This is a genomic window from Nocardia sp. NBC_01499 (assembly GCF_045040275.1).
Taxonomy (GTDB): domain Bacteria; phylum Actinomycetota; class Actinomycetes; order Mycobacteriales; family Mycobacteriaceae; genus Nocardia.
This window is the reverse complement of sequence record NZ_CP109426.1, coordinates 744,106-1,205,478: the sequence shown is the minus strand read 5'-3', so window position 1 is coordinate 1,205,478 and position 461,373 is coordinate 744,106. Positions and strand designations below refer to the sequence as shown.

General features: G+C 65.8%; 394 protein-coding genes, 7 pseudogenes and 1 riboswitch (2 of these 402 cut by a window edge). Of the genes and pseudogenes, 209 read left to right on the top strand and 192 right to left on the bottom strand.

The annotated features are described in order from the left end of the window. Both OG203_RS05440 and OG203_RS05435 read left to right on the top strand, forming a co-directional pair. A protein-coding gene (locus OG203_RS05440) for an RND family transporter (protein WP_405164558.1) crosses the window boundary here: on the top strand, positions 1-188 show its 3' portion. 2,899 nt of this gene lie to the left of the window's left edge; only the last 188 of its 3,087 coding nucleotides appear in the window; its start codon lies off the left edge, out of view; its stop codon occupies positions 186-188. Positions 189-320: 132 nt separating this feature from the next. Beyond that, positions 321-980 (top strand): hypothetical protein, encoded by a 660-nt coding sequence (locus OG203_RS05435; RefSeq protein ID WP_405164557.1) that lies wholly within the window; start codon positions 321-323, stop codon positions 978-980. An 18-nt stretch (positions 981-998) separates the two neighbouring features. On the opposite strand, the gene OG203_RS05430 is transcribed toward OG203_RS05435, so the two are convergent. Next, the gene (locus OG203_RS05430; protein ID WP_405164556.1) at positions 999-1,961 is read right to left on the bottom strand and encodes a cytochrome c oxidase assembly protein; all 963 of its coding nucleotides are present in this window, start codon (positions 1,959-1,961) and stop codon (positions 999-1,001) included. 137 nt (positions 1,962-2,098) lie between these two features. On the opposite strand from OG203_RS05430, the gene OG203_RS05425 reads away from it, so the two are divergent. The 5 genes from OG203_RS05425 (at position 2,099) to OG203_RS05405 (ending at position 5,198) form a co-directional block, all read left to right on the top strand. Continuing rightward, entirely contained in the window at positions 2,099-2,632 is a 534-nt protein-coding gene (locus OG203_RS05425) for a DUF3558 family protein (RefSeq protein ID WP_405164555.1), read from the top strand. Positions 2,633-2,787: 155 nt separating this feature from the next. Continuing rightward, on the top strand, positions 2,788-3,225 hold the full coding sequence (locus OG203_RS05420) for an Rrf2 family transcriptional regulator (RefSeq protein ID WP_405164554.1): 438 nt from the start codon (positions 2,788-2,790) through the stop codon (positions 3,223-3,225). Between the two features lie 59 nt (positions 3,226-3,284). Further along, positions 3,285-3,815 (top strand): PaaI family thioesterase, encoded by a 531-nt coding sequence (locus OG203_RS05415; RefSeq protein ID WP_405164553.1) that lies wholly within the window; start codon positions 3,285-3,287, stop codon positions 3,813-3,815. Positions 3,816-3,844: 29 nt separating this feature from the next. After that, positions 3,845-4,708, top strand: coding sequence for an MBL fold metallo-hydrolase (locus tag OG203_RS05410; RefSeq protein WP_405164552.1), 864 nt, complete (start codon positions 3,845-3,847; stop codon positions 4,706-4,708). A gap of 43 nt (positions 4,709-4,751) precedes the next feature. Beyond that, entirely contained in the window at positions 4,752-5,198 is a 447-nt protein-coding gene (locus OG203_RS05405) for a DUF6632 domain-containing protein (RefSeq protein WP_405164551.1), read from the top strand. 59 nt (positions 5,199-5,257) lie between these two features. On the opposite strand, the gene OG203_RS05400 is transcribed toward OG203_RS05405, so the two are convergent. Continuing rightward, entirely contained in the window at positions 5,258-5,878 is a 621-nt protein-coding gene (locus tag OG203_RS05400; protein ID WP_405167775.1) for a DsbA family protein, read from the bottom strand. Between the two features lie 118 nt (positions 5,879-5,996). On the opposite strand from OG203_RS05400, the gene OG203_RS05395 reads away from it, so the two are divergent. The 3 genes from OG203_RS05395 (at position 5,997) to OG203_RS05385 (ending at position 10,194) form a co-directional block, all read left to right on the top strand. Beyond that, positions 5,997-6,740, top strand: coding sequence for a glycosyltransferase (locus OG203_RS05395; RefSeq protein ID WP_405164550.1), 744 nt, complete (start codon positions 5,997-5,999; stop codon positions 6,738-6,740). Between the two features lie 112 nt (positions 6,741-6,852). Then, entirely contained in the window at positions 6,853-8,157 is a 1,305-nt protein-coding gene (locus OG203_RS05390) for a UDP-glucose dehydrogenase family protein (RefSeq protein ID WP_405164549.1), read from the top strand. Between the two features lie 87 nt (positions 8,158-8,244). Then, positions 8,245-10,194 (top strand): alginate lyase family protein, encoded by a 1,950-nt coding sequence (locus OG203_RS05385; protein ID WP_405164548.1) that lies wholly within the window; start codon positions 8,245-8,247, stop codon positions 10,192-10,194. Positions 10,195-10,200: 6 nt separating this feature from the next. On the opposite strand, the gene OG203_RS05380 is transcribed toward OG203_RS05385, so the two are convergent. From OG203_RS05380 to OG203_RS05355, 6 genes are all read right to left on the bottom strand, one after another. Next, on the bottom strand, positions 10,201-12,021 hold the full coding sequence (locus OG203_RS05380) for a glycosyltransferase (protein ID WP_405164547.1): 1,821 nt from the start codon (positions 12,019-12,021) through the stop codon (positions 10,201-10,203). A gap of 212 nt (positions 12,022-12,233) precedes the next feature. Continuing rightward, positions 12,234-13,232 (bottom strand): nucleoside hydrolase, encoded by a 999-nt coding sequence (locus OG203_RS05375; protein ID WP_405164546.1) that lies wholly within the window; start codon positions 13,230-13,232, stop codon positions 12,234-12,236. Between the two features lie 134 nt (positions 13,233-13,366). Further along, entirely contained in the window at positions 13,367-13,717 is a 351-nt protein-coding gene (locus OG203_RS05370) for a hypothetical protein (protein WP_405164545.1), read from the bottom strand. Between the two features lie 33 nt (positions 13,718-13,750). Beyond that, positions 13,751-14,716: a DUF6301 family protein gene (locus OG203_RS05365; protein ID WP_405164544.1), complete on the bottom strand. Its 966-nt coding sequence runs from the start codon at positions 14,714-14,716 to the stop codon at positions 13,751-13,753. Positions 14,717-14,889: 173 nt separating this feature from the next. Then, a complete protein-coding gene (locus OG203_RS05360; protein ID WP_405164543.1) occupies positions 14,890-15,342 on the bottom strand; it encodes a TY-Chap domain-containing protein in 453 nt (150 codons plus the stop codon). Between the two features lie 28 nt (positions 15,343-15,370). Further along, a complete protein-coding gene (locus tag OG203_RS05355) occupies positions 15,371-21,730 on the bottom strand; it encodes a toxin glutamine deamidase domain-containing protein (RefSeq protein WP_405164542.1) in 6,360 nt (2,119 codons plus the stop codon). A gap of 1,380 nt (positions 21,731-23,110) precedes the next feature. On the opposite strand from OG203_RS05355, the gene OG203_RS05350 reads away from it, so the two are divergent. Next, complete coding sequence (locus OG203_RS05350; RefSeq protein WP_405164541.1) at positions 23,111-23,536, top strand: hypothetical protein; 426 nt, start codon at positions 23,111-23,113, stop codon at positions 23,534-23,536. 572 nt (positions 23,537-24,108) lie between these two features. Here the strand turns inward: OG203_RS05350 and OG203_RS05345 are convergent. The 5 genes from OG203_RS05345 to OG203_RS05325 all read right to left on the bottom strand — a co-directional run bounded on the left by OG203_RS05345 (position 24,109) and on the right by OG203_RS05325 (position 27,753). Beyond that, positions 24,109-24,432, bottom strand: coding sequence for a WXG100 family type VII secretion target (locus OG203_RS05345; RefSeq protein ID WP_405164540.1), 324 nt, complete (start codon positions 24,430-24,432; stop codon positions 24,109-24,111). Positions 24,433-24,520: 88 nt separating this feature from the next. Further along, positions 24,521-24,967: a YbaB/EbfC family nucleoid-associated protein gene (locus OG203_RS05340; protein ID WP_405164539.1), complete on the bottom strand. Its 447-nt coding sequence runs from the start codon at positions 24,965-24,967 to the stop codon at positions 24,521-24,523. 97 nt (positions 24,968-25,064) lie between these two features. Further along, positions 25,065-25,433: a hypothetical protein gene (locus OG203_RS05335; protein WP_405164538.1), complete on the bottom strand. Its 369-nt coding sequence runs from the start codon at positions 25,431-25,433 to the stop codon at positions 25,065-25,067. After that, a complete protein-coding gene (locus OG203_RS05330) occupies positions 25,430-27,475 on the bottom strand; it encodes a hypothetical protein (protein ID WP_405164537.1) in 2,046 nt (681 codons plus the stop codon). The genes OG203_RS05335 and OG203_RS05330 overlap by 4 nt, the downstream gene beginning before the upstream one ends. Continuing rightward, entirely contained in the window at positions 27,472-27,753 is a 282-nt protein-coding gene (locus OG203_RS05325) for a hypothetical protein (protein WP_405164536.1), read from the bottom strand. Before OG203_RS05325 ends, OG203_RS05330 begins: the two co-directional genes overlap by 4 nt. Positions 27,754-28,112: 359 nt before the next feature. Between OG203_RS05325 and OG203_RS05320 the strand changes: the two genes are divergently transcribed. From OG203_RS05320 to OG203_RS05310, 3 genes and pseudogenes are all read left to right on the top strand, one after another. Further along, the gene (locus OG203_RS05320; protein ID WP_405164535.1) at positions 28,113-29,129 is read left to right on the top strand and encodes a nucleoside hydrolase; all 1,017 of its coding nucleotides are present in this window, start codon (positions 28,113-28,115) and stop codon (positions 29,127-29,129) included. 317 nt (positions 29,130-29,446) lie between these two features. Beyond that, a pseudogene (locus tag OG203_RS05315) lies at positions 29,447-31,732 on the top strand (MMPL family transporter); the annotation flags it as partial. A gap of 78 nt (positions 31,733-31,810) precedes the next feature. After that, a complete protein-coding gene (locus tag OG203_RS05310) occupies positions 31,811-32,614 on the top strand; it encodes a collagen binding domain-containing protein (protein ID WP_405167774.1) in 804 nt (267 codons plus the stop codon). A 4-nt stretch (positions 32,615-32,618) separates the two neighbouring features. Here the strand turns inward: OG203_RS05310 and rph are convergent, their stop codons facing one another. After that, complete coding sequence (gene rph, locus OG203_RS05305; RefSeq protein ID WP_405164534.1) at positions 32,619-35,219, bottom strand: rifamycin-inactivating phosphotransferase; 2,601 nt, start codon at positions 35,217-35,219, stop codon at positions 32,619-32,621. 486 nt (positions 35,220-35,705) lie between these two features. Here rph and OG203_RS05300 point away from each other — a divergent pair, with 486 nt between their 5' ends. From OG203_RS05300 to OG203_RS05230, 15 genes are all read left to right on the top strand, one after another. Beyond that, positions 35,706-36,638 carry a LysR family transcriptional regulator gene (locus tag OG203_RS05300; RefSeq protein ID WP_405164533.1) on the top strand — a complete coding sequence of 311 codons (933 nt, stop codon included), beginning with the start codon at positions 35,706-35,708 and terminating at the stop codon, positions 36,636-36,638. A 151-nt stretch (positions 36,639-36,789) separates the two neighbouring features. Next, on the top strand, positions 36,790-37,428 hold the full coding sequence (locus OG203_RS05295; protein WP_405164532.1) for a response regulator transcription factor: 639 nt from the start codon (positions 36,790-36,792) through the stop codon (positions 37,426-37,428). A 173-nt stretch (positions 37,429-37,601) separates the two neighbouring features. Continuing rightward, positions 37,602-38,267: a 7-cyano-7-deazaguanine synthase gene (locus OG203_RS05290; RefSeq protein WP_405164531.1), complete on the top strand. Its 666-nt coding sequence runs from the start codon at positions 37,602-37,604 to the stop codon at positions 38,265-38,267. Between the two features lie 5 nt (positions 38,268-38,272). Beyond that, a complete protein-coding gene (gene queD, locus OG203_RS05285) occupies positions 38,273-38,638 on the top strand; it encodes a 6-carboxytetrahydropterin synthase QueD (protein WP_405164530.1) in 366 nt (121 codons plus the stop codon). Beyond that, positions 38,635-39,387 (top strand): 7-carboxy-7-deazaguanine synthase QueE, encoded by a 753-nt coding sequence (locus tag OG203_RS05280; RefSeq protein ID WP_405164529.1) that lies wholly within the window; start codon positions 38,635-38,637, stop codon positions 39,385-39,387. The genes queD and OG203_RS05280 overlap by 4 nt, the downstream gene beginning before the upstream one ends. Position 39,388: 1 nt before the next feature. After that, positions 39,389-40,006, top strand: coding sequence for a GTP cyclohydrolase I (gene folE / locus OG203_RS05275; protein ID WP_405164528.1), 618 nt, complete (start codon positions 39,389-39,391; stop codon positions 40,004-40,006). Between the two features lie 14 nt (positions 40,007-40,020). Then, on the top strand, positions 40,021-40,749 hold the full coding sequence (locus OG203_RS05270) for a class I SAM-dependent methyltransferase (RefSeq protein WP_405164527.1): 729 nt from the start codon (positions 40,021-40,023) through the stop codon (positions 40,747-40,749). Then, the gene (locus OG203_RS05265) at positions 40,733-42,019 is read left to right on the top strand and encodes a diaminopimelate decarboxylase (RefSeq protein WP_405164526.1); all 1,287 of its coding nucleotides are present in this window, start codon (positions 40,733-40,735) and stop codon (positions 42,017-42,019) included. Before OG203_RS05270 ends, OG203_RS05265 begins: the two co-directional genes overlap by 17 nt. After that, a complete protein-coding gene (locus tag OG203_RS05260) occupies positions 42,016-43,125 on the top strand; it encodes a pyridoxal phosphate-dependent aminotransferase (RefSeq protein WP_405164525.1) in 1,110 nt (369 codons plus the stop codon). The genes OG203_RS05265 and OG203_RS05260 overlap by 4 nt, the downstream gene beginning before the upstream one ends. Positions 43,126-43,177: 52 nt before the next feature. Further along, complete coding sequence (locus OG203_RS05255) at positions 43,178-44,191, top strand: isopenicillin N synthase family dioxygenase (RefSeq protein WP_405164524.1); 1,014 nt, start codon at positions 43,178-43,180, stop codon at positions 44,189-44,191. A 5-nt stretch (positions 44,192-44,196) separates the two neighbouring features. Continuing rightward, positions 44,197-45,021 (top strand): 2,3,4,5-tetrahydropyridine-2,6-dicarboxylate N-succinyltransferase, encoded by an 825-nt coding sequence (locus OG203_RS05250; protein ID WP_405164523.1) that lies wholly within the window; start codon positions 44,197-44,199, stop codon positions 45,019-45,021. 43 nt (positions 45,022-45,064) lie between these two features. After that, the gene (locus tag OG203_RS05245) at positions 45,065-46,306 is read left to right on the top strand and encodes an ATP-grasp domain-containing protein (RefSeq protein ID WP_405164522.1); all 1,242 of its coding nucleotides are present in this window, start codon (positions 45,065-45,067) and stop codon (positions 46,304-46,306) included. Next, complete coding sequence (locus OG203_RS05240; protein ID WP_405164521.1) at positions 46,303-50,145, top strand: amino acid adenylation domain-containing protein; 3,843 nt, start codon at positions 46,303-46,305, stop codon at positions 50,143-50,145. Before OG203_RS05245 ends, OG203_RS05240 begins: the two co-directional genes overlap by 4 nt. A gap of 5 nt (positions 50,146-50,150) precedes the next feature. Continuing rightward, positions 50,151-50,756 (top strand): thioesterase II family protein, encoded by a 606-nt coding sequence (locus OG203_RS05235; protein ID WP_405164520.1) that lies wholly within the window; start codon positions 50,151-50,153, stop codon positions 50,754-50,756. Continuing rightward, a complete protein-coding gene (locus tag OG203_RS05230) occupies positions 50,753-51,934 on the top strand; it encodes an MFS transporter (protein WP_405164519.1) in 1,182 nt (393 codons plus the stop codon). Before OG203_RS05235 ends, OG203_RS05230 begins: the two co-directional genes overlap by 4 nt. Positions 51,935-51,938: 4 nt before the next feature. On the opposite strand, the gene OG203_RS05225 is transcribed toward OG203_RS05230, so the two are convergent. From OG203_RS05225 to OG203_RS05210, 4 genes are all read right to left on the bottom strand, one after another. Continuing rightward, on the bottom strand, positions 51,939-53,462 hold the full coding sequence (locus OG203_RS05225) for a hypothetical protein (RefSeq protein WP_405164518.1): 1,524 nt from the start codon (positions 53,460-53,462) through the stop codon (positions 51,939-51,941). 300 nt (positions 53,463-53,762) lie between these two features. Further along, positions 53,763-53,897 carry a hypothetical protein gene (locus tag OG203_RS05220; protein WP_405164517.1) on the bottom strand — a complete coding sequence of 45 codons (135 nt, stop codon included), beginning with the start codon at positions 53,895-53,897 and terminating at the stop codon, positions 53,763-53,765. Between the two features lie 36 nt (positions 53,898-53,933). Then, positions 53,934-54,740, bottom strand: coding sequence for an alpha/beta fold hydrolase (locus tag OG203_RS05215; RefSeq protein ID WP_405164516.1), 807 nt, complete (start codon positions 54,738-54,740; stop codon positions 53,934-53,936). Between the two features lie 36 nt (positions 54,741-54,776). Further along, positions 54,777-55,535, bottom strand: coding sequence for an SDR family NAD(P)-dependent oxidoreductase (locus OG203_RS05210; protein ID WP_405164515.1), 759 nt, complete (start codon positions 55,533-55,535; stop codon positions 54,777-54,779). Between the two features lie 146 nt (positions 55,536-55,681). On the opposite strand from OG203_RS05210, the gene OG203_RS05205 reads away from it, so the two are divergent. Continuing rightward, positions 55,682-56,524 carry a helix-turn-helix domain-containing protein gene (locus tag OG203_RS05205; RefSeq protein ID WP_405164514.1) on the top strand — a complete coding sequence of 281 codons (843 nt, stop codon included), beginning with the start codon at positions 55,682-55,684 and terminating at the stop codon, positions 56,522-56,524. A gap of 28 nt (positions 56,525-56,552) precedes the next feature. Here OG203_RS05205 and OG203_RS05200 read toward each other — a convergent pair whose 3' ends face one another. Together OG203_RS05200 and OG203_RS05195 are read right to left on the bottom strand one after the other, a co-directional pair. Next, positions 56,553-57,476 (bottom strand): NADP-dependent oxidoreductase, encoded by a 924-nt coding sequence (locus OG203_RS05200; RefSeq protein ID WP_405164513.1) that lies wholly within the window; start codon positions 57,474-57,476, stop codon positions 56,553-56,555. A 107-nt stretch (positions 57,477-57,583) separates the two neighbouring features. After that, entirely contained in the window at positions 57,584-57,979 is a 396-nt protein-coding gene (locus tag OG203_RS05195) for a MerR family transcriptional regulator (RefSeq protein ID WP_405164512.1), read from the bottom strand. 170 nt (positions 57,980-58,149) lie between these two features. Between OG203_RS05195 and OG203_RS05190 the strand changes: the two genes are divergently transcribed. Both OG203_RS05190 and OG203_RS05185 read left to right on the top strand, forming a co-directional pair. Further along, entirely contained in the window at positions 58,150-59,004 is an 855-nt protein-coding gene (locus tag OG203_RS05190; protein ID WP_405164511.1) for an NAD(P)-dependent oxidoreductase, read from the top strand. Positions 59,005-59,115: 111 nt separating this feature from the next. Further along, complete coding sequence (locus tag OG203_RS05185; RefSeq protein WP_405164510.1) at positions 59,116-60,201, top strand: MBL fold metallo-hydrolase; 1,086 nt, start codon at positions 59,116-59,118, stop codon at positions 60,199-60,201. A 96-nt stretch (positions 60,202-60,297) separates the two neighbouring features. Here OG203_RS05185 and OG203_RS05180 read toward each other — a convergent pair whose 3' ends face one another. Next, positions 60,298-60,714 (bottom strand): helix-turn-helix domain-containing protein, encoded by a 417-nt coding sequence (locus OG203_RS05180; protein ID WP_405167773.1) that lies wholly within the window; start codon positions 60,712-60,714, stop codon positions 60,298-60,300. A gap of 245 nt (positions 60,715-60,959) precedes the next feature. Beyond that, entirely contained in the window at positions 60,960-61,904 is a 945-nt protein-coding gene (locus tag OG203_RS05175; RefSeq protein ID WP_405164509.1) for a LysR family transcriptional regulator, read from the bottom strand. Positions 61,905-62,217: 313 nt separating this feature from the next. Here OG203_RS05175 and OG203_RS05170 point away from each other — a divergent pair, with 313 nt between their 5' ends. Then, the gene (locus OG203_RS05170) at positions 62,218-62,874 is read left to right on the top strand and encodes a TetR/AcrR family transcriptional regulator (RefSeq protein ID WP_405164508.1); all 657 of its coding nucleotides are present in this window, start codon (positions 62,218-62,220) and stop codon (positions 62,872-62,874) included. A gap of 151 nt (positions 62,875-63,025) precedes the next feature. Beyond that, entirely contained in the window at positions 63,026-64,330 is a 1,305-nt protein-coding gene (locus OG203_RS05165) for an IS256 family transposase (RefSeq protein ID WP_405163326.1), read from the top strand. 1 nt (position 64,331) lies between these two features. Here OG203_RS05165 and OG203_RS05160 read toward each other — a convergent pair whose 3' ends face one another. The 5 genes from OG203_RS05160 to OG203_RS05140 are packed head-to-tail and all read right to left on the bottom strand — an operon-like array spanning position 64,332 to position 69,193. Next, positions 64,332-65,279 carry a formylglycine-generating enzyme family protein gene (locus OG203_RS05160; protein ID WP_405164507.1) on the bottom strand — a complete coding sequence of 316 codons (948 nt, stop codon included), beginning with the start codon at positions 65,277-65,279 and terminating at the stop codon, positions 64,332-64,334. Further along, a complete protein-coding gene (locus OG203_RS05155) occupies positions 65,276-66,634 on the bottom strand; it encodes an MFS transporter (protein WP_405164506.1) in 1,359 nt (452 codons plus the stop codon). Before OG203_RS05155 ends, OG203_RS05160 begins: the two co-directional genes overlap by 4 nt. An 8-nt stretch (positions 66,635-66,642) precedes the next feature. Beyond that, the gene (locus OG203_RS05150) at positions 66,643-68,439 is read right to left on the bottom strand and encodes a sulfatase (RefSeq protein WP_405164505.1); all 1,797 of its coding nucleotides are present in this window, start codon (positions 68,437-68,439) and stop codon (positions 66,643-66,645) included. Beyond that, positions 68,439-68,633: a hypothetical protein gene (locus OG203_RS05145; protein WP_405164504.1), complete on the bottom strand. Its 195-nt coding sequence runs from the start codon at positions 68,631-68,633 to the stop codon at positions 68,439-68,441. The genes OG203_RS05150 and OG203_RS05145 overlap by 1 nt, the downstream gene beginning before the upstream one ends. Next, complete coding sequence (locus OG203_RS05140; RefSeq protein WP_405167772.1) at positions 68,630-69,193, bottom strand: DUF6790 family protein; 564 nt, start codon at positions 69,191-69,193, stop codon at positions 68,630-68,632. Before OG203_RS05140 ends, OG203_RS05145 begins: the two co-directional genes overlap by 4 nt. 619 nt (positions 69,194-69,812) lie before the next feature. On the opposite strand from OG203_RS05140, the gene OG203_RS05135 reads away from it, so the two are divergent. Both OG203_RS05135 and OG203_RS05130 read left to right on the top strand, forming a co-directional pair. Continuing rightward, positions 69,813-70,334: a DUF6790 family protein gene (locus OG203_RS05135; RefSeq protein WP_405164503.1), complete on the top strand. Its 522-nt coding sequence runs from the start codon at positions 69,813-69,815 to the stop codon at positions 70,332-70,334. Positions 70,335-70,468: 134 nt separating this feature from the next. Beyond that, positions 70,469-71,248: an SDR family NAD(P)-dependent oxidoreductase gene (locus tag OG203_RS05130; protein WP_405164502.1), complete on the top strand. Its 780-nt coding sequence runs from the start codon at positions 70,469-70,471 to the stop codon at positions 71,246-71,248. 110 nt (positions 71,249-71,358) lie between these two features. Here the strand turns inward: OG203_RS05130 and OG203_RS05125 are convergent, their stop codons facing one another. Beyond that, positions 71,359-72,027 carry a TetR/AcrR family transcriptional regulator gene (locus tag OG203_RS05125; RefSeq protein WP_405164501.1) on the bottom strand — a complete coding sequence of 223 codons (669 nt, stop codon included), beginning with the start codon at positions 72,025-72,027 and terminating at the stop codon, positions 71,359-71,361. Positions 72,028-72,803: 776 nt separating this feature from the next. On the opposite strand from OG203_RS05125, the gene OG203_RS05120 reads away from it, so the two are divergent. Next, positions 72,804-72,986 (top strand): hypothetical protein, encoded by a 183-nt coding sequence (locus OG203_RS05120; protein ID WP_405164500.1) that lies wholly within the window; start codon positions 72,804-72,806, stop codon positions 72,984-72,986. A gap of 317 nt (positions 72,987-73,303) precedes the next feature. Here OG203_RS05120 and OG203_RS05115 read toward each other — a convergent pair whose 3' ends face one another. The 4 genes from OG203_RS05115 to OG203_RS05100 all read right to left on the bottom strand — a co-directional run bounded on the left by OG203_RS05115 (position 73,304) and on the right by OG203_RS05100 (position 75,554). Beyond that, complete coding sequence (locus OG203_RS05115) at positions 73,304-73,471, bottom strand: hypothetical protein (RefSeq protein WP_405164499.1); 168 nt, start codon at positions 73,469-73,471, stop codon at positions 73,304-73,306. Between the two features lie 151 nt (positions 73,472-73,622). Continuing rightward, complete coding sequence (locus OG203_RS05110; protein WP_405164498.1) at positions 73,623-74,189, bottom strand: hypothetical protein; 567 nt, start codon at positions 74,187-74,189, stop codon at positions 73,623-73,625. Continuing rightward, entirely contained in the window at positions 74,189-74,767 is a 579-nt protein-coding gene (locus OG203_RS05105; RefSeq protein ID WP_405164497.1) for an RNA polymerase sigma factor, read from the bottom strand. Before OG203_RS05105 ends, OG203_RS05110 begins: the two co-directional genes overlap by 1 nt. 478 nt (positions 74,768-75,245) lie before the next feature. Then, positions 75,246-75,554, bottom strand: a complete 309-nt coding sequence (locus OG203_RS05100; protein ID WP_405164496.1) for a hypothetical protein — start codon at positions 75,552-75,554, stop codon at positions 75,246-75,248. 32 nt (positions 75,555-75,586) lie between these two features. Here OG203_RS05100 and OG203_RS05095 point away from each other — a divergent pair, with 32 nt between their 5' ends. Then, positions 75,587-75,754: a hypothetical protein gene (locus tag OG203_RS05095; RefSeq protein WP_405164495.1), complete on the top strand. Its 168-nt coding sequence runs from the start codon at positions 75,587-75,589 to the stop codon at positions 75,752-75,754. 985 nt (positions 75,755-76,739) lie between these two features. Then, positions 76,740-77,057 (top strand): transposase, encoded by a 318-nt coding sequence (locus OG203_RS05090; RefSeq protein ID WP_405164494.1) that lies wholly within the window; start codon positions 76,740-76,742, stop codon positions 77,055-77,057. Positions 77,058-77,421: 364 nt separating this feature from the next. Here the strand turns inward: OG203_RS05090 and OG203_RS05085 are convergent, their stop codons facing one another. Next, positions 77,422-77,727 (bottom strand): hypothetical protein, encoded by a 306-nt coding sequence (locus OG203_RS05085; protein WP_405164493.1) that lies wholly within the window; start codon positions 77,725-77,727, stop codon positions 77,422-77,424. 519 nt (positions 77,728-78,246) lie between these two features. Here OG203_RS05085 and OG203_RS05080 point away from each other — a divergent pair. Together OG203_RS05080 and OG203_RS05075 are read left to right on the top strand one after the other, a co-directional pair. Beyond that, complete coding sequence (locus tag OG203_RS05080; protein ID WP_405164492.1) at positions 78,247-79,014, top strand: expansin EXLX1 family cellulose-binding protein; 768 nt, start codon at positions 78,247-78,249, stop codon at positions 79,012-79,014. A 391-nt stretch (positions 79,015-79,405) separates the two neighbouring features. Further along, a complete protein-coding gene (locus tag OG203_RS05075; RefSeq protein ID WP_405164491.1) occupies positions 79,406-79,900 on the top strand; it encodes a peptidylprolyl isomerase in 495 nt (164 codons plus the stop codon). A 355-nt stretch (positions 79,901-80,255) separates the two neighbouring features. On the opposite strand, the gene OG203_RS05070 is transcribed toward OG203_RS05075, so the two are convergent. Further along, positions 80,256-81,944, bottom strand: coding sequence for an MFS transporter (locus OG203_RS05070; RefSeq protein WP_405164490.1), 1,689 nt, complete (start codon positions 81,942-81,944; stop codon positions 80,256-80,258). Positions 81,945-82,469: 525 nt separating this feature from the next. Between OG203_RS05070 and OG203_RS05065 the strand changes: the two genes are divergently transcribed. Continuing rightward, complete coding sequence (locus OG203_RS05065) at positions 82,470-82,769, top strand: hypothetical protein (protein WP_405164489.1); 300 nt, start codon at positions 82,470-82,472, stop codon at positions 82,767-82,769. A gap of 139 nt (positions 82,770-82,908) precedes the next feature. Here OG203_RS05065 and OG203_RS05060 read toward each other — a convergent pair whose 3' ends face one another. Beyond that, entirely contained in the window at positions 82,909-83,475 is a 567-nt protein-coding gene (locus tag OG203_RS05060) for a TetR/AcrR family transcriptional regulator (protein WP_405164488.1), read from the bottom strand. 108 nt (positions 83,476-83,583) lie between these two features. Between OG203_RS05060 and OG203_RS05055 the strand changes: the two genes are divergently transcribed. Beyond that, entirely contained in the window at positions 83,584-84,555 is a 972-nt protein-coding gene (locus OG203_RS05055) for an SDR family NAD(P)-dependent oxidoreductase (RefSeq protein ID WP_405164487.1), read from the top strand. A gap of 276 nt (positions 84,556-84,831) precedes the next feature. Here the strand turns inward: OG203_RS05055 and OG203_RS05050 are convergent, their stop codons facing one another. Both OG203_RS05050 and OG203_RS05045 read right to left on the bottom strand, forming a co-directional pair. Beyond that, positions 84,832-85,062 (bottom strand): hypothetical protein, encoded by a 231-nt coding sequence (locus OG203_RS05050; RefSeq protein WP_405164486.1) that lies wholly within the window; start codon positions 85,060-85,062, stop codon positions 84,832-84,834. Positions 85,063-85,064: 2 nt separating this feature from the next. Further along, positions 85,065-85,973 (bottom strand): LysR family transcriptional regulator, encoded by a 909-nt coding sequence (locus OG203_RS05045; RefSeq protein WP_405164485.1) that lies wholly within the window; start codon positions 85,971-85,973, stop codon positions 85,065-85,067. A 127-nt stretch (positions 85,974-86,100) separates the two neighbouring features. On the opposite strand from OG203_RS05045, the gene OG203_RS05040 reads away from it, so the two are divergent. Together OG203_RS05040 and OG203_RS05035 are read left to right on the top strand one after the other, a co-directional pair. Next, the gene (locus OG203_RS05040) at positions 86,101-87,270 is read left to right on the top strand and encodes an FAD-dependent monooxygenase (protein ID WP_405164484.1); all 1,170 of its coding nucleotides are present in this window, start codon (positions 86,101-86,103) and stop codon (positions 87,268-87,270) included. A gap of 13 nt (positions 87,271-87,283) precedes the next feature. Continuing rightward, positions 87,284-88,291 carry a VOC family protein gene (locus OG203_RS05035; RefSeq protein WP_405164483.1) on the top strand — a complete coding sequence of 336 codons (1,008 nt, stop codon included), beginning with the start codon at positions 87,284-87,286 and terminating at the stop codon, positions 88,289-88,291. Positions 88,292-88,377: 86 nt separating this feature from the next. On the opposite strand, the gene OG203_RS05030 is transcribed toward OG203_RS05035, so the two are convergent. Beyond that, positions 88,378-88,995, bottom strand: coding sequence for a helix-turn-helix domain-containing protein (locus OG203_RS05030; protein ID WP_405164482.1), 618 nt, complete (start codon positions 88,993-88,995; stop codon positions 88,378-88,380). A gap of 336 nt (positions 88,996-89,331) precedes the next feature. On the opposite strand from OG203_RS05030, the gene OG203_RS05025 reads away from it, so the two are divergent. From OG203_RS05025 to OG203_RS05010, 4 genes are all read left to right on the top strand, one after another. Continuing rightward, the gene (locus tag OG203_RS05025; protein ID WP_405164481.1) at positions 89,332-90,666 is read left to right on the top strand and encodes an LLM class flavin-dependent oxidoreductase; all 1,335 of its coding nucleotides are present in this window, start codon (positions 89,332-89,334) and stop codon (positions 90,664-90,666) included. 42 nt (positions 90,667-90,708) lie between these two features. Then, positions 90,709-91,275 (top strand): flavin reductase family protein, encoded by a 567-nt coding sequence (locus OG203_RS05020; RefSeq protein WP_405164480.1) that lies wholly within the window; start codon positions 90,709-90,711, stop codon positions 91,273-91,275. Beyond that, on the top strand, positions 91,275-92,555 hold the full coding sequence (locus tag OG203_RS05015; RefSeq protein ID WP_405164479.1) for a bifunctional 3,4-dihydroxy-2-butanone-4-phosphate synthase/GTP cyclohydrolase II: 1,281 nt from the start codon (positions 91,275-91,277) through the stop codon (positions 92,553-92,555). Before OG203_RS05020 ends, OG203_RS05015 begins: the two co-directional genes overlap by 1 nt. A gap of 144 nt (positions 92,556-92,699) precedes the next feature. Beyond that, positions 92,700-93,689, top strand: coding sequence for an amidohydrolase family protein (locus tag OG203_RS05010; protein WP_405164478.1), 990 nt, complete (start codon positions 92,700-92,702; stop codon positions 93,687-93,689). Between the two features lie 153 nt (positions 93,690-93,842). Here OG203_RS05010 and OG203_RS05005 read toward each other — a convergent pair whose 3' ends face one another. Beyond that, positions 93,843-95,108, bottom strand: a complete 1,266-nt coding sequence (locus OG203_RS05005; RefSeq protein WP_405162397.1) for an IS256 family transposase — start codon at positions 95,106-95,108, stop codon at positions 93,843-93,845. A gap of 238 nt (positions 95,109-95,346) precedes the next feature. Between OG203_RS05005 and OG203_RS05000 the strand changes: the two genes are divergently transcribed. After that, positions 95,347-96,147: a TY-Chap domain-containing protein gene (locus OG203_RS05000; RefSeq protein WP_405164477.1), complete on the top strand. Its 801-nt coding sequence runs from the start codon at positions 95,347-95,349 to the stop codon at positions 96,145-96,147. Between the two features lie 162 nt (positions 96,148-96,309). Here the strand turns inward: OG203_RS05000 and OG203_RS04995 are convergent, their stop codons facing one another. Then, positions 96,310-97,224 (bottom strand): alpha/beta fold hydrolase, encoded by a 915-nt coding sequence (locus OG203_RS04995; RefSeq protein ID WP_405164476.1) that lies wholly within the window; start codon positions 97,222-97,224, stop codon positions 96,310-96,312. Between the two features lie 91 nt (positions 97,225-97,315). Here OG203_RS04995 and OG203_RS04990 point away from each other — a divergent pair, with 91 nt between their 5' ends. After that, a complete protein-coding gene (locus OG203_RS04990) occupies positions 97,316-97,993 on the top strand; it encodes a winged helix-turn-helix transcriptional regulator (protein WP_405164475.1) in 678 nt (225 codons plus the stop codon). Positions 97,994-98,832: 839 nt separating this feature from the next. Here OG203_RS04990 and OG203_RS04985 read toward each other — a convergent pair. Beyond that, a complete protein-coding gene (locus tag OG203_RS04985; protein ID WP_405164474.1) occupies positions 98,833-99,342 on the bottom strand; it encodes a hypothetical protein in 510 nt (169 codons plus the stop codon). A 605-nt stretch (positions 99,343-99,947) separates the two neighbouring features. Then, complete coding sequence (locus OG203_RS04980; RefSeq protein ID WP_405164473.1) at positions 99,948-100,211, bottom strand: TetR-like C-terminal domain-containing protein; 264 nt, start codon at positions 100,209-100,211, stop codon at positions 99,948-99,950. 25 nt (positions 100,212-100,236) lie between these two features. On the opposite strand from OG203_RS04980, the gene OG203_RS04975 reads away from it, so the two are divergent. Together OG203_RS04975 and OG203_RS04970 are read left to right on the top strand one after the other, a co-directional pair. Beyond that, positions 100,237-101,175 (top strand): MerR family transcriptional regulator, encoded by a 939-nt coding sequence (locus tag OG203_RS04975; protein WP_405164472.1) that lies wholly within the window; start codon positions 100,237-100,239, stop codon positions 101,173-101,175. Positions 101,176-102,201: 1,026 nt separating this feature from the next. After that, on the top strand, positions 102,202-103,146 hold the full coding sequence (locus OG203_RS04970) for an NADP-dependent oxidoreductase (protein WP_405164471.1): 945 nt from the start codon (positions 102,202-102,204) through the stop codon (positions 103,144-103,146). A gap of 194 nt (positions 103,147-103,340) precedes the next feature. Here OG203_RS04970 and OG203_RS04965 read toward each other — a convergent pair whose 3' ends face one another. Further along, positions 103,341-104,114 (bottom strand): tyrosine-type recombinase/integrase, encoded by a 774-nt coding sequence (locus OG203_RS04965; RefSeq protein ID WP_405164470.1) that lies wholly within the window; start codon positions 104,112-104,114, stop codon positions 103,341-103,343. 472 nt (positions 104,115-104,586) lie between these two features. On the opposite strand from OG203_RS04965, the gene bioB reads away from it, so the two are divergent. Beyond that, on the top strand, positions 104,587-105,651 hold the full coding sequence (gene bioB / locus OG203_RS04960; protein WP_405164469.1) for a biotin synthase BioB: 1,065 nt from the start codon (positions 104,587-104,589) through the stop codon (positions 105,649-105,651). A gap of 349 nt (positions 105,652-106,000) precedes the next feature. Here the strand turns inward: bioB and OG203_RS04955 are convergent, their stop codons facing one another. Next, positions 106,001-106,750 carry a hypothetical protein gene (locus tag OG203_RS04955; protein WP_405164468.1) on the bottom strand — a complete coding sequence of 250 codons (750 nt, stop codon included), beginning with the start codon at positions 106,748-106,750 and terminating at the stop codon, positions 106,001-106,003. 1,357 nt (positions 106,751-108,107) lie between these two features. Between OG203_RS04955 and OG203_RS04950 the strand changes: the two genes are divergently transcribed. Further along, complete coding sequence (locus tag OG203_RS04950) at positions 108,108-108,812, top strand: TMEM175 family protein (RefSeq protein ID WP_405164467.1); 705 nt, start codon at positions 108,108-108,110, stop codon at positions 108,810-108,812. 411 nt (positions 108,813-109,223) lie between these two features. On the opposite strand, the gene OG203_RS04945 is transcribed toward OG203_RS04950, so the two are convergent. After that, on the bottom strand, positions 109,224-109,586 hold the full coding sequence (locus OG203_RS04945; RefSeq protein ID WP_405164466.1) for a WHG domain-containing protein: 363 nt from the start codon (positions 109,584-109,586) through the stop codon (positions 109,224-109,226). A 54-nt stretch (positions 109,587-109,640) separates the two neighbouring features. On the opposite strand from OG203_RS04945, the gene OG203_RS04940 reads away from it, so the two are divergent. The 4 genes from OG203_RS04940 to OG203_RS04925 all read left to right on the top strand — a co-directional run bounded on the left by OG203_RS04940 (position 109,641) and on the right by OG203_RS04925 (position 113,198). Next, complete coding sequence (locus tag OG203_RS04940) at positions 109,641-109,901, top strand: VOC family protein (protein WP_405164465.1); 261 nt, start codon at positions 109,641-109,643, stop codon at positions 109,899-109,901. A gap of 482 nt (positions 109,902-110,383) precedes the next feature. Then, entirely contained in the window at positions 110,384-111,244 is an 861-nt protein-coding gene (locus OG203_RS04935) for a hypothetical protein (RefSeq protein WP_405164464.1), read from the top strand. 476 nt (positions 111,245-111,720) lie between these two features. Then, the gene (locus OG203_RS04930; protein WP_405164463.1) at positions 111,721-112,521 is read left to right on the top strand and encodes a hypothetical protein; all 801 of its coding nucleotides are present in this window, start codon (positions 111,721-111,723) and stop codon (positions 112,519-112,521) included. Positions 112,522-112,955: 434 nt separating this feature from the next. Next, positions 112,956-113,198 (top strand): ArsR/SmtB family transcription factor, encoded by a 243-nt coding sequence (locus OG203_RS04925; protein WP_405164462.1) that lies wholly within the window; start codon positions 112,956-112,958, stop codon positions 113,196-113,198. Between the two features lie 300 nt (positions 113,199-113,498). On the opposite strand, the gene OG203_RS04920 is transcribed toward OG203_RS04925, so the two are convergent. Both OG203_RS04920 and OG203_RS04915 read right to left on the bottom strand, forming a co-directional pair. Beyond that, positions 113,499-114,548 (bottom strand): peptidoglycan recognition family protein, encoded by a 1,050-nt coding sequence (locus OG203_RS04920; RefSeq protein ID WP_405164461.1) that lies wholly within the window; start codon positions 114,546-114,548, stop codon positions 113,499-113,501. A gap of 209 nt (positions 114,549-114,757) precedes the next feature. Next, positions 114,758-115,171 (bottom strand): hypothetical protein, encoded by a 414-nt coding sequence (locus tag OG203_RS04915; protein WP_405164460.1) that lies wholly within the window; start codon positions 115,169-115,171, stop codon positions 114,758-114,760. 340 nt (positions 115,172-115,511) lie between these two features. On the opposite strand from OG203_RS04915, the gene OG203_RS04910 reads away from it, so the two are divergent. Continuing rightward, on the top strand, positions 115,512-115,748 hold the full coding sequence (locus tag OG203_RS04910; protein ID WP_405164459.1) for a hypothetical protein: 237 nt from the start codon (positions 115,512-115,514) through the stop codon (positions 115,746-115,748). Between the two features lie 36 nt (positions 115,749-115,784). Here OG203_RS04910 and OG203_RS04905 read toward each other — a convergent pair whose 3' ends face one another. Then, entirely contained in the window at positions 115,785-116,384 is a 600-nt protein-coding gene (locus OG203_RS04905) for a TetR/AcrR family transcriptional regulator (RefSeq protein WP_405164458.1), read from the bottom strand. A 79-nt stretch (positions 116,385-116,463) separates the two neighbouring features. Here OG203_RS04905 and OG203_RS04900 point away from each other — a divergent pair, with 79 nt between their 5' ends. Continuing rightward, a complete protein-coding gene (locus OG203_RS04900) occupies positions 116,464-118,116 on the top strand; it encodes an FAD-dependent oxidoreductase (RefSeq protein WP_405164457.1) in 1,653 nt (550 codons plus the stop codon). A 50-nt stretch (positions 118,117-118,166) separates the two neighbouring features. Then, positions 118,167-119,012: a TIGR03621 family F420-dependent LLM class oxidoreductase gene (locus tag OG203_RS04895; protein WP_405164456.1), complete on the top strand. Its 846-nt coding sequence runs from the start codon at positions 118,167-118,169 to the stop codon at positions 119,010-119,012. Between the two features lie 259 nt (positions 119,013-119,271). On the opposite strand, the gene OG203_RS04890 is transcribed toward OG203_RS04895, so the two are convergent. Beyond that, positions 119,272-119,961, bottom strand: a complete 690-nt coding sequence (locus tag OG203_RS04890) for a GntR family transcriptional regulator (protein ID WP_405164455.1) — start codon at positions 119,959-119,961, stop codon at positions 119,272-119,274. Between the two features lie 130 nt (positions 119,962-120,091). Here OG203_RS04890 and OG203_RS04885 point away from each other — a divergent pair, with 130 nt between their 5' ends. The 6 genes from OG203_RS04885 to OG203_RS04860 all read left to right on the top strand — a co-directional run bounded on the left by OG203_RS04885 (position 120,092) and on the right by OG203_RS04860 (position 125,704). Further along, positions 120,092-120,325, top strand: coding sequence for a hypothetical protein (locus OG203_RS04885; protein ID WP_405164454.1), 234 nt, complete (start codon positions 120,092-120,094; stop codon positions 120,323-120,325). Positions 120,326-120,390: 65 nt separating this feature from the next. Continuing rightward, on the top strand, positions 120,391-121,242 hold the full coding sequence (locus OG203_RS04880) for a fumarylacetoacetate hydrolase family protein (RefSeq protein ID WP_405164453.1): 852 nt from the start codon (positions 120,391-120,393) through the stop codon (positions 121,240-121,242). A gap of 26 nt (positions 121,243-121,268) precedes the next feature. Continuing rightward, positions 121,269-122,192, top strand: coding sequence for a VOC family protein (locus tag OG203_RS04875; RefSeq protein ID WP_405164452.1), 924 nt, complete (start codon positions 121,269-121,271; stop codon positions 122,190-122,192). A 36-nt stretch (positions 122,193-122,228) separates the two neighbouring features. Then, the gene (locus OG203_RS04870) at positions 122,229-122,741 is read left to right on the top strand and encodes an SRPBCC family protein (RefSeq protein ID WP_405164451.1); all 513 of its coding nucleotides are present in this window, start codon (positions 122,229-122,231) and stop codon (positions 122,739-122,741) included. Positions 122,742-122,818: 77 nt separating this feature from the next. Then, the gene (locus OG203_RS04865; protein WP_405164450.1) at positions 122,819-124,171 is read left to right on the top strand and encodes a carotenoid oxygenase family protein; all 1,353 of its coding nucleotides are present in this window, start codon (positions 122,819-122,821) and stop codon (positions 124,169-124,171) included. Positions 124,172-124,282: 111 nt separating this feature from the next. Then, positions 124,283-125,704, top strand: a complete 1,422-nt coding sequence (locus OG203_RS04860) for an MFS transporter (protein WP_405164449.1) — start codon at positions 124,283-124,285, stop codon at positions 125,702-125,704. 75 nt (positions 125,705-125,779) lie between these two features. Here the strand turns inward: OG203_RS04860 and OG203_RS04855 are convergent, their stop codons facing one another. The 10 genes from OG203_RS04855 to OG203_RS04810 all read right to left on the bottom strand — a co-directional run bounded on the left by OG203_RS04855 (position 125,780) and on the right by OG203_RS04810 (position 137,265). Then, the gene (locus OG203_RS04855) at positions 125,780-126,097 is read right to left on the bottom strand and encodes a hypothetical protein (protein ID WP_405164448.1); all 318 of its coding nucleotides are present in this window, start codon (positions 126,095-126,097) and stop codon (positions 125,780-125,782) included. Between the two features lie 98 nt (positions 126,098-126,195). Further along, the gene (locus OG203_RS04850) at positions 126,196-129,408 is read right to left on the bottom strand and encodes an adenylate/guanylate cyclase domain-containing protein (RefSeq protein WP_405164447.1); all 3,213 of its coding nucleotides are present in this window, start codon (positions 129,406-129,408) and stop codon (positions 126,196-126,198) included. Beyond that, entirely contained in the window at positions 129,405-129,980 is a 576-nt protein-coding gene (locus tag OG203_RS04845) for a GAF domain-containing protein (RefSeq protein WP_405164446.1), read from the bottom strand. Before OG203_RS04845 ends, OG203_RS04850 begins: the two co-directional genes overlap by 4 nt. After that, on the bottom strand, positions 129,977-130,789 hold the full coding sequence (locus tag OG203_RS04840) for a S8 family serine peptidase (RefSeq protein WP_405164445.1): 813 nt from the start codon (positions 130,787-130,789) through the stop codon (positions 129,977-129,979). Before OG203_RS04840 ends, OG203_RS04845 begins: the two co-directional genes overlap by 4 nt. Further along, positions 130,776-132,143, bottom strand: a complete 1,368-nt coding sequence (locus OG203_RS04835) for a radical SAM protein (RefSeq protein ID WP_405164444.1) — start codon at positions 132,141-132,143, stop codon at positions 130,776-130,778. The genes OG203_RS04840 and OG203_RS04835 overlap by 14 nt, the downstream gene beginning before the upstream one ends. Position 132,144: 1 nt before the next feature. Next, the gene (locus OG203_RS04830; protein ID WP_405164443.1) at positions 132,145-133,497 is read right to left on the bottom strand and encodes an MFS transporter; all 1,353 of its coding nucleotides are present in this window, start codon (positions 133,495-133,497) and stop codon (positions 132,145-132,147) included. Continuing rightward, positions 133,497-134,618 carry a SagB/ThcOx family dehydrogenase gene (locus tag OG203_RS04825; RefSeq protein WP_405164442.1) on the bottom strand — a complete coding sequence of 374 codons (1,122 nt, stop codon included), beginning with the start codon at positions 134,616-134,618 and terminating at the stop codon, positions 133,497-133,499. The genes OG203_RS04830 and OG203_RS04825 overlap by 1 nt, the downstream gene beginning before the upstream one ends. Before the next feature lie 6 nt (positions 134,619-134,624). Continuing rightward, complete coding sequence (locus OG203_RS04820; RefSeq protein ID WP_405164441.1) at positions 134,625-135,878, bottom strand: hypothetical protein; 1,254 nt, start codon at positions 135,876-135,878, stop codon at positions 134,625-134,627. Next, positions 135,875-137,110, bottom strand: a complete 1,236-nt coding sequence (locus tag OG203_RS04815) for a M16 family metallopeptidase (RefSeq protein ID WP_405164440.1) — start codon at positions 137,108-137,110, stop codon at positions 135,875-135,877. Before OG203_RS04815 ends, OG203_RS04820 begins: the two co-directional genes overlap by 4 nt. Positions 137,111-137,115: 5 nt before the next feature. Continuing rightward, positions 137,116-137,265 (bottom strand): hypothetical protein, encoded by a 150-nt coding sequence (locus OG203_RS04810; protein WP_405164439.1) that lies wholly within the window; start codon positions 137,263-137,265, stop codon positions 137,116-137,118. Positions 137,266-137,659: 394 nt separating this feature from the next. Here OG203_RS04810 and OG203_RS04805 point away from each other — a divergent pair, with 394 nt between their 5' ends. Further along, positions 137,660-137,845: a hypothetical protein gene (locus OG203_RS04805; protein ID WP_405164438.1), complete on the top strand. Its 186-nt coding sequence runs from the start codon at positions 137,660-137,662 to the stop codon at positions 137,843-137,845. 18 nt (positions 137,846-137,863) lie between these two features. Here the strand turns inward: OG203_RS04805 and OG203_RS04800 are convergent, their stop codons facing one another. Next, a complete protein-coding gene (locus OG203_RS04800) occupies positions 137,864-140,758 on the bottom strand; it encodes a BTAD domain-containing putative transcriptional regulator (RefSeq protein WP_405164437.1) in 2,895 nt (964 codons plus the stop codon). Between the two features lie 487 nt (positions 140,759-141,245). Between OG203_RS04800 and OG203_RS04795 the strand changes: the two genes are divergently transcribed. Next, on the top strand, positions 141,246-144,077 hold the full coding sequence (locus OG203_RS04795; RefSeq protein ID WP_405164436.1) for a BTAD domain-containing putative transcriptional regulator: 2,832 nt from the start codon (positions 141,246-141,248) through the stop codon (positions 144,075-144,077). A 228-nt stretch (positions 144,078-144,305) separates the two neighbouring features. Here the strand turns inward: OG203_RS04795 and OG203_RS04790 are convergent, their stop codons facing one another. Together OG203_RS04790 and nhaA are read right to left on the bottom strand one after the other, a co-directional pair. Continuing rightward, positions 144,306-144,905: a TetR/AcrR family transcriptional regulator gene (locus OG203_RS04790; RefSeq protein ID WP_405164435.1), complete on the bottom strand. Its 600-nt coding sequence runs from the start codon at positions 144,903-144,905 to the stop codon at positions 144,306-144,308. A gap of 81 nt (positions 144,906-144,986) precedes the next feature. Next, a complete protein-coding gene (gene nhaA / locus OG203_RS04785) occupies positions 144,987-146,156 on the bottom strand; it encodes a Na+/H+ antiporter NhaA (RefSeq protein WP_405164434.1) in 1,170 nt (389 codons plus the stop codon). An 87-nt stretch (positions 146,157-146,243) separates the two neighbouring features. On the opposite strand from nhaA, the gene OG203_RS04780 reads away from it, so the two are divergent. After that, positions 146,244-148,781, top strand: coding sequence for an ATP-binding protein (locus tag OG203_RS04780; RefSeq protein ID WP_405164433.1), 2,538 nt, complete (start codon positions 146,244-146,246; stop codon positions 148,779-148,781). Positions 148,782-148,819: 38 nt separating this feature from the next. Here the strand turns inward: OG203_RS04780 and OG203_RS04775 are convergent, their stop codons facing one another. The 4 genes from OG203_RS04775 to OG203_RS04760 are packed head-to-tail and all read right to left on the bottom strand — an operon-like array spanning position 148,820 to position 153,636. Next, complete coding sequence (locus OG203_RS04775; RefSeq protein ID WP_405164432.1) at positions 148,820-149,710, bottom strand: potassium-transporting ATPase subunit C; 891 nt, start codon at positions 149,708-149,710, stop codon at positions 148,820-148,822. 1 nt (position 149,711) lies between these two features. Next, positions 149,712-151,877 (bottom strand): potassium-transporting ATPase subunit KdpB, encoded by a 2,166-nt coding sequence (gene kdpB, locus OG203_RS04770; protein WP_405164431.1) that lies wholly within the window; start codon positions 151,875-151,877, stop codon positions 149,712-149,714. A 1-nt stretch (position 151,878) separates the two neighbouring features. After that, entirely contained in the window at positions 151,879-153,549 is a 1,671-nt protein-coding gene (gene kdpA / locus OG203_RS04765) for a potassium-transporting ATPase subunit KdpA (RefSeq protein WP_405164430.1), read from the bottom strand. Next, entirely contained in the window at positions 153,550-153,636 is an 87-nt protein-coding gene (locus OG203_RS04760) for a potassium-transporting ATPase subunit F (protein ID WP_357379335.1), read from the bottom strand. Between the two features lie 369 nt (positions 153,637-154,005). Here OG203_RS04760 and OG203_RS04755 point away from each other — a divergent pair, with 369 nt between their 5' ends. The 8 genes from OG203_RS04755 to OG203_RS04720 all read left to right on the top strand — a co-directional run bounded on the left by OG203_RS04755 (position 154,006) and on the right by OG203_RS04720 (position 159,200). Continuing rightward, the gene (locus tag OG203_RS04755; RefSeq protein WP_405164429.1) at positions 154,006-154,158 is read left to right on the top strand and encodes a hypothetical protein; all 153 of its coding nucleotides are present in this window, start codon (positions 154,006-154,008) and stop codon (positions 154,156-154,158) included. 99 nt (positions 154,159-154,257) lie between these two features. Beyond that, complete coding sequence (locus OG203_RS04750; protein WP_405167771.1) at positions 154,258-154,959, top strand: response regulator; 702 nt, start codon at positions 154,258-154,260, stop codon at positions 154,957-154,959. A 154-nt stretch (positions 154,960-155,113) separates the two neighbouring features. Beyond that, complete coding sequence (locus OG203_RS04745) at positions 155,114-155,443, top strand: PadR family transcriptional regulator (RefSeq protein WP_405164428.1); 330 nt, start codon at positions 155,114-155,116, stop codon at positions 155,441-155,443. Positions 155,444-155,460: 17 nt separating this feature from the next. After that, positions 155,461-155,802 carry a DUF1048 domain-containing protein gene (locus tag OG203_RS04740; RefSeq protein ID WP_405164427.1) on the top strand — a complete coding sequence of 114 codons (342 nt, stop codon included), beginning with the start codon at positions 155,461-155,463 and terminating at the stop codon, positions 155,800-155,802. Positions 155,803-155,810: 8 nt separating this feature from the next. Beyond that, the gene (locus OG203_RS04735) at positions 155,811-156,137 is read left to right on the top strand and encodes a MerR family transcriptional regulator (protein WP_405164426.1); all 327 of its coding nucleotides are present in this window, start codon (positions 155,811-155,813) and stop codon (positions 156,135-156,137) included. A 178-nt stretch (positions 156,138-156,315) separates the two neighbouring features. Then, on the top strand, positions 156,316-157,098 hold the full coding sequence (locus OG203_RS04730) for an ABC transporter ATP-binding protein (RefSeq protein ID WP_405164425.1): 783 nt from the start codon (positions 156,316-156,318) through the stop codon (positions 157,096-157,098). Next, entirely contained in the window at positions 157,098-157,859 is a 762-nt protein-coding gene (locus OG203_RS04725) for an ABC transporter permease (RefSeq protein WP_405164424.1), read from the top strand. The genes OG203_RS04730 and OG203_RS04725 overlap by 1 nt, the downstream gene beginning before the upstream one ends. Positions 157,860-157,943: 84 nt before the next feature. After that, the gene (locus OG203_RS04720) at positions 157,944-159,200 is read left to right on the top strand and encodes a serine hydrolase domain-containing protein (RefSeq protein ID WP_405164423.1); all 1,257 of its coding nucleotides are present in this window, start codon (positions 157,944-157,946) and stop codon (positions 159,198-159,200) included. Positions 159,201-159,238: 38 nt separating this feature from the next. Here OG203_RS04720 and OG203_RS04715 read toward each other — a convergent pair whose 3' ends face one another. The 3 genes from OG203_RS04715 to OG203_RS04705 form a co-directional block, all read right to left on the bottom strand. After that, positions 159,239-159,853: a LysR family substrate-binding domain-containing protein gene (locus OG203_RS04715; protein WP_405167770.1), complete on the bottom strand. Its 615-nt coding sequence runs from the start codon at positions 159,851-159,853 to the stop codon at positions 159,239-159,241. After that, positions 159,814-160,566, bottom strand: a complete 753-nt coding sequence (locus tag OG203_RS04710) for a phosphohydrolase (RefSeq protein WP_405168216.1) — start codon at positions 160,564-160,566, stop codon at positions 159,814-159,816. Before OG203_RS04710 ends, OG203_RS04715 begins: the two co-directional genes overlap by 40 nt. A 92-nt stretch (positions 160,567-160,658) precedes the next feature. Continuing rightward, positions 160,659-161,267, bottom strand: coding sequence for a TetR/AcrR family transcriptional regulator (locus OG203_RS04705; protein ID WP_405164422.1), 609 nt, complete (start codon positions 161,265-161,267; stop codon positions 160,659-160,661). A 233-nt stretch (positions 161,268-161,500) separates the two neighbouring features. Between OG203_RS04705 and OG203_RS04700 the strand changes: the two genes are divergently transcribed. Further along, entirely contained in the window at positions 161,501-162,490 is a 990-nt protein-coding gene (locus OG203_RS04700) for an alpha/beta fold hydrolase (protein WP_405164421.1), read from the top strand. Between the two features lie 7 nt (positions 162,491-162,497). On the opposite strand, the gene OG203_RS04695 is transcribed toward OG203_RS04700, so the two are convergent. Then, complete coding sequence (locus tag OG203_RS04695; RefSeq protein ID WP_405164420.1) at positions 162,498-163,865, bottom strand: histidine-type phosphatase; 1,368 nt, start codon at positions 163,863-163,865, stop codon at positions 162,498-162,500. A 77-nt stretch (positions 163,866-163,942) separates the two neighbouring features. Further along, on the bottom strand, positions 163,943-165,004 hold the full coding sequence (locus OG203_RS04690) for a helix-turn-helix transcriptional regulator (protein WP_405164419.1): 1,062 nt from the start codon (positions 165,002-165,004) through the stop codon (positions 163,943-163,945). Positions 165,005-165,065: 61 nt separating this feature from the next. Here OG203_RS04690 and OG203_RS04685 point away from each other — a divergent pair, with 61 nt between their 5' ends. Beyond that, the gene (locus tag OG203_RS04685) at positions 165,066-165,419 is read left to right on the top strand and encodes a YybH family protein (RefSeq protein ID WP_405164418.1); all 354 of its coding nucleotides are present in this window, start codon (positions 165,066-165,068) and stop codon (positions 165,417-165,419) included. Positions 165,420-165,468: 49 nt separating this feature from the next. Here OG203_RS04685 and OG203_RS04680 read toward each other — a convergent pair whose 3' ends face one another. After that, positions 165,469-166,104 carry a TetR/AcrR family transcriptional regulator gene (locus OG203_RS04680; protein WP_405164417.1) on the bottom strand — a complete coding sequence of 212 codons (636 nt, stop codon included), beginning with the start codon at positions 166,102-166,104 and terminating at the stop codon, positions 165,469-165,471. A 115-nt stretch (positions 166,105-166,219) separates the two neighbouring features. Here OG203_RS04680 and OG203_RS04675 point away from each other — a divergent pair, with 115 nt between their 5' ends. Beyond that, positions 166,220-167,203, top strand: a complete 984-nt coding sequence (locus OG203_RS04675) for a 4,5-dihydroxyphthalate decarboxylase (protein ID WP_405164416.1) — start codon at positions 166,220-166,222, stop codon at positions 167,201-167,203. Between the two features lie 190 nt (positions 167,204-167,393). Here the strand turns inward: OG203_RS04675 and OG203_RS04670 are convergent, their stop codons facing one another. After that, the gene (locus tag OG203_RS04670; RefSeq protein WP_405164415.1) at positions 167,394-168,617 is read right to left on the bottom strand and encodes a flavin monoamine oxidase family protein; all 1,224 of its coding nucleotides are present in this window, start codon (positions 168,615-168,617) and stop codon (positions 167,394-167,396) included. Between the two features lie 98 nt (positions 168,618-168,715). Between OG203_RS04670 and OG203_RS04665 the strand changes: the two genes are divergently transcribed. The 3 genes from OG203_RS04665 (at position 168,716) to OG203_RS04655 (ending at position 172,404) form a co-directional block, all read left to right on the top strand. After that, positions 168,716-169,630 (top strand): SAM-dependent methyltransferase, encoded by a 915-nt coding sequence (locus OG203_RS04665; RefSeq protein ID WP_405164414.1) that lies wholly within the window; start codon positions 168,716-168,718, stop codon positions 169,628-169,630. Positions 169,631-169,775: 145 nt separating this feature from the next. Next, complete coding sequence (locus tag OG203_RS04660; protein WP_405164413.1) at positions 169,776-171,047, top strand: lanthionine synthetase LanC family protein; 1,272 nt, start codon at positions 169,776-169,778, stop codon at positions 171,045-171,047. A 148-nt stretch (positions 171,048-171,195) separates the two neighbouring features. After that, positions 171,196-172,404, top strand: a complete 1,209-nt coding sequence (locus OG203_RS04655; protein WP_405164412.1) for an alpha/beta hydrolase family protein — start codon at positions 171,196-171,198, stop codon at positions 172,402-172,404. Positions 172,405-172,469: 65 nt separating this feature from the next. On the opposite strand, the gene OG203_RS04650 is transcribed toward OG203_RS04655, so the two are convergent. Continuing rightward, complete coding sequence (locus OG203_RS04650; protein ID WP_405164411.1) at positions 172,470-173,018, bottom strand: DUF1062 domain-containing protein; 549 nt, start codon at positions 173,016-173,018, stop codon at positions 172,470-172,472. A gap of 292 nt (positions 173,019-173,310) precedes the next feature. Here OG203_RS04650 and OG203_RS04645 point away from each other — a divergent pair, with 292 nt between their 5' ends. Beyond that, the gene (locus OG203_RS04645; RefSeq protein ID WP_405164410.1) at positions 173,311-174,291 is read left to right on the top strand and encodes a threo-3-hydroxy-L-aspartate ammonia-lyase; all 981 of its coding nucleotides are present in this window, start codon (positions 173,311-173,313) and stop codon (positions 174,289-174,291) included. 53 nt (positions 174,292-174,344) lie between these two features. Here OG203_RS04645 and OG203_RS04640 read toward each other — a convergent pair whose 3' ends face one another. Continuing rightward, positions 174,345-175,232: an NAD(P)-dependent oxidoreductase gene (locus OG203_RS04640; protein ID WP_405164409.1), complete on the bottom strand. Its 888-nt coding sequence runs from the start codon at positions 175,230-175,232 to the stop codon at positions 174,345-174,347. Between the two features lie 52 nt (positions 175,233-175,284). On the opposite strand from OG203_RS04640, the gene OG203_RS04635 reads away from it, so the two are divergent. The 4 genes from OG203_RS04635 to OG203_RS04620 all read left to right on the top strand — a co-directional run bounded on the left by OG203_RS04635 (position 175,285) and on the right by OG203_RS04620 (position 178,078). Beyond that, on the top strand, positions 175,285-175,743 hold the full coding sequence (locus OG203_RS04635; protein WP_405164408.1) for a MarR family winged helix-turn-helix transcriptional regulator: 459 nt from the start codon (positions 175,285-175,287) through the stop codon (positions 175,741-175,743). A gap of 306 nt (positions 175,744-176,049) precedes the next feature. Further along, positions 176,050-176,214, top strand: a complete 165-nt coding sequence (locus tag OG203_RS04630; RefSeq protein WP_405164407.1) for a TetR family transcriptional regulator — start codon at positions 176,050-176,052, stop codon at positions 176,212-176,214. A gap of 14 nt (positions 176,215-176,228) precedes the next feature. Continuing rightward, positions 176,229-176,717, top strand: coding sequence for a thioesterase family protein (locus OG203_RS04625; protein ID WP_405164406.1), 489 nt, complete (start codon positions 176,229-176,231; stop codon positions 176,715-176,717). Between the two features lie 80 nt (positions 176,718-176,797). Continuing rightward, positions 176,798-178,078, top strand: a complete 1,281-nt coding sequence (locus tag OG203_RS04620; RefSeq protein ID WP_405164405.1) for an aminotransferase class V-fold PLP-dependent enzyme — start codon at positions 176,798-176,800, stop codon at positions 178,076-178,078. Between the two features lie 49 nt (positions 178,079-178,127). On the opposite strand, the gene OG203_RS04615 is transcribed toward OG203_RS04620, so the two are convergent. The 3 genes from OG203_RS04615 to OG203_RS04605 all read right to left on the bottom strand — a co-directional run bounded on the left by OG203_RS04615 (position 178,128) and on the right by OG203_RS04605 (position 182,838). Then, a complete protein-coding gene (locus OG203_RS04615) occupies positions 178,128-179,882 on the bottom strand; it encodes an ABC transporter ATP-binding protein (RefSeq protein ID WP_405164404.1) in 1,755 nt (584 codons plus the stop codon). Then, on the bottom strand, positions 179,879-181,468 hold the full coding sequence (locus OG203_RS04610; protein WP_405164403.1) for an ABC transporter ATP-binding protein: 1,590 nt from the start codon (positions 181,466-181,468) through the stop codon (positions 179,879-179,881). The genes OG203_RS04615 and OG203_RS04610 overlap by 4 nt, the downstream gene beginning before the upstream one ends. A 209-nt stretch (positions 181,469-181,677) precedes the next feature. Beyond that, positions 181,678-182,838 (bottom strand): epoxide hydrolase family protein, encoded by a 1,161-nt coding sequence (locus tag OG203_RS04605; protein WP_405164402.1) that lies wholly within the window; start codon positions 182,836-182,838, stop codon positions 181,678-181,680. 136 nt (positions 182,839-182,974) lie between these two features. On the opposite strand from OG203_RS04605, the gene OG203_RS04600 reads away from it, so the two are divergent. Both OG203_RS04600 and OG203_RS04595 read left to right on the top strand, forming a co-directional pair. After that, positions 182,975-183,778, top strand: a complete 804-nt coding sequence (locus OG203_RS04600) for a HEAT repeat domain-containing protein (RefSeq protein ID WP_405164401.1) — start codon at positions 182,975-182,977, stop codon at positions 183,776-183,778. 177 nt (positions 183,779-183,955) lie between these two features. Beyond that, positions 183,956-185,353 carry an ATP-binding protein gene (locus tag OG203_RS04595; RefSeq protein ID WP_405164400.1) on the top strand — a complete coding sequence of 466 codons (1,398 nt, stop codon included), beginning with the start codon at positions 183,956-183,958 and terminating at the stop codon, positions 185,351-185,353. On the opposite strand, the gene OG203_RS04590 is transcribed toward OG203_RS04595, so the two are convergent. Then, positions 185,328-186,443, bottom strand: coding sequence for a serine hydrolase domain-containing protein (locus OG203_RS04590; protein WP_405164399.1), 1,116 nt, complete (start codon positions 186,441-186,443; stop codon positions 185,328-185,330). The two genes, OG203_RS04595 and OG203_RS04590, sit on opposite strands and share 26 nt — an antisense overlap. A gap of 68 nt (positions 186,444-186,511) precedes the next feature. Further along, positions 186,512-187,369: a helix-turn-helix domain-containing protein gene (locus OG203_RS04585; protein ID WP_405164398.1), complete on the bottom strand. Its 858-nt coding sequence runs from the start codon at positions 187,367-187,369 to the stop codon at positions 186,512-186,514. 111 nt (positions 187,370-187,480) lie between these two features. Here OG203_RS04585 and OG203_RS04580 point away from each other — a divergent pair, with 111 nt between their 5' ends. After that, positions 187,481-188,128, top strand: coding sequence for a hypothetical protein (locus tag OG203_RS04580; protein WP_405164397.1), 648 nt, complete (start codon positions 187,481-187,483; stop codon positions 188,126-188,128). 40 nt (positions 188,129-188,168) lie between these two features. Here the strand turns inward: OG203_RS04580 and OG203_RS04575 are convergent, their stop codons facing one another. The 4 genes from OG203_RS04575 to OG203_RS04560 form a co-directional block, all read right to left on the bottom strand. Next, positions 188,169-188,681, bottom strand: a complete 513-nt coding sequence (locus tag OG203_RS04575; protein WP_405164396.1) for a nuclear transport factor 2 family protein — start codon at positions 188,679-188,681, stop codon at positions 188,169-188,171. A 17-nt stretch (positions 188,682-188,698) separates the two neighbouring features. Then, entirely contained in the window at positions 188,699-189,190 is a 492-nt protein-coding gene (locus tag OG203_RS04570) for an SRPBCC family protein (protein WP_405164395.1), read from the bottom strand. Positions 189,191-189,472: 282 nt separating this feature from the next. Further along, positions 189,473-190,123: an NAD(P)H-binding protein gene (locus OG203_RS04565; RefSeq protein WP_405164394.1), complete on the bottom strand. Its 651-nt coding sequence runs from the start codon at positions 190,121-190,123 to the stop codon at positions 189,473-189,475. Between the two features lie 199 nt (positions 190,124-190,322). After that, on the bottom strand, positions 190,323-191,216 hold the full coding sequence (locus OG203_RS04560) for an Lrp/AsnC family transcriptional regulator (protein ID WP_405164393.1): 894 nt from the start codon (positions 191,214-191,216) through the stop codon (positions 190,323-190,325). A 111-nt stretch (positions 191,217-191,327) separates the two neighbouring features. Here OG203_RS04560 and OG203_RS04555 point away from each other — a divergent pair, with 111 nt between their 5' ends. The 7 genes and pseudogenes from OG203_RS04555 to OG203_RS04525 form a co-directional block, all read left to right on the top strand. Further along, a complete protein-coding gene (locus OG203_RS04555) occupies positions 191,328-191,534 on the top strand; it encodes an FAD-dependent monooxygenase (RefSeq protein WP_405164392.1) in 207 nt (68 codons plus the stop codon). A gap of 26 nt (positions 191,535-191,560) precedes the next feature. Next, entirely contained in the window at positions 191,561-192,616 is a 1,056-nt protein-coding gene (locus OG203_RS04550; protein WP_405164391.1) for an FAD-dependent monooxygenase, read from the top strand. A gap of 278 nt (positions 192,617-192,894) precedes the next feature. Next, positions 192,895-193,509: a transcriptional regulator gene (locus tag OG203_RS04545; RefSeq protein ID WP_405164390.1), complete on the top strand. Its 615-nt coding sequence runs from the start codon at positions 192,895-192,897 to the stop codon at positions 193,507-193,509. Next, entirely contained in the window at positions 193,506-194,480 is a 975-nt protein-coding gene (locus OG203_RS04540) for an ornithine cyclodeaminase family protein (RefSeq protein ID WP_405164389.1), read from the top strand. The genes OG203_RS04545 and OG203_RS04540 overlap by 4 nt, the downstream gene beginning before the upstream one ends. Then, a complete protein-coding gene (locus OG203_RS04535; RefSeq protein ID WP_405164388.1) occupies positions 194,477-195,610 on the top strand; it encodes a DSD1 family PLP-dependent enzyme in 1,134 nt (377 codons plus the stop codon). Before OG203_RS04540 ends, OG203_RS04535 begins: the two co-directional genes overlap by 4 nt. 190 nt (positions 195,611-195,800) lie before the next feature. Beyond that, the gene (locus tag OG203_RS04530) at positions 195,801-196,076 is read left to right on the top strand and encodes a hypothetical protein (RefSeq protein WP_405164387.1); all 276 of its coding nucleotides are present in this window, start codon (positions 195,801-195,803) and stop codon (positions 196,074-196,076) included. 542 nt (positions 196,077-196,618) lie between these two features. Further along, positions 196,619-196,963: pseudogene (locus OG203_RS04525) on the top strand (hypothetical protein); the annotation flags it as partial. A 35-nt stretch (positions 196,964-196,998) separates the two neighbouring features. Here OG203_RS04525 and OG203_RS04520 read toward each other — a convergent pair. The 3 genes from OG203_RS04520 to OG203_RS04510 form a co-directional block, all read right to left on the bottom strand. After that, a complete protein-coding gene (locus tag OG203_RS04520) occupies positions 196,999-197,427 on the bottom strand; it encodes a GtrA family protein (protein ID WP_405167769.1) in 429 nt (142 codons plus the stop codon). Positions 197,428-197,649: 222 nt separating this feature from the next. Further along, positions 197,650-200,190: a lanthionine synthetase LanC family protein gene (locus tag OG203_RS04515; protein ID WP_405164386.1), complete on the bottom strand. Its 2,541-nt coding sequence runs from the start codon at positions 200,188-200,190 to the stop codon at positions 197,650-197,652. A 58-nt stretch (positions 200,191-200,248) separates the two neighbouring features. Then, entirely contained in the window at positions 200,249-200,422 is a 174-nt protein-coding gene (locus OG203_RS04510) for a hypothetical protein (RefSeq protein WP_405164385.1), read from the bottom strand. A 261-nt stretch (positions 200,423-200,683) separates the two neighbouring features. On the opposite strand from OG203_RS04510, the gene OG203_RS04505 reads away from it, so the two are divergent. The 9 genes from OG203_RS04505 to OG203_RS04465 all read left to right on the top strand — a co-directional run bounded on the left by OG203_RS04505 (position 200,684) and on the right by OG203_RS04465 (position 209,687). Continuing rightward, entirely contained in the window at positions 200,684-201,055 is a 372-nt protein-coding gene (locus tag OG203_RS04505) for a hypothetical protein (protein WP_405164384.1), read from the top strand. Then, the gene (locus OG203_RS04500) at positions 201,052-201,954 is read left to right on the top strand and encodes a hypothetical protein (RefSeq protein ID WP_405164383.1); all 903 of its coding nucleotides are present in this window, start codon (positions 201,052-201,054) and stop codon (positions 201,952-201,954) included. The genes OG203_RS04505 and OG203_RS04500 overlap by 4 nt, the downstream gene beginning before the upstream one ends. A 116-nt stretch (positions 201,955-202,070) precedes the next feature. After that, on the top strand, positions 202,071-202,460 hold the full coding sequence (locus OG203_RS04495) for a hypothetical protein (RefSeq protein WP_405164382.1): 390 nt from the start codon (positions 202,071-202,073) through the stop codon (positions 202,458-202,460). Between the two features lie 186 nt (positions 202,461-202,646). Beyond that, complete coding sequence (locus OG203_RS04490) at positions 202,647-204,023, top strand: hypothetical protein (RefSeq protein ID WP_405164381.1); 1,377 nt, start codon at positions 202,647-202,649, stop codon at positions 204,021-204,023. Between the two features lie 42 nt (positions 204,024-204,065). Further along, entirely contained in the window at positions 204,066-205,298 is a 1,233-nt protein-coding gene (locus OG203_RS04485) for an AAA family ATPase (RefSeq protein ID WP_405164380.1), read from the top strand. Beyond that, positions 205,295-206,533 (top strand): DUF2201 family putative metallopeptidase, encoded by a 1,239-nt coding sequence (locus OG203_RS04480; protein WP_405164379.1) that lies wholly within the window; start codon positions 205,295-205,297, stop codon positions 206,531-206,533. Before OG203_RS04485 ends, OG203_RS04480 begins: the two co-directional genes overlap by 4 nt. A gap of 155 nt (positions 206,534-206,688) precedes the next feature. Then, on the top strand, positions 206,689-207,867 hold the full coding sequence (locus tag OG203_RS04475) for a diguanylate cyclase domain-containing protein (RefSeq protein WP_405164378.1): 1,179 nt from the start codon (positions 206,689-206,691) through the stop codon (positions 207,865-207,867). A gap of 58 nt (positions 207,868-207,925) precedes the next feature. Beyond that, the gene (locus OG203_RS04470; protein WP_405164377.1) at positions 207,926-208,369 is read left to right on the top strand and encodes a pyridoxamine 5'-phosphate oxidase; all 444 of its coding nucleotides are present in this window, start codon (positions 207,926-207,928) and stop codon (positions 208,367-208,369) included. Positions 208,370-208,490: 121 nt separating this feature from the next. Further along, positions 208,491-209,687, top strand: coding sequence for an alpha/beta hydrolase fold domain-containing protein (locus OG203_RS04465; RefSeq protein WP_405164376.1), 1,197 nt, complete (start codon positions 208,491-208,493; stop codon positions 209,685-209,687). Positions 209,688-209,698: 11 nt separating this feature from the next. On the opposite strand, the gene OG203_RS04460 is transcribed toward OG203_RS04465, so the two are convergent. The 3 genes from OG203_RS04460 to istA all read right to left on the bottom strand — a co-directional run bounded on the left by OG203_RS04460 (position 209,699) and on the right by istA (position 212,618). Continuing rightward, positions 209,699-210,082 (bottom strand): hypothetical protein, encoded by a 384-nt coding sequence (locus OG203_RS04460; protein WP_405164375.1) that lies wholly within the window; start codon positions 210,080-210,082, stop codon positions 209,699-209,701. 174 nt (positions 210,083-210,256) lie between these two features. After that, positions 210,257-211,012, bottom strand: a complete 756-nt coding sequence (gene istB / locus OG203_RS04455) for an IS21-like element helper ATPase IstB (RefSeq protein ID WP_405159506.1) — start codon at positions 211,010-211,012, stop codon at positions 210,257-210,259. Positions 211,013-211,076: 64 nt separating this feature from the next. Then, positions 211,077-212,618 carry an IS21 family transposase gene (gene istA, locus OG203_RS04450; RefSeq protein WP_405159507.1) on the bottom strand — a complete coding sequence of 514 codons (1,542 nt, stop codon included), beginning with the start codon at positions 212,616-212,618 and terminating at the stop codon, positions 211,077-211,079. A gap of 327 nt (positions 212,619-212,945) precedes the next feature. Between istA and OG203_RS04445 the strand changes: the two genes are divergently transcribed. After that, entirely contained in the window at positions 212,946-214,142 is a 1,197-nt protein-coding gene (locus tag OG203_RS04445; protein ID WP_405164374.1) for an aldose epimerase family protein, read from the top strand. Positions 214,143-214,189: 47 nt separating this feature from the next. Here the strand turns inward: OG203_RS04445 and OG203_RS04440 are convergent, their stop codons facing one another. Continuing rightward, positions 214,190-215,101, bottom strand: a complete 912-nt coding sequence (locus tag OG203_RS04440; RefSeq protein WP_405164373.1) for a LysR family transcriptional regulator — start codon at positions 215,099-215,101, stop codon at positions 214,190-214,192. A 90-nt stretch (positions 215,102-215,191) separates the two neighbouring features. On the opposite strand from OG203_RS04440, the gene mqo reads away from it, so the two are divergent. Beyond that, a complete protein-coding gene (gene mqo, locus OG203_RS04435) occupies positions 215,192-216,688 on the top strand; it encodes a malate dehydrogenase (quinone) (protein WP_405164372.1) in 1,497 nt (498 codons plus the stop codon). Between the two features lie 118 nt (positions 216,689-216,806). Here the strand turns inward: mqo and OG203_RS04430 are convergent, their stop codons facing one another. Continuing rightward, the gene (locus tag OG203_RS04430; protein WP_405164371.1) at positions 216,807-217,631 is read right to left on the bottom strand and encodes an SDR family NAD(P)-dependent oxidoreductase; all 825 of its coding nucleotides are present in this window, start codon (positions 217,629-217,631) and stop codon (positions 216,807-216,809) included. 228 nt (positions 217,632-217,859) lie between these two features. Between OG203_RS04430 and OG203_RS04425 the strand changes: the two genes are divergently transcribed. The 4 genes and pseudogenes from OG203_RS04425 to OG203_RS04410 all read left to right on the top strand — a co-directional run bounded on the left by OG203_RS04425 (position 217,860) and on the right by OG203_RS04410 (position 221,936). Beyond that, on the top strand, positions 217,860-219,587 hold the full coding sequence (locus OG203_RS04425; RefSeq protein WP_405164370.1) for a protein-arginine deiminase domain-containing protein: 1,728 nt from the start codon (positions 217,860-217,862) through the stop codon (positions 219,585-219,587). Positions 219,588-219,691: 104 nt separating this feature from the next. Beyond that, positions 219,692-219,997, top strand: a pseudogene (locus OG203_RS04420) (MerR family transcriptional regulator); the annotation flags it as partial. A 185-nt stretch (positions 219,998-220,182) separates the two neighbouring features. Then, entirely contained in the window at positions 220,183-220,833 is a 651-nt protein-coding gene (locus OG203_RS04415) for a response regulator (RefSeq protein WP_405164369.1), read from the top strand. Beyond that, on the top strand, positions 220,830-221,936 hold the full coding sequence (locus OG203_RS04410) for a sensor histidine kinase (RefSeq protein ID WP_405164368.1): 1,107 nt from the start codon (positions 220,830-220,832) through the stop codon (positions 221,934-221,936). The genes OG203_RS04415 and OG203_RS04410 overlap by 4 nt, the downstream gene beginning before the upstream one ends. A 237-nt stretch (positions 221,937-222,173) precedes the next feature. On the opposite strand, the gene OG203_RS04405 is transcribed toward OG203_RS04410, so the two are convergent. The 3 genes from OG203_RS04405 to OG203_RS04395 form a co-directional block, all read right to left on the bottom strand. Continuing rightward, positions 222,174-222,356 (bottom strand): 2-hydroxymuconate tautomerase family protein, encoded by a 183-nt coding sequence (locus OG203_RS04405; RefSeq protein ID WP_040738949.1) that lies wholly within the window; start codon positions 222,354-222,356, stop codon positions 222,174-222,176. A gap of 101 nt (positions 222,357-222,457) precedes the next feature. Further along, positions 222,458-223,330 (bottom strand): LysR substrate-binding domain-containing protein, encoded by an 873-nt coding sequence (locus tag OG203_RS04400; RefSeq protein ID WP_405164367.1) that lies wholly within the window; start codon positions 223,328-223,330, stop codon positions 222,458-222,460. Between the two features lie 25 nt (positions 223,331-223,355). Further along, the gene (locus OG203_RS04395; protein WP_405164366.1) at positions 223,356-224,324 is read right to left on the bottom strand and encodes a family 43 glycosylhydrolase; all 969 of its coding nucleotides are present in this window, start codon (positions 224,322-224,324) and stop codon (positions 223,356-223,358) included. 243 nt (positions 224,325-224,567) lie between these two features. Here OG203_RS04395 and OG203_RS04390 point away from each other — a divergent pair, with 243 nt between their 5' ends. Then, entirely contained in the window at positions 224,568-225,281 is a 714-nt protein-coding gene (locus OG203_RS04390) for a helix-turn-helix transcriptional regulator (RefSeq protein ID WP_405164365.1), read from the top strand. Between the two features lie 87 nt (positions 225,282-225,368). Further along, entirely contained in the window at positions 225,369-226,448 is a 1,080-nt protein-coding gene (locus OG203_RS04385) for an MCE family protein (protein ID WP_405164364.1), read from the top strand. A gap of 99 nt (positions 226,449-226,547) precedes the next feature. Here OG203_RS04385 and OG203_RS04380 read toward each other — a convergent pair whose 3' ends face one another. Next, complete coding sequence (locus tag OG203_RS04380; RefSeq protein WP_405164363.1) at positions 226,548-227,081, bottom strand: GNAT family N-acetyltransferase; 534 nt, start codon at positions 227,079-227,081, stop codon at positions 226,548-226,550. A 58-nt stretch (positions 227,082-227,139) separates the two neighbouring features. On the opposite strand from OG203_RS04380, the gene OG203_RS04375 reads away from it, so the two are divergent. Then, positions 227,140-227,715, top strand: a complete 576-nt coding sequence (locus OG203_RS04375) for a class I SAM-dependent methyltransferase (protein ID WP_405164362.1) — start codon at positions 227,140-227,142, stop codon at positions 227,713-227,715. Between the two features lie 100 nt (positions 227,716-227,815). On the opposite strand, the gene OG203_RS04370 is transcribed toward OG203_RS04375, so the two are convergent. Both OG203_RS04370 and OG203_RS04365 read right to left on the bottom strand, forming a co-directional pair. After that, a complete protein-coding gene (locus tag OG203_RS04370) occupies positions 227,816-228,439 on the bottom strand; it encodes an ABC transporter permease (protein WP_405164361.1) in 624 nt (207 codons plus the stop codon). A 73-nt stretch (positions 228,440-228,512) separates the two neighbouring features. Beyond that, on the bottom strand, positions 228,513-229,547 hold the full coding sequence (locus tag OG203_RS04365; protein ID WP_405164360.1) for a medium chain dehydrogenase/reductase family protein: 1,035 nt from the start codon (positions 229,545-229,547) through the stop codon (positions 228,513-228,515). A gap of 106 nt (positions 229,548-229,653) precedes the next feature. Between OG203_RS04365 and OG203_RS04360 the strand changes: the two genes are divergently transcribed. Beyond that, positions 229,654-230,298, top strand: a complete 645-nt coding sequence (locus tag OG203_RS04360) for a TetR/AcrR family transcriptional regulator (RefSeq protein WP_405164359.1) — start codon at positions 229,654-229,656, stop codon at positions 230,296-230,298. A 73-nt stretch (positions 230,299-230,371) separates the two neighbouring features. On the opposite strand, the gene OG203_RS04355 is transcribed toward OG203_RS04360, so the two are convergent. Further along, entirely contained in the window at positions 230,372-231,037 is a 666-nt protein-coding gene (locus OG203_RS04355; RefSeq protein WP_405167768.1) for a class I SAM-dependent methyltransferase, read from the bottom strand. 258 nt (positions 231,038-231,295) lie between these two features. Between OG203_RS04355 and OG203_RS04350 the strand changes: the two genes are divergently transcribed. Then, positions 231,296-232,729: a lipase family protein gene (locus OG203_RS04350; RefSeq protein ID WP_405164358.1), complete on the top strand. Its 1,434-nt coding sequence runs from the start codon at positions 231,296-231,298 to the stop codon at positions 232,727-232,729. Positions 232,730-232,771: 42 nt separating this feature from the next. On the opposite strand, the gene OG203_RS04345 is transcribed toward OG203_RS04350, so the two are convergent. Next, positions 232,772-234,034, bottom strand: a complete 1,263-nt coding sequence (locus OG203_RS04345; protein WP_405164357.1) for a metallophosphoesterase — start codon at positions 234,032-234,034, stop codon at positions 232,772-232,774. A 272-nt stretch (positions 234,035-234,306) separates the two neighbouring features. Next, positions 234,307-234,840 (bottom strand): PadR family transcriptional regulator, encoded by a 534-nt coding sequence (locus tag OG203_RS04340; RefSeq protein WP_405164356.1) that lies wholly within the window; start codon positions 234,838-234,840, stop codon positions 234,307-234,309. 62 nt (positions 234,841-234,902) lie between these two features. Here OG203_RS04340 and OG203_RS04335 point away from each other — a divergent pair, with 62 nt between their 5' ends. Beyond that, positions 234,903-235,562 carry an alpha/beta fold hydrolase gene (locus OG203_RS04335; protein WP_405164355.1) on the top strand — a complete coding sequence of 220 codons (660 nt, stop codon included), beginning with the start codon at positions 234,903-234,905 and terminating at the stop codon, positions 235,560-235,562. Here the strand turns inward: OG203_RS04335 and OG203_RS04330 are convergent. Together OG203_RS04330 and OG203_RS04325 are read right to left on the bottom strand one after the other, a co-directional pair. Next, positions 235,551-236,054, bottom strand: a complete 504-nt coding sequence (locus OG203_RS04330; protein ID WP_405164354.1) for a cupin domain-containing protein — start codon at positions 236,052-236,054, stop codon at positions 235,551-235,553. The two genes, OG203_RS04335 and OG203_RS04330, sit on opposite strands and share 12 nt — an antisense overlap. Positions 236,055-236,088: 34 nt before the next feature. Beyond that, a complete protein-coding gene (locus OG203_RS04325) occupies positions 236,089-236,469 on the bottom strand; it encodes a winged helix-turn-helix transcriptional regulator (protein ID WP_405164353.1) in 381 nt (126 codons plus the stop codon). Between the two features lie 51 nt (positions 236,470-236,520). On the opposite strand from OG203_RS04325, the gene OG203_RS04320 reads away from it, so the two are divergent. Further along, on the top strand, positions 236,521-237,450 hold the full coding sequence (locus tag OG203_RS04320; protein WP_405164352.1) for an NADP-dependent oxidoreductase: 930 nt from the start codon (positions 236,521-236,523) through the stop codon (positions 237,448-237,450). 13 nt (positions 237,451-237,463) lie between these two features. Here the strand turns inward: OG203_RS04320 and OG203_RS04315 are convergent, their stop codons facing one another. From OG203_RS04315 to OG203_RS04290, 6 genes are all read right to left on the bottom strand, one after another. Beyond that, on the bottom strand, positions 237,464-238,159 hold the full coding sequence (locus OG203_RS04315; protein ID WP_405164351.1) for a TIGR00266 family protein: 696 nt from the start codon (positions 238,157-238,159) through the stop codon (positions 237,464-237,466). Between the two features lie 67 nt (positions 238,160-238,226). Beyond that, the gene (locus OG203_RS04310; protein WP_405164350.1) at positions 238,227-239,165 is read right to left on the bottom strand and encodes an undecaprenyl-diphosphate phosphatase; all 939 of its coding nucleotides are present in this window, start codon (positions 239,163-239,165) and stop codon (positions 238,227-238,229) included. A 52-nt stretch (positions 239,166-239,217) separates the two neighbouring features. Beyond that, a complete protein-coding gene (locus tag OG203_RS04305) occupies positions 239,218-239,988 on the bottom strand; it encodes a hypothetical protein (RefSeq protein WP_405164349.1) in 771 nt (256 codons plus the stop codon). Then, positions 239,981-240,556 (bottom strand): TerD family protein, encoded by a 576-nt coding sequence (locus tag OG203_RS04300; protein WP_405167767.1) that lies wholly within the window; start codon positions 240,554-240,556, stop codon positions 239,981-239,983. Before OG203_RS04300 ends, OG203_RS04305 begins: the two co-directional genes overlap by 8 nt. 558 nt (positions 240,557-241,114) lie before the next feature. Then, a complete protein-coding gene (locus tag OG203_RS04295) occupies positions 241,115-241,411 on the bottom strand; it encodes an excalibur calcium-binding domain-containing protein (protein ID WP_405164348.1) in 297 nt (98 codons plus the stop codon). Between the two features lie 104 nt (positions 241,412-241,515). Next, positions 241,516-242,673, bottom strand: a complete 1,158-nt coding sequence (locus tag OG203_RS04290; protein WP_405164347.1) for a serine hydrolase domain-containing protein — start codon at positions 242,671-242,673, stop codon at positions 241,516-241,518. 400 nt (positions 242,674-243,073) lie between these two features. On the opposite strand from OG203_RS04290, the gene OG203_RS04285 reads away from it, so the two are divergent. Continuing rightward, positions 243,074-244,396: a M14 family zinc carboxypeptidase gene (locus tag OG203_RS04285; RefSeq protein WP_405164346.1), complete on the top strand. Its 1,323-nt coding sequence runs from the start codon at positions 243,074-243,076 to the stop codon at positions 244,394-244,396. An 80-nt stretch (positions 244,397-244,476) separates the two neighbouring features. Here OG203_RS04285 and OG203_RS04280 read toward each other — a convergent pair whose 3' ends face one another. The 6 genes from OG203_RS04280 to OG203_RS04255 form a co-directional block, all read right to left on the bottom strand. Further along, positions 244,477-246,198 (bottom strand): acyl-CoA dehydrogenase family protein, encoded by a 1,722-nt coding sequence (locus OG203_RS04280; protein WP_405164345.1) that lies wholly within the window; start codon positions 246,196-246,198, stop codon positions 244,477-244,479. Positions 246,199-246,200: 2 nt separating this feature from the next. Beyond that, positions 246,201-247,022: an acyl-ACP desaturase gene (locus tag OG203_RS04275; protein WP_405164344.1), complete on the bottom strand. Its 822-nt coding sequence runs from the start codon at positions 247,020-247,022 to the stop codon at positions 246,201-246,203. Continuing rightward, positions 247,019-247,267 (bottom strand): acyl carrier protein, encoded by a 249-nt coding sequence (locus OG203_RS04270; protein WP_405164343.1) that lies wholly within the window; start codon positions 247,265-247,267, stop codon positions 247,019-247,021. Before OG203_RS04270 ends, OG203_RS04275 begins: the two co-directional genes overlap by 4 nt. A gap of 13 nt (positions 247,268-247,280) precedes the next feature. Then, on the bottom strand, positions 247,281-248,138 hold the full coding sequence (locus tag OG203_RS04265; RefSeq protein WP_405164342.1) for a class I SAM-dependent methyltransferase: 858 nt from the start codon (positions 248,136-248,138) through the stop codon (positions 247,281-247,283). Further along, positions 248,122-249,834: an AMP-binding protein gene (locus tag OG203_RS04260; RefSeq protein WP_405164341.1), complete on the bottom strand. Its 1,713-nt coding sequence runs from the start codon at positions 249,832-249,834 to the stop codon at positions 248,122-248,124. The genes OG203_RS04265 and OG203_RS04260 overlap by 17 nt, the downstream gene beginning before the upstream one ends. A gap of 457 nt (positions 249,835-250,291) precedes the next feature. Then, positions 250,292-251,170: a hypothetical protein gene (locus tag OG203_RS04255; RefSeq protein ID WP_405164340.1), complete on the bottom strand. Its 879-nt coding sequence runs from the start codon at positions 251,168-251,170 to the stop codon at positions 250,292-250,294. A gap of 21 nt (positions 251,171-251,191) precedes the next feature. Between OG203_RS04255 and OG203_RS04250 the strand changes: the two genes are divergently transcribed. Together OG203_RS04250 and OG203_RS04245 are read left to right on the top strand one after the other, a co-directional pair. After that, on the top strand, positions 251,192-251,545 hold the full coding sequence (locus OG203_RS04250) for a hypothetical protein (protein WP_405164339.1): 354 nt from the start codon (positions 251,192-251,194) through the stop codon (positions 251,543-251,545). Between the two features lie 635 nt (positions 251,546-252,180). After that, positions 252,181-252,618, top strand: coding sequence for a hypothetical protein (locus OG203_RS04245; protein WP_405164338.1), 438 nt, complete (start codon positions 252,181-252,183; stop codon positions 252,616-252,618). 69 nt (positions 252,619-252,687) lie between these two features. Here OG203_RS04245 and OG203_RS04240 read toward each other — a convergent pair whose 3' ends face one another. Beyond that, positions 252,688-253,266 (bottom strand): TetR/AcrR family transcriptional regulator, encoded by a 579-nt coding sequence (locus OG203_RS04240; RefSeq protein WP_405164337.1) that lies wholly within the window; start codon positions 253,264-253,266, stop codon positions 252,688-252,690. Between the two features lie 45 nt (positions 253,267-253,311). Here OG203_RS04240 and OG203_RS04235 point away from each other — a divergent pair, with 45 nt between their 5' ends. From OG203_RS04235 to OG203_RS04225, 3 genes and pseudogenes are all read left to right on the top strand, one after another. Further along, the gene (locus OG203_RS04235; RefSeq protein WP_405164336.1) at positions 253,312-254,166 is read left to right on the top strand and encodes a phytanoyl-CoA dioxygenase family protein; all 855 of its coding nucleotides are present in this window, start codon (positions 253,312-253,314) and stop codon (positions 254,164-254,166) included. 291 nt (positions 254,167-254,457) lie between these two features. After that, positions 254,458-255,190 (top strand): annotated as a pseudogene (locus OG203_RS04230) (GNAT family N-acetyltransferase). 207 nt (positions 255,191-255,397) lie between these two features. Further along, the gene (locus OG203_RS04225; RefSeq protein WP_405164335.1) at positions 255,398-256,243 is read left to right on the top strand and encodes an SAM-dependent methyltransferase; all 846 of its coding nucleotides are present in this window, start codon (positions 255,398-255,400) and stop codon (positions 256,241-256,243) included. A gap of 9 nt (positions 256,244-256,252) precedes the next feature. Here the strand turns inward: OG203_RS04225 and OG203_RS04220 are convergent, their stop codons facing one another. From OG203_RS04220 to OG203_RS04185, 8 genes are read right to left on the bottom strand one after another with little or no spacing between them, the layout of a single operon-like run. Next, a complete protein-coding gene (locus tag OG203_RS04220) occupies positions 256,253-257,083 on the bottom strand; it encodes a nitroreductase family protein (RefSeq protein WP_405164334.1) in 831 nt (276 codons plus the stop codon). 46 nt (positions 257,084-257,129) lie between these two features. Beyond that, positions 257,130-258,320, bottom strand: a complete 1,191-nt coding sequence (locus OG203_RS04215) for a questin oxidase family protein (RefSeq protein ID WP_405164333.1) — start codon at positions 258,318-258,320, stop codon at positions 257,130-257,132. Beyond that, positions 258,320-259,552 (bottom strand): MFS transporter, encoded by a 1,233-nt coding sequence (locus tag OG203_RS04210; RefSeq protein ID WP_405164332.1) that lies wholly within the window; start codon positions 259,550-259,552, stop codon positions 258,320-258,322. Before OG203_RS04210 ends, OG203_RS04215 begins: the two co-directional genes overlap by 1 nt. Beyond that, positions 259,552-259,782, bottom strand: coding sequence for a hypothetical protein (locus OG203_RS04205; RefSeq protein ID WP_405164331.1), 231 nt, complete (start codon positions 259,780-259,782; stop codon positions 259,552-259,554). Before OG203_RS04205 ends, OG203_RS04210 begins: the two co-directional genes overlap by 1 nt. A gap of 1 nt (position 259,783) precedes the next feature. Continuing rightward, on the bottom strand, positions 259,784-263,578 hold the full coding sequence (locus OG203_RS04200) for an amino acid adenylation domain-containing protein (protein WP_405164330.1): 3,795 nt from the start codon (positions 263,576-263,578) through the stop codon (positions 259,784-259,786). A gap of 1 nt (position 263,579) precedes the next feature. Further along, the gene (upp, locus tag OG203_RS04195; RefSeq protein ID WP_405164329.1) at positions 263,580-264,284 is read right to left on the bottom strand and encodes a uracil phosphoribosyltransferase; all 705 of its coding nucleotides are present in this window, start codon (positions 264,282-264,284) and stop codon (positions 263,580-263,582) included. Further along, positions 264,281-264,982 carry an HAD family hydrolase gene (locus OG203_RS04190; protein ID WP_405164328.1) on the bottom strand — a complete coding sequence of 234 codons (702 nt, stop codon included), beginning with the start codon at positions 264,980-264,982 and terminating at the stop codon, positions 264,281-264,283. The genes upp and OG203_RS04190 overlap by 4 nt, the downstream gene beginning before the upstream one ends. Beyond that, positions 264,972-265,928, bottom strand: a complete 957-nt coding sequence (locus tag OG203_RS04185; protein ID WP_405164327.1) for a pseudouridine-5'-phosphate glycosidase — start codon at positions 265,926-265,928, stop codon at positions 264,972-264,974. Before OG203_RS04185 ends, OG203_RS04190 begins: the two co-directional genes overlap by 11 nt. 316 nt (positions 265,929-266,244) lie before the next feature. Here OG203_RS04185 and OG203_RS04180 point away from each other — a divergent pair, with 316 nt between their 5' ends. Beyond that, positions 266,245-267,441 carry an acyl-CoA dehydrogenase family protein gene (locus tag OG203_RS04180; RefSeq protein WP_405164326.1) on the top strand — a complete coding sequence of 399 codons (1,197 nt, stop codon included), beginning with the start codon at positions 266,245-266,247 and terminating at the stop codon, positions 267,439-267,441. A 26-nt stretch (positions 267,442-267,467) separates the two neighbouring features. Further along, on the top strand, positions 267,468-268,448 hold the full coding sequence (locus OG203_RS04175) for an ABC transporter substrate-binding protein (protein ID WP_405164325.1): 981 nt from the start codon (positions 267,468-267,470) through the stop codon (positions 268,446-268,448). 3 nt (positions 268,449-268,451) lie between these two features. On the opposite strand, the gene OG203_RS04170 is transcribed toward OG203_RS04175, so the two are convergent. Further along, positions 268,452-269,306: a class I SAM-dependent methyltransferase gene (locus OG203_RS04170; RefSeq protein WP_405164324.1), complete on the bottom strand. Its 855-nt coding sequence runs from the start codon at positions 269,304-269,306 to the stop codon at positions 268,452-268,454. Between the two features lie 181 nt (positions 269,307-269,487). Between OG203_RS04170 and OG203_RS04165 the strand changes: the two genes are divergently transcribed. The 11 genes from OG203_RS04165 to OG203_RS04115 all read left to right on the top strand — a co-directional run bounded on the left by OG203_RS04165 (position 269,488) and on the right by OG203_RS04115 (position 280,723). Then, positions 269,488-270,252, top strand: coding sequence for a GntR family transcriptional regulator (locus tag OG203_RS04165; protein WP_405164323.1), 765 nt, complete (start codon positions 269,488-269,490; stop codon positions 270,250-270,252). Further along, positions 270,249-270,686 (top strand): phosphonate C-P lyase system protein PhnG, encoded by a 438-nt coding sequence (locus OG203_RS04160; RefSeq protein WP_405164322.1) that lies wholly within the window; start codon positions 270,249-270,251, stop codon positions 270,684-270,686. The genes OG203_RS04165 and OG203_RS04160 overlap by 4 nt, the downstream gene beginning before the upstream one ends. Beyond that, positions 270,687-271,259: a phosphonate C-P lyase system protein PhnH gene (gene phnH, locus OG203_RS04155; RefSeq protein ID WP_405164321.1), complete on the top strand. Its 573-nt coding sequence runs from the start codon at positions 270,687-270,689 to the stop codon at positions 271,257-271,259. Position 271,260: 1 nt separating this feature from the next. Beyond that, entirely contained in the window at positions 271,261-272,376 is a 1,116-nt protein-coding gene (locus OG203_RS04150; RefSeq protein WP_405164320.1) for a carbon-phosphorus lyase complex subunit PhnI, read from the top strand. Further along, the gene (locus OG203_RS04145) at positions 272,376-274,232 is read left to right on the top strand and encodes an alpha-D-ribose 1-methylphosphonate 5-phosphate C-P-lyase PhnJ (RefSeq protein ID WP_405164319.1); all 1,857 of its coding nucleotides are present in this window, start codon (positions 272,376-272,378) and stop codon (positions 274,230-274,232) included. Before OG203_RS04150 ends, OG203_RS04145 begins: the two co-directional genes overlap by 1 nt. 26 nt (positions 274,233-274,258) lie before the next feature. Further along, on the top strand, positions 274,259-275,008 hold the full coding sequence (locus tag OG203_RS04140) for a phosphonate C-P lyase system protein PhnL (RefSeq protein ID WP_405164318.1): 750 nt from the start codon (positions 274,259-274,261) through the stop codon (positions 275,006-275,008). After that, entirely contained in the window at positions 275,005-276,225 is a 1,221-nt protein-coding gene (locus tag OG203_RS04135; RefSeq protein ID WP_405164317.1) for an alpha-D-ribose 1-methylphosphonate 5-triphosphate diphosphatase, read from the top strand. The genes OG203_RS04140 and OG203_RS04135 overlap by 4 nt, the downstream gene beginning before the upstream one ends. 162 nt (positions 276,226-276,387) lie before the next feature. Then, complete coding sequence (locus OG203_RS04130; protein WP_405164316.1) at positions 276,388-277,335, top strand: phosphate/phosphite/phosphonate ABC transporter substrate-binding protein; 948 nt, start codon at positions 276,388-276,390, stop codon at positions 277,333-277,335. Next, the gene (phnC, locus tag OG203_RS04125; protein WP_405164315.1) at positions 277,332-278,150 is read left to right on the top strand and encodes a phosphonate ABC transporter ATP-binding protein; all 819 of its coding nucleotides are present in this window, start codon (positions 277,332-277,334) and stop codon (positions 278,148-278,150) included. Before OG203_RS04130 ends, phnC begins: the two co-directional genes overlap by 4 nt. Beyond that, on the top strand, positions 278,147-279,862 hold the full coding sequence (gene phnE / locus OG203_RS04120) for a phosphonate ABC transporter, permease protein PhnE (RefSeq protein WP_405164314.1): 1,716 nt from the start codon (positions 278,147-278,149) through the stop codon (positions 279,860-279,862). Before phnC ends, phnE begins: the two co-directional genes overlap by 4 nt. 54 nt (positions 279,863-279,916) lie before the next feature. After that, on the top strand, positions 279,917-280,723 hold the full coding sequence (locus OG203_RS04115; protein WP_405164313.1) for an inositol monophosphatase family protein: 807 nt from the start codon (positions 279,917-279,919) through the stop codon (positions 280,721-280,723). Here the strand turns inward: OG203_RS04115 and OG203_RS04110 are convergent. Next, positions 280,720-281,121 carry a hypothetical protein gene (locus OG203_RS04110; protein ID WP_405164312.1) on the bottom strand — a complete coding sequence of 134 codons (402 nt, stop codon included), beginning with the start codon at positions 281,119-281,121 and terminating at the stop codon, positions 280,720-280,722. The two genes, OG203_RS04115 and OG203_RS04110, sit on opposite strands and share 4 nt — an antisense overlap. Before the next feature lie 178 nt (positions 281,122-281,299). Here OG203_RS04110 and OG203_RS04105 point away from each other — a divergent pair, with 178 nt between their 5' ends. Further along, a complete protein-coding gene (locus OG203_RS04105) occupies positions 281,300-281,983 on the top strand; it encodes a TMEM175 family protein (protein ID WP_405164311.1) in 684 nt (227 codons plus the stop codon). Here OG203_RS04105 and OG203_RS04100 read toward each other — a convergent pair. Then, the gene (locus tag OG203_RS04100; RefSeq protein WP_405164310.1) at positions 281,978-283,267 is read right to left on the bottom strand and encodes a YhgE/Pip domain-containing protein; all 1,290 of its coding nucleotides are present in this window, start codon (positions 283,265-283,267) and stop codon (positions 281,978-281,980) included. The genes OG203_RS04105 and OG203_RS04100 overlap by 6 nt on opposite strands. Before the next feature lie 122 nt (positions 283,268-283,389). On the opposite strand from OG203_RS04100, the gene OG203_RS04095 reads away from it, so the two are divergent. From OG203_RS04095 to OG203_RS04040, 12 genes and pseudogenes are all read left to right on the top strand, one after another. Beyond that, on the top strand, positions 283,390-284,016 hold the full coding sequence (locus OG203_RS04095; protein ID WP_405164309.1) for a MerR family transcriptional regulator: 627 nt from the start codon (positions 283,390-283,392) through the stop codon (positions 284,014-284,016). A 200-nt stretch (positions 284,017-284,216) separates the two neighbouring features. Then, the gene (gene efeU, locus OG203_RS04090; protein ID WP_405164308.1) at positions 284,217-285,107 is read left to right on the top strand and encodes an iron uptake transporter permease EfeU; all 891 of its coding nucleotides are present in this window, start codon (positions 284,217-284,219) and stop codon (positions 285,105-285,107) included. A gap of 20 nt (positions 285,108-285,127) precedes the next feature. Beyond that, positions 285,128-286,261 (top strand): iron uptake system protein EfeO, encoded by a 1,134-nt coding sequence (gene efeO / locus OG203_RS04085; RefSeq protein WP_405164307.1) that lies wholly within the window; start codon positions 285,128-285,130, stop codon positions 286,259-286,261. Further along, complete coding sequence (gene efeB, locus OG203_RS04080) at positions 286,245-287,519, top strand: iron uptake transporter deferrochelatase/peroxidase subunit (RefSeq protein WP_405164306.1); 1,275 nt, start codon at positions 286,245-286,247, stop codon at positions 287,517-287,519. The genes efeO and efeB overlap by 17 nt, the downstream gene beginning before the upstream one ends. Positions 287,520-287,578: 59 nt before the next feature. Beyond that, positions 287,579-288,865 carry a family 1 glycosylhydrolase gene (locus tag OG203_RS04075; protein ID WP_405164305.1) on the top strand — a complete coding sequence of 429 codons (1,287 nt, stop codon included), beginning with the start codon at positions 287,579-287,581 and terminating at the stop codon, positions 288,863-288,865. Positions 288,866-289,042: 177 nt separating this feature from the next. Further along, positions 289,043-289,774: pseudogene (locus OG203_RS04070) on the top strand (hypothetical protein); the annotation flags it as partial. Between the two features lie 241 nt (positions 289,775-290,015). Further along, positions 290,016-290,351, top strand: coding sequence for a hypothetical protein (locus OG203_RS04065; protein WP_405164304.1), 336 nt, complete (start codon positions 290,016-290,018; stop codon positions 290,349-290,351). A gap of 24 nt (positions 290,352-290,375) precedes the next feature. Continuing rightward, a complete protein-coding gene (locus OG203_RS04060) occupies positions 290,376-291,572 on the top strand; it encodes a PucR family transcriptional regulator (RefSeq protein WP_405164303.1) in 1,197 nt (398 codons plus the stop codon). 162 nt (positions 291,573-291,734) lie between these two features. Next, complete coding sequence (gene lpdA / locus OG203_RS04055) at positions 291,735-293,183, top strand: dihydrolipoyl dehydrogenase (RefSeq protein WP_405164302.1); 1,449 nt, start codon at positions 291,735-291,737, stop codon at positions 293,181-293,183. A 10-nt stretch (positions 293,184-293,193) separates the two neighbouring features. Continuing rightward, positions 293,194-294,282: a pyruvate dehydrogenase (acetyl-transferring) E1 component subunit alpha gene (gene pdhA, locus OG203_RS04050; protein ID WP_405164301.1), complete on the top strand. Its 1,089-nt coding sequence runs from the start codon at positions 293,194-293,196 to the stop codon at positions 294,280-294,282. Positions 294,283-294,299: 17 nt separating this feature from the next. Next, positions 294,300-295,283, top strand: coding sequence for an alpha-ketoacid dehydrogenase subunit beta (locus OG203_RS04045; protein ID WP_405164300.1), 984 nt, complete (start codon positions 294,300-294,302; stop codon positions 295,281-295,283). A gap of 21 nt (positions 295,284-295,304) precedes the next feature. Further along, entirely contained in the window at positions 295,305-296,852 is a 1,548-nt protein-coding gene (locus OG203_RS04040) for a dihydrolipoamide acetyltransferase family protein (protein ID WP_405164299.1), read from the top strand. A 14-nt stretch (positions 296,853-296,866) separates the two neighbouring features. Here OG203_RS04040 and OG203_RS04035 read toward each other — a convergent pair whose 3' ends face one another. From OG203_RS04035 to OG203_RS04020, 4 genes are all read right to left on the bottom strand, one after another. Then, positions 296,867-297,640 carry an ABC transporter permease gene (locus OG203_RS04035; RefSeq protein ID WP_405164298.1) on the bottom strand — a complete coding sequence of 258 codons (774 nt, stop codon included), beginning with the start codon at positions 297,638-297,640 and terminating at the stop codon, positions 296,867-296,869. 85 nt (positions 297,641-297,725) lie between these two features. Continuing rightward, a complete protein-coding gene (locus OG203_RS04030; RefSeq protein WP_405164297.1) occupies positions 297,726-298,868 on the bottom strand; it encodes an FAD-dependent monooxygenase in 1,143 nt (380 codons plus the stop codon). A 40-nt stretch (positions 298,869-298,908) separates the two neighbouring features. Further along, positions 298,909-299,886 carry a YncE family protein gene (locus OG203_RS04025; protein ID WP_405164296.1) on the bottom strand — a complete coding sequence of 326 codons (978 nt, stop codon included), beginning with the start codon at positions 299,884-299,886 and terminating at the stop codon, positions 298,909-298,911. A 109-nt stretch (positions 299,887-299,995) separates the two neighbouring features. Beyond that, positions 299,996-300,769 (bottom strand): AraC family transcriptional regulator, encoded by a 774-nt coding sequence (locus OG203_RS04020; RefSeq protein WP_405164295.1) that lies wholly within the window; start codon positions 300,767-300,769, stop codon positions 299,996-299,998. A gap of 233 nt (positions 300,770-301,002) precedes the next feature. Between OG203_RS04020 and OG203_RS04015 the strand changes: the two genes are divergently transcribed. Then, complete coding sequence (locus tag OG203_RS04015) at positions 301,003-301,140, top strand: hypothetical protein (protein ID WP_405164294.1); 138 nt, start codon at positions 301,003-301,005, stop codon at positions 301,138-301,140. Between the two features lie 21 nt (positions 301,141-301,161). Here the strand turns inward: OG203_RS04015 and OG203_RS04010 are convergent, their stop codons facing one another. Beyond that, positions 301,162-301,932 carry an alpha/beta fold hydrolase gene (locus OG203_RS04010; protein ID WP_405164293.1) on the bottom strand — a complete coding sequence of 257 codons (771 nt, stop codon included), beginning with the start codon at positions 301,930-301,932 and terminating at the stop codon, positions 301,162-301,164. A 72-nt stretch (positions 301,933-302,004) separates the two neighbouring features. Here OG203_RS04010 and OG203_RS04005 point away from each other — a divergent pair, with 72 nt between their 5' ends. Beyond that, the gene (locus tag OG203_RS04005) at positions 302,005-302,418 is read left to right on the top strand and encodes a MarR family winged helix-turn-helix transcriptional regulator (protein WP_405164292.1); all 414 of its coding nucleotides are present in this window, start codon (positions 302,005-302,007) and stop codon (positions 302,416-302,418) included. An 80-nt stretch (positions 302,419-302,498) separates the two neighbouring features. Here the strand turns inward: OG203_RS04005 and OG203_RS04000 are convergent, their stop codons facing one another. The 7 genes from OG203_RS04000 to OG203_RS03970 form a co-directional block, all read right to left on the bottom strand. Further along, on the bottom strand, positions 302,499-304,073 hold the full coding sequence (locus tag OG203_RS04000) for an MFS transporter (RefSeq protein WP_405164291.1): 1,575 nt from the start codon (positions 304,071-304,073) through the stop codon (positions 302,499-302,501). A gap of 116 nt (positions 304,074-304,189) precedes the next feature. Beyond that, positions 304,190-305,044 carry a class II glutamine amidotransferase gene (locus OG203_RS03995; protein WP_405164290.1) on the bottom strand — a complete coding sequence of 285 codons (855 nt, stop codon included), beginning with the start codon at positions 305,042-305,044 and terminating at the stop codon, positions 304,190-304,192. Positions 305,045-305,246: 202 nt separating this feature from the next. Next, a complete protein-coding gene (locus OG203_RS03990; RefSeq protein ID WP_405164289.1) occupies positions 305,247-306,182 on the bottom strand; it encodes a cyclase family protein in 936 nt (311 codons plus the stop codon). Between the two features lie 139 nt (positions 306,183-306,321). Further along, positions 306,322-307,164: an ABC transporter permease gene (locus tag OG203_RS03985; protein WP_405164288.1), complete on the bottom strand. Its 843-nt coding sequence runs from the start codon at positions 307,162-307,164 to the stop codon at positions 306,322-306,324. Further along, positions 307,124-307,960: an ATP-binding cassette domain-containing protein gene (locus OG203_RS03980; protein ID WP_405164287.1), complete on the bottom strand. Its 837-nt coding sequence runs from the start codon at positions 307,958-307,960 to the stop codon at positions 307,124-307,126. The genes OG203_RS03985 and OG203_RS03980 overlap by 41 nt, the downstream gene beginning before the upstream one ends. Continuing rightward, a complete protein-coding gene (locus OG203_RS03975) occupies positions 307,957-308,439 on the bottom strand; it encodes a MarR family winged helix-turn-helix transcriptional regulator (protein WP_405164286.1) in 483 nt (160 codons plus the stop codon). Before OG203_RS03975 ends, OG203_RS03980 begins: the two co-directional genes overlap by 4 nt. A 32-nt stretch (positions 308,440-308,471) precedes the next feature. Beyond that, positions 308,472-309,050 carry a QsdR family transcriptional regulator gene (locus OG203_RS03970; RefSeq protein WP_405164285.1) on the bottom strand — a complete coding sequence of 193 codons (579 nt, stop codon included), beginning with the start codon at positions 309,048-309,050 and terminating at the stop codon, positions 308,472-308,474. A gap of 166 nt (positions 309,051-309,216) precedes the next feature. Between OG203_RS03970 and OG203_RS03965 the strand changes: the two genes are divergently transcribed. Beyond that, entirely contained in the window at positions 309,217-310,209 is a 993-nt protein-coding gene (locus OG203_RS03965) for a DUF1295 domain-containing protein (protein ID WP_405164284.1), read from the top strand. A 108-nt stretch (positions 310,210-310,317) separates the two neighbouring features. Continuing rightward, entirely contained in the window at positions 310,318-311,499 is a 1,182-nt protein-coding gene (locus tag OG203_RS03960; protein WP_405164283.1) for a diguanylate cyclase domain-containing protein, read from the top strand. A 108-nt stretch (positions 311,500-311,607) separates the two neighbouring features. On the opposite strand, the gene OG203_RS03955 is transcribed toward OG203_RS03960, so the two are convergent. Next, the gene (locus OG203_RS03955) at positions 311,608-312,261 is read right to left on the bottom strand and encodes a hypothetical protein (RefSeq protein ID WP_405164282.1); all 654 of its coding nucleotides are present in this window, start codon (positions 312,259-312,261) and stop codon (positions 311,608-311,610) included. A 303-nt stretch (positions 312,262-312,564) separates the two neighbouring features. Here OG203_RS03955 and OG203_RS03950 point away from each other — a divergent pair, with 303 nt between their 5' ends. After that, a complete protein-coding gene (locus OG203_RS03950; RefSeq protein ID WP_405164281.1) occupies positions 312,565-313,809 on the top strand; it encodes a DUF4241 domain-containing protein in 1,245 nt (414 codons plus the stop codon). Between the two features lie 47 nt (positions 313,810-313,856). On the opposite strand, the gene OG203_RS03945 is transcribed toward OG203_RS03950, so the two are convergent. The 3 genes from OG203_RS03945 to OG203_RS03935 form a co-directional block, all read right to left on the bottom strand. Beyond that, complete coding sequence (locus OG203_RS03945) at positions 313,857-314,180, bottom strand: hemophore-related protein (protein WP_405164280.1); 324 nt, start codon at positions 314,178-314,180, stop codon at positions 313,857-313,859. An 83-nt stretch (positions 314,181-314,263) separates the two neighbouring features. Continuing rightward, the gene (locus OG203_RS03940; protein ID WP_405164279.1) at positions 314,264-315,610 is read right to left on the bottom strand and encodes a sensor histidine kinase; all 1,347 of its coding nucleotides are present in this window, start codon (positions 315,608-315,610) and stop codon (positions 314,264-314,266) included. Beyond that, the gene (locus tag OG203_RS03935) at positions 315,600-316,274 is read right to left on the bottom strand and encodes a response regulator transcription factor (protein ID WP_405164278.1); all 675 of its coding nucleotides are present in this window, start codon (positions 316,272-316,274) and stop codon (positions 315,600-315,602) included. The genes OG203_RS03940 and OG203_RS03935 overlap by 11 nt, the downstream gene beginning before the upstream one ends. A gap of 265 nt (positions 316,275-316,539) precedes the next feature. On the opposite strand from OG203_RS03935, the gene OG203_RS03930 reads away from it, so the two are divergent. Continuing rightward, entirely contained in the window at positions 316,540-316,968 is a 429-nt protein-coding gene (locus OG203_RS03930) for a hypothetical protein (RefSeq protein WP_405164277.1), read from the top strand. Between the two features lie 16 nt (positions 316,969-316,984). Here OG203_RS03930 and OG203_RS03925 read toward each other — a convergent pair whose 3' ends face one another. The 4 genes from OG203_RS03925 to OG203_RS03910 form a co-directional block, all read right to left on the bottom strand. Further along, entirely contained in the window at positions 316,985-318,166 is a 1,182-nt protein-coding gene (locus OG203_RS03925; RefSeq protein ID WP_405164276.1) for an acyl-CoA dehydrogenase family protein, read from the bottom strand. Further along, entirely contained in the window at positions 318,163-318,996 is an 834-nt protein-coding gene (locus tag OG203_RS03920; protein WP_405164275.1) for an alpha/beta fold hydrolase, read from the bottom strand. Before OG203_RS03920 ends, OG203_RS03925 begins: the two co-directional genes overlap by 4 nt. Positions 318,997-319,006: 10 nt before the next feature. Continuing rightward, positions 319,007-320,698: a PHA/PHB synthase family protein gene (locus OG203_RS03915; RefSeq protein ID WP_405164274.1), complete on the bottom strand. Its 1,692-nt coding sequence runs from the start codon at positions 320,696-320,698 to the stop codon at positions 319,007-319,009. Between the two features lie 238 nt (positions 320,699-320,936). After that, positions 320,937-322,226, bottom strand: coding sequence for a PucR family transcriptional regulator (locus OG203_RS03910; protein ID WP_405164273.1), 1,290 nt, complete (start codon positions 322,224-322,226; stop codon positions 320,937-320,939). A gap of 175 nt (positions 322,227-322,401) precedes the next feature. Between OG203_RS03910 and OG203_RS03905 the strand changes: the two genes are divergently transcribed. The 3 genes from OG203_RS03905 to OG203_RS03895 are packed head-to-tail and all read left to right on the top strand — an operon-like array spanning position 322,402 to position 327,114. After that, the gene (locus OG203_RS03905) at positions 322,402-323,865 is read left to right on the top strand and encodes a class I adenylate-forming enzyme family protein (protein ID WP_405164272.1); all 1,464 of its coding nucleotides are present in this window, start codon (positions 322,402-322,404) and stop codon (positions 323,863-323,865) included. Positions 323,866-323,896: 31 nt separating this feature from the next. After that, the gene (locus OG203_RS03900; RefSeq protein ID WP_405164271.1) at positions 323,897-325,702 is read left to right on the top strand and encodes a DUF3556 domain-containing protein; all 1,806 of its coding nucleotides are present in this window, start codon (positions 323,897-323,899) and stop codon (positions 325,700-325,702) included. Then, a complete protein-coding gene (locus tag OG203_RS03895) occupies positions 325,699-327,114 on the top strand; it encodes a phytoene desaturase family protein (protein ID WP_405164270.1) in 1,416 nt (471 codons plus the stop codon). Before OG203_RS03900 ends, OG203_RS03895 begins: the two co-directional genes overlap by 4 nt. Positions 327,115-327,247: 133 nt before the next feature. Here OG203_RS03895 and OG203_RS03890 read toward each other — a convergent pair whose 3' ends face one another. After that, positions 327,248-327,901, bottom strand: coding sequence for a TetR/AcrR family transcriptional regulator (locus tag OG203_RS03890; RefSeq protein ID WP_405164269.1), 654 nt, complete (start codon positions 327,899-327,901; stop codon positions 327,248-327,250). A gap of 96 nt (positions 327,902-327,997) precedes the next feature. Here OG203_RS03890 and OG203_RS03885 point away from each other — a divergent pair, with 96 nt between their 5' ends. Both OG203_RS03885 and OG203_RS03880 read left to right on the top strand, forming a co-directional pair. Further along, entirely contained in the window at positions 327,998-329,218 is a 1,221-nt protein-coding gene (locus tag OG203_RS03885; RefSeq protein ID WP_405164268.1) for a cytochrome P450, read from the top strand. 32 nt (positions 329,219-329,250) lie between these two features. Further along, on the top strand, positions 329,251-329,445 hold the full coding sequence (locus tag OG203_RS03880; RefSeq protein ID WP_405164267.1) for a ferredoxin: 195 nt from the start codon (positions 329,251-329,253) through the stop codon (positions 329,443-329,445). Between the two features lie 81 nt (positions 329,446-329,526). Here OG203_RS03880 and OG203_RS03875 read toward each other — a convergent pair whose 3' ends face one another. Then, positions 329,527-330,153, bottom strand: coding sequence for a CPBP family intramembrane glutamic endopeptidase (locus OG203_RS03875; protein ID WP_405164266.1), 627 nt, complete (start codon positions 330,151-330,153; stop codon positions 329,527-329,529). Then, positions 330,150-331,046, bottom strand: a complete 897-nt coding sequence (locus OG203_RS03870) for an NAD(P)H-binding protein (protein ID WP_405164265.1) — start codon at positions 331,044-331,046, stop codon at positions 330,150-330,152. Before OG203_RS03870 ends, OG203_RS03875 begins: the two co-directional genes overlap by 4 nt. Before the next feature lie 212 nt (positions 331,047-331,258). Between OG203_RS03870 and OG203_RS03865 the strand changes: the two genes are divergently transcribed. Then, the gene (locus OG203_RS03865) at positions 331,259-332,638 is read left to right on the top strand and encodes an acyl-CoA dehydrogenase family protein (protein WP_405164264.1); all 1,380 of its coding nucleotides are present in this window, start codon (positions 331,259-331,261) and stop codon (positions 332,636-332,638) included. 49 nt (positions 332,639-332,687) lie between these two features. Continuing rightward, a complete protein-coding gene (locus tag OG203_RS03860; protein ID WP_405164263.1) occupies positions 332,688-333,893 on the top strand; it encodes a TrmH family RNA methyltransferase in 1,206 nt (401 codons plus the stop codon). On the opposite strand, the gene OG203_RS03855 is transcribed toward OG203_RS03860, so the two are convergent. Together OG203_RS03855 and OG203_RS03850 are read right to left on the bottom strand one after the other, a co-directional pair. Beyond that, positions 333,886-334,788, bottom strand: a complete 903-nt coding sequence (locus OG203_RS03855) for an SAM-dependent methyltransferase (RefSeq protein WP_405164262.1) — start codon at positions 334,786-334,788, stop codon at positions 333,886-333,888. The two genes, OG203_RS03860 and OG203_RS03855, sit on opposite strands and share 8 nt — an antisense overlap. A gap of 105 nt (positions 334,789-334,893) precedes the next feature. Beyond that, positions 334,894-335,466, bottom strand: coding sequence for a TetR/AcrR family transcriptional regulator (locus OG203_RS03850; RefSeq protein WP_405167766.1), 573 nt, complete (start codon positions 335,464-335,466; stop codon positions 334,894-334,896). A gap of 100 nt (positions 335,467-335,566) precedes the next feature. Here OG203_RS03850 and OG203_RS03845 point away from each other — a divergent pair, with 100 nt between their 5' ends. From OG203_RS03845 to OG203_RS03835, 3 genes are all read left to right on the top strand, one after another. Next, entirely contained in the window at positions 335,567-336,787 is a 1,221-nt protein-coding gene (locus tag OG203_RS03845) for an alpha/beta hydrolase family protein (RefSeq protein WP_405164261.1), read from the top strand. Between the two features lie 284 nt (positions 336,788-337,071). Continuing rightward, positions 337,072-338,004 (top strand): NmrA family NAD(P)-binding protein, encoded by a 933-nt coding sequence (locus OG203_RS03840; RefSeq protein WP_405164260.1) that lies wholly within the window; start codon positions 337,072-337,074, stop codon positions 338,002-338,004. Positions 338,005-338,244: 240 nt separating this feature from the next. Next, complete coding sequence (locus OG203_RS03835; RefSeq protein ID WP_405164259.1) at positions 338,245-340,212, top strand: cutinase family protein; 1,968 nt, start codon at positions 338,245-338,247, stop codon at positions 340,210-340,212. A gap of 3 nt (positions 340,213-340,215) precedes the next feature. Here OG203_RS03835 and OG203_RS03830 read toward each other — a convergent pair whose 3' ends face one another. After that, a complete protein-coding gene (locus tag OG203_RS03830) occupies positions 340,216-340,581 on the bottom strand; it encodes a metalloregulator ArsR/SmtB family transcription factor (protein WP_405164258.1) in 366 nt (121 codons plus the stop codon). 115 nt (positions 340,582-340,696) lie between these two features. On the opposite strand from OG203_RS03830, the gene arsM reads away from it, so the two are divergent. Then, entirely contained in the window at positions 340,697-341,512 is an 816-nt protein-coding gene (gene arsM, locus OG203_RS03825) for an arsenite methyltransferase (RefSeq protein ID WP_405164257.1), read from the top strand. Positions 341,513-341,586: 74 nt separating this feature from the next. Here the strand turns inward: arsM and OG203_RS03820 are convergent, their stop codons facing one another. Further along, positions 341,587-342,969, bottom strand: coding sequence for an MFS transporter (locus tag OG203_RS03820; protein ID WP_405164256.1), 1,383 nt, complete (start codon positions 342,967-342,969; stop codon positions 341,587-341,589). Positions 342,970-343,033: 64 nt separating this feature from the next. On the opposite strand from OG203_RS03820, the gene OG203_RS03815 reads away from it, so the two are divergent. After that, positions 343,034-343,780 (top strand): ArsR/SmtB family transcription factor, encoded by a 747-nt coding sequence (locus OG203_RS03815; protein ID WP_405164255.1) that lies wholly within the window; start codon positions 343,034-343,036, stop codon positions 343,778-343,780. An 82-nt stretch (positions 343,781-343,862) separates the two neighbouring features. Next, on the top strand, positions 343,863-344,894 hold the full coding sequence (locus OG203_RS03810; protein ID WP_405164254.1) for a hypothetical protein: 1,032 nt from the start codon (positions 343,863-343,865) through the stop codon (positions 344,892-344,894). Between the two features lie 3 nt (positions 344,895-344,897). Here OG203_RS03810 and OG203_RS03805 read toward each other — a convergent pair whose 3' ends face one another. Then, complete coding sequence (locus tag OG203_RS03805) at positions 344,898-345,695, bottom strand: alpha/beta fold hydrolase (protein WP_405164253.1); 798 nt, start codon at positions 345,693-345,695, stop codon at positions 344,898-344,900. 139 nt (positions 345,696-345,834) lie between these two features. Here OG203_RS03805 and OG203_RS03800 point away from each other — a divergent pair, with 139 nt between their 5' ends. Further along, positions 345,835-346,659, top strand: coding sequence for a MerR family transcriptional regulator (locus OG203_RS03800; protein ID WP_405164252.1), 825 nt, complete (start codon positions 345,835-345,837; stop codon positions 346,657-346,659). Positions 346,660-346,752: 93 nt separating this feature from the next. Beyond that, entirely contained in the window at positions 346,753-347,508 is a 756-nt protein-coding gene (locus tag OG203_RS03795) for a GNAT family N-acetyltransferase (RefSeq protein WP_405164251.1), read from the top strand. A gap of 61 nt (positions 347,509-347,569) precedes the next feature. Here OG203_RS03795 and OG203_RS03790 read toward each other — a convergent pair whose 3' ends face one another. Further along, a complete protein-coding gene (locus OG203_RS03790) occupies positions 347,570-348,559 on the bottom strand; it encodes an ABC transporter substrate-binding protein (RefSeq protein ID WP_405164250.1) in 990 nt (329 codons plus the stop codon). Between the two features lie 144 nt (positions 348,560-348,703). On the opposite strand from OG203_RS03790, the gene OG203_RS03785 reads away from it, so the two are divergent. After that, the gene (locus OG203_RS03785) at positions 348,704-349,117 is read left to right on the top strand and encodes a nitroreductase/quinone reductase family protein (RefSeq protein WP_405164249.1); all 414 of its coding nucleotides are present in this window, start codon (positions 348,704-348,706) and stop codon (positions 349,115-349,117) included. Between the two features lie 5 nt (positions 349,118-349,122). Here the strand turns inward: OG203_RS03785 and OG203_RS03780 are convergent, their stop codons facing one another. Further along, positions 349,123-349,764 carry a TetR/AcrR family transcriptional regulator gene (locus tag OG203_RS03780; RefSeq protein WP_405164248.1) on the bottom strand — a complete coding sequence of 214 codons (642 nt, stop codon included), beginning with the start codon at positions 349,762-349,764 and terminating at the stop codon, positions 349,123-349,125. A gap of 176 nt (positions 349,765-349,940) precedes the next feature. Between OG203_RS03780 and OG203_RS03775 the strand changes: the two genes are divergently transcribed. Together OG203_RS03775 and OG203_RS03770 are read left to right on the top strand one after the other, a co-directional pair. Beyond that, positions 349,941-350,726, top strand: coding sequence for an alpha/beta fold hydrolase (locus tag OG203_RS03775; protein ID WP_405164247.1), 786 nt, complete (start codon positions 349,941-349,943; stop codon positions 350,724-350,726). 4 nt (positions 350,727-350,730) lie between these two features. After that, a complete protein-coding gene (locus OG203_RS03770; RefSeq protein WP_405164246.1) occupies positions 350,731-351,189 on the top strand; it encodes an SRPBCC family protein in 459 nt (152 codons plus the stop codon). A 75-nt stretch (positions 351,190-351,264) separates the two neighbouring features. Here OG203_RS03770 and OG203_RS03765 read toward each other — a convergent pair. Together OG203_RS03765 and OG203_RS03760 are read right to left on the bottom strand one after the other, a co-directional pair. Next, positions 351,265-351,396 (bottom strand): annotated as a pseudogene (locus OG203_RS03765) (helix-turn-helix domain-containing protein); the annotation flags it as partial. A gap of 55 nt (positions 351,397-351,451) precedes the next feature. Continuing rightward, positions 351,452-352,678 (bottom strand): FAD-dependent oxidoreductase, encoded by a 1,227-nt coding sequence (locus OG203_RS03760; protein ID WP_405164245.1) that lies wholly within the window; start codon positions 352,676-352,678, stop codon positions 351,452-351,454. Between the two features lie 322 nt (positions 352,679-353,000). Here OG203_RS03760 and OG203_RS03755 point away from each other — a divergent pair, with 322 nt between their 5' ends. After that, complete coding sequence (locus OG203_RS03755) at positions 353,001-353,447, top strand: nitroreductase/quinone reductase family protein (RefSeq protein ID WP_405164244.1); 447 nt, start codon at positions 353,001-353,003, stop codon at positions 353,445-353,447. A 287-nt stretch (positions 353,448-353,734) separates the two neighbouring features. Beyond that, positions 353,735-354,256, top strand: a complete 522-nt coding sequence (locus OG203_RS03750; RefSeq protein ID WP_405164243.1) for a hypothetical protein — start codon at positions 353,735-353,737, stop codon at positions 354,254-354,256. 13 nt (positions 354,257-354,269) lie between these two features. Here the strand turns inward: OG203_RS03750 and OG203_RS03745 are convergent, their stop codons facing one another. From OG203_RS03745 to OG203_RS03720, 6 genes are all read right to left on the bottom strand, one after another. Beyond that, entirely contained in the window at positions 354,270-355,256 is a 987-nt protein-coding gene (locus tag OG203_RS03745) for a glycine betaine ABC transporter substrate-binding protein (RefSeq protein WP_405164242.1), read from the bottom strand. After that, positions 355,253-355,984, bottom strand: coding sequence for an ABC transporter permease (locus OG203_RS03740; RefSeq protein WP_405164241.1), 732 nt, complete (start codon positions 355,982-355,984; stop codon positions 355,253-355,255). The genes OG203_RS03745 and OG203_RS03740 overlap by 4 nt, the downstream gene beginning before the upstream one ends. Next, positions 355,981-357,252, bottom strand: a complete 1,272-nt coding sequence (locus tag OG203_RS03735; protein WP_405164240.1) for an ATP-binding cassette domain-containing protein — start codon at positions 357,250-357,252, stop codon at positions 355,981-355,983. Before OG203_RS03735 ends, OG203_RS03740 begins: the two co-directional genes overlap by 4 nt. Then, the gene (locus OG203_RS03730) at positions 357,249-357,893 is read right to left on the bottom strand and encodes an ABC transporter permease (protein ID WP_405164239.1); all 645 of its coding nucleotides are present in this window, start codon (positions 357,891-357,893) and stop codon (positions 357,249-357,251) included. Before OG203_RS03730 ends, OG203_RS03735 begins: the two co-directional genes overlap by 4 nt. Before the next feature lie 116 nt (positions 357,894-358,009). Further along, positions 358,010-358,942 (bottom strand): TauD/TfdA dioxygenase family protein, encoded by a 933-nt coding sequence (locus OG203_RS03725; RefSeq protein ID WP_405164238.1) that lies wholly within the window; start codon positions 358,940-358,942, stop codon positions 358,010-358,012. Between the two features lie 160 nt (positions 358,943-359,102). Further along, positions 359,103-360,361, bottom strand: a protein-coding gene (locus tag OG203_RS03720; protein WP_405162070.1) for an IS3 family transposase whose coding sequence is annotated in 2 segments (ribosomal slippage) — positions 359,103-360,088 and positions 360,088-360,361 — 1,260 coding nt in all. Because the reading frame shifts where the segments join, the coding sequence is not laid out codon by codon here. A 52-nt stretch (positions 360,362-360,413) separates the two neighbouring features. After that, positions 360,414-360,560, top strand: a riboswitch (cobalamin riboswitch). A 39-nt stretch (positions 360,561-360,599) separates the two neighbouring features. Between OG203_RS03720 and OG203_RS03715 the strand changes: the two genes are divergently transcribed. Further along, on the top strand, positions 360,600-360,815 hold the full coding sequence (locus OG203_RS03715; protein ID WP_405164237.1) for a CbtB domain-containing protein: 216 nt from the start codon (positions 360,600-360,602) through the stop codon (positions 360,813-360,815). Between the two features lie 30 nt (positions 360,816-360,845). After that, positions 360,846-361,709: a CbtA family protein gene (locus OG203_RS03710; RefSeq protein ID WP_405164236.1), complete on the top strand. Its 864-nt coding sequence runs from the start codon at positions 360,846-360,848 to the stop codon at positions 361,707-361,709. Positions 361,710-361,754: 45 nt separating this feature from the next. Here OG203_RS03710 and OG203_RS03705 read toward each other — a convergent pair whose 3' ends face one another. The 3 genes from OG203_RS03705 to prpD all read right to left on the bottom strand — a co-directional run bounded on the left by OG203_RS03705 (position 361,755) and on the right by prpD (position 365,346). Next, the gene (locus OG203_RS03705; protein ID WP_405164235.1) at positions 361,755-362,864 is read right to left on the bottom strand and encodes a bifunctional 2-methylcitrate synthase/citrate synthase; all 1,110 of its coding nucleotides are present in this window, start codon (positions 362,862-362,864) and stop codon (positions 361,755-361,757) included. Positions 362,865-362,929: 65 nt separating this feature from the next. After that, a complete protein-coding gene (gene prpB / locus OG203_RS03700; protein WP_405164234.1) occupies positions 362,930-363,844 on the bottom strand; it encodes a methylisocitrate lyase in 915 nt (304 codons plus the stop codon). Continuing rightward, a complete protein-coding gene (gene prpD / locus OG203_RS03695) occupies positions 363,844-365,346 on the bottom strand; it encodes a 2-methylcitrate dehydratase PrpD (RefSeq protein ID WP_405164233.1) in 1,503 nt (500 codons plus the stop codon). The genes prpB and prpD overlap by 1 nt, the downstream gene beginning before the upstream one ends. A gap of 467 nt (positions 365,347-365,813) precedes the next feature. Between prpD and OG203_RS03690 the strand changes: the two genes are divergently transcribed. From OG203_RS03690 to OG203_RS03665, 6 genes are all read left to right on the top strand, one after another. Continuing rightward, a complete protein-coding gene (locus OG203_RS03690; RefSeq protein WP_405164232.1) occupies positions 365,814-366,257 on the top strand; it encodes an STAS domain-containing protein in 444 nt (147 codons plus the stop codon). 56 nt (positions 366,258-366,313) lie between these two features. Next, complete coding sequence (locus OG203_RS03685) at positions 366,314-366,646, top strand: plasmid stabilization protein (RefSeq protein WP_405164231.1); 333 nt, start codon at positions 366,314-366,316, stop codon at positions 366,644-366,646. 18 nt (positions 366,647-366,664) lie between these two features. Continuing rightward, positions 366,665-367,129, top strand: a complete 465-nt coding sequence (locus OG203_RS03680; protein WP_405164230.1) for an SRPBCC family protein — start codon at positions 366,665-366,667, stop codon at positions 367,127-367,129. A gap of 103 nt (positions 367,130-367,232) precedes the next feature. Further along, positions 367,233-367,361, top strand: coding sequence for a hypothetical protein (locus OG203_RS03675; RefSeq protein ID WP_405164229.1), 129 nt, complete (start codon positions 367,233-367,235; stop codon positions 367,359-367,361). 50 nt (positions 367,362-367,411) lie between these two features. Continuing rightward, entirely contained in the window at positions 367,412-368,332 is a 921-nt protein-coding gene (locus OG203_RS03670) for a CHAD domain-containing protein (RefSeq protein WP_405164228.1), read from the top strand. A gap of 210 nt (positions 368,333-368,542) precedes the next feature. Further along, positions 368,543-368,923 (top strand): PLDc N-terminal domain-containing protein, encoded by a 381-nt coding sequence (locus OG203_RS03665; protein ID WP_405164227.1) that lies wholly within the window; start codon positions 368,543-368,545, stop codon positions 368,921-368,923. Here the strand turns inward: OG203_RS03665 and OG203_RS03660 are convergent, their stop codons facing one another. Then, positions 368,924-369,934 carry a hypothetical protein gene (locus OG203_RS03660; RefSeq protein WP_405164226.1) on the bottom strand — a complete coding sequence of 337 codons (1,011 nt, stop codon included), beginning with the start codon at positions 369,932-369,934 and terminating at the stop codon, positions 368,924-368,926. 74 nt (positions 369,935-370,008) lie between these two features. Between OG203_RS03660 and OG203_RS03655 the strand changes: the two genes are divergently transcribed. Together OG203_RS03655 and OG203_RS03650 are read left to right on the top strand one after the other, a co-directional pair. Further along, a complete protein-coding gene (locus OG203_RS03655) occupies positions 370,009-370,470 on the top strand; it encodes an alpha/beta fold hydrolase (RefSeq protein ID WP_405164225.1) in 462 nt (153 codons plus the stop codon). 233 nt (positions 370,471-370,703) lie between these two features. Continuing rightward, on the top strand, positions 370,704-372,371 hold the full coding sequence (locus OG203_RS03650; protein WP_405164224.1) for a bifunctional 3'-5' exonuclease/DNA polymerase: 1,668 nt from the start codon (positions 370,704-370,706) through the stop codon (positions 372,369-372,371). 60 nt (positions 372,372-372,431) lie between these two features. Here OG203_RS03650 and OG203_RS03645 read toward each other — a convergent pair whose 3' ends face one another. From OG203_RS03645 to OG203_RS03635, 3 genes are all read right to left on the bottom strand, one after another. Next, positions 372,432-377,888: a carboxyl transferase domain-containing protein gene (locus OG203_RS03645; RefSeq protein WP_405164223.1), complete on the bottom strand. Its 5,457-nt coding sequence runs from the start codon at positions 377,886-377,888 to the stop codon at positions 372,432-372,434. Between the two features lie 143 nt (positions 377,889-378,031). Then, complete coding sequence (locus tag OG203_RS03640) at positions 378,032-378,433, bottom strand: hypothetical protein (protein ID WP_405164222.1); 402 nt, start codon at positions 378,431-378,433, stop codon at positions 378,032-378,034. A gap of 39 nt (positions 378,434-378,472) precedes the next feature. Continuing rightward, positions 378,473-378,922, bottom strand: a complete 450-nt coding sequence (locus OG203_RS03635) for an ester cyclase (protein ID WP_405164221.1) — start codon at positions 378,920-378,922, stop codon at positions 378,473-378,475. A 137-nt stretch (positions 378,923-379,059) separates the two neighbouring features. Here OG203_RS03635 and OG203_RS03630 point away from each other — a divergent pair, with 137 nt between their 5' ends. Then, positions 379,060-381,672: an AAA family ATPase gene (locus OG203_RS03630; protein ID WP_405167765.1), complete on the top strand. Its 2,613-nt coding sequence runs from the start codon at positions 379,060-379,062 to the stop codon at positions 381,670-381,672. Between the two features lie 104 nt (positions 381,673-381,776). Here the strand turns inward: OG203_RS03630 and OG203_RS03625 are convergent, their stop codons facing one another. Then, the gene (locus OG203_RS03625; protein WP_405164220.1) at positions 381,777-385,199 is read right to left on the bottom strand and encodes a BTAD domain-containing putative transcriptional regulator; all 3,423 of its coding nucleotides are present in this window, start codon (positions 385,197-385,199) and stop codon (positions 381,777-381,779) included. 333 nt (positions 385,200-385,532) lie between these two features. Here OG203_RS03625 and OG203_RS03620 point away from each other — a divergent pair, with 333 nt between their 5' ends. Genes OG203_RS03620 through OG203_RS03605 form a run of 4 tightly spaced genes read left to right on the top strand, consistent with a single transcriptional unit; the run spans position 385,533 to position 423,492 of the window. Next, the gene (locus OG203_RS03620) at positions 385,533-400,721 is read left to right on the top strand and encodes an amino acid adenylation domain-containing protein (RefSeq protein ID WP_405164219.1); all 15,189 of its coding nucleotides are present in this window, start codon (positions 385,533-385,535) and stop codon (positions 400,719-400,721) included. Beyond that, positions 400,721-421,390 (top strand): non-ribosomal peptide synthase/polyketide synthase, encoded by a 20,670-nt coding sequence (locus OG203_RS03615; RefSeq protein WP_405167764.1) that lies wholly within the window; start codon positions 400,721-400,723, stop codon positions 421,388-421,390. Before OG203_RS03620 ends, OG203_RS03615 begins: the two co-directional genes overlap by 1 nt. 48 nt (positions 421,391-421,438) lie before the next feature. Beyond that, entirely contained in the window at positions 421,439-422,245 is an 807-nt protein-coding gene (locus OG203_RS03610; protein ID WP_405164218.1) for an alpha/beta fold hydrolase, read from the top strand. 32 nt (positions 422,246-422,277) lie between these two features. Beyond that, entirely contained in the window at positions 422,278-423,492 is a 1,215-nt protein-coding gene (locus tag OG203_RS03605; RefSeq protein WP_405164217.1) for a SpoIIE family protein phosphatase, read from the top strand. A gap of 18 nt (positions 423,493-423,510) precedes the next feature. Here OG203_RS03605 and OG203_RS03600 read toward each other — a convergent pair whose 3' ends face one another. The 4 genes from OG203_RS03600 to lanKC all read right to left on the bottom strand — a co-directional run bounded on the left by OG203_RS03600 (position 423,511) and on the right by lanKC (position 429,933). Further along, a complete protein-coding gene (locus tag OG203_RS03600; protein WP_405164216.1) occupies positions 423,511-425,556 on the bottom strand; it encodes a prolyl oligopeptidase family serine peptidase in 2,046 nt (681 codons plus the stop codon). Beyond that, a complete protein-coding gene (locus tag OG203_RS03595) occupies positions 425,553-426,818 on the bottom strand; it encodes an MFS transporter (protein ID WP_405164215.1) in 1,266 nt (421 codons plus the stop codon). Before OG203_RS03595 ends, OG203_RS03600 begins: the two co-directional genes overlap by 4 nt. Positions 426,819-427,022: 204 nt before the next feature. Further along, the gene (locus OG203_RS03590) at positions 427,023-427,151 is read right to left on the bottom strand and encodes a hypothetical protein (protein ID WP_281427676.1); all 129 of its coding nucleotides are present in this window, start codon (positions 427,149-427,151) and stop codon (positions 427,023-427,025) included. 160 nt (positions 427,152-427,311) lie between these two features. Beyond that, on the bottom strand, positions 427,312-429,933 hold the full coding sequence (gene lanKC, locus OG203_RS03585) for a class III lanthionine synthetase LanKC (protein WP_405164214.1): 2,622 nt from the start codon (positions 429,931-429,933) through the stop codon (positions 427,312-427,314). 176 nt (positions 429,934-430,109) lie between these two features. On the opposite strand from lanKC, the gene OG203_RS03580 reads away from it, so the two are divergent. The 4 genes from OG203_RS03580 to OG203_RS03565 all read left to right on the top strand — a co-directional run bounded on the left by OG203_RS03580 (position 430,110) and on the right by OG203_RS03565 (position 432,888). Further along, positions 430,110-430,574 carry a hypothetical protein gene (locus OG203_RS03580; RefSeq protein ID WP_405164213.1) on the top strand — a complete coding sequence of 155 codons (465 nt, stop codon included), beginning with the start codon at positions 430,110-430,112 and terminating at the stop codon, positions 430,572-430,574. A 235-nt stretch (positions 430,575-430,809) separates the two neighbouring features. Then, positions 430,810-431,934: a sensor histidine kinase gene (locus OG203_RS03575; RefSeq protein ID WP_405164212.1), complete on the top strand. Its 1,125-nt coding sequence runs from the start codon at positions 430,810-430,812 to the stop codon at positions 431,932-431,934. Beyond that, the gene (locus tag OG203_RS03570; RefSeq protein WP_405164211.1) at positions 431,931-432,581 is read left to right on the top strand and encodes a response regulator; all 651 of its coding nucleotides are present in this window, start codon (positions 431,931-431,933) and stop codon (positions 432,579-432,581) included. Before OG203_RS03575 ends, OG203_RS03570 begins: the two co-directional genes overlap by 4 nt. A 154-nt stretch (positions 432,582-432,735) precedes the next feature. Beyond that, positions 432,736-432,888, top strand: coding sequence for a hypothetical protein (locus tag OG203_RS03565; RefSeq protein ID WP_405164210.1), 153 nt, complete (start codon positions 432,736-432,738; stop codon positions 432,886-432,888). 227 nt (positions 432,889-433,115) lie between these two features. Here the strand turns inward: OG203_RS03565 and OG203_RS03560 are convergent, their stop codons facing one another. Beyond that, complete coding sequence (locus OG203_RS03560; RefSeq protein ID WP_405164209.1) at positions 433,116-433,997, bottom strand: SDR family oxidoreductase; 882 nt, start codon at positions 433,995-433,997, stop codon at positions 433,116-433,118. Between the two features lie 84 nt (positions 433,998-434,081). Here OG203_RS03560 and OG203_RS03555 point away from each other — a divergent pair, with 84 nt between their 5' ends. Beyond that, the gene (locus OG203_RS03555) at positions 434,082-434,660 is read left to right on the top strand and encodes a TetR/AcrR family transcriptional regulator (RefSeq protein WP_405164208.1); all 579 of its coding nucleotides are present in this window, start codon (positions 434,082-434,084) and stop codon (positions 434,658-434,660) included. A gap of 23 nt (positions 434,661-434,683) precedes the next feature. On the opposite strand, the gene OG203_RS03550 is transcribed toward OG203_RS03555, so the two are convergent. Genes OG203_RS03550 through OG203_RS03520 form a run of 7 tightly spaced genes read right to left on the bottom strand, consistent with a single transcriptional unit; the run spans position 434,684 to position 441,927 of the window. Further along, the gene (locus OG203_RS03550; RefSeq protein WP_405164207.1) at positions 434,684-435,403 is read right to left on the bottom strand and encodes an aspartate/glutamate racemase family protein; all 720 of its coding nucleotides are present in this window, start codon (positions 435,401-435,403) and stop codon (positions 434,684-434,686) included. Positions 435,404-435,405: 2 nt separating this feature from the next. After that, on the bottom strand, positions 435,406-436,704 hold the full coding sequence (locus tag OG203_RS03545) for an NAD(P)/FAD-dependent oxidoreductase (RefSeq protein ID WP_405164206.1): 1,299 nt from the start codon (positions 436,702-436,704) through the stop codon (positions 435,406-435,408). A gap of 9 nt (positions 436,705-436,713) precedes the next feature. Next, the gene (locus OG203_RS03540; RefSeq protein ID WP_405164205.1) at positions 436,714-437,589 is read right to left on the bottom strand and encodes a family 3 encapsulin nanocompartment shell protein; all 876 of its coding nucleotides are present in this window, start codon (positions 437,587-437,589) and stop codon (positions 436,714-436,716) included. Positions 437,590-437,638: 49 nt separating this feature from the next. Next, positions 437,639-438,463: an SDR family NAD(P)-dependent oxidoreductase gene (locus tag OG203_RS03535; protein WP_405164204.1), complete on the bottom strand. Its 825-nt coding sequence runs from the start codon at positions 438,461-438,463 to the stop codon at positions 437,639-437,641. A gap of 4 nt (positions 438,464-438,467) precedes the next feature. Continuing rightward, positions 438,468-439,421: a sulfotransferase gene (locus tag OG203_RS03530; RefSeq protein WP_405164203.1), complete on the bottom strand. Its 954-nt coding sequence runs from the start codon at positions 439,419-439,421 to the stop codon at positions 438,468-438,470. 8 nt (positions 439,422-439,429) lie between these two features. Continuing rightward, the gene (locus tag OG203_RS03525) at positions 439,430-440,584 is read right to left on the bottom strand and encodes an MFS transporter (protein WP_405164202.1); all 1,155 of its coding nucleotides are present in this window, start codon (positions 440,582-440,584) and stop codon (positions 439,430-439,432) included. Then, complete coding sequence (locus OG203_RS03520) at positions 440,581-441,927, bottom strand: DegT/DnrJ/EryC1/StrS family aminotransferase (protein WP_405164201.1); 1,347 nt, start codon at positions 441,925-441,927, stop codon at positions 440,581-440,583. Before OG203_RS03520 ends, OG203_RS03525 begins: the two co-directional genes overlap by 4 nt. A gap of 436 nt (positions 441,928-442,363) precedes the next feature. Here OG203_RS03520 and OG203_RS03515 point away from each other — a divergent pair, with 436 nt between their 5' ends. From OG203_RS03515 to OG203_RS03505, 3 genes are all read left to right on the top strand, one after another. Beyond that, complete coding sequence (locus OG203_RS03515; protein WP_405164200.1) at positions 442,364-443,692, top strand: hypothetical protein; 1,329 nt, start codon at positions 442,364-442,366, stop codon at positions 443,690-443,692. Further along, on the top strand, positions 443,692-445,062 hold the full coding sequence (locus OG203_RS03510) for a PQQ-binding-like beta-propeller repeat protein (RefSeq protein WP_405164199.1): 1,371 nt from the start codon (positions 443,692-443,694) through the stop codon (positions 445,060-445,062). The genes OG203_RS03515 and OG203_RS03510 overlap by 1 nt, the downstream gene beginning before the upstream one ends. A 290-nt stretch (positions 445,063-445,352) precedes the next feature. Then, positions 445,353-446,438 (top strand): beta-mannosidase, encoded by a 1,086-nt coding sequence (locus tag OG203_RS03505; RefSeq protein WP_405167763.1) that lies wholly within the window; start codon positions 445,353-445,355, stop codon positions 446,436-446,438. A gap of 4 nt (positions 446,439-446,442) precedes the next feature. Here the strand turns inward: OG203_RS03505 and OG203_RS03500 are convergent, their stop codons facing one another. From OG203_RS03500 to OG203_RS03485, 4 genes are read right to left on the bottom strand one after another with little or no spacing between them, the layout of a single operon-like run. Beyond that, positions 446,443-448,119 (bottom strand): ArnT family glycosyltransferase, encoded by a 1,677-nt coding sequence (locus OG203_RS03500; RefSeq protein ID WP_405164198.1) that lies wholly within the window; start codon positions 448,117-448,119, stop codon positions 446,443-446,445. Next, positions 448,116-449,585, bottom strand: a complete 1,470-nt coding sequence (locus OG203_RS03495; RefSeq protein WP_405164197.1) for a glycosyltransferase — start codon at positions 449,583-449,585, stop codon at positions 448,116-448,118. The genes OG203_RS03500 and OG203_RS03495 overlap by 4 nt, the downstream gene beginning before the upstream one ends. Beyond that, positions 449,582-451,081 carry a hypothetical protein gene (locus OG203_RS03490; RefSeq protein WP_405164196.1) on the bottom strand — a complete coding sequence of 500 codons (1,500 nt, stop codon included), beginning with the start codon at positions 451,079-451,081 and terminating at the stop codon, positions 449,582-449,584. Before OG203_RS03490 ends, OG203_RS03495 begins: the two co-directional genes overlap by 4 nt. Continuing rightward, positions 451,082-453,031: a hypothetical protein gene (locus tag OG203_RS03485; protein ID WP_405164195.1), complete on the bottom strand. Its 1,950-nt coding sequence runs from the start codon at positions 453,029-453,031 to the stop codon at positions 451,082-451,084. A gap of 263 nt (positions 453,032-453,294) precedes the next feature. On the opposite strand from OG203_RS03485, the gene OG203_RS03480 reads away from it, so the two are divergent. After that, the gene (locus tag OG203_RS03480; RefSeq protein WP_405164194.1) at positions 453,295-455,229 is read left to right on the top strand and encodes a M3 family metallopeptidase; all 1,935 of its coding nucleotides are present in this window, start codon (positions 453,295-453,297) and stop codon (positions 455,227-455,229) included. Positions 455,230-455,257: 28 nt separating this feature from the next. On the opposite strand, the gene OG203_RS03475 is transcribed toward OG203_RS03480, so the two are convergent. Further along, positions 455,258-455,716, bottom strand: a complete 459-nt coding sequence (locus OG203_RS03475) for a MarR family winged helix-turn-helix transcriptional regulator (protein ID WP_405164193.1) — start codon at positions 455,714-455,716, stop codon at positions 455,258-455,260. A gap of 97 nt (positions 455,717-455,813) precedes the next feature. On the opposite strand from OG203_RS03475, the gene OG203_RS03470 reads away from it, so the two are divergent. Together OG203_RS03470 and OG203_RS03465 are read left to right on the top strand one after the other, a co-directional pair. Further along, positions 455,814-456,572, top strand: coding sequence for a dioxygenase (locus OG203_RS03470; RefSeq protein WP_405167762.1), 759 nt, complete (start codon positions 455,814-455,816; stop codon positions 456,570-456,572). A 36-nt stretch (positions 456,573-456,608) separates the two neighbouring features. Continuing rightward, a complete protein-coding gene (locus OG203_RS03465; protein WP_405164192.1) occupies positions 456,609-457,172 on the top strand; it encodes a DoxX family protein in 564 nt (187 codons plus the stop codon). A 13-nt stretch (positions 457,173-457,185) separates the two neighbouring features. On the opposite strand, the gene OG203_RS03460 is transcribed toward OG203_RS03465, so the two are convergent. Then, complete coding sequence (locus OG203_RS03460) at positions 457,186-457,911, bottom strand: SDR family oxidoreductase (protein WP_405164191.1); 726 nt, start codon at positions 457,909-457,911, stop codon at positions 457,186-457,188. An 83-nt stretch (positions 457,912-457,994) separates the two neighbouring features. On the opposite strand from OG203_RS03460, the gene OG203_RS03455 reads away from it, so the two are divergent. The 3 genes and pseudogenes from OG203_RS03455 (at position 457,995) to OG203_RS03445 (ending at position 461,242) form a co-directional block, all read left to right on the top strand. Then, positions 457,995-458,864, top strand: coding sequence for a LysR family transcriptional regulator (locus OG203_RS03455; protein ID WP_405164190.1), 870 nt, complete (start codon positions 457,995-457,997; stop codon positions 458,862-458,864). A 146-nt stretch (positions 458,865-459,010) separates the two neighbouring features. Continuing rightward, positions 459,011-460,321: pseudogene (secY, locus tag OG203_RS03450) on the top strand (preprotein translocase subunit SecY); the annotation flags it as partial. Further along, entirely contained in the window at positions 460,298-461,242 is a 945-nt protein-coding gene (locus OG203_RS03445) for a response regulator (RefSeq protein WP_405167761.1), read from the top strand. The pseudogene secY and the gene OG203_RS03445, both read left to right, overlap by 24 nt. Positions 461,243-461,285: 43 nt before the next feature. Here the strand turns inward: OG203_RS03445 and OG203_RS03440 are convergent, their stop codons facing one another. Next, a protein-coding gene (locus tag OG203_RS03440) for a fused (3R)-hydroxyacyl-ACP dehydratase subunits HadA/HadB (protein ID WP_405164189.1) crosses the window boundary here: on the bottom strand, positions 461,286-461,373 show its 3' portion. It continues 950 nt past the right edge of the window; only the last 88 of its 1,038 coding nucleotides appear in the window; the start codon falls outside the window, past its right edge; it ends in the stop codon at positions 461,286-461,288.

Below are 461,373 nucleotides of genomic sequence, written 5' to 3'. Positions count from 1 at the left end.
ATATCGCCCAGATCGGCTGCACCATCGCGATCGGACTACTGCTCGACACCCTCGTGGTGCGCACGGTGACGATCCCGGCGATCGCGCTGCTGGCCGGACGATGGAACTGGTGGCCGAGCCGACTGTCGCGTGCACCCGCCGACCAGCGACCGCCCGAACCGGCATCGGCCCTGCATGGCTCTCCATGAGGGGAGTACCGCTCGTCGAGATGACGAAGAATCGCCTGGTCTCGGGCGGTTGGAACACGCCGGGGCCGCAATTCGGGTCCATCTTGGCCGCACTCGGACTCGAACCGTCGCGGCCGGGGTAAACCGATTGGTATGGACGAGCCAGCAGAGCCGGGAACCGCGCCGACAGTGGTCGGTCGCTCAGCGGAATTCTGGGGATATGTGATGTGGGGGTCAGCGGCGCTCGTGATCGCCGTGCCCGAGTTGGCGGCGGCGACTGGTCTGGCCAGCTGGCCGACCATCTCGGCGACCATCGGCCACCTCGAGACCCATCATGACTGGGTGCGGTTGGTGGTCGTGTTCGTGATCGCGGTCATCGGGTACTACGCCATTCCGCAGCTGTTGGTGAACCCGAAGATGCCGCCGAGCGTCGTGGCTGGCAAGCCGGTGACCGTCGGTGGCCGGGTCACCCGCGATAACGGCGGTATGCGGTTCGTCGGCCTCGGGGGTTACCTGCTGCTGGCCGCCGCGTCCTACGTCGGCGCGGTCGTGTACGCGGTGATCGACCGGGCGATCAGTCCTGACTCCTACGTCGGCGCGTACGTCCTCTACGGCGTCATCGCGCTGATGTGGGTCGTTGTGCCCAGTATGTTGGCGTTGTTCGCGGGGCGAGATGTCCCGTTCCCCACGCTGTTCCGCACGATCGGCTACCTCGAGCGCCGGGCGCATCCGGTGGCCGCGGTGCTGACGGGCTTGCTGGTGATCCTCCTCATTCACCTGGCCTTGTATCCATGGCCGGGCGTCGTCTCCTGATCTCTCGACGCGAGCGGGTTATCGGTTGCGCCGGAAGCGTTCCTGTAGCTGCGGGTCGTTCTCCCACCACAATGCTGACGTAACCGGTTGCGCGTCAACGGGATTCGCGGCGTCCGTGTTGGGCGGCTCGGCATCGAGCTCGTCATCGATGTGCGCGGCGGAGCGGGATTCGTCGGCGCGGAACGCCCGCATCAGCACGAACAGGAAAGGCAAGCCGAGCACGTCGGCGAGGATCCAGAGGATGCCAGCGCCGATCGTCTGGTCGGTCACTGGCGACGGACCCCACGTGCGCCCGAGGCCGCTGTAGTAGTCGGCCGCGATCGCCGGTCCCAGCCAGATGACCACGCCGAGCACGCCGTCGCCGAGCGTTTCCGCGACCGTGATCAGCAGCGAGAGACCCTGTGAATAGCGGTGTGGCACCGGATCGGTTTGCACGCGGGAGTAGAAGTAGCCGAATCCGACCACGACCAGGATCAGCCGGGTCAGCATGTCGGCCGATTCGTTCTCCAGCGCGCCGCGATACCACGGTGTCAGATACAGCAGCCACGGCGTGGCCAGCATGGCGATCGAGGTCGCCGCGGGATGGGTCGCGACCCGCGCCGCCTTGCTCGCCAAGACTGCGTCGACGCGTTGCCGCCTGGCCGGCGAACCGCCCTCGCGCAGCACCGTCACCGGCTTGCCGAGTGCCAGCCCGAACGGCACGACCAGCAGCAACAGCACCACCTGTAGGGCACGCACCCAGAACAGCGTGTCGGCGTACACCCCAACGAAGCTCATCGTCGCCAGCACCCACATGCCGAGCCCGACACCGAGGAAACTGCACACCCGAGAGCTGCTGACGGCGGTGCCCGCGCGCGCGGCATTGGCGTTGCCGCGCAGATAGCCGACGCCGAGCACGGTCACCACGATCGTGGTCGACCAATCCCATTGCCAGGAATCGAGCGCGGCGAAGAGAGTCAACGGAGTCTGTACAAGCGCCACGGACGGAGTATCCCCCCGGTCGGGCACCGTTGCGCACCCGGTATCCGCACCGCCCCTACGACAGGACCGCGAACCGCTTCCGGCGTAGCCTTGGCGACAGCGTCCGAGCTCGATCCCCATGGTGAACGGAGGGCCTTGTGACGGCTCCCTCAGCCCGCGGCGCCCTGCTGACGCTCGCGGCGATAGCGGCCCTGCTGTCGGCATGTTCGACGAATTCCGCGCCGAGCGCGGCACCGGCGACCGTCACCAATTCGCTGGCACAGTGCCAGCCGCTGACCGATGACCAGATCACCCAGGCGGTCCATGCCGACACCCTGACCGCGCACCGCACACCGCCGACCTGTCTGTGGAATGCGAAGAACGCCGACGGCGAATTCGACATCACGTTCACCTATTCCGAACACGAGTCACTGCAACAGTTATGGCAACGCGCCCGCCAAGACGGACTCGACACCGAACACGTGACCGTTGTCCGTGACGTGCTCGGAACCAAGGTCACCGCGACCGGCTTCTATACCCACAACCCCGCCGACCCCGGTGACTGCGCCGTCTCCGCCCAGGCCAATGGGTCGATCACCTGGCGCATTCAGAACCACAACCACACCCCGCGCGCCGACCCCTGCGCCGAAGCGCTCGAATTGACCACTCTCACAGTCGATCTCTCCCCGTAATCGGGCGGGTTCGTCGGGTCGCTCGGATCGCTTCGGGATCGACCGTCCTGCGCTGCCCGAGGGCATCGGTGACGAGATGACGGTCACACGTGTTGCTGGGACGAAGCTCGACGCCCGGTCTGTTGTAACTAGAGTAGTTACAGCGAGGAGGCGAAATGAGCGCGAACAGCAAGCTCACGATCGCGGTGCACATACTGACCTTCCTGACGCTGATGCACAGCCGAGGCTGGTCGACGATCACGTCGGACCAGGTCGCGGGCAGTGTGCACAGCAACGCGGTGGTCATCCGGCGCAGCCTGGGTGAACTGCATCGGGCGGGTCTGGTCGAGGTGCGGCGCGGGCCGGGGGCGGGCTGGCGGTTGGCACGCGCACCGCATTCGATCACGCTGCTCGATGTTTACCGGGCGATCGGTGCGGAATCACTGTTCGGACTGCACCACGGTGAGCCCAATCAGCAGTGCCCGGTCGGTCGGGGTATCCGTCCGGCGCTGGAAACCGTCTACGACGGCGTCGAACAAGCCGCCCGGGACGAACTGGCCAGGACCACCCTCAGCGAGATGCTGGCCAGGACCCTCGAACCGCACGGCACCTAACCAGCACGGGTGCGCCGACACCCTGATCCGAGAAGCCAGTCAGAAAGGTAGAACCCGCTATGACTTCCGTACAGCGCACGACGACGCCCGAATCCTGGGGCGCGGCCCGCAGTAAAACGGTCACCTGGTACGACCCGTCGCCCAGCGCGCAGGCCATGGCGACATTGTCCGGCCTCGAGCACGTTCAGGCACTGATCTCCGGGCAACTGCCGCCCGTGCCGATCGCCGCGCTCACCGGTACCCAGGTGGTGCATGCCGAGACCGGGGTAGCCGAATTGGTGTGTACGCCAGATGAATCCATGTACAACCCGATCGGGCTCGTGCACGGTGGACTGGTGTGCACGCTGCTCGACGCCGTCATCGGCTCCGCCGTGCACACCACGTTGCCCGCGGGCGTCGGATATACCTCGGTCGAGATCAAGGTGAACTACCTGCGACCGGTCCGCGCTGACACCGGAGAGTTGCGGGCGCGCGGCTGGGTCACCAAGCCGGGCCAGCGAATCGCGTTCGGCGAGGGGGAGATTCGCGACACCGACGGCAAGGTGCTTGCCACCGCGTCGAGCAGTTGCCTGATCATGAACCTTTCCTGAGCTCCACCTAGACCCCAAAGGGGCACATCATGTCTGAAAGCACGTTGGTAGCAGATGTTTTCCTGACGCCGCCGATCCCGGTCGAGACGGGAATCCCTGGGGTGAGCTCGATCTGGTCGCCCATGACGTCTACTCTGATTTCCGGAGCGCGCGACGCGGTCCTCGTCGACGCATTCTTGACCGAGGATCAGGCCCGGGACCTGGGGGACTGGATCGAGGCATCGGGCAAGAATCTCACCACGATCTACCTCACCCACGGCCACGGCGACCATTTCTTCGGCATGACACCACTGCTGAAACGCTTCCCGGGTGCCCGCGCGGTCGCCACTCCCGGCACCATCGCGCACATGCGCCAAGAGCTGGAACCGGAGTTCTTCCAAGCATTTTGGGGAGCACGGTTCCCCGGCCAGATTCCCGGCGACCTGCAAGTGGCCGAACCGCTGACCGGCGGCGTGATCGATCTGGAAGGGCATGAACTGCGCGCCGTCGAGGCCGGGCACAGCGACACCTACGACACCACATTTCTGCACGTCCCCGCCATCGACCTGGTCGTCGCCGGCGACATCGTCTACAACGGCGTGCACCAATTCCTCGCCGAAACCGACAAGTCCAAGCGTCGACAATGGATCACGGCGATCGACCAGATCGAAGCCCTGCATCCGACGCGAGTTGTCGCCGGACACAAGGCATCCGGCGCCGAAGACTCGCCAGCCGCCATGGCCGCGACCCGCGCCTACCTGACCGACTTCGACCATTTCCTCGAAACCACCAGCGGACCAGCCGAACTCATCGACGCGATGCTCGAACGCTACCCCGACCACGTCAACCCGAACGCGTTGAAGCTCTCCGTGCGAACGATCTTCGCCAGGCAGACGGCACAGCTGCCATCCTGAGTCAGGGGCGTTCGCACGGCACGCCGGTCACAAGGAGTCCACCATGACTGCGTCTCGCACCAATGATCAACTCAGCGTGGCTGAACATCGGCTCTCGATCGCGTTGCGCGCGATGTCGATCGTGTTCCTGGTGTTCTTCGGCGCCGCGTTCTTCGGCGTACTCTTCGAGATCCGGGTACCCGATCCGCTGCCGATGATGCTGCGCTGGGGTCACGGCGGCGAAGCCTATGAACTGATGATCGCCAGCATCTACATCGTCTGGGCGGTATTCCTATGGCGCGCCGCACGCGACCCACTGGCCAACCGCACATTCCTCGACTTCACCGTCGCCGCCAACGCCGTGCACTTCGGTCTCATGCTCATTCAAGGCATCCTCATGCACGGCGAACACACTCACCTGGTCGGCGACATATTGCTGATGTGGATTGTGCTGATCCCCGTGGCGATACTGTGGCTGCTCGTTCGCCGCGATACTGAGCCAGGCACCTGACGCGCCTCGGCGCCGCGCAATTGGTCGGCCATGCGGCGCCCCTGCGAGGAATGCCGCATTCAGTCGAACGATGGTTCGGTGTCCCTGCTTCGTTTGAGTTCGAAGAATCCTGGGGTACCGGCGACCAGGAGGACCCCGTCCCAAAGTCGTGCTGCCGCCTCGCCTTTCGGGGCGGGCGTGACGACCGGCCCGAAGAAGGCGACGCGGGTGTCGTCGGGGCCGGGAACGGCGATGATCGGGGTACCGATTTCTTGTCCGACGAGATTGATTCCCTCGTGGTGGGAGGTGCGGACGAGGGTGTCGTAGTCGGTGGAGTACGCGGCGTCGGCGAGGTCTTCAGACAGGCCGACATCGGCCAGGGCCGCCGCGAAGGTTTCCCGGGTCTGCTTCTGGCCCAGATTGTGGATGCGGGTACCCAGGGCTGTGTACAGCGGGCCAAGGGCCTTGCTGCCGTACTTCTGCTCGGCGGCGACGCAGATCCGCACCGGGTACCGGCCTGTGGTGTCCCATCGGCGGTATTGCTCGGGCAGTTCGTCGAGCCGATTCTCGTTCAGCACGGCCAAACTCATGACACGCCAACGGATTTCCACCGGCCGGACCTGCTCGACCTCCTTCATCCAGCATGCGGTGATCCACGCCCACGGGCATCGCGGATCGAACCAGAAGTCGACCGGCGTCATGGTGGCACTGTCTTCGGACACTTGGCTCCTCGTTGGTACTGGCCTCGGGATGCGGCGAGGCGAGTCTGTCGAAGGTTGCGCGGATCGGTCAAGGGTCGCCTGTGGGAGGCTGTGCCGCATGAAATCTGGCTGCTCGGACAAGATCTCGTTTTGCGTCACCTGCAAGAACCGGCTCTGGCAATTGCAGCAGACGCTTCCAGCCAACCTGGAGGCGATACTTGCCGATGGCCGGTCGGAGATCGTGCTGGTGAACTACAACTCCGACGATGATCTCGACGAGTGGGTGCGGCAGTTCGGCGAGCACATCGACAGCGGCGTCCTGCGCTACATCCACGAAGGGACCGAGCAGTTCTTCCACTGCTCCAAGGCGAAGAACCTCGCCCACTTCGCCGCGACCGGTGAGCTGCTCGTGAATCTGGACGCGGACAACTTCATCGGTGATTCCATCGTCAGCTGGCGCGCGGTATGGGCCGAGCACGGCGACACGGTGATCCAGCACCGATACGAGAACGGATCGGATGGCACGTATGGCCGAATCGGTATGCCCCGTGCGCATTTCATTGCACTGGGCGGGTATGACGAACAGATGCACCCCGTCGCGGTGCAGGATCTCGACCTGGTCGAACGCGGGCGCGCGTCCGGCCTCGAGCGCCGACAACTCCGCCAAGATGGGTTGGCGGCCATCCGCAACAGCGTCGCGGAGAAGATCCGCTACTGCGGCAGCGATCTGTCCTATAAGGAGATGCAGGCCGCCAATCTCGAGCGCATGCGGGACAACCTGCGGCGCGGTGATCTCGTCGCGAATCGGACCCGCCGCCCGATGAAGGTCACGTTGAACTTCGTCCATGAGATAGAGGTGTAATCGAATTCCTTGCGGCTGTGGGCGAGTCGTGCGCGCGATGATCTTGTCCGCTAGGTTGGGGCGGCAACGTGCCGGAGGTACTCGTGGTGGTCGAGCGAATTCGAGGAGACGAATGCAGGGACACCGGATCGCCGTGATCGGCGCCGGATATGTTGGCCTCACGACGGCGGCGTGCATGGCTTCGCTTGGCCATCGTGTCGACTGTGCCGACATCGATGAGCGTGCGGTGCGGTCACTGCGAGACGGTCGGGTGCCTATCGCGGAGCCAGGTCTGGAGGAGCTGGTCGCTGCTGGATTATCCAGTGGTCGAATGCGATTCGTCGTCGGCGCCGCCGCGGCGATACATGCCGAGACCAGTGTCGTCTTCCTGTGCGTCGCCACGCCGATGGGTCCGGCCGGTGTGGCGGATCTAAGTGCGGTCGAGTCGGTGGCCGATGAACTCCGCGATCTGCTGCCGCCCGGCTCGATTGTCGCGATCAAGTCGACGACGCCGCCCGGCACCGCTCGCAGTGTGTCGGAGCGTCTCGCCCGATCCGATGTGGCGGTCGTGAGCAACCCCGAGTTCCTCCGCGAGGGAACGGCGGTACGCGACTTTCTCATCCCGGACCGAATCGTCGTCGGCGCCGATGATCCCGACGCCGCACGCTCGATCGCCGACCTGTACTCCGCGTTCCGCGCGCCGGTCGTCAGCACCGATGCGGCCAGCGCCGAGATGATCAAGTACGCGTCGAATTGCTTTCTCGCCGTGAAACTGTCCTACATCAACAGCATGGCCGATCTGTGCGAGCGGGTCGGGGCGAACATCGATGAGGTAGCCGAAGGCATGGGGCTCGACCCGCGTATCGGCTCGGCCTATCTGCGGCCGGGGCCGGGATGGGGCGGACCGTGCCTTCCCAAGGACAGTCATGCCTTGGTCCGGCTCGCCGAGACGGCCGGAGTCGACGTGCCGCTGGTGCGCGCGGCCCTCGATTCGAACAATGAGCGCCGCCGACACATTGTCGCGAAGGTACGCGACGCGCTCGGCGGGGACCTCATCGGGCGCCGAATCGGGTTGTGGGGCATGGCATTCAAAGCCGGAACCAGTGACCTGCGCGATTCACCCGCGCTGGCCGTCGCCGAGTTACTCGCCGAGGAGGGCGCGGATTTGGTGGCATACGATCCGGCTCTGGTTCCCGCACCGGGGCAGCGGATCCCGGTCGCCGTCGACGCCTACGAGGCGGCGCGTGATTCGGTCGCGGTGGTCCTGCTGACCGACTGCCCGCAGTTTCGCGAGCTCGACTGGCGCCGGGTCGCCTCGGCGATGGCGGAGCCCCTGATCATAGACACGCGCAACTATCTTGACCCCGACACCCTTCGGCTGTCGGGCATCACCATCTATGGCCTCGGTCGAAGCGAGGTCGAGGCTCTTCATTCCTGAGACCGCGGTCGAATTGTCCTATCGCAGAGCGGGTTTGTGTTGGCCCCGGGTGCGCGGGTGAGCGCGGCGACCCCCAGTATGGTCGTCGTGCAGCCTACGTTCACGTTCTACCGGACCATCGGCAACGACCTGCCGCCACGGCACCGCACCGGACAGTCACTGGACAACGTCCGATTCATTCTGGAGAACGAACCAGACTTTCCGGGTTGCGCCAAGCACTGGATCGTGAACCGCATCGTCCATCGCGCGGATGAGGAAGCCATTCTGGCGATGCTCGACTCCTACGGACAGCCTTATCGGCGAATACCTTTCGATCTCGACGAGTACGCGGAGCAGGACTGGGATCTCGACTGCTTCCCCGATCCCGCGCTGTTCTACTCGGCGGAGTTCAACGGCCGCCACACACCGGACATGCGGTGGGCTGAGCACCGCGCGCGCCGCCGCAAGGTCATCTACGCGATGAACGTGAACGGCGCACGCAATCTCGCGCTGCGGGAAGGTCGGCGCAGTGCGCGGTGGGTCCTGCCGTGGGATGGCAACTGCTTCCTGACCGAACAGGCGTGGGCGGCCATCACCAGCTCGATCGGGCAGCACCCGAGCGCCAAGTACATCGTGGTGCCGATGGCCAGGCTGTGCAGCAACGATGAGCTGGACAGTCCAACGGTGGCCGAGCACGCGACCGAAGAGCCGCAGGTGATGTTCCGCGCCGACGCCGTCGAGGAGTTCGACGAGCGATATCCCTACGGCTGGCGCAACAAGACCGACCTGCTGACCCGCATCGGCGTCGCCGGAATTTGGGACACCTGGTCGACGTCGCCGTGGGACCTGCCCGCCAATCCACGCTCCGTCGAGGCGGGCCAGTTCGTCAAGGCCGGTTGGGTGGCCAGGCTGGACTCGGGCAATCCCGGACAGGAACGCGGCCCGAAATCCTTGCAGCACCGGGGCATAGCGCGGACGGCCGCGATCTTGTCGATGATCGACGAGCTGGACACCTCGGTACTTGATGCCAGGATCGACCCCGCCGAGCCGGTGTATTACCGGCCCGAACGGCTCGACTGGCTGCGCAGAGACGCCGTCGGCGTACGCGAGCTCACTGTCGAGCTGAAGTTCCGCGCGGCGACGGCCATCGCCCGCGGCACCCAGTCCGTGACACGCAAGAACACGGTCGCGCCCAGTGGCGACATTCATGACTACACCGCACAGGACCGGACCGGACTGCAGCGGTTGTTCGACGACAGCACCCTGTGCGCCCTGGCCTGGGAGACAACCAAGGACCAGTGCTACGCCGATCACGGCGCGGCACTGATTCGCGGCTGGTTCGTCGACCCGGGGACGCGAATGAATCCGCACCTTCGCTATGCCCGACTGCGGCCCGATGACGGCATCGGCTCGCATCACGGCATCATCGAGGCGAAGGACCTCTACTACTTCCTCGACGCCGCACGCACTTTGGAGCGGTCGGGAGCGCTCGGTGCCGACGATGTCCTCGGACTGCGCTCCTGGTTGACCGAGTACCGGGACTGGCTGGTAGCCAGTGACCACGGCGTGCGCGCATGCCGAACGCACAACAATCACGGCACCTTCTACGATCTGCAACTCGGCGCGGTCGCCGCATATCTGGGTGACGCGGCAAGCCTCGTCGGCGTCTTGCGTCGATTCCGGGAACGGCTGCGCATCCAGTTCGCTGTCGACGGCTCCCAACCGCTGGAGCAGGTCCGTACCCGGCCGGGGCACTACATTTGCTTGACGCTGCAGGGCTGGATCGGGCTGGCCGACCTCGCGCAGTGGTGCGGTGCGGACCTGTGGCATTACGAGACCGTCGACGGTCGTGGTGTGCGCGGCGCGCTGCGGGCGGGCCTGAATCCGGTGGCGCCGTGGATGAACGCCGATGTCGATGTCCATCGACTCGATCCGCTACGGATGGCGTATGAGGAGCACTTCGGCGATACGTCCCGGGAAGTGATTGCGGCACAGTACTTCTCGAAACCGCCCGTGTTGCAACCGTCCTATGGCATCAGGCCATATTGGTTCCTGTGAGGGTGCTCAGATCAGTACGTGGTCGTGCGGACGCCCGACGAAGGCGAACTGGGCGGTGCGCACCAACGCGTTATCGGTGGGTCGCCAGGTGTGCGCGGTCAGGTCGTCGCTGCGCCAGTAGATGAAATTGAAGCGGTCGGTGGCGTAGATCTTGACGCCATCCTCGTTGAGGCGGGCGAGCAGCACGCTGTCCTCGGAGACGCTGATGTCCGCGAACCTGTAGTGGCGCAACAGATCCGCTTTGCCCAAGAACGTGCCACCGTGCAGTCGGTTGACGTAGCGGTGCTCATAGCCCGGCAACCGGAGCATCGTCGTGTTGTCACCCTCGAAGTAGGCGTAATGGGCGCCCTTGCCGACCAATTCGGCCTCGGAGTAGTCGAAGGCGCGGACCAGGTCGGACAGATAATGCTCGCCGTAGAGGTCGTCGTCGTCCATCTTGGCGATGAAATCGCCCTCGGCGGCGTCGATTCCGAGGTTCAGGCAGGCGCCGAGGGTCAGTGTGTCCGCGGCCGACAGCACTACGACATCCGCGATCCCGGCCGCCACCGCCTTCTCTCGGACGGCGGCCGGATCGATGTCGAGGCCGTGCAAAATCATGATGAGCTGCAGCGGGCGATGGATCTGTCCGGCCACCGAGGCGATGGCGTGATCGATCTGGGCAATGCGCCTGGTGGACAACACAACCGAGATCGGGCGAAGTCGAGTGGTCACGGGAAGGCCTGCGCTGTGCAGGATCTGGTCGACTCGATGTGAGGTGAGGTGGCCGTCGTGGACCGCGCGCATGGCCAGATGTCCTTGGCGGGCACGCAGTTCCGGGCTGTTGATCAGGTGTTGGACCTGGTTGAAGCAGGCCAGTTCGGTGTCGACCATGGGGATCAGCGCGCCGAAGGTATCGCGGATGGTCGTCGATGGGCTGGACACGACCGGGGTCGCGCAGGCGGACAGTTCGATGACGTGACGGTCGTGGTCGAGCGGTGAGTCGAGATCCGAGTGCACGGCCAGGAATGTCTTGTACATCGGGTACACGGTGTGCGGGTCGACGTCGGCGAGGTCAGCGACTATGTGCGGCATCAGATCTGGCGGCCAGTGGTGTCGTGCGTCCTCGGCGAAGATATGCAGACCAGTCCGGCATAGCGGCCGCAGGACGGTGTCCAGCCGTTCACTGATTCCGGAATCCTCTTGGGGGGCATACGGACCCGCGTAACCGATGTCGTGCATGCGCCCGGATTCACCCTGGATCGGGTTGTACAGCCGGGGCTGCACCGCTGGCGCCAATACAGTGACCCGATCGTGCCCCACCGCCGCACGGCATTCGACCATCATGTCGGCATCGGGGACGAAGACGTGATCGAACAGCTCCGCAGCGGCACCGAAATGCGTTGCGCCGCCATCGATCCAGAACACCGTCGGGATCCGCTCACCCCGACACCAGTCGATCACGCGCCGCATTTCGTCATCCGCGCCAGATCCCCAGCGCTCAAGCCCCGTCGCCGCTACGAACAACAAGTCCGGCCGCCGCTCAGTGAGTACCGCCCGCCAATCATGCAACCCGAACTCACACTGATCCCACTCGTAACCGAACGCCGACCGCGCGGCATCGGCCAGGACCACGGCCACTGTCAAATCAGGTCGCGCGACCGGCCCCACCGCTCGCGGCGCCGCGGGTATGTCGACAACCGGCGTCCCGAGCGGCCCCCTGATACCAAGTTCCTGCTCCAAGACACGGATACGTTGATGCAGGTGCTCGATAGTCCGCCGATCCTCGGGTTGCCAGACGACGGGCCCGAACCGGAGGAACGTCGGTTCGCCAGCAGGCCCGTGGCTCATCGGTCGCACCTCGGTTTCATGGATGAAAGTCAGCAGGGCGCGGACGAAACCCTTGTGCCGCTGATGATTACACACCAAGCAAACCGTGTGACACCCGGCCGCTTCGCCGGTCCGGCAATCGGCGCACGGACAGCATTCGGACGTGGACTTTAGTGGATGGGCTACCCGGACGACGGTCCTACATCAGGACCGGAGATCCGATATGTGCCGTCTCAACTATAGCGTTCGGTGGGCCGCTGGTTGTACAGGTGATACACGTCCAGACCGCTGACGTCCTGGCTGGGTGGCTGAGGGTCGACCTGTGCCAACCACCGTTGCGCGGCTGGGTGTGTGGTCGACGTCGATTTCGCTGTCGACAAGCGTGGGATGAACCACTCCTCGAATGCCGAATAGTCGGCACTCCGAGCCAGGAATACCGGCAGATCGCCGGTGCTGATACGGCCAACGTCATCCAAGCCGATGGTGGTCTCCGACGCCACGACGTACTGAACACCCATCCCATAGCCGAGCGTGAGCGGGGCCTGCTGGCTGATGTTCGATCGGAAGTTGTCGAACCATTGATCCATGTGCCGCAGGAGCAGTTGGCAAACGGGGTCACTGGTTCGGGCGATGAAGTCGTATTCGATGGAGTCCCGGTTTATTACGTTAATGAAATGTGTGGTGACTTCGGCGGGCAGGAGCCCCGGCCGCAGCCCCGCCGCGAGCACCGTCCTGGCGGCTTGCAGGTCCAGGCCGAAGTTGGGTTCCGGGTGGTCGGTGAAAGCCGTATGCGAGCCACCCATCTGGGTTACGACCAGTCGCGTGTTCGCCGCGGGGATCGACTCGATGACATCGGCGAGATTGGATAGAGCTCCGATCCCGATCCAACCGATCGGACTTTCGGTCCGCTCGAGCAGCCCGCCTATCGCGTCGACGACGTCGGTGCGCTGCTCGGGCACGATGCGCGGGACAAGGTCGTCCGCCGCCCATCTGTGTTCGTTGCCGAGGTCGCGGCCCGCGACGACGGGGACGTCCGTGCGTCCGAGGAGGTCGAGCAGATGCCGGGCCAGGCGGGCACGACGACCGGCATGCTCATCACTGGTGACGACGAGGGAAAGTTCTGGATATCCTGCGGCAACCACGAGCGCCAGCGCATCGTCCGGTTCGCCGCCGATGTCGGTATCCAGGATGAATGGCCTCAGCTCGAGCCGCCCCGTTCTTGTCGTGCTCATTACCGTCGCTCCAGGCTCGGGCCCCGGCTTTGCATTTCTCGACTACCGATCGTCATGGCGCGGGCTCGTTCCCGCTCTACCCGTTCCCGCTCCTGCTGAAGCCATCTGGATTGATCTCGAGCCACTGGATCGGATCAACCGATGGTCTGCTCCTCGCTCAACGGGTGGCCGTCCGCATCGACTTCCTCATAGTCGATGCTGAATTCGAGTTCCGCGCCTCGGCACTGTTCGGCGAGCGCATGCAGCCGGGAAACGGCAGCCTCGACTGCGCCATCGATATGGCCTTCAAGGAGAAAGTAATTGGGCGGACTCTGGGGCGATGCCTCGTAGCAGAGCAGTTCGAAGCCGTCGGTTTCGTAATGCGCTTCCCATCCACGGCGCGGTCGCACACGCAGATCGTCGGTCGACAGCCATGACCTCAATACCTGCTCGACAACTTCCGGATCGCCGGTTTCGATACTGCCGTGGAACGACGTACTCGACATGCAACTCCTCCAATCTCGTCCTCGTGATCTTAGCTACGTTCCTGCGCGGCGCCTTGCTTCGTCCTCGCCGTAGAAGATCGTGATACCTGGGTTTTGGTGCAGGATCATGCGGATCGAGGGTGGCTGGTAGGTGAGTGTCAGTGTGTTCTCGACGCCCTCCCATCGGATCCACGGCCTCGTTCCGGTGGCTCGTGTGGTCGGCGTGCCGTAGCTTGCGATGAGAGCGATCGTCATCCGAGTGAAGGCGTCATTTAGTTGTGCGTTGTCATCCGTGGTCAAGGTGGCGACCGGCAGATCGATGAATTCGGCATCGACTCCGCAGCCACGGATGTAGCAGTTACCCGGAACGGATCTGGTATCGAAGGTTATTTGGCCAGGCTCTATCTTTTCCAGCGTCCAGAAGGTTGCCGGGGAACCGAGACTGAGCAGGTCGTCCATACGCCACGACCAAACCATGTTGCGTAGTCCGCGGGCGAGATCGACGACCTCGTTGTCATCCAGTGCTGGTCGTCGGAGAGGCAGGGTACGGGGCTGGATTTCGTCGGAGGACCGGATCGGTCGGTCGTCGAGACCGACGTTGTACTCCAGTGATTCGAACGCCGAGATCGGTGTCCCGTCACGCCGGACTTGATCAACGATTTCGTCTGCTTTTCGGCGCCTTTCCAGGTTGGCTACGGCTGTCGACCGTAACGGGGAAGTGGTGTCGGCAATCGCGTAGATGGCAGGATCCAAATGTGGTAGCGGCTGGTCGTCGACCGGTGCGGCGTCATCAGTTGTGCGTATCGGTGCGGGAGAGGCGATTAGGCGTTCCGGTGATGCGGTTTCGGGCTCGAATGTACGAGGTTCGGCAGCCGGCCGCTTACGCTCGGCAACAGTGACTCCTACTGCACGGCAAGCTAATTCGGCGAGACCCTGCCACTTGGCGTAGTCGGTGCCTGGTACGGCATCGAGAGTGATGGTCAATTCCTCGGAGCCGGTGCGCACCAGAGCGAGAACCATCGAGGTGATCGTTTGGTATCTGGGGTGCTGGTCGGTGCGGCGCCCCAATTCGGTGCCTACCGGGTCAGTCATGGTTCCGGATGGGCTGAGTCCCAGGTGTTCTCGCAGTTGATCGAGGTGAGATTGGTCGAGCAGATCGTGCAGGACCAGTGTTAGCTGCCTTTGTAGGAATTTCACGTCGCATCGATCCCGGTAAGGCTCAGAGAGGGCAGGATCAGGGACTTGTTACCGTCGTTCGAGTTCCAAGCGTCGTAAACCAGGGACGCCGGATCGGGGATGTCGAAACCATCGCGGAGTCCGGTGATGACCATAGCTGCCAACTGGTGGCGGACGGCCGAGGAGATCGGCCATGGGAGCTCGATCCACCAATTATCGACGTGGTCGGCGTCAGGTAGTTGCCAACCGGCATCGATAATCCGTAGTCGCCCCTCGGGTGTTGGGCGGCCGATCGAATCCAGGTATGCGTCGCCAGTCAGTTCAGCCACCAGTGCGTCGTCGCCTATGGCGAATTGAACGAACCGAAACCGGCCCGTCGGCCCAACGGCAATGATCTTCATGATCGCGCCAATTGGTAACTGTGCCAGCTGCTCCGCCAGCGCTTCGGCGAATTGCGCCCATTCGGTCACCGAGAGAGCTCCTTCCAGTATCTTCCGCTCATCGCTCGCGCTCCAGCCCTCGCTCGCGCGCTTCGATCTCCCTGGCTCTCTTCACTTGCGGGGCCTCCTCGGGACGCTCCCGTACCGCCTCGTCGGCATCCTTGCCTTGGCCTAGCTCCCCGAGGAAGCGTTGGACGATGGCGTCGCTCGGAGTCCCGCGCTCGATTCCCTTGGCGGCTTCCGCATAGCGGCGGGCCAGCGAGTCGTACGGAACCTCGATCGGTTCTCGTCCAGGCTGCTGGTATAGGAACACGCCCTTCTCGGCGTCCCTTCCGATCGGGTCGTGATTGCGGACCAATTGATAGACCTTCGGATCAAGGGCCCGCATTCTATCCCCAGATAGTTCGAGAGCCTTTGCTTGTCCGACGGTCTCGTTGTGGTCCTGCCGAACGAGTTCACGACCGAAAACGTCCAATACATTACTATACCTCTGATTGCGTTCGGCCTCCAGAACTTGGGTTACCATCCCGGTCTGCTCGGGATGCAGTCCCAATGGTTCGAGCGCTAGTGAATCGAGCGCTCGTTCATGTTCGACAGCGCGGAGAATCTGATTATATGTCTCGCGTACCTGCGCGGGATCGGGTTCTTTGCCCTGCGCGATAGCCTGTTCGAGCTCCTTGGCCTGTTCGCGGATTTTCTCAATGAATTGTACGGTCGCCCGTTCTTCCGGTTCGCGAGCTTCCAGAGCCTTGTCGGTCGCCTGCCGTACCAATTCATTTCGAAAGACGTCCCTTGGTTTGCCGAGAGCATCGGCGCGACCTGCTTCCAGCGCCTGAGCGACAAGTCGTTCGTGCTCTGGATCCAGTCCCAATTTCTGAACCGCCCGAGCCTCCATTTCTTGCTCGTGTCGAATCACACGTTCTATCGCATCGAAGTTCTGCAGCACTTCGGCCAGCTCCGGGACCTTTCCCTCGGCAAGGATGCCCGCCAACTCACGAGCTCTGTTCAGATTGTGCTCGACGAACCGTCCACGGTCCTTGAGATGCTCGTTGCGGAACTCGAGCGCGTTTCGAGTGGCGGCCTCGACGAGGTGTCGGTCGGCGACTTCGAGCTGAGCTGTCAGCGAATGGTCATGCTCGTAGATGCTGATTTCCAAAACATGCTCGGCGATTTTCGCCGACTCGCCCAGCTCTAAGCCGCGCAGCACGTCGAGCCGGCTCTCGAGTTCGAGATGTTGCCCCGTGGTCAAATGGTCTCTGGCCAAGACGAGATCCCTGCTCATCTCGGACAGCGGAGCCCCGCGCTCCAGTGCGCTCCATGCCCGGTCGAGTGCCTCTTTTGCTTTTACATGCTCGATCGTGGCCTCGATATCCGGCAGGCGGTGATCGGCCAGCTCGACGGCCAGCTCCACGATCTCCCGCTGGTTGGGATTGAGGTTCTCCAATACGCGCTCGCGCTGGTCCGCGAGATCTCGGGCGAGCTCCTGCCCACGTTGCGCGACCAGATCGGAGGTGAGCGTGCGGGCGTGCTGAATGCCATCGAGATTTTCGGCGGCGATATCCGTTCCGGTCAGATGATCGGGAAGGTAGCCGTGCTCGTCGCGCAGCCGGTAGTCGCCGTCTCGGAAGGTGCGCTCCGGATCAGTGATGTCGTGCAGCCTGCCATCGGCTCGAGTGCGGTAGCTGTTCGGGCGATCGCCGGGCTCGTGCAGTAGACCGTCGTCGCCGCGGTGCATACCTCTTGGCGGCGGCAGGTCATCGCGCTCTGGAACAGCAGGAACCGGTTTGTCGTTTGTCGACTCACCTTGGATGCGGTAAAGGTTGTCGATTTCGCGCTGTGACTCTAGCTCTCGGGCCCCGTTCAGCCGGTCAGCGAGTTCCTGCGCCCGATCCTTATCGGTCGTTTCGACGACAGGGAGTTCGGGGCTCGAATCGAAGGCGCTATCAGGAACGATCAACGATATGTCTTCGATATTCAGTTCTGGATATTTTGCTTGGATTTCCTTACCTGCCGCTTTCAGCGGCTTGGAGATATCGGACGTGGACCTGACAACTCCCTTAAGGACAGCGTTCGAGAAGGTTCTTGCCTGGCTGTTGTAAGCATCCCTGTTGGCATCTATATGCTGGGCCAGATCCCATACCTCGGACCGGGTGAGGTCTTTCAGATTCAACGGCACCGCCGGTGTCGAATCAGCGGATCGGATGGCAGCCCGACCGTCGAAGCGATCGGCAAGTAATTCATAGAACCGGTCACGATCGATAACGATCGCGAAATCGACATCTTTCGCTTCAGGTTTACGCAATGCGGAACCCTGAATGAAAGGGTCCAAGTCGCCGAGTCCTGCCCGATCGAGAGCCTCGTGGAAGTCTCGGGCAAAGGCGTTGAAATGCTCGGCACTGTCGAATCGGTAAGGGTAACCGCGTTCCGAAACAACGTTGGCCCAGTTGTCCATGTGGCGTGCCAGGATGTCGGCGGTAACGGGCTTGGCAATGCGGGATCCGGTCTGTAGGAGATCGGTGATGCTGCGATCGCTGAGCCCGAGCTGGCGCCCCTTCTCGACCAGTGCGTTGAGCTCTCGGTCACTATAACTCAGCGCGAATTTCTCAGGATCGCCAACGACTCGGTCGCGAACCTTGTCGATGAGTTCTTTGGCAGGGACCTGTGATCGGTCATCGGAACCGCGACGATCGAGATTATCGCGTGGTCCAGGCTGCTCACGCTCGAGTGGGTCACGAGCCTGACTTCCCTCTTGATTAAGAGATTGACTGTCGCGCTCCACATGCGGTGTTTCTGGGCGGTAGCCAGGCGGCGGGTTCCACTGCTTGTTGACCTCGTCAAATCTCTGCGACGCGTTCGGATCCGTACTCCGCTCCACATGCGGTGTTTCCGGGTGATAGCCAGGCGGCGGATTCCACTGCTTGTTGACCTCGTCAAATCTCTGCGACGCATTGGGATCCATATTCCGCTCCACATGCGGCCTATCGGGGTCCCGGTTGCTCGGATTCGTCCCTTCCGGGGCCAGGTTCCCCCGTTGTCCGTCCGGTACAGCTTCCGACCGACCGCCGCTCTGGGACAGGTCGCGATGTTCTGGTGTCCCGAGTTGGTGGGATTCGTCGGATGCGGATCTATCACTCGGTGGGTCCGGCGGTTCGATATGGTCCCGGGGTACGTCGAAACCCTCTGTGCCCGTTGGTATCAGGTCGGGTGCAGTTACCGTTGATGGAGAGTCGACGTGTCGCTGGATCTCTGTGTGGTCGGGGTCTAGTCCTCGAAGGTTCCTTCCGTCGGCCAGGTCCCGTCCTGTTGGCTGCGCCATTCCGTCCACGAGACGACGTTCATCGCCATCGGGGCCGATGGCTGGTAAGCGAAGGTGTTCTTGTCGATCGTCAGCTGGTATTCCGCGGTCGGTTCCGGTGGTTGCGTCATCGACTGCGCCAGCACGTGATACTCGATCGTCTGGGAGTTCTCTTGCGTGCGTTGGATGCTCACCCGCCACCTCGGTGGATACACCTGGTGCCCTTGAACCGGTTGTCCCGTACGGATCGCCTCGTCGTACATCTCCCCGATCAGGCTCGGGGGAAGACTCGAGTGCGCGGTCACCACTCCGGTCTGCCTGTTCACTACGTAGTTCCCCAGCCCCAGACCCTGGCCTTGGGCGATCTGCTCCGGCGTGAGCATCGGTCGGCACACCCATCCGTGTTCGAACGGCATGATCGTCTGGAACTGCTGACTCGGAAAGATGCGAGCCAGGTACTGTTCGATTTGTTCCCTGGTTTGGAGCTGTTCGGGCACCCTGCGGTCCTCCGTGCGGGTCGACGGTCATGAATGACAATGCGGCTGAGCCATGGGTCAGTGCTGGCGGCGGGACATCGGAAAAGGTTCGCTGCTGGGGATCCCACCATACGGGCCCTGACGCCCCGTGTGGATAGACGATGGCGGTCGCGTGTGCACCATCCAGCTTGGGCGACCCGTCCGAGTTGTATAAGAAGACGCCATTCGAGTCAGTGGCATGCCAACTGTTGATGACAAGGGCTGATGAGCCAGGGCCCAGGTGCTCGATCCAATCGTGCAAGCCCTGGAACTGATTGGCGATGGGGCGATCGTTGAAGGCCTGCCAGGTACCACCGATCCATGCTTCCGCTCGATCGAGCCCGGTGATTTCGCCACTGCGGTCGTCGACGGTGCCGTCGGAAAGACGGTCAGGCCATCGGGGCGCGCCCACCTCGGGGCGACCGTTGAACGACGATAAGGCCGCCAGGGCGTCTTCCACGCAGTTGTTGTTGCGTCCTAAATGTTCCGGTCCACCGTCATTGATCAGCCGACCATAGGGATTGGTGCGCGGGTCGGCGCCGACAAGGAATCGGTTGCCGTCGCGCAGCGCATCCTCGACGACATGCTGGTAGACATCCTTCTCGATGTTTTGGAGCCGCTGGCGGCCGATTTCGCGAGTGGCAGGCAGTCCGTCCAACGCGGCGGGGGTGTTGGATTTGGCGATGTCGTTGCTGATTTGGCGAATGTCGTTTTCGCTCAAGCCGATTCGGTTATCGACGTCAGGCCGGAGGCCGATCTGATCACGGAGGTGCGCGGCCAGGCTGTCCGGGTGGCTATTGGGATGCCAGACCTCGGGGCCTCCGGGCCTGTCACTGACGTGGACGCGTAGATGCGCGGCGTCCGGATCGGGGGTATGGACGAGATCGATCAAAACCCGATCCCCCGACAGGAGCCGTTGGCCGCGGTTGAATGCGACGTCGGCAGCCAATTGTGCGTTCTCCCAGAGTCGTTGGACCTCATGCGGGGGGATGTGGCTATCAACGGTGACATGGACACGCATGCTGACGACAGCGACCGGGCCACCGGGCGCGTTGGGGTGACGCTGGAAATCGAAGGCGGGGTGTGCGTTTGGCCCACGGCCGGTCGAAACCGGAGTGGCATGGCCACCCTCCGGCGTCTGGTCCCGGTAGAACTCACGCACTTGGCGGGTCTCTAAGGCCCGTTGAATCTCCGGCGAGTAAGCCGGTCGGCGCGGGTCCGCGGGACGCGGTTGGCCATGCCGCGGATCGTGCCGGGCGTCAGCCGAATCTTGGTGTGCACGTCGAGGTCCCGGCGCGGGAGTGTGTTCACGCGGTGGGGTCGGGTTGTGCGGGTGTTCGCGTCGCGGCGCAGGTTGCGGGCCACGTTCGGTCGATGGCCGGGGCGGAGTGTGCTGTGGCAGTTGATGTTGAGGTGTCGATTGGTCGTGGCGCTGTGCCCGGTTGGTGTTCGCGAAGTGTTCGGGATGGGTTTCGCGCGGCGCTGAATCGCGTGCTGAGGTGGACCTGACTTGGGGTCGCGGCTCGGTACCCGAATTGCGTTCTGGGGCAGGAGAATGGGTGGGTGCTGTCGACGACTGAGTGCTGCGGTCCGGTGTGTGGACCGGCTCCTGCGCATACTCGTGTGGCCGCGCTTGTTCCGGACGTTGCGTGTCGTGCCAGGTACGTAACTGGGTGTCGTGGGGGCTCTCGCCCACCGGGTGGGCAAGAGCAGCGCTGATTTCGTCGTGCGTGGGTTGGTAACGGCCGATGTGCGGGTTGTATTCGCCAGCGTAGAAGGGATCGCTGGGGATCAGACGGCCGTCGTCGAAGCGGGCGACATATTTGTGGACCGCCGGGTCGAAGCCTGGACGGTGCGGTGGTCCGGGAGTCGGCGACTGCGCGTGCTCCGGCGCTACTCCATCGTCTCGCCGCGGTCCCGATCGATCCGCTTCAGTTCCGAGTCGAGCCAGCGTTGCCAGTTCTTGGTCTGTTCCTCGGTTGCCTCGGGTCGGCCCTTCGCTTGCTTCTCCCTCCAGATGGCCGTATTGCGTGCCACCCTCGCTTGGGATTCTGGGTCCGGGGACTCGGCGCTCATCGTGGGCCCGAGAACCTCCCTCGCTATCTGCTCCGCTTCTTCCGGTGTGATCGCCATGGGGATCCCTTCCTAGATCGGTGAGGTAGATGACGTGCGTGCCGTCTACGATTTTATTGCTGTCGATATAGAACTTGTGCCCGGGCGGGAATACGACCTCGTCTTGCTGACCGCTGGTCCAGGAGATGTCCTTGCCGTGGCGGGACTGGATCACCAACTCGACCTTCGTGCCGTAGCGGATGTTGCCTGTCGAGGCATCCTTATCGGAGGAGGCGAAACCAGGATCTGCTCGGATACCCTGCGGCTCATAGTCAGCTAGAAATTTCTTGAGCTCGACCGGGTCGTAGAAGCGGAGTACCCGGTGCACGACGCCGTTGTAGTCGGGGAGCTTGTTGTACGCGCTGATCAGAGCGCGAATTTCGGTGTCGTACTCGGCTAGTGCGTGGATATCGCCATCGCGAGTGGCCCGGTTGACGCGCTCGTTCAGGGCGTCGAACTGATTGTGGCGGATGGCGGCGATCTCGGCATCGGACAACCGTGCGATCTCAGGATGCCGACCGATCTGCTCAGCGCGGATGTGGGCCGCTTCGGCCAGATAGCCGGGGTGCTTGCGCGCGTATTCGGGAGCTGCGGTGGGGTCGTGGTAGTCGGGGTTCGCGTAGTAGGGCTTGTCCTCGACGGGCAGCTTGGGGCGGTGTGGGTCCCCGGCCGGGTCGAGCCGTCCTGGTGCCGCGATGTCGCGCGGTGTGTGCTCGCTCGGACTCGCGGGTGGCTTGTTCTCGACCGGTGGTTTGTGCTCGCCGGGTTCGGGTTTCGGGTGCGGCGCCGAGGTGGTCGGGGCGTGTGTGTCACTGCTCGGATGTGGGGGAGTTACGACCGCGACGATCGGCGGTGTTTGGTCGTTGGCCGGGCGTGCGTGCGTTGGTTGCTGGGGTGTGGGACGTTCGGTGGGGTCGGGCCGTTGCGGGGTGTCGGAAGTGGGTCGGGCGGGGCTTCGCTCAGGCGTGCGGGGGCCGGTGTTGTGGTCCGGGGCGGGAGTTCGAGTCGATGAGGGGTCATGCCTGCCGGGGGTCGTGGCTGGTCCTGGGGCGATGTCACGCGGATGCTCCGGTGTTACGGCTTCTCGCGGTGACGGAGAGGGCGTATCGCGTAACGCCGGAGCGTGGTTGGCGGCTCCGTCGAGAGTTGGGCTCGAGGTCTGCGTCCGGGGGCCGGTGTCGGTGGCGGGTGTCCGGTCGGCCGACGGGAGTGGTGCGGAGTCGACACGTGCTGCGCTGCTGGTGGTTTCGCGCGGGGGAGGGGTTGGCGCAGGGTGGTCCGGTGTGTCGACACCGCTGGGCGAGCGGGGTGTTTCGGTGAGGCGTTGCGGTGGCGCATTGCGGTCAGTGGACGGGGTCTCCGAGCGGGGTGCGGGTTCCACGCGTTGCGGGGTGTCGGCGGGGGCACGGGGAACGCTCGTCGCTGCGGAACGGTCACCGGCGGAGGCGGTTCCGTTGGGCTGCAAAGCTTCTGGCGTGTGTCCGGTGGGGCGTCCCGGTGTGGGCGCCGCGGTAGTCGCTGGTGGTTGCGCGGTCGAGCTGTGGTCGGTTGGCGGCGGTGCTGGAGTCGCGCCGGTCGCTGTCCGGGAGTCGGTGGGAACGGGTCGGGTTTCGGCGGGCTGACCGGTTCCCGTCGAATCCGATTGGGACACAGTCGGATTCTCGTGAGTTGCCGCAGCGGTCGAGGGCGCGCTTGGCGCATCGGGCACTGCGGCAGTGGTTGCTGGTGCGGCGCTAGTTTCGGTGTGTGTTGTGCCGGGTGGCGCGGCTTCGGTTTGTGTCGTCGAAGCGGAAACAGTGGCGGGTGATGGTTGCTTACTGTCGGTGGATGTGGGGGATTCGTGGACAGGCTCAGTGTGCGTGGCCTCAGGTGCGGTATGTGTGGTGCTGCCAGGTTTCGTCCTTGCGAACCCAGCACCACCGGCACCATCGACCACTGTGCTGAAATCGATGTGGCCGCCGGTGGTAGCGGTCGAAGCCACTGTGGCCGCGGTGTTTCCGGCGACGTTGGCCGGAATCGCGGCCGTGCCGCGGGCAAGGATGGCGCTGGCGGTGTTGGTGCTGATATCGGTGCCAAGCGCATTGGCCACGTGCTGGGTGGATCGCTCAGCAATCGGTCCGGCAACCGCACCCGCGACGGCGCCAGCGGCAGCCGCCGTACCCACCGAGCGCAGGTCGATGCCATCGCGATGGCCCACCGCCACTTGAATGCCCTGAGCAGCTACATCGGTACCGGTACCGAAGCCAGCGCCGATGACCGCCTGGGTGCCCAGCTTGAGCGCCGCCGTCGAGGCCACCTGTGAGGTCGCCTGGGTTACCGCGTCTCTCGCCAACAGGCTGGTGATTTCCAAACCCGCTCGCTCAGCCAGAAAGGTCGCACCTTTGAGGGCAAGTCTATCGATGAGTTCTTGAATAGTCTCACGGATAAACAATTTGACCGCGAACAAAGCCGCAGTGTCGAGGACCTGGCCGATGCCAGGGATGAACGCCATCGCGATCATCGCGCCAACCGAAATATAGATGGCGATTTTGGCGTATTCGACGTCGGTAGCGCCCTGTTCGAGCTGCTTGGCGAAGCTGTCGCAAGCCTGGATCATGCTTTTCAGGTCGCTACCGTCCCCGCCGACGATGTCTTGCCAATAGCTCGACATCGCGTCGTGGGTTTTACCATCGATGGCCGACAGCGCGGTGTTCATCGCCTGGTCGGCGGGCTGCTGCAGTTCCCGCAGTGCGGTAGCCATATCCGACCAATGCCCCGCCACCCGGCGCATGGCATCTTCATCCCCCTCGGGCCAATGCCCGATCAGGAAATCCTCGATCCAGCCGCCAACGCCGGAGAAATGCGGAAACCACAGAGTCATGCCAGATCCCCCGACTACACCTGCCGGATCTGGTCAGCGTTGTGTTCATCCCGGGTCTGTAGCGCATTGGCGGTGACGGTGATCCGTTCACCGGTCGATTTCAGCGTGTCCGCCAGCTTCGCCAACGCGGTCAGGTGTTGTCCGACGCTACCGTCGCCATCGCCTTGGGGATAATTCTTCTCGAACTGCTGACCCGGCTTATCCTTGCCCCAGCAGTGGCCCTCGGACTCGATACCCTGCTTCAACTTCTCCAGGGCCGCATTCACGTCTTGGCCCAGCTGCTCGAACTGCGGCGTGACCGCGCGCAGTCGATCCGGATCAGCCCACAGATTGCTCACGGTCACACTCCCTCATCAGGTTTCGGTCCGGTCCCTAATCTCTTCGACGCGGCGGCGGCCTCGACGGTTCCACCGATTTCGTTTCGGCTCATCGTGATTGCTCCTGCTGCTCCTGCGGCGGCTGGGAAAACTTCGTCTGCAGGTCTCGCAAACTCGGTGCGCCAGGGATGATTTCGTTGAGGTCGGGCATACCGTCCACGATCGAGGTGATGGGGCCGAGCACCTTCTGCCTGGCCTCGGCCGCCGCCTCGACCGCGCCGCGGATGGCGGTATTGAGCTCGTCGGTCAGCTGACGCGGGGTGCTGCGGCGGTAAGCGTCATCGGCGATGGATATCTCGGTCACCACTCCGGATGAGTTCACGGTTACCCGCGCGAGGTTGTTCGGCGTCGTCGCGTGCACCTTCATCGCGGCCAGTTTGCGCTGGACACCACCCAGTTCCGCCATTTCGCGATCGAAATCGTCCTGAATGGCATCCAATGCCGAACGGAGATCCGCGTTCGCCGACCGTATCTGCTCCCGCTCCCACTGCTCCACGCGATCACTTCCCGTCGGGTTCCATTACAAGGCTGGCACTTCGGCTGCACACCGCTCGGATCCGGCCGCACCTGGCGAATCCTCGCTTGATGCACTGCTAGGCCAGCCAGGATTTCGGTTGACCGTAACCCCCGGCTTCGTCCTCGTCGGTCCAGTCGGAGGGGAGGACGTAGACGTCTCTGCCGCGTTTCGACGCCGGTGCGCGCGGAACCGTTGGGGCCGTTGCCGGTTCGACGGACTCGCGCACGATTCGGTCGTGTTCCTCCCGCGCCTCCCGAGCCGTTCGCTCCGCCAGAGTCTCCGGCTGATCCTGATCCTGCCGGTTCAGCTCGCGGCGCAGCTCATCGAACAACTCGGTTCCGCTGCGCGTCGTCTGCGCGTCGGTATCGAGAAACCGGGTGAGAACTGTGCGCGAAGCCGAGGTGTATTCGGCGAGGATTCGGTCCATTTCGGCCGCGTAGTTCATTTCTGATCACCCATCTCGATCTCGATCCGCACACCGTCGTTTCGTAAGGAAGCCACAGCTGCTGGATCAGCTTGTGGCGCTGTGAACGAGGCGGTTTCGATCGGTAATTCGCTGTGCCTTTCGGCAACCGCTGTATCAGCGACCAACGGCCCCGCCTGCGCGAGTACAGGTTCCGGCGAGGATTCGAGCACATTCCCGATCGGATCGGGAGGAACATTCCACAGCGGCTGTGGTGGCACGATTCCACTCGATTTACGGTCGTGGTCCGTCGCCCCGTTCCCTCCGGACGCACCGCTCATCGGGGAACCGCTTTGCATCGGTGCCGCAGCCGGTTGCGAGCTGGCGGCGAGCGAAGTGGGCGGAGCGTCCGTCCTCGTGCTCGGTGTCGTCGGTCTCGCTGGAGTTCCCGGATCATTAGTCGGAGTTCCGGAATCATGGGGCGTGCCGATCGCTGTGGATGGCGTCGTCTTCGCGTTCTCGGTGGTGAAGACCGGAGCGCCGTCTTTGAATCCCATCGAGTATTGCCGGGTCTTACCGTCGTGATCAGTGACCGTCGCCTTGATAGTTCCGTCGGCGGCTTGGGTCAGCGCCACGTTGTCGCCACCCAGGTTCACGTTTGCCAAGGCCTTCGCTGCGGACGGCGCATTGGTGCTCGTAACCGGTAAACCGGCGGCGGTCTCGGTGGTGTTGTTCTTGGTGTCGGGGTTGAGCCCGCTCAGTCCTTGTTTTATCGCGGTGTCGAGCTGGCTGATGCCTTGCTGTACCGATTGTCCGACCTGACTGGCCATGCTTGTCAGTGTCTGCAGCGGATTCAGTGGGGTTGCGGTCGTCGGCGACTGTGTCAGCGTGGGAGTTGTTGTCGGCGTTGGTGTTTGCGTCGTGGGCGGACGGGCATCAGTGCTGGCCGTTGTGGTCTGTGCCGGCGAAGTCGGCTGCGGTGCCGTCGGCTGCTGTTTCGGCGAAGTCGGCTGTGGTGCTGGCGAAGTCGGTTGCTGTGTCGTCGGCTGATCTTTGGGCTTGGGAAACGGTGTCTGGTCGTGGTTGTCCAGCAGATCCGTTACCGGCTGATACGCCTGTTTGATGTAGTGATCGGCCAGCGCGCACTGGTGAATGAAAGCGGTGAACGCCTCACGCACCGCCGGCGCGAAATGGTTGGTCAACCAATCTTTGATCGCCGCTTGCAGTTTCGGGTATTTGCTGCTGTCCCCGTAGCCGCCGCCGAAGTGCAGCTGCTCGTCCGCGATTTTCGGCGCGTCGCTCAGTTGAAGGGACCAGTAGCCTTCCTTCGCCACGGTGATCATGGTGCTCACCGGATCCTCGGTACCCGCAAGACGCATGGCATGACCGGCCACCGGGCACTGCGGAGTGTTGAACCCCGCGACGAAATTCGCCTTGTCCTGGACGATCTTCAGGAGCACCGCCGGTAGCCCGTTCAGTGCGCTCGTGACCGATTGCAGGTATTGGTTCTGCTGGTCAGCGTGCGCGGCAAAACCGGCAAGATGATCCTGCGCGGCCGAGCCCGCCTGACCCTGCCAGACTTCGGGCACGGCGTTGGCCACGCCGGCCAGGTCGGCCTTGATCGTGTCGGTGCTCAGGTGATTGTCGGTTCCGGTGGAGGCCTTCTGCAGCGCATCGGCCAGAGTGGTCAAACTGGTGAGGTCCATACCCCGCTGCTGGTCGTACCACTTGCCGTCCAGGCGGCGCATCTCGGCATCCGGATCCTTTGTGGCGTCGATAGTCTCGCCACCGATCACCGCGCCGTCAACGTTCAACGGCGCCACCGCGATACTGTCGAAGCCCGGTAGCTTCAGGACATCCCACACCCTGTGGTAGCGCACCAGCGCCAGGTGGAACCATTCCAATCCCGGGGCAGCCTGATTCAACACATCGTTGACATTGGTAGCCGTGAGGTTCGGTTTCTGGTTCCAAATCTCTTGGGTGAAGACGTTTTTGCCGTCTTCCTTGAAGAAACGCTCGAGATCCTTCTGCGCCTTGGTCAGGCCGTCCTGATAAGTCCGCTCGTACTGCCCGGGATTCGTCATGCGTTGCCCAACTCGCTTGCGGTCGCGTCGATCTGGGCCCGCCGCTGTTCATCCGTGGCGACGTGCGCGGTGACCGCCTGGTGCAGCGCTGCCGCCGTCGCGCCCGAAGCCTGTGACCACGAATGCAACATGCTGACGATCCCGTCAACCCCGGTCGCGAGCTTGCGTCCCTGCTCCTGATAATCCTGTCCGGTATGCGCCGAATCGAATCCGGCGTTCGCGATCCCCGTCGCATGAGCGCGCGTCGCATCGGCCGCTGGCTCGATCGTGCGGGCCATAGCCAGCACTGATTCCGGGACGAAACGCATTACCCCTCCCCATCTTCCGAACTCACCCGCTAACTGGCCCCACCGCGGGTAGAACGCCAGGCACGATCATGACAGATACCACGGCAAGTCGCCAGCGGGTGCCCCAATACTTGCGACGCCATTGTCCTGCATGCCATTCCAGACGGGGGACGTCGCCCGGAAATGCGCCGAGACCGTAGCCAATCTCCAACCAGCCACGCCAACCGCAACCTTTTTGTTCGAAATGTCCATATTCACTACAAGATTGCGCGGATCGAACGGAAGCTCGACTCACCCGCCTGGGGTACAAATTGAGCCCGTCGAATTCAAGCCCATGAAAGGACAGGTCAGTGACCGGCGAACCCTACGGATCCGCGAACCCGCAGGTCGACGCGGCTCGGGCCGGGAGCCTCGATGAACTGCGGAACAAATACGAGTGGTATCCGGAGCCTTGGTCGGGACCTCTGATTCTTGACACTGATGTTGGTGGCGAACCCGACGATGCCCTCGCCCTCGGTGTGGCTGCCGGGATGCCAAGCCTGATGTTGGTGGTCACCAGCGACGAACATGGCGGTCGGCGCGCTCGTTTCGCGAGGTACCTGCTGGACCTACTCGGGCGCTCTGATGTGCCCGTAGTCGCGGGTGTTGACCTCGGCAACGAACACCGTTGGGCCGCAGAAGAGTTGGTACCCGACCATATTCCAGCCCAACCGACCGATCTCACTGCCGCAGTCTCTCAGGTGCTCGAACAGCACAGCGGTCAGATCAGCTGGGTCGTCCTTGGCTCGATGTCGAACATTGCAGCCGTTCTCGCGGCAGATCCGACCATCGGTGAGCGGCTCATTATTACCGTGCAGGAAGGCGCACACAGGTATTCGACCGACCATGCCCAACAGAACTTCGCGCTGGACCTACCCGCGGCCCGTAAGGTTCTCGCCGCGGGCATCGGTCCGTGGATTGTGCCGGGCGAGGTGTCCTTCCACCTCAGCAATGAGCTCGATGCGGAATCGAGGGAGTACCGGGTCCTTCGATCGCAGGACCCCGCACACATTCTGATCAGTGATCACATCGATCAATGGTTCGAGGACTTCAGCCCCAGTGCTACCTTGCACGGCCCCTTGACCCTTGCGCTCGGAGTGGGTATGCCGTTTCTCGCTGCCGCGCCGGCCAGCGTCGGTGTGGATGAAGTCGGCCGGATCGGCCCTGGGAATGAACCGGTGTTCGTTGTCCGCAGCGTCAACTATCGTCACTACCGCCCTTGGCTTGTCCATCGGTTGGAGATGATGGAATCTGTTCTCGCTCATCACCCAACGGCCGACCAGGTGGGTGGTCAGCCTGGGCGAACTCGCCGCGCCGGGAGTGCGTGACGCGCGGGCGAATTCGGCTGAATGTGGCGAGACGCTTGGTGCATTGACGAGCTGGTGCAGCAGCAGCCCTGGTGGCTGCGCGTGGTGGGGTTGGGTCGGGCGTAGCGAGCCGACGGCGGGGTTGATTGACCGTGCGGTAGGCTCTCGCAACTAGAGGTTGCTCCTCCGGTTAGGGTCTTCTATCGATCTTCACTCCTACCGTGCGGTAGGTAGATAGAGGTTTCGGGGGAGCTGTTCGCAGGCAACGCGGGCCGCGAAGGTGCTGTATACGGGCCCTGATCTCAGCACAATCCGGTTACCTCTAGGAGAGCTCATTCGTGTCCGTATACCTGTATCGGTGGGGCAAGTTCGCCTTTCGTCGCAAATGGATAGTGCTGCCGGTGTGGCTGGTTGTCCTCGGTGTGCTCGGCACCGCGGGCGGCTTGCTGAGCAAGCCGATGAGCGACGAGTTCAGCATGCCGTCGCTGCCGTCGGAGCGCGCCACCGAGATCCTGGACAAGCAGTTCCCTGGCATGTCCGATCAGTTCAGTATCGGCGCGGTCAGCGGTGCCTATGTGATCAAGGCGCCCGACGGTACGAAGCTGACCGACAAGAGCAACAGCGCTGCCATCGACGCGCTGATCGCCGACCTGAAGGCGCTGTCGGTCGACGAAGGCAAGCACAAGCTCGTCACGGAAAAGGTTGCGGCGGCGCTGAAGAACCCGGTCGACGCGACCAAGGCGATGGGCTGCCTGACCGCCGCCGACCCGGCCGTGTGCTCCGGCGCGCCGCTCAATGTGCTGAGCAAGGACGCCCCTGACACCGTCGCGGTGCTCTCGGTGCCGTTCGATATCGCCTCGCCGATGGACATCAGCGATGAAGAACGGCACGCCGCCTACGACGTGGCCGCCCCGGCCCGCGCCCAGGGATTGACCGTCGAACTCGGCGGAGCCATCGCGCAGAAACAGCAGCAGCCGAGCGGCCACGCCGAGATGATCGGCATGGGCGTGGCATTGGTTGTCATGGTGATCGCGTTCGGCGCCATCGTGGCGGCGTTCGTGCCGATCATCACGGCCATCGTCGGCCTGAGTGCCGCCATGTTGGTGATCTCGCTGAGCACCTCGATCATCGAGGTCCCGAGCTTCACGACATTCCTGGCGTCGATGATCGGCATCGCGCTGTCCATCGACTACGCGCTGTTCATCGTCTCCCGCTACAAACACGAACTGCGGGTCGCGGACAGTCCCGAGGAAGCCGCAGGCATCTCGGTCGGCACCGCGGGATCCGCGGTGGTGTTCGCCGGTCTCACCGTCATCGTCGCTCTCGGTGCGCTGAGCATCGTCGGAGTAAACTTCCTGACCTTCATGGGATTAGGTGGCGCTGTCGCGGCATTCTTCGCCGTACTCACCGCGATCACCCTGATGCCCGCGCTGCTCGGCGCCTTCGGCCGCTTCCTGTTCAAGCCGAAGCTGCCGCTGGTCGCGCGGCACGACCCGGAAGACGACACCTCCGTCACCAACGGCATGCGGGTGGGCCGCCTGATCGGCAAACGACCATGGGTCGCACTGGCTTTCGCCGTGGTCGCATTGGCCGTATTGGCTACTCCGGCACTGAAACTGCAGTTGGGTCTGCCGGGTGAGGACAGCCTGCCGACCGACTCAACGGCCAGGCAGGCCTACGACATCCGGACGGCGGGCTTCGGCGAAGGCCGCAACGGCATCCTGACCGTGGCCGCCGATCTGGCGAATGTGCCGGAGGCTGAGCGCAAAACGGCGGTTACCGCGCTGCACGACCGGCTCGCCGCGTTCCCGGAGATGGATTACGTCACCACACCGCAGTTCAGTGCGAACGGGCTCGGCGTCATGCTCAACGGTGTGCCGCGATCGGGGCCGAACAATCAGGCAACCAAGGACCTCGTGCGCGATGCCCGCGCGGCCGAAGGCGAACTGACCGAGCGGTACGGCATCGAATACGGAATCACCGGCACCACCGCCATTTACGCCGATATGGACCACGTCCTGCTCGGCAAGATCGTCCCGTATCTGGCGATTGTGGCCGGTGCGGCCTTCGTCCTCTTGATCCTGGTATTCCGGTCCATCCTGGTCCCGCTCACCGCGGCCCTCGGCTTCCTACTCTCCATGGCGGCCACCTTCGGCGCCACCGTATTGATCTTCCAGGAAGGCACCTTCGGCCTGATCGCCGATCCGCAGCCGATCATCAGCTTCCTACCGATCATGTTGATCGGGTTGGTGTTCGGACTGGCCATGGACTACCAGGTGTTCCTGGTGACCCGCATGCGCGAGGAATACGTGCACGGCAAGTCGCCGAGGGACGCGATGATCTCCGGCTACCACCACGGCGCCCGGGTGGTCACCTCGGCGGCGATCATCATGATCTCGGTGTTCGGCTCCTTCCTGCTCGAAAGCGATGCCACCGCAAAGTCGATGGGCTTCGCGCTGGCCGCCGGTGTCGCCATCGACGCCTTCGTGGTGCGCATGGTGCTGGTCCCGGCACTGCTGGTGATCATGGGCAAGCGGTCCTGGTGGATACCGAAGTGGCTCGACCACATCGTGCCTGACATCGATGTCGAGGGCACGAAGCTGCGCGAGCTGCGGCAGCTCGAGCACGCAGCGCCGGAGCTGGCGCTCGCCGCAGCCGATGTCTCACACACGAACAGCATTGCGGCACAACAGTTGCCGGACGTGGCGACCGAACGGGCCGTCGCTTCGACAGGTGGCCGGACGATCGGTGGCCGGATCTGCCGTGACAACGGGCAGCCGGTGCCGGACGCGGTGCTGACACTGATCGACCAACGCGGACATCAGGTTTCGCGGGCGACCGGCGACGGCGCTGGCGGCTACGTCATCGAGTCGCCCGCGCCGGGCAGCCATGTCTTGATCGTCTCGGCGAACGGGCATCAACCGGCCGCGGTGAACGTCGCCGCCGTGGACGGCGCGCAGCATATCGACATCACGCTGCAGGGTAACGGCGAGTTGTCGGGTGTGGTGCGCACGGCCGCGCGCGAGCCGGTGGCCGGAGCCACGGTCACCGTGACCGACCTGGGTGGTGCGGTGGTCGGTGCCGCGGTCACCGCGACCGACGGCGCTTACGCCTGCACGGGTGTGCTGGCCGGAACCTACACGGTGGTGACGGTCGCCGCGCGAATGCGGCCTGCCGCAACGACATTGACCGTGCCGGACAGCGGCCGGTTCCGTTTCGACGTCGAGCTGGCGCCGATGGCCACCGTGTGGGGAACGGTGCGTGCCGACGGCCGAGCGGTGCAGGACGCTCGCGTCACCGTGCTCGACCGGTCCGGTGCGACCGTCGGTACCGCCCGCACCGACGAGGACGGCCGCTACGCGGTGGCCGACCTGCCCGACGGTGAGTACACCGTCGTTGTTCGCGGGTATCCGCTGGTGACCGGTCAGGTGACCATCACAGGCAGCCAAGTCGACCACGACGTACGCCTTGCCTTCGACGCCGACGAATACGCTGAACTGTCATGAGTTTTCACGACAGGACCTCGACGTATCCGTCCGTGCCGTTGACTCGGATGCGCTGCCCGTCGCGGATCAGCTCGGTGGCATGCTCCACGCCGACGACGGCGGGCAGTCCGTACTCGCGGGCGATCACCGCGCCGTGCGTCATCAGGCCGCCGACTTCGGTCACCAGACCCTTGATCGCGACGAACAGCGGGGTCCAGCTCGGATCGGTGTAGGCGGTGACCAGGATGTCGCCCGCTTCGAGATCGGCCTGCGCGATATCGGACACGACGCGGGCGCGACCTTCGATCGTCCCGGCGGACACCGCCATACCGGGCAGCGCACCCGTCGGCAGGTCCTCGCGCCGATACGCCCCGGTGAGGGTCTCGCCGTCGGAGGTGAGCACCCGCGGCGGGGTGAGCGCCTGATACGCGCGGAACGCGTCCTTGCGCTCGTCGATGAGTTCCGCACTCGCACTTCGCGTTCGGACCACCTCGCTCAGCTCGTCGAATCTCAGGTAGAAGATGTCTTCCCGCTCGCGAAGAACACCGGCCGCCACCAGACGTTCGGCCTCCTGCAGTAGGGCCTGCTTGTAGACGAAGTAGCGGCTGACCATCCGGTACTTCGGATACTCCCGATACCCGGAGAACATGCGGACGCGATCGATCATCCGCTCGGTCTCGTCGGCTTTCTGCTCCCCGTCCGGCAGAGCGCGCAAGCGTTGCAGGAGTTGTTCTTTCGTCTGCTCGGCGTCGCGTCGGCCGTCCTCGAAGCGCTGCCTGCCCGCCCCGGGCCCGAAGTTCTTGATATTGCCGAGCATTGTCGGCACGAGTGTGCTCGGGCTTTCGCTCCAGCGTGGTCTGGTGATGTCGATCTCGCCCGCGCAGCGCATCCCATACTTGTCGAGGAAGCCCTCGATCGCGGCGCGCGCCTCGTGGCCGCCCTGGTATTCGGCCAGCTTGTCCAGGAAATCGTCCCTCGTCGGCCCCGCATGCTCGACCTGCCGCAGATAGGCGACCACGTCCGGATGCGGGCGGATCGCATCGGCGACGTCGAGCAGTGCCAAGCCCATCTCCGACGTCACGTTCCCCGGCACCGACTGGGTGAGCCGGTCGGCGGCGTTCTTCTCGCCGAGCCATTCCCGCAGCCGATCGTTGAGCCAGAACGAGGCGTCCATCGCGGCCGTGATCACCTGTAAACCGCGCGGCGCGAACAGGACTCGCTGCAGTTCCTTGATGTCGGTATGGATGAAGTCGAGCAGATCCGGTCCGGACTTGGTCCTGATGTCGCGTTTCAATGCGGCGAAGGAGGCCTCGCTCGCCGCGATCAGCTCGGTGACGATGTCGGGATCGGTCTCGATCGGCGCGGGTGCCGCGGGTGGTGCGGCGACGGAATTCTCTTGTGGCACTTGACGAACGAAGTCGCGGTCGATCACGGTGCGCAGTGCGTCCCCGATCAGGGGATCGGACTTGCCGAGTGCCTCGGCAAGTCCGTTGCTGGTTGTCGGCGACGACAGCGCCTTGGTGACATCCACGAACAACCGCCCGCCCGCGTGACGCATCGGCCCTCGGCTCGTGAACTGCCACAGCGAGATTCCGAGCGGCTTCATCGCGTCGGTCATCATCTGCTGATGGCCGACCGAAACGTAGACGTGATTATCCTCGTCGGCCGCAACGGGAATCGGGAACAGTGTGGTGATCGGCCTGCTCTGCACGATGCGGATGTCGTCGCCGTCGAGGCACCATTCGATATCCTGCGGGCTGCCGAAATGTGCTTCGATGCGGCGGCCGAGCCGCGCGAGCCGCAGCACCTCGGCATCGGCGAGCACCGGCTCGTTGCGGCGCTCCTCGGCGATCTCCTGTACCTGCGTTCCGCCGGTCGGCGCGGGCTCGACGGCGAGTTTCTTGGTGGCGATCGACCTGCTGATGATGGTGCCGTCGCGAACCTGGTAGACGTCGGCGTTCACGAGTCCGGAAACGAGGGCCTCGCCGAGGCCGAAACCGGCGTCGATGGAAACGATCGTCCGGTCGGAGGTGACGGGGTCTGCGGTGACCAGGATGCCGGAGGCGCGCGGGAACACCATCCGCTGCACGACCACCGCCATCCGAATCGCCCTGTGGCCGAAACCATTTCGCAGGCGATAGGTGACGGCGCGTTCGGTGAACAGTGAGCCGAAGCACCGGCTGACGTGTTCGAGGATCGCCGCGGCTCCCACGATGTTCAGATAGGTGTCCTGCTGGCCCGCGAAGGACGCGGTCGGCAGATCCTCGGCGGTCGCACTGGATCGGACAGCGTAGGCGCCATCCGCACCGAGCCGGGCGTGCGCGTCGATGATCTCGGCCGCGACCTCATCGGGAATGGCGAGCTCTTCGATCGTGCGCCGAATCTGCGCGCTCAGCACGCTGATCGCTGCCCGATCGTCCGGTTCGAGGCGCGACAGTTCGTCGAACCGATCCTCGATCGACGGCGCGCCCGCCACGATCCGCGCGTAGGACTCCGTCGTCACGCAGAAGCCGTCCGGCACCTCGACACCATCGATACGCGACAGCTCACCCAGATTCGCCCCCTTGCCGCCGACGATCGCGACCTGAGTCCGGTCGATCTCCCCGAAGCCGAGCACATAGGCCATCCCGCTACTCCTCACCTGGTGGTTTCGGCATTTCGCGAGCGATTATGGACCACAAATCAGCGTCTCATGAGGCCCCGGAATCGTGTGTAAAGTAGAAGAGGGAAGCACCGCAGTATCTCGAACGATCCAAGCCCCTCCGCACAAGGTCGACGGTGGCGCGTGTCGGGGGCGAGCAGACCGAGGGCGCGGGCGTGGCCGACGCGCCAATTCCAGAATCCCTTGCGAGCAGCGGATCAGCATCGCTGTCGACGGCTGGGTCGCCGACCGTAGCGTGCGCTCGGCCTGTCGGAGCGAAGACTCCGCGCGTCCACCCGGAACGGACACCACCGGGCAGGTCGAAGAGCGAGGCTTTCGGCCGGCTGGACACCGGAGAATTTCCATGTAGCACATCGCCAAACGAGCTGACCCCGTCCAGAGCTGGATTTCCCGTAGGGTTTTATTGGTGGTCGACTACTCGAGCGTCGTCTGTTGCCCGGTGCACGTGTTATGGATATAGAGGAGGCGGTAACCGGCGTCAGGCTGCGCAACTTCGATCTCAATTTGTTGATCCCGTTGCACGCGTTACTGATGGAACGCAGTGTCACCAGGGCGGCCGAGCGGATGTTGATCGGCCAACCGGCGATGAGCGCGTCACTGAGCCGGCTACGGCACGTGTTCAACGACCCGCTACTTGTCCGAATCGGCCGCCGGATGGAGCTGACGCCACTGGCGGAATCGCTGCTACCGGAGCTCGACGATCTGCTGGCCGGACTCAGGTCACTGCTCGGCACCGGAGCGCATTTCGAACCGGCGAGCGACCATCGGGTGTTCACCATCGTCGCCAGCGACTACGTGATCGCGGTACTGCTCAGGCCGCTGATCCGCGAACTCGGTGTCGATACGCCGAACGTCCGGATCAGAATCGTGTCACTGGGGCCAGACATGGTCGACCAGTTGCGCAGGAATCGATTCGACCTGTTGATCTGGCCGCCCGGCCTGCCGTTCGAAGAGTTGTCGGCCTTTCCGAACATGACGCTGTTCACCGACGAGTTCGTCGCGGTGGTGGACGAGCATCATCCAGAGGTCGGCTCGGAACTGCCCACCGCGCAGTTGTCGGCGCTGCCGTACATCCGCGTCGGCGGCCCGAGCGTCACGGTGATCGACGCCTACCTGGACGAGCGCAGCGTGCACCGGCAGGTGGCCGTCACCACGGAATCCTTTCTCAGCGGGGCGATCCTGGTGCCTGGCACCCGATTGGTGCTGATCATGCAGCGGCGACTGTTCGAACAGTTCGGCCGGGCCATCGGGCTGCGGGCGGCGCGGCTGGAGCCCGGGTACCCGCCGCTGATCGAGGCGATGTATTGGCATCCGGGGCACACGATCGACCCGAGCCACCGGTGGCTACGAGAACGCGTCCAGCGTCTGGCCGCGAACCTGTAAGCCTTCGTGATCGAAGGTGGGGTGCCTGGCCGCGGCCATCGTTGCCGTCGATGCCCCCCATCATCGATGCGTAACTTCTGCATAACCGAGCCGCCTCGTAATCTGTTGTCGGATAGGTAATTTGATGGGCACCATCACGAATTGAGAATTCATGTCGACACCCGATGTCGTTGTGACGGTGTACGACGATGACCCACTGTCGCGCGCGGGCGTCGTTGCGCTGCTCGAGCGGCGGCGTGACACGGTTGTGCTGCTCGATCCCGGTGCGGTTGATGATCACCGAGACGGGAATGTCGGTCTTGTCGTCGTCGACCTATTGGACGAATTCGCACTCGCCAGGCTGCGGAAACTGGTCATCGATACCGACCGAAGACTCGTGCTGGTGACCGGCGAATTGGACGAAGCCCAGGTGCAGTTGGTCATCGATGCCGGAGTGCAGAGCGTGATCTGGCGGCACCAGGTGACCGCCGAGCGGTTGGCGAAGGCGGTGGAGACGGCGTCACGGGGGGAGGGGCATATTCCCGGAGATCTCCTGGTCAAGGTGCTGGCCCAACTGCGAAGAATACGCCGCGACAGCGCCGATAAATCGGCCGAGACCGCCGGGCCGACCAGGCGCGAGCTCGCCGTATTGGAACTGCTCGCGGACGGACTCGACACCAAGGAAATCGCGGAACAGTTGTCCTACTCCGAACGCACGGTCAAAGGTGTGCTGCACGAGTTGACGACGCGGTTGCGGCTGCGGAACAGGGCGCACGCCGTCGCCTTCGCGGTCAGGGAAGGCTACATATGAGCCGGCCTGCGATTGCCCGAAAAGACTGTCCGGCTGGACGTTTCGCTACCCGGCCCACATCCGACAGGATGGGAACCAGCGCAGCCTGACGAGGGCGATCGACATCGGCTGCGAAATCGTGATCGACATGTGGAGAGTCGCACGGCGGCCTCTCATTATGAATGGATTTCGAGATGCCGAAGTCGGTTGTGTTGTTCTCTGGCGGCGTCGAGTCGACAGTGCTCGCGTATCAACTGCAAAGCCAGGGACAGGATCTGCACCTGCTGGCAATCGATTATGGGCAGCGTCATCGGAACGAGCATGCGTTCGCGCTCGGCACCGCCGAACGGCTCGACGCTTCGTTCGACGAACTCGATGTGCGTGGCATCGGCGCGCTGCTGCCGGGGAATTCGCTGACCGATCAGCGGGTCGACGTAACCGATTATGAAGCCGCACCGCTCGGTGTGGCGCACGTGGTACCGAACCGCAATGCGGTGCTCCTGGCCATCGCGGTCGCGAGAGCCGTTGTGGTGCAGGCGGATCGAGTGGTTATCGGCTCGATCGCCGGCGACGCGCGCACCGGGGATTGCTCGAAGGATTTCATTGCCGCGTTCAACGCGATGGAGCGTGTTGTCACGGCGGACTTTCCCGAGCAGATCGCCGTTGTGGCACCGCTGATCGGTATGGAGAAGTTCGAGGTGATCCGTCTCGGTGAGTCATTGGGGATTCCGTGGGACGAGACCTGGAGTTGTTTTCGGGGCGGTGACGCACAGTGCGGCACGTGCGCGACCTGCTACGACCGCCGCTCCGCCTTTCGTAAAGCAGGAGTGGATGACCCCACTCTTTACCTGAAGGACTGATCGCAATGTTACGTATCACCAAGGACTTCCAGTTCTCGGCGAGTCACCGGCTCGATCACCTGCCTGCCGACCACCAGTGCGCGCGATTGCACGGGCACAACTACGTCGTTCAGTTGGAACTGTCCGCGGCCTCGCCGGACGACCTCAACGAGGCCGGTTTCGTGCGTGACTACGGTGATCTGTCGGATTTCAAGAAGTGGATCGACGCGGAGATCGACCACCGGCACCTGAACGACGTTGTGCCCGACCGGAATCCGTCGGCGGAGAACCTGGCCGTGTGGATCTACGAGATCTGGTCGGCGCGCTTCGCCGAGATCAGTGCCGTTCGGGTATCGGAGACACCGAAGACCTGGGCGGAGTATCGGCCGTGACTGATCGGGCGGTGCTCGAGAAGGGCGAAAAGCGTTCGGACCGTGCGCTTGTCGTCAACGAGATCTTCGGTCCGACCGTGCAGGGCGAGGGGCCGTCGGCGGGCAGGCGGTGCGGATTCCTGCGGCTCGGCGGCTGCAACCTCTCGTGTCACTGGTGCGACACTCCGTATACCTGGGACTGGCGCGGCGTCAGCGATGCCGGGGCGGCGTTCGACCCGCACAAGGAATTGGTGGTGCGTTCGATCGAGGACGTGCTCGCGGAGCTGCTCGCTATGCGGGTGCCGCTCGTGGTGGTCAGCGGCGGTGAGCCGATGGCGCAGCAGGACAGGCTGATTCCGCTGCTGCGCGAGCTGTCGGTGCGCGGTGTCGCGGTGGAGATCGAGACGAACGGCACGGTCGTCCCGTCCGACGCCGTGCGCGAACTGGGCGTGCGATTCAACGTGTCGCCCAAACTGAACCACTCCGGCGATCCTCGGCATCGGCGGATAAAGCCGGCCGCATTACGGAAGCTCGGCGAAACACCGGGTGTTGCATTCAAATTCGTGTGCCAATCGCTCGACGATTTGGCAGAGGTGGCCGCATTACGCGACGAAATCGGTCTCGAGAATATCTGGATCATGCCAGAAGGAAAGACTCAACAGCAGATCGTGGACAACATGCGGACGATCGCCGACGAGACGGTGCGGCGCGGGTGGAATCTGACCACCCGGCTACACATTCTCGCCTGGGGCGACAAACGAGGAGTATAGAATGGCAGTGACGCTGGAGCCGGAACATGTCGGCGATTATCAGGACGAGCCGGATCGTAATCCTGATCCGCTGGAAGCGATCGCCAGGAAACTGCTCATCGCCATCGGCGAGGATCCGGACAGGGAGGGCCTCGCGCAGACGCCGCGCCGTTACGCGCGATGGTGGCGGGAATTCTCCGAATATGATCCGGGCAGTATCGAGACGCTCTTCGAGGGATTCACCGACAACCAACTGGTTTTCGTCTCCGACATCCGCGTCTGGTCATTGTGTGAACATCACCTGCTGCCCTTCAACTGCACGCTGAGCATCGCCTACCGCAGCGACAAACGACTGCTCGGCCTGTCGAAGTTCGCCAGAATCGCACACAAGCACGCGCACAAGTTGCAGGTGCAGGAACGCCTGGTATCCGACGTGGCAACGGAGATCTCCGATGTCACCGGTTCGGCGGACGTCGCCGTGATCGGCAGGGGCGAGCACCTGTGCATGACGATGCGCGGTATACGCACCGGAGCCCAGATGACCTCGGCCGTTTTCAGTGGGGTTTTCGAGACAGATGGCCCCGAACGATCCCAACTACTTGCCCTCGCGCACACCTCCGGTGGCCAATCCCGCTGGTGAGAATGGACGAGAACATGAGCACATCAGTTGCTGCTCTGCAGAATTTCTACCTCTCTCGAAATGTGGACGAGCCCAGCCTGTTCCAGGTCTGGGAGCGGGGCGAGGCGCGCGGTGATTCCGTCACGCCAGCCACCTATTCGGCCCCGTATCGGGCGTGGATGCACTACAAGCTCGTTGTCGCGCTCAAGGAAAACGAGACCGATCGGCTGTTGAGTCTCGGCAGTGGCAACGCGGCGATCGAGCGAGGCATCGTGCAGGACGGTTATCGCGTCCTCGCCGTCGACGCGATGCAGGAAGCGGTCGAGCTGGCCCGCTCGAAGGGGGTCGAGGCACTGTGTGCCGACGTGCTGACCTGGTCGCCGGACGGCAGTTGGCCGGTGGTGTACGCCGACGGCCTGCTCGGGCATCTGTATGACGCCGACGATGGCCTGCTGCCGGTGTTCCGCCGGATCCGCTCGTGGTTGACCGACGGGCCAGGCCGCGGCACCTTCATTGTCTCCAACGACAGCCCCGCCGAGACACACTCGGCCCAGGCCGCCCCCGGTGTCCCCGGTTTTCACTGGCTGTCCGCGCCCTATCTGCGCGATGAGGCGCTGCGGGCCGGTTTCACCGAGGTCACCGTAGACACGTTCGACTACGACCGACCGCTGTCGGGTCGGCGAACTCGCGCGGTGATCACCGCGAACCTCGAATCGCCCGCCGCAGAGGAGCACGCGCGTCATGCCGATGAGCAAGGATTTTGAAAGTCGCCTCCATCCGGTGTTGCCAACGGTCGCACAATGTTTCGGCACGCCGTTCCACATCTATGACGAGCGCGGTATTCAGGAAACATGCACGGCGTTCGAGACCGCGTTCCAGCACACGGCCTATCGCGAGCATTTCGCGGTGAAGGGGCTGCCCAACCCGATCATGCTGCGCATGCTGGCCGAGCGCGGGCTCGGTTTCGATTGCAGCTCACTGCCGGAGCTGACCCTGGCTACCCAGGCGGGTGCGGTCGGCCACGACATCTGCTTCACCTCGAACAACACCAGCCGAGCCGAACTCGAGGCCGCGCTGCGGCTCGGTGCGCTGATCACCGTGGACGACGTCACCGTGTTCGACAAGCTGGTGCAGATCGGCGATGTACCCGAAACCCTGTGTTTCCGAGTGCATCCCGGCACCGGCGGCGCCGAAGTCGGTGAGTCGTATCTCGGCAAGGCCGAGTCGGCCAAGTTCGGTGTGCCGATCGGCAGACTGGTCGAGGTGTGTGCTCGTGCGCGGCACCACGGTGTGCGGTCGATCGGCCTGCACATGATGCTCGGCTCGGGTTTCCTGTCCTATCTACCTTTTCTGCGCAGCCTGGATCTGTTGCTGGAGCAGGCCGACCGGTTGCGCGAATCACTGGGCGTGGCCATCGAATTCGTGAATCTGGGTGGCGGAATCGGCATTCCCTACCGGCCGACCGAGGATGCGTTCGATCTGCCAGGGCTCGGTCGTGCCATTAACGACCGGCTGGCGCGGTGGGAGCGCCGCCACCGCGTGCCGCGCCCCCGGGTGCTGTTCGAGAGCGGACGTTTCGTCACGGGACCGCACGGTGTGTTGGTTACCCGGGTGGTGAACAGGATGAGCAAGGGCCGTGAATACGTCGGTGTCGACGCGGGCATGAGCGCGCTCATGCGCCCGGCCCTGTACGGCGCGTACCACCATGTCACCGTGCCCGGCGGCGCGGACCGACCGCTGGAGATCGTGGATGTCGTCGGGTCGCTGTGCGAGAACAACGACAAGTTCGCGCAGCAGCGGGAGATTCCGATGACGCGCGAGGGTGATTTCGTGCTCATCCACGACACCGGAGCGCACGCGCTGTCCATGGGGTTCGCCTACAACGGCCGACTTCGCCCGCAGGAGTTGCTGTTTCGTCGGGACGGCAGCGTCGAGCGGATTCGCCGGGCGGAAAACGAGGGCGACTACTTCGCCACCCTGGACTTCGCCCCCCTGCGTCTGGCCCCGAGCGAGCTGCCGGTGGGTGCGGTGTGACGGTCGGGCGGGTGTGGGGCAGGGCGCAGCTGCTGGCGTTGGCGATCGAGCACGGCCATGTGCCGCTTGACCTTTCGCTCGGTATCGCCGCGGATCCGGAGCCGGTCCCGGCCGACGAGCCGCGGGCAGGCACCGCGCAGTACCCGCCGAGCAGAGGCAGGGCGGAACTGCTTGCCGCGGTGAGCGGGTATCTCGCGCGCCGGTTCGATGTGTCCGTGCCGGTGGACTCGGTGGCGGTGTGTGTCGGTGCCAAGGAGTTCATCGCTTCGGCGCCGCTGTTCCTGCGCGACAGCCGCGTTGGTGCGGACACTCGGGACACCGTCCTGATTCCGGCCCTCGGCTATCCGCCGTACGAACTCGGTGCGCGACTGGCCGGGCTGCGACCGTATCGGGTGCCGGTGGATGCCGAGTTCCGGATGCGGCTGGACCGGCTACCGGAAGATGTTGCGGCGCGGGCGCTTTGCCTGTGGGTGAACAGCCCGGCGAATCCGACCGGGGTGCTCGAGCCCCTGACCCGGTGTGCCGAGTGGGGCCGAGAGCGCGGTGTGCTCGTGCTGTCCGACGAGGCATACGCGGACACCACCTGGTCCGGCCCGCCGCGCACGATCCTGGCCGGTGGCCCGGACGGCGTGCTGGCGGTGCACAGTCTGTCCAAGAGATCCAACGCGCCAGGGCTGCGCGTCGCGAGCTACTCCGGTGATCGGCGAGTGGTCGAGGAACTGGCCGACCGCAGGCGCGCGGCCGGTCTCATGGCCGCCGACTCCGCCCAGGCGAGGGCGGCGCTGCTGTTCGGCGACGATCGGCACGCCGCGGCGCAACAGGTCCGCAATCGACGCCGCGTCGCGGAGCTCGTCGCGGAGCTGAACGCCAACGGTCTGCCGTGTACCGCGCCCGAAGGCGGACTGTTCGTCTGGCTGCGCGTGCCGGACCGCGATGCCGCCGCCTTCGTGCGCGACGCGGCCATCCACGCCGGAATCGTCCTGGCGCAAGGTGATTCGTACGGACCTGCGGGACACGCACACGTGCGGATCGCCGCCGTGCGCGACCGCGCGGAGGTCGCGCCTCGGCTCGCGCTGCTGTCGGAGCAGCTGGTCCGCGTGTCATGAGTCGGCCGAGGCGAATCCACCCCACCCATCTGCACCAGTGAAGAGGAACCCCATGACCAACGTCCTTCCTGTCCTGGATCTGCGGGACGCCGACCGGGGACCGTCGGCGCGTGCGACGTTTCTGACCCGGCTATCGGCCGCCGTGCACGACGTCGGCTTTTTCCAGCTGGTCGGGCACGATGTCGACAACGGCGCCGATATTCTGCGGTTGACCAAGGAGTTCTTCGGCCGACCGGAAACCGAGCTCGCCGCGCTCAGCATTCTCGGGTCGCCGCACCTGCGCGGGTATTCCGAGGTCGGGCGCGAACTCACCAGGGGCGCGCCGGACCGGCGACGCCAGCTCGACATCGGCCCCGAACGCGAGCCGGGGCCGGCGGGTCACGGCGCCGCACCGTGGGCGTGGCTGGCCGGCCCGAACCAGTGGCCTGCCGCGATGCCGGAGCTCGAACCGGCGATCACCGACTGGATGGGCGCCCTGACGAGGCTGTCCTACCGGCTGCTCCGGCTCATCCTCGCGTCCCTCGACGCGCCGGAAGACTTCCTGGACGACGTCGTCGCACCCGATCCCCAGGTGCACATGAAACTGCTGCACTATCCAGGGCGCGGCGGCGAACGACCATCCGACGAGCAGGGTATCGGCGTGCACAAGGACTACGGTCTGCTCACGCTGCTGCTGCAGGACGGCCATGGGGGTCTGCAGGTCTCGCTGACCGAGGGCGAATTCCTGGACGTGCCACCGCTTCCCGGTGCGTTCGTGGTCAATCTCGGTGAACTGCTGGAGGTTTCGACGCGCGGCTATCTGCGGGCCACCACGCATCGGGTGGTCAGCCCGCCGCCCGGGGTCGATCGCTATTCCATCCCGTTCTTCTACAACCCGAGGCTCGATGCGATCATGCGCCCGCTGCGTACCGATGCGGTCCAGAACGCGGCCGGTGTGGTGGCCGACCCGGAGAATCCGCTCACCGCCAGCTACGGCGCCAACGTGCTGCGCGGCATGGTTCGAGCATTTCCCGAGTTGATCGCGCTGCACCATCCCGAGGTGCTCGATCGTTCCGCATCGCGGTGATGGATATGTCGAGCCCGATTCCCGAGGCCGTCGACGAGCTGTGGGAGCGCCGCGCCGACCTCGCCGCGGCCGACCCGGCCGCACTGCCCGTCGTTGTGGCGGCGCTCGACCTGTTGGATTGCGGCGCGGCCGCGGTCGCCTGGGTCGAATCCGATACCGACCGGGTGGTGGTGGACGAACGGGCTCGTCGCGCGATCCTGTTGTCGTTCACGCTGTTTCCGATGCGCGAGCGCGCGGTCGGACCGTTTCGCCAGCACGACCGGCTGCCGTTGAAATCGGCGTTCCCCGGTGTCCGGGTGGTGCCTGGCGCCATCGCCCGGTATGGCTGTCACCTCGCCGCAGGCGTCGTGCTGATGCCGTCGTTCGTGAATATCGGCGCGCGGGTCGGTGCGGGGACGCTGGTCGATACGTGGGCGACGGTCGGGTCGTGCGCGCAGGTCGGTGCGAACGTGCACCTGTCCGGCGGTGTCGGCCTCGGTGGTGTCCTGGAGCCGGTCGGCGCGGTGCCGGTCGTGGTGGAGGACGACGCATTCGTCGGTTCGCGTTCGATCGTGGTCGAGGGCGCCAGGGTGCGCCGCGGCGCCAAACTCGGCGCCGGGGTGCTGCTCACCGGCACGAGCCGGGTCTTCGATGCCGAGACCGGTGCCGAACTGCCGCGCGGCGAGGCTCCCGCCTGGTCGGTCTGCGTGAACGCCACCAGGATTCGCTCCTTTCCCGGCGGTGATTTCGGGGTGCCCTGTCTGCTGGTGATCAAGCGGTTGGCGCCGGGCGAACGACACGACAAGTTGCTGCTGGACAGTCTGTTTCGAGAACACGGGAGTGCCGCGTGAACTCGCTGCCCGTTATCTGTTTCGACCGAGGAAAGAGCGCGTTATGAGCACTGATCGTCCAGCCGTCGTGTTGGTGGATCCGACTCGCAATGGTGCGGGCTACAAGACGGCGGCACGTGAACTCGGGTTCACTGTCGTCTCGCTGTATACGTGCGAATACACCACCGCCGCACCGGATCACGCCGACGGTGACGATCTGACGCTCTACGCGAGCGCCCCGGATCAGGCAGTGCGCATGCTGACCGATGCCGGGCTGTCGATCCGTGCGGTCGTGCCCGCGATGGAGGTGAGCACGCACATCGCGGACCGGATCGCCCGGCTGCTCGCGTTGCCTGGCAACGATCACTCGCTGGCCTTGGCGCGGCGCAACAAGGCGGCGATGCGTGAGCATGCGCGCGCCGTGGGTCTCCGCATTCCGGAATTTCGCCTGGTGCGTTCCGTGGCCGAAATCGGCTCGGCGGCACACGATATCGGCTTCCCGGCGATACTGAAGCCCACTTCGAGCGCCGGTTCGCGGGGCGTGACATTGCTACCCGATGCCGAATCCCTGGTCGATCTCGGTCAGCTCGAAGCCCTCGACGCTTTCGACGTGCCTATCTCGGAATGGTTGGTGGAGCGCTATATCCGGGGCCGTGAGATCTCGGCGAACTACTACAGCTTCGAGGGCGAGCACCGCCTGGTCGACATGTGGGAATACCTACAGCCCGACGATCGCGACTACGACTTCCCGATCTGGGACAACCTGCAGATCGACGACACCCATCCCGAGTGGCACCGCGTCGACGAGTACGTGCGGACCGTCCTCGACGCCTTCGGTATCGAGCGCGGTCCCAGCCACGTCGAGGTCAAGTGCGCGGCCGACGGCGTCTACCTGATGGAGATCGCCGCCCGCCTGCCCGGCGGCCCGATGGTCGGAATGTGGCTCGAGCACAGCGAGTTTCGCCCCTTCCACGATTCGATTCGGTGTTTCCTCGGCACGCGCCCTCTGATGTTCGACGTGCCGCTCGCATTCACCGCCCGCTGCGGTGCCCTGGCGATCCACAACGACGAGGGCCCCGGAACACTGGTCGCCATTCACGGACTCGATGTGGTGCGCGATCTCCCCGGCATCGACGAGGTGCTCGTCGACTGTCGACCCGGTGACCACGTCCCGGTCACCCGCGACGATCTCACCATCCCGCTCGGGTTCTACGTATCCGGCGCGGACAGCGACGAGGTGCTGCGCACCCTCGCGACCATCCGCGCCGAGGTGTCCCTGGAGATCGCGCATGGGCAGGCGCGATGACCCGATTCACGATGGCACAACGGCGCCTGCGCGGTGAGGTGCGAGAGCTGCTGTCCCGCGGCGATATTCGGGAAGAGCTCGCCGGATTGGGCAGCGGGGCGAGCGCCGGTCGTCCGGAGCGTCATCCGTGGCGGTTGTATCGGCTGCTCGGCGCGCACGGCCTGATCGCGCCGCACTGGCCGGTTCGCTACGGCGGACGCGGGATGGGGTGGGTGGAGGCGGGGATCGTCGCCGAAGAGCTTGCCATGCACGGCGTGCCGGATACCGCGATCGTCAACGGGATCTACAACGTCGGACAGGTCGTGCTGGTCGCTGGTACTCCCGCCCAGCGACAGCGCGTGCTGCCCGGACTCGCCTCCGGTCGCGGTCTCGCCACCGCACTGCTCACCGAGCCGGCGGCCGGTTCGGACCTGGCCTCCCTGCGTAGCGTGGCGACCAGGACGGCGACCGGGTGGCTGTTGAGCGGAACCAAGGTATGGAATGCCAAGGCGCATCTGGCCGACGTGGCGATCTGCGCGGCCCGCACCGGCGCCGGTGACGGCTACGCGGGACTCAGTTTGTTCCTTGTTCCGCTGCGCGCCAAGGAGATTCGGGTCACCGCCCTGGACACGATCAACGTCGAGACACTGTACGAGGTCACCTTCGATCAGCTGCCGGTCGGCGACGATCAGCTGCTCGGCCCGGTCGGGGCGGGGTGGCCGCTGCTGGTCGGCGCACTGACTCTGGAACGAGCGGGGCTCGGCTATCACGGGCGGGCCAGCAGGTGGCTCACCGCATTGGTCGGGCACCTGCGACACATCGACGGACCGCTCGGTGCGGAGAGTGACCATCGAATCGCGGGGCTGACGCGCAGAACTCGGGCCGGTCGCGAACTGGCGTGGCAGGCGGTGCGGGTCCTCGCCGCGCAGGGGCCCGAGGCGGCCGCGGTGCCCGCCGCGGTCGCGAAATGGTTCAACACCGAACTCGCCGCCGATATCGTCGATCATGCTCGTTCGGTCGACGCGGAGTTGTCCGACGGTGCGTCTGAGTCGAGTGTGGTTGCGGCGCAACGGGAAGCGGTGGGTCTCACCCTTGCGGCGGGTACCTCGGAAATGATGCTCTCGATCATCCAGACGAACCTGCGCGGCTTGCTCGGCGGACCGGCTATCGATGCCGCGCGGGCGAGCGAGACGCGAGAGTTGTTGGAGGCGTTGCGATCCGCCTATCGGCTCGGCGACGCCGGGGCCGCGCCGCCCGATCTCGGCCGGGTGGTGCTGGCGTTCCTCGACGCCGAACGTGCTGTCGGGCAGGCAACGGAGGTGCTGGTCGCGGCGGTGGAGCATGGGTATGACAGCCCGCTGCGACCCGGCCCGCTCAAGGTCGAAAGCCGACTCGGCGGCGGGTGGTCGGCCAGGGGCACCCGCTGGGCGCAGGCATATGGCGACGGCACCGGGCCGATCGAACTGCTGCTTCCGCTGGTGCTCGACGATTCGACGATCACGGTCGCGGTGTTGCCCGCGGCGCGGACCGGCGTTGTCGTCGAACCGGCTCGGGCGCCGGAGTCGCCGGTGTCGTGTCGAATTCAGCTCAACGATGTGTGCATCGAGCCGGCTGATGTGCTGCGGTCGTCCGACTTTCCGGCCGCACTCGCCCGTGCCCGCCTCATCGCCGCCGGATACCTGCTCGGTGGCTGCCGCCGGATGCTGCGTACCGCACTGGAATGGACCGACGCGCGACACCAATTCGGACGTCCGCTGTCGACCAATCAGTCGGTCGGGCACGCCATGGCCGCCGCGTGGGCACGGACCCAGGGCGCCTGGCTGCTGACCGAACAGGCGGCGGCGGATCTGAACGACGGTCTCAGCACACCCGAGGAGGTCGTCGGCGCCGTGATTCTCGCGGCCGAGGCGGCCGCCGAGGTGACCCGGCTCGCGACGCGGATGTGCGGCGCGCACGGACTCCTGCGCCGCGGGCCGATCCAGGACTTCGCCCGCCTCGCGCGATACCCCGCGGCGGCGCTCGGCACCCTCGCGGCCATGCGGACCGAGGCCGCCGACAGCGCGGTGACGCTGCCGGATCATGCGGTCGAAACTATTGCTGCCGTTGCGGATTCGCCAACTACCGGCGCGATCACCCCGGAATACCGGCTCGTCGAGCAACAGGCACGGCGGGCGCCTACCGCGGTCGCGCTCGTCTGCGGCGGCGAACAAGTGACCTACGCGGACCTGAACGCCCGGGCCAATCGCGTCGCCCACGCCCTGCGCGAATTCGGCGTCGGGCCGGACGTGCCGGTCGGCGTCTGTGTCGAGCGCTCGGTCGACCTGGTGGTAGCGGTGCTCGGTGTGCTGAAATCCGGCGGCGCCTACGTTCCGCTCGATCCGGCGCATCCGCCAAATCGGTTGCGCGACATGATCGACGACGCCGATCCGGCCGTCGTGGTCACGCACGACTGGATGCGCGAGTGGCTTTCCGACGAGCGCCTGCTGCTCTGCCTGGACACCGACGAATCGTTGCCGACACAGCCGGTCACCGATCTGCCTGGCACACCGCGGCCCGGCAACCTGATGTACGTCATGTTCACCTCGGGGTCGACCGGGCGGCCGAAGGGCGTGATGGTGTCGCACGCGGCGATCGCCAACCGGATGGCTTGGGACCGTGCGACATTCCCGCTGTCCGACACCGATGCGGTGCTACAGCTGACGTCGATGAGCTTCGACCCGTCGGTCTGGGAGATCTTCGCGGCACTCACCAACGGTGCCCGCCTGATCATCCTTCCCCCGAGGGTCAACCTCGACCCGCGAGCCGTGGTCGACGTCGTGCTTGCGGAGCGGGTGACCGCGCTGACAGCGGTGCCGTCGCAGCTCGCCCTGTTGACCGAGCAGCAGCCGGGGCTGCTGGACTGTCCGTCACTGCGGTACGTGTTCTGTGGCGGCGATGTCCTTCCGGCGGCGCTTGCCCGGCGGTTCGCGCCGGACCGGTCGCCAACGCTCTACAACATGTATGGACCGACCGAGGCTGGGATCGACGCCACCGCATGGCGTTTCGCGCGTTCCGAGGGGCCGGTGCCGATCGGGTACCCCATCGACGGAGTGTCGGTGTTCGTGCGGGACAGCGAGCTGAACGAGGTGGGTGACGGCCAGGTCGGCGAGCTGTGGATCGGCGGGGACGGATTGGCCAGGGGCTATTGGGGTCGACCGGCCGAGACCGCCGGCGCCTTCCTGCCCGATCCAGCGGGTGCGCCCGGCGCACGTGTCTACCGCACCGGGGATCGGGTGCGCCGCACGGCCGACGGCGGCCTGGAGTTCCTCGGCCGGATCGATCGCCAGGCGAAGATTCGCGGGCATCGCGTCGAGCCCGCGGAGGTCGAGGGCGCACTCCGGCGACTGCTCGGCCTCGCGGAGGTGGCGGTGGTCGCCGCGAACGGGCGGCTGTGCGCGTTCGTGGTCGGCCTGTCGGACACCGACGTTCGCGATCTGCGGTCGCGGCTGCGCGGACAACTCCCGGATCACCTCGTGCCTGCCCGCCTGGTTCCCGTCCCCGAACTGGTCCGTGGTCCATCGGGGAAGGTCGACTACGTGCGACTGCGCGAGCTGGCCGACCCGCCGATCGATCGGCCGCCGACGGAGAGCGCCGTCGACCGTGCGGACGCCCTGACTCGACTTGTCGCGGAACTGCTCGGGCTCGCGGAGGTCACCGTGGACGACGAATTCTTCACGCTGGGTGGGGATTCGCTGAGCGCCGCGCAGTTGGTCACGCGCGCGACGCGAGACCTGAAGCTGCCGCTGACCCTCGACATGTTGCTGGACGCACCGGCACTGGGGGAACTGGTCGCCATGGTCGGGCAACGGGCAAGCGCATGAGCGCGGTGAGCATCAGGCTCCTGTGTTTCCCCGCGGCGGGTGGCTACGGCGCACCGTATCGGGCGTGGCGCGCGATGCTGCCCCCTGAGATCGACGTTCATCCGGTAGACCTGCCCGAGGGATGCGCCGACGTGGATTCCCTGCTGGCGACACTCGATTCGTCGGTGGCGGCCCTGGCCGATCGCCCGACAGTGCTGTTCGGCCACAGCTTCGGCGGTCTGGTCGCGTACGAGTTGGCGCAGCGCCTCCGAGATCGCCGCCTGCCCGTTGCCCGCCTCGCCGTATCCGCCAGTCCGCCACCGCATCTCGCCGCCTCGGTGCGGGGCGCCCTCGTCGCCGACTCGGCTCGGCTGGCGGCGTGGTTCACACTGGCCGACGGATACCGTCATCGTCCGCGTCCGGCGTTGGCTTGCCCGCTCTCGATCTTCGGCGGGTTGACCGACACGACCGTGCGACGCGACCAGCTGGCCGCTTGGCAGGAACATACGGTCGGCTCGTTCCGGTTACGGATGCTGCCCGGCTCGCACGACCTACTGCGGGAGGGCGGCACCTATGTCGCGCGGGCACTGGCCAAGGATCTCCTGGATGACGCCTACCAGGCCACTACGTGAAGGCCACCTATCGCGTGCTGCTCGCCGCGCCTGGCAGCGGTCGGCTCCTGTCGGCCAGCCTTGCGTCGAAGCTGCCCATCAACGCCTTCTCCGTGAGCGCCCTACTTCTGTTGTCTCCCCGCTACTCCTATGCGGCGGCGGGTGCGGCGATTGCCACGATGTTGATCGCGAACGCGGCGAGTAGCCCGGCGCGCGGCAGGCTCGCGGACCGTCACCCGATGCCCGCCGTGCTCGGCGTGTGCCTCGTCGGCTACCTGATCGGGATCGGCGGACTCTGTGTCTGCGCGGCGGCCCGACTGCCCGTCGGGCTCGTGCTGGCCTCGGCCGCGTTGATCGGGCTGTCGTTTCCGCCGGTGAGCATTCTGTTGCGCGGGCACTGGGTGGCGATCGCGGGGGAGGGCGGGCTCACCGCGGCGAATTCGGTGGAGTCCGCGCTGATGGATCTGACCCTCATCACCGGTCCCGCGCTGGCCGCCTGGCTGAGCGTCGCGGTCTCGCCGTTCGCCCCCTTCGTCGCGAGCAGTGCGCTGATGGCGGTCGCGGTGGTATTGATGTCGACGGTGCGTGTCGGCCCGCGCGCGCCGACGGAACACACGGGCGACTGGGCGGGGCCGCTGCGGGTTCGGCCGTTGCGCCGGGTGCTCGGCGCGCTGATGTTCTTCGCCGCGGCGCTCTCGGTAATCGAGGTGGTCCTACCCATCTACGCTCAGCAACACCATGTCAGCGGATACAGCGGCGGGTTCCTCGCGGCGCTCTCGGTGGGCAGCATCGTCGGCGCGTTGATGTTCGGTCCGATGTCCTCGCCGAGACGCCGGTTACTGCCCGCACTGCTCGTCCTGTTCGTCGCCGGCGCGCTGGTGCTCGGGTTCGCGATGACCATCGGGCCGGTCGCCGTGCTTGTCATGTGCCCGTTGGCGGGTCTGGCGATCGGGAGTACCTTCACCCACCTGTACACAGCGGTGTGGACGGTGGGACCCAGCGGCTACGAGAACGAGACGCAGGGCTGGGCGACCAGCCTCACGACAACCGGTTTCGCGGCAGGGTCCGCAGCCGGTGCCGCGGTCGTCGGACTCGCAGGGGCACCGACCTTCGTATTGCTGAGCGCACCCGCCGCACTCGTCGCCGCCGCACTCGCCCTGCGCGGTACGCGCGTTCGGTCGGTGATCGCGGCACCGTGACGTCTCACGGCGCGTCCGCCAGCGCGACGACACCGAGCGTGACGCTCTGGTAGAAGGTGCCGTCAGGGCCGAGGCTGCCGGGACGATAGGTGTCGTTGTAGGTGCCGCCGACGCCCGCGCGGATCTTCCACGCCACTCGGCCGGTGCGGAAGTCGATGGCCTCGAAGTACCAGACGTACAGTCCGGCTGCCGCGGCGTCCGGGTCCTGGGTGTATCCGTAGACGAGTCCGGTGCGGGTGGAGAGCACGGGGACGGACTTGATGCGTTCGGGTGTCTGCCAGGCCAGCGAGCACGCGCCGTCGGCGACGTCGATGCGGGTGACGCCGGGGGACATGCCGTTCATATTGTTGTAGCCGTTGTTGATTCCGGCGAGCACGGATGCGGCCGAATCGTGTGCGGTGGGGTTCACCCCGAGCGGTGGGCCGTGGTAGCCGTTGAGGACCACGAGGCTGTCGCGGTCGTTCTCCTCGTACCCGATGGCGCCGATATCGGTGTAGCTGGCACCTTCGGTGAAGAGCGGTACTCGGCAGATCAACGCCCCGCTGTCCTGACGGTAGATCAAGAGATGGACCTGCCGGTCGGCATTGTCGACGATGCCGACGTAGCGGTCGCCGAGCACGGTGGGCGTGGTGCCCGAGCCACGGGCGAAGCCGCCAGGTGCGATGCCGCTACCGGCATCGAATCGCTCCTGCCACAACGTATTCGGACCTTGCGGCCCGGCCCGCAGCGCGGACAGCGTGCCGACGGCACCCGGGTGGTCGGTTGCTCCGGCGGGCGCCGTGAGCAGATAGGCGGTGGCGCCGTGGACGGTGATCCCTTTCTCCTCGGTCTGGTCGGCCAGGTGGATGGTGTGGACGCGGTCGTCGGGAGTCACGTAGCCGATGGTGGCCGTGGTCGGGGTGTTCGCGTCGACCTGAGGGATGGCTCCGGTGGTGAACCAGATATTGCCGTAGCTGTCGTAGGCGCTGTTCAGAAGTTGTTCTCCGGGTTGAAGTTCGGCGCGCACGTCGAGATCGCGCAGCATGGTGAAGGTGGGGCCGACCGGCGGGTCGGTGCGCCGGACACGGTAGATATGGCCCTGTTTGGAGTTGACCAGTACCGCGTCGTCGGCGTCGAGGGACATGTACACCGCATTCAGTTGCTCGCCGGGCGGCGGAAACCACTGCGCGAGTACTCCCATCGTCGCGGGGTCGACGGCCGCGAGTCCGCTACTCATGTCGGCGACGTCGAGGTAGCCGCTGGTCAATCTCCCGTCGCGATGCCAGAGGAACTGACCGATCTGGCCGGTGGCGCTGCGTATCCGGGGATTGGTGCCGAGCGGCCCCGGATGGTTGCTGGTGTTGGCGTTATCGGTGTCGCCGTGCATGGTGCTGATCCACGGGTCGGCATCGGGCTTGGGGGATAGCGGCGCCGCAGTGACCGCGGCGCCGATGAATCCCGGGACACCAACGGCCACTTGTGCATCGGGGACCGGGGCGGCGTGGCCGGAGGTCGCGGTCCACAGCCCGATCAGTGCGTACGCCGTCACCGTTGCCGCCAGCTTCGAACCGAACGACGCGGCCGCCTGCAGACGCGCGCATCGTGTCTTAATAGTGTTGTCTGGCAATGCTACTCACGCTCCTGACGTGTCGCTTTCATCGTTCGGTCACGCGTGGGGTTACTCGATGGGAACTTGGCTCGGAATGCTTCGGCCATCAGGTAGTTGCGCGGGTCGCGGTCGCTGCTGGTGATCAGCCGATCGCCGAGCCAGCCTTTGGTGAAGGCGTAGTGGTGCGGTATGGCGAGTTCGGGTGCGAGCGGGCGGTCAGCTCGGCGGCTTCCTCGGCGTTCATGACGACCTGCATGTTGTTGGCGGCCGGACGTGTAATCCGTTGGTGGGCAACAGCGCCAGCGAGATGTGGCCGAGGCGTTCGGGGATCTCGGTGAGTTCGGGAATCAGCAGGGTGTCACCGGCGAAGTACACGGCGTCGGTTTCGGGTCGGGGGAAGAGGGCGGCGAATCAGCGTGCGAAGACGGAGAAGTCGGTCTCCGCGCTGTGCCAGATGGCATACAAGACCTGGTGGGGTGTCTCGAGCTGGGGCAGGTGACCGGTGTCAGGCAGCAGCTGGAATCGCGCCATGGGGATGGCGGTGGCGTAGGCGCGGCCGTAACCGGTATCGACGATGCCGTCCGCCTCGCCCCACAGCACCAGGGTCGGGATCTCCAGGCCCGCAAGGTGTTCGGCGAGTTCGGGATCGGTCATCGAGGTCCCCGCGTAAACGGCGAGCGCGACTCGATTGCTCGCGGCGATGGCTTGCGCCGCCGGGGGTAGCGTGGCCGGGTCGATGCGGAACGGGTCGGGGTTGTGAAAGCTGCGGGTGAAGACCTCGTCCATGGTCAGCGCGAAGAAGTCGGCGACCGGGTGTCCCGGCACCTCGATGCCGACGGCGTCGATGAGCACGATGCCACTGACCCGCGGGTTCTTCAGCAACGCGAGCTCGGCGGTGATCCAGCCACCGACCGAGTTGCCGATCACGGTGACGTCGGACAGCTCGAGCTGCTCGAGCAACGCGTCGTACAGCGCGGCGAGACCGGCTATGCTGTCGAGGTTTTCGGGCCTGGCAGTGCCGCCGAAGCCCGGATGGAGCGGGACCAAGACCCGCACGGCATAGCTTGTAGCGAACAGTTCGGCGAACGCGCTCACCGACTGCGGGCCGGCCCCGCCGTGCAACAGCAGAAATGGTTGTCCGGAACCGTATTCGGCGACCGTCAGTTCGACCGGGCCGATCGCCGCGGGGGAGACGGTGTGGATTGTGTTGGTGGACATGGGTTCTCTCCTGGAAATGGATGAAGTCGGTTGTGGTCAGGCGGCGGTGCGGCCCGCATCGGCCGCGAGCACGGCGCCGGTGAGATAGCTCGACCGGTCCTCGGCCAGGAACAAGATCACCTCAGCGATCTCGCGTGGTTCGGCCATGCGACCGAGCAGGGTGAGTTCGCCGAGCTGCGCCTCGCCACCCGCGCCGAGCGCTTCGGCCACCGCCGTAAGCACCGCCTCGGTGCGGGTCGGGCCGGGGGACACGGCGTTGACCCGGACGCCGGACGGACTGAACTCGGCGGCCCAGGTGCGGGTCAACGCCTCCATCGCGGCCTTGGTCGCGGTGTAGACGGAGAACCCGGCCATCGCGGTGGTTGCCGTCATCGAGCTGATATTGACGATGCTGCCCGAGCCGCGGGCAAGCATTGCCGGGGCGATCGCCGCGGTGAGGAAATACGGGGCGCGCAGATTGACCGCGATCGCGGCGTCGAAGCCATCGATATCCTGGGACACGGCCGGTGAAAGCGGTTGTACGGCAGCATTGTTGACCAGCACGTCGACCGCGCCCGCCGCCTCGGCCAGTGCCCGCAGCGAGGCAAGGTCGGTGAGGTCGGCGGCCAGGAAGCGGGCTCGGCCACCGGCGCGGGTGATCGTGGCGACCGTGTCGTTGCCGCGGCTGATGTCGCGGCCGGTGACGATCACCTCGGCACCGGCTTCGGCAAGCAGCAGCGCCGCAGCCCGGCCGATGCCGGCGGTGGAGCCGGTGATCAGTGCGGTTCTCCCGGTCAGCGGGATGCTCGGTGTCATGGTTTGTCCTCGCTGGGTGCGTTTTACGTCTGGTTTCCGATACCAGCGTGTTCCGAGCGGCAACCACCAACCAGGGCCGAGTTGTCCCACCCAGGGGGACGCCGAGTCATCAGGCGGTGCACGGCATTTACCGTCAGACTATGGATATGAGCTCTCGCGGCCTCGGCACAGTGCTACGCGAGTACCGCAATCGCGTCTCGCCCGCGGATCTCGGCCTGCCATCAGCGCCGGGTGCTCGGCGCACGCCAGGATTGCGGCGCGAGGAGCTCGCCGAATTGGCCGGAGTTTCAGAGGATTACATCAAACGCCTGGAGCAGGGGCGGAGTCATCCGTCGGCGTCGGTGGTCAATGCGCTGGCCCGCTCGCTGCGTCTTTCGCAGGCCGAATACGAACAATTGTCCGCATTGTCGGGGCATGCGATTGCCGCGCCGGGAGACGTGCACCGCACCATCGGCGCGGCCACCCGGCTACTGCTCGAACGGCTCTCGGACGTGCCGGTCGCCGTCTACGACGCGGGCTGGACTTTGTTGTCCTACAACGCACTCGGCGTTCGCGTTTTCGGCGAGCCGGCGTCGAACATGCGCCAGCGCAATATGGCCTGGCGATTCTTCATGGAACCGGCCAATTTCGACTGGGCATCCGACGCGCAGGAAATGAACTTCAAGGCCGCGTTGGTCGCCGATCTGCGCGACGCGGCGAATCGCTATCCGCACGATGAGAATCTGGCGAAACTCACCGCTGAATTGCGGGCCGCGCACGGCGGATTCGACGAACTGTGGCACGGCGCCTCCGCCGCGAAATTCATTGGTACCACCGGAGTGACACACCATCCCGCGGTCGGGCAGATCACGCTGGACGCGAACGCGCTCACAGTGCCCGACGGCGACCTCAAGATGGTCGTCTTCACCGCCAAGCCGAGAACCCGCGACGCCCACCGCCTGGCCGCCCTCGGCGAGGACCACTATCGGCTCCTCCACTACCCCCAGTGAGCGGTAATCCCGTCCAGGAGAGCACTTCTCATGCCATCTTGATGACAATCTTGCCCGACGGGTGACCGTTCTCGACGGTGGCGAGGGCGGCCGGGGCGTCGGAGAGCGGGTGGACCGCGGTGATCACGGGTGCGAGGAGTCCGTCGAGGGCCAGCCTGGCGGACCGCTCGAGGTTCTCGCGGTCGAGGCGACGCTCGATGAAACGCCCACCGATATCGGTCACCGACATATCACCGACGGCGATGACGTTGCGGGGATCCCGGGCGAGCGCGGCGACCGTCCGCAGCGAGGCGCCGCCGACCAAGTCGACGATCCCGTCGAAGCCGTTCGGAACCAGCTCGCGTGCCGCGGTGCCGACATCTCCGGTGGCGTAGTCGATGAAGTACACCCCGATGGCCTCGGCATGCTCTCGCTTGGCGGTACTCCCGGTGCCGATCACACGTAGTTCGCGTCCGATGGCCAGCCGAGCGACCGCGAGGCCGACTCCGCCACCGACCCCGTTGACCAGGATCGTGGCACCGGCCGGGAGGCCGAGTTGGTCGAGCGCGTCTACCGCGGTCGTCCCGGCCAGCGGCAGTGTTGCCGCCACGGTCGCGGACAGACCGGCGGGGATGCGGGCGGTGTTCGGTGCAGATAGCACCGTCGTCTCGGCGTAGGTGCCGCCGCCGGTGAGCGCGAAGCCGAACACCGCGTCATCGACCGCGAGCCCGTCGACCTCCTCGCCGAGGGCGAGCACGGTTCCTGCTGCCTCCATGCCGAGCACGCGGGGAAATGGACGTCCGCCGTCGAGTCCGGGGACCAAACCCGAACGCAGCAGGTGGTCAAGGGGATTCACGCCGGCGACGTCGACCCGGATCAGCACCTCGCCGCGACCGGGGACGGGATCGGGACGATCGAAGAACTCCTGCACCCCGGGCCCGCCATACCTGCCAAAACCCAACGCCTGCCCCATCTTCCGCCGCCTCTCGAATGACCGACCCCGGTGGTTCCGGGCTCTGTCGCCATCCTCACCCCTCACACCGATGTCAGGGGCAAGCGGCTGAGCCGCGGGTCACAGCATCAGGCCGATCGTGCCACCGGTTCCGCGGCCGCGGACAGCTCCGCCCGGTGCCGGCTGTTGGCCCTGATCAGCACGTCGAGCGCATCTCGGGTCTCGATCAGGTGCGCGATGTCGGCGTCGATCCGGTCGCGCTCGCGCGTCATCGTCGCGAACGCCAGCTCGACCTCGCCCGAATCACCGGGGGTGTCCACGCACGGCAGCACGGTCGTGATCACCCGGCTGGACAGACCCGCGTCGAACAGCTGTTGGATGAGCGATACGCGCTCGACCGCGGTGTCGGAGTAGTGACGCTGCCCGGCGTCCGAGCGCGAGCTGGTCAGCAGGCCCTGCTCTTCGTAGTACCGCAGTGAGCGCGGACTCACGCCCGTGCGCTTGGACAGCTCGCCGATCCGCATCCCGGAAAGCCTACCGATCGCGTGCGCGAGGTTCAGATCGTCAGCCGGGAATCGCCACTATTTGGTCAGCGGCAATGACTTACCCGATCGAGATGCGCGAAGGTAGGTACAGCGGGTGTCGCTGACGGCGATGACATGTCGCCACGAAAACGTGAACCGAGGAGGCCGGTATGGATATCGCTGTCTTGGGCATGGGACGGATGGGGCAGGCGATCGCGGGGCGTCTGCTCGACGGCGGGCACCAGGTGCGGGTGTGGAATCGGACGATGGGTAAGGCTGGGCAGCTGGTGTCCGCGGGCGCGCGGGAGGTGCGCAGCGTCGCCGAGGCGGTGGACGGCGTCGGTGTGGCTGTCACCATGGTGGCCGACGACGCGGCGGTCAGGGCGGTGGCGCTGGGGGAGCTGCGGGGCTCGTTGGATTCGGCGTCGAGCTATGTCGACTGTTCGTCGGTGTCGCCCGCGCTCAGTGGCGAGCTGGCCCAGGTCTTTCCGCGATTCGTCGCCATGCCGATGCTCGGTGGTCCGGCCGCGGTGAGTGCCGGGCAGGCGGTGTTGCTCGTCGGCGGTGCGGCTGACCGTGTGGACGGCGTCGGTCCGATGATCTCGTCGCTGTCGGAGACGGTTCGGCGTTACGACACGGCAGCGCAGGCGCTCACCGCCAAGCTGACGACCAATCTCTTGCTGCTTTCGGGAGTCGTCGCGTTGGCCGAGGCATTCGCCGTCGGCCGGTCGGGCGGTCTCGCCGATGATCAATTGCGGGAGCTGCTCGGTGCGAGTCCGGTCGTGGCTCCCGGCTTGCACAACCGGTTCGACAATGTGCTGACCGGTTCACCTGACGGGTGGTGGACTGCCGCGCTCGGTGCGAAGGACGCTGGCTTGGCGCTGGAAATAGCGCGCGGCGCCGGTGTCGAGTTGCCGTCGGCCGAGGTGGTGCGGCACCTCTATGAGGTAGCGGCGTCTCGTCACGCGGATGCCGACATCTCGGTCGTCACCGACCTTTACCGCCGCGAGGCGCCAACAACCTAGCGGCAGTGAGGTATTCGACATGTGCACGCGCGGTCGACTCTTTCGTCTCCGCAGAATCGCGATGACCGTTTATCTTCCCGCGCTGTGGATCTGCGGCTAGGTTGTCGCCTCATGTGTCACGATCATGATCTCGTCTCCCGCCGGTCGCTGATGAGCGTGGCCGCGGCGGTCGTCGGTTCGGCTGGCCTGGCCGCAGCGGGCAGCCCTGTTGCCGCCGCTGCGCCCGCCCGGACGGTATCCGGTGCTGCCCCCGCCAATTCACTGATCACCCTCGGTACCGCCGCCGGGCCGCCGATCGGCGATCGGGCCGGATTCAGTACCGCGCTGAAGATCGGCGAAGGCGCCGAAGCGCAGATCTATGTGGTCGACTGCGGACGGGGCACGGTGCCGCGGTTCGAGCATGCCGGGCTCGACATCCACCGGCTACGAGCGATGTTCGTCACGCATCTGCATGTCGACCATATCGTCGACTATCCGAGTTTTCTGCTCGGCTACTGGTGGAACGGGACGAGCGAGCGGCCGTTGCAGGTGTACGGGCCCGGATCGGCGGGTGGTCTGCAGCCCGGTCCCGATCCGGCCGCGCCGGTCGTCGGCGGTGTGGCCGGTGTCGACCTCGGCGGCGAACCCGGGTTGGCCGCCCTTACCGACCACATCCTCGCCGGCTACGCCTACGGGGTGAACGTGCACATCCGATCAATGCACCAGGGCGATATCCGGCAGCTGATCCGGGCCAACGAGATCGCGGTCCCGCCCGGCTCGGATTTCACCGACACCGCGCCGCGGATGTCGCCGTTTCCCGTGTACCGCGATGAGTCGGTGACCGTTACCGCGACGCTGGTACCGCATTACAACGTGTATCCGTCGTTCGCCTTCCGGTTCGATCTGGCAGGCGGCGGGTCGGTGACCTTCTCCGGCGACACCGTGAAATCCGACAATCTCATCGAATTGGCTTCCGGCACCGACATTCTCGTGCACGAGGCCATTCTCGAGCATGAGGACGACTACAGCCGGGCTTCGCACACCAGCGCCGAGGATGTGGGTGCGGTGGCCGCCGCGGCCGGGGCGAAACATCTGGTGCTCAGCCACTACTACGGCGCACCACCGGACGATCCGCGTTGGGCCGACCACATCGGCCGAAACTATCCGGGCCGGCTCAGTATCGCCCGCGACGGGGACGTCTTCCCCCTCCCGATCTGACCTTCAGCCGCCACCTCTCAGGGATGACCTGACCCTTCGGGTCGTCGCATTTCAGTGACTAGCGACTCGCTCGGCGGGTGACCGCAACCGGGTTTGTCAGTCGACGGGGTCGGGCGGTATCTGCGGCAGGCCCTCGCTGGCGCGCAGCTTTTCGGCCATGGCGGTGAGCAGGTTCTGCGACTCTTCGGACAGGTCGAAGGCGCGGCTGGACAGGCGGCGCAGCTTGTAGCCCTGCACTTGGGCAAGCAGTGCCAGGTCGTGGTCGATTTTGGCGGCGTAGACGTCGTCGGTGAAGTAGTCCGGTTTCACCTTGAAGAACTTCGCCAGCGCCGCGGCGGTCTCGGCGGACGGTTTGCTGCGTCGGCCCGAGCGCAGTTGGGAGAGATAGGGTTTGGACAGCGGATGCCCCGCCGTCGTCAGCGCCTCGGCGACCTCGGCATTCGTGTGCGGTGGTCGTCCCGGCGGATGCACGGTGGCGAACAGTTTGTTCAATCGCTCCGCGAAATCGACCACTGAGGTCCCCCAGTCCTTCCGCCACAGCCGAACTTGCTGGTTCAACGATCCACGACGCCAGATTAAACGACAACGATCGTTTGCGTTAGCTTTTCGCGATCGGATAGCTACGGACCGGTCACTTCGTTAGCCGTGCGAGGGCGGCGTCGGGGCTGCCCGGCTCGGCGAGGCCGACTAGCCAGCTCCGCGTCTGCCGCGACCCGCGCGTTCGCGAGCGTCTCGAGTCGATGGATCCGCGCAAACGCTCAGCCACTGAGGGGTTCGGGGCGCCGGATCGCCAGGAGACCTGAGGCCGCGAACTTTCGGACGAGGTCTGAGTCGGTGATGACCTCGAGGAACTTTTCGACATGGAACGACTTGTCACGGGCGTGCACTGTCAGTTCCCGGCGAATCGGATGGGACAGTCGAATGATGGACAGCAGCCTGGCTGATCCGTGTAGCGCCATTTTCGGTACCAGTGCGACACCGACGCCGTGCTCGACGAGGTTCAATGCGGTGGTGACGTCGGGTGCGCGGACGGCGAACCGCGCATGCGCACCCGCCCGGCCTGCCTCGCGCGAAACGATATCGGTGAGGTCGGAATTCGAGCCGCAGCGGATCCACGGCGCCTGGACCAGTTGTTTCCACGAGCCGTCGAAGCTACTGCGCTGGCTGGGATGGCAGACGACGACGAGTTCTTCGTCGCCAAGGCGGTGCACCACCCGCGAGCTGGACTCCTCGAGCGGACCGACGGCGAGATCGAGTGCGCCCTCTTGCAACGCCGCGTTGAGCTGGCGTAGGTCGTTGAACGCCCGGACCTCGACGTTGTCCAGCTGTTGTTGGTGGCGCAAGCGGTAGATGAGGGGTGGCAGCAGTTTCTGGGCGATGGTCGGGGTGGTGCCGATGGTCAGCATGCCTTCGCCGAAGGTTTGTCCCATGGCGATTGCTTGGTGGGCGGATTCGACGACAATGGCGGCCTGGGCGAAGAACTCCCGACCGAACTTGGTGAGTCTCGACCGGCGTGACCGTGGATCGAACACCTTCTGGCCGAGGGTGGACTCCAGTGCGTCGATCTGTTGCGACATCGCCGACGGTGTTATTCCGAATCGCCTTGCCGCGGCCGAGAGTGAGCCGAGTTGTACCGTGCTCACAAAGTAATCGAACTGTCGCAGCGTGATGGCATTGGAAGTCAGTAAGTGGCAGTCGGACATCGGCAACCTTTATCTAGAGCCGTCGGCTCGTTCGCAGCACTTTCGGTTCAGTCACTCGAGCGGACGAAAATCCGATACACGTCGTACAGGTCAATCGCGGGTGCCGTCTCCGTCCTGTCGAAGCCTCGGCTTCGGCCTTCGCTCCGCAGGCTCGTGGCCTCGGATTTGTCCTGATCACACCGAATCGCGGCGTGGATCCAACGCAACGGAAACACTGTCGTACCTAAACAATGGTGGACTGTATCCCTCATAACCTCAGCACGCAATAGGTGCGGCCACGAGCTACCGGCCGATCTCGGATACGCTGCCATCGATGATTGCGCGCAACGCTGATTCGGCCACCCGGCTACCTCCGGGCCGGCACAAACTCGCCCGCGACACCGTCGTCACGTCGCAACGGGAACGAATTCACCGCGCGGCTTTCGAACAGATCGCGACCCACGGCTACCACGGCACCTCGGTCGCCGCGATTGTTGCCGCCGCGGGAGTTTCCCGGCGGACCTTCTATGAGTTCTTCACCAACAAGCAAGACTGTTTCCGTGCAGCCTGCGACTACTTCGTCGCCGCACTCGACACCGAACTCCGCACGCGCGCAGCAGCACTGGACACCCGCCACTGGCGCACCCTCGTGCACGACTCCCTCGAGCTGTACCTGACCGCGCTCGCCGACAACCCCGCCATCGCGCAAGCGCTACACGTCGAAACACTCGTCGCCGGCCGCGAACTCGCCGAACAGCGGGCTCAGGTTCAAGCGATCCTTGCCGACCGAATGCGCCGAGCCCACCACCTCGCCCGCCAACAGCAACCCACACTCCCCACCCGACCCGACGAGACCTTCGACTTCATCATCGGCGGCATCGACGACCGCGTCCGCCACTGCCTGCAAACCCTCGGCCCCGCACGCCTGCCGACCCTGCTGCCGCTGCTCTACTCCTCGACACTCGACCTCTTCGGCGCGCCCGAAGCCTGAACCGCGAGCGCGGCGCTTCACGTCGGTCCCACTCGAATCTCACCCGCAGCAATTCGCGCTGTAGCTATCGGATTCGGCGGGGGACCGTATCGAAGCCGTGCCGCTGGGGACTGTACAAACAACGGTGTAACTCCGAAACAAGGAGTGGCACATGAACTCTGATGTGGTGGCGGTCGATGTGGTCGATACTGATTCGGTGGCCAGACCCAGGAAAGCGAAGTCGTCGGTGGTGGATGCCGAGCTGGTGGGCCGGCTCGTGGCCCAGGCCCGCGCGAGCGGGCTGCAGTTGACCGGCGAAGACGGTCTGTTGGGGCAGCTGACCAAGATGGTGGTCGAGTCCGCTCTGGACGGGGAGATCACCGATCACCTCGGCTATGACCACGGCGATCCGGCGGGTCGTGGAACACCGAACTCCCGCAACGGAACCCGCTCGAAGACGGTCGTGACCGATGTCGGTCCGGTCGAGATCGATGTCCCGCGTGACCGCGACGCCAGTTTCGAGCCGCAGATCGTGCGTAAACGCCAGCGCCGGTTGAACGGGGTGGAGAACATGGTGTTGTCGCTCTCGGCCAAGGGCCTGACTCATGGCGAGATCTCGGCGCATCTGCGCGAGGTCTACGGCGCCGAGGTGTCCAAGCAGACGATCTCGACCATCACCGACAAGGTCATCGACGGCATGACCGAATGGCAGAACCGGCCCCTGGACCGGGTTTATCCGGTGATCTTCCTGGACGCGATCCATGTCAAGATCCGCGACGGGAAGGTCGCCAACCGGCCGATCTACCTCGCGTTGGCCGTCACGGTCGAGGGCGGCCGCGAGATCCTCGGGCTCTGGGCCGGTGACGGCGGTGAAGGCGCGAAGTTCTGGTTGCAGATCCTGACCGAGCTGAAAAACCGTGGTGTCGAGGACGTCTGCATGCTCGTCTGCGACGGGCTCAAAGGACTACCCGAAGCGATCGGGCAGACCTGGCCGGCCGCGGTCGTTCAGACCTGCATCGTGCACCTGCTGCGCGCGTCGTTCTCCTATGCCGGGCGCCAGGACTGGGCCGTGATCGCCAAAGCCTTGAAACCGGTCTACACCGCCGCGACCGAAGCCGCGGCGTTGGAACGGTTCTACGAGTTCGCCGAGGCCTGGGGCACGAAATATCCTGCTATCGTGCGGCTTTGGGAAACCTCGTGGGCCGAGTTCACTCCGTTCCTGGCCTTCGACACCGAGATCCGACGGGTCATCTGTTCCACGAATGCGATCGAGTCGGTCAACGCTCGTATCCGCCGCGCGGTCCGTGCTCGCGGCCATTTCCCCAACGAGCAAGCCGCCCTCAAATGCGTCTACCTCGCGGTCATGGCCCTCGATCCCACCGGCGAGGGCCAGAAACGATGGATCACCCGATGGAAAGCCGCGCTCAACGCCTTCGACATCACCTTCGAAGGCCGACTCACCGCCGGCCGAAAATAGTTCAATCAACCCGAGTTACACCGTTACCTGGACAGACCCTGCCGCTGTGTCCGCCCTCGACTCGAAGTGGTGAGGTAGCGGCGGTGCGGAAGCCGGCGTTGCCCATGGTGGAGTCCGGGGTGTTCGAGGATCGGGCGGCGGAGCGGTATCTGGTGCAGTAGCTGTCGTGGCAGAGGTATGAGCCGCCGCGTAGGACTCGTGAATGTCCGGTTGCGGGGCCTTGTGGATCGCATACCGTTCCTGCCGCGGCGTCGTGGGTGTAGGTGTTGGGGGAGAAGTGGTCGGCGCACCATTCCCAGACGTTTCCGGCTGTTTGCCAGAGTCCGTATCCGTTGGGTTGGTACGTGCGCACGGGTGCGGTGGTGCGGAATTCGTTGTCCTGGATGGTGGTTGGGAAGGTGCCCTGCCAGATGTTCGCGCGCCATCGGCCGCCGGTATCCGGCGCTTCGTCACCCCATGGATAACGGGCCGCGGGCAGGCCACCGCGCGCGGCGAATTCCCACTCGGCTTCGGTCGGGAGGCGCCGGTCGGCCCAGTCGCAGTAGGCGATGGCGTCGTGCCAGGAGACCTGTACGACGGGGTGGTCGCCGCGGTCGTCGATGTTGGAATGCCGTCCCTGTGGGTGCCGCCAGTTCGCTCCCTTTACCTCGATCCACCAGGACGTACGCGTGGCGCGGCCGATGAGGTCTGCCTCGTCGGCTGCCAGCACGAGGTGGAACACGGCGGAAGATCCAACCCTTTCCGCGTCGGTTTCGTGTCCGGTCTGTTCGACGAATGTCGTGAATGCGGCATTGGTGACGGTGGTGGTGTCGATCGTGAACGGTGAGAGTTCCACGGTGTGCACCGGTGTTTCCCCGTCGGCGTGGAATCCGTCGTGGTGCGGATCGCCCATCGCGAATGTTCCGCCGGGTAGGTGTGCCTGGTCGATCGGGTGCCGGGCGGGGTTCATCCGGTCGCCTCGGTTCGGGTTCGCTCGGCCAGGAGGGTGCGTTGTCGTTCGACGTCGCGGGGGTAGGTGCGATAGAGAATGGTGCAGAAGGCGGCGTTGACGAGCATGAGAATGCCTGGGATCCAGAGCATTACGCCGCGTAGGCCGATCACGTCGGTGAGTAGTCCGGCGGCGAGGTTGAACAGTGCGTAGGCGAGGGCTTCGAACACCGACAGCAGCAGTGCGAAGGCGGCGCCGCGCATTTCGGGCGGTACGACGGCGGCCACGATGGGCCGGTTCACGCCGGGGTTGAGGCCCTGCATGAAGCCGAGGACCGCCCAGAATCCGGCGAAAACCTCGATGCCGCCCCAATTGTGTTGGGTGCCAACCACGGCGACGACACCGAAGCCGAGCTGGGCGAACTGCAGGACGATGATGCGTCCGATCCTTGGCAGCCGACTTTGGAGGAAGTCGGTGGCCAGGCTGCCGCCGAAGGTGCCGAGCAGGTACCCGATGCCGAAGGGCAGGGTGACGATGGACGCGACGGCGGTGGTGAAGCCGTAGGTGTGTACGAGGAAGACGATGCCGAAGCTCGCGATCAGCAGGTGACCGGAGATGAGCCGTTGGATCAGCATGAGGACGAAGGTGGGGATCTGGAGCATCTGCCGCACCTTGGCCCAGGTGATCCGGTCGTTCTCGGCCCGCTGTGGCACCGTGGTTTCGCTGGCGCCGACGGCGGGGTCGGTGAAGAACACGGCAAGCAATACGGCGGTGACAACGGTGATGGCACCCCAGGCGAAGAATCCGTAGCGCCACCCGTCGGGAACGCGGGACAACTGCCCGATCAGCGGTCCGAGCACCGAGCCGAGCAGCGAGATCGCGCCCCAGGTGTAACCGTTGGCGCGGCCGCGCGCGGCATCGTCGAACAGGTCGGCGGTGATTTCGCTGGCGATCGGCAGTGCCGCGGCGATGAACACGGCCGACAGTCCGTACAGGACGATGAGCTGGGTGTAGCTCTGTGCGAGACCGGTTGCGGCGGTAGCGATTCCGGCGAGGCCGGAGGCGACGGCGAAGGCGATCTTGCGGTTGGTCCTGCGCGCCACCCAGGCCCACAGCGGCCCGCAGACGATGCTGATGAACTTTCCGGTGGAGGTCAGGTAGCCGACGGCGGCCGCGGGTGCCGCGACCGCCTGGACGATGACCGGGGCGAGGGTGCTGAGCACGCTGGATTCGTTGTTGTCGGCCCAGAGCGGAGCTGCGACGAGGGCGAGTTTGCGCCAACGGCCCGGGATGATCACCGGGGTGCCGCCGGCGGTTGTCGGGGACGGGGTGCCGGTGGTAGGTGTCAGGGTCGTCGGTATGACGGTGTCTGTCACGGTGTACCTCACTGAGAGTGGCGGGGGACCGGCCTGCTTTCGGCCAGTGCCCGATCGAGCTGGTGCAGGGTTCGCCTGGTCAGCACCGGGGTGAAGTCGGCGAGGTCGAGGAGGGTGACCGACCCGGTCTGCTCGGCGATGCGGGCGATCGCGGGCCCGAGCGCGGCCTCGACGATCGCGTGGGTGTCCGCAGTGGCGAGGAGTTCGGTGATCGGCGTGTTCACTCCCGGCCGCCCGGTGCCGAATTCCGCCGGAACCGGTAGCGGCGCAACGGCTTCCCGGTAGGCCGGCAGCTGAGTCCGGGCCAGCAGGTGCCTGACATCGGCGGGTCCCTCGCGGGGCAGGCCGAGGCGGGTGAACTGCGAGTCCGGTGCGTCGTTCGCACGCATCAGTACGAGCAGCAGGGTGATCATCCGCAGTTCGAGGTCGTCGTCGATGATCGGGTTTTCCTGGTCGGGGTCGCTGGCCAGGTCGAACAGGACAGTGCCGAAGGCGAACGGGTCGCCGACGGCGAACCCGGGTACGCGCAGCACCGGGACGTTCTTGGTGAACGGGAGCGGGTCGACCAGCCGCGCGTTCTCCAATTCGGCCGGGGTGAAACGGGATGCCATGTGCGTTGGCATCAGGGTGTGCTCGAACAGCGGCGCGTTGCCTGGTGCGGCCGGGGCCCGCATGTACACATACCGTCCGTCGGTGACGTTGACGTGCCCGCCGAAGCTGCCGAACATCGCCCCAACGCGGTGCCTGCCCCGTGCCGGATTGCGCAGCAGCGGCAGCAGGGACCGGCCTTCCATGTCCACGGTGGGCCGCAGGCCGAAGAAGTCCAGCAGCGTGGGGCCGAAGTCGATGGTCTGGACCAGTTCCCGGCAGGTGCCTGCTTTCGTCCGGGCAATCGGATCCCAGACGAACAGTGGCGTGTGGATGTTCTCGTCGTACCAGGGCTGTGCGTTCTTGCCCCACCAGCCGTGCTCGCCGAGCAGGAACCCGTGGTCGGTGCACACGATCAGCAGCGTGTCGTCCCAGAGGTTCAGCTCGTCGAAGACGTCGAGGACGCGGCCGAGCGACGCGTCGCACATTGTCAGGAGTGCGGCGTACTCGGCCCGCGTGCGTTGCACGGTTTCCGGATCTTCGTCCACCCGCTTGTAGTCGGGCCACGCCGGAGACTCGTTCGGCGCGTCTAGTGCGGGATAGTGGCGCTGGTGGTCGCGGTGGGAGAAGTACGGTTCGTGTGGGTCGAAGCACTCGATCTGCAGGAACCACGCGTCCTCGGCGTGATTGGCGCGGATGAACTCGAGGCCGGCGTGCACCGTCCGGATCTGCGGGTGATCGGCCGGTTCGGTCAGGTGCTGCCGGTTCACCAGATCCTGGCGCCACAGCTGGTTGCGGACCCGGCGCGGGCTTTGCGGTTGCGGGGGATCGGCGACCTGTCCCTTCCATGCGTCGCCTTCCTGTCCGCGGAAGAACTCGAAGGTGCGGAATCGGCTGTGGTAGGTCGCTCCGCCGTCTTCCCAGTAGTGCGGGTGGTCGGTGACCAGGTGCGGGTAAATGCCTGCGGCGGAGAGCATTTCGGGCACGGAGTCGTCGAAGGGTTCCAAGGGGCCCCAGGAGCGGTGCAGGAAGTTGTGGCGGGCGGTGTGCATTTCGCGGCGGGCGGGCATGCATGGCATCGAGCCGCCGTAGCTGTTGTCGAATCGCACGGTGTGTGCGGCGAGGCGGGTGAAGTTGGGGGCGTGTACCCAGTCGGCGCCGTAGGGCGGCAGGAACCGGCGGTTGAGACTGTCGAACAGCATGAGGACCGCGCGCATCAGTTGCCCACCTCGGATCGGGCGAATTGCTGGGTCCGGTCGCGGCGTGCCAGGTCGTAGTCGGCTATCAGGGATTCGATGGTGGGCTCGGTGGTGGCGAGAGCGCCTAGCGTCGCCGCGTCCTCGAGTGCCTGGGCCGTGCCCTGTCCGAGGTCGGGGCCTATGCCGCCGCCGATTGCGACTGCTGTGTTCATGCCTGCCTGCTTCCGACCTCGTGCGAAGGGTCGCTCATGTTGCTGGGCAACAGAGTTGGGGTTCCGGGCTGTCCGGTGGTGGACAGTCGTTGCGCGCGGTAGGCGAGAACGATCATGACCGCGGGGAACAGCAGGTCGCAGACCAGGACGCCGCCGGTGTTCCCGGGAGCGTGGTCGCCGTGAGCGAACCACTGATAGACATGGCCGATCAGCGCGCCCCACAAGAACATTCCGGCACCGAGGCCGATGGTGATGCGTTCACGTGCAGTGGCGGAGACGGCGCGAAAGCCCATGATGGCGAGTCCGAGGTTGGCGAACGCGATCTCGAACTGGAACGGGGTCGAGTCGAAGCCGATCGCGGTCGCCATCACCTTGGGGACGGTCAGGAACGTGATCGTCATCCAGAGGCTGCCGCAGCCCAAGGCGACCACGGCCCACCACCGCTGCCAGGTTTCCAGCGCGGCTTGGCGAGACGGACTGTGCCGGGTGGCAACAAGTGCACCGATGACCGCGACCAGCGGCCAGAACAAAGGGACTGAGGTCTGGGCGAGGTAAGACATGCTGTTCACACTCTCAATGTTTCACAGTTAATATTAACTAGTCAAGACTCAGGCTGGCCTGAGTCGTAGACGACGGTCCTGCTTGAAAGGTGTTCTCCATCAGCGGAATTCGGCCGCGCCGTCGCTCGTTGACGGCCGTCGAGTGCCGGTTGGCTCTTGGCAAAATCATCTTACTGTGAGTAATGCCAATATGGGAACTGAAGGCCCAGTGTGGAATTCGCCGAGTATGTCGGCCCGGGGGGTCTGTGAGACGGCCGTATCGCAGCGGGCAGTCCACCCTTCAGTCCGTCTGCGTCGTTGGGCGCATTGCTGCAACTCGACAAAGGGGCTACCTGCATCACGCGGGTCTTCCACGCTTTGTTGAAGGCTGCCTAACCTGTGCGGGCCAGGGTGTCGAGTCGGTCTCCAGTGGATTTCGCATGGTGTAGAGCTGCTCTGCCTCGACGGAACGGCCCTGTTCTGCGGGCTGTTCGAGCGCCTGGTCCCGGACGCCGAGCTGTCCGGCCCGCGCCCGGTCGAAGAGTCGGCGCGCATCCAGCCTGGGTTCGAACTGCGGAAGGCGCACATCCAAGGTCCGGAAGTCTTGCGTAGTTAATATTAACCATGCAAGACTTGAGGTATGAACGACATGGCTTACCTCGCCCAGACCTCAGTCCCCTTGATCTGGCCGCTGATCGCGGTCGCCGGCGCACTCGTTGCCACCCGGCACAGTCCTTCTCGCGCAGCCGCTTTGGAAACCTGGCAACGGTGGTGGGCCGTTGTCGCGCTCGGGTTCGGCAGTCTGTGGATGACCTTCACATTCCTCACGGTGCCGGAGGTGATGGCCACGGCGATCGGCTTCAACTCCACCCCGTTCCAGTTCGAGATCGCGTTCGCCAACCTCGGGCTGGCTGTCATGGGCTTCCGTGCCGTCTCGGCCTCTGCTCGTGAGCGCATCACGATCGGCCTCGGTGCCGGAATGTTCTTGTGGGGCGCGCTGATCGGCCACGTCTACCAATGGTTCGCCAATGGCGATCACGCGCCAGGGAACACCGGTGGGGTTCTGGTCTGCGATCTGCTCTTCCCTGCGGTCATGATCGTCCTCGCCTACCGCGCGCAACGACTGCCCACCACCGAGCCCGCCCATGCCGCCTTCGCCTGAGTCGCCGCCGGCGTTGTAGGCCCAATCAATCGACGCCTCATCGCAAGACGGCTCGGTCGGCCATCGGCGCTGGTGCCGCTGGAGTCGACGGTCAGAACCACCATGGAGTTGCAGCAAGAGGGAGATGACATCAGATGAGTGAAGGCATCGTGGAGGACGTTCGGTGGCGGGGTTCGTGGGCGGTGGTCGCTGGTTCGACGGGGGGTGCCGGGCGGGAGGCGGCGTTGCGGCTGGCTGAGGACGGGTATTCGATCGTGGTCTGTGGCCGCGATGGTGCCGGTGCGGAGGAGACGCGCAAATTGATCGAGTGGGCCGGGGGCCGGGCGGTAGATCTGGTAGTCGATCTGGGTGATGCCGCGGCGATGCGTCGGTTGATCGCGGAAACGGTCGGGGTGGTGGCCGGTGCTCCAGTGGAGGTGTTGGTCAACAATGCCGGTGAAGCAGATTATGGGTCGACCGAGGACGTCTTCGACATGGTGTTCAACCGGAATGTGAAGGCGCCCTTGGTCTTGACGGGCGCGTTCGCGCCGCTCATGGCCGAGCGTGGCCGGGGAGCGATCGTCAACGTTGGCGGTTTCGGCGCCTTGGCGGGGGATAGTGGCCAGGTGCAGGCCGCGAAAGCGGCGTTGATCATGTTGACCAGGTTGTGGGCGGCGGAGTACGGGCCGAAGGGGGTGCGGGTCAATTTCGTGGATCCCGGCCATACGTTCTCTTCGGCTCAGGAGCACCGAGCGAAACGGGATCCGGGATACCCGCACGGTGTGCCGGTGGGCGGTGGTGGCCCGGTCGAGGTCGCGGAGGCCATCCGGTTCCTCGTCTCACCTCGGGCCGCCGCTATGCAAGGCGCCCTACTGACCATGGCCGGAGCAGTAGGCGCGGCGGAAAGTTATGGCTGCCCGTCCGCGTTGGCGTAAGGCCTGGCGCTAGGGGCATATGTGCGCCACCGGATCAGATGCACGCCGGGCAAGTTTCGCGGCGATTGGCGTCGCCCGCAATATTCTGATCGACTTGAAGTCAAATCAATCTATTTACTTTTCGGTTCGAGCAGGGTGGCGATCATCGTGGCGGCATGCCACCGTTCGAAATCCCGGTGACTCCAGCCGCGCTCATCGACCAGGTGCTGGTAGTTCGTGTACTGGAGTTGTAACCACAGCACGTCGGTGGTGGCGGCGGGGGAGCTGCCGTGCCGCAACGATCCCGCCGCGGCAATGGCGGCGACGACGCTACCGGCCGTCTCCAGCAGCTGCTGCTGCGTTGATTTCAGCAGTTCCGCCAGATCGGGGTCGGTGCCGGCGGCCTGCTCGAGGACGACCTGCAACGGCCGCACTCGCTGCATCTGGGCTGCCGTGTGTGCGGCGAACTGTTCGAGGAGGCGCCGAGGGTCGGTGATCGTGAGGATGTCGGCCACCGTCGAATCGATCGCGATCGTGTCGTCGTCCGGCGCGGTCAGATGGCCGTCGGTGGCCGCGTACTGGCGCGCGAGCGCGAACAGCTGGGCCTTGTTGCCTGCGGCGAAGACGGTCGGGCGGGAGACGCCGGCGCAGGTCGCGATCTGATCGATGGTGGCGCCGCCATACCCGCGTTCCGCGAACACCTGCATTGCCGCCTGCACCACGATGTCCCTGGTGCGGCGGGCGGCCTCCTCGCGCACCGGGGACCGGTAGGCGCGCTGCAGTCGATTGGCGTCTGCCATAAGCTCTGTTTTACTCTCAGTCATGTCATTTTATTGAAGGTCAACTCAAATGTGAGGCTGACATGGACGTGCCGGAATCGCAGAGTTCAGGGAACTGGATTGGTCTGGTCTCCGGTGCATGTCCGAAGGCGGGTGCCGCAGTCCGGACCGGCTGCACCGACCGAGCCGAGCGCCTGCGCCGACGTGCGGTGCCCTCGGCGGGGTGTAGATGTCATCGGTCTCATGCGGTCTCTTCTCCTGCCACTTGCGGCGAGTGTCCGCCGAAATTGGTTTCGCTTCGACGAGAAGCATATCAGTCGAGTGTGCGAACAGGACGTAATGCGAGGGTAATGCATTCCGGGTCGTCGGTTATGGACAGGGAAGAATAGTGGAACAACCGATCGACATTAATCCGGACGGACTGCGTTCGGCGGCAGCGATGTTCGACGATATCATCGACCAACTCAAAAGCTCACGGACGGCCCGGTGAATTCTATCAACGGCGAGGGTGAAACATGGGTGACGACCGGATCGGCTAGAAATTCGACAAGGGGACAAGGGATATATAGTAGGGCCGGGATAATTCTTTCAAGAGCCTGTCCCGGCTCGCCGACGTACCCGGTCAGAATGCGACAAACCTGCGGGACACGGCGAATGTTTCGAGGAAAACGAGAAGTCTCGGTCCGCTCGTCACCAGCAGAAACCCGGGCAGTAGCAAATGTGCAGCGTTGCGGTACGGCTCGACCTGCGATGTGGAGGCCCCGGTGGTGAACTAACGGCTGCAGGCCGATGCCGCGATGATGATGGAAGCATTGTCGGAGCAAATGTGGGGTCTTTCGAAAATCCAGCAAGATCGTGCTCGGCTCACCGCGTGTCAGAAGCGGATCGGCGTGACCGTGAATGCCGATGGCATTCTCATCGAGACCCGGTTTGCCGACGATATCGGTGATCTTCCTACGCCGATCTCGCTGCGGCGATGACCGAGGCCGTGCAGGGGCCGCTCGGAAGGTGAGCGAGCAGGGCCGCCTGTTGATGGAGCCGCTGCGGGAGCGCAAGGACCGGTTGCCGCATCTGTCGGATCTGGTCGAGGGCATGCCGAATGTCCGGTCGATGATTCCGCCGCCGGTGTCGATCGCGCCGCCGAACTCGCCGGAACGCCGCTACGACGACGACCCGGCTCTCGCTGATGCAGAGCCGCTGCGCCGCCGGTCGACGCTCAACGATCTCGACGAGCGTAGGCAGATGTTGATCAACGGCATGATCTTTCCCTTTCCGGGTGCATTGCGTGATGTCGGTTTCAGGCGGCGCCGTGCTGTGTCAGGACTGGTACCTGGAAGCAGGTCGACAGCGCCGAATCGTTGACGTATTGGCCGATGAGATTGACAAGCGCGACAAGGATTTCGACGCCGAATGCCGTGACCGCCTCGTCATAGAGGTGCGCCGAAATATCGGCGGACACCGACATCGGGCCGACCATCACATAATCGACATCACCGCGTTGAGAAGCCGTGTCGAGCAACAGATTTGGATGCCTGCCCAATGCGCTATGTGCGGTAATGCAGGACGTTCGTGAGTCTGTCCCGCGTTGCTGCTCGGGCAGCCGAGGGTGGCTGTGATCAGCGGATCGGTTCCAACGTTCCTGGCAGATACAGGCAATCGGGCCCTGGAGTGCGTACTGGAGCGGTGAACGACAATCCGATGCCTTTCCCGCCCGGCATCCCCGCGAGGCCCAACAGCATGAGGTACCCCGGCGGGGCGGCGCTGGACTGCAACGTGACTGATCCGTCGGGATGGCTTTCGGGCAGGGTGAAATGCGAGGCGATTTGCTGTGCGGCGGGCAGTAGGGTGCTCTCGTCCAATTCTGGGCACTCTTTTCGCATGGGCAAGACCTTCGCCCGAATGCCCATGTCGGTCAGCTTCGCATTGGTCGCATCGATCGCACGCATGTCCGAGATCGATACCGTGACCGACCCGTCGTCGTTGCGGACCACGGCGAATGCCTGTGGGCTTTCCCCCATCATGTCGATTGCGACGGTGCTCGCTGCGGCGAGTACCACCGCCGCGACGGCGATGCCCACCGCGCGACGCGGGAATTGCCGCGGCGCCGACCGGGCAGCGACCGCCAGTTCGGGGCCGTGTGCATCGATGAGATCACCGAGTAGGCGATCCTCGAACTTGCTCATCACATCGATCCTTTCGTGTTCATGGTGTGGTGGCCGGTCTGCTTCCGCAGCCTGGTGCGTGCCCGGAATAGTCGAACCCGCAATGTGCCGGACGAAACCCCCAGTGCGACAGCGGCTTCCTTAGGCGCCAGGCCGGCAATGTCGACCAGCTCGATAGCGTTGCGATCGAGTGCGGGCAGCGCCGCCAACGCGGCCATCAGCTCCCGCCCCGAACTTTCGGCATCGATCCGAGTGAGCAGCTCGGTGGCTTCGTCGGTATCGATCTGTCGATGACCTCTCAACCGCGCCAAGGTGTTCCGGTTGCGTGTCGTGCTCTCACAGTGGCGCGCGTACACGCGCCGGGCAATCGTGAGCAACCAGGCCCGCGCCGTCCCGCGATGGGGATCGAACGACACGAACGAGGTGATGGCCTCGACAAAAGTGTCGGCAGTCAGATCCGCGGCCGTCTGCGGGTCGGTGGTTCTGCGCGCGAAGTAGGACAGCACCAGGCCGATATGCGCCCGGTACAGCTGCTCGAACTCCGCGGTGCGCCCGCAGAGGTGCTCTTCGGTCTCGGGTGGCGAGCCCCGATCCCTCATCAAATCAGTCACACCTATCAGTTGCCGGAATCGGCGAGCAGCGTTACCGCCATACCGATCGTCCGCAAGTCGGTCTCCTACACCACGGATCGATCGGCCTCCACGACGTGGAACCGCGGCGATTGGCGTGTGTTGGGAGCGACACGTCACCGTCTCCGCCGTACCACGTCGACGCCGATCTCCCCGGCAATGAGCGGATCGCGCCGGGAGCGACCGGCATCACCGCCCACGCGAATACCTCGTCATCGGCTCCGACATCCACGAGTTGCAGGAGGAGCACTTCAGTATGTCTGACCCAACGATGGCCGCACGCTCATCGGCTTTTGCGCGCGCTGGGAAGTGCTGCCAGCCAACCAATTTGGATCGATGACCAACGCGCGCCATGCGGCAGTTGAGTATGTTCCGACGAGGCAGATGATCCCGGCCTGTTGATCTTTCGGCATGCCGCGCGGCCCGCTTCGAACCGCGCGGCGCGCATTTACGGCTTGGTCAGCCGCGTGTTCGCAGCGTCGAGCACTCCGTGGGCCAGCTCCCGCATCTGCGCCCGGATCGCCTCGTCGTCCCGGTCTGCCGGTAACACCTCGTCCCACGCTTCCAACGGCTTGCGCATCTGGCCGATCTCCTCCGCAGTGTCGCAGGACCACCACAAACCCCATAACGAGCGCGCACCGTTCTCGGGCCGCAGCTCGCCGACGATCATCTGGCGAGCGATGTCGCGGGCGATGACCCAGGCGGCTTGCGCTGGATCGATCGGCTCGACGCCGAGTTCGGTGAGTACCTGCCGCACGAGCGGTGTCGCGTCGGCCAGGATCAGACCGGTTGGCGATTCGCCTGGCCACCGCGGCACCGATCGGGCGCACGCCGGAAGGGTTGCCATTCGGCATGCAGATCGTCGGTCCTTATCTCGAGGATCACACGACGTTGCGGTTCGCGGAGTTGATCGAGCAGGAGTTCGGCGGTTTCAGCCCACCGCTCGGTTTCGCGTAAGCGTCTGCGGCGCAAACTGACCCACGGTGCAGCCCGTCAGCGCTCACGGCGCTGACGGGCTATCCGGCGACTACCGGGTCGGCGAAGGGGCCGATCCTTTCGCCCTCGAATTTCCCCGGACCTGATGGGCTTTCAGTGATCGCAGTTGTTCGACATTACTTGCGCGTTGCTGACGACTCTGGCGGGGTCCAGTAGTTGCGTATCACCTGGCGCAATACATTTGCGCTGTCCCCGTGGCCACTTATCGCTGTTTTCCCAATAGACTAGTTCTTGGACACTCTCACAGTTCGTCCACACCGCCCATGATCGGCCATGGTCGTCCTGCAGGTGAAGGCCGCAATTGTCCGGAGCGGCGTGCGACATCGGCGCGGAGAAACCCAGTGCCGCAGCGAAACCCGCCGCCACAGCGAAAGTCAATAATGTCCGCATCTTGATCTGTCTCCTTTGTGAATCCAGAGTCGACCATGGTAAATGGCCTTAGAATTAATGGAGGACGGGGTGCAATATATTGCATCAGTACTCGATCAGTAGGCCATAGCTAACTGTGCTAGTGGAAGCCCCCGTTTGCGGGGGCTGTTGGTCGGGCGGAACCCGGTCGTTGGCCGAAGATGTTGACCAACAACAAACTGCCGGGCGGTCGTTCTCGCCGCGACGTGCTGACCCCGCGACCGTCTCTCGCGCCGGCCGCGCTCGAAGCCGCCCAGCAACCGTTCAAGTCCCGGACCTGGATGGCGGCATTACGGGTGATCTGCGGTCGCGATGGCGGCGACTTCACCCGCACCCGCCGGTTGGGCCGAGACCGGCTCGAGCGACTGGTCCGTGGCGAGGTCACCCGCGGTGGTGCGAAGCGGGCGTGTTTTCGGATCACCGGGAAGCTCTTTGCCGCACTAGATGATCGGGCTGGGGTGCTCGCGCATCGGCGCGGCGCCCTGGAACGGGTGCACCTGCTACCGGTGACCCCGCACGGTTTCCCACCGCTCGGGCGGTGGTCAAACACGCTGGTCTCGCGCCTCGGGAGAAGAAATCCGGTGCCTTCACCGGCCGCGCCCGACTCACCGGGGCGGGCCGTCCCGGGCTACGGCTGGCCGCCTGGCGAGGCGTGTGGGGCACCCAACGCGCCAACCCGGTTTATGCCGCCCGCTATCGGCATCTGACCACCCGAGAGACCAACCCGCTCACTGCCACCCAAGCTCGGCAAACGCAGCGACCACTGTGTCAACGAGACGGCGCCGATGAGCAGGGGTTGCGCACTCGATCGCTGATTCGCTCATACATCCTCCGGGTCGATTTGGATCTGCTGTGACCCTATCGAGCCCGGATACGGGACGACGTCCGAGTTCCGATGAGCATGCATGACCACTCGAAAGTGCACTCAACTCGGCAGATGCGCGCGTTGGGAAGTCATGTCTATCAACAGATCTGGACGTCCGACCAACGAGCGATATGCGGCATGAGCGCTCACTCGTTCCGGCTAAAGCCAGCAGGGACTGTGCGATGGAGAACGTCTTACGCTGATGTGCGGACGTTCCCGAACGCGCAGCCCTCGGGTCACGCAAAGGAGACCTGGACCCGGGGAGTCATCAGCGTCGGCATCACCGCGGCAGCGGCGGCTACGTGCCGCTGGGGTTAATGATGCCCGGAAGGTGAAGGGCGGCAAGGGCCGCTGCTCAGCCGAACTTCACTGACATGAACCTCAGGGATATCTTTGTGCCCGGAGCGAGTTGGACTACGGGATCTTCGCAGTCGTCGTATCTATACAGTGTGGCCTTGACGTCGGTCTGGTTGTTTGCCTTCCAGCCGCTTAATTCGCTGTAGCACTTGCCGTTCTGTGGGTCTTTGAGTTTTTCGACATGCCCGGAGTTGCGTCGGAGCTCGTAGCTGAAGGTTCCCGTGGCGGCCGATGCCGTTCCGGGGAACACGACGACCAAGGCGAGCGCGGCGGCAAACGGTGCAGAAAGCTTCCAGATACGCATGCGTCCTCTTTCCTGTTCCTGCGGTTTGGGAGGACCACGACGCCATGGAGTCGTTCCTGCATCCATCCTCTCGGTTGTCTTCATCGGCACGATGAGGACAACTGGGTATTCGATCCCGCACGCCGTCTAGATGGGTCAAGTCACTGTCGAGAAGTGATCGATGGCTCGTCTCGGACGACCGGCCATCCGGACGCACTCTTGCGCATCGGCAGATCCGGACGTTCCAGAGGCGTTGGTGGCCGACCGGTCCGAGGCCGGCCATCTTCCGCTCGGAACGCGCGCTCCGCGGCACTATCGCTCACTCGTTCTGACTGAAGCCAGCTTGGATGAGTGCGATGCAGAACGTCTTACGCTGATTACAGCATGTCGTGGCACGCAGCGAGTCTCGCCCACCGACCGGGCGGCGTGGCAGGTTCGAATATCGCAGCATGATCGGGTTCGTGTCCTGCCTGGAATGTCGGTGTCACCGTGGAAAGCTTTGCCGTGGTCGGCAGCGGGCCGTCCAGGAGGAGGCCCGGCGTGACCGACAGAGCATTTGGGCAAGACACCGGCAGCAGCCACCTGAATCCTGACCGGGCAGGCAGGCGTCTCGCGCGCCATGTCGTGTCACGGATGCTCATCGGGGTCCTCGGCACGACGGTGCTGTGTCTGTCGTCGGTCGAGGCTGGTCCCGCTGCTGCCGCACCCGATCCTGATTCGGCGAGCCTGCTGGGCGGAACCGGTATCGCTCGCTCCGCTGATTTGAACGTTCAAAAGGGAGCATGCAGCCTTCCGAAGGCCGGTACCTACGCAGCCGCGGTCAGTCGCGGAGTCTTCAGCGGCAGTCTTGCTTGCGGCGCCGCGCTGGCGGTGACCGGCAAGGGCGGAACCGTTCGGGTCGAGGTCGTTGATGTCTGTGATCCCTGCGCTGGCGGCGATATCCGCCTGAATCCAGCGGCGTTCGCGATGCTCGGCTCGACTGATCAGGACGAGGTTCCGGTTTCCTGGAAGCTCACCGACGCGGAGCCGGTCGGAGGACTGACCTACCTGAGTGCAGCGGGATCGAACGAGTGGTGGTGGAGTTTGCAGGTGAGCAACAGTAGGTACCCGGTGGCGAAAGTCGAATTCATCGATGAAAATCAGTGGAAGCTTGCGTCGCGCGATGCCAACAACTACTTCATCTGCAACGGTGCGCGCCCTCCGTACACGTTTCGTCTCACCGAGCTCGGGGGCAACGTGGTGCAAGAAAACTTGAAGCTGGTTCCGGGCAAGAGCTACCAGGGAACACAGCAATTCCCCACCCACTGAGGGGCCGGGCGACGAAGGGTTTGCCTCCAGCCTGAATCGATGCGTTCCGCGCGGCCACAGCGGATAGTGATGCACCATGCGGGTACTCGCACATCGGCATGATGGTGCATTCGGCCGGCCTCGGCCCGGCCGGTCCCGAAGCGACCCGTAAGCGGCATTTCCGTGCGTTGCGACAGCACCCAGCAGTTGGAGCGCGATCAACCTGACGCCCGGTCCACATCAGCAGCGTGGTGACCATCGGCGTGTATCGGTGCTCGACCCCAGGGTTCGGTGCTGATGCTCATCGAGCGACCGCCACTGGCGTGCGCACGAAACATGGTCTGTCCGGAATCGCTTGGGACAACTGCGAATCCGGCCCGCCGTGATGGTTCGGGCTGTCACCATGGTGTCTATGGCGACGATCGTGTACTTCGAAATAGACAGCGAACGGCGATCACTGGGGAGGGTCACATTCGAGCTTTTCACTGACGTAGTCCCTGTCACGGCGGAGAACTTCCGTGCGTTGGCGACCGGTGAGAAAGGGTTCGGGTACGAGGGCTCGACCTTCTTCCGGATCATTTCGAAGAGTCTGGTGCAGGGTGGTGACATCACCCGTGGTGACGGTACGGGCGGTAAGAGCATCTACGGGGACACCTTCGCTGACGAGAACTTCAAGCTCAAGTTCGACCAGCCGATGCGGTTGGCCATGGCCAACCGCGGTCCCAACACCAACAACTCCCAGTTCTTCATCACCACCGACAAGACGCCGTGGCTGGACGGCAAGAACGGCGTGTTCGGGCGAGTCGCCCAAGGCGAAGACGTCGTCAGAAGCATGGACCTCTTAGGTTCATCGAGCGGGAAGACCTCAGAGAAGATCACGATCACCGGATCCGGTCAGCTCTCGTAGGGTGTTCGCAGTGCGAGGCCGAACATCAACTACGGCAGGAGTGTCCACGCATCCGACCGAGCCCAGGGCAACGTCGCGAATCCCAGCCAGCTGCATTGATGCTCAGGGCAATAGCCAAGCTGTGACGTTGCCCAGACCGGTCAGAATGCCCTCAATTCGGCACTATCGGATGTTCCAGAGGCATTGGTGGTCAGCTGATCAGCGGCTGACCACCGTCCGCTCGGACCGCGCGGTATGCGGCTAGTTACCGGATGTTGTGTTGCCGGCGACCGGGCGTGCAAACATGCTGAGGTTCGGCATGGGTTCGTTGAGAAGCCATATCGCCCAACCGATCCGGAAAGGATCTGGACGTATATCAGTGGTTGCCTGGGTAAGCGCTCTCATCAGTGGGTTGGTTATCGGCCCCTGAATGGAGGGTGTCCCCAGTCGCGGAGTGGCTGCCTTCTGGACCGTTGTTCGGCTCCTGTACCGGCCCCGTGGGGTTTCCGATTGGGCGCAAGGCAATTACCAGCACAGCTGCTCCGAAGAGTGCGATGAGCATGATCCAGCTCGCGCCAACGTGCATAGCATGGATAAACGCATTATCGGCGGCTTGCGCAAGAGTAGGTCGGTGAATCGCGGCGGCGACATGCCTGGCCTGTTCGGCGGAAACCCGCGCCTGGTCCTGCACCTGCTCGGGTATATCGCTCAGCGAGGGTTCGATCGCGCGCCGATACACGATCGACATGATCGTGCCGCCTACTGCGATCCCGATCACGCTGCCGGTCTGTCGCGCAGTGTGGGTGACCGCCGACCCGGCACCGGCCCGTTCCAACGGCAGGATGCTGATCATTGCTCCCGTCACTGGCATCATCATGCCGACCGAAAGGCCCTGGACCAACAACATGATCTCGATCCAGACGAGCGGGGTGTGCAGTCCGAGCAACCCGAACGCGCCCATGGATAGCGCCGCCACGGTGAGCGCTGGCACGGTGACAGAGCGTAGTGACCATCGGCGAACCAGACGCGCGCCAAGGGGCGCACCCACGATCGCGCCCACAGCGGTCGGGATATTGGCCAAGCCTGCCTTCATCGGCGAGAAGCCAAGTGCACCTTGCAGATAAAAAGCGTTATAAAAAGTGATGGCAGCCACAGAAAAGAAGAGCAATGCCATGGCCGCGTTGCCGCCACCGAATACCCGTTGCGCGAGCAGTCGGGGATCGAAACTGGGCGCCTTGATTCGCAGTTCGACGAGTATGAAAGCTGCCAACAAGGCCAGTCCGACGGCGATCGGCGCCCAGACATCCGGACGGCTCCAGTTGACCACCTGCCCCGCACGGATCAACCCGTACGCCAACGCCGCGAGCCCGCTGATCGACAGCAACATCCCAGCCGGGTCAAGTGGCCGCATGGTGGGGCTGCGGAAATTGGGGACCAGCATGGCGATCCCGGCCAATGCCAGCATCACAACCGGGACGTTGACGAGAAAGACTGAGCCCCACCAGAAATGGCCGAGAAGGAGCCCCGCCAACACCGGGCCCGCGGCCATTCCGATACCGGCGGCTGTCGAGGAAATGGTGATCGCGGTTGCCCGCGCGGGGCCGGTGAAGGTACACAAAAGGATGGCGAAATTGGCAGGCATGATCAGCGCGGCGCCTATTCCCATCGCGGCGCGGGCGGCAATCAGTTGGCTTGGGTCACATGCGTACGCCGCCCATATCGAGGCCCCTGCGAAGATCGCCATTCCGGTAGCGAGCACACTCCGGTGACCGAAGCTATCGCCCAGTGCGCCTGCGGTGAACATCAAGGTGGCGAAGACCAGAGTATATGCGCCTGTGGCCCATTGAAGCTCAGCAGGGCTGGCACCCAGTCCACTGACCGGGTCCGCAAGAGTTTCCAGGGCGACACTGAGGATGGTGTTGTCCAGCCAGATCACCAACTGGGAGAACATGAGAACAGCAAGGATCAAATGTTGCCTGAACTTCGGCAACGCTGGGGACGCGGTCATGAACACCTTGGATTCGATCGGAGAGAACCTGACGACTGGACCGTAAACAATCGTCACGCTCCAAGCAATTACTGAGATATTTATCTAATCAATTGCATCCAGACGAATTCCATGCCCTGTGACGCATTTGCATTCCGGCAGAATTTATGACCTACGGCGGATTGCATCTCAACGAATCTTATGCCCTTGAACTCGTTTGCATACGAGCGGTTTTTATGCCCTATGGCGGACTTTTTTTGAGGTTTCAGTGGGTATCGACGTCACACTTCTCGGTGACGGTGCGATCCTCGGTCGACGGGGTTGCGGAGATCGATCGTGCCGCCATCGACACGCAGCTCGCCGCCGATGGGGTGTTTCGGTAGCCCCTATTGCCACCCGCCGCCTTGATTCCGGCCCGAGCAATAACCAATACGCCACAGCCCCCGATGATGAACGCTCGCACATCGGCTACTTAATACTGGTGGTAGGACTTGATCCCGGCCAGGATCGGGTCCGGGTGCCCGGTGAGAAGCTCCCAAATCGGCTGCCCACCTGCGTCATTGGTGTGGCTCAATAATGGCTTGCGTCCGGGTCTTGCACACCATGGCCACCGTTCAACTGCGCAATCCCAGCGTCGGGCGCACCTACTACGACCGGCGCAAAGCCGAGGGCAAAACCTCGATGGAAGCCATGCGCGCATTGAAACGACGCCTATCGAACGTCGTCTACGCACGCATGCTCGATGACCAGAGCAGATGGGAAAAGGTAAGCCCGGGAGGGCAATCGGGGGCGACTCTTGACTCCAGCGCGACCGGCTCAACCCCGCACACCGGCACTTCGGACAAGCCACAACCCGGACTCACCACCAACAAGAATAACCCCGACCTGCAAACCACACCTTGACACGAGAGGGGAGCCATGAGAGTGCGTTCGCGAGATCAGCTGCCGCTCGGCGGTTATGCCCGCTTGGGTCTGGTGGCAGTTGGTGAGGCGAGTTGGCGTTGCAGGCGGGGTGGTCGACGATGCGGCTTCGGCAGTGCCCTCAGCCGACGATCAGGTCGATGGCGGTAGCAATGCGCTCGAGGAAAGCCGCACGTGTCGTTACCTGGTGCTTGATTCCAATGGATGCGCTGATCAAAGTCTGAGCTGTTGCGGCCGATCGGGGAGCGGTGTTCGGCGATTCGGCCAGGGCGGCTTCGAGAAGCGTGGCGAATCGTGCGGGGTAGTCGGTGACGACCGGCCCGAGCAGGTCCGAGTATTCCTCGACCATGGCGTTCAGTTCGCGGCTCATCGCGCCGATGTAACGACCGGTCCACTGATCGAACGCGTCGAGGAGTCGATCGCGGACTGGTCGGGTCGGGGCGGCGAGCACCTGGGCGACCGCGGCGATGCTGCCGTCCAAGGCGTGCGTGACTGCGGTCGTGAACAGCTCTTGTTTGGAACCGAACAGCAGATACAGGCCCGGGCGTGAGATGTCGGCGGCCTGGGCGACGTCCTCCATCGATGTTTTCCGATAGCCGTAGCGCACGAACGTGTCGAGCGCGGCAGCGAGCACCTGCTCACGCCGACCGCTGTCGGCGGTGCGCGTACCCACGCTGGTGGCGTCCATCGTCAGACCATATCCGATACCGACGAACTAGACAACAACAGTATAAGTTGTAAAGTTGCACTCGATCAGGGGCGCCATGCCGCCCGAGGCCAGACCAGGAGTTGCGCGATGCCACCACCTCCGCTCATCACCACCCGATTCGACGGTTCGAGTACCGCTGATGAGGTAGCCACCGGCGTCGACCTGCGTGGTCTGCGCGCGGTGGTCACCGGCGCATCTTCCGGACTCGGGGCGGAGACAGCCCGGGTTCTTGCGGCTGCGGGCGCGGATGTCAGCCTCGCCGTCCGCGATACCGCGGCGGGTGCGCGAGTGGCCGACCGCATCACGGCCCCCGGTGTGCGGCACAGGCCCGTGGTGGCCGACGTGGACCTGGCCGACCCGGCCAGCGTGGCGCGCTTCGCGCGGGACTGGACCGGCCCGCTGCACCTGCTGGTCAACAACGCCGGTTTGGTCACGGCGGACCTGCAACGAACCGAGCAGGGCTGGGAGCTACAGTTCGCGACCAATCATCTGGGCCACTTCGCGCTGGCCTGCGCGCTGCACGACGCCCTTGCCAGGGGTGCGGCGGATCGGGGGGCTGCCCGGATCGTGTCAGTAAGTTCCACCGCCCATATGCGCGCTCCGGTCGACTTCGACGACATCCACTTCGAACACCGGGCTTACGACCCACAGATTGCCTACGCCCAATCGAAAACGGCGAACTCGCTGTTCGCCGTCGAGGCATCCAAGCGCTGGGCTGCCGAAGGCATCGTGGCCAACGCCGTCAATCCTGGCGGTATCAGGACCGGTCTGCAGCGGAATTTCACACTGCGCCAGCGTGAATCGCTCGACGCCGCGGAAGCCGCTGGTGTATTCACCTACAAGACCGTCGAGCAGGGTGCCGCGACCACCCTGGTAGCGGCGATCGCCCCCGAGTTCGAGGCCACCGGTGGGCACTACCTCGACGACTGTCGCGAGGCATACAGCGTCCCAAACGACGCAGACCTGTCCGCCCACCCCCACGGCGTCAAGGAATGGGCTCTCGACCCGGACGCTGCGCGTGAACTCTGGTCGGTGTCCCGCGCGACCCTCGACCTGTGATCCGCGCCTTCCCAGCACGCGTCCGGCGGTGGGTCAATCCTCGCGACCAGATACACACCAGCACACACAATGCGGTGCGCACTCATCGGCTACTTAACACTGGTGGTAGGACTTGATCCCGGCCAGGATCGGGTCCAGGTGCCCGGTGAGAAGCTCTCCAACGCGGCTGCCTGCCAGCAAGACCGGTGTGGCTCACTCGTGGCTTGCCTCCCGCCGGGTGCCGTGCGGGAGTGTCAGGCATGGTGTAACGACATCGCGGGTGCGGCCGGGGCCCCGCTAGGGACGCATCACGAACTCTCGGGCGGGGCGATGCTGCTGCACCGGTCCGGCACCGGCGGGCCGCCCGTGGTGTTCCTGGCCGGTGGCGGGATGTCTGGCCTGTACTACTGGGCCGTGCACAACCTCGTCGCGGAGTTCACCACCAGCGTGATCTATGACCGGCTCGGCCTGGGCTGGAGCGAGCTGGTTGACCTGCCGCGCAGCGGCGCGCAGGTGACCGACGTGCAAGCTCAGGTGAGGAGCTCCGCGTTGTTGTGGAGCTGTGCCCGCAGCCAGTCGTGGCCCGCGTCCGCGGTCCGGCGCGGCGACCAGATCAGCAGCTCGTGGACCGCGGCGATCGGGATCGGCGGCTGCAGGGTCCGGAACCGGGCGTCGTCCATCAGCAGCGCGGCGAGCCGTCGCTGGATGATGGTGTACATCCGGGTTCCAGGGAGCAGGAACGGCGCCAGCACGAAGGACTGTGCGGTCATCGTGGTGTTGCGGGGGATCTGGGCTTCGTCGAGACGCTGATCGGCGAGCGAGGCCAGGGCTCCCTGCGCGGCGGCGAGGTAAGGCAATGTGCTGAGCTGCTCGACGGTCAGCTCCTCGCCGACGTCCGGGTTCGCGGCGGCGGTTACGCAGACGAAGTCCTCGGTGAACAGCTTTTCGGTGCGGAACGGGAGGTTCATCGGCAGCAGCTCGGCAGGGTAGATCGCAAGGTCGATCAGGCCCCGCCGGACGTTCTCGAGCATGCCGGCGTCGCCAGGGATGACCCGCAGGCTCACCTCCGGTGCGATCGTGCTCAGCCGCTCGATCAGCGGGCGCAACAGCATGAGCGTGACATAGTCGCTGGCGGCGATGGTGAAGCTGCGGCGCGAGGTGGCCGGATCGAACGCCGTCCCGGAGTTCAGCAGGAGTTCGACGTCGTGCAGGATCTCCGCGAGCGGTTCGCGCAGTGACTCCGCGAAGACCGTCCGCTCCATCGCGCGCCCCACGCGCACGAGCACCGGATCACCCAGCACGCTGCGCAGCCGGGTGAGGGTGGCGCTCATCGCCGGCTGCCCGATCCGCAGCCGCTCGGCAGCGCGGCTGACACTTTCTTCCGCCAGCAATGCATCCAGCGCGACGAGAAGGTTCAAGTCGAAACTCGCTAGCTTCATGGCCGGTCTCCCGAGATATCAATCAGATTGATGGATTGTATGTGTTCGACGGCGTCGTCCGGCGACAGCGACCGGATTAGCGTCCTTTACGGACAACCACTTGTCCGAGCCGTGATCAGGAGTCGAAATGGGCGTAGCCAATGCACTCGTCGTGGGAGCCGGGATCGGCGGACTTGCCGCCGCGGCCGCACTGGGCCGCAAGGGGGTCGACGTTGACGTCGTGGAGATCCGGGAACCCGGGTCGGTGCTCGGAGTGGGCATCAATCAGCCGGGGAACGCGTTGCGCGCCCTCGATGCGCTAGGGGTCCTCGACGAGGTCCTCGCCGCAGGATTTCCCTTCGACGGCAACGACTACCGCGACCGGGACGACGAGCGGATCGTGCTCGTCCCCTCGGCCCTGGGAAGCGACAGAGTTCCGGCCAACTGCGGCCTGAGCCGCAGAGACCTGCACGATATCCTGCTGCGCGCCTCGAAGGCCGCCGGCGCGACCATCACGTATGGCACCGAGGTTAGGGATGTCGTTGACGACGGTACCGGCGTGGACGTGACCTTCAGCAACGGCGAGCATCGCAGGTACGACCTCGTGGCCGCCTTCGACGGGGTGGGTTCGGCGATGCGGCGCCGGGTCCTCGGCACGTCGCTCGTCCCGCAGTACACCGGCAGCGCCGTGTGGCGCAAGCGGCTCCCGCGCCTACCGGAGATCGTCCGCGTGACCATGTGGCACGGCGTCGGTGTCAAGGGCGGGCTGGTCCCAATGGACGACAAGACGATGTACATGCTGCTGGTCACCTCCGAACAGGCCACAGAACGCCCGGACGAGGCGGATCTCGCTTCCCGGCTGGCGACGCGCTTGGCCCAGTTCGCTGGTCCGCTAGCGCGCGTCCGCGACTGCTTGCGCGACGATCCGCATGGAATCGTCTACAGCCCGCTCGTCGAGGTGAACGTTCCACTGCCCTGGCACCGCGGGCGGGTGATCGTCCTCGGTGACGCGGCACACGCGACGACTCCGCACCTCACCCAAGGAGCAGCGATGGCGATCGAGGATGCTGTCGTCCTCGCCGACGAGGTCACCCGCGACCGGGGCCTGGAGGAGTCGCTGACCGCACTCGAGCGGCTACGGCATCCCCGCACCCAGCTCGTTCAGGAGACATCGCACAAGATCCTCGTCCAAGAGCAATCGGTCACGACCGAGACCCTCCCGCGTGCGACCGACGAGATGCGCGCCAACCTCGCCGAGCAGACCGACCGGCTCGAGTCGGTCCTCAACCAGCCCTTCCGGGCTACCGCACAGCACTGAGAAGGAGCCATCCATGACCACGCTACTCAGTCATCTCGCCTACCTCGAGATCGGCAGCCCCGTGCCCGCCGACTCGGTCGCCTTCTACACCGAGAAGTTCGGGATGCGAGTCGCCGACCGCGAAGGCGACACCTACTACCTGCGTTCCTGGGGTGACTACTACCGCTACAGCCTGGTCGTCGGCCCGGCCCCGGAGGCGGTGCTGAAGACGATGGCCTGGCGGACATCCAGTGCGGAAGCACTGCACGACGCCGTTCGGCGGATCGAGACGGTGGGAGGAGTCAGCGGCAGCTGGTCGGAATCCGGTCCCGGACACGGTCGTTCCTATCGCTTCGAGGGCCCTCTCGGCCATCCCATGACCCTGCTCTGGGAAATCGACGAGTACGACGCGGACCCCGGTCACCGGTCCGTCTTCCCCGACCGGCCCGAGAAACGCAGCCTCCACGCGGCGGCCCCGCGCTTTCTCGACCACGTGACGGTCGCGGCCTCGGATGTGCGGCGGTTCGCCGAGTGGTACTGCGAGGTTCTCGGGTTCCGGATCATGGCCTACACCGACCTGGAGGAGGCACCGGTCACCGTGTTCAGTGTCCTGACGACGAACGAGAAGTCTCACGACCTCGGGATCGTGCTCGATACGTCGGCCGCACCGGGGCGCGTGCACCACATCGCCTTCTGGGTCGATCATCCCGAGGACCTCACCCGCACCGCGGATCTGATGATCGAGAACGGGGTCCGGATCGAGTACGGGCCGGCTATCCACGGCATCGGGGAGCAGCACTACCTTTACTTCCGCGAGCCAAGCACCCTGCGGGTCGAGGTCAACTCCGGCGGGTACCGCAACTACGTCCCGGACTGGCGGCCACGCACATGGAAGCCCTCTGCGGGCTCGAACAACTTCTTCCGCAACTGGGACATGCCCGACTCGATGATGGAAGCGTTCCCAGCCGCCGAAGGGCGTACCGCCACCGAACAGGGCGCCCCACCGCAGCTGGAGCAGGAGTTGCTCAATGTTGCAATATAAGGACTTTCAATAGATCCTGCGGTCCGATTTCGAGCCGGGCCCAGATTCAGCGTCGGGGCGGCGTGGCGCCACCTCGATGCCGAGCCCTAGATCGACGGTGGGGTCACGACGACAATCATCTCGGCCTCGGCGGTCGTCAGGTTCCGCCACCAATGCGGCGTCGTTGCCGGATAGCTGAGGCTGTCGCCCGGCTCCATGACGAAAACTTCCTCGCCGATGTGGGCTTCGAGACGTCCTTTGAGGACGGTGGCGAACTCCTCGCCTTCGTGTTCGGAGGGAACCTCCCGGGTGTCGTAGTTTTCCGGAATCAGGCACCGGAACACTTCGAGCGCGCGGAGGAAGTCCGGGGTGAGCAGTTCGAAGACCACACGACTACGCGGAAACCCCAGCTGCTTTCGCGCATCGGCCCGGACCACCCCCACCGTGGGTGGCGGAAGGGTCCTGTTGGCCTGCGTGCCGCCGCCTTGCGCATGGGGTCGCCGTGCGCCGTCTTCGTCGAACAGTGCGCTGGGTGGAAGGTCGAACACCAGCGCGATCTTGTGCAAGTTCTCCAGGGACGGGTTGCCGACGCCCCGCTCGAGCTGACCGATCAGGCCCTTGCTGACCCCGGCCTGCTCGGCCAGTTCGGCCACGGTCCAGTCCCGCGCTTGCCGCTCGCCGCGGATCCGGCGCCCGACGATCGGGGACACCCGTTCGGTGCTCATGGGCGATGTCCAATCTCCTGGGGCGCGCTGACGTGGGGGCCCCATCATCGCACCGTGCCTGTCCAGCGGGGACCGCGACACTGCGGACGCCCGCTCAGCCGACACCCAATGATGCCATTTAAGACATTTTAATGTCCACTGTTGACATTATATTGTGTTCGAGTGACTATTGAGTGGTACCACAGACAGCTCCGGACTCTCCCGGGCAGTCGTTCCGGACATACCGCGGGAAGCGGTCGGGCCGCCGAGCCGTCCACTGACGCCGCGCGGGCCGCGTCACCAACGGTCGCGCGGAACATCCTGCGAGTCCTCACTCACCTCATCAGGAGGAACGCCATGCTCCACCTCGCCTCATTGCTCGCCACGCCGGGAGTTCACATCTACGGATGGCGGCATCCGGATGCCGATCCGGCCACGGATATGAACTTTGATTTCTACGCCGAAACAACCCAGGCCGCCGAAAGGGCGAAGCTCGACGCGATCTTCCTGGCCGACAGCGTCGCCGTCCCGGGCTATGAAAAACCGGAAGTCGCGACGACCGGAAAGTCCCAGTATCCCAAGCTCGCCGGACTGGAACCGATATCGCTGATCACGGCGCTGGCGCCGCTGACTCGCAATATCGGCCTCATCGCCACGATGACGACGACCTACAACGAGCCCTACCATGTCGCGCGCCGGATGGCTTCGCTCGACCACATCAGCAAGGGGCGAGCGGGGTGGAACCTCGTCACCTCCGAGGCCGAAGAAGAATCGTTGAATTTCGGATTCGAAAAGCATGTCGAGCATTCCCGGCGCTACGTGCGGGGAGGTGAATTTTGCGATGTCGTGACCGCGCTCTGGGACAGCTGGGACGAAGACGCCTTCGTGCTGGACAAGGCCACCGGCCAGATCTTCGATCCGGCGAAAGTCCGGCGCATCGACCACAAAGGCGAATTCTTCACCGTCCAGGGGCCGCTCAATGTTCCACGTCCCCCACAGGGACATCCGGTCATCGCGCAGGCCGGCGCGTCGGATCCGGGCAGAGAACTGGCGGCCCGCACCGCCGACCTCGCATTCGTCGCCGCCCAGACCGTCGACGAGGCCAAGGAATACTACGACGACGTCAAAGGCCGAATGAGCCGCTATGGACGACCGAAGGATTCGCTGCGGATCCTGCCCGGCATCGTCCCGGTCGTCGCCGACACCGATGAGCAGGCCGCCCGCATCGTGGACCAGCTCGCCGGCTTCCTGACCGACGAAGACGCGGTACGACAATTGCAACGGTGGGCCGGAGACCTCGACCTGACCACCCTCCCCCTCGACGCGCCGTTGCCGGACCTTCCCGAGGTCAACCATGCCAAGGGACGCCAGAAGATGCTCATCGATATGGCCCGCCGGGACAATCTCACCCTCGGTGAACTCGCTCGCCGCTTCGCCGGCACCCTCGGCCACCGCCTGGTCTTCGGATCCCCGCAGACCATCGCCGATGACCTGCAACTCTGGTACGAGAGCGGCGCGGCCGATGGGTTCATGCTCATTTTCCCCTACTACCCCCGGCCGGCGATCGACTTCTTCGACAAGGTAGTGCCCGAACTCCAGCGGCGCGGCCTGTTCCGAGCCGAATACTCCGGAACCACACTCCGCGAGAATCTCGAAATCCCCGTGCCCGCAAATCAGTTCCACAACTCCTGATCAGACGCCGCGAAATATCCGAAACATCAAGGTGGTAAGCAAATGAATTCTCAGAAAGGGTTCGCCGGCCGAACTTCGAAGGCGATGCGCGAGATCGACGGTCGAGAGGCGCCGTGTGCGGCTGTGGATGCTCTTCCGGCGGAGTTTCGTGCGGCGATGGCCGAGGTGTGCACCCCGATCTCCGTCGTGACAACCGTCGAGGACGGACGGCCGCACGGAACCACGGTGAGCGCCTTCCTCTCCCTATCGATGGCGCCGCCCATGGTCCTGGTCTCGCTGGGCAACCAATCGCGCCTGCTCGAGATCGTGTGGCGAACCGGCACCTTCGGACTGAACGTGCTGGCAGCAGGGCAATCGGAGTACGCCCGGCATTTCGGGACGAAGGATCCCGACAAGTTCGACGCGATCGACTGGTCGTACGAGCATGGGGTCGCGCGGCTTCCCGGGGTCGCGGTGTGGGTCGCGGGCACCGTGCACACGTTCGTCGAGGGCGGCGACCACATGCTGATACTCGGTGACGTGGCCGCGGTGGACGCCACGGAGTTCGCGCCGCTGACCTACCACGCCCACACCTTCGGGACACACGCGCGCTACGCCGAGGCGTCATGATGGCCGGCGAATCACCGGCAGCGCGAGTACGCCGCGCCGCTACCGCACTCGCCGTCGGCGGGTTGGTGGTCGTCGTGGACGGAGCCGACCGGGAGAACGAGGCCGACCTGCTCGGCGCTGCCGAGCTGATGACCCGCGAACAGATGACCTTCCTGGTGCGCCATACGAGCGGAATCGTCTGTGCGCCAATGAGTGCCGAGCGCTGCGCCGAACTGCGACTGCCCCAGATGGTCGAGCGTAATACCGACGCGCACAACACCGCGTTCACCGTCAGCGTCGACCACGTCGATTCCGGTACCGGCGTATCGGCGGCAGCGCGTACCCGCACGGTGCATGCGCTCGCGGATTGCGGCACTGCGCCGGAACAGTTGAACCGGCCGGGGCACGTCTTCCCGCTCCGCGCCCGCGACGGCGGCGTACTCGTGCGGCCGGGACATACCGAGGCCGCGGTCGATCTGCTCGCGGTCGCCGGAGTGAACCAGGTCGGGGTGATCTCGGAGCTGGTCGCGGCGGACGGGGAGATGCTGCGCGGCCATCAGGCGACGGAGTTCGCCGACGAACACAAGTTGCCTCTGGTCACCGTCGCCGATCTCGTGCATTATCGCCTGCACACCGAGAAGCTCGTGGAGCGCGCCGCATCGGCGACGCTACCGACTACATTCGGCGAGTTCCGGGCGATCGCCTACCGCAACACCGTGGACGGCACCGAACACCTCGCCCTGACCATGGGCGACATCACCGCCGCGAGCCACACCGGTCATGGTGTCCTCACCCGGGTCCACAGCGAATGCCTCACCGGGGACATCCTCGGCTCGACGCGCTGCGACTGCGGAGCCCAGCTGCGATACTCCGCTCAACTGATCGCCGACGAGGGCACTGGTGTCATCGTCTACCTGCGCGGACACGAAGGCCGAGGCATCGGACTGGCAAACAAGATCCACGCATACGCATTCCAGGACCAAGGACTGGATACCGTCGACGCCAATATCGCGCTGGGCCTGCCAGTGGACGCCCGCCACTACGACATCGGCGCCCAGATCCTCGTCGACATCGGGGCATCCCGGCTGCGGATGATCACCAACAACCCGGCCAAGACCGCTGGGTTGGAAGGCTACGACCTCGACATCGCCGGCCGAATCCCGCTGCCGACCACGCCAACCCAGCACAACCTTCGCTACCTGCGCACCAAACGCGACCGAATGGGCCACGACCTCGCGATCGGACGAGATCAACCCGCCATCAGCACGGTGGTTGGCAATAGCCGACCGAAACACCAGTGAGCAGACCGCAGTATCCGGTACCGGTGCGGCCATGGCCTACGCCCCCACTGCGGCAGGGGCATCTCCCACCGGGCGAGCGCCTGCTCACAAGCCGCCTGTTTGCGCAGCTGCACTCGTCTGAGCAATATGAGAACAGGAGTTCCTATGACCGACAGAAGCCCGGGCATGACCGACGGATTGATCGACGTGCACGCGCATTTCACCACCGAGGACTACATCCGCGCCGCCACCGCGGCCGGACACCGGGAAGCCGACGGCATGCCGGAAAGCTACTGGCCGCACTGGACCATCGAGGATCACCTCGCCCTGATGACCGACGCCGGAATCGACCGCGCATTCCTGTCGATCTCCTCACCCGGGGTGTACTTCGGCGACCCCGCCGCCGCCCGGCGACTGGCACGCGAGGTGAATCAGGCCGCCGCCCAGATCAAACGAAACCACCCGGACCGGTTCGGCTACTTCGCTTCCCTGCCACTACCCGACATCGACGGCGCACTCGACGAGATCGGCCACGCCTTCACCCACGGCGCCGACGGAGTGATCTGGATGACCAACACCGCCGGGCACTACCTCGGTGACCCCCAGCTTGCCCCGGTCCTCGCCGAACTCGACCGCCGCGGCGCCGTCGTGTTTGTGCACCCCACCAGCTGCGCCGGACACGAGGCCCTCGCCCTCGGCCGTCCACGTCCCATGGTCGAGTTCCTGTTCGACACCGCCCGCACCGTCATCGACTTCATCCTCAGCGGCGCCGCGCACCGCTACCCCCATCTGCGCCTGATCGTCCCCCACGCCGGGGGCGTGCTGCCCCTGCTGGCCGATCGACTGGAACTGTTCCGCACCCTGGCCGAGGACACCCACGGCCCTTCGGTTTCCGAACTGCTGCACCGCTTCTACTACGACCTAGCAGGCACCCCCACCCAATCCCAGATCACCGCCCTGTCCACCATCACCACACCCGAACACCTGCTCTACGGCAGCGACTACGTCTGGACCCGCCACCCCCAAGTCCTCCACGCCCTCACCACACTCGACACCACCTGGACCGAAACCGACCCCACCTGGCGTCAACAAACCACCCGCAACGCCCACCAACTCCTCGGCGCCACCCCGAACCAAACGAACAACCCGACCTGAACAACCACACCGCGCCATCGATCGGAAGCATCGACAGCGACAGTCGAACACGCTCATATCGGCATGGGCGCGCATTGAGAAGTGCTGTCAGCCAACCAGTTTGGACCGATGACGGGAGTTTCGGTTTAACGGTGGATCCGGTCTCGGTGTGGGTTAGTTCCCGGTCGGGTGGATCCGGCCTTCGAAGGTGATGGCGAAAGCGTTGAGGGCCGGTTTCCACCGCATCGCCCATCGTGCCCGGCCATGACCGGTGGGGTCCAGGGAACGGGTCACCAGATACAGGCATTTCAACGCCGATTGCTCGCTGGGGAAGTGCCCGCGGGCGCGGATCGCGCGCCGGTAGCGGGCGTTCAATGATTCAATCGCGTTGGTGGAGCAGATGATTCGCCGGATCTCGACGTCGTAGTCGAGGAACGGTGTGAACTCGGTCCAGGCGTTGTTCCAGAGTTTGACGATCGCCGGGTAGCGGCCACCCCATTTCGTGGTGAACTCGCCGAACCGTTCGCGGGCCGCGGCCTCGGTCGCCGCGGTGTAGACCGGTTTGAGGTCGCGGCTCATCTCGGCCCAGTGCTGACGGCCCGCGTAGCGGAAACTGTTGCGCAGCAAGTGGATTACGCAGGTTTGCACGATCGTGCGTTCCCAGACGGTGTTGATCGCCTCGGGCAGCCCCTTGAGTCCGTCACAGACGGCGATGCAGACGTCGGCGACGCCGCGGTTCTTGAGCTCTGTGAGCACTTGCAGCCAGAATTTGGCGCCTTCACCGCCCTCGCCGGCCCACAAACCCAAGATGTCGCGTTCCCCGGCGGTGGTGACGCCGATGACCACATAGATCGGGCGGTTGGCCACCTGACCATCTCTGATCTTGACGTGGATGGCATCGATGAACAGGACCGGATAGACGCGATCCAGGGGCCGGTTGCACCAATCGACCATCTCCGCGACAACCTTGTCGGTGATCGTCGAGATCGTGTCCTTCGACACCGAGGTTCCATAGATCTCGGCGAAATGCGCCGAGATCTCGCCGGTCGTCAGTCCTTTCGCGGTCAACGACAACACGATCTCGTCCACCCCCGACAGTCGCCGCTGACGCTTGCGGACGATCTTGGGTTCGAACGAGGAACTCGTATCGCGCGGGACATCGATGTCGACCGGACCGATCTCGGTGACCACGGTCTTGGATCGAGTTCCGTTGCGGGAGTTGCCACTTCCACGCCCAGCCGGGTCGTGCTTCTCATAGCCGACGTGCTCGGTCATCTCCGCTTCCAGCGCGGTTTCGAGCACGGTCTTGGTCAGTTGGTTGAGCAGCCCGCCCGGCCCGACCAGATCGATTCCTTGTTCCTTGGCCTGAGCGAGCAGCTGCTGGGCCAGCTTCTTGGTGTCCACCGCATCGTTGGTCACGGCATCGAGTGTCTCCGACATTCGTCGGTCCTTCCTGCCGAACCATCAGGTTCGGCCAATCGGACCGAGATCAAGATCCGCCGTTATCCCGACACTCCCCCGATGACCAACGCGCAATATGCGGCATGATCGCTCACTCGCTCCGACTGAAGGCGGAGTCGATGATCGCGACACAGAACGCCTTGCGTTGATTTCAGGACGATTCTGTCGCTGGGCATGGCGTGGGGGAATGTCGGTGGGTCTCGGTAGGGTCCGTGTCGTGTCAACGAGTATCGAAGTGGGTTTTTCCGTTTGCGGCCTATCACCTGAACATGCGCAGGCGGTGTTGGGTTTGTTCGAGCGGGTCGTGCGCGATGAGCGTTTCGAGCACGACGTCGACGTGGTTCGGCGGGACAGTCACGTGGGGAGCGTCGATGTGCGAGTCGTTTCGCTGCGACCGGTGATCTTCAGTCGCTTCTATCTCTGGCGACCGGCGTTCGAGGAGCGTTTGCAGCGCGAGGTCAGTGGGTTGGTGCCGGGTGTCGATGTGTCGTTCGAATGGGACTACCCCGAGCAGGAAGCGGAAGAGGAAGCGGAAGCCGCCGCCGAAGCAGCCGAACCGCGACCGGCACCGGCAAACTGGTCGGACTTCGCGCTGCGCCTGGCGATCGTGTTTCGGGCCGTTCCAGACGGAGGAGTGGTCATTGTGAGGACACACGGGAACCGGTTTACCCAGTTCTGGCGTAGTCACGACCGTCTGTTCTGTGAGATTGTTGCGGCCCAATTCTTGGAGGACGCGGATCCGATGGTCCGGGACGGGAATGCGGCGCTTGTGGCGGCGGGATGGGCTGCGCCCGAGCGGAACATGAACTGGCAGCGGGGCATCACCGTGCCAGCCTTCCCTACGACCTATCAGAGGCTGGCGCAACAAGTCGTCGATGCGTTGTCGCAAGTGTTGAAGATCCAGATGCCGGTCGAACTGAAGGTCCAGGCATGGAACGACGAAGGAAGCGGTCGGGAACCTGAGGTCGCGGTGCTCGGCCTGATGCGGGAACCCCAGACTGATCCCTATGCCTTATAGAATTGCCGGCTACCAGCACTGAACTTCCGACTACTGGTTGTTTGCTGCTGAACCGTCGGATACATGACGGTACCTAACTTCGGTCGCATAGCCCTCAGTGCCACGCACTCGCCCCAACTGAAGTCAGCTCGGACGGATGCGACACAGAACGCCTTACGCTGATTATCGTGTATTGCCGGGAGGCTGACTTTCGAAGAACGTCAGCAATCGCGTGGCCAGCCATTGCGGTTGCTCCTCGGGTGCGTAATGACCGCAGTCGGGGATTGTTTCGAGCTGCATGGCGTCGGTGTAGTCGTGGTAGCTGTGCGGGATTCCTCGTGAGAGCGGATCCCTGGCACCGTTGAGGTGCAAGGTCGGAACCCGTAGCCGGAGCAGGCGATAGTGCCGCAGGAAGTGCGGGACTTCGTGTAGCACGACGTTGCGGTTGAACGCGGCCGTCGCCGCGTATGCGGCGGGGGTGCGCATACGCTGCTGGTATACCTCGATCTCGTAGGGGCTGAGTCGACCATGATGTCGCCATGCGTGCAGGCTTCGCTTGCTGATCCAGTCTTGCAGTCGATGCGAATTTCCTTGCAAGGCAAGGAGGTACACATGCCAAGGGCCCAGGAACGCTGGTGGACGGATGCCGTCGGCGGTCCACGGGTGAACACCGGCCATCGCCACGTACTGCTCGAACCGATCGGGCCAGTTGAGACTGGCGCGATAGCCGACCACGAGTCCCCAGTCCCGCCCGACAATCCGAGCCCGGTGCACCCCTAGGTGATCCATCAGTTCGATCAGATCTCGTGCCAGCCGCTCGAAGGTGTATCCGCGGGCTCGTCCCTCCGACCAGCCCAGTCCACGGAGGTCGGGGCAGATGACGTGGTAGCGCTGGGCCAGCGGACCGAGCAGGTGGCGCCATTCCCACCAGTGTTGCGGCCAGCCGTGCAACAGAATCAGCGGTTCGCCCGCGCCGGCTTCGGCGTAGTGGATGCGCAGGCCGTCGATCTCCGCGAAACGGTGATGCACGTCAGCCTCGATGCCGGACGACAGCGCTTGCAGCGCAAGAGTTTCCGGGTCCATAAGCGGTGTTGTCACGGTGTCTCCGATCCGTCGTCGACCCTGCCACGAACGGTACTATATAATTTTGAAGTAGGCACTAGGTGATTCTGTATCTGGAGGACCCGCGATGGCAAGGCGCTCCTACAACCAGTACTGCGGGCTGTCTCGCAGCCTCGATCTTGTCGGTGAGCGTTGGACACTGCTGATCGTGCGCGAGCTGTTGGCAGGGCCCAAGCGCTACTCCGATCTGGTCGACGCGCTCGACGGCATCGGCACCAACCTGCTCGCCACTCGCATCAAGCAGCTCGACCAGGACGGCCTGGTCGCCCGCAGGTATCTACCGCCCCCGGCTGCCTCGCAGGTCTACGAACTGACGCCGGCGGGTCGTGAACTTGCCGCCGCCCTTGTCCCGCTGGCCATTTGGGGGTTACGTCATCGGTTCGACGAACCGCGGCGTCGCGACGAGAACTATCGCGCGGAATGGACCGTGGTGTTCCTGGCGGCACTGATCGACCCGGTCGCCACCACCGGGATGCATCTGGTCATCCAGCTCCGACTCGATGACTCCGCTGCGGCACTGGCTATCGATGACGGACGAGTGGCGGTGACTCCAGGAGAGGTCGACCACGCCGACGTCGTGGTCACCACCGATCTGAGAACCCTCGCCGAATTCGCTACCCGCGACCAGGCTCCCGACCTGGCCAAGGTCGCCGAACGACTCACCGTCGACGGCGACATGGCAGTCGCGCAACTGCTCTTCGAATTGCTGGCCGATCGCAGAGCCGGTTCGACCCCTGTGTGGTGAGTCCCTTCAGGGCTGTACTCGATCCGGTGTCGACACCGACCCACTGTCCCGGATCGGGAGGCACGATCGTCGGCAGAAGCGCGTGTCCGATCTGATGCGCGCTTCTCGGCAGGTCAGGACGCTCTCTGAGCGTCGGTGACGACGGCGCATGGGGTCTCTGGCCCGAGAGGTCCTGACACCCAGCAAAGAGGGGTTCCTGGCATATACGACTCCGGTTAACGACCCGGAGTTCGAGGGCCTGAGCCCCGAAGCGCTGCAGGGACCTCCCCCGAAACCCGCTCGCACGAGCAATCTTCGTGGGGAGCGGGCGAACGCTTTTCGCGGATTACGCCCGCAGCCCGTCGCGTAGTCGACCGGGCTGGCCGGTCGCGTTCGAGAGTGCGCGGGCGCTGGCGTCGACCTCGTCGGAACTCGCTATGCGGACCTCCGTCGTGCGTGGGTGGACCTAGTGGTCCAAAGATGTCCGCGGCTCAATTTCAAGGGGAGATACCCGCATTCGCGTCGATGGTCAACAGCGCACCCTTCGCTGAGCAGCCGCATCAAGACTCTGTGGCGTCGTCATCTCTCCGTGGAATCGGCCAGCGGTCGTCCGCCTCCTTTACGTGAGAGCATCTCGGACAGCTTCTTCTTTTGTTGCAGGTTGTGACCGGCTAGCTGCGCGATACGAGCTTGGGCGTTGGCGAGATCGGCGAGCGCAGCTAAATCCCTCCTCGGGCGAATGTAGCGAGTTCGTCGAGAGCTAACACATGCGCCAGGCCGCCTGTGGCCTGGCCCATGCGTTGATCGCTCCTTTCGGCGGTCAGCATCGACGCTGACCGGTCGAAATGCTGCGGCTGGCCTCAGTTCTTCTTGACCGGCTGGGTTGCCGCCGGGGCCGCGGCGCCGATGGTTGTGGTCGTGAACGTCGGCGTCGGGCTGGGGTAGCAGGAGACCGCGACATCCAACGGGCCGAGCGGGCTTTGGACGTTGGAGGTGAGTGTCATGCCCGGGTCGTCGTAGCTGGTCCCGGCATAGGTACTGGTGATGGAGCCCGAGGTGCCTGCCGTCACGTTGATCGTCTCCGCAGGCAGGGTGAAGTTCGCACCACCGGCGATCGGGCCGGGTACGTCCAGGGCGATATTGCCTCCGGAGGTATCAATGGTGCCAGCCACGGTTCCACCCGATGCGGTGGCCGAGACGAAGGTGGAGTTGGCCGGATATGGCGTTATCAGTTTCAGGTCATGAATGTTGTTGACGGTGTAGCCGTTGGAACTGTCGGGCAGCGATCCCGCGACCGGGGACAGTGTGATCGTCACGGCCGTACCACTTGCGGCGGTGGTCGGCGCGTCACCGGCTACCTGCGTGGTCATCGTCGAGGTCTGAGACTGGCCCAAGGCGGTTCCTTGGCATTGCCAGTTGACGGTGGCCGTGCCCTGTGGGACTGCACCGGCGGGCGCGGCCAGACACCAGGTCGCTGCCAAGGCAACCGGAGCGGCGGTGGCAACTCGGATGAGCACAGATGGAATCGATTTCATGATCTTTCTCCAGAATTCTATTGCAAGCGGCGTGGTTTCCGGAGAAACCACGCCATCATAAAGCGGAAACATAACTGTAACGCGTTCTATCTTGATTCGAGTGGTAGGTTTCCCCAGTTGCGACTTTGCGACTTTCGCAATGCAATACTTGCGGCTGTATCGAATTCCCTTATGCAGCAGTAGGTTTTGTGCGCTACGAACCGGGCGGTGTCATATTTGGCCGATATGGCACATATGGGCTATCTCGGTATCGCGCTGCACGGAAGATGCGAATGAGAACGTGTTGCAAGTAATAGATCTTCCTATCCTCGACCAGCACGATCGACCGCATGGGCAACTCCACCCGCTCGGTGCAAATGAACTGACGGCCGTACCGTCCGGCGCTCTCGCCGACCGATGCGCCAAGGCCGAGTGACGCGTACATCGGCAGGAGCGGACGGTTAGTCGTCAGTGAAAAGGCGGGCGCGTGCGGCTGTCAGTGTCAGCGCCGCGGCCGTGTCGGCGGCGTTGTCGTCGACCGGTTCGCCGGTGATCAGGACTCGGAAATAGATCGGTGCCACAAGCGTTTTGATCATCTCTGCGGGATTCGTGCCGTCGGGAATCTCCCCGCGGGCGCTGACCGCGCGCCCAGCGGCAGGAGAGGATGTTGCTGCGGCCGTCAGAGGTTGCCGGGATTCTGTTGTATTCAGGGCTTGAGTCTCCATCAGGGGGAGACGGGAGGGTTGGGGCATGGACGACGACACGCTCTTCACGATCGGGGCTCTGGCCGAGCGGACCGGGTTGAGGGTCAAGACGATTCGGTTCTACTCCGACAAGGGGATCGTGCCGCCGACCGATCACAGCCCTAACGGCTACCGGCTCTACAACGCCGATGCCGCCACCTGCCTGGAATTGGTACGCACGCTGCGCGAACTGGGCATCGACCTGCCGACCGTGACGCGGGTGCTGGCACGCGAGACCTCGGTGACCGCCGTCGCCGCAGCGCATGCCGACGCTCTCGACGTGCAGATCCGGGTCCTGCGTATGCGGCGGGCGGTATTGCGAGTGGTGGCCGAGCGGGGTTCCCACAGAGAGGAAATGAAACTCATGCACAACCTGATGCGCCTGTCCGAGGCCGAACGCCGTCGGCTGATCGACGACTTCGTCGACGCGGCCTATGGCGGCGTGGACGCGAATCCCGCCATGGTGGAGTTGGTGCGCACCAGCATGCCCGAGCTGCCGCAGGACCCGACGACCGCGCAGATCACGGCGTGGATGGAACTCGTGGAATTGGTACAGGACAACGACTTCCGTGACGCGGTCCGGGCGATGGCCGAGTATCAGGCGCGTGAACGTGCCGCAGGCGAGACCACCGGTCTGCATCACGACCTGACCGAAGCCGTCCGCGATGAAGTCGGCAAGGCGCTCACCGACGGACTGAGCGCGGACTCCGCGGCTGCTGCCGCGGTGGTCGACACGCTCGTCGCTCGCTATGGCGACACCTTCGGCAAGCCCGCCGACCCGCAACTGCGCCGCTGGATCCTGGAGCGTCTCGACGTCGCCAATGACCCTCGCGTAGAACGCTACTGGCGGCTGGTATCCGCCATCAACGGCTGGCCGGAACTGCCCGACATGGCCCCGGTGTTCACCTGGTTCGCCCACGCCCTGCGCGCCTACCCGGGCACATAGGCAGGCCTCGCATCTCCGCAAGACCTGACGGACTCAACGAATCGCCGCGCCCGTCAGGTCATCAGGTCCTCACATTCAGCAAGCTGGGTAGCCACGAAGGCGCGGTAATCGGTAGCGGACGTTCGGCCGACACCAACTGCCTCGAACCCTGTTCTACGGAAGGTAGTTTTTCGATGGACCGATCCCTGGACAGGCAACCTAACTGCCAGTGCAAGATGAGCAGTAGGACGGACAGGGCTGTCCGCTGCACTTCCCAACCGAGCGTGACTTCCCGTTCTCGCTTTTGCCCTTTCCTTTATTCGTGGGCTTGTCCATGTCTTGACCCTTACCGTTGTCCGGCTTGACCTGTTCGACAAGCCTGACCGGGTTGGCTGAGGCAGTGCCACTGCTCGAGTCAACACTTGTTGTAATGGCAGGCGATGGACCGCTGCCGGCATGAGCGATCGGGGTGGCGACTGCTAGAGCGGCGGCGAGGAAACTCGATACGACGATGCCCGATGCGGTCATACGCAGACGCATAGGTAATCCGTTTCTCTGAAGCGAACTCGGCGGCCGGACGGCGGACCGCCGTCCGCTGGATACGGTACGACTCACTATTCGTTCCACCCGGTAGGTATGGATGGGGCGGCGCGACCCTTTGATTCGATACGCGCGGCCTGAGGCGGGCCGCCAGCTGATTCCGGCATAGTTGTCTGGTCAGCGGTTAGGACCTGCCGGTGCTGACATCCGCACTTCGGCAATACCGGATGTCCTGAGCCACAGCGAGTCTCGCTGGGCAGCTGGTGAGTCGTGATCGGTTCGATGAGCGCGGCATGCGGCATATCGGATTTGCAGCCCCGCAGCGGATCTCACCGGTCCAGCAGGCGAGGGCGCGATATTGCCGGGCGTTCGGCCCCGACCCGTGCCTAGGGCCTCGCTCGGTAAGCGGTCATTGCTGAACCAGTTCGGAAGTGACCGGGCCTGCGGTTGATTGACCGGCGTCGCTGCGAGGGAATGTCATGCCAGCGAGGACGGTTGCACTGCGGTGTGAAAGCTGTTGGTTTCTACGATTTCGGCGATCCGGACGTACTGCGCGTGCTGGAACTGCCTGAACCGCAAGCGGGCCCGGGTGAGGTCCGCATCCGCGTGCACGCGGCCGCGGTGAATCCCACCGATGTTCTGCTGAGGACAGGCGGCCACGCCGTCCGGATGCCCGATCAGCGACCCCCGTTCGTGCCCGGTATGGATGCCGCAGGTGTGATCGACCAACTCGGTCCCGGGGCTGACGGCCGGCTCGCGGTGGGCCAGCGGGTGCTCGCCATGGTGTTGTTCACCGGTCCGCACGGCGGCGCATACGCCGAGCAGGTCGTGGTACCCGCTGCCTCGGTGGTGCCGGCGCCGGACGGGATCGGCTTTCCCGCCGTGTCGACCCTGCTGATGAACGCGATGACCGCACGCCTCGCTCTGGACGCGCTGGCCATATCGCCCGGCGGAACTGTCGCCGTGACCGGTGCGGCAGGCGCGGTCGGCGGATACGCGGTCGAGCTGGCCAAGGCCGACGGACTGACTGTCATCGCGGACGCCGCCCCGCACGACATCGATCGGGTTCGCCGGTTCGGCGCCGACCACATCGTCGAGCGCGGCCGCGACGTCGCCGCCCGCATTCGCGCGCTGGCACCCGATGGGGTTACCGGCTTGGTGGACGGCTCGATGCAGACCATCGAAGCAGTGCCCGCCATCGCCGATGGTGGAACACTGGCCGAACTGCGAGGCTGGCCCGGCCCGGCCGAGCGCGGCGTGCGCGTGTGTCCGGTGATGGTGACCGACGGCATCACCGACACCGAGGCACTGAACACGCTGCGCCACCAAGCCGAGGACGGCACCCTGACGTTGCATGTCGCCGACGTGTTGCCCGCCACCGAGGCGGCCAGAGCCCATCGCATGGTGGAAGCCGGTGGTCTGCGTGGGCGGGTGGTACTGGACTTCTCTTGAACCGGGACGGCTCGCCGAGCGGCTGAAACTCCGGACATGAGCAAGCTGCGGGCCGACGTCGGTGCCGACTGGGACTTTGTCTCTTGCTCCCACAGCATAATCGGCAAGAGCGCGCGTTGAGTTGTCATGTCCCCGAAGCCATGTAGGCGGCCAGGATGTAGTTCGGGTGACGGTCGAGGTTGGTGCGGGCACGGTCATAGCGCATGGTGGTGCGCGGATCGGCGTGACGCGCGGCGATCTGGACATTCGCGCAGACCGACTCCGGCGTCGAGCATGGTGGTAACGAAGGTGTGCCGGAGCATGTGCGGATGCATGTGTGGCAGCCGCATCGGTGACTGCTGAGCCAGGCGCCGTAGTCGCCTGGTCGCGCAATGACGATCCATCCGCCGCCCTCGGGTGTTGAGCAGAATCGGTCCACGGACCCGGTCGCCGGTGGCGCGGTCGATTGCTCGCCCGACGGCCGGAGGTAGGGGGATCAGAGCGAGTTTGGAGCCTTTGCCGATGACTCGCAGCACGCGGTGGCCGTGTTCCTCACCGACATCGTCGACATCGGAGTTGCATGCTTCGAAGATCCGCAACCCGAGCAGTCCCAGCATCGCGGTCAACGCGAAGTCGAACGGGTTGACCGAGTCACGGGCCGCGGTGAGTAGCGCTTCGAACTGCAGATGTGAAAGTCCCAGTGTCGGTGACTCGTTCGGGACTCGGGGTCGGCGGACGTACTCGGCCGGCGAGTGGTCGATGACGCCGTCGATCACACGCATCCACCGCACATACCGTTCGACCTCGGCCCTAACCACCGACAACGGCAGCAGCTGACGCTCGGTACACCAGCAGAAATACAGGCGCAGGTCCGATCCGCAATGGATACGCGAGCTTCCGGTGAACCGACCGAGATAGGCCGCGCAGGCCAGCCGCAACACGAGATCGTCACCAGCGAAGGTGACGTCGATATCCGATGAAGTACCCATGCTCAACGATGCCGGGCAACGTCAGCCCGAACGCTGCTCGGGGTGTCGAGCAATCCGAACAAGCAGTGACTCCGAATGCCTGATGGTGCATCGCTTCGCATGAGCAACGGGCTGCACCGGTTCGGATACGAGCGTCTCTGGGGTGCAGTGCCTTCTGCACTTCAGAGACGCGCCACCCCCGGGCCCCCCAGGCGCACAGCCCACGCCCGACAACACCCACAAGGCCAAGCACAAACGCGCGGGGCGCGGCAAGAGAGTGCACTTGTGTCGACTGAAGATAGTCCTCCTCGGCGAAGTCCGGCACGACGTTCGTCGCGTGGCGGCAAGGGGCAAGCAGGCAGTAGCCGTAGAGGCGTGGGTGAGACTGAATGTGCGGACGTTTCCCACGGGCTGGATGATCGCCGTGCGGCCGAAAACCGCACGTCAATCCCATACTTGAACGGCGTTCAAGCTCGAGGTAGATTGCTGTGTCATGTCCTATGAATCGCTGAACTTGCTGGTAACCAACGCTTTCCGGCGCGAAGTCCCGACCCGCACGGAAGCGCTTGCGCTGCTCGGTGATTCGGACCCGCTGATCGATGTGGTCGCGGCGGGCGCGCGGGTGCGCCGTGAGTTCTTCGGCAATCGGGTCAAACTCAACACGATCATCAACATGAAAAGCGGGCTGTGCCCCGAGGATTGCGGGTACTGCTCGCAGCGATTGGGCTCGGCGGCCGAGATACTCAAGTATTCCTGGATCGCGCCGGACAAGGCCGCGGAAATCGCCGCCGACGCGGTCCGGGCGGGTGCCAAGCGGGTCTGCCTGGTCGCCAGCGGCCGCGGGCCCGCCGACCGAGACGTCGCCCGGATCGAAAACACCATAACCGCAATCAAATCCGACCACCCGCAGGTCGAAATCTGTGCCTGCCTCGGCTTGCTCACCGACGATCAGGCCGAACGACTGGCCGCAGCCGGCGCGCACGCCTACAGCCACAACCTCAACACTGCCGAGGCTCGATACGCCGATATCTGCACGACCCATACCTTCACCGACCGAGTGGACACCCTGCGCCGCGCCGCTTCTGCGGGTCTGTCACCGTGCTCCGGAGCGATCTTCGGCATGGGCGAATCCAACGACGACATCGTCGATGTCGCGATCGCACTGCGTGCGGTGGATCCGGATTCGGTACCGGTCAACTTCCTCATCCCCTTCGACGGCACACCACTCGGCGACCGCTGGGAACTCACCCCCGAACGCTGCCTTCGGATCCTCGCTTTGTTCCGCTTCTACTTCCCCGATGTCGAGGTCCGCCTCGCGGGCGGACGCGAAATCCACCTTCGCAGCCTGCAACCGCTGGCGCTGCACCTGGCCAATTCGATCTTCCTCGGCGACTACCTCACCAGCGAAGGACAACCCGGCACCGACGACCGCACCATGATCACCGACGCCGGCTTCACCATCGAAGGCACCGACGAACAAACCCTGCCACCAGCCCGGCACGACCTGGTAGCCATCCGCCGACGCGGCGCCGGAACCACCCTGCGCCCCAACGCCTGAACGACCACGACCCGAGCGCACGACATCATCGAAAGACGCGCCCGCTTATCGGCACGAGCGGACGTTGGGAAGCTGTGTCGGCCAACCATTCTGGACCACTGACCAACGCGCGCCATGCGGCAATATCGGAGGTTCGGGGCGAGGGCGTGTGTCGCGCGGTGTCTGTGTCATTACCCCGCGTTAGCGTCACTGGGGTCATGACATAGCACGGGATTTCCTCGCGATCAGTCTCTTGTTCGGTCTGGCACGAATACATGGCGGTTCGGTCTGTTCCCTCGCTCCCGGTTGCAAGTCGGGGCGCGGCGGATGGCATGGGCGTCGAGATCGGTTACGTCGGCGCATTGTCGCGTCAGAAGCCGAGGCAGATGAAGAAGGCGCCGAAAAACAGGATTGCCAATAGAGCGACATAAGCGGCAATGGGTAGCCCGAGCAATATCATGAGCGGCGGAATGACGGTTACCAGAAATCCCGCGATGGCCAACGGCACTACCCCCACTGCGTACGCTGCGAAGAAAGGGATGAGATAGAGGGGGCACGTGAAGACGAGAAGGGCCTCATGGAGTTGCGGGTTGGCGGCAACGTCGTGTAACTGGTCGGCGGTAGCCGACTCCTGTATCGGTGCCTCGTTGTTATCCCACATCGTCGTGGCCACGGACTTGTCGAGACGAGTTACCGTCTGTGTCTCGATATGCCGCGATATGGCGCCGTCGGTGTCATAGACCACGGCGACGGAATCGCCCTCGGCGCCGCCATCGGTCGGCGGAGCTGCCACCAAGATTCGCCCGTCCGGAAGCCGGAACGCGGCAGCCTTGTCCGGGGCGGGCGCATAGTCCGAACGTAGCGGTACGGCCCCTGTCCGCACATCGCGGGCGAGCCGCTCCCGTAGTGGGGTGGTCTCCTGTGGGCTCAGTAGCTGCAGCTGTGTCACGGCATCCCGGATCGCGCTGATCATGCTGGGATTCAGCAGACCACCATCGGCCTCGGCCGCCGGATCGGGACTCGGGGAGGCGGCGGCCAAGGGTGGCAGCTGGGCGGTGGTCACTGCGGTCGCGACCAGGCTGCCCACGAGCAGGATGCCCAAACGGCATTGCATACGCATTTCGCCACTCCTTGCTGAATGCACTCACGAGAACATCGGCACAAGACACGGATCACAGCGTGTCTCACAGCATGACAGTGCGACTGTTCGGTCGTATATATCACCTACGTCACATACCCTGGTGGTTGACATGCAGCGACCGGCCCGACAGGAACTAAACCAGTCGGTCTGCACAGCTACCCCGCTCACGTGACAATCGAGAAAGGCTCCCTGGTACACCTGGTCAAGGGCGGCATGCATATGTTCCGGGTCGCCGTGTAGATGTCGACAGCCGTAGTACGCGCACATCGGCAGATCTGGACGTTCCAGAAGCGTTGGTGTCCAGCCAGTCCGAGGCCCGGCCACCATCCGCTTGGAACGCGCGGGTCGCGGCATATGCGGATGATGGCGTGGCCCTACGCCAGCATCCCCCGGTGGCTCGACGCTCCCATCCGGAATCGTCGCTGGTCCGAATACGGGGAAGTGCGGTGAACCGGATGAGCTGGTCCACCTTCGAGAACGGGAGCCGCTGTGCAAACGCTTCATGTATGGGTTGCAACTGCCGCTATAGCTTGTGCCGTGACCGGGGTAGGCGTCGGTGTCGCTCCTGCTGCCTCTGCCGATACCGCCATAACCACCGATGACATACAGCGCTGTGTCAAGCAGGCGGAGAACTACGGCGACTTCAAGACGTGCCTGGGAGGTGCGACCACTTCGAGCCCTGCACTGACGTACGAGTGCGAATCGACAGAATTTTGGCAGACCCCAGAAGGTCCAGGCCGAAAGGGGAAGAACTGCACTGATTCGAACGGCGACAAGGACAGTTCCGCTAAGGGGAGCGGTCTTAAGCTGAAGGACAAGAAGGACGGCACGACGTATACGTGTGACCAGTACATCGTGCTCAAAAATGGCAGCGTCGAGGCTGAGTTCTGCGGGAAACCGCGCTAACGCTGAAGGCGTAGCCCGCCTGGGCGAGCGCGCGGCCAGAACACAGATCGGCGCTGCCGAGAAGGTCGACCTATCCGGCACCTCCTCGGCAGCTCGTATCCGAACCGGCACACCGTGATCGTGCGTCACCGCGTACCACGACAACATTCGGTGCCGACCGCCGTATGGATGGGTCAGCCCACACCCGCGCGGCGGGACAGAAGCCACCAGATGTGGATGTCCGCGAACGCGCGGGTCGCGGCATGTGCGTGCACCCGTCAGGGCGGAACCGTCCGACCGTCGCAAGCCTGCCAAATGCCTGACGCTGGACAGGGTTTCGCGCAGCGCCTCGGGTAGTGTCCGCGCGGGGTCGCCGGAACGTCCGCGCGGCCAGCATAGGTCCGGCAGCCACGGCAAGCGCCCGGCGGACCGGGCGAGGAGGTACGAACGGATGGGTGTCAGCAGCCACCTCGAGGACACCGACGCGGGACGGCCAGACCCGGCACCGCGCTCAATTCGCGCCTCGACCGACACCGAGGGAAGATCCTCGACGGAACGGCTGGTGCTCTTCACCGACGCGGTCACCGCGATCTCCATCACCCTGCTGGTTTTGCCGCTGGTCGACCTCGTTCCAGAGGCCGCGTCCGCGCACAAGGGCGCCAGCGAGGTGATCACCGGTCACTTCGACCAGATCTGGAGTTTCCTGCTCAGCTTCGTGGTCGTCGCGAGCATCTGGCTCGAGCACCACCGGGCCTTCTCGTCGGTCGAGAAGCTCACCCGCTCCCTGACGGTGTGGAACATGGGGTGGCTACTCACCATCGTCGTAGTCCCCGTCCCGACGGAGATGATCGGCGCCTTCGGTGCTCGCGACCGCTTCGTGGCGACGTTCTACTACTCGGTTCTGCTGGCCAGCATGGTTTGCCGAACGGCGATGCTACGGATCCTGAAAACCAACCCGGGACTGCTCGCGGGGGATGGTCGAGAAGTCCGCCGCAGGACGCAGGTCTTGTACACCGAGGGCAGACTCAACGTCATCGCCATGGTCCTCGCGCTCGCCATCGCGCTAGCGGTGCCTGTGCTGCAGTACTACAGCCTGCTGCTGCTCGCCATTCTGCCGCGGTTGCCGCGCCTACGAGGCCGGCGCTCCACCGACTGACGCCGCGGGCGCGCCCGGCGCCGACGGCAACAACCTCCACCCATCGGCAGTAGCGCGAGTTAGGAAGCGCTGTCGACCAACCGATTTGGACGGCTGACCAACGCGCGGGTCGCGGCATTATCGCTCACTCGCCCTAACTGGAGCCAGCTCGACCCATGCGGTTTAGAAAGCCCTACCCGCTCGGTACTCCCATCCGGAACCGCCGCAGCTAGCCGGGCCGCGGCGCTGCACGAACTCGGACGAGCTCACTGTGCGGCGAGTCGCGCTGTATTCGGCTGTGTGATGACCTGAGCCGCAGTGCATCTCGCCCCGGCAGCCGCGCTGGTCGCGGCAGAAGCGGGTGTTCGTAGGCAGATGCAGTTGCCGACGGCCACAGTGACCTGCTCGAACCGCAGCCGTAATCGGTCCAGATCAGGCGACGTACGCTGCAATCAGCGCCGACGCCGCGGTGGCAGCCTCTTCTTTAGCTGCGGTGAGTGGATCGGGCAGATCGGCGAGTACCCCCTCGGTTAGGAACACCGCGTGGCCGTGGGCGCAGGCCGCGATCGCCAGTACCAGCCTGCGAGCCTGAATATAATTGCTGCACAATGTCTTTGCAGGCGCGGCCAGTTCAGCGAACAGCGCCTGGCCCGCCTCGGTGAGTGCGGGGAAACGCGCCTTGTCCAGCCCGGCGGCGAAGGTGAGTTCGAATAGTGCCGGCTGATCGGCGGCGAACTGCACGTAGGACGCGGCGAAGGCAGTCAACCGTTCGCCCGGATCGGCGGCTTCGGTCATGGCAGCGCGGTACTGCTCACGTTGCTCGATGAATGCCCGCAGTCCGGTTCCGGCGTGCGCCTGGAACTCATCGAGCGAGCCGGCGCGAGCAGGAACCGCGCCTACGCCGATCCGCTGGACGCCGCGAGCACCCTGGGGTTCGGGCATTGGGCAGTCTCGGTTCGTGACGTGGATACCGCCTTCGCGACCATCGTGGCGGCCGGCGGCAGCGAGGTGTGGCCACCTGCCGAGGCGGTACAGCCGGGGGCACGGTTCGCCTACCTCAAGGACCCGGAGGGGAATCTCATCGAACTGATCCAGCCACCAGCACGCTGAGAGCCGGTCGGCGATCCTCGAGATGGGCGCTGGACGCACGGCATTCGGCATAGGGGGATGTCCTGAGCCACAGGCGGTCTCGTCCGTCGAACGCACCGAATCGAGGCGGCCTACTCCTCGCGATTACGCCGCGCGAACTCACGATAGAACGCACCGAAATCGGCTACTTATCGTGCGTTGGGAACCCGTGCCTACCAACGGATCTGGGCGACCGACCAACGCGCTCCGCGGCAGATGCGGACGTTCGATTGCCGACGTGTTCTAAACCGGGTTGAGTCGACACTCCCATCCGGAATCTTCGCTGGTCCGAATACATGGAAGTGCGGTGAACCGCACGGGCTGGTGCACCTCTAGGGAAGGAATGCTCTGTGGGTGTTCGCAGCCGAGGGGGTGTTGGCGTGTTGATGGTCGGTACGGTGGTGCTCGCCGGGTCGGGGTCCGCGGCAGGCAGTGACGAGGACTGTCACCTACAGTTGCGACGCGTGTCCGGCCGCACATGGGTTGTTTGCCGGCTGAGGGAGTGGCGTGGTTTATCGGGGCGGGTGGCTTTGTTCGTGTATCGACGGCAGCGGGAACCGTTCGGTCGCTGGATTCACGAGCATGTTTCTTCGCTCGATGTCGAGTTGGTGCGGGTGCGTGGTATCGGTGAACATGACGAGCTGACGCGTGCGGGCCTCGAGCGTCTGTTCGCTGCGGCCCCGGCGGAGATGTTCCCGTGGCTGAAGCGGTCGTTACTGCGGTTCCAGGGCATGCCTCATGTGGCGCGCTATTTTCATTACGATGCGTATCTTGCGGCACATTCCAGCTTTACCGGAGTGCTGCTGACCGATGTGCGGGATGTGGTGTTCCAGGATGATCCGTTCCTGGGCCTGGATCAGGGCCTGTTCGTCGGTATGGAGAGTCCGCAGCTGACAATCGCAAGTGGAGTTATCAATCGTGGCTGGATGCGCGACGCCTACGGCGATGCGATGTTGGAACGGCTGGGCGATCGGCAGGTGTCTTGCTCCGGTGTGACGTTGGGCGACGGGGTCGCCATACGGCGCTATGTCGATCTTATGTTGCAAGAGATTTCGTACTTCCCGTTCAGTAAGATGAAGAGTCGCAGCTACGATCAGGTGTTTCACAACAAGCTGCTGCATTGCGGCGAAATGGGCGAGGTACATCTCTGTCAGCCGTTGGAATCCGTGATCGCGACCGTCGCCTGTTTGGGTCCGGCGCAGTTGTTGCTGAGTCCGCACGGGATGCTCCTCAATGACGACGGCCGAATTCCGGCGATCGTGCATCAGTACGACCGCCATCCGGCACTGGTGGAGGCGTTCCACAGCAGGATTTCCGCGCGATAGACCCTGCCGTTCACCTCACGAACCTGCCCGATTGCTGCTGGAGCAGACGCGCATATCGGCACTGTCTGATGTTTTCCGAGCGTTCGGCCTACCGCTTGATCACGGTCATCGGCTAGTTGCGGACGTTCTAGAGGCGTTGGTGGCCAACCGGTCCGAGGCCTGGCCAGCGTCCGCTCGGATTGCGCGCTCCGCGCTAATACCGGACGTTCAGGCGATCACAGCTTGTGGCGCGCGGGACAGCCACCTATCGCTGCGTTGCGCGGTCGGTGGGTCGAGCCGCGAGGGCTGTAACGGTCCGGCGCGAAACTGAGCACCGGCGGCACCGCCACGCTCATCCAACTCAACGAAATCCCCATCCCGTGAGATGCGGGCCGACCGCGATCGATTCCTGACCGAGTCCTGAACTTGCCCACTGGTCGGTCGCTATGGATCTACCGTGGTGTTACGGGGGGTGTTTATTCGGGTGAGGAGTACCGATGATCGACATCTTCACATTTCGAGGAACCAACGAGACACGTAACCCGGACGGCGCACCGATAGGCATGCTGGCGGCCGTCACGGGCCTGCTCGACCCGGGGTATTTCCGCAGTTTCGAACCGGATTGGACGGCGTCGATCGGGCCTGACCCTAATCTGTGGGGTCCGTCGCTGGACACCTCGGTGCAGGAGGGCATCGCCGCCGGGGTGCAGGCGATTCAGGATTCACCGAATGTTTGTGCGATGCTGAGTTATTCGCTGGGCGGCATCTGCGTCAGCCGGATCCTCGAGGGGGTGCAGTCCGGGCAGTACACCAACACCGACGGCAGCCCGCTGGAGATCGCGTTCGCGGTCAATATCGCCAATCCGCTTCGCAGCGCGGGAGATTCGGTCGGCGACCTGTGCCCACCGTCGACCTTCGGACTGCACGGGCAGCATGGGCCGTGGCCGGAGCGGGTCCAGACGCGCGAGTACGCCAATCCGGCGGACATCATTACCGCGTCCCCGGCGGACTCGCCGCTGCGGATCGTCGATGTGGGGATCTCACCGTTCTCGTTCGTGGAGGGCGCGCGTTTCGGCAATGTGAGTTATCTGATCTTCGGCGAGTTGCTGCGGTGGTTGATGCAGGACCCGGTTGCCAACCTTGGCCGCTATGCCGAGGCGACGCGCGGCGTCATCGACCTGCTGACGCCTTGGCCGAACGGCTCGCACGTCGCCTATTCGGCGCAGAACGTGCCCGGCACGAACGTGGTGTGGACGACACACGCGGCAAACTACATCAACGACACGTTCGCCCACTGATTAGGCAACGACGCGATGTGTTCGCCGAGTTGCACGCTCGTCGGCAGATCCGGACGTTTCCGAGATCGACTGGCGCTCACCAGCTATGGCTGGCCGGGTGCGCTCCGCGGCAATATGGGACGCTCCCGGCACCGGCCGACCATCTGAACGTGGTCGGCCGGGCGCGCGGTCGCGCCATGAGGGACGTTGCCCTGAATGGCCTAGTTCTTACGGCCGCCAGGGGAGTGACTACGACTTTGATCTCGGCCGCCGCCACGACGTGTTTGTCCTGGCCGAAGAACACCCACCTCGGGGAGCCGATTGTGCGCTACCGTGAGCTTGCGGTATTGAGTTTGTGAACTACCTTGTGCCGCAAGGAGTTCCAGAGGGTCGATGACGACCCTGCTGCTGGTCGTGATGATTCATCGATCGCGGTCCGGTCTGATAGACCAGCTATGAAGCGGGCGTTCGCCGGGGGCGGTGACGTCCGGACTGCTCGGCAGAGGGGATCGAAGAGTATAAGCTACAGCGACATTCAGCAGCGGGTTGGTCTGGGGCAGTCAACCACCTCGCAGTACCTCGCGATGCTGCGGCAAGCAGGGTTGGTGGTCGCCACGCGGCGGGGCAAGTGGACCTACTACCGCCGCGACGAGGCGAACATCGCCCGCCTCCTGGAGACCCTGCGCGACGTGTTCTAGATCGAATGCCGTACGTGCTGGCAGATCAGTGCGTTCGTCCGGTCGAGATGAGCTCGGCTCGTTACTCTTTCAGTCCTGCCGCGTGGCCGCTTCGAACCGCCCGCCTCCGGCAATGCAGTGCTTTTCGAAGCGGGCCGCATTGGACGCGGCCCGTGCTGGCGCTTGCGCGGTGAACGGACGGTCGGTCCGCGCGGCCCTCCGAGCAGAGGTCGAGGCACCTGGGCTCGACATCAACTTGCTGCCGCGAGCACCCGCCACTTCTTTGTCGGGCATGTCCTTAGGACATGCCGACCACTTGGATCAGCCGACTTCCGTCAGCCCGCGCAGAAGCGGCAAGGCGCCGTGCACGAAATCTCCGGGGCACTCGGTGGGGCCGGCGATCGCCTGCCAGTCGCGGTGACCGCTGATCGCCGGCATGGTGGCGGTGTTGCCGTTGACCGGGTTGGTGTACTGGACCTGGGTGAACGGGTCCAGCTCCAATCCTGTGCACAGCCGGGCCAGGACGATGTCGAGGCTGTGCAGGGCCGGCTTGCTGGGCAGATGGTGGGTGAAATCCCCGATCATGCAGATGCCGATATTGCCGGTGTTCGCGCCAACCACGTGTCCGGCGGTGATGATCCGGGCACCGCGGGTGAGCGTGGATCCCGGCTCGAAGATCGGCGAAGCGTCAGCGGGCTCGGTGGCGGTGCCGGTGCTGCGGCCCGCGTAGATCACTCCGTTGGGGTCGATCACCAGGTGATAGCCGATGTCACCCCACCCTTGCCCATCCGGGGCAGGGAGCGCGTGGTAGCGGAAGATTTCGTGGACCGCGTCGCGGTAGTCGCTGTACTCCGTGCCGTCCGGAATAGCCGAGTGATGCACGGTGATCAGCTGCGCCGGCGCGAATTCCGGTGCACCCCAGGTCATCAGGGATTCGTCGACACCCCATCCGGATCGGGTCACCACCGGGAAACCCCAGGCGTAGGAGGTGGTGACCGGTGCCCGGAAGGGCTGGGCGAGCGGGGGTCCGAACAAGCCGACCGCACCGTTGCCGGCGCTGATCTCCTCCGCACCCGCCGGCACCGCCAGTGGTTCGGACAGCGCCGCCCGCCGATCGTCACGCCCGTGCTGCGCCGCTCGCACCGCCACCGGATCGGCCCACGCGCCGTTGATCCGGAACCGCACCTGCCGAACATCGGACGGCACGGCCACGAACCGCGCACCGCGACAATCGATCCCGCTCGGCGGCTGCGCACCGGCAGGCGCATCCGGGACCAGGGTGGCACCGGCTAGCGCGAGCGCCCCGGCGAGCACTGCCCGCCGACCCGGGCGGGCCGCCGCCTGCGAGTCGCCGGATTCGGTTGTCTGCATCGGCATAAAATTCCTTGATAGGTTGCGGATCTGAACGATCCTGGAGCTGGGATTCCCCCAATGATTACCATCACCGCTACCTGCTCGCAGTCCGTGGGAGCAAGCTGTGGCCCGCACCAGGCCTTGCTTGATCTCGTCGCGGATGATCGCGGCGCAGCCGGACGTTGCTACGGGCATCGTCGAGCAACCATAGGTAGGCGCCGGACTTCTCAATCTCCATTGATGACCCGCCACGATTCCCACCCATGGCAGGCGATGTAGGCGAAGATCGTGAGTGCGGCGACGGTGGAGTCGGTGACCGCGGACTGTATGCCCTCGGTGGTGTTCAGGATGGTCAAGGCGAGCACCGCTACCGCCACCTTGTGGAAGATCACCACTTCCCAGATCACTGGAACCCGACGCGGCCGGTAGGCGAGCATCGCCCACATCACGCTGAACACCAGGTATCCGAAGGTTCGCCAACCCTCCACCAGCAGGCGGTCCTCGCTCACGTCCGCCATCAGGAAGCAGCCGTTGATGAACACCGCGAAGGCGGCTGCGGAGTTCAGGGCCATCAGGCTGCGGCCCAAGCGATCCCACCGCCGAGACGAGGTGCTGAAGAGCGTAGTGGTTCCTGTGGTCACGATCGCGTTCCCTTCGGCGAGAAGGAGTACCGAGAACACCGTTCGCTGCGTCTGCGATACCGACTGGCCACGATCGTGAACACGGCTCGAACCTAGACCGCGGCGACGACCGGCGAAACCGGCCAGTCGGCCGAATAACTCCGCCGACTGGATGGCTGGGGCAGTCGATTGGTCCTCAGCTGCGATGTCGGCCAGACGAACGACGTGAAAGCTGCGGATCTAAGGGAATCCGTTGCGACCGATCCCACCATCCATCGGAAGGGTGCAGCGATCGACCAACGCCGTAGTATTGACCTGACCATCACGGCGTGGCTGGACGAGTGAACGGCGGAGGCGAAGAATGACCGACGAGGAAATCGTCGTCTCGTTCGCCTTGACCAGACTGGATAACGCGAACAGCGACCTCGATCTGGAAGACGTTGCCGCCCTGGTAGTGCGCCGCCTAACCCCCGATCAGATGCTCGACCTCGCCACCCGCAACCTGGCTGCACGAAATGAGCTACGGGGAGCATTGTTCGCGTCCGCGGTCGAGCACGTGCTCAGGACGGTCCTGACCGCCCGGGGGCCTGTCGACTAACGAATGTCAGCCAGGTCTCGAGCACTCCTCGGCGGCTTATGGTGCGGGTCGGATCAAGGGCAGGAAGATGCTGTCGATGATGTCTTCGATATCTGCGTCCGGCATGGGTTGCAGCGTCATGAAGACATGGTGGCGGAGTAAGTCGGCGGGGAGGGTTCGCAGCCTGGGGGTGAGTCTGGCTGGGTCGATCTCGCCGCGTTCGATGGCCGCCGCCAGGATGTCATCGAGGACCGTCTTCTGGCCGCGGAGCGAGATTTCGCGGAGGTCGGCAAGGGTTTCGCCGGTTTCCTGGTAGTAGCCGCCGAGCTGGACGCCCATCACCGTGGCGAGATCGATGCGGGAGTTGTTGACCTCACCCAGCAACGCGATGAGATCCCCGCGCAGGGTTCCGGTTTGTGGCGTCGCGATCGGTCGCCGCGCACTCGCATGCGTGATGGTGGCGTGCAGCAGTTCGCGACGACTGCTCCAGCGGCGGGCGAGCACCGGGCGGCTGGTGCCCGCCCGGCCGGCGACGGCTTCGAGGGTGAATCCGGCGTAGCCGTGCTCGCGCAGTACGGCCCAAGCAGCGTCGAGCAGCGCTTCCTCCAGGACCGCGCCGCGGCGGCGTTGGAGCGATTGAGGGTTACTAGGATGCACTTGTGCATCTTATCAGGCGGGGCTACTCTCGGCTCAGTAAGATGCGTATCCGCATCTAAAGATGTTCGTGGAGGAAGTTGTGAACGCACACGACGCGATCAAGACCGAAGTACTCATCATCGGCGCCGGCCCGGTGGGACTCACGCTGGCGTGCGATCTCGCCCGCCGTGGCGTCGCCTGCCATCTCATCGAGCGGGATGTGGCTGCCAGTCGTGCGTCCAAGGCCAAGGGGATTCAGTCGCGGTCCCTGGAGGTGCTCGACGATCTCGGCGCCGTCGACCATGTCGTGCGGCACGGCGTCGCGAATCTGCCTGTGCGCTTTCACGATCCGTCCGGCGGCGTCGCCGATCGGCCGTCGGTCACGGTCCCGGCCAGGGCCGACTTCCGCACCCCCTATCCCGATATGCTCTGGATCGGGCAGTTCGACGTGGAGCACGCGCTGCGCGAGCGGCTCCATGAGCTCGGCGGTGCGGTGGAGTACGGCGCGGAAGCCATTGGTCTGGTGCAGGATTCGGACCGGGTCTCGGTGACCGTGCGGACCGCGGCGGGCGAGCGCACAATCGGCGCGCGCTATGCCGTTGGCACCGATGGCGGCAAGAGCACGATCCGCCGCCTGATCGGTCTCCCGCTGGAGGGCGAGACCCGCGAGTGCGAGCGCTGGTACCTCGGTGATGTCACCGTCGACGGCCTGCCACGCGACCGCGCCCATGTCTGGACCTCCAGCGCCGGAATGCTCGTCCTCACGCCGCTCCCCAACAGCGATATCTGGCAGCTCCAGAACCGTATCCCGGACGATGCGGAACCAGCCGAGCCGTCCCGCGAACTCTACCAGCAACTGCTCGACGACCGGAACGCCGGGATCGCGCTGACCCGCGCGACCTGGTTGTCGATCTATCGCGTGAATGTGCGCATGGTGTCCGACTATCGTCGCGGTCGGGTGCTGCTCGCCGGCGATGCCGCGCATGTGCATTCGCCCGCCGGCGGACAGGGCATGAACACCGGCATTCAGGACGCCTACAACCTCGGCTGGAAGTTGGGCGCGGTCATCGCGGGTGCGCCCGACGAACTGCTGGACAGCTATGCCGCGGAACGCATCCCCGTCGCCCGGACGGTACTCGAACTGAGCACCAAGCGGCTGGACCGCGTGGTCGACGGCGCGAATGGCGATATGGGTGAAGTGGCCGCCGCGATGGCCGAACTCGCCGACGCCGAGCTGACCACGGGTCTCGGCATCCGCTACGGCGATGAGTCCGCCGCACGCGCTGCGGGCCACCCGGTCGCCGGTGACCGGGCGCCGAACATTACCGGCCTGCGCGGTCCCGACGGCGCTGTCGACCTGTTCGACCTCACCCGCGGTCCGCAGTGGACCCTCCTGGCCTTCGATATCGACGGCAGCGCAACGACTCTCGTCGACAGCATCGAATCGGCCGATCTGCGCGCGTACCGGATCACCACCACCCCCGGCGACGGAATGTTCGACGGTGACGGCGAATTCGAGCGCGTCTACACCACCGAGCCGGGCGAACTGATTCTCATCCGCCCGGACGGCTACCTCGCCGCGCGCGGGGCCGGGGCGGAAGACGGCGCGCGGGCATTACTGCGGTTGATCCCCACGTCGTCGGTGAGCCGCACGGCCGAGTCCGGTGCGAGGTCAAGCGGGGCGATGGCCGCCGTCGTCGAAGCTACGCCCTCTCCCGAGCAACTACAGCCGCTGAATTCACCACTGGGCTGACAGCAGCAGCTGACACGACCCGTAGATCATCCGCATCGCAAAGGATTGCAATGAGTACCAAGGATATTCGGTTCGGCGTCAACCTGAGCTCGACCGGGGGCCGTGCGGCGTGGCAGACCACCGCGCGGCATGCCGAGGAGCTGGGGTACGACGTTCTACTGGCGCCCGACCATCTCGGCAGGCTCACACCGCTCCCCGCGCTGGTGTCCGTCGCGGCGGTGACCAGCCGCGCGAAGTTGGGCACGTTCGTACTCAATACCGGGTTCTACCGGCCCGCGCTGCTGGCCCGAGATGTCGCCGGATTGCACGAACTCACCGACGGGCGTTTCGAACTCGGTCTCGGCGCAGGGTATGTCGCCGAGGAGTTCGAGGCTGCCGGGCTGCAGTTCCCGAGCGCACGCCAGCGGGTCGAGCAGCTGGAGCAAACGGTGCGCGAGGTCGGCAAGGCGCTGAGCGAGGCCGGGCACCGGGTGCCGGTAATGATCGCCGGTCAGGGCGACCGGCTGCTCACCGTTGCGGCGCGACATGCCGACATCATCAACATCTCCCTCAGCACAAGCGCCACCCCCGAACAACCCGACCCACTCGCCGGGCGGATCGAGCTCATCCGCCGCGTGGCCGGCGACCGTATCGCCGATATCGAACTGTCCCTTGTCCTGCCGACGGTCCATATCGGCGGGGTCGACGACATCGATCTGCCCCAGCTCCGACGAATCCACCCCGGCCTGTCCGATGCGGAAATCCGGTGCCTGCCCGGCGTCGTCCACGGCTCCGCCACCGATATCGCCAACACGCTGCGCCACTACCGCGACACCTATGGCATCACCTACTTCGTCACCATGGGCATCGGCGAAAATCTGACCTCACTCGGCCGCGTCATCAGCGAATTCCGCTGATAGACAACGTCACTCGATGCACTGCTCCGCACCGACTCCGCCAGGATCGGTGCGGAGCCCGTCGACCGGCGACCGGCGAGTTGGAGGTCGCAACGGTCGCGGATTTCGGCTCACCCGAAGCGCGCGGCGTTCGACGACGGACTCGCCGACCGGTCGTGACGTGCCGCATGACGCAAGCCGCGCGGAAACCGGTGGGCCACCAGTCGGGCGTGGATGTCGTGGCCTGATTACCGATCGGCCGGCCCGCGGACGGTTTCATTCATTCGTCCCGATTTGGTTGGTCGGGTGCGCAGCTGATCAGTAGCCGGGTGGTGTGGGTGATGTGGTCGCGGAGTAGTTGCTGTGCGTGGTCGGCGTCGCGGGCGAGCACGGCGTCGAGCAGGGCTCGGTGTTCGGCGGCGACGTCGCGGCCGGGTTCGTTACCCAGGGACACCGACCACTGCCGGTACAACTCGGCCTCCTGCCGCAGCGACCGCGCCGTGTCGAGCAGCCGCTGGTTGGCGCAACCCGCCAGCAGTGCGTAGTGAAAGGCGGCGTGGGCTTGCGACCATTCGTCGGTCGGATGGTCCGGATCCGCCGGATCGCGGTAGCGGGTGCGTTCCAGAAGGTGGTGTGCGGCAACGGCATCGGCCTCCCATGGCATATCGCCCTCCAGTACGGATATCCGTAGGACCAGGGATTCTATCTCCGCCCGCGCCTGCGTCAGCTCGGCCAGGTCTCGGTGCGACAGCGGCCGGACCTGGTAGCCCTGATGCGCCTTCGTCACCACCAGTCCCTCGGCGACCAGCCGCGTCAGCACCTCGCGGGTGGCGCCGACGCTCACCTGGTAGCGGTCGGCCAGGTCCGGGAACTTGAGCCGTTCGCCCGGTACCAGCCGACCGCCGAGGATGTCGGCCCGCAACGCCTGGTGGATGCCGTCGGTGCGGGTCGTCCCGTCGCTCTTCGCCATGCACTCACTCTAGCAGTTTACGAATGTCTCTTGCACTTTCGAAAGTTTGCGGATACTTTCGAAAGTGTCACCAGCTCGGCGGTTCGGGAGTCGGAAACCCGTGCCGAGCAACGTCATTCGAGGAGTTGCCATGCGCTCGCGCACCGTTCACCGTCCGTCCGTGCTCCGCGGCGGGACTGTCCTCACCATGGATTCGCGCCGGACCGTTCTCGAAGGCCACGACGTGCTCGTGGTCGACGGCCGGATCGTCAAGCGCGAGCACCGCCTGGTCGGCGCCGACCTGGTCGGTGCCCGTCGTGCGGTGCAGGCGACGGTCGACTACCTGCGCGCCGAGATCGGTGCGGTCCGCGGCCACCCACGGTGACCCGGTTCCGACGCCTCGTTGACCCTTCCGAACTCGTTCACATCTCTTGGTCAGGAGTCACCATCATGCGTTTCGCCACCATCTCGAACCGGCTGTCGCTGATCACCGCGTCCGATACCGTCATCGACCTCGCCCGCACCAGCCGCGGCTGGTTCGGCCCGAATATCCAGGACGCCTACGAGCACTGGGACGAACTGCTCGAGTTCTGCACGACCGTCACCGAGGCGGGGACACCGTTATCGGACGTTGCGGCAACGGAATTCGGCAATCCGGCCCCCCATCCCCGGCAGCTGTTCGCCATCGGCCTCAACTACGCCGACCACGCCGCGGAGTCGTCGTTCGCGGTGCCCGAGGAACCGCCGGTGTTCACCAAATTCGCGACCTCGCTGGCCAATCCGTACGGGACGATCACGCTGGTGCCTGGCAAGGTGGACTGGGAGGTCGAGTTGGTCGTCGTGCTCGGCCGCCCGGCGCATCGCGTCGCCGCCGCCGACGCGTGGCGTTACGTCGCGGGTGTCACTGTGGGTCAAGACATTTCGGAGCGCGTCCGGCAGCAGGCGGGCCCGGCGCCCCAGTTCAGCATGGGCAAGTCCTTTCCGGGCTTCGGGCCGATCGGGCCGATGCTGGTCACCCCGGACGAGTTCGACGACCCCGACGATCTGGAACTGGGCTGCCTGATCAACGGCGAGCAGATGCAGAAGGGCCGGACCTGCGACATGATCTTCCCGGTGCCCGAGCTGATCGCGCGGCTGTCGGCGATCACATCACTGCTGCCCGGCGATGTCATCTTCACCGGTACCCCCGCCGGGGTCGGGTTCGGCCGCACCCCGCAGCGGTATCTCGCCCCCGGCGACGAACTGGTCAGTTACGTTCGCGGCGTCGGCGAGATGCGTCACCTGCTGGTCGCCGGACACTGAATCATCCCGAATTCCCTGGAGAAACAATGGCATTACACCGACTGTCGTCGGTCACCATCGGCGTACCCGATCCGGCCGCGACCCGCGACTACTACACCGAATTCGGGCTCGCACCCCGACCGGATGGCTGGCTGGCCACCCGCGACGGCGGCGACCAACTCCGGCTCATCCGCACACCGTCCCGGCGACTGGCCGAAATCGTCATCGGCGCCGACGATTCCGACGATCTCGACGCGGTGGCCGCCCGCCTGCACACGCTCGGCCTGCCGGTGCAGCGCACCGCCGACTCGGTCGCCACCACCGAACCGATCGCCAATTTCCGTGCCGTGGTGCGGATCTCGAACCGCCTGACCCAACCCGCCGCACCGGCGACCCCGTACAACGGGCCCGGCCGCATCGAACGCAGCGGCGCCCGCGCCCCCGGTGTGCTGCGCGAGGATCCGATACGGCCGCGCAAGCTCGGCCACGCGGTCCTCGGCTCGGTGGACTACGCGGCCACCCGCCGCTTCTTCGTCGACGGCCTGGGTTTCAAGCTCTCCGACGAGATCAAGGGCGAAGGCGCGTTCCTGCGCTGTTCCACCGACCACCACAACGTGCTTGTGCTCAATGCGCCGGTCAACTTCCTGCACCACACCTCGTGGCAGCTCGACGATATCGATGACGTCGGCCGCGGTGCCACCGCCATGCTCGAAGGCAACCCGGAACGACACGTCTGGGGTCTGGGACGCCACCATGCGGGCTCGAATTTCTTCTGGTACCTCAAGGATCCAGCGGGCAACTTCTCCGAGTACTACTCCGACATGGACTCGATCATCGACGACCAACTCTGGACCCCGGAGGTCTTCACCGGCGCCCAGGGCCTGTTCAGCTGGGGCCCGCCACCACCTCCGTCGTTCCTGCACCCCGAAGACCTCGCCGCGCTGATGACCGGCGCACATCACGCCGGATAGCGGCCTGCACAAGACACAACCCAAGAAGGAGAGATCATGTCTGACCTGTACGTACCCCAGATCCCGGACAACCTGAACGTCCGGTTCGTCGAGAACCGCATCGTCGTCGAACGCCCGGCGCAGGTCGTCTACGACTGGGCGACCACCTGGTCGAATCTGCCGAAGTGGCTGCCATTCGCGTCGGGAACCGAGGTGCGCCGCGGCACCGACGGCGTCCCCGCCGAACTCGGAGATGTGCTGCTGGAGTACATCTTTCCGGAGCTGAACGAGAAGCCGAAGGAATACACCGTGGTGGCGCGGGTGCCCGGCAAACTGTGGACGGTCGTCGGCCGCGACGTGCTCGACGACGATGTCCCGGCTGCGGCGATGCACGCGATCGCCACCTTCACCACCTTCGACCTCGGCGACGGCACGACGCTGTTCTGCCGCCTGTTCGAGCGGCTGATCCCCGACACCGAACCGCCCGGCCCGCACCCGGTCGAAGACCCGGCACAAATCCAACCCGGACTGGAACTGTTGAAGGCGCACATCGAAGCCACGGCCGGATAATTGACGACGGAAACCCTTGGCATGGGTGCCTTCTCGGATCCCACCCCTGTCACTCGAGCGAATCATTAGGTACCCCGATGAACAGCGACATCACGCTTGCCAAGCCCTACCTGACCGGCCACTACCAGCCCGTGCCGGACGAGGTGACCGCGCACAATCTGCAGGTGCGCGGGACCATCCCCACCGAACTGCACGGCCGCTACTTCCGCAACGGCCACAACCCGAAACCCGGTGACACACCGACACATTGGTTCAAAGGCGCGGGCATGCTGCACGGCCTGCGGCTGCGTGACGGTCAGGCCGAGTGGTACCGCAACCGGTGGGTGAAGACGCCCGCCTTCGACGGCGCACCCTATATCCGCGAGGACGGCAGCATCGACTTGACCGCCAGTGTGGCGGGCACCCACATCATCGAGCACGCCGGGCGCATCCTGGCGCTGCAGGAGTCGAACCTGCCGTTCGAGGTGACGCCGGAGCTGGATACGGTCGGCGCCTACGACTTCGGCGGCAAGCTGAAAACCGCGATGACCGCGCACCCGAAGGTGGACCCGGTCACCGGTGAACTGCATTTCTTCGCCTACTCCCCGGTCGCGCCGCACCTGATCTACTACATCGCCTCCGCCGACGGCGACCTGCGCCACCAGCAGATCGTCGAGGGGGCGGGCCCGTCACTGATGCACGACTTCGCGATCACCGAGCACTACGCGGTGTGGCTGGACCTGTCGGTGACCTTCAACCCCGCCGAAACCTCCGGCATCCCTTACCGGTGGGACGACGCCTACCAGGCACGCATAGGTATCCTGCCCCGTACCAGTACCGGTCCGGTGCGCTGGTTCGACGTGGAACCCGGTGCGATGCTGCATGTTTCGAATGCCTACGAGGACGCGGCCGGGCGGGTCGTCGTGGAAGGCCCCCGGCTGGACCGGTCGGCCTGGGAGACATCGTGGAAGTGGTGGATCGGCGCACCCGGATACCCGACCGACCCGGTCGCCGGGGCTCTACAGTACCGCTGGGTCCTCGAACCCGGGCAGACCATTGCACGCGAGGAAATGATGGACTCGCTGGTCACCGAATTCCCGACCATCAACGACGACTACGTCGGGCGCCGCAACCGCTACAGCTACGCGGTCGCCTACCCCGGCTCCGGATCCGACGGTGTGGGAATCGTCAAGTACGACAACGACACCGGCGCACGCCTGCTTGCCCCGACCGGTGCGGGCCGTATCCCCGGTGAAGCCGTTTTCGTCCCAGCCACCGACGCCACGGGCGAAGACGACGGCTACCTGCTCACCCTCGTCGGCGACCGCGCAGGCAAGGCGTCGGAGCTGCTCGTCCTCGACGCCCGCGACTTCACCGCACCGCCGATCGCGGCCGTCGAACTGCCCCGGCACGTGCCCGGCGGTATCCACGGATCTTGGATCGCGGACTGATCGGCGTTTCTACCTGCGGCACAACCGAATTCGTTAGGACAACCGCAGGTGGCCGTCCGATGGCCACCGAGCCGTCGGACGGCCACCTGTGCATGGACCCGGAGACAGATCATGACCCCCCGACTACAGCCCGCCCCCGTAAACCGAACCCCCATCCCGTCGGCCCGGGCATGGATCGGGCTCACCGTCCTGGCCACCGCACAGTTCCTGGTCGTGCTGACCACCTCGATCGTCAATGTCGCCCTGCCCGACATCGGGCGCGGGCTCGAACTGTCACCCATCGGGCTCTCCTGGGTCGTCAACGGCTACGTACTCGCGTTCGGGGCCCTGCTGCTGCTTGGCGGTCGACTCGGCGACGTATTCGGACGGCGGCGGGTATTCCTTACCGGCACAGCGATTTTCACGGCCAGCTCGATCGTGGCGGGACTCGCCCCCACCGCCGCGGTCCTCCTCGCCGCCAGAGTCGGACAGGGGGTGGGCGCGGCACTGCTCGCCCCGACTGCGCTCGCACTGGTGCTGACGTTATTTCCCGCAGGCGCTGGTCGCGCGCGGGCAATCGGGGTATGGGGCGCGGTATCGGGAATCGGCGGTGTCGCCGGCGTGCTCTCGGGCGGCCTCCTGACCGGCGTATTCGGCTGGCGCGCAGTATTTTTCATCGGCGCACCGGTGGCGTTCGCGGTGCTGGCCGCCACGATATCGCTGGTACCCGCCGACCTTCCGGCGGGCGGCCGGATCGACCTGTGGGGCGCGGCCACCGTGACCGGTGGACTCGCCGCACTCACCTACGCGCTGTCGGTCGGCGGGCAATACGGCTGGACCACGCCCCGCGTCATCGCCCCACTGATCGCGGCGGTATTACTGCTCATCCTCTTCGCCGAATCACAGCGGCGGCTATCGCAGCCGCTCGTCGCGCCCGCGATCCTGCGCATCGGCGGGGTACTGACCGCGAACATTGTCATGACACTGCTCGGCGCGGTATGGCTGGGGCTGTTCTACTTCCTCCCGCTCTACCAGCAGAAGGTGCTCGGCTACACACCGATCCAAGCCGGCCTCACCCAACTGCCGCTGGCGATCATGATCACAGCCGCCTCCACGATCACACCGAAACTGGCTCGACACCTCAACACTCGCGCCCTGCTGGCCACCGCACTGGCACTGCTCGCGGCCGGGCTGGCCTGGCTCGCACGCACCCCCGTCGACGGGCGATTCCTCACCGACATAGCCGCCCCCTCACTCCTCATCGGCACCGGACAAGGCATCGCGTTCGTTCTACTCACCGCACGAGCCACCGCCGGTGTACCCACCGAACACGCCGGACTGGCCGGCGGACTGATCAACACCACCCGTCAAATCGGCGGCGCACTAGGGCTGGCCGGACTACTCGCCATCACCACCGCGGCCGGCGACTCCGGCAACCACCCCACCGCATCGCACCTCGCCAACGCCTACGGCACCGCGTTCACCGCCACCGCGGCCATCGCCGCAGCCGCGGCCCTACTGGCCGCTATCCTCCGCGACAGACCGGCCCGGTGAACGGCTCTGGCCGCGCGCACATGACCACTCGTGTGGACCTGAGCCGGGTGCGAGTCGCCGGATGGTGGCGACCGCTCAGGCTGCGGGCCGCATGTGTCGCTGTGCCCATTCTTCGAAGCTGGTGAGTGGGATGTCGAGGTCTCTGGCGTATTGCGGGCGGCCCGGCTGGCCGGCCACGTTGAGCCACTCGTGCGAGGCGCCCATCGCCGGCATTCCGGCGGCGATGGCCTGTTCCTCGGTCATGTCCGGTGCGGACAGCTGCGTGTCCAGAGCGTGGGAGAGGACCTCGGCGATCTCTGTCATCGACAGGTAGTCGCTCGCCAGTTCCAGCTCGACCCCGTCGAAGCGCTGCGGCGCGGCGATGGCCGCGGCGGCCGCGCGTCCGGCGGCCAACGCGGCCTCGATGAGGTTGACGGCGGTCTCGGTGCTGTGGCTGGAGTAGGGGTGTAGGACCGGTGGTCAGTGAGGTGTCGGCTCGAGCAGCGTGGTGATCATCGGATAGCGCCCAGCTGGTCCAACCGTCGCAGAAATCGCCTGTCCCGCAATCGTTCCAGCGTCGCACGGGCGGCGGGCAGCTGGGAGCGGTCGCCGGTTCGTTGCGCGTGGACCAGTCGCAGGCGGGCCGCGGCGACGGGACGGCCGAGGTCGTCGAGGGCGGTGATGCAGGCGGCCAAGGCAATGTCGTTGTTGTCGCGCAGGGCCTGGGCCACCTCGGGAACGCCGGAGCGGTACGCGGCGCCGTTCGCGGCGGCGGCCGCGATGGCGGCGGGGGAGCTGAGCAGGCCCCGTTCGTTGTTGAAGGCCACGAAACTCAGTGCCTGGGAGCCGAATTCGGCGCCGTCGACGGCATCGGCGTTGGAGCCGTCGCGCAGTTCCAATGCCAGCAGGGCGCGACCGGCGGCGAGCAGGGTTGGCACGGTTTGCAAGCAGTCGAGTATGAGGCGGGCGAATCCGTTGGCGCCCTGACGATCTTCCCGCGCGAGCGCGATGCGGACGAGGGCGAAGAAGCCCTCGACGCACAGGGCCGCGTCCTGGGGTGAGGCGGTGGTCTGCTCGTATATTCGGGCAAGCTGCGCGCCGAGCCGTTCCGCGGTGGCCCACTCGCCCGCCGCGTAGGCGACCGCTATGCCGTGGGCGAGGGGGTGTGCCAGATGTGGGTCGTGGTCGCTGTGCTGGTGGCGGCCGGCCTCCTGTTCGATCGCCGTCAGCCCGGCGACCGGATTGCCAAGGGCCGCATGGGCTCTGGCCATCATCGCCAGGGCGTCACCGAGTTCGTGCGGTGGCAGGTCGGGCAGCATCAGTCGTTCGCGGCAGAATCCGAGTGCCGTGTCGGGCATGTGCAAGAAGGTGGCGGCGATATGGCAGCCGTCCAGGGCCTCGTTGGCCGCCACCACATCGCCGATCGCAAGGAAGTGCGCGACGATGGCGCGGCCCTCGGCAAGCAGCGCGGCGGGGTCGGCCCGCACGACGAAGTCGCCGTCCACGACCGCCATGGGTTGCCGATCGAAGAATAAGAACAGATCGACCGTCCGCAGGCGCAACACCTCGTCGCGGCCGACGCCGTCGGTGGCCAACCGGTGGGCCTCGACATAGTGCCGCAGAATCGTCTTCCGATCGACTCGCATCCGCGACATCAGCCCGCAACGCAGCCACAGCAGCAACAGCTTTCGTCGAATCCGGACCGCGGCCTCGTGGAACGTGTCGTCTCCAGGGCCGGCGTTCGTCAGCTGCCGGAGGGCATTCTCGTAGGCGGACACCGCGGCCGGTGAGATGCCAGACACCGCACCCAACAGCTCGAACAGCTCCGGTGACCGCTCGGGCGCCGCGATCGCCAGTGCGCCCTCGAGGAAGGTCTGCGCGTCCACCGCCAGACCGGCGCTGCTGGATACGGTCGCCGCCGTCATCAGATCACCCACCGCGGCACCGGATTCGAACGGCAGCTGGACCGGAATGGTCGACCGGCGGCTCGCCTCGATCGCGGACAGATAGTGCTTTCCGATCATCACCGACAGTCGGTGCGATCGGCGATCGAGATCGGTGAGCATTCCGGCGATTCCGGAATGCAGTTCGATGCGCACCGCCCGCGACAGTGCGCCGTAGACGATATCCCGGACGATCGGCTGCCCGATCGCCAGTCGCCCGCCCGCCTCGGCGCGAACGACATCCTTGGTCATCAGCTCGTGGATACCCGCCTCCACCTCCGGCCGATCCCACTCGGCCAGCAGATCGGCGTAGCGCTCCGGCGGAAGCACCGCGTCCGCCACCGCGACGAGTTTGAGAACGTCTCGGGCACAGGCGGTGAGCAGATCCAGGCGGGCCAAGACCGCGGCATGCACCGTATCGGGCAGCGGCGGTTCCGGCACCGTCGGATCGACGGCGCTCTGGGTGGCGGAGCGGACGAATTCGAGAACGAAGAACGGATTGCCGCCGGACCTGGCCGCGATGAGGTCGATGAGCCGCGCGGACTGCCCGGTCAGATAGCGCGCGGCGATCCCGCGTGTCTGCTCGTCGGTCAACTGCGGCAACGATAATCGCGTATGCCGGTCACGCCGCCGAGCCAAGCTCGGTCGGCGATCGAGGAGTTCTGGACGGGCCGCGAGCACGACGAGCAGCCGCGAATCGGACCGCTGATGCGTAGCCTGCGCGGCCACCTCGAGCACGAGTTCACTGACCTGATGGGCGTTGTCGATCAGCACAACGACCTGTCGCCCGTGGACGGCGAGCGCGGTCAGCACCCGCAGCGCCGTCACCATGGCGGTGCCGTCGGCGCCGATCCGCCCGCCGTCGCCGACCGCGGCCATGATCTCACGGGTGTAGGCGTCGGCCTGCGCCGCGGTGTGGCCCCCATCAGTGAACACCCGATGGACCCGTGCGGCGTCGACATCGTCCCCGAGCAATCCGCCGATCAGCGATCGCACCTGCTCGCTGCTCGCCTGCGCATGCTGCGCGACGACCACCCACACCACCTCGAACCCGAGCTTCGAGGGCAGCTGTGCGGCGAATTCCTCGATCAGCCTGGTCTTTCCGAGACCGCTCGGCGCGAGGACGGTGACCAGTTCGGCGCGGTGGTACTCGACGACGCGTTTGGCCGCCTGCCGCAGCTGGAACAGTTCCTGTCGGCGTCCGACCAGCGGAGGCCGCTCGACCCGTCGCGTCGTCCTGGTACCAAGGACCCCGCACGCGACCGCGGCGGCGGCCTTGCCTTTCATGTGCACTTCTCGCGGCGGCCCGAACTCGAAAGCCTCGTCGGCCGCGAGGAATACGCGCTCGCTGACGAGGATCTCGTCCGGCTCGGCCGCCTGCTGTAGCCGCGCCGCCGTATTCATCGTGTCCCCGGACGCCAGGAAATGATCCGCCGTCGAATCCGGATTGGTCACGACCTCACCGAGATTGACCCCGATCCGGAGCCGGAACAGCGAGCCGAGGATCTCGTCGCGACGGACCGCCTCGCGGAGATTCAGTGCCGCTGCCACGGCGCGTTCGGATTCGTCGCCGAACGCCCGCGGAATTCCGAAGACGGCGACTACGGCGTCGCCGATGAATTTCTCCAGCCGCCCCTCGGCCTGATCCATCACTGCGACCGCATGCTCGAAATATCGGCCCATCAGGGTCCGCGTGTCCTCCGGATCCATACCGTCGGCCAGCGCTGTCGATCCGACGACGTCGGCGAACAGCACCGCAACCAGTCGTCGCTCCTCGGTCATAGGATGACGGCGGCAACGGCCGCGATCATTCCGCTGACCTCCGACACCTTGTCATCGGGTATCCGGTCGAGCAGTTCGGCGAATTCGCGGGTGGCCGCGGCACGCTGGGCGAAATCCGGGGAAAACTCGCGCGGCACCATGGACAGGATCAGCACGGCCTGGTTGGCCAATTCCGACAGCATCTCGAGAGCAACGATGTCGTCCAGCTCGGCCACCGGATCGAGCACCTCCATCACGCCGACGATGTCACCGCGCCTGATCAACGGAATCGCCATGATGACGTCCGGGATGTACCCGGTCGCCGAGGCGGTGTGCAGATCGAAGCGGCTGTCCGAGGAGACCTCGCGCACCACGATGGGTTCGCCGGAGTCGGCCACCCAGCCGACGATGCCCTTCCCGGCAGGCACTTCCATGCCGATGATCTGATCCTCCCCGGCGCCCGAGGCCGCCTCGAAGACGAAGGCGTTGCGGTCCTCCCGATAGAGGAAGACCGACGCCGCGGCGGAGGAGAACGATAATCGGGCCAGTCTTACCGTTGAACGCAGCGCCTCCTCATAGTCGGTGATGTTCATGGGAGATCTCCTTCCAAGTTGTCCGACATGACGGCGAGGACATGTCGGAGCTGGGTCGTGCGGAATTCCGGATGTTCCCCCAGAATTCGCGCGCAGATTCCGGTGATATGCGGCGTCGCGAAGCTGTTGCCGGACACCACCCTGGTGCCTCCATCCGGCCAGGCCACCCGGATACGGACGCCAGCACCGAAGAATTCGACGGGCGGATTCGGATTCGTCTCGACGCGCAACGGGTCCTGATGGTTGTGTGAGCCAACGGAGATCACCGAAGAGAATCGCCACGGATAGCTCGACACCGGACTGTTGTGCGCGGCCGCGATGAAGGTCACTCCCTCGAAATAGGCCTGATCGGTGAGGTCGTGCAGGGCCTCCTTCACGGCACTGCGCTGGGTGGACAGGCTCAGGCTGATCAACGGGAACCGCTGTTCCACCGCCCAGCGCAGCCCGGCGAACAGACCGGCGCCGCTACCCCGGTTGTTGCCGCCGAGGACGCGCAGGCTTGTCAATTCGCATTCCGGCGCCACGGCCCGGATGATGCCGGCGCATGCGGTCCCGTGTCCGGTGGGATCACCGCCGTCGTCGGGATCGACGCCCCAGCTCCCGTCCCGCTCGACGATGCGGTACGAGTCGACCAGCGCGCCGAGCAGCGAATGGCGGCGATCGACTCCGCTGTCGACGACGCATACCCGCACACCACGGCCACCGCCGTGCCCGACGGCCCAGTCCCGGTCCTCGCGCCGCGATGCGGCGATGCGTGCGGCGGGAAATCCCGCCCCGATCGAGGTGTGGGCGAACCTAATTACTCGCATCGGTCACCTCGGGTAAGGACTCGAGACCGAGGTTGCCGGTGGCATGCAGATGCAGCCGGTCCAGGAAATTGAATTTGAAGCTGGGACAGGGCAGATGACCCTCCCGCCAGAGTTTGGGGCAGCTACCGCCGCACACCGGCAGGAACGGGCAGCGATGGCAGGGCTGCGCCTCGTCGGCCACCTGGTCGTACCAGTCGTCGAACTGCCCGACCGGCCGCGGTGCCGCGCCGACCAGATCCTCGGTCCTGGCCAGTACTCCGGTATCGCGTACCCCCGGCACCAGGGGATATTCGGTGCAGGAGTAGACCTTTCCGGTGGGGTCGTGTAGCTCGGCGCCCCGTGAGGTCGCCAGGCATGTCGAGGATTTCACGCCAGGCAGCAGCACGCGCGAGAAGCCGAGATCGGCCACCTTCCGCAGCAGGACCAGCTCGCGTTCGGCGAAACTCTTGATCCCGAGTTCCACGTTGGAGACATCGTTACCCCAGGAATGAACCGGCGCGAGTTGCACGGTGAATCTCGGCACGTTCAGTCCCGCGGCGGCGAGATCGTCGAGCAGCCGCGGGATGTGCGGCTCGTTCTCGTTGTCCACGTTGACGCGAATGTTGATGCGCAGTCCGGGAATCAGATCCGCGCGGGCGATCTCGCCGAGCACCGCGACGCACTTGTGGAAGGAATTCATGCCGTTCTTGAGGATCCGCCGCCGGTCGTGGATCTCCTGCGGTCCGTCGATGGTGATATCGACGTGGCGCAGGCGGCATTGCTCGTGCAGTTCGGTCAGTTTCCGGACACTGATCAGACTGCCGTTGGTCGGCATCTGGGCGCGATACTCCGTGCCCGTCTCCGCCGCTTTCGCGACGAACCGCTCACTCATCTCGACGATCAGGCGGTAGGCAAGCAACGGCTCACCGCCGAACCAGTTGACGGAAACGACCTCGGTGTCCGGGGATTCCATCACCGACTCCACCCTGCGCACCAGCCGTTCGGTCCGCTCGGGATTATGCCGGGTCCGGAAATGCTCTTGACCGCAGTATGAGCAGCCCATATTGCAGTACGCCGTCGGCATGATCGCGAATGTCCTGCGGCGCAACGACTCACGTGGATCGGTGAACACTGCGAGCACGTCGTCGAGTTCGTTGCGCGACGCGTCGACGACCACGCCCATGCGCACTAACTCCGCGAGCGTGGCCGGTGCGATCGCGGCGATATCCCCGGTCCGCAGCCGGTCGGCGGTCTCCCGATCCACCGAGAAGGCCTTACCGGCGCGGGTCGAGAAGCCAACGCGGACAACGGAATCGTCCGCTCGACGGTAGGCGCGATCACCGAGGACCAGATAGCGGCTGGCTACCATGTTCATGTCATTGTCCGTTCGTTGCAGATCGCGCGTCGCCGCCCACCAGGGCGGGGCGCGCGTCGTCGGTCTCCCCGGGATCGGGGAGTGCCGTCATCCGTACCGTCACCACGCATCCGGCCACCAGCATCAGCAGTCCGCAGAACGCGAAAATGGTGTCGATGCGGTGGAATTCGATACCCGCGAGGCTCCACCGGAAATGGATGGTCAGACCACTCGCCACGATTCCGGCCAGCACCATCGAGGACACCGAGGCCAGATAGACCAGTGGGTTCAGCACCGCGTTGACCCGGCCGATCAGCCGGTTCGGCGCTTCCCGCAGGATGATGGGACTCAGCGCGACATTGACGGCCGCGACCGGTATCCCGATCAGTCCGAGCACTCCGATGCCGAGGTACAGCGAGGTGGACCTGGAGTAGGCGAACGCGATGAGCGCCGTGGCGAGCACGCCGAAGGCGAACACGCGCCGCTCACCGAGGACCGAGACCAGCCGAGGCGTCGCGAGCGCCCCGACGATGCTGCCGAACCCGAAGGCTCCCTCGAGCACGCCGAGACAACTCGGATCGACCTTCAGATTCTCGCCGACGAAAAAGATCTGTAGCGCGTTCACGGCGCCGACGCCGAACATGTAGATGAAGACGGTCACCAGGATCAGCCGCAGAATCGGACTGGCGGAGACGAATCGCACGCCGTCGATGAACTCGGCACGAAAGCCCTTCGCCTCCGTGGCCGCCGAATCTTGCTGTGGCGCAATCACGGTCGACCGGATGAGCGTGAACGAGATCAGGAACGACACCATGTTCACGGTGAGTGCCCACACCGGACTCATCGAGAACAGCAGTGGCGCCGCGAGCGGCGGGCCGAGAATCGCCGCCGCATTCGATGATGCCGAGGTCAACCCGAAGGCCTTCGGCCGATCCTGCTCGGCGACCACCGCCGCGATCGTCGCGAACCGCGACGGATTGAAGAACTGTGCCGCGGCGGCGGTCGCGGCGACGACGACGTACACCGCCGTCAGCGTCGCCCAGATCGGCAGCACGGGCCGCATGATCGCCACAACGACCAGGACGCCGATCAGACCGGCGCGCAGCAGGTCGGCGATCATCATGGTGCGCCGCCGATTCCAGCGATCGACGAAGACCCCGGCGATCGGGCCAACGATGACGATCGGTATCGCGGCCGCGATCAGTACCCCGCTCACGGCAATCGGCGCGAACGAGCGCCCGTGCGCGATCACCGCACCCACCCACAGCACGAGGGTGATGTCGAAGACGAAATCGCCGAATACCGAGATCAATTGGCCGAGCCACAGCTTCTGCCAGTTCCGGTTGGCCCGCAGTCCGGCGGCGCGCGCGGCCATCAGTACGTCTCCGGCGCGGTGGATGGCACCCTGATCGACAGTGGCAGGCCGTCGGCCTGTACCAGCGGCACACCGCAGGCCATGGCGAATGTGGTGAATTCCCGGGGCATGTCGAGCCCGAGCAACCGGTCGGCCTCGGTATCGCGAATGGCCCCGGTGATGGCGGCACCAAGACCGAGCGCGGCCGCGGTCATGGAGAACACCTGCGCCACATGGCCGACGTTGTGCATCATGAGCTTGTAGGCGCGCGCGTTCAGATATTTCCACGCCATGCGGTCGGCGACCGCCGCCGTGAAGACGCCGAACGCCGCGGACTCGAACAGACCCTGGCCGTGGGTCAGCCGCTCGGCGTGCGCACTGGTCACCGTGGCATCGATCGGGACGAGACCGTGCCGAACACCGTCATAGGCGTACAGGCCGGGCGCCACCCGGTCGACATCGAAGACGAAGACGAATGCCTCGCACTCGTGCCGCGCGCCACCGGAGGCGGCCGCTTTCAGCTGCAGGACGCCGAGCGGGCCCGCGTCCGCGAAGCGCAGCGGGGCGAAGGTGTAGTGCAGCATGTCCGAGAAGCGGTCCAGATCCAGTGCCTCGCCGTCGAAGTGCCGGTGGGTGCGCCGCGACTGCACAACGTCGAGGTAGCGGACATCGCAGCGAGTCCTGACCCGCGGCAGGAGGAGAATCGGCGCGTCGGGGCGCAGGCGGAAGCTCGACGGCCTGGGTCTGCGCGACACCTTCTCCATGTACTCGCCGGTCGCCACGGACGACGTATTGTCGATGAACGGCGTGTCTCGGACTCGCTGGTGGAATGCCCAGGCCGTATTTCCCCAGATATCCCACGGGGACGGCGGCGGCGGATTCTCGGTGACCAGGAATCCATATTCGGTCAGTAGCCGGATGGGTCCGTCGGTATCGGGCCGGAACCAGGTGTCGCCGAGGCCGTTTCGGGCGGCGACGAGCAATTCCACAATGTGCGGCTCGACCCTGAGCCGCTGCGCACAGCGCGGACTGGACACCAGGAATCCGCCCCCGGTGGCCTCGATGATCAGCGGGTCCACCGCGCGCAACGGATCGACCGCCGTTGGCACTTCGGTGTGCGTGGTGTCGGATACGGTCGTCATGCAGAGTCACCTCTCTCCTACGACGCTGATGATCACCGTCGTTTCCATCAGCCGGCGCAGTCGGCTGTTGACATCGTCCGGATCCGCTGCGGCCAGAGCGCTCAGCCGCTGCGCGGCGATCGTCCAGTCGAATCCGTTCTGGATCGGTTGTGCCGCCCGCGCGACGAAGATCCGGGCCGAAACAGTGCCGAGCGGCTCGGCGGCAAGCAATTGCCTTGCGCTGCCTACACATTCGTCGGGAGTGAGCCCGTCGACGGTGAAGCGCCGGGCCTGCTGATCGAACAGTTCGGTGACGGCCGCGCGATCCCCGTCGATCAGCGACATGCCGAGGGTGGTCAGACCGTATTCCCGCGTCCCTACTCGAATGATCCGGCAACTGGTCGCCGTCCCGTAGGTGTAGCGCAGTTCCTCCCGGAACAGACGCTGCCACCTGGCCATCGTCCAGCCGCCGAGCGCATGTGCCGCGATCTCGAGGGCCACCTGATCCGCGACGTCGTTGACCTCGGTGAGGCAGCCGCACAGCAGGTAGGTCCCGCGCGGACCACGCAGGCTCGTCTCGGTACGTGGATCCGCCTGTCCCCGAACGATATTCGCGCTCTCCGCCGCCGAAGGATCCGGTCTCGCCGAGCTGACCAGTTCGGCGAGACCGTCGCACCAGAGGTCAGCGGCCGCGTCGTCGGAGAACAACAGGCTGATGGCCGATGCGGCGGCGAGGCCCCGCGCGCCCGACTCCGCCCGAGCCCGATCGATCGAGGCGACCGACTCGACGGTTCCCGCACTGTGCTTGCCGAGCCAGCCGTCGGGTCCGACGAAGGCCGAACACAGCGCTCGCTGCGCATGATCGGCAAGATTGCGTTCCCGCTCCGCGATACCGGCGGCGACCGTGGCGCGGGCCGCGCGGGTGGCATCGTCGGTGACCTCCGCTGCCGCGACCGAGGCGGTGAGCACGGGGACGATCGCTCGGACGGAGTCGCGTGGCCCGCGGACATCGCAGTAGCAGGACAGATGGGTGCGGCCCGGCTCGATTCGCACGCCAAGCGCCGCTGCGCGATCGACGAGAGTCGATCGTCGCGGTCCGGCGATCGGCGAGCGCAGCAGCGCCTCGAGCGCCACCAGCGGCAGACCTCTTTCCTCGTCTGGTATTCCGCTCGGATCGATATGCCACACGATGCGGGCGACCTCGTAGCCGCTGGCCCGCGCCGGACCTTTCAGCAGGTGAACGCCCAGCGGCGACGGAAGCTTTCGAAGGGCGGTGGTCATCGGAGGTACACCACCTCGGCGCGCGCCCGCGGGCTGTGCCACACCCGCGCCGCGTGCTGGAAATCGTCGGCCGTCATTGCCTCGATACGGGCGGGCTGCCCGAAGTATCGGTCGATCGCGCCGTGGATCTGCATGGACAGCGTCAAGCCGTCGGCCCGGTGCAGCAATGAATCGTCCTCGGCGAGCCAGCTCGACAGATAGACGGCCCTGGCCCGCGCGATGTCGTCGGCGGCGACGGCGCGGTGCACCACCGAATCCATTGCGGCGTCGAATCCGGCGAGCAGTTGCGCCACCCCGACGCCGGGGCTCGGTGCGAGTTCGACGATTCCCATCGAACCGGACCACTGGTGTGGAATCACGCGCAAGGACACGTATTCGGCGAGAGCGGCCTCCTGGACGAGCAGCCGGGCCAGAATGCTCGACGGGCCCCTGCCAAGCAATATCGAACCGACTTCGGCAAGATCGAATTCCCGCTCACTCATCGGAGCTAGGGGAATTCCAAGGAAGACGCGGTCGCGATTCTCGGTCGCCACCTCCACCCGGACGGTCCGCGGTGAACGGTCGGCGGGAATCGGTGCGCGGGCGGTTCCCTGGCGAAACGTTCCGAGCAATTCGGTGACCTCCGCCCGGGTGGCCGCTCTGTCGAAGCGGCCGAGAATCACCACGGAGACGTTCTCCGACAGGTAGTTTCGTGTGAAGAACGCACGGCAGTCGGCAGCGCTGACGCGACCGACATGGTCCGGGTCACCGACCGGGAGGTGCCGGTAGGGCGAGGTGGCGGGATACACCGCCGCCAGCAATCGCTCGGCGGCATCGCCGTACGCCGGGGACGAGACTCGCTGGTGACGCTCGCGGAGCACGATCTGCGCATCGGCGGTGATGCTCTTCTGGTCGAATCGATCATCGGCCGTGGCGAACCGCGCCGTCTCCGATTTCAACACCACGCCGAACGATTCGGCCGGGACCACGTGGAAGTACGTCGTCCAATCGGCGAGCGTGCTGGCATTCACGATACCGCCCGTATGTTCGATCAGACGCCCGAATTCCCCCCGCCCCCGAAAGTCCGATCCGGCGAACATGGTGTGTTCCAATACATGTGCGAGACCGTGGCGCTCGGCGGGATCATCCCGGCTGCCCGCGGCGATCCGAATGCTGGTCGACACGATCGGGACATCGGGTTCCCAGACCAATGCGGCGCGTGCTCCGTGCACGTCGAGCTGCTCGACTTCCATGTCGACTACGGCCCGAGATTCACATCGAACGCCGACGATTCGGTGTCGTCGTCGTTCTCTATTCCGTGCGCTTCGACGTCGTCCTCGGTGTTCGGCGCTTCGTTGTCGCGCCGCTTGTCGTTGTGCTCGCCAATGCTTTTCTGCTCGTCCGACATGATTCGCCTTAATGTTCGTGCTCGCGCGATTCGATCGATGGACCAGCGGGTCGCACCAGGAACAGGCGCGACCCGCTGTCAGAATCAACTGATTTACCGGCCGCAGCCGTTGTTGATGTCGAGAATGGCGGAGGCCTCGGTATCGTCCTCCACCTCGATGCCGTGGGCCTCGACCTCTTCGTCCTGGTGCTTGTTCTTCTCGTCAGGCATGATTCGCCCTTCCGCTCTGCGATCTCTTCTGGTGTGCCGGTGGATCGCACCGACAAGTCAAAAGGTAGGACGGCAGTATCGACGCGCCGCATACACGACGTATACGCGCAGGTCGGTGCGCAGAAATCGAGCTTGTATTCGCAACGTATTTTCGGCGTATATCGGGTTGAGCCATGATTCGACCATGTTCGAGACGGTAAATTCGGCATCCGCACAGTTGCGACGGATCGCCCTCACGGTCGGAATCGCCCTGTCGTTGTTGGTGATCGGTGAAACGACGGCGACGGCGGATACCCCACCGCATCACATCGACCCGACACCAGCGCACAGCCACCCGCACGGCAACGAATGGGGCTCGCCAGGTCCGTAATCACCCGGAGCCGACCGGCTAGTCCTCGACAGTCAGTTCCGCTGGCGCTCCGCCGTTCCCACCGTCGACGGAGTCGCCCAGTTCGCGCAGCCGTCGCAGGGCATCCTGCGCGGCAGGCATGCCGAGATCGTGGAACATCCGGTGGGCGTTGCGCAGACAGGTGCGGGCGCTGTGGATGTCGTTCGTGCCAGCCAACGCGGCGGCCATGCTGGTCAGCGCGTACGCCTCGGCCACCGGATCGCTCAGCTCACGACACAGCACCAGGGCCTGTTCGGCATACCGCGCGGCCTCGGCCGGGCGGCCAAGGGAAACCAGCGCATTCGCCAAGTGGAACAGCGCGTGCGCCTGCCACTGGGTTAGCCCGGCCAAGGCGCTGACCTCCAGGCACCTCTGCTGCATATCGGCGGCGTCCTGATGACGACCGCTGCGGTGCAACGCGATTCCCAGGGTGTGCAGGGCGTAGGCGCGGGCGTTGGCGTCCTCGACGACGGCGGCTGTGGCCAGTGCCTGTTCACAGATCGGCACGGCATCGGCGGGGTCGCCGCGGTCAACCAGGACCGCGGCGAGATTGGCCATCGTGATCGCCTCGACCGACCGGTGTCCCGCCGTGCGTGCGAGTTCGAGCGATCGCCGGTAGTACCGCAGCGCCTCCTCGTACCGGCGCCGTCGGCGGTTGATCCGGCCGAGTACGTTCAGCGCCTGGCAGCAGATAACGGCATCCCCGGTCGCCTCGCACGAGCGGACCGACTGCTGCGCCGAGGCTTCGGCATTCACCGCCCGGCCAAGACCCAGCTGCACCATCGACAGCAGGAAATGGATGCGCCCGACCACGCGCGGATCTGGCTGCGCGCCGACCGCTCGCCACAACGTCGTCACCGCGGGTTCGAGTCGGACATAACGAATCACCTGGTTGTAGGGGCACAGCACGACAAGCAGATCCACCGCGGTGCGAACGGCGTCCCAGTCGCGATCGGCCGCGGCGGCGGACTGACAGACGGCGGCGAGGATATTGTCGGCATCCAGGGTGACCCAGGCCCGCGCGCTGGCCGGGTCGGGAATCCGCAGACCGGGGCATTCGGGCGGGATCGCGATCTCGGTGACGGGATCGCCGGGTACCGCCAGGTGGAATGCCGTGCACGCGGTGGCGAGGTAGAAGTCGAGCAGCCGCCGCAGCGTGCATCGCGCCTCGTCCCCGCGCAGGCGCAGATGCGCGAACGCGCGTGTGACATCGTGGTAGTAGTACCGGCCGAAAACCCGCGAATCCAGCAGACTGGCGTCGACCAGCGACTCGAGCAGATCCTCGGCCTCGACATTGCCGATGCGCAGCATCGCGCCCGCGGCCTCCAGCGAGAAGTCGGCGCTGTCGGCGACGGCAAGCAGCCGAAATGCCCTGGCCTGGTCGGCGGTGAGTTGCCGATAGCTGAGTTCGAATGCCGACTCCACCTCCGCACCGGGGATCCGGTGGCTGCTGACCAGATTCGCGACGACATCGGACACCGACCAGCCAGGGCGCGCGGCCAACCTCGCACCCACCAACCGGATCGAAAGCGGCAGCAGGCCACAGGCATTGGTCAACTCCCTGGCCGCGGCCGACTCCGCGTCGACCCGTCGCGCGCCGACCACCGCGCGCAGCAATGCCACCGCCTCGTCCGGCCGCATGACATCCAGATGCAGATGGTGTGCGCCGTCGATAACGATCCTGCGGGCACGGCTGGTGACCAGCACCGCGCAGTCGGGGGAGCCGGGCAGCAGGGGGTGCACCTGCGCGGCATCGTGCGCGTCGTCCAGTACCACCATCACCCGTTGACCCGCGAGCATCGACCGGTACAGGGTGGCCCGTTCGACCAGACCGCGCGGAATCGCCACCTCGGCCACACCGAGCGCGGTGAGGAACGCCGCGAGCACATTCGCCGGGTCGGCCGGATCCGCGGCCGCACCACGGAGATTCGCATACAGCTGCCCGCCGTCGAATTCGGTCGTCACCCGTTGTGCGACGTGCACGGTGAGGGCGGTCTTCCCGACTCCGCCCATCCCGGACACCACGGCGGCGCCACTATCGGCGACGGCCGCGAGCAGCGCCGCCACGGCCTCCGAGCGCCCGGTGAAATCCCTTGCGCGGGCTGGTAACTGGGCCGGGATCCGGGTAACGCCGCGCTCGACTCCGACGCTCATGAGCAGGGCGGAATCGTCGCGCAGAATCCGATCGTGCAGGGTGGACAGCTCATGGCCTGGCGCGATACCCAATTCATCGGCGAACAGTTTGCGAGCGTTGGCATAGACGCCGAGCGCCTCCGCGGTGCGGCCGCACCGGTGCAACGCCAGCATCAGCAACTCGCGCAACCGTTCTCGATAGGGATGCTCTCGGCACAGCTCCATCAATTCCGCCACTTCCTGGGTGTGGCGGCCCAATTCCAAGCCGATCCGGCAGCGCGCCTCCCGGATCGTCAGTCGCTTTTCGACGAGGCGGGTGCGCGGCGTTTCGGCCCACGGCGCGGTGATACCGGCCAGCGGCTCACCATGCCAGAGGGCAAGGGCCTCGCCGAGCACCCGGTCGGCGCGCGCGAGATCGCCGCCGGTCTGTGCCTCGTCCGCCGCCCGGAGGGCGGTCTCGAAGATGGGCAGGTCGAACGAGCCATCGGCCGGTCGCAGCGCATAGCCGTTGACCTCGGTGAACAGCAGTGGGTCCGCCATATTGAGGATCTTGCGCAGTCGCGAGACGTAGGTCCGCGCCACCTGCGCCGCGTGCCGAGGCGGTGCGTCTCGCCATAGTCCGTCCACCAGACGGTCGACGCTCACTGGCCGACCCTCGCCGAGCAGCAGCATCGCGAGCACCGCCCGCTGCTGCGGCGACCCGAGGTCGACTTCGGCCGTGTCCCGCCAGGCCCGGACTGGTCCCAGTACCTCGAACCACATCTTTGAACGCCTTCGATAGCAATGACGATACGATTCGAAAGTAGTTGTTGTGCCACGGAATTGGCGGACATTCGCGGCATTCGGCCGGTGACCTAATGACAATATGACGCCTCGATATCCGTGCCGTGCACGTCGGCGGGGTGTGCGGCGTCCATCCCGATCGCCTCGGTGACGCTGGGATGACCCCGAATTGACACTTCTCGGCGTCGCCGCGGTGCGGAACCGAGCGCCAGCGCTGAATCCCACCGTCGCGCGGGTTCACTGGAGCGGGGGAGCACTGACCCGGCCAATCCCGCTCGATGTCATACACCGACCTCGCTGATCTGATTTACTGGAAGGCAATTGATTTACTTACGGGTAGGACGAAGGTCTACGGCGCGTCAGCACTGCGGTCCGCTGCGAATGTTGAGGGAATTAGTTGACACGACAAAACCCGGGGATGAATCGGGCGGGGCCCGGGCCACTCAGATTGTTGATGCTCGGGCCGATGCAGGTGTGGCGGGGGGACGGTCGACTGGATATCGTTGCGCCGCAGTTGCTTACGGTGACGGCCATGCTCGCGGCCGAGCCAGGGCGCACCCTGTCGACTGCGCAGCTGATCGCAGGCCTGTGGTCCGACAATCCCCCGAGATCGGCGGTCAGTGCACTGCGCAACCATATCTTCGCCATACGTCGGCAGTTCGATGCGCACGGCGGTGCGGGCGCCGGGTCTGCGTGGCTCGACTCGCCCCGGGGTGGGTATCGGCTGACCCTGCCGGTGGAGTTCGATGCCGTCGACGTCGAGGGGCTCATGCGGGCGGCCGAGGCCGACCGCCGATCGGGCGCGCCGGATCGGGCGGACGCCAAACTGGCGGCAGCCAGGAACCTGTGGCGAGGCGACCCCATGGTAGGCCTGCCCGGACCGTGGGCGGAGCAGGAGCGCATCCGGATGTCCGGGCTGCGTTCGGCATTGCGTGAGGCCGCGATCTCCGTCGCGCTGGATCTCGGCCGGTATTCGGCGGCCGTGACGGAGTTGCGGGCGCTCGTCGCGGCCGAACCCTACAGCGAGCGATGGCACGAACTGCTCATGATCGCGCTGTACCGTAACGGGCGCAGGGTCGAAGCGCTCGACGTGTATCGCAACGCGCGCCGCGTGCTTACCGGCGAATTGGGTCTCGAACCAAGTCCCGGGATTGCCCGACTGCATCAGCAGATTCTGTCGGCCGAACCGTTGGCGTCCGGTGTGACGAACGAATCAACTTCTGTCCCATCGGATTTCCGTCCGGCGCAGGTCCCGGTGCGGCTGCCTCCCGACCTTGCCGATTTCGTCGGACGCGCGGACCTGGTATACGAGTTGACCGATGTGCTCGAGGCCGCCGAGCCTCGGCCGGTGGTCGCGATCATCGGTATGGGTGGTATCGGAAAGACGACGCTCGCCGTACATCTCGCGCATCGCGTACGCGAACACTATCCGGACGGCCTGCTGTATCTCGACCTCGGCGGCCTGGACGAGCATCCACGATCAGCCGAGACGCTGCTGGCGACCGCGTTGCGTTCGATCGGCGTCAGGCCCGGCGAACTGCCGTCGGATCTGCAGGAGCGAATGGACCTGTGGCGCACCAGGATAGCGGACAAGAGGATGCTGCTGGTACTGGACAACGCGCGCGACGTCGACCAGCTCACCCCGTTGCTGCCCGGCGCGGGCGCGGCGGCGGCGCTGATCACCAGTCGCTCGAATCTGGCGGAACTGTTCGGCGCGCGCCTGGTCCCGCTGGACGTGCTCACCGCCGACGAGGCGTGGGCGCTGCTGCAGCGGCTGGTGCCGGCGCAACGGTTGGCCGAGGAACCTGTTGCGGCCCAGGAGATCCTGCGCGCGTGCGGTCACCTACCGATCTCCCTGCGCATCATCGGGGCACGTCTGGCGAGCAGACCCGGCTGGCGACTTGCCGCGGTCGCTGACCGCTTGACCGACGAGCGCAGGCGACTAGCCGAACTCACGGTCGGCAACGTCAGCGTGGAATCGGTGTTCCGGGAGAGCTACCGGCTGCTTTCGCCCGAGCTCGCGCGCGCCTTCGTCCTCGTCGCGTTCTCCGACGCACCGGATGTGTCACTCGAGGCCGTTGCCGCTCTGCTCGACCGAAACCGAGCCGAGGCCGAACAACTCTGCGAGACCCTGGTGGACCTTGGCATGATGCGGACCGTGGAACGAGGCCGCTATCGGTATCACGACCTAGTGCGCGTGTTCGCTCGCGAGGTGGCCGATCCGGAACGGAAGCGGGAATGGCCGCAGGCGCTGCGCAGGCTCATCGACTTCTGCCTTGCCACCGCGAAAAATATTGTGGAACTGCGTGATTCGGGCGTGGGAACAGACTTCTGGGCCACCACCGGCGCGGTGGGATCACGGTTCGCCGACGAACGACAGTGCGCCGCATGGGCGATGGCCGAACGATGCGGGCTTGTCGCGCTATATCGACAGATAGCCGATCACCGGGACGCCCGAACCCGCACGCTCGCAGTCGATCTCGCGCTGTGCCTCGCGGTGGGTGGCGACGCGGGCGAGCACCTGCCACAGGTGGCGCATGCGCTCGACGCGTTGAGCCGTGCCGCCGAGGACGACGGCGATCGGCGAACCATGGCCCGTGCGCAGGTGGCCGCCGCGATCGCCAGGCTGGTCGGTACGGGAGATGTGAGTGCCGCGCGGACCTTGCTCGTTGCCGGTGCGGTACTGCGGGATGCAGGCGATCTGCCCGGCGCCCTGATCGCCGAGCAGATGTTCGGCACGGCAATGGCCTACCAGGAGAATGTCGATCTCGCGGTGGCGCACTTCCGGCGCGCCATCGAACTTGCCCGCGGGGTCGGCAACCGATGGAGCGAGGGGATGAGCTGGGCGACGATCGCGCGTAGCTACTGTGACGCGCAACGCTGGCCCGAGGCCACCGAAGCCGCCGAACAAGCCCTGTCCATCGCGCGACTGGTCGGCAGCCTTCGCCTCGAATCACTGGCGTTGCACGAACTGGGATATGCGACAACACGTCTCGGTGATACAGCGACCGGCCGCGCGCTGTGCGAGCAAGCGCTCGCCGTGTCCCGCCAGGACGGTCGTCGGCATCAGGAGGGATGGGCCCTGGCCCGGCTGGCCGAGGTCCTTCTCGACAGCGGCGATCCCGAGGCGGCAGTGCCGATCGCCGAAGAGGCCGTGCGGGCGCTCACCGAAGTCTCCGCGTCCGTCCGTCGCCTGCGGGCGCTACGCGTCTACCGCAACGCGCTGACCGCCGCCGGCCCCACAACATCATTCGAACACAGTTCCCCCTTCGGCAATCCTCGCTCCGAACTCCGCTGAGCCCCCTCCAGTCACTCGACCGGTTCGACCTCGACCGTGTAATCGGGATCCCAATCCCTCAGCGCCGCAGCGAAGCTCACAATGACATCGGCGGGAGCCGGGTAGAAAACGGCGGGGTGTCGTTGACCTCTGCCGAAGTCGACGCGGACTACTCGGCGCGGAAGTCGACTGGCCACCGCGTGTCGAGCTAATCCGTCCAGAACCGTAGCGGCACAGTCGAATCGACGTTCAGCGGGTGCTGGTCAGCCCGGTGATACCGGCGATGAGTTGTTGGGCGGAGATGCCGTCGCCGAGGTGTTCGACCACGATCAGGCCGGGCATCAGGGTGGTCAGCAGTGTGGCGATGGCGGCGGTGTCGGCGGTGGCGGCGATGTGCCCGTCGGCCCGCCACCGCCGGGCCAATTCGGCGAAGTTCGCATGGGTGGAGCGGTAGTAGTCGCGCACCAACTCGTGCAGGTGCGGGCGGCGCAGGGCCTCGGTCCACGCCTGCATGGCGAGTTGCGACAGGTCATAGTCTTCGTGCTCACCCCGCCGATGCAAAGCGGCGACCAGCGCGGTGACGGTCTGATCTGGACTCGGCGTCGGCTGGGTCGCCAGCAACTCCTCGAACAGGCCGCCGATGAGGGCGAGCGCCTCGTCGGCCGTCGCGTCGATCAGCTCGTCCTTGCTGGGGAAGTACCGGTAGACGGCGCTGGTGGACAACCCGGACGCCGTGACGATCTGATCCATCGAGGTCGCGTGAAAACCGTTGCGCGAGAAGCAGGACCATGCACTGGTCAGCACATGTCGGCGCCGTTGCGCCCAGAGTTCCTCGCTGATCCTCGGCATCATCGCAGTTTAAACAAGAACGCTCGTTTCACCTAGCGGGCGGCGGCAGGTCGGTGTGGGGGCGGCGTCGAGTCACTGTGTTCAGCCGCGCCGCTGGCCAGAGTGGCGATTCCGCCAGCCGAGGAGGGGCGCGGCGACCGCGGCGGCGATGAGTGCGGCGGTGAGGATGCCGATCTTGGCGTGGTCTATCAGTGCCGGGTCGGTGTAGGCGATTTCGGTGATGAACAGGGCCACGGTGAATCCGAGCGCGCCGAGTAGGCCGAGTCCGGTGACATGACGTGCGGTCACCTCGGCGGGGAGGCGGCCGAGGCCGCCGCGGGTGGCGAGGGTGATGGCACCGGTGATGCCGAGGAACTTACCGAGCAGCAGTCCGGCCAGCACTGCCCAGGTGACACGGTCGGTAAAGGCGGCGGCGATGGAGTCGGCCGATACGCGGATGCCGGTGTTGGCCACAGCGAAGGCTGGTACCGCGGCGAACGCGCTGACCGGGCCGAGCCGTCGCAGCAGGACCATGATGACGTCGCGGCCGCCGGTGGTGCCCGCGGGAGTGAGCAGTGCCAAGACGACCCCGGCCAGGGTGGCGTGCACGCCGGAGTGCATGGTGGCGTACCAGACTCCGACGGCAACCGGCAGATACGGCCAGATCGCTTGCACCCCACACCGTTTCATTGCCACCGCGAACAGGCAGCCGCAGCCGGCGAGGCCGAGCCAGACCGCCGAAAGGTGACGGCTGTAGCCGATGGCGATCACGATCACCGCGAGGACATCGTCCACGGTGGCGATCGCGAGCAGGAGCAGTCGGACCGTGCCGGGCACCCGGCGGGCGACCAGCGCAAGGATGCCAACGGTGAACGCCGGATCGGTGGCCATCGGCACACCCCAGCCGTCGGCGGCCTGGCTACCCCAGGTGAGGGCGAGAAAAACGCCGGCGGGCACGACCGCCCCACCGATCGCGGCAAGTATCGGCAGCACCGCGGCGCGTTGGTCGGCGAGTTCACCGCTGACCAACTCTTGTTTGAGCTCGAGCCCGATAACGAAGAAGAACACCGTCATCACCGCGTCGTTTATCCAGTGCCGCAGATCCAGATCCAGACCGAGCGAAGAGGGCCCGACAACCGTTCCCCACAGCCCGCTGTACGCGCCACCGGCCGGACTGTTCACCCACAGCAACGCCACCACGGTGGCCGCGACCAACAGCACGCCCGGTGTCGTCTCCGACGCCAGAAATCGTCGCAGGCGAGGTATCGGCACGATACGCAACCTAGCCACGGTCACGGCCCGCGCAACTGTCGGGTCAACCGTCACCGGCGGATGCGCTGTCCCGATAACCGGCCGACAATGGAGCGGGTGAAGCGCGGCGAACTCCGGATCTACCTCGGATGCGCACCTGGTGTAGGCAAGACCTACCGGGCGTTGGAGGAGGCTCATCGCCGTTTCGGTCGCGGGACCGATGTGGTGCTCGGGCTGGTCGAGACGCACAATCGGCGACACACCGCGGATTTGCTGGATGGTCTTGAACTCGTCCCCCGAAGGACGGTGAGTCATCGGGGGACCGAGTTCACCGAGCTGGATCTCGACGCGATCCTGACTCGAAAACCTCAGGTCGTGGTGGTCGACGAACTCGCGCACACCAACGTGCCCGGTTGCCGCAACGGCAAACGCTGGCAGGACGTCGCCGAACTCCTCGAGGCCGGGATCACCGTGCTCAGCACCGTCAACATCCAGCATCTCGAATCGCTCAACGATGTGATCACCCAGATCACCGGAGTGGTGCAGCGCGAGACCCTGCCCGATGTGGTCGTGCGAGCCGCCGAGCAGGTCGAACTGGTGGACATGACCCCAGAAGCGTTGCGCCGCAGAATGGCTCACGGCAACATCTACGCGCCCGACATGGTCGACTCGGCGCTGGGGAACTATTTCCGCACGGGCAACCTCACCGCATTGCGTGAGCTGGCCCTGCTGTGGGTTGCCGACAAGGTCGACGACCAGCTCGACCGGTATCGGCACGAGAACGGCATCACCCGCACCTGGGAGGCCCGCGAACGCATCGTCGTCGCGCTGACCGGCGGCCCGGAGGGCGAGACGATCCTGCGCAGGGCGGCCCGCATCGCCGAGCGCACCACCGGCGCCGAACTCGTCGCCGTGCACGTGGCGCGCAGCGACGGCCTCATCGCCGCCGCGCCCGACCACCTGATCAGGCAGCGGGCCCTGGTGGAAGACATGGGCGGCACCTATCACCAGGTGATAGGCAACGACATCGCCACTGCCGTACTAGATTTCGCGCGCGGGGCGAACGCGACCCAGCTGGTGATCGGTGCGAGCAGGCGCGGGCCGATCGCGGCGCGGCTTTCGACCGGTGTCGGCCGGTCGATCAGCGCGCTGTCCGGCCCCATCGACGTGCACCTGGTGCACCACGAGGCGACCGCGAAACCACGCCGCCCGCGATCCGGCACGTCCGTGCTCAGCCTGCGTCGCCGGGTGAGCGGGTTCGTGGTCGCGGCACTGGGCTTACCGCTGTTGTTCGCCGTGCTCGTGCCCGTCGGCCGCGATACGAGCTTGAGCATCGACATTGTGCTCGTCCTCGGCACGGTCATCGCCGTCGCCCTGATCGGCGGGTTGTATCCGGCGGTGGTCGCCGCGGTGGCCGGCTTCCTGTTCCTCGACTACTTCTTCTCGCCGCCGATCCGCAGCTTCGCCGTCGCCGATGGACAGAACCTGTTGGCGCTGGCGGTGTTTCTGATCGTGGCGGTCGCGGTGAGCACGGTGGTCGAGATCGCCGCACGGCGGACCGCCGACGCGGCAGTGGCGCGGGCCGAGTCCGACACCCTGTCCACCCTCGCGGGCAGCGTGCTGCGCGGTGACTCCGCCCTACCCGCGTTGCTGGACAGACTGCGCGAGACCTTCGCCATGGACAGCGTGACCCTGCTCGAACGCCACCCCGATGCCGCCGATGAGCCTGACCTGCAACATGATCCGGACAACTGGCGGATCGTGGCGACCACCGGCGAAAGGCCGAGCCGCGCACCCGACGAGGGCGATGTGGACGTGCCCGCCGACGACAACCTCACCCTCGTGTTGCGCGGGCGCCAACTGCTCGCCGCCGAACAGCGGATCGTCGCGGCCTTCGCCGCCCAGACCGCGGTCGCACTGCATCAGCAGCGCCTCGTCGAACAGGCCGCCGCGCTCGCCCCGCTGGCCGAGGTCGACCGCATGCGCACCGCCCTGCTGTCCGCGGTCAGCCACGATCTGCGGACCCCGCTCGCCGCCGCGATGGCCGCGGTGGCCGGCCTGCGCGGCACCGAGGTGGAGTTCAGCGCCGAGGACCGCGACAGCCTGCTCGCCACCGCGCAAGAATCATTGGACCGACTGAACCGGCTGGTGGTGAACCTGCTGGACATGAGCCGACTGCAAGCGGGCGCACTGGGCGTGCACCTGAAGGAAATCGGGATCGAGGAAGTACTGCCCGGGGTGATCGCGGATCTCGGCACCGCTGGCGACGTGCTCGAACTACACGTCCCCGACGACTTGCCTGCTGTCCGAACTGATCCCGCGCTGCTCGAACGCGTACTGGTGAACCTGATCGGCAACGCGCTGCGCTACAGCCCGCCCGATCGGCCACCGGAGATCACCGCGACAGCGCACCAGGATCGGATGTGGATCCAGGTGGTCGACCACGGTCCCGGCATCCCGGAAGCCGATCGGGAACGAGCATTCCTTCCGTTCCAGCGCCTGGGCGATCGGCGCAATGCGGACGGCGTCGGGCTCGGCCTCGCGCTCGTCCGCGGACTCACCGAAGCCATGGGCGGCACCATCATTCCCGAAACAACTCCCGGCGGCGGACTCACGATGACAGTCGCCTTGCCGTGGAGCCGATGAATTCCTAACGGCTCCTTACGTTCTCCTCTGGCGGATGGCTAGCCGCGGAACGGGTAGCGGCTGTCGAGGTCGATGTTCAGCCGCAGCACGTTGACGGTGGGTTCGCCGAGGAAGCCGAGTGTTCGGCTCGACGTGTTGGCATCCACGAGGTCGCGGACCTGGTTCTCGGAGATGTTGCGGGCCTTGGCGATGCGAGCTACCTGGATGTCCGCGTAGCGGGGGGAGATGTGCGGATCGAGTCCGCTGCCGCTGGACGTGATCGCATCGGTCGGGACGGGCGTGTCGACGGAGGCGTCGCCGAAGATCGGGACGATCAGGCCCGCCGAGTAGTCCGCACCCGGCCTGGCGCATTCGACCTTGACGCCCTCGTACGCGGAGATGAAGGGCACGGTGGGGCACGCCTCGTTGACGCTCACCACCTGTATCGGGTGGGCGACCTCGCCCTTGGCGGTGCGTGGGCCGATCACCGAGAGCACTGCGCCGACACCGTCTTTGGTGCAGAACGGGCGGGCGCCGTCGACCCCTTCACGGTCGCCGATCGCCTTGCTGCGCGCGCAGACGGTGGACAGCAGACTGAGCTTGACCTTCGTGGGGTCGGCGTCCAGGGTGTCCACGATGCTTTCCGGGCCGAGGTTGCTCGCGGCGGTCGCGGTCGGGTCATAGCCGTTGGTCCCCGCCGCGGACGGGCGGCTCTGGAAGTACTGCACCAGCGCGTTGCCGTCTTTGTCGGTGAAGGACTGTCCGATGAGCTTGGAGCCCACCGTCTTTCCGTCCACGGTGATGAGCGAGCCCTCCGCCTTGTCGTGCAGGCCCGGTACCTGGGCCACCGCGAAAACGGCTAGGGGATAGATGATTCCGGTGATCGCGGTGAGCACGAGCAGTGCGCGCAGTGCGGCGAGGTGCTGCCGGATCCAGGTTGAAAACTGCATGTCAGGACATCCCGGGGAGGAATTGGATGATGAGGTCGATGATCTTGATGCCGATGAACGGCGCGATGATGCCGCCGAGGCCGTAGATCAACAGGTTGCGGCTCAACAGTTTCGACGCGTTGGAGGGTGTGTAGTTCACGCCGCGCAAGGCCAGCGGGATCAGCGCGATGATGACGATCGCGTTGAAGATGACCGCCGAAAGGATCGCTGACTGCGGGCTGTGCAGTCGCATCACGTTGACCGCACCCAGGCCGGGGAACAAGGCCACGAACATCGCGGGAATGATCGCGAAGTACTTGGCGATATCGTTGGCGATGGAGAACGTGGTCAGCGCGCCGCGGGTGATGAGTAGCTGCTTGCCGATCTCGACGATCTCGATGAGCTTGGTCGGATCGGAATCCAGGTCGACCATGTTGCCGGCCTCTTTGGCTGCCGAGGTGCCGGTGTTCATGGCCACGCCCACGTCGGCCTGGGCCAGCGCCGGTGCGTCGTTGGTGCCGTCACCGGTCATCGCGACGAGTCGGCCACCGGCTTGTTCCTTCTTGATCAGTGCCAGTTTGTCTTCCGGGGTTGCTTCGGCGAGGAAGTCGTCGACACCTGCTTCGTCGGCGATTGCCTTGGCGGTCAACGGATTGTCGCCGGTGATCATGACGGTGCGGATGCCCATCCTGCGCATCTCGTCGAAGCGCTCCCGCATGCCTTGCTTGACAACGTCTTTGAGGTGGATGACGCCGAGCAGCCGGGCGGTGCCGTCCCTGACTTCACCGACGACCAGCGGGGTGCCGCCCGACGCGGAAATGCCGTCAACTGCGGCTCCCAGCTCGGCGGGCACCGAACCACCTTGTGCGCGAACCCATTCGGTGACCGCGCTGGCCGCACCCTTGCGTAACTGGCGGCCGTCCACGTCCACACCGGACATTCGGGTCTGGGCGGTGAATTCGATCCAGGTCGCGAGTGTGAGCGCACCCGGCGTCCGCTCCCGCAATCCGTACGCCTGCTTGGCGTACACCACGATGGAGCGGCCTTCCGGGGTCTCGTCGGCAAGGCTGGAAAGCTGTGCGGCGTCAGCCAATTCCTGTTCGGTCACCCCGGGTATCGGAACGAATTCCGAGGCTTGGCGGTTGCCGAGGGTGATGGTGCCGGTCTTGTCGAGCAGCAGTGTGTTCACGTCGCCCGCGGCCTCGACCGCGCGCCCGGACATGGCGAGCACGTTGCGCTGTACGAGGCGGTCCATGCCCGCGATACCGATGGCCGAGAGCAGCGCGCCGATGGTGGTCGGGATGAGGCAGACCAGCAGGGAGACCATCACGATGCCGGTCACGCCGTTGATATCGAGCGCGGAGGTGTCCGGCACGCCGGGGTTGTTTGCCTTGGAGAAGATCGCCAATGGTTGCAGGGTGACCACTGCGAACACGAAGATGATCGTGAGCGAGGCGAGCAGGATGTTGAGCGCGATCTCGTTGGGCGTTTTCTGCCTGCTCGCGCCTTCTACGAGGGCGATCATCTTGTCGATGAAGCTCTTGCCGGGTTCCTGGGTGATCTTGACGACGATCCGGTCCGACAGCACGGTGGTGCCGCCGGTTACCGCGGAACGGTCACCGCCGGATTCCCGGATCACCGGCGCGGATTCACCGGTGATCGCCGATTCATCCACCGACGCAATGCCTTCCACGACATCGCCATCGCCGGGAACAACCTGCCCCGCTTCCACGACCACATGATCGCCGCGCTGCAGTTCGGGAGCGGCGACCCGCTCTTCGATGACCCGCCCGCCAGGCGTCCATTCGACCAGTCGTCGGGCGACGGTGTCGGTCTTGGCTTTACGCAGGGTGTCGGCTTGGGCTTTGCCACGCCCTTCGGCGACGGCTTCGGCGAGGTTGGCGAAAATGGCAGTGAGCCAGAGCCATACGACGATCGCCCAGGCGAAGAAGGTGGGGTCGGCGATCGCGAGCACGGTCGACCAGACGGCGCCGAGTTCGACGATGAACATCACCGGATTGCGCCACATGGTGCGCGGATCCAGCTTGCGCACCGCGCTGGGCAGCGACGTCAGCAGCATTTTCGGGTCGAGCACGCCGGTCGGCACCCGGCCACCCTTGTGTTCGAGCTGCCGCTTGGATTCGTTGAATTCGTCCGGAACAGTGATTTCGGTAGTGGGACTGGTCATTTCAGTGGATTCCTTCAGCGAGCGGCCCGAGCGCGAGTGCGGGCAGGAAGGTGAGTGCGACCAGGATCACGGTGGTGCCGACGACCATGCCGATGAACTGCGGCCGGTGCGTCGGCAGCGTGCCGATCGACTCGGGGGTATTGCCCTGCTTGGCCAGCGAACCGGCGAGCGCGAGCACGAAGATGATCGGCAGGAACCGGCCGAAGACCATGGCCAGCCCCAGTGCGGTGTTGTACCACTCGGTATTGCCGGACAGACCCGCGAACGCGGAGCCATTGTTGTTCGCCGCGGAAGTGAAGGCGTACAACACTTCCGAGAGCCCGTGCGGCCCGGAGTTCGCCATTGCCGCCCGTTGACCGGGCATCGCCATCGCAATCGCGGTGCCTATCAACACGATCAGCGGGCTGACCAGGAAATAGGAAGCGGCGAGCTTGATTTCGCGTGGGGTGATCTTCTTGCCGAGGTATTCCGGTGTGCGCCCGACCATCAGGCCCGCGACGAAGACGGTGATCACCGCGAGGATGAGCATGCCGTAAAGCCCGGAACCCGTTCCGCCGGGCGCGACTTCGCCCAGTTGCATGTTGAACATCGTCATCATGCCGCCGAGGCTGGTGTAGGAATCGTGGAACGAGTCCACCGCACCGGTCGAGGTCAGCGTGGTCGCGCCGGAGAAGGTCGCGGAATCGGCTACGCCGAAACGGGTTTCGACACCCTCCATGGACGCACCGATCGCGGTCGGCACCGTGCCGTGGTGAGCGAGCTGGAAAACGTTGCTCAACGCGATGCTGATGATCGCGATGGTGCCCATCACCGCGGCGATGGCAACGCCCTGCTTCTTGCTGCCGACCATCCGGCCGAAGGTGCGCGGCAGCGAGAAGCTGATCACCAGGATCAGGAAGATCTCGAGCCAGTTGGTCCAGGTGGTCGGGTTCTCGAACGGGTGCGAAGAGTTCGCGTTGTAGAAACCGCCGCCGTTGGTGCCGAGTTCCTTGATGACCTCCTGGCTGGCCACCGGCCCGCCGGTAATGGTCTGCTCGGTGCCGTTCAACGTCTGCGCGACCTGGTCGTGCAGGTGGAAGTTCTGGATCACACCACCGGCGACCAACACGATCGCGAAGAGGAACGCGATCGGCAACAGGATGCGGATGGTACCCCTCACCAGGTCCACCCAGAAGTTGCCGAGATCGCCGGTGTGGCGGCGAGCGAACCCGCGGACCAGCGCGACCGCGACGGCCATGCCGACGGCGGCGGAGACGAAGTTCTGCACCGCGAGTCCGGCCATCTGCACCAGGTGGCCCTGGGTGGATTCACCGGAGTAGTTCTGCCAGTTCGTATTCGTGACGAAGCTGACCGCGGTGTTCCAGGCCAGCGCCGGGGTCATCTCGGTGCCGGGATTGTTCAAATGCAGTGGCAGCTTGCCCTGGACCAGTTGCAGGAAGAACAGGAACAGAATGCTGACTCCGGAGAAGGCCAGCACACTGCGGGCATACACACCCCAGGTCTGCTCGACCTCGGGTTGCACGCCGATGGCCTTGTAGAGGACGCGTTCGGCACGGGAGTGTTTGGTGTTGTTGTAGACCCGGAACATGTAGTCGCCCAAGGGCACATGCACCAGGGCAAGCGCGATGATCAGGGACGCGATAAAGGCGATCCCCGCTGTGGTCGTGTTCACCTAGAACCTCTCGGGGAAAAGCAGCGCCGCGACCATGTAAATCGCGACGGAGATGGCGAGAACCAAACCGATCAGGTTCGCGATCACAGCTTCTCCACCCCCCGCTGAATCAGACCGAGCAGTGCGAAAATTGCCACGGTGAGCACCGTGAACACAACGACAGACATGTGTGCCTAACCTCCGTATCGCGCCCCTCAATCGAGCGCGCCAGGCTGAGTACAGCGGCCACACGAGCAGGCCGCCGACACCTTTACGAGTCCTTAGCGCCCCACGGATGATGATTGACACTTCACTTACAAATTCGGCTGAAAGAATGCCGTCAAAGTAGTTGGGCGAGTGGTCAACACACCGTAAAGATCGAGTTCAGTGCTGGATCGGGAGGTAGAAAAGTCACGACCGGCCAGGCGGGGAACCCTCAGCGCGACCGGCGCTTCATCCATCGGAGAGGGGATCGCCATGTCGATAGTCACGGTTGCCGTCCTTGCCGGATTCGTGTGCTGCGCGTTGCTGATTCGCGCTGTCGGCGCGCGGTACGGCAGTGACGAGGACGACGCGTGGCACGACGAGATCGTGACACGGCAAGACGGACCCCATGCTCGGCGAGAGTGAATCGAAAAGTCCGACATGACAATTGAACTGACCGACATCGACCCGGCGCCACCGTGCGACGGCCGGGTACGCGTGTCGACCCCGATCGCAGGGCACGTGATGACGAACAAGACATCGGAAGCACCGCCAACCAAGGTGCTGGTGGTCGACGACGAACCACAGCTCGTGCGCGCGTTGCGCATCAACCTGACCGTGCGCGGCTACCACGTGCTCACGGCGGCCACCGGGGCCGAAGCGCTCCGCATCGCCACCGACAAGAAGATCAATGCGGTGATCCTCGACCTCGGCCTGCCCGACATGTCCGGCATCGACGTACTGGCCGGGCTACGCGGCTGGACCTCCGTACCGGTCATCGTGCTGTCCGCGCGTACCGACTCGGCGGACAAGGTGGCGGCGCTGGACGCCGGTGCCGACGACTACGTCACCAAACCGTTCGTCATGGACGAACTACTGGCCCGGCTGCGCGCCGCGGTCCGGCGCGGGTCGGTCGGCGCCGGTGACGCGGTGGTGGTGACCGCGACCTTCACCGTCGATCTTGCCGCCAAGCAAGTCACCAAAAGCGGTGCGGCAGTGCGCCTTACGCCGACCGAGTGGTCGATGCTCGAAATGCTGGTACGTAACCGCGGCAAACTCGTCGGCCGCCAAGACCTGCTCCGCGAGGTGTGGGGCCCTTCGCACGAGTCCGAAACCCATTACCTGCGCATATATTTGGCCCAGCTGCGCCGCAAGCTGGAAGACGACCCGTCGCGTCCGAAGCACCTGCTGACCGAGCCGGGCATGGGATACCGCTTCCTGGAGTAGTCGGATTCTGCCCGTCCTGACATCGGACTCCAGTGTGCTGGCCCGCCGCTGCGTGCCGGTCATCTTTGCCGCCTTCGGTGACCTTGCGTCACCGCTATTCAGTGTTACTATCTAGCGGTAGTAAGTAACACTGAATAGTAAGGGGAGGTGATCCGTGGGCAAGCAGATAACGGAGATGCTCAAAGGCACGTTGGAGGGCATCGTCCTGGCGATCTTGTCCGTGCGGCCCGCGTACGGCTACGAGATCACAGCGTGGCTGCGGGAGCAGGGATTCGCCGACATCGCCGAGGGCACCATCTACGCCCTGCTCGTCAGGATCGAGAAACGAGACCTGGTCGACGTGGCGAAGATCGCGTCGGAGAAGGGCCCGCCGCGCAAGGTGTATTCCCTCAACGCGCAGGGGCGGGAATATCTCGACGAGTTCTGGCGGACCTGGGGCTTCCTCTCCGAACGGCTCGAACAACTTCGTGAAGGAGGCAGTTGACCATGTTCATCGAAAAGGTGATCGGCGATCTCGGTGAGAAGCGGCGGTGGCGGCAGTACAAGGCGCGCACGAAAGAGCTTCCCGAAAGCTATCGCACATCGGTCGATGCGCTCGAGCGGTATTTGATGATCCTCGGGCCCGGCGGCGGCATTGCGATTTTCGAGGACCTCATCGACCTGTTCGAGCAGAGCGCGGCGGATCGAACCCCGATCCGCGAGGTCGTCGGGGACGACCCGGTGGAGTTCATCGAGGCGTTCGCCCGGAACTACCAAGAGGATTCGTGGAAAAACCGCGAACGGAAGCGGCTGACCGACGCCATCGACCGCGCCGCCGGAGACCACGCCGGAAAGACTGAGTAGGCCGTTCGATGACGACACGGCAAGCATCGGTGACCGCAGTGCGGAGTCTGGAAATGTCGTGCGAGACAACGCATTCCGCGCTGAATGGGTTCACGATCGACCGGGCGGCGGCATTCGCGGGCGTCAGTGTGGCCATGCTGCGGCACTATCACCGGCGCGGGCTGGTCGCCGAACCGGAATGTGACAGCTATGGCTCGCGCCGGTACCGACGTGCCGAGCTATTGCGGTTGGTGCAGGTCCGGACGCTGGCCGGGGCGGGCGTACCGCTGACCGAGATCGGGGATCTGCTCGACTATCTCGCGCATGTCGAGCGCGTCCTCGACGACCCGCGGTAAGTCCCCGACCACCGCCTTTGGCGTGGGATGCTCCCGCGAAAGGCCGACCGAAACGCCCGGAACCAGGATTCATGGACGGGCGCAGATTTCCGCTTGTGTGTACGTATAGCTATACCTATAGTGTGTACGTATACATCTACGTATAGACAGCTACTGAGCGGCAAGTCGAGGGGTGATCATGACGGCACAGCAAGTTCCGCCGATCTATGTGCAGGGTCTGGAGAAGTCCTACAAAGACCTACAGGTGTTGCGGGGCGTTGACTTCGGGGTGGAGCGGGGCAGCATCTTCGCCTTGCTCGGGTCGAACGGGGCGGGCAAGACGACGGTCGTCCGAATCCTGTCGACGCTGCTCAAAGCGGATGCGGGGACGGCGATTGTCAACGGGTTCGACGTCGCCACGCAACCGGCGAATGTGCGCGAATCCTTCAGTCTCACCGGGCAATTCGCCGCCGTCGACGAAATCCTCAGCGGGCGAGAGAATCTCGTGCTTGTCGCCAAGCTGCGGCATCTCGATAATCCGCGCGCGATCGCGGACAATCTGCTCGCGCGCTTCTCGCTGACCGACGCGGCCACGCGGAAGGTGTCGACGTATTCGGGTGGTATGCGTCGCCGCCTCGATATCGCCATGAGCCTCATCGGAAATCCGCCGATCATCTTCCTGGACGAGCCGACGACCGGGCTCGACCCCCAGGCGCGCCTCGAGGTGTGGCAGGCGGTCAAGGAACTCGCCGGGCACGGCACGACGGTGCTGCTCACGACGCAGTATCTGGACGAGGCCGAACAGCTCGCCGACCGGATCGCGATCCTGCACCAGGGCCGAATCATCGTGAACGGCACCCTCGCCGAGCTCAAACAACTCCTCCCGCCCGCCAAGGTCGAATACGTCGAGAAGCAGCCGACCCTCGAGGATGTCTTCCTCGCCCTCGTCGGTGACGAAGCGCTGACGAGTAAGGAACAATGATGACCACTCACTTCTTCGGCGACACCGCCACCTTGCTCGGCCGATCCCTGCGCCACATCACGCGCAGCATGGACACCATCATCACGACCACGATCATGCCGATCGCGTTCATGCTGCTGTTCGTCTACGTGCTCGGCGGCGCGATCAACACCGGGTCGGATTCATATGTGACCTACCTGTTGCCCGGGATTCTGATCATCACCATCGCTTCTGGCATCTCCTACACCGCATTCCGGCTCTTCCTGGATATGCAGCGCGGCATCTTCGAGCGATTCCAGTCCATGCCGATCGCCCGGTCGTCGGTGCTGTGGGCGCACGTGCTGACCTCGCTGGTCGCCAATCTGATCTCGATCGTGGTCGTCGTGCTCGTCGCACTGATCATGGGTTTTCGTTCCGGGGCGGGACCGCTCGCGTGGCTCGCGGTCGCCGGCCTCCTGATCCTGCTCACCCTGGCGTTGACGTGGATCGCCGTCATCCCCGGACTCTCGGCGAAGACCGCGGACGGCGCGAGCGCGTTCTCCTACCCGCTGATCTTCCTGCCGTTCATCAGCTCCGCCTTCGTGCCAACCGGCTCCATGCCAGCCCCGGTGCGCGCCTTCGCCGAGAACCAGCCGGTGACCTACATCGTCAACGCCATCCGCGACCTGTTCACCCAGCAACCGGTCGGTAGCGACCTCTGGATCGCGCTCGCCTGGTGCGTCGGCATCCTCGTCGTCGCGTACTTCTTCGCGATGCTCACTTACCGCCGCAAGATCTCCTGACCGCACCGCGGCCTGCCCGGCTGGGCCGAGCCGTGCACCAAACAATCACGCACTCAACAACATCCACACAGAGGGAGACTTGTCATGCCCACGTTCGCGTCCGGGAGCGGTCGTAGTAATGGAGTCGAGGAAGGCTGGGGGAAGGTCGCCGACGCGTTCCGGGCGAACTTCGAGGGTAGCCCCGGGGAATTGGGCGCCGCGTGCTGCGTCTACGTGGATGGTCGCCTTGTTGTCGACCTATGGGACGGCTTCGCCGATCGCGAGACGAACCGGCCGTGGACCGAAGACACCGTCGTCCAGATCGCTTCTACGACGAAAGGCGCTACCGCGATCTGTGCGCACATGCTGGCACAGCGCGGTGAACTGGATCTGGACGCCCCGGTGGCCAAGTATTGGCCGGAGTTCGGCGCGCACGGCAAGGACCGAATCCCGGTGCGCTGGTTGCTTTCCCACCAAGCGGGCCTGCCGATTGTCGACGGACCGTTGACGTTCGAGCAAGCGTGCGCGGGGGACCCGGTTATCCGTGCACTCGAGGCGCAGCCGCCGCTGTGGCAGCCGGGCACCGAGCACACCTACCACGGTGTCACTTTCGGGTTTCTGGTCGGGGAGGTGGTACGCCGAGTCTCGGGCAAGTCGCTCGGCACGTTCTTCGCCGACGAGGTTGCCGCCCCGCTCGGACTGAGTGCCTGGATCGGGCTGCCCGAGGAGCACGAGGACCGGCTGGCTCGCATCGACTATGCCGCTCCGTTCACCGTGGCGGAGCTGCTCGCGGGGATGACCGCGGCTACCGGGCTCGATGAGGACACGGTCACCGCATGGGTCAACGCGGTATGGGGGCCGGATTCGGTCCAAATGCGCGCCGGTTCGCTCGGCGGCGCCTTGGACAACATGGCCGACCCCGCCACCGCGTACTACACCACGCGTGCCTGGCGCGCGGCAGAGTTCCCGGCCGCGAACGGGATCGCGGACGCGCGATCGGTGGCCAAGATGTATGCCGCGACGGTGTGTGACGTCGACGGCGTGCGGTTGCTCGATCCGGCAACTGTCGAACGGGCGACGGCCGTCCAGACCGACAAGACACGGATGCACGGGCTGCCGCCGGAACTCGATATTCCGGCCGACCGCTCCTTCAACATGTCGCTCGGGTTCTGGCGAGCCTGCCGAATGCTGCCGATGACCGGGCCGGGTTCGTTCGGCCACCCTGGCTCCGGCGGATCGATCGGCTTCGCGGATCCGGAGTCCGGTGTCGGCTTCGGTTACGTCACCAACCTCTGGAGCTTCCGGCCCGACGACCCGAGGGCGTCGAGTTTGGCTACGGCCGTCCGGTCCTGTCTCGGATGACGGGAGTGCTTCCCGATCGCGACGCGGTTGCGGTGGGCTCAGTCGTATTCGGGTAGTAGCTCGGCGGCGGTGTCGGCGAATTCCCGCACGAGGGTGGTGCACCGTCCGTTCGACCACGCCAGGGCGACATGATTGGGGCCGATGTCCTCGATCGGGATTGCCGCTACTCCTGTTCGGGTGTAGAAGCGGGCAGTCGAGGCGGGGATCACCGCGATTCCCTCGCCGCCGGCCACGAGTTCAAGTTTCTCCTCGACGCTGTGGATGGCGGGGACCGGGTTGCGGTCGCCGGATCTGAGTTCTGTTGCGAGGTCTCGCCATTCGGGCACGGCGTCGGGGTCCTGCAGCAGGTGGTCGGTCGCCAGATCGGCGATCCGCACTGATTCCTTGCCTGCCAGCGGGTGGCCCGCGGGTACGACGGCGACGCGCGGCTCGGTGAACAGTGGGCGCGTCTCCAGTCCTGCCGGATCGATCGGCAGTCGCACAATGCTCACGTCGGCGCGTCCATCGCGCAGCACCTCGGTTTGGTCGTGCCAGCTGGTACGCAGCAGTCGCACATCCAGATCAGGGTGGTGTGTTCGGCATGAACAGCTCCTTCGATGTTCGAAGAGGGGAGTTACTCCGCGAAAGGCGCGCTTGTCACGCCCATCTCGAATCCCATTTGCCGCATCACCGCGGTACGACCGTCGGGAACATATTCGGATTCTAAACGGACCGCTTCGATTACCTTTCGCTTGAAATCGAGGCGAGGGTGGTTGGCGACAACACCGTCCACCCATTGACGGTTCATGTCGTCGATGCGAGTTCCGCCCAGGTCTGTCTCGCATCCCGCCGAGACGATACCGGCCAGATCCGACAGATCCTTTTCGACGCCGAAGGTGATATGTCCGGAGATGCCATTCCGGACGAGCACAACCTTGTCTCTGGATACGCCTAGACCGGTGAGGAATTGTTCGACCTCTTCGGCGCCGCGAACCGCGAAACATTGCTCGCGAACGGGATGTTCGAACTCGATATCGTGCAGGATCGCAGTGGTGAAGTGCAGTTCTTCGTCGATGGGTACGCGGTCGAGCTTCGCGAGGGCCTTGCCGAAGTAGTAGACGCGGTAGGAGTGTTCGAGTACCCACGGGCTCAACTTCTTTCGAGCCTCCCACTCGGCTTCTTTGGCGAGTGCGGTATCCGGGATCCGCATCTCGAGGTCATCGAGCGCGGCAGGGCCTTGCTTGCCAAGGAAGGTGAGTGCATGACTGCTGAACGCGCCGGGCACCAGCGTGGCCGCGGCGATGAGCAGTTTGCTCAACTGTCGCCGATCGAGCCGCCCGCCGGTACTGCTTGCCCAATTCCAATCGAAACCGTCTTGTGCGCCCATTAGTCGATCCTTAGTTCATTGTCGGTCAGCGTGCTGACAGCCCAGTATTTGCTCGATTTGAGCCAGGGATTCCTTTTGATTGAGGGAACCGGCTATTGCCGGGTTTCTATAGTCTCCATGACCGTGATCGCCAAGTCCGCGGTGGCGATCAAGGCGTCATAGGGAGCGCCGTCGCGAGCCTGGATGGCCATGCCGTAGACGACGGTGCCGAAGTAATCCGCGAGTGCCGCGATGTTCACGGTGTCGGGAATTTCCTTTTCGCGTACAGCGAACTGCAGGCGGAGCAGGATTCCGGCCTGCAATGAGCCGCGGAGCTCGGTGAGTAACTCCCGCAGCGGGTCGTCGTTGTCCGGCCCGTCGGTCGCCGAGAGCACGACCAAGCAGCCAAGCGGTGTGCCGGGTCTACTGAATGCTTCGGCATAGGTGTACAGCGTTTTCGCGATCGCGGCCCGCGCGGTCAGTTCCCCGCGCAGGGCGCTCTCGACCGGCCCGCGAAGGTTGTCGGAATACAGGGCGACGGCTTCACGGAACAACGCCTCTTTGTTTCCGAACGCGGCATACAAGCTCGGGCGGTTGATGCCCAAGGCGGTGGTGATATCGGTCAGTGACGTGCCTCGGTAACCGCGTTCCCAGAACAGTTCCATCGCTCGCTCGAGCGCGGCCTTGCGATCGAAACTGCGCGGGCGACCCCTGATCGCCATGTCAAACCTCCTTTCTGTACTCATCGGTAAATATACCTCTTGACAACAGCTGAGGCAACGGCAACAGTTGTTTTAGTACCTACCGGTACATAAATGAACATCAGGGCTGACCTGGCTCGATAGCGTAGGACAAGCCATCGGTCGACGCTATAGCGCGATGGAGCCAGCCCCCCAGGTGAGACGCAGAGTCTCGGGTATCTGGCCCGATTGATGGAGTTGATAAGGAGAGTTTCATGGACGTCTTCGACGAGCACCGTCGTTTCCAAGCGGGCAGGCGTTGGCGGAAGATCGGCGTCGCGATTGCCGCGGCCGTCGCGTTAACTGGCCTCTCGATCGCATCCGCGTCGGCGGATCCGGCCGAGGAGCAGCCCCGGCACAGTTTCGCCGAGTATCAGGGCATCCCGATCTCGATCTTCGAGTACGGGCCGAGCGCTGACGAGGCGCCAACCATCGTGACTACCGGCGGTTGGCCGGGTGATTCGTCGATATTCGAACCAGCGGCCCGCAAGCTGGCGGCGAAGTATCACGTCGTGCGCTACGACCGCCGCGGTGTGGGGGAGTCCGGTCACAACACGACCGAAGAATCGAACACCCTCGAGAATCTCGCAGGAGAACTGGGCGCGGTTATCGACAAAACGGCGCCAGGTCACCCAGTGCACACCTTCAACGAGGCGTGGGGTTCCTACATCGCCGCCGAATTCGCGTACCGCAACCCTGGCCGGATCGCCTCGCTCAGTGCGATCGGCGCACCCAGCCTGGACCTGCAGCATTACGCCATGGCCGACGTCGTCAACAACCCGCAGACGCTCCCGGGGAACCTGGCGTACGCCGCGTGGTTCGCCTCGATGTCGGCGCCCGTTCTTCCGGAACTTTATATTCAGGCCGGTGCCACGGAGGCCGCCTTCGGTGCGCTGACAGCCCTCACCGGCGAACTTCCGGTCCACATGACGAAAGAGGATCTGCTGGCCAGCGTTTCCATCTACCGTGCGAACGCGCCGGCACGGTTGCTCTCGCCGGAATACGACTACCTCAACGTGCCGGTTATGCAGGTATTCCAATCTCCCACCGACAACCCCGACGTGATCTCGGGCCTCGATCGACACACCAACAACCTCTGGTTGACCGAAATCGAAGGCAACCACGGCGATTTCGGCCGCATCTCATGGCCGCTGGTCAGCAGTGAACTCGATAGGGCGATCGCGGCTACCGAGCCAACCAGCTGACTGTCGGTTACGTCGCACGTCTGCCGAAGCAGCGTTCGAGCTCGTCCAGGCGGTAGAAGAAGCTGCCTGGACGGACCGGCGTGCAGCCGGGTTGGAATGCGATCTGTTGCTCGTTGTAGAGCATGCGCACGAGGTAGTCGCTGTCGCGCTGGTACATGTCCCATTGGATGTTCGCCGCCATGGGGGCGACTTGTGCACCGCGCCACGGATTTTCGGCATAGGTGAACAGCTGTTCCGGTGGCATCGCTTGGGTGCTGCCTGGTAATTTCATCAGGGCCGCGAGTGGAATGATCTCCTCGGCGTGGGTGAAACGGAATTCGGCGCCGAGATCGCTCGTTCCGGCGCGTTTCGCCTCGAGCTTGGTGAAGAGATCGTCGAGCAGGACATCGGCCATGCGATAGGTGATGTCGTCACCGGCGAAGGCCGGACCCTTCTGGTAGAACTCCTCGGCGTCGGACAGATAGCCGAGCCACTGCGCGTTCTCGCCGTCGATGACGCGGTCGAAATGCCAAGCGCCCTCGCCGCTCATCGCGGGGGCGATCGCGTAGAGGTCGTAGATCACCCCGACGGCCTCGACCTCGTTGGTGATGTGGGTGCCGTCAGTGGCGACGAAGTCGTAGGCGCCAGCCGTCAACCGATCGACGAAGGGCGGCGCGAAGATTCGGCGCAGCACGCTGGTGGCCACCTGGTGCGTGCGGGGTAGATCAGCGATGCGGCGCAGCACCTGCGCCAGGCGCGGATCGTTGTCCAGATAGTTCTGATACTCGGCGTTGGTCTTGTGGAAGTACAGCAGGTCCCGGTCTGTCCGCGCTGGCTCGATCAGAGCGGCGACGGCGGGATCGGCCGTGGCCAGGGCATCGGCGAACACGCGGCCGCTGTCGACCGCACGGTCTTTGCCGGAGGTCACCACGGCGATGTGCTGCTTGTCCGCCGAGATCTGATCGAACAGTTCCGGAAGCCGTTGGTGCACACGGGTTGCCAAACCCTGGTGCTCCTGTGTGCCGCGGCGGGTGAGGTTGCCGTAGCCGAGGGCGGTCGTTGCGGCGCGCAGCGACCGCACGTCGTCGCCGAATTGCCGTCCAAGCGCGGTCAGCGCGTTCTCGCTCGCCGCCTGCTCCCACATGCGCAGGGCGAGTTCGTCGTACTTGGCGCTGGACAGCGCGCGCGAGCCGTGCCTGGCAACGTGTTCGGTGAACACCGGCCGGAACCCCGCCGGCGGCGCCTGGTACGTCGCCGGATCCTGTTGCGGCTCATAGGTTTGCTTCGTGCCGTACGAGAGTCCTTGCCCGGGAGGGGGATCGGCGGCCGCCAGGCCCGGGACGGCGCCGACGAGCACGACCATCGTCAATACGACCTTTGCCCATGCGGTGATCACGAGTCAACAGTGGGCGGCGAAAATGAACGTCGGACGGCGAAACGCTTGCCACACCATGTCATCGACGTTGATGCTCCTTAATTCCCTTGGGGGTCAGTGGAGTGCGAATCATTACCGGGTGCGGCGCCCGTTTTGCCGTATGCGGGCGGGGCGTCCGGATGTGCATGCGGCAACTCTCCGTAGCGGCTTGTGATTGCCGCGGCCTGGTCGCGCAAGGAGGCGCGCAACCATGGCGGCGCAAGGGCTTCCGCATTCGTGGCGAGCTGCCACAGCGCCCATTCGGCGTGTCTGGGATCTTGGAAGGTCACCTCCAGTCGCAGCCAGCCGTCTTGGTCGACTTCTTCGGCGCAGACAGCGACTGCGGTGCTCAGCAGTTCCGCCCGCCGTTCCGGGTTCACCCGTATCAGCACGGTGACTTGGTCGCCGCTGGTCCGAAACTGCGTGCTGCGTTGCTGCCACGCCTGGTCCAGATCGACCCGGTCCGGTCGCTCCGCGGGTTCGGGGAGTTCCTCGGCGGCCAAGACCCGCGACAGCCGGTAGGTACGGTCCGCACCAGATCTCTTGGCCAGCAAATAGCCCTGGTCGCGCACGGTCACCAGGCCGATCGGGTCCACCGTGCGCCACGTCGGGATCTGGTCCGCCGCCGTGTAATGGATGCGCAGCTTGTGCCCGGCCAGCACCGCGCGCCGGATCTCGGTCACTACGGCGTCGGGCACCTCCTCGGCGACCAGCCGGCGCGCGAAGAGGTCGGTCTCCGGGTCGATGAGCAAGCGCTGGGCCGCGTCGCTCGCGGTGTCCCGATAGCTTTCGGGCAGCGCGTCGACCACCTTGCGAATGGCCGAAGCGAGCGCCGAGCCGAGGCCGAATGCCTGTGCGCCGCGCCGTGATCCGGCGACCAGCAGCGCGAGCGTCTCGTCATGGTTCAGTCCGATGAGCTCGGTCTGGAAACCGGGCAGCAACGCGAAACCGCCGTGTCGGCCGCGTTCGGAGTACACCGGGACACCGGCCGCGGACAGCGCCTCGATATCGCGCAACACGGTGCGGGTGGATACCTCCAGCTCGCGCGCAAGCGCCGTCGCGGACAGCCGACCGTGCCGGCGCAACAGCAGTATCAGCGAGACCAGCCGATCGGCGCGCATACGAAACCTTTGCAGAAATACACGACACAAGATGTCGTGATTCGTTGGGAGCCTTATCAGTATGACCAACAACAAAGTGGCCACTGAGCCGAACGATCTTGGCAAGTACTTCATCGAGCGCGTCAACGCGGGCGACGTCGACGGACTGGTGGCGCTGTACGAACCGGACGCCGTGCTGGAGTTTCCGCCCGGCAGCCTCGCGACCGGTCACGCGGAGATCCGCAAGGTGTTCGAGCAGTTGGTCGCGGCCGCGCCGGTGCTCGAGCCGGGTAGGCAGCACCCGGCCCTGGTGAGCGGCGATCTGGCGCTGACCGCGACCACGCTGACCACCGGCGAGGTGACCGTCGAGATCGCCCGTCGTCAGCCGGACGGGTCCTGGCTGTTGGTCGTGGACCAGCCGACACTCGTGCCGTAGCAGGAGTGGGCCGATCGTCGCGATGAGTCGCGACGATCGGCCTGCCGGACTAATCGCCACGGAGCAGTCCGGCGTCGTTGAGTACGACGCGAACGTCGTGTGTGAAGCCGACGGTGTCGTCGAGTCCGAAGGCGACGCGCTGCAGAACGAAACCGTGCAACAACGCCAGCACCACCCGTGCGCCCCGATCGGGATCCAGATCGGTCGGCACGGTCCCGGCCCGCTGGCCGTTGCGGAGCGCGTCCGCGATGCGCTGGCGAACGTGTTCGAAGCCCGCATTGGCGTGCTGCCGTAGCCCTTCGTGGCGCAGTAGCTCGCCCCACGCCTGGATGGCACAGCGCAGGAGTTCGTCGACGGGGACGGCCTGGCCCGCCCGGTCGACGGCGAGGTCACCGCTCACCGGATCGACCGCCGCCGCGACCAGGTCGGCAACCGTGACATCGGCCGAATCGACAAGCCGCTCAACAGGATCGAACATCACCCGGAAGGCGTCACCGGCGATCTCGACGATGATCTCCTCCTTGCCGCTGAAGTAGCGGTAGGGGGCGCCCACCGAGACGCCCGCTTCGGCGGCGATATCGGGCATCGAGGTCTGGTGGAAGCCGTCACGGGAGAAACAGCGACGAGCCGCCGCCACGATCTGCGCCCGGTTCGCCTCTCGATGTTCGGCAGTGATGCGGGGCACGGGTCACCCTTCCTTAAATGAACGCTCATTCGCCTTGACACTGATGGACACTCTAGCCATCCTCAAAGTGAAAGGTCGTTCACGGAAGCGGCCTCCGAGGAGAGAGTCCCTTGTTATGACTGATCTGAAGCTCGGCGTCTACCGGTACGAGCACACCGAGCCGCTGTTCGACAGGCGGGTCGCGATCGACGCCACCCTGGACACCTCGCCGCTGATCTCCGACGTCTTCCACCGCATGGCCAAGGGCGAACTCGACATCGCCGAGTACGGGCTCACTTACTTCCTGCGCACGTTCGACCTGGACGATTCGCCGTTCCTGGCTCTGCCGATCTTCCCGAATCGCAACTTCCGTCACTCGTCACTGTTCGTGAACGTCGACAGCGGGATCGAGAAGCCGGCAGATCTAGTGGGCAAGACGGTGGGGGAGTTCGCGCTGTACGGCTCCGACCCCGGTGTCTGGGTGAAGGGCGTCCTCGCCGACGAATACGGTGTGACGCCTGATCAGCTGGACTGGGTGATCGGCGGCACCGACCACCCCATCCCGTCGTTCGACTGGATCCCGCAGCCCGTCCCGGACGGCGTTCGAGTCCGCCACACCGAGGGTGACCAGACCTTGGCCGCCATGCTCGAGTCGGGTGAGATCGATGCGCTGTTGTCGGTCGACGTGCCGCAGAGCCTGCTTGACGGATCGACGAAGAAGATCCGGCGGCTGTTCGTCGACTATGCGGCGGTCGAACGGGACTACTACCGCCGCACCGGCATCTTTCCGATGATGCACGTCGTCGCGATCCGCCGCGAACTGGTCGAGGTGCCCGGCCTGGTCGAGTCCGTCTACCAGGCGTTTTGCCAGGCCAAGGAGATCGTGCAAGAGCACTACCGCGCCAATGCGGCCAAACAGCACATGGCCGTGATCACCCCGTGGTTCAGCGAACTGTTCGCAGAGAACCGCGCACTGCTCGGCGAGGACTGGTGGCCCTACGGTCTCGACGCCAACCGCAAGGCCGTCGACACCTTCCTGCGCTACCACTACGAGCAAGGCCTGTCCAAGCGACTGCTCACGTCCGAGGACATCTTCGTCCCCGGCCTCGCCTCGAGCTGACCGTCGGTAATTGGTCCGGCCCAACACGAAGGTGGGCGTGACTGGCATCCGCGCGTGGCTTTGCTCGCGATCTATGACGTCGGTCGGCCGCTACCGTTGCTGGTGGTGCCGCGAGCGCGGAGACCTCATCGGCCGTTACTGTTGCTGGTGGTGCCGCGAGCGCCGAGACCTCGTCGGCCGCTACCGTTGCTCATGGTGCTGCGAGCGCCGAGATCTCGTCGGCCGCCATCGCGCCGCTCTCGGCCGCACCCTCCATGTGAATCGGCCAGCTCGCGCTGCGTTCGGCGGAGGCGAAGAACACTCGACCTTGCGGTCGGGCCAAGCGGGTTCGGAGATGCATCTCGCCCGGGCGATAGTGGACGTAGGTGCCGTGCGTGAATTCGTCTTGCGCCCAGCGGATTACCTCCGTCCGCTCGGCCTCGGCGGGGGACAGCGCGAATCCGGCCAGCAGATCGGTGACCAGTTCCTCGTCGGAGCGCTGAGCCGCACCGTTCAACGCGAAGCCGTACAGGACGTGGCGAGTGCGCCAGCCGGCGATCACCGGCGAGCCGCCGACGAAGCCGGGTGCCTGCCACGCTCGCTTGCGCGGCACCACCGCGGCAACCTTGGTGGCCGGTGCGAAAGTCACTGCGTCGTAAGCGGATTGCTCGGGCAAGGGCGGATCGAAGGCGATCGCGGCGGTCGCGGGGACGCACAGGATCGCGTAATCGACCTCGACGCTGCGGCCGTCCGCGCAGCCGAGCGTCACCCCGGCGCGGTCCTGACCGACGTGAGTGACGGTGCTGCCCAACCGCACTGGCTCGGGCAGCGTCGCGGCCAAGCGGTCATGCAGCGCACTCATTCCTTCGACGATGCGGTAGTGATTGCCCAAGCCGCCGAGCAGACAAGGAATCCCACCGCCCAATCCGTCGACGAATTCCAGCACCTGCACCGCCGACACCTCGTCGAGGTCGACGCAGAACATTCCCGCGAGGGCGGGAAAGATCATGTCCTCGAGCGCCGGTGTGAGTCGTGCCGAACGCAGCCACTCCGCGGCGGAGAGTCGATCATCGGCGGGCCCGCGTCGCAGCGCGAGCAACAGTCGGATCGCCGCCGCGAGGTCGCGCGGACGTGCGGGCGGAATCGCTTGACCGCGTGTGTGTTGCGGCCCTCGCCATCGAATAATGCCGAGACCACTCTGTTCTCGCCGCAGATGCAGCCCGTTTTCGGCCACGAGCTTACGCATGCGCCGATGTCGCGACGCGATCATCTGCCCACCCAGTTCCAGCACGTCGCCGTCGACCGGGCGGGAGCGGGTCCGCCCGCCCAGCTCATCGCGGCCCTCAAGCACGACCACCCGATGCCAAGCCCGAGCGAGCCGCGAGGCGGCCACCATTCCCGCGACTCCCGCCCCGACTATCCCTATGCTCCCCATTACCCGAGTGTGACGGCTCGCGTATCGAAAATGGTGGGAAGCCAAGATATTTGGCGAGTCATTCGGTGACCACTGTGCCTCGCGTTACCCTCCTCTGCATGAGGAACGACGGCGACACCTGGGACCTGGCCTCCAGCGTCGGCGCGACCGCCACCATGGCCGCGGCTGCCCGGGCGATCGCGACGCGTACGGATCGCGCGCTCATCGATGACCCGTTCGCCGAACCGCTCGTCCGCGCGGTCGGCGTCGACCTGCTCACCCGGCTGGCGACCGGGGAAGTGCCCCCGAATGACTTGGTCGAGCAGATATGGATCGACGTAGCCAAGGTGCGCACCAAGTTCTACGACGAATTCTTTTTCGATGCGACGACCGCGGGCATCACCCAGGTCGTGATCCTGGCCTCGGGCCTGGATTCCCGCGCGTATCGACTGCCATGGCCAACCGGCACCGTGGTGTATGAGATCGACCAGCCGCCGGTCATCGAATTCAAAACTCGCGCACTGGCCGAGCTGGGTGCCGTACCCACCGCCGACCGGAGAGTCGCCGCTGTCGATCTGCGCGACGATTGGCCCGCCGTACTACGCGCCGCGGGATTCGACTCCGCCCGCCCGACCGCGTGGAGCGCCGAAGGCCTGCTCGGCTACCTGCCGCCCGAAGCGCAGGATCGCCTCCTGGACACCATCACCGAACTCAGCGCGCCGGGCAGCCGAATGGCCACCGAAAGCAAGCCGAACTTGCAACCAGGCGGCGAGGAAAAGACAAAAGAAGGCCTGCACCGCATCTCCGAACGCTGGCGTGCACACGGTTTCGATCCCGACATGGCGAGACTCCGATACTTCGGCGAGCGCAACGAAGCCGCTCCCTACCTCACCGACCGCGGCTGGGCACTGAACCACATCAGCATCCGAGACCTGTTCGCCGCCAACAACCTTCCGCCCCTGAACGACGACACCATGCGCATGGGCGACCTGCGCTACGTCAGCGGCACCCTCGAGCCCGAGTTGGTCGGATGATCACGGGGAACTGAGGGCGGCATCGGCCGAGAAGAGAGTTACCTCAGTTCCCCGTGATCGCTTGTCCAGCAGGTCATCTCGGAAGGTTGCCAGCCGAACGCGCGTAGGCGCCGAATTCCGGAGGTGTGCGTCTAGGCTCGCAACTATGTTGGGGGACGCGAGTAATCCTGATGTCGGAACGGTCGAGCGGTTGGCCCGTGGGGCAGTCGATTGGCTTGTTGCCCAGGCTCGGGTGAGCGAGAACGGCCTGATCTGGCAGCCCGCCGCCGATGACCCCCAGATCGATCCAACTCTCTATCACGGTGGTGCCGGCATCGTGCTGGCCTTGCTGGAGGCGCACAACCATTTCGGCGATGACCGCTATGGCGCGGCCGCGCTCGGCGGTGCCAGGGGGATCGCGACGCAGGTCGAACAGGAACACGACTGGTCGCTGTATTCCGGTTTGACGGGCATGGCTGTCGCGTTGCACGCGGTGCACATCGAGCTCGACGATCCGGACTGCGAGCGGTTCGCCCGACGAGGACTCGATCGGGTGCGCGCGGCGTTCGACGGCCAACGATGGGGCCCGCACTTCGAGCTGCTGCTCGGCAACGCGGGTATCGCCCTTGGTGCCTTGCACGCCGACGATGTGGACCTCGCGCTGCTCGCGGTCGAGCCGTACCCGCACACCGCGGATCCGACACCTGGCGGGATCAACTGGGCGGTGCGTCCCACGCCCGCCCGCTCGCACCACATTGCCCACGGCACCCTCGGCATCGTTCAAGCCTTGGCCGCAGTCTGGGCCGCGACCGGCCGTGAGGACTTACGTGCCACCGCGCTCGCCGGTGCCGCCGACGTGGTCGCCCGCGACGAAGCTGGCCCGCAAGGATTTCTGGTGCCGCATTCCGATCCACCCCACCGCCCCGAGCTGATCGAGCGCTACAGCTACGGCTGGTGCAACGGCCCCACCGGCGACGCCCAAACCTTCCGCTTGCTGGCCACCCGCACCGGTGACATGAGCTGGACCCAACTGATCGACCGATGCTGGCACACCATCACCCACTGCGGCCTACCGCAACGACTACGACCAGGATTCTGGGACAACAACGGATGTTGCTGCGGCACAGCGGGAGTCCTCGCTCTCGCGTGCGATCGAATGGTCGAACACCCCGACCCCGCCGAACGCCACCGCGCCCGCGATTTCGCCCGACTCCTGGTCGAGGATCTCACCGAACGAGCCATCGTCGACCACACCGGAGTTCGCTGGTCGAACCACGAACACCGCGTCACTCCCGCAGATCTGGCACCGCGCACCGGATGGGCGATGGGCAACGCCGGGATCATCCGCGAACTGCTCCGCTACACCCGTATCCTCGGCAATCAACGACCCGACTACACCGTGCAATGGCCCGGCCACCCCCCGGCCGCACTCTCCTAGCCGACTAAGAACCGGCGTTGATCGGCCATCCAGATCTGTTGGTGGACACCGCTTCCAATGCACGCACAGTGGAGCGCATCGAGTGGGGCACTTGTTGCCCGATCTTGTACGGTGCTCTTCGAAGGGCACTCGGATACGGGGAGTTATCTTGAAGCGCAGGAGTTTACGACGTTACGTCATGTTCATCGCCGCCGTAACGATGACGACTTCCACGGGAGCAGCAGGCGCGAGTCCCGCCGCACCAGTAGACCCGATCGTCACGGTCGTTCTGCCTGCGCCGACCGGACCTGACCCGGTCGGCCTCACCGAATGGCAGCTCACCGACACCAGCCGCGGCGATCCGTGGGAGCCAAGCCGACGACGCGACCTGATGGTGCAGATCTGGTACCCAGCCGACGACAACGACACCTCGCCTATCGCGGCGTGGATGCCACCCGGCGGTCAGGAAGAACAACTCGACTATCTCACCGAGCTCGGTGTCCCTTCCGGCAGTTGGGCTCTCGCACCTAGCCACAGCCGCCGTAACGAGCCGGCCCGAACCGACGGCGGGCGGTTTCCGATCCTGCTGAATTCCCCGGGAATGGACGACGCCACCGGGTGGAGCACCGCTCAGGCCGAAGATCTCGCCAGCCACGGCTACATCGTGGTCGCCATCAACCACACCCACGAAGCGTTCGCCGTTCAATTCCCGGACGGACGCACCGAACGCAGTGCTGTGCCATTGGATTCGCCGCAGCACGTACTGTCCGACCTGCTGTTGCCGACCCGAGTGGCCGATGCGCGATTCGTCCTCGATCAGCTCACCGCCGCAGCCACACACTCCACCGCCGCCAGCGCATCGCTACCGCAACATCTCGCCGATGTGCTGGACCCAGCACAGGTAGGCATGTTCGGACATTCCCTAGGCGGCTCCACCACCGCACAAACGATGCACGACGACGCGAGGGTCCGCGCCGGTGTCGACTTGGACGGGCCGATCCTGGGCTCGGTGTCCACGGATGGACTCGATCGACCACTGCTCATGCTCGCCAGCGACACCTCACCCTGGTATGGCCACTCGGGCTGGGAACTGTCCTGGCCAGCCAACACCGGATTGAAAATACCCCTGCGCATCGCAGGCACCCGGCACATGTCCCTGTGCGACCAGCAAGTGATCCTGGCGCAACTGGCCGCAGCCGGGCTTCTCGGCGCAGACAAGAAGATCGACGCGATCGGATCGATCGATCCACATCGATCGATAGACCTCCAACGCGCCTACCTGCTGGCCTATTTCAACGCCGCCTTCGGTCGCGGCGACACCGGCATCGCGGAAACCATCACGCGCCTCGCCCAGCCCGAAATGCTTCCACACTTCTGAACCCGCTCGCTAGCAGCGGCCGAGGCCTGTCCGGCGGATCTCGCCGGACAGGCTCCCGGGAGGGCTCAGCGCTTGAGCAGGAAGGTGAAGTCGCTGGAGAGCTTGCCGCTCAGCCGGACTGACGAAACGAGGTTCCCGTCCGTGAGCAGTCGCTCGACCTCGGCTCGCGAGAGACCGCAACCTTCCGCGATCAGTCGCACCGGCCGGACCGGGACCTGCGCCGCGAAGCGGACCGAGACGTCGATCACCTCGCGGTCCAGGTGATCGGATCCGCCGGTGTCGAGACGCCAGGCGTTGTCCCAATCGAGGGCGATGCGATTGCGGCGCCGTACAACCGGGTCCTGGAGCAGCTCGGCGGCCAGGACGGGGTCGTTGTCATGCAGACGGTCCAGTAGCTCGGATCGTATGGAGCGCACCGTCATTCGCTCCATGATCGTGAGCTTCGTGGTCTCCTCGCAAGTGGTGCAGAGCGCGAGGAGCCAGACGTCGATGAGCTTGTGATGTGCGTTGACGCGAAACTTACCGCTTGTCCGGAAGGTGTCCGACGCGCACACGTGGCAACGACGGCGAACGAGCGGCAGGCAGACGGGTTCGACTACCCAGTTTTCGAGCATAGAAGTACACCTGTTTCAGTGAGAAATCCGCAGCAGAAAGAAGCGCGGCGCATCTGCGCGCCGCGCGAGGAATCAGCACTCGGGAGGTCTCACAGGATGTACAACGGCATGTCCTTGGTCAGGTGACTCGGCTCGCCAGCATGCTATTGATACAGAGCGGCACTGCTCCACTGGTTTTCGGACATCGCACGACCGACCAGGGCCTGCGGTGCGAAGTACCTGCGTCACCGGGAGTCACGCCAACGAGCTGACCGTCGAGTGTCCATGTGCGTGGAATGGGAGAATACCAAGCGTGACAGGCCATATCACGATCGATGACGTGCGCGCGGCGGCGCACCGGCTCGCGGGCGTCGCGCATCGGACGCCGGTGCTCACGTCCCGGGTACTGAACGAGCGGGTCGGGGCCGAGGTGTTTCTCAAGTGTGAGAATTTCCAGCGGGTCGGCGCGTTCAAGTTCCGCGGCGCCTACAACGCGATCTCTCAACTGACTACCGAGCAGCTCGCGCGCGGCGTGGTGGCCTGGTCCTCCGGCAATCACGCCCAGGCGGTCGCGCTGTCCGCACGGCTGCTCGGCACCTCGGCGGTGATCGTGATGCCCGCGGACACCCCCGCGTCGAAGATGGCCGCCACCAAGGAATATGGGGCCGAGGTCGTCATCTACGACCGCTACACGCAGGACCGAACCGCGATCGGCGAGGCCTTGGCCGCCGAGCGCGGCCTGACCGCCATTCCGCCGTTCGACGATCCTCGGGTGATGGCCGGACAGGGCACCGTCGCGCTCGAGCTCATCGAGAAGACCGGACCGTTGACCGCCTTGCTCGCCCCGATCGGCGGTGGCGGGTTGATGGCGGGCTGCGCTACCGCGGCGACCGCGCTTTCCCCCGGCATCCGCATCATCGGCGTCGAACCCGTCGACGGCGACGACACCAAGCGTTCGCTCGAGGCAGGTCACCGGGTTCGGATCCCGGTGCCACACACCATTGCCGACGCGCAGGCCGCCGAAATCCCAGGCGAACTCACCTTCGCCGTCAACCGCGGCCTCGTGGACGAGATCTGCGTGGTCACCGACGACCAACTCGTGGCGGCCATGTCCTTTCTGTTCGACACGATGAAGATCGTCGCCGAGCCGACCGGTGCCGCCGGTGTCGCCGCGATGCTGGCAGGACGGGTCCAACTCCCCGGTGCCCGCGTCGGCATCGTCATCTCCGGCGGCAATATCAGCGCGTCGCGGTTCGCCGGGCTGGTAAGCCGCGACGGCACGCAGGGGTTATGAGTCGGTAGCCTTGCGGCGATGGCGGGCTGCTGAGTGACCTTGGCGCCCTTGGCTTATCGTGCGAGGACCCCACGGACTGCGGCCAGGTCCCGATCGCTGAGACCGGCATCCACGGCACGGTCGTAGATGCGCTGGAGTGTGGCGAGGAGCAGGTCAGGAACCCCCGCGGCATTCGCGGCGGCACGGATGTGGCCGAGGTCCTTGACGGCAGCGCGAATCGGACTGAATACCTCGTCGCTCTTTCCGGCCAGTTGGGCGGCCTTGTAGTGCAGGTACGGGCTGTCGATGTTGGTCCCGGTGACCGCGTCGATGAACAGCGCGGGGTCCAGGCCGAACGACTCGGCCAGCGCGGCTGCCTGCGCCGCCATCACATTGGTCCCGAAGAGCCACGCGTTGCAGGTGAGCTTGAGCAGGCTCGCCCCGCCGGGATGATCCGCGACGTCGACAACGTTCGACGCGAGCGCCTCGAGCACGGGAGCCGCCGCAAGCTTGTGCTCGGCAGCCCCGGCGACCATGAACGTGAGTTCGCCGCGCCGGGCGGGGCCGGGATTGCCGAGGAACGGGGCGTCGACGATCGTTACGCCCAGGCGCATCGCGGCCTCGATGACCTCGTTGATGGCCGAGCCGACGGTCGCGCTTTGCAGCACAACGGTATTCGGCGCCAGGGCCGGTGCGATCTGGTCGAGGACGTCGAGCACCGCGTCTGTGTCGAACACGGTGATGAGGACGACCTCGGCCGCTCGCACCGCCTCGGCCGCGGTCGCGAAGACTAACGCGCCATCGCCCTCGAGCGGGCGAGCTCGTGATTCGGTCCTGTTCCACGCGCGAACCGTGAACTCGAGTTCGAGCAGTCGCTGCGCCATCGCGGATCCCGCATCGCCGGTCCCGAGAATTGCCACGGTCCGCATCCTCATCCTTCCTGACGCATCAACTTGATACATCCACTTACTGATGCGATGCTACTCCACGAGATCAGATCCGCCAGGGAGTGAGATGAGTTCCGACGCAAGGGATACCGGCCAACCCGCCGCGCTCTCCGTAGCGGAGAAGGAGCTCTGGCGAGGCTTCTTGCGCTTCAGCGGAAGCGTCATCGCCGCGGTCGAGCGTGACCTGTTCGCCGCGACCGGACTCTCCGGTGCCGACTTTCAGATCCTGGCTCGCCTCTACGAGTCCGAGGAACAGCGACTGAGCCAGAAGCGGCTCGGCGAACTCGTCGACTGGACCGCTACCCGGCTGTCGCATCAGCTCGCGAGAATGCGGACGCGCGGATTCGTCGACCGGGTCAGTGCCGGGCGCGGTCGACTCATGACGATCTCCCTCACCGATACGGGACGACGGACATACGAATCAACAGTGCCGGTCCACGCGCAATCCGTTCGCACGCACTTCCTTCGGCACTTCGACGGGATGTCCGATGACGCGAGGCGGCGTTTTCTCGGCGACGGACTGTGAGGCCAGGCGAATTCCTTTGCCCCGGCAAACATTCGGGATGCTATAGCAAACTCGGTGCAGCGTCCTCTGCTCGCAGTAATTTTGGGGTAACCGCTGAGCAGAGCGGGTTACGTTGCGCCCGTTAGCGTTTCATCCGAGAGTGCGTAACCTTGCGGCAACCGCAGTGCAACTGATTGGTATGAAACCTTCCATACGGTACGGACCGTTAGGCACTCACCGACGAGTACGAGGAAGACGCTCCGAGTCGACTGGACGAACGTGTCGATCTCCTGAGCGGGTTGTGTATTTCCCCTAGAAGGATGAGGAATGCGCGAATACATTCTGGAAACCGCTCGGAATCTCTGCCGCCAGCACGCCGATGTGACCATCGATGAAATTGCCGCTATCGCGGGAATCGATGCATCGCATGTCCACGACTACTTCCGTGGCGTCGGTGAACTGTACGAAGCTCTCACCGGCGAGCTGGTATGACAGGGAGGGATGTCATGCCACGCATCACAACCACTGTCCGGCGCCGGTTCTCGCCTCGGAGCATCCGTAGCCCGCGTACCGCACCGCTCGTCCGGCGCGGCGCCCTACGCGACGCACGCTATCTGACCCGTCCCGAGGACTGCGTCCAGGTCGCCGGACCAGGCCCGGAGTGGTCGAACAAACCGCCGGTTGTCGCGTCCTACGCGGTCATCCGGCTGTGCGAGGAACTCTGCATGGTCGCATTGCTCGACGCGATGCCCGAGGAGTACTGCTCGCTCGGCACTCGCCAGCATCTCGGCCATCTCGGTCCGATCGCGGTAGGCGCGGAAATCATCATCACGGTCCGATGCGTGCGTGCCCGCGGCAAGTACAGCAGTTGGCAAGTGACGGTACGGGATTCGCACGAGGTGGTGGGGGAGGGACGAATGGATTTCGTCGCTGTCCACCGGCCGCGCTACGAAGCCCACCGGCTCGCACCCAAGCGCGCGGCGCTGGGGATCTGACACCGCGACGGCACTCGCCACCTCGGCCTGCTTTCGCTGGGATGGCGAGTGCCCTTGGGAGAGAACAACCAATGACTGCAATGACTCGACAACTCCACGCCGCGGGTCCGGGAGAATCGTCATGGCTGAGAGTCCGCCGTGAGTTCCTACTTGACCCATCCCACATCCACTTGGCGAACTTCTTTCTCGCCTCGCGTCCCGCGGCCGTACGTGCCGCGGCCGACTCCTGGCGCACCCGCCTGGACGCCGATCCGTGTCTGCTGGAGGCCTTCCTGCTCGGTGATCTGGCCGCGCTTGGTTCCGGGATCGCCTCCGACAGCCCGTATTTCGAGGCGAAGACCGCGATGGCCGGCTATCTCGGGGCGCCCGCCGAGGAAGTGGCTTTCGTCCCGAGCACCACCACCGGACTGGCCTTGGTCTACCACGGTCTGTCCGTCCCCGCCGGCGCCGACATGGTGATCACGCCCGACGCGCACTACTCGCATCATCAGGCGGTGCATCGCGCGGCGGAACGAAACGGTGCGGCCGTACGCGAGTGCGCTCTGTACCGCGACCCCGCACACGCGACCAGCGAAGAGATCCTCGATGGTGTCCGCGCGGCGCTTTCACCGCGCACTCGCTGCCTCGGCCTGACCTGGGTCAGCTCGCGCACCGGGGTCAAACTCCCATTGCCGGAGATCGCCGCCATCGTCGCCGACGTCAATCGCGACCGCGACGAGGCCGACCGCTGTCTGCTCATCGTCGACGGCGTTCAGGGTTTCGGCGCGGAGGACTACGAGGCCGCCAAGCTCGGCGGTGATTTCTTCGTCGCCGGCGCGCACAAGTGGTTCCTCGGACCGGCGGGCACCGGTGTGATCCATGGTCGGGCACGGGCATGGCAGCAGATCGCGCCCACGATTCCCTCTTTCGAGATCGATACCGTGTTGCACGCCTGCTGGCTCGACAGCCGTCCCCTGCCCCTCACTCGGGCCTCGTTCGTCGCCCCTGGCGGATTCACCGACTACGCCAACATTTTCGCGCTGACGAATGCGGTCCGATTTCACCGAGACGTCGGACGATCCGCCATCGCCGCCCGGATCCGGGAACTGAATACGGCACTGCGCCACGCGTTGGGCGATACCTCGGGCGTCCGGCTGCTCACCCCGCCGGACCCGGCCATGGCCAGCGGCCTCGTCTGTTTTCAGATCGCGGGCTGTGCCGCACGCACGGTCGTTGCGACGCTGGCGGCACAGGGCATCAAAGCTGCCACCTCCCCGTATGCGGAAGCCACCGTCCGCATGGGCGCCGGTATAGCCAACACCCACAAGGAGATCGAACGCGCGATCGCCGCGATCCGTTCCATCGCGGTGACGGCCGCCTGACGTCTCCCACGAACCACGATTTCCGTGGCGGCGAAGCCCGCGACGGCACCTATCCGGTCTGCTCACCGTGCCATGAGTGCCACAGGTCGGCATAGGTGCCCTCGCGTGCGATCAAGTCGTCGTGTGTGCCCAGTTCGATGATCCGTCCGGCTTCCAGCACGGCGACCCGATCCGCGTCGTGTGCCGTCTGCAGTCGGTGGGCGATCGCGATGACGGTGCGTCCGTCGAGCACGACGGCAAGTGCTCGCTCGGTTTCTCGCGCCGAGGTCGGGTCCATTTGCGCGGTCGCTTCGTCGAGCACAACGGTGTGCGGGTCGGCGAGAACCACGCGCGCCAGCGAAAGCTGTTGCGCCTGTGCGGCATCGAGGCGGCATTCGGTGCCGTCGAGGTGGGTGTCGAGGCCGTCGGCCAGATCGTCGACCCACTCGGCACCGACGGCGGCGAGTGCGGTGCGTACCTGGGCGTCGGTGGCGTCGGGCCTGGCGAGCAGGAGATTTCCGCGGACGGTGTCGTGGAATACATGCTGTTCCTGGGTGACCAGGGCGACATGATGGCGTAACCGGTCCGGGTCGAGTCCCGAGATCGGTACGCCGCCAAGGTGTATCGCGCCGGTCCGCGGTGCGTCGATCCCCGCGAGGAGCCTGGCGAGGGTGGACTTGCCCGCCCCGGATGTGCCGACGACGGCGAGCCGTTCGCCCGGTCTGACGTCGAACTCGACGCCGTGCAGCACATCGCGGCCGTGGTCGTAGGCGTAGCGCACGTCGACGATGTGGATCCGATTGTCCGTCGGCTCCGTCGAAATGACCTGGCGCGCTGTGGGTGTGGATGCGAGTCCCGTCAGCCTCGCGTAGGACGCGATCGCGCCCTGCACCCCGTCGATCCACAGCATGACCGTGTCCAGTGGCCCGATCAGTTGCCGCAAGTACATGGCCGCCGCGACGACGGTGCCGAGGCTGACAACGTCGTGATTGTGCAGCACCCCGCCGATCAGCAGCACCGCAACCAGGGGTAGCACATACGAGACGTCCAAAGCCGGAAACAGTCCGGTGCGCAGCCGCAGGGTCGCCAATCGGGCGCGGCGAGCGGTGGCGATCGCGGATGTGGTTGCCGCACGATGCATTTCGGCCAGGCCGAGCGCCTCGATCGTTCGCGCGCCGGCCACGCTGGTCGCCATGATCTCGGCAAGCTGGGAACCGCTGGCCGCCTCGGTGAGATACGCGGCGCGGGATCGCCGCAGATACCACCGCACGGCGACGGCGGCGACGAGCAGACAGCTCAGACTCGACAGCCCGAGCACCGGATTGAGGACAACCACCGCGCCGATGATGAAGGCGGCCTGGATGATAGCGACGAAAACGTCCGGCGCCGCGGTCCGCAGCGCGAAGGCGACGGCGGGCGCGTCGGTGGTGCCCCTGGCGATCAGGTCACCGCGGGAGCTACGTTCGGCCACCGCCGCGGGCAAGGCGAGGACGCGATCGAGGAAACGTTCTCGAATACGAGCCGCGGTGCGCTCGCCGAAACGGTAGCCGACGTATCGGGCGCATCGGATGAGCACGATTTGCGCGACCGTGCAGACGAGGATGATCAGGGCCAACCGGTCGACGGTGCCGACCACCGCCCGCGTCGGTGCCTTGCCGACAGCGTCCACGATCTTGCCGAGCAACCAGGGACCGACCAGGCCCGCGCCAACCGCGAGCGCGTTGAGCACCAGCACAGCGGCGAATGCCGTTTTTTCCGTGCGGATCTCGTTCACCGCGGCGCGGCGGATCTGGGCAGCGCCTGCGACCGGGAGCGGGGTCGTCATCGGCGCGCTTCCTCGCCACCGCGCGTGACCAGGGCGCGGTAGCCGGGCTCGGCCGCCAGCAGCTCGTGGTGTGTGCCGGTTGCCGCGGCGATACCGTCGACCAGGTAGATCACGGTGTCCGCGTGGGCCAACAGGAGTGGGGAGGTCGTGGTCACCGCGGTGGTCCGCCCGCGTCGCGCGGCACGCAATCGGGTCGCGATCGTGGCCTCGGTGTGGGCGTCAACGGCCGATGTCGGTTCGACTGCCAGCAGCACTTCGGGATCGGCGTAGACGGCGCGCGCGAGGCGAAGCCGTTGACGTTGGCCGCCGGACAGATTGTCGCCTCGGGGATTGATCGTCGAGGCCAGACCATCGGGCAGCGCGTCAACGATGTCAACGGCCACCGCGATGTGCAGTGCGCGGTGCAGTCGATCGTCCCCGGCGTCGTGCCGGCCACGGACAACATCTCGGACGCTGCCGGTGAACAGGTAGGCGTCGTTGTCCGCGACCAGGATTCGCTGCCTTAGCTGATGGGTGGCAATGGCGTCCAGGTCGATGCCATCCCACGTGACATCCGATTTGGTGAACCCGCCGAGGCGATCGATGATCGCCGCGCTCTCCGCCGGGCGGTTGCCGACGATCGCGGTCGACAGACCGGGCAGCACTTCGACGCCGGAGACCGGATCTCGCAGAATCGACGGTGCCGCAGGAGCATCCACCAGGTCGTGGTCGGCGGGCTGCTCCGGTGACAGCGACAGCAACCGGGTCACTCGTCCGGCGGCAACCCGAGCGCGGGCGAGATCGCCCGCACCCTCGATGAAGAACTCCACCGGAACGACCAGCATCGCGGTGTACCCATACACCGCGACCAGGCCGCCGACACTGATCGACCCCTCGGCGGCCATCCGGGCACCCAGCCACGTGACGGCGACGAGGAAGGCCGCCGGCAGACCCTTGGACAGTGCGTCGACCCAGCTCGCGGCCACTCCGAGGCGGTATCCCTGCGTCACGAGATCATGCGAATCACGCTGATAGCGAGCGGCATACACGGATTTGCCGCCGAGGGCGTTCAGTACCGGGAGCCCGTTCAGCACATCCACCAGCCGAGTGGTCAACGCGCCCTGCCGCTCGCGATAACCGGCACCGGTCCGCTCGATTCGATGTAGTAACGGCCCAACGGTCAACGCCAGCAACGGCACACCCGCCAGCACGACCGCCGCGAGCAGCGGTGCGATGGAAAACAGCACCACGGCGACCACAATGTAGGTGACCGCGGCACCGACCCCGGGTCCGGTAATGGTCAGCGACTGAGCGATCACCTGAACGTCGCCGCTGCCGATCGCCACGACCTCGCCCGCGGTCGTTCGACGAGAAAGAGTGTCGCCCAAGTGAACACAATGCTCGACGGTCGCCGATACCGTCCGAAAAGACGCCTCCATCCGTATTTTCGACATAGTTCGATGACGCGCGATGCCTAGCGCCGCGTTGACAACGCCGATACCGAACAACGCCGCCACCCAGCCGGTAAGGACCTGGAAGTTCTTGGTGGCCAAGCCATCATCGATCGCCCGCGACAACAAATACGGGGGCACCGCAAGGGTCACCATCCACGCGCTCCCCAACGTCGCCCCGAGCGCGACCCTGCGTCGTTGACCGATCACTAACCACCACAGGAACCGACCAGGACTGGACCGCTCACGTGGACCGGGTGCGTCGGGGGTGGGGACCATCCGCTCACGATAGCGAAACCCCTTGCGATGCAACTATGTTCCCCAACCAAGGCCTTTCCGGTGGCTGCACAGGTGCATGTGTGGATCTAGTGAGTGCGGGCCTGGCGGAAGGCGTTTCGCAGCTCGCTGACGAGCACGTCGGGATGTTCCCAGCCTGGGTAGTGCCCGCCGTACTCCCTCTCGTTCCAGCTGATGAGGTTGTGGTAGCGGTGTGCCGCCCAGCGCTTGGCGACCGGGAACGGTTCGCCCGGAAACAGCGTGCACGCGGTCGGCACGGTCACCGTCTGCGCGTTCTGCGCCTCGGCGCTGCGCGGCGTCGACCGCACCGCCTCCCAGTACCAGCGCGCGGTGGACGCGCCGGTGCCGGTGAACCAGTACAGGGCGATGTCGTCCACCTGTTGCGCCACGGTGACACCACCTCCGGCCTCGGGCCGGGTGTCCGAGAAGCCGACCAGCGCCTCGCTCAGCCACGCGGCGAGCCCGGCAGGAGAATCGAGCAGGGAGTAGCCGAGCGTCTGCGGGAGCATGCCCTGGGCGATCACATGGGTGGGACCGGTCATCATGAACCTGTCCCGTTTGGCGAGCATGGCCTTCTCCGCGTCGTCGGCCGACGCTATGTCCTCGGGGAGGGGCGAGGCGATCGGCATGGTCAGATGCAGGGCGGCAACCCGTTCGGGTGCGAGGCGAGCCAGCTCGGTGCTGACAAACGCGCCCCAGTCGCCGCCGTGCGCCCCGAAGCGTTCGTATCCGAGCCTGGTCATGAGCTCTGCCCAGGCCCGTGCGGTACGGCCGGAGTTCCAGCCGGGCTCTGTTGGCCGCTCGCTGAACCCGAAACCGGGCAGGGCCGGCACGACCACGTCGAAGGCGTCCTCGGCGGAACCGCCGTGCGCGACCGGATCGGTCAGCGGTCCGATAATGCTCTCGAACTCCAGCACCGAGCCGGGCCAGCCGTGCGTGAGCACCAGCGGCAAGGCGTTGGGCTCTGGCGAGCGCACGTGCCAGAACGCGATGTTCAGGCCGTCCAGGCGGGTGCGGTAGTGCGGTATCGCGTTCCATCGCTTTTCCAGGGATCGCCAGTCGTGCTGTCGCCAGGCATCGAGCAGGCTCCGCAGGCGTTCCAAGCCGATACCCTGCGTACCGTCCGGAACCGTCTCGGCTTCGGGAAGCCGGACGTGGTCGAGACGCTCCCGCAGATCCACCAGGTCGTGTTCGGGAATGCTCACCGGAAATGGTTCGATCTCAGTCACGACCGCGATGCTAGACACAGACTCCGAAAGTTGCACAGGACATCGGTGTCGGTGCACCCGTGCTGAAACCGTTGTCCTGTGCTGACCAGACGAAACGCGGTCGGGGGACGAGATCGGCGCCAGGTACCGTTGGGCGGTGAACCCAGCTGATGCGCGACTCCTCAAAGACGGCGATCTCGAGACCCGCGAGGACAATCTGCGGCTGCTGCTGGTGCGGGCTGCCGACGGCGACGCATCCGCCAAGGAAGTACTGTGCGCGCTCGTCCGCGACTATCCCGACTACCACCGGTCGCTGTACAGCCGGGCATTGAACCGGGCAGCGGTCTTCGGCGACGACACGCTGCGGGCGCCACTGCTCGCGTCACTGGCCGACACTCGATACAACTGCCAGGCATGGGCGGCGATGGGCTGCGCGGCGCTCGGCTTCCGCGATGCGGTTCCCGGCTTGGTCGCGATGCTTGACCACGCACAGGAGATGGCTCGCGAGCAGGCGGTGATCGCGCTCGGCACGCTCGGCGACGAATCGGTCGTCCCGGCGCTCACACCCGTGCTGCGGGACCCGATCGCGGGAATGCGCGAACGCGCCGCCGAGGCCCTTGGCATGATCGGCGGCGACGCGGCCCTGGCCGCACTATGGGACGAATTCGAGCACCGCCAGTACTACCGCATCGGCTATATCGCCAGCGCACTGGCCAAGTTCGCCCCGGACGTCATCCCGAGGCTGTGCGAGGCGGCCGACCGCGACGACCCGGACCAGCGATACTGGGCGGCCGTCGCGCTCGGTTCGACCGGCGACGACCGTGCCGTGCCGACGCTGGAACGGCTGATGGCCAACGACCGGGGCTCAACAGTCTTCGACGGCATGGTGAGCGTCGCCGCGAAGAAAGGCCTGCGCACGCTACGACGAATCCAAGCCGCGATCGCGGCCCGCGAATCCTGAGAGTGCCGCTGCCGCAGGGCAGCTAACGCGTCTCTCAGTCGCATCTCAGTCGGTGCGTTCAGATTGGTAGACATGCGTATTCGGGTTGTCCGCGGTAGGGGAACAGGGTTGCCGGAACGGCAGTTTCGCGGTCGGTCCGCAGTAGCCGAAGTGTCACCGCAAGTCGATGCGCACGAAATGCGACACCCGACGCCGTTGACGAGTCCGGTCACACTGCGCTGGCGGGTGACGCTGTTGGCGGCCACGGTGGTGGCAATGGCGGTCGCGCTGGCCGCCATCACCGCCTATGCGGTGGTGTCACGTGCGCTGTACGCCGATGTGGACAAGCAGTTGAAAGCGCGAGCGACGGGGATGATCGACAGCGAGCTCGATGCGCTCGACTTTCGATTCGTATTGACGTTGGGCGCACTGTATTCCAGTGATGTTTCGATCGCGCTGAAGTACCCGGAGGCCAACGAGTGGGTCGCACTGCCTAGGGAGATCAGTCCGCCGATCGGCGCGCTGGAGTTGGCGGTCGCGCGTGGCGCTTCCGAATTCTCTTTACGGACAAGCGACAATCAACGGGTACTTGCCGAGCGGATGAAAAGCGGGACGACGCTGGTCATTTGGCAGTCATTGCGGCCGACTCAGGGTGTGCTCGATCGGCTGGCCTGGCTGATGCTCGTGATCGGTGGCAGCGGTGTGGTTTTGGCCGCCGCGGTGGGGGCCGCGGTCGCCCGGACCGGATTGCGGCCCGTTGCGCGCTTGACGTCGGCCACCGAACGGATCGCACGCACCGGTGACCTGACCTCGATTCCGGTCACGGGCGACGACGAACTCTCCAGGCTGACAGAGAGTTTCAATACGATGCTGCGGGCACTCGCGGAATCGCAAGCGCGGCAACGTCGTCTGGTCGCCGATGCCGGTCACGAATTGCGCACCCCGCTGACGTCGTTGCGCACCAACATAGAACTGCTGATCTCCTCGTTTCGCCCTGATGCGCCAGCGATTCCGGAGCAGGACATGGCCGAGCTGCGTTCGGATGTGCTCGCTCAAATTGGGGAAATGTCCACACTGGTCAGCGATCTGGTGGATTTGGCCCGCGAGGAAGCTCCAGCGGAGGCACGCGAATTGGTCGATATCGGTGAGGTGGCGGAGCATGCGCTCGAACGCGTGCGTCGCCGCCGCACCGGCGTCACGTTCGTCGCGGAGTTGCGTCCGTGGTTCATGCGCGGTCACGCGGCCGACCTGGAGCGAGCGGTATTGAATGTGCTCGACAACGCCGCGAAATGGAGTCCGGAAGACGCCGAAGTAGCCGTTGTCATGAACGAAACCGAGGACGGTGTAATGGAATTCGCGGTCAATGACGCCGGGCCCGGGATCCCGCCCGCGGAGCGGGAGTTGGTGTTCGAGCGGTTCTATCGGACGATGGCCGCCCGTTCGATGCCCGGATCCGGCCTTGGCCTTGCCATCGTCGAACAGGTGGTGACGAGGCACGGTGGGACGATCACGATCGATACCTCTGATCGCGGCGGCGCGTCGATCCGCGTCACGCTGCCGGGTGCGAGTATCAATCGCACAGCGCCAGTTGGATGACAGCGCGAAGTGCGTCATCGATGGGATGGGCCTGCGGCTTTCCCTCGGCGTCGAGTTGGTTCCACCGCTGCAGGTTCACCGCGACGGACATTTGTCGTTGGCCGTCGGCACTCGTCATGGACATCGCGCCGCCGCCCCAGACGGAACCGTCATGGCCCCAATAGATGCCGTGCCCGGGAATCGTCATCTTGTGCAGGCCGAGACCGTAGTCGATGGTCTTCCCCTCGAACGAGATGACCGGAACGGTGCGTTGCATCTGCGCCAGCGAGGATGGACTGATGATTTCGCCGGACAGCAGCAGACCGTAGAAGCGGTTCAGGTCCGCGACGGTCGAGATCAGCGAAGCCGCGGGCCCCACCCAGGACATGTCATAGACGCTGTAGTCGCGCGGCGGGTCGATCATGCCGAACCACGACTCGTAGTGCAGTGAGTGCGATCCGTTGATATACGGACCGGCCGGGAGCTCGGTGTCGTGCAGCCCGGCGTGCTCGATGACGTTGCGGGTGATGCACTTCTCCGCCGAGGTACCGGTCACCAACTCCAGGAGTTGGCACAGGAGTAGGTAATTGGTGTTCGAGTACACCCCGGGCGTGCCACCAGGGGCACCGACGGCGGCTGCGGCGACGCCGAGTTCGATCAGCTCGGTCGGGTGAAAACGGGTGAATCGGTTGTCGTCGAAGCTCTTTGGTGTCGTCTTCGCCACGATGGGGAAAGCCGCGAGCGACGGGTAAGCATGCGGGAGGTATTCGGCGAGGCCGCTGGTGTGATTGATCAGCATCCGGACCGTGATCGACCCACCGCGTTCGCCGGGAACCAGCTGTGGCAGGTAGTGGCCGATCGGTGTATCGAGCGCTAATTCGCCGTGCTCCACCTGTTGCAGCACAGCGGCCGCTGTGAACGTTTTGGTGATGCTGCCGACGCGGTGTCGCATATCGGCGGTGCTGGGGCGGTCGGTGGCGACATCGGCGAGTCCGGCTGCACCGCACCATGTTTGGTCGGCGTCGCGCACTTCAGCGAAAACCCCAGGCATGCCCGCGCGATGAAGGGTATCCAGGGCGGCCTGTAGCTTCGTGGGGTCAAGGGTACTCACGGCGGCTGTCCTCTTGTTGTCGATGGGGTGACGGTTCGCGCCGCACCCGAGGTGCCACCACTATCGACCTACTGATCCCGCACGGTATTGGACAAATTTCCCCAGGCCCGGTGCCGATGCCGGGCGATGGTCGGCTGATAGTGCGCCGACAGTGCCCCCGGCGTGTTGTCGGTGAAGAGCGACACGTCGCGGCACAGATGAGCCTGATCGGTGTACCCGCACTCCATGGCGACCTCGGCGGCGGGCCTGCCCGCCAACAGACCGTCCACCGCATACCGGAATCGGACCAGCATCGCCGCTCGCTTGGGGGTCAGGCCGATCTGCGATTCGAACCGCCCGAGCAGCCGCTTATGGCTCCAGCCAAGGGATTCGGCGAGCGCACCGATTCGCACCTGGCCACGGGAGGTGAGGATGCGATTCCAGCTGGCGAGCACCTCGGGGTCGGGCGTCCGCATCGGCCGATCACGTTGTGCCAGAAACGATTGCGTCAACGCAAAACGCTCGTCCCAGGTCCCGGCCGACGCGAGTTGCTCACGCAGCCGCCGAGCCTGCTGTCCCCACAGATCCTCGATGGCGACCGCGCCACGGCCCAAATCTGTTGGGGCAAAACCCAATAGCGAATACGCCTGGATCGGCGACAGGCGAACCTCGACGCACTCGGCGCGCTCGCTACGAATCCGCATGGCCTCGACGGGAAGCCCGACAACGAAGCCGTCGAGCGCCCGCCGCCCGACTGCGTCGTCGACGATCACCTCGCGACCCCCGAATTCGATCACCACGGTGACCGCCGCCGTCCCGGCCACCCGCAGGTCCAACCCGGCGCCACCCGTGTCGCGGTAGCCGATGATCGCGACACCTCGCGGCCCGGCATCGGCCGGACCGGCGAAGTCCCACGCCCTATCAGGCTCGCGGCCGACAATTCCCACCTGTCCAGGCTACGGTCGCGGCCCGTGCAGGCCTATTTATGTGACTTGTGCATAAGTCTGTGTGCCGCGGGTAGGCGGTAAAAGCAGTTACTTCGACAACTGGAGGCTCTGATGAACGTCGATGACAACGTTTCCGCGGACCGCGGCCCGGCGCTCAGAATTCCGCGCAGTCGGGGAGCCCTCGGTGGGCTCGCGGTGTTCTTACTCGGTATTTGGGGTGCGCTGGTTCCATTCCTCGGGCCGTACTTCGATTTCTCGTTCACGCCGGATGACTCATGGGTGTGGACATCGGCGCGTGGCTGGCTCGAGGTACTTCCCGGCGTCGTCGCGATCGTCGGCGGGCTGTTGATGTTGGCAAGTCGCAACCGCCTCGTCGCAGGCTTCGGCGGTTGGCTGGCAGCGGCTGCGGGCTTGTGGTTCATCATCGGACCGTTCCTCGCGGACCTGCTGAACATCGGCGCCGTCGGTGACCCGGTCGCGAATTCCGACCTGAAACGCGCCATCCTGCAACTGACCTTCTTTTACGGTCTCGGCGCGCTGATCCTGTTCTTCGCCGCAACCTCACTCGGCCGGTTGTCGGTGCGCAGCGCGCGCGATATCGCCTTCGCGCGACGCGAGGTCGATGCCAGGTCCGCCGTTCGCCCGGACAATCGGGCTGCCGCGGTCGAGGTACCGGACCCGGTCGATACCACCGATCGGCCAACCTTCGGCACGCAACCACGACTGCACAAGCCGGAATTGGGCGGCGGCCACGCTTGATCCGGCCGCTCCTGAGTGACCGCATGCCGGCATGCCGCAGCTACGTCGCGCGTGCTTGCTCCGGTAGGTCGGTGGGACCGCCCTTGTCGATCTCGGCCTGCGCGGCTTCGTGGGAGTAGAACAGGTCGTGACCGAACTTCTCGCCCATGACTTGACCGGCGTAGTACGACAACCGCAGGCCGCTGAGCATCGGGCGGTGATAGACGGCGAGGTGGGTGATCTTGCCGTCGTCGCCGCGGGTGAAGGCGGTGACCCCGCGCATGATCTCGCCGCCGAAGACGGTCAGCTCCCAATCCATATACGTGCGAGGGCCATTGGTGGCCTGATGGGTGAACCGTTGCGTCTCGTACACCTTGCTGACCGAGCCGAGGAGGTAGGCGACGGCTTCGCGGCCGCGTACCGGACGGGTCATCACCATCGGCACCTCGAAGACGACGTCCTCGGCGAAGGCGTTGGCGAATTCCTCCTGTGAGCGTGCGGCCCATGCCGCGGCGTAGTCCGAATCCGCAAGGCCCGGAGCAGCGTTGGGTGCGGTCTCGTTTACGGTGGTCATCGTTAGCTCCTGGTTGGTCATAGGCGAGAACGCTGGTCTGTAGTCGCCTGCTGGTTGATGCGTTCGGCCGCCCGGATGAGTCGCGCGGCGAGCGCCCGGATGATCATCCGATTGAGGAACAGGGTGGCGAGGTCGACGCCGGGTAATGAGCTGGCCCGGAACGATGCGGTCCAGCGCAGGTCGGTGCCGCCAGCGGGCGTCGGGGCGAAGACCACCTCGGCGCGGTAGTCGCGCACCGGCTGGAACGGGCCGATGAACCGATAGACGTGCCGCCGGTCCTGCTCGTATCCGACGGTCTCCTCACGCAGAAACATCGGCCACAGGCCGACCTTGCGGATGGCGCCGAGGCCGCCCGGTTCGTGATCACCCTGGCGGTCCCAACTTGATTGCGCGATCACCGGTTTCGACCACTGCGACCAGTTGGCGCCGTCTGTCTCGAGCGCGAACAGCGTCTCCGGCGGTGCGCTGCTGATGCGGTTGACCTCGAACGAAAGCCTGCCGTGTGCCATGGATTCCTCCTGCGCTTGTGCGGGGGCAGAACTGAATAGCTGATTCGGGTGACACGCGGAAAATATACAACTATGTATTTAATACAGGACTGTACACTTTCGGCATGGTTAGGCAACCGGATAGCGATGAGACGGCCATCACTGAGCCCGCTGACCGCGCATCTCATCGACGCGATCCGCGCACGACGCCACCGGCAAGCAACGCGGCCTGCAACCCAACGAGCTGCTCGACCAACTCGCGCAATTCCTGCCGACCACGGCCGCACCGGCAATCGGGCACGACTAGCGGACGTTCGCGCGGACCGCCTTGTCGATCGGGGTCGAGCCTGTGTTCAGTTCGAGGATCTGGCGAGCGATGCGGGGCTCGTGCAGGAGTTCGGCGAGGGTGCTGGCGACGTCGTCGCGAGTGATCTCGCCGTGGAACTCCGCGGGACCGAGGGATATGGTGCCGGTTCCTTGGCCGTCGAGAAGTAAAGCGGGACGCAGGATCAGCCAGTTCAGTTCGCTGCGGCTGAGTGCGATGTCGGCGTTCTTCTTGACGGCGAAGTAGTACTCGACCTCCTCGCCGTTGTCCCGTTCCCGCCATGATTCGGGGAGCACGGAGACCAGGGCGAAGCGTTCGATCCCGGCGAGGTGGGCCGCCTTGATCGCTTTCGTCACCCCGTCGCCGTCGATCGCCTTCGTGACTTCCCTTGTGTCGCCATTGGATCCGGCGCTGAAGACGATCACGTCGACATCGCCGAACATCGCAGCCAGCTCTTCCTCGGTCATGCTGGACAGATCGCCGACGTGTGCGTCGATGCCTTGCGTTTCGAGCTCGGCCCGCTGCTCATCTCGGCGCACCAGCCCGTGCACCGCGTCTCCTCGCGACCGCAGTTTCCGCGCGAGCAGACCACCGATACCGCCGGTGATGCCGATGATGAAAACGTCCATCGTGGAAGCTCCTTCAGTGCGTGCGGTGGGCCATACCTCAGGGTTCAACGGCGCGAGTCCCCGTGCGAATTCCAGGGAGTTTCGGCGGCGAACAGTCGAATCGACTGCGACTAAGCAGGATTCGCCGCTTTTTTGACGGTCCTGATCACCGGTGCGGTTTCCACGTGGGTGATGGCGGGCAGGGCCGCGACGCGGGTAGTCAGATAGTGATACAGCTCCCGCTGATCAGCGCATACTGCGGTCGCGTACAGGTTCGTCGGCCGGTTGTGGCTGCGGCGAAAGCGATCTCGGGATGCTCGGCAAGTGCCGCGTCGGCCTGCTCCAGATGTGCGGGGGAGACCGAGATCCAGAACAGGGTGCGGATGCCGAGGCCGACCTGGCGCCAGTCGATGTCGATATCGAGGTAGAGCACCCGGCGTTCACGCAGTTCGGTCATCCGCCGCCGGACCGTAGTCGGTGACCAGCCGGTCACCGCGGCCAACTGCTCGACGCTGGTCCGCCCGTCATCGGCCAGTGCGGCGAGGAGTTTGCGGTCGCCGTCGTCGAGTCGCACCGGACCCGGCCGATACGGCACCGAGGAGGGGCGCAGCAGCGCGGCCTCGTCCGCGTTCAGCGCACCGAGCTTGGCGATCAGGTTGTCCGAGTCGCCGTAGAAGACGTGTAGCACCGAGTGCGCGGTCACCCCTTCCACCCGGGGGGTGCGCGGGAGTTTGGCCAATAGCAGTGCCTCGCTGTCGTTTTCGTTCTCGGTGCGGACCGTGCAGCTGATCTCGCTGCCGCCGGAGTGCAGGCTCACCCATGACGTGTCCGCTCGCCGGGCCAGCGCCTCGGCGACCGGGACGGCCGCGGCGGGTGCGCAGCGCACCCGCAGGAACCAGGTCGTCCCACCCAGCGCGGTCGGATCGATCCCGCCGATCACCCGAACCACACCGACCGACCGCAACCTGGCGTAGCGGCGGGCGATGGTGCGATCCGACACGCCGAGAGCCGCGGCGATGGCGCTGAATGCGGCCCGGCCATCGATCTGCAAGGCGTGCAGGAGACGACGATCCAGCTCATCGATGACGAATTCCACTGCGGCGACGGTAGTCATTGTCGGATATCGACACAATGAGCCCGGTCACGAGCTCGGCGATCCCGGCGGACGCACCGTTGTCGTGTCCGGTCGATCCGACCGAATCCATTGCGACACAAGGAGAAACCCATGGACACCGAGGTGCTCATCGTCGGCGCGGGCCCGACCGGCATGACGCTGGCCAACGAACTGCGGGTAGCGGGGGTGCGTGCTGTGCTGGTCGACAAGCTCGCGCGGCGCAGCGAGTTGTCCAAGGCGGGCGGTGTGCAGTCGCGCGCCCAGGAGGCCTTCGATCAGCCGCACACGACATCCATGTCCGACGCGACCACGAGTTGATCGAACTCACGCAGAACGACCACGGTGTGACGGCGACCTTCGCCAACGACCACACCATCGAGGCGAGATACGTCGTCGCCGCCGACGGCGGCCACAGCACCGTGCGGTCACTGGTACGCGCCGAATTCCCCGGGCGGGTAGGGACGTCGACCACGATCGCCGCCGACGTTCGGCTGGACGGCGACGTCCCAACGCTGACCCGCACCCGGAGCGAGGACGGCTATTCGGCGCAGGTGTTCCCGCTTGGCACCGACCCGCAGGGCAGGCCACTGCACCGGCTTGCCCTCGGCGGGCCGAAGTGGTCCCTGTCCAGGGACGTTCCCGTCACCGATGACGAAATCCGCGACGGCCTGCGCAGCGTGTTCGGCGAACGGGTGCGACTGCTCGAACTGCGCTACGCCCGCCGCATCACCAACGTGGCCCGCCAGGCCGCTCAGTATCGGCACGGGCGCGTGTTCCTGGCCGGTGACGCCGCCCACGTCCATCTCCCGATCGGTGCGCAAGGCATGAACACCGGAATCGGCGACGCGCTCAATCTCGGCTGGAAACTCGGTGCCGCCGTGCACAATTGGGCTCCCGAACAGCTGCTCGACGCTTACCACACCGAACGGCACCCGGTCGCGGCCGCGGTGCTGCGCAATGTCCAGGCGCAGAGCCTGCTGATGGATCGGGAAGGCACGAACGACCCGGACGTGGTCGCCGCCAGGGACTTGTTCGCATCGCTGACTCAACTGCGCGAGGTCCAGTACCACCTCGACGACATGCTCTCCGGGATGGGCATCCGCTACGCCATGCCCGGCAGCGACGACCGGCCACTGGTCGGCCTCCCCGCACCGGACCTGAACATCGGCACGACCCGGTTACACGAACTGCTGCGTTCCGGCCGCGGCATCCTGCTCGACCCGGCCGACAAACTTGCCGAACTCGTTGCCCCTCGGTCGGATCGGGTAGACCGCACGGGCCAGGGCGCCGATACCGAGCCGATGCTCATCCGTCCCGACGGCTACGTGTGCTGGACCGCTGGCGCCGACTACGGCACCGACGAACTGGAATCCTCGCTCGCCCACTGGTTCGGCGTATGAAGGCTGCGCACTGTCGACCGCTTCTTGCGACATACCGGAGTGCGTCCGTCGGTGTATCGCAATTCCTGACTCGTCGCTGTCGCGCCTCGGGCAGGTCATAGACGTCCGACGGGACGAACGTCGCGGTTGGGTGGCGTGGTTGCGGCTGGTGTGTGACACTTTGTTCAGATGTGGACACTTTGTTAAGGAGTCGGTGGGATGGTCGCGGCGGTTTTGGTGGTGTCGGTGGGGGAGAAGTGAGTAGCACTGCGGATGCGGTGTTTGCCGCGGTGCGGCCGATGGTTGCGGGGATCGCGGCGACATTTGGGCGTAGTTGTGAGGTTGTTTTGCACGACTATCGCGATCCGGAGCGGTCGGTGGCCGCCGTGGCCGGGGCGGTCACCGGTCGTGGTGTCGGGGATGCCATGAGCGAGATCGGGTTACGGGTTTTGGCCGCGGGGGTGGATGCGCGCAATGAGGTCGGGTATCTCACGCGTGCTCAGGATGGGCGGTTGCTGAAATGTACGACGCTGCCGCTGTTCGATGCCGATGGGGCGCTGATCGGCGCCTTGTGCATCAATATCGACCTCTCGGCCATCAATCGGGCCACGGGTGTGTTGACGGATCTGCTCGGGCTGTCCGTGGTCGCGGATGCACCGGTGCCAGCAACGGATTTCTCGGGGGAGCTGGATCAAGTGCTCGACTCCGTGATCGAGCGAGCCGAACGTGCCAACGCGGTGCCCGCGTCGGCGCTGGGGCGCGAGCAACGGCTGGAACTTGTTCGCGCGCTGCATGATGCGGGCGTTTTCGCGTTACGCGGTGCGCCGGCGCGCGTGGCCAAGCGCCTCGGCATCTCCCGAACCGGCCTCTACAACGACCTGACCACTGTGAAGAAGGACAGCGAACAGTCATGACCGACACCGTCTTTCGGGCAACCCGCCAACCCGCCGACGCCCCGGTGCTGATCCTCGAGTCCGAGTCGGCGTCGCTGATCGATGCGGACCTCGCGCTGCAGGCCGCGCGAGAAGCGTTCCTGGCGAGCACAATTGGCACAGCTTTTCCGGTGGTGATCGGGCATGCGTCCGCCAATCGCTTCACTCTGAAATCCGGTTCGGCGGGCGATCTGGTCGGCGTCAAAATCGGTAGTTACTGGCCGGGCAACGACAAGATGGCGATACCGCGGCACAACTCGACCATCATGCTGCTCAGCCCCGAGACCGGCCGCCTGGCCGCCGTGGTCGAGGCCGGGACCGCCAACGCTTATCGCACCGCGGCCGCGGACGCACTCGCCGTCGACACACTCGCCCGCCCCGACGCGCACACCCTGACCGTGATCGGCACGGGCCGCCAGGCCCGCTACGAGGTGCGTGCGGTCACCAGGGTGCGACCGATCCAACAGGTCTTCGTGGTCGGCCGCCGCCCCGACGCCGCACGCGAATTCGCCCGAGCCGTAACCACTGACACGGGTTTGCCTGCCGAACCCGCCGAGACGCGGTCCGCGGTCGCCGCGGCCGACATCGTCGTCACCGCGACCACCGCACGCCACCCGCTGTTCGACGCCGCGTGGATCGCACCGGGCACCCACATTTCCGCGATGGGCGCCGACGGCCCCGGAAAGCAGGAACTGCCGCCGGAGCTGTACAACCGGGCTCGCTTGTTCTGCGACCTGCCCGACCAGTCCAGCACCATCGGCGAGTTCCAGCACGCGGGCACGGCCGATCTCACCCCGCTGGGCGCCGTCCTCAACGGCGCCGCCGAAGGCCGACGATCACCCCACGACATCACGGTGTTCGACAGCTCCGGCTTCGCCCTCCAAGACCTCACCCTCGCCGCCGCACTGCTGCGTCGATACGCCGCCACCCACAACCCGCAGGAATACCCGTGACCACGCTGGACACCCCCGACACCCCCTTCGCCGTCGTCGACACCACCCGACTCGACCGCAATATCCACCGGCTGCACGACCACCTCGACGCACTCGGCGTACCACTGCGCCTGCATGTCAAGACCAGCAAGTCCATCGACGTCGCCCGGCGCGTGCACGCGGGCGAACCCGGGCCCATCACCGTTTCCACCCTCGGCGAGGCCGAGTACTTCGCCGACGCCGGTTACCGCGACATCCTCTATGCCGTCGGTATCGACCCGCACAAACTGCCCCGTGTCGCCGCACTCATCGGCCGCGGTGTCACCCTCACCGTCCTGCTCGACAGTTCAGCTCAAGCCCATGCCGTCACCCAATTCGCCCGCGAGCACGGCATTTTGATCCCGACGCTGATCGAGATCGACTGCGACGGTCACCGCGGCGGCATCACACCAAGCGATCCCACCTTGGTCGAGATCGGCCGGCTCCTTGCCGACAATCTCGCCGGGGTCCTCGGCCACGCGGGCGAGTCCTACTTCGCGTACACACCCGACGCACTCCATCAAGCCGCCGACAACGAGCGCGACGTAACGCTTGCCGCGGCGCGTGCCCTCACCGGCGCGGGACTGCGCTGCCCGATCGTCAGTGTCGGATCGACCCCCACCGCCCACGGCGCCACCGACCTCACCGGCATAACAGAGGTCCGAGCGGGCAACTACGTCTTCTTCGACCTCGTCATGGCAGGCATTGGCGTCTGCACCGCCGACGATCTCGCACTGTCGGTGGTCGTCACCGTCATCGGCCATCAACCCGCCAAAGACTGGATCATCACCGACGGCGGCTGGATGGCCACCTCGCGCGATCGCGGCACCCAGATCCAATCGGTCGATCAGGGCTACGGCCTCGTCACCGACCTCGCGGGCCAGCTCATCCCGGACCTGCTGATGACCGGAGCCAGCCAGGAACACGGCATCCTGACCCGCCGCCCCGGCAGCGCCCGATCCACGCCCGATCTGCCCGTCGGCACCCGCCTGCGCATCCTGCCCAACCACGCCTGCGCCACCGCCGCCCAACACCACCGCTATCACGTGGTGAACAGCTCGACGAGCACGACCGCGATCGACGCGGTATGGACCCGCCACAGCGGCTGGTGAAAACCGTTGGGCAGCGCAGGATTTCGCCGCTGCTGTAACCGCAGTTCTGCCAACAACTTCGGGGGCAGACGGTCGATACCTTTCACCGCGGTGCGCAGGTCGGCGAAACTCCGCGAGTGCGTCCATTCGGTAGTATCGGCTCGTGAAATGTGTAATGCCTGCTCTCATAGGTGCTTTGACCGTCGCCGCGGTGTCCGTGGCCGCTCCCGCCGTCTCGGCCCTGCCCACCGGTTCGTTCGGTGGCGGGGACGGGCGTGAGGTAGTGATTATCGACGGCACGCTGGAGTTGAGTGACCTCAACGCGTGCTGGGCAAGTGGCTTTGCCCGCGACATTCGCTTCGAGAACCGCGGTAAGCGCGATTTCCTGGTGTACGCGTCGAAGGACTGCACGGGTGAACCCACCGCGACCGTCGCCCCTGGCGCGTCCGCGACCTTTTTCGGTTGGTCGGCCACCGCCGCCAGGTAGAACGTGTCCATCGGTATGAACCCGGCGACGAGTTCATACACCCCCTCACCCCGATAAACCTGCTGGCCGAGTTCGGCGAATTCCGTCGGCGAGGCGGATTGTCGGTGTAGGTTTCTGGTCGAGGCCCCCGGACCTGCCCTGGTTCGGGGGCCATCGCCATTCCGGAAGCGGTCGATATCGCCGCTGAGTCGAACCAGCACCGCCCACGGGGCAGATCCATCGAGTAGTCGCCACTATGCGTGTTCGTCCGCGTTGCTGAAGGTTCGCTGGCCTACGCTGTGGTCAGGCGGTGCGTTTCTCGACGTTGTGTTACGGGGCAGTCATGGCAGGTCGAACTAGCGAGGGAGTGTTCGGTGAAGCGCTTGTTGCCAATTCTGGCAGGAATGGTCCTCATCGCAGGTGCGGCAGCGTGTTCGAACGACTCCACGCCGTCGCCGAGCACCTCGGTGACACTGACCAGCACCGCCACTCCGACGACGGCACCGGCCACCACCACGTCAGCACTGGCCACTACACCGGTGGTGCCACCGCAGCCGACCCCCAATCCCGGACCGCGCGGCGCCGACGGTTCCACCGGCAACAACCTGAGTCCCGAGTACTGCGCGAAGAATCAAGATCCGGGATGCCCGCTCGGCAGCTACATCGGCCCCAATGCCATCCAGAACCCCAATGGTGACGGCACCTGGGTGCCCTGCGAGGGCACCATCTGCACCAACCCCAATCACGGTGCCGGACCCGAAACCACCCCGCCGACCGAGCCTCCGTCGACCACCCCGCAGAACTCGACCCCCGTCGAAGGCGCGCCCTGCGAGGGCGACGGCCACTGGGTGCATCTCACCGGTGACAACGCCGCGCACTACGGCACCGAATGGCTCTGCCAGCACTGACCTGAATTCGGTTCGGGGAGTGTGGCTTTCGTGATTCAGAAGACGATGCCGCGCAGTGCGAGGAAGCGCATACCGCCGACCACCGCCATGATGGCGATCACGGCGCCCGTCTGCGCGATCTCGCCGAGGCCGGGTGCCAAGAACTGGAGCCCGGCCAGCGCCGCCGTGCTGAATAGCAGGCCGATCAGCGCAAGCCCGCCGCCTTCCCACTGGGCGGTGAACCAGTCGACCCGTCCGGCCGCGTGGAAGGTGAGCTGCCGGTGCAGCTCGTTCGCGATCACCGTGCTGACGATCGAGCCGACGACATTGGCGACGAGCGGGCCTGCCCCGTTCATCGCGATGAACAGCAGCACATAGGCAATGTTGCTCGAGCCGCCGACCAGGGTGAAGCGGATCAGCTGGGCGAAGGTGTGGTCGCCGCGCAGATACCGCATCGCGCGGTCGAGCCATTCTGTGCCCAGCATCGGGTGCGACCCAGCGCCGATGGCCAGATCGAGGCCATCGAGGATCGTCTTGTCACGGTGCGCCTTCCGCAGCCCGGAAGTGGCAATTGCTGTGCTGTTCACATACATACTGTCGCCAGCCCGGCTTACACCGAGCTGGCACCGACCTGACAGTCCGCTGACACGGTGTTCGGACTGGTCAAGCAGGGTGACGTCACAGCATGTGCATCACGCGGTGTCCGGTCAGAACGGTCCGATCGTCGACGGCGGGTCTCCGGCGTGCAGGCGGCGCAGGAATGCGAGTGTTCCGGCGTGGCCGGTTGCCCAGGACACGATGTTGGATTGTTCGGTCGCGTAGGCGGATTCGGTGCCGTCGGCGATGCCGCGGATGATCAGCTGTGTCGCCGCCGACCAGGCGGCCTCGGTGAAACGATCGTCGTGGGTGGCGTCGGACAGGCTGACCAGGAAGTCGCCGACTCCGGCGATACCGCAGCAGGCGCCGGGGTAGGAAAGGTACGGAACCCATGCGGCACAGGTGATTCCGGCGGCGATCGCGAGATCCATTGCCTCGGCGTCGTCGCGGACTTCCGCGATCCGGAGCAGGGTGGTACCGATTCCGGCCAGCCCGCGACACCACGAGACGCACAGGGGTACGGCGGTGGTGTGGTCGGATCGTTCGATGAGCGAGCGGGTCTGCCGGTAGAGCGTGTCGATCCGGGTCTGTAGCGCGGGATGATCGGGGGTCATGTGCAGGAGGAAGGTGATGATCCCCGCTTGTCCGTGGGACAGGCCGGCTGCGGCGTCGAGTCCGGCGGCCACCGGGAGTTCCTCGGCGGAGTAGTGCGATTCGGCGTGCGTGTGATCGGCCAACATGTCCGCGCATCGCCGGGCGACGTCGAGGTGGTGTTGTCGAGCGTGTGGTGCGGTCGACGCCGACTCGGCTTGTAGGTAGTGCCCGAGTCCGACACCGGCCGCGCCGACGACGAGATCGTCTCCGTAGGGCTGCCAGTCCGTCGCGAGATCGGTTGGCGGCGTCGGGATATCGAGGCCCGCGTCGCGGAGGCGGCGGAGCAGTACCTCGATACCGGTCGATCCGACGAACAACCCGGGCTGGAGTCGAGTTCGTTGCGCACCGTCGGCGGCGAATCGTGCGAGGCGCCGCGCCATGTCGCTGGCGTCCGGCCGGTGCAGGTGGTGGAGCAGCTCCAAGCCGACTCCGGTCGCGCCACGGTAGGCGTTCATCTCGGGCCATCCGCCGGGTTGGTCGAGAAGTTGGTCGACTCGGACGAGGAGATCGTCCAGCAGGTGGTCGATGAGTTCGGGCACGTCGGTTCGGCCGATCGCGATGGCTGTCGGCAGCACGGTGGTGTCGGAAAATCGTTCTGGGTGACCGGAACTGAGCGCCTTCAGTGCCGAGAGCGCATGATCGACGTCGGCGTGCAACAGTCCGATGACGCACCGGATCGACGGAACGGGTGTGTCGCCGTAGATCCGCTGGATGGTCTGCAACGCGCTGACGCGGGGATCGTTTGCCGTGGTCACCGGGTCGGCGCCGGTCGCGGCGAACAGCAGCGTCATCCCGAGCGCGCGCAGGTCGTCGGCGATGGTCGCTGGCTCGCCGTGCAGTTGTGCAGGCGATGCATAACCTGGTGTGCCGCCGGGGATTCGGACGGTGCCGTGATTACACAGTCCGAAATCGATGAGGGTCGGCTCGCCGGTGGACTGCCGAATGACGATGTTCTTCGGCGAGAGGTCGGCGACGATGAATCCGCTGTCGTGGATGTCGGTCAGGATCCGGGCCAGTCGCGTGGCCAGCCGGTCGAGTGTTCGTCCCGCGGCCGAATGCGATGACGGGTCAGGGCGATAGCGTCCGTTGCGGGGGACATCCGTTGCCAGGTTGCATTCACCGCAAAAACTGGTGACCAGGTATTCGTCGTCGCCGTGCCGGAAATGGTCGATGTACTTCGGGACGCCCGTTATTCCGGCAAGGCGTTCGAGCACGTACCGCTCGTTGCGTAACCGTATTCGGGCGTCGTCGCCGAAGGCCGATTCCGCGACATACGCGCGAGCTTGTTTGACGACGACGGATTCGCCGGTACGGGTGTCCTGCGCGCGGTAGACATTGCCGTGTCCGGCCTGGAGTAAGCCGTCCACCGGGCGATAGTGGTCACCGAGGATATCGACCAGGTCCGAGGTGTCGTCGGCGACCAGACCCGTGAAGGGATCCACCACCCATGGCGGCTGCCGGTAGGTCGGTTTCGCGTGGCCGTCGAAGCTTTCGCCGTTCGGTCCGGTCATCAGCATGCTCAGTTGGCCGTCCGCCGCCGCGACCAGCTGCCGCCGAAACGGGCCATACCGGTAGTAGACCGGTGCGTCGCCGGTGACCTTGCGGTCGGACAGCACCCGAGGCGCTTTCTCGCCGTGCAGCAATTCGGCAAGCTGGGTTCCCAACTGCCGGATTTGTGCCGGATCCGGATAGATGGTCCACGCTTTGCCGACCGATGCCCCGCCCCTTCTGCCGTCGTTCAACGATTGCAGTACCCGCCGTGACCGAGCCATCTTGAAGGGGCACCCGGCCGCCAGCAATACCGGGACAACAATGTCGATGATGCGGTCGAATTCCGAGGTACGCGCCGAAATGTGTAGCTTCCAGCCATGATCGGGCAGCGCTACCTCAGGGTTGTCCACGTACAGCCACACCGGGGACCGGCGCAGCCGGTGATCGTATTCGATCGCCGCCTGCGCCACCCGCTGCTCGATATCGGTGAGATCGAGTTCCGTCATACAAACATTGCCCGTTCGGATTCGCCGCGCACTGAGTTATCCACCGATGGTCTAGCAGCTAGTCGCTGAAGGGCGGATAGCTGACGGTGCAAATCTGGGTGTTGTCATAGCAGATATTGCTCGCCGGGCAGGCGGCAACATTGTGCAGTGGATCCGGATCACCGAAGAGGACATCCGTTTCGACGACCGTCGCGCCGGCGTTGCGTGGCGCCAGCTCCAGCAGAACTTCCATCTCTGTACCTCACTTCATCGCGATCGACTCGCCCGACCGGTTGCGTACTCACGCTAATGATCGAACGAAAAATCTTGCAAGACAATGGTTTCGGGGGATGTAGCTCCCCAGTTGGACCGTGTGGGGAGGTCGGTGCGGCCCGAGGCCCGCCGAGGTATGGCGTCAGTGGTTTTAGGGGCTTGAGGTGTCCGCGCCCGGTCGTCAAGACTTAGCGAAGGGGTGGGGTTTCTGTGTGAACGGATCAGGATCGAGGGTGGGAACGTGGTTCATCAAGGTAACCGGCTCGGCGTCGAGCTGTATGAACTGGAGAAGGCGGCGAAAGCGGATTTCCCGGTAATCTCCGACGACTACGGCACTACGATCGGTCACTGCGATCGTGTCCGAGCTGAGGTAGACCAGGCAATGCGGCGTCCAGCGTACTTCGGTGGTGACCCGCTCGGTCCGGTGCACCAGGCCTATCTAGACCTGCACGACACCGTGGCAGGATTCCTGAAAGAAACCAAGACCAATCTGAACGACACAGCCGCGGCATTGGACAGGGCAGCGCGGTATTACGCGCAGACCGATCGAGAGGCGGGCGACGAGATGAACCGCCGCGCGCACAATGACCCGGAACTGGGCGGTAAGTGGTGAGTTTCGACCAGCTGATGCAGCACGCGAAGGACATCACGGTGAAGGCCGCCGATTTGATGGCGAAGGAGAGGTCCGGGTCGGCGGGGGTCCACAGGCCCGAGGAATTCATGCCGCACCTCGCACTACTCGAGGCAAAGTTCGAGCCATTCTCCAGGTTGCCCGATCCAGCTGGATACGATCCGCTGATCGACCATCTGAACAGGGCCATGGAGAAAGTGAATACTGGGTCTGTCGCTCACACCGACCTCAGCAAAGACATCGGCTTGTCGAACCCGAATCTGGACAAGATGACATCCGACGGTGGCTATCTGCAAGGCTGGACCGGCGAGGGGGCGATGGCGTTCAAGGCCAACTTCGTCGACACTTTCAAAACGCTGTCCGGAAACCAGTTCACGGCGCTGTCGACCATGAAAGGTGTCCTCCAAGCGCACCAGGCGATGTGGCTCAAAGCGCGCGATGACATCGACAAGATCGCTGAACACACACTGGACGCGCTCGATAATGCCGGTGGCTGCGGTAAAAATAAGTGGAGTTTTGGTTTCTCGGTGCTCTCTGCTGTCGGCACGATCACCGGAGCGGCTATCACCATCGCGACCGGGGGTGCTACCGCCCCTATCGTCGCGATCGGAGCGGCCGCATCGCTGGGTAGTGCTGGCGTGGCCAGTACTACGGCATCCGGGGACTCGGTCAACACCATCATGAATTCGATGACGCAGGCGATCGACGATCTCACGAAGCATATTCAAGAGGTCGAGACACAGCAGATCACCGACCGAGTGCGGGCGCTGATCGACGTCCTGAATGGGAACAAGGTCAAGCTTGTCGCGGCTCGCCCGAAGCTGGCAGGGATGAACGATCGCGACCTCATCGGTGACAGTGGCATGGGCAGCCCAGCCTAGAGACAGGAGTGGGGGCCGTGATGGATTTGGCTACCAGGCTGGACAGTATTCGGGTGCGTGTGTGTGCGCCTGGGACGGAAATCGAAGCGGAGTTGTCTCAGCGTACCTGTATCACATTGTCTTTCGGGGAAAGCGCTTACGCGTTTGTCGACGACTCGAGGTTGGAGCGGGCGCTGACCGCTATCGCGCGGCTGCTGTGGGTTGGGTGGCAGCGACAGTATCGACGGGCGATCGAATACACCGACCTGCATATCGATGCCGATGACCAGCATGATCTGAACTTCTTCGCGGAGCGAGCCGAAATCGAGGCCATCGGCGAGTCGAGCGACGAGCGGATCACGATCTCCGCGATAGGCATGGAGAATTTCTCGGTTCGCATCGAACCAGGCACGGTGCGTGAGATATCCGAAGCCGAGTTCCGCGCGAGCGCCGCCGAGGCGGCCACGAAGTTGATCGAGGATTTCCTGACCAAGGTGGCGGAACTCAAGAAACGCTACTACGACTGACGGAACGCAGGCTGTGGCGCCGATCCGGTTGCGCCGCTTGGGGATCGACGCCGATCGTCGAAGGGGTCGGGTCGGGCTGCTCGGCCCCCTCGGCTGGCCGGTGTCGGCGCGGCACGATATGATCAACGCGATGATGACTCAATCTGTTCAAAGATTGGGGGTTCCATTCGTGCAAGGTGAGTGCTGATGCTCACTGACATCACGAATGGGGACACCTCCCGCTTTTCCTTCTGGCCACGCGTGCGTGCATTCGCCGTGCCGCCCTCCATGATCGAGACCGCAACCTCCCGCCGTCGGGTGGGGGACTGGGCGGGTGCTTGCGCCGCAGCGGGTTTCGATATCGATTTCACTATGCGGTCCGTGGCACGCAACCACGGGCACGAACTCGCGGCCCGAATCCGGGCCGATCTCCGCCATCTGGCTCCTGACCTGTTGCGATGGCACCTGCCGAGGGTCGCTCCCGACGGGTTGCTGCGGCCAGGCCTGACCATCGTGCTAGCCAAATACGAGTCGGCACCGGACCAGCGCGGCTCGCGTCCCCTGCAGCTCGTGGTTCGTACCGCACCGGCCTGGGCGGATGCCGGTCAGCGGATCAGCCTCGCGCTGTGGAACGGATCCGCTTGCGGCACAAGCCTTCACCCGCATCCTCGGCCCAACCGGCGCTTCCGCCTGGATCTGCATCGGCACCTGTGGGATGCCCGCCGGGTCGATGAGTTGCGGATTCGATCCAGCGCCGAGCGGGTTCCGGACAACCGCCCGATGCTTGACCCCGAGCTGCTCGCGACAGTGCCCGGCAGCTGTGCCGTTGACAGATGGGCGGCCGAGGCGGAAATTCTGCGCAACGCCGAGGGACGGCGCAGCAGTACTTTCGTCGTGCGTTTCGGAGCCGGACAACGGCTGGTGCTGGAACTGGACACGGGCGGCAACACACCCACGGTGCGGATCGCCTCGGGATATCCGGTCGGCGGCGTCTCCGCTCTGCCGGTCCTGCCCGACGCGTCGACCTGGACGCTGCCCGATCTGGAACTGCTCCGTGCCGGTGCGATAACGGCCGACCGGCTGCATCCGCTGGTCGCATCAGCTCTGGCACCCGGCTATTCGCCGACCGACGCACCCCAAGTCTCGGACCCGGCAGGTCAACCACGCCTCGTGCAATGCAGGGGAGAGCAGCACAGAATCGGTCTGGTCAACGGGGTACTGGCTGCTCTTGACCACGACCAGGCCGAGATCCGCCGCGAGGAACTGCTGGTCGCGCTGACCGGCACTCCGCTGCCGTGCCTACAGGCCATCGACGCGGCGCACCGTCATCCGGACTGGCTCGTCGGCGTCCGTGAACGTCTGGACCATGGCGACACCGCAGGTGCGCTGGCAGTCGTCGGTGGTCTGCTCGGTCCCGACGCACTACTGCGCGACGGTGCGCTGCGCGACGAACTCCAGACGTCCGCGCAACGACGAATCGCCTACGGACTCTTCAGGTCCGGCCTGTCCGACCCCGGATTCGTCCCCCCGGTTCGCCGCCCGCGCGACCGCCGCGCACACCCGCGCAATGCAACCTCGCACTGACCTTCGTCGCCCGGCTCCACCAACCACCCAAGGTGATCACCCATGCTTTCTGCTGTCCGCACGTCCACCAATCCCGCCCAACTCGACGTTGCCGCCGAGTTACTGACCCTGCTGCGCGAAGCAACCACCGAACCACGCCCCAACACCCAACTGGAGGCGCTGGCACTGGCCGTGGCCGCCGACCTGCCGGTGCTCCTCTGGGGTGAACCGGGAATCGGAAAGACCGCGGCCCTGACCCAACTCGCCGCCGACCTCGACCTTCCGCTGACCACAGTCATCGCGAGTGTGCATGAGCCGTCGGACTTTTCGGGCCTACCCATCATCGGCGACGATCCCGCACAACACGGTGTCCCGATGGCGCCGCCGGACTGGGCCGTCCGACTCGTCCGGGCCGGGCGCGGTCTGCTGTTCCTGGACGAGCTGTCCACCGCACCGCCCGCCGTGCAAGCCGCGCTGCTCCGCCTGGTTTTGGAGCGGCGAATCGGTACCCTGCGACTGCCGCCCGGTGTCCGGATCGTCGCCGCGGCCAACCCGCGCTCCTCGGCGGCCGATGGCTGGGAGCTGAGCCCACCGTTGGCCAACCGGTTCGTCCACCTGCAGTGGACCCACGACCACGACGTCGTCGTCCGCGGCCTCGGCGGCACCTGGCCGCACGCGACGCTGCCACGGTTGGCTCCCGAAAAGTTGAGCGAGGCAGTGGCTTTCGCGCGTCGCGTGGTGTGCGTGCTGCTCGCGGCCCGCCCCAATCTGGTGCATCAGATTCCCACCAGTGAAACGCGCAGGGGTGGCCCTTGGCCATCGCCTCGAAGTTGGGAGATGACGCTGTGGCTGATCGCCTTCGCCACCGCGGCCGGTTCGTCCCGCGATGTGCTTTCCCTGCTTGTCCGTGGCACGGTCGGCGACGGGCCCGGCTTCGAACTGCTGGCCAGCCTGGACCGAATGGACCTGCCGGACCCGGAGTCGCTGCTCGCCGATCCGGCGGGCGCCGCCTTGCCCGAGCGCGGGGATTTGCGCCAAGCCGTGCTCGACGGTGTGGTGGCGGCAGTCCGCAAACGTCCGGAGAAGTCTCGCTGGGACGCGGCGTGGGAGCTCTTGGTCAAGGCGCTGGAAACCGGCGCTCCGGACCTAATTGTCGTTCCCGCAACAACTCTCGCCACACTGCGTCAAGACGACTGGGATGTTCCCGCGGCGATCGATCAACTCGCCGGACTGGTAACGGTCACCAAGGAAGCCGATGAGGCCGCTGTCCGTGTCGCCGCCAAGGCGGGCCGATGACCGCGAACACATCAGGGGCGCTTGATCGCGAGAAGCTCTTCGCCGCCCGATTACACGCCGCCAGGGTCCGGCCCTATTTGGCCACCGCGCTGTTCGCGCTATGCGTCGTCGAGTCGCGCCGCGTGCCGACGATGGCCGTGGACCGGCATTGGCGGTGCTATGTCTCGCCAGCGTTCGTCGACCGAACTCCGGTGGAGGAACTGGCCGCGGTATGGGTGCACGAGGTGTCGCACCTACTGCGCGACCATCACGGTCGCAGTGACCGATTCGCCGAACAACACGGCCTGACCGGCGTCGCCGAACGATTGCGTATGAACATCGCCGCGGACTGCGAAATCAACGACGACGCCTTCGGTGCTGGATTGGTCCAGCCGGAGGGGGCCGTTGTGCCCGCGTCGCTCGGGTTATCCGAAGGCGAGCTCATGGAGGACTACCTGCACAAGTTCCGCCTCGGTCGGCACACCGACGACATGGCATGGCTCGACTGCGGCAGCGGCGCCGACGGACTGGACCGCGACTGGGACCTCGGACCCGACGGTGCGGACGGCCTCAGCGAACAGGAACGCGACGCGGTCCGCTTTCGGGTGGCGCAGGGCATTATCGGCCGTCCGGGCAACGCGTCCCAAGGGTGGCAACGCTGGGCGCAGGAGGCGTTCCACCCGCCGCAGCCGTGGCGCGATCTGCTGGGCGCGGCCATTCGCTCAGCGGTCAGCGGCGGCGGTGCGGGCGAGGACTACACCTACGGCCGCCCGGCCCGGCGCTCGGCCGGGGTGCCCGGCGTCGTACTGCCGAGCCTGCGGCGAACGCCACCTCGGGTCTCGGTGCTCATCGATACCTCGGGGTCGGTCAGTGACACCGAATTGGGCAGCGCGCTGCTCGAAGTGGCCGCCATCGCCCGTGCCGTCGGCGGGCGCCGCGACCTGGTCACGGTGCTGTCGTGCGACGCCGCGGCCGGGATCGTGCACCCGCTGTGTCGAGCCGAGCGAATACCGCTGGTCGGCGGCGGTGGCACCGATCTGCGCGCCGGTATCGCGAAGGTGCTCCGCACCCAGCCCAGCCCCGATGTCCTCGTGGTGCTGACCGACGGCCAGACCCCCTGGCCCGCGAGACGGCCACCGTGCCGGACGGTGGTCGGCCTGTTCCGTCGGCACCGCGCCGACTCGTGGCGCGAACACGATCCCGAGTACGTCCCGGACGCGCCGCCAGCATGGGCCCGGGTAGTCGACATCGGATAGTGGCTGATGGTGATGTTCGCAACTGGCCCGATGATTCCCGTTGGGATGATGTTAGCTTCACAGTAGCCACACTTGCGCCACGCGTGAGGTCGCCGCCCGGTCGATAGCAACGACCGGCGGCGGGTCTCGTTGCCGATGTAAGGGCGGGTATCACGATGACCAACAGTTCGTCATTTCGATCCCGGTGGCAGTACCGGGTCGATTACCGCTGGGTGGTCGACTTCGTCGAATCCCATGGCGTACTCGGCCGGATCAAGGTCGTGATCGGCGCGGGCGGCGCGATGATGCTCCTGAACGCCACATTGATGGCGATCTCCTCGGCTGGCGTGCACGGCACGCTCGGTACCACGGTGAACACGCTCGCCGCCGTGTTGGGCGGGCTGTGGGCGTTGCGCTGGTGGTTGTTGCCGTGGCCGCGCGAATCCGAGTCGATCGTCTGGATCGCCGTGTTCAATATCGTCATCACCGTCGACAGCATGCTGGTCCAGGACCGCGTGCTCGGCGCGCTCGGGATCATCATGCTGGCCGCGACCGGCGCGTATGTTGCGGTCTTCCACAGTCCGTTGATCCTGGCCATGTGCGTCGGCTGGTCACTGCTGTCGATCGTGGTGCTGTCGGTGACGATGGTTCTCGGCAGCGGGCGCTGGAAAGGCGATGGGGCCCTTGGCATCGCGGTCGTTGTCGCCAATCTCGCTGTCATCGGCATCGTGTTGCCGACGATGCAGCTCTCGCATTGGCTCCTGCGGATGGACGCGCTGTCCGATCCGCTCACCAGGCTGTTGAATCGGCGCGGCCTCGACTCTTACTGGTCGGAGTACTCCGGGCGCGCAACGGGTTACGTGATCACGCTGGACCTGGACCGATTCAAAACCGTGAACGATACGTTCGGGCATTCGTTCGGCGACGAAGTGCTGAAGCGGACGGCGGATCGGCTGCGTTCCACTGCCGACTCCGCTGCCCTCATCGCACGGACCGGCGGCGAGGAATTCGTCGTTGTCGGTTGTGTGCGCGACGATGCGGCCGGTGCGGTCGCTGAGCGGTTGCGGCGTGCGATCGAGACGATGCCCGGCCTGCCGATCACGATCACGGTCAGCGTCGGCGTCGCCCTGTTCGAGGCGTCCCGTGCCGCCGAACAACCGACCCGTCACCACGTGCTGCGCGCCTCCGATGACGCGATGTACCGCGCGAAACGCCTTGGCGGCAACGCCATCGTGATCGCCGAGGGGAACGACACGCCGCGCGAGGCTGTCGCCAGAGTCGGGCATCGTGGCACGCGGCGCGGGCGCCCGGAAATCACCACCGACCAGCCTGAGCTCCGGCAAAGCCGGACATGAATCCCACTGCCCAGCAACCCCACCCGTGCGCGGCGCCGACTGCCCGTAGACTTCGGCTGTGAGCGATATCGCGGACTTTGCTCGGCTGATCGCCGGGGATCACGGACTTTGCGTCGTCTCGACGTCGCGGGCCGACGGCACTGTTCAATCGTCGCTCGTCAATGCGGGTGTGTTGGCGCATCCGCAGACGGGCGAGCAGGTCGTTGGCATGGTAATCCGCGGTGGCACACGCAAATTGGACAATCTCCGCGATCGGCCGAGGATGACGGTTGTCGCCCGGGGCGGGTGGGCGTGGACGGCCGTCGAGGGATCGGTGTGGATCGCGGGCCCCGACGACCAGGCGCCCGGCATCGACGCCGAACGGCTGCGGCAGTTACTGCGCGAGGTATTCACCGCGGCAGGTGGCACGCACGACGACTGGGACGAATACGACCGCGTCATGGCCGCCGACCGCCGCGCAGTCGTCCTCGTCGTTCCGGATCGCGTCTACGGCAACGGCTAGTTTGCTCGACGCGGAGATCGGTTTGCGGCGACGATGAATGCGCTGGCGGAGTGACTGAGTAGACCGAACTACGTCAACTGACGGATTCGCGCGCCGGTTGCGCGGAGCTAGTTTCATAGAGGTGTACATCGAGCCGCGCAAACACCTTACCGAATCTCCGCTGGCCGTCCTCTTCGGGCAGATGGTCGAATTCGCCCGTGCCATAGTCGATTTCGTGCGGAGGTATGTGGTGCGTACGGCTGCTGCGGTCGCCGCCATCGCGACCGTCCTGTCTGTCACCGCGTGCGGCGACACCACATCGTCAACGTCCGCGGCGGTGGTAAAGGATTGTCCGAGCAGTCCGATGCCGGATCCTGACGGCCGCCTGGCCGTCCAGGGCGCAGCTCCCCGAATCGTCGTGCCGGTCGACACGAGCACGAGCACGGTCCTCAGCCCGGGCACGGCTCCGCAGATCCAATGCGGACGCACGCCGCTGTCCACCCATACCGATGTCGTGTATGGCGAACAGGTCAAGATGGACATTCAGGTCCCGCAGACCGCTGGGCGCAAGCCGCTGGTCGTATACGTTCCCGGCGGTGGGTTCGTCATGGCGGACAAGGGCGGGAACCTCGCGCTGCGCACGTTCATCGCGGAGGCCGGTTACGTCGTCGCGAGCATCCAGTACCGCGTTCAGCCCGATGGCGCGACCTACGTCGACAGCATCTCCGACGTCAAGGCCGCCATCCGATATCTGCGGGCACACGCCGCCGACTACGGCATCGATCCGGACGCGGTCGCCGTCTGGGGCGACTCCGCAGGCGGCTACCTGGCCGCCATGACCGGAGTCACCAACGGCGACAAGCGCTTTGACAGCGGCGCCGATCTGGACCAGAGCAGTAATGTGCAAGCGGTGATCGACAAGTTCGGCGCCGCCGACCTGTCCCGACTGCAATCCGACTTCGACCCCGACACGCAACGGGCCATGGCGCCACTACTCGCCGCCACGGCGAAATACGTCAACGGGCCGACCAACACAACACCGCTCACCGCGGATCCGGCGGCCATCGCCCAGGCGAATCCCATCACCTATATCCAACCGACCGACCCGCCGTTCGTGATCTTCCACGGCAGCGAAGACACCACGATCTCCCCGAGCCAGACGCTCATACTCCATAACGCCCTGGTCGCCGCGGGCGTCGACAGCACCCGCTACATAGTCGACGGTGCCGCCCACGGTGACGTGGCCTTCACCGGAAACCCGCAGAACTCCCTGCAGTGGACAACCCAGGAAGTCGCGGGCCGACTCACGAGCTTCCTCGCACAGCACCTGAAGCGATAAGCAACCTTGTGTCAGGGCGTATCCAGCGCGGTCGCGGGGACACCGTAGGGCAGGAACCGAACGCGACGGCGCTCGTCGGTATTGTCGCGATGCGCGCGCAAGGCCTCGAGCTCGCTCGGAAAAACCTGCTCGACCCTGGCCTCACCCGCGTCATCGACGCTATAGATGACCCACACCCCACTACCGGTCTCCCCGGTCGTCTCGGCCTCCGGCTTCGGCGGCCGGGTGCGCTCCGGCTGAACGAACTGACCGAACAGCGACGCCAGCGTATTCACACTCGACCGATCGATGTACTCGCTGGCCTTCCCGAGCAGGTCACGCACCTCGATCCCCGCCTCACGCAACGCGCGCTCGAATTCTTCGGGACCGATCCCAAAAGGTCTATCGGATGCCATCACATTCCTCCTGAAGACGAATTCGGCGCTATCCCCTCAGTGTCCTCGCGTAACCCCTATTTCGCCACGTCCGGCACCATATGTCGACCGTCAGGCAATTCCCCCAGGCTGCCGTCACGGAATTCCTCCAGTAGACGTGCCTCGCTGCGAGCGTAGCGAGCCGCTTCGAGGTGGTCAGCTGGCGGGTCGGCCTGGCCGTTTGCGGGGCCGGAACGAGGGTCCGTCCATCAAGACCTGATGGCTGGTGTTGATCAGTCTGTCGAGCAGGCTTTCGGCGACGACCGGGTTCGGGAACAGGGCATACCAGTCCTTCGGAGCGCGGTTGCTGGTCAAGATCAGCGGCTTGGCGCTGAGCGCGCGTTCGCTGATCAACTCGTAGAGGTCATCGGCGTGCAGGGCGGTGTGCTCGCGCATCGCGAAGTCGTCGAGGATCAACACGTGCGGGCGAGTGTATTCACGAATCCTTTTGCCCCAGGACCGATCCGCGTGACCACCGGCCAGATCAGCCAGAACGCGACTGGTCTTCGCGAAGCGGACGTCACCGCCGCGGCGGGCGACGGCATGGCCCAGTGCTTGTGCGACATGGGTTTTCCCGACTCCGACCGGGCCGTAGAGGATGACCGATTCCCCGGAATCGAGCCAGCGCAGCGCGGCCAGGTCGCGGATCATCGCCGAGGGGAGTTTCGGGTTCGCGGCGAAGTCGAAGTCCTCGAAAGTGGCTTGTTCTTCGAACTTCGCTCGCCGGATCCTCCTTGTCAGGGCATTGGTTTCGCGGCGGGCGATCTCGTCTTCGCAGAGGACCTGCAGGAACTCGAGGTGCCCGAGTTTCCCGTCGCGGGTTTGGGCCAGGCGGGCGTCGAGAGTGTCGAGCATGCCGGTGAGTTTCAGCGCGCGTAGAACATCGCGCAGGGCGGGGTCGCTGATGGACATGAGTGTGTATTTCCTTGCTGGAGTGAAGAATTAGGAAAGAATTGTTGGCCGGGTGGCGGGCGGGTCAGTTATTGGCGAACTGGTCGGGACCGCGCAGGAACGCCGGGACCTCGGCGATATCGCTGGTAGCGGTGCCGCCGAATGGGTCTTCGGTCTCGGTGCCGACCGCGAGGATGCCTTTGACGGTGCGGTAGGACGGGTCGCCGACCTCGATCGCGCGTGAGCAGGCCGCTTCGAGGCGGTCGAGACCGTATTTCTCGCGTAGCCGAAGGATGCCTTGCGCGGCGCGTAGATGGTGGATCGCGTTGGGTGACAACAGATCACCGATCACCAGCTCGCAAGCCGGGCCGACATCGATGGCGATCTTGCGGCACCAGGTCGGGCCTTGCAGGTGGAACGCGATGGTCTCGGGCGGATAGTGCTCCATATTCGTCGCCCGCCCCGCCAGGCGGCGGACATGGGTCGCGACGACGTGCTGGTCGCGGAAGATCTGCACGATGTCACCGCTGGTGCGGGCGTGCAGGGTTTGCCCGATCAGCCGCCACGGCACCGAATACAACGCTTTCCCGATCTTGATGTGGGTGTCGAGCCCGACTTTCCCGGTCGACCACACCGACAACACGAACGGCGCCGCCGGCAATGGCATCAGCGCGTCGCGTTCTGTCGCTTCGAACACCGGCAACGGTTGCCCACCGTCGAGCGCCCGCGAATTCCGCAACCCCGCGACGTCGCAGCACCACCGGATGGCTTCACCTTGCATCTGGGCCAGGGTGCTGAATTCCCTTCCACGCCAGAAGGAATCGCGAATGTACTGCATTTGACGTTCGACGCGTGGTTTATCCTTCGGTTTGCGGACCCGAGCCGGGTCGATCAACGTCTGGTAGTGGACGGCGAGTTCGGCGTAGGTGCGGTTGAGTTTCGGGTCGTAGAGATCGGGTTTGTCGACGCCGGTGCGTAGGTTGTCGATCACGAGCCGGGCGGGGACTCCGCCGAAGAACTCGAATGCCGCGACATGGGAAGCGCACCACGATGTTTGATCCATCGACAGCACCGGTTGCAGGAACGGCATCCGCGAGCACGAGAGCACCATCACGAACGCCTGCACCGTCACCCGCCGCCCCGAGGTCGGATCGAACCACGACCCGAGCCGGCCGTAATCGATCTGGGCTTCGCTGCCCGGTGGCACCGGCGGGCGCATCACCGTCACTTTGGCCCGGGCGGCCTCGTCAGCGAAATGTGTTGCTATCCAACGGCGTACAGATGATTCCGATACGTCCACCCCGTGGTCGTCGCGTAAGCGTTGCGCGATCGTGGCGACCGTGACACGGTGACCCAGCCAGGACTTGATCCGCTCAGCGTGCGGGTCGATCAACGACCATGTCACTGCCCGCGCGCCCGGATCATGCAGTGCGGGAAACCATTCCGCGACTCGCTCGGCCCACTGCTCAGCAGAAAGGGGTGGGCTCGCGCCCGGTGTTATGCCAGCGGCAACCGCTGGCGCGACGTACTTCCGGATCGTTTTCCGGTCGATCCCCAGCGATGCCGCCAGTTCGCGTTGTCCGCGACCGGCCTGCCAGTGGGTGTAGAGCTCGACAAGATCGAACATCGAGAAACTCCTCCTCGCCATCTCTTTCTCGCTCTCCTCGCCGGAACAACCGTCGAGGACAAGCGAACATGTGTGCGAGACACGCCGACCGGCGACACACCGCCAGGTGGGGGAATTACGTGACGGCCGGTGGAGGAATTGAGTGACGGACAGTGGGGGAATTCCGTGACGGAACTACCCCTCACCTGGGGGAATTACTTGACGGCTGACACATAGGCTCAGCGCGTCGCACAAGGTTCGGGAAGCACCTCGTATACCGGGAATCCGGCACGGGACGGGCGGGTCGTGCTGATAATGGGTCTACCCACGGCGGACATGCGAGGTGCTATGCGCGGCAACGTTTTTCTGCGAGTACTGGCGGTCGTCGGCGTGGTGTGCGCGGCGGGGTGCGGCAATACGGCGACGAATCATCCTTCGGAGACTGGAAGCGCCACACCCGCACCTCAGGCGCCGACGATCACCAGTGAACCCTTCGGTCAGGTGGACAACAACCAGGTCAGCCGCTACACGCTGGCCAACGGTCGAGGGATGCGGGTGCGGATTCTCGACTACGGCGGCATCATCCAGTCGCTGGAGGCACCGGATCGCAACGGTCACGCGGACAACGTCGTGCTCGGTTTCCCGACACTGGACGGATATCTGGCCAGCAACACCTTCGCGAGCAAACCGTATTTCGGCGCCATCGTCGGCCGCTACGCGAATCGAATCGCCAAGGGCGCCTTCACCATCGACGGCGTCACCTACCACGTCCCGGTGAACAACAACGGCAACAGCCTGCACGGCGGAACCACCGGCTTCGACCAGAAGATGTGGCAGGCGACGCCGCAGCACGACGCCGACACGGTCGGACTGAAGCTGCAATACGTCAGTCCCGCAGGCGAAATGGGCTATCCGGGGACGCTCACCTCGACCGTCACCTACACCCTCGACGCCGACAACCGACTGACGATCGACTACGGTGCCAGCACCGACGCGCCGACCGTGCTGAACCTGACCAACCACTCGTACTGGAACCTCGCCGGCGAGTCGGCCCTCGGCATCTACGACGAAAAGCTCACCCTGAACGCCGACCGCTACACACCCACCGACGCCACCCAGATCCCCACCGGCGAGCTGGCCGCGGTCAAGGGCACGCCGATGGATTTCACCACCCCGACGGCGATCGGCACCCGCCTCACCGCCGCCGATCCGCAACTGCTCACCGGCCAGGGCTACGACCTGAACTGGGTGCTCAACCGCAGCGACGACACCTCGCTGGTACTGGCGGCGACCGTGGAAGACCCGACATCCGGTCGCACCCTGACCGTGCGCACGACCGAGCCCGGAATCCAGTTCTACTCCGGCAATTTCCTCGCCGGAGCCTACGTCGGAACCAGCGGCCACGCCTACCGCCAGGGCGCCGCACTGGCCCTGGAAACCCAGCACTTCCCGGACTCACCCAACCACCCCGAATTCCCTACCACCACACTGAACCCCGGCCAGACCTACCACCAGCAAACGGTATTTCAGCTGGGCAGCCAATAGCGGGTCGCGTATCTCGGAATGTCGGGTGTTCGATGAGCAGTGCGACGTTATTTCGTCGTTCCTGATCCGACACTGTCGGCATGGGCGGCGATATGGTCGCGGAGTCTGGCAACGGCAGGGGTGGGCCGGTGGTTCCCGGAGACGAGTCCGATGCTGCGCTCGCGGTGGCCGGTGAGCGAAACGTTGACCAGATCGGGGTGTGCGGTCTCGGGCGCCGGTAGCAGGGCGATGCCGAGTCCGTGGGCGAAGAGAGCACGGAGTGTCTCGAATTCGGTGGTCTCGAACACGACGCGTGGCGTGAATCCCGCTTCGGCGCACCAGGAATCGAGAAGGTGGCGCAAGTGGTATGTCGGCGGATTCGCGACAAACGGTTCGTCGGCAAGCTCGGCGAGCTCGACGGTCTTTCGCGCGGCGAGCCGGTGCTGGCGTGCCAGGTAGAGATGAATGCGCTGATGTCCGAGCACAATTGCGGGCAGGTCGGGCGGGGAGGGGATCATGATGGCCAGGTCGAGTCGGCCGGCACGGACCATATCGGCGAGGGCATCGCCGTGCGCCTGCACCAAATGTAGTCGGACCCGAGGTGCGGCAGCGTGGAACTCGGCGAGCAGCGACGGGACGCTGACCGGTCCGAGCGTAAGCGGAAAACCGAAGCGTACGAGACCGCTGTCGGGATCGGCATCGCCGCGCACCACATCGACCGCGTCCGCCAACTCCCGCATCAACTCTCGCGTGCGATCGAACAGTTCGCGGCCGGCGGGTGTGAGGGTGACTCTGCGCCCGACCGGCTGAAACAGCTGTACTCCTACTGTCTGCTCAACGGTTTTCAGTCGGCGGCTGAGTGAGGACTGAGGAATGCGGAGGAGCTGAGCCGCGCGGGTGATGTGTTCCTCGCCCGCGGCGGCATCGAAGGCGGCGAGCAACGGTGCCAGTGCATTGACCTCACGAACGTATTCATCCATATTTGGATCATAATTCCTCCGATTGCGTATTGGACGGATGAGTTATCCGGGTGCGAGGATGATCCACACATCGAACGCAGGGGGCACGGTATGGAAACCGCATCATTCCGGAACTCGAAATCCGCAGCCGCGCAACAGGTATTCGACGTCGTCCTGATCGGGGGCGGCATCATGTCAGCGACACTCGGTGCGTTGCTAACCGCACTGCAACCGGACTGGTCGATTGCGCTCTACGAGAGGCTCGATGAGCTCGCGGGGGAGAGCTCGAACCCGTGGAACAATGCTGGCACGGGTCACTCCGGGTTCTGCGAACTGAATTACATGCCCGACGTGCACGACTCGGCGAAGGCTGAAGAGATCGCCCGTAGGTTCCATGTCTCCCGGCAGTTCTGGGCATCGCTCGTGGACGGCGGTGTTCTCGCCGACTCTGCCGGATTCGTCCACTCGACACCACACATGGACGTCGTATTCGGCGATCGCGATGTTGCCTATTTGCGTGCACGTTTCGCGACTCTGCGGTCGCTGCCCTTGTTTTCGGCAATGCGGTACACCGAAGATCCCGACCTTATCGGCGAGTGGGCGCCGCTGCTGATGGAAGGCCGCGACCGTACTGAGCCGGTGGCAGCCACCCGATACGAGGCGGGCACCGACGTCGACTTCGGCGCGTTGACTCGCGAACTCGTCGACGTCATGGCTCGCGCCGGGGCGAAGGTCGCGCTGCGGCACGAGGTGACCACTTTGCGACGCGAGCAAGGCGGCCTGTGGCGCGTCGCCGGCCGTGATCGAAACATGCGGCGGCGGTTCGAAGTTCGGGCTCGGTTCGTGTTTGCCGGCGCGGGCGGCTACGCACTCGGTTTGCTGCAGAAAGCCCGCGTGCCCGAGGTCAGGGGATACGCGGTCCTCCCGGCCGGTGCCGAATTTCTGCGCAGCGACAACCCGGAAATCGTTCGACGGCACGACGCGAAGGTCTATAGCCAAGCCGCGCTCGGTGCACCACCGATGTCGGTTCCACACCTGGACAAGCGGATGGTCGATGGTCGCGAATCGCTGATGTTCGGCCCCTACGCCCCCTTCAGTACCCGGCTGCTCAAACAGGGCAGGCTCATCGATCTGTTCACCACCCTCCGGGTACGCAACGTCGCCGTGCTGATAGCCGCTGCCGTGCAGAACGTTTCGTTATTGCGCTACCTGCTCGGACAGTTGCTGTCCACGCGCCGTCGCAAATTCGCCGAGCTGCAACGCTTCTATCCTCAGGCCGACCAGGCGGATTGGTATCCGGTGCAAGCTGGGCAGCGCGCTCAGCTGGTCAAACCGGATCCCCGCAGGATCGGCGTGCTGACCTTCGGCACCGAACTGGTCACCGCCGCCGACGGCACCATCGCAGGTCTGCTCGGTGCCTCGCCCGGTGCCTCCACCGCGCCGACCATCATGGCCGAACTGCTGGCTGGGTGCTTTCCGGAGCAGATCTCAGCGTGGGCGTCCGCACTTCACTCGTTGATGCCCGGCCTGGCCGAACTCGTCGATAGCGATCAACAGGCCGTCGCTGACAATCTGGCCCGGACAGGTGAAATCCTCGGGCTAGCATAGCAATCCGAGGTAACGGCTCGCATTGTCTGCCTATGCCACCTGATCAGGATTCGGTGCGAGGTAGGCGGTAGCCCGCGCAGCCGGCCTGCGCTCGACCCGGGGCGCAGCGACGATGTGCTCATTTCAACAGTTCTTCGGTTCGGTCCCACAGGGCGCGGGCCAGATCGGTGTCGCGCGCTTGGCGATTCATGCGTTTGGCTGGTTTGCGCGCCTCGTAGTAGGTGCCGGATTGCCAGTCGACGCCGGGTCGGCTCTCGGCGAACCAGACCAGTTGGCTGGCGCCCTTTTCCGGGGAGGACAGCATGGCGCGGGTGAGGGGGTTGGTGGTGATGAATTTGTGCACCGGGCTGTTGGACTGGGTGGCGAAGCTGGTCGCGACGTTGCCGGGGTGGAATGCGGCGGTGGAGATGTGCTGAGCGTGGTATCGCCGGTGTAGTTCCTTGGTGAACAGGATGTTCTCGAGTTTGGACGCGTTGTAGGTTCGCATCGGATTGAAATTTCGGTCGTGGTCGAGGTCGCCGAGGTCGAGTTTGCCTGCCAGGCGGCTGCCCATGCTCGTGGTCTGCAGCACCGTCGCCTTGGACGCGGCCAGCTTGTCGATCAGCATTCTGGTGAGCAGGAATGGCGCCAAATGGTTGACCTGGAAGGTCTTTTCGAACCCGTCGACGGTCTTGGTCGGATCGCCGAAGACGCCACCGGCATTGTTGGCGAGCACGTCGATGCGCGGGTATCCGGTATCCAATTCGGTGGCGAGCCTGCGGACTTCGTCGAGGCAGGCGAAGTCGGCGTGATAGTGGTCCGCGCCGATCTCGCGGGCGACAGCCTCGGTCTTCTGCGGGGAACGGCCGACGATGACGACGCGATGGCCGTTGCGATGGAGTTGGCGGGCGGCCGCCGCGCCGATGCCGTCGCTGGAGCCGGTGATGACGATGATTTTATCCATAGTCCTGTCCGAGGAAGCCACGAGCAAAATGGATCAGCTGCGAACTCAGTCGGCCGAGCCAACTGGGGTTCGAGCCTGGTTCGAACCTAGAATCCGTTTCCCAGCAAGGGAACCCGCCACCTGGATGAATACGTCAGCCTAGTGGTTGGACCATGACAGCCGAAGGCCCTTCCGTTTCAGCCTGCTGGATGTCGTTGGCGTGCCTCGGTCGTGGGTAGCGTAGCCACCGTGAATCCATATCGTAAGATTTGGTTTATTGTCGGCGCCGCCTCTTTGATCTTGGCCGGTTGTTCCGCGACGTCCGAGGATCGACTCGTCGCGGATATTCGTGCCGATAGCAATCGAGATGGTGTCGTCGACGGAAACGATGTCGGGGCCGGCATCGAAAAAGGTAAGTGGACAGCCGAGTACGGCGCGATTGTGCTCCCGAATATCGGTGATGTCGCGCACCGCTGCCCGTCGAGTCGAAGCCAGGTTTCCGACGACGATCTCGCTGGCTGTCACGACGCGGCCGACGATATCGCGCGCGCACCCGACTACCTGGCGCCACTGGTCACCATGCCGGTCGGGCGCGACGGAGTGACCGGGCGGGTGGAAGCGGTCGGTGTCGGTGCCGACAAGATCCGCATATTCGTCAAACGTCAAGATTCGTGGATAAGGCTGCTGCCCGGCGCGAGTCTGACCGAAACCGAACTGCGCGACGGCGCCACCCTTGGCATCGACTCGCGAGATGTCGTGCGTGACAAGGCAGTATGGGATGGTTCCTTCATCGTTCGCTTCACGGTTCAAGACGGCAAGCGAACGGTGACCGACGATATCGCCCTTCGAGTCGCTCCCGTTGTCCTCCATAACCACAACCAGAACGCGGAGGCGTTGGTGGTTCCCGACGGCGGCGACGACCAGGAGTACGCGCGGTTCGTCGCCGACCTGACCTCGGCCGCACAGGCCAGCGGACTGAACGCGCCGCTGATCACCATGAACACCACCGATACCTGGGCACAGGACTTCGTGGAGTTCGGCTACGTATCGATGCCGGGCCCCGGCGGCCGGAACATCTCGTTGCGCATCGCGATCCGCTCGCCGCAACCCGACCGGGAAGGCGGCCGGGCCGTCTTCGACCTCAGAGGCCCCGGTATGGGCGCGATTCAACTCGGCGGTGCCGGTGATCGCCACGTGGATTCGTTCGGAAATGTCGAGACCATACCGCCGTATACCTATGAGGGGAAAGAGTTTCCGGCAGGTCGCGTTGTCATCGGCACCGGAAATCGCAACGACGCCACCGTTTCGAGCGTGGAACTGAAGAAATTCTTTGCCGCCCAACAGGTTCAGACGCCACTGATTCTGGACACGACATGGCTGGTGGTCGGACACGTCGACGAATTCATCCAGTTTCTTCCGACACCGTCCGGTCGAGGCTGGCGCCCCGCCGTAACAGATCCACGGCGCGGGCTCGAGATCCTGCGCGAGCAGCAAAGATCCGGTCACGGAACCACAGTGGCGTTTTCCAGCCCTGGTGCGCCCGCGCGGACGATCGACAACGTCCTCGCGGACCAGAAATTCGTAGCCGACAACGAATTCGCGGCGCAAAAGATCGAAGAAAACGTAACGCACCTGGTCAAGGAGATCGGGCTGCAACCGGAGGAGTTCGTGCGAATCCCAGGTCTCTACGAGCTGTCTCTCGGCATAGACGACGAACCGGACGCACTGGTGAGCTTCTACCCGGGCGCAATCAACGGAGTCCTGATCAACGCGTCGAATTACCTCGCGCCACGGCAGTGGGGCCCGATCATCGACGGGCGTGATGTGTTCGAGGCCGCGGTGACCGAGGCGTACCGGTCGGCCGGAGTAGCGGTGCACTACATAGACGAATGGGCGACCCTGCATGTGGCAGGCGGCGAAATACATTGTGGGACCAACGTTTTGCGGCAGATCGGCGGTCTACCGATCGTGCGCTGATCGCGGCCGAATCGCCGGCGAATAGGCGAAAACTACCGATGCGACCGAACGGCTCCGCCGCGAGGCTGGTCGCAGAGCATTCGAAGACCGAGGAGTGGCATACCGTGGCTTGGAGCACCCGCCAACTCGCCGAACTGGCCGGTACCAGCGTGCGGGCGGTGCGGCACTATCACGACGTCGGCCTGCTTGCCGAGCCCGAACGACGGCCCAACGGCTACAAGAACTACGGCACGCCCCACCTCACGCGCCTGCTGCGGGTCAAACGCCTTGCCGGGCTCGGCTTCTCGCTGGCGCAGATCGCCAAGATGGGCGAGGCCGCCGAACCGCCCGAACAATCCCTGCGCGCCTTGGATGCCGATCTCGCCGCGACCATCGAGCGGCTGCAACGGGTCCGTGCCGAACTCGCCCGCACCCTGCGCCGGACCACACCGACCGAGCCGCCGCCGATCGGCTGACGAGCCAAGCCGATCGGCTGGAGCATCCGCGCCAGATGGTCGGTATCGGTGGTCCGCGCCACCCGCACGGCAGCTGCCGAGGCAACCTGGAAGAATTCTGCGGGAAGATCGTTTGAGGTTTCGTCGATGAAGGTGTGCTGATGATTCGCGTGGCGATAGTGGATGACGAGGCGCTCGTGCGATCGGGTTTCACCCTGATCCTCGGCGCGTCCGATGACATCGACGTCGTCGCCGCCAGCGATGGAATGGGCGCTATCGCGGCGATTCGCGAGACGGATCCCCATGTCGTGCTGCTCGATATTCGGATGCCGAATGTCGACGGCCTGCAGATTCTTTCGAAACTGCTCGAAGCGCCGCAGCCGCCCGTCGTGGCCATGCTGACGACGTTCGCCGCGGACGAGTACATCGCCGACGCACTTCGTCGCGGCGCGTCCGGTTTCATTCTCAAGGACACCGAGCCGCAGCACCTCGGCTCCATGGTGCGGGCGCTGGCGGCGGGTGCGGTCGTGCTGTCGCCGAAGGTCACCAAGGCGGTGGTCGAAGGCTATCTCGACACGATCGACACCGAGGCGCCCGAACTGGTGCGGCTGCTCACGAATCGGGAACGCGATATCGTCGTTCTCATCGCCGAAGGCCTGTCCAACGCGGATATCGGCCTGCGCCTGCACCTGAGCATGGGGACGGTCAAGGACGCGGTGAGCAGCATTTTCGCAAAATTGAACATCGGCACCCGCGTGCAGGCCGCCCTGATCGCCGAGCGCGCCGGGATTCTGGCCGCCGACCTGCCATGAGCGGGCCGACCCGTCGACCGCGATTGCCCATCGCCGTCGACCTGTTCGTCGCCGCGGTCGGGGCGTTCGATGTGTGGTGCTACCGCGATCTGCCGCTTGCTCCCTGGGAGGTCGGCATCGCGGTGCTCACTGCGGCGGCGTTGCTCGTCCGCAGGCACGCGCCGATTGTCGCGTTCGTGCTCACCTTGCCCGCGGCGGCGGTGATCGGGGCGCTCCTAGGGCCGATGGCGGCGCTTTACTCGGTGGCCCGCAGTTCGGCGCACAGGGGGATCGTCGCGGTATTCGTGGTCGTGCTCGGCTTGTCGTGCCTGTTCACCTCCGACGATGACGGTTTCAGCTTGGGAGACCTCGAATTCCTGCTGCACGAAATAATTTTCGCCGTTTTGGTCGGTGTCGGGCCTGCCGCACTCGGCTGGCTGGTTACGACGCGGGAGCGGCTGGCGCGGCAGATGTCCGAGATCGACCGCGTCTACGCCCACGAACGGACACTGCAAGTTGCGGCCGCACGCGATCGCGAACGCGCGGAACTGGCCAGGGAAATGCACGATGTGGTTTCGCACCAGGTGAGTCTTATCGCGGTGCAGGCCGGGGCATTGCAGATGGTGAGTGCCGATCAGGACGCGCGCTCGGCCGCGGACGTCATTCGCAAACTCAGCGTCAACACCCTCGACGAACTGCGGCATATGGTCAAGGTCCTGCGCGCCCCGGCCGGGGCCGATGAAATCAGCCCGCAACCGACCATCGAACATCTTCCGGCACTGCTGAGCGCCAGCGACTTACCGGTGGAACAGATCGGCGAACTACCGACGAACCTGACACCGTCCACCGAGCGCGCCATCTATCGGACAGTCCAGGAGGCGTTGACCAACGTCCGCAAACACGCACCGGGTGCGGCCGTGACGATCGCCTCCGCTGGCACGGATCGCACTGTGACAGTGTCGATTACGAACGCCGCCTCCGCGGACTCGCCGATAGTCCTGCCGAGCGCCGGGTCCGGCATTTCCGGTCTGCGACAACGCGCACAGCTGCTCGGCGGAACGGTGACGGCGCAGCCACTGTCGGACGGCGGCTGGACGGTGCGACTCCAGTTACCACGCGGCTGATCACAGCCTGCCGGTCTCACAAACCAGGAGCAGGGGTTAGCGCCCCTGGCCGTGCGGAGTAAGACCGGCAGGCCAATTGATGATCAGACCAGCGATACGCGATCGAGCGAGTCCGTCAAGCCCGCCCTGCTCGCGGCTGGTGCGTTCAGGCGATCACCGCCTTCGACGGTAGCCGCGCGGAAGCCGTCGGCGAATCCCCCATCCAGCTGAAGACGCCCGCCACTCGGCTGAATTCGCCTACTTGTCGGCGATGAACTTGCCGCCGACCGCGTAGCCGTCCGCCGGGTACTCCTCGATCCAGACGTGCACCGATTCGGCGGGCGACTTGTAGGCGTCGACGAAGGCGTCGGTGATCCGGCGGACCAGCTCGCGCTTGGCTTCGTCGGTCTTGGGCAGCTGCTGGACGATGACGTTCGGCATCGCGGTGTCCTTTCTCGGTGTCCGCCCGTGTCGAGCGGGACTACCGATAAATCTGCTGCAGAGTGCGCGCGCGTCCAAGACCCGGTTCGCGCACGCAGCGATCACCGATCGTGATCGTCGAATTCGCAGGCGGCGAGCAGGATCTCCAGCGCGGGTGGCGGCGCGGCACTGCGCACGACGAGCGCGGTATCCAGCGAAAGTCCCGGTGCGGCAAGGGAACTGAATACCACCCTGGTGCTGCGGAGCTGCCGCGCGTGTGCGGCATAGACGACGGTCCAGCTGGTGTCGGAGCCGATCATCGCCAGGGTGTCCGACAGCGCGGAACTGACCGGGCCGGGCACCGGCTCGAATCCGGCCTCGTGACAGGCGCCAACGACGAGGTCGACCAGCGGCGCGTTGGCGCGACGTTCGGTGAGCCGCAGCGGGTAGGGCGCGAGGTCGGCCAACGCGAGTTCCGGTGCGTCGGCCAGCGGGTGCCGCGCCGAGATCGCGACAAGCAGCGGGTCGTCCCACACCGGGATGCGGCGCAGGCCGGAATGGTCGACCGGGCCGCGCACGAACGCCGCGTCGAGTCGTCCGTCCAGCACCTGTTCGACGCGGGCGCGGGTGGACGCGGACACGGTCTCGACCCGCACCTGCGGCACCAGGCGTTCCATGATGCGGTCCAGATGATCGCCGAGACCGGTGCCGGTGCCGAGCCGCAGCGTGGTGCCGGCGACGAAACCGGTGATCGATGCCTTCGCGCGGGCGGCCGCGGCCAGCGCGTCCCGCGCGCCTGGCAGGAATTGCGCGCCAGCGTCCGTCAGCACGACCCGCCGCGGCGACCGGTCGAACAGTTCGACGCCGAGCTCGCGCTCCAGCTGACGAACCTGCTGGCTGACCGCCGATTGCACGATGTGCAGCCGCTCGGCGGCCCGCCCGAAGTGCAGCTCCTCGGCGACGGTGACGAAGTACCGGAGTTGACGCAATTCCACTGGCTCGACCCTACGGGCCGGGCACTCACACCCGATCGGCGGCGGTGGCACCCGAGTCCGCGGGATCGCCGGCGGGCAGCGTGATATCGGTGTCCAGCGACAGCGGTTGGCCGAAATTCGGTGTGCCGTCGGCATTCCAGGTGAACTTCTGCGCCCGAGTGGTTCGCCCGTCGTAGGTGTACACGCTGGTGTCCTTGGCGTGATAGACGAGCCAGTCCTCGCTGCCGTCCGGACTCTGGAAGAAGCCGTTCGAGCCGGGGCCGAAGACGGTAGCCGGGTCGTTGCGGGTGAACACCGCGTCCGGGTGCTGGTACCAGTTGGCTGGTACCAGCGGGTCGGCGCCGGGCGGGAGTGAATGCATCCACAGCTGGTAGTCCGGTTTGCCGGTGTCGCAGGTGGAGTAGACCAAGTAGGTGGTGCCGTCGCGCTGGATCGTCGCCGGCGCTTCGCGCACCTCGGTGCATCCGCCCGCCGATGGCAGGTAAACCGCGCGTCCCGATACCGTGACGGGGTCGCTCATCGCGGCGATGTGCAGCAGGTTGTTCGGGCCGCTCCAGAGCAGGTAGTACTGATCGCCGAGGCACAGCAGTTCCGGATCGATCGCCCACGTGTCCGGCGCGCCGAGCTGACCCGCGAATGTGTAGGGCCCCAACGGATCCGAGCCCGCCGATTGCAGGACGTAGAGGCGATGGCCGTCGTTGGTACCGTCGCTGGCGGTGTAATAGAAGTACCAATGGCTGTCGAGCAGATGGAATGACGGCGCCCACATGTCCTGATTGCGCGAGGGGTCCTGGTCGGACCACACCGTAATCGGTTGCGCGGTAGCGAGATCGGCCAGTGACGACGCTTGCCAGATCTGCAGGGAGTCGTTCTGGCTGGTGGAAAGGTAGTAGCTGCCCGCGTAAAAGGTCAGGAACGGGTCCGGACCCGGATTCAACGGATTGCGAAAGGTGCCATCGGATCCCGCACTGTCGGCGGCTGCCTGCTCGGTCATCACATGTGCCCATCGTCGCGGATTTCGTAACGAGTGCTCGCGCAGGACTCTATGGCATCACGCCGCGTGGCCACCACCGAAACTGGGAAATCGGATGCTGAATGTCGATGCTCGGGCGGACTGCGTCACCGACCGGTATTCTGTCGATGCTCGCACGTTCGTCTGCTGTGCGAAACCTAACGTGGGTGTGGCGGTTAGGGATTCATTCGAAGGGGGATGGAAGATTTGTCATGTTTCGGGGAGATGACTATCCAGCCAGGCGTTTTGTCCTATCGGGGCGGATTGACCGCGGCGGGGATGCACGCACATCATTCGGTCCAGGTGTTGGTTGCCCGGCGCGGCGAATTCGTCGTGTCGGATACCGCCGGAGCCGAGGTCACGTGTCGGGCGGCGGTGATACCCGCCGACGTCGGCCATGCCATGTCCCAAGGGGTGGTGGAAGGCGAAATGGTCCATCTCGCCGCTGAATCCGACGACGGCATCGCGCTGAGCCGCTCGGTGGTGCGGCCGGAAGCCGCTCAGGCGTGGGCGGACGCGGGCGACGCGCTGCTGGCCGGGCTCGGTGAAAACCAGTGGTGGGCAGACGGATTGCCGTATGTGACGTCGACTGTCCAGCCGATGCGACATCCCGCCCTTGTCGCGGCGCTGCGCCTGCTGCCCGAGCGCATCGAGGCGGGCCCGGTTCGATTGCGGGATGTGGCCGGTGCGGTCGGGATGTCCGAGAGCAGGCTCGCCCATCTGTTCGCGCAGGAGATCGGGCTCGCGTTCCGGCCCTACGTGCGCTGGTTGCGGATGAGTCGGGCGATTGATCAGGTGGCGCTCGGGCATACCCTCACCGATGCCGCGCATACGGCGGGGTTTTTCGATGGCGCGCACTTTACCCGCGTGTGTATCAAGACATTCGGCCTTTCCCCGGCCGTTCTGATCAGCGGGATGACGTTCGTCGTCAATTCGTAGCAGGTTTGTCCAAGCAACCTCGGGCATTCGCACCGGATGATGACGGCGCTGCGGCGTGTACAGCGTCCGAAAACTGAGGGGGACACGATGGCGATCAAGGCACGTCACGCGCTGGTGGTTGTCGCGGCGGTGGCGATTACCTCCGGGTGTGGTCTCACGGTGGACAAACTGCCGCTGCCCAAGCCGGGTGTTTCCGGTGACACCTATACCGTGCACGCGGTTTTCGAGAACGCGTTGAACCTGCCGGATCAGGCGAAGGTGAAGATCGGTGGTTCCGATGTCGGGGTGGTCTCCAATATCAAGACCAAGAACTTCCAGGCGATACTGGACCTGACCATCAGCAAGGACGTCGAGTTGCCCGAGGGAAGCACGGCCGAGCTCCGTCAAGGGACGCCGCTCGGTGATGTGTTCGTCGCGGTGTCCAAGCCCAAGACTCAACCGGGCGCGAACATGCTGCACAACGGCGACACCCTGGGGCTGGACAAGACCTCGGCGGGTGCGACCGTCGAGCAGCTGCTGATCTCGATCTCCATGCTGTTCAACGGCGGTGGGGTGGCCAGCCTCAGCAAGCTGACCTCGGAGCTGGACTCCATCGTCGGCGGTCGCGGTGGGCAGCTTTCGCATCTGATCACCGAAATGACCGGTGTGGTCGGCAGTTTGAACGACAACAGCAAGAAGGTCGATGGTGTGCTGAACGAGTTCAGCGCGTTGGCCAACACTATCGAGGCCCGCCGCGGTGAGCTGGGTCAGGTGGCGGACACGCTGCCGCAGATGATCGGTGCCATCGCCGAGAACAACAGGGCCATCGGTGATTTGCTGACGAAGGTGTCGACTACCAGCGCCGCGCTCGGTGACTATTCCAATACCTCCGGCCAGCAGCTGGGCAGCCTGCTCGACAACACCCACAAGCTGATGGACGCGTTGGCCAACACCGGCGACAACTTCGGCATCCTGCTCGATCGGTTGCATACGTTCGTCCCCAAGCTCGAGGCAACCTTCAAGGGCAAGAGCTATGCCGTTTTCTTCACCGCGTCCGGTCTCGACCTCAGCGCGTTGACCGACCCCCAGGGCCGATTCCAAGACCGCCAGGATCTACAGGACTTCGCGGGCAGCCTGATCCAGGTACTACAGATCGTGCAGAACCGAGTGCAAGGGGGTCACCGATGATGCGAGATGTCCTGTTGGACAAGTGATCACGGGGAACTGGTGGCGTCGGCCTCTCGCATTTTGCCGCCACCAGTTCCCCATGATCACCTGACCAACAGTTCAGCGGACCGGCTTGTGGAAGATGAGGAAGTCGCAGGGGGTGGCGAGTAGTGGCACCAGGTGTGGATAGTCGTCTTCCAGTTCGCCTTTGCGTTCGAGGACGTAGCCGAGGCGCAGGTACCAGTTGCGCAGGGACTCCTTGACCGGATGTGTCCAACCGCGCGGCACCAGCAGTTCCAGCTGAATGGTGTCGGCACCCTGTTCGGCGCACCAGCGTTCGGCGAAATCCACCAGCGCCCGGCCGAGTCCGCTGCCGCGCAGTTCGGGCGCGCACACCAGCATCCCGAACTCACCTACACCGTCGCCGATTCGCTGCACCCGCACCGTCCCCGCGATCCGGTCGTCGGCACCGCGAGCGACGACGATCTCGCCCGCCGCGATCAACGATGCCAGCTCGGAAGCCGTTGTGCGATTGCCGCTTTCGCGCCAAAGCCCCTCTTCCGCCACCGCGTACACGCTATTGATCAATTCGGCCAGGTCCGCCACCAGCGCGGCATCGTCGGCCGCCACCACCGGGAGCATCTCGATGGACACCACAGGTTCCTCCTTCGCTGCGAGATCGACGATAACGCGTGCCCGGTACTTTGAGGAGATGGTCGACCCGGATTCGGCCATGCTCAGTGCGTTGCGTGCGGTCGTCCCCGGCGTGCCGACACTGATCGGTACGGCCGAAGCGCTCCCGCTCGACAGCGCGAGCTTCGACAGTGTCCTGCTCGGCCAGGCGTGGCACTGGGTTGATCCGGCCGCGGGTTGTCGTGAGATCGGTCGTGTCCTTCGCCCCGGCGGCGTTCTCGGGCTGATCTGGAATCTTCGCGACGATTCGGTGCCGTGGGTGCGGCGGCTGAACGCGATCCTGCCGGATGGCACGGTGCAGAAGATGTTCGCGGCCGGTGCGCCACCGATCGCGGCCCCGTTCGGCGACCTGCACGAACGAACGTGGCGTTGGACCAGGCAACTCGACCGCTCCGGGCTCGGGGACATGGTCAGATCACGCAGCCACTACATTACGGCCGCCCCCGAACAACGGGCGACCATGGACGAGAACCTGGAGAGATACTTCGACGAGTTAGGACTCGACCGAAATCCAACCGTCGAACTTCCCTACGTCACGCGTGCCTATCGGGCGCTAAGTGAGACCGACACATCGAGGATGCGTTCCAGCTACTGACCCCATCGATCCGCGCGGCTGACACCGGTCAGGTCGGGCCTGTGACATCGAAATGTCCGGAGCCCGTTGGATTTCGGGCTCCGGACACTGGAATCGGTGGCTAGGCGGAGTGGGGGAGGGTGCTGCTGTGCATGGCCGCGAGGCGGCGGCGTTCGAGGACGGTCGCGACGGCATACCCACCGCCACCGCCGAGGGTGAGCACCCAGAAGAGGCCGGAGGTGCCGAGCAAGAGCGCGCCGGTGGAGACCAGGGCGAGCCAGGTGCCGAGGCAGTAGTGCAGGACATTGCGGCGCGCGGCGCCTTCGCCGAGGTAGAGCAAGCCGACGATGAGACCGGAGCCGGCGGGCCAGAGCACACCCTGCAGGTCGGATCTGTCCAGGATGGAGGTGATTCCGGTGATGGCGAGGAAGAGGGCGGCGAAGGCGCTGGCCCAGGAGATGCCGAGCAGCTTGCCGGACAAGACGTCCGGGCCTTCGGCGCCGCGCTGAGCACGCAGCGCGGCCATGGTCGCGTAGACGGTGCCGACGGCGAGGCCGGTGCCGAGCAGGGCCATCGGCAGCCAGCCGGGCAGCTCGAGGATCGGATCGGCGCCCTTGGACAGGGCGGCGGCGCCGTGTCCGAACAGGTACGCGAGTCCGAAGCTGAGGTAGGTGGCGCGGTTGTCGACGTCGCCTGCGCGGTGGAGAGCGGAGGTGGGCGGGGCGGAGAGGGCGATGGTGGCCATGGCTGAATTCCTCGTTGTGCGAACAGAGTTGGACTGACGTGCCGGTGATGGGAAGAGATGAGAAGGTGGTCGGCTACGCGGTGATGACGACCTTGCCCGCGACCGTGCGCGACTCGGCGAGTGCGAGCGCCTGCGCGGCGTCGGCCAGGGGGAACTGCGCGGCGATCTGCGGCGCGAGGACGCCCTCGTCCAGCAGCCGCAACACCTGGATCAGGTCCTCGCGCAGTCGATTACGGAACGCGCCGAGCCGACGCTTGCCCGCCCAGAAGTTGTAGAAGTGGGCGTTCTTGCCGTTGGGCAGGTAGTTCCACAGCAGCAGCCGCGCGAACGACTTCAGTACCGGCAGTTGGGAATTGCCGTCCTCGTCCTTGGTTGCCGCGGTGCCGTAGGAGACCAGCGTCCCGCCCTTGCGCAGCAACGCCCAGGACTGTGCCAGCGCGGTGCCGCCGACGTGGTCGAATACGGCGTCGACACCGTCGGGTGCGATCTGCCGGATGCGCAGGTACATGTCCGGGTCGCGGTAGTCGACCGGGATAGCGCCCAGCTCGCGGACGGTCTCGTGATGCCGGGGCGAGGCCGTCCCGATCACCGTCATTCCGGCGTGCCTGGCCAGCTGCACGAGAGTGGAACCGACACCGCCGTTGGCGCCGAGCACCACGATCGTGGCGCCGTTGGGCACCTTGGCCATCCGGTGCAGCATCTGCCACGCGGTGATCCCGTTGACCACCATCGTCTCCGCGGCGGCCGAGGTGACGCCGTCCGGAACGGGCACCAGATCCGCGGCGTCGATCAGCAGGTAGCTGGCCCAGCCGCCGACCTTCACCACCGCGGCGTACCGGCGCCCGACCATCGCGGCATCCACCCCGGGGCCGACGCCGGTCACCGTGCCGACCACGTCGTATCCGGGGACGAAGGGAAACGGCGGCTGGTCGTAGTACTTGCCTCGACGCATCTGCTGCTCGGCGAAGGACACGCCGGTCGCGTCCATCCGCAGGACGACCTGGCCCGCGGCGGGCGCGGTGAGGTCGCGGGTCCGGATCAGCAGGCCGTCCGTCTCGACCTTCGCCGGCAGCACTACTTCGGTGGTGGTGACAGTGGTGGTGTTCATGATGTTCTCCGCGCTCAGTGGAATGCTTACAGGTGTAACCATACGCACGTTATCCACGGAGAGGCAAGTGGTAACACCGATAAGTTTTCAGGTGTAAGTTAACGGTATGGAAGAGAACACGAACGCAGCGTCGACTCGCGTGCGCAACCGGCGCGGGGAGGGTGGTCGCCTGCGCGACGACATCGTGGCGGCGGCCGTCGAACTGCTCGATGAGACCGGCGACGAAAGGGCCGTCACGCTGCGGTCCGTCGCCCGCCGCGTCGGGATCGCCGCACCCTCGATCTACCGTCACTTCCCCGACCAGCCGACCATCATGCTCGCCGTCGTGCAGCAGGCATTCGGCGAGCTCGAGGACCATCTGAGTGCCGCCGTCGCCGCCGCGGGCGACGACCCGAGGGACCGGCTGTTCGCTCTGTGCCACGCGTATGTGGAGTTCGCCGACAGTCATCCGCAGCGTTACCGCACCATGTTCGGCGGCCTCTTCATGCCCGCCCTGGACGAAACCACCCTGACCGAGGAAGAAGTGACCTCGCTCGGCGACGCGGCACTGCGGATGCTCACCGAGGCCATGCAGGACTGCGTCAGCGCAGGCCAGGCCACCAGCTCCGATCTGTGGGTAGATACGGTCGGCCTTTGGCTCGGCCTACACGGGCTGGCTCACCAGCGCGCGGCAACCGTGGCCTTCCCGTGGCCACCCGGCATCGCCGACCGCATGATCACCTCGCTGGCCCACCTGACGGACGCGCCCTGATCCACAGCGCGGATCCGCGTCGACCAGGGCCTGCGTTGCGTCAGTACCGAATTGGGTTGAGTCAGTGGTGTATTCAGCGCTTCAGCAGGCGGTACACGATGAAGGTCGGCACTCCGATGATTCCGGTGAGTTCGCCGGGCCAACGCTCGAGCGCCTCGGTGCTGGGTTGGGGCTCGGCTACTCGGTCGAGGACAAATCCGGCATCGCCGAATGCCCCGATGGAGGCCGACAATGGTCGGCGCCAGAAGTGCTGGGTGACCTCGACTCCGTTCTTGGTCCAGGTGTCGTTGACGAGTTCGGTGGCGAAATACCCCTCATGCTGGGTCGGCAGCGGCGGCCCGAACGGATGGTCAACCGAGAGAACGACCCACCCGCCCGGACGTAGCGCGGACGCGAACGATCGCAGCGGAACGGTCCAGTCGCGCAGGTAGTGCAGCGCGAGCGAGCAGGTGATCCCATCGAAGGAACCCGCGTCCAACGGGAGGGGCTCGCCCAGATCGGCGACAAAGAATCGAGCACGCCCGCCGCACCGGCGCTCCGCCTCTTCGATCATCCGCGGACTCACGTCGATACCGGTCACCTCGGCGCCGGCATCGAGCAGCCACTCGCATTGCGCGCCGGAACCGCAACCGGCGTCGAGTACCGTCGCTCCGTCCAAAGCGGCGGGTACCAACTCGCGAACCGCGGGCCGTTCCAGTTCCCCGTTGAACGGCCCCGAGTCGGTCGCGGCCGACCACACCGGTGCCAATCGGTCATACGCGTCTCGGGTGTGGCGGGCGTGTGCAGAGGGGTTGGATGACAGATCCGAAGACATGCCGACCATCATCGCAAATCGGATCATTCAGGCAGTTGACGCTGTGAGCGGGGTCTTTTGAGATCGGGACTATGAACTGCGCCACTTCTGGGTTACTGTGACAAAGCGTACTGGTAACCCTGATTTTCAGTTCAAGGGTCGGCTGTGTCGGCGCGAACATTGCCCGAGGCAGGAAGGAATCTCATGAAGCGTGGAACATCCCCGGGTGGTCTGCCGGGAGCATGGCGTCGAGCGGTAGTTCTCGTCGGCGTCGCGGCGCTGCTGCTGGTCAGTGTCGTGCTGGGCGCCGCTACGGCGAGCGCGGCGCCGGTGCCTGCCGGCAACGTCCCGATTCAGCCGCTGCCAGTGCTGGTGCTGCCTCCCGAACTCGATCCGTTCTACAAAGCGCCCGCCGACGTGATCGCATCGACCGAGCCGGGCGGCATCATCAAGGCTCGCCAGATCACGCCCGCGCTGCTGTCGGTGGCGCCGTTCAACATCGACGCCTGGCAGGTGCTGTTCCGCACCAACGACAGTCACGGCAACGCGGTGGCAACGGTGACCACATTGATCAAGCCGCGCGGTCCCGCTCCGGAGGGCGGCTTGAAGCTGCTTTCCTATCAGGTGGCCGAGGATTCCACCGCCCAGTACTGCGCGATGTCCTATGTGGCGCAACAGGGTTCGATACCGGCCGACTACGTCAACTCCGCCGAGACCTCGCTGGGTATCGCGCTTGGTGTCTCGCAGGGCTGGGCGGTGGCGATCACCGACTATCAAGGCCCGAACTCCGCATGGGGTGCGGCGGTTCTCGGCGGCCAGGCGACCCTGGACGGAATCCGCGCTGCCGAGAATTTCGCGCCGCTGCAACTGACCGCGGGTCCGGCAACGCCGGTCGGGTTGATGGGCTACTCCGGTGGCACCATTCCGACCGGCTGGGTCGCCGAGAACCATGACACCTACGCCCCGGAGATCAATATCGTCGGCGTGACGATGGGCGGCATCGCCACCGCGGACCTCAAGGGGGTGTTGCGGTTCAACAACTTCAACTACGGTGCGGGACTGATCGGTCCGGCCATGCACGGATTCGCCACCGAGTATCCCGAAGTCCAGGACGTGCTTGACAGTCACTACGACTGGTTCGGGCGATTCATGATGACGTTCAAGAGCTTCCTCTGCCACCCGCAAGGGTCGGTACTGTTCCCGTATTGGAACTACCTTGGATCGTTCACCGGATCCGGTGACCCACTTGACCTTCCGCAAGTCAGCGCCGCCATCAGCGCTCAGGAACTCGGCAAGCGCACCCCGCACGTGCCGATGTATCTGTATCACGCGCAGAGCGACGAGTTGATCCCCAACGCGGGTGTCGACCGGGTGGTCAACCAGTACTGCCAGGATCCCGACGCGAGCATCACCTACACGCGAGAATTCTTGGCGGAGCACATATCCGGCATCATCGGCTGGCTGCCGAAGGGGTATCAGTTCATCATCGACCGGATGAACGGCGTTGCCACGCATAACGGATGCACGATCGACAGTCCGTACAACACGCTCACCGACGGTGATTTCGTCAACCTGATCGGCAAGGAGTGGCCGCAGATCGCCGCACTTGTCACCGGATTCCCGGTCGGCTCCAGATAAGTCCTCGCTGCGGAAAAGCCTTACGCGGCAGTCGGCTTCGGCTCACGAACCGGTCAGTCCGGAGAAGTCGCGGAGTCCGGCGAAGTTGCGGTCGCCGCAGCTGCCGAGGGCGTGATCGGGGTGCAGGCCGAGGTATTGGCGGCGGGTCCTGGTGCTCCAACTGCGGGCGGCGCCGGAGCGGGTTTTGTAGAAGTTCGCCGTGTAGCCGCCTTCGTAGATGCGAAGCAGCATGTACCCGCCCGGATACTCCTTGACCGCGGCGACTTCGAGGAATTCGACATCGATGCCGAGATCGGGACGGTTGCGACGATTTCGGTGCGTGTGACCGCTGTGGTGCAGAAACACCCCCGGCGCGTTTCGGTACAGGGTGTGTAGCGCGGCCGCGTTCGACGGGTCGAGTACGAAGCCCGGCCCGCCCGGATTGCTCACCGCCGCATGCGATGTCACCGGATGGTGCCCGAAGATCAGGGTGGGGCGGTGCGGGTCGGCGGACAGGATCTCGCGCAGTCGATCCCGTTGCGGCGCAACGATGGTGCCGCCGGAGCCGGTCAGTCGAGTGGTGTCGAGTCCGATCAGGCGCAGTCCGCCGAGATGGTATTCGACCAGTCGCTGACGGCTGTGGAATACGGCGCCCCAGTGGTCCTGGTCGTGGCGGTGCGGCTTGTCGTGGTTGCCGCGGCAGACGAAGTAGTCCCGGCCGAGTACGCCCCAGGAATCCAATCGTGCTCGTACCGCCAGTGATTGGTCGAGTGTGCCGCAGTCGGTCAGGTCGCCCGCGAGGATGAGGTGATCGGCGGCGCGGTCGGGACTGCGCACATCATCGAGCAAGGCGTCGAGCATGAACTCCGGATAGCGCTCGGTGTCGTGGCGCAGTCCGGTCGGCAGCCCGCTGACGACGAGTCCGCTGGTGTGCTCGCCGTAGTGGACGTCGTTGGCGAGCGCGATGGTGCGCAGCAGTCGGCCCGGTGGTGGTGCCGCGGTGGTGAATACTCCGGTGGATTCCGGTGTTCCGGATCGCCGGGTCACCAGGGTGCGGGCGGGAACGGCGCGACAACCGTCCGAGTAGGCCTCGAATCGGTAGTCGCGCCCCGGCTCGAGTCCGTCGATCTCCGCGTAGTGATAGGCGGTAGGTCGGGAGTCGAGATAACGGGTCCGCGCCGCGCTCGGGCCGTCGGCGTGCGCGATCCGGACCTCGGTGTCCGCGGGAATCGGGCGCAGTCGTCCGTGGCGATCGCGCGCCCGGGTCGTCCAGGTGAGTATCGCGGAGCGGTCGGTAACGGTGACCAACTCGAGATCGGAGGCCACTACCGAATCATGGTGTGCCCGAATTGAATCAGAACGTAGAGCGGTGAATCTCGGCCGCGCGTAGCGCGGCGTCCGCATGGTCACTGCCGCCGCGCCTGCTGCCACGTTCGCCAGCCAAGCGGTTCGAAGTCGCGGGTCGAGCATGGGATCTCCGTCCGCCGTCCACCACTACATCAGACGGTACGGGCACCAGTTGAACGCGTCGGTGCCCACGCATGGCCAGACAGCTTCCGTCCCTGGAATTCCGACTCCGGGCGAGTCGTCCCCGACGGCTACTCCCGTTCCCGCGCAAGGTCCGCGATGGTGCTCTCCAACCAGGCACGGTCGGCGCGGCTGGTTGCCGCGGCGAGGGTGAGCATGCCCTTGCGGAAACGGTCGCGCATATCGGTGGCGCGCAAGGGTTTACCGTCGGCATAGAAGTAGCTGGCCGGACCGTCCATGAACGCCAGTCGGCGGCGCAGGACGCGGGCCTGGTCGGCCGGATCGGGCAGGCGGCCGAGGAAGGCGAGGAGTACGAGGAACGAGTTGCGGTCGGTGATCTCGACCTCGGCGGGCTCGCGGAGTCTGCGGAGCAACTCGGCATGGCCCGCCGCGGTGAGGGACAGCACCTGGCGCGGGGTGGCGCCGCGGCCTGGTTCCTCCTGACGGTCAAGCAGTCCGGCCTCGCGCAGCCGGTTCAGCGCGGGGTAGAGCGCGCCGTCGCTGACCGGGCGGACGTGGCCGGACAGGCCCGAGATCCGGGCCCGGAGTTCATAGGCGTGCAGCGGTTCCTCGGCCAGGAATCCCAGGACGCTCAAGGTCAGCACACCAGCATCCTACTCACTAATAGTGTTGCCTCTATTAGAGTGTCTCGATTAGAGTCACCGTCATGTCAACGTTCATCCTTGTTCCCGGCGGCTGGCACGGCGGCTGGTACTTCCAGCCGATCGCCGAAACCCTTCGGCGCCTTGGCTACTCGGCTTTCTCGGTGACGCTCACCGGTCTGGGCGATCGGGCTCACCTGCGTACCGCGGCGACCAACCTGGACACGCACATCCAGGACGTGGTGAGCCTGCTCGAAGCCGAAAAGATCCACGACGCCGTGCTGATCGGGCACAGCTACGCGGGCATGGTCATCACCGGAGCCGCGGCCCGCCTGCCTGGACGCGTCCGGCGGCTCGTCTACAGCGACGCCTACGTCCCCGTGGACGGCGATTCCTGCTTCGACCTCACCACTCCGGCCTTCCGGGAGCTGTTCATCCAGGGTGCCAAGGGTGACGGCCACAGCGTTGCGCCACCGCTGGGCCTGGACGCACGAACGACCCCGCACCCGCTCGCGTCGTTTTTACAGAAGATCCGGCTCGACAGCACACCCCAGATCCCCCGCAAGGACTACATCTACTTGGACGGCTGGTCCGGGACGCCTTTCGCCGAGGTCTACCAACGGCTTCGCGACGACTCCGACTGGCACGTGCACACGCTGCCGACCGGGCACAACGTGGCCGCCGAAGCCCCCGAAGCCCTCGTCGAGATCCTGCTAGCGGAGTGAACCCGGGTCCTTGTGGATCGGATCGACCCAGTGGACGGTGTCGGGTTTCTCCACCGGTTCGATGTCGAGATTCACCACGACCGCTTCGCTATCACTGCGTACCAGAACGCATTCGAGGGGTTCGTCGGTGCTCGCGTTGATTTCCTGGTGTGGCACGTAGGGCGGCACGAAGATGAAATCGCCCGGCTCCGCCTCGGCGACGAACTCGAGCCGCTCACCCCAGCGCATCCGCGCGCGTCCGCGCAGGACATAGATAACGCTCTCCAACGCACCGTGATGGTGCGCACCGGTTTTGGCGTCGGGGTGAATCGTCACCGTTCCCGCCCAGAGTTTTTGGGCGCCGACGCGGGCCGCGTTGATCGCCGCCGCGCGATCCATCCCCGGTGTCTTGGCAGTATTCGAGTCGAGCTGATCCGACTTGATGACACGTACCCCATTGTCCCGCCAAGCATCGCTCGCAGACGAATTCGGTTGTGGTTCAGTTGTTCCCACGTGTCACCCTCCTGGAGTCGTGTTCGGTGCGGGCTCAGCCGTGCTGAGCGAGCGGCTCGGAATTGGTGTCGAGCGCATCGAGGACCGCGTCGCCGTTCGCCCTCGCCCACTCGGTCAGTACGTGGATCGGATCGATCAGCGTCGCGCCGAGCGGGGTGAGTTCGTACTCGACGCGGGGCGGCACCTCGGCATACGCGTGCCTGCGGACGAGTCCGTGCGACTCGAGCCGTCGAAGCGTCTGGGTGAGCACCTTGCGGGAGATGCCGCCGATCAGCTCGATCAGCTCACCATGGCGCACCGGGCCCCTGCTGAGGCCGTAGAGCACGACCACCGTCCACTTGTCGGCGATCAGCTCGACCGCCAGACGCGCCGGGCAGTCGGCGAGAAAGGAATCGCTGGGACCGAAACCGCTCATGGCGCCAAAGGGTACCTGCTGGTTCCTATCGGAAAAATAGTCTGGGTTCTCATGCGAGTCATCACCCAGCAGCAGCTCGGCGGTCCCGAGGTGCTCACCATCGTGGACGCGCCCGCGCCCCAACCCCTGCCGACCGAGGTCCTCGTCCGTGTCAAGGCGATCGGGCTGAACCCACTGGAGGCGCGACTGCGCGCAGGCGAATTCCCACTGCTCGGCAAGCCGCCGTTCGTCCTCGGCTGGGACATCAGCGGCGTGGTCGAAAAGGCGCCGCAGACATGGCGATTCAGGCCCGGCGACGAGGTGTTCGGAATGCCGCTGTTCCCGCGGGCGGCCAACGCGTACGCCGAAGTCGTGTCCGCTCCGGCATTGCACCTGGCGCGCAAGCCGATCGCGCTCTCGCACGTCGAGGCTGCGGCGCTGCCGGTCGTCGGGCTGACGGCGTGGCAGGGCCTCGTCGACCTCGGCGGCGTGACCGAGGGTGACCGTGTCCTGGTCCACGGCGGCGGCGGTGGGGTCGGCCACGTCGCGATCCAGATCGCGAAAGCGCTTGGCGCGCATGTGATCACGACCGCCAGCGGAAGCAAGCGTGAGTTCGTCGATGGGTTCGGCGCCGACGAAGTGATCGACTACACGACGGTGGACTTCGCCGAAGTGGTCCGCGACATCGACGTCGTGTTCGACACGATCGGCGGCGACACCGTCGCGCGGTCGCTCGGCGTGCTCCGGCCGGGAGGTCACCTGGTGACCGCGGTCGCCGAGGAGGATTCGGAACTCGCCGCCGAGTTCGCGGCGGCTGGCATGCGCTTCAGCGGCATCGCGGTCGACCCCGATCCGGTCGCCCTGCGTGGTCTCGTCGAACTCGTCGAACAGGGCAGGCTCCGGGTCCATGTGCAGGAGACGTTCCCGTTCGAACGCGTCGCCGACGCGCACCGGCTGCTCGACGGCGGCCACCTTCAGGGCAAGCTCGTTCTCACCGTCTGATCCCGCGAAGTGATCAATTGTCGGTGGGCTCAGGCAGATACGGCAGTATGGAGTGCGCGAGATTGCTGACGGTCAACGACTGCAGCCAGACACGGCCGGGGCCGGTGAGGGCGGCGAGGAACAGTCCGTCACCGCCGAACAGGATGTTTCGCACGCCGCGCAGCACGGTGATGTCGAATCCGACTGTAGCATCGAACATTCCGACGTGACCCGGATGCACTCGCAGCGTCTCGCCCGGCGCGAGGGTGTATTGGAAGACCTCACCGGAAAGCTCGGCCCACGCGTGTCCGGAGCCGCTGAGTCGCTGCAGCGTGAACCCGGCGCCGCCGAAGATGCCCGCGCCCAGGCGGCGTTGGAAGGTCAGTGCGACGCGCACATCGCCGGTGCCACACAGGAATCCGTGCCGATGAACGAGGTACTCGGTCCCCGATCCCAAGCTGACCGGAATGATCTGTCCGGGCAGTTTCGCCGCGAATGCCACCCGCCCGGGGTTTTTCGCCGCGGTGTATTCGGTGAGGAACCATCCGGCACCCGCGGCGGCTCGTTTGACGGCGCCGAGTAGTCCGCCCGCGCTGACCCGGCTGGAGGTGCGTAGCCGTATCGATTCGGTCATCCAGGACAGCTGCCCGGCCTCGGCGAGCAGCTTGTCACCGGGGACCAACGTCACCTCGAGTACCGGCATCACCGTGCCGAGGATCCTGGCGTCCAACGTCCCTCCCCATGACTCGGGAAACATCGCGTCCCCTCAAACGCTACGCCCCGAGTCGGGTTGGCGCTCAGAGGAAGTGGATCACCGAGGCAAGGCCGAAGGCCAGGCTGTATACCGCGAACGGCAGCAGCGAGTTCGACTTGAAGTAGCGCTCGAGGAAGCGGACCGCGAGGTAGGCGGCGGCGCCCGCGACGATCGACCCGACCAGCACCTGCCCCAGGATTCCATTGCCCTGCGGACCGGCCAGCGTCGGCAGCTTCAGCACGCCCGCTGCCAGAATGACCGGGGTGGCGAGCAGGAACGCGAATTTCGCCGCGTCCTCGTGGTCGAGGCCACGCAGCAGGCTGCCGACCATCGTCATGCCGGAGCGGCTGATGCCGGCGAAGAGCGCGCCGGTCTGGGAGGCGCCGATGATCAACGCGTCCTTGGTGGACAGGTCCGCCAGCCTGGTTTCGTCGTCGTGCTCGGAGATGTATCCCTGCGATATCGCTGCGGCGCGTGCCTCGGATTCGGCGAAGCGCCTGCCGTATTCGGCCAGCGTCGGTTGGCTGCGTCGGCGCAGCACCTCACCGGCGATGAGCACAACACCGTTGAGCGTCAGGAAAAGCCCGGCCGCCAACGGTTTCGCGAACAGCGTCCGCAGCGGATGCTCGAGCAATAGCCCGAGGATGCCGACGGGCACGGTGGCGACGATGACCAGCCAGGCCAGCCGCTGACTGGAGGTCTCGATCCGTCGGGTGCGCAGCGTGGTGACGAATCCGACGACGATATCGACCCAGTCGCGCCAGTAGAACACCAGCAACGCGATCGCGGTCGCGACGTGTAGCCCGACCACGAACGCGAGATACGGTGTGCCGTTATCGGAATCGCCCTGGGTGACCAGATCGGCCCACGATCCACCGAGCCACGCGGGCACGAGCACCGAATGGCCAAGGCTGGAGATGGGGAACAGTTCAGTTATGCCTTGGAGTGCGCCGATAACGACGGCTTGGGTGTAGGTGAGCATCGCAGACAGCTTCCCATGCCGCCGCGCCGGACACCGCGCAAGGTCAGGCTCGCTATTTGAACAAGCCGATGGCGCGGGCGATGACCAATGCCATCGTCATGAGGGAGACCGCGGACTGCAGCATCATGATCATCTTCGCGCGGATGGTGTAGGGCATGACGTCGGTGGGGCTGAACGCGGTCGCGTTGGTGTAGGCGAGGTACAGGTAGTCGGGGAAGCTGGGTTCCCAGTTCACCAGCGCGGGGTTGGTGTCCTGCTGCTGTACGAAGGTGAAGTCGCGATTGCTCAGCGGGCCGGGGGTGCCGAGCGGACCACCGCGATCGAGCTGCCAGTACCAGAGGCCGAACACGATCACATTGGTTGTCCAGATGGCGAAGCCGGAGATCAGCAGGATGAACGCGTCGGCCTGCTTGCCCAGCGCGATCTCGGTGACGAGCCGGACGGCCGACCAGCCATTGGTGATGGTGATCATCACGGTGAGCAACACCAGCATTCGGCGCAGCCACAGCGTCGGGCGGGCCCGGCCACGCGGATCCGCGATCACCAGACCGGCGAGCAACACGAGTTCGAGGCCGGGCACCAAGCGATGACCGGCCGTGAACCCGTCCGGCAGGCAGAGCTGTAAACCGACGGCGACCACCACCGCCGCGGCGACCGGCCAGCGCGAATGCACGATCCTGGTCAAGGTCTGCGACGGTTGCTGCTCGGCGGCGATGTCGAGCAGCCGCTCGGTTTTGCGCAGCTGTTCCTGCACCTGCCGCAGCGCTTGCCGCGGCGTCAACCCACCAGGGTCCGGCACATCGGGGCGAACCATGTCAGACATTGACTCCGTAATCGCGGGCGATACCCGCCAGCCCCGACGCATAGCCCTGGCCGATGGCACGGAACTTCCATTCGGCGCCATGCCGATACAACTCACCGAACACCATGGCGGTTTCCGATGACGCGTCCTCGGTCAGGTCGTAGCGGGCCAACTCCGCCCCGGTCGCGCGATCGACGACGCGGATGTAGGCGTTGCGGACCTGACCGAACGACTGCTGCCGAGCCGCCGCCTCGTGGATCGACACGGGGAAGAAGATGTTCGTGATTGTCGGCGGCGTCGCGGCGAGGTCGACATTGATGACCTCGTCATCGCCTTCGCCCTCGCCGGTGAGGTTGTCACCGGTGTGCTCGATCGAGCCCTCCGGCGAACGCAGATTGTTGTAGAACACGAAGTGCTGATCCGAGAGCACCTTCTGATCCGGTCCGGTCGCCAACGCGCTGGCGTCAAGATCGAAATCGGTGCCGGTGGTCGCGCGCGCGTCCCAGCCGAGGCCGACCGCGACCGCGGTCAGATTGGGCGCCTGCTTGGACAGCGACACATTGCCGCCCTTGGCCAGAGTGACACTCATCGCCATTCCTTCCGTGCTGAACGGGAACATCAACGACGCAGCGGGGCGCTGACGTCGGTAATCTGCCGCGAGAGGTGCGGTATCGCGCTGTTTCGCCCAAAAGCTGGTGCGGGCGTTCGGCGGTTCGACAACAATCCCAGCCGCTTTATCCGGCACGGTCGACGTCGGCCTGGAACGCGTGCCGTTGGCGTCGAGCTGGTCGGCGATGCGCGTGATGGACCGCTGCAACTCGATGAGCTCGATCAGGTTGCGGTCTACCGCCGGTCCGGCGGACCGCACAGCGTGCACCGCCTCCTGATGTGCCGACAGCACGGCATTACGCAACGTTGTCGCGATAGCCGTCGCGTACTCCGCTAGAAGTCGAGCCTGAGATTCCCTCTCACCTGCCATCATTGGGTCGATCTTATCGTGCGTCCCGCGTCTATACCGCTGGATCGCTGGAGTTCAATACTGGACTGGACTACGAACTGAATTGTGCGACAACATAATTCGTCGTAACGCAGTCGCTGTTCGCGAGTTGGCGATGGTCGACCGCGCCGCATACTCGGTGTGTCGGGGTCAGACCGTCGGGCAGGCCATTCCGGAGTCGTCGGGATCGAGGCGCGGACTGTATCCGGGTTCGCCACGGAACAGCGGCGCACGCCCCGCGGCGCGTGCCTGGTCGCAGTTGTCGAACGCGCCGGATGCCGATCCGGTCTGATTCAAGCCCGCCGATCCGACCGCGGCGGAGCCCGAATCCACGGCCGACGAGCCGGTCCCGGAGGAACCGGTGACGGGCTCGGCTAGCGCGGCTGGTGCCGCGAGCAGCGTGAGCCCTGCGGCGGCGGCCGAAACGGTGAACCGGCGAACATTCATCTAAATCCTCGATCTGGTGCGGTAGAAGGGCATCCGGGACGAGCGACGCCCCACCACTGTGGTGACGGTCCGTCGCCTTGTCAACCGGATCAGGGCCGCTGGTCCTAATGCGGCGGCGTGCCCTGTGTTGCCGCCTGTGCGATCCGCAGAGCCAGTGCGGGTGCGTCGCCGTTGTCGAGGGTGATTCGGCCGACCGCGTAGACGCCATGCAGCCGCAGATCGGGAGTGGCGAACACACCGCTGGCGTAGCCGAGGTCGTGGCCGGTCTTGCCCCACAACACATTTCCGTCACCGAGGCGGGTGGTCATCGGCCCGCTGCCGAAACATTGGGTGCCGGGTGGTGCGGTCTTGACATCGCACAGCAGGGCCCCGGACGCGTCCCGTGGGATCGCGAAGAGTTCTCGCTGTTGTGCGGCGGGCAGTAAATCCCCGCGCATCATCGCGACGAAGAATCGGTCGATATCAGCGGAGGTGGAGATCATCGAGGAAGGCAGGCCGGACTGATCGGCGATATCGACGACCTTGCCGTCGGTGGTGGTGACGTAGCCGATGAGCGCGGGTGCCGGGAGTGCGGGATCGCGGTCGGGCACCGAGGTTTCGGTGAGTCCGAGCGGATCGGTGATGCGGCGGTGCACCTCGTCGGCGAAGGAATGCCCGGTGACCCGCTCGATCAGCAATCCCGCTACGCGGTAGGCGAAGGAGCTGTATTCCTGTTTCGTGCCCGGTGCGAAATGCGGGCCCGGCCATGCGCGCCCGTGCGGGCGGAGCGTGGAATCCACTATCTGGGCAAAGGTTTGGTAATCGTAGCGGTGTTCGACAAAGTAGTCGGCCGTCGGTGCGGGTGCGCCTTCGTCTTCGCCGGGCAGGCCGCTGGTGTGGTTCAGTAATTGGCGCACCGTGATCGGGGCGAACGTCAGCGGCAGGGCCTCCGGCAAATACAGCTGCACCGGTGCGTCCAAACACACCCTGCCCTCGGCGGCCAGCTGCAACACGATGACCGCCTCGAACAGTTTGGACACACTGCCGATTCGGTAGTGCGCGTTCGGCGATACCGGTCGTCCGCTGTGCAGGTCGCCGACCGAGCCGGACCACGTCTGCTCAGGTGTGCCGACGAGTGCCAGCTCACCTGCGGCATTGTCGCCGGGCGGAATCCGGACGGCCCGATCAAGCGCATCGGTGTTCAGCCCACCGGCAAAAGCCGGGCCCGAGGCGAAATTCAGCACAACTGCGACAAGCATGACCACCAACGCAACGCGTTTCATCGGCACTTCCTCGAGTCGTCGAGCAGGTCGAGCGGGGCGATGTCAGCATGCCCGACCGCGGTGCCGTCGCGGAACCCACCAATTCTATTGCCCCGGATCTACTCCGATCATCCACCTTTGACGCCCGGGCTTCCGCTCCAGCAACCGATGAGCGTCGGGTGATTGTGGCGTCAAAGCGCACCCACCAATTGATCTTTCCTGGCGTGCAACCCTTTTCCCCACTCGTCATCTGGGGTTTCACCGAGCCCACATAACGGCTTAATCTCCGAGCATGTCGTGAAATGCGCTATCTGAAGGTGCCGCGAGACAAGGAAAGTCTATGAGCAGTTTCCGCAATATTCTTGCAACTATTTCCGCAGTGGCTGTCGGTGGGTTTTCGACCCTTGTTTTCTGTCCGCTGATGGCGCAGGCCGCCGATGACACCCCCTACTACTGGAACGTTCCGGTGCCGTCGCAGACTCAGGTCGACATCCTCGACAGTGCCGGGATCGAAATGGTTCCCGCAGGTCCTGGCACGGTGACAATCGCGGTCGACGAGACGGGTGCACAGGCGCTGCGCGATAAGGGACTGAAGCTGACGAAGCAGGCGCCGGTATACAAGTCGCTACCGTCGGAGCAGCGATCACTCGACAATACGTACTACGGCGGTTATCACACCGCGGCGGACATGCTCGGCCATGCCAAGGATGTCGCAACCAAGTATCCGGGGATCGCCCAAACCTACGATATCGGCAAAACCTGGCTGGCCGGAAAAGGCAACGGCGGCCACACCATGAACGCCATCTGCTTGACCGGAATCGCGAAGCAGGCGACCGACAAGGAGAAGGCCACCGCGAAAACGACTGTCGCACCGACTGGTTGCGCGCTCTCGCCCACCTCGACCAAGCCGCGCTTCCTGCTGACCGCGCAGATCCACGCTCGCGAGCTGGCGACCGGCGAACTGGCCTGGCGATGGATCGACTACCTCGCCAACGGCTACGGCACCGACAGCACGGCGACCTCGATCCTGGACACCACCGAGGTCTGGGTCGTCCCGGTGACCAACCCGGACGGTGTCGACGTGGTGGCAAGCGGCGGCAACAGGCCCAAGATGCAGCGCAAGAACGCCGACAACAGCGCCACCCCGTCGTCCTGCTCCGTCGTCGACGGGTCAGGCAACGGTCCTGGCGTCGACCTGAACCGTAACTTCACCGGCCGCTGGGGTGGTGACTCGAAAAACCCTTGCTCGCAGACCTTCCAGGGTCCGCGTGCCGCGTCCGAACCGGAAACCCAGGCGATACAGAAGCTGTACCCGAGCCTGTTCACCAATCAGCGCCCCGCCGGCGGTGGTGACGTCCCGGATACCGCGAAAGGCGTAGTGATCGACCTGCATTCGTACGGGAACTACGGCATCATTCCGACCGCAGCGACGCCGAAGAACCGGGAGCAGTTGCGCGCGTTGATCAAGAAGGTTGTACCGAGCGGATTCATCGTCGGCACCGACGAGGAGACCGTCGGATACTCGACCTGGGGAACAACCGACGACCAGGCCCACGGCTCCTTGGGACTTGCCTCCTTCACCATCGAACTCGGCCCGAACAGCGGCTCGAATTGCGCGGGCTTCATGCCCCGCTACTCCTGCGTGGACAGCACCTTCTGGCCGCAGATGAAGAAGGCGTTCACCACCGCCGCCCAATCCGCCGGTGCCCCTTACAAACAAGCCCAAAACGGCCCCACCTCCTGATCACCCCGCGCTAGTTCCACCGACCTGGTCCACGTTGACCGGGTCGGTGGCCGCGTGCTGTGCGCCGGCCGTGGTGCGCGTCAGGCGGGGCGCTTCCGATCGGTGTCGCGGGCGGCGGTGACCGTGCGGCGGATGTAGTCGGGGTGGGCGAGTGGGACGTTCAGCAGTGCCGGGGGCACGTCGAGTAGATCGAAGACCGCGGTGTGCTGGTCGGCGCACTGGTCGCTGAGTTCGCCGCGCTGGGTCAGTAGGCCTCGGATGCCCGCGCCGTCGAGGAGTTCTTCCGCGACCAGGTGGTCGGACAGGGCCAGTAGGCAGGTCACGGCGTAGAGCTGTCGGACGGTGTCGTCGGCGGCGCCTCGAGAACGGTCGTGCCAGCGGCGCAGCAGCAGGGCGCCGCAGCTGGCGTGGACGTGCGGTCGGCACAGTGCGCCGCGCTGCGACTCCCGCCAACGCCGTAATAGCCGCTCCGCCAATGCTTCCAGCAGTTCGATGCCCTGGTCGCACGAGCGCAGCCCGTCCTCGGTGACGACGGGCGCGGTGGGGGAGGCGGTGTCCGCAGGCGCGTTTCTCGCTGCGACGCGGACGCTTTCGTAACAGAGGACGTTGTTGTCGCCACCGAAGGTGGTGTTGATCTCGCCGTCGACCCGCGCGGTGACGATCTCGTTGTGGCTGTGAAACCCGTGACCCCCGCAGAGTTCTCGCAGCTCGACCAGTGCCGCGTTGGCCGCCCACGAGGCGTGTGCCTTGGCCCCAGAGGTCAGCCCGTAGAGCGTGCGGCCGAGGAGGTTGACCGGCTCGGTGGGATAGCGGCTGATCCACTCCTCGATGAGGTGCTCGGTCAGGTGCTGGAGGGCGAGCGCCTCGGCGACGACGGGCATGAGGCGTTCGCGGTAATGCGGGTAGGCAAGCAGCGTCCTGCCGGACGCCTCCCGGTGCGTGCTGTAGCGAAGCGTGATCGCCGCGCAGCGCCGCAACACCGCGGCCGCACCCGTCACGGGGAAGACGCGTTCCTGGGAGAACGTCCCAAGGCAACGCAGATACCGTTCACGCCTTGGGATTTCGCACACATACCCGCCGGACCCATCGATATGCGCCCAGGCGCTCAGCAGCGCATCCATCGGCATCCGGTACTGGTCGAAGTGGATCATTCCCGTCTGGTTCCCCACGATCCCGCCCTTGGGGTCGGCACGGCGAATCCGCACGCCGGGGAACGGCAGCGCGCCTTCGGTCGGTCGCAGCGGAACCCGGAACCAGTGATGGCCCTCGTCGACACCGTCGATCACCAAGCGGGCGAGGATCATCGCGTGCGTCGCGGAGAACAGACTGTTGCCGATCCAGTACTTCGCCGCGTCATCGGACGGTGTCGTGATGTGCAGCGAGCGGTCCGCATGCCGGTAGTTGACCTCGGTCCCGATGAACATGAGGTTGGTGCCACGGCCGATCTCGGTCGCGGCGAACGCGTACACCCGATCCATCCGGTCGATCTCGTCGCGATACGCCGCCACCTGCGCGGGGTTGCCGTGCGAGAGCAGCGCGTTGCCGGCCAACTGCTGGTTGCCGATCGTCGAGACGAGGGCGATGTCGAAGGCACTGATCCAGCCCAGCGTGCGTACCAGATCGGGGAACTGGGCTGCCCGATTCCCACCGCACCAGGCTTCGCTGCCGACAATTCCCTTCGCGTGCAACGCCTTTGCGCGTTCAACAGTCAGCAGCATCAGGTCGTCGACACCCAGTTCGTATCGGGCGTGTGGCGCGAAGAGGGGGTCGCTGAGGAAGTCGGTGGCCGCCGGTTCGGGCACTGTCAGCTCTCCTGGTCGTGCGTTGCCGCGTCCTGGCCGGGTATGGCGGACTTCCTCGTTCTGAGCAGGTCGTGCCGGGTCAGCCGCAGGGCCGCGAGGGTGGGCGCGACGATGTCACGGAGATAGACCTGCCCATTGATGCCGGTCGAGCGCATGAGGACAGAACGAGCCTCGGCGTCCGGAAGGAGTTGTTCCGCGGGCATCCGGAACGTCCTCAGCACATGAGCCAGATCGATCAGCGTTCCTTCGCGATCGTCGTCGAGGTGCATGGCGACCATGTGCTGATAGAACTTGGTGTGCGCCATCTCATCTCGGCCGATGAGACGGTAGATATCGGCGAGGACCGAGTGTCCGGTATCCAAGGCTAGGGTGCGCTGGGAGCGGTAGACCACGAAGGTGGTGAGTTCCTGGATCATGCCGTAGATCAGCATCTCCCGGGGCGTCGCGTAGGGGCGCTGCCAGTGTTTGGACAGAATGGTGTCGGCATAGTCGTGCAGTTGTTCTTCGGTGCGCTGGCCGCTGCGATGCAGGTATTCCCGCAGCACGAGAGAGTGTTTGGATTCCTCATACCCCCAATTGGCGGCGAACCATGCCTGGGCATAGTTGCGGCCGAACAGTTCCAGGTGGGTGTTGAGGTAGTCGGGCAGGAACATCTCCACGCCGCAGAAGGTCTCGGCATTGGTGGCGAGTTGCGCATCGGTCCTGTCGAGAGCGATTGCGTCCCAGTCGATGTCGGTGAACGGATTCCACCTGCGGGTGCGTTCGGCCTGCTCGAAGAATGTCATGTAGGCGCGATGGAAGGATTCACGCAGCTCTTTGTTCATGAGCGGTTCGCGAGTTCGGCCGAAATGATGTCGCACAGCTCGCCGACATCGGTGACGGTGTAGAGCTTTTCGTCGGGCAGCCGGATGTCCAGTTCCTGCTCGGTCCAGGTGACGAGCTCCAGCAGTTGCAGGGAGTCGAGGCCTGCCGAATGGAGATCGGATCTCGCGGTGAGCGTCGGGTGCGCGGCAGGCGTGATCCGGCGCAGACCGCGTGCGAGCAGGGCCAATAGGTCGTCCTGTGTCACTGGAATTGCCCTTTCACTCGGGATCGTCGACCCGGCGCAGGCACCACTGGGACAGCGTCATGTGCCGACGGGCGAAGGAGTTGATGCAGCAGCTCAGATAGCGGTCATAGGTCGCGAAGAGCTCGCCGCCCCAGCGGTCGCGGATCTCGGATTCGTTGGCGCGCAGCCGAGTTCGCCAGTGGGTGGTGGTCAGCTCGTAGTCCTTGCGCCTGGTGCGTAGTTGCATGACCTCCCAGTACGGGCCTGCGGCCATGATGAGGTCCTCGGCGCGCGGTGTCATACCGCCGGGGAAGATGGTCTCGCTGAGCCAGCGCAACTCCCGCGCCTCGTCGGGGCGGCGGGGGAGACGGTCGCGCAGGCCGGTCTGCAGCGCGAAGTGGGCGCCGGGACTGGTCCACGTCCACGCCTTGCGGAAGTAGTCGCGGTAGCGCGCGACGGCTCGGCCCGCGCGGGCCTCCTCGGGGGTGCAGACGTGTTCGATCATGCAGATGGACTGGACGGCGTCAAAGGTGTCGTCCGGTACGAAGTCTCGGTAGTCGATACAGGAAACGGTGACTCCGGGCAGGTCGCGGCGCAGGATGTCGTCGTATTGGGCCTCGGACAGGGTGAGGCCGTGCGCGTGGGCGACGCCGCGTTCCTGGGTGAGGTAGGCGAGGTTGTTGCCCCAGCCGCAGCCGATATCGAGGACCCGGGTCTCGGGTGTGATGTGGGCGAAGTCGTGCAGGATGTCGAGCTTGGCGAGCTGGGCGGTGTCGAGATCGTCGGTGTCGTCGAAAACGCCGCAGGTGTAGTTCATCCGGCTGTCGAGCCACAGTCGGAAGAATTCCGGATCGAGGTCGTAGCTGACGGCTATCTCAGCCTTGCTTGACATGCAGGGAACCCTCCAGGTAGCGGCGGCGGGTTTCCTGTCGCCGAGGCTTGCCCGAGGTCGTTCTCGGCACGGTACCCGGCTCGACGAGGACCACGTCGCGGATCGGAATGTCCAGTGCGGCAACCGCTTCCCGCAGGGCTCGGGCCAGGTCGGGGGTAGCCGGGGTGCGGCATTCTGCGACAACCACCAATTCCTCGGACTGCGGACCGGGTCGGGTGCAGGCGACGACGCCGCCCGCGCGCACGCCGGGAACGGACTCGGCGAGCCACTCCACGCGTTGCGGGTCGATGTTGCGGCCGTTGAGGATCAGCAGATCTTTGACGCGGCCGGTGATGAACAGTTCTCCCTCGGCCAGGTAGCCGAGGTCTCCGGTGCGCAGCCAGCCGTCCGGGTGGAAGGTGGTGTCTGTCTCGGGTGGAGCGCCCACGTAGGTCTGTGCGATGGAGGGGCCGCTGACCCAGACCTCACCGATTGCGCGCTCGCCGAGGGCATTTCCAGTGGCATCGCGGATGACGATGACGTGGCCGGACAGGGGCGGTCCGCAACCGACGAGGGTGTCCACTCCGTCGAGATCCGCCGGCGGAGTGGCATGGCCGTCGGCGGAGCGCGTCGCACGATCCGCGTCGACCGGGATTGCCTGCCCCGCGGACAACGCGGTCGTTTGCACGTGGTCTACGCGGAAACGGCGGTCCGGGCGAGAGATCGTGACCGCGAGGGTGGCCTCGGCAAGCCCGTAGCACGGCGACAGCACCTCGGGCGCCAGCCCGGAGGGGGCGAAGGTGCTGAGGAACCGTTGCAGCACAGCGTGATTGATGGGCTCGGCACCGCAGCCGAGGACACGCACATTGCTGAGGTCGACCTCGTCGGGCTTGGTGCGGCGGGCGCCGAGGGCGAAGGCGAAGTTGGGCGCGAAGCTGATCGTGGCGTGCCGTTCGGACATGGCGCGCAACCACAGCCCGGGGTCACGTGCGAACGAACGGGTCGGCATGAACGAGACGGGGACGCCAACCAGCAAGGGTGCCAACACGAATCCGACCAAACCCATATCGTGCTGCAGTGGCAGCCAGGTCAGTCCTCGGTCGGTGGCCGGGTCGCCGCGCAGGCCGTCGCGCATGATGGCGAGGCCGTTGGCGAGTACCGCCGCCACCCGCGCAGGGACGGCACGGGGTGTTCCGGTACTGCCACTGCTGAACTGCAGGTACGCCGTCGCGTCCAGCTCGGGGCGGTGGGGCGCCGATTCGTCCGGCGGCGTTGCGACCACATCGTCCAGGATGAGCAGCCGCCCACAGTCCGCGGGCGGTTCGGTGCTACCGCGCAACGCGATTGCCCGGGGCTGCGCGATCCGTGACATCGCGGTCACCTGAGCGCTCCACGCGCCGCGGCGTCCCGACGGCGGTGGCAACGGAACGGGGACCACACCGGACCACAGGGCGCCGAGGAAGGCAGGGACGAAGATATGCGGGTCGGTCGCCTCGACCGCGACCCGGTCGCCCGGTCGCAGGCCCGCCGCCCGCCATCCCCGTGCGGCCGACCGGACGTGCTGTACGAGGTCGTGTCGGCTGACCTCGGTCCATTCGCCATTGTCCCGAAGGTATTCATGGGCGGGCCGGTGATCGTTCTCGTAGCTCGCCAGGACATCGGTCACCCACCCGGCGCGGGTGTGCTGCCGAACCTCGTCTGCGGAGTGAATGGTCAATTCGGCGGTGCTCCCGATGTGGCTCGTACCCCGGTGCACAGCGCCCACCGGGGGTGACTCGATCAATGTCAGTAAACGTGAGCGAGCCTCCGAGGACCATGCGCCCGATTGCGGAGAATCGATCAAATCTTGCGGTAGGTTTTAGAGCATATGGGTGCTGATCGAGCCCCGCAAACACCGTGACATGCGGGATTACCGAAAAGTAATGCATGATTACTGAGAAATAACCGGCGACTTATCTGCTCCGTGCTAGATCGCTAATCGACGATCGGTGCGCGCCTTGCTATTAGCCGCGACGAACGAGTGCCCGCGGCTGGACAGAAAAGTGGCCTGGTCGACACCGGTTTCGGTGTCGTCCAGGCCACTGCGCAATTCTGCGCCGAATCTCTTGGGCAGCAACATCTGCCGCTCTGAACCGGTGGGGATCGCACCGCCGGTTGAATGGTTGAATGCGGTACTAGAACAAGTCTCCGCCGTCGAAGCCGCCACCGACACTGGCGAGTTCGCCTAACCCGCCGCCACCGCCGAACAGATCTCCGCCGCCGGACCGGTCGCCGCCGCCACCGCCGAACCAGTCGAAGTTGTTGCCGCCACCGCCGGTCAGGCCGCCGCTGTCGCCACCGAACAGGCCACCGCCGCCGCTGTCGCCACCGAACAGGTCGCCGCCGCCGCTGTCGCCGAGCCAGTCGAAGCCGCCGCCGTTGTCACCGCCGAACATGTCGCCACCGTCGCTACTCGATATGTCCCGAGTGTTGGAAGAATCGCCGCCGCTGTCGCCGAGCCAGTCGAAGCCGCCGTCGTCGCCGCCGGACGTGTCGCCACCGTCGTTGCTGAACATGCCGCCGGGATCGGAAGAATCGCCGCCGCCGTCGCCCTGCCAGTCGAACCCGCCGTCGTCGCCGCCGGACATGTCACCGCCGTCGTCGCCGCCGGACATATCGCCGCCGTCGTCACCGCCGGACATATCGCCACCATCGCTACTGGACATGTCGCCGGGGCCGGAAGCGTCATCGCCGCTGTCGTCTCCGGACCAATCGGAGCCGTCATCGGGCTGGCTTTGGCCATCATCGCCGGGCGTTTGCCCGCTCTGCTGATCATCCCCGGGGTCTTGGTTCGGCTGCCCCTGCTGGTTTTTCGGCGGTCGGGTACCGGTCGGGTCGCCCTTCTGCGGGGTGCTGTCGGTGGGTTTGGACGGGTTATTCGGTTTTGTCGATGTTGGGTCCTTCGGAGCGTTCGGGTTCGGCTTGCCCTTCTTGTACATGCCGTTGAGTTCGTTGATCTCATTCTTGTGTAGTGGGCTCGGGCCCTTGCCGCACCTGTTGACCGAGCTGGCCATGATGCTGCACCCACTGTCATCGTGATCGAGACCGATGGAATGCAGCAGCTCGTGCCCGGCTACCTCGGTTCTATCGTCGCGATCCATGGTGCGATTGTTGGGGTCGAGTTTGACGAACGGGCCGTTATCCCACCCGCCGAGGCCGACGACGCCGCCGCCCATCGGTTCGTGACTGATGTTGATCGCGCCGTCACCCGACCCTGGTTTCAACACCAGGTTGAGACCAGGTGTCGAATTAAGGTGCTTGACGGCATTCTCGATATCGGGATCATTGATCTTATTGTTGTAATGAATGATCGCTCTGCCGTCGGAGTCATAACCTTGAATCTTCGCTCGGAAGCCGAAACTCGCGGCCTCGGCCACCGCGGCGGTTGATGTCGACAGGCTGAGCACGCCGGGTGCGAGCAGGGCGCCGGAGAGCAGGGTGGCAAATAGCAGTGGTGTGCCATTCGTGGGTGACTTCGCGACGCGATGTCTACCGCGATAATGGCGACGACTGGCAGCAGACGACATGAGCTGGAGACCTCCGTGTGAACTACAGGTGCATTTCCCGCAGACCCGCGAATGGCAGCTGATATCAAGATTCGCTATCAGTCGAGTGTCATGAAACCAGCTGCACACTCGCGGATCGGCACGGTCGACTGTACTGGCGGCGCAGCGCAAAAGTGCAATGTGTAAGTAAGGCCTTAACTGTTGAATACATACCTTCAATTTCGAGCTTTAAGTCCGGCCTGTAGGTTTGTTAGTTCTATGAATTCATAGCCGATCTGCTTGATCGCCGCACCGACCTTGCCAAGGGCGTCAGCGGTCCTGTTTATCCCGGGCGGCCTCGAGCATGCCCCGGGACGCGTACGGAGGAGCGCGACCAGCGCGGAGGCCAACCGCGGATCCCATGAACGCGCCCAAGACCAGCACTGGTCAATTCTCTAGATGTTTGCTGTAATTGAAACAGATGGATTACCAGATCCGATAGGGGGGTGTACGAACCCACTTAGACGGAGGTAGAGAACATGTACAAGAAGCTTGCGAGCGGTGTGCTTGCCCTGGGCGCGATGGTTGCCCTGAGCCTTTCCGCGGCTGGTGCGGCAGGGGCGGTGCCCTACATTCCTGGCGATCCGGACTACATCCCCGGCAGCGACTACGGCCAGACCACTGTGCAACGACCTGACGGGTCGATCGAGTTCTACGACCCGTCCGGTCACCTGATCGCCACCCGGTATCCGGACGGAACGACGGTCTCCGCCGGTGGCAATTTCATCACCTACCCGGACGGCAGCACGCTGAGCAAGGGCTACGCCTCGCAGGACGAGTGTCAGCGCGCACGTGGCGGTGGGGTCAATCTGTTCCCGCTGTTCCTGAACCCCTGTGACTACAACGAGGACTACCAGTTCTTCTACCGCACGCCGGCCCGACAGACCCCGCCGCCGACCGGCTCGTTCGGTCGCTGACAACGAACCGTCGTAGAGCGAGAGCGGCGTCGCTCGCCCTGTCGCACGATTGCCAGGACTCGTTGTGTATCAGGTGATTCCGAGCGCGGCGGCGGTCGGCCGCCACAACCGTTCAGTGGCCAGGTCCGGGCCGGGGGGTGGGGTGATGCGGAGTTGCTGGGCGATCCCGTGGCGCAGCCCGCCGATAACGAAGGCGCCCGCACTGTCGGGGTCGATATCGGCGGGAAGTTGGCCACGGGCTTGGCCGCGGCGAATGTTGTCGGCGGCGTTATCGCTCATGTTCTGGACGTAGACCGCCTCGAGTTCGGTGAGCTGCGGGTCTAAGGCGGTGCGATCGAGCAGGACCGGGGCCAACGGGTCGGCGAAGTGGTAGGCGACGAAGCGGCGAGTGCGTTCGTGCTCGCGGACCGCCCAGTCGGCCTCGGCGGGCAGGTGCGCATCGGCGATGGCGTGACCGAGGCCACCATAGAACGCGTCGTAAATCGCTGCCAGCAGACCACTTTTGGAGCCGAAATGGTGGTACAGCGCACCGGTGCTCAATCCGGCGCGCCGAGTGAGCGCGCCGAGTTCCATGACACCGTTACCGCGCACCAGTTCATCGCGGGCAGCGTCGAGTAACTGTTGACGTCCGATCGGTGCGCGTGCCACAGTCAGAAGCATAACCGAACTCAGTTATGTTTACCGAGGAGCCCCATGAACACCGAAGTCTCGTCGTTGGCGGATTTGGGCGGCGATCTGGCCGGAACCTATCGCCGGACCGCGAGCAGCGGCGAGACCATCGACCCGGCGGTCAGCGCGGCGGATCTGGCCACTGTCCAGCGGGACGGCTATGTGATCCTGCCCGATCTGCTCACCGCGCAGGAACTCGACGAAATCCGCGAAGCGGTTGCGCCACTGTTGGATCGGCGCGGCCGCAACCAGTTCGAGGGGCATACCACCCAACGGGTCTACAGCGTGTTGAACAAGACCCGCGCCTGCGATCGAATCGCGGACCATCCGCGGGTGCTGGCCTTGGTTGATCGGCTCCTGCTGCCGAACTACCTGTTGTCGATGCTGCAGGTGATCAACATTCTGCCCGGCGAGCAAACACAGATGCTGCACACCGACGACGGCTTCTACCCCCTGCCCCGGCCACGCGCGGCCCTCGGCGCGGCGACGATCTGGGCGATCGACGACTTCACCGCCGATAACGGCGCCACCGATGTCATTGCGGGAAGCCACCTTTGGGGCCATCGCCGGCCCGAGGCGACCGAGCGGGAACCCGTCGTCATGAACGCGGGCTCGTGCGTGTTCTTCCTCGGCACCCTCTGGCATGGTGGCGGCGCCAACCGCACTCGGCATCCGCGCCTGGCCGTCACCGCCCAATACTGCGAGCCATGGCTGCGCCCACAGGAAGCGTTCACCCTGTCGACCACCCGCGATACCGTGCGCGCCGTATCGGAGGACATCCGCCGCATGCTCGGCTACAGCATCCATCCACCGTTCATCGGCCAGGTCGACGGCATGCACCCCAAGCGACTCCTGGAACCCGACGCCCAGCCCTTGTGACGATCGGGCGGTTCACGATGCCAGCCGCGGCAGCAGCGTGTGCGTTGCCGTGCATGATCTGCGCGAGTAGTTCCGGCCGCGCGTCGAAGTAGGTGTCGACGTTGTCGGCGGCGCCGGGCCGGGAAGGTGCGAGGTCATCGCACCAGTGAAGCATTCGGATCCCGCGCCGAAGCCGGGCCGCTCCAGCGGCGGACCGCCCGCATGTCGAAATCGTGGTGAGCGCAACGGTGTCCGGTGATCGTGCGGCTAGCTAACGTTCTCGGGTTGAACGTTGTTGTGGAGGAGTGTGCGGTGACCACTGAGTCGACCATCGATGTCCATACCTCGTCGCATCCGCTCGACGATCCGGTGCGGGGTTCGCTGCGTGGCGTGCACCGCCGGTTCGCCGGTTGGGCGGGTCGGATCGGTCGCTACGACCCCGAGGTCGCCCGGTTCGTCGGTCATCCGCCGGTGCTGGACGAACAAGATTGGGCCGATCTGGCCACCCTGCTCGGACCGGGCGGCAGCACCGGGCTGCGCGGCGGGGGCCACGTGCCGCCGGACGGTTGGACGGTCCTGCAAGAACTGAAGTCGGTACAGATGGACGGCAGCGCGCTACGCGTCGCCGACGACCCGGAATTCGAGGTGCTCACCGCGGCCGATGTGCCCGAGATACTCGAGCTGATCACACGCACCGAACCGGGCCCGTTCGCGCCGCGGACCATCGAAATGGGCACCTATTTGGGGCTGCGAGTGGACGGCAGGTTGGTGGCGATGGCGGGGGAGCGCCTGCATCCGCCAGGTTGGACCGAGATCAGCGCCGGTCTGCACCGACGCCGAATTCCGTGGCCGCGGCATAGCTTCGCGCCTGGTTCGTGCCGTCGGCGCGGGCGTCCGAGCTCGCGGCGAGACGCCGTTCCTACACGCGGTCGCCCATAACGTGACGGCGATCCGGCTGTACGAGACGCTCGGATTCACCGTGCGCCAGCGCTCGCAGCTGACGATCGTGCAGGCACCGACCGGCCCTCCGCAGACATTCAACTGACCACCGAAACACCTGAGCTGTAAGCGCATTGCTCGCCGCCGATGGCCGCTACACCCGACCGCACGAGGTGTGGTCGCAGGATTCGGCGGATCGAGTCGCGGTGCCGTGAGCGCGCTTCGGATCGAAACCGCGCGGTTGGACATGTGAGATCGCGTCGAGTGGTTAACTCGTTAGGGAGGCTCAGGCTGTTCGAGCGAGGAAGGTGCCATGGCGGACGAGAACGGGATGGTTGATCTGAAGCAGGGCCAGGCGCATAGTGCCCGCATTTACGACTACTTTCTTGGCGGCAAGGACAACTATGACGCCGACCGGGTGGCTGCCGAGCAGATCGAGCAGGCCATTCCCAATGTGCGCATGGTCGCGCGGGAGAACCGCGATTTCATGAACCGCGCGGTCCGGTATGTCGGCGAGCAGGGCGTCCGTCAGTTCATCGATATCGGTACCGGTATCCCCACCGCGCCCAATCTGCACCAGGTCGCCCAGGAGACCGCCCGCGATGCCAGGGTGGTCTATGTGGACAACGATCCGATCGTGCTCGCCCACGCCCGCGCGCTGCTGGTCGGAACGCCGGAGGGACGCACCGAATACATCGAGGCCGATGTCACCGAACCGGCGAAGATCCTCGCGGCGCCGCGACTGGCCGAGACAATCGACTTCACCCAGCCGGTCGCGCTGAGTCTGATCGCGCTGTGCCACTTCATTCCCGGCGAGCAGATCTACCGCATCATCGAGGCGCTGCTCGAACCGCTCGCGCCGGGTTCGTTCCTGGTGATGACCCACCTCACCGCTGACCTGGACCCCGAAACTGTCCAGGGCACCGTGAACGCCTATCAACACAGCGGCATCGCGATGGAGGCGCGCACCTATGACGGGGTCGCCCGTTTCTTCGCGGACTTGCAACTGATCGAGCCGGGCATCGTGCCGATCGGCCGCTGGTATCCCGACGGCAAAGAGCCGGATCCGATCGCGGCCGGTGTTGTCGCGCTGCCCCTCGCGGATCCCGCGGTGAAGCCGCCCGCCGCAGGGTATGCCGCAGTAGGGCGCAAGACCTAGACGATCGCGTTACTCCAGTCGGAAACCCTGGTTGTTGAACGTCTTTCGGATGCCCTGCCTGCCGTGCAGGCTCTCCTTCGTCGAGATGCGCCAGGCCAGTCGATTCTTGACCCAGTCCTCCGGCAGTTCCTGTTCGCGATAGTAGGTGTTGATCCGATCGAGGTAGTCGCGGATGGCGTCCTCGGTCGGCGGGGTGTAGGTATTGCGGTGCACGACGACGTGCTGCCCGTACCGTGGCTTGATGTCGGCGGGATCGCCGGGGTCGGGCAGTCCGATGGCCATCCCGTAGACCGGAAAGGTCCATTCGGGCAGGTGCAGCAGGTCGATGACATCGTCGATGTTGTTGCGCAGTGCGCCGACGAAAGTGATTCCGTAACCGAGGGATTCGGCGGCGATCGCGGCGTTCTGCGCCGATAACGTGACATCGATGATGCTCGACAACGCACTGTCGAGGTAGGACGTCGCCTCGATGGTGTGCCCGTGCGCCCGCGCCATATCGATATTGCGCGACCAATCGGCCACCCAGACGAGGAACACCGACGCATCGTTGATCAGCTGCTGCCCGCCGGCCAGCTCGGCGAGCCGCGCGCGCAGTTCGGGGTCGTCGATGACGACAACGCTGGTGAATTGGAAGTTGGCGGAGGTCGATGCCGATTGTGCCGCGGCGATGATCAACTGGAGTTCGGTCTCGCTCACCGTCGCGGGCAGGTAGTGGCGCGCGGTCCGGTGGCGCAGCAGCACTTCGAGCGTCGGATTCGCCGCGTCACCGGCATGGGGAGCCGACGTGCCATAGCGCTTGTCGAGTTGCTGCTGAAGCTCGTTCGCGATCACGTTGTTCACAGAGTTGTCCTTGTCCTCATATCGGCAGTGCTGGCATTCGCGACCGCTACTCGTTCGGTGGCTCCTCGAAACTCGGTGGCAGGTCCGGTGTACTGGTGAATTGCGCCGCCGCATGCCGGTAGCCGGTCCACGGGTCCTCCTCCCACCACGACCGCAGGACGAAGACGAGTTTGGGATTGTGCTCCTCGTCCTCCAGCCACGCGCGCCGCGCGATGACATCGAATTCGTCTGCGGCGTAACCGGAATGGTCGCTCGCGGGCTCGACGTACAGTGCGTCGAGGTCGCGCAGCTTCTGCGCGGTCGGTACCTTCCCCTCCGCCGCCGCGATGATCCGCAACCCGGCCCAATAGAGGTCGTAGACCGTATCCGCGGCGGATTTCGCGGTGATCTTGTCGAGGATGGTCTCCAGGGCGAACAGCGAGGTGATGAGATGCAGCACCACGAAATCGCCGGGCACCGCCAGATAGAGCAGCGTCACCGCATGCCGAACCTGATCGCGGCGCTCGGTATCCGACAAGGTGCGCAGCCAGCCGGGCGCGTCGGCCAATTCCGGGATGTCCGCGCGAGCAACGCCCGCGACCCGCGCCTGCAGTCCCGACCGACTCAGCTCGGGATGCAAGTCCGTGAACGAGTTGGTATCGGTGACCACGGTGTCGACCCTGCCGCGGAAGACCGGGTCCCGCTCCCAACCGGAAGCCAAGTGCAGCAACGACTCCCAGGGCTCGGCCGTGGCGACGGCCGGTCGCGCGGCCCGGTCCTCGGCCAGGACCGGCACGAACGAGAACGCGAGATAGGCCAGGCTCTCGGCGGTCATCGCGGGATGCTCGGCCCAGATCGCCCAACCCAGATGGATGGTGGCGTGCGTGAACGCCCCGATCCACCCGCGCAGCAGATACGGTGCGTATTCGTCGACCGCGCCGGAGATCCCCTTGCGGGCGACCTCGTCGTCGAAGAACGCGCAGTAGGCGGCGAAATGTGCTCTGTTGCCGAGATATTCGCGCCAGTTGCCGACGTTGATCGGTGTGGTCGGCGCGCGTGCCGGTTCCAGCGGAAACCCGTACGGCGTCAGTCGGCAATACGACGTGTGATACTCGCGGATCACCTGCTCCGGTGCGCCGATACCGGCCAGCGCGATGACCGCGTGTTTGACGTGATTGGTCAGATGCCCGTTGAACTCTATGTGGTAGCTGCGATCGTCGAGCAGATCCGAGACCGCTTTCACGGCTTGTGCAGGCATTATGTCCTTGCCTCCTGTTGTGCGGTGCCTGTCTGTTTCGCGTCGCCGACGGCGAGCCCGACCGCGGCCTGCACCAGCGTTGTCGCGAGAAGGACGGTGAGCGGGATTCCCCAGCCGTCACTGAATTGCTTGAAGACGCCGATCGCATAGGGGCCGATGGCGGCGATGAGATAGCCGACGCCCTGCACCGCGCTGGACAGCAGAATCGCCTGCTCCGGCGAACTCGCGCGCACGGTGATGACCGTCAGCGCCAAGGAGAACACCGAGAGCCCGGCGCCGAGCACGATCGACCATGCCAACGGTGCGGCCTCTGGTGCGACGACGAAGCCGAGAATCCCTGCCGCGCTGCACATGCTGAACCCGGCCAGCCAGCGCGAGCGATGCGCCGAGCGCGCCACGATCGGCGGCACCACGAAGCTGATCGGCACCGCGACACAGGTCAGTATGCCGAGATAGCCGCCCGCGAGTTCCGCGCTGACACCGGCATCATGCAGCACCGAAGGCAACCAGCCGATGACGACGAAGGCGACCAACGCCTGCAGTCCGAAAAAGACCGCGAGGCCGACGGTTTCGGTGCGCCGCAGGATCCCGATCGGGTTGGCGTATCCCCGCGGCAGACCGGTGCCCGTCGAGGTGACCGATGCCGCCGGGGATCGCCACAGCGCGGCCGCGCCGATCGGCGCGAGCACCGCCCACAACGCCAGCGCCCAGCGCCAACTGCCGAGCGCGTGCGACAGTGGAACAACGGCCGCGAACCCGATCGCGGAACCTGCCTGCAGTGCCGTGGTGAACGCGGCGATCAGGGGACCGGTGTTGCCGATGGTCCTGATGACGGCGGGGAGCAGGACCCCGATGAGCCCGATGCCGACCGCCGCGGTGCAGGTCGCGACGACGAAAATCCACAGCCCACCCCACGGCCGCACCGCAAGACTCACCCCGGTCAGTGCCAGGGCCCAGTAGAGGCCCGCGCGCAGCGAAATCCGCGCCAGCACAACCGGTGTCGCCAGACTCACCAACGCGAAGGCGATGACGGGCGCCGCGGTGATGACCCCGGCCGCTCGTGCTCCTGCTCCGAAAGACGCGGTGACGACGTCGAGTTCGGGGCCGACGGTGGTAATGCCAGGGCGCAGATTGACCGCGACCGCCGCGACGACGGCGATCAGTGCCGCAAGCCGCGCGGTATTCCCCGGGCGCGCAACGGCACTCGCCGGATCGGTCTCGCGTGCGGTCATCAGTAGTTCGGCGCGCGCAGCAGTGGCGTGCCTGCGGCCCGCTCGGTGATCAAGGGGCGATAGACGCGATCCTGCCACCGGTCGCCGTCGACGCTCTCGGTGCCGATGGACACCACGCCTTCGGCAACCCCGAAGGCCCGGGTCACCGCGTCGACGATATCGGCTTCGAGCCTGCGCGCAGCGTCGTCGGACAGCTCATTGGGCAAGTGCCAGATCTCTACATGGGGCATATCAAACCAACTCCCGATCCAAGGTTTCGCTCGCGACCACCGCGGCGACGTCGAGTGCTCCGGCGGTCACGATCTCGTAGTGGTGATACGGCAGGTTGCGCACCCGCCCGATCCGCAGCCGCAGCGGCACGACCGGGATATCGGCGAACGACGGACCGTCGCCGCGCGCCCGTAGGAACAGACTCTGATCGAGGAGATCTTGGTCGACGCCTATCGGCTGCGCGCGCAGCCGATAGGTCCGTTCCACGACCGCGACGATCCGCTCGACCATCTCCCGCGCGAAGCCCGGCTCGTTCGCCACGATGAGGTCGACGAATTCGGCTCGCCGCGTGACGCGCTCGTCGAGGTCGGCCGCGTAGGCGGGGTCGACTCGGCCGCTGAACACCGAGGCGAGCACCCGCTTGAAATACGCGTTGCCGTAGCTGACTTCGCCGGTGTCGGCGCTGATTCCCGCGATGACCGGCGAGCCCGGCGCGATCAGGACCAATTGCTCGACATCGTGTCCGCTGACCGAAAGTCGTTGTGCCACCTCGGCGGCCAGCCGGGCGCCGAACGAATAGCCGACGATCCGCAATGGCCCGGGCAGCCCGAGGCTAACGAATTCCGCCACGTCGTCGGCGATCAGCGCGTCCAGGTTGTCATGCGGCTGCTCTCCTTCGTTGATGCCGCGCGCCTGCACGCCGTACACCGCGCGACCATCCTTGGCGAGTTCGGTTGCCAACCGCCGCAGGCTCATCGGATAACCGCCGAGTCCCGGCCACAGCACGGTGGCGGGCGCACCCTCGGCTCCGGCGAGGCGCAAGAATCGGGACGTATGGTCGGAACCGGTTCGCCGCGAAGCCGATTCGCCCTCGATGGTCGCGGCGGCCAGCTGGGCCAAGGTCGGTGCGCGGAATATCGTCTGCACTCCCAGACTGGTCCCGAACTGCTCGTTGAGCGCTCGGATCAGCCGCAGCGCGGAGATCGAATTGCCGCCGCGGGCAAAGAAATCGTCGGCGCGGTACACCGGCTGGTAGCCGAGCACGCCCGACCAGACGCGGGCGAGGTCGGTCTCCCGCCCGGCCGCGGGTGGATCGCTGGGTTGGGCATCGCGCGCGTTCAGTTCGGCCGCGAGCCGGATGAGGGCGCCGCGGTCCTGTTTCCCGTTCTGCGACTGCGGAATCCGGTCGAGCACGTGAATGGTCGGCGGCACCATGTAGTGCGGGAGCACGGTGCGCAGGTCGTCTTTGAGCAGTTCCTCCGGCCCTTTCATGTGCAGTGCGTCCTCGGCCATTCCCGTCGATCGCACCTGGTCGGTGGAGACGCGTCCGGCCAGGGCGAAGTAGCTGAGCGAGTTCTCCAGGGGTCCTTCGGCGAAGATATCCCGAAATCGGCGGGCGGAGGGCAGATCTCGCCCGGTCAGCGAGGAGTATCCGGCGGACATGAATCCGACGCCGTCGCGGGCGCCGATCTGCTGCAGGTGGGCCAGCGCGCGACCGAGCTCGGTGAATCCGTGCCAGCCGGTGTCGGCGTCGGTGGCGAGCACGACGCCGAACGACGATTGGTCATAGGAACGCTGGTTGATGGCGATCACGTGCCGTCGTTCGATCTTCTGCTCGGTGACGAATTCGAGACCGGCCGCGCCGAGTCGATACAGCCCGTGCCGTGCGTCGGCCACATTGCCGTGTACCTGGACCAGGACGGTGAGCGGCAGGGCACTGGTCGGATGCGGTGGGCGAGTGGTGATCTCGACGGTGGCGGTCACGACGCCCTTGTCCAGGCCATCCACGAGCCGCACACAGGCCGTCCGTACTTGCTGGCCGTACTCGGCGGCCACTTCGTCGAGTACGCCGAGGATGTGTCCGGCCTCGAAGTGCAGCACCTCCCTGACGTTGGTCGAGTACACGGACTCGATGACCTCGGGCAGGCCAACCAGATGCAGGTGTAGGCCGGGCCGGGTCGTCGAGCCGACTCGGAACAGTGAGTGGCGCAAGGGATGGAAGTAGTACACCCCTGCGGCCAGTCCGGGTATTCCGGTGGTCTCGAGGTATATCCGGGTGGCGTTGAGCGCGCCGGGGGAGGCGTAGGAATACTTGGCCAGCAACCGATTCGGGCTATGGAACGGGCCGAGCCAGCGCAGCAGACTGCCCAGTTCCACCGCGGTGAGCGCGCCGCGCGGACCGAGTTCGCGGCCATGCGAGGGCAACTGGCCGAGCATCGACTCGATCGCACCGAGGTCGATGGGCTTCTCGGTGAAGGTTCGATAGGTCTTGCGCGCGAACACCCGCCGCCGTTGCTCGCCGGTGGGTTCGGCGCCGGCGAGCGGGATTTCGGGTTCGGTAGTGAACTGCGGCACGGCGAGGTCGGCCAGCTGTGCGGTGACCTGAACGCGGGTCGACTTGGACCGGTGATGCCGTCCGGCTCGGCCCTGATCCATCAACGGAGCCTCGTCCGGGTCTAGCTCGATGAAGCCCGCGAGCTGGGTCGCGCCGCGCTCCGGCAGCCAGGGCACCACCGCGGCCGAACGCACCCAGTGATGCGCCTCGATCGACACCCGGACCTCGTTCGTCTCGACCCGGTGCCCGTTGACCTTGACCTGCTCGTCGTTGCGGCCGACGAACTCCAGCACGCCGTCGTCTCGACCGCGGACGAGATCGCCAGTGCGGTACCAGCGTTCGGCGGTGTCGAAGGCGAGCTCGACGAAACGCGCCGCGGTCGCGTCGGGTCGATTGCGGTACCCCTCGGCCAACTGGACGCCGCTGATCAGCAATTCGCCGACCTGCGATCCTTCGACCCGGCGATCCGCCTCGTCCACGACGACGGTGGCGCACCCGTCGACGGGTCGGCCGATCGGCACGATCGCGGTGTCGGAGTCGTCGGCGCCGGTGAAGTCGAACCAGGTCGCGTTGATCGTCGTTTCCGTCGGCCCGTAGAGGTTGATCTTGCGTGGTGCGGGCAGCGCCGCGCGCAGCCGTTGGGCCAGCGCGGACGGCAGCGCCTCGCCGCCGCTGACCACGGTGCGCAGCGAGGTGGCGGCACCGATGTCCGGTAGCTCGATCAGCTCGGACCACATGGTCGGCACGCATTGCAGCGTCGTAATCGCCTCGCGGCGAACGTGATCGAGGATATCCTCGGGGCTGGTGTGCGTTCCGGCGGGAGCGACGACGATCGTCGCGCCGCAGCTGTTCGCCAGCAGTTCCCACTGCGCGGCGTCGAAGCTGACGGGGGTCTTCAACAGAATCCGGGAGCCTGGCCCGAGGGCGAGTTCGGCACCGATCCACGTCATCTGATTCACGATCGCGCGATGCGAAATCACCACGCCCTTAGGCGATCCGGTGGTGCCGGAGGTGTAGATCGTGTACGCCGCCGCGGCACAATACGCGCTCGACTCCGGTGCGTCGACGCTGGTTTCCCCGGGCAGACGCACTGTCGGAATCCGGGTGGGCAGAATGCGGCGTGCGAGAGCGTCACTGTCCCGATCGGTCAGCACCACACGCAGCTCGCTGTCGGCAGCCATGTAGGCGATCCGTTCGGCCGGATAGTCCACCGCCAGTGGAAGATACGCGGCACCCGCCCGCAGGATCGCCCATACCGCGGCGATCAGATCGACCGACGGGCTCAGGAAGACACCCACCGTGTCGCCCGCCGCAACACCGGCGTCCCGCAATGCGCGCGCACCGGCCCGGGATCGTGCGGACAGCTCGGCGTAACTGACTGCATGCGATGCATCAACGCACGCAATGGCATTCGGATCACGCAGTGCGTGCGCGTCGAGTAGGTCGACCAGGCTGTCGGCCGGACCCGTGCGTTCACCCACCTCACGCACTCCTGGTCGTGCCGTGGAATCGGTCACCGAAATCGCCGATGCCGGGCGACATGAACGCCTGATCGGTCAGCGTGTCATCGATGTGCGAGGTGACGATCCGCAGGTCGGGGCGCCGGGACAGCACCGTTGCGAGAGCCTCGGGACAGGTGAGCACATTCACCACCACGATCCGGTTCTCCTCGACACCGGCCGCGATCAACTCGTTGACCGCGGTCAACAGGGTGCCGCCGGTGGCGATGGTCGGATCGAGCAGCAGTACCTCCTTGCCCGCGATATCGGGAGGAAGCTTGCGGTACAACAACGTTGGTTGCTTGGTGACGGTGTCGCGTTGGATCAGAATCTTGCCGAGCCGCGCGTCGGGCCTTATCTCGCGCAACCCACTCTCCAGCGCGTCACCGGCCCGCGGAATGGAGACCGCGTACAGCGTCGGCTCGGCGGGTTCGAGTCCGTCGAACACCCGGCCGGTGGGGGTGGTCACCGCGCGCGGACGGTGCTCCAGCTGCGAGAGGGCGGTCTCCAGCAGCAGCCGGATGATGCGCTGGGTGGCGCGGACGAATCGCTCCTGGCCGGTGTCGGCGTCGCGCGCTTCGGTGTGCAGGGTGATGAGCCCCGCCAGCTTGGGCAACTCGAAGACGTTGACGCCCAGGTAGGGCACGATTTGTGCGGGCTCGATCGTCGGGCGAGTCCATGCGGTCATGGCCTGATATCGCTTTCCACTCGGGTCAGAACGGTGTTCGTGACGTCGTCGAAGGTGTGCGCGACCGCGTCCGGTGCCGTCGCGGCGATCTGCTCGGCCGAATACACCCCGTAGGTGACACCGATCGTGAAGACGCAGATCGCCTTGCCGAGTCCGATATCGCCTGCCGTATCACCGATTACGGCACCGTGCGGGCCCGTGTCCGTCAGGCCGAGGCCCGCCAGCGCGACATCGGCGCTGTCCCGGTGCGGTTTCGGGTCCGAGACATCGTCGGCGCCGACGACGACGGAGAAGTAGTCTCGGATCCCGGCCGACGTCAGGATCAAGTCCGCGCTGTGATGCTTCTTGGTCGTGACGATGGCGAGGATCAGTCCGGCGTTCGTCAACCGATCGAGCCCGGGCCGTACGCCGGGAAACAACAGATCGGCCGCCTTGGGCACGATGATCTCGCGAAAGCGCGTCAGGTACTCGGACGAAATAGCCTGAGCGGTAGTCGATCCGGGATCGGTGCCGGACAGCGCGCCCGCCATTCGCTCCAGCGGTGCGCCGACGAGCCGACGGGTCGCCTCTTGGCCGGGGTTCACGCCGGTGACGGATTCGACCGCCGCGGAGAACTGTTCGGCGATCGCGCGTGGGGTATCGAGCAGCGTGCCGTCCAGGTCGAACAGCAGCGCCGAAGGGGATTGCTCATGCGGCATGGGTGGCTCCGTGTTCGATTGCGGCGCGCGCGGTTTCGATCGTCGCGGCGGCCTGTGCGGTGCTGATCAGTACCGCCCGATTGGCGGCTCCGGCGGCCCCTCCGGTCGCCGCGTCCACGGCCCGCAGCACGAAGGTGGTCACGGCGGGCCCGCTGATATTGTCGGTGCTCGCCTTGGCGAGTGCTTGCTGTATCGCCGCTTCGACCGTATCGCTGTCGAGCGCGTCGGCGGCCGCGATCGGGTGCGTGACCAGCACCGAACTGGCACCGGAGAACTTCCAGTGGAAGCGGGCGATCTCGGCGATTTCGCGGGGGTCATCGATGCGCAGTTGCGAGTTGTAGCCGCTCTCTCGACAGTAGAACGCCGGAAACGCGAGATGCTGGTACCCGATCACCGGGGTGCCCTGCGTTTCGAGGAACTCCAAGGTGCGTCCGGCGTCGAGAATCTTCTTCACGCCCGCGCAGACCACGATCAGCTTGGTTCTCGCCAGTTCGGTGAGATCCGAGGAGATATCCATCGTCGTTTCCGCGCCCCGGTGCACGCCGCCGAGCCCGGCCGATGCCACGGTGGCGATCCCGACCTGGTTCGCGATGGCCATGGTGGCCGAGATCGACGTAGCGCCGAGTGCGCGCCGCGCCAAGGTGACCGCGATATCGCGACTGGTCACCTTCGCGACATCGGTTGCGGTAGCGAGTGTTTCGAGCTGGTGCGCGGTCGCGCCCACGATGATCCGCCCGTCCGCGATGGAAATCGTCGCCGGGACCGCGCCGGCCGCGCGCACCGCGTCTTCGACCTCCTCGGCGATCGCGACGTTCTCGGGCCAGCGAAAGCCATGGGCCACCACGTTCGATTCGAGCGCGACGACCGGTCTTCGTTGTTCGAGCGCATCCCGCACCTCATCGGAGTATCGGAACAGCGAGGGCTCGTGCTCGACGACAGCAGACACGTGGATGAGTCCGTTCGGGTAGGCGAGTGATTTCTGGAAAGTCCCCTGGTAGCGCCATCGTGCGCGAATCGGGTTGTGCTGTATACGGTTTCGAACATCGTGAGTGGATGTATTGTCACCGAGAGATTGGGGGTTGAAACAAAGTTTCATTCACCGTGATCGGAAGGCTGTCACTCGCGGTGTTCGCGGGCTGCCATGCAGGTCAACGTCGAAATACGCGCGGTGCGTCGGCTCGTGACCGTCTGTCGGTACGAACCGGTAAACGTTGCAGCACTGTAGATTTCGGCAGCGTTCAGTCACGACGGACGGAGTATTGATGGCACCGGTCGACGATCTTCAGGCGCGCCTCGACGTCATCGCCGAGGCGACCGCCGGTCTCGCCGCCGGTGCGGCCGCCAGGGACGCCGAACACAAGCCGCCCACCGAGCAGCTGGCGCAGCTGCTCGCGGCAGGCGTCGGCGCACTGCGCGTGCCGGCCGAGTACGGCGGTGTCGGCGCCACGGTGCTCACCCTCGCCGATGTCCTGATCGACATTGCCGCAGGCGATTCCAATCTGGGCCAGATCTTCCGCGGTCACCTCGGACTCACCGAGATCCTGCGCTTCGCCGCCCCGGGTGTCGTGCGCGAAACTCTGCTGCGCGCCGCCGCCGAGGGCAAGTTCTTCGGTCCCGCGGGTGCCGAACTCAGCACACCGAACCTGACCGCACTGGCGACCACGCTCCAGCGTGCCGACGACCATTACGTCTTGTCGGGCCGCAAGTACTACACCACCGGCAGCCTGCACGCCGACTGGCTCAATGTGCTGGTGGTCGACGACGAGGAGTTCATCTCGGCCATCGTCCCCCGCCACCGCGCGGGCATCACGATCGAGGACGACTGGGACGGCTTCGGCCAGCGACTGACCGCGAGCGGTACCGCACGGTTCGAGTCGGTTCGCGTCGACCCGGATTACCTGCTGCGCCACCGTAATCCGCTCGCGAACGACTACATGGAAGCCTTCTATCAGTTCGTGCATTCGGCAGTGCAGGCCGGGATCGCCCGCGCCGCCGCCGACGATCTCGCCACCCTGGTCCGCGGCCGGACCCGTTCCTATCCGCTTGCCTCGACACCCGAGCCCGCGGCGGATCCGCAGGTCTTGCAGATCGTCGGTGAGGTGCGCAGCAAGGCCTACTCGGCGCGTGCGAACGTGCTGCTGCTGGCCCGCTCACTCGACGCGTTCGTCGCTGACCCGTCACCCCGCGCGGCCGAGCGGATACTGCTCGAATCGGCGGCCACCCAGGTCGTGAACACCGACCTGGTCGGCGCCGCGACCTGGCGGCTGTTCGATGCCGGTAGCGCGAGCGCGCTGAAATCGGAACTCGGCCTGGATCGGCACTGGCGCAACGCCCGCACCGTCTCGTCCCACAATCCCGCCATCTACAAGGCCGCGTTGATCGGCGATCACGCGGTGAACGGCAACGCGCCGCGCAGCTTCCTCAACAGCGTCGCCGAAGCCCGCGCTAAAGACCAGTGACCGGCTTCGCAGCAAAGGATCCGTCTATGTTCTTCTCTCGCAACGGCCGTCGACATTCGAGCACGCTGGCCGCCGCGCTCGCCGCGATGGCCCTACTGGTCGGCGCCTGCGGCGGCGGTGACGTCGACAACGAGGTGCGCACCGTGAACGGGCAGAGCTTCGACCTGTCGCCCGAACAGTCGACCAGGGTCCGCACCGAGAAGGTCGACGCGATCGCCGCGAAAGTGCCGCAGGCGATCCGGAATCGAGGCAGTCTGATCGTCACCGGTGCCCCCGACACCGGGCCGCCGCTGCGCTTCTACGCCAGTGACGATCGGGCGCTCATCGGCTCGGAGATCGACTTCGCCTACCTGGTCGCCGACATCCTGGGGCTGAAAGCCGAACTGAGCGCGGCGGATTGGTCGCAGAACTTTGTCCGCGTCGATTCCGGCGAGGTGGACGCGTTCATCTCCAATGTCACCGTCACCGAGGAACGCAAGGAGAAGTACGACTTCGCCACCTACCGGCTCGACAACATCGCGCTGGAGATCCCCAAGGACAGCGGCTGGACCTACACCGACCGTAAATCGCTGTCCAGCAAGCGGATCGGCGTCGGCGCGGGAACCAATCAGGAGCAACTGCTGGTCAAGTGGAGCGACCAGAACGTCGCCGACGGCCTGCCGAAGATCGATATCGCCTACTACCAGCAGACAACCGACTACTACCTGGCGCTGGCGTCGCACCGACTCGACGGCTTCCTCGGCCCCAACCCGGTGGGCGTCTACCACTGCGCGACCGTGGGCCAAACGAAGATCGCCGCCACCTTCTCCGGCGCGGGTGAGGTCATCCAGGCCGAGATCGGCGTGCTGACCAAAAAGGACAACGGCCTGATCGGTCCGATCCAGGAGGCGCTGCAGTACGCGATCGACCACGGCACCTACCAGAAGGTCCTGGACCGGTGGGGGCTGTCGAGCGAGGCGGTCAAGGTGGTGCGAATCAATCCGCCTGGACTACCGAAGCAGGGCTGAGCCCTACTCGTTCGGTTTAGTCGCGGCCAGGGCGTAGAGCAGGGGAACGCGGGCGTCGGTAGGCGGCAGCTGCCACCAACCGGTCTGCTCGTCACGGACCATGCGCTCGAATCGGGGCCATGGCAGTTGTTCGGTCTCGCGCAGCCGGGTGATGGTCAGGCCCGCGCCGATCAGAGCGGTGACAACCTCGCCTAGTCCATGGGCCCATTCGTAGACCGCGGTCGCGTCAGAGGGGAGCGCGGGGCCGTCGGTGTAGGTGTGGGTGCTGTTGTGTTCGACGGCGCCACGGCCTTGCAGGTAGTCGTGACGCAGCAACAACTCCTGCTGGTCCGGGTCCGGCTTCGGACCGAATGAGGTCAGTATCGGGTGGAACTCCACGATGTAGGCCAGCCCACCGGGTTTGAGTAGATCGGCAAGCACCGCAGCCCACCGATCCAGGTCCGGCAGATAGCACAGCGAACCTTTCGCGGTGTAGACGATGTCGAATCGGCGAGCACCGAGGGCCGTCACCGCGTCGTACACATCGGATTTGACATAGTCCACCTCGACGCCGTGCCGCGCGGCAATGCGGCGCGCGTGCTCGACGGCCTGGCCGGAGAAGTCGAGGCCGACCGTGCGCGCACCACGACGGGCGAAGGCGATCGTCTCGACGCCGAGGTGACATTGCAGATGCACCAGATCACGGTTTGCCAAGGGACCCAGGTCATCCCATTCGAACGGCGCGAACCACGATTCCGCCGGGGTAGTGCCGTCCACACCGTAGAACTGCGAGGCCGCGTGAATCGGAGTCCGCGCGTCCCAGTTGCGTTCGTTGGCGCGCATCAGCTCAGCGGTGCCGGAATCGAACTCGCTGTCCATGTATCCCCTTGCGTCGTCGCGGTACTCCGTTCCCCGGTCATTCTGACGACAACCCGCTCGGAAAGTGCCGAGATCCGCTGTACGCGCACCGAGGACAACTTGCCCGCGCGTTCAGTGGAGTTTCCGCCACGGTTACCTACGGTGCAGTTGTCCGTACAACCCGCGCGGTCATTGTCTTGGCATGACGGAGCAGCGGTACCGAGCCATCGCGGACGAGTTGGAAGGCGAGATCGCGGGGCTGCGACCTGGCACCCGGCTCGACAGCGAGCACACCCTGATGGCGCGCTTCGGCGTCAGCCGGGCCGCCGCGCGCGCCGCGGTGCAGGAACTGGAGCGCCGACTGCGGGTGCGGCGGGTGCGCGGATCAGGGACGTTCGTCAGCGAACGAATCGACTACGTCATCTCCGGTGACCGGCGGCCGTCCTGGCATCGCACGGTGCTCGAGGCCGGAGCCGAACCCCGATCCGTCGTCCTGGAGTGGGCGCTGGCCCCGCTCCCCGCGGAGTGCGCGCAGCGACTGGAGGTCGCCTGCGGCACGGTCGCCCATCACATGCTTCGGCTGAGCTTCATCAACGACGTGGTAGCCGCCTGCGGGTCGGAATGGGTTGCCTACGAGGCTGTTCCCGATCTGGCCGCGGGCATGCGCGTCGAGGAGTCGCTCGACGAGGTGCTCCGTCAAATGGGTCATGTGCGTGCGGTGCGGTCCTGGTGCCGCGTCGCCTCCGACATTCCGACACCCGAGGTGCAAGAGCGGTTGCAGCTGATCACGGCCGCGCCGGTCTGGGTGGTCGAGTCGGTGAACCGCGACGCGGACACCGGCCGACCACTGACCTACAGCACATCGTGGATGCGCGGTGACGCGGTGCGCGTCGTGATGGAGATCGGCAACCCGCCCGGCCAGCCCGAGACCGTGTCGAACGAGATGAAAGAGGTTGTACAGCAGTGACTTTCCCCGTTTACAGTCGCGAACGCGTCGCCGAACTGCTTGCCGCGGCACCGGAGCGTGACCTCGTCGAATTGGCCGACGCGTGCCTTGCCGACGGTGCCGAATTCGCGGTGCTGACCGCGCCAGAGATCGGCTCGGTCGCCGCGCAGGTGCGCGAGCCGATCGCGCACGACCGCTTCTTCCTCGGCGCCGTGCTGGCCTGCCGGGCCGAGGTGCTGCTCGGCGGAACACGCGGGTGGGCCATGCGAATGGGGGACAACCGCAGGGCGACCCTCGCCGCGGCCGTCTGCGACGCCGAGGTACAGGCCGAGCGCCCACAGCGCGAGCGCGTGCTGCGACTGTGCGCCCAAGTCGAAGCCGACCGGCACCTCGCCGAGAGCGGCGAATGGGCCCAACTGGCCCCCACCATCGTGCAATTCGAGGAGTTGACCTAAATGGCTGTGACCGCCCTCGGCACTGCGCTGCGACCGGACCAGACGCAGGCCGTCTTTCGTGCCGTTCTCGACGCGTTCGCCCGTCCGGGAATCGCGGTGACGTTGCCCCGCACCGACTTTCCGCCCGCACTGCTCCCGGTCCTTTCCCTCGCTGATCTCGAGACCGGTGTCCATCTGCTCGACGACGAGGGCTGGGACACCGTCGTCGGGGTGGCCACCGGCGCGCCCTCGACCCCGCTGCCCACCGCGAAGTACGTCACCGCGCTGCGCCCGCTGACCGCGACCGAGTTCGGCGATGTCGCCGTCGGCACCGCACTCAGCCCCGAATCGGGGGCGACGGTGATCTGCGCGGTGGCCGCGCTGCACGGCGGGGCCAGTGTGCGACTCAGCGGTCCCGGCGTGCGCACGCAGCGCGAATTCGCCACGGCGGGTCTGGAGTTCGAGCTGTGGGCGGTGCGTGAACGGCTGGTCGCCGGGTTCCCCGCCGGAATAGACCTGCTGCTCGTCGATCCCGACGGCAACGCGGTCGGAATTCCGCGAACCACCGTTGTCGAGACCGGAAAGGTCAACTGAGATGGGATATTCCGGAGCACGCGGCGGCTTGGACGCGATACTCGCCGCCGAGTCCCTGGTACACGGTGCGCGAAATCATGACCCGGCGCCATGGTTGAGCACCGAGCAGATCACCGGACGCATGCGCCTCGCCGTCGATCGGGTGATGGGCGAGGGCGGACTATACGACGAGGACACCGCGGCGGACGCACTGCGTCAGGCCGAGGGCGACGTCATCGAGGCCACCCACCTGGTCCGGGCGCACCAGTCGACGCTGCCGAGGCTGGCCGTGAGCGAACCGATCGACCCCGACGAGATGGTGGTGCTGCGCCGTATCGTGCCCGCCCATCGCACCCCGGACGGCCCGCAACTGCTCGGCCGCACCAGCGACTACACCGGACGCATGCTCGATCGGGACGCCCGGCCAACGCAGGTCGTCGTCGAGCCGGATCCGTCGACTGTCACCGAACGCACTGGCGGACAACGGCATCCGCGCCGATTCTCCGACATGCTGCGCGAGATGGACCTACTGGTCGACAACCGGCCTGCCGCCGGCGCACCCGATCAGGAGCCGTTCGACATCACCAGGCATCCGGCCCGCCCGCCCGCGCCCCGCTCGGCGATCCTGGCCAGCATGGCTCGCGCGGAGACCGGTTCGCTGATCAGCACCTGGTACCGCTCCATTCGCGGGCCAGAGGGCAATCTGCACGAGGTCACTCTCGGCGAGGTCAGGCACGGCAGGCTGCCACTGCGGGTCGCCCACCCGCATACCGGAAATCTCGTGCTACTCGGCCACATTCGCGCCTCCGAGTGCGAGGCCATCGAGGATCTCGACGGGCCGGAGGAAGACCGGAGCCGGTTCGACGTCGGCTACGGCCTCTGCTTCGGCCACAACGAGCGCAAAGCGATCGCGATGGCGAACCTCGATATCGCGTGGCGCCGCTTCGGCGACGTCGACGGACTCGAGCAGGTGCTGCTGCTGACCACCGACGGCCTGGATTCCTGCGGCTTTCTCGAACATCTCAAGCTGCCGCACTACGTCACGTTCCGCTCGATGATCGACCGCAAGCGCGCGGTGCGCGACATCGGCGCGGACGCGAATGACCGCGTCGCGGACGCTATCGGAAGGACATGCTGATGACCATCACCGACACCGCTAAGGACAGCCGAACAGCCACTGTCGCAGAGGTTTTCGCCGCCATCGACGCCGCCGCGACCCGGCCCGGCATCCTCGACGAGGGTTCCAAACGGGAGATCCGCCGCGCTACCTTGGCAGCGGTCTGCGTCCCCGGTTATCAGGTGCCGTTCGGTTCCAGGGAGATGCCGGTGGCGCGCGGCTGGGGCTCGGGCGGGCTACAGGTCACGCTCGGCCTGCTCGGCCCCGCCGATACCGTCAAGGTCATCGACCAGGGTGACGATGACGGGGTCAACGCGACCAACCTGCGCAGGCTGATCGTGGCCAGCGAGCGCTGCGCGCAGACTCAGGACACCCGCGAGTGCACCGTCGTGCAGACCAGGCATCGGATTCCGGAGGAGCCGCTTGTCGAGGGCCAGACGCTGGTATTGCAGGTCCCGGTGGCCGAACCGCTACGCGGAGTGGAGACTTCGGTGCGCGAGTGCGCCAGGATGCACGCCGAGGCCGACTACTCGATGATCTGGGTGAGCCTGTACGAGGACCTGGTTCGCAACGGCGTGATCACCAAGACGACGGGCTACCCGGTGCTGGTCAATGACCGCTACGTCATGATCACCACGCCGATCCCGCGCTGGGATGTGCCCCGGCTCAACGATTCTCCGCATCTATCGTTGTTCGGGGCCGGTCGAGAGAAGCGCATCTTCGCTGTGCCGCCCTATACCGAGGTGCGGCCGTTGACCTTCGACGATGTGCCGTTCGAAGTGGAGGGCGACGCCGAACAGCGCTGCGCCAGATGCGGTTCGGCGGGCACCTTCCTGGTCGAGGCGCCGGGCGGACGGCAGTCGTGCAGCGATATCGAGTGGTGCACAAGAACTCTCGACAAAGATGTAGACGCCGCGTCGCACACTGCGCACGCACCGCTTCGCTTCCTGCCTGATCCGGCGCGCCGGGTCCGTGCCGCGGCGAACGCGGTCCGCCGCGACCGGTCAGAGCTCACCGCCCGCCCCGTCCCCGCGACCTCCGAGGGCTGGACGCTCGCGGCCCGTGGCGTCGGCAAAGTGCACGGACCAGGGGGTGCGGCGGCGGTACCCGGCACCGGCCCCGAGTTCGGCACCGCGATCAGCCCGCGCACCGGTGCGGTCGTCGCGGCCTGGGATGTCAGCTTCGACGTTGCCCCGGGTGAGGCGCTCGGCTTGATCGGCGAGTCGGGTTCCGGCAAGTCGACCGTGCTGCGCTGCCTGGTAGGGGAGGAGACCGCGACGGCGGGAGCGATGTTCCTCACCACCGTCGGCGCTGGCCGCACCGACATCTTCGGACTCGACGCGGCCGCGCGCCGCGCGCTGCGCATCGACACGCTCGGCCTGGTGCATCAGAACCCGGCTGACGGTCTGACGATGCGCGTGTCCGCGGGCGGCAATATCGCCGAACGGCTCACCGCCGCCGGGTGGCGCAACTACCACGAGATTCGCGACCGTGCCGCCCATTTGCTCGAGCAAGTGGAGGTGCCGCTCGACCGGATGGACGACCCCGTGCACACGTTCTCCGGTGGTATGCGCCAGCGGGTGCAGATCGCCAAGGCCCTGGCCACCGATCCCCGTGTACTGCTGCTCGACGAGCCGACCACCGGGCTCGACGCCTCCGTCGCCGCCGGCGTGCTCGACCTACTGCGCAAGCTGCTCGCCGAACGCGACACCGCGGCCGTCGTGGTCAGCCACGACTTCGCGGTCATCGAGGCACTCACCGATCGCTGCCTGGTGATGAACATCGGCAGGGTGGTCGAATCCGGCCTCACCGATCAGCTGTTCCAAGACCCGCACCACCCCTACACCCAGCGCCTCGTCGCGTCCGCGCGCAGGTGAGTCCGACCGTGACAACGGAGGCGACCATGCACGAATCTCATTCCGAACCAGTGCTTTCCGTGCGTGGACTGCACAAGACGTTCACGTTGCACACCATCGACGGCCGCACCGTGATCTCATTGCGCGGCGTCGACCTCGACGTCGGCGCCGGTGAACACGTAGCGCTGGCCGGGCCGAGCGGGGCGGGCAAATCGAGCCTGCTGCGCTGCGTGCACCGCAGCTATCTGCCGGACGCGGGCACCGTCACCCTCGGCACCGACACCGGGCCGGTGGAACTGACCACGCTCGATGACCGCGAGATGGCCCGGCTCCGCGGTCGGGAACTCGGCTATGTCTCCCAGTTCCTTTCGGCACCGCCGCGCACCGGGCCGCTGGAAGTCGTTGCGGCAGCTGGCCGCCGACGCGGGCTCACCAGGGACGACGCGCGGGCCGCCGCGGTCGAGTCATTGCGCAGGCTGGCCCTGGACGAGGTGCTGTGGGACGTCGACTGCGGCGTCCTGTCCGGTGGCGAGCGGCAACGAGTGAACATCGCCGCTGGCACCGTGCATCCGCCTCGGCTGCTGTTGCTCGACGAACCGGTTTCCGCCCTCGACCCCAGCAATCGGGAACGCGCACTCGACCTCATCGCCTCGCTGTCGGCCCGTGGCGTCGCCGTCCTCGCCGTCTTCCACGACCTCGCCGCGATGCGGCAACTGGCCTCGCGGGTAATCCGCTTCAGTGACGGCCAGATCGCCGAGCAGGGCACCCCTGCCGAAGTATTGGGAGCAGCAGCATGACGAACACCCTGGAACAACCCCGTGCCTGGTCACTACCGCAGGCACCGCGCGACTACGTACTCGGACATGTGCGTGCCGTGCTGGCCGACCGCATCCTCGACGACGCGCGGATCGTGGTCCGCGACGGACGAATCGTCGAGGTCGGTCCCAGTCGGCGCGGCACCGTGGTCGATGTCGACGGCGGCGGCCTGCTCTGCGTGCCCGGTCTGGTGGACGTGCACTCCGACGGGCTCGAACGCGAGCGCATGCCGCGGCCGGGCGCGGAACTGTCGTGGCCGTTTTCGATGATGTCGTTCGAGGGCAAGCTGCGGGCCGCCGGTGTGACGACGGTCTTCCACGGTGCGTCGTTCTCCGACCAGCAGGCGGCCAAGGACCGGCGCAGCGTGGACGCGGCGCTACAGATGTGCGCGGCGATCGCGGACTGGGGTGAGAACGGCGGTCGCCTGGTCGATCACCGGGTGCTGTACCGGCTCGATGTGCGTTCGGCGGCGGGCCTTGCCGCGCTGCAGGGGCATTTCGAGCAGCAGGTCGCCGCCGGGCGGATCGGACGCGACGTCCAGGCGGTCATTTCGCACGAGGACCACACACCGGGGATCGGGCAGTACGCCGATCGCACGTTCTACGAGAAGTACATGGTCGGCATGCGCGGGATGACCGAAGATCAGGCGCGCGCGGCCGTCGACGAGCTCATCCGTGACCGCGAGGACAACCTCGGGGTCCGCGAGGAGTCGATGAACTGGCTTGCCGGGCAGGCGGATACAGGCCAGGTGCGGATCTTCGGCCACGATCCGGAATCCGCGGTGGAGATCGCGGACCTCGCCAGGCGCGGCGGCAATGTCGCCGAATTCCCCACCACCGAGGAGGCGGCGCGCGAGGCACGAACCCGAGGGATGTCGGTGGTGATGGGTGGGCCGAACATTCTGCGCGGCGGCTCGCATTCGGGCAACGTGTCCGCCGCGGAACTGGCCGGGCTCGGCCTGGTGACGGCGCTGGCGTCGGACTATCTGCCCTCGTCCCTGCTCGGCGCCGCGTTCACGCTCGCCGACAATGCGACGATGCCGCTGCCCGAGGCGGTCGCGCTGATCACCAGCGGACCGGCTGCCGCGGTAGGGCTGTCCGACCGCGGCGCGCTGGCCGAGGGGCAGCGCGCCGACCTGGTCCTGATCAGCCTCGAACATCGTTGTCCCGTCGTGCGATCGGTGCTGCGGGCGCACTGAGTCCGCGGTCGAGCGGTTCGTGCCGTCGTGAACAACTCGCGCCATCAGCCCCTGGTCGTTTCGCAGCGATTCACTGTCGGTTGGAGCGCGGGACACGGTGGTCGCGGACGCTCGACCGTGCGGCGCGGTCTCGCCCGTTCCCCTCGTAAGGAGAAGAGTTCCATGGGTAGCAAGATTCGCCCTTCGCTCGGCGCCGCCGCGCTCGCCGCGGTCGCGGTGCTCGGTCTCACCGGGTGCGGTAGCAGCGCGGTCGGTGCCGATTCCACGACGTCCGGGGATCCGCAGACGTTGGTGTTCGCGTCTATTCCCTCGGAGAATTCGCAGAGCCTGCAGCAGCAGTACAAGCTGGTGGCCGAGGTCATCGAGAAGTCGACCGGCCACCCCGTGCAGTTCCAGAACGCGACCGATTACGCCGCCGTGATCGAGGGCCAGCGCGCGGGCAAGGTGCACATCGCCGGTTACGGGCCGTTCTCCTATGTCACCGCGAAAGACAGTGGGGTGCAGATGGTTCCGGTCGCCGCCCCGATCAAGCAGGCGGGCGCGGAACCGGGATATCTGTCCTACGGCATCACCAAGGCTGGCTCGAATATCAAGAGCCTTGCCGATTTTCGCGGCAAGACGATCTGCTTCGTCGACCCGTCCTCGACCTCCGGCTACCTGTATCCGTCCGCCGGGCTGAAGGAGGCGGGTGTCGATCCGGAGAAGGACATCACCCCGGTCTTCGCCGGTGGCCACGACGCGTCGGTGCTCGCCGTCAAGAGCGGTCAGTGCGATGCCGGGTTCGCCTACGACACGATCGTGGACAAGACGTTGATCGAGAAGAACCAGATCAAGCCGGGCGAGATCAGCGTGCTCTGGAAGTCGGAGACCATCGCCGCGAGCCCGGTCGCGATCAGCGGCAAGCTCTCGCCCGAGCTGCAGGCAAAGCTGACCGCCGCGTTCCGCGACATGCTGAACAAACCTGCGCTGGTGCGGGCCGGACTGTGCGCCGACGAGCAGGGCTGCCAGCTGCCCGAGAGCGCCTATGGCTATGCGGTGGTGCAGGATTCGCTCTACGACGGTGTCCGCAAGGTGTGCCGGATCACCAAGGCCAAGGTGTGCCAGTCGTGACGAGTGCGTCTGCCGCGCTCGGCGCGACCATCACCCGAATCCTGCGACCGACCATCGCCCTCGACCACGTGCGCAAGGACTTCGGCCCTCGGGTCCGTGCCCTCGATGACGTATCGCTGCGGGTGTACCCGGGTGAGGTGGTCGCTCTGCTCGGACTGTCCGGGTCGGGCAAGTCGACGCTGCTTCGGTTGCTCGACGGTCTGCAGCTACCCAGCGCGGGCACGGTGACGGTACTCGGTCAGGACGTGGGGTCGGCGCGGGGGAGTGAGTTACGTACGCTGCGCCGTCAGGTGGGTTTCGTGTTCCAGCAGTTTCATCTCGTCGGCAGCATGTCGGTGCTCGAGAATGTGTGCACAGGGGCACTCGGCGCGTTGCGCGGTCCGCGGATCGGCCTGTTCATGTATCCGAAGTCGGTGCGGACGGCCGCGATGGAGCAGCTCGATCGAGTCGGCCTGGCCGATCGCCCCTTTCAGCGTGCCGACACCCTCTCCGGTGGCCAGCAGCAGCGCGTCGCGGTGGCAAGGGCGCTGGTGCAGCGTCCGAAGATCCTGCTCGCGGATGAGCCGGTGGCCTCCTTGGACCCCGAGTCCTCGGCGCAGGTGATGGCGCTGATCGCCAAGGTCGCCGCCGAGGACGATCTGACGGTGCTGTGCAGCCTGCATCAGGTGGAGCTGGCTGTGTCGTGGGCCCATCGGCTGGTCGGGTTGCGTGCCGGGCGGGTGGTGCTCGACAAGCAGGTTTCCGCGCTCGATCGCAACGAGACCATGTCGATCTACGCCAGCGTCGCCGCCTCGACCACCGCGCAATTCGTATGAGCACCACGGTTATTGGTATTTCGGACCGAGTGGAAGCGGCGCCGACGCTGCGGTGGCCGTCGGTGCCGAAGCTCGGCGTCGCCGCGGTTTTCACGGTGTGGTTGATCGCCTCGCTGTGGTCAGTGGTCTCGCTGCGACTCAATCTCGCCACCTTCGTCGACAGCGTCGGTAATGCCGTCGATTTCGTGTCGAGGATCTTCCCGCTCGACTTCCCGCCGCTCGGCGAACTCGCGCGGATGACCGGGCAGACCCTGGCCATCGTGACCTGCGCGACGGCATTGAGCGTCGCGTTGAGCGTGCCGGTGTCGTTGGCCGCCGCCCGCAACACCAACCGGCACGGCTGGCTCCGCTTGGGCATGCGCGCGGTCATCGTGGTGACGCGCGCCCTTCCCGAAATCGTCTTGGCCATCGTGTTTTTGCGCCTGTTCGGGCTCGGGCCCGCGGCGGGCATCCTTGCCCTCGGCATCCATTCCGTCGGCATGGTCGGCAAGATGTACGCCGACGCGATCGAGGACACCGCGGCGGGCCCGCGTGACGCGTTGCGTGCCGCGGGTGCGACGTGGTCACAGCAGCTCACCGGTGGCGTCCTGCCGCAGGCCATGCCCGCGTTCATCGCGACCGCGCTGCACCGGTTCGATATCAACCTGCGTGCCTCGGTACTGCTCGGTTACGTCGGGGTCGGCGGCATCGGCATGGAGCTGTCGCTTGCCATGAAGACCCTGAACTATCGGCGCGGAATCGCGTTGGCGCTGTTGATAGTCGGGCTGTGCGTCGTGATCGAGATGATCTCCGGCGCGGTGCGCGCGGCCATGCTCGGTAATCCGGCACCGAAGCGGGCGAGCCGGTGGAGCAGGCTGCGGCGCCGCGTCGCCGACGCTTCGGGCGGCTGGGTCGACGGCGGGGCTGTCGCATCGAATGCGGACGCTCGGTACCCGATCAGTCCGCCGTGGTCGGCGGGGCGCGTACTGCGCTTCGGCTACTTCGGTGTGACGGCGGCGATCCTGGTTGTGTCGGTCCTGGGGGCCGATATCGATGTGTCTCGCATGGCCGAGGGTGTTGCCACGATGTGGTCGACGCTGCGACTCTTCGTTCCGCCAAGCACCGGTGGTATCGGCGGCGAACTGGTGGCTCAGCTGCTTGTGACAGTTCAAATCGCCCTTGCGGCAACGTTTCTCGGTCTGTTGCTGGCGGTGCCCATCGGGGTGCTCGCCGCACGCAATGTCGCGCCGAGCCAAGGTGTCGCGCGGTTCTTCCGGATCGTCATCGTTGTCGTGCGTGGCATCCCGGACCTGATCTTCGCGATCATCTTCATCGTCATTACCGGACTCGGCGCTCCGGCGGGTGCGCTGGCGTTGGCGGTCGGTGCGGTCGGCCTGCTCGGCAAACTCATCGCGGACTCGCTCGAGGAGTCCGATGTGCGGGTCCAGCAGGCGGTGGCCGCCGCCGGTGCGACCAGGGGTCAGGTGTTCGTCGCGGCGACTGTAAGGCAGTGTGCCCCAGCACTCGCGGCGCACGTGTTCTACCAACTCGACGTCAACATTCGTGCTGCCACCCTGCTCGGTGTGGTCGGCGCGGGCGGGATCGGCTTCTACCTGACGAACGCCGCGCGCGTCCTGCAGTTCGATGTCGTCACGATGATCGTGCTGATGGTCTTTGCCGTGGTGCTGGCTGTCGAAGGCCTCGCGATCTGGATCCGCCGAGCACTGTCCTAGTTCCCCCTATCGCCGGAGGATTCCATGATCTTCTCGAATGCTATTGGTTCCGAAGTGAATACGGCCCTGCTCGCCGCGGCCGATGCCGCGGTGATCGCCGACCGGAACGCGCTCGCGAACCATTCACCTGCCGAACTCGGCGCCATCACCATGGACGGCGCCGACGGCACCCCGACCATGCTCATCGACGTGCTCGTCGAGGACGCCATCATCACCGCGGCCACCGCCGCCGGGGTCAATGTTCTTTCCGAGGAACGAGGTTGGGTCGACGTGGGGTCCGCGGTGACCCTGGTCGTCGATCCGGTCGACGGCTCGGCCAACGCCGCCGCCGGAGTCCCGCTGTCCTGCTTCAGCGCGGCGGTCGCCGTGGATGGCGAGTTCACCGAGGCCATGACCGTGTGGCTACACACCGACGAACGCTGGTTGGCATCGCACGGGCACAGCGAGTTTCGCACCAGCGGCTGCCGGTCCGTGCGCGCGGCCGCGGTGTCTATGCTGCGGCCGCACCGGCGTAACTGGGCTGCCTGGTCACGAATTGCCGAGGCGGCCACGCGAATTCGAATTCTGAGTTGCAGCACCCTGGACGCGGCGCTCGTCGCGACCGGCGCCATAGACGCCTTCGTCGACGCGGGCAGCGACACCCACCGCCTGATGGACATAGCCGCCGCCACCATTCTGGTCGGCGCGTCCGGTGGCACCGTCATCGACGCCTTCGACCGACCCATCGTCTTCGACACCGACCTGACCCGCCGCTGGAGCGGAATCGTCGCCGCCACACCCGAACTCGCGGACGAACTACGTGCCCTGATCCAGGAATCTGCCGCTGACGTGCAGCACGGCAGTGTGACCGTCGTTAGTTAGTCCCAGGCGTAGAAATAGATGCGCCGGGTGATGGTACCGACCAGATTGCCGTTGGGGTCGCGGAGTTCGGCGGTGCCCGCATTGTGCTCGTCACGGCTCGCGAAGAACGGCGCGGTGTCGGGGCGGACGGTGACCGGGTGCTGGTGCCACTGCGTTTCGCCGTCGCAGGTCACCTGCGAGGTGGTTGCCGAGCCGGTGGCGGTCGGTTGGCCGGGCTTGACCGAGGTGAGGCGGACGGTCAGTGTCCACCCCTGTTGTCCTTTCGGACACTGCACGTCGATATAGGAATTCGCCGCACCGGCGGAGACGTAGACGTCGTCGTGTAGCCAGACCGCGCCGGTTTGCGTCGCGGGCAACGGCATTGCCGAGAGCAGACCGGCCACCAATAGAGCAGTCACAGAAGTCATCGAATCAGCCCTCCGGAAGAGTGTCTCCGTGCGACGAACACGGGACGAATGCATCAATTGTCAGGCACAGCAACAGAAGTCATGGCCGAACGCGCAATCGGCCGGTGGCGGTGGTCGAGTTCTTCGTGGCCCGTGGTATCGGCCCTGCGTCGTGGGCAATAATGCGGCAATGCAACATTCTCAATCGGCTGTCTCGAATGAACCTGTCTCGAATGAACCGAGCACCACGATCGAAGTCCGGCCGTCGAACACCGCGCGGGTGGAGGCGTTCAGCGATGCGGTGATGGCCATCGCGATCACGTTGCTGGTGCTCGAGATTCGGCTGCCCGAGGACTCCGAGGAGAGCCTGTTGCATCAACTGCTCCGGCTGTGGCCGAGCTACCTCGCCTACGTGGCATCGTTTCTCACCATCGGTGTCATCTGGCTGAGCCACCACAACTTCTTCGCCCGCATCCGGCGCGTGGACGGCCTACTCCAATCCGGCAACCTCCTGCTGTTGTTCTGCGTCGGATTCCTCCCGTTTCCGACCGCGGCCCTGGCACATCACCTCGAGGGCAGCCCGTGGGACGCCCGCGTCGCCACTGCGTTCTACGGAATCGTCGCGGCCGTGCAAGCGGGTGCCTGGATCGTCATGTGGGTCGCGTTGCGCCGCAACCCTTCTCTGTTCGAGCCCGGCTACGACGCCGCGTTCGTTCGTTCGGAAAGCCGCCAGGCCTGGGTCGGCTTCGTCGCCTTCGACATCATCGCCGTCATTGCCCTGGCTTCACCGACCATCGCGCTGATCCTCTACGTGCTGGCGACCCTGGCATACGGCGTCACCAGCAACGGTCTGCCTGCCTTGCGCCGATCATGACGGAGTCGGGGCTGTCGGGTGACGGTGCAGGCCCTTGCGGTCGTAGAAGGTGGTCGCCACGTAGCCGAGCGCGATCGCGAGGGTGAAGCCGACGCCGAGCATGATCCACGCTCGGTCCAGTCCGGCGTCGCCGCGAGCGTCGAAGTAGAGGATCGATCGGATGCCGTCGACGAGTTGGCGCATGGGTTCGAAGGAGCTGATGCGGTGGTAGAACGACGGCACGGTTTCCAGGGGGATGGTGCCACCGGAGGAGGGGACGGCCAGGGCGATGAAGACGAAGGTCGACACGAACATGCCCGGCGTGCCGAAGGTGGCCAGGATCGACAGGCAGCTCAGGCCGACGGCGACGATCGCGCAGTAGGAGAAGATCCACAGCAGCGGCAGATGGCCCGCGTCCATGCCGAGGACCGTCACGCACGCGAACATCACGAGCGAGGCCATCGGTATCGCGATCCCCGCGATCAATCCCCATGCGGTGAACAAGGTGTGGCGGCGGTCGATGGGAGCCTTGGGGCGATGACTGTGCCAGGGGCCGAAATCGCTTGGTGCGAAACCTAATCCGGACTCGACCAGACCGTGTATGACGTTCGCGCCGATGAATCCGCACATGATGAGCAGCAGCACATAGAAGAACGCGGTCATTCCCATGCCGCTGTTCGCGCCCAGGGCGAATCCGGTGTCGGTCCGAATCGAGATGGGGTCGGCCAGGAGCAGTTGCTGGGCGGTGTTCATCGGTTGGGTGGCTTGGCTGGTCAGCTGCTTGCCCAATTGACCGGACGCCGTGTGCGCGGCTTGTTGGACGATGCTGGCCGACATCGAGGACGCGAGGCTGCCCGCGGCCGGGTTGGTCAGCACGGTCACGGTCGGGCGCTGCCCGCTCTGTCCGGCCGGATCACCAAGTGCCAGTACCGAAGCCGTGAAGTTGTCGGGTATGACCAGCGCCGCGTAGAGCTTTCCGGTGGCCATCTGGTCGCGGGCTTGCTCGTCGCTGAGCTGCTTCCAGGCGATCTTGCCATCGGTGGACGCGGCGGTGATACCGGTGGTGATCTGCTGCCCGAAGTTCAGCTGCGCACGAGCGGTGGACGCGCCCTTATCGAGGTCGACAAGTCCGATCGGCATGTCGTGCATGGCCTCGCGCGGATTGACGATCGCGCCCATGTAGGCGAGCGACATGAGGAAGGAGAACAGGGCGAGAATGACCCCGGCCGGTATCCACATTTTGCGGGAACGCAGAACCTGACCTGCGGTGACGCGGTGGGCGCCCCGCGATGGTTCTTCGGTCATTACTTCACTCCTGGTCATGTTGGATACTGCGGCTATCCAATGTAGGATAGTCACAGTATCCAACATGTGTCCATGCGAGGCGCCTGTGATGCGGCACGCAGTCGACGGAGGTGAGGGCGCGGGTGAAGCTGTCGGAGCTCAGCGAACGGTCGGACGTCCCGATCGCGAGCATCAAGTTCTATCGGCGAGAAGGCCTGCTGCCACCGGGACGCGCACTTGGCGCGACCACCGCGGAGTACGACGAAGACCATCTGCGCAGGCTCAAGCTGATCCGGGCACTGATTCGTTTCGGCGGACTGTCCGTCGCCGCGGTCCGCGATGTCCTTGCGGCACTGGAGGAACCACAGAACCCCGCGCGAGTTCGCGGTGTGGTGGATTACGCACTACCCACCGATCTTCCGGAGACCGATCCGCGGACAGTCGATGACGACCACAGCGTCTGGACGGCCGAGGTGATCGAGCGCATGGGATGGGACATCTCCGAGATGTCACCGCACCGCCAGGCGCTCGACGAGCGGATGCGCGTACTCCGCCGACTCGACATGGACATCGGTGTCGAGGAACTGCTGCCCTACGCCCGCCTCGCCGAGCAGATAGCCGAACTCGACGACACCCACCTGAACTGGCCGGGCGACAGCGTAACCGTTGCCGAACGAGTAGTCGTATTCAGCGTCCTCTTCGGCCCCGTCCTCCCTCTCTTGCGCCGTCTGGCACACGAAAATCGAGCGCGCAGAACATATTCCGAATGAACTGACGACTCGCTCTGTCGCGGTCGGCGTCTCACTCGGTCCGGCCACGGTCGTTTTCACGTCCGCAACACTCCCGGCGGGGAAATCATCCGACCAATTGGCCTGTCGGGTTGAGTTTCTAAAGTGCCCATCTGCGTGTAAGACTAGGTTTGCCTTGCCGAACTGTGGTTAGGCTCTGTTTGGTTCGACTGGGAGTGGATGTGAAAGAGCAGGCGTTTGCTTCCGACGCGCCTTCGGTTGCCGCTCAGTTGTTCGGGAGCGGTTTGATCGGAGTGCGCGAAGGGCTCGAAACCGGAATCGTGGTCATGATTTTGGTCGCGTTTCTGGTGAAGTCACAACGCCGCGAGTCGCTGAAGTGGGTCGCGGTGGGAGTCGGCGCTGCCGTCGTGATGGTCGTCGCGATCTTCGCAGGCATCCGCTACGGCACCTCGACGGTCACCGGTCTCGCGGCGGAGTTGATCGCCGGGATCGCGTCGCTTGCCGCGGTGGTGATCGTGACGTGGATGGTGTTGTGGATGCGGACCGCCTCCCGGTCGATCTCTGGGGAGCTGAGAGCGGGCCTGACCCGTGCGCTCGATGTCGGTCCGATCGCGGTGGTGTCGCTGGCGTTTCTCGCGGTCGGTCGCGAGGGCGTCGAGACCGCGCTGCTGATGGTCGGATACGCCGAGAACACCGGCGGCAGTCAATGGCCCTTGATCGGGCTGCTGCTCGGCATCGCGGTCGCGGTGGTGCTGACCGTGGCGATGTACCTCGGCGCTGTTCGGATCAATTTCGCCACCTTCTTCAAATACACCGGCGCGTTGTTGATCGTGGTCGCCGCCGGGATTCTCGCCTACGGCATCCGGGCGCTGCAGACCGTGGACTGGCTGCCGGGATTGGCGCACAACGCCTTCGACATTTCGTCCTGGTTCTCGATGTCGAGCTGGTACGGCACCGTCGCCGCGGGCATCTTCAACTTCCGCGCCGACCCGACCGTGCTGCAGGTACTCGCCTGGCTCCTCTACGTGGTCGTGGTGCTGTTCTTGTTCCTGCGCCCGGTGCCCGCCGCGAGCCAGACCCGGTCTTCGACAGATACCGCGGCAACGCCGTGACAACGAAAGGTCCACTCTCCGTGCGTTTCTCCATTTTCCCCATAGCAGTCGCGGTGACTGTCCCTGCGTTGCTCGTGTCGTGCACCAGCAAGACCGACACCGCGGCGGCGGGCGATATCGCGGTCACCGCCGACGACTCCACCTGCGCGGTGGCCAAGGATTCGGCCGACACCGGCACGGTGACCTTCCGGATCACCAACAATGGCACGAAGGTCACCGAGTTCTACGTGTACGGCACCGGTGAGCGCGTCATCGGCGAGATCGAGAACATCGGCCCCGGGCTTTCGCGCCAGTTGATCGTGTCGGTACCCGATCCCGGCAAGTACCAGACCGCGTGCAAACCGGGCATGGTCGGCGACGGCATCCGGCACGACTTCACCGTGACCGGTCAGACGCAGAAGCGCGACGAGTCCGGCAAGCTCGCCGACGCTGCCGCAGGCTACAAGCGCTATCTGGTGAGTCAGGTGAGCGCGCTGCAGGAGACCGCGAAAGGCTTTGTGGCGGCGATCAAATCCGGCGATATCGAGTCGGCGAAGAAGCAGTACCCGGTGACTCGCACCTATTACGAACGCATCGAACCGGTCGCCGAGAGCTTCCCCAACGATCTGGACCCGCGCTTGGATCTGCGCGAAGCCGACGTTGCCGCGGGCGACAAGTGGACCGGCTTCCATCGACTGGAAAAGGATCTGTGGACGCAAGGCCTGCAGCCTGACACCAACCAGATGGCCGATCAGCTCCTCACCGATATCGGCGAACTGGTGGCCGGGGTCAACGCGGACAGCTACAAGGTCGATCCGGTGCAGGTAGCGGGCGGTGCCCAGGGGCTGCTCGACGAAATCGCGCGCACCAAGATCACCGGCGAAGAAGACACGTTCTCGCATACCGACCTCTGGGACTTCCAGGCCAATGTCGACGGTTCCCAGGCGGCGATCGCGAGCCTGCGGCCGATCATCGATGAGCGCAACCCCGACCTCGGTGCGCAGATCGACCGCCGCTTCGCCGATCTCGACACCGAACTGGCCAAGTATCGCCTCGGCGACGGTCACGTCAGCTACGACACGGTCAATAGCGATCAGCGCGGCGCGCTCGCACGCCAGATCGACGCGCTGTCCGCAGTGGTGAGTCAGGTGCAGGGCGTTGTCGCGGGATCGTGACGCGGGCCGCGGCGGTATCTCGCGGCGAGGACTGATCGGGTCGGCGGGTATCGGCGTCGCGGCGGCCGGAGCCGGGGTGCTTGCCGGGCGGATGTCGAGCACGGCTGCCGCGGCCGCCGCGTCCAGCGTGGTGCCGTTCCGCGACGACAACCAGGCGGGCATCATCACCCCCGCGCAGGACCGGCTGCATTTCGCGGTGTTCGACGTGCAGACCAAGTCGCGCGACGAGCTGATCGATCTGCTCAAGACCTGGACGCTGATGGCCGAGCGGATGACCTCGGGTCGCGAGGCGACGCCCGACGGCGCCGTCGGTGCCGGCGCGTACAAGCCGCCGACCGACACCGGTGAGGCGCTCGATCTGTCGCCGTCGCGGCTGACGCTGACGATCGGGTTCGGTCCTTCGCTGTTCACCACCGCGGACGGCGTCGATCGATTCGGCATCGCGGCCCGGAAACCGGGTGCCCTCGTTGATCTCCCGAAGTTCACCCGCGACGCCCTCGAACCGGCCCGCAGCGGCGGCGAGATCGCCATCCAGGCCTGTGCCGACGACCCGCAGGTCGCGGTGCACGCCATCCGCAACCTCGCGCGCGCGGGGTTCGGCGCGGTGTCGGTGCGCTGGTCGCAGCTCGGGTTCGGTCGCACGTCCTCGACCTCCACCAGCCAGACGACGCCGCGAAACCTGTTGGGGTTCAAGGACGGAACGCGCAATATCAAGGCCGAGGATCACGACGCCGTCAACAAGTTCGTCTGGGTCAATCGTGCTGACGACCAGCCATGGATGGCGGGCGGCTCGTATCTGGTGACGCGCCGGATCCGCATGCTGATCGAGCCGTGGGATCGCACCAGCCTGCACGAGCAGGAGCGGGTGATCGGCCGTACCAAGGGCACCGGCGCACCGATGGGCGGCCAGCACGAGTTCGACGAACTCGATCTGCAGTCGGCCGGTCCGTCCGGGCCACTGGTCGATACCGACGCGCATGTGCGATTGGCGTCGGCCGAGGAACTGGGCGGCATCCAGATCCTGCGCCGCGGCTACAACTTCACCGACGGTTCCGACGGTTTCGGCCATCTGGACGCGGGCCTGTTCTTCATCGCCTACTGCCGCAACCCGCAGACCCAGTTCGTGCCGATGCAGAACAACCTGTCCCGCAACGATGCGCTCAACGAGTACATCAAGCACGTGGGATCGGCCGTGTTCGCGGTCCCGCCCGGGCTGGGCCCCAACGACTACTGGGGATCGACCCTGTTCGCGAATTAACTTCGGAATACGGGGTACTCCCTCGGTTTCGATCACGTGCCGTGTGGTATCCACACGGTGTGGCGAGCGAGGTTGCAGCACCCGAGGTTTCCAGCACACCGGCCTCCGCGCCGCCCACCTCGGTTGATCCGTTGGGTCCGGATTTCCTCTGGGGTGTGGCGACGTCGGGATTCCAGTCCGAAGGGCACGCGCCGGACAGCAACTGGCTGCGCTACATCGGCCAGCAGAACTTCGAGCCGTACGGGAACTCGGTCGATTTCTACGACCGATATACCTCCGATATTCCGCTCGCGGGCGCGCTCGGGCTGAAGGTGTTCCGGATCAGCGTCGAGTGGGCGCGGGTGCAGCCGAGCGCGGGGGAGTGGGACGAAGCCGCCTTCCGCTTCTACGATGCGGTGCTCGACGCGATCGCCGCCGCGGGGATGCGGCCGATGATCACCCTGGACCACTGGGTCTATCCGGGCTGGCGGGCCGATCAGGGTGGCTGGAACAGCCCGGACATGGTCGATGCCTGGCTGGCCAATATGCGCAAGGTGGTCGATCGGTACGCGCCGCGAAAGCCGTTGTGGGTCACCGTCAACGAGCCGGTCGCCTACATCGTGTACGAAGAGCGATTCACCGGAGTCGATGCCACGACCATCGAGGAGCGGATCGCGGCCGTGCACAACGCGAGCTACGACTACATCCACCAGGTGCAGCCCGATGCGATGGTCACCAGCAATATCGGCTACGTGTCCGGTAACGAGACCAAGGTCAATCAGCCTATGGTCGACCGCATCTCGGCCAAACTCGACTACATCGGGGTCGACTATTACTTCGGCGCAACCGATCCCAACGCGCCAGACCCGGGGCCCCAGCAACTGTGGGAACTTCCGTTGCAATCCGAGGGTGTCTACTACGCCCTGCGCCACTACGCCCGGTTGTTCCCCGACAAGGCGCTGTACGTCGTGGAGAACGGCATGGCCACCCAGAACGGCCAGCTGCGCCCCGACGGCTACGACCGCGCCGACTATCTGCGCGATCTCGTCTACTGGCTGCAACGGGCCCGCATGGACGGCATGAACGTCATCGGCTACGGCTACTGGAGTCTCACCGACAACTATGAATGGGGTTCCTACACACCGCGTTTCGGCCTCTATACCGTCGATGTCAGCACCGACCCCGCCCTCGTTCGCACGCCTACCGCCGCCGTCGACGCCTACCGCGCCATTGTTCAGGCTGGTGGAGTCCCTGCCGCCTACCTGCCCACCCGCCCGCCGCTGGCGTGTTCCTACGTCGACCCGCCGAGCAGTTGCACCGATCCCGTCACAATCCCGACGGCGACCGCGATCCATGATCAAATATGAAGTGCCAGTTGGTACTTGAACCATCAACAGAACTGATTCTTAGTCAGGCCGCACATTGCGACGACAGCGCAGGTGGCGCACTATTCGTCCAGCACGATGGCGGAAGCCCGAAAATCGGTAGGCGCCATACGAATCCGGTTCTAGTCCGGGACCGGTAGAGCTTCAGCGGAGGAAGCAATGGTCGATTCACTGTTCGCGGATGTGTCGGAATTTCAGGTACCGGTGGACGACTCCTACCCGTATCAGATCTTCTCGCTGCGCTCGAACGACGGCACCTACCAGGACCACAACTTCTTCGACAACTACGCGTGGGCCGCCAATGCCGCCGACTCCGGCCGGATCTCGTGCTTCATCGTCTACATGTATTGGCGGCCGAACTGGCTCGACACGGTCGACACCCACCGGGCGATGGTCGGCCAGGCCGGCGGCCCGCACCCGAAAATGATCGCCATGCTCGACGTGGAATCCGGCGGCAATCCCGGCGGTGACCAGTCCGACGGCATCAACCGCGCCTATTGGCGACTGGTCGACTGGCTCGGCGCGACGCTACGGGTGATCGGCTACGCCAACCGGTCCGACTTCAACAGCATGTGGCCGGTCCGCCCGGACGGGCTCCGCATGATCGGCGCGGGCTACGGCAGCAACCCCAATCTGCCCGGCCAGCTCGCCCACCAATACACCGACGGTCGCGGGTACGGCGGCGGCCTGCCCGAAGGCGCCCCACCGTTCGGCAACTGCGATATGAACTCGGCCGACGGGTCCTCGCCCGAGGACTTCGCCGACGCCTGCGGCGTCGGGAACGTCTCGCAGGATGCGGTCGCCGATATGTGGATCGACTTCATGGGCCTCGGCGGCAACGGCTGGCCGCAGTTGGGCGGGCACACCCTCGTCGACGGCGTCGCCATGGTCGGCGCATCGCTCGGCATCCCGGGATTCTCGGTGCCGCGGGGGCCGACCCAGGTGCCGCTGCCGCGCGATAGCGAGGCCCGCATCCGGGCCCAGTGGATCCAGATGCGCGGTCACCGAGGCCAGGGCTTGCCGCAGTTAGGTGGCCTGTCCCTGGTCGACGCCATCGCCGCGATCGGCGAGAAACTCGACATCACCGGCTTCCAACCGCCCTCCCGATAGCCAACGGATCGGAGCGACCCGCATGTCAACCATCGCTTGCACAAACGGCCACTTTTTCGTCGTCACCGACTGCGTCTCACACGACGAAGCCGCCGCGGCCGCGGCGGCCGCCGGAGGCACCCTGGCAGACCTCACCTCCACCAGCGTCGCCGAGATCAGTTTTCCCGAAGGCACGTTCGATGACACACAGTCCTGTGACTCGCCGCAATCCGGGCCGATCGCCTGGTTCAGCAGCTTCAACGGCGGGGCACCCGAACGCACCGTCTACGTCATCGCACTCACCACCGGCCAGGTCATGAATGTGTCCGCCCACCGAGCCGCCGCATGGACCGGACTCGTCCTCGCCGAACCCGGATAACGGCCGGGCGTAGCGTCTAGCGCTATGGCAGCACCTCAATACACCGGTCCCACCGCCGGAATTCGGCAGCTGGCGGCGGTGTGCCGGACCGAGATCCCGGTGCTGACCCGGCGGCTGATGTCGGCGATCTTCACCGACATCCCGGAGTGGACCGACTACTCGCCGGTCAGCCGCGAGGATCTGCGCAACGGCTGCCGCAGCTATCTCACCAGGGTGCTCGATCTGCTGGCCGGTGACGTGGCCGTGCCCGACCGCGACGACGTCGCCGCGGCCATCGGCCGCAACCGCGCGGCACAGGGCGTGCCGCTGGAGGTGATGCTGCGGACCTTCCGGCTCGGCGGTCAGATCGTATGGGAGGCGCTGCTCGACCGAGCCGGGGATCTGCCGCCCGGCGAATTCCGGGAGATCGGCGTCGCCACCTGGTCGGTCATCGACGGCATGTCCTCGGCGCTGGTCACCTCGTATCGCAACACCGAACTGGAACAGGTGCGCAGGGACGAGCGGCGCAGGCACGGGCTGATCGAGGATCTGCTGTCCGGCCGCGCGCACGACGCGACCTTCGCGGCGCGGGCGGCACGCGAGTTGAATCTGCCGGCGCACGGCGCCTACCTGGTGGTCGCGGTGCGTGGCGTGCGTCCGGTGCTGCAGCTCGGCACCGAAACCGCGTTGGCGGCCTTGGGGATTCGCTCGGTGTGGCACGACAGGGTGGATTCCACGGTCGGGTTGGTCTCGCTCGAGTCACGGGACAGTTCCGCTGTGCTGCACCAGATTCGGCCGCTGATCAGAGGTCAGGCCGCGGCGTCGCCGACGGTGCCAGGACTGGCCCAGATCGACACCGCGCACGCGCTGGCCATGCTCGCGCTGGAGACATTGCCAACGGCCGCACAGGGTTTGGTGTTGCTCGAGGAGCGCTACCCGGAGGCCCTGCTGCTGCGTTCGCCCGATCTGACCGAGTTGATGGTGGCCCGCACACTCGGGCCGGTACTCGCGCTGCCCGCCAAGGAGCGCCAAATCCTGTTGCGCACACTGGCCACCTGGCTGGCCGAGAACTGTTCGGCCGCGAACGCCGCGCCGCTGCTGCACTGTCATCGCAACACCGTGATCAACCGGTTGCAGCGGATCTCGTCGCTACTGGACCGGCCGTTGGAGGGGCAACGCTCCTACCTGGAGCTTTCCTTGGCGCTAGCCGCGCTGGAACTTGGCGCGACCGCACCGGATTGAGTGATTCGGGTCGTTGCCGATTGGGCGCACCGCCCATTTTGACGCACCGATTTCTGGGCTTCCGGCAAATTGTTTGTGCAATCGCGGCCAGTAAGACTCGACACCATGACCCATGCCATAACCGGGCATGGGTCGCGATCGTCGAGCTGAGGAGCACCACGAGTGCCAGAATTCGATCTACTGGTGATCGGTGGCGGACCGGGCGGATATGTGGCCGCCATCCGCGCCGCGCAACGCGGCCTTCGGGTCGGTGTGGTGGAGAAGGAACGTCCCGGCGGCGTCTGCCTGAACTGGGGTTGCATCCCGACCAAGGCGATGCTGCGTTCGGCGGAGGTTTTCCACACCCTCACCGCCGCAGCTGAATTCGGTGTCTATGCCGACAACGTCCGCTACGACTTCGCCGCGGTGCGGCAGCGTAAGGACGGCATCGTCAAGGAGCTGACCGACGGCGTCGCCGGCCTGTTGAAGGCCAACGGGGTGACGGTGATCGAGGGGCATGCCCGGTTCATCGAGCCGACCACGGTCGAGGTGCACGAGACCGGTGCGTCGCCGATCTTCGAGGGCGGCCCCCGCTACGCCGCCGCGCCCGGTGCCGCCGTGCGGCAGGTGAGCGCGCAGGACGTGATCGTCGCGACCGGTTCGGTGCCAGCCCGGCTGCCGATTCCTGGCGCGGACCTGCCCGGCGTGGTCACCTCCGACGGTGCCTTCGGGCTGACCGAGGTGCCGAAGCGGCTGGTGGTCATCGGCGGCAGCGCGGTGGGGGCTGAGTGGGCGAGCCTGTTCGCCACCTTCGGCAGCCAGGTCGCCGTCGTGGAGATGCAGGATCGCCTGGTTCCGTTGGAGGACAAGGAGATCGGCGCGGCGCTTGGGCGGTCCTTCCGCAAGCGCGGCATCACCGTGCTGACCGGAGCGACCGTCACCGCCATCGCGCAGGGGGACGGATTGCGGGTGTCGGTGGGCGGTCCGAAGGAGCAGGAACTCGACGCCGATGTGGTGCTCGTCGGCGTCGGCAGGCGGCCCAACACCGCCGACCTCGGCCTTGATGTCGCCGGAATCGCCACGGACGCACGCGGTTTCATCGAGGTCGACGACCAGCTGCGCACCGGGGTCGAGCACGTGTATGCCATCGGCGACGTGACCGGGCGGGCACTGCTCGCCCATGTCGCCTCGCATCAGGGCATTACGGCGGCCGATGTGATCGCCGGACACGACACGCACATCGACTACACGGTCATCCCGGCGGCGACGTTCACGCACCCGGAGATCGCGAGCGTCGGTCTCACCGAGGAGGCCGCCCGCGCGGCAGGCCACGAGGTGATCACCGCCAAGTTCCCGTTCGCGGCGCTCGGCCGGGCCAAGACGTTCGGCGAGACCGAGGGCATCATGAAGATCGTTGCCGGGCAACAGCATCGGGAGGTGCTCGGGGTGCACATCATCGGCCCGTCGGCCAGCGATCTGATTACCGAAGGCGCGCTGGCGATCTCGCTGGAGGCGACACTCGACGAGCTGGCCGACACCATTCACGCCCACCCCACTCTCGGCGAGATCGGCATGGAGGCGGCGTTGGCCGGGCTCGGACTGCCGGTGCACATCGCGCCGCGCAAGCGTTGAGGAGTCCGCAATGACAACGACCACCGCACCGCGCAAGACCACCCGCAAACCAGCGAAGGTTGCCGCGCCCGCCGAATCCGCCTTCGCCGCAGCAGATCCCGTGACGCTGCGCGGTCTCTACCGCGACATGCTGTTCGTGCGGCGCTTCGAGGAGCGCACCGCGCAGAGCTACCAGCAGGCCAAGATCGGCGGCTACTGCCACCTCAATCTCGGTGAGGAAGCCACCGTCGTCGGCCTCGGCGCGGCGATGCGCCCCACCGACTACCTGTTCACCAACTACCGCGAGCACGGTTACGCGCTGGCCAAGGGCATCGAGCCGGGCCGGGTGATGGCCGAGCTGTATGGCCGCTCCACCGGCACGTCGAAGGGCTGGGGCGGGTCGATGCACATGTACGACACCGCGACTCGACTGCTCGGCGGCTATGCCATTGTGGGCGGCCAGGTTCCGCTCGCCGTCGGCGCCGCGCTTGCCATCGACTACCGCGGCGGGGACGACGTGGTGGTCTGCCAGATGGGGGAGGGCACCACCAACATCGGCGCGTTCCACGAGTCGCTCAATATCGCCGCGCTCTGGCGACTGCCGGTGGTGTTCCTGGTGATCAACAACCAGACCGGCATGGGCACCACGGTCGAGAAGTCCTCGGCCGAACCGGATCTGTGGAAGCGCGCCGCCGCCTACCGCATGCGCGGCGAGCGGGTGGACGGCACCGACGTGCTCGCGGTGCGCGATATGGCGAGCGAACTCATCGAAGCCGCTCGGCGCGAAGGGAAACCGGCGCTGCTGGAGGCGGTGAGCTATCGGCTCAAGGGACATTCGGTGGTCGACCCGGCCAAGTACCGCAGCAACGACGCGGTATCCACGGCGCGCGAGCACGATCCGATCGTGCTGTGGCAGAAGCGATTGCTGGACGCCGAGGTGCTGACCGAGCAGTCGGTCGCCGAGATCGAGCGCGAGGTGGCCGAAAGTGTCGCCGCCGCCGTCGAATTCGCCGATTCGAGCCCGCATCCTGAGCCGTCGAGCCTGTTCGACTACAACTACGCCACCCCGGTGCCCGGCGACTCCCGCCGCCTGCCCGCCGACCCGCTCTTCACCGCCTGAGGACCACTGTGCCTGTCATGACCTACCGCGAAGCGCTGCGCGAAACCCTGCGCGAGGAGATGCGGCGCGACGACGACGTCTTCCTGATCGGGGAAGAGATCGGCGTCTTCGAAGGCTCCTACAAGATCACCGCCGGTCTGCTGACCGAGTTCGGCGAGAAGCGGGTGCGCGACACCCCGATCGCCGAGGAGGGTTTCGTCGGCGCGGCCATCGGTGCCGCCATGCTCGGCCTTCGCCCGGTGGTTGAGATCATGACGATCAACTTCTCGCTGCTCGCGCTGGACCAGATCGTCAATCACGCCGCCAAGATCTACGGCATGTTCGGCGGGCAGACCAGCGTGCCCATGGTCATCCGGATGCCCGGTGGCGGCGGCCAGCAGCTCGGGGCGACGCATTCGCAGAACATCGAGCTGTACTACGCGTTCGTGCCCGGCCTGAAGGTGGTGGCGCCGAGCACTCCCGCCGATGCGCGGGCGCTGCTCAAGGCCGCGATCGAGGACGACGATCCGGTGGTGTTCCTGGAGAATCTGTCCCTCTACAACACCAAAGGCGAAGTACCCGAGGATCTTCCGCCAGCTGAGATCGGCAAGGCGGCGGTGACCCGCGAGGGCACCGACATCACCCTGATCAGTTACTCGCGCATGGCCACCGTCGCCACCCAGGTGGCCGAACGCCTTGCCGCCGAGGGGATTTCCGCCGAGGTGATCGACCTGCGCAGTCTGCGGCCACTGGATCGCGACACCCTGGTCGCCTCCGTCCGCAAGACCGGCTGCGCCGTCGTCGGCGAGGACGACTGGCTCACCTATGGGATCGGTGCCGAGGTCGCGGCCTCCATCTCCGATGGTGCGTTCGACTATCTCGACGCACCGGTCCGCCGTGTCGCCATGGCGGAGGTGCCGCTTCCCTACGCCAAGCCGTTGGAGAAGCTCGCATTGCCGTCCGCCGACTCGCTCTACACCGCCGCGGTGGAAACGCTTGCGGCCGTTGGCCGTCGGCGCTGAGAACCGGGAACAGAGGACACCATGCCTGAAATCACTATGCCCCGGCTCTCCGACACCATGGAGGACGGCGTTGTCTCCGCCTGGCTGAAGCAGGTCGGCGACCAGATCACCCGCGGCGAGGTCGTCGCCGAAATCGAGACCGACAAAGCGCTGATGGAGCTCGAGGCGTATGAGGACGGTGTCCTCGAGCGGATCCTTGCCGAGCCGGGCGTGCGTATTCCGATCGGCGAACCTATCGCGATCGTCGGCGATGGGAGTGGAGCCGGTGCGGCGGGCGCTGCCGCGACTGCGTCCGCTGCGGCACCCGCGAGTGTTGTGGCGCAAGCAAGTTCGGACAGCTCCGGTTCGTCCGCGACTGCGGCACCGGCCGCCATGACGCCGGAACCATCTGCGGCGCAACCCGATTCCGTACAGTCGGACGCGCGGCCGGGCGAGCGGAAGAAGTCATCGCCATTGGCGCGCAAGATCGCCCGTGAGTTGGGTGTCGATTTCGCCGCGGTGGTCGGCACCGGCCCCGGCGGCCGGATCACGCGGCAGGACGTGGAGGCTGCTCACCGTAATGGTGCCTCCGCGCTAGCGGTGTCCTCCGCGCCAGGCGCCGCCGCATCGGCCGTTTCCTCGGTGCCTGCCGCCGCGTCAGGCGCGTCCGCCGTGCCAAGCGCGTCCGCCGTGCCGGACGCCGCCTCAGCCGGGCCAGCCGGGCCGGGGGCGTCCGCTGCATCCGCCGGGCCAGCGGCGTCCGCCGAGGCGGGTGCATCAGCAGTGTCGGGTGCGTCCGCCGTGCCAGCCTCCACACCGGCCGCACCTTCCGTGTCAGCGCCCTCCGGTTCGGATCGTGCGGCGAGTTCTACTGCCGCGCAAAGCATCCCGGCATCAGGTGACTACGACGAGATCCCGCTCACGAACATTCAGCGCGTCTCCGCGACCCGCCTCACCGAGAGCAAGCAGCACGCCCCGCACATCTACCTGACCAGTGCGATCGACGTGACCGGCCTACTCGCCTTCCGCGCGCAGATCAACGAGACCCTGCAAGCAGCGGGCGAGGGCAAGGTCAGCGTGAACGATCTGCTCGTGAAGGCAGTCGCGAGCACGCTACGCAAGGACCCCTCGGTGAATGTCAGTTTCGCGGGCGACAAACTGCTGCGCCACAAGGGAATCCACCTTGGCATCGCGGTCGCGACCCCGGTCGGCCTGCTCGTCCCGGTGATCCGCGACGCCGACCGTAAGAGCGTCTCCGAGATCGCGTCCGACAGCCGCGACAAGGCAACCCGGGCCCGCGACCGTAAACTGCGCGCCGACGAGATGTCCGGCGGCACCTTCACCATCTCCAACCTCGGCATGTTCGGCATCGAGCAGTTCACCGCCGTCATCAACCCGCCCGAGTCCGCGATCCTCGCCGTCGGCGGCGCGGCGGACGAAGTTCGTCTCGTGGACGGCGAGGTCGTCACGCGCAAGATCCTGCGCGTCACCCTGTCCGCGGACCACCGCGCCATCGACGGCGCGGTGGCCGCCCAGTTCCTCGCCCATCTGAAGGAGTTGCTCGAACACCCACTGCGCATCGTCACCTAGCGAAGCCGTTGGAATCAACGAACCGCGCGCGATCGGGGAGCGGCGGGGTGCTGCCTGTGCACCCTGCCGGTCGCGACGAGTTCGATCGTCATCGCGACCGCGCACGACTGGGCGAGCAGCAAGCCCAACAGGACGAGCACCTGCACGGCAGCCGCGTGCATGGCTGACCCGCTGGCGACCAGCACTCCCACGAAAGCTCCTGGGAGCGTTACCAATCCAACGGTTCGGGTCTGATCGACACCGGGCAGCAGCGCGTCGGTCGCGCTTGTTCGGATGATCTCCATCCTGGCATCGCGGTCGAGGAATCCCAGGCTCAATGCCGCCTCCACCTCCCCGAAACGCTCGGTCAGCGCGTCCAACGCGCGCCGCGCGGCCAGGGAGGTCGCGGTCATCGTCCCGCCGAGGATGATCCCGCCGATCGGTACCACGGCGACACCGGTCAACGGAACGACACCGCTGAGCAACATCGGCAGCAACGTCGCGACCAACCCCGCACCGAGCGACACCGTCAGCCACGCCGCCGAGCGCCCGGCCCGAGCACGCTGCGCCGCAGTGAAGACCGCCGCGACGAACATGACAAGCAGCACAAGCACCGACGACCACAGCGCTGCCAACGCCGCGGCCAGGATCAGCGCGACAACCGCCAACTGGATCACCGCCCGCGCGGCGGCTTTAGGCGCGACGGTCACCGGGCCGAGTTCAGCGACCCGATACACCGCCGCCGCCGCGACCACCAGCACCACGCACAGCACCGCCAGGCCGATCCCCGGCGTCGCCAGCGAATTCATCCTCGGTCATCCGTCGACATGTGAGCGATGATGGCATCATCGCGACTACTTTTCCGGGACCATGTCGACGGATTCCGGCCGGATGTCAGACGGGTTGGTCGAGATACGCCCGGACCGCCGCCATCTCCCGCGCGAGTTCGGCACTCACGTTCGCGCGGTCGGCGGCCACGGGAGGCGGGGTTGTCATCTCGCGAATCATCACGGCGGACGAAGCCTGCTGGATGTGCTGTACTCGATCGAAACGACGCCGCATAAATGCGGGCAGCGCCTCGGCCAACGGGCGCCGGGTGAGTTCTTCGGTGAGCACCACCGCGTCCTCGAGCGCTTGCGACCCACCTTGCGAAAGATGCGGAACGACAGCGTGTGCCGCGTCGCCGATCAGGACGGCCCGCTCCGTGTGCCAGGGTCGCGGTAGCCGTACCTCGAACAGTGGACTGTAGATGATCTCCGATGCCGGTGGCAGATTGTCGCGCACCTCGGCGACCACGCCGGTGTATCCGGCCATTCGCGCTTCGAGCAGGTCTCGCCAGTCTTGTGGTTCGTGGTACGGGTTGCCCGGCTCGGCGGTGATGTGGAACAGATACATCTCGTCCTCGTCGATGGGCACCAGCCCGGCGTCGGTCGCGTCACCGACGTACTTCGTCATCGCGGTCACCCGGCGTTTCGTCCTCGTCCGCCAGCACGAGTAGCCGGTGAATACCGGACCGGCAGCCGCACCGAAAAGCCTGGCGCGCAACGGTGATCGCAGACCCTCACAGCCAATGACCACGTCGTACTCGGCCTCCTGCCCATCGCTCGTGCGCACCAGGGCGGCCTGCGAGTCCTCGGTGAACTCCTCGATCGTGACACCTAGCCGAAGCTTCGCCCCGGCCGATGTCGCCGCGGTATGCAAGATGGCGGCCAGCCGTGCGCGAGCGATGCCGAGGTAGCCGGGGACACCGTCCGACGATGCGCGCAGTGGCATCCCCACGATCGTTTCACCGGCCGCGTCGCACATCGCGTACTCGTCGAAGACGTACCCGCTGGCAAGGCATTCATCAAGAACACCAAGGCATTTCAGCATGCGCAGGGCGTTGTTCGGCAGGCTGATCCCGACGCCGGTCGCGGTCAGGTCCTGGCGTGCCTCGACGATGTCGACCTGCACGCCTTGCCGGGCAAGGCCAGCGGCGACCGCGAGCCCGCCGATGCCGGCGCCCGATACCAGCACGCGTTGAACGTTCGCATTCACATTCTCTCCCAATATGGTTCAGTACTCCGCGAGCAGCCGTTCACGCGGGGGATGCGTCGAGGTAGACCAAGCCGTGCGGCCCGGCACCCACCGATTCCGTTGTCGTGACGACCATCTCGCGCAGATCGATGACCGAGACCGAGTTGTCCTTGTAATTGCTCACATAGGCGGTCGCGCTGTCCGCGCTCGACGCCACATTGAGCGGGAAGCGGCCGACCGGGATCCGCGGGCCGAGTCGCAGGGTGGCCGTGTCCAGCGTCTGGAAGAAGCCTTGGCGCAACGACGGAGCGTCGGTCCAGTAGTCGAAGTTGAAGCTGGTGAACAGGACTCGGCTGCCGTCCGGGGTGACCGTTACGGCTCCCGACGCCTCCGCCAGATCGAGCGTCGCCTCGACGCGAGCCTCGACCGCGTCGATGACGTAGAGGTGTGGTGATCGCTGACTCGCCACGAACGCCCGCGATCCGTCCGGGGTGGTGGCGATTCCTTCGGTCCCGTAGGGGGTGTCGATGCGGCCGGTCACCGTCATCGAGGACGGATCGACAACCGTGACGAACGGCTCTTCTTTGTTGGCGGTGAAGACTTTTGAGCCGTCCGGCGTCATCGCCATCCAGTGCGGGCCCGGCGCGCCCACCGGCACCGACCCGACCACCTGTTGCCCGTCGAGGTCGAGCGCGATCAATTCGCCGCCGTTGGATTCGCAGGTGATCAGGGCCGTGCCCCGATCTGGTGACAGCGCGATGCCGTGCGGTCCCCAGTGCGGGGCGAGGTCGATGCTGTGCAGGTGCCGGAGGTCGTCGACGGAGATGACCTCCAGAAAACGCGAGGCCTTCTGATAGTGCTTATAGAAGCCGTCCTCGTAACTGATGCACACGTAACCGAGCTGGCGCTCGCTGTGCACGGCGACCTCGTGCGGCATGGCACGAATCGGCAAGTGCGCCAGCTGTTTCAGCGAGGACGCGGCGCGCAACTCCACGGAGTTTCCCTCCGTGTTGACGATCAGGAGGCGGTTCTCGGCCATGATCAACTCCTCGGGATTCACTGTCGTGCGTGGATAACACCAAGGTATGCACCGCCTTTGGTGTTCACCACCGGTTTCCCGACGCCTGACACCGGAATCCCGCCACGCGCTAGCGAGCGGCGCGGCGGAGCTCGCTCTGGTAGCGGCCTGGGGTCTGGCCGACGATGGCGGTGAAGGCCTCGATGAAGCTGGTCGGATTGGACCAGCCGCACCGCATCGCGGTGTTCGTCACCGGGTGGCCGTCGAGCAGGTGCACCAGGGCATGCTGGATGCGAAGCAGGGTCCGCCACTGATGGAAGCTCATGCCGAGCTCGGCGTGGAACAAGCGGCTGAGTGTGCGCTCGCTGGCACCGGCCGCCCGCCCCAGCTCGGCCAACGTGGAGGTGTTGCCCGGGTCGGTGTGCAGCACGTCGGCGACGGCGCGCAGCCGATCATCGCTCGGCTGCGGGAGATAGACGAGTTGCTCTGGGATATCGGTCAATTCGTCGAGCACGACCTGGCGCAGCCGCTCCCATGCGCCGGGCTGGAAAGGGCGATCGGTGGTGAGCGCCACCAGCGCTTCCCGCAGTAGGGGCGTCACCGCGAAGACCGTTGGTCGACCAGGCAGTCTGTCGCACAGTTCGCGCGGCACCTCGAGGACGTGTACCTCGGTCTCCCCGTAAGTGCGATGGCTGTGATCGAAGCCGGGCGGTGTCCAGGTGAGCCGATTCGCCGGTGCTACCCAGGTGCCGAGCTCTGTCGTGGTCGCGAGCACCCCCGCGGAAGGATAGAGCAGCTGCCCCTGCCGGTGCCGATGCACCGCGATATGCGTGCCATGACCCAACCACCCCCGCTTCGTCGGAGCGAAGTCGAGTTCCAGCGGCGTCTGGCGGGTTTCCGGCATCACAAGCCAAGGTACCAAAATCGCGCTTGGACGTCACTGCGGCAGGGTCAGCGGGCTGGATACTCGTCTCATGATCACCGCGCGAGGCCGAGCGACCCGGTCGACCTCCGAGTCGTAGACCTCGGCACCGATCATCCGAAGTGAGACGCACCGGTTCCGAGCCGGTGTTTGGCGTTCGCTGAAGCGGGAACCGTAATGGCATACCCCCGCCCGACTACCGGAGGTCGCCACCCATGTCAGTCTCGCGCATCAACCGCAACGAACCCGCCCTCATCGACAACATCCCCGGAGCTTTCCTCGCATTGCTGCTGCTGATGGTGCTCGGCGCGATCGCACTCAGCTCCTCGCTCGCCGCCGCAAGCCCGTTCTAGGGCGCCCGCTCACCGCCTGCCCTAACTGGCGGACTGCCGCATATGCGAGTCGAGCTGGGTGAACGTCGCGGCCGGTTGTTCCAGCTGTGGCAAATGGCCTGCGGCGGGGATGGTTTCGAAGCGGGCGTTGCCGAACGCGGCGGCGTAGGCGGCGCCGTATGCGACTGTGGCTATGCGGTCGCTTTCGCCCCAAAGTAGCAGTGCCGGAATGGTTACCGTGGCGAGCTGGGGGAGTAGGTGGGGGTTGTGCATGTAGGGGTCGCCTGCGTAGTGGCGCAGGGTGATCATATTCGCTTGGCGCGCAGCGGATTGTGCGGCGGGGAGGTCGGCGGGGTTCTGGTAGAAGCGGGCGGGGTCGTGGTAGGAGTACTCGGCGACGCCGCGTGCGTCGAGGGCGAAGAAGTCGCGGATGGGTTCGTTTTCGATCGACACGCCGACGGCGTCGATGAGGACGAGACTGCCGATGCGTCTCTCGTTGTCGCGCACGGCCATTTCGGCGGCGATCCAGCCGCCGATGGAGGAGCCGATGACGAGTACGTCCCGTAGGTCGCGGTCGCGCAGCAGGTCCAGGTAGGCGTCGGCGAGGTCGGTGATGCTGTCGAATCGGTCGGGGCGTGGTGTTCCGTTCCAGCCCGGGTGGGTCGGGGTCAGGACATGCGCTGAGCGGGACAGGTGTTCGGCGATGCCTGCCACGGTGGCCGGACCGCCGCCGCCGTGCAGGACGAGAATGGTTGGGCCGCTGCCGGATTCGTCGATGGTCAGGAGCGGTTGGGGGAGCGCGTCGGCCGTCATGGGTGAATCCTCGATCCGTTGACTAAACATGTTGATATAAACAAGTTTAGTCACAGTGTTAGGGTTACGTCCATGGCTGGTGATCTGCAAGTTCTCGGACGCGCTGTGAAGCAGGCGCAGTACCGGCACCATCGTGCGCTCGACAGCGGGCTCGCGGCCGTCGGAACCACGCTGGCACAGTGGGATGCGTTGCGCGCTATCGACCGCGATCCGGGTTCCTCCGCACGCGCGCTGGCGGAGCGGACATTTCAGACCGAGCAGGCCTTCGGCACCCTCGCGAGCAGGCTCGTCGCACGCGGACTGGTCGAACGCACCCCCGGCCGCGGTCGCACGATCGAGCACCGCCTGACCGTCGCGGGAGCGAAGATTCTCGCGGCCGGTAACAAGGTCGCGGACTCGGTGCTCGCCGATTCCTTCGCCGCGCTGTCCGCCGCCGAGCGCATAACCCTGCTTAACCTGCTCGAGCGAGTCGGTTCGTCCGGCTGACCATCCGCTAGCGATGTCGCGTCACACCTCGCCCCGCCCGAACGTCCCGTTCCCGACGGCACTCGGGCGGGATAACACGCTCACTCCTGTCGACGCCCGTCGGATCGCCACGCGCTGGCGGTGTCGACATCGGACGCCGCGTCGGGCGCGTCACGCGACGGTAGCCAGATCGCCGCGCACGTCGCGCCGAGTGCGGTGATCGCGGCGGCGGTGTAGGCACCGGCGTGCATGCCGTCGACGAAGGCGAGCTTGGTCGTTTGGATCGCTTGTGCGCCAATAGGTTCGGGCAACTCGGTGGCGACGGCCAGCGCGTTGATCACTGATTGCCTGCCATGCTCGATGAGCTCGTGTGCGATGCCAAAGGCCTGCCATTGTTCGGCGATTCGCGCACGGAAGATCGAGCTCAACACCGAACCCATCACCGCGACGCCCAATGCGACGCCGACCTCGCGGGTGGTGTCGTTGACCGCCGAACCGACCCCGGCCTTGTCCGGCGGCACCGTGCTGATGAGGGCGTCGGTCGCTGGCCCGGTGGTGAGTGCGAGACCGATCGCGACGATCGCCATGGCGAGCACGACCGGCCCGAAATACGGTGCGTCGACCGGGATTCGGGCGGCGATCAAGAAGCCGACGCACATACACGCCAGCCCCGAGGCAACCACGATCTTGTTGCCGATACGCCGAGTGAGGACGAGGCCAAGTGGCGAGACGGCCGCGACGCAGATGGCGAACGGCAGCGTCGCCACGCCGGTGCGCAAGGTGCCGTAGCCACGGACGATCTGAAAGAAGAACATGATCATGAAGACCAGGCCGACCAAACCGAAGAAGGCGGTGGCGATCGCGCCACACGCCACCGCGAATCGCGGGTTGCCGAACAGTGAAACATCAAGCAGCGGTGCGGGATTGCGTCGCTCCCAGGTGTAGAACGCCGACAGCAGCATGGCCGCGATGACGAACGCCCCGATGATCGTCCGGCTGGTCCAGCCATGCTCGGGCGCCTCGATGATGGCCCACACGAACAGGGTCAATCCGCTCGCGGCGGTCACCGCGCCGATCACATCGAAGCGGCCAGGCCGTGGCGTCCGCCATTCGGGCACGATGATCATCGAGGCGACGATCGCGACCGCGGCAACGGGCAGCGTGACGAGAAATACCGAGCCCCACCAGAAGTGGGCGAGCAACAGCCCGCCGGTGAGCGGGCCAAGCGCGATGGAGACGCCGGAGACGCCCGACCAGATGCCGATGGCAAGGGCTTTCTCGCCACGATCGGTGAACACCGCCGCGATCACGGCCAGGGTGGTCGGATAGATCAGCGCCGCGGTGACGCCCATCGCCGCCTGACCGGCGATCAACGGACCCACCTTGGTGCAGGTCGAGGCGGCCGCCGACGACGCGGCGAAGCCGATCAACCCGATCACCATCACCCGTCGATGCCCGTAGCGGTCCGCGAGATAACCGCCGACCAGCAGCAGTCCGGCAAACGCGAGAACATAGGCGTCGACCACCCACTGCAGCGCTGTCGTCGAGGCGCCGAGCTGGATCCCGAGTTCCGGCAACGTGATATTGACGATCGTGTTGTTGATCCCGATGACCAGCACCGCAAGGCAGACCGTTGCCAAGATCCACCAGCGCGTCGACCGTTCGCGTTCAGCCATCTGCGACCACCTGATCGTCCGGTACAGATCGGTCCCCGGCCACCTCGACCGGCTGGTCTCGCATGGAATCGCAACACTCATGCTATGTCGCAACCCCGCCGCGCGGTCGCAGGTTGCTAGCGACTGAGCTGAGAGGCCGCCGCGCCCGCGTCGAGATCGGACAGCGCCAGCGGATGGGTCGGCGGTTGGTCCAGGATCACGCTGCTGTCGATACGCAAACCGGCGTCGACATGCAGTAGTTCGCCGGGTGCGAGGCAGCGCCAGCCGGGATCGTCGTCCATCCGTTCGCTGGCAACCACCACGGTCGGCGCCTCGACCAGATCGCCGGACCGCACCCGCACCGTGCCACCGGATCCCACATGCTCGAGCTGCGTGCCTGCCGCGCGTTCGAGCACATACAGCTCGTGCGTAGCGGGATAACGCAAGGCCCACAGTTCGGTATCGGTGGTCAGCACCAAATTGATCGCGAAAACCGGTAACTCGTCGGCGATCCACCGCACCGCGCCGGTGATTCCGGCGGTGACATCGCCGCCACGCGCATCGATATGTTTGGTGATCAACGCGAATAAGCGCTCCGAATCGGTATCGCCCAGCACCATTGCCCGATAGGAGCCCAACTCTTCGTCGAGCCGCGGCAGATCTTCGATGACACCGTTGTGCGCGAAGATGCGCCCATCCTTAGTGAACGGATGAGTGTTCCGCACGGTCCGCGCGCCGGTGGACGCATGCCGCACATGAGCGAGAAACGTCGTCGACTCCCGATGCTTCGCCTCCACCGCGAACCGACGATCCTCGAACGCCGCCAACGCCTGCTTCTCCACCCGCGCCACCCCGTCACGACCGAACGTCCCCAACCCGGTCCCATCCGGATTGCGCACACTCTGCCGCTCGAGACTGTCTACCGCATCGAGCAACCAAAACGTAGCCTTCAGCCGCCGCGGCGCCGCCGTCATCCCGAAGAGTCGACACATAGTGATCTGATCGTCGCGGATGGGCCGAGAGACCCGTCATCCGGGATACCAGTAGGCGGCAACCTGCTCGGCGGCACCGCCTTGATCGGGATCGGTGGCGCGGTCGTGTTCCTCGGTGACGTGGTTGGTTGCGTGTGTGGCCACTCGTGGTGATCGCGCGGGTATGGTCAACTCGCGCAACCGAATTCGGTCAGTGGCACGATCAGAAGATCGCGATCGGGTTGACCGGCACTCCTGTCATGCCATGAATCCGGGGCGGTGCGGCGACGAACAGGAAGCTGTAGCGACCGAGTTCGGCGCAGACCGCGGCGAGTTCGTCGGCGTCCACGGCATCGATGAGCGGCATGCCCAGTCGGGGTAGTGCGACGCGGTGCATCGCCGAGGGGCCGTCCGGCAGCGGCGGGTAGGCGTCCGCGAGATCTCCGGCATATACCGATACGCCGCGGTCATGCATCCAGCGCACGGCGTCGATGCTCATTCCCGGCATCGGGTTGCCGCGATAGCGCGTCGCCACCCACCCGAACCGAACGACAAGCGCGTCACCGGATTCCAGCCGGACGCCTTGGCGCCGCTCGGCGGCATCGAGATCCGCCGACCCGACCGCATGGTCTTCGGCCACCGGTCCGTCGAACGCGAGGTCGAGCAGCACGCCCCTGGTCGTGATCCCGGCGGCGAACGCCGCGGTCGACCCGTGCACGACTCCGCCCATGGTGACGCTCTCGTTCACCGGACGCCCTGGATACACCTGACCGTCTAGCACGATGTGCGACAACGCGTCCAGATGCGTCGACAGGGTGTGGTGATTGGTGACCACCATGACGTCCGCGGTCGCGGGCGCCGGACTTCCCGTGTACGCCATCATGAGCTGAACCGGCGACACCTCGGCCGTCCGCGGCGCGAAGGGTCCGCTGCTCACCGACGCCGGCTGGATGGGCACGGCCAAGGACACCGAGCGGCCGGTGCGCACCTCCCACGCGGCCCGCTCGCGCACCGCGTCGGTGATCAGGTTCAACGTGCCGAGTTCGTCGTCCTCGCCCCAGCGGCCCCAATTGCTCGGCAGCTCATCGTTTTCGGTCGCGCCAGACCGAACGACCGAGTGCGGTTGTGTGGTGGCGTCGGCGGGGTGGTTGGCGGACACGGTTGTCTCCCTCGGAAGGTCTGCGATCAGGTCACCCACGTGCCGGGGAGACGCATGACAGTCCACACCGTGCCGCTACGGCACAGTCAAGCCGACCTGTGCCCCGGCAGACGTTGTGCGACCATCGCGCCGATGTGCGCTATCGAGTCAGCCGCCCGAGAAGCGCAGAGGCACAGGCAATTCCGAGTCCGGCGGCGAGTACCAGGACGCCCATATCGGTCCAGAGATGGTAGCTTGCGCCGACCAGCAGTCCGCGCAAGGCGTCGACTTCGTAGCTGAGCGGGTTGATATGACTGATCCCGCGCAGCCAGCTCGGCATCAGATCCAGCGGGTAGAGGGCGTTGGAGGCGAAGAACAGCGGCATGGTGATCGCCTGCCCGATGCCCATCAGCCGATCCCGTTTCACCACCAGACCCGCGATCGTCATCGACAGGCACGCGAAGAACGACGCACCGAGCAGCACGGCGATCACCGCGGCGAACAGCTTCAGCGGATTCATCGTCATATGCACGCCCATGATCAGCGCCAACACCACGATGATCAGCACCTGGGACACCGCGCGCACCCCGGCGGCGAAGCATTTGCCGGTGATCAGCGCGGCCCGGGGCGTGGGCGTGACCATGAGCTTGTTGAGAATTCCGGCGTCGCGGTCCCAGATCAGCATGATGCCGTAGAAGATCGCGATGAACAGCGCCGACTGCGCGATGATGCCCGGCGCGAGGAAGTCCAGATACGGCATGTTCCCGGTGGGGATCGTGCGCAGCCTGGCGAAGGTGGTGCCGAAGATCAGCATCCACAGCGCCGGTTGCACTGCGCGCGTGACGAGTTCGGTGCGGTCGTGGCGCAGCTTCTGCAGTTCGACCAGCGCGAAGGTGCCGATTCGCGAGCCGAGCGTGCGCAGCCGGTAGATGCCGTGCGGCGCCAACCGCAGTGGCGGGTAGTCAGCCCGCGCGTTGAGCGGTTCGACGGGTGCTTCGGACACCGCGCAGCCCTCCTTCCGTGGTCGAGTCGTCCTCGAGGGCGGCGCCGTGATGGCGGAAGACGTCTTCGAGGGTGGCGTCGACGCCGAGCGCGGCCTTCAGTTCCGTCGGGGAGCCGACCGTCTGCAGTTTTCCCTTGTGCAGCAACGCGACTCGGTCACACAGCAGGTCGGCCTCGGCCATGTAGTGGGTGGTGAGCAGTACCGTGGTGCCGAAGCGGTGCCGCAGGTCGCGCACCCGGTCCCACACACTGTCGCGCGCAATGGGATCCAGGCCGACGGTGGGTTCGTCGAGAATCAGCAGGGCGGGCCGGTTGACCAGTGCCTGGGCCAGTTCCAGTCGGCGGACCATGCCGCCGGAGTAGCTCGCGGCGAGCCGATCCGCCACGTCGAGCAGGTCCATGGCGGCAAGCACCTCGTTCACCCGCTCGGCGCGTTCGCGGCGGGGCACGTCGAACAGCCGCGCGAACCAGGTCACGTTCTGGCGGCCGGTGAGCGCGCCTTCGATCGAAAGTTGTTGCGGGACATAGCCGAGGTTGTAGCGGATATCGATATCGCGACGCCCGACCTCGAACCCGAGCACCCGGACCGTGCCCTCCTGCACCGGCATCAGCGTGGTCAGCAGTCGGATCGTGGTGGTCTTGCCCGCGCCATTGGGGCCGAGCAGGCCGAAGACCTCGCCGCGTTCGATGCGCAGGTCCACGTGGTCGACCACGATGTGCTCGCCGTAGCGGTGGGTCAGGCCCGTGCATTCGACGGCCGGGCGATCATTGGGTGGGGCAAGGGAATTCGTTCTCATCGCCGTGTCCTCTGTTCGTGCTCGTGCAGGATCCCGGTCAGCTTGCCGACCACGTCGAGCCCGCGGATCAGCTGCTCGCGCTCCTCGGCGGTCAGCTCGTCGAGCGCGGCCGCGACCAGACCGTGTCTGCGCCTGCGGGTTTCATCGACCGCCCGCTGGACCGGTGCGGGCAGGCTCAGTCGCGTCGCGCGCCGGTCCGCCGGATCCGGTTCGCGCACCAGCAGTTCCGTCTTAACCAATGCCGTGACGAACGTCGACACACTGTTGGGCGCCAACCCCAACTCCGTCGCCGCCGCCTTCACCGAGATGTTCGGGTTGCGGCCGACCAGGCGCAGGAACTCCGCCTGCGAGGCGCTGACCCCCGGCTGATCGAAGGACCGGCCGACCATTCGCGCCATCTGTCGGCGAAAACGGCCGAACGTACTCATCAACCGCCCGACCAGCTCGGCCTGCGCCGCAGTGTCCAGCGTTTCTTTCACCCCACCACATTAGCTCTGACTCAGAGCTAAATCTAGCGATCCGTGGGATAGGCGAGGAGTCGGCGGATGATGACGGTGGCCGCGTCGATATCGGGCGGGTCGCCGGTGATGAGTTCGCGGTAGTAGAAGGATTCGCCGAGCCGGATGATCGCGTAGGCCAGGGTGGTGGCGTCGATGTCGGGAGGTTCGCCGAGTTCGTGTCGGATGGTGCTGGCGATTCCGGCGATGAACCGCTGCTGGATGACGCCGTGCCGGGAGGTCATGACCCGCAGTGCGGTGTCGGTGTGCTGGGCGACGAAGGTGCGCATGCCGTGATGTCCGGCGCTGGCGTGGAGTAGTTCGCCGATCATTTCGGCGATTCCGTCGGCGCCTCGGCCCCGGAATTTCGGTCGAAGGGTGGCGATGTTCGGCGCCGCCAGGGCCCAAATGACTTCACCGAGGATGCGGTCACGATCGCCGTAGCGGCGATACAGGGTGGCTCGGCCGATGCCTGCCGCCTTGGCCAGGAAGCGCAGGTCTATCCAGCCGTCGCGTTCGAACATCGCGATCGCGATGTTCAGCAGGGGGTCGTCCGGCGCGAGTGGAGTCGCCTGCTCTGGCTGTTGAGACATCACATGGTCAGTGTCTCATAGATGGTTTGCGGCTGGCTAACAGCTGGCAGTTTGAGCTTCGTAGCGGGTGTGCACCGACCTTGCGGTTGGGACACGATGCATCTAGTGTCTCGGGCATCGAGACACGTAGCCATAAGTGTCTCATCACGGAAGGAAGGGGAAGCCGATGTCGGTGACCCAGGCGCGGATCGCGCATTACCTTTTCGCCGCGGGTGTCGTCACCGCGCTGGCGTGGCAGTCGGATCTACGGGCGTTCGCCTTGACCAATCTGCTGGTCCAGGCGGTGATCTTCGTGGCGCTCGCGTGTGTGCCCGCGTATCGCACCGGGTACATGACCTATGTCGACCTGGCTTGGCCATGGGGTTTGGTCGCGCTCGGCGTGCTGACGCTCGGGTTCGGCGATCTCGGCGCCCCGCTGACGCTGGCCGTCGCGGCGATCTATCTGGCCATGGGCGCCCGGATGGGGATCATGGCCGTACGAATGGTCGGTACCAACGGCCTGACCCACGAGCTGGCGCGGTACCGCTATCAGCGAAGGCGTTGGGCGCGAGCGGGTTTGCGCAGCGAACGACTGTCGATGCAGGTCGAGATCATGCTGCAGGGGGCGGCCAATATGGGCATCCTCGCGATTCCCGCGGCACTCGCCGCCGCGGGTTCGCGTTCGCTCGGCGTGGTCGAGATCGTTGCACTCATCGTGTGGGTGGTGTCGTATGTCTTTGAGTCGCTTGCGGATTGGCAGAAGGCTCGTTTCGGCGCGCTGAGCGAGCGGCAGGGAATCAAACGCAGCTGCGATGTCGGACTGTGGCGATACAGCAGGCACCCCAACTACTTTGGGCAATGGATGCAGTGGAACGCACTGATCGTGCTGGTGCTGCCGACCTTGCTTGACCGACGTTCCGATACCTCGATCCTGGCGTGGGTCATCACGCTGATCGGCCTGGCGGCTATCTCGAAGGCGCTCTACAACACCCTTGTCTATTTCACCGGCGCCGTCCCCGCGGAGTACTACAGCCTGCAATCGCGGCCGGACTACGCCGGGTATCAGGCGATCACCAGCCGGTTCTTCCCGCGTCCGCGCCGCAGTGGCGCGACACCCGAAGCGGATGGTCGCGAAAGCTCGGATCCCGCGCACAGTGACTCCCCTCACGGGAAAGTCTAGTAATTCCGGTTACAGTTAACTTCTGTCTTGCGTGCGATGTCCGAGAGCTTTATCCCTGATCGACCGGTGATCCTGTTGCCGGGCTAAGGCGGTAATGGCATGGCCGATATGCGTTCAACGTTTCAAGCCTGGTGGGAAGACCGGGTCGACTACCGCTGGCTGGTCGAGACACTCGCATCCCATTCGGCACTGCGCCCGTTGAAGCTCATGATCGGGTCCGGCGGCATCGGAATGGTGTTGATCACGATGCTGACCTTGGCGTCGGAGGCGGGCCAAAAGGGATTCGCCGGACATCTGCAGGCCGTCGCCGTGTCCGTACTCGCCGCCGCGTGGACGTTGCGGTGGTGGCTGTTGCCATGGCCGAGTGAGGTCGAGTCGCTCGTGTGGGTCGCGGTGGTGGATATCGGCATCACCATCAACAACGTGATGGTGCACGATCGGCTGCTCGGCGCGGAGGGCGTCGTTTTGCTGGTCACCACCGGGGGATATGTGACTATCTTCCACGGCCCACGTGTCCTGGCGATACACCTGGGTTGGTCACTGTTGTCGATTGTGTTGGTGGCGACCATGTTGGTCATCGGGGGGCCCGCGCGTACCGGACACGGTGCGGGAGATCTAGCCCTCGGCGTCGGTGTCGTGGTGTGCAATCTGGTCGTGACCTGTGTTGTGCTCCCCATCGTTCAGTTCTGCCACTGGCTACTTCGGCTGGACGCGTTGTCGGATCCGTTGACGAAGCTGTTGAACCGGCGCGGCCTCGACTCGCACCTGGCACGGTACGTCGGACGTCACGTCGATGATGGCGTGTACGTCGTGACCCTCGACCTCGATCGATTCAAATCCGTCAATGACACCTTCGGTCACCCCTTCGGCGACGAGGTGCTGGTGCGGACGGCCGCATGCCTGCGCGCCGCGGCCCCGCAGTGTGCCACCATCGCACGCACCGGCGGTGAGGAATTCGCCGTCGTCGGTTATCTGCGGAACGAGGACATCGGCGATGTCGCCGAGCGGCTGCGCGGCGCGGTCGAAACGATGCCCGATCTGCCGATCGCGATCACCGCCAGTGTCGGGGCCGCGACATGGGAACCTGCGGGGACCGAGATCCGCCACGTCGGACCGCGGCACAAGACACTGTTCCACCGCGCGGACACGGCCATGTACCAGGCAAAACAGTTGGGTGGCAACGCCGTAGTGATCGCCGGGGTCGAGGATCAGGTGCACGCCACCTCGGTGCAGTCGGCGAATCCCGTGGTACGTCAACGTAACTACGGAAGTGTAGCTAAAATGGGGTAGGGCCCAGTGTGGTCCGATGTCGCGAACAACGCTTTCGTACCGGTACCCGTTGGCGGGTACCGGTACGGCTCGAAACCACGAGTCCGACCATGCGCTGAAATCGGCAGGTCAGCCGGTTTTTGTCCAGGTACCGCAGTCTTTCGAGGTGAATCCTGCGTCGCTGGACAGAATGGTGACGACAGTGGGTCCGGTGACGATGTCGTTGGCGAGGATGCTGTTGGAGTCCCCGCTCAGGTTCGACATGCGCTCCCAGTAGCAGTCGGTGCCGCCGCTGGTCCGGTACGTTCCGGGGTAGATATCCTGCCCGACCTGCCAAACGCCGTCCCCGAAACTGCTTTTCGCGGCTGCGGCTTCCTTGGGAACGACTGCGGTCTCGCGCCTGGTGAGATCGGCATCGCGCTGGTCGGCGGTCTGCTCACGACCCGTCATCGTTGTCTCGGCCTGCCCGACCGCGGTCTCACGACGGGTCACCGCCGAGTCGCGGGTCTTGAGGTCTGCCTCGCTGCGGTCGAGGGCGTCGCGTTGCGGCTGCACAGCGGCCGCAACCTGTTGGGGGACAGCGGCATTCGCGGCGGCGGTGGCCGTGGTCTCGGCATCGCGGCGAACACCGGAACGACCGGCGCCGTCGCCAATGGCGAACACCGCCAACCCGGCGAGGAGGGCTAACGCGATAATGGTGAAGCGTTTCTTGCGGGACCACTTGGGTTTTGGCTGAAAAGCAGGACTTGAATCATTGCCCGTTGACCTGGGTACGGTCGGCATGGGGACTTCTTCCGAAGATGGTGGGATTCAGGCCGAGAACTGTTGACGCCGCTATCGGCTATTCGTGTGACGCCCCGCCCCAGTGTGCCGTCGGTAATTATGTCTGTTCCTGCGTCCTCGTCATTACACCGCGACCGATCCCATCGGCGAGTCGGCGGCTGCGCGTTCGGGGGATAGGTTGAACCAGTGCGGGGAACTGGGGTGGGGAACCTCAGGACCGCAACGTCTTTCGATGGAACCGTGTCGGTCGTGGCGCGTAGGATCGCGCCAGCGCTGAGACCAGCGGGGACGGGGAGAAGGCTGATGATCGGTATGGATGGCGTCGACAAGTTCGTTCGGGCGGGTTGGTTCGAGGAGAATCGGGTTGTTGATGAGGGGCTGAAGGTTCGTTACTGCGAGGGGTGGGACGACGGGGCGGTGGTTGGGCCGTTGAGTGCGCGGGAGGCGCGGGCGCGGGACGAGTCGGGGGCGCAGTACGCGGTGGCGATTGTCGCGTCGGATGGCAAGGTGGTCGCGTATGCGGAGATCGCCTGGGGGGCTCGGTTCGCCCGATGTTGGCAGATCGATGCCGAGCGGTGGGAGTTCGATGACACCGGGCGGTGGCAGCGCATCGAGTACCGCAGGCTAGATGATGGCCGGTTGTTTCTGTTCGATGCCGAGACGTGGTACGACGCGGGGGTGATCGAGCCGGATACCGGCCAGTTGTGCAGTCACCGACGGTGGGCCTTCTTTCCACCGGGACGGGTGCGCGGTGAGTTCACCTATTGCGCCGGTGGTTCGGGCGGCCGTGGGTTCGATGTCGATCCGGCCGAGTTGACGCTCGCCTGGGAGTTCGGGGACTGGGCTACCCTGTGCGGACTGAAAACAGCCGTCCCGCTGCAGGAACTGCCCGATCCTGAGCGAGAACCGGGAATTCAAGTAACTCCACCGTGGCGGCCCCCGGAACCGATACGGCCACCCGCGCTGGCGGAATTGTTCACTCCCGGTACGGTTTTCGAGCTGACGGACGGCAGCTGCGGGGAGATGGATGTATACGAAGTCGGACTGCTGATGGTGGGCAACAGCGGGTTGGTGATCGGTGATCCCGGCGCGCTGGAGTTCGACAACGGATGGAAGATGGATCTCCCGCCCGGTGGATACCCCATCGAGCTGGCCGAGATCATCTTCGATGACGAAACCCGCATCGCCGCGGCAAAAGTGGTCGTCGGCGAACACCCTCCGGTGTCGTGGGAACTGCTTGCGCAGGACGACACCGACTTCGTATTCCTGCACGAGGACGAGCATGTCGGCTTCGGAGTGGACAGCGGCACCGCCGCCTTCGTCGACGCCGACTCGATCGACGAAATCCTGGACTCGATCGAGGCCGGTCTCCAGGCGGCGGACCTGGACGACCTCGGCTTCCCCGGACTGATCAGCTTCGAAAGCGGTTGGGGCGACGGCTCGTACCCGGTCTGGATCGGGCGCGACCAGAACAACGACGTGAGCGAAGTGGTCGCCGACTTCCGCGTCGCCCACGAGGCACGGGTGATCTCCGAACAGACCCGGTAACCGACCCCGCTCGCCCTCGAAACGCGAGCGGGGAATGCGGTCAACGGCTATTTGTGGCAAGCGTGACGGTAGTCGCGAATAGCGGCGCGGGCATTCTTCAGGTCCTGTGCTTCCTGCGGGTGTGCCTGGCGGTAGGCCGCGCGCTCCGCTTTGCGCTGATCCTTGGGCAGAGCATGCACTTTCGCGATTTCGGCGGCGAAGTCGGGGTGACTCGCCAGGAACGCCGCGACCTTCGGCGCGCTGTCGGCCCGCGCCTGGGCGGCCGCCGCGGGATTGCATTGCGGGCCGGGATCGGCGGAGGCGGACGCGGGCATGGCGATGGCCAGACCGGCCAGACCGGTGAGGGTAGCGGCGATGAGGGTGCGCTTCATTGTTTACTCCACTGTTCGGCGGAACCTGTCCCCACCGAATCTGCCAAGACAACCCCGAGATCGCCCGGTTCGCAGCGCTATCTTCAGGCGATCTTCAGCCGTAGCACGAACACCGCACCCGTCTGCCCGGCCGGGGGATCGGCGCAAAACAGTTCGCCGCCATGGGCTTTGGCGATACCACGCGCAACAGCCAACCCGAGTCCCGAACCGTCGGCGCGCTGTTCGCGCGCCTGGTCGAGGCGTACCAGCCGGTCGAAGATCCGCTCGCGTTCGCTGGGCGGCACGCCAGGGCCGGTATCGCGCACGGTCAGCTCGGCGAGACCGTCCGCGCCGCGGATCAGCACTGTTACCGCGCCATCGCCTTGAATGGCCTGGCACGCGTTCTCGAGCAGGTTCAGCAGCACCTGATTGATCCGTTCCGGGTCGACGGCCGCGATCACGTGCGCACCCGCGAGCTCGAACTCGATATCGGGCCGCAGCAGCCGCATTCGGTCCAGTTGCGCCGCGGTCAGGTCATAGAGATCGGTAGGTGCGGGCCGGAGTTGAAGTCCGGCGTCGATCCGAGCCAACTCGACCAGATCGTCGACCAGTCGCCCGGCACGCTGGGCCTCACGGACGAGGAGCAGTTGCATCCGCTGCCGGGCTTCGGGGTCCGCATCGAGCGGTTGCTGCAGGATGGCCTGCGCGATCGCGCGAATCCCGCTGATCGGGGTGCGCAACTCGTGCGCGGCGTCGGCGACGAAGGTGCGGATCTGTTCCTCGGAGGCGTTCGCCCGCGCCTCGGCGCCCTCGAGCGCATCCAGCATTTCATCGAAAGCCGTTGCCGTGCGGCCTAGTTCGGTATCGGTCCGATCCGGCGACAATCGTTGTCCGCGTCGTCCGCGCGCGATATCCCGAGCAAGCAGCGTCATCGTGTCCAGGGGCGCGAGGGCACGCCGGATGCCGAACGGCAGCCCGAGGACGATCACCAGCAACGCCGCAGCGGTCGTGCCGGCGAGCACCTCGACCAGCTTCGACTGGGCCCCCGCCAACAGTTTCGTATCGAGCTGCAGCGTCAGTTTCGCGTGATCCAGTTCGCCCTGACCGGTCAGCAGCACGTGTTTGGTCTTCACCGCGGACTGGTCCTCGCGCTGGGTGTTCAGGCTGCCGAAGCTACGACCATCGGCGAGAACCAGCCGCGTCCGCACCGACCGCGCGTCGATGCGGGCCAGCAGCTCCGCGGGCGAGGTGTTCTGTTTCGAGAGTTGCTGCGCCAGTTGGACGCGATCGGCGAGCACCGCGTTCTGGCTGCGGTTCACCGCCACCGCGAACAAGCCGTGCACCACCAGCGAAACGAGGATCAGCACCGCCCCCAGCACCGCCGCCGTGGTGAGCGTGACCCGCCTGCGCAGCGACACCGTCCTCATCGCACAGCCGCGATCACCGGTCACCGACCCGCAGGGTGTAGCCGAGGCCGCGAACGGTGTGCAGCAGCCGCGGCCCGTGCGCCTCCAGTTTGCGCCGGACCGCACTGACATACACCTCGACCAGGTTCGGGTCGTAATCCTCGTATCCCCATACGGCGGCGAGTATTTGAGCCTTGGTGACCACGCGATCGCGATGTACGGCGAGGTAGGCGAGGACCTTCAGCTCGGTGACGGTCAGGGCGATGGTCGCGTCGCCGCGCCGCACTTCACCGGACTCGGCGTTGACCACCAGATCACCGATCGTGGTCGAGGTGCGCAGCCGCCCCATCCGCCGGAGCAGTGCGTCGACGCGGGCCACGAGTTCGTCGAGGTCGAAGGGTTTCACCACGTAATCGTCCGAGCCGGCCCGCAACCCGCGCAGCCGGTCCTCGATGCCGTCACGGGCGGTCAGCATGAGCACACCCGCGCCAGACCGCGCACGAGTGGTCTCGAGCAGGGTGAATCCGTCGCGTCCCGGCAGCATGATGTCGAGCACGACCACATCGGGGCGGAACTGCGCCAGATCCTGTTCGAGCAGCTGACCGTGCGCGCGACTGAGCACCTCATGTCCGGCCGTGGTCAGACCCGATTCCACCGCGACTCGGATGGCCTCGGCGTCCTCGATGACAAGTATTCGACCCGGCTGCACCCCGTCATTGTTCGCCTGCGGGCTGAAGATTGCCTGAAGGTCACGGCCGGGCGAGTATCCGGATCGTGCGCTGATCGCCGAATGAAATCGTGGGGGCGGCGTTCGGCGCTGAAATCGTTGTTCATGGCGGTAGCCATCGTGGTGGCGTCGGCCGGATGCGGATCGGACATATCGGGGATTCCGGAACGGACCGCTGACCAACACACCGCGTTGGACAGTCGACGCCAGCACGCTCGGCTGCGCGCTACCCCTGCCGGAAGACATCGTGACGCTGCTGTGGGTCCGCGACACCGTGCTGTTCCGCTGCCCCACCGTGCTCGATGCGGACGGCAAGGGCATCGATCAACGCGTCGGCGCGCTATCGCCCGAAAACGGCGCCGTGCTGTGGCAGCGCCAACTCGTCGGCCGCGATTCCTTCGCGCTCGAGTCCGCCGACGCGCTCGCGTTGCGGAGGGGCAGTGGGTTCGAGATCGTCGATCTGCGCACCGGCCAGAAGATCGCGCAGCGCGATGAAAAGAGCGGTGACACTTACCGATCCGCGCTGGCCGGTGGGGCGGCACTGGTGATGAACAGCATCACCCTCTCGCAGAACACCGAGATGGCCGTCGCCTTCGCCTCGTCACTGCACATCGAACCGTGGGGCGCGCTGATTCCGGGCAAGGACGGCGCATTCGCCGTCATCCCAGCCAGGTGACCGCTGGAATCCGCTGTCAGACAAAGGCACTGAGGCCGGTGATGGCGCGGCCGACAATGAGGGTGTTCATCTCGCGGGTGCCCTCGTAGGAGTAGATTGCTTCGGCGTCGGCGACGAAACGACCGACATTGTGCTCCAGCAGAATACCGTTGCCGCCGAGGAGTTCTCGGGCATAGCCGACGGTCTCGCGCATGCGCACCGTGCACCAGGCCTTGGCAAGGGAGGAGTGCCGGTCCTCGGCGCGGCCCTGGTCTTGCAGTTGGGATAGCCGGGCGCACAGTGCCCAGGACGAGGTGATGTTGCCGAGCATGCGCACCAACAGGTCCTGGACCAGTTGGAAACCGGCGATCGGGCGGCCGAACTGTTCTCGCTCCATGGCGTAGCGCAGTGCGTTCTCGTAGGCGCCGCGCGCGCAGCCGACGGCCATCCACGCGACCCCGGCACGGGTCATGCGCAGCACCGCGGCGGTGTCGCGGAACGAATTCGCTTGCTGGAGACGGTCTTTCTCAGCGACGCGCACGTCATCCAGCGTGATCAGCGCGTTCTGCACCACGCGCAGCGCGATCTTGTCCTTGAGTTTCGAGGTCTGGAATCCGGGTGTGTCGTTGGCGACGACGAATCCTTTGACCTGTCCGTCATCGATATCCTTGGCCCAGATGACGGTCAGGTCGCCGAAGGTGGCGTTGCCGATCCATTTCTTCTGCCCGTTGAGGATCCAGCTGTCCCCGTCGCGGCGCGCGGTGGTGCGCAGCCCGCCGGAAGCACCCGAGCCGACCTCGGGCTCGGTGAGGCCGAAGGCACCGATCCGGTCCATCCGCGCCATATCGGGCAGGAAGCGCCGCTTCTGTTCGTCGTTGCCGCACAGGTAGATCGAGCCCATGGCCAGGCCGCCGTGTACGCCCGCGAAGGTGGCGATGGACGGGTCGGTGCGCGCGAGCTCCATCGCGACCATGCCGTCGAGCAGGAAAGACCGTCCTGGACAGCCGTATCCGCGATAGGGCAGGCCCGCGAGTCCGAGATCCCGTATCCCCGGCACGATTTCGAAGGGAAAACTGCCGCGCTGCCAGTGCCTGTTGATGATCGGATCGACCTCGGTGGTCATGTATTTGCGCACCCCGTGCAGGAAATCCTGTTCGTCGGGGTCGAGCAGGTCCTCGAGTGCGTAGAAGTCGGCGGTATCGACGGGATCGGTTGTCATGGCAGTTCTTTCCGGAATGTTTCGATGACGGGTGCCAACTCGGCGGCATTGGTGATGAGGTCGACATGCCCGCCGCCGTGCAGGTGCAGCGTCGAATGGGGCAGCAGCCGATGCATGATACGGGCATTGACGATCGGAATGATGGGGTCGTCGGTGCCAGCGACGATGAGAGTCGGCTGCCGGATGAGGGGGAGGGCGAACAGGCTGGTCCACACCGATCCGGCCAGCAGTTGATGCAGGTAGCCAATCCGGGAACCGGCCATCAGCTGCCGATCCAGCAGGCGTTCGATGACCTCGGAATGGTCGCGCACGTTGCCGCCGTACAGTTCGGCGGCGATGCGCGCGGCGTAGTGGTGATCCAGGAATCGGCGTGGCGTCAGCATTTTCAGCAGCAGGGTCGGCCGTCCGGGCACCATCACCACGCCGGTGCCGGTGGACACCAGAATCAAGGCGCGACATCCGCGCGGATACTGAAACGCGTACTGCTGAGCGAGCGCCCCGCCCCAGGACAGACCGAGCACGTCGACCTTGCCGCGAATGCCGAGCTTGCGCAGCACCAGTCGCACTACCACGGCAAGATAGGGAAACCCATACGGCAGCGGCGAATTCGGTGAACCGCCGGTCCCCGGCACATCGAAGCGCACGACGGTGGTCGCCGGATCCAGCTGCGCGACAAGCGGATCGAGCACCTCGAGACTGGCGCCGATACCGTTACACAGCACAAGCGGCACCCCGTGTCCCCACCGCACCTGCACCCTGATCTGCTGGCCGAGCACCGGGAGCAGATGCTCCTCGGCGATCGGCTCCGATGGTTCGGAAGTGGTTGTCATGTCGTCACTTTCAGTGCTCGAGGACGTAGGTGCCCGGCGCGGTGTCGAGCGGCGGCAGTTCGGCGTTGCCGAGCGCGCTCGGCGCGTCCTTGTCCGCGCCGCTGCGATCGCCGAGCCAGTCGGTGAAGTTCGGCCACCAGGAGCCCTGCTGCTTGTCCTCGTCCTGGAGCCAGGCGGCCGGATCGGCGGCGTCGGGTGCGCCGATTCGATAGGACGCCTTGGGATTTCCGGGTGGGTTCACCAGCGCCGCGATATGCCCGCTGGTGGAGAGCACGAACCGCAGATCCTTGGCGCCGAGCAGCCGGGCGCTGCGGTAGCAGGACTGCCACGGTGAGATGTGATCGGCGATCCCGGCGACCACGTAGGTGTCCAGGGTCAGTTGCGAGAGGTCGACCGGCGTGCCGAGCATGTGCGCCTGCCCCGGCGTCGCGAGCGAGTTGTGCACGCCGAGTAACACCATGTCGCGGTGCAGCGCGGCCGCCATGCGGGTGGTGTCGGCATTCCAGAAGAGCACGTCGAACGGCGCCGGATCGCGGCCCTGCAGATAGTTGTTGACCCAGTACCGCCACACCAGATCGGTCGGCCGCAGCCAGGCGAACACCTCGGCCAGCGCGCGCCCGTCCAGATAGCCCTTGCGGGCCGAGAGCGCGATGGCGATATCGGCGGTCTGCTCGTCGATGGCGGCGGCCGCGAAGCCCGCGCGAGTCTGGTCGAGCACGGTCACCATCAGGGTGAGCCCGGCCAGCCGGTCGGCCTGGCCGACGGCGGTCAGATGAGCCGCGGTCATCGCCGCGATGATGCCGCCAGAGCAGGACGCCTGCAGGTGGGTGCGCTCGGATCCGGTGATCGACTCGACGGCGTCGAGCGCGTCGATGATCGCCTGCCCGTAGTTGTCGAAGCCCCAATCCCGTTGGTCGACACCGGGATTACGCCAGGAGATGGCGAAGACCTGCTGGCCCTGCCGGAGGAAGTACTCGATCATGCTGCGGCCAGGGGCGATATCCATGACGTAGTACTTGTTGATCACCGGCGGCACCATCAGCAGCGGCACGGTCCGCACCGTCTCGGTCTGCGGCGCGTACTGGATGAGCTCGAACATCTCGGTGCGCAACACCACCGAACCCGGTGTGGCCGCGACGGTTTCGCCGAGGGTGAAGGCATCGGCGCGCACCATGGACGGCACGCGCGGCGACTGCGACACATCGGCAAGGAAGTGCCGCAGTCCGCGCACCGCGCTGCGACCGCCGGTGTCGACCAGCGCCTTCCAGGTCAGCGGATTCAGCAGCGGATTGTTGCTCGGCGATAGACCCTCCATCACGTTGTCGAGCACGAACCGCATCCACTCGGCGTCGCGCCAATCGAGGTCGGCGTCGGAGAACAACGCGTCGACGGTGTCATTGGTCGCCAGATACGCCTGCATCGAGCGCTTGAACAGCGGATTGTCCTGCCAGGCCGGATCGGCGAAGCGGCGGTCGCCTTTGCCGGGGGCGCGGTCGGATTCGCCGACGGCGACGGTCGCGAGTTCGCGGCCGAGGCGGCTCGCTCGACCGGCCACGGTGCGCGGCTTGCGGGCCAGCGCCAGGCCGAGCCTGGTCCAGGAGGTATTGGGGAGCATGCGGCGGCCGATGCCGATGGCCGAACTGGTCAGCAGCAGATCGAGCGGAGCCGCGAGTTCGTCGGCATCGTCGATGGTGGTGGTCATAGTCGTTCTCCTCGATGGCGCGGCGACTGCCTGGTTGCCTGGTGCGCGGCGGCGGTGACGCGGTGCGGCCTTCGATGCCTGGCGACCGCGTTGTCGGCGGGCATCGGATCGTCCATGGAGCGCTTGGTGTGGGTGCGCTGCGGTGGAATTCGATGAGGAGAACGGTAGATCCGAAGCGGCGGTGTGCCATTGTGCCCGGAGAACGAAGTGCGTCGCGATCTTTGTCCCCGGCGGGCGGTCAGGGTGATTCCGGTCGCAGCACCGCCGATCCGTAGCTGTGGCACAGCAGCAGCGCCAACTCGACCTCGAGCCGGTCGTCCGATATCGGCCGGCCGCGCCGCGAAATCGCCCTGCCCACCCGGTATTTCACGGAGTTGAAGTGCAGGTCGAGTTCGGTGGCCGCGGCCTTGTAACTGGATCCGGTGCGCAGGAACACCCGCAGCGTCTCGCGCAGTCGCGCGTCGTTGTCGTTGTCGGCGGCCAGCTCGCCGAGCACCTCGTCCACCCACTCGCGCGCCGCCGTGATATTGCCGCCGAGCAGTGCGGCGGCCCCGACCCCAGGATCACCGGCCGCGATGATCCGTTGCGCCACAAGGCCACTCGTCACCGCGACGGACCAGGCGGCCTGCGCCTGCCGGTGCGAGCGGCGGAACCCGGCAAGGCCGGGGCCCTGCTCGCCGATCGCCAGCCGCGGTGTGCCGGGCCGGGTTCCGGCGAACGCCCGAATCGCGGTGACGGTGTCCGGACGGGCGGACCGGTACGGCAGCCAGGCCCAACCGCTGCCCCGATCGGCCGCCACGAACAGCGGATTCGCGCCGGTGCCCACCGCTTCGGCGAGTTCCCGCAGGAAACGTTGCAGCCGCCCGAGCAGCTGGTCACTGTCGTCCTCGGTGTCCGGATACCACATGACCAGCGCGACGTGCTGCCAGTGCAGCGGATAACGGATGGACTCGGTGGCGGCGTCCACGTCGACGGGCTTGCGACCGGCCAGCACCTCGCGCACGCGCAGCGCCCGATTGCTGTTCTGGCTCTCCACCCACTGCTCGCGTTCGGCCTCGTAGATGGCGACGACCTGCTGGGTGATCGAGTCGATGTACTCGAACAGGATGGTGGTGATGGTCTCCACCACACCGATCCGGTCCTCCGGCGGGATGTCGACCGCGCGCAGTTCGGCGAAGACGAAATCGGTCATCCGGCGCTGCCCGAGGCGGTACGCGCGAATCAGCGCGTTGACCGGAACGCCATGCTGGGCAAGGCGTTTGGCGTACTCGATGGCCGCCGCGGGCGGTTGGATGCGGGTCACCGGGATGTCGTGGCGCAGGGCGTGCAGCAGGGTGTCGACATTGCCCTCGACGCTGGCGCCTAGCAGTTCGACGGTGCGCGAATCGCCCCGCAGTTCGGGGATATCGTCCTCGAGGCCGTCGCGCAGACTCGCGCTTATCCGCGTCACCCGCTCGTTCAGGCGGGCGGCGATCCCCGCTACATACGGGCGCACATCGACATCGGCGTCGCGACGAATGCTCGTCACCCCTCCACGGTAGATACCGGGCCGCCGGTGCGGTGCCGAATCGACGGTTCTGGCGGCTCTTGTTCTCCGGGGACAACGGGGTCGGCGAAGTTCGTCGGCGCGCGACGGTGTCACGAACGGCCTGGATTTCTACCGTTATCGGCATTCGCTCGCCCAGCTTTCCCGAGGACAGCCCATGAATCTGACAACTCTGCCCGATCGCCGAGCCGACGCGATCCCCACCGCGCCCGCGCTCGCCGATGACACCGTGACGCTGGACAACACCCAGTTCCTCGATACCGTGTGCCGAGCCGCGGGCGCGCTGAGCGCGGCCGGCGTCGCGGCCGGTGACGTGGTCGCGGTCATGCTCCCGAATACCGCCGGTTTCGTCGTATCACTGTTCGCCGCATGGCGTCTCGGCGCCGCGGTGACGACCATCAACCCGTCGCTGACCGCGGTCGAGGCGGGCTACCAGATGGCCGACGCGGGTGCGAAAGTGCTGATCGCCGAACAGCTTCCGGACTTCGCGGCACCGGTCGAGACCGTTATTCCGGTGGCCGAGCTGGTCACCGCCGAACCGGCCGCGACGGAATCCGCCGATATCGGTGACGACGCGCTCGCCCTGCTCATCTACACCAGCGGGACCACCGGCCGCCCCAAGGGCGTCATGCTCGACCATGCCAACCTGAACGCCATGTGCGCCATGGTGATCGAGGCGTTCGCACTCACCGCCGCCGATCACAGCCTGCTGATCCTGCCGCTGTTCCACGTCAACGGCATTGTGGCGGGACTGCTTTCGCCGCTGCTCGCGGGCGGTCAGGCCACGGTGGCCGGTCGGTTCAGCGTGCGGACCTTCTTCGACCGCGTGGAACGCAGCCGGGCCACCTACTTCTCGGCGGTGCCGACCATCTACACCATGCTGTCGGATCTGCCGGACGACGTGCGGCCAGACACGTCCTCGGTCCGCTTCGCCGTCTGTGGCGCCGCACCGGCCAGCGTCGAACTGCTCACCAGGTTCGAAAACCGTTACGGCATACCGATCATCGAGGGCTACGGCCTGTCGGAGGGCTCGTGCGCGAGCACGATCAACCCGCTGTACGGCCAGCGCAAGGCGGGCACCGTCGGAATCCCCTTGCCGGGCCAGCGGATTCGGATCGCCGAACCCGACGGCACCCCGGTACCCGACGGTGCGGCCGGTGAGGTGCTGGTATCCGGGCCGAATGTCATGCGCGGCTACCTCAATCGCCCCGACGAGACGGCGCGCACCATCGTGGACGGCTGGCTGCACACCGGTGATGTCGGTCGTATCGACGAAGACGGCTATCTGGTGCTGGTCGACCGCGCCAAGGACATGATCATCCGCGGCGGGGAGAACATCTACCCCAAGGAAATCGAGACCGTCGTCTACCAGCTGCCCGAGATCGCCGAGGCGGCGGTTGTCGGCCGGGCGCATCCGGTGTACGGCGAGGAGCCGGTGCTCTACGTCTCGCTGAACTCCGGCGCCGCGCTCGACACCGAGAAGATCCAGGCGCACGTACGCGGCGCGTTGTCGAAATACAAGCTGCCCGTTGCCATCACGGTTCTCGAAGACCTACCCAAGAACCCCGTCGGCAAGATCGACAAACCCACGCTGCGGCGAATCGCCGCGGATCAGCTCTGATTCCCACCCGCATCGACCAAGGAGTAAGACCATGGGATTCACCAAACCCGATCTGCCGCAGGTAGATCCGGCGACATTCTTGCGCGAGCCGCTGATGGAGCGGATGCGCGTGCTCGCCCTGCACTGGGCCGAGCACGGATTCGGTTCACCGCGCATGGTGCACACCATCTACATTCTCAAGCTGGTAGTGCTCTATGCGCTCGGCGGCGTCATCGTCGCCACCGCGACCTCGAATCTGCCCGCCTTCTGGCATGTTTCGCAGTGGTGGGACCAGCCGATCGTCTACCAGAAGGTGGTGCTGTGGACCGTGCTGCTGGAGACCATCGGCATCGCCGGTTCGTGGGGTCCGCTCGCCGGGAAGGTCAAGCCAATGACCGGCGGCATCCTGTTCTGGGCCAGGCCGGGCACCATCAGGTTGCGGCCGTTCAAGTGGATACCGCTCACCGCGGGGGATCGGCGCGGCCCGATCGATGTGGTGCTATATGTGGCGTTTCTGGTCAGCGTCGCGATCCCGCTGTTCGTCCCTGGCGCACACAGTGATTCGCTGTCGGCGGCCGTACCGGACAACGCCTCCGGCCTGGTGCGACCGGCGCTGCTCATCGCCCCGGTCGTGCTGTTGATCCTGAACGGCCTGCGCGACAAGACCATCTTCCTCGGCGCGCGCGGCGAGCAGTACCTGCCCGCGCTGATCTTCTTCGCCGCACTGCCGTTCGTCGACATGATCATCGCGCTCAAGCTGCTGATCCTGGTCGTGTGGGTCGGCGCGGGTGTCTCGAAGTTCGGCAAGCACTTCTCGCTCGTGGTGCCGCCCATGGTGAGCAACAGCCCGTCGGTGCCGTTCGGCTGGCTCAAGCGGGCGCATTATCGCGACTTCCCACGGGATCTGCGGCCTTCGCGGGTCGCCGATGTGATGGCCCATGTCGGTGGCACCACCGTCGAGGTGATCGCGCCGCTGCTGCTGTTCTTCTCGACCAATATCTGGCTCACGGTGGCCGCGGCGACGGTGATGGTGGTCTTCCACCTGTTCATCGTTTCCACGTTCCCGCTCGCGGTGCCGCTGGAATGGAATGTGCTGTTCGCCTACGCGACGGTGTTCCTGTTCCTCGGTTTCCCGAACTGGCACGGCTACGCGCTCACCGATATCTCCTCGCCGTGGCTGGCCGTGCTGCTCATCGCCGCGCTGCTGTTGTTCCCTGTCCTCGGCAACTTCCGGCCCGACAAGGTGTCGTTCCTGCCGTCCATGCGGCAGTACGCGGGCAACTGGGCCTCGGCGGTTTGGGCCTTCGAGCCGGGGGCGGAGGCCAAACTGGACAGGGTGACGCGCACCGCCAAGAATCAGGTCGATCAGTTCGTCGAGTTCGGGTACGAACCGGAATGGGCCGAGGTGACCATGCAGCAGGTGATCGCCTGGCGCACCATGCACAGCCAGGGACGCGGACTGTTTTCGGTGCTGCTGAAGAACCTACCCGATATCGACACAAGGACCGTGCGCGAAGGCGAGTTCCTGTGTAACTCGTTGATCGGCTTCAACTTCGGCGACGGCCATCTGCACAACGCCGATTTCATCGCCGCGGTGCAACGGGAGGCCGCGTTCGAACCCGGTGAGGCCGTGGTGGTCTGGGTCGAATCGCAGGCTTGGGGCAGCAAGGTGCAGCACTATCAGGTCATCGACGCCGCGCTCGGCGTGATCGAGCGGGGCACCTGGCGGGTCTCGGACGCGGTCGCGGAGCAGCCCTGGCTGCCTAATGGCCCGATCCCGTTGGCGGTCAACTGGACTCGTGCGGCGCGGCAGCAGGTGCGCGGCGAGCAGGATCACGGACACGGAGCACTGGCATGACAACCGCGACTGTGGTGGGCGGCGGGCCCAACGGACTCGCCGCCGCCGTGGCCCTGGCCCGAGCCGGGGTGCAGGTGACCGTGCTCGAGGCCGCCGACGAGATCGGCGGCGGCTCCCGCACCCGCGAGGCGCTGCTGCCCGGCCTGCTGCACGATCAGTGCGCGGCGGTGCATCCGATGGCCGTCGGCTCGCGGTTCCTCGCCGAACTCGGCCTCGATCGCTACGGATTGTCTTGGCGCACCACCGAAATCGACTGCGTCCACCCGATCGACGGCGGCCGGGCCGGGGTACTGCGCCGGTCCGTGGCCGACACCGCCGCCGGGTTCGGCCGCGACGGCTCCCGGTGGCGGGCACTGTTCGATGGCCCGTCGAGCCACTATGACGAACTGGCCGAGGACATCATGATGCCCTTGCTGCGCGTGCCACGGCATCCGTTGACGCTGGCTCGATTCGGCATGCCGACCGTGCTGCCCGCGTCCACCCTGGCCAGGGTCTTCCGGACCGACGAGGCAAGGGCACTGTTCGGCGGCATTGCGGCACATGCCTTCCGGCCGCTGCACTACCCCATGACCGCGGCCATCGGGCTCGGCATCATCACCGCGGGGCATCGGCACGGGTGGCCGGTCGCGGCGGGCGGCTCGCAGTCGATCATCAACGCGCTCGCCGCGCTGCTCACCGACCTGGGCGGCAAGATCGAGACCGGCACCCGGATCGAGGACGTCGCCGAACTTCCGGTCGCCGATGTGACGATGTTCGACCTGGCGCCCGACGCGGTGGCAGGCATCCTCGGCGACCGGCTGCCGCCGCGAATCGCCAACGCCTATCGGAGGTTCCGGCAGGGGCCGGGCGCCTTCAAGGTCGACTTCGCCGTCGAGGGCGGCGTGCCGTGGACCAACTCGGACGCACGCAGGTCCGGGACGGTGCACGTCGGCGGCGACTATGCCGAAGTGGCCGCCACGGAACGCGATATTCACGCGGGACGCATGCCGGAGCGGCCGTTCGTCCTGGTCGGGCAGCAGTACCTGGCCGATCCGCAGCGCTCGGTCGGCACTGTGCACCCGCTGTGGACCTACGCGCACGTGCCCAACGGTTACACCGGTGACGCCACGGAGGCGATCATCGCGCAGATCGAACGGTACGCGCCCGGGTTCCGGGAGCGCGTCGTCGGCTATACCGTCCGTAGCACCACGCAGATGGCCGCGTACAACCCCAACTATGTGGGTGGCGACATCATGACCGGGTCCAAGGACATCAGGCAGTTGGTGTTCGGACCGCGAATCACGCTGTCGCCGTACAGTATCGGTGTACCCGGCATGTTCATCTGCTCGGCCGCCACCCCGCCGGGGCCTGGCGCGCACGGCATGTGCGGCGCCAATGCGGCCGCGATCGCCCTCGATCAGCTGCGCCGCTGATCGCGCTCCCGCACTGGCCGGTCGGGTCGCCTTCGTCACCGGCGGCACGCGCTGATCGAGCGCGCGGCGGCGAAATCCAGGGCGAATCGGGTTTCGCCGCCGCGCTGCGTGCACCGGCGGGCGTGGAGTAGGGCTACTCCGGCGAACTATCCTGTTGGCCAGTACGTTTGGCGGTGGGGAGCAGGACGAGCGGCAGGTACACCTCGTCGACGATGTCGATGATGACGGCATCGTCGACCGGCGCGCCGAACAGCAGGAACTGGTTGCGCAGCAGGTCGGGTGCGACGGTGGCGCGGCGGGAGTGCAGGATGGCGCGGTCGACTTCGCCGCGTTCGGCGGCTCGTTCGAGGATGGTGTGGATCGGCGACGAGCCGACCCGGTGCACCCGTTCGCGGATGAGGCGGCCGAGTTCGGGATCGCGCGTCATCTCGGCGAGCAGGCCGCGCATGATGCCGCCGAAAGGTGTTGCCATCTTTGCCGACATCCGCCGCATCATGGTGATGACGTCGGTGCGGAGCGAGCCGGTGTCGGGGATGTCGACATGGGAGACCCCACCCATCTTGCTCGCGTCCACCACCAGTTCCGCGCGGCCCGCCCAGCGGCGGTAGAGGACGGTCTTGCTGGTGTGCGCGCGCAGGGCGACCCGTTCCATGGTCAGCCCCGAGTAGCCGACCTCGGCTAGTTCGTCCAGCGTCGCCTCCAGGATGGCGCGCTCCAGTTCCTCGCCGCGCCTGCGCGTGCCTTTGCGGTAGTTGTCCGTCGCGTCGACGGATTGCCGGACGTTCACTGGCAGCTTGTCTCCTGAAAAACGTTGCGTTGCTTGGGAAGACACTTTAATCTGGAAATAGAGTACCAAACGTATCTTATGATCTTAAGGGGACCGATGACCGACATTGTTACGACGCCCCGATCCACCAACGCTCCCGCCTTTCCGAGCGACCGCACCTGCCCCTATCAGTTACCCGAGCAGTATTCCCGACTCCGAGACGGCGAGGCCTCGCTGCGGCAGGTGACCCTCTTCGACGGCCACTCGGCCTGGGTGGTCACCAAGCACGAGACCGCCCGCGCACTGCTCGCCGACCCTCGGCTGTCCTCGGATCGGACGCACGCCCACTTCCCGGCCACCTCACCACGTTTCCGCAGTTTCCAGAACCGCCCGCCGGCGTTCATCAGCCTCGATCCGCCGGAACACGGCGCGAAGCGGCGGATGCTGATCAGCGAGTTCACCGTGAAGCGGGTCAAGGGCATGCGGGCCGACATCGAGCGGATCGTGCACGGCTTCATCGACGACATGCTCGCCGCGGGCCCACCGGCCGACCTGGTCAGCCAGTTCGCGTTGCCGGTGCCGTCCATGGTGATCTGCCGCCTGCTCGGTGTGCCCTACGAGGACCACGAGCTCTTCCAGGACGCGAGCCGACGACTGGTGCAGTCGACGACCGCGGCCGAGGCGATCGCCGCGCGCGATGAACTCGACGCCTACCTCGACGGGCTGATCACCAGGGCGCAGGCCGAACCAGGCCCCGGCCTGCTGTCCGCCCTGGTCGCCGATCAACTGGCGAACGGCGAGATCGACCGCGCGGAACTGGTTTCGACCGCGATACTGCTGCTCGTCGCCGGCCACGAGACAACGGCATCGATGACCTCGCTGTCGGTGATCACCCTGCTCGAGCACCCGGACCAGCACGCCGCGCTGCGTGCCGACCCGACTCTCATCCCTGGTGCGGTCGAGGAACTGTTGCGCTATCTCGCCATCGCCGACATCGCGGGCAGCCGATTCGCGAAGGCCGATATCGAGATCGACGGGCAGTTGATCAAGGCGGGCGAGGGCGTGATCATCTCCAATTCCATTGCCAATCGCGATGGTTCGGTGTTCGCCGAGCCGGACACCTTCGATGTGCACCGCTCGGCTCGCCATCACATCGCGTTCGGCTACGGTGTGCATCAGTGTCTCGGCCAGAACCTGGCCCGCCTGGAACTCGAGATCATCCTTACGGCACTGTTCGAGCGCATTCCGACGCTGCGACTAGCCGTTCCGGTCGCGGAACTGAAACTGCGGCCGGGCACGACAATTCAAGGCGTCAACGAACTCCCGGTCACCTGGTGATCACCACCGGGCCAAGCACGAAAGGAGTCCACATGCGGGTAACCGCCGACCGAACCGTCTGCATCGGCGCAGGCCTGTGCGCCCTGACCGCCCCCGCCGTCTTCGATCAGGATGACGACGACGGCCTGGTCAAGGTGTTGAACCCGGACCCGGACACGGCCAGTCAGGAGGCCGTCCGCGAGGCGGTCAACATCTGCCCCTCCGGCGCGGTCGCGTTCACCGAGTAGCCGCCGCGATGATGGCGGGTTGTCGCGAGTGACAGCTCGCCATCTAGCGCTATCCGCTGCTCGGGCAACATGTTTGGTGCCTCAGTGGAACAAGCGTGGCAGGTAGCGCAGCATCAGGGTCGACCAGGTGAGGTGGGTCAGCAGCGGTGCCTGGATGGTGCCGGTGGCTCGGCGTTGCAGGCCGAACAGGGTACCCATGAGTATCGAGGCCAGGACCAGGGCGGGATTGCGGGTCGCGGTGGTGGCGCAGGCGTAGATGCCGGTCGAGACGACGATGGGGTGTCGGCCTGCGACCGAGTACACGGCGCCGCGGAAGAAGATCTCCTCGGCGGCGCCGTTGGCCAGGGTGATCACCAGTACCCGCGGGGTGGGGCCTTGTTCGGCGTAACGCAGGACGCTGGCGATTGCCTTGCGCAAGAGGGGGATTCGGCGGGCGATCAGGGCGCATCCGTAGAACACGGTGAACGTTGCGCCGCCGATCAGGATGGGGGAGAGGATGGCTCGTCGAGATCGGTTGTCCCCGGTGTCGGGTGGGAGTCCGCCCAGTGCCCAGGTCGCCGCGGTGGCCAGGGTGAGGCGGTAGAACTCGGCGGAATCCGGTTCGGCGGCGAAGGAGGCGCCCAGTAGTCCGGTGCCTGCCACCGCGACGGCGGCGACACGCCGTCGGCGAGTGGAAAGTCCTGGAGTGGCCAAGAATTCGCGGATCATGAAGTTCGGCCTGCTTTGGCGCGCTCGCCGAGGGCGCGCAACACGGCGGCGTCATAGTCCAGCGGTTCGAAGGGCACCAGATCTCGAATGCTGTTGTCCCGCACTACCACCTCGTTGCTCATCGAATCGACAAGCGTACGCCCTGTCGTGGTGTCCACATCGGTCACCAGGGACAACCACAGCGAGGACAGTCGCGGCGAGAGCAGCGGAACCGGCATCACCACGAAGGGGCGGCCTTCGATCTTGGCGACCCGGCGCAGCATGTCGACGTACTCCAGGACATCCGGGCCGCCGATATCGAAAGCGCGCCCGGCGGTTTCGGGTTTCGCCAACACCCCGACCAGGTAGCGGACCACATCGTCGACCGCGATCGGCTGGGTCCTGGTGTGCACCCAGCGAGGCGTGACCATGGCGGGCAGGTGCTCAACGAGCTGGCGGGTGATCTCCCAGGAGATGCCGCCGTGGCCGACAATGATGCCCGCGCGCAGCGTGGTCACCGGAACCCCTGCCGCCGCGAGCAGCCCCTCGACCTCGCGTCTGCTGCGCAGATGCGCGGACAGGTCATCGGCGTCCGCGCCGAGGCCGCCCAGGTAGATGATCCGTCGCACGCCCGCAGCGGCGGCGGCGCGGCCGAAGTTACGCGCCGCTTCGGCATCGCGATGCTCGAAGTCCTTGTCCGCCAATGAATGTACGAGGTAGTAAGCGGCAGCGCAGTCGGCCATTGCGGTGCGCAGCGAGCCGATATCGGCGACGTCGCCGCCCACGGGAGCGCCGCTACCTCGATAGGACTCCGGATGTCTGGTCATGGCACGCACAGAATGACCAGCGGCCACCAATTCCGGGCATAGTCGTTTGCCGACGAAGCCGGTCGATCCCGCCACGAGCACTGTCATCGCGCATCCTGTCCGTAGCGGTCGGTGTGCAGCTGGATGGTGAGCGGTCCTCCCGCCAGGCTACTCAGACCGGTGGCCTGTGCCATCCAGCGGTCGGCCTTCGGGGGGACGTTCGGGGCCTGTACCCGGACTCTGGGGCGCATTTCTTGATCGCATGTGTCGAAATTCGCGATTCAGCGTGTCGGCGGACTGTTTGCGGGTATCGCCCAACGGTGACTTTCGACCTGACCCCGACGGCGGCGCAGCACGACCTGGCCAAGCGGGCGCACGAGTTCGCGCAAGATTGCATCAGGCCCGTGGCGGCCCACTACGACCGGGAACAGGAGTTTCCGTGGCCGGTGCTCGAGGAGGCCGCCGAGCGGGGGTTCTACAGCCCGTTGTTCTATCGCGACCTGATCGGCGACCCGACGGGATTGTCGCTGCCGATGTTCATGGAGGAGTTGTTCTGGGGGTGCGCGGGGATCGGGTTGGCGATCGTGATGCCCGCGCTTGCCCTTTCGGCGATCGGCCAAGCCGCCACACCCGAGCAGATGTTGCAGTGGGCGCCTGAATGTTTCGGCACACCAGGGGATTTGAAGCTCGCGGCGCTGGCGATATCGGAACCCGAGGGCGGCAGTGACGTGCGCAACCTGCGTACGCGGGCCGTCCGCGACGGCGACGACTGGGTGATCGACGGTCACAAGATGTGGATCGGCAATGGCGGCATCGCCACCGTGCATGTCGTGAACGCGGTGGTGGACGAGGAACTGGGGCATCGCGGGCAGGCGCTGTTCGTAGTGCCCGGCGGCACACCGGGATTGGAGCTGGTACGCAAGCTCGACAAGATGGGTTGTCGCGCATCGCACACCGCGGAGCTGAAGTTCAACAGCGTGCGGGTACCGATGGAGAATCTGCTCGGCGGCGTGGAGAAACTCGAGCACGCGCTGGCCAAGCGGCGCGAGGCGGCGCGCAGTGGCGGCCGGTCCGGTTCGGTGACGCTCGGTACTTTCGAGCAGACGCGTCCGATGGTTGCCGCCCAAGCGCTCGGAATCGCCAGGGCCGCTGTGGAATACATGACCGCCTACGCGAACAAGCGCGAGGCGTTCGGTGCGCCGATCATCGACAATCAGGGCATCGCGTTCCCCATCGCGGATCTGGCCACCCAGATCGACGCCGCCCGGCTGCTGACCTGGCGGGCGTCCTGGATGGCGGCCAACGGTGTGCCCTTCGAACGCGGTGAGGGTTCGATGGCGAAGCTGGCCGCCAGCGAGGTTGCCGTGAAGGCCACCGAACGCGCGATCCAGACAATGGGCGGATGGGGTTATATCAGTGACCATCCGGTGGAGAAGTGGTACCGAGATGCCAAGCTGTACACCATCTTCGAGGGCACCAGTGAGATTCAGCGCATCGTCATCGCACACGCGCTCGGCGCGGCCGAAGGCAGGCCGCCGCTGCACGTCGACCTGGAGCCGTCGGGTGGCCCGCTGAACAAGATGTTCGGCCGCGGCACCGAGGTGCGCGGCAGGGCCGCCGCGGCGGCGTTGAGCATGCGGGACCGCGTGCCGGGGCCGATCGTGAAGGCGGCGTTGAAGGTACTGCGCCCGCCGCGCTGAAGGGCTCGATTACCCGTCTGCCGGGCAGCGCCTTACGCTCGGACAGGCCATGGAGATCATCGATTCGATCAAAGACGCGCGCGTCGTCGCGGCGCGGGCACTGACAAGCAGGGCAGGGCGCGCCGCGGCTGGTCGCTGCCTCGTCGAGGGATCGGCCCTGATCAGTCAGGTACGGTCCGCAGGGGGTGCCCTGGTCTTCGCGTTGCATTCCGACACGGTCGATGATCGGGCGTTGGGTGATGAGCTGCGTGGCGCGGGCGTTGCGGTGCACGTGGTCAGGGAGGGTCTGCTGCGCAAGATCACCGGTAGCGCCAAGCCGGTGCGCTGGCTTGCGGTGGCGCAGATGCCAGCCGAGGTCGGCCAAGGCGCGGCATACGGTGATTTCGCGGTTGTCTGCGCGCAGGTCGCCGACCCAGGAAACCTGGGCACGATCGTGCGGACGGCGAAGGCGCTCGGCGTGGAAGACGTTGTGCTGACCGATGATTCGACCGATCTCGGGTCGCGGCGCGTGCTGGACGCGGCGCGCGGCTCTGTGCTCGGTGTCCGCGTCCGACGGTTCGCCGATCCGCTTACCGCGGTGAAAGCGTTGCAGGAGTCCGGCTTTCAGGTGGTGGTGACCAGTCCGCGTGGCGCGTATCTGCAGTCGATGGCACCGCTGCGTGGCGGCAGGGTGGCACTGGTGATCGGCAACGAGACCGACGGCGTCGACGCGGCCACCACGGCGGCCGCGGACCTTGTCGTGCAGATCCCGATGGCCGGTGCGATCGAATCGCTCAATGTCGGGGTGGCGACCGGTATCAGCATCTACGAGTTACGGATGAGGATGGTGCTCGCCATGTTGACGGATCGAATTCGGAACACCCTCGGCCGCGACCTCACTGCCGCGGGTCAATTGGTGCGGCAGGCCTTCGATGCGCGGTTGCGGGAGGTCGGTGATCTCGACAGCACCCAGGTGGTGTTGCTGATGGTGCTGGCGTGCGATCGGTCCGCACCCCTGGCTCAACTCGCGCGCGATGTCGGGTCGGGTGTCGACGAGGTAGCTGCCGCGCTGGCGCCGCTGGCCCGCAGTAACTACCTGATCGTGGAGGCGGGGTTGGCCACGATCACCGGCCATGGGGAACACGCGATCGCCGCGCTGTGGACCATCCAAGAGCAGGTCGAGGCGCAGCTCTACGCCGGATTCTCGGCCGACGAACGCAATCAACTACAGGCCATGCTGCGGCGGATTCAGCACAACGCCACCGACCCTAGCTAGCGGGTCGGACCGCGGTCGTCAGGCCGATCAGCGACGGCATCAATTGGACGCTGTCGGAGGCGACAGCGGTCTTCCGGCCCAGTGATTCGAGGTAGTCCGGCAGGCTGATGCCCTCGGCGTGCCAGCCTCGCGCGGTGAACCATCGCACTGCGTCGGGGCGCTGCTCGTTGTAGACCAGCGACTCCCAGTCGGATCGGGCGGCTACGACGGATTCCGGTTGCTCGACTTCCGTGCCGGCCGGTTCGGGCTGCTTGCCGAGTTCCTCGATGGCGACTCGGCTGCCGGGAGCGCTGGTTCGCTCGATATTGTCGAACAGCTGGTCGGTCGCGTCGGCGGGCAGGTAGGGCAGCAGCCCCTCGACCAGCCACGCGGTCGGGGCGGCGGGGTCGAAACCGTGCTCGCGCAACGCCTTCGGCCAATCCTCGCGCAGATCCACCGGTACCTCGCGACGGTCGGCACGCGGCTTGTCGCCGTTGGCGGCCAAGGCCTGCCGCTTGAATTCCAGCACCGGCGGGAGGTCGAGTTCGTAGACGATCGTGCCGTCGGGCCAGGGCAGGCGATAGGCGCGCGCGTCGAGTCCGGCGGCCAGGATGACGATCTGGCGCACCCCGGCGGCCATGACCGCGGCGAAGTAGTCGTCGAAGTATCTGGTGCGTGCTTCCTGGAACGTCTGGAAGGACGCGCCGAACCCCGGGTCGAGCAGCGAATGCTCGGTGACCTTGCCGTCGAGCAGATCCGCCCACTCAGGTCCCGCGGCACGCACGAAAACCTCGGCGTATGGATCGACGGCCAGCGGCTCTGGTCGCCGACCTGCCAACGCGCGGGCCGCGGCGACGAATACCGCCGTGGACCCGACACTGGTGTTGATGTCCCAGGTATCTCCCTCGGTGCGCACAATCGCCAACGTACCACCGCTGTGGAAGTGGCCGGTCGAGGCAGTTTCGGGACGCCTGGACCGCCGGTGTTGTTGCTGCACAGGCATCCTCGGCGGAGGTCCGGGTTAGGTGACCGTGACGGCGAGGAGGCGATCGACGAGGGTGTCGAGGTAGTCGGAAGTCAGTGTGCCCGCGCCGAATAGGGTGCGGAGGTAGATGGGGGCGAGGATGTGGTCGACCACATCGAGGGCGTCGGGTGGGTGTTCGCCGCGGGCGGGTGCGCGGTCGAGCATTTGTTGGAGTTGCTTGCGTCGTTCGTCGAGAAATTGGTCGCGGGCCTTGTTTCCGGCCGCGCCCGCCCGGGATAGGGCGATGACGACATGCAGGACGGCGAGTCCGTCGGGGCCGCTGACGTCGCGCGCCACGCCTGCCGCGTAGTGGCGTAGATCGGTGTCGAGGCTGCCGGTGTCGGGGATCGGCGAATTGGTTGTCAGCCAGGTGAGTGCCACGTCGCTGGTCAGCGCCTCGAGGCTGCCCCAGCGGCGGTAGATGCTCGAATCGGCGACGCCAGCGCGGGCGGCGACATCGCCGACGGTGAAGTTGCCGTATCCGTTCTCGGCCACCAGTTCGGTGACCGCCCGATGTACCGATGCCCGGACGCGGGCGCTGCGCCCGCCCGGTCGGCGAGGGGTGTCCATCTCCGTCACTTCTTCAGCTTAACGCAGTTGGCTCTTGCGTTTGCGAGGCGCTGCGGCGTACAGTCACTAACGCAGTCATTACTTGCGTTAGGAGTAGGAAATGAAGCCCTTGTTCTTCGCCGAGGACCCGCAGTTCTGGTTTGAGACGTTGCGTGCCTTCGGTCATATCGCTTACGGCGGAGCCGATTTCGGTGAGGTGGCGGTCACCAGCGAGCGAATCATCCCCGGCGACTACGACAGCTGGCACGATCAGTGGCTGATCACCGCCGATCGCGTTGCGGCCCAAGCCCATTCGGCGCTCGATGCCGGGCATGCGATCAGCGCGCGTGACGGCTTCCTGCGAGCCTCGAACTACTACCGGGCGGCGGAGTTCTTCCTGCACGGCAATGCCGCGGATCCGCGCATCCTGCACGCCTACGATCTGCAGGTCGACTGCTTTCATCGAGCGGCCGCGTTGTTCACCCCGGTGATCGAACCCGTGCGAATCCCCTACGAGGACACCACACTTCCCGGCTACTTCTACCGTGCCGACACCTCCGGCGCGGTGAGGCCGACGCTGGTGATGTTCAACGGATTCGACGGTTCGGCCGAGGAAATGCATTTCTCGGGTGCCGCCGCGGCGGTGGAGCGCGGCTACAACGTGCTGACCTTCGATGGACCCGGCCAGCCGGGCACCCGCCACCATCAGGGATTGACCTTCCGGCCGGACTGGGAACATGTCGTCACCCCGGTGGTGGATTATGCGTTGACTCGCAGCGAGGTGGACCCGGCGCAAATCGCGTTGCTCGGTCTGAGCATGAGCGGATTGCTTGCCCCGCGCGCGGCCGCCTTCGACAAGCGCATCGCCGCGGTCATCGCGCTCGACGGGGTTTACGACCTCGGCGATATCAGCACTGCGTCATTGCCTTTCGACCGCGCCGAGGCCGAACGACGGCTGCGGGCCGAGCATGACCCGGAGGTGGACGAGATCATGGAAAAGAACATGGCGGCCTACCCGATGGTGCGGTGGGCGATCAGCCACGGCATGTACGTGATGGGTGTCGACTCGCCACGCGCTTTCGCCGCCTCCTACCTCGACTACACCCTCGCCGACGGCACCGCCGAGCTGATCACCTGCCCGGTCCTGGTGTGCGCGGCCGAGGACGACGGCTTCTTCGCCGGTCAGCCAGAAAAGCTCTACCAGAACCTGACCGGGCCGAAGACCTATCTGGAATTCACCGCCGAGGACGGTGCCGACGCGCACTGTCAGACTGGCGCGCAGCGCCTGGCCTACGCCCGCATCCTCGACTGGCTCGACGAAACCCTCTCTCCCGCAGTCTGATCCACCTCGATCAGCCGTCATTCTGCGCGACCATGACCGAGCGCAGGCGGTCCAGTGCGCGCGGGGACCGGCGGGCCATTGGCGAGCGCCCGCCGGATCGCGGTCACCCACTCCGGTCGGCCGCTGTCCTGCCAAACCATTTGCGTCAGCCGGGCTTTCGGTGCCAATGATCATGCGCCGCGTCATGCGGCAGATGGCCGACGGCCTCGCCTCCTACGCCGCCGCGCAATCACCTAATAGCAGGGGCTTGTAGGCAGGCGTTATCGGCCTACAGTGTGAAGTCTATGTCCACAGATTCCGCGCCGGTTCTGGTCGCCGGTGCCACCGGCAAACAAGGGGGCGCGACAGTTCGAGCCTTGCTGGCCGCTGGCGTTCCCGTGCGTGCTCTGGTGCGCGACCCGGCTACTGGCAGGGCCAAGGCTGTCGAATCGCTTGGCGCAGAACTGGTTACCGGTGATCTGCGCGACCGGGATTCGGTGATTCGGGCCGCGGCGGGTGCGCGGGCTGTCTTCTCGGTGCAACGGCCACCGATGTCTGCGGCGGGCTTGGATTTCGACGGGGAGGTGGCCCAGGGCGTCAACCTCATCGAGGGTGCGAAGATCGCCGGGGTGCCGCAGTTCGTGCACACGTCGGTCAGTGGCGCGGGCCAGCACACTGAAGTTCCCGGTTGGGCCAAGGGCCGCTGGGTTTCGATGGAACCGTATTTCGCTGCGAAGACCGCGCTTCAGGATCGGGTCCGCGCGGCTGGCTTCGCGCACTGGACGCTGCTCAAGCCGGGTTTCTTCATGGAGAACTTCCTGCTGTCGCTGAAGTTCCTGTTCCCGCGCGGCATCGAGGGCGGCCTGGTGAGTGTGTTGAAGCCGGAGACTCGGTTGTCGCTGGTCGCGGTGGACGATATCGGGAAGGCCGCCGCCGCGGCCATCGCGGAACCGGAACGGTTCGACGGGGTCGAGTTGGAGTTGGCGAGCGACTACCTGTCGATGACGGAGATCGCCGAGGTCCTCTCTCGCGCGCTCGGCACACAACTAAGCGCACCGGATATGACCGAGGAGCAGGCCATCGCCGCCGGAATGCCCGCCATGGGCGCCTCGCACGAGTGGACGAACGTGGCTGGCCAGCCAGCGCGCCCGCAGTACGCGAGGGACCTCGGCATCCCGCTTACCAGCTTCGAGGAATGGGCGCGGGAGCACATGCGGCCAATTGAAAGTGCCTCTTAAACAACATAAGTAGGACGCGGCTCGGAGTTCATGATTCGGGAAATTGATTTACCGTTATCCCGGATCGACCAGTTGAAGAGACCACCTCGAAGGTGGTCCCCTTCGACATGAATTCCATATATCGAAGCGCGGCACGCTATTTCGCCCGGCAACCGGACCGCCACGCGCGGCGGACGGCTCGGCGATGCGCGTGCCCGCGGCGATCGGCAACCGAGGCGAGTTCGGTAGTGAGGTGCAGTCATGCGTTCGTCCAAGCGGTATATGGTCACCACAATGGTGACCGTCGGTGTTGCCGTCGGTTCGACCGCTGTCACCGCCCCCGCCGTCACGCACGCCGAGCCGATGCCATGTGCGGCGACATTCAACCTGTTCATCCCGGGCACCTGGGAGACCGACGAGAACGCCGACCCCGCGCGACCCGTCGGCATGCTCGCGCCGATCGCTGACGCCATCGAACGCGAGCAGGGTCCGCGATCCGAAATCTATTTCACCCCCTATATGGCTCGCGCTTTCGATAACGGCTACACCTATGCCGATAGCAAGAACACCGCGCTGAACACCGCGAACGCCGTCTTGCGTGACTACGGAACCCGTTGCCCCACCGCCAGATTCACCATCAACGGCTACAGTCAGGGCGCCGACGCGGCGGGCGATCTTGCCGCCGAAATCGGCAACGATCGCGGCCCGGTCGCCGCTGACCGGGTGCTGGCCGTCGGCCTGCTCTCCGACCCGGGTGCGGGCACCAAGGGCGAAGTCGTGGTCGGTCCCGGCACCGCTGGCACCGGGATCGCCGATCCCCGGCCGCAGGGCATGGGCAAACTCTCGGGCCGGGTCACCTCGATCTGTGACCCGAGGGACCTGTACTGCTCGATCCAAAAGGGCATCAACCCGCTGCTCGGCGAGCTCGGCTCGATCCTGAGCAAGGCCCTCAGCGGTGCCGTACCGGCGGCCAACGCTGGGTTTCCGATGGCCGCGGCCCTGACCTCGGACTTCTCGAAGGCCGACCTTCCGGGCCTGGCCGCAGCAGTCGCCGGTCTGACCGCCGAGCTCGCCGCCCCCACCGGCATCGATCTGGCGCGAGTCCGCATCACGGCCGACAAACTGTCGAACACCCTCGACCCACTCGCCGATTTGCTCGACTCCGGTGCGGCCAACCCGGCCGCCACCGCCCGGCTGACCGCCGCCCCCGCCGGGTCGGCCGAGCGCGACGCCGGACAGGTCCTCACCATGGCGGGGCGATCCGACCTCTCGGGTGCCGCCTCGGCGGTGAGCACGATCGCCGATACCGCGACCAAGCTGCTGAACAGCGGCGTCGGCGAACTTCCCGCTGGCTCGCCCAAGGCGCGCTCGCTGCGCGCCGAGGCCAGCACCGCCCGCCACCGGGTCGCACCGCTGGCCTCCACCCCGACCGACATCCTCGGATCTTCGACGCGAATCCTGTCGCTGCTCAAGCCGACCGTGCTGGTGGATCAGGCACTGGACGTGGCCGCCGACGTCACCTCGTTCGACTTCGCCGGGATCCTCGACAACCTCACGCTGCTGCCGCAGAAGGTCGCCGGGATGGACGCCGAGGGTGCCAGTGACATCGCCGGCGAGCTGAACTCGCAGCTCGACCCGCTGGTGAAACTTGTTGGGAGCGTTGACCTCAGGTGGATCTCGCAGGTGCTGTCGATGATCCCGGACGGGCAGGGCTACACCGAGGTCGCGGCGAAGGTGACCTCGATCCTGGCCAACGTCGATGTCGCGCGGTTGGCGAACATCGTCGGCCGGATCCAAGACGTCGCGTCGTCGGTGCTCGCGAAGGTGGTTCCGCCACCGGGGCAAGCGCCCGACCTGGCCGGTGTGCTGGCCGACCTGTCCGGCCTGGTGCCGATCGGCGCCGACCTGGCCACGGTCGCCGCCGACCTGCTGACCGGCAAAGCGCAGCAGCCCCCGCCGCAGGTGCTCGGCAGACGGGCGGACACCCCGGTGCACACCGTCGCTCAGCAGGCCCCTGACCTGGCCGACCTGACCGGCCCGCTCACTCAAATGGCAACGTTCCGCGACGTCAACCTGAGCAACCTCATCGTCGACGGCCTCAGTGCCGCAAGCTTTGTCGCCTCCGGCGTGCACTCGAACTACGGATCCCTGGTCGTCGACGGCTCCGGCCGCAACGCCGTCCAATGGCTCGGCGACTGGATGAACCAGCGGATCGGGCACGTCAAGTAGAACTCAGGTGAGCGCTTCGGCGCCCGAGGTGTGTAGGACGTCGGAAAGTCGTTGCAGCGCTGCGGGTATCACCCAGTAGTAGACCCAGGTGCCACGCCGCTCGCAGTCGATCAACCCCGCTTCGCGCAGCACTTTGAGGTGATGGGAGATCGTGGGCTGGGACAGGTCGAACCGCGGGGTCAGTTCGCAGACACAGACTTCCGCGCCGGAGCGGGAGGCGATCAACGACAGCAACCGTAGCCGGACCGGATCGGCCAACGCCTTGAACGCACTGGCCAATTCCACCGCGGCCGCGACCTCGAGTGGGGCACCGAGGGTGCTGTCGCAGCAGTCGGGCGAGGCGATCACCGGCAGATCCTGTTTAGACACCTATCTATATTGACAGACTTCGATGCAGTAGCGCAATCTGTATCGATAACCATCAATGCAGCCAGGTCGGATACGTATTGCGGCCTGGATTCGAACCAGTCAGGGACGTGATGTCATGACAGATCAGCAGCAGACCGAGCTCCGCGAAACCGTCCGCGCCCGGTACGCGCAGGCCGCGCGGACTGTCACCGTAGGCGGGGTCGCCGAGGATTGTTGCGGGACCGACCCGATCGCGGTCGACCAGACCTTCGGCACGAGCCTCTATGATGCCGCCGACCGCGACCAGCTTCCGATCCAAGCCACCGCGGCGTCATTGGGTTGCGGCAACCCGACCGCGGTCGCGGAACTGCGTGCGGGAGAACGCGTCCTGGATCTCGGATCCGGCGGCGGGATCGACGTGCTGTTGTCCGCGCGTCGCGTCGGGCCGACCGGTAAGGCGTACGGCCTGGACATGACCGAGGAAATGCTGGCCTTGGCGCTGGCGAACACAGTCAAGGCCGGAATCGGGAATGTCGAGTTCCTCAAGGGACACATCGAGGCGATTCCATTGCCCGCCAACACTATCGATGTCGTGATCTCCAACTGTGTGATCAACCTGTCGGTCGACAAGCCCGCTGTCTTCGCTGAAATGGTTCGAGTCCTCACCCCGGGTGGGCGCATCGGTATCGCCGATGTCGTCGCCGAAGACGAGCTGACCCCATCCCAGCGCGCTGAACGCGGAGACTACTGCGGCTGTATCGCTGGGGCGCTGTCGTTCACCGAGTACCGAAACCATTTGAACGCGGCGGGATTCGTCGACATCGAGATCAACTCCACTCACCTTGTCGCTGAAAGGATGCATTCCGCGATCATCAAAGCCGTCAAACCCGACGAAACCGCATGCTGTGCACCAGGGTGTTGCTCATCCCCGGCGGCAACTGCGTTGAGCTGATCGATCCGGTCATGCCGGGACTACCTCCCGATCGATGTCGAACTGATCGGGAGGTAGTCGGATGATCGGTCAGTTCAGCGGTTTTCGATGCCGGTGAGCGTGATGATCAGTGCGACGATCCATAGCGCGGTGGCGATCAATGCCAGCAGGTGGATTCCGTCGACGAAGTGGTCTGACGCCGGGGAACCGGCGACAGCGCCGAAGAGGGCGACGCCCGTGGCGGTACCGATTTGACGAGAAGTGTTGGAAACGCCGGTGGCCAGCCCGGACCGGTCCGGCGGGGTGGCACGGACGACCGCGGCAACAGCGGACGCGGTGACCAGGCCACCGGCACAGCCGAGCAGGGTGAATCCGGCTAGCAGCCAAGCGATTCCGTGGTCCGTGCGCAGTTGGGTCAACATCGGCATGCCGACGATGGCGAGTAGGCAGCCGATCGCGAGTGCCGTGCGCGGGCCCCGGCGGGCGGTGATCCGGCCCGACACCGGCGCGAGGGCGATGAGCGGAATGGCCAACGGCAGCACCGAGACACCGGCGACCAGTGGTGAAAGGTGTTGGACATCTTGGAGATAGAGCATTCCGACGAACAGTGTGCCGTTGAATACGAGGTTCATCGTCAGCGCGACTATGTTGGGGCTGAGGAAGTTTCGGCGACGGAGCAGATCCAGCGGCAGGATCGGATTGGTACTGCGCCGGGCGGACATCAGCGCTGTCGCGAGTCCGGCGATTGTCAGGGCGGTCGATATCGACAGGATCCGCCAACCCACGTGATGGCCCGCGGAGATGACGGTGAAGACGAATCCGCCGAGTCCGACCACGAAGCCGCCCAATCCAGGGAGGTCCAGGCGTCCCGCGCGCGGGATTCGAGGCCGCTCAGGGACGACCGCGACCGTCGCGATGATCGCCGCGATGGTCAGCGGCACATTGATCCAGAACACCGGCCGCCAGCCGAGCCCGCCGATCAGCAGTCCGCCAAGCAGCGGCCCGGCCGGTAGCGCGACCGACGATATGGCGGCCCAGGTGCCGAGCGCCTTGGCCTGCTCACCGCGACTCGGGAAGACGTCCACTATCACCGCCATCGTGCTCGGCAGCAGCAGCGCACCGCCGATGCCCTGCACGACCCGCGCGCCGATCAGCACACCGACCGACGGGGCCAGCGCACAGACCAGCGACGCGGCACCGAAGATCGCGAATCCGGCGAGCAGCACCCGCCGATGACCGATCCGGTCGCCGATCGCGCCGCCCGCCAGCAGCAGACCGGCGATCGCCACCACATACCCGTCCACCACCCACTGCTGCATCGCGGTGTCGGTGTGCAGGCTGTGCCCGATACTCGGCAGTGCGACATTGACGATGGTGACGTCGAGCAGCACCAGGAACATTCCGGCGCACATCACGCCGAGTACGCGGCGCGCATTCGCCGTATCCGGCCGATTCGCGGTTCGGAGTCTCGTGGTCATGGTCGAAGTCTTGCCCGATAATCCTTCGGTGCCGGCCGAAGTGTCGTCGTCGCACACTGGAGAGATGAGCACTTCCGGTTTCGCGGACGTCGCCGCCGTCGCCGCGTTGCTCGCGGACCCGACCAGGGCGCGGGTGCTGCTCGCCCTGGCCGACGGTCGCGCGCTACCCGCCTCGGTACTGGCCGCCGAGGCGGGTGTCGCGGCGTCCACCGCGAGCGAACACCTGTCCCGCCTGGTCGACGGCGGACTGCTCACCGTGCGGCGATCGGGTCGGCACCGATACTTCCGGCTGGCCGATCCGGAGGTCGCGACGGCGCTCGAAGCCCTCGCCGCGCTCGCCCCGCACCGGCCCGTTCGCTCGCTGCGCGAGTCGACCCGCGCCGCCGCCATGCGCAGTGCCCGAAGCTGTTACGACCATCTCGCGGGTCGGCTCGGTGTCGCGGTGACCGAGGCGCTGCTCAGCAAGCGCGCGCTGACCCGCGTCGACGGCGGCGCGGGAACCGAACGCGCGGAAGATGATCCGCTATCGGCCCCGCTGCGCACCCACTCCTACACCTTGGGCCCGGCTGCCGAGCCGGTCTTCGCCTCGCTCGGTGTCGACCTCGATGAGCTGCGCGGCCGTCGCCGCCCGCTGCTGCGTTTCTGCGTCGATTGGAGCGAGCAACGCCACCATCTCGGCGGTGCGCTCGGCGCCGCGCTGCTGACCCGAATGGATGATGCCGGATGGATCAGACGGCACGAATCCCGGCGTGCGATCGACCTCACCGACTCGGGTGCACAGGCACTCGATCGCTTACTCGGCGTCCGGTGACGAACCGGCCGAGGTCGACAGGTAGTACCTTCGCAACGGTGAGACCGATGCTGCGGCAGCAGCATCCGACGATGGGGGATTGGTGTCGCGTTGGCGAAAGGCGTTCACGTGGCGCAGAGCCTCGGTGGTGCTGTTGGTGTTCGTGTGCGTGGTGCTGACGGTGGTGGGTGCGGCGGGGATCGTGTTGCGACTGGAGTACGCGGGCGAACCCGCGGCAGATGCTCGAACCAGCGGCCGGGACGCGGTGTGGCTCGGCCATGCGTGGGTCGACGGTCGAAAGACCGATGATGACGTTGCCGCGTTGGCAACCCTGTTGCGCGGCACCGGGATCAAGGACCTGTTCGTGCATACCGGCCCGTTGGCGCACGACGGCAGCTTGCCCGCGGAGCTGTCGCCGCGGGCCGAGTGGTTCGTCGACGCGGCGCATCGGATGCTGCCAGGGGCGCGGGTGCAGTCCTGGCTCGGCGATCTGGCCGCGCCGGAATTCGATGGGCTGCAAGTGGATCGGCCCGAGGTGCGCACCCGTATCGCCGCTTCCGCGCAGCAGGCGCTGAAGCTCGGCTTCGACGGGATTCACCTCGATATCGAGCCGGTTCGTTCCGGTTCGCGCGGATTCTTGGCGCTGCTGGACCAGGTACATGCGGTCACTGCGGACCGTAAGGTGGTGCTGTCGGTATCGGCCCCGCAGATCGATCCGCTGCCGGGATTGCATGCCGTCGGTATCGCAGTGGCCGACCACGGAAAATGGTGGGCGCAAGCGTATTTCGCCGACGTGGCGCGTCGTGTCGACCAGGTCGCACTGATGTCCTATGACACGTCGATGCCGATGGTGTCGCTGTACGGCGGCTATGTCGCGCAGCAGACCGAGCTCGCCCTCCAGGTCACGCCGACGGCCGTTGACCTGTTGATGGGACTGCCCGCGTTCTGGGCCGACGATCTCGGCCACCACGGATCGGCCGAGACCGTCGCAGGCGCAATCCGCGGCGTCCGAATGGGATTGGGACGCACGGCACCTGGGCGACAGGCGTTCGGTGTCGCGTTGTACGTCGATTTCGCCGCCACGCAACAGGATTGGGCGTCCTATCGACGCGACTGGTGCGGGCTCGAATCGTGAAGTTCACGACCCCGCGAAGGACAGCAGATCCTCGTTGAGCTGCGGGCGATGGGACAGGTGCAGCATGTGCGAGGCGTTGCGATAGACGACGAGCTTGCTGTGCGGGATCAGCTCGGCCGAGCGCTGCCCGCAGGTTTCCAGCGGCGCGAAGGCGTCGTTGTCGCCGTGCAGTATCAGCGTGGGCAGCGCGATCGCGCCCGCTTCGGCGCGGAAGTCGGCGGCCAGGTTGGCGCGAGTGCACTCCACCGCCGCGTGCAATGAGACCCGCATCCAGTCGCGGATAGTGGCGTCCTGCTCGAGTTGCGGGATATCGCAGCCGGGTAGGTCGGCGCCGAAGGACAACGCGGCGTTATCGGCCACCCACCGGCCGTAATCGGTGCGCAGCTGGTGCAGCAGCGCATCGGCGAGTTGCGGGTCGACCCCGAGGTAGGGTGCCGTCGCGCCGACCAGCGCGATGCGGGCGACGCGGTGGCCACCGTGGCGGGTGAGGTAGCGGATCACCTCACCGCCACCCATGGAGTGCCCGACCAGCGTGACGTCGGTGAGATCGAGCCGATCGAGCAGCGCGGCGAGATCGTCTGCGAGAGTGTCGAAGTCGTGCCCTCGGCCGGGATCGTCAGACCGGCCGTGGCCGCGTCGGTCGTAGGCGACCGCGCGATAACCGTGCCCGACCAGGTGCAGCATCTGGTGCTGCCACATGTCGCTGCTCATCAGCATGCTGTGCACGAACACGACCGGCCGGCCAATTCCGTAGTCGCGGTAGAACAGTGCGGTTCCGTCCGGGGTGGTCAGCGAGGGCATGGCGGATCTCCTTGTCCGGTAAGTCTTTCGGCAGCCCATCGTGGGCCGCTGACACCACCCTCTTCGCTGCGGCAACCGGACGGTCAACCCCGTTGGCGGGCTGAACTCTCCCCCAAGGGGAGACACCACAATGGAGATCATGACCGCGTACCTATCCATCGGTGACTTCTCTCGCGCCACCCACCTGACCGTCAAGACGCTGCGTCACTATCACCAGATCGGACTGCTCGCACCCGCCGATGTCGACCCGCACACCGGCTATCGCCGCTACACCGCCGACCAGTTGTCCGTCGCGCAGGTGGTCCGGCGGTTCCGTGAGCTGGATATGCCGTTGGAGGAGATCCAGGCGGTGCTGGCGACGCCCGACCCCGGCGTCCGCAATGCGCGGATCGTCGCGCACCTGGACCGGCTACAGGAACAGCTCGGCCGCACGCAGCGTGCCGTCGACGACCTGCGTGACCTGCTGACCCATCCCGCTGTCGACGCGGCCGGTGTCGAGTTGCGCGCCGAGCCCGAGGTCGCGGCCGCCGCGATCACCGAGGTCATCGACGCCGCGGACGGTGCGGCCTGGCTGCAGGGTGCGCTCGGCGAACTACACGCCACCTTGACCGCACAGGGCCTTTCGCCGAGCGGCCAGGCCGGTGGTATCTACGCCGACGAGGTATTCACCGACCATCGCGGCGAATCGACCATCTTCGTCCCCTGCCGCGGCACCATCCGTCCGCTGGGCCGGGTCCGCCCGACCGTCATCCCCGCCGCCGAACTCGCGATCATCACCCATCGCGGTGCGGCAACCGGCGTCGACCGCGCTTACGCCACCCTCGCCGCCTACGTCACTCGCCACGCGCTCGGCGTCCCCGGCCCGATCCGCGAGTATTACCCGGTCGGCCAACGCGACACCGCGGACCCCGCCTTGTGGCGCACCGAGATCGGCTGGCCTGTCTTCCACACTCGTACCTCGTGAGCTCCCGTGTCGCGGAGCGTTTCCGCAGATACGGTGGCCGTACTGTGGGCTGTCCGTTACCGAAGTCGTGCGACTCGGAGATTGGGGTCAGGAGTGAACACCGAGGTCGTGCTCGGCGCCGGGGGAGAGCCGATCGCCTGTTATGAGGAGGAGAGCAGGGACGGCGTCCGGTGGGCGGATGATCTGCGAGTTGTCGAGGGAGTCGCACCCGTCGACGCTGCCGAACGTATCGTGCGGGAGTTGTCGGGTTGGGGCGCGACGACGCAGGCGTCACTCGGTGCGCACTTGGTCGAACGCGGCGCGCGCATACAACGCGAATTCGACACCTTTACCTATGGGCTGCAAGGAATTTCGCGCCCAGTCGCACCGAGTCGACTGCCCGCGAATCTGTCGCTCCGGGCGGCTGACACGGTCGATCCGGCAGACTTGCGCGCCACGTATGCCGCCGCGTACCCGGTCGGACACCCCGACCACGACATGAGCATGTTCGAGGACCTGCAAGCGTTGATGGCCGGCACCCTCATGGGACCGCTGCTGCCCACCAGCGCGGTGCTGATCGACACAGAACGCGGTGTCGGCGTAGCCGCGGTACTCGCCAACGATTGCCCCGGATCTCCACCCGAGGAAGGACCGTGGATCTCTGAGGTTTTCCGCGACCCCGCGACCGCCTATCGCGGCATCGGTTCGCTGCTACTACGCCATGTTCTTTGGTCGTCCGCCGAGGCAGGATTGCCCGCCCTCGGTTTGGCGGCCACTGCCGGAAACCACGCAGCCCAGGTGTACGAGGACATCGGATTCGTCCGCACCGCTCGGTGGGTGGATTTACTTCTCGGCGACTCAGGGCGTTAGTTCGATGCGTTCTCGCACATCGGGGGGTCGGTGGAGCTGTTCGCGAATGCTGGTCATGATCTCACTGTTCTCGTCGAAGTTGGCGCAGTGCGGGCGTGATCCGGTCGACCGCGTACGGCACCGACAGCACGCTGGGGGAGGCGAAGGCGGCCGCGTCGTCGTTGGTCAGGTAGGTGATCGCCCCCGACCGCACCGCGGGAAGGTCATGCCAGCCCGGGATCGTGTCGAAGCTTTCGGGTCCGCCGCGCAACGGCCAGATCAGCAGCAGATCCGAGGCGAGGAGATCGGCGCGTTCGACCGATACCAGCACCCGTTTGCCCTGGCCGAACTGCTCCAGCGCGGGCAGCAGGCGCAAGCCGAGCGCTCCGGCGAGCCGAGCGGCCGCATCGCGGGTGTCGGCGACCAGTCCGAACTGTCTGTCGGGGGTCAATTGCCCGAAGGCGAAGGTGGCGCCGTTCGCTGCCGGATAGGTGGAAGTCGTTGTGCGGATGAGTTGTTCGGTCCGGCCGATCAATGCCTCGGCCTCGGTGGTCAGTCCGAAGATCTTCCCTGCCGTCGTGGCGACCGTCTGCCAGGTGTCAACGACGGCCGCGCGATCCAGGATCGGAAGGGTCGGCGCGATCTTGCTGAGCCGCTCGTAAGCGGCTTGATCGTTGAGATATCCGGCGAGGATCAGATCGGGCTCGAACTTCGCGATGCGTTCCGGATCGACGGCATTCGCGAACGTCATCTCCAGCACCTCGGACTCGTGCGGCGGAGTCCACGCGAACCGATTGTCCTTACCCGCGTACCCCGTCGTGACGAATTCCGCGCGGATCGGAACATTAAGGGCGAGAAGGGTATCCGTCCAGTTCCCGGCCATCGAGACGACCGTGCGTGGCTTCGCGGGAATCGTGGTCGTCCCGTATTGGTGCTCGACGCTCGTTGACCCGTCCTCGGTCGTCGCCGAATCCCGGGTTCCGCATCCCGCCGCGACGGCCGTCAGTGCTAGAACACCTGTGACCAGCGCTGTTCGTCGACTGAGGGTGCCGGAGGTGCCACCTGATCGCATGTTAGGTGAGCCTAACCGAAGCCGATTGGGGTTTCAATGATCGCCGCGGCGACGACCAGTCCTTGTCGCGAGACCGCGCGATGCCTAGGATCGAGACAAAGAGACTCAGTTTGTCTCGCAAGTTTCGAACTGGAGGAGTTGTCGATGCGGGATCGGATCGAGGTCAAACGGCAGGTTATCGGCTGGGTGCAGCGACACATCGCCAACCCGCTCGCCCGTCGGCTACCGAACCAGGCGCTGATCGAAACGATCGGCCGCCGCAGTGGCCTGCTGCGACACACCCCGATCGGCGGTCGCCGCGTCGGCGACTCGTTCTGGTTCGTCTCCGAATTCGGGCATCGATCGGACTACATCCGCAACATCGCCGCGGACCCCAACGTCCGGGTCCGAATCCGCGGCCGCTGGCACTCCGGCACCGCCCACCTGATCCCCACCGATGACGCGCGCCGACGCCTACGTGACCTGCCGCGCATCAACAGCGGCGGCGTCCTGATCATCGGCGCCGACTTGCTCACGGTCCGCGTCGACCTCGATCCTGCGGGCAGCGAAGCAGCCTGACCTTCCTAGGCCCTAGGCCCGAAAACCATGGGCGCCAACGTGCGTTGGGCGTAGGCGCGCACGGACTCGTCGGTGCGCAGGTCGATGCCCTGTGCGGTCGGCATCAGCACGCAGGCCGCGAATAGCATTGCGATGCTTTGGCCTACCTCATCGGCATCCAAATGTGCCGCGTGCCCTTCGGTTTGGGCCTGCCGGATCTGATCGGCGAGGACGGCGCTGCCGAGGCGCAGCAGTGCGGCGTCGTCGGCGAGGCCGGCGGCGATGAGCCGGTCCGGTTCCAAGGATGCGGTGCGCGCGATGACCGGATGCTCGCGGGCCATCCGCATACAGGCGACGAATCCCTCCACCAGTCGGTCGGCGGGATCATCAACCCCGTCGACGGCGCGTAAGACGGTGTCGGCCATACGTTTTCCCTCCCGCATGGTAGCCGCCTCGATCAGACCGTCGAGATCCCCGAACCGGCGATACACCGTCACCCGGTTGACCCCGGCCCGCCGCGCTATCGCGTCGATCTTCAACCGCGCGACCCCACTCGCTGCCGCCTCCACAATCGCGGCATCGAGAATCTTCGCCACCGTCCGGTCGGCGTGCTCGTCGGCGCTACTGAGAATCCCGGCCGCGAGGAGGGCTGCAACGCTCTGTTTCATGCCTGCCACTCTAGCGCGACCTCAATGAATGCAGCGTAGTCTGACTCGTTTGTTGCATCGGTTGCATTCCCTCTCTATGATCCAGACAATGGGCTTCAACACGGTCAGTCCGGCCGGTTACCGGTGCGTGCACGCCGCACTACGTGCCGAGTAGCCTCAACAGCATTGAGCCGCAGATGATTTCCGATAGACCCCCGCTCGTGCTGCTGCATGGCATCGCCATGTCGGCGAAGGCGTGGGAGAACGTGACTCCGTTGCTCGTGGCCCACCACGAGGTGGTCACGTTGACGGCGCTGGGGCACCGAGGCGGCGCACCGGTCACCCGACGTCCTGCCCAGATCAGCGATTTGGTCGATGACATGGAACGCGCGCTCGACGACCTCGGGCTCGAACGAGCGCACCTGGCCGGGAACTCGCTCGGCGGGTGGATCGCCATCGAACTGGCTCGGCGCGGTCGTGCCGACTCGGTGTGTGCACTTTCGCCCGCCGGGTTCTGGGACGCGGGCGGGACCGGCCAGACCACAGGTGTGGTGAAGCTGCGCAGAACCTTCGCGCTCACTCGGCTGACTCGTCGAATCCAGCCTCTCGCAATGCGTTCGCGACTCGTGCGGTGGCTCGGGATGCGTGACGTCGCTCGTCGGGCCGACCGACTTACGCCAGCACAGGCCCTCGACGCGGCGCGAGACCTCTTGGGCTGCACGGTCATCGATGACCTGCTCGGCAACCATGAACAGATCGCGCCGCTGACCGAACTGCCCTGCCCGATCACCCTCGCCTGGTCGGCCAACGACGCCATCCTCCCCGTCGACGTCAACGGCAGGGTTGCCCGCGCACGAATACCGAAGGCGCGCTTCGAGATTCTGCCCGGCGTCGGTCACGTGCCGATGATCGATGACCCGGCACTTGTCGCCGCGACGATCCTTGCCAGCGCCGGGGCCCTAGCCCATGATCGAAAGGCATGAATCCATGCGCAGCGTCATCATCCACCGCACCATCGCCGCGCCGATCGACGCCGTCTTCGCGGCATTGAGTGATGCGAGCACCTACACCGGCGCACCCCTCGTCCTGCGCTCGACCCTTGTCAACGCTGGTATCGACGCGCCCTACGGACTCGGCGCGATCCGCGAGATCACCGCGGGCCTTGCGTGGTTCCGCGAGGAGATCACCGCCTACGATCCGCCGCACTCGTACGAATACCGCATCCTGCGCTCCATCCCTCCGACGGATCACAAGGAAGGTCGGATCGAATTACGCGAAACCGCCGAAGGCACCGAACTGACCTGGACGACGACCTTCACCGTCCGCGTGCCCCTCGCCTCCGCCGTGCTGACCAGCCTCGTCGCACCGATCGTCCGAATCACCTTCAACCAAATCATCGACGCCGCAATAGCTTCCATCCCGGTCGACGGGCCGGGTCGCCCCTGATCGATGTTCACTTAGCGCGCGTTCCTTCTCGCGTTCGAGCAAGGTGACCAGCAGCGGCTCCAACCCCGGATATGCCGCGTATACCCGGGGTTTGGCCTGATCGACCGCTTTGGCCACCGCCTCCATCGTCAGCGCCGCGTACCCATGCTGATTGAGCAGGCGCAAGGCTGCGTCGAGATCCTGCTCGCGGCGCACCTCGAGGAGCATCCTCGGCTGGCGGGGACGCTTGGTGGATGGGCTCACCCGTCCCAACTGGTCATCGTCAGAAGTAGGCCCGCGCTCCCGGGCGCGGCACCGGAACCTGCAGCGGACCGTTGGCGAGCCACGCGCCCGCGGGCCAGACGACCGGGGCGAGTTTCGCCGCGATGGCGCGTTTGGCCTGCGTGGTTCGGTCGGTGCCGCGCATCTGTCGCAGGGCCTTGGAGGAGATGTCGCGGTTGTGGATGCCCCAGCGTCGACTGTGGTCGGCGGCGCGTTCGATGATCTCGCGGCGTCGAGTGGGGTCGGTGGCCTTGGACGCGTGCGCGATCGCGGTGGCCGCGTCGGAGGCATCGAAGACACCGGAGTTCAGGCCGCGTCCGCCCCAGGGGGAGAACAGGTGCGCTGCTTCGCCGGCGAGGATTACGCGGCGGTTGGCGTCGGTGTAGGAATCGGCGACGACCTGGTGGAAGCGGTAGGTCGAGATCCATTGGACGTGATCGCCGTACCAGGGATCGACGACCTTCGAGACCCACTCGCGCACGCCTTCGGGGCTGGACAAGTAGTCCACGTCGTCGGTGGGCAGGCACTGCAGGTCGATGCGCATGCCGGTGGCGAACGGCATGTGCATGACGTTGCGTCCGTCGAGGGCGGGGTCGTTGTAGTGGAAGTAGCCGTTCATCGGCGTTGTGCCGTCGGGGTTTTCGTCGACGTCGACGATGATGAACGGTGTCTGGTCGGTGACGCCCTCCATGGTGACGCCGATCGCCTTGCGGGTTACCGAGCGGGCGCCGTCCGCGCCGATCACGTAGGCGGCGGCGAGTTGCTCGCCGTCGGCAAGGGTGATCGTCACGCCGTCTTGGGTCGTGTCGATATCTTGAACCGCTGCGTCCCAACGGAATTCGACGCCGTGGGCGAGGCATTCGGCGAAGACGATCTTCTCGGTGTCGCGCTGCGGGAGACTGCTCGCGAGATGCGGCAGCACCTTGCGCACCGAAGCCAGCTGCTGGTTGAACACTCGACGGCCGCCGTAGTAGGCCTCGTAGCCCGTCGGCAGCACTCCGGCGTTGATGATCTGCTGACCCAGGCCGGGCCGCAGCTGGTTCAGCCGGCGCAGTGTCGGGAACATCAGCGCGATCGCGCGACTGCCCGGCCGCACCCGATCCTGCGGCTCAGCTTCCAGGACAACGACTTTCAACCCCTGACGAGCCAGGGCGAGTGCGGCGATCAGGCCGACCGGTCCGGCGCCGACGACGACGCAGGGCTCGGCGTCCGATGGTTGATTCCCCATTACGACCTCCATGTCAGGGCGGGTGAGCGCAAGTAAGTACGTTACCGTAGCTACGGTAGCGTACTTATGGCGATCAAGTGGCCGGGTGGCATCCCGTCGGCCCGCAATAGTTGCGATAACGTAGCTACGTACAAGTAACTAGCGTCTGGTGGAGAGCGGGCGGCCCGTCGACGCATGGTAGTTACTGGCACATAGCTACGTAAACGTATCTAGATGGAATAGCGGCGCGACCTGTCTAGTTCCCGCGATAGAGGTGTTCCCTACCGGGGGGTAAGGTGGGGATGTCCAAAGCTCGGTTCCGGTACAGCGTGGTTAGGACCTCATGCCATCGAATTTCGCTCTCAAGACGATGAATACGGCGCATCGAGTGCTGTTGAAGGTCAGCTGCGGCAAGCTGGGCAACGAGTTCGGCGGGATGCCGTCGGTCGAGCTGGTGACCACCGGACGCAAATCGGGCCGCGAGCACGCGGTGCTGCTGACGGCGCCGATCGTCGACGGGGACACCTATGTGGTCGTCGCCTCTCGCGGCGGTGACCCGACACATCCGGCGTGGTTCCTGAATCTGCGTGACAACCCGAATGTCCTGGTTTCGGTGCGCGGCGGACCGCGCCTGCCGATGACCGCCCACATCGCCACCCCGCAAGAACGGGCCGCGCTGTGGCCGCGAGTGACCGCCCAGCACAAGGGCTACGCGGGCTATCAGGAGAAGACGACGCGCGAGATCCCCCTGGTGTTGCTGACCCCGGTCGGGAACCCCGCGTCGAACTGACTTTTGTCCGAATTGCGATTCCGTCGGTCGTCTTCGGCCTGATCGGAACTCTGACTGTCAGAGGCGAGATTCGGCGATTCGCGTTGCGCAAACAAGAAATACTTTGCCGTTCCGGTGGTTTCGTTGTAAGGCGACCCTGCCGATGACGGACGGCTTTGTGATATCCATCGGCTATTGATGCGCCATTGACAACTGACGTATCAATGCTGAATTCTTGCGACGCGTGAAATTCGTCGTATCCCGGCCCGGGACTCGAACACCCGCCTCCGCCGGTCTTAGGAGAATTGATGACTTTGCCCCAGTGGCCCGACCACGACATCACTCAACTACGTGAGGTCGCGGACCGAATCGCGACTCTCATCCAGCGGAACGTGGAAAGCACCGGGGGACTGCCCCGTTTCGTCGACGCGCTGCGGCAGAGCGGGCCGATCGCGGAACTGCTGATCGAATACTCGGTCCGCTGGTTCAACGACAACAATGGCGAATCGGTCCTGCTCGGGCCGGAACTGTATTGGCTGCTGACCGAGACCGTGCCGATCGAGGACCGAGGGGTCGCCGGTGAGGGATTCGGGCAGGCGGGCATGAACTGCCACCCGGTCACCCGCACCAGGCAGATGTTGCTGGTCTGCGTGCTGGAGAAGCTGTCGACCAGGCCGTGGCGCCCGGAAACGCCCGAGGAAGCCGCGGCGATGGTCAAGCGCCGCTACAGCGACACCGCGACCCCCGTGCTGCCCACCCGTGCGAAACAGCACGCGAAGCAACAGGCCGGCGGCGTCGAAGGTGTGATCACGACGTCGCAGTTCCCGTAAGCCGGCCCGAGCGCTACTTGACCAGCTGCTCGCTCTTCAGCCAGTCGTAGGCCACGTCGGCCGGATCCTCGCCTTTGATATCGACGCGACCGTTGAGGTCCTGCATGAGCTGATCGGTGAGGTGTTCGGAGATCGTCCCGATCAGGCCGCGCAGCTGCGGGTAGCGGTCGAGGACGGCGCCGCGCACGACCGCCGTGCCGCTGTAGGGCAGGAAGAACTTCTTGTCGTCGTCGAGGACAACCAGATTCAGGTTCTTGACCCGGCCGTCGGTGGTGTAGACCATGCCGAAATTACACGGCGCGCCCTTGGCGGTCGCCGTGTAGACGACGCCCGCGTCCATCCGGGTGACGTTGCCGGACGGTACGCCGTTCGGATCGTTGTACGGGATACCGTATTTCTGCAGCATCGGAATGAAACCGTCTGAGCGGCTGAAGAATTCGTCATCGACGCAGAAGGTGCGGTCGGGCACCGGGAGCGCGGCCACGTCGGAGAGCGACTTCACGTGCAGGCGTTCGGCATTCGGCGTCGACGCACCGAAGGCGTAGGTGTCGTTGAAGTTCGCCGGCGGCAGCCACTCCAGGTTGTTCTCGCGCTTCTCGATGTCGTTGACCCGCTGCCAGAGCTCCTTCGGGTCAACGATGGTCTCGGTCTCGTTGTGGTAATTGACCCACCCGGTGCCGGTGTATTCCCAGAGGATATCGGCGTCGCCATTGAGCTGCGCCTGTCGAGACGACGCGGAACCCGGTGCCCCGGTGAGGTCTTTGACCTCGGCACCCGCCGCGGCAAGATAGGTCGCGGTGATCTTGCCGAGCAGCACGCCCTCGGTGAAACTCTTCGACGTGACGACCAGCTTGGCACCGTCCAGGGGCTGCGCACCATCCGGCAGCCGCGCCTCGTGGAACGTGCCGGACGAGCTGACCAGACCGCACCCGGCGAGCATCGACATCGTGACGACGAGCGCGCCAAGCAGCGTGACCCGTTGGGCGCGTGCCGTTTTCATGAGATGCCTCGCGGGGTCGCGGCGAGCTCGACGAGTCTGCCGAGCCAGTCGATGAGCAACGCGAGCAAGCCGACGAGGATCGCGCCGGAGATGAGCAGCTTGGGCAGGAAGAGGGTGACGCCGGTGGTGATCAGCGTGCCGAGGCTGGTCGCGCCGATGAACGTGCTCAGCGTCGCGGTGCCGACCAGAATGACCAGCGCGGTGCGCACCCCATTGAGGATCACCGGCACCGCGAGCGGCAGCTCGACCTGAAACAGCGTCCTTGTCCCCGAGAAGCCGATGCCGCGCGAGGCCTCGATCGTGCGGTGATCCACCTGCCGCAGCCCGACGATGGTGTTCTGCAGGATCGGCAGAATCGCGTACACGACGAGACCGACTATCGCCGTGCGGAATCCGGTGCCAAGCCAGAAGGTGAACAAGACGAGCAGGCCGACCGCGGGCGCGGCCTGACCGATATTGGCGACATTCACCACGATGGGTTCGAGCCGCTGCAACGCGGGGCGCGTCAGCATGACGCCCAACGGAATCGCGACGACGACCACGATCAGCGTGGCGACCAGGGTCAGCTTGATGTGCGCGAGGATCGTGGTCTGCAGGTTGTCCCAGCCGAGCGAGGCCTTCTCCGTCAGGGTGAACGTCGTCGACCGATACCAGAGGACATAGCCGATACCGATCACGGCGATGATGATCGGCTCGAACCACACGTCGAGCGGAACACGGCGGCTCATGACGGCTCGGCCGATCCGGGTTCGTCATCGGCGGCCACCACCGGGGTCGGCGCCGGATCTGTTCCGTCGACGTAAGTTTCGTACGAGAGATCCGCCTCGGCGGAACGCACCTCGGCGAGTTTGGTCTGGATCGTCTCGGTCACCGAATCGATGCTGAGCGAGCCGACGACCGCGCCACGGCCGTCGGTGACCAGCGCGGCACCCTGACTGGCCGCGAGCATCGCGTCGAGCGCGTCGTTGAGGGTCGAGGACCGCGCGACGACCGGCAGCCGCCGATCGAGGAAGTCGGAGACCTCCGGTTTGCTCGCCACCTCGGTGAGCGACGGCCACGACCGCGGCCGCCCCGCCTCGTCGACAACGACCACCCAGGTGTGCCCGGCGGCCTTCGCGCGGCCGATCACCGCCTGTGCCGACTCGCCGACCCGGGCGGTCATCACCTTGTCGTACTCGACATCGCGCACCCGAGACACGGTGAGATACGCCAGCTTCGCGCCCGACCCGACGAACTCCTCGACGAACGGTGTCGCCGGATCGGTGAGGATCTCCTCCGGCCGCGCGTACTGCTCGACGCGCCCGCCCTCGGACAGGATGAGCACCTTGTCGCCGAGCTTGGTGGCCTCCTCGAAATCGTGCGTGACGATCACGATGGTCTTACCGAGCTCGTGCTGGATCGCGATCAGGCTGTCCTGCAGGCGAACCCGGGTGATCGGGTCGACCGCACCGAACGGCTCGTCCATCAGCAGCACCGGCGGATCCGCCGCGAGCGCGCGTGCCACACCGACGCGCTGCTGCTGGCCACCGGACATGTCCTTGGGCAGCCGGTCGGCGAAGGTGCCTGGATCGAGACCGACCAGATCGAGCAGGTACTCGGTGCGCTCGGCGATCCGCTTCTTGTCCCAGCCGAGCACCCGCGGGATCGCGCCGACGTTCTTGGCGACCGACCAGTGCGGAAACAGGCCACCGGACTGGATGACGTACCCGATCGACTGCCGCAGCTTGTCCGGATCCTCGCGGGTGACATCGCGGCCGCCGATAAAGATCCGGCCCTCGGTCGGCTCGATCAGCCGGTTGATCATCTTGAGCGTGGTGGTCTTGCCGCAGCCGGACGGCCCGACGAACGCGACGATCTCGCCCGCGTCGATATCGAGGTCGAGCCGCTCGACCGCCGCCGACTCCTGCCCCTTGTAGCGCTTGACGACACCGTCCAACTTGATGTCCGCGCCGGTGACGTTGCGCTCCGGGGCAGACTGGCTGGTCACATCGGTCATGAGAGGCCCTTCGCGATCGTGAGGCGTCCGAGCAGGACGAGCAGCGCGTCGAACACCAACGCGATGAGGACGATGAGGATGGTGCCGGTGAGCGCCATTTCGATGGCGTTCGCGCCGCCGAGGCGAGAGAGGCCGTTGAAGATCAGCGAGCCGAGGCCGGGCCCGAGGACGTAGGCGACGATGGCGGCGACGCCGACGATCATCTGGGTGGAGACCCTGATGCCGGTGAGGATCACCGGCCAGGCGATCGGCAATTCGACGGTCAGCAGAATGCGCCAGCGCGAAAAGCCGATACCGCGGGCGGATTCGATGACCGAGGCTGGCACCGACCGCAATCCGACGATCGCGTTGCCGATCACCGGCAATGCCGCGAAGAACGCCAACATGATGAAGGACGGGACAACGCCGAGCCCGAACGGCACCAGCAACAGCGCGAGCAATGCCAGCGAAGGAATGGTCAGCGCGACCCGGCTAGTGGTCAGCGAGAGCGCGGACAACAGCGGCAGCCGATATACCGCCACGGCGATCAGAACGGCGACGACAGTGCCGACCAAAACCGTCTGAAATGCCAGGGAGGCATGCTGATAGGTGAGAAACGCCAGAAATTCTCCCCGGCCGCGGAGATAGCCCCATAGATTCACGCGATTCCCATCGTCGGCGGTCCCTGTATATGCGTAGTCACCGGGCGCGAGCCGTCAAAGCGTAATCGAGGCCGCGCGTTCGGCTCTGGATGGCGCGCGGCGGGTGAATCGCTGAATTATGCCGCTGTCGTAAGTGGGTCGATGGCGGAGTAGTACTCGGCGTTGCCCGCGATCACGGTGCTCGGCGCGCCGTCGATGCCGACGGGGATGGTGCCAGCCAGGGTGATGCGGGTCAGCCTGCGGTGTTCGCGGCTGTCGTAGTCGTCGATGGCGTAGTGCTGGGTGGCGTGGTTGTCCCAGATCGCGACGTCACCCAGGGACCAGTCCCAGCGGGTGGTGTTCTCCAGGCGCGTCACCCGGTCCTGGAACAGCCGGAACAGCGCCTGCGACTCGCTGCTGGACACGCCGACGATCTGCTTCACGAAGCAGCCGAGCAGCAGCGCGCGTTCACCGGTCTCCGGGTGCACGTGCACCACCGGATGCTCGGTCTCGAAGTAGGTTGACTCGAACTCGCGACGGTAATCGGCGGTGTTCTCGTCGGCGTGCTGCTCGGTCTCGACGGCGTAGTCGTACTGGTTGGTGTGCCGTGCGCGCAGGCTCTCGGCCAGCCGCTTGAGCGGTTCAGGCAGCGCGTTGTACGCGGCGACGGTCGACGCCCAGGTGGTCGAGCCGCCGTAGCTGGGCAGGGTGACCGCGCGCAGGATCGATGCCTTCGGGACTCGATCGACGAAGGTGACGTCGGTGTGCCACACGTTGGAACGGCCGTGCCGGGAATCGATGGCCAAGCTCTTCACACCCGCCGAGGTGAGGGTCGGGTGCGGGGTGGTCGGGCGGCCGAGCAGTTCCGCGAACTCGTACTGTCCGTCCTCGGTCAGGTGCTGCTGTCCGCGAAAGAAGATCACCCTGTGCTTGTTGAGCGCCGCGCGGATGGTGGCCATTGTCTCCGCGTCCAGGCTGCCACCTAGTTTGACCCCGTCGATTCGCGCGCCGATGGTGGCACCGAGCTTGACCACTCGCACACCGGACTCCGCTGCGTTATCGACGGACATACCAAGGCCTTTCGCTTCAACCAGACAGACAGAACAGACGTAACCACGCTGATTCGGGCCTGACCAGCTTTACGGTCACCCAGATCCGAACGAGAACAGCGGGCCACGCTCGGGTAACGAGGTCGGGTGATCCTGAACCGTCCCCACTTTCCGGCCGGCTTCATGGTTGAGTCATCACCGGCTGGGATGGCTGTTGTTGAGCGTAATAGGCGGCTTCGTACTCGACGGGTGGGATATGGCCGAGCAGGCTGTGCAGCCGCTGGTTGTTGTACCAGTCGACCCATTCCATCGTCGCGTACTCGACATCGTCGAGCGCCCGCAGTGGCCCGGTGAGAAACGGGCTGTCACGGGCGAGGGCTTCGGTCTTGAACAGCCCGATCGTCGACTCCGCCAGGGCGTTGTCGTAGGCATCGCCGATACTGCCGATCGAGGCCGCAATCTGTTCTGCGGCAAGGGTTTCTGCGAATCTTATCGAGGTGTATTGCGATCCCGCGTCGCTGTGATGGATCAATCCATCCTCAACGGCGTGACCATCGTGATCGCGCCGCCACAGCGCCATTCTCAGTGCGGTGGTGACCATGGCAGTGTCCTTGATCGTGGCGGCCTGCCAGCCCACGATGGAACGGGAGAAGCAGTCGATCACGAACGCCACATACACGAACCCCGACCAGGTGGGCACGTAAGTAAAGTCGGTGACCCACTTGCGATTTGGCTCGGTTGCGGTGAAGTCGCGGTCGAGAAGGTCCGGGGCGCGGCGATGACCGGCGCCTTTCCCGCCGATCGTGGTGCGGTGTTTGCCGCCGCGGACCACGCCCGACAGACCTTCGTCACGCATGAGTCGGTCGACGGTGCCGATCCCTACCTGGAGGCCCTGGCGGCGCAGATACGGGGTCATCTTGCGGCGCCCATACATTCCCTCGGGCGTGCCGATGGTGGCCAGCAATGCGTCGGTCAGGCGCGCGTCGGTCACTGTCCGCGCCGAAGCCGGCGCGGTTTTCCAGTTCCGATAGGTTCGTCCGGCGACCTGCACGCCCTGCTCGGTGAGCACGCGACAGATCGGATCGACCCGGAAACCCAGCCCCCGCATCTGATCGATGAACGCACAGATCACCGGCGGCGCGGGTCGATCTCCCGCGCGAAGAAAATCGAGGCAGCTTTCAGAATCTCGTTGGCCTCCTTCAGATCTCGGACTTCGCGTTCGAGTTCTTTGATCCGCGCCTGCTCCGCACTCGTCACACCGGGAGCCTTCCCGGTGTCAATCTGGGCCTGCTTCACCCAGACCCGCAACGACTCCGGGTGGACACCGAGCTTCGGGGCGAGCGCCTGGCAGGCGGCATACGCCGACGGATACCCGTCGAGGCGGTCCAGCACCATCTTCACCGCACGCTCACGCTGCTCGATCGGATAACGCTTGGGCATGGCCCACATCCTTCACAAGGAAAGAAGCGGCCGAAAAGCCGGGGCGGTTCATCCTTGACCCGTGGATTCGGCCGCTTCTAGAGTTGATGTCTGCTGGGTGTGAGGAATCTGGTGTGAGTCCAGAGCGGTCGCGCCGCTGTGAGCACGCTTCGAATAGTGGTGTGTGAGTCAGAAACTCGGCCCGGCAGGAAGTTTCATCCTGGATGTAGGGACGCGTAATCCCTGGAAGGAGTCCCGCATGGCCACCTATGTACCGCATGCCGGTGTGACGGTCCGCCCGCTCAGTGCTTCGGTATCGACCACGTTGTGGATGGTCGGAACCGTGCTCGGGGCGTTGCTGATCTATTACTTCATCGGCATCGACCAGGGCGCGGTGTCGGTGTTCGGCAGCGATACGCACGTGCACGAGTTCGTGCACGACGCACGGCATTTCCTCGGCTTCCCATGCCATTGATCCGGCCAGGCCGGAGCGGGTGGTAGCGGGATGGAAAAACAGATCATCGGCCGCGGTCTGCTCGCCGGAGCGATCGGCGGCTTGTTGGCGTTCCTCTTCGCGCGGATCTTCGCCGAGCCGGTGATCCAGCGCGCGATCGACTATGAAAGTGGTCGAGACGAGGCACAGGAGACGCTGGACAAAGCGGCGGGGCATCCGATGGGAGACATGGGTGCGGAGGTGTTCACCCGGTCGGTGCAGTCCAATGTCGGCATCGGCCTCGGCATGATCCTGTTCGGCGTGGCCATGGGTGGATTGTTCGCGGTGGTCTACGCCCTGAGTGTTGGCCGGGCCGGAAAGGTTTCGCCGCGCAATCTGGCGTTGCTGTTGGCCGGTGGGTTTTTCGCGGCGTTGTACCTGGTGCCGTTCCTGAAGTATCCGGCGAACCCGCCGTCGATCGGGCATCCGGACACTATCGGGTCGCGCACCGGTTTGTATCTGGTGATGGTGGTGTTGTCGTCGCTGTTCCTGTTCGGGGCGGTGCTGCTCGGGCGGCGCCTCGCACCTCGGTTCGGCAGCTGGTCGGCGAGTCTGCTCGCGGCGCTGGCGTTCGTGGTGGCGATCGGGATCGTGATGCTGCTGCTGCCGCAGTTGGGGCATCTGTCGGCCAATACCGCCGAGTTCGGCAGGCAGGCGACGGAAACGCCGCAGCCGCTGCGAGATTCGTCGGGTGCGATCGTGTATCCGGGTTTCCCGGCCGATGATCTGTATCGTTTCCGGCTGTATTCGCTTGCCGCGCAGGCGATCCTGTGGCTGGCCATCGGTCTGGTCTTCGCGACGTTGACGGGCAAGTTGTTCGAGCCGACAGGTGGGCGAGACGCGGCGGTAGCGAGTACCGCCAAGCCTGCTGCTTGACGGTACTCGCCGAGCGTCGGCGTGGTTCGTGGGAAGGTGTTCGGATCAGGCGACAACCGAACGCTGTGGCACGCCGACGTATTCGCTCAACGGGCGGATCAGCGCGTTGGATTCGCGCTGCTCGATGATGTGCGCGGCCCAGCCGGTGATGCGGCTCATCACGAAGATCGGCGTGAACACCTCGATGTCGAAACCGAGCAGGTAATAGGCTGGCCCGGTGGGGAAGTCGAGGTTGGGCTTGATGCCGGTCGCCTCGTTCATGGTGCGCTCGAGGATCTCGTACATCCGCACCCACTTGTCACCGGCGGTGGCGGCGGCGATGTCGATGAAGGCCTTCTTCATCGTCGGCACGCGGGAGTCACCGTTCTTGTAGACGCGGTGCCCGAAACCCATCACCTTGTCTTTGTTGGCGAGCTTGTTGCGCAGCCACTGCTCGGCAAGGGCGGGGTCGTCGATCGCGATCATGTCGTGCATGACCGCCTCGTTGGCGCCGCCGTGCAGCGGGCCCTTGAGCGCGCCGATGGCCGCGGTGACCGCGCTGTAGATGTCCGACATCGTCGAGGTGACCACGCGCGCGGCGAAGGTGGAGGCGTTGAAACTGTGCTCGGCGTAGAGGATCAGCGACACCTCGAACGCCTTGACCAGTTCCCTGGACGGGACCTTGCCGAAGCACATGTTCAGGAAGTTCTCGGCGAAGCCGAGGTGCGAGTGCGGCGCGATCGGGTCCTGACCGTGGCGGCGGCGGTGGTCGGCCGCGACGATGGTCGGCAGTACCGCCATCATCCGTAAAGCCTTGGCGCGGTTGGCCGCCGGGCTGTTATCGGCTTCAGCCGGATCCTTGGCACCGAGGTAGCTGATCGCGGTGCGCACCACATCCATCGGGTGGCAGGTGTCCGGCATCTTCGTCACCAGCGACAGCAGCGACCGATCGGCGCGGCGTGCTGCGCGTTCCTGTTGGCAGAACCGTTCCAGCTGAGCGTCATTGGGTAGTTCGCCGTACCACAGCAGGTAGGCGACCTCCTCGAAGCTGCAATGCTCGGCCAAGTCCTGCACGGCGTAGCCGCGGTAGGTCAGCGAGTTGGTTTCCGGCACCACTTTGGAGACAGCGGTGGTGTCCACGACGACACCGGCAAGACCCTTGTGGATAGTCGGCATGGCGGTATCGGGCCCACCCGTCGCCCAGCCACCACCCCTCATCGAATCGCGATGCGATGCTGTCGTCATTGGTCCCCGCTCAGGCTGAAATTGAAGATGTCGGAATCGAATTCGTTGTAGCGCTCGTAGTCGAGCAGTTCGTAGAGTCGGCTGCGATGCTGCATCCGATCGAGCAGCCCGGCCTGCGTGCCTTCGGCGAAGATCTCGCGCAACCCGGACTCGGCCGCCCACATCGCCAGGCGCAGCGTGGAAACCGGGTAGATGACCGCGTTGTAGCCGATCGACTCCAGCGTCTTGGCCGACAGCAGTTCGGACTTGCCGAACTCGGTCATATTGGCCAGCAACGGAATCGAGACGGCAGCGCGGAACTTGGCGAAATCATCCTCGCCGGACAGTGCTTCGGTGAAGATCAGGTCCGCACCCGCGTCGGCATAGGCTTTGGCGCGTTCGATGGCGGCGTCGATGCCCTCGATCCCGGCGGCGTCGGTGCGCGCGCAGATCACGAAATTCGGGTCGCGCCTTGCGGTTACCGCCGCACGCAACCGACGCACCATCTCCTCGGTCGGCACAACGGCCTTACCGTCGAGGTGGCCGCAGCGTTTCGGATTCACCTGGTCCTCGAGATGACAGCCCGCGATTCCGGCGTCCTCGAGGATCGTCACGGTGCGCGCGGCGCTCATCGGCTCACCGAAACCGGTGTCGGCGTCGATGAGCACCGGCAGATCGGTGACCCGCGCGACCTGCTGCCCGCGCTCGGAGACCTCGGTCAACGTCGTCAACCCGATATCGGGCAGCGCGAGATCCGCCGAAACCACCGCGCCGGAGACGTAGACGCCTTCGAAGCCGATCTCCTGAATCAGCTTGGCCACCAACGGATTGAACGCGCCGGGGAACCGCTGAATGCTGTCGGAAGCCAAGCCCGCGCGGAATGTCGCGCGCTTATCGGTGGCCGAGGTTGCCGGGGCAAGCAGGCCCGACATCAGAACAGCCCCTTCGGCAGCTGCGGCGCCCGCGCCAGCACCTCGTCGGACACCGTGAACGACAGTTGGGACAGCTCCGCGGCACTGAGTTCGGCGGTGCGCTGCGCGACATCGAGGAAGCGATCCTGCTCGGCCGGTGCGATAACACCCTCGGCGAGCGTGCGGAACTTCGCGATGTACTGCTCGCGGGCGAACGGCCTGGCACCGAGCGGGTGCGCGTCGGCGATCGCGAGCTCGTCGACGATCAGCTCGCCGCTCTTCAACGTCACCTCGGCCCGTGCGCCGAATGCCTTCTCCGCGGGATCGGTGGAGTGGTAGCGCCGGGTCCACTCGGGGTCCTCGGCGGTGGAGATCTTGCGCCACAGCTCGACGGTGTCGGGCCGCTGCGCGCGCTCGGGGGCGTAGGACCGCTCGTGATGCCAGGTTCCGTCCTGCAACGCGACCGCGAAGATGTACATGACCGAATGGTCGAGGGTCTCGCGTGAGGCCGTCGGGTCGAACTTCTGCGGGTCGCCGGAGCCGGTGCCGATGACGACGTGGGTGTGGTGGCTGGTGTGCAGCACGATCGAGGCGATCTGGTCGAGATCGCCGATCCGGTCGCGCATCCGGCGGGCCAGGTCGATCGGCGCCTGGCTCTGGTACTCGGCGGAATGTTCCTTGGTGTAGGAGTCGAGGATGGCCCGCTTGGGCTCGCCGGGGCCGGGCAGCGGCACCGAGTACTCCTTGTTCGGACCGCCGAGCAGCCAGGCGATCACACCGTCCTCGCCCTCCCAGATCGGCGACGGCGCACCCTCGCCGCGCAGCGCACGGTCGACCGCCTCGACGGCCATCTTGCCCGCGAACGCCGGTGCGTAGGCCTTCCAACTGGAGATCTCGCCCTTGCGCGACTGCCGGGTCGCGGTCGTGGTGTGCAGCGCCTGGCCGACGGCCTGGTAGATGGTCTCGGTGTCCAAGCCGAGCAGGGTGCCGATGCCTGCGGCGGCCGACGGGCCGAGGTGGGCGACATGGTCGATCTTGTGCTCGTGCAGGCAGATCGCGCGCACCAGATCGATCTGGATCTCGTAACCGGTGGCCAGGCCGCGGATGAGGTCCCGTCCGGAGCGCCCGGCGTGCTGGGCGACCGCGAGGATCGGCGGGATGTTGTCACCGGGGTGCGAGTACTCCGCGGCGAGGAAGGTGTCGTGGAAGTCGAGTTCACGCACCGCGACGCCATTGGCCCAGGCCGCCCACTCGGGGGAGTAGCTGCCGCCGACACCGAAGACGGCCGCGCCAGGCTGGTAGGGGTGCGACTGCGCCTGGGCGCGGGCATTGGCGACCGGGCGCCGGGTCAGCGAGGCCGCGGCGACCGAGGCGTTGTCGATGATCCGATTGACGATCATCTCCGCCGTCTCCGGCGCCACCTCGACCTGGTCGGTGGCGACCTCGGCGATGCGCCACGCGAGATGCTCGTCGCGCGGAAACCGCTCGGCGGAGCGGTGGGTACGAACGAGATGATTCTTCACCGTCGAAATCCTCCAGACATTGATGTATGCGATCTATTTCGCACGCTACGCACAGCAGATCCCCGCGGAAACGCCTCGCAAATGCAGATATTTGCGGACAGGAACCTGCGAAGTTGTGAAGGTTGTGTGAGACATCTCGAAACGCCAGTCCGCCACCGCGTTTCGCTGCTCCCGCGTCGGCGGCGCTCAGCGCGCCTTTCGGTAACTCGGCAGGCCCATCCGCGTCGATGAGGACAATGCCCTCAACATCCCGTACACGCCGGGCGACCAATGCGGCTGACACGCTCGATGTTCGCTGTTGTCTCTTGACGCGGCCGCAGGGTATTTTTGCAGGCAGGTTCAGACACGAGCCAACGGTAGCCGCCGCCTCGGGCAGGCTCGCTTCGGCGCAGCCGTACTCCGGCGCGGGCTACGACCGAATCACGCTGGGCGGCAGGTCCGTCCGGCGCTGGCACGGAGCGTTGCGCATGACGAATCAGGTAAGTCCTCGGCAGCCCCGAATGTCTCGACGGCTCCTTTCGCATAGCCACCATTCGGCGAAAACGAGCGAGTTCTCCCGCGGTCAGCTCCGAATCCGCGGCAACACGCCGCGCCCGGGCATCCGGGTGCTCACCGTCATCGGCGAGCTCGACCTGGCGACCGCACCACTGCTGGACCGGGTCGTGCGCGACAGCGAAAGCACCCCGGCCATGGTCGTCGATATGAGCGAAATCGGCTTTCTGGGATTTGCCGGTGTCGACGTGCTCGTGCGGGCCGCCGAGCGCGCCGACCATTGTCGGCGACGGTTTGCTGTCGTGGTGTCGACCCGGCCGACACAGCGGGTTTTCGAATTGACCGACGCGTACGCCCGCATGTGGTGTTTTCCGCGGGTGGATATCGCGTTGTGCGCTGTCACGGACTCCGGTTCATAGACCCCGGTCGGTTTGCCGCGCTGCGCGCGGGTATTCGGCGAGCAGGAGGTGTGATTATGCCTAAGGAATGGACAGCCAAGCAGGAACGACAGTACGAGCACGTCCGTGATTCGGAAAAGTCGCAAGGTGCGAGCACCCGCCGTGCGAAGGAAATCGCGGCGCGGACCGTCAACAAGAACCGCGCTCAGGCAGGTCAGACCAAGACCGCGAGCCGGACGTCGCTGCAGGACAAGTCGCCGCAGCAACGCGGCGGCGAGCGATCGGGACGCCGCGGTCCCAAGGGCCCGACCCGCGACCAGCTGTACAACGAGGCGCGTCAACGCGGTGTCAAGGGTCGTTCGAAGATGACCAAAAGCCAGCTGGCCCAAGCGCTCGGCGGCAAGAAGTAAAAGAGGAAAGGGGTACGTATGAGCAGCACGTTGGCCGCCACCGTTGATGTCGAGGTACCGGTTCGCACCGCCTACAACCAGTGGACGCAGTTCGAGTCGTTTGCGGAGTTCATGGAGGGCGTCGAGGTCGTGCAGCAGCTCGACGACCGGCACACCCACTGGCGCATCCACGTCGGCCCGGCGACCCGCGAGTTCGACGCGACCATGACCGAACAGCACCCCGACGAACGGGTCGCCTGGAAATCCGACAACGGACCGCAGCACGCGGGCGTGATCACCTTCCACCGCCTCGATGACACGCACACCAGGATCACCGCCCAGATGGAGGTCGACCCCGAGGGTTTCGTGGAGAACGCCGCCGACCGGCTCGGCGTGCTGAAGCACCGCGTCAATGGCGATATGCAGCGCTTCAAGCAGTTCATCGAGAGCAGGCACCACGAAACCGGTGCGTGGCGCGGCGATATCGCACGCCCCGACGCCTGACCAGACCGGCAGTGACATCTTCCTGCGCGAGATCCAGGACGTATGGGATTGGGCCCGACCGCATTTCGACGGACGTGCCCGTCGCGGTGCGCAACGTCTAAACTTGCCGACCGATGCGGAGAAACTGGCTGACCTCGCTCCCGACAATCGCGCCGCGGCACTGGCGGCGGCGTTGGTCCGCGTCGCCTTGGATGACCAGATCGCCGAACAGGTCCTCGACGAGACTCGCTGACATCGGGCCGTCGCTTGTTTCGCGTCCACCTGGCAGGGAACGCAGTATCGATGAAGGATGTAATCGAACGCGAGAGTAAACGGGAGGTCGACCGAGTCGTCACTGCACCGGAGCGGCCAGCGGTGACCGTCACCGTGTCCAAGGCGGAACGCGCGATACACGAGTACATGAGCGCGCAGATCGATGCGATGCTCGCCGGGGATGTCGCGCTGCGCCGGGGCGAGGATGCGATCCACGACACTCGGGTCGCGTCGCGGCGGCTTCGCAGCACGCTGCGGGTATTCGGCAAGCTGCTGGATGGCGCCGCGATCCGGGGTATCGAGGACGAGCTGAAGTGGTACGCGGGACTGCTCGGCGAGGTACGTGATTGCCAAGTCCAGCGCCGCCGGCTTGCCGAGAAGATCGATGAGCTGCCGCCCGAACTCGTCTTGGGTCCGGTGGCGGCGCGCATCGACGCGACGCTGCTCGGTCGGCAGTTGACGAGCCGTAAGGCGCTGGCCGAGGCGATGGACTCGCCGCGCTATCTGGAACTGCTTGCGACCCTGCAGGATTGGCAATCGCGGCCACCGTTCGGGCGGTGGATTCGTCAGCGCGAACTCGTGCGGCGGGCCCGCAAGGCCGCGCACAAAGCCGATCGCCGACTCGACACCGCGTTGCGGAATCAGCGTGACGAGTCGTTGCATCGTGCCCGCAAAGCCTCAAAACGCGCCCGCTACGCCGCCGAGCTGCACAAGCCGGTCAAGCAGCGCTCGCGGGCGAAGGCGAACATCACGTACTACAAGCAGGTCCAAAGCGTGCTCGGTGACCACAACGACGGCGTCGTCTCGGCCGAATTCCTGTGGCGAATCGCGACGACGGCAGGCACGGCGGGCGAGCAGAACGGCTTCACCTACGGCCTGCTGTACGCGAACGAACAGCACGCGGCCGACACCGCGCGACACGATATCGCCGATATCGCCGCGCACAGGTAGTCGTCGAACGGGGCCGGTGAACCCGTGTGGAAAACGGTTCGGTGGTCCGATAGGGTGTGCGGTATCGCGGCCGCGGGGGTTGATTGGGGCCGCTCCATTGTTGAAGTTTTGCCAGTTGCGGGCAGCCCATGCCCGGACCGGTTGGGGGAGATTCGCCGCGAATCACCACACGGACAGGTCGTCGGCTGGCATGCGTACGAGGAGGTACCAATGCCATACGCGATCGTGGGTCTGCTGACGTTGGCGCTGTGGGTCTACTGTCTGATCGACATCATCACCTGCCCCGACGCGGGCATTCGACACCTGCCCAAGATGGGCTGGCTCGTCGTCGTCATCCTGATACCCACCGTCGGCGCCCTGCTCTGGCTCTTCGCGGGCCGCCCGCTCAACGAAACCGGCCCGCGCTCGACGACCGGCTACAGCGAGTACGACCGGCCCGGCCGCTACGTCGCCCAGGATCCGGAAGCCGACGAGGCATTCCTTCGTGGCCTGCGCGAGCGCGCCGAACAGCAGCGCGCCGAAGCCCGCCGTCAGGAAGCCGCCCGCCAGAGTGAGGTCGACGCGCGCCGCGAGCGGGGCGAACAGTTCTGATTACTGCGGCGGGTTCCAGCGCCGCGCCAGCTCATCGAGCCGATCGCGGATTCGCCGAATCCGTTTGTCCGGTGATGTTTTCGGTGTGCACAACGAGACCGACAGTGGACTCAACGACGTTTGCGCCGGGTCGGGCACCTGCGGGTGTTGCAGCACGCCGCCGAGTTCCGGCCCGTAGCCCAGATCGACCACGATTCGATCGGTCCGGTACTCGGTGCGGTCCGCGATCGGCCGCACCGCGAGCGCCACAAGCTCGGGTATCAGCCGCACCAGCAGCGCGGGCGCGAGGCCGACGATCACCGTGGCCGCCGCGACCGTCGGGCACGCGACGAGGACCCTGCTGAGCACGGTCCAGCCGACGGAGAAAACCCGGGAACTGTGCGCGGGTAGTCGCCGGGCGATCGCCTCGCCGACGGCGATCAGACCCAGACCCGACATCAACGCCCGCTCGATCCACACCACGGGCAGGTTGTAGTGGCGAAACACCAACTGCCAGAACGCTGCTCGCCCCTGCACCCGTTGCGCGAGCTGATGGGCGAGCACCGCCTCCAACTCCCGCGGACTGAGCCGCTGCAACGAGTCCGGAGATATCGTGATCATTCGATTCGGCACCACGCAGCGCCGGTCCTTCTGCCGCAGCCACAGCGTGTAGGACGACGCGGGCACACCAGCCTTGTGTGCGACCTTCTCCCATGCGGGGCTCAACGCGCGCTGTTCGTCGGACGTCGGCTGCCGCAGACCGAAGATCCATAACAACCATCGGCGTTCCGGACCGCGGAAACACACCGCACTCCAGACGGCACACGCCAGAAACCAGGCCGCGGGCAGCGCACCGGGAACATCGACACCGAGCGCGCGGCCAAGCCCGTAGAGCAACACCGTCAGCACCGCCGCGGACGGTAACGCAGACAACAGCAGCACGATCCACGCCCGCACTCGATCCGCGGTCGAACGCCGGGCAACAGCAGTTCCGCCTGGGTAATTCGCCTTGGCGATCACTTCGGAGGTCATGCCCGACGACGGTACAGCGAATTCGGACCACATCGTGACCAGCGGTGGGTGAGCTGTGACGAAGCAGGACAGCCATGGTTGACCCTGACGCTGGGTCAACCTCGCAGCATGGTTCGGATGACGACGAACATCGGTGCGACGCAGTTCACAATCCAGCACAATGGCGTGACGATTCCGGTGTCACGCGGCGGCCACGGTACCTCAGTGATCTCGTCGCCGTGCTGACGGAGCTGGACCTGCCCTCGCCCGTGCTCGCCGGCCATTCGCTCGGTGCGGACACGGCCGTGCACTACGCGTCCGCGCACCCGGACGCGGTAGCCGAGCTGGCGCTCATCGACGGTGCGAATCCGGTCCCCGAACCGTTCCGCACCGAAGCCGAGCTACCGGAGTCACGGGCTGCTCGTCACCCACGCCCCGGCGATCGCGGAGATCATTGGATGCAAACATGCAGACTCGGCATGTTTCACGCGATGCAAACATGCCGACCATGCCAATCCGTAACCCGCTGCGGGCCAAGGAGAATGGTCCGATGTTGACCATCGGCGAGCTGGCGTCCTACGCCGGAGTGACGGTGCGCGCGGTACGTCGACGACATCGAGATCGCGCCACCATTCGCCAAGCTGCTCGACACGCTGGCGCTCGACGCGGCGTCGTCGGCCCGTCGACTGACGGAACTGCTGACCGAGCGTGGCTGGACCGGCTGGACCAAACTCGAACGCGTCGACCCGGATCGGAATTGATGTCGGTGCCCGATGCAAGACTCTGGGGCATGCGATGGGCGGTGGCGGAGACGGGCGATGGTGGCGCGCGTTTGTGTCCACTCGATCAGGACGGCCGTCCCGCGGGACCGGTGCTGCGGGAGCCATCGCTCGCCGAGGCGGTGCGCGCACGCCCCGAGGTCGAGCGCTGGGTCTGGCGGTCAACGGCCGAGATATACCGGCCGTTGCTCGCGGCGGGCGTGCGGGTCGAGCGCTGCTACGACGTGCAGGCTGCGGAGGCGTTGCTGATCGGCCATGAGGAAGGCCAGTCGGGTCAGGCCCGTTCGCTCGCGGCCGCGTGGGCACGATTACACAACCTGCCGGTTCCGCCGGACGCGCCAGCACGGGCCGCCGAGACTCAGCCTTCGCTGTTCGAGTCGGGCCCGGTGCCGCTGCCGCCCGGCATCGACGAATTCACCGCGCTGCTGGAGGTTTACGCGGAACAGGTGGCCCGCACGGCGAAGGCCGAGCATCCCGACCGAATGCGGCTGCTGGTTGCCGCCGAATCGGCGGGCATGCTTGTCGCCGCGGAGATGTCGCTGGCTGGCATCCCGTGGCGTGCGGACGTGCACCGCGAGTTACTGGACAGGCTGCTCGGCGAGCGTTTTCCGGGCGGGCTGGAACCGCGCCGGATGGCGGAGCTGGCCGACGAGGTGTCGCGGGCCTTCGGCGTTCGGGTCCGGCCCGACCTGCCCAACGACATCATCAAAGCCTTCGGCCGCGCTGGAATCGAGCTGTCCTCCACCCGGAAGTGGGAGTTGCAGCGGATCGATCACCCTGCGGTAGCGCCGCTGCTGGCCTACAAGTCGCTCTACCGCCTGCACACCGCCAACGGCTGGTCCTGGTTAGAGCAGTGGGTGCACGACGGCCGCTTTCGTCCCGAATACCTGCCCGGCGGCACGGTTTCCGGCCGCTGGACCACCAATGGCGGTGGCGCCCTGCAGATTCCGAAGGTGATCCGGCAGGCGATTCGCGCGGACCCTGGCTGGCGCCTCGTGGTCGCCGACGCCGATCAAATGGAGCCGCGTGTCCTCGCGGCGATCTCGCGCGACCCTGGACTGATGGAGGTGGCCGGTCGCGGCGAAGACCTGTACGCGGATCTGGCCGCCCGTGCCTTCGGTGGTGACCGGGCCCAGGCCAAGATCGCCATGCTCGGCGCCATTTACGGCCAGACCTCCGGCGATGCCCGCACCCACATGGCCGAACTGCGTCGGCGTTATCCGGCGGCGGTCGCCTATGTCGATGACGCGGCTCGCGCCGGTGAGCAAGGCAGCCTGGTGCGCACCTGGCTCGGTCGTACCTGTCCGCCGCTGTCCGCCGAATCACCAGAGCTGGCGGATCTGGCTCAAGAGGAGGTCAGCGGGTATGGCAGCAGTGCGGCCGCGCGCGCTCGCGGCCGCTTCACCCGCAATTTCGTCGTTCAGGGCAGCGCCGCTGACTGGGCGTTGTTGGTGCTGGCTGGCCTGCGTTCCACGCTGACTCGTGCGAGCCTGCGTGCCGAACTGGTCTTCTTCCAGCACGACGAGGTCATCGTGCACTGCCCGGCGGAGGAGGCCGAGACGGTCGCCGAAGCGATCGCGGCCGCGGCGGAGACCGCGGGCCGGATCGCCTTCGGGCCGACCCCGGTGCGGTTCCCGTTCACGACCGCGGTGGTGGAGTGCTACTTCGACGCCAAATAGCGAAGGAGCTGGCCGAACCGCTGTGGCGGCTGGACCAGCTCCTCCGGATCTAGCGTTGGTTTAACCGAGCAGTCGCGTCTCGATCGCCTCGATGATGCGCGGGCGGAGTTCGGCGGCACTGATCACCGCGTCGACCGACCCCACCTCGACAGCGCGGTGGATATTGTGCACGCGGTCGAACTCCGCGGCGACCTCGCTGAGCTTCTCCGTGCGGACCGACGACCTGGTCTCGTCGAGTTCGGCGGTCAGCGCCGCCCGGTCGGTGCCGGACGCGTTCGCGGCGCGCACCGACAGGTCCCGCACCCTGGCATCGGCCGCGGTACGCCGGTTGACATCACCGGCGAACACCACCGCGGCGGCCGGAGCACCACCGAGCACCGACGCGAACGAGCCCTCCAGCGCGAGCACGGTCATATTCGGGTTCAGCTGCTTCGAGAACACCACGAACGCGCCGCCGTGATACCGCGAGATCACGCAGAACACAATGGGCCCTTGGAAGTTCACGATCGCGCGGCCGATCTCGGCGCCGTACTCCAGCTGCAGCTTCTTCATCGATTCCGGCGAGCCGTCGAAGCCGGACAGGTTGGCGAGCACGACAAGCGGGCGGTTGCCGCTTGCCCCGTTGATCGCCCGCGCGGCCTTCTTCGACGACTGCGGGAACAGGGTGCCCGCGGTGTAGGTGTCGGGTCCGTCGGTGGACGGGAAACCGCGCCGCGGCACGCCCCGCGACTCGATGCCGAGCAGACACACCGGAATACCGCCGAGGTGCGCGTCCTGCACGACCGCCGTCTCGGCGTCGGCCATGCCCGCCCAGCGTTCCAGCGTCGGGTGGTCCTGGTCGGAGACCGCCCGCATGACGGTCCGGATGTCGAAGGGCTTCTTGCGGTCCGGATTGGCGGTGGCGGAGAAGATCTGGCCGACGGTGGTGAAGTCGCTGTCGGCCAGGTCGTGCGGGAAGTCGGAGACGTCGCGATCGAGGGGATCGCTGGTCTCCGCTCGCCGCGGCCCTTGCTCACCGGGGGCGATGTAGGTGTGGTCGTAGTGCGCCATCAACACGTCGCGCGCCGCGGTCAGGTCCGGCGCCCAGTACTGCGCCTGGCCGTTCGGACCCATCACCCGGTCGTAGCCGCCGATGCCGAAGTTGTCCTCGGCCGACACGCCACCGGAGAAATCGAGCGCCTGCTTGCCGGTGAGCACCATCGCGGAGTCCGGCGTCATCACCAGGATGCCCTTGGTGTGCATGAGCATCGTCGCTTCGGCGTTCCAATACGGTTGTGCGCCAACGTTGATGCCGGCGACAACGATGTTGATCTCGCCGCCGTCCTGGGTGAACTCGACGATCCGCTTGAGCGCGGCCGCCACCCAGTCCATGTTCTCGGTGCCCGACTCCATGGAGATCCTGGCGCCGGAGGACAGCGCGTACCACTCCAGCGGTACCCGCAGCTGTTCGGCGAGGTCAAGCGCCGCGATAATCCGACGGCACTCCGGTTCCGACAGTGCGCCAAGCGATTTCGTCGGATCGCCGAGCAGCACGACCCTGGTGATGCCCTCCGGGTACTGCGGGGTCGGCGTGCTGACCACGCCCGCGACGATCGCCGCGGTGTTGTGTCCCTTGGGCCGGTCGACCGACACCAGCGCGTGGTCGGCGTCGAGGTCGTACTCGGCGAATTCGCCGAGCATGCTGGTCAGCTCGTAGGGGTACACGGTGTTGCGGCTGCTGGCCCGCAGCACCTTCTGCCGGTACGCGTCGAGCGGCTCGACCACCTCGTCGGTCCGTTCGCCGACGGTCACCTCGGTCGAGTCGAAGCCGATGCGCACGGCGACCTTGGTCAGCTCGCCGGTGTTGGCGTCGCGCTGACGCGCGATGAGCAGGATCTCCTCGAGCCCGGCACCCGCGGTCGTCGGCCGCACGTGCCGGACGACCGTCTCCAGCTCGGCCGGGGTCACGTCGATCGGCGGCCAGATGTACATCACGATGCGGTTGGTGTTGAACCGGTTGGCCGACGGGCGAAGCGACTGTGCCCGGCGGATCGAGTCGAGGCAGGTGGCGATGGCGATCTCGGCGGTCGGCAGCGCGACCAGCCTGCCGTCCTGCTCGCGCAGCGCGGCCAGGTCCCGTACCTGCGCGAACGCCATCAGGCGCTCGTCGGACGGGTTGTCCTTGGCGACGCAGCGGAACAGGTAGACCTCTTCGTCGTCGGAGGACGGCAGCCGGGTGAGGTCGAACTTGCGCAGCCGCTGCATCTGCATCCGCTGCGCGATGTAGGGGTGCAGGCCGCGGATCAGTCGTTCTTCGGCCATGCCGGTGGCCGAGGGACGGAAGGTGAAGTGGTGGTGCATCACCGCGCCGCCGCTGCCGGCGACGGCGACCGTGATCCGGTGCACCTGACTCGGCAGCGGATACGCGCCGAGCACCTCGTGCAATTCCGCCGCCATCGCGTCGAAGTCGGCCGGTTGGTTCTCCCAGCTGAGGTAGATGTCGGCGTCGATGGACGCGCCGCCGCTCGCCAGCTCGGTGAGTCCGCGCAGCGCGGCGCCGAGCGCGTCGAAGCGCACCGCCGTCGAAACCAGGCTCAGGCTGCGGCGTTCGGCGATCACGAAGGTGCAGCCGTCCACCTCGGTGGCGCGGACGCCGGTGAGGCCCTTGTTGCCGTAGTACCGGCGGGTCAGCACCTCGAGCATGACCGTGTTGTCCTGATTGCCGCGCACCAGGCGCTGGCCGAGCAGCCGCACCAGCGGCTCGGTGCTGCGCACCATGTCGGAAATGCGCTCGGCCCGATCGGTCGCGTCCGGCTGTGCGTCCAAGTGGCGCAGGTGCTTTCGGATGTTGGTGTAGACGCGAGCACGGTTGCGCCGCAGCAACGGCTGGCCGTACCAGGCGTACACCACGCCGCGCGCGAGGTCGGCGATCACCGGGAAACGCACCTGCGTCGCGGCGACGAGCCGCTCCAGCGCCAGGCCGACGGGCTCACGCAGCGCCCGATCCGGCATCGGCTCCTGCAGCCACTCGCGCAGCAGCGTCGTGATGACGGTGACGGTGTCGGACGGGCGTTGCTGGGCCAGGAAGATCCGGAACACCGCGGCCTCGAGTTCCGGCGAACGTTCCAGCTCGGTGACACCGTAGTGCGCCAGCGCGTTGGAAAGCTTGTCCTGGAACGACTTCGGCAGCCCGGCCCGCTCGACATCGAGGCTTTGCAGGTAGGTGTGGAAGTACTCGCGTGCGCTGTGCACGTGGCTGTAGGTGCCGTCGTCCTCGGAGGAGCGGTTGTGGCTCAGCTCCGCGAGGTCGGCGAACACCTGCACGAGTTCGAGTTCCTCGGCCAGCGGCCTTCGGCTGTCCGCGAGGGCGGCCCGGCGCGCGGTGAGGTAGTCGCCGAGCACTCGGCTGTCGTCGTGCGGGTCGACGTCGAAGCCGAGCAGCAGGCTGCGCAGATCCTCCTGGCCGCGGGTTGTGCGCTCGTGCGGTTGGACCTGTGCGGACCCGACGGGCAGGTCCAGTTCGACGGTCCCGACCGCGACGGCCGCCTCGTCCTCGTCGTCATCGCCGAGCGGCTCGAGCCACAGCAGCGGCGCACCCGTCTCCACCTGGGTGCCGACGGATACGGCGCATTCCTTCAGCCGCGCCTTGAACGGCGCGCGCAGCACCGTCTCCATCTTCATGCTCTCCAGCACGAGCACCGGTGCGCCCGCCTCGACCTCGGCGCCGATCTCGAGCGGCGTCGCGACAACAAGCGCGGGCGCGGGCGAGCGGACGACGCCGCCCTCGTCGCGGCTGATCCGATGGGTCACGCCGTCGACATCGACGAGGTGGATCGGGCCGTGGGTGCCGGTGGTCAGGCGGTAGCGGGTGCCGTTGACCATGATCTGTCCGGTGTGCCGGTCGAAACGCTCGAGGTCGACGTCGGCGGTACGGATATCGCCACCGGCCTCGATGCCGATGCGGAACCGGTGCGCGCCGATGCGCGCGACCCGAACGCGGTAGCCAGCGCCGCGCAGCTTGAGGTCGAGCGGTCGGCCGCTCTCGTGCTGTACCTGCGGTCGCCCGCCCGAGGCCGTGGACAGCAGTCGATGCTGCTCGGCCCGTTCGTCTTCCTCGTAGGCGTCGATGGCGGCGGCGGCGAGCGCGATGGCGGAGTGCCGGTGCGAGACGAGCCGACCCTCGCCGCGGACGCGGTCGATCCAGCCGGTGTCGGCGCTGCCGTCGATCACCTCGGGCTGGTTCAGCAGGTCGAGCACGAAGCTCTTGTTCGTCGCGCCGCCCTCGATGATCACCCTGGTCTGCGCGACGGCGCGGCGCAGGCGGCCGAGCGCTTCCTCGCGGTCCCGGCCGTAGGCGATGATCTTGGCGATCATCGAGTCGAAGTCGGCGGGAATGGTGTCGCCCTCGCTGACGCCGGTGTCGACGCGAATGCCAGGGCCCGCAGGCAGATTCAGCCGCGCGATGCGGCCGGGCGCGGGCGCGAAGTCGCGGTCGGGGTCTTCGGCGTTGAGCCGGGCCTCGATGGCGTGCCCGCGTTCCACGGGCATGTCGCCTTCGAGTCGACCGCCGGAAGCCACATGCAGCTGCGCGTGCACCAGGTCGAAACCGGTGGTGTACTCGGTGATGGGGTGTTCGACCTGGAGGCGGGTGTTGACCTCGAGGAACGCGAACAGCTGGTCGCCGGGGTGGTAGAGGAACTCGACCGTCGCCGCGCCGCGATAACCGACCGCGATCGCCAGCCGCTCGGCCGAGGCCTTGAGCTCCGCCGCCTGATCGGGCCGCAGCACCGGTGACGAGGACTCCTCGATGACCTTCTGGTTGCGCCGCTGCACCGAGCAGTCGCGCACGCCCAGCGCCCACGCGGTGCCCTGGCCGTCCGCGATGACCTGGACCTCGACGTGCCGGGCACCGGTGACCAGTCGTTCCAGGAACACCACGCCGCTGCCGAACGCTCGTGCGGCTTCCTGCCTGGTGCGTTCGTAGGCGTCGACGAGGTCGGCGTCGTTGGTGACAACCCGGATACCGCGCCCGCCGCCACCGGCGGTCGCCTTCAGCATCAGCGGGTAGCCGATCTCGGCCGCCGCCGTCATGGCGGCCTCAACGGTCTCGACCGCGCCGCGGCTCCACGGCGCGACGGGCACGCCGACCTCCTCGGCGATCAGCTTCGCGCCGATCTTGTCGCCGAGTTTGCGCATGGCATCCGGGCTCGGTCCGATGAAGGTGACGCCGATCTGTTCACACAGTTCCGCGAATGCGGGGTCTTCGGCGACGAAACCCCAGCCGACCCAGGCCGAGTCGGCCCCGGTCGACACAAGCGCGCGCTCGAGCGCTTTCAGGTCGAGATACGGTCGGGCGGATGCCGGACCGAGGTCATAGGCGATATCGGCTTCGCGCACGAACGTCGCGTTGCGGTCGACATCGGTGTACAGAGCAACGGTTTCGATCGGACGCGCGGTTGCCGCGGCCAAATCTCGGACGGCGTGGATGAGGCGCATAGCGGCCTCTCCCCGGTTCACGATGGCGATGCGGCTGAACACTCGCCGACTCCTTCCTCTCCAGAGCGCTGGCCCGGTCGACGGGCGAGGGGTTGCAACTCACGGTCACGCGTAGTGTGCACTGTCAAACCACATATGTGCACAGCGTTCGGGTGTTACCGGCCCGTAGCGTCCGAGAAGCCGTGTCAAGGGCGGGATTCGAGCCGCTGATCCATGGTGGCATTCGACCGCGAACGCCTGCGCAGAATGTGATGGACGACGGCAACGGTGACGCCTGTGACCACGACGATAGCGGCCAGAACCGGGTTCATGTCCTTCGATAGGCTTTTCGCTGGGTCGGATCGCGATGCCCAAATAGTCAGCGGGACAGCGTAGGCCACCGCGAGCGCACCGGCCCACCAGCGCAGCGGGCGCAGCCGGGCATCGCGCAGGGTGCCGATCACGACGAGCGCCACCGGAACGATGGCAACCATGGCGAATTGTCCGATGATCAGGACGGGCACGGCCCACGCCGAGATGAGGACGGTGCGAGCGAGGGGATAGGTGTCGCGTTCTGTGCGGTCACGTGACGATGTGTTGGTGGACATGGGTCTTCTCCTATGGTCGTGTGTGGGGGATGGGGTGGTTTATGGCTGGACGCCGAGCGTCGTCAGCAGCACGTGCACGTCGGAGTTGACCCAGTACTCGGCAATCTTGTTCTGCTCGATGCGCACGATGTCCGTGCCGGTGAACCGGATCGCCGTGCCCGCCGGGGCGGTCGCGCCGGGGAATCCGCCACCGTAGGTGCCGACGGCGACCCAGCGGATCGCCAGATAATCACGATCGACAATGGGGCCGACCGCCACGTTGAACACCAGTTCGGTGAACGCGGCGCGCGTCTGCGCGATCCAGCCGATCAATCCGTCCGGCCCCTGGGCAGCGTCGCCGCCACCGTCCATCATCGCGGCGTGCACGGAGAAGTCCTGGGCGACAATGTCGTTCGCGGGGGTGAAGTCGCCGTTCCAGATGGTCAGCCAGCCGTCGAGTAGGTCCCGGTACGCGGGTGCGACGTCGACGGCTGTCGTATTCTGTGCCATGGCAGAGCCTTTCGTAGTGTCTTGCGCGTCGTATCTCGTGCCACAAGTCTCGATGCGGCGCTGGCTCGTTCGCGTCGGTAATTTCTACCTATCCGCGAGGTGGCACGGCGGCCGCGATCAGGCAAGATCAGCCTGTGATGTATTTGGTCGGACGTTCCGAGGAGACCGCGCGGTTGCTCGCGCTCCTGCACGAGGCGAGGGAATCTCGGGGCGGCGCGCTGGTCCTGCTCGGCGAGCCCGGCATCGGCAAGAGCACACTGCTCGACCACCTGGCCAAGGCGTCCTCCGGCTTCCTGGTCATGCGCGCCTCGGGTGCCGAATTCGAGACGGAACTGCCGTACTCGGCGCTGCACCAGCTGTGCGGCCCGGTCCTGGAACACCTCGACGCGCTGCCGCCGCCACACCGCAGCGCGCTGCGGATCGCGTTCGGCATGGAAACCGGCACCCCTGACCCGTTCCTGGCCGGTGCCGCCGTGCTCGGCCTGCTGCTCGAACACGATCGGCCGCTGCTGTGCCTCATCGATGACGCGCAGTGGCTCGATCACGCCTCGGCGCGAGCGCTTGCCTTCGTGGCCCGGCGAATAGGTGCCGAACGAGTGGCCATGGTCTTCGCCGCGCGTGCTGGCGTAGCCGGATTGGACCAGCTACCGCGGGTGGACATCGAGCGGCTGAGCGAATCCGAGGCGCGCGCGGTGCTGATGCGCGAGATCCCCGCCTCGCTGGACGAGCGGGTGCGCGACCGCATCCTGGCCGAATCACGTGGCAACCCACTGGCATTGGTGGAACTGCCGAGGACAGCGGGGCTCGCGGGCATGGCCGGCGGTTTCGATCTGCCGGCCTCCCGCGCCGCCGAGCGCAGCTTCCGCGCCCGTCTTTCGGTGCTCTCGCCGAAGGTGCGGCTGCTGCTGACCGTGGCCGCCGCCGAGCCGGTCGGCGATCCCGGGCTGCTGTGGCCCGCGGCAGCACTCCTAGAAGTCGAGGACGCCGCGGCCGAGGAGATACCCCTAGTCGAGTTCGGCACCAGGGTTCGTTTCATTCATCCGCTGGCTCGCTCGGCCGTCTACCAGGCCGCGACCTCGGCCGAACGCCGCCGCGCGCACGGCGCTCTCGCCCAGGTCAGCGATCCGATCACCGACCCCGACCGGGTCGCCTGGCATCGCGCCCTTGCCAGCGCGGGCCCCGACGAGGACGTGGCCGCCGCGCTGACCCAGTCGGCCACCCGCGCGCGAGCCCGAGGCGGCGAGGCCGCCGCGGCGGCTTTCTTGGAACGCGCGGCCGCGCTGACCCTCGACCCCGGCATGCGGTCCGAGCGGGTGCTCGCCGCGGTCGAGGCCAAGCTGTCGGTCGGCGACTTCGGCGTCGCCGCCGAATTGCTCTCGACCCTCGACGCCGACGACCCGCGCGTCGACCTGCTGCGCGGCCGGATCTCCTTCGCCCGCTTCCGCGGCGACGACCTACCGACCGCCCACCTGCTGCGGGCCGCCACCCGGCTGGCCGAGCGCGATCCGGCCCGTGCGCGCGAGTGCTACGTGGACGCGATCGAGATGGCCATGCTGATCGGCGGCCTCGACACGGTGATCGACGCCGCGCGCACCGCGCCGGCCAACCCGGAACCGCACACCAGCGCCGACATCGTCCTCGACGGCATGGTCGCGCTGGTCGTCGAGGGACATCAGGCGGCCGCGAAGCTGCTGCGCGCGGTCATCGCCGACGGCGCCGACGCGGTGTGGAACAGGTGGCCGACCCTCGGATTCCTTGTCTCCCTGGAGTTGTGGGACGCCGACGCCAGCCGCGGCATCGCGACCGCGACCACCGCGTTCGGCCGCGAGCTCGGCAACTTCCACATGCTGCCGATCGGGCTTGCCATGCTCGCCACCATCACCGCGCACTCCGGCGACTTCGGCGCGGCCGCCGCGATGATCTCCGAGGAGGAGGCGATCGCGGAGGCCACCGGCGCCGCGCCGCTCGTCTACCCGCGAATCCACCTGGCCGCACTGCGTGGCAGGCGCGCCGAGGCCGAGGAACTGTTCGCCGGAGTCGGACCGGAGATGACCCTCAGCGTCCAGTACGCGACCGCCGTCCTCAACAACGGTCTGGCCGACTACCCCGCGGCGCTGCGGGCCGCCGAGCAGGCCGTCGCCACCGGCGATCTCGGGATGGCTGGCTACGCGCTGCCCGAACTGGTCGAGGCCGCGGTGCGCTGCCGTGAACTGGACATCGCGCGCGCCGCGCTCGCGACACTCGTCGAACGGGCCGATGCGGGCGGGCAACCCTACGGACTCGGAATCGCATCCTACGCAAGGGCTTTGGTCGACGACGACGAAGAAGCCTACCGTCGGGCCATATCGTTGCTCGATTCCACCGGCTTCAACGTCTGGTGTGGCCGCGCCCACCTCGTCTACGGCGAATGGCTGCGCCGGGAGGGCCGCCGCCGCGACGCCAGAACCGAACTGCGCCGAGCCAACGAGCTGCTCTCAGCGATTGGGGCCGAGGCGTACGCGGCCCGCGCGGCCGCCGAACTGCGCGCCACGGGCGAGCAGACCCGAAGCCGATCCGACTCCGTCGCCGACACACTCACCGTGCAGGAGGTGCACATCGCGCGCCTGGTCGCCGAGGGAGCTACCTCGAAAGAAGTGGCGGCCAAACTGTTTCTGAGCCCGCGCACCGTAGATGCCCACCTGCGCAACATCTTCCGCAAACTCGGCATCACCTCCCGACGCCAACTCCGCGACCTCCCTGCCATCCGATAGGGCCGGACTGACCCCGGACGGCGTGGCCATGGCCGCCCGCGTCGCCGAACGCGCGGGCTGAGTCGCCAGCCCGGTAGTGCCGGAACAGCTTTCGTGTCGTCTGCTCATCGGTCGCCGATGTGCTGTCGCACGCGGTCGGGACATGTTTGGCGGGCCAACTCGCCCAACGTCGGTGGGCGGATATCGCGTCGGATCGAATTCGCGGCTCGGTGGAACTCGGCCGAGTGCGCATTGGCGGTGCGCGTCGCGGTGGCGGCCAGGAACGTGGAATCGATGCTGGCGACGTGATTGGCGATGCGGTGGGTTTCCGGCAATCCCAGCGCGGCCGCGATCGTCAGTGCGGCTTTCCAATGCTTGCGGGCGACCGTGAAGTGCGACGAGCAGTAACTCACCGTCGCGATGGCGTCGTAGGCGAGCATCTCCTCGTACGGTGAGCCGGAGGCATAGGCGATGTGTAGTGCTCGCTCGTTGTGGGCGAACGCTTCTCGGTAATGACCTTGCCGACGATGGACATCACCGATGCCGAGATGCGCGCAGCACTTGAGAATCAGGTCATTGTTGCGTTCGGCGCGCGCCAAAGCCGTCCGGAAGCTTTCGAGCGCCATCTCGTACTGCTTCATCTGACAGTAGGTCGTGCCGAGTCGAATCGAAAAGTAGTTGTGGAACAAGGTATTCGACGACATCGGCGTCAGCGTCTTGCGCGCGTCCTTCAGGTGCGCGAGCGCGTCGTCATGGTTGCCGATCCGCACATCGGTGTCGCTGATTCGCATCAGGGCACAGGCACGGAGGTAGGGGTCGCCATTGTCGTCGGCGACGCCGACCGCCTGCCAGAGATACTCGAACGCGTCCTCGTAGTAACCCATCCGCTCATGCACCTGCCCGAGCCCTTGCAGCGCATAGCCTTCCATGAATTGGTCACCGATCGAACGCGACAACGACAGCGACTGGTGATAACCCATCAACGCATCCCGATAACGACCCAAACGGAAGTAGACCAACCCGCTGTGGTGCATAGCCCGCGCCGCATTGGCATAGTCACCCAAACCATGCGCAAGCCCAACGGCATCGTCGAGCACGATCAGCGCCTGCCTGCAATGCCGCATGCGCCAGAGCGTGTAACCGAGATTGACCAGCAGCCGGCACTCTTCCGCATGCTGACCGCTAGTGCGGGCGACCTCGACGGCATCGAAATGCAACGTGATGGCGTCGTCGGAGCAGCGAAGCCCGGTCACATAGGGCCACCACAGAATCTCGGAGAACAGCCTGGTGTAGTCGGCCCAGCGGGTCTTGGTCGCCTCACGCGCGATGGCAAGCAGGTTGAGCCGTTCGCTGTGCAACCAGGCCACGCATTCCTGATGATTGGCCAGCGCGGGCGTCGGTGTCAGCGGCCTCGGCAGGTCAGCGATTCTACTCGTCCGATCGGGCAGGATTGTGTTGCTGACCGCCCACGCGGCATACCGGTAGTAGTCGAAGAGCCGGGTCAGCGCCGCGCCGCGATCGTCGGTCGGTTCGGTCAGTGTCGCGGCGTAATCGCGCACCAAGTTGTGAAACCGGTACCGCCCGGAGACGACCTGCTCCAGCAGATGCACATCGACAAGCGCTTCCAGGATCTGTTCGGCACCATCGACCCCGAGATCGGCCAGTGCCGCGGTGGCGTAGGCGTCGAAGTCGCGACCAGGGTGCAATCCGAGCAGCCGGAACACCCGCTGCTGATCGGCCGGTAAGTCCTGAAAGCTCGCGGTGAGCGCGGTGGCCACGCTGCGTGACCCCGCGGAAAGATGTTCGAGGCGTTGGCTCGGATGTCGAAGCCGCTCGGCCAGTCGGTCGATCGGCCATACCGGACGCGCACGCAACCGACCGGCCGCGATCCGAATCGCCAGTGGCAGATAACCGCACAGCCGAACCGTTTCCGCCACCGCGTCGGGCTCGGACAGCACCCGGTCGTCATTGACGATCGTCGCGAACAGCGTCGTCGCGTCTTCGCGCGAAAGTACATCCAGCGACAGGGTTTGCGAAACCTCCAGGTCTACGAGCCTGCGTCGGCTCGTGATCAGCACCAGACAGCTGGAGGTGCCGGGCAGCAGCGGCCGGATCTGATCGACGTTGGCGACATTGTCCAAGACGAGCAGCGCCGACCGAGCGGCGATCTTGGTGCGCCACAACGCCGCTCGGGCATCCAGATCCGGCGGTATCGACTCACTCGACACCCCGACCGCGCGTAACAGCCTGTCCAGCGCCACCATCGGCTCGATCGGCGCACTCTCGGCCGCATGCCCGTGCAGGTCGATGTAGAGCTGCGCGTCGGGATAGTGGCTGCTGAGTCGATGGGCCGCGTGAATCGCCAGGGTCGTCTTGCCGACCCCGGCCATGCCATCGATGGCCTCGATCAGCACCGTCGGGCGCGCCTTCGGCGGGATGTCGGCAAGCACGCGACACATCTCGTCGTCCCGGCCGGTGAAGTCCGCGATATCACCGGGCAGCTGGTTGCTGCTCGGCAGCGCCTCGGGCTGCAGTTCCACCTTACCGACGTCGGCCACACCACCGATATCGCCGATCGAGAGGTCGTCGTCCGCGGGCCTGGCCAGCCCCTCACCGGCGAAATCGGCGACACCGTAGGCGGATTCATCGCCGATCGAAATCCGCGCGTTCGGCTCGACCGGCGGTTCGATCTCGTCACGCAGGATCCGCCGGTGCAGCTCGCGAAGTTCGCGTCCCGGTTCGATCCCGATCTCCTCGGCCAGCCGGCGCTGCGCGTCCTGGAAGACCATCAACGCCTCGGCCTGGCGCCCGCAGTGGTAGAGCCCGAGCATGAGCAGCGTGCGAAACCGCTCCTGCAGCGGGTACGAGCTGACCAGCGGCGCGAGCTCGGCGACCGCCTCGGCATGATGCCCTCGGGCGAGCTTGATCCGGGCACGGTGCTCGAGCGCGGCCAGATATCGCTCCTGCAGCCTGTGCCGTTCGCCTTCGACGACGGGTCCTGCCAGGCCGCTGAATGGTTCACCGCGCCACAGCGCCAGCGCCGCATCGGTGTGTGCGGCCGCCGCGGCGAGGTCGCTATCGCGTCGGCAGCGCTCGGCGGTCGCGATGAGCTGGTCGAACGCGACGTGGTCCGATAACGACGGGTCGCCGTGTAGCAGATATCCCGTCTCGGTCCGCACCAGCGCGGGTTCGGCGACCCTGCGCCGGGGCGCCAAGGCGCGGCGCAGGCGGCTGACATAGGTCTGTACGCCGTTGCGCGCGTCAGCCGGGGGGTGTTCGCCCCACACTCCGTCGATGATCGCGTTCACCGTTACCGGCCGGTTCATCTCTAGCAGCAGTGCCACGAGCACTGCCTGTTGTTTCGCTGTGCCCAACTCGATCTCACAGTCATCCCGCCATGCCGTGAACGAGCCGAGCACTCCATATCTGATCTGTGTGTGCGCCATGGACAAGCCCTCCTGAACCATGTGCTGCCAGCGCAGAGCATAAGCGGCACGGGCCTCGTCCAGCGCGGGAACGAGGGGATAGTTACCACTTTGACCAGTCATTTACGCACTAGTACAGCGTCAGTTACGCAGCCTGCTACATCCTGATCGAGTGTGCTGCAGCATGTTTCGGGGGCTACGGTTTCGGGGGCAGTCGTCGTGCTGCCCAACTCGCGACAGCTCACCTAGTTATGGTCAAGCGTCCACTTGTGGGCTCGACTACACGGCGCGCCGGTTGAGCCGCCGCTTCGCCCGACTACCGCGGTCTGCGGACAGGGTTGTCGCCCACGAGGATTCGGGATGGGCGGAGCGTGTGTGTGCTACGACGTGACCCGGCCCGATCGGCCGGGGGAAGATCGGCACCGCTCAGCAAGGTGATCAGCAAGGGAGTTTGCCATGCAATCCGGTAACAAATCACTGCTGCGCAGTTTGACTTCGATTCAAAAAGAATTGTGGATAGCGAGCGAGCTTTCGGACCTGCCCAACAATTGCATCGTCTATATCGACATTCACGCCGATTTGGAACTCGGTCATTTCGTCACGGCGTTACGGCACGTGTTCGCCGAGTCGGCGGCGCTCACGGTCAACTTCGTCCGAGGCGCCGACGGGCCGATGCAGGTCGAACGCGATATCCGGGATTGGGAGCCCGCCTACCTGGATCTCACCGATAAGCCGGATCCGGTATCGGCCGCGCTCGACTATATGTCCCGAGAACGTCAGGTCGGATTCGATCTCGAGCTGGACGCGCTGTTGAGCGTCGCGCTGCTCGAAGTCGGTGAGCAACACTATTTTCTGACGATGTGTTTCCACCACATCATCATGGACGGTGTCGGTGTTGCCACCTGGGCCCAGCGGGTTCTCGACGTGTACTGCGCGATGGCGGCCGGAACATCCGTTGCGCCTGCGGAATTCGTGTGCGTCGACGATATCATCGAGGGCGATCGTTCGTATCGGCGCAACCAGCAGGCGGCCGATCGTGCGTACTGGCGTCGGCGGATCCCGGCGGGAATCGAGCCGGTCCGACTGCCCGGCAATGCCGACAGCGGCGAGAAGCCGGGTCGAATCGGTTGCACGCATGGCTTTTCGGGCGAGGAGCTCGGTGAGCTGATGAGTTCGGCGCGGTCGATCGGCGTCAAGCTGCCCTATCTCTTGATGTCGGTCGCGACGGCTGCTATCCAGCGCTATGCGTTGAGAGATGAATTCTGCGTACAGATTCCGGTGTCGAACCAATCCGGCATCGCCCGCAATACGCCGTGTCAACTCTCGGATACCGTGCCATTGCTGATCAATTCGGGTAGGGAGCTCTCGCTCGGCGACCTGGCCCAGCGGATCAACGGCACCGTCTCGGATGCCAGAGACCACCTGCGCTACGGCATGTCGGAGATCCGGCGAGACCTGAAAATGCCGAATTCCACGGCGAACCCGTTCGGCCCGGTCATCAACGTCATGTCGTTCTTCGGCGCGCTGGAGATGACGGGCGGCATGGCCGACCTGCAACTCTTCTCGGCCGGCAACAGCGGCGACCTGTCCATCGTCTTCTACTACGAAAGGCAGTCGGCCCGTGGCGGTTACCTGCGGATAGAGGGTGATTCGCAGCTCTATACCGAGGACGATCTGCACACCTATCTTGGATCGATCGCCCGCTATCTGCGGCAGGCGATAGCCGATCCGGGTGCGCCGATCGGGGCGGTGGATATCCTCGGCGCCGAACGCGCGCTGGTCGTCGAGGCGTGGAACGACACGGCGGTGCCGGTCGATCCGGATGCGACGTTGGTTGGGTTGTTCGAGGACCAGGTGAGCAGGGGACCGGACTCGGTGGCGGTGGTGGACGGTGCCGTGCGGCTCTCGTATCGGGAGCTCGATATGCGAGCGGACCGCATCGCGCGGACCTTGATCGAGCATGGGGTGCGCCCGGATAGCGTTGTGGCAGTGGCCTTGCCGAGGTCAGTGGAGCTGATCGTCGCGATAGTGGCGGTATCGAAGGCCGGTGGCGCGTATCTGCCGATCGATCCGACCTATCCCGCCGAAAGGCTGGCGTTCGTCCTCGACGACGCCGCTCCCGTCGCGGTCCTCACCGATATCACCACATCAAAAACACTGCCGCACAGCGGAGTTCCGCTGATCCATCTCGAAGAGGTAGAGCAGTCCGATTGTCTGTTGCCCGCCGCACCACGGCCCGGAAACCTTGCGTACCTGATCTATACGTCCGGCTCCACCGGCACGCCGAAGGGCGTCACGGTCACCCACCGCAACGCGGCATCGTTGTTCCTGAGTGCCGCCCAGTGGACCGAATTCGGTTCCGGCGATGTCTGGGCCTGGTGTCATTCCCAGGCATTCGACTTCTCGGTCTGGGAGATCTGGGGCGCGCTGCTGCACGGCGGCCGGGTCGTCGTCGTGCCGTGGGACGTGGTGCGCACCCCCGCGCAGCTGTGGGATCTGGTGGTCGACGAGGGCGTGACGATCCTCAATCAGACCCCGTCCGCGTTCTACGCACTTGCCGAAGCTCGATCAGCGTCCGGCAAAGCCGATTCCGCCCTGCGCATGGTGATATTCGGCGGCGAGGCGTTGAATCCTGCCCACCTGCGGCCTTGGTACTCCTTCGGTAGTGGTGACGGTCCCGCCCTGGTGAACATGTACGGGATCACCGAAACCACGGTGCACGTAACGAAACTCGACCTGCACGCATCGCACGGCACGCGGAGTGGCAGCCCGATCGGGACTCCGCTGGGGAACATGCGGGTGTACGTGTTGGACTCCTGGCTGGTGCCGGTCCCTGTCGGGGTAGACGGTGAGTTGTACGTGGCCGGTGCGCAATTGGCGCGCGGCTATCACGGCCGGGCGGGGTTGACCGCGGCACGGTTCGTGGCCGACCCGTTCGATACGACCGGTGGCCGGTTGTATCGCACCGGTGACGTGGTGCGCTGGAATACCGCGGGGCAGTTGGAGTTCGTTGGCCGTGCCGATGGTCAGGTGAAGATCCGTGGCTTCCGGGTAGAGCCGGGGGAGGTCGAAATAGTGCTGGCGCACCATCCTTCGGTATCACAGGCGGTGGCAATCGCGCGCGACACCGACGACGGTAAGCAGCTGGTCGGATATGTGGTCGCCGACCGAACCCGCTCGGTCGAGGGCAACGGCCACCGGCTCGACGGGGCACAGGTGCGCCGATTCGCCGCCGAACGGCTGCCGGAATACCTGGTGCCGACCGTGGTGATGGTGATCGACGCGGTGCCATTGACCGCGAACGGGAAACTCGATCGCGGCGCGTTGCCGGTCCCGGAGTTCGCCTCCTCGATGGACTATCGGGCCCCGGCCAGCGAGAGCGAACGCGTCTTGGCCGGGCTGTTCGGTGCGGTGCTCGGACTCGATCGGGTCGGCGTGGACGACAGCTTCTTCGAGTTGGGCGGCCATTCGTTGTCCGCCACTCGCTTGATCAGCCGGATACGAGCCGTACTCGGGGTCGAGGTGCCGATCCGTACCGTCTTCGACGCTCCGACGGTGGCGCAGTTGGTGACTCGGCTCGACACGGATGTGCAGGTGCGTCCGATGCTGTCGGCACGGCCACGCCCGGACGTGATTCCGTTGTCGTTCGCGCAGCGACGGCTGTGGTTCATTCATCGGCTGGAGGGGCCGTCGGCCACCTACAACATGCCGCTGTCCGCGCGGTTGACGGGCGCGTTCGACGCGTCGGCGTTCGCGTCGGCGATCGGCGATATGGTTGCCAGGCACGAGAGCCTGCGCACGGTCTTCATCGAAGCCGACGGCGTCCCGGCCCAGCGGGTACTGGACGCGGACGGCGTCGAAGCACTGGTTTCGGTAATCGACGTCGACCCCGCCGAAGTCGACGCACGAGTGGCCGAGGCGGCGCGGTATCGATTCGACCTGTCCTCCGAAATTCCCATACGCGCCAACGTGTTCCGGTGCGGCCCCGATGAGTGTGTGCTCGTGCTGTTGATCCATCACATCGCCGGTGACGGCTGGTCGGCGGCCACACTGCTGGGTGATCTGTCCGTGGCGTATACGGCCCGCCTCGAACATCGGGCGCCGGGTTGGGGGCCGTTGCCGGTGCAGTACGTCGACTACACGTTGTGGCAGCAGGAATTGCTGGGTTCGCCGACTGAACCGGACAGTGTGCTGTCCAAGCAGTTCGATTACTGGCGAGCTGAACTCGACGGTTTGCCGGAGCAGTTGCGGCTGCCGACAGACCGGCCGCGGCCGAGGGTGGCCAGCTATCGCGGCGACATGGTGTTGTTCGAGATCGATGCTGAGATCCGTGGCGCGGTAGAACGTTTGGCCTCCCGTGAGGGTGCGACGGTGTCGATGGTGCTGCAGTCGGCGCTGGCCGTGTTGTTGTTCAAACTCGGTGCGGGGGAGGACATTCCGATCGGGACCCCGATCGCCGGTCGCACCGATGACGCGCTCACCGATCTCGTCGGGTTCTTCGTCAACACCTGGGTACTGCGCGCAACCGTCTCGCCCGCCGCGTCATTCACCGAGATCCTCGCCGGAGTCAGAGCAAAAGCGTTGGCGGCCTACGAGAATCAAGACGCACCGTTCGAATTGCTCGTCGAGTTGCTCAACCCCGCCCGCTCGGCCGCACACCATCCGCTGTTCCAGGTACTGCTGACCCTGCAGAACAGCACCCTGCCGACCCTCGAACTGCCAGGTGTCGGCGTGGAACCGCTGGCCCCGACCAGCACGACCTCGCGATTCGACCTGACCTTCAATATCGGCGATGCGCCGACCGGTGCACGCAACGATGCCCCGGCCGGTTGGGACGGTTACATCGAATACGCCACCGAGCTGTTCGATCGGTCCACCGTCGAAGCCATGGCGGGACGATTGGTGCGAACACTGCGAAAGATGGTGTCGGACACCGATACCGCAGTCGGCTCGATCGATATCCTCGATACCGACGAACGCGACCTGGTGCTGCACCGGTGGAACAACACCACCGCCTCGATCGACGACAACGCGACCGTGGTCGGAATGTTCCATGAGCAGGTCGTCGCGACCCCGGACGCGGTCGCTGTCCTCTGCGCGGACACGGAGCTGTCGTACAAGGAACTCGATGTCCGAGCCGATCGACTCGCGCAGGTCTTGATCTCGCGCGGCGTCGCCCCCGACACCATCGTCGCGGTGGCGCTGCCTCGGTCCGTGCCGTTGATCGTGGCACTGCTGGCAGTGCTGAAAGCCGGTGGCGGGTATCTGCCGATCGATCCGGCTTATCCCTCGGATCGGCTGGCGTTCATCCTCACCGACGCCGCTCCGGTGGTCATCGTGACCGATCATGACACCGCACAAGCGTTGCCGCACAACACAATACCGCGCCTCTACCCCGACGCACTCGATACCACCGGCATGACCGGTGGCGACCGGACCGTCTCGGTACGGAGCGACAATCTGGCGTATCTGATCTACACGTCAGGCTCGACCGGTGTGCCCAAAGGTGTTGCCGTCACGCACCGTAACGTCGCGAACCTGGCTGCTCAGGCGTGGGCGGCCGGACCCGGCGAACGGGTACTTGTGCATTCCTCGATCGCGTTCGATGCCTCGACCTACGAGATCTGGCCCGCGTTGACCAGCGGTGGCGCGATCGTGCTCGCCACTGAGCAGCGGTCGGATCCGGCCGAGATCGCCGCACTCGTCGCCGCTCGGTCGGTGACGAAGATGTTCTCGACACCGGCATTGCTCTCGGTGCTCCTCGACCGGGTCGAAGCATTGCCCGACAACCCATTCGAGAGCCTGACCCAGGTAATTGCCGGTGGCGCCGAACTCACCTCCGGGTTGGCACGCCGACTGAATACCAGCACCGCCGGTGTGCGGGTGACCAACGGTTACGGTCCGACGGAGACCACCGTGTTCGCCACGGTGTTCGCGGCCGATGTCGTGTCCGACCGCGATACGACGGTGCCGATCGGCTCCGCGTTGGCCAATGTGCGTGTATTCGTGCTGGATTCGTGGTTGATGCCGGTTCCCGTTGGCGTGGCCGGTGAGTTGTATGTGGCCGGTGCGCAGTTGGCGCGGGGCTATCACGAGCGGGCGGGATTGACCGCAGCGCGGTTCGTGGCCGATCCGTTCGACCAGGCCGGTGGCCGGTTGTACCGCACCGGTGATGTGGTGCGCTGGAACAGCACCGGGCAGCTGGAGTTCGCGGGCCGGGTGGACGATCAGGTCAAGATCCGAGGCTTCAGAGTAGAGCCCGGCGAGGTCGAAACGGTTCTGGCGCAACACCCTTCGGTGTCCAACGCGGTGTTGGTTGCCCGCGACACCGACGGCGGTAAGCAGCTCGTCGGGTACGTTGTGGCTACCGCGAACGGTCTCGCGGGTGCGGACGTGCGCGGGTTCGCCGCCGAGCGGCTGCCGGAGTACATGGTGCCGACCGTGATCATGGTGATCGACTCGGTGCCATTGACCGCCAACGGCAAACTCGATCGCGCGGCGCTGCCGGAGCCGGAGTTGGTGTCCTCGGTGCGGTATCGAGCGCCGGGCACCCTCCAGGAACAGATGCTGGCCGCGCTGTTCGCCGAGATCCTCGGACGTGACCGGGTGGGGGTGGATGACAGTTTCTTCGAGTTGGGTGGCCACTCATTGCTGGCCACCCGCTTGGCCAGCCGGATTCGGGTGGTGCTCGGGGTCGAGGTGCCGATCAGAACGGTCTTCGACGCTCCGACGGTGGCGCAGTTGGCGACTCGGCTCGATGCCGGTGTGCGGATACGTCCCGCGTTGTCGATTCGGCAACGGCCGGCAGTGGTCCCGCTGTCGTACGCGCAACAGCGGCTGTGGTTCATCCACCGGCTGGAGGGCCCCTCGGCCACCTACAACATGGCGTTGGCGGTACGGCTGTACGGGGTGGATGTGTCGGCGCTGACCGCCGCGGTCAATGATGTCATTACCCGGCACGAGAGCCTGCGCACGATCTTCGTCACCGCCGACGGTGTGCCGTCTCAGCGGGTACTCGATCCCGGCAGTATCGAGGTGCCGGTCACGGTGATCGAGAAGAACCCTGCCGAGTTGGATGCGGCGGTAACGGCCGCAGTGCGGTACGGGTTCGACCTGTCCTCGGAAATCCCGATCCGTGCCGACGTGTTCCGCTGCGGTGCCGACGAATTCGTCGGCGTGCTACTGATCCATCACATTGCCGGTGACGGCTGGTCGCTGACCCCGCTGCTGGTCGACCTGTCGGTGGCCTACGCCGCGCGCCGCGAACATCGGCCGCCGGGATGGCGGCCGCTGCCGGTGCAGTACGTGGATTACACGCTGTGGCAACGGGAATGGCTTGGCTCGCCGGACGATCCGGACAGCGTGCTTTCGCAGCAGTTCAACTACTGGCGCGCCGAACTCGACGGTGTGCCTGAGCAATTGCGCTTGCCGACCGATCGGCCGCGGCCGCGGGTGGCCAGCTATCGCGGGGATGTGGTGCCGTTCGACATCGACTCGTCGCTGCGGGCCGAGGTGGCACGGTTGGCCGCTCGTGACGGCGCGACGGTGTCGATGGTGTTGCAGTCGGCGCTGGCGGTGCTGTTGTTCAAACTCGGTGCGGGAGAGGATATCCCGATCGGAGCCCCGATCGCGGGTCGTACCGATGAGGCGTTGGCCGATCTGGTCGGCTTCTTCGTCAACACGTGGGTGCTGCGCACAACCGTCACTCCGGCAGCGTCTTTCACGGAGGTGCTCGCCGGGGTCAGGGCGAAAGCGTTGGCCGGATACGAGAATCAGGATATTCCGTTCGAGTTGCTGGTCGAGCTGCTCAATCCGACCCGATCCGCGGCGCATCATCCGTTGTTCCAGGTGTCGTTGGCATTTCAGAACAACACCCTGCCCGCGCTGAAGTTGTCGGGGGTGCGGATCGAGCCTTACCCCGCGTCGCTGGCGGCCTCGCGATTCGATCTGTTCTTCAATGTCGCCGATGCGCCCGCCGGTCAGCCGTGGAACGGGTTCGTCGAGTACGCGACCGAGTTGTTCGATCGGTCAACGGTCGAGGCGATGACGGCGCGATTCCTGCGAATACTGCGGCGGATCGTATCGGCGCCGGACGCGCCGGTGGGTTGGATCGATGTCCTCGATACCGTCGAACGCGACGTGGTGTTGCGGCAGTGGAACGACACCACCGTCGAAGTCCCAGACGTCACCCTGGTCGGGTTGATTCAGGCACAGGTGGCGCGGACGCCGGACGCGGTCGCGGTGGTCTGCGGCGATACAGAGCTGACATACCGGGATCTCGCTATCCGAGCTGACCGGCTCGCGCACGTCTTGATCGCGCGTGGGGTGGGTCCGGACAGCATTGTCGCGGTGGCGTTGCCACGGTCCGTGGACCTGATCGTGGCGTTGCTCGGCGTGTTGACGGCTGGCGGCGGGTATCTGCCGATCGATCCGGCGTACCCCTCGGATCGACTGTCGTTCGTCCTCGCCGACGCTGCGCCGATCGCCATCGTGACCGATCCGGAAACGGCACACGCATTGCCGCACAGCGCAATACCGCATCTTTATCTCGACACCGCCGGTGCTGAGGATGTTGTCGGTGTGGTCGCGGCGGGGCCACTGAATCTGGCATACGTGATCTACACGTCCGGTTCCACCGGTGTGCCGAAAGGTGTTGGTATCACGCACCGGAACGTGGTGAATCTGGTCGCTCAAGCCTGGTCGGCTGGTCCCGAGGACCGGGTGTTGCTGCATTCCTCGATCGCGTTCGACGCCTCCACCTACGAGATCTGGCCCGCACTGTGCGGTGGCGCCACGTTGGTGGTGGCCGGTGAGCAGCGTTCGGATCTGGTGGAGATCACCCGACTGGTCGAGACCCGTTCGGTGACAAAGATGTTCGCGACACCGCCCCTGCTGTCGGCACTGGTCGACCACGCGGAGTCATTGCCCGACAATCCGTTCCAGAGTTTGCGGCAGGTGAATACCGGCGCCGACACACTCACCACCGCGCTGGTCGACGCGTTGAAAGCCAAGTGCGGGATCACTCGGATCGACAACCTCTACGGCCCGACCGAGGCCACGGTCGATGTCACCGCCTATCGCGTGCCCACCGACGTCGCTGGCGCAGTGGTGCCGATCGGTACGCCGGTGGCCAATACGCGAGTGTTCGTACTGGATTCGTGGCTGGTGCCGGTTCCGGTCGGGGTCGCTGGCGAGCTGTACGTCGCCGGTTCCCAGTTGGCGCGTGGTTATCACGGCCGCGCGGGATTCACCGCCGCCCGGTTCGTGGCCGACCCCTTCGACCCGACCGGCGGCCGGTTGTATCGAACCGGTGATGTGGTGCGCTGGAATAGCGCCGGGCAGTTGGAATTCGCGGGCCGCGCCGACGATCAGGTCAAGATCCGCGGCTTCCGCGTCGAACCCGGTGAAGTCGAAACGGTTCTGGCCCAACATCCTTCGGTATCTCAGGCGGTTGTGGTTGCCCGCGACACCGACACCGGCGGCAAGCAGCTGGTCGGATACGTGGTCGCCGACCGATCGCGGCCGATCGGTGCCGAAGACGAACTGGTGGGGCAGTGGCAACGTGTATATGACGACCTTTACTCCGGAGTCGACACCGGGAAAGAGGCTGACACCCACCGTATTTCCGACAGCATCGCCGGATTCGGCGCGGACTTCGGCGGTTGGGACAGCAGCTACACCGGGACACCGATCCCGATCGAGCAGATGCGTGAATGGCGCTCGGCCACGGTCGACCGTATCCGAGGCCTGAAACCCAGACGGGTGCTCGAGATCGGTGTCGGCTCGGGCCTGCTGTTCGCGCAGCTGGCCCCCGACTGTGACGAATACTGGGCAACCGACTTCTCCGCCGCGACCATCGCCACGCTGCAACAACAGGTGGCCGAACTCGACACGCGATGGACCGATCGGGTCGTCCTGCGGGCCCAGCCGGCCGATGACGCCACCGGATTGCCGGAAAGCCATTTCGACACCGTGGTGCTGAACTCCGTCATCCAGTACTTCCCCAGCCAGAACTACCTGCATACCGTCCTCGAACAGGTACTGGGACTGCTGGCTCCCGGTGGCGCGGTGTTCGTCGGCGACGTCCGCAATCTGGCGCTGCTCGAACAGTTCACGACCGCGGTGCAGATCAGCCGCAATGGCGGCGACGACCCCATCGCGGTGGGTGACCGCGTCCGTCGAGACATGGCCGCCGAGCAAGAACTGCTGCTGGCACCGGAGTACTTCCTGAGCTTGTGCAGCGACGCGACCGGGTTCGATGCCGTCGACATCCAGCTCAAACGCGGATTCTCGGTCAACGAGTTGACCAGATACCGATACGACGTGGTCCTGCACAAGGCTCCGACGAAGCCACTGTCGGTTGCCGAAACTCCGAAAGTCAGCTTCCAGGGCCATGATTGGTTGCGCACCCTGTTGCGCACCCGGCATCGCGACGGCGTTCGCGTCACCGGCATCCCGCACGCCGGACTGGTCGGCCAGCTCGAGGCCACCCACCGAATCCAAGCGGGCCTGCCCGGCACCAGCACCGACGCACTCGGCGTCGATTTCGAAGGAATCCTCGACACCGACCGGGCGGGCGCGGGTCTGCTGCCCGAGGACCTGCACATGCTCGGCCAGCAATGCGGACACCGGACCGCGGTCACATGGTCCGCGGCGCCGGATCAGATGGACGCGGTCTTCATCGACCTCGAGACGGCACAGGGCCAACCACTGACCGACGTGTACACGGCCGCGACGCCCGTGGACGATCCCACCGCGTACGCCAACAACCCCCAGGCCGGTCTGCTTGCCGCCGACGTGCGCCGCTGGGTGACCGATCGGTTGCCCGAGTTCATGGTGCCCGCCACGGTCATGGTGCTCGACGCGGTCCCGTTGACCGCCAGCGGCAAGCTCGATCGCGCGGCACTGCCGGATCCCGAATTCGCCTCCGCACTGGAGTACCGGGCCCCACGCACCGAGCGCGAGCGGGTCCTCGCCGAACTGTTCGCCGAGATCCTCGGACTCGACCGGGTCGGTATCGACGACAGCTTCTTCGCATTGGGTGGTCATTCACTGTTGGCCACCCGCCTGGTCAGCCGGATTCGGGTGGTGCTCGGTGTCGAGGTGCCGATCCGCACGGTCTTCGACGCGCCGACCGTCGCGGAGTTGGCGACCCGGCTCGATGCGGAAGTGCAGGTGCGTCCCGCGCTGATGGTTCGGCCGCGCCCGGACGTGATCCCGCTGTCGTTCGCCCAGCGGCGATTGTGGTTCATCCACCGGCTCGAAGGGCCTTCCGCCACTTACAACATGGCGCTGGCGGTGCGTCTGCACGGGGTGGATGTCTCGGTGCTGAGTGCCGCGATCGGTGATGTCGTCGCCAGGCACGAGAGTCTGCGCACGATCTTCGTCGACGCCGACGGTGTGCCGTCGCAGCGGATACTCGATGCCGACAGCGTCGAGGTGCCGGTGCGCGTCACCGACGTGGATTCCGCCGAGGTGGACGCGGCGGTCACCGCGGCGGTGCGCTACGGATTCGATCTGTCCTCGGAAATCCCCCTGCGCGCCACCGTATTCCGGTGTGGCCCCGACGAATGCGTCGCCGCGATATTGATCCACCACATCGCCGGTGATGGCTGGTCGATGACGCCGCTGCTGCGGGATCTCTCGGTGGCCTACGCCGCGCGCCTCGAATATCGGGCGCCGACCTGGGAGCCGTTGCCGGTGCAGTACGTGGATTACACACTGTGGCAACAGGAATGGCTGGGATCGTCCGACGACCCGGACAGCGTGCTGGCGCAGCAGTTCAACTACTGGCGCGCCGAACTCGACGAGTTGCCGGACCAGTTGCGGTTGCCGACCGATCGTCCGCGTCCGCTGGTGGCCAGCTATCGCGGGGACATGGTGCTGTTCGGGATCGATCCCGAGATCCGTACCGCGGTGGAGCAATTGGCGGGTCGGGAGGGTGCGACGGTATCGATGGTGTTGCAGTCGGCACTGGCGGTGCTGTTGTTCAAACTCGGTGCGGGCGAAGACATTCCGATTGGATCGCCGATCGCCGGTCGCACCGACGAGGCGTTGACCGATCTGGTCGGCTTCTTCGTGAACACCTGGGTGCTGCGGGCGCGGGTGTCTCCGGCAGCCTCGTTCACCGAGCTGCTGAGTCAGGTCAGGGCAAAAGCGCTGGCGGGGTATGAGAATCAGGATGTTCCGTTCGAGCTGCTCGTCGAGCTGCTCAACCCGGCCCGTTCGGCGGCGCATCACCCGTTGTTCCAGGTGTCCTTGGCATTTCAGAACAACACCCTGCCGGACCTCGAACTGTCCGGGGCGCGAATCCAGCCCTATATCGCGACCACCGCGACCTCGCGGTTCGACCTGTTCTTCAACGTCGCCGACGCTCCGGCCGGTGAGCAGTGGAACGGGCTCGTCGAGTACGCGAGCGAGCTGTTCGACCGGCCAACGGTCGAGGCGATGGTGGCCAGGTTCGTGCGGATACTGCGGCGGATCGTGTCCGACCCGGGTGCGGCGGTGGGTTCGATCGATGTTCTCGATACCGACGAACGCGAGCTGGTGCTGCACCGGTGGAACAACGCCACCGTCGCGGCCCCCGACACCACCGTGGTGGGGTTGATTCAGGCACAGGTCGCGCGGACACCGAACGCGGTCGCCGTCAGCTGCGGTGATACCGAGATCTCGTATCGGGAACTCGCCACTCGCGCTGATCAATTGGCTCGCGTGCTGGTCTCGCATGGGGTTGGCCCCGACAGCATTGTCGCGGTCGCGCTGCCCAGATCCGCGGACCTGATCATGGCATTGGTGGCGGTATTGAAAGCTGGTGGTGGGTATCTGCCGATCGATCCGGCTTATCCCTCAGATCGGCTGGCATTCATTCTCACCGACGCCGCTCCGGTAGTCGTCATTACCGACTCTGTCACCGCGAACCTGCTGCCGCACACGTCGGCATCGTGCGTCTACCTCGATGGCGCGGACGTGTGGGACCAGCCCGGTGCGGATCGGATTGCCGAGGTGTGCCAACAGAATTTGGCCTATGTGATCTATACCTCGGGTTCTACCGGTGTTCCGAAAGGTGTTGGTATCACGCACCATAACGTCGAAAACCTGGTCGCCTCCGCATGGTCGACGTCTCCCGATGATCGGGTGTTGGCGCATTCCTCGATCGCGTTCGATGCGTCGACCTATGAGATTTGGCCTGCGTTGTGTGGTGGTGCCACGGTGGTGGTTGCCGGTGAGCAGCGTTCGGATCTGGTGGAGATCACGGGGTTGATCGCTGCTCGGTCGGTGACGAAGATGTTCGCGACGCCACCGCTGTTGTCGGCGTTGGCCGATCACGTCGATTCCCTGCCCGACAACCCTTTGCGGTCATTGAGCAGGGTGATCGTCGGCGGTGCCGAGCTGACAGCGGATGTCGTCGGCAAGCTGAATGCGAAGTACGCCGGTGCTCGAGTAACGAATGGTTACGGGCCGACCGAAACTACCGCGTGCGTCATCGATTACGACGCTGTGGATGTTCGCGAGGGTGCTGTACCGATCGGTGTGCCGGTGGCCAATACGCGGGTCTTCGTATTGGACCCATGGCTGGTACCGGTTCCGATCGGGGTCGCCGGTGAGTTGTATGTCGCCGGTGCCCAATTGGGGCGCGGCTATCGCGGCAGGGCGGGGTTGACCGCCGCCCGGTTCGTGGCCGATCCGTTCGATTCGTCCGGCGGCGGGCGGTTGTATCGGACCGGCGACGTGGTGCGTTGGACAGCGGCCGGAGTGTTGGAGTTCGCGGGCCGGGTCGATGATCAGGTCAAGATCCGAGGCTTCCGGGTGGAACCCGGCGAAGTCGAAACGGCTCTGGCCCAACATCCTTCGGTCTCCCAAGCGGTAGTCGTCGCGCGCGACACCGACACCGGCGGCAAGCAGCTCGTCGGATACGTTGTCGCGGATCGATCAGGCCCCGTCGTCGCCGAGGACGAACTGGTTGGACAGTGGCGCCGGGTGTACGACGACCTGTACGCCGGAGCCGGGAACGGCAACGGCAAGTCGAATGGCGCTCGAGCTGTCGCCGGATTCGGCGCGGATTTCGGCGGCTGGAACAGCAGCTACACCGGGGCGCCGATTCCGCTCGAGCAGATGCGCGAGTGGCGCTCGGCCACCGTCGACCGCATCCGGGAGTTGGGTCCGCGACGGGTCCTCGAGATCGGCGTCGGATCGGGATTGCTGTTGTCGCAGCTGGCACCCGACTGTGCGGAGTACTGGGCGACGGACCTCTCGACCGCGACCATCGCCACCCTGCGCCAGCAGTTGGCTGAGCTGAACCCGGTGTGGGTCGATCGTGTCGCGCTGAGCGCGCAGGCGGCCGATGATCCCACCGGACTGCCGGACGGCTATTTCGACACCGTGGTGTTGAACTCCGTCGCACAGTACTTCCCGGGTGAACGGTACCTGCGTCGAGTCCTCGCGCAGGTGCTGCGGCTGCTGGCTCCCGGCGGCGCGGTGTTCATCGGCGATGTCCGCAATCTGGCTCTGCTGGAGGAGTTCACCACCGCGGTACACCTCAGTCGCCACGGCGGGGACGACCCGGCGGTGGTCGGTGATCGAGTGCGACGAGACATGTCCGCCGAACGAGAACTGCTTGTCGCACCGGAGTACTTCCTGTCACTGCGCGACGGCGAGACCGGGTTCGATGCCGTCGATATCCAACTCAAACGCGGCTTCTCGATCAACGAGCTGACCCGGTACCGCTACGACGTGGTCCTGCACAAGACTCGGGCGAACCAACGCTCGGTCGCCGACATCCCGAAAGTCGATTTCCGCGACCATGATTCGCTGTGCACGCTCCTGCACACCGAACACCCCGACGGCATTCGCGTCACCGGAATACCGCATGCCGGACTGACCGGGCAGATCGACGCGGTGCACCGAATCCGGACCGGTCACTCGGTGTCTGTCAACGGCCGAACCGATCCGCTCGCAGCGGATTTCGAGGGCTTCCTCGATTCCATCGCGGACCGGGCGGGAGCGGGTTTGCTGCCCGAAGACCTGTATCTCCTCGGCCAGCAACGCGGATACACCACCGCGGTCACCTGGTCCACGAAACCGGGCCACATGGATGCGGTCTTCCTCGACGCCGCGACAGCGGAGGGCCAAGCACTGACCGACGTGTATCTGCCATCCGAGGTGCTAGCTGACCCGGCCGCCTACGCCAACAGCCCCCAGGACACCCTCCTGCCCGCCAGCGTGCGCGGATTCGTCGCCGAGCGACTGCCCGATTTCATGGTCCCGACGGTGGTGATGGTGATCGACGCGGTCCCGTTGACGGCGAACGGAAAGCTCGATCGCGGGGCACTGCCTGATCCGGAGTTGTTGTCCGCGAGGGCGTATCGAGCACCGCGCACCGAGCGAGAAAAGACCTTGACCGAGTTGTTCACCGAGATACTCGGCGTCGGCCGGGTCGGTGTCGATGACAGTTTCTTCGCACTGGGCGGGCATTCACTGTTGGCTACCCGGCTGGCCAGTCGGATCCGGGCGGTGATGGGCGTCGAGGTGCCCATCAAGGTGATGTTCGAGGCCGCGACCGTCGCCCAGCTCGCCGGTAGGTGGGCCCAGCTGGCGCCCTCGCGCCGACCAGCTCTTCGCAGAATGAATCGAGAGGTGGGTCTGTGATGATTCCATTGTCGTTTGCGCAGCGGCGGTTGTGGTTCATCCACCGGCTGGAGGGGCCGTCGGCGACCTACAACATGCCGTTGACGGTTCGGTTGACGGGTGTATTCGATGCGTCGGCTTTCGCGGCCGCGGTCGGTGATGTGGTTGCCAGGCACGAGAGTTTGCGCACGATCTTCGTGGAAGTCGATGGCGTGCCCGGCCAGGAAGTGATCGACACCGACCGCGTCGAGATACCGGTGACGATCGCGGAGGTGGATCCCGCCGAGTTGGATGCGGCGGTGACCGCGGCGGCACGGTACGCGTTCGATCTTTCGACGGAAATCCCGTTACGCGCCAACGTGTTCCGCTATGGACCCGATCAGTGTGTGGTGATGTTGCTGATTCATCACATCGCCGGTGACGGCTGGTCGATGGCGCCGCTGCTGCGGGATCTGTCGGTGGCGTACGCGGCTCGCCGATCCGGGCGGGAACCGGGGTGGGAGCCGCTGCCGGTGCAGTACGTGGATTACACGCTGTGGCAGCAGGAACTGCTTGGTTCGCAGTCCGATCCCGGCAGTGTGCTGTCGCAGCAGTTCGAGTACTGGCGCGGTGAACTCGACGGTGTGCCGGAACAGTTGCGGTTGCCGACGGATCGGCCGCGGCCCCGGGTGGCCAGTTATCACGGGGACATGGTGGTTCTCCGGGTCGATCCGGAGACCCGGACCGCGGTGGAACGATTGGCCGCTCGTGAGGGCGCGACGGTATCGATGGTGTTGCAGTCGGCATTGGCGGTGCTGCTGTGCAAACTCGGTGCGGGAGAGGATATCCCGATCGGGTCGCCGATCGCCGGGCGCACCGACGACGCTCTGACCGATCTGGTCGGCTTCTTCGTCAACACGTGGGTATTGCGGGCGAAAGTGGTTCCCGCGGCGTCGTTTACCGAGATCGTTGGTCAGGTCAGGGCGAAAGCGTTGGCCGCCTACGGGAATCAGGACATCCCGTTCGAGTTGCTGGTCGAGTTGCTCAACCCGGCCCGCTCGGCGGCGCATCATCCGCTGTTCCAGGTACTGCTGAGCGTCCAGAACAACACCGCGCCGAACCTGGAGTTGGCGGGGGTCGAGTTCGAACCCTATGCCCTCGCCGCGATGACCTCGCAATTCGATCTGACCTTCAACATCGGCGATGCCGCCGCCTCAACCGGGTGGGACGTGTACGTCGAATACGCCACCGATCTGTTCGACCGGTCGACGATCGAGGCGATGGTGGCGCGGTTGGTTCGGCTACTGCGGCTGTCGGTGTCGGATCCGGATGTTCCGGTGGGGGCGATCGATGTTCTCGATGCCGGCGAACGCGAGTTGGTGCTGCATCGGTGGAACGACACCACCGTCCCGGCGGACCCGGACGTCACCGTGGTCGGCCTGTTCCAGGCGCAGGTCGCTCGGACACCGGATGCTGTCGCGGTGGTGTGCGCCGGCGCCGAGGTGACCTATCGGGAACTCGATGCCCGCTCCGCCGGGGTGGCGCGGGTGCTGACCCCGCGTGGGGTCGGCCCGGATGGTGTTGTCGCGGTGGCATTGCCGCGATCGATCGAGTTGATCGTGGCCTTGCTCGGGGTGCTGAAGGCTGGCGGTGCGTATCTGCCGATCGATCCGGGATATCCCTCGGACCGCTTGACATTCGTTCTCGCCGATGCGGCGCCGGTTGTTGTCGTGACCGATCCCGCAACCGCAAATACGTTGCCGCATAACGAGGTACCGCAGCTCTACCTCGAAGCGACCGGTGACCGGACTGAGTTGGATCGGATCATCCCGATACGTCCGCAGAATTTGGCGTATGTGATCTATACGTCGGGTTCCACCGGCGTTCCGAAAGGTGTTGGCATCACGCACCGTAACGTGGTGAGCCTGGTCGCTCAGGCGTGGTCTACCGGGTCCGAGGATCGGGTGCTGGTGCATTCGTCGGTCGCCTTCGATGCCTCGACCTATGAGATCTGGCCCGCGTTGTGTGGTGGCGCGACGTTAGTGGTGGCCGGTGAGCAGCGTTCGGATCTGGTGGAGATCACCCGGCTGGTCGAGACCCATTTGGTGACAAAGATGTTCGCGACACCGCCGCTGTTGGCGGCGTTGGTCGACCATGTGGAGTTGTTGCCCGACAATCCTTTCCAGAGCTTGCGGCAGGTGAACACCGGAGCCGACACACTCACCACCGCGCTGGTCGACGCGCTGAAAGCCAAGTGCGGGGTAGATCGGGTCGACAACCTCTACGGCCCGACCGAAGCCACGGTCGATGTGACCTCCTTCGTCGTGCCCGATGACGTAGCGGGTGCGGTGGTGCCGATCGGTGCACCGGTGGCCAATACGCGGGTGTTTGTGCTGGATTCGTGGCTGGTGCCGGTACCGATCGGGGTCCCCGGCGAGTTGTATGTCGCCAGTTCGCAGCTGGCGCGGGGTTATCACGGCCGACCCGGGTTGACCGCGGCGCGGTTCGTGGCCGATCCGTTCGATCCGGCCGGTGGTCGGTTGTATCGCACCGGTGATGTGGTGCGCTGGACCGCGGCGGGGATCCTCGAGTTCGCGGGCCGGGTCGATGATCAGGTCAAGATCCGTGGCTTCCGCGTCGAACCCGGCGAGGTCGAAACCGTGCTGGCGCAACATCCGTCGGTGTCACAAGCGGTGGTTGTCGCGCGCGAATCCAGTGGCGGCAAGCAGCTGGTCGGGTACGTGGTCGCGGACCGAACCAGCTCGGTCGACGGCATCCGCCGGTTCGCCGCCGAGCGGCTGCCGGACTTCATGGTGCCCGCGGTGGTGATGGTGATCGACTCCGTGCCATTGACGAGGAACGGGAAACTGGATCGCGCGGCATTGCCGATCCCGGAACTCAGGTCAACGGTGCCGTACCGGGCGCCGGGCACCCTGCAAGAACAGATGCTGGCCGCGTTGTACGCCGAAATCCTCGGGCTGGACCGGGTCGGCATCGACGACAGTTTCTTCGCGCTGGGCGGGCACTCTTTGCTGGCCACCCGCCTGGTCAGCCGGATTCGGGTGGTGCTCGGTGTCGAGGTGCCGATTCGGACCGTCTTCGACGCTCCGACGGTGGCGCAATTGGCGACCCGGCTCGGCGACCGTGCCCAGCTGCGTCCGTCGTTGCTGGCCAGGCCGCGTCCGGACGTGATTCCGCTGTCCTTCGCGCAGCGGCGGCTGTGGTTCATTCACCGGCTCGAAGGGCCCTCCGCTACCTACAACATGCCGATGGTGGCGCGGCTGCACGGGGTGGACGTCTCGGTGTTGAGCGCGGCGATCGGTGATGTGGTTGCCCGGCATGAGAGTCTGCGTACGATCTTCGTCGAAGCCGACGGTGTTCCGGCTCAGCGGGTGCTCGATGCGGACAAAGTCGAAGTGCCGGTCAGCGTCACCGATGTCGACCACGTCGACGTGGATGCGGCGGTGACCGCTGCGGTGCGCTACGGAATCGATCTGCTGTCGGAAATTCCTATACGCGCCAGTGTGTTTCGGTATGGCCACGACGAGTGTGTGCTGGTCTTGCTGATCCATCACATTGCGGGTGACGGCTGGTCAGCGGCGCCGCTGCTGCGGGACTTGTCGGTGGCCTACGCCGCACGCCTCGAGGATCGGGAGCCGGGCTGGGAGCCGTTGCCGGTGCAGTACGTGGACTACACGCTGTGGCAGCAAGAGTGGCTGGGTTCGCAGACCGATCCCGACAGCGTGTTGTCCCAGCAGTTCGACTACTGGCGTGGTGAGCTCGACGGCTTGCCGGAGCAGTTGCAGCTGCCGACCGATCGGCCGCGGCCACGGGTGGCCAGCTATCGCGGTGATGTCGTGCCGTTCGCCATCGATGCGCAACTGCGTGCCGACGTGGAACGGCTGGCCGGTCGCGAGGGCGCGACGGTATCGATGGTGTTGCAGTCGGCGCTGGCGGTGTTGCTGTCCAAACTCGGTGCGGGGGAGGACATTCCGATCGGATCGCCGATCGCCGGTCGCACCGATGACGCGCTGACCGATCTCGTCGGGTTCTTCGTCAACACCTGGGTGCTCCGTACCGCGGTCGTTCCGGCGGTGTCGTTCACCGAGATCGTTGGGCAGGTTCGGGCGAAAGCGCTGGCCGCCTACGAGAATCAGGACATACCGTTCGAGTTGCTGGTCGAATTGCTCAACCCGGCCCGCTCAGCGGCGCACCATCCGCTGTTCCAGGTGTCCCTGGCATTCCAGAACAACACCCTGCCGACCTTGGCGCTGCCCGGGGTCCGATTCGAGCCGTACAGCGCGTCCATCGCGACCGCACGGTTCGACTTGTTCTTCAATATCGCCGACGCTCCGGCCGGTCAGCCGTGGGGCGGGTTCGTCGAGTACGCGACGGATCTGTTCGATCGGACCACGGTCGAGGCGATGGTGGCGCGGGTGGTCCGGGTACTGCGACAGGTGGTGTCGAGCCCAGGGATGCCGGTGGGGGCCGTCGATGTTCTCGATGCCGAGGAATGTGAGTTGGTGTTGGGTCGGTGGAACGACACCGCCGTCGAAATCCCGGACGCCACCCTGGTCGAGTTGTTCCAGGCACAGGTCGCCGCGACACCCGACTCGGTCGCCGTGGTCTGCGCGGAAACGGAACTGACCTACCGAGATCTCGATATTCGCGCCGATCGGCTCGCGCGGGTCTTGATGTCCCGTGGGGTGGGTCTCGACACCATCGTCGCGGTCGCGCTGCCCCGGTCGGCAGACCTGATCGTGGCGTTGCTGGCGGTGGTGCAGGCCGGTGGTGGGTATCTGCCGATCGATCCGGCGTACTCGTCGGATCGGGTGGGGTTCATCATCGCCGATGCCGCACCGGTTGTTGTCGTGACGGATTCCGTTACCGCGCAAGCATTGCCGCAGAACGGGATACCACATCTGTGCCTCGATACAGGAGATGTAGCGGACTGGTCGGGTCCGGAACGAGTTGTCAGGGTGCGGCCACAGAATCTGGCCTACGTGATCTACACCTCCGGATCCACCGGGACTCCGAAAGGTGTTGGTATCACCCATCGCAACGTGGTGAACCTGGTTGCTCAAGCGTGGTCGGCAGGTACCTCGGATCGGGTGTTGGTGCACTCGTCGATCGCGTTCGACGCCTCCACTTATGAAATCTGGCCCGCCCTGTGCGGTGGTGCGGCGTTGGTGTTGGCGGGTGAGCAGCGTTCGGATCCGGTAGAGATCGCTCGGCTCGTGTCGAGCCGGTCGGTGACGAAGATGTTCGCGACGCCACCGCTGTTGTCGGTATTGGTCGAGCATGTGGTGTCGTTGCCCGACAACCCCTTCCAGAGTCTTCGGCAAGTGAACACCGGCGCCGATACGCTCACCTCGGGACTGGTCGACGCATTGCGTGCCCGATGCGGCGGTGTGCGGATCGATAACCTTTACGGCCCTACCGAGGCGACGGTTGATGTGACGTCCTGTCGCGTGCTCGATGAGGTGGGTGCGGTGGTGCCGATCGGTGCTCCCGTGGCCAATACGCGAGTGTTTGTGCTGGATTCGTGGTTGCGGCCGGTGCCAGTGGGTGTCGCCGGTGAGCTGTATGTCGCTGGCGCTCAGTTGGCGCGGGGTTATCACGGGCGAACAGGGTTGACCGCCGTGCGGTTTGTGGCGGATCCGTTCGATCCGTCCGGCGGTCGGTTGTATCGCACCGGTGACGTGGTGCGCTGGAATGCGTTCGGGCAGTTGGAGTTCGCGGGTCGGGTCGATGATCAGGTCAAGATCCGCGGCTTCCGGGTCGAACCCGGTGAAGTGGAAACCGTTCTGGCACAACATCCGTCGGTATCCCATGCGGTCGTCGTCGCGCGCGATTCCGGCGGCAGCAAGCAGCTGATCGGATACGTGGTCGCCGCCGGGAATGAGTTCGACGGTGCCGATATCCGCGCGTTCGTGTCCGAGCGGCTGCCGGATTTCATGGTGCCCGCGGCGGTGATGGTGATCGACGCCGTGCCGGTGACCGCGAACGGGAAGCTCGATCGTGCCGCGTTGCCGGAGCCGGAGATCACTGCTTCGGCGCGGTACCTGGCACCCCGCACCACCCCCGAGAAGATCCTGACCACGGTGTTCGCCGAGCTGCTCGGGCTCGACCGGGTCGGCGTGGACGACGGCTTCTTCGAACTGGGCGGAGACAGTATCCGCTCGATCCAAGTGGTGTCGCGGGCGCGGGAACTGGGCGTCGAGATCAGTCCACGGGAGGTGTTCGAGCATCAGACGGCGGCGGCATTGGCGGCGGTGTCGGTCGGGCGCGATGTGGGCGGTCCGGTGCTGGCGGAGTTGACCGGTGGCGGGGCGGGCTGGATGCCGCTGATGCCGGTCGCTCGGTTCGTGCGGGAGTTGGGCGCTGGGTTCGACAGCTTCACGCAGTCGCTCTTGCTGGATCTGCCGATGGGGATTGATCGAGCGGGCTTGGTGGCGACACTGACCGCGGTGATCGATCGACACGATGTGTTGCGGTCGCGATTGGTTGATGACGAGCGGGGTGCTGGGCTCGAGGTCGCGCCGGTGGGTGCGGTCGATGTGGAGCGGTTGCTGCATCGCGTCGATATGGCTGTCCCCGAACAGTATTCAGAGGAGCGTGGCGAGGTCATCGCCGCGCAGGTGCGTGCGGCAGTGGAGCGACTTGCTCCGGCGGCTGGCGTGATGGTGCAGTTCGTGTGGTTCGACGCTGGACCTGCTCGGGCGGGCAGGCTGTCGATTGTGGCTCATCATCTGGTGGTCGATGGTGTGTCGTGGCGGATTCTGTTGCCGGACTTGGCGTCTGCGTGGCAGGACGTGTCGGCGGGGGTGTCTCCGCTGTTGGCGGGGACGGGGACCTCGATGCGGCGGTGGGCACACGGATTGGTCGAGCAAGCGTCCGCACCACAGCTGGTGGAGCAATTGCCTTGGTGGCGTTCGGTTCTCAACGGACCCGATCCGATGATGGGCGCCCGGCCGTTGGATCCTGCCGTCGACGTTGTGGCGACCGTGGATCACGTGAGTATCCAGATTCCGGTGGCGGCGAGCGAGGTTTTGCTCGCCACGTTGCCGACCGTGTTCCACGGTGGCGTCGAGGACGGGTTGCTGGCGGCATTGGCCGCGGCGGTGACCCGCTGGCGTGATGACCGAGGTGTGCACGAAGGGTCGGTGTTGATCCGGTTGGAAGGTCATGGGCGCGAGGAAGATACGGTTCCCGGTGCTGATCTGTCCAGTACGGTCGGCTGGTTCACCAGTATGTTCCCGGTGCGGTTGGCCGCTTCGGCGACGGAGTGGGATCAGTTGTGCGCCGGTGGTCCGGCTGCGGGCAGCTTGGTGAAGTCGGTCAAGGAGCAATTGCGTGCGGTGCCCGACAAGGGCATCGGCTACGGGTTGCTGCGGTACCTGAATCCTGAGACAGCGGTTGTGCTGCAACAGCATTCGACCGGGCAGATCGGATTCAACTACCTCGGGAGGCTCACCTCCACGGATCTGCTGCCGCAGCGACTCCAGGGCACAGGTTGGACGCCAGCCGAGGCCAGCGCGGGATCCATTGCGGCCCCGGACCCGGCGATGCCCGCGATGGCGGTGCTCGATGTCAACACAATGGTCGTCGACACCAGCGAAGGCCCGGTACTGCAAGCGGTATTCGCTGCACCGACGGGCGTGCTGGCGAAGGCGGAGACGGCGGACCTGGCCGAGCTGTGGCAGCGAGCGGTGCTCGGGTTGGCACAGCACGCCACCACGGCGGGAGCGGGTGGCTTGACGCCGTCGGACCTGCCTCTGGTGCGGTTGGGGCAACACCAGATCGAGGTGTTGGAAGCTCGATATCCGCGGCTGGTGGATGTGTGGCCGTTGACGTCGATGCAATCAGGGTTGCTGTTCCATCAGGTGCTGGCGGGCTCGGGATTCGACGCCTATCACATGCAGGTCGTCTTCGGATTGGCCGGACAGGTCGATCCGCAGCGGATGCGAGCGGCCGGTCAGGGATTGCTGGACCGGTATCCGAATCTGCGGGTGGGGTTTGCTGTCGGATCCCATGGTGATTCGGTCCAGGTCGTTGTCGATGATGTCGAATTGCCATGGCGGGTAGTCGACTTGCGTGCACTGGGCGAGGCGGAGCGCGGTGCGGCGTTGGCGCAGTTGCTGATCGAAGATCGGAACGCGCATTTCGATATGGCGGTCCCGCCGCTGTTGCGACTGACGCTGGTGCCGATGACCGAGCAGCGCTCGGAGTTGGTGCTCACCACCCACCACGTGCTGATGGATGGCTGGTCACTGCCGCTGCTGATCCGGGATCTGTTGCGGCTCTACAGCTCCGACAGTATGCCGCAAGCGCCCGACTACAAGACCTTCCTGAAGTGGTTGCGCGAGCAAGACTCCCAGGCCGACATGCGAGCGTGGGTCGACGAACTGCACGGCGTATACGAGCCCACCCTGCTCGCCGGTACCACCGGCAGCGCTGCCGCCGAGGTCGAGCAGGTTGCGGTACCGCTGACAGCGGAGACCGCACAGGCGTTGAGCAGGCGCGCCGGTGAGCTCGCGATCACCCTGAACACCGTCGTCCAGGCTGCTTGGGGCATCCTGCTCGCCAAATCGACCGGCCGCCACGATGTGGTCACCGGCGCGACCGTGTCGGGTCGCCCGTCGGCGATCGCGGGCGTGGATTCGATGGTCGGGCTGTTCATCAACACCGTGCCGGTGCGCGTGCGGTTCGGTCCCCGCGACACGCTCACCGACCTGTTGAAGGGCTTGCAGGCCCGTCAAGTCGCGCTGCTCGACCGTCATCACGTCGGGCTGAGCGATATCCACCAGGCGACTGGCTTGCCCGTCCTGTTCGACACCCTGATCGGATTCGAGTCCTATCCCGTCGACCAGGCCGGAATCGGTGCCGCCGCGACCACCAGTGGCATCGCCATCACCGACCTGCGCGCCAACGCGCCAACGCACTACCCGCTGACGGTCGTCGCGGGCGCCGCACCCACCTTGCAATTGCGACTCGAATACCGCACCGACGTGTTCGATCGGCCGACAGCCGAGGCTATCGCGGTGCGGTTCCTGCGGATACTGCGACAGGTGGTGTCGGATCCGAATATCGCTGTGGGGTCTATCGATATCCTCGGTGCCGACGAGCGCGAGTTGGTGTTGCGGCGGTGGAACGACACCACGGTCGACGTTCCGGACGTCACTTTGGACGAGCTGTTCGAAGCGCAGGTCGCCGCGACTCCGGACACGGTCGCCGTCGTCTGCGCTGATACCGAACTCTCGTATCGGGAACTCGATGCGCGTGCGAGTCAGCTGGCGCGCGTGTTGATTTCGCGTGGGGTGGGTCCCGACACCATTGTCGCGGTCGCGTTGCCGAGATCGGCGGACCTGATCGTGGCGTTGCTGGCCGTGTTGAAGGCTGGTGGCGGGTATCTGCCGATCGATCCGGCTTATCCCTCGGATCGGTTGGAGTTCATCCTCGCTGACGCCGCTCCCGTCATCGTCCTCACTGATCACGCCACCGCAAACACAGTGCCGCACAACGCGACACCGCATCTCTACCTCGACACCACCGAGGTGCGGGACTGCGCCGGTCTGGATCGGGTTATGGCGGTTCGGCCACAGGATCTGGCGTATGTCATCTATACGTCGGGTTCCACCGGTATTCCGAAAGGTGTTGGTATCATGCACCGTAACGTGGTCAGTCTGGTCGCCCAGGCGTGGGCGACCTCTCCCGATGATCGGGTGCTGATGCATTCCTCGATTGCGTTCGATGCGTCGACCTATGAGATTTGGCCTGCGTTGTGTGGTGGTGCCACGTTGGTGGTTGCTGGTGAGCAGCGTTCGGATCTGGTGGAGATCACAGGGCTGATCGCGAGTCGGTCGGTGACGAAGATGTTCGCGACGCCACCGCTGCTGTCGGCGTTGGTCGAGCACGTGGAGTCGTTGTCCGAGCAGCCGTTCGAGAGCTTGAAGCAGGTGAATACCGGTGCCGACACGCTGACGTCAGCGTTGGTGGCGGCGCTGAAGGCCAAGTGTGGAGTTGATCGGGTCGACAACCTCTACGGTCCCACCGAGGCGACAGTCGATGTGACGGCATACGTCACCCCCGAGGACGGGCTGGATGCGGCAGTGCCGATCGGCGTGCCGGTGGCCAATGCGCGGGTATTCGTGCTGGACCCGTGGTTGATGCCGGTGCCAGTGGGTGTCGCCGGTGAGTTGTACGTGGCCGGTGCACAGTTGGCGCGTGGCTATCACGGGCGAACAGGGTTGACCGCGGCGCGGTTTGTCGCGAATCCGTTCGATCCGTCCGGCGGTCGGTTGTATCGCACCGGTGATGTGGTGCGCTGGAATGTGCTCGGGCAGTTGGAGTTCGCCGGTCGGATCGACGATCAGGTCAAGATCCGCGGCTTCCGAGTCGAACCCGGTGAAGTGGAAACGGTTCTGGCGCAACATCCTTCGGTAACACAAGCCGTTGTTGTAGCGCGCGATACCGGCGGCAGTAAGCAGCTGATCGGATACGTGGTCGCCGACCGGGCCAGCGACGAACTCGACGGGGGAGAAGTCCGTCAGTTCGCCGCCGAGCGATTGCCGGACTTCATGGTGCCGACGGTCGTGCTGGTGATCGACTCGGTGCCGTTGACCGCGAGCGGAAAGCTCGATCGCAAAGCCCTGCCCGATCCGGAATTGAGCTCGTCGGCGGAGTATCGCGCGCCGCGTACGGATCAGGAGCAGGTGCTCGCGGGGGTGTTCGCCGAGGTCCTGGGTGTGGAGAAGGTGGGTGTGGATGACAGCTTCTTCGAGTTGGGCGGGGACAGTATCCGCTCGATCCAGGTGGTGTCGCGGGCGCGGGAGCTTGGCGTCGAGATCAGTCCGCGTGAGGTGTTCGAGCATCGGACGGCGGCGGCATTGGCCGCGGTCGCTGTCACCCGTGAGGTGACGGCTCCGGTGTTGGCGGAGTTCGCCGGTGCCGGGGTGGGGTGGATGCCGCTGTTGCCGGTGGCTCGGTTCGTGCGCGAACTGGGCGCCGGGTTCAACAGTTTCACGCAGTCGCTGACGCTCGACCTGCCGGTGGGTATCGATCGGGCTGGACTGGTGGCGACGTTGGCCGCGGTGATCGATCGACACGATGTGTTGCGGTCGCGGCTGGTTGATGACGAGCGGGGAGCGGGACTAGAGGTCGCGCCGAAGGGTGCGGTCGACCTCGGCCAGTTGCTGTACCGCGTCGAGATGACCGCCGTCGAACAGCAGGACGGGGATAAAGCCGCAGCGATCGTTGCACAGGTAAGTGCGGCGGCGGAACGGTTGGCTCCGGCCGAAGGGGTGATGGTCCAGTTCGTTTGGTTCGATGCCGGACCTACCCGGGCTGGCTGGTTGTCGATTGTGGCTCATCACTTGGTGGTCGATGGCGTGTCGTGGCGGATACTGTTGCCGGACTTGGCATCTGCCTGGCACGAGGTGTCGGCAGGAATGTCTCCGAGATTGGCGGGGACGGGAACCTCGATGCGGCGCTGGGCGCACGGATTGGTCGAGCAAGCGACCGGACCGGAGCGGGTGGCCGAGTTGTCCTGGTGGTCTTCGATTCTCGATGGACCCGATCCGATATTGGGGAGCAGGGCATTGGATCCGGCCGTCGATGTGATGGCCACCGTTGATCATGTTCAGGTCCAGATCCCGGTGTCGGTGACCGAACCGCTGCTGACTACGTTGCCCGCGGTGTTCCACGGTGGCGTCGAGGACGGGTTGCTGGCGGCATTGGCCGCAGCGGTGTCCCGCTGGCGCGACGATCGAGGTTCGCTTGCGGAATCGGTGTTGATCCGGTTGGAAGGTCATGGCCGCGAGGAAGATACGGTTCCCGGTGCTGATCTGTCCAGTACGGTCGGCTGGTTCACCAGTATGTTCCCGGTACGATTGGCCGCTTCGGCGACGGAGTGGGATCAGTTGTGCGCCGGTGGTCCGGCTGCGGGAAGTTTGGTGAAGTCGGTCAAGGAGCAATTGCGTGCGGTGCCTGACAAGGGCATCGGCTACGGGTTGCTGCGGTACCTGAATCCTGAGACAGCTGTTGTGCTGCAACAGTATTCGACCGGACAAGTCGGCTTCAACTATCTGGGCCGCGTCACCTCCATGGACCTGTTGCCGCAACGACTGCGTGGCGCGGGCTGGACGCCCGCGGCTGAGGTCGGACAGTTGATTACGCCACTGGATCCGGCGATGCCCGCGATGTCGGTGCTGAACGTGAACATGCTGGTGGTCGATACCGCCGAAGGTCCGGTACTGCAGGCGGTATTCGCCGCACCCACGGGAGTTTTGGCGGAAACCGAGATTCAAGAGCTGGCGGACCTGTGGCGCAGCGCGGCAATGGGCTTGGCTCAGCACGCGACCGCGGCGGGTGCGGGTGGGTTGACGCCGTCGGATGTGCTGATGCCGTTGGGGCAGAGCGAGATCGAGGTACTGGAGGCTCGGTATCCGGGGTTGGTGGACGTGTGGCCGCTGACGTCGATGCAATCGGGGTTGTTGTTCCATCAGGAGTTGGCGGGTTCGGGATTCGACGCCTATCACATGCAGGTCGTCTTCGGATTGGCCGGACGGGTCGATCCGCGGCGGATGCGCGAGGCCGGTCAGGGACTGTTGGACCGGTATCCGAATCTGCGGGTGGGCTTCGTCTCCGGCGCCCATGGCGATCCGGTCCAGGTCGTTATCGACGGTGTCGAATTGCCATGGCGTGTCGTAGATTTGCGTGATACGGACGAGAGTGCACGCGATGCGACGTTGCAACGGTTGCTGATCGAGGATCAGAACACGCATTTCGACGTAACTGTCCCGCCGTTGCTCCGATTGACGCTGGCGGTGCTGGCTGACGAACGCTCGGAATTGGTGTTCACCGCCCATCATGTGCTGATGGACGGCTGGTCGCTGCCGCTGCTGATCCGAGACCTGTTCGGCCTCTACGGTTCTGGCGGCGAGGCCACCGTCTTGCCGCAACCGCCCGCCTTCAAAGAGTTCCTGAAGTGGTTGGGCGAGCACGATTCCCATGCTGGCGTCCAAGCATGGACGCGAGAACTCGAGGGTGTCCGCGAACCTACACTGCTCGCGGACAAGACCGGCGCCATCGTGGGCGGGGTCGAACGGGTCGAGGTGCCTTTGCCGCCGGAAACCGCGCTGGCGTTGAGCCGACGGGCCACGGCACTCGGGATCACGCTGAACACGGTCGTCCAGGCTTCCTGGGGAATTCTGCTCGCCAAATCGACCGGCCGGCACGACGTGATCACCGGCGTTACCGTGTCGGGTCGGCCCCCGGTGCTCGCTGGCGTGGATTCAATGGTCGGGCTGTTCATCAATACCGTGCCGGTGCGCGTGCGATTCGGCCCCCGCGACACGCTCACCGACTTGTTGACCGGCCTCCAAGCCCGGCAAGTCGCGCTGCTGGACCACCATCACATCGGGTTGGTCGATATCCATCAAGCGACCGGCCTGAATGTCTTGTTCGACACCCTGATCGGGTTCGAGTCCTATCCCGTCGACCAAGCCGGAATCGGTGCGGCGGCCGCCACCAGTGGCGTCGCGATCACCGACATACGACCCAAAACACCGTCGCACTATCCCCTGACCGTCGTGGCCAATGCCGCCCCCACCTTGAGTCTGCATTTCGAGTACCGCACCGATTCGTTCGATCGGTCCACGGTCGACGCGATGGCGGCACGGTTCGTGCGGATATTGCAGCAGGTCGTGTTGGATCCGGATATCGCTGTTGGCTCGATCGATGTCCTCGGCGGCGACGAGCGCGAGTCGGTGTTGCGTCGGTGGAACGACACCACCGCCGATATCCCGGACACGACCATCATCGGGCTGTTCCAGGCACAGGTCGCCGCGACCCCGGATGCGGTCGCCGTTGTCTGCGGTGACGACGAGCTGACATACCGAGATATCGATGTTCGCGCCGCTCGACTCGCGCGGGTGCTGATCTCGTGTGGAGTGGGCCTGGATGGTGTTGTCGCGGTGGCATTGCCCCGATCGACAGACCTGATCGTGGCATTGCTGGGGGTGTTGAAAGCCGGTGGTGGCTATCTGCCGATAGATCCGGCTTACCCCTCGGACCGCTTGGCGTTCATCCTCACTGATGCCGCCCCGGTTGTTGTCGTGACCGATTCCGCTACCGCACACCTGCTGCCTGATACGGAAATACCGCACCTCTACCTCGAAACGCTCGAATCCATCGATGCGCGCGACGGGGATCGGGTTGTCGCGGTGGGGCCGCAGAATCTGGCCTACGTGATCTACACGTCCGGCTCTACCGGGATCCCCAAAGGTGTTGCTGTCACTCACCGCAATGTGGTGGCCTTCGCGACCAAGCCGGAGTGGCAGGGCGATGCACACAGCAATGTGCTGGTGCATTCCTCGGTCGCGTTCGATGCTTCCACCTATGAGATATGGGTCCCGCTGTTGGGTGGTGGCCGAGTAGTCGTCGCACCATCGGACCGCACCGATATCGCGGCGCTCGGTCGGTTGATGACAGCGAAGGGAGTTACCGCGGCATTCCTGACAACTCGGTTGTTCGAGTTGTTCATCGAGGACTGCCCCGACGCGCTCGCCGGGCTTCGTCACGTGTGGACCGGAGGCGAGGAGATGCCGCCGGAGGTGTTCGAACGCGCACTGCGGATGTGCCCCGATACCCGCATCGTGCACACCTACGGGCCCACCGAGACAACAACATTCGCGATCCGCCAGCTGTTCGACGGTGCGGAACACTTCGACGGTGCGTCGGTGCCGATCGGGTCAGCGTTGGCCAATGTGCGGCTGTTCGTGCTGGATTCGTGGTTGGCGCCGGTGCCGGTCGGTGTCTCCGGCGAGCTGTATATCGCTGGCACTCAGCTGGCGCGAGGCTATCGCGGCCGGTCGGGGCTTACCGCGGCGCGGTTTGTGGCGGATCCATTCGATCCCGCCGGTGGCCGGTTGTATCGCACCGGCGATGTCGTGCGCTGGAATACCCTCGGCCAGTTGGAGTTCGTTGGCCGAATCGATGACCAGGTCAAGATCCGAGGATTCCGGATCGAACCCGGCGAAGTCGAAACCGCACTCGCCCAACATCCTTCGGTGTCCCAAGCCGTCGTGGTGGCGCGCGGCACCCACACCGGCGGCAAGCAGCTGATCGGGTACGTGGTCGCCGACCGAACGGGCAACGGACTCGATGGGGGACAGGTGCGCCGGTTCGCCGCCGAGCGACTGCCGGAGTTCATGGTGCCTGCCGCGGTGATGGTGATCGACGCGGTGCCGTTGACCGCGAACGGGAAGCTCGATCGAGCCGCGCTGCCGGTCCCGGAGTTGCTGTCCTCGAGGGAGTATCGGGCGCCGGGCACTCCCCAGGAACGAATGCTGGCCGAGCTGTTCGGCGAGGTGCTTGGGCGGGAACAGGTCGGGGTCGATGACAGCTTCTTCGAGCTGGGCGGTCATTCGCTGCTGGCCACCCGCCTGATCAGCCGGATTCGGGTGGCGCTTGGCGTCGAGGTACCGATCCGGACGGTCTTCGACGCTCCGACGGTGGCGCAGTTGGTGACTCGGCTCGATGCCGGTGTGCGGATGCGCCCGGCGTTGCTTGCGCGGCCGCGCCCGGACGTGGTTCCGCTGTCGGCCGCACAGCGAAGGTTGTGGTTCATCCACCGATTGGAGGGGCCGTCGGCCACCTACAACATCCCGCTGGCGGTGCGGTTGCGCGGCGTGGATGTGTCGGTGTTGACCGCTGCAATCGGCGATGTCGTCGCACGGCACGAAAGTCTGCGCACGATCTTCGTCGAGGCGGACGGTGTCCCGACACAGCGGGTGCTCGATGTCGCCGATGTCGAGGTCCCGGTGCGCATCACCGATGTCGATCCCGTCGAGGTGGAAGCGGCGGTGACCGCGGCGGTGCGCTACGGGTTCGACCTGTCCACGCAGATCCCGATTCGGGTCACGGTGGTGCGATACGGCACCGACGAGTGTGTGGTCGTCATCTTGATCCACCACATCGCCGGAGACGGCTGGTCGATGACACCGCTGCTGCGGGACCTGTCGGTGGCGTATTCGGCTCGCCTCGAGCAGCGGGCGCCCGGCTGGGCGCCGCTGCCGGTGCAATACGTGGATTACACGCTGTGGCAGCAGGAATTGCTGGGTTCGCAAGACGATCCCGACAGCGTGCTCAGCCACCAGTTCGACTACTGGCGTGATGAACTCGACGGCTTGCCCGAGCAGTTGCGGCTGCCGACGGATCGGCCGCGGCCGCGGGTAGCCAGTTATCGCGGAGACATGGTGGTCTTCGGTATCGACGCCGACACCAGGGCGGGACTGGAGCGATTGGCGGCTCGTGCGGGTGCGACGGTATCGATGGTGCTGCAATCGGCATTGGCGGTGTTGTTGTTCAAACTCGGTGCGGGGGAGGATATTCCGATCGGTGCGCCGGTCGCCGGACGTACCGACGAGGCGCTGACCGATCTGGTCGGGTTCTTTGTCAACTCGTGGGTGTTGCGCGCGAAAGTGGCTCCCGCGGCGTCGTTTACCGAGATCCTCGGACAGGTCAGGGCGAAGGCGTTGGCGGGGTACGAGAATCAGGACGCGCCGTTCGAGTTGCTTGTCGAGCTGCTCAACCCGACGCGGTCGGCCGCGCATCACCCGTTGTTCCAGGTGTCGTTGGCATTCCAGAACAACACCCTGCCGACGATGGCATTGCCGGGAACCGGGGTCGAGCCCTACGACGCGTCCATCGCGACCTCGCGATTCGACCTGTTCTTCAATATCGCCGACGCTCCGGCCGGTCAGCCGTGGGGCGGATTCGTCGAGTACGCCACCGAGTTGTTCGACCGGACCACGGTCGAGGCGATGGTGGCGCGGTTGGCGCGGATACTGCGCCAGGTGGTGTCGGACTCGGGTGTGCCGGTCGGATCGATCGACGTACTCGATACCGACGAACGCGATGTGCTGTTGAGTAGGTGGAACCGCACCGAGGTCGAAGTCCCCGACCGCACCCTGGTCGAGTTGGTGGACAGCCAGGTCGCTCGCACTCCGGATGGGGTCGCGGTGGTCTGCGGCGATACCGAGATCTTGTATCGGGACCTCGATAGCAGGGCGAACATGCTTGCGCGCGTACTGATCTCGCGTGGCGTAGGTCCCGACGGTGTCGTCGCGGTCGCCTTGCCCCGATCCGCGGAACTGATCGTGGCCTTGCTTGCGGTTTTGAAAGCCGGTGGCGGGTATCTGCCGATCGATCCCGGGTATCCCTCTGATCGATTGTCGTTCATCCTCGCCGACGCTGCCCCGGTTGTCGTCGTGACCGACTCCGTCACCGCGGATCTGTTGCCCGACACGGCAGCACCGCATCTGTATCTCGACACCACCGAGGTAAGCGACTCATCGAATCTGGATCGCGTTGTCGCGGTGGTACCGCAGAATCTGGCGTACGTGATCTACACCTCCGGTTCGACCGGCATCCCCAAAGGTGTTGGTATCACCCACCGCAACGTGGTGCGCCTGGTTGCCTCGGCGTGGCGGCACTCGCCCGAGGACAGGGTGTTGGCGCATTCGTCGATCGCGTTCGATGCCTCGACCTATGAGATCTGGCCGGCGCTGTGCGGTGGCGCCACCTTGGTGGTGGCCGGTGAGCAGCGTTCGGATCTGGTGGAGATCGCCGGGCTCGTGCGGCATCGGTCGGTGACGAAGATGTTCGCGACGCCACCCTTGATGTCGGCATTGGTCGATCACGTCGAATCCTTGCCCGACAACCCATTGCGGACGTTGCGTCGAGTCCTCGTCGGCGGTGCGGAGGTGACCGCGACTGTCGTTCGGAAACTCCAGGCGAAGTGCGCCGACATTCAGGTGATGAACGGTTACGGACCGACCGAGGCCACGGTCTGCGTGACCGAATACGACACGGTGGACGTACTCGACGGCGCTGTTCCGATCGGTACACCGGTGGCCAATACGCGGGTGTTCGTGCTGGATTCGTGGTTGGCGCCGGTTCCGGTGGGCGTGGCCGGTGAGCTGTATGTGGCCGGTGCGCAGCTGGCTCGCGGCTATCGCGGCCGGGCGGGGTTGACCGCGGCGCGGTTTGTGGCCGATCCGTTCGATCCGTCCGGTGGTCGGTTGTATCGCACCGGTGATGTAGTGCGCTGGAATACCTTGGGGCAGTTGGAGTTTGTGGGTCGTATCGATGATCAGGTCAAGATTCGCGGGTTCCGGGTCGAGCCCGGCGAAGTGGAAACTGTTCTGGCGCAGCATCCTTCGGTGTCTCAAGCGGTAGTCGTCGTGCGCGACACCGGCACCGGCGGTAAGCAACTGGCCGGGTACGTGGTCGCGGACCGATCCGGGCCGGTTGCCGGAGAAGATGAACTCGTAGGGCAGTGGCGTCGGGTGTATGACGACCTGTACTCGGGTGTCGACAGTGGCGCGAGCGTTGTCCCGAACGGGGAAAGCAGTGTTGGGTTCGGCGCGGATTTCGGCGGCTGGAACAGCAGTTATACCGGGGCGCCGATTCCGATCGAGCAGATGCGCGAATGGCGCTCGACCACGGTCGACCGAATCCGCGAATTGACACCGCGGCGCGTGCTCGAGATCGGTGTCGGCTCGGGATTGCTGATGTCGCAGCTGGTCCCCGGCTGCGAAGAATACTGGGCGTCTGACTTCTCGGCCGCGACGATCGCCACCCTGCGCGAACAGGTGGCAGAGCTCGATGCGGGGTTGGCCGATCGTGTCTTCCTGAGCGTGCGCAGCGCCGACGATACCGACGGGTTGCCCGAAAGCTATTTCGACACAGTGGTATTGAACTCCGTCATCCAGTACTTCCCGGGTGAACGATATCTGCGCCTCGTGCTCGAGCAAGTGTTGCGGCTGCTCGCCCCCGGTGGTGCGGTGTTCGTCGGTGACGTCCGCAATCTGGCGCTGCTGGAGGAGTTCACCACCGCCGTACAGATCGCGCGCAACGGCGGCGACGATCCCGCGGTCGTTGCCGATCGAGTCCGTCGAGACATCTCCGCCGAACAGGAACTGCTCCTGGCACCGGACTACTTCCTGGCCTTGGGTCGTGTCCTCGACGTTGGTGCCGTCGACATCGGACTCAAGCGTGGATTCTCGGTGAACGAGCTGACCCGGTATCGATACGACGTGGTCCTGCACAAGGCGCCGACCGCAGCGGTCTCGGTGGCCGATGCGCCGAAAGTCGAGTTCCGCGACCATGTTTGGTTGCGGGCATTCCTGCGCACCCGACGGCCGGACGGCGTTCGCATCACCGGTATCCCGCACGCCGGACTGACCGGTCAAATCGAAGCCACCCATCTCATCCGAACAGGGGAGCCGGTGTCGGCCGGTGGGCAAACCGTCCCGCTCGCAGTGAGTTTCGAGGGAATGGTCGCAGACCACGCTGCTCGAATGGATACGGGTTTGCTGCCCGAAGACCTGCACGTACTCGGACAGCAACTCGGATACGCCACCGCGGTCACCTGGTCCACGGAACCCGGCCACATGGACGCGGTTTTCGTCGATACCGTTACGGCACAGGGCAGATCACTGGCCGATGTGTACGTCGCTACGTCGCCCGTCGGCGATCCCGCCGCCTACGCCAACAACCCGCACGCGGGCCTGCTGGCCGCCGAGGTGCGCCGCTGGGTGACCGAGCGGCTGCCGGAGTTCATGGTGCCCGCGACCGTCATGGTGATCGACGCGGTGCCGTTGACCGCGAACGGCAAGCTCGATCGCAAGGCACTGCCGGACCCGGAGTTGGTGTCCGCGCGGGAATTCCGGGCCCCGCGCACCGAACGAGAGCAGACCCTGACCGAGCTGTTCGCCGAGATCCTCGGACTCGACCGGGTCGGCATCGACGACGACTTCTTCGCGCTTGGCGGTCACTCCCTGCTGGCCACCCGCCTCACCAGCCGGATCCGGGCGACGATGGGAGTGGAAGTCCCGGTTCGGGTGATATTCGACGCACCGACCGTCGCCGAGCTGGTGACCCGGCTCGATGAAGGTGGTTCCGCGGGTACCGATTTCGATCCGGTGCTGAAGCTGAAGAGTTCCGGATCGCGGAAACCGTTGTGGTGTCTGCATCCCGGCGGTGGACTCGGCTGGTTCTATCAGCAGCTCGGACGGCACCTGCCCGATCGGCCGGTGTTGGCCATTCAGTCCCGTGGATTGGATGGCGGCCCGGTTGCCGAGTCTTTCCAGGAAATGCTGGCGGACTATATCGACCGCATCCGCACATTCCAGGAGGACGGCCCCGTCTTTCTGCTGGGTTGGTCGTACGGCGGAATACTCGCGCATGCGTTGGCGTGCGAACTCACCCAGCGCGGGATCGAGGTCGGATTCCTCGGCATTATGGACAGCAAACCTCCGGTCGCGTCGGCTGTTGAACCCGAAGTATCAGAAGACGACGCCATGGCCGGTATCCGGGATTGGGCCGCACAACGATTCGGCGACCAGCTCGAATCCCCCGAGATTCAACGGCTGGTGGAGCAGGCGACGAAGGTACTGATCAACAACAGCAAACTGCTCGACGGGTACACCTCGCCGTGCTACGACGGCGACATGACGATATTCGCCGCCACTCTGGACGAGGAAGGCAATCGAAAGGTGGGCTTCCAGGCCGAGCTCGAACAAGCCTGGGATGCGCATATCGGCGGACGGATGGAGGTATTGGAGGTCGACTGCGCGCACGGCGACTTCGATCGCCCGGAAAACATGAATCTGATCGGCCGGTTGCTGCGCAACATCCTCTGATCGGCGGCCATGTCGGACGGCCGTGCCACGAGGTGGGAGGATGGGTAGGTGGATGCGAGCAGCAAGAACAATGTCGTGGTAGTCGGTCGAGACGACGGTCCGACGGTGGTGCTCGCGCACGGCTTCGGCTGCGACCAGAATCTGTGGCGGCTGGTCGTGCCCGCGCTGGCAGCCCGGTTCCGGGTGGTGTTGTTCGATCATGTCGGCGCGGGAAAGTCGGATCTGGCCGCCTGGTCGGTCGAGCGGTACAACACGCTCGATGGTTATGCCGCCGATATTCTCGATTTGTGCGCTGAGCTCGACCTCCGTGACGTGGTGTTGGTCGGCCATTCGGTGTCGGCGATGATCGCGGTGCTTGCGGCTATCCGCGAGCCCGACAGGTTCGCCAAGCTGGTCCTGCTGACGCCCTCGCCGTGCTATATCGATGACGGCGACTATCGGGGTGGGTTCAGTCGCTCGGACATCGACGAACTCCTCGAATCGCTCGACAGCAACTATCTGGGCTGGTCGGCGACGATGGCGCCGGTGATCATGGGCAATCCCGAACGGCCCGAGCTTGGGGCCGAGCTGACCGAGAGCTTCTGCCGCACCGACCCCGCGATCGCGCGGGTATTCGCGCAGACCACCTTCTTGTCCGACAACCGTGCCGATTTGGCCCATGTCACCGTGCCGACGCTGATTATCCAAAGCCGCGAGGACGCCATCGCCCCACCCGAGGTCGGTCAATTCGTGCACGAGCAGATCCCCGGCAGCACACTGCTGACGGTGGACGCGACCGGGCATTGCCCGCAATTGAGCGCACCCGAAGCGACCAGCCGAGCGATAACGGAATTCGTGGCGGCGAGCATGCCGTGATCTGCCACGCCGATGACGACCGCGGCGGCAGCATGGGTCCCAGCGATGGCGACCCCGATGCCGCGAATCCGGCCTTCTCCGCACTGCTGGAAGACAGCGCCGAAGATCTCTACGAGCACGCACCGTGCGGTTACCTCTCGACGCTGATGGACGGCACGATCGCCAAAATCAATACCACGCTGCTCGACTGGCTCGGCTACCGTCGCGACGAACTGGTCGGCCGACGACGGTTCACCGACCTGCTGAGCGTTGGCGGGCGGATCTATCACGAAACGCACATCGCGCCGACACTGCGCATGCACGGCGAGATCGGCGGGCTCGCCCTGGAACTGAAGGCCGCCAACGGAACTCGACTACCGGTGCTGGTGACATCGGTGGTCAAAACCGGTGCCGACGGTACGGCCCAGTTGATCCGAACCACCATCTTCGACGCCCGCGACCGCCGCGCCTACGAACAAGAACTGTTGCGGGCCCGCCAAGACGCCGACCGGGAACGTGATCGTGTGCTGAAACTCGCCACCATTCTGCGGCGGACTCTGCTCCCGCCCACCTTGCCGACGATCCCCGGAATGGACGTTGCCGCTTACTATCACACCGCATCGGTCGACGAGGTCGGCGGCGACTTCTACGACCTGTTTCCACTGGCGGGGGACACCTGGGGGTTCTTCCTCGGCGACGTGTCGGGCAAGGGCGCCCCTGCCGCGGCGGTCACCTCGTTGGCCCGATACACCCTGCGCGCCGCGGCCGCCTCGGATCCCGACCCGGTCGCGGCATTGGCCATCCTCAACACCGTGCTCAACCACGAGTACCACGGTATCGATCCCCGCTTCTGCACCGTGATCTACGGTCAGCTAACTCCAGATATCAAGGGCTGCAGGGTAGTTCTCGCCAGCGGCGGCCATCCGCCAGCGGTGCTGCTCAGCGCGACCGGCGGTGCGCGGTTCCTCGACATCCCCGGCGGGCAACTGGTCGGCGCGCTGCCCGATGCCCATTTCGCCAGTGTCGAGTTTCGCCTAGGTCCCGGTGACACCCTGCTGCTCTACACCGACGGACTCACCGAGGCGCGCACCACCGGCTCCGTTCGGCACAGCGAAGAAGAGTTGCTGAACTTCCTCGGCCCGCTGGCCCCGACCACCGCACCCGCGGTGGTCACCGCGGTGACCGACCTGCTTGCTCGTTTCGACGGCGTCGACGACGACACCGCGTTACTCGCGCTGAGCATCCCGCCCAGCGGCGGGATGCCCTGATCGACGAATTGCACTCAGTCACAAGGATTCTGCGCGATCGAGCCGCAACCCGGTGTGCCTGGCGACGAACGCGAGCAAGCAGATGAGCGCGTTGTCCGATGCCGGACCACCGCCCGCATGCCCCTTGCCGACGATCACATCCAGCAGCACGGGCCCGCCACCGTCGTGCTGGAGCGCGGCAACCATCTTGCAGGAATGCACCGCTGGCACCCGGGTATCGCTGTCGCCGGTGGTGAACAGCGCGGGTGGCCATCGGCGCGGCGGCTCCTCGGTCCGCGCGGTGACGTTGTAATACGGCGAATACCGCAGCAGGACAGCGAGAGCCGCGGGATCGGCGGCGGAGCCGTACTCCTCGCGCCAGGCCTGGCCGAGGCCCCAGCGTTCGTAGCGCACCATGTCCAGCGGGGCACCCGCACTCACCACCGCGGCGTAGTCGCCTGGCCGCTGCACCATGGCGCCGACCGCCATCAGCCCGCCGTTGCTGCCGCCGAGCAGCGCCAGTTGGCCGCGACGGGTCCACCCGGTGTCGACCAGCCAGTCGCCCGCCGCGTGCAGGTCGGTGAACGCGTTGGGCTTGTGCGCGCCGGCACCGTCGAGATGCCAGCGGCGCCCGCGTTCGCCGCCGCCACGCACCCCCGCGATGGCCATCACGCCACCGGCAAGCACCCAGGTCAGTCCGTCCGGTTGATAGCCGGGCCGGAAGGTGATGCCGAAGCCGCCGTAGCAGCTGAGGATGGTCGGCCGTGGTACCTGCGGGCCGGCCGGGGCGAGCACCGTCACCGGTACCTCGGTGTCGTCGCCGGAACGGTATGTCGTTCTGGTGACGGTGATTCCGGGCAGCAGGCGCGACGACGGTTCGTCCGGCGTGACCCGGCCCGACCGCAGATCAAGCCGCCACGCACCGAGCGGACGGATCCAGTCGGTGTAGCTCAGTACCAGCACGCCCGGTTCGTCGGTGGACTTGATCGCCGCGACCGTCCCCGCACCGGGCAGTTCGGCGTCGAGCAGCCATGTGCCGCACTGCGCGTCGTGTACGGCCAGCTCCGCGTACCCGTCTCGGGTGCGCAGGATCAGCAGCCGGTCGTCACCGTCGGTCGGGGCCAGGGCGAACGCGGCCAACACCGCGAGCTCGTCGGCCTGGACGAGCACCCGCCACGGACCCCAGCCGCCCGAGGGCACCGGTTCGGCGACGAGCAGCTGGCCGAACTCGCAGGTGGCGTTCGAGATCGCCAAAAGCCTGCCCGCGCTGTCGATTACGACCCCGGCCGAGGACAGCCCGCCGAGTTCGAGTGGTCGCGGCGAACCGCCTTCGATCACATCGGCGATCGACACGCGGGTGGTCCGGCTGGTCCCGGCCCGGCCGGTGACGACGAGCCAGCGGTCGTGCCAGAACGTGAGGTGGTAGCGGCCGACCGGGTTGTCGTCGCCGATGAGCAGTTCGTCGTCGGCGATCGCGGTTCCCACCTGATGGCGGTAAACCCCGCTGCCGCAACGGTTGTCGTGGCGTCGCACGTAGTAGTAGCCGCTGCCGTCGGTGACCCACTCCACCGGCGAATACCGGGTCAGCGTGCAGGTTTGCGCCACCTCGCCGGTTGCGGCGTCGACCAGGGCGAGCGGGGTTGCGTCCTCGGACCCGCCGACGCTGGCCTGCACGGCCACGAACCGGCCGTCCGGCGAGGGCGTCCAGCGCCGCAGGATCGCCCCTGTGCCAAGGGTTGTCGCGTCGAGCAGGGTCCGCCAGTCGGCCGCCGGCCCGTCGGCGACCTGTAGCTGCCACGGTCCGCCCACGTGCGCGCGGCCGACCCGGAACCGGCGGGTGCCTGCGGATTTCACCGGCGAGGCGGTGGGCCCCTGAACGATGATGTCGCGCAGCACTTCCCGCAGCCGCTCCTGGCCAGGCAGCGCGGCGAGATAGTCCTCGGCCAGCTGCCGCTGGGTCGCCACCCAGGCCAGGTTGTCGGGATCGTCGGCGTCCTCGAGTTGTCGGAACGGATCCGGAATCCGCATGCCGTGCAGGACATCCCACACATCGGACTTCGGTGCGTCGGGGTATTCGGCATTCATCGTGCCACCTTCACAATCGATTCGTTATTGCTGTCGCGGACCGCGGGGGAGCGGCCGACGATCAGGAGGAAGGCGATCGACGCGACCAGGTCGGCGGCGACGAACGCCGCGATTCCGGTTCGGGCTCCGCATCGTTCGCCGAGCACGCCGCCGAGCACCGCGCCGAGCAGATTCGCCGCCGTCGTTCCGGTGGCGAGCAGGGCGCCGACTCGCGCGAAGAACCCGTCGCCGACCTCGCCTATGACCGTCACCAGCGCGATGTTGAGCACCGCGCCGAAGAACATCGGCACCGCCGCGCCGAGGCAGGCGGCGAGCAATACCGTCGCCGTCGGCCCGGTGGCCATCGGCAGTGCCGCGGTGCCGATGGCGCCGCCGAGTACCGTGACCGCCAGGACTCGCCGGGCGGGTACGCCTCTGGCATGAATGCGTGGCGCCAACAGCGCCCCGGCGGCGGAGAACAGTGTGGCCACCACGGCCGGAATCCCGTAGACCGCAACGGGTAACGAGACGTCGTCGAGGAGGAACACCGCCCGCAGTGCGGCGATACCGCCCGAGGCGGCCCCGCCGGCCAGTAGATATACCGCCAAGGCCGCGAGTAGCGTGTGCCCGCGCAAAGCCCTTACGCCGTCGAGGAATTCGCGGCCGAAGCCGTGGCGCTGCTCGGTCGTCCGTTTGTCGGGCGAGGCGAGCCGGGTGAGGCAGTAGGCGCTGAACAGATACGTTGCCGCATCGCAGGCGAACATCGCCGCCGCGCCGACCGAGGCAACCAGCGGGCCCGCGATCGAGGCGCCGAGCGAGCGCGACACCATGGTCGTCGACTGCAGGCCAGCCCGCGCCCGCCCGAGATCGGTGACACCGAGCGTGGTCAGGTGGCCGAAGTACAGGCCCTCGATCACCACCCTGGCCACGCCGAGGACGAACGACAGCGCGGCCAGTCCGGCGATGGTCAGCACGCCCGCGCTCATCCCCGCCGCACAACCAAGCACCGCCGCGGCGGCAACGAGGTCGGCGGCGAGCAGCAGCCGCCGCGGCCTGCTCACCCGGTCCAATAACACTCCGGCCGCAGGGCCGAGCACCAGTGGCGGGATCATCGCACAGGTCACGATGAGCGAAACCTCCTGTGGCCCAGCGCCCAATCCGACCACCGCGACCACGGAGACCGCGGTGCCGGTGAGGGTGCTGCCGAACGTCGAGGCCGCCTGCGCGACCCGGTAGGTCCGCAGATCGGCCTCGGGTGCGGCCGCGGTAGCTGCTGTATTCATCAGATCACCCGAAATACGCGTCGTCGCAGTAGGCGACACTCAGCACGCTGATCGGCGCGTCGTCGAACAGATCGTCGTCGGTCGTCATCGTCGCCAGGGCGACCATGTTCTTGTGTTCCATGTTTTCTTCCTTTGCTTGATTGGCTTGTTGTACAAGGGATTTCGCCGGGCGCGGGTCATACCCGCGCCCGGCGACCGATCGGACTACAGCACCTCCTCGGAGCCGCCGCCCCCGCCACCACCACCGCAGTGGTGCTCGCTGTAGGAGCTCATCGGAGCGTCGTCGCCGAGCTCCGGATCGGACTGCAGTTGCAGTTTCAGAACCTTTGTCATGTCGTTCACCTCCTTTCGCTTCTCGTGGTCTTGTTCTCAGGTCAGAGCGCCTGCGCGTCCTCGTTGTTGCAGTGGTGCTCGCTGTAGGAGCTGAGTGGTGCGTCGTCGCCGAGTTCCGGGTCGGACTGGAGCTGGAGCTTCAGAACTTTGGTCATGTGGTTCACCTCCTCTGGTGATCTCGTCGTGGGCTGGGGGTCTGGGTGGCTGTTCGCCGAGCCGCGTCGAGGCAGTGGTCGAGGGTGAACAGCGGGTCGGCGACGCCGGTGGTGGCGTGCTGGAGAGCGAGCAGGATGCCCGCGGAACCGGTGGCCAGATCGGCGCTGAGCCGCTGCCCGCGCCCGCCGAGCCAGCGGATGCCGGTCTCGCCCGTGATCGCGTGCTTGAACAGCGCGGTGGGGCGGGCGGTCGCGTCGGACAGGAAGTTCTCGTCCGGGAAACGGGCGGCCATGTCGGCGTGGATGAGGGCAAGTCCGGCCTGTCCCTGGAAGAGTCCCGGGGCGGCGGTGAACCGAATGCCAACGGCGCGAACGCAACTGCGCAGCAGCGCGAAGAGTTCCGGATCGGGTCTGCGGTCGAGGTAGCGGGCGAGGACGTGGGCATAGCCCGCGCTCCCGCACGCCAGGTAGGGCATATTGCGTCGATCGGTGGCCGAGACCCGGAAACCCATGGCGGCGACCGGTAACGGCTCGATATGGACGAGTTCGTCACGCAGCAGCCGCAGTCCGCGTTCGAACGGTTCGTCCGTGCCGGTGAGCATCGAAAGGTAGTACAGCGCAAGCGCTATGCCGGGTCGGCCGTGCACGAGTCCGGACGGATGGTCCTGGCCGAGGGCTGGGATCAGCGCGTCGCCGTAGGGTACCGCGTCGAGTAGCCGTTGGGCCTGGTCCAAGTGGTCAGGGTCGCCGGTGCGGTGGAAGAAGGACAGGTGAGTCATGGCAACACCCGCCGCGCCTCCGCCCCATCCCGCAGACTCGGTCGCGAGTCGGTGCGCGGTGGCCGTGGCGAGCAGGGTTGTCGCAGCGTCGCGGTCGCCGAGATCGTCGAGGACCCAGGCGATTCCGGCGTTCCCGAAGAGTAAGCCCGGGCCGGTCTTCTGCCGGTCACGCAGGGCGAGGGCGCGGAGTCGCTCGACCACCCTCGGGTCGATCTCGCGGTCCGCGGCGCGCAGCGCGTGCAGTACGCCGGCGGTGCCATAGGCCAGGCACCGGGTGTTCGACCGATGTCCTTCCGAGACAGTCGGATACGTCCAGCGCGGGTTGGTGAGATCGACCATGCGTTCCAGCGCGTCGGCCGTGCGGTCGCGCAGCCAGCGCAGCGTTTCCGCCGGAGCGGAGCGCACCTGGGCCGGCGTCGGCAGGCGCAGTGCGTCGGGGACTGGCTGTGATCGCACCACGGTCGCCCAGAGAGCTGTTGGCGGCGGGCACAATTCGGCAAGATCGGCATACAGGTGGGTCAGTGTTTCCGGGCTGCGCCGCGCGGCCTCGTGCATGGGGAAGACCAGCAGCTGCGCGATCGCGGTCAGGCCGTAGGCGTCGACGTGCAGTGGATCGGTTTTCGCTCGCCCGCCTGGCGCTCGCGATTCCGGTGGCTCGTAGCCCGGGGTGCCGAGCAGGCCGAGCGGATGGTCGATGGGCTGGGTGGCCTCGAAGTCGATGAACCGCACCGAGTCGTCGTCATCGACGAGGATATTGCCCGGCGAGACATCGACGAAGGCGTAGCCGAGCTCGTGCAGCGTATCCAGTTGCGCGGCAAGCTGATCGAGAATATGCGTGCAGCGCCGGTAGTAGGCGGCGAACACCGAGGGGTCCTCCCCGGCGTGGATCAGCGGATTGGTCGCGACCATCCACTTGCTGAGGGTGCGGCCGGGCACGAACTCGGTCACCAGGAACGTGTGCTCCCACTCGGTGAACAGTTCGATCGGCGCGGGCGCCAGGGCCGGGGCGGTGGCGTGCAGGGCGCGCAGTGTCAGATACTCGCGCTCGAGCCGTCCGCGTGCGTCTTCGTCACCGGCGTAACCATTATGTGCGCGAGCCTCTTTCACGAATACGGGACTGCCGTCCGCGCGGCTGGCCCGGTACGCGCCGCCCGCGTTGCTCTGCTGCAGCACGCTGTCGAAGGTGTAGCCGTGGAAGCTCACCTCGTCGGTGCCGTCCGCCTCGGGAACCGGGCCGAACGGATCGGCGATATCGGCGGGCAGCAGGAATTCGGGGCGGCGCTCGTCGGGAACCTCGGTGCCGTCGAGGGCGAGCATGGTCGGTACCCGGGTGCCGTCGGGCTGCAGGCGGTGCCGCGGGCGGAATGCGCCGTAGCGGTAGGACACACACTGCGACGATCCGAACCGGCGGTCGGTGAGCACGTACGGCCCTGCGACACCGGACAATTCGCGTTCCAGGCGTTCGAGCAGGGCGTAGGCCAGCTGCGGCGTCGGCGGATAGAGGGCGCAGAACTTGCCGCTCTGCACCCGGCTGCCGTGTTTGCCGTGCATCCAGAGGAAGTACTGCTTGCCGGTGAGATGTTTGAACGAGACGCCGAGTTCGGCGCACGCGGCGCTCACCACATCGAGCACGTGCTGCGCGGAACCGAGCGCACTCGACACGTGCACCTTCCAGCCCTGTTCGGGCAGTTCGGCATCAGGCGGCGACCAGTGGGTCCACACCTCGAACTGGTGGCGGGTCCAGCCTTCGGGCGGCCGGGTCGGGTTGTATCGCTTGCCCGGATCGGTGCGCTCGAAGGGCTCGTAATAGTCGGGGTGGGCGAACGTGAACGCCGTGTCCTGAAGCATTGTGGTGCAGCCCTTCTGGGATTCGGCCTGGTAGTCGGGGGAATCGAACGACTCAAGAATGGGCGTGGACGGCACTCGCGCGAATCGGCCTGCCGCGGTGTTTCGCGTCTACCTCAACGCGATGAGAACCCTCATCGCGCCGCGGTACCGGCATGATTCGTGCGACACTGCTGCGCATGACGAGGCGGACCTTGGTCGTGGTGTACGCGGTCGGCGATGCGGGTGCCACCGGGGAAGTCCTCGGCGCGGGCACGTTGATCGAGCCGGAGTTCGTGCTGGTCGATCCGCCGCTGAACCAGGCACTCGCGAAACAATCACGGGCACTGCGCGTCGGTGTGTTCGCCGCCGAGGACGGTATCGCCGAGGTCATCGATGTCGCTCAGGTCAGGGTGGTGCCCGGCGCGCCTGATCTGGTGTTGCTCCAGCTCGCCGCCGTTTCGGCGGCGCCAGCGCGTGGCGTCCCGATCGCGCTGCAGGCAGATGAGTTCGGCATCAAGCTCCTGGATCCGACCACCGCCGAGATCATCGCCGCCGTGCGCGTGGTGCTCGCCGAGGCACCGCCGCCGCCCGGCCCGCCTGAGCTGCCGCAGAGCACCGTGGAGGATCCGCTGCGGTTCATCTTCCGGCTCTTCGGCGGCTGAACCCGCCAATTCCGTCACGCAGTCGGCTATCTCGCCAGGTGAGAGCGGGTTGAACAGCCGACTCGCCGACCCGATTCGTGGGAAACTGCTGCTCATGACGCGGCGGATATCGATGGGCCGAGACAATCGCGGCGGCCCAGCCGTCGTCGCGGGGCCGACTGGGCGGGCTGGCGGACCTGATCCGCCGGTCGCGGGGGCGCGGCGGTCGCATGTGCTACTTCGTCAAGTCGCCGACGTGGCACTTGTACTCGTCACCGGCGCCGTGGATCTGGCCTTCTGGCGCGGCGAGCGGCACATGATCGGCGGCGGAACACTGCCGCTGTGGGTGGTGCCCGCGCTGGCCAGCGGCCTGTGTGTGGCGCTGCTGCTGCGGCACCGGTTCCCGCTGGGGGTGTGGGGGTTGGTATGGATCTACACCAGCATTAATCTGGTTGTCCCGCAGTACTATCCGGTTACCTACCTGCTTGTGGCGTGCTATGTGGTGGCGAGTCGCGTACCCGCACCCAGCGCCCGGCTCGTCCTCGTCGCGTCTGCCCTGCCGCTCGGTCTGTTCAGCTACCGATTCGCGCAGGCCGATTCACCCGAATCCCAGCTGCGCGGTTTTCTCGCCGCCGCCGTCGCGTGGTCGATCTTCCTGTCCATCGCCTGGGGCCTCGGCAGGTTGGCCCACGCCCGTGAACAGCATGCGCGTGCCGAGCGGGAGCGGCTCGCCGCGGACGCCGAAAAGGCCCTCGCCGCACAACGATTGCGCCTCGCGCACGAATTGCACGACAGCGTCACCGGCGCGGTGGCTGGCATGATCCTGCACGCTGGCGCCGCCCGCGCGCTCTCCACCGGCGACGATGCCCGGGTGCGACAGGCACTCGAGGTCATCGAACAGGCTGGCGCTCGAGCGATGACGGAACTTCACTCCATGCTCGGGCTATTGCGTTCGACCGACCCCGCCGACGCGCCCGCGGTCCGGCTTGCCGATGTCGATCAATTGCTCGAATCCGCCCGCCGCGCAGGGTTATCCGTGCGCACTGACATCACCGGCACCGCGCGGCCGCTACCGCCCGACGCCGACCTCGCGGCCTACCGGATCGTTCAGGAGTCGCTGACCAATGTCACCAAACACGCGGGCCGAGGCGCGACGGTCACGCTCGGAATCGCCTGGAGCGAAAGCGCTCTCGACCTCACCGTCCGCAGCTCCGGCGGCCGCGCGACGCCAGTTGCGGCGGGACTCTCGTCCGGCACCGGGCTGCGCGGCCTGCGGGAACGCCTCGACGCACTGGGCGGCGAGCTGTCCGGGGGACCGGACGACGACGGCTGGTGCGTCCGCGCCACCCTGCCCGCTCACCCAACGATAGAGGCGCCGTGACGATCACCGTGCTCGTCGCCGAAGACGAGGCGCTCGTGCGCGCAGGCTGCGTCATGCTACTCGGCGCGACACCAGACATCGAGGTGATCGGCGAGGTCGGCGACGGCGCCGCCGCCATCGACGCCGTGAAAACCCTTGTACCCCAAGTAGTCCTGATGGACCTGCGAATGCCGATCATGAACGGCATCGAAGCGACCAGAGCGATCACCGCCACCCCCGACCCACCAGCAGTCCTCATGCTCACCACCTTCCACGAAGACACCGCCGTCCAAGAAGCACTGGCCGCAGGCGCCAGCGGCTTCCTCCTCAAACACGCCGCCCCCGCCGACCTCGCCCAAGCGATCCGCCACTGCGCCGCGGGCGACGGCTGGCTGGACCCAGCCATCATCACCAGCGTCCTCGGCGCCCTCCGCCGCGCCGGCCCCCGAGCCATCGCCGCCCCCACCACCCTTTCCACCCTGACCGCCAGAGAACGAGAAGTCCTGACCCTCATGGCTTTAGGCCACTCCAACACCGAAATCAGCACCGAACTCTTCATCAGCGAAGCAACCACCCGAACCCACGTAGCCCACATCATCGCCAAAACCACCTCCCGCGACCGCACCCAAGCCGTAGTCCTCGCCTACCAAAGCGGCCTGATGACCTAGCACAGCCCGCTCCCGGACCGACGAACGCCCGGACCCTGTTACCGGTGTTGGTCGGACGATCATGGGGAACTGGCGGCGGCTTTGTCCGAGAAGCGAGTTACATCAGTTCCCCCTGATCGCTTGTCCAACAGGACATCTCGGTTAGCCTGCACGAATGGCTTTACCTAGATGTACTGCGGACTTCTACTGCGGAAAGTGTGGTCGCCGGGCGGGGTGGACCAGCGCGGAAGAGCACGAGACCGACAGCGGGAAGCCGTATTACGAGGTCGAGGCGATGTTCGACCAAGGGGACAGTCCTTACCCGTGACGGACTGCTTCGAGATCGTCAAGGGCTCGGCGGACCAGCTCTTCAGGGGGAGACCGTAGGTGCGCTCCGGCACCGACTGGTGTTGGTCGGACGATCACGGGGAACTGACGGCGGCATTGTTCGAGAAGCGAGTTACGTCAGTTCCCCGTGATCGTTTGTCCAGCAGGGTGTTTCGGAAGTTGTTGGCCAAGGTGTGGTGTGTCGGCAGCGGCTGTGATACTCCCTGGTCAGGGCTGGATGTTCGCCAGGTCTTCTAAGAGGCTTGGGTGCTTGGGTTCCCAGCCGAGGGTCTGGCGGGTGTGGGTGCTTGAGGAGGGCTGATCGGAGGCGAATATCGGGCCGAGGGGGCCGTAGGTTTCTTCTGGCACCGACGAGACGGGGAGGTTCAGTTGTTGGCCGATGACGGTGGCGATGTCGCGGACCTTGTCGCCCTCGTCGGCTACGGCGTGCCAGGAGGTTCCGGGTTGTGCCTGTTCCAGGGCGAGGCGGAAGAGGGTTGCGGCGTCGAGGGCGTGGACGGCGGGCCACCGTTGGGTGCCGTCGCCGGGGTAGCCGGAGACTCCGGATTGGCGGGCGATGGTGGTCAGTACACCGGCGAATCCGCCTGCGCCTTCGTTGTGGACCGTGCGCGGCAGGCGGATGGCGGAGCTTCGGACGCCGCGTGAGGCCAAGCCGAGGACCGCGGTGACGGCGCGAGCGCGGCCGCCGACGAGACCGGCGGTCGATAGCGGGTCGGCCTCGGTGGAGGCGCGGCCCGGGGTGGCGGGTGTGCCCGAGACGGTGACCAAGGGGCGGTCGCTGCCGATGAGTGCCTCGCCGAGGGTCGCGATGGCGGTACTTTCCTCGGCGACTGCTTTCGCGACGGCATCGGGGCTGCTGAAGTCGTTGGTGAAGGCCAGGTGAACTACCCCGTCGGCCTGGGCGGCACCCGCCCGCAGGATGTCCAGATCGACGAGTGCTCCCCGCAGCGGCTCGGCGCCGGCGGCCTCGGCGGCGCGCGCGGACGCGTCGGAGCGGGCGAGCGTGAGGACGGTGTGGCCGTTGCCGAGAAGCTCGGCGACCACGGCGGACCCGATCAGGCCGGTGCCGCCGGTAACAAAAACACGCATGGGACTCTCCTCAAGTGATGCGACTCTTGTCCCATCACATTAGCAGAGTGACGGGATAAAAGTCCCGTCGCTTATGATGGGCTCATGGCTAGGTGGGAACCAGGGGCGCGCGAACGTCTCGTCGTGGCCGCGGTCGACCTGTTCAGCGAGCAGGGGTACGACGCGACGACGGTCGCGGAGATCGCCGAGCGCGCCGGGGTCACCAAAAGCACGTTCTTCCGGCACTTTCCGGATAAGCGCGAGCTGCTGGTGGCCGGGCAGGAGACATTGAGCCGACTGCTGGCCGAGGGCATCGCCGAGGCGCCCGATGACGCGAGCCCGCTCGAGGCGGTCGCCGCCGGACTCGAACGCGCCGCGAGCACGATGGGTCCTATGAATCGCGAGCTTGCCCCGCGCCTGAAGGCGGCCATCGCGTCCAGCGCCGAACTTCAGGAGCGTGACGCACTCAAGAGCGTCAGCCTCGCGGCCGCGATGACAACCGCTCTGGTCGCCCGCGGCGTACCCGCGCCGACTGCGGCTCTCGCGGGCGAACTCGGCCTCCTCGCCTTCAAACGGGGGTACGCGGAATGGTCCGAGGGCGACCGCGACGCCAAGGACGAGCTTGCCGGGTACGCCCTCGCGGCACTGGAGGAGCTGCGGGCGGCAAGCGCATCACTGGGCTGAACCGGCTTGGTGCAGTGTAGGTTTCAGCGGGGGAAGGGTCGGTGGCTCAAGCTTCGGTGGACCATTTCGGTGAGGGTGACTATGTCGAAGACGGGGATGCCGAGACGCTGTTGGATGGCGTGGCCATAGGGGACGAGATCGGTGCATTCGATGATCAGTGCGCCCAAGTCGGGGTTGGCCACGGCCAGCTGGTCGATCTCGTACAGCACCTCCTGGCCGAGTAATTCGGCGTCGAGCTCGTTCCGGCGTCCCTCGAGGATGACCTCGCGGAACTCCGGCTGAGCATCCATTCCGGCGATGCAGAGGGGGATCGATTCGCCGCCGATCGCCGCTAGATGCCGTCTGGTGAGGGCGGCCTGCTTGGCGACGAGCAGACCGACCTTGCGGTCGGCGGCGATCATGCGGTGCACCATCGGCAATTGGATGAGGCTCGAGCTGTACAGCGGGATCTGCACGGCGTCGGCCAGCTGCTGCTGGAAGATGACGAGAAAGCCGCAGCCGCTGGTAATCGCCGCTGCCCCTTGGGCTTCCAGTTCTTTGGCGGCGATGATGAACGGATCGAGCAGGGTCGGATCGGCCTCGGTGACCATCCGCTGCGGGGTCGCGCCGTGCACTACCTGGTAGATGACGGGGAAGTCGAAGGTCGTCCGGTTGCGGATATGGCCGGGGATCTTGGTGAATTGGGTGTCCAGGCAGAGTACGCCGATTGTGTTGTCGCCCTTGGCATTTAGTTGTTCGAACACTGTTACTGCCTTGTCGAGAGGATGCTGCCGAATCGGTCCGGCCGCAGTGGGGTCGGGTCAGTGGTCGGCTGTTGGCCCGCCAGGATTTGGCTGACGAGTTCACCACCGGCCGGTGCGAGCCCCATGCCGATGTGTCCGTACCCGACCGCGACCAGGAGGTTGCGCAGTCCGGTGCGACCGATCAGCGGCACGCCGTCGGGCGTGCATGGCCGCAACCCACTCCATGTCTCGTGGGTTTGCGTCTCTTCCAGTTCGGGGAGGTAGTCGCGAACCGTGCGCAGCATTCCCTGCACGCGGCGCTGGGAGACCGTGTTGCTCATCCCGGTCAGTTCGAGCCGCCCGCCGATGCGCAGGCGATCACCCAGCGGAACCATCGCCATTCGGCCCTCGCTCAGCAACACCGGCCGACTGGGACCGCTGGGCGGCATATCCATGGTGACGCTGTAGCCCTTGATCGGTTGCAGTGTCAGGCCGATCCCCGCCATGCGTGCGCATTCGGTGGACCACGCGCCCGCGGCGACGACCACGTCACGGGGACGAAGGTCGCCGTGCGTTGTGCGCAGCCGATCTATCTGTCGCGCTGTGATTTCGAAGCCGATCACGTCGGTGTTTTCGCGGATCTCGACGCCCATATCCCGCAGGACCCGCCCGAATTCGACGACGAACTCCGGAACGTGCAGATAGGCACCCTCCGGGTTGTACAGCGCGCCATGGATATCGAACCGAGTCTTCGGTTCTAGCTCGTCGAGTTCCCCGGGGCCGAGGACGCGCAACGGTATTCCGCTTGCGACGGTTCGCGATACGGCTCGACGCGCATCCGCGAAGCCCTGCGCGGTCTTGTAGGTCAGCACAATGCCGGGCGACTCGAAAGTGGCTGCAATACTGGGCAATTGACACAACTCAAGGAGCAATGCGAGGCTGCGCTTCTTCATCCCGACCAGCGCACGGAACCCGGCCGCGGCAGCAGCGGGGGAGCAGGCGCGCCCGAAATGGATTAGCCAGCGCAGTAATTCGCGATCCGCACGCAGCTTTACATAGAACGGCGCGTCCACACTCAGCATGGCGAGCGCCCGCAGCGAACGCATGCCGGGTTCCGCCAGCGGCGCGGCACCGTGCGTGCCAACGAAACCTGTATTCCCATAGGAACACGACTGCGTCCCACCGAGCGCACCACGCTCGAGCACGGTGACCGAAGCCCCACCGCGGCGCAGGTAATAGGCGCAGAACAAACCGGCGACCCCGCCGCCGATGACCACCACATCCGGGTCGTCGCGCACGGGCGCCGCCTCTTGACTCGTCACGACCGGCGACTACACGGTGACGACGAAGAAGTTGGTCGGCAGATTGACGACGACCCGCTCGTAGATCTCCGCCATGACCGCCGCGCCCGGTTCGGAGAACGTCCCCGGCGGCGGCTCGGCGAAGCGGATCACCGAACGTCCCGCATCGAAAAGCTGTGCGCCGTGGCCGAAGTCGCCGACGATGGCACTCCCCGGTTCGACCAGACGGGTGCGGCAAATGAACACGCCGTTCTGTTCGAGGTCATCCATCAGGCGGCTGGTGCCCATAGCCCGGTAGTAGTCGACCGGGTTGATGATCAGACCGTCCGCGGTGCCGCCCATCTGCTCGACTTCGTTGCAGGCCCACAGGATTGTGGAGGCGAAGGGGCCGGGGTCGGTTATCCGTGCGATCCCCGGGATGTTCAGCAGCCCGCCCTCGCCGCTGATGATCGTATGGTTCTCGGCGGTGCAGAGCCGGACGATCAGCCGATAGTTGATGAACGACTCGAAAGTCTCTGGGTCCTCCCACATTTGGGGTGGCACCTGAACCCAGGCGGTGGTGGTGAACAGTTCCGGGATCGGCGACTTGTGGAACCGGCTGGCCAGTTCCCGGCGAACGTCGGCGCCGTCGATCGGCGCGTCTGCCTCGGTGGGCGCGCTCTCGTGCCAGTAGAACTTGCGCGGATCACGGGACAGGTCAATGGCTTTGAGCACATTGCGCGCGGGGTAGCGCGGTTTGCGGCGCGAGCTGGTAAGCGAGTCGGTGATGGTCACGTCGTATTCGACCGCCGCGTCGAGTCCGTCCTTCGCGCAGGCCTCGACGAACATCCGCCCCGGCGAAAGCTCCTGCTTGCGATCCGCGACGACCTGCGCCAGCGTCTCTTTGATGCCTTCGGTTTTCAGCATGTGATGATTCCTTCCATGTCATCGGCAACGGTGCCGAGAGCAGTGCTGTTCAGTCCTGGCCGTTGGCTTCCCAGGGCAGGTGCGACGAGGTCGGTCCGAGCACGCTCGCGCCACCGTCGACCAACTGGACCGTGCCGGTGAGATAGGACGCCCGCTCGCTCGCCAGGAAGGCGGCCACAGCGGCCATCTCCTCCGGGCGGGCGATTCGCCCCACCGCCGTATGCCTGCCCATCGCGTCGAACTGCGCCTCGGTCGGCCCGTCGGTAGAGCGTTGCGCCACAACGCGTTCCAGCAGGGGAGTGCGGGTCGCGCTCGGCGCGAGCACGTTGACCGTCACGCCATCGCGGCCGACCTCGGCGGCGAGGGACTGCGCGAAGCGCACGATGGCCGCGCGGGTCACCCCTGACATCGCGAGGCCGCTGATAGGAACGCTCGCCGTCTCGGAGGCCACGAACACCACCCGGCCCCATCGCGCGTTCCGCAGATAGGGCAACGCGGCCAGCGTCACATCGACCGCCGGTATCAGCACCCCGTCGACCGCTGCCCGATAATCCGACACCTCGAAAGCCGCCGCGTTGCCGGTCGGCGGAGTGCCGCCGCTGATCACAACGATGTGCAGCCCACCGAACTCGGTGGCGACCTCGTCGATCCAGCGACGGGCGGCCGCACTGTCGGTGATGTCAACGCTCGTGGCGTGAACACGGCCCCGCGCAACCTCTTTGACGGCCCGCTCCGCCGCCGCCAACCGTCCGGCGTCGCGCGCACCGATGGCGACATGCGCGCCCTCGGCGGCCAACTCCGTGGCGACGGCCAGGCCGATGCCGCTCGATCCGCCGGTAACCAACGCGACCTTGTTCGTGAGACCCAGATCCACTCGACTAGCCCCTTCCGTCCGAATCCGTTGTGCCGAACCGGTATCCGTACCGACGTGCGAGCGGCCAAGACAGTGCCGCGACGATCCGCCTGGCAGATTTCGGCAGCTTGGCCCGCCACGAATCGTCGGTCGGACGGATAACGGTGGCCCCGGTGCGGAAACGATCCGGATTCCCGGTGACCGTGTGATTGGTATGCAACTCGACAGTTCGATCGTCGACCGGGTTGGCCGCCGGATCGGTTTCGCACAGCCGAAGCAGCCGATCGATCGTGCCCGCCGGATCGGCGATGAACTCCTCATACCGCAGGAACATCGACCGTTCCGGATAACGCCGAGTGATTGCGTGCGAGGCGAGGTTGAACCCGGTCCAGTAGCCGGTGCTCTTGCCTGGCCCCAGGGCATACACGTATTCCTTTGGCGTGCTCCATGATTGGGCCACCGCGCGGGGATCGCGCACCAGATGGACGTAGTACGGAGTGATGCCGTCGAGGTGCGCGAGCAGCGCCGCTTCGCCGGGAATCTTCGTGGTATCGACGATCACCCGCGCCTCGCCGCGCTTCGCGATGGCCTGATAGACCTCGGTCATCAGCGCGGCATGCGCGCGGACCTGCTCGCCGCGCAGACCCCTGAGCACCCGCCAGGTGTGCCTGGTCCGGACGCTGCCGAGCTGCCGCCGGATCACCGCGTCGGCGTGTTCGGCGAGGGTGCTTCCCGCGGGTTGCCCCACCGGCAGGATCATCGACCAGACTGGACAGTCGACTAGCTTTCGCCCGCAGCCACAATCCTCGTTCACGCCGCGACCCGCCGCGTTCTTCCACAGGAAGTGCAGCTCGCCGACGTGAAAGAAGCCGGGGATCTCGTTGAGGATGTTGCCGATGATGGTGCTGCCGTTGCGACACCAGCCGGTGATACACAGGACCTTCAGTGGGGCGTCATTGCCCAATGGGGTATTCGTCATCAGTCTTCTCAGCTCGTGGTCACCGATTGCGGGATAGCCATGGCCAGCACCGAGGCCGCCACCGCGCAGCCCGCGCCGACCACGAAAACGGCCGGGTAGCCGAATCCGGTCGCGATCGCGCCGGTCGCCGGGCCCCAGACGAACAGGCCGAGGTCCCAGAAGGACGTGTAGGCGCCGAGCGCGGCTCCCTGCTTGGCACTTTCGGTCTTGTTCATGACCATCAAGGCCAAAGACGGATGCAGCAGCGAGAATCCGACGCCCATGACCACGGCCCCGAGCACCGCCACCGGTAGGTTCGGCGCCCAGGCGATGATCAGCAGACCCGCGGCTTCGCCTGCGCCACACCAGGATGCGACGCGGCGCGGGCCGAGTTTGTCCGGCAGGTGTCCGATGAACAAGCGGGTGCCCGCGTACACCGCGCTGAAGGTGCTCAAAACGATGACGCCGGAGTCGATTCCGCGCACCTGCAGATCGCGGATGACGAACGCGGCAAGACCGACATAGCCCGCGGCACCCAGTGCGAGCCCGAGACCTGGCAGCACGGCGGGCCGCAACAGCAGTCCGCGCCCGCCGCCGGACGGCTCCACGTGCGGCTGCGGCGGCACGATGCTGATCAAAGCGAGGCCGACGAGCGGCACAACGGCGCAGCAGGCCCACACCGCGTCAATGCCGAAGTGCCGCAAGACCGCACCGAGCGCGGTGCCAAGCGAGATGCCGCCCCACATGGCGACGCCGTAGAGCCCGATCACCTGCCCGCGACGGTTGTGCGGCGCGAGCGTGACGGTCCAGACCGCGCCAGCCGTGAACAGCGCGGCCTCGCCGACGCCGACCAGCAGGCGCACCGCGATCAGACCGGTCAAACCGACCGGAAGGAAGTAGAGCAGCCCGCCCGCCGCGATGGCGAGCGCGCCGAACCGCATGACGGAGCGATGTCCGTATCGGTCCGCCAGTCCGCCGAAGAGGGGTCGGGTGAGCAGCGCGGTGAGCGCGGTGGCGGTGACCGCGAGTCCCACCCAGAGATCGCCCGCACCGAACTGATCCCTGACGTAGGCCGGTAGCACCGGGATCGCGGCGGACAGACCGAGGTATCCGCAGAACAGTCCGCCGAACACTCCGGCAAGCGCTAAGCGTGGGATCGCACCGGTTTCGGACGGGGCTGTCATCGCAGCCCGGCCCGTGCGGAACCTTCATCGATGACAGCCGGGGCTTGGGCGAGTGCGCCGATGATCTTGCGCACCGCCGCGACGAGCTGGTCGCAGTCCGCGAGCGACAGTGTCGATGACAGCGGAATGTCCACTGCCCGTTGGAGGTAACGCGTCGCGTTCGGCAGCAGCTCCTTGATGGCCGAGGTCTCCATCCCGCGAAACATGAACCGCCAATTCCAGAAGGCCCGGATGTTGCGGTCGGCGTCCGAGCCCAGGTTGCGTGCCTCGATGCCCTCGTGGCAGAGCGCCCGCGCGAACCATTCCGCGCCGCCGGTGGGAACCAGGAAGATGAACGCCTCGCCGAGGTAGGCACCGGGCGCGACCGGCCGCCGGATATGGATCCCGGCGATATCGGCCAGTGCGGACGCGACGTAGTCGTAGTTGCGCCGGAAGGCGGCCAAGCGGACCGGCAACCGGTCGAGCTCGGCCCGCAGCAGCGCGGCCCTGATCTCATCCATCCGGAAACTGAGCAGCGGCAGGTCCAGATCGGTGGCGATCGGCGGGTCACCATTCGGGAAATGCCGTCGCAGCCGCCCCTCGTAAGCACCGGAAAGTACGGTGGCACGGGCGAATAGGGCACTGTCGTCGGTGAGCAGGAACCCACCCTCGCCGCTGTTGAGTGCCTTGTCCGACTGGGTGCTGAACGCACCGGCCAGCCCGAAGGTGCCGAGTTTGCGACCGTCCAGCTCCGCGCCGAGCGCCGGGACCGCGTCCTCGAATACCGGGACACCCATTTCGTCGGCGAAGCGGATCAGCGCGGCCATGTCCGCGGCGAAGCCGCGCATGTGCACCACCATGATCGCCTTGACCTGCGGGGTCCATCGGCTGCGCAGGTCGGCCACGTCCAGGTGCAGGTTCTCGTCGATATCGACCAGGAACGGCGTACATCCGGCGAGCATGATGGCGCTCGGGGTAGCGGCGAAAGTGAAACCGGGACAGGCGATCAGGCTTCCTGGTTCGATACCGGCCGCCATGATGGCCAAGGCAAGCGCGGTGGTTCCGCTCGAAGTGGCCAGCGCGTGTTCACAGTCGAAGTAACGGCACAACTCCGCCTCGAACTGGCCGCACTCGGTCTCGTCCGCGGGACGGCAGTCGTAGCGGAAGTAGAGATGGCTGCGGATCGCGCGCAGCGCCGCCTGCTCGTCGTCGGGGTGGACGCACACCGCACCGCGATCGTAGGTCGGCCAGGGTTCCTGTCGAACGGGATTTCCACCGTCGAGGGCGAGTCGTGCATCGGCGGCAATCCGCGCGCCGGGCAACTGCCGATTTGCTGCTGAATGGTCGACGCCGTTGTCCGCCATCGTAATTCCCTGCCCAACTACCAGTAAAGCTAGGCGAGCCTATGCTCGCATCGCCCGCTGAGTTCCTTTCGAAACTCAGCAGGACGTTTCGGGCAAACGGTACACCGAGATTTCATTTCGGATGCTTGAAATCGATTGCTCGGCAATGACGTCGAATATGGGGTCTTGCTTTGGCAGGTTATATCCAGTTAGGGCGAATTGCCGGAGTTCTCGGACGCTGATGCGCGAGGGGGCGAAACAGGCCGCAGCCGAACGGGTTTCGTCGGCGAGCGCGAGTACCCTGCCGAACATCGCGCGCGCCAGGAACCGAAATGGTGCCCAAGGGATCGGCGTTAGGAACGGCGCTCGTATGATGTGCGACCGCCGTGCTGATTGATCGGCGTTATCCGCGTTTGGTAGACATCAGCTTGCAATCCCACCGATAGAGAAGGGGCACATGGACAGCGGCAAGGATGACAACGCGACCGTGCCGTCGCGTGCTGTTACCGGGTGGACGGTCGGTTTGATTTGTGTGGCGATCTTCGCGGGCGGCGTCATCGTCAGCGCGCTGCTACACGATCGGGAACCTGAATCGACGACCGCGACCTCGACGGCACCCGGCCGTTCCTATGTCACGCCGCCGGTCGCGTTTCCGGTGCAGATCCCGGGTTGCACTGTCGTCGAACCGCCCGCGAAGGGTGGCCTGACGAGTCGGATGACGACAACCGACTTGAGCTATGACAACCCGGCCTATCCATGGTTCTCCGGTCCCAAGGCCGTCGCGATGTCGCAGGCGCTGCGCGACGCGCTGCCGCAGGATGCCGAGATCGCCTTCGCGCCCGTCGATCGGTCGCTGCTCTTTCAGCCCATCCTCGCCTTTCCTGGCGAGTCCGCCGATCAGCCCGGACCCGACGGCTGGACCAGGGCGAGCGGCACGCTGCTTCGTGGTGGCAGCGCGGGCAAACTCTCGGTATCGGTACGGCAATCCGCGGTGCCGGTGCCACCGTGTGTCGCAGGCGATCTCATCGAACGCCGCCACCTCGCCGATGGTACGACCGTCGATGTCCAAGACACCTGGTACGAGATCGGTGGGGTTCGCACCCTGTCCCGCGCCGCCCGCGCCTACCTGCTCGACGGCAGCGCCGTCACGGCCGCCGCTACCGATGGCACCGATGCCGCGGACCACTCCGGCACGGTGCCGATGACCCTCGATGACCTCGCCGCCGTGGCGACCGCCCCTGGACTCCGCGTCACCGCGCCGGTGCCGCCCGGCACCCTGGACGTGCCCGAATCGTGCGGCAATGTTTTTGAGAAGACCGGTACGGTCGACGAGGGTGTTGCCCGTCGGCTGGACGCTGTGCTGGCGCGAATCCCGCTGAAGGGCCTGTCTCTGGACCGGCCGCTCGGACAACTGCGACCGCCGGAATCGGCGGCGAGTGGGGTGTGCCAGGTGGTTCGGGTGACCACGCCGGGGCGGCAGTCGCGGCTGAGCGTCGCGATCACTGTGGGACAGCACCTTCCTGACGCGTCGGCCACTTCCGCCGGATACGGTGAGAGCGTGACGTCTCGGCAGCTGCCGGACGGGACTGTCGTCGAGAACCGGGAGTCGCGGTATTCAGCGGGCTCGGGGGCACAGGCAATTCCGAAGACCCAGCGCACCGTCACGGTGACAAGACGGTCGGGCACCCGGGTGGAAGTAGCCTCCACCGCCGACGATCCCACCGAACCCCTGTCGATCGAACAGCTGGAGGAGATCGCTATGACCCCCGATCTCGAGGTGCGATGATGGCGTCGATTCCGGGCATGCGCAACCTGATCATCGCCGCCGCGGTTGCCGTAATAACCAGTGCGGGAGCGGTTGTCGTGCTGATGCAGCCTGACGACGGCCCGCGCAAGGTCACCGGTACGGCGGCCGCGGCCCCCGGTCTCGCGTGGTCGGTCGCCGCCGCCACGCAGGGGCACGCGTCCGAGGAGTTCCGTGATCCCACCGCGGGGACCGAATACGACAGCGGCAGTGCGGGATTCATTGATGCGGGCGACACCCTCGTCGCGGCGATCGGTGTCTCGAATGGCGGTGCGTCGCTGGGGGATCCGATGCTGGTCGGCATCGACGCCGCGACCGGCGCGGTGCGCTGGCGCACCCCCGCCGCCCATCTGGGTGGTTGCGCACGCGTGCCGATCGCTGGGCAACTCGTCTGCTTCACCTCGCCGTCTGCGGCGACGCCCGCCCTCATCGGCTACGACATCGCGAGCGGAAAGCTCACCCAGACGCCAACGAACTGGACGGTCTTCGCACTCGCGGTCATCGACAATCGCCTCTACCTCGCCGAGGGCGATGTCGAGTCCGACGACGTGCGCGTGCACTCCGGCACCCTCGCCGACCCCGACGCGAACTGGTCCCGCGGGTTCGCCATCGGCACCACCGGGGACGATCTCGCCGCCGACGTACTCGACGTGTCGCACGGGCAGGGCCTGCTCACCCTCGGTACGCATCTCGCCGGATTCGACCTCGGCACGGGTGCGCCGACCTGGACCGCGGGCCTGAGCGGATGTTCCAGCGCCGCCGGAACCAGCGGCGCGTTGGTCGTGCGGACCAACACCGACTGCGCGGGCCACCGTGTTACCGGGACCGACGTGCTCGACCGCACCGGTCAGGTACTCGCCGCCAGCGATCAACAAGCCGCCCACAACCTTTCGATCGATCGGCCGACCGATGACACCATCCCGGTCCTGCTCGCCGACGGCGCCTACGACCGCCACACCGGAAACCTGATGTGGAACAGTCCCGATCTCGTCAGCGCGGACACCGGCACCGCGACCGCGATCCTCGGTGATGTGGCTCTGCTCCGAGATGCCGTGGCGCACAATACAACTGGGCTGGACATGCGCACCGGACAACGCCTCTGGCAGGTCGATACCGAGCGCTCCGGCACGCCGACCGCATGGGACGGACACGTCGTCGTCCTTGCCGACGCCACCGGACTATGGGCCATCGATCCGAAATCCGGCAAACAGGTATGGGACATTCCGTTCGCCGCCGGGAACGACACCCCCGGCGCCATCACCTCCGATGGTCAGCTGACCGCCCACGACAACGACCGCTTCACCTACGCCGCCGACCGCACAATGATCGCCCTGCACCCCATCGAGCACTAACGGCTCGATCAGCGCGTAGGTCCCCTGCGACCTACGCGCTGATCGTCGTCCCGAGACTGTTCAGCGAGGCCGTTGTGCGTGTATTCCGTCAACTACCGCCTGCGTCTATGGCGTCGTGTCGAGCGTGGATGGCGTGGTGATTCGCGTAGCGTAAAGCCGGTGACCACGTGTAATGCGCAGGATTGCCCGGGTTTCACAGTCGAGTCCGCGCTCGCGCGCTAGGCGGGGCGGTGGCTGCCGAGAGGGCTCGTCTCGCCGGTCTGTTGGCTGTCGTCGGTCTGGTGATAGGGGTGTGTGGGTGTTCGGATAATCCCTTCGCGCCGAAGGACGGACGGCCGCCGCGGGCAGCGCGTCCGGCGGCCGAGGCGGTCGTCACGGCTTCGCCGCAGGGGCTGCGGCTGCGGGGCGCGCCGTGGTGGCCCGCGGGGTTCAACGCACCGCAATTGGCGACGAACTGGTCGGTGAACTTCGGGTGCGGTGCGCAGACCGACCTGGACAGTTACTTCAGTGCGCTACCCGCCAACTCGTTGACCCGCTTCAACCTCTTCCAGGCCTTGTCGATCAACAAGCGGACCGGCGCGGTGGACTTCAGTGCGGCCGACGCGGTGTTCACCGCTGCCGAGAAGTACGGGCGGATCGTGCTGCCGGTGCTTTCGCCGCAGGATGGCGGTTGTGCGGATGAGCAGTTCAAGCAGCGGCAGTGGTATGTCAACGGCTGGACCACCTTCAGCCCGGTGCACGGCCGGTCGGTGATGAGCTTCCGTGACTGGACCAAGACCGCCGTCGATCGGTGGAAGAGCGTTCCGGTCCTCGCCGGGTGGGAACTCGTCGGCGAACCGGAGCCGAGCAATTGCACCGGAAACCACTGCGATCTGCCAGCCCGCACCTGCCCACCGGACGCGGCGGCGGTGCTGCGCACATTCATGGATGACGCGGGAGCCGTTGTGCGCGAACTGGATCCGCACCGGTTGATCTTCGCCGGATTCGCGGGCGGCGGGCAGTGCGGCACCCAGGGTGACGAGTTCCGGACGGTCAGCGCGTCACCTCGCGTTGATGTCGTGGAGTACCACGACTACACCCGTGACTCGCTACCGGGAGATCAGTGGGACGGCTTGGGAGTTCGGCTGCGCCAGGCCGCGCAGTTGGGAAAACCCTTGCTGGTGGCCGAGATCGGCGAAGAGGCCGGATCCTGTGGCAGCCTCGAAGACCGCCGCGCGCACCTGGACGCGAAGTTCGTCGCGCAGCGGGCCGCGGGTTCGGCCGGTGCGCTGATCTGGGCGTTCGTTCCCGATCCGCGACCCGATCAGTGCACCTTCGACGTAGGTCCCGGTGACCCGCTGTGGTCGCTGGTTGCCGAGCGGACCACCGTGGGTTGACCGTTCAGTCCGCCCCGAGCACCCGGTAGACGCGCCACTCCGGCTGGCCCGCACCATCATTGGGTACGTCAAGCGCCAATGTCGCGATGCCGCCGCCGTTCTCGTACATGGTGGGGTAGCGCCGATTCACCGCGTCCGAGGTGCCGCGCCCCTTGTTCGGCACTGCCAGAATGTATTTCACGCCGCGTTCGGCGGGCCGGTTGAGGACCCGGACGAAATCGCGATCCGAGGGCACGACGAATTGGTCGGGCCGGTGCGAGGCGACGACGACGGCGAAGCCGTAGACGGTATCCATCAGCACCGCACCGCGTGGCAGGTCCATGGCGTCCAGATAGTTCGCGAGTCGCCGCTCGGTAGCGAATGTCGCGGCGATCCGGCGTTCATCGGCCCGGCGCTCGGACGCGTTGTCCGGATCCGGGAACAGCACGGCCCCCAGCGAGTACTCCTGCACGGAGATGGCATGACTCGACATCCCCCACGCGGTCAACGGAATCGCCCCGGCCAGCAGCGCGAGGGTCAGCGCCATCCCGACCGCCGGTGCACCCAAGCCCGCTCGGACACGGTGTCTGCCCGAGGTCCGGTCCGATTCCGTTGCCGCCGTCGTCGCGTGCCGCCCTGGCCTGCGGCTCGGCGGAAATCCGCGCACCGGCGCCACTTGCAGAGCCAAAACGGCGGCCAGCGGTATCGCCGCCACATAGAACCGCAGGAACGCGAACGTCGACCCGCTCGCGTAGCTGAAGGCCTGAAACGCGAGCACCGAACCGCACAGCAGGATCGGCACGATGACCTGCGGATCGCGCCTGCGCACCGCGAGCGCGCCGACGATCGGAACGAGCAGCGGAAGCACCGGCCCGAGAATCAGCGTCGCTGCCGTCGAATACTCCAGCGCCGCAGTCGTTTCGGTCGCCGACGAGCTGGACTGCTGCAGGATCGAGGCGTTGCCGTACTGCGAGCTGAACTGCTGGAACGCCTGTCCGGTGATCAACCAGCTGGTGGCCGCCCACACCACGAACGCGGCCGCCACCGGCAGCACCACCAGGATGAAATCCATGATGGCGCAATGCCATCGGAAGTTCTCGCCTCGACAGCGCCGGTAGGTGACCACGAAAACCAGTGCGCCAGCGGCCGCCGCCGGTGCCAGCGCGTCGTATCGGGTCAGGTAGGCGAGCCCGAGCGCGATACCGCACGCCGTCAGGTCGTTCGCGTCATCGGTGCGCAGCCAGCGCAGGAGCCTGCGCATCGCCCAGCACAGGCAGAACAGGAACGGTGCCTCGCTCATCCCGTTCGCGCCGTAGAACACCACCATCGGGTTGATCGCGAACAGCAACGCGACGCCCCCGCTGAGCCAGAGCGGCGCGCCGCGATCGGTGCCGATGCCGAACACCATCACCACCGCCCCGCCCATGAACAGCGCCGACATCAGCACACCCGAGAGCCCCCAGACGGTGATGCCAGGAAACCATTGCGCGAGTGCGACCATCGGCAGCTGGGCCAGCGAAGTCAGTGGCGTGAAGACGAATCCGATCGCCGACAGATGCGGATCCCGGCTGAACAGCGTTGCCTGGGTGGCGGATACCCGGCTGAGCGCGTCACCCATCAGGAAGCCATTGCCCGCGCTCAACCAGGTACCAGCGGCCAGGTAGAGCAGCGTCGACGCGGCGAAGATCCAGCGCGATCTCACTCGGTGGCCTCCTTGGTGCCGAGGCCGTGAAAGGTCTTCTCCCAGTAGGACGGATTGCGCACCAGCTGATAGCAACCCTTGGCGGCCGCGATGCTCATCAGCAGCCAGTACAGCGGCACCGTCAGACAGGCAAGCAGTAGATCGGAGCGGTTGTTCTCCCGGCAGGCAAGCAGATTCATGTAGATCGTTGCCCCGTTGCCGATGATCATCGCGATCAGCGAGGGAAAGTACACGGCGGCGGGGAAGAGCTGGCCGATCACCGCGGGCTGGCCGAGAATCCAGGACAACGTGATGAACCAGAACACCAGGTTCAGACAGGCGATGATCGGGGTGCCCGCGAGGATCAGCGTGAACCGGATGAAGCTGACCGTGCCGATGCTGCGCCACAACCGGATCGGCCGCCGGGTATGCACGAGCCAGGTCTGCAGGTAGCCCTTGTACCAGCGGGACCGCTGCCGCACCCAGTTGATCGGGTCCGGATTCGCCTCTTCGAGGGTGGTCGAGTCGATCACGGCGGTCCGGTAGCCCGACACCGCGATGCGCACGCCGAGGTCGGCATCCTCGGTGACGTTGTACGGATCCCACGCGCCGATATCGGTCACCACATCGCGCTTGAAGTGATTCGACGTGCCGCCCAACGGAATCGGCGCCTTGCTGCGCATGAGACCAGGCAGCAGGAAGCCGAACCACAGGCCGTAATCGGCGGTGAACCAGGCGGTGAGCAGGTTCTGCCGCCCGTTGTGGAACGCGAGCTTGGCCTGAATGCACACCACCTCCGGTGGCAGGTCGGCGAAAGCCGCGACCACGCGCCGCAATTGGAGCGGATCGGGGATGTCCTCGGCGTCGTAGATGGTGACGATATCGCCGGTGGCCTGATGCAATCCGTAGTTGCACGCCTTGGGCTTGGTGCGCGGCTGTGCTTCCGGCACAAGGACAATGGTGACGTGCTCGACGCTGTCCAGGGTGCCGATGCCTGCGCGCCGGGCGGCGTCGATGGTGGGGGAGTCGTCCTCCTCCAGCAACAGCAGCACCTGCAGCCGGTCCTTGGGATAGTCGAGGGCGGTCATCGCGCCGATCAGATCGCCGACCACCTCGGGTTCGCCGTATGCGGGAACGAGAATCGTGTACGGCGGCAGTTCCGCGTCGGTCAGCGCCAGTGCCCGTTCGTCGCTGACGGTCATGATCGCGTCCCTGGCCATACCGCGCTGGAAGATCAGGATCCGATCGCCCATGGCGGTGAGATAGCCAAGGGTGCACAGGGCGACGAGGACGGTGCAGGTGCCCATCGGGAAGAACACGGCGCACACCGCGACAAGCAACACCAGTGCCAGCGCTGTATTGCGTTGCCACGGTAGGAAAGCCACCGATGCCGAGGCCATCGGATCGGATTCGCGCAGCCCGTGCACGGCCGAATGCAGGGAGCGGGCGCTGGCCGACCCTGGCTCCGGACCGCGCGCGGTCGTCACGTGGCCTCGGTTCCGGCCACGATCGCCCGCGCGACCGACAGCAGCATGTCCCGGTCCTTGTGCTCGGCGTCGGAGTCGACGTCCTCGGATTCGGAGTCGAGGACAACGGCTTTCCCGCGCAGGAACTGATGCAGGAAGTTCTCGAAGATGCCGAGCATCGATGGCTGCGGCGGCGGGAACGTGGCGTCGGATTCGTGGTTGTCCGCCGCGATCAGGCTGATCCGCTCCGAACCGTCCGTGCCGCTCCAATTCCAGGTCAGCCAGGTCCAGCTGAGCAGGCGTCGATCGTCGAGTACGGTATTCAACCGGGCGGTGATGCCGTGGCCGAGGTCGATCCGGGTCGGCGGGCTGATCCTGGGCTGCGGCATGTTGTACAGGACGAATTCCGGGTAGCGATCGATCGCGTACTGATCCTTGGCGCGCACCGTGTCCACAACGAGGCGGCGACGGCGAGACTCGTTGTCCCACAGCGGATTATGTTCCTTGGCGCGCAATAGTTGCCTGGTCATCGAGGTGTCATGGCCGAAGTAGTTCTGCGCCCACGGGTATTGCCGCTCGCTGAGCTGGTTCCAGCCGGGCGGCACGGTATGTGGCTGTGCGACAGCGAGTCCGGGCATCATCGGAAAGCTGCGGTCGTAGTCCGGTGGAATCGGAATGATCATGATCAGGATCGCGGCGACGGCCACGGTCGCCGCGGCGGCCCACGCTTGCGGTGCGGTAAGGGGATCCAGTTCGCGGTCCAGCGGTGTGAGCGATACCCCGCGCCGCCGACGCCAGTCCACGTACATGACCACCGTGACGACCAACACCGCGATCACCGACGGAACCGCCTGATAGACCAGCACGCGCGCGGACGGGTACCAGAGCCGCAGCACAACGAGCACTACGGCGCCAACGGCGAACGCGAGCCCCGCACCGACCCAGGCGCGGGTTTTGGTGCGGCCCACCGCTATTGCCGCGGCGAAGGCGGCGAAAAGCAGCATCGTCGCACCGGCCGAGACGCTGCCGCCGCCGACGATAACGCGCATCGCTCGGTACGGCGGCGGGAAGGCGGCAAGCAGCAGCAGCCAGCACGGCCAGTATCGAGTGACCGGGCGCAGGCCGAACAGCAGGACGCACGCGGAGACCACGAACAGCCAGGCCGCCAGCAGATCCAGGTGCAACATCTCGTACAGATAGCGATAACGCGGTGTCAGCAAACCCAGTGTGCAGGCGGACAATCCGAGCCCGATCACGCCGACGATCAGATCGGTCTGCCGGTCATGAATGGGCAGCTCCGGCCCTCGGCGCAGGGTAAGCCCGATTGCCGAGAAGATCGCGAGCACCGGCAGCACGAACACGAACCCGATGCTCGACCCGGTCCACGTATCGTGCACCAGCCGAACCCAGGTACTCCAGAACGCGCCGGCGGTGGCGAGCAGAATCAGCACCAGCCGCGCCGCGATTCGGGTGACGGTCCCGCGGACGTGTCCGCGCGATGCCGTGCCGACGGACATCTACCGCCTGCCGCGCCGCAGCAGCACGACCACCCCGGCCAACACCCCGAGCAGTACCACGGCGGCACCGGCTCCGGTGAGAATCTTTGCCAGGGAGGTCATTTCGGAACTATCCTGCGCCGTCGGAGCGGCGGTGGCCGGGTCGAGGAACTCCGGCTGTCGATCACCGGCCTGGAAGAGCACGGCGCCGTGTAGTCGTGACCAACGGTTGAGATCGGCGTTCAACCAGCCGAGCACGCGGTCCAGGTGTTCAGGCGTGTCACTCGATGTGCCGACGACGACTGTGCGCCCACCGGACCAGGTGCTTTGCAGCGACGCGAACGGTGTAGACGGGTCGGTGGTGATCCTGGTGATCGTCTTTCCGTCCTCGCCGGTCAACGCCAGACCCGCGTCGGTCTGTCGCAGCGGGAGCGTAATAGATTCCGGCACTTCGCTGTTCGCCGCGATCAGTACCGCTGGCGACTTGCTCGCGACCGCCTGGTCGAAGGTCACGAGTTCCGGGCGCAGCGGGATGGTGGTCAGGCGCTGCAATCCGGTCAGTATGGTCACCGCGCGTACCGTGTCCGCGAAACCCGGTGTCCGCAAGCCGATCTGCACCTCGGGAAGCAACGCCTGTGGCAGGGCGCCGAAGCCGCCGGGGAGCGGCGGCGTGGCGGCGGCACTGGTCACCTCGCTGCTCGGTTCGATCGTCAGCGTCAGCGGCTCTTCCAGGCCGCAGCCGTGGGTGAGGCCCGCCTGCTGGAAGGTCAGCGAGAGCGTGGTGAATCGACCGAGGCTCGAATTCGGGATGGAGATCCACCGATCGATCCGGCCCGACCCGTCCACCGGCCAGCTGTCGATATAGGTTTCACCAACGCTCGCGGTGAGCTGACCGTTCAACGTGTCCGGCAGCGGGGTGTAGCTGCCGCGCAACCGAACTCGCACATCCTTGACCGGGCGTCCCAGCCGTGACTGATCGATTCCCACATCGACGCGCACCGGACCGATCGACGTCGAGCTGAGCTGAGTCTGACCGAGCGCGCCCAATGTTGTACTGTCCGGCGCGATCTGGGGCGCGGGCGGCAACGCCACCGCCGTCGCGGCCGAGGAGATCGCCACCTTGGCCACATCGCTGACGAGCAGCCGCATCTGATCGGGCAGGGTCTTGTCATTGCCGTTGATCGTGAGCACCGGTGTCGGTCCGCCTGTCAAACGCAGTCCCGGATCGGCGGATTCGCCGATGACCACTTGTCGTTCGAGGAAACCCGGCGGATGATCGGGCACCGAACCGCCCGCCGGTACCGCCCGAACATCCACCGCCACTTGCTGATTCCCGTACCGGGCGATCACCGCGGTGGTCAGCGACATCGCCGCGGCACTCTCGACCCGATTCGGGTTGGCGGGCAGATACACCGTCAGCTTCTGCAGTACCGGCGGCAGGAAGTCCGCCACCGTCGCGGGCTGCTGCTCCTCGCCGCTGTAGACGACGGCGGCCTCGATCATCGTCAACGGCCGCCCCAACCAGTCGACTACACACGCACCAGCCTCGGAGATGAGCGAGGAGGTCACCGTCACCGAGATCGCGTTATCGATAACCTCGGCCCCGCCCAGCGACAACCGAATCGGCCCGCGCGGCACCAACGGTAACTCGACCCGATCGATGAGCCGCTCACCCGAATGCACCTCCAACGACCCCCGCGCCACATGCGGCGGAAGTTGAATCGTGCCGACAATCGCCGTCGGCACCAGCCCCGGCAACACCGGGATATTCACCGAAACCTGATGCTCGGCCCCCGGAAACGCCAACGACGTACCAAGCCCGAGCGCGGGCAGCCCCACCGGCACATCACGCGTCTCAGCCGTCGCGACCGGCACCCCCGACAGCGCCAAAGCCGCGGCGACCACCGCCACCGACCGCCGCCACACCGATAGTCGACGCCCGATCGCGCTGTCATATGCACGCAAGGTCATGAGCGGTCTCCCAGCTGTCAACCGCGGCAAACAACCCGGCCTGGACCGACCAGCACCGCGCAAGCGAATCCCAGACGTACGCTGGAATTCTAGGGTGGACCTGTGTTGACGTGTTTACGACATGCCAGGAGACGCTGTTAATTTGCCCGTCAGCAACTATCCGGCTTCTTACTGTGTTTGCCGAGAAAGGCCATGTGAGAGGGCCGGTGGACTGCCGAAAGTTGTGGAATGACTGGGGTTAGGGCGGCGGTTACTGTCGTGGGATGAGTCCGCAGCCACTTGCTTTGCCCTCAGCTGACTGGTCCGAATGGCTTGCCGATTACGTGTTGAGCAGATTGCGGGCCGTGCCGCGGACGGTGGAGCGGCTCAAAGACGGGACCCGGCGCGAGACCGCTGACGTGCTCGGCTTGTGGAACGACGCCGACATTGCTTTGCGTGGTGCTGAGTCTGCGGCTTTGTTGTTCGTCGAGGTGCACCCCGAGCTTGCCGTGCGTCGGCGTGGTGACGAGCTGGTCCAGCAGGTGGATCGGGTCAGGTCTGAGCGTGATCTCGATCGTGCGCTCTATGACGTCGTCGCGGCCACCGACCCGGCGGGTCTTGATGAGGTGGCTCTGCGCATGCGCGACCACGTGTTGCGCGACTTCCGGCGCAGCGGTGTGGATCGAGATGAGCGGACCCGGGCCCGGTTGCGGGATATCTCGGAGCGACTCACCGTGCTGGAGCAGGACTTCGGTCGCGCCATCCGGGATGACGTTCGCGCGATTCGGATCGCGCCCGAGCAGCTCGCGGGGCTGCCCGCCGACTTCATCGCCGCGCATCCGCCCGCCGAGGACGGCTTGGTCACGGTCACCACGGACTATCCCGACTACCGGCCGTTCTATGCCTACGCCGAAGACGCCGACGCCCGCCGCCGACTCACGATCGAGTTCCACAACCGCGGTTGGCCCGCGAATGACGCTGTCCTGCACGAGATGTTCGACCTTCGACACGAGAAGGCCCAACTGGTCGGCTACGACAGCTGGCCCGACTACGACGCACAGGTCAAGATGATCGGCACCGGCGACGCCATCGCCGAGTTCATCGAACGGATCTCGACCGCCGCCGCGGCCGCGGGCCGACGCGACCTCGACACGATGATCGCGCGACGCCGCGAGGACGACCCCGCCGCCACCATCGACCGCTCCGAGATCGGTTACTACACCCAGCTGATCCGGCGCGAACAGTACGACGTCGATGCCAAGGAGGTACGCCGATACTTCGACTTCACCCGGGTGCGGGCCGGTCTGCTCGAGGTCACCGGCCAGCTGTTCGGGCTGGAGTATCGGCCGGTCGATGTTCCGCTCTGGCACGCGGACGTCACCGCCTACGACGTCTACGCCGAAGGTGAACTGCGTGGACGGATCTATCTCGACCTCCATCCGCGCGAAGGCAAATTCAAGCATGCCGCGCAATTCGAGCTCGTCGGCGGGATTACCGACCGGCAATTGCCGGAGGGAGTGTTGGTGTGCAATTTCTCGCGCGGGCTGATGGAACACCGCGACGTTGTCACGCTGTTCCACGAATTCGGGCACCTCATCCATCATGTGCTCGGCGGCCGGCAGGAATGGGCACGGTTCTCCGGAGTCGCTACGGAGTGGGACTTTGTCGAGGCGCCGTCACAGATGCTCGAGGAGTGGGCGTGGGACGCTGCGACCCTCGGCAGGTTCGCGGTCGATGAGAGCGGGGCGAGTATCCCGGCCGGGCTGGTGGGACGGATGCGGGTGGCGACGGATTTCGGCAAGGGAATGTTGGTGCAGACCCAGGTCGCGCACACGGCGGTGTCGTATCTGCTGCACCGCGACCGTCCCGCCGACCACACCGCGGCGGTCTCGAACGCGATGGAGCACTACGGCCTGATCGCGGAATTGCCCGGCACCCATTTCCAGGCCTCGTTCGGACACCTCGCCGAATATACCTCCGCGTATTACACCTATGCGTGGAGTCGGGTCATCGCGAAGGATCTGTTCTCGGCCTTCCATGGCGATGACCTGTTCGATCCCTCAGCGGCGCATCGATATCGCGATCTGATTCTCGTTCCCGGCGGATCGCGGGACGCCGCCGATTTGGTGGCGGACTTCCTCGGTCGTCCGTTTACCTTTGATGCGTACGCGGCATGGTTGGATCGTGCGCCGGTGCCGACCGCTGAGTCGGCTCCGTAAGTCCTTGGCGTAGTGCACGATTCGGTAGCTAAATGCCGCGGAGTCTGGTCGCTACTTCGCCGAGGCCGTCGGCAATGGCCTTGCGCTGGGCGGGGGTCAGTACGTCGATCAGTAGGTCGCGTACCAGGGCGACGTGGCCGGGGGCTGCCGCCTCTAGTTTACGGCGGCCTGCGGGGGTGAGGGTTGCGACGATGCCGCGGGGGTCGTCGGGGGAGGGACTGCGGCGGACGAATCCGGCCTTGGCCAGTTGGTCGATCTGGTAGGTCAGGCCGCTCTTGGAGGTGAACAGGGCTGCGGAGAGTTCCGTCATCCGGAGTTCGTTGCCCGGCGCCCTTGCCAGGCGGACGAGCACCTCGTACTGGGTGTGGGACAGGTGGGCCTCGTCCTTGAGCTGCTGTTCGATGCGCCGATTCAACAGTGCCGTCGCGGCGAGGAATGCTTCCCAGGCGCGCATCTCTTCGTCGTCAAGCCATCGCGGCTCGGCCATCCGCGCACCCCTTTCAGGTTGTTCAAACTCGAACAATAACCTATCATCGAGGTAGATGTTCAAATTTGAACTACATGGAAGGAGTGGCCCGATGCGGATGCCTGTCGTCTACCTGTCGCACGGTGCCCCGCCGCTTGCCGACGATCCGATCTGGCCGGGCCAGCTGGCCGCATGGTCGGCGGAGCTGCCGAAACCCGAAGCGGTGCTGATGATTTCGGCACATTGGGAAGACGCACCGCTGGCCATCGGCGCGACGACCACGGTTCCGCTGGTCTACGACTTCTGGGGCTTCCCGCAGCACTACTACGGGGTGACCTACCCGGCTCCTGGCGCGCCGGAACTGGCCGACGATGTGCGCAAACTGCTGCGTGGACCCGGCATGTCGGTGCACGACGTGCCCGATCGAGGACTCGACCACGGCGCGTACGTGCCACTGGTGGAGATGTATCCGGACGCCGACGTGCCGGTGCTGCAGATGTCGATGCCGACCCTGGACCCGGCGGGTCTGCTGGCGATCGGGCGTAAGCTCGCACCGCTGCGCGAGCAGGGTGTACTGATCGTCGGCAGCGGTTTCTTCACCCACAACCTGCGGGCACTGAGCACCGACGGCTCGGTGCATCCGGTGATGGCCGAGTTCGACGAATGGGGTCGGCGCGCGCTGGACGCCGGCGATATCGATGCCCTCCTCGACTTCGAAAACAAGGCGCCCGCAGCGCAATTGGCACACCCGCGCACCGAACACTTCGCGCCGCTGTTCGTTTCGCTCGGCGCGGCAGACACCGACCTGGCCGCCCAGCGCAGCGTGATCGACGGCTTCTGGCAAGGCCTGGCCAAACGCTCCATGCAATTCGGCTGAACCCGCTCGACCTCACCCATCGAAAGGAACCATCGAATGACCGACACCGCAACAACTTCGCGTACCGTATCCGCCTCCGGTGCCCCGATCGAGACGGCAGGGCATGCCGCGACGCCGCATGCCTACGACGCCGGACTGCTCCTGCTGCGCATCGCGGTCGGGCTGACCATGGCCGCGCACGGTGCGCAGAAACTGTTCGGCGCATTCGGTGGCGGTGGCTTGGACGGAACCGCGAAGTTCTTCTCCAGCAAGGGATATCCCGCCGGTGAGGCGATGGCCCTGGTCGCCGGTGTGACCGAAACCTTCGGCGGCCTCGCGCTCGCGCTCGGCCTGCTCACCCCGCTTGCGGGCGCGGCCGTGGTCGGCACGATGCTCAACGCCCTCGCCGTCAAGGGTTTCGGCGCCTTCTTCGCGCCGAAGGGCATCGAGTACGAACTGCTCCTCACCGCAGCAGCCGCAACCATCACCCTCACCGGCCCCGGCCGCTACGCCGTCGACCACTTCGTCCCCGTATTACGCTCGCACCGTTTGGTTTACGGCCTCGCCGCGATCGTGCTCGCAGTCCTCGCCGCCGGTGCGGTGCTGGTAGTGCGCAACTAGGACCGGTCCTGGTTCACCAGGGGACGACGCCCTCGTCGTCGAAGAAGCCGCCGCGTGGTCCGTCGTCGGGGAGGGTGGCGAGGTGGAGGGCGATGGCGGCGCCTTGTTCGGGTGTGCGTGGCGCGTTGAAGCCGGTGAAGTCGGTGGCGACGTAGCCGGGGCAGCAGGCGTTCACGATGATGTTGGTGTCGGTGAGGCGGCGGGCGTACTGGGCTGTGATGCTGTTGAGCATCGACTTCGATGGTGCGTACGCGGCAAGGATCGGGCCGGTTTGCAGTGTCAGCGAGCCCATGTTGCTCGATATGTTGACGATGCGCGGTGCGGTCGCGCGGCGCAGCAGTGGGAGCATCGCGTTCGTCACCCGGACGACCCCGAACACGTTGGTGTCGAGGACGGTGCGGACGACGTCGAGGTCGAGCGTCGTTGGATCCTGTGCGCCACCGTCGATCCGGCCGCCGATGCCCGCGTTGTTGACGAGCACGTCGAGTCGTCCTGTGGTCTGCTCGATGGTCGCTGCCGCCGCGGCGACGCTGTCATCGGAGGTGACGTCGAGGGCGACCCCGAACGCTTCGACGCCAGCGGCACGCAAACTCTCGACGGCTTCCTTGCGCCTGACGTCGTCGCGCGCCCCCACCGCGACCGTGTAGCCGAGCGCTCCGAGACCCTGTGCGATGGCAAATCCGATTCCCTTGTTCGCGCCGGTGACCAGCGCGATGTTCGTGTCGTTCACTCGATCCATCCTTGGTGAGCGCACCGGGATCGTCCAATATCGGTTCAGTGCACTGTGATACTCGCCAGGTATCTGCCGGTAGGCTTGCTCGCGTGCACGATCTCGAGACCCGCGAGCTGCGGTACTTCGTCGCTGTTGCCGAGGAGTTGCACTTCGGTCGCGCGGCCGAGCGGCTCGGGATCGCGCAACCGCCGCTCTCGCGCGCGATCAGTCAGCTGGAGAAGCGGCTCGGCGTCCAGCTGCTCGACCGGGACCGTCGTGGCGTGGCGCTCACCGATACCGGCAGGGTGCTGCTTCGGGAGGCAAGAGCGGCCCTCGACGCGGTCGAGGCCGCCGCGCGCCGGACGCGACGTGCCGGGGATCCGAAGCGACCGCTGGTGCTCGTGACGAAGGCCGGTGCGTCACATGAGCTGCTGCGACAGCTCCTCGACGCACACGCGAGCGAGCCCGACGCGGTACCGGTCGAGGTGCTGCTGTGCGAGGTCGGCGAGCAGGCAGGGCTGCTGCGCGACGGGCACGCCGACGTGGCGATCATGCATCGCCCGTTCGACGACCTCGCCGGGTTCGACACCGAAAACCTTTGCGTCGAAGGCCAAGTCGCGCTCCTTCCCGCTGGACATCCGCTCGCGGCACGCGATCAGCTCACGCTGGCCGATGTCCGTAACGTGCCGGACCTGCCGATCGCCCGATGGCCCCGGCTCGACGGGACCTACCCGGACGGGCCAGGTCCGGAGGTGCGCACCCAGTCGAAGCTCGCGCAGCTCGTCGCACTCGGCAAAACGCTGCTCGTCATCCCCGCCTCCAGCCGTGCCTGGCAGTGGCCCGACCACGTCGCGGTGCCCGTCGTCGACGCGCCGGAGGTCACCACGGTGATCGCATGGCCGCCGAGCAGTCGCTCCCCGGCGGTCGCCGCGCTCGTCCGCTCAGCGGCCGGACTCCATATCCTCAGCACGCAGCTTTGACTGATTCCCTCTATGGAGGGAGGTGAAAGTCCGACTCTCGGGCGACGTGGGCAGGCACGGATATTCCGTACCGTCGTAGGCCCCCGACAGGTTCGTTTCCCCGTGGATTCGTCCTGTCCGACAACGTCGTTCGACAGGAGCAGTGTGTGCTTTCCGCCTTCGTTTCGGCTTTCCGGCCACCGGACTTACGACGGAAGATGCTCTGCACGCTCGGTCTGCTCGCGCTGTATCGTCTCGGCGCGACACTGCCGTCACCCGGAGTCGATTTCCCGTCCGTTCGCGCCTGCGTCGCTATTGCTTCCGGCGGTGAATCCGCCGGTATCTACCAGCTGATCAATCTGTTCTCCGGCGGTGCGATGCTGCGGCTTTCGGTGTTCGCGATCGGCATCACGCCCTACATCACCGCTGGCATCATCATTCAGTTGCTGACGGTCGTTATTCCTCGGTTCGAGGAATTGCGCAAGGAAGGCCAATCCGGCCAGGCGAAGATCACCCAGTACACCCGCTACCTGTCGCTATCGCTTGCGGTATTGCAGGCATCGACCTTGGTCGCCTTAGCTGGGCGGGGTCAGCTGTTGCGCGGGTGTCCGAAGAAAATCCTGGCCGACAGCAGCCTCTTCGGCATGATCGTCATCGTGCTTGTGCTGACCGCGGGCGCGGCGTTGGTCATGTGGTTCGGTGAGTTGATCACCGAGCGCGGCGTCGGTAACGGCATGTCGCTGCTGATCTTCACCGGTATCGCGGCGCAGATCCCGAGCCAGGGGAAAACGATTCTGGACAGCAAGGGGCCGTTGATCTTTGCCGGTGTCTGCGTCGCGGTGTTCGTGCTGATCGTCGGCGTGATCTTCGTCGAGCAGGGGCAGCGCCGGATTCCGGTGCAGTACGCCAAACGCGTGGTCGGCCGGAGAATGTATGGCGGTTCATCGACGTATTTGCCGTTGAAGGTCAACCAAGCCGGTGTCATCCCCGTGATTTTCGCGTCCTCGCTGCTGTATCTGCCGCAATTGCTCGCGCAGCTGACTCAGCACGGTTCGGGCCCGCAGGCGAAATGGCAGGAGTTGATTCAACGGTATCTGGTGGACCAGAGCAGTCCGGCGCACGTCACGATCTACTTCGCGCTGATCGTATTCTTCACCTACTTCTATGTCGCGATCACCTTCAATCCGCAGGAGCGCGCGGACGAGATGCGGAAGTTCGGCGGGTTCATGCCCGGCTACCGTCCCGGCAAGCCGACCGCGGACTATCTGACCTACATTCTGAGCCGGATCACCTTGCCCGGTGCCGTCTATCTGGGCGCCGTGGCCGTACTGCCGAACGTGCTGCTCAGCATCGGCGGCTCCGGTACGGCGCCGGGACTTGCGTTCGGTGGTACCTCCGCGCTTATCGTGGTCAGCGTCGGTCTGGATACGATCAAACAGATCGAGAGCCAACTGATGAACAAAAACTACGAAGGGTTTCCTCCGCTGAACATACGGCCGGAAGCCGCGTCGGCACACCCGCTGCGGCGGGTGGCGTCCTCAGTCGTGTTCGCTATCACCGCGGCGACGCTGTCGGTGACCGGCGTGCCCGCCGCCACCGCGTCGGCGAGCAGCACGGTCGAGAAACATCAGCCGGTGGATTGCGACCGGCACATCGACCTGTCGCAGGACAATCTCGACTCCTCGTCGAGCTCAACGATTTCCGTGCTGCTCGCCGACAATCACGCGGTATTCCGCTCCGGTCTGCGCGCGGCGATCGGCACCCAGCCGGATATCGAATGCGTCGCCGAGGTCGACCACGGCATCGCCGCCATCCGGGAAATCGAGCGGCTGAGACCCGACGTCGCGCTGCTCGACCTCGACATGCCCGGTCTCGACGGTCCTGCCACCATCGACGCGGTCGCGGCGCTCGGCGGCGCCACCAGGATCCTCACGCTCACCACCTCCGATACCGATGAAAACCTCTACCGCGCACTGTGTCTCGGTGCGTCCGGGTTCCTCGTCAAAACGCTGCCGTCCACGGGACTGATCTCGGCCATCCGGATGGCGGCCCGCGGCGACGCCCTGATCGACCCGAGCCTGACCCGCCGCCTCGTCACGCGGCTGGCCACCGGGATCGAACCGTTCCCGACCGCGCCGGAAGTCGAAACCCTCACCGCCCGTGAACATCAGGTGCTGCTGCTGATCGCCAAGGCATACACGAATCCCGAGATCGCCGACGCGCTCGGCGTCGGCGAGCAGACCGTCAAGACGCATGTCTCCAATGTGCTCGCCAAACTCGGTGTCCGCGATCGAGTGCACGCGGCCGTCTACGCGCACACTCGTCGCATCGTTCCCGTCGAACCGCTGTCCACGCCAAGCGCTTTCGCGCCTGTTTATGGGCTGGCGGGCGGGACATAGTCGAACGTATTGCGGAGCAGCCACGCCACCGGCAGTTTCGGTCTCAGGCGAGGCGGACGTTCGCGGTGGCGAGGCCGAAGATCTTGCGGCCTGCCGATTTCGCGACGATGACGACGACGGCGGTCCTGGTC

Coding starts and splice junctions, on each gene's coding strand:
- OG203_RS03555 (WP_405164208.1), top strand. CDS start 434,082: ATGGCTAGGTGGGAACCAGGGGCGCGCGAACGTCTCGTCGTGGCCGCG.
- OG203_RS05010 (WP_405164478.1), top strand. CDS start 92,700: ATGACCGACAGAAGCCCGGGCATGACCGACGGATTGATCGACGTGCAC.
- OG203_RS04310 (WP_405164350.1), bottom strand. CDS start 239,165: ATGCTCACCTACACCCAAGCCGTCGTTATCGGCGCACTCCAAGGCATA.
- mqo (WP_405164372.1), top strand. CDS start 215,192: ATGGAAACCGCATCATTCCGGAACTCGAAATCCGCAGCCGCGCAACAG.
- OG203_RS05030 (WP_405164482.1), bottom strand. CDS start 88,995: ATGAGCACCGAACGGGTGTCCCCGATCGTCGGGCGCCGGATCCGCGGC.
- OG203_RS04945 (WP_405164466.1), bottom strand. CDS start 109,586: ATGACCGAAGCCGCCGATCCGGGCGAACGGTTGACTGCCTTCGCCGCG.
- OG203_RS04005 (WP_405164292.1), top strand. CDS start 302,005: ATGGCTGGTGATCTGCAAGTTCTCGGACGCGCTGTGAAGCAGGCGCAG.
- OG203_RS03705 (WP_405164235.1), bottom strand. CDS start 362,864: ATGCCGACTATCCACAAGGGTCTTGCCGGTGTCGTCGTGGACACCACC.
- OG203_RS04225 (WP_405164335.1), top strand. CDS start 255,398: ATGGCGGACGAGAACGGGATGGTTGATCTGAAGCAGGGCCAGGCGCAT.
- OG203_RS05250 (WP_405164523.1), top strand. CDS start 44,197: ATGTCGAGCCCGATTCCCGAGGCCGTCGACGAGCTGTGGGAGCGCCGC.
- OG203_RS04475 (WP_405164378.1), top strand. CDS start 206,689: ATGACCAACAGTTCGTCATTTCGATCCCGGTGGCAGTACCGGGTCGAT.
- OG203_RS04215 (WP_405164333.1), bottom strand. CDS start 258,320: ATGCCTGCACAAGCCGTGAAAGCGGTCTCGGATCTGCTCGACGATCGC.
- OG203_RS03625 (WP_405164220.1), bottom strand. CDS start 385,199: ATGACTGGTCAAAGTGGTAACTATCCCCTCGTTCCCGCGCTGGACGAG.
- OG203_RS03525 (WP_405164202.1), bottom strand. CDS start 440,584: ATGACAGCCCCGTCCGAAACCGGTGCGATCCCACGCTTAGCGCTTGCC.
- OG203_RS03760 (WP_405164245.1), bottom strand. CDS start 352,678: ATGGGGAATCAACCATCGGACGCCGAGCCCTGCGTCGTCGTCGGCGCC.
- OG203_RS05035 (WP_405164483.1), top strand. CDS start 87,284: ATGACCACGCTACTCAGTCATCTCGCCTACCTCGAGATCGGCAGCCCC.
- OG203_RS04865 (WP_405164450.1), top strand. CDS start 122,819: ATGAACAGCGACATCACGCTTGCCAAGCCCTACCTGACCGGCCACTAC.
- OG203_RS03900 (WP_405164271.1), top strand. CDS start 323,897: ATGGGATTCACCAAACCCGATCTGCCGCAGGTAGATCCGGCGACATTC.
- OG203_RS03650 (WP_405164224.1), top strand. CDS start 370,704: ATGCGATGGGCGGTGGCGGAGACGGGCGATGGTGGCGCGCGTTTGTGT.
- OG203_RS03685 (WP_405164231.1), top strand. CDS start 366,314: ATGCCTAAGGAATGGACAGCCAAGCAGGAACGACAGTACGAGCACGTC.
- OG203_RS03755 (WP_405164244.1), top strand. CDS start 353,001: ATGCCATCGAATTTCGCTCTCAAGACGATGAATACGGCGCATCGAGTG.
- OG203_RS04730 (WP_405164425.1), top strand. CDS start 156,316: ATGACGGCACAGCAAGTTCCGCCGATCTATGTGCAGGGTCTGGAGAAG.
- OG203_RS03475 (WP_405164193.1), bottom strand. CDS start 455,716: ATGGCCGAGCCGCGATGGCTTGACGACGAAGAGATGCGCGCCTGGGAA.
- OG203_RS05040 (WP_405164484.1), top strand. CDS start 86,101: ATGGGCGTAGCCAATGCACTCGTCGTGGGAGCCGGGATCGGCGGACTT.
- OG203_RS04140 (WP_405164318.1), top strand. CDS start 274,259: ATGCACGAATCTCATTCCGAACCAGTGCTTTCCGTGCGTGGACTGCAC.
- OG203_RS05240 (WP_405164521.1), top strand. CDS start 46,303: ATGACCCGATTCACGATGGCACAACGGCGCCTGCGCGGTGAGGTGCGA.
- OG203_RS04165 (WP_405164323.1), top strand. CDS start 269,488: ATGACGGAGCAGCGGTACCGAGCCATCGCGGACGAGTTGGAAGGCGAG.
- upp (WP_405164329.1), bottom strand. CDS start 264,284: ATGACCGCATGGACTCGCCCGACGATCGAGCCCGCACAAATCGTGCCC.
- phnE (WP_405164314.1), top strand. CDS start 278,147: ATGAGCACCACGGTTATTGGTATTTCGGACCGAGTGGAAGCGGCGCCG.
- OG203_RS05365 (WP_405164544.1), bottom strand. CDS start 14,716: ATGGTTCTCGCTCTGGTGCGCACCGGCTCCGAGGAATTGACCATCACT.
- OG203_RS04825 (WP_405164442.1), bottom strand. CDS start 134,618: ATGACGACCGTATCCGACACCACGCACACCGAAGTGCCAACGGCGGTC.
- OG203_RS03770 (WP_405164246.1), top strand. CDS start 350,731: ATGCGCAGCGTCATCATCCACCGCACCATCGCCGCGCCGATCGACGCC.
- OG203_RS05085 (WP_405164493.1), bottom strand. CDS start 77,727: ATGCGTATCTGGAAGCTTTCTGCACCGTTTGCCGCCGCGCTCGCCTTG.
- OG203_RS05290 (WP_405164531.1), top strand. CDS start 37,602: ATGCCGAAGTCGGTTGTGTTGTTCTCTGGCGGCGTCGAGTCGACAGTG.
- OG203_RS03945 (WP_405164280.1), bottom strand. CDS start 314,180: ATGAAGCGCACCCTCATCGCCGCTACCCTCACCGGTCTGGCCGGTCTG.
- OG203_RS04395 (WP_405164366.1), bottom strand. CDS start 224,324: ATGACCGAGCAGGCAGCCGCCGACAGTGCGGGATCCGATGGCACCTTT.
- OG203_RS03955 (WP_405164282.1), bottom strand. CDS start 312,261: ATGCCGACCGTACCCAGGTCAACGGGCAATGATTCAAGTCCTGCTTTT.
- OG203_RS04205 (WP_405164331.1), bottom strand. CDS start 259,782: ATGCCCCATGTAGAGATCTGGCACTTGCCCAATGAGCTGTCCGACGAC.
- OG203_RS03905 (WP_405164272.1), top strand. CDS start 322,402: ATGAATCTGACAACTCTGCCCGATCGCCGAGCCGACGCGATCCCCACC.
- OG203_RS04955 (WP_405164468.1), bottom strand. CDS start 106,750: ATGCGTATGCAATGCCGTTTGGGCATCCTGCTCGTGGGCAGCCTGGTC.
- OG203_RS03915 (WP_405164274.1), bottom strand. CDS start 320,698: ATGACCACCACCATCGACGATGCCGACGAACTCGCGGCTCCGCTCGAT.
- OG203_RS03785 (WP_405164249.1), top strand. CDS start 348,704: ATGCGGGATCGGATCGAGGTCAAACGGCAGGTTATCGGCTGGGTGCAG.
- OG203_RS04790 (WP_405164435.1), bottom strand. CDS start 144,905: ATGCCGAGGATCAGCGAGGAACTCTGGGCGCAACGGCGCCGACATGTG.
- OG203_RS04300 (WP_405167767.1), bottom strand. CDS start 240,556: ATGAGTGTCACTCTGGCCAAGGGCGGCAATGTGTCGCTGTCCAAGCAG.
- OG203_RS04565 (WP_405164394.1), bottom strand. CDS start 190,123: ATGGACGTTTTCATCATCGGCATCACCGGCGGTATCGGTGGTCTGCTC.
- OG203_RS03580 (WP_405164213.1), top strand. CDS start 430,110: ATGACGAGGCGGACCTTGGTCGTGGTGTACGCGGTCGGCGATGCGGGT.
- rph (WP_405164534.1), bottom strand. CDS start 35,219: ATGGCCTATGTGCTCGGCTTCGGGGAGATCGACCGGACTCAGGTCGCG.
- OG203_RS05265 (WP_405164526.1), top strand. CDS start 40,733: ATGAGCAAGGATTTTGAAAGTCGCCTCCATCCGGTGTTGCCAACGGTC.
- OG203_RS04100 (WP_405164310.1), bottom strand. CDS start 283,267: ATGACCGAAGAACCATCGCGGGGCGCCCACCGCGTCACCGCAGGTCAG.
- OG203_RS04615 (WP_405164404.1), bottom strand. CDS start 179,882: ATGACGACCCCGCTCCCGGTCGCAGGCGCTGCCCAGATCCGCCGCGCC.
- OG203_RS03460 (WP_405164191.1), bottom strand. CDS start 457,911: ATGGATCGAGTGAACGACACGAACATCGCGCTGGTCACCGGCGCGAAC.
- OG203_RS03485 (WP_405164195.1), bottom strand. CDS start 453,031: ATGACCTTGCGTGCATATGACAGCGCGATCGGGCGTCGACTATCGGTG.
- OG203_RS04805 (WP_405164438.1), top strand. CDS start 137,660: ATGTTCGAGACGGTAAATTCGGCATCCGCACAGTTGCGACGGATCGCC.
- OG203_RS03735 (WP_405164240.1), bottom strand. CDS start 357,252: ATGACCGATGTGACCAGCCAGTCTGCCCCGGAGCGCAACGTCACCGGC.
- OG203_RS03670 (WP_405164228.1), top strand. CDS start 367,412: ATGAAGGATGTAATCGAACGCGAGAGTAAACGGGAGGTCGACCGAGTC.
- OG203_RS04875 (WP_405164452.1), top strand. CDS start 121,269: ATGGCATTACACCGACTGTCGTCGGTCACCATCGGCGTACCCGATCCG.
- OG203_RS05160 (WP_405164507.1), bottom strand. CDS start 65,279: ATGAACCCCGCCCGGCACCCGATCGACCAGGCACACCTACCCGGCGGA.
- OG203_RS05215 (WP_405164516.1), bottom strand. CDS start 54,740: ATGTCCACCAACACAATCCACACCGTCTCCCCCGCGGCGATCGGCCCG.
- OG203_RS03630 (WP_405167765.1), top strand. CDS start 379,060: ATGTATTTGGTCGGACGTTCCGAGGAGACCGCGCGGTTGCTCGCGCTC.
- OG203_RS05105 (WP_405164497.1), bottom strand. CDS start 74,767: ATGAGGGATCGGGGCTCGCCACCCGAGACCGAAGAGCACCTCTGCGGG.
- OG203_RS04895 (WP_405164456.1), top strand. CDS start 118,167: ATGAGTACCAAGGATATTCGGTTCGGCGTCAACCTGAGCTCGACCGGG.
- OG203_RS05330 (WP_405164537.1), bottom strand. CDS start 27,475: ATGACGAATCCCGGGCAGTACGAGCGGACTTATCAGGACGGCCTGACC.
- OG203_RS04635 (WP_405164408.1), top strand. CDS start 175,285: ATGAGTTCCGACGCAAGGGATACCGGCCAACCCGCCGCGCTCTCCGTA.
- OG203_RS05205 (WP_405164514.1), top strand. CDS start 55,682: ATGAGCTCTCGCGGCCTCGGCACAGTGCTACGCGAGTACCGCAATCGC.
- OG203_RS04065 (WP_405164304.1), top strand. CDS start 290,016: ATGTCAACCATCGCTTGCACAAACGGCCACTTTTTCGTCGTCACCGAC.
- OG203_RS05435 (WP_405164557.1), top strand. CDS start 321: ATGGACGAGCCAGCAGAGCCGGGAACCGCGCCGACAGTGGTCGGTCGC.
- OG203_RS05135 (WP_405164503.1), top strand. CDS start 69,813: ATGAACGACATGGCTTACCTCGCCCAGACCTCAGTCCCCTTGATCTGG.
- OG203_RS03980 (WP_405164287.1), bottom strand. CDS start 307,960: ATGAGAACGAATTCCCTTGCCCCACCCAATGATCGCCCGGCCGTCGAA.
- OG203_RS03960 (WP_405164283.1), top strand. CDS start 310,318: ATGCGTTCAACGTTTCAAGCCTGGTGGGAAGACCGGGTCGACTACCGC.
- OG203_RS04440 (WP_405164373.1), bottom strand. CDS start 215,101: ATGGATGAATACGTTCGTGAGGTCAATGCACTGGCACCGTTGCTCGCC.
- OG203_RS04850 (WP_405164447.1), bottom strand. CDS start 129,408: ATGACCGAGGAGCGACGACTGGTTGCGGTGCTGTTCGCCGACGTCGTC.
- OG203_RS04980 (WP_405164473.1), bottom strand. CDS start 100,211: ATGGAGACTCAAGCCCTGAATACAACAGAATCCCGGCAACCTCTGACG.
- OG203_RS04390 (WP_405164365.1), top strand. CDS start 224,568: ATGACTATCCAGCCAGGCGTTTTGTCCTATCGGGGCGGATTGACCGCG.
- OG203_RS03520 (WP_405164201.1), bottom strand. CDS start 441,927: ATGGCGGACAACGGCGTCGACCATTCAGCAGCAAATCGGCAGTTGCCC.
- OG203_RS05025 (WP_405164481.1), top strand. CDS start 89,332: ATGCTCCACCTCGCCTCATTGCTCGCCACGCCGGGAGTTCACATCTAC.
- OG203_RS03565 (WP_405164210.1), top strand. CDS start 432,736: ATGGCTTTACCTAGATGTACTGCGGACTTCTACTGCGGAAAGTGTGGT.
- OG203_RS05065 (WP_405164489.1), top strand. CDS start 82,470: ATGGCCACCGTTCAACTGCGCAATCCCAGCGTCGGGCGCACCTACTAC.
- phnH (WP_405164321.1), top strand. CDS start 270,687: ATGGCTGTGACCGCCCTCGGCACTGCGCTGCGACCGGACCAGACGCAG.
- OG203_RS05060 (WP_405164488.1), bottom strand. CDS start 83,475: ATGGACGCCACCAGCGTGGGTACGCGCACCGCCGACAGCGGTCGGCGT.
- OG203_RS05255 (WP_405164524.1), top strand. CDS start 43,178: ATGACCAACGTCCTTCCTGTCCTGGATCTGCGGGACGCCGACCGGGGA.
- OG203_RS03620 (WP_405164219.1), top strand. CDS start 385,533: ATGCAATCCGGTAACAAATCACTGCTGCGCAGTTTGACTTCGATTCAA.
- OG203_RS05175 (WP_405164509.1), bottom strand. CDS start 61,904: ATGTCCGACTGCCACTTACTGACTTCCAATGCCATCACGCTGCGACAG.
- OG203_RS04105 (WP_405164311.1), top strand. CDS start 281,300: ATGCAACATTCTCAATCGGCTGTCTCGAATGAACCTGTCTCGAATGAA.
- OG203_RS05185 (WP_405164510.1), top strand. CDS start 59,116: ATGTGTCACGATCATGATCTCGTCTCCCGCCGGTCGCTGATGAGCGTG.
- OG203_RS03790 (WP_405164250.1), bottom strand. CDS start 348,559: ATGCGATCAGGTGGCACCTCCGGCACCCTCAGTCGACGAACAGCGCTG.
- OG203_RS04430 (WP_405164371.1), bottom strand. CDS start 217,631: ATGGATAAAATCATCGTCATCACCGGCTCCAGCGACGGCATCGGCGCG.
- OG203_RS04175 (WP_405164325.1), top strand. CDS start 267,468: ATGTTCTTCTCTCGCAACGGCCGTCGACATTCGAGCACGCTGGCCGCC.
- OG203_RS04880 (WP_405164453.1), top strand. CDS start 120,391: ATGCGTTTCGCCACCATCTCGAACCGGCTGTCGCTGATCACCGCGTCC.
- OG203_RS04545 (WP_405164390.1), top strand. CDS start 192,895: ATGGTTGCGGGGATCGCGGCGACATTTGGGCGTAGTTGTGAGGTTGTT.
- OG203_RS03515 (WP_405164200.1), top strand. CDS start 442,364: ATGGACAGCGGCAAGGATGACAACGCGACCGTGCCGTCGCGTGCTGTT.
- OG203_RS04735 (WP_405164426.1), top strand. CDS start 155,811: ATGACGACACGGCAAGCATCGGTGACCGCAGTGCGGAGTCTGGAAATG.
- OG203_RS05395 (WP_405164550.1), top strand. CDS start 5,997: ATGAAATCTGGCTGCTCGGACAAGATCTCGTTTTGCGTCACCTGCAAG.
- OG203_RS04750 (WP_405167771.1), top strand. CDS start 154,258: ATGACGAACAAGACATCGGAAGCACCGCCAACCAAGGTGCTGGTGGTC.
- OG203_RS04690 (WP_405164419.1), bottom strand. CDS start 165,004: ATGCGCGCCGATCGGCTGGTCTCGCTGATACTGCTGTTGCGCCGGCAC.
- OG203_RS05295 (WP_405164532.1), top strand. CDS start 36,790: ATGTCGACACCCGATGTCGTTGTGACGGTGTACGACGATGACCCACTG.
- OG203_RS04410 (WP_405164368.1), top strand. CDS start 220,830: ATGAGCGGGCCGACCCGTCGACCGCGATTGCCCATCGCCGTCGACCTG.
- OG203_RS04255 (WP_405164340.1), bottom strand. CDS start 251,170: ATGGCCAGCTCGGTCAACAGGTGCGGCAAGGGCCCGAGCCCACTACAC.
- OG203_RS03805 (WP_405164253.1), bottom strand. CDS start 345,695: ATGCCCTCGCTGACCACCCCGGACGGAACCGCACTGTTCTACCGCGAC.
- OG203_RS04870 (WP_405164451.1), top strand. CDS start 122,229: ATGTCTGACCTGTACGTACCCCAGATCCCGGACAACCTGAACGTCCGG.
- OG203_RS04720 (WP_405164423.1), top strand. CDS start 157,944: ATGCCCACGTTCGCGTCCGGGAGCGGTCGTAGTAATGGAGTCGAGGAA.
- OG203_RS05045 (WP_405164485.1), bottom strand. CDS start 85,973: ATGAAGCTAGCGAGTTTCGACTTGAACCTTCTCGTCGCGCTGGATGCA.
- OG203_RS04145 (WP_405164319.1), top strand. CDS start 272,376: ATGACCATCACCGACACCGCTAAGGACAGCCGAACAGCCACTGTCGCA.
- OG203_RS03640 (WP_405164222.1), bottom strand. CDS start 378,433: ATGTCCACCAACACATCGTCACGTGACCGCACAGAACGCGACACCTAT.
- OG203_RS05130 (WP_405164502.1), top strand. CDS start 70,469: ATGAGTGAAGGCATCGTGGAGGACGTTCGGTGGCGGGGTTCGTGGGCG.
- OG203_RS04985 (WP_405164474.1), bottom strand. CDS start 99,342: ATGACCACGCAGGTAGCCGGTGACGCGCCGACCACCGCCGCAAGTGGT.
- OG203_RS05335 (WP_405164538.1), bottom strand. CDS start 25,433: ATGAACTACGCGGCCGAAATGGACCGAATCCTCGCCGAATACACCTCG.
- OG203_RS05380 (WP_405164547.1), bottom strand. CDS start 12,021: ATGAGCCACGGGCCTGCTGGCGAACCGACGTTCCTCCGGTTCGGGCCC.
- OG203_RS04560 (WP_405164393.1), bottom strand. CDS start 191,216: ATGACTACCGTCGCCGCAGTGGAATTCGTCATCGATGAGCTGGATCGT.
- OG203_RS04625 (WP_405164406.1), top strand. CDS start 176,229: ATGCCACGCATCACAACCACTGTCCGGCGCCGGTTCTCGCCTCGGAGC.
- OG203_RS04990 (WP_405164475.1), top strand. CDS start 97,316: ATGGCAAGGCGCTCCTACAACCAGTACTGCGGGCTGTCTCGCAGCCTC.
- OG203_RS04275 (WP_405164344.1), bottom strand. CDS start 247,022: ATGAACAAAGAGCTGCGTGAATCCTTCCATCGCGCCTACATGACATTC.
- prpB (WP_405164234.1), bottom strand. CDS start 363,844: ATGTCGGGCCTGCTTGCCCCGGCAACCTCGGCCACCGATAAGCGCGCG.
- OG203_RS03635 (WP_405164221.1), bottom strand. CDS start 378,922: ATGGCACAGAATACGACAGCCGTCGACGTCGCACCCGCGTACCGGGAC.
- OG203_RS04290 (WP_405164347.1), bottom strand. CDS start 242,673: ATGAAACGCGTTGCGTTGGTGGTCATGCTTGTCGCAGTTGTGCTGAAT.
- OG203_RS05270 (WP_405164527.1), top strand. CDS start 40,021: ATGAGCACATCAGTTGCTGCTCTGCAGAATTTCTACCTCTCTCGAAAT.
- OG203_RS03970 (WP_405164285.1), bottom strand. CDS start 309,050: ATGTCTCAACAGCCAGAGCAGGCGACTCCACTCGCGCCGGACGACCCC.
- OG203_RS04890 (WP_405164455.1), bottom strand. CDS start 119,961: ATGGCGAAGAGCGACGGGACGACCCGCACCGACGGCATCCACCAGGCG.
- arsM (WP_405164257.1), top strand. CDS start 340,697: ATGACAGATCAGCAGCAGACCGAGCTCCGCGAAACCGTCCGCGCCCGG.
- OG203_RS04815 (WP_405164440.1), bottom strand. CDS start 137,110: ATGGAAGTCGAGCAGCTCGACGTGCACGGAGCACGCGCCGCATTGGTC.
- pdhA (WP_405164301.1), top strand. CDS start 293,194: ATGACAACGACCACCGCACCGCGCAAGACCACCCGCAAACCAGCGAAG.
- OG203_RS03870 (WP_405164265.1), bottom strand. CDS start 331,046: ATGACAGTGCTCGTGGCGGGATCGACCGGCTTCGTCGGCAAACGACTA.
- OG203_RS04510 (WP_405164385.1), bottom strand. CDS start 200,422: ATGGAAGTTCTGCTGGAGCTGGCGCCACGCAACGCCGGCGCGACGGTC.
- OG203_RS04555 (WP_405164392.1), top strand. CDS start 191,328: ATGGACACCGAGGTGCTCATCGTCGGCGCGGGCCCGACCGGCATGACG.
- OG203_RS04670 (WP_405164415.1), bottom strand. CDS start 168,617: ATGGGGAGCATAGGGATAGTCGGGGCGGGAGTCGCGGGAATGGTGGCC.
- OG203_RS03560 (WP_405164209.1), bottom strand. CDS start 433,997: ATGCGTGTTTTTGTTACCGGCGGCACCGGCCTGATCGGGTCCGCCGTG.
- OG203_RS04840 (WP_405164445.1), bottom strand. CDS start 130,789: ATGCGAGTAATTAGGTTCGCCCACACCTCGATCGGGGCGGGATTTCCC.
- OG203_RS05150 (WP_405164505.1), bottom strand. CDS start 68,439: ATGCGCGCGGTCCTCATGCTGTTCGACAGTCTCAACCGCCGGTTCCTG.
- OG203_RS05140 (WP_405167772.1), bottom strand. CDS start 69,193: ATGTCTTACCTCGCCCAGACCTCAGTCCCTTTGTTCTGGCCGCTGGTC.
- OG203_RS04775 (WP_405164432.1), bottom strand. CDS start 149,710: ATGCAGTTTTCAACCTGGATCCGGCAGCACCTCGCCGCACTGCGCGCA.
- OG203_RS04245 (WP_405164338.1), top strand. CDS start 252,181: ATGTACAAGAAGCTTGCGAGCGGTGTGCTTGCCCTGGGCGCGATGGTT.
- OG203_RS04610 (WP_405164403.1), bottom strand. CDS start 181,468: ATGGTGACCCTTGCGGTGCCCCCGTATTTGTTGTCGCGGGCGATCGAT.
- OG203_RS03665 (WP_405164227.1), top strand. CDS start 368,543: ATGCCATACGCGATCGTGGGTCTGCTGACGTTGGCGCTGTGGGTCTAC.
- OG203_RS05325 (WP_405164536.1), bottom strand. CDS start 27,753: ATGGCCCGCACGATCGAGCCAGCGGCCGATGCGACGCGCGCTCATGCG.
- OG203_RS04325 (WP_405164353.1), bottom strand. CDS start 236,469: ATGAGCGGTTTCGGTCCCAGCGATTCCTTTCTCGCCGACTGCCCGGCG.
- OG203_RS04485 (WP_405164380.1), top strand. CDS start 204,066: ATGCTTTCTGCTGTCCGCACGTCCACCAATCCCGCCCAACTCGACGTT.
- OG203_RS04580 (WP_405164397.1), top strand. CDS start 187,481: ATGAACGTCGATGACAACGTTTCCGCGGACCGCGGCCCGGCGCTCAGA.
- OG203_RS04910 (WP_405164459.1), top strand. CDS start 115,512: ATGACCGACGAGGAAATCGTCGTCTCGTTCGCCTTGACCAGACTGGAT.
- OG203_RS03465 (WP_405164192.1), top strand. CDS start 456,609: ATGACCGACACCGCAACAACTTCGCGTACCGTATCCGCCTCCGGTGCC.
- OG203_RS03920 (WP_405164275.1), bottom strand. CDS start 318,996: ATGACAACCACTTCCGAACCATCGGAGCCGATCGCCGAGGAGCATCTG.
- OG203_RS04135 (WP_405164317.1), top strand. CDS start 275,005: ATGACGAACACCCTGGAACAACCCCGTGCCTGGTCACTACCGCAGGCA.
- OG203_RS04320 (WP_405164352.1), top strand. CDS start 236,521: ATGCGAGTCATCACCCAGCAGCAGCTCGGCGGTCCCGAGGTGCTCACC.
- OG203_RS04700 (WP_405164421.1), top strand. CDS start 161,501: ATGGACGTCTTCGACGAGCACCGTCGTTTCCAAGCGGGCAGGCGTTGG.
- OG203_RS05370 (WP_405164545.1), bottom strand. CDS start 13,717: ATGTCGAGTACGTCGTTCCACGGCAGTATCGAAACCGGCGATCCGGAA.
- OG203_RS04800 (WP_405164437.1), bottom strand. CDS start 140,758: ATGTGGTTCGAGGTACTGGGACCAGTCCGGGCCTGGCGGGACACGGCC.
- OG203_RS05055 (WP_405164487.1), top strand. CDS start 83,584: ATGCCACCACCTCCGCTCATCACCACCCGATTCGACGGTTCGAGTACC.
- OG203_RS04015 (WP_405164294.1), top strand. CDS start 301,003: ATGTCAGTCTCGCGCATCAACCGCAACGAACCCGCCCTCATCGACAAC.
- OG203_RS04480 (WP_405164379.1), top strand. CDS start 205,295: ATGACCGCGAACACATCAGGGGCGCTTGATCGCGAGAAGCTCTTCGCC.
- OG203_RS04025 (WP_405164296.1), bottom strand. CDS start 299,886: ATGGCCGAGAACCGCCTCCTGATCGTCAACACGGAGGGAAACTCCGTG.
- OG203_RS04810 (WP_405164439.1), bottom strand. CDS start 137,265: ATGTCGGACGAGCAGAAAAGCATTGGCGAGCACAACGACAAGCGGCGC.
- OG203_RS03490 (WP_405164196.1), bottom strand. CDS start 451,081: ATGTCCGTCGGCACGGCATCGCGCGGACACGTCCGCGGGACCGTCACC.
- OG203_RS03750 (WP_405164243.1), top strand. CDS start 353,735: ATGACTTTGCCCCAGTGGCCCGACCACGACATCACTCAACTACGTGAG.
- OG203_RS04285 (WP_405164346.1), top strand. CDS start 243,074: ATGGCGCAGGCCGCCGATGACACCCCCTACTACTGGAACGTTCCGGTG.
- OG203_RS03845 (WP_405164261.1), top strand. CDS start 335,567: ATGAAGCCCTTGTTCTTCGCCGAGGACCCGCAGTTCTGGTTTGAGACG.
- OG203_RS04130 (WP_405164316.1), top strand. CDS start 276,388: ATGGGTAGCAAGATTCGCCCTTCGCTCGGCGCCGCCGCGCTCGCCGCG.
- OG203_RS03595 (WP_405164215.1), bottom strand. CDS start 426,818: ATGAATACAGCAGCTACCGCGGCCGCACCCGAGGCCGATCTGCGGACC.
- OG203_RS05115 (WP_405164499.1), bottom strand. CDS start 73,471: ATGTCGGTGTCCGCCGATATTTCGGCGCACCTCTATGACGAGGCGGTC.
- OG203_RS04235 (WP_405164336.1), top strand. CDS start 253,312: ATGAACACCGAAGTCTCGTCGTTGGCGGATTTGGGCGGCGATCTGGCC.
- OG203_RS03445 (WP_405167761.1), top strand. CDS start 460,298: ATGAACAAAAACTACGAAGGGTTTCCTCCGCTGAACATACGGCCGGAA.
- OG203_RS03725 (WP_405164238.1), bottom strand. CDS start 358,942: ATGTCCGTCGATAACGCAGCGGAGTCCGGTGTGCGAGTGGTCAAGCTC.
- OG203_RS03480 (WP_405164194.1), top strand. CDS start 453,295: ATGAGTCCGCAGCCACTTGCTTTGCCCTCAGCTGACTGGTCCGAATGG.
- OG203_RS04170 (WP_405164324.1), bottom strand. CDS start 269,306: ATGGACAGCGAGTTCGATTCCGGCACCGCTGAGCTGATGCGCGCCAAC.
- OG203_RS03775 (WP_405164247.1), top strand. CDS start 349,941: ATGATTTCCGATAGACCCCCGCTCGTGCTGCTGCATGGCATCGCCATG.
- OG203_RS04630 (WP_405164407.1), top strand. CDS start 176,050: ATGCGCGAATACATTCTGGAAACCGCTCGGAATCTCTGCCGCCAGCAC.
- OG203_RS04190 (WP_405164328.1), bottom strand. CDS start 264,982: ATGCCGCATGAGCAATCCCCTTCGGCGCTGCTGTTCGACCTGGACGGC.
- OG203_RS03710 (WP_405164236.1), top strand. CDS start 360,846: ATGGAAAAACAGATCATCGGCCGCGGTCTGCTCGCCGGAGCGATCGGC.
- OG203_RS04685 (WP_405164418.1), top strand. CDS start 165,066: ATGACCAACAACAAAGTGGCCACTGAGCCGAACGATCTTGGCAAGTAC.
- OG203_RS04445 (WP_405164374.1), top strand. CDS start 212,946: ATGCGCGGCAACGTTTTTCTGCGAGTACTGGCGGTCGTCGGCGTGGTG.
- OG203_RS04640 (WP_405164409.1), bottom strand. CDS start 175,232: ATGTATCAAGTTGATGCGTCAGGAAGGATGAGGATGCGGACCGTGGCA.
- OG203_RS03660 (WP_405164226.1), bottom strand. CDS start 369,934: ATGACCTCCGAAGTGATCGCCAAGGCGAATTACCCAGGCGGAACTGCT.
- OG203_RS04830 (WP_405164443.1), bottom strand. CDS start 133,497: ATGGCCGCGCGCGCCGCCGGACTGCGGGCCAACCGGAACTGGCAGAAG.
- OG203_RS04620 (WP_405164405.1), top strand. CDS start 176,798: ATGACTCGACAACTCCACGCCGCGGGTCCGGGAGAATCGTCATGGCTG.
- OG203_RS05195 (WP_405164512.1), bottom strand. CDS start 57,979: ATGCGGATCGGCGAGCTGTCCAAGCGCACGGGCGTGAGTCCGCGCTCA.
- OG203_RS05190 (WP_405164511.1), top strand. CDS start 58,150: ATGGATATCGCTGTCTTGGGCATGGGACGGATGGGGCAGGCGATCGCG.
- OG203_RS04845 (WP_405164446.1), bottom strand. CDS start 129,980: ATGAACATCACCGACTATGAGGAGGCGCTGCGTTCAACGGTAAGACTG.
- OG203_RS03995 (WP_405164290.1), bottom strand. CDS start 305,044: ATGTGTCGACTCTTCGGGATGACGGCGGCGCCGCGGCGGCTGAAGGCT.
- OG203_RS04795 (WP_405164436.1), top strand. CDS start 141,246: ATGCAGGTGTGGCGGGGGGACGGTCGACTGGATATCGTTGCGCCGCAG.
- OG203_RS05015 (WP_405164479.1), top strand. CDS start 91,275: ATGGCCGGCGAATCACCGGCAGCGCGAGTACGCCGCGCCGCTACCGCA.
- OG203_RS05165 (WP_405163326.1), top strand. CDS start 63,026: ATGAACTCTGATGTGGTGGCGGTCGATGTGGTCGATACTGATTCGGTG.
- OG203_RS04725 (WP_405164424.1), top strand. CDS start 157,098: ATGACCACTCACTTCTTCGGCGACACCGCCACCTTGCTCGGCCGATCC.
- OG203_RS04415 (WP_405164369.1), top strand. CDS start 220,183: ATGATTCGCGTGGCGATAGTGGATGACGAGGCGCTCGTGCGATCGGGT.
- bioB (WP_405164469.1), top strand. CDS start 104,587: ATGTCCTATGAATCGCTGAACTTGCTGGTAACCAACGCTTTCCGGCGC.
- OG203_RS03880 (WP_405164267.1), top strand. CDS start 329,251: ATGCGGGTAACCGCCGACCGAACCGTCTGCATCGGCGCAGGCCTGTGC.
- kdpB (WP_405164431.1), bottom strand. CDS start 151,877: ATGACCAGTCCCACTACCGAAATCACTGTTCCGGACGAATTCAACGAA.
- OG203_RS04930 (WP_405164463.1), top strand. CDS start 111,721: ATGATCGACATCTTCACATTTCGAGGAACCAACGAGACACGTAACCCG.
- OG203_RS03540 (WP_405164205.1), bottom strand. CDS start 437,589: ATGCTGAAAACCGAAGGCATCAAAGAGACGCTGGCGCAGGTCGTCGCG.
- OG203_RS04820 (WP_405164441.1), bottom strand. CDS start 135,878: ATGACCACCGCCCTTCGAAAGCTTCCGTCGCCGCTGGGCGTTCACCTG.
- OG203_RS04370 (WP_405164361.1), bottom strand. CDS start 228,439: ATGGCCACCATCGCCCTCTCCGCCCCGCCCACCTCCGCTCTCCACCGC.
- OG203_RS05020 (WP_405164480.1), top strand. CDS start 90,709: ATGAATTCTCAGAAAGGGTTCGCCGGCCGAACTTCGAAGGCGATGCGC.
- OG203_RS03680 (WP_405164230.1), top strand. CDS start 366,665: ATGAGCAGCACGTTGGCCGCCACCGTTGATGTCGAGGTACCGGTTCGC.
- OG203_RS04010 (WP_405164293.1), bottom strand. CDS start 301,932: ATGACGGCCGACGCGCTCCCCCAACCGCTCCTGACCATCGACGAATCC.
- OG203_RS03590 (WP_281427676.1), bottom strand. CDS start 427,151: ATGACAAAGGTTCTGAAACTGCAACTGCAGTCCGATCCGGAGCTCGGC.
- OG203_RS03895 (WP_405164270.1), top strand. CDS start 325,699: ATGACAACCGCGACTGTGGTGGGCGGCGGGCCCAACGGACTCGCCGCC.
- OG203_RS04950 (WP_405164467.1), top strand. CDS start 108,108: ATGGGTGTCAGCAGCCACCTCGAGGACACCGACGCGGGACGGCCAGAC.
- OG203_RS04570 (WP_405164395.1), bottom strand. CDS start 189,190: ATGGCACACGGCAGGCTTTCGTTCGAGGTCAACCGCATCAGCAGCGCA.
- OG203_RS04180 (WP_405164326.1), top strand. CDS start 266,245: ATGGCACCGGTCGACGATCTTCAGGCGCGCCTCGACGTCATCGCCGAG.
- OG203_RS05145 (WP_405164504.1), bottom strand. CDS start 68,633: ATGAACACAGCAGTCGCAATCGGCGGCGGCATAGGCCCCGACCTCGGA.
- OG203_RS03800 (WP_405164252.1), top strand. CDS start 345,835: ATGACCGCGTACCTATCCATCGGTGACTTCTCTCGCGCCACCCACCTG.
- OG203_RS05120 (WP_405164500.1), top strand. CDS start 72,804: ATGATGATGGAAGCATTGTCGGAGCAAATGTGGGGTCTTTCGAAAATC.
- OG203_RS05210 (WP_405164515.1), bottom strand. CDS start 55,535: ATGACACCGAGCATCCCGCTGACCGGGAGAACCGCACTGATCACCGGC.
- istB (WP_405159506.1), bottom strand. CDS start 211,012: ATGTCCATCAGCGACCCCGCCCTGCGCGATGTTCTACGCGCGCTGAAA.
- OG203_RS04305 (WP_405164349.1), bottom strand. CDS start 239,988: ATGTCTGACATGGTTCGCCCCGATGTGCCGGACCCTGGTGGGTTGACG.
- OG203_RS03690 (WP_405164232.1), top strand. CDS start 365,814: ATGACGAATCAGGTAAGTCCTCGGCAGCCCCGAATGTCTCGACGGCTC.
- OG203_RS03860 (WP_405164263.1), top strand. CDS start 332,688: ATGGAGATCATCGATTCGATCAAAGACGCGCGCGTCGTCGCGGCGCGG.
- OG203_RS04360 (WP_405164359.1), top strand. CDS start 229,654: ATGGAAGAGAACACGAACGCAGCGTCGACTCGCGTGCGCAACCGGCGC.
- OG203_RS04150 (WP_405164320.1), top strand. CDS start 271,261: ATGGGATATTCCGGAGCACGCGGCGGCTTGGACGCGATACTCGCCGCC.
- OG203_RS04520 (WP_405167769.1), bottom strand. CDS start 197,427: ATGCTGGGCACAGAATGGCTCGACCGCGCGATGCGGTATCTGCGCGGC.
- OG203_RS04295 (WP_405164348.1), bottom strand. CDS start 241,411: ATGAATGTTCGCCGGTTCACCGTTTCGGCCGCCGCCGCAGGGCTCACG.
- OG203_RS05200 (WP_405164513.1), bottom strand. CDS start 57,476: ATGGGGCAGGCGTTGGGTTTTGGCAGGTATGGCGGGCCCGGGGTGCAG.
- OG203_RS04660 (WP_405164413.1), top strand. CDS start 169,776: ATGTTGGGGGACGCGAGTAATCCTGATGTCGGAACGGTCGAGCGGTTG.
- OG203_RS04965 (WP_405164470.1), bottom strand. CDS start 104,114: ATGGGTACTTCATCGGATATCGACGTCACCTTCGCTGGTGACGATCTC.
- OG203_RS03655 (WP_405164225.1), top strand. CDS start 370,009: ATGGTTGACCCTGACGCTGGGTCAACCTCGCAGCATGGTTCGGATGAC.
- OG203_RS03510 (WP_405164199.1), top strand. CDS start 443,692: ATGGCGTCGATTCCGGGCATGCGCAACCTGATCATCGCCGCCGCGGTT.
- OG203_RS04835 (WP_405164444.1), bottom strand. CDS start 132,143: ATGAACATGGTAGCCAGCCGCTATCTGGTCCTCGGTGATCGCGCCTAC.
- OG203_RS04000 (WP_405164291.1), bottom strand. CDS start 304,073: ATGGCTGAACGCGAACGGTCGACGCGCTGGTGGATCTTGGCAACGGTC.
- OG203_RS04675 (WP_405164416.1), top strand. CDS start 166,220: ATGACTGATCTGAAGCTCGGCGTCTACCGGTACGAGCACACCGAGCCG.
- OG203_RS04210 (WP_405164332.1), bottom strand. CDS start 259,552: ATGACCGCACGCGAGACCGATCCGGCGAGTGCCGTTGCGCGCCCGGGG.
- OG203_RS04020 (WP_405164295.1), bottom strand. CDS start 300,769: ATGCCGGAAACCCGCCAGACGCCGCTGGAACTCGACTTCGCTCCGACG.
- OG203_RS04665 (WP_405164414.1), top strand. CDS start 168,716: ATGAGGAACGACGGCGACACCTGGGACCTGGCCTCCAGCGTCGGCGCG.
- OG203_RS04375 (WP_405164362.1), top strand. CDS start 227,140: ATGGTCGACCCGGATTCGGCCATGCTCAGTGCGTTGCGTGCGGTCGTC.
- OG203_RS05415 (WP_405164553.1), top strand. CDS start 3,285: ATGACTTCCGTACAGCGCACGACGACGCCCGAATCCTGGGGCGCGGCC.
- OG203_RS04920 (WP_405164461.1), bottom strand. CDS start 114,548: ATGCAGACAACCGAATCCGGCGACTCGCAGGCGGCGGCCCGCCCGGGT.
- OG203_RS03885 (WP_405164268.1), top strand. CDS start 327,998: ATGACCGACATTGTTACGACGCCCCGATCCACCAACGCTCCCGCCTTT.
- OG203_RS04650 (WP_405164411.1), bottom strand. CDS start 173,018: ATGCTCGAAAACTGGGTAGTCGAACCCGTCTGCCTGCCGCTCGTTCGC.
- OG203_RS03740 (WP_405164241.1), bottom strand. CDS start 355,984: ATGAGCCGCCGTGTTCCGCTCGACGTGTGGTTCGAGCCGATCATCATC.
- OG203_RS04035 (WP_405164298.1), bottom strand. CDS start 297,640: ATGAATTCGCTGGCGACGCCGGGGATCGGCCTGGCGGTGCTGTGCGTG.
- OG203_RS05410 (WP_405164552.1), top strand. CDS start 3,845: ATGTCTGAAAGCACGTTGGTAGCAGATGTTTTCCTGACGCCGCCGATC.
- OG203_RS04350 (WP_405164358.1), top strand. CDS start 231,296: ATGAAGCGTGGAACATCCCCGGGTGGTCTGCCGGGAGCATGGCGTCGA.
- OG203_RS03780 (WP_405164248.1), bottom strand. CDS start 349,764: ATGAAACAGAGCGTTGCAGCCCTCCTCGCGGCCGGGATTCTCAGTAGC.
- OG203_RS03965 (WP_405164284.1), top strand. CDS start 309,217: ATGTCGGTGACCCAGGCGCGGATCGCGCATTACCTTTTCGCCGCGGGT.
- OG203_RS03815 (WP_405164255.1), top strand. CDS start 343,034: ATGAGCACTTCCGGTTTCGCGGACGTCGCCGCCGTCGCCGCGTTGCTC.
- OG203_RS05350 (WP_405164541.1), top strand. CDS start 23,111: ATGTGTGGTGCTGCCAGGTTTCGTCCTTGCGAACCCAGCACCACCGGC.
- OG203_RS04040 (WP_405164299.1), top strand. CDS start 295,305: ATGCCTGAAATCACTATGCCCCGGCTCTCCGACACCATGGAGGACGGC.
- OG203_RS04780 (WP_405164433.1), top strand. CDS start 146,244: ATGGAGCGGGTGAAGCGCGGCGAACTCCGGATCTACCTCGGATGCGCA.
- OG203_RS04365 (WP_405164360.1), bottom strand. CDS start 229,547: ATGAACACCACCACTGTCACCACCACCGAAGTAGTGCTGCCGGCGAAG.
- OG203_RS03875 (WP_405164266.1), bottom strand. CDS start 330,153: ATGATCCGCGAATTCTTGGCCACTCCAGGACTTTCCACTCGCCGACGG.
- OG203_RS03470 (WP_405167762.1), top strand. CDS start 455,814: ATGCCTGTCGTCTACCTGTCGCACGGTGCCCCGCCGCTTGCCGACGAT.
- OG203_RS04460 (WP_405164375.1), bottom strand. CDS start 210,082: ATGGCATCCGATAGACCTTTTGGGATCGGTCCCGAAGAATTCGAGCGC.
- OG203_RS04705 (WP_405164422.1), bottom strand. CDS start 161,267: ATGGCGATCAGGGGTCGCCCGCGCAGTTTCGATCGCAAGGCCGCGCTC.
- queD (WP_405164530.1), top strand. CDS start 38,273: ATGTTACGTATCACCAAGGACTTCCAGTTCTCGGCGAGTCACCGGCTC.
- OG203_RS04860 (WP_405164449.1), top strand. CDS start 124,283: ATGACCCCCCGACTACAGCCCGCCCCCGTAAACCGAACCCCCATCCCG.
- lanKC (WP_405164214.1), bottom strand. CDS start 429,933: ATGCTTCAGGACACGGCGTTCACGTTCGCCCACCCCGACTATTACGAG.
- OG203_RS03605 (WP_405164217.1), top strand. CDS start 422,278: ATGGGTCCCAGCGATGGCGACCCCGATGCCGCGAATCCGGCCTTCTCC.
- istA (WP_405159507.1), bottom strand. CDS start 212,618: ATGTTCGATCTTGTCGAGCTCTACACCCACTGGCAGGCCGGTCGCGGA.
- OG203_RS03850 (WP_405167766.1), bottom strand. CDS start 335,466: ATGGACACCCCTCGCCGACCGGGCGGGCGCAGCGCCCGCGTCCGGGCA.
- OG203_RS05005 (WP_405162397.1), bottom strand. CDS start 95,108: ATGTCGGAGACACTCGATGCCGTGACCAACGATGCGGTGGACACCAAG.
- OG203_RS03840 (WP_405164260.1), top strand. CDS start 337,072: ATGTCCACAGATTCCGCGCCGGTTCTGGTCGCCGGTGCCACCGGCAAA.
- OG203_RS05420 (WP_405164554.1), top strand. CDS start 2,788: ATGAGCGCGAACAGCAAGCTCACGATCGCGGTGCACATACTGACCTTC.
- OG203_RS05375 (WP_405164546.1), bottom strand. CDS start 13,232: ATGAGCACGACAAGAACGGGGCGGCTCGAGCTGAGGCCATTCATCCTG.
- OG203_RS05110 (WP_405164498.1), bottom strand. CDS start 74,189: ATGAGCAAGTTCGAGGATCGCCTACTCGGTGATCTCATCGATGCACAC.
- OG203_RS03835 (WP_405164259.1), top strand. CDS start 338,245: ATGCGTTCGTCCAAGCGGTATATGGTCACCACAATGGTGACCGTCGGT.
- OG203_RS05125 (WP_405164501.1), bottom strand. CDS start 72,027: ATGGCAGACGCCAATCGACTGCAGCGCGCCTACCGGTCCCCGGTGCGC.
- OG203_RS03925 (WP_405164276.1), bottom strand. CDS start 318,166: ATGACAACCGATCCCGTCGATACCGCCGACTTCTACGCACTCGAGGAC.
- folE (WP_405164528.1), top strand. CDS start 39,389: ATGGCAGTGACGCTGGAGCCGGAACATGTCGGCGATTATCAGGACGAG.
- OG203_RS03950 (WP_405164281.1), top strand. CDS start 312,565: ATGATCGGTATGGATGGCGTCGACAAGTTCGTTCGGGCGGGTTGGTTC.
- OG203_RS04575 (WP_405164396.1), bottom strand. CDS start 188,681: ATGACCACCGTAAACGAGACCGCACCCAACGCTGCTCCGGGCCTTGCG.
- OG203_RS04385 (WP_405164364.1), top strand. CDS start 225,369: ATGGCGATCAAGGCACGTCACGCGCTGGTGGTTGTCGCGGCGGTGGCG.
- OG203_RS03615 (WP_405167764.1), top strand. CDS start 400,721: ATGATTCCATTGTCGTTTGCGCAGCGGCGGTTGTGGTTCATCCACCGG.
- OG203_RS05390 (WP_405164549.1), top strand. CDS start 6,853: ATGCAGGGACACCGGATCGCCGTGATCGGCGCCGGATATGTTGGCCTC.
- OG203_RS03600 (WP_405164216.1), bottom strand. CDS start 425,556: ATGAATGCCGAATACCCCGACGCACCGAAGTCCGATGTGTGGGATGTC.
- OG203_RS03530 (WP_405164203.1), bottom strand. CDS start 439,421: ATGACGAATACCCCATTGGGCAATGACGCCCCACTGAAGGTCCTGTGT.
- OG203_RS04540 (WP_405164389.1), top strand. CDS start 193,506: ATGACCGACACCGTCTTTCGGGCAACCCGCCAACCCGCCGACGCCCCG.
- OG203_RS04405 (WP_040738949.1), bottom strand. CDS start 222,356: ATGCCGAACGTCATCGTCCAGCAGCTGCCCAAGACCGACGAAGCCAAG.
- OG203_RS05075 (WP_405164491.1), top strand. CDS start 79,406: ATGGCGACGATCGTGTACTTCGAAATAGACAGCGAACGGCGATCACTG.
- OG203_RS05405 (WP_405164551.1), top strand. CDS start 4,752: ATGACTGCGTCTCGCACCAATGATCAACTCAGCGTGGCTGAACATCGG.
- OG203_RS04515 (WP_405164386.1), bottom strand. CDS start 200,190: ATGACGGAACTCGATCTCACCGATATCGAGCAGCGGGTGGCGCAGGCG.
- OG203_RS04490 (WP_405164381.1), top strand. CDS start 202,647: ATGCTCACTGACATCACGAATGGGGACACCTCCCGCTTTTCCTTCTGG.
- OG203_RS05400 (WP_405167775.1), bottom strand. CDS start 5,878: ATGACGCCGGTCGACTTCTGGTTCGATCCGCGATGCCCGTGGGCGTGG.
- OG203_RS03715 (WP_405164237.1), top strand. CDS start 360,600: ATGGCCACCTATGTACCGCATGCCGGTGTGACGGTCCGCCCGCTCAGT.
- OG203_RS04335 (WP_405164355.1), top strand. CDS start 234,903: ATGTCAACGTTCATCCTTGTTCCCGGCGGCTGGCACGGCGGCTGGTAC.
- OG203_RS04060 (WP_405164303.1), top strand. CDS start 290,376: ATGGCAGCACCTCAATACACCGGTCCCACCGCCGGAATTCGGCAGCTG.
- OG203_RS03745 (WP_405164242.1), bottom strand. CDS start 355,256: ATGAAAACGGCACGCGCCCAACGGGTCACGCTGCTTGGCGCGCTCGTC.
- OG203_RS04595 (WP_405164400.1), top strand. CDS start 183,956: ATGCGACACCCGACGCCGTTGACGAGTCCGGTCACACTGCGCTGGCGG.
- OG203_RS04885 (WP_405164454.1), top strand. CDS start 120,092: ATGCGCTCGCGCACCGTTCACCGTCCGTCCGTGCTCCGCGGCGGGACT.
- OG203_RS04925 (WP_405164462.1), top strand. CDS start 112,956: ATGAAGCGGGCGTTCGCCGGGGGCGGTGACGTCCGGACTGCTCGGCAG.
- OG203_RS04265 (WP_405164342.1), bottom strand. CDS start 248,138: ATGTCAAGCAAGGCTGAGATAGCCGTCAGCTACGACCTCGATCCGGAA.
- OG203_RS05170 (WP_405164508.1), top strand. CDS start 62,218: ATGATTGCGCGCAACGCTGATTCGGCCACCCGGCTACCTCCGGGCCGG.
- OG203_RS04710 (WP_405168216.1), bottom strand. CDS start 160,566: ATGGGCGCACAAGACGGTTTCGATTGGAATTGGGCAAGCAGTACCGGC.
- OG203_RS05300 (WP_405164533.1), top strand. CDS start 35,706: ATGGATATAGAGGAGGCGGTAACCGGCGTCAGGCTGCGCAACTTCGAT.
- OG203_RS04755 (WP_405164429.1), top strand. CDS start 154,006: ATGTCGATAGTCACGGTTGCCGTCCTTGCCGGATTCGTGTGCTGCGCG.
- OG203_RS03820 (WP_405164256.1), bottom strand. CDS start 342,969: ATGACCACGAGACTCCGAACCGCGAATCGGCCGGATACGGCGAATGCG.
- OG203_RS04045 (WP_405164300.1), top strand. CDS start 294,300: ATGACCTACCGCGAAGCGCTGCGCGAAACCCTGCGCGAGGAGATGCGG.
- OG203_RS04975 (WP_405164472.1), top strand. CDS start 100,237: ATGGACGACGACACGCTCTTCACGATCGGGGCTCTGGCCGAGCGGACC.
- OG203_RS05245 (WP_405164522.1), top strand. CDS start 45,065: ATGAGCACTGATCGTCCAGCCGTCGTGTTGGTGGATCCGACTCGCAAT.